This window comes from Streptomyces winkii, assembly GCF_032248595.1.
Lineage (GTDB): Bacteria > Actinomycetota > Actinomycetes > Streptomycetales > Streptomycetaceae > Streptomyces > Streptomyces winkii.
In genome coordinates this window covers 1-461,373 of record NZ_JASTTH010000008.1, presented here as the reverse complement: position 1 = coordinate 461,373, position 461,373 = coordinate 1, and the positions used below count along the sequence as shown (strand labels likewise).

Sequence of the window (461,373 nt, the reverse complement as noted above, 5' to 3'; positions counted from 1 at the left end):
CGGGGAAGCCCGAGCTGGACCCGGAGGTCGAAGCCCTCTTCCAGACCGGCGACGTCGTGCTCACCGAGGAGCAGGTGCGCGAGCGGGCGCTGGACGCCATCGCGCAGGAGGTCCGCCTCATGCTCGACGAGGGCGTCGTCGCGGAGGCGCAGGACATCGACCTGTGCCTGATCACCGGAGCCGGCTGGCCGTTCCACCTGGGCGGGATCACCCCCTACCTGGACCGGGAGGGCGTCAGCGAACGGGCCGCCGGGGGCCGCTTCCTGGAGCCGGGGGTCGCCAGCGTCCCCGCATAACGGCTCTTGCCGGCGTACGCGCGTACCAACTGCCGGGATGCGCGCGTACGCACCGACGGCGCCCGTCCGCACAGAGAAGAGCTTGCGGGCGGGCGCTGTTGCGTCTCCCGGATCGGGATCAACGGGCCGCGTGGTGTGAACGGACGTACACAACCGCCCCGTTGAGCGTGCCGGCGCGCTCGTAGCGGCGGTCGAGGTACGCGCGCAGCGTCGGGGTGCGGGCGGCGCCGTAGGGCTTGCCGCGGGAGTCGTCGACGATCAACTCCGGTGGCCGCCGCCGCAGTTCGTCCCGGAAGTAGGGCCAAGCCCCGTCCATCGCGTACCGCTCCCCCACGCGCGCTCCACCCCGTCCGCCGCTGAAGTTGGTGAGGAAGCCCGCGGTGAGATAGCGGGACGCCGGCGTGCGGTCGGCGAAGAAGTAGCCCTCGGGGTGCATGCCCCACAGCAGGACACGGTCGGACGGCGCGGTGCGGGCGCGGACCTCGGCTGCCAGCCGCTGCTGGTGGGCGAGTTCGGCGCGCGGGAAGAGGAACAGCGCCCAGAGCGTGAAGCCCGCCGCGATCACGGCGTTGGCGGCGATCACGGCGACGACGCCGCGCCCGGTGAGGTGCCGCAGCGCTGCGGCGGCCAAGAGCGCGACGGCGGGGGTGAGTTGAAGGAAGTAATGGCCGAAGAACTGGAAGCCGGTGGTCACCGCCGCCGCCGAGGCCGCGAGCCACACCCATACGTCGCCGGTCCCGGGCGATGAGACGTTCAGGGGGCGCCGGGTGCGCAGCACGTACAGCAGTGCCAGCACCATCGGGAGGCAACCCGCCGCCAGCAGACCGAAGTTGGCCAGCGCGCGCAGGAGGGCGTAGCCCGCGGAGCCGTCCGCCGACGCGTAACTGGCGGAGCCGGTGGCCATCCAGAAGGCGAAGCGGGCGGGCCCGTACAGGAGTGCCGCCGCCAGCACTGGGAGCACGGCGGCTGCGGACAGCCGGGCCACGGCCCCCCATCCGGCGCGCCGGGACCACAGCAGCCACAGCACGGGCAGCAGCACGGCGCCGCCGGTCTGCTTGGTGAGCACCGCTCCCGCCACGGCGAGGCCCGCGCAGGCCCAACGGCCGCGGTCCGCGCACCACATGGCGAGGACCGTCCACGGCAGCATGAAGACCTCGAACGTGGCCGCCTGCGTGTCCTCCGGCACGAGGGCGACGGACGCGAGGACGTAGCACACGCCCGCGAGCCCGCCCGCACGGTCGCCCCAGCGGCGCCGCGCGAGCGACGCGAGCAGCGCAGCCCCGGCGAGCACGGCCAGCACGGCGGCCACCCGCAGCGGCCACAGGGACCACGGGGAGCCGTCGCCGAAGAGCGCGAACGCGCCCCGGTACAGCCAGGGCAGCAGCGGCGGCTTGCGGTCCACGACCGTCTCGTAGAGCGTCCCGCCGGCCGCCAACTGCCGTGCCTGCGTGGCGAGATACCCCTCGTCCGGGTTCCACAGCGGACGTGTGAAGGACGGCAGCCGGGACACGGCCACAAGCAGCGTCAGTACGGGCAGCAGCCGCGTCCAGAAGCGGCGGCGCCACTCGTGGGCGGCGGCGGAGGCAGGGATGCCGGCGCTCTCGCCGGGTGGGGGCGCCGTGGTCGTGCGCGAGGGCGGCATGGCCCCAAAGCTAGCGGGGGCGTGGAGGCGTACGTGACGGGGCCGGGCCCCGGGAACCTTCACAGGTGCCCCGAGCCCGGCCCCGAACGCTTCCGGATCTGCGGCCGCTTCGGCCGCCGCCCGATGTGCGGGTGATCCAGCCCCGTACGGACTCAGTCGCGTGCGGCCTCGGCGGCTTCCGTCTCGTACCGCCCGTCCAGCTTCGCGACGAGCCCCGTCACCTGGCGCGCGATGTCCGGTGCGGTGAGCCCGATCTCGGCCATCACATCGGCGCGGGAGCCGTGGTCGAGGAAGCGCTCGGGGATGCCGAAGTCACGCAGCGGGACGTCGACGTTCGCGTCCCGCAGGGACTGCGCGACCGCCGAACCCACGCCGCCCGAGCGGCCGTTGTCCTCGACGGTGACCACGACGCGGTGCTGGTCGGCGAGCGGCGCCATCTCCTCGTCGACGGGCTTGACCCAGCGCGGGTCGACCACGGTCGTCGAGATGCCCTGCTTGTCGAGGAGGTCGGCGACCTCCAGGCACATGGGTGCGAGCGCGCCCACGGAGACCAGCAGGACGTCGGGACGCTGGACGTCCGCGGGCCTGCGCAGCACGTCCATCCGCCCGACGCGGCCGACCGCCGGAACCGCGGGGCCCACCTTGCCCTTCGAGTAGCGCACCACGGTCGGGGCGTCGTCCACCTCGACGGCCTCGCGCAGCTGTGCGCGGACCTGTTCGGCGTCGCGCGGCGCGGCGAGGCGCAGCCCGGGGACGCACTGGAGGACGGACATGTCCCACATGCCGTTGTGCGAGGCGCCGTCGGAGCCGGTGACGCCCGCGCGGTCCAGCACGAACGTGACGCCGCACCTGTGCAGTGCGACGTCCATCAGAAGCTGGTCGAAGGCGCGGTTGAGGAAGGTCGCGTAGACGGCGAAGACCGGGTGCAGCCCGCCGGTCGCGAGGCCCGCCGCGGAGACCGCGGCGTGCTGTTCGGCGATGCCCACGTCGTAGACGCGGTCGGGGAACTCCTCGGCGAAGGCGTGCAGTCCGACCGGGCGCATCATCGCGGCGGTGATGGCGACGATGTCCTCGCGCTCGTGGCCCAGCTTGACCATTTCCTCGCCGAAGACCGAAGTCCAGTCCGCGCCCGAGGACTTCACCGGCAGACCGGTGTCGGGGTGGATGATGCCGACCTGGTGGAACTGGTCCGCCTCGTCCTCCAGCGCGGGCTGGTAGCCGCGGCCCTTCTCCGTCAGGCAGTGCACCAGTACGGGGCCGCCGAAGCGCTTGGCCCGCTGAAGGGCGGACTCGACGGCGGCCAGGTCGTGCCCGTCGATGGGGCCGACGTACTTCAGGCCGAGGTCCTCGAACATGCCCTGCGGGGCGATGAAGTCCTTCAGGCCCTTCTTGGCGCCGTGCAGCGTCTCGTACAGCGGCTTGCCCACGACGGGCGTGCGGTTGAGGACTTCCTTGCCGCGGGCGAGGAAGCGCTCGTAGCCGTCGGTGGTGCGGAGCGTGGCGAGGTGGTTGGCGAGGCCGCCGATGGTCGGCGCGTAGCTGCGCTCGTTGTCGTTGACGACGATGACGAGCGGACGGTCCTTGGCCGCGGCGATGTTGTTGAGCGCCTCCCAGGCCATGCCGCCGGTCAGGGCGCCGTCACCGATGACGGCCACGACGTGGTCGTCCCTGTGGCGCAGCTCGTTGGCCTTCGCGAGGCCGTCGGCCCAGCCGAGGACAGTCGAGGCGTGGCTGTTCTCGATGACGTCGTGCTCGGACTCGGCACGGGAGGGGTAGCCCGACAGCCCGCCCTTGCTCTTGAGCCTGGTGAAGTCCTGGCGGCCGGTCAGCAGCTTGTGGACGTACGACTGGTGCCCGGTGTCGAAGAGGATCCGGTCCTTCGGGGAATCGAACACCCGGTGCAGGGCGATGGTCAGCTCCACCACGCCCAGGTTGGGGCCGAGATGCCCGCCGGTCTTGGAGACCGAGTCGACGAGGAACGACCGCACCTCCCCGGCCAGCTGCTCCAACTGCTCCGGTGAAAGCTCGTCGAGGTCACGCGGTCCCTCGACGCGGGTCAGCAGATCCCACCTTCCCCGGCGCTGCGCCTTGGGGAACTCCACCGCCCCCGACCCGGGATGACGCGCTGAGCGCGGCCCCTTATCCACGGTGCCTCCTTGCCTTCGAGCGTGATCGAGCTGTGCCGATCCGTCGAGTCTAATGTTCCTACCGCAGACGACGTCTCCTGGCTGTGCGAGATCGATCACCCGTCTGGGCGCGGCGTGCGGGGCGGCCAGGCTCACTTGCGGGCCGGAGCGCAAGTCCGGCACACCGCACGGGAAGCGTCCGTTCCGGCGAACGGGAGCGCCCTGCCGGGTGCGGTGGGCCGTCGGGCGCGGGCCCACCCGCCCGCGGGCCGGGGGCCCGCGTCCCCGCACGCCGGTTCACGGGCCCGGTCAACGCGCTTGAGGACTCGGGGGCTTGAGGACTCTGGCCCCGGCGGAGCCCAGGGGCCGCGACCCGGAGCGCCGACCACGGAGCGGCGCGCCGAGGGCCTCCAGCGGGACACCGTCCCGGTGGAGGCCCTACCGCCCCGGGCCCATGAGGGGCGGTCCGGGGCCGGAGCCCCGGGCGGCGGCGGGCAGTGGGGCGCGGAGCCCGTACGGGGTCCGCGCCCTGCCGCGCCAGGTGTGGCGCTACGTGCGCCCTGCCGTCTTCTGCGTACGCCGGGAGACGGAGTCGATGACCACCGCGGCCAGCAGCACCGCGCCGGTGATCATGTACTGGATCTCGCTCGCCATGCCGAGCAGGTTGAGCCCTTGCTGGATGGACTGGATGACGAGGATGCCCAGCAGCGCGGACCAGATCTTGCCGCGTCCGCCGAAGAGGCTCGTGCCGCCGATGACGGCCGCGGCGATGACGTTCATCAGCGTGTTGCCGGCGCCGAGGCTCTTGGTGGCGCCGCCGGAGAGGCTGGCGATGAACAGTCCGCCGAAGGCCGCGAGCATCCCGGCGATACCGAAGACGGTGATGCGGACCCACTCCACGTTGATGCCGGCCCGGCGTGCGGCCTCGGCGTTGCCGCCGACGGCGAAGATCTGCCGCCCGTACGTCGTGCGCCGTACCGCGAAGTCGGCGATGACCAGCACCGCCAGGAACAGCACGAGCGCCAGCGGCAGTCCGCGCGACTGGTTGAGCACGTACGCGGCGACGAAGGCGACCACCGCCATCACGACGGTGCGTACCACGATCTCGCTGACCGGCCGGGACGGCAGCTTGGCCGCCCGGCGCCGCTTGGCGTCCACCAGCAGGGCGGCGGCGTAGGCGAGTACCGCCACGAGGGCCAGGCCGTAGGCGGCGGCGATGTCCTCGAAGTAGTAGCCCGTCAGGTCCTCGACGACGCTGCTCTCCGGAGTGTTGATGCTGCCTTCCTGGCCCATGAGCCAGATCTGGAGGCCGCTCCACCCGAGGAATCCGGCCAGCGTCACCACGAACGCGGGGACGCCGACCTTGGCGAAGAAGAAGCCGTGCAGCGCGCCGATGCCCAGACCGGCGACGATGGCGATGAGCACCGCGAGCCAGTCGTTGACGTGGTGGGTGACGCTGAGCACCGCCCACACGGCCGCCCCGACGCCCGCGACGGAGCCGACCGACAGGTCGATCTCGCCGAGCAGCAGGACGAAGACGATGCCGGTGGCCATGATGCCGGTACCGGCGATGTAGACGCCGATGTCGCTGACGCTTCCCGCGGAGAGGAAGTTCTCGTTCAGCGACTGGAAGATGACGGCGATGATGATCAGACCGAGGACGACGGGCAGCGAGCCGAGCTCACCGCCGCGCACCTTGCGCTTGAACTCCGTCAGATAGCCGGCGAAGCCCTGCTCGCGCACGAGCAGGCGCGGGTCGACGGCGCGGTCGGCGCCGCCGTCCGCGGCGCCGCCGTTGGCGGGGGCGGTGCCCTTGCCGTCCGCGGCCTCGGTGCCGCGCTCCTTGTCGACGGTGTCGCTCACTTCGCCGCCTCCTTGTCCGTACGGGCCTGGCGGCGGGTGACCGCGTTGTCCGAGGCGCCGGTGATCGCGGCGATGACCTCCTCGTGGGAGGTGGTCGCCACGTCGAAGACGCCGTTGTTGCGGCCGAGGCGCAGCACCGCGACACGGTCGGCGACGGCCTGCACATCGGCCATGTTGTGGCTGATGAGGATGACGGCGAGCCCGCGCTCGCGCAGCCGCTCGACCAGGTCGAGGACCTGTGCGGTCTGCTCGACGCCGAGCGCGGCGGTCGGCTCGTCGAGGATGACCACCTTCGGGTCGCCGATCAGGGCCCGGGCGATCGCGACGACCTGCCGCTGACCGCCGGAGAGCGAGGCGACGGGTATCCGGACGCTGGGGATGCGGATGGAGAGCGTGTCGAGCAGTTCCATCGCCCGCTTCTCCATCGCGATCTCGTCGAGGACGGCCGCGTGGCGCGCCTCGTTGCCGAGGAAGAGGTTGGCGACGACGTCCAGGTTGTCGCAGAGCGCCAGGTCCTGGTAGACGGTGGCGATGCCGAGGTCCTGGGCGTCGTGGGGCCGGTTGATGGAGACCGGCCTGCCCTCCCATTCGATGCCGCCCTCGTCGATGGGGTGAACGCCCGCGATGGTCTTGACGAGGGTCGATTTGCCGGCGCCGTTGTCGCCGACGAGGGCGATCACCTCGCCGGGCCGTACTTCCAGATCAACGTCGGTCAGTGCCTGGACGGCACCGAACCGCTTGGAGATCCCGCGCAGCGCCAGCACGGTTTCCTTCGCCACTGGGCCAACTCCGATCTTCGGTCAGGAGCCGCCCCCGCTCTCGGCGGGGGCGGCGGCCTGTGTTCCTTCAGGTTGCGGGGCCGCGCGAACGCGCCGCCCCCGGTGGTCACTTCAGACCGGCTGCCTTGCAGGCCTTGGCGAACTGCGGGGTGCAGATCTGGCCGACCTCGTAGACCTTGTCCTTGAGGATCGTGTCCTTGATGTTGTCCTTGGTCACGATCTGGGCGCTGTAGAGCTGGGCGGGGACGTCCTTCTTGCTCTTGCTGTCGACCTTCTTCGGGGTCAGGGAGTCGATCTTCTTGCCCTGGAGAAGGTTCACCGCGATCTTGGCGGTGGTCTCCGCCTGCGGCTTGATCGCCTTGTAGATGGTCAGCGTCTGGTCGCCCTTGATGATCCGCTGGAGACCGGCGAGTTCGGCGTCCTGGCCGCCCAGCGGCACGTCCTTGACGCCCGCCTTCTTCATGGCCGTGGAGACGCCGCCGGCCATGCCGTCGTTGGCGGCGTAGACGCCGTCGAAGCCGTCCTTGCCGAGCTTGGTGACCGCGGCGCCCATCTTCTTGTTCGCCTCGTCCGGCGACCAGTCCGGGATGTCCTGCTCGTAGACGACCTTCTTGACCTTCTTGTCGAGCACGCTGTGCGCGCCCTTCTTGAACAGCGGCGCGTTCGGGTCCGTGGGCGAGCCGTTGATCATGACGACCCGGCTGTCCTTGGCCTTGTCGCCCAGCGCCTCGACGAGGCCCTGACCCTGCAACTCGCCGATCTTGAAGTTGTCGTAGGAGATGTAGGCGGAGATGTCGCCCTCGGCGAGGCGGTCGTACGCGACGACCTTGACGTCCTTCTTCGCCGCGCGGTCGACCCAGGACTTGGTGGCCTGCGCGTCGACGGCGTCCAGGATGATCGTCTTGACGCCCTGCGCGATGAGCGCGTCGAACTGCTTCTTCTGAAGCTCGGAGTCCTGGTTCGCGTTGTTGTACTTGACCTTGCAGTCCTTGCAGAGGGACTTGATCTTGTCCGTCATGTACGGACGGTCGAACGTCTCGTAACGAGTCGTCTTGTTCTCCGGAAGCAGCAGGCCGATGGTCTTGTTGTCTCCACCGCTGCCGCCGTCGTCGCCGCCTGCCTTGCCACAGGCCGCGAGCGACACCGCCATCGATATGGCAGCCGTACCGATGACGACGCGACGCACCTTTGCGTTCATGGGGTTCCAACCTCCCTGACGAGGCCGCGTCGTTGCGGCCGAGGTGGTCGGAAGTCAACTCCCAGGTCAGTCAAGCGTCAAGAAGTAAATCATTAACGAGACGGCAACGATGCCATCCGTTATCTGTATGAACCCAAACCACCACGTTGTGTGCCCGAACGGATCCGGAGCGGAGGCGAACCCCCGGCTGTCTTCATCCGGCAGTCCCTTCGGTCGCTTCGTCAGGCGGGCGCCGCCACCGCGCCCACGCGCGCCCTGCGTTCACCGTCCACCGTGCCCGCGGCCCTGCCCGCGGGGGAAGGGACGGACGGCTCCAGCAGCGTCGCGTCGCCCATCTCGCTCAGCACCAGAGCCAGCGCGCCCAGCACCTCCGCGCGCCCGCCGAGCGTGCCCGGGACCACGGTCAACTGCCGTGCCGCACTGGGGATCGCGTACCGGGCGACCGAGTCGCGCACCGGCCCCAGCACCACGTCGCCGGCCTCGGCGAGATCGCCGCCGATCACGACCCGGCTGGGGTTGAGCAGGTTGCACAGGTTGGCGACGCCGCTGCCGATGTGCCGGCCGAGATCGCCGACGACCCGGCGGCAGCCCGGGTCGCCCTCGCGCGCCAGCTGGACCACCCGCGCCATCGTGAGATCGGTGCCGTGGCTGGAGTGCAGCAGTGGCAGTACGTAGCGGGCCGCCGTGAAGGTTTCAAGGCAGCCGCGGTTGCCGCAGCGGCAGACCGGGCCCGACTCGTCCAGGGTGATGTGGCCGATCTCGCCCGCCGTTCCGCCCGGGCCGCGGTAGATGTGGCCGTTGATCACGAGGCCGGCGCCCACACCGCTGGCGACCTTGATGTACGCGAGATCCCGCGCGCCACGTCCGTTGCCCCACACCTGCTCGCCGAGGGCGCCCAGGTTGGCGTCGTTGTCGACGTGTACGGGCACGCCCAGCCGGGCGCGCAGCTCCTCGCGCGGGTGGGTGCCGCTCCAGCCCGGCAGGATGGACGTCGAGCCCAGCTCACCGGTCTCCACGTCGATGGGGCCCGGCACGCCGAGGCCGACGCCGATCAGCTTCTCGCGGTTGATGCCCGTGGTGGCGATGAGCCGGTGGACGAGCTGTTCCGCCCGGTCGAAGCCCTCCTCGGCGGAGGCGTCCACGTCGATCGGCTCGGCCTCCTCGGCGAGCACCTGGTGTGCCAGATTGCCGACGGCGACGCGCAGATGGGAGTGCCCGAAGTCGACACCGACGACGGCGCCGGCGTCGCCGCTCAGCGAGACCGCGCGCGCCCGGCGTCCACCCGCCGAAGTGGGGGTGACCTGGACGGTGCCGCTCTCCTTCAGCTCCCGGACGATGTTGGAGACCGTCGCCGCGGACAGCCCTGTGGTCCGCGCGATCTCCGCCTGGGTGAGCGAGCCCGCCATGCGCACGGCCCGTACGACCCGTTCAAGATTCGCCCGGTGCAGCGAGGACTGCGACCCCGGAGTCTCCACCACTGATCCACTCCCGCCTCGACGGCCGGCGCGACCATCGGACCGTCCGCCGTACCGCGTCATCGGGAAACGGCATGTCTCCAACACCTGAACTCCAAGCAGAGCCCGAGCGGTTCTCTCCCGTCAAGACCTTGAACGAGGTGGGTGCTCACATGTGAGACTTTCTACGGAGGGTGAGCGGCGGGGAGCCCCCTACTTCAGCGCACCCGCCGTCAGGCCCGCCACGACCTGCCGCTGGAAGATGATGTACGCCGCGAGCACGGGCAGCATCGCCATCACCAGACCGGCGAACAGACCCGACCAGTCCCCCTTGTAGCCCTGGCTCGCGGCCAGTTCGACCAGCCCCTGGGTGAGCACCCGCCGGTCCGGGTCGGTGTTGAGCACCGTGGGCAGCATGTACTGGTTCCACTGCCCGAGGAAGTTGAAGATCCCCACGCTGATCAGACCCGGCCTCGCCATGGGCAGCATCACCTGGAAGAACGTCCGGGTGTGCGAGGCCCCGTCGATGAGCGCGGCCTCCGCCACCGAGGTCGGCAGCGAGCGGAAGAAGGAGGTCAGGAAGAAGGTGGTGAACGGCAGCGAGTAGGCGATGTACGCCAGGATCAGTCCGTGACGGGTGTTCAGCAGCCCGGTGTTGCTCATCACGTAGAAGAGCGGCACGAGGGCCAGGATGATCGGGAAGCTCATCCCGCCGATGAACAGGAAGTAGAAGAAGCGGTTCCCGGGAAAGTCGAACCGGGCCAGCACGTACGCCACCATGCTGCCCAGGAGCATGGTGCCCACCAGTGAACCGCCCACCACCAGCACGGTGTTGAAGAAGTACTCGCTCATGTGCGCCTGGCTCCAGGCGCGCGCCCAGTTGTCGAAGCTGAGCGAAGTCGGCGGCGACCAGGGCGAGGTGAAGATGCTCTTGTCGTCCTTGAAGGAGGTCATCACCGCCCAGAGCAGCGGCATCACCACCATCACCGCCCACAGGACGAGCATCCCGTGCGAGAAGACGTTGAGCGTCTTCCCCTCGCTGCCCTTCGTGCTCTCCTTGTCGGCGGTGCCGCGCAGTGGGTCCCCGGTGAGAACGCTGCTGACCGTCTCGGTCTCGCGGTCCTCAGGGGGCAGGGTGCCGGCGGTCTTCATCAGTACTCCAGCCTCTCGCGGCGACCGAGTTTCAGTACGACGGCCGCGAAGGCCAGGGTGACCGCGAGCAGCGCGACACCGATCGTGGTGGCGTAGGCGGCCTGCCCGTCGCGGAACGCCTTCAGGTACACGTACAGCGGCAGGACGGTCGTGGAGTAGGCGGGACCGCCCGGGCCGGTGGTCATGATCTGCACCACCGCGAACGCCTCGGCGCCCAGCGCCAGGATGCCCATGTAGATCCAGCCGGACTGCACCGTGTCCCACAGCAGGGGCAGGGTGATCCGGAAGAACGTGGTGATCCGGTCGGCGCCGTCCAGCAGCGCGGCCTCGTAGTAGTCACGGGGTATGGAGGTCATGGCTGCCGAGAAGAGCACGACGAAGAAGCCGACCGTGCACCAGACCATCACCGCCATCACGGCCCACAGCGCGGTCTGCGGGTCCCCCAGCCACTCCGTCTTCAGCGCGGAGAGACCCACCGCGTCCAGCGCCGCGTTGAGCGAACCGCTGCGCGGGTTGTAGGCGAAGCGGAAGAGCAGGGCGACGATGGCGATCGACAGCACCTGCGGGAAGAAGTAGACGATCTTGTAGAAGCTGGACCCGCGCACGCCGGAGACGGCGGAGTTCTTCCGCCTCCGCCCCCCGACATTGATCATGAAGGCGAAGAACAGCGCGAGGCTGATCGTCACCAGCGGCAGCAGCAGGAGGAACAGCAAGCTGTGCTGGAGGGACTTCCAGAAGACGTCGTCGCCGAACAGCTTGATGTAGTTGTCGAAGCCGACCATTTTGAAGTCCGGACTGAGTCCGGTCCAGTCAGTGAACGAGTAGTAGATCGACTGGGCAAACGGCCAGATGACAAAGACCGAGTAGATCGTGAGGGGAACTATCAAGAACCCCACGATGAACCGGTACTTGCCGTGCTCCATTACTCACCGACTCCGATCCCCTGTGGCCTGCCGCCGCTGATGACGTTTGTTCAGTTGTGCTTGTAGTGCGTGATGGAGTCGTCTTCACGCGCCTCGTCGGTGAACTTCTGGGCCTTCTTCATCGCCTCGGCCGGGGTCATGCGGCCGGCCATCATCTCTCCCAGGCAGGCGACGCCGATCTTCTCCTTCTGGAGGGCCACGTACCAGTCCTGGATGCGGGGGTTGACGATGTTCTTGCCCGCCTTGTCGAGGGCCTCCAGGGCCGAGTTCAGGCCGGGGGGCAGCGAGAGGCCGTCGGTGCCGCCGTTGAAGGACGTCAGCGAGGACACCTGCTTGGTGAAGTTCTTCGAGGACTCCTCACCGAGCATGATCCGCATCTGCTCCATGCCGCCGGTGGGGTTCTTGGCCTTGGCCGGCACGATGAACGGCTCGCCGCCGGAGGCCCACAGCGTGCCGAACGGCAGCTTGTCGCCGCTGTCCAGGCCGGAGGGCGCGGCGACCCGCATCTCGAAGTCCTTCGGGGTGGTCTTCTTCGCCTCGTTCTCCACCCAGGAGCCGTTCGGGATGAACAGCGCCTTGCCCTCGTTCCAGGCGGTCTGCGACTCGATGTGGTCCAAGCCCGGGGTGCCGTCGAGGATGTAGCCCTTCTTGTAGAGCTCGTAGTACGCCTCCAGGGCGGCCTTCACAGCGGGCTGCTTCCAGGCGCCGGGCTCCAGGTTGTCGATCTTGTCGAGGACCTCGGGGCCGCCGATCTTGGCCATGAAGGGGTAGAGGCTGAAGGGCAGGTAGTACGGGAACTTGCCCGCGTACGTCCAGCCGGCCATGCCCTTCTTCTTCGCCTTGGCGCAGACGGCGAGCATGTCGTCCCAGTTCTCCGGGTATTCGGCGTCGAGCTTGTCGAGCGCCTTCTGGGAGTACCAGACGCCGTACACGGTGTAGGCGTAGTACATGATCCACACCGGGTTGCCGTCGAACTGGCCCATCTCCACGACGCCGGGACGCAGGGTGTCGCGCACCTTCTTGTTCGGGTCGTCGATGGAGGGCGCGTCCAGCAGCGGCGTGAGGTCGGTGAGCTGCTTCTTGCCCACCAGGACGCCCATGTCCATCTGCTCGGCGCCCGAGTTGTCGATCAGGTCCGGCGGGGTGCCGCCGTTGAAGCGGGGCTGGAGTACGGACTGGATCTTCTGGGTCGACTTCAGCTTGGTCTTGGCCTTGGGGAAGTTCTTCTCGTAGACGGCCTGCGCGTCCTTGGCGTACTTCGTACCGAAGCCGCCGTCGAAGATGTAGACCTCGAGAGCGGCGCTCTTGTTCACGCCGAGGGGGTTGTCCTTGGTCTTCTTGCCCTTCTCGACCTTGTTGTCCTCGCCGCTTCCGCTGGCGCAGGAGGTGAGTGCGCCCACGGCGGGGACGGCTATCAGGCCGGCTGCGGCTGCCTGCTTGATCACATTACGGCGGTTGACGTGGTTGGATCCCATGCTCAAGTCCTCGCCTTCTCCAGGACTCAGGCGGTGTTCCGGTCTCCCGACGACTCGCCCACCGGCGAAGGGCCCGACACCGCGGGTCAGTTGAAGCTGAGTTGTACGTTTCTCGCTACCGCCAGGAGCGCCGCGCGCACGGGCCCTCGTGAGGTGCCGACAGGTATAGTCCACTTGCCGTCAACACTGCAAGATCCAAGCAACCCGAAAGGTGAGTCTTTCCCGAGTTGAGACCTGGCGGATTTCAGGAGGACCGGGGAAGGCCGAAGGCCATGGGAACACGAAGCGGCGGGTGCCGGGAGCTGTTTCCCGGCACCCGCCGCCGTACGCGGTGCCCGTCGCCGAAGCCCGTCGCCCGGAGGTGACCGGGCCGGGCCGCCGCTACTTGCGCAGCAGCGAGCGCAGGACGTACTGCATGATCCCGCCGTTGCGGTAGTAGTCGGCCTCACCAGGGGTGTCGATGCGGACCGTGGCGTCGAAGGAGACGCCCGTCTCCGTGCTGACCCGGACCGTCTCGGGCGTCCCGCCGTCGTTGAGCGCGGTGATGCCGGTGAAGGTGAAGGTCTCCTCCCCGCTCAGGCCCAGCGACTCGGCGCTCTGTCCCTCGGGGAACTGGAGCGGCAGCACGCCCATGCCGATCAGGTTCGAGCGGTGGATGCGCTCGTACGACTCGGCGATGACGGCCTTGACGCCCAGCAGCGCGGTGCCCTTCGCCGCCCAGTCGCGGGACGAGCCCGATCCGTACTCCTTGCCCGCCAGGACGACCAGCGGGATGCCCTGGGCCTGGTAGTTCCGCGAGGCGTCGTAGATGAAGGAGACCGGGGCGTCGGGCTGCGTGAAGTCGCGGGTGTAGCCACCCTCGGTACCTTCTGCGATCTGGTTGCGCAGCCGGATGTTGGCGAACGTCCCGCGGATCATGACCTCGTGGTTGCCGCGCCGCGAACCGTAGCTGTTGAAGTCGCGGCGGGCTACGCCGTGTTCCGTGAGGTACTGGCCCGCGGGGGTGTCGGCCTTGATCGCGCCCGCCGGCGAGATGTGGTCGGTGGTCACGGAGTCGCCCAGCTTGGCCAGGACGCGCGCGCCCGAGATGTCCTCGACGGGCGCGGGCTCGGTGCCCATGCCGTCGAAGTACGGGGGCTTGCGCACGTACGTGGACTCCGGGTCCCACTCGAAGGTGTTGCCGGTCGGCACCGGCAGCGCCTGCCACTGGGCGTCGCCCGAGAAGACGTCCGCGTAGTCCTTGGTGAACATCTCCTGGCCGATGCAGGAGGCGACGACCTCCTCGACCTCCTGCTCGGAGGGCCACAGGTCGGCCAGGCGCACCGGGTTGCCGTCCTGATCGGTGCCGAGCGGCTCGGTGGTGATGTCCACCTTCATCGATCCGGCGATGGCGTAGGCGACGACCAGCGGCGGGGACGCGAGGTAGTTCATCTTCACGTCAGGGTTGATCCGGCCCTCGAAGTTCCGGTTGCCGGAGAGGACGGAGACGACGGCGAGGTCGTTGTCGTTGACGGCCTGCGAGATCTCCTCCGGCAGCGGGCCGGAGTTGCCGATGCAGGTCGTGCAGCCGTAGCCGACGAGGTTGAAGCCGAGCTTGTCCAGGTAGGGGGTCAGGCCGGCGCGGTCGTAGTAGTCCATGACGACCTGCGACCCCGGGGCCAGGGTGGTCTTGACCCACGGCTTGCGCGTGAGGCCCTTCTCCACCGCCTTCTTGGCGACCAGGGCGGCGCCCACCATCACATAGGGGTTGGAGGTGTTGGTGCACGAGGTGATCGCGGCGACCGCGACGGCGCCGTGGTCGATCTCGTACGAGCCCCCATCGGGGCTCGTGACCTGCACGCGCTTGGTGGGCCCGCTGTCCGCCGCCGCGCCGATGGTGGCGTGCTGCGGCTGCCCGCTGCCGTTCTCCTGGTGGCCGTAGGCCGGTGCGTCGCTCGCCGGGAAGGACTCGGAGCTCGCCTCGTCGACGGGCGAGGCCGAGGTCAGCGGCTTCTGCTCCGGTGTGCCGTCGTCCTCGGCGGAGACGTAGTTCGGCAGGTCGGCGAGGAACTGCCGCTTGGCGTCGGCCAGCGCGATGCGGTCCTGCGGGCGCTTCGGCCCGGCGATCGACGGCACGACCGTGGCCAGGTCCAGCTCCAGGTACTCGCTGTACTCGGGCTCGTGGGCCGGGTCGTGCCACATGCCCTGCTCCTTGGCGTACGCCTCGACGAGCTGGAGCTGCTGCTGCGAACGGCCGGTGAGCTTCAGGTAGTTGATGGTCTCCGCGTCGATCGGGAAGATCGCCGCGGTCGAGCCGAACTCCGGCGACATGTTGCCGATCGTGGCGCGGTTCGCGAGCGGCACCGCGCCGACGCCCTCGCCGTAGAACTCCACGAACTTCCCGACGACGCCGTGCTTGCGCAGCATCTCGGTGATCGTGAGGACGAGGTCGGTTGCGGTGGTGCCCGTCGGCAGCGAACCGGTGAGCTTGAAGCCCACTACGCGCGGGATCAGCATGGAGACCGGCTGGCCGAGCATGGCGGCCTCCGCCTCGATGCCGCCGACACCCCAGCCGAGCACGCCCAGCCCGTTGACCATGGTGGTGTGCGAGTCGGTGCCCACGAGGGTGTCCGGGTAGGCCTGGCCGCCGCGGACCATGACCGTACGGGCGAGGTGCTCGATGTTGACCTGGTGGACGATGCCCGTGCCGGGCGGCACGACCTTGAACTCGTCGAAGGCGGTCTGGCCCCAGCGCAGGAACTGGTAGCGCTCGCGGTTGCGCCCGTACTCCAACTCCACGTTCTGCGCGAAGGAGTTGGCCGTGCCGAACTTGTCGGCGATCACGGAGTGGTCGATGACCAGCTCGGCGGGGGCGAGCGGGTTGATGCGGTCCGCGTCGCCGCCCAGCTCCTTGACGGCCTCGCGCATCGTGGCCAGGTCCACCACGCACGGCACGCCGGTGAAGTCCTGCATGATCACGCGGGCGGGCGTGAACTGGATCTCCTGGCTGGGCTGGGCCTTCGGGTCCCAACTGCCCACGGCGCGGATGTGGTCGGCGGTGATGTTAGCGCCGTCCTCGGTACGGAGGAGGTTCTCCAGCAGCACCTTCAGGCTGTACGGCAGGCGGGCTGAGCCCTCCACCTTGTCCAGCTTGAAGATCTCGTACGACTCGTCGCCCACCGGCAGCGTGCTGCGGGCGTCGAAGCTGTTCGCCGACACGACAGTCTCCTTCAGTGCGTCTTGGCATCCGTCCCTGGCCCTGCGGCCGGAGACCCCCAGTGGGCGGGGCTCGCGTGGCCGGCAAGCCCTGCTCAGCTGCGGTGGCATGTGGTGCGCGCGTTCGTACTCGTACTGTGCGCGCGGGCAAGTTATCTCGATGTCGAGATAACTCTAGTACACGACCGCCCCGCGGTCATGCGGGGTGCAGCAACCCACGGGGCCGCCACGCCCGGCCGCGACCGGGGATTCACCGCCCGCGGACACCGCGGGGCACGGCACATGCACCGTACGGACACACCCTCGGTGCGAAGCGATCTCACATGTGAGATATTCTCAATGCATGACTGATGACTACCTGGCCCGCATCGGGCAACTAATCCGTGACGCCCGCCAGCACCGGGGCTGGACACAAGTGAAGCTCGCAGAGGCCCTGGGCACGAGCCAGAGTGCGGTGAATCGGATCGAGCGGGGAAACCAGAACATCAGTCTTGAGATGATCGCGCGCATCTCCGAGGCCCTGGACAGCGAGATCGTCTCGCTCGGCTACTCGGGCCCGATGCATCTGCGCGTCGTCGGCGGGCGCCGCCTGTCCGGCAGCATCGACGTCAAGACGAGCAAGAACGCGTGCGTCGCGCTGCTCTGCGCCTCACTCCTCAACTCCGGCCGTACGGTGCTGCGTCGGGTCGCCCGGATCGAAGAGGTCTTCCGCATCCTGGAGGTCCTCTCGTCGATCGGCGTCCGCGCCCGCTGGATCAACGACGGCGCCGACCTGGAGATCGTGCCCCCCGCGGAGCTCGACCTGGAGGCCATCGACGCCGACGCCGCGCGGCGCACCCGCAGCATCATCATGTTCCTCGGCCCGCTGCTGCACAGGATGGATCAGTTCCGCATCCCGTACGCGGGCGGCTGCGACCTCGGCACGCGCACCGTGCAACCGCACATGATCGCCCTGCGGCGCTTCGGTCTGGAGATCACGGCGACCGAGGGTCTCTACCACGCCGTGGTCGAGCGCTCCGTCACGCCCGGCGGCCCCATCGTGCTGACCGAGCGCGGCGACACCGTCACGGAGAACGCGCTGCTGGCCGCCGCGCGGCACGACGGCGTCACGGTGATCCGCAACGCCTCCCCCAACTACATGGTCCAGGACCTGTGCTTCTTCCTGGAGCAGCTCGGCGTCAAGGTCGAGGGCATCGGGACCACGACGCTGACGGTGCACGGCGTCGCCGAGATCGACGTCGACGTCGACTACTCCCCCTCCGAGGACCCGGTAGAGGCGATGAGCCTGCTGGCGGCCGCGGTCGTCACGGGTTCCGAACTGACCGTGTGCAGGGTGCCGGTGGAGTTCCTGGAGATCGAGCTCGCCGTGCTGGACGAGATGGGCCTCGACACCGACCGCGGCCCCGAGTACGCGGCGGACAACGGGCGCACGCGCCTCGTCGACCTGACGGTGCGGCCCTCGAAGCTGGAGGCGCCCGCGGACAAGATCCATCCGATGCCCTTCCCCGGCATCAACATCGACAACGTCCCCTTCTTCGCGGCCATCGCCGCCGTCGCCGAGGGGCACACGCTGATCCACGACTGGGTCTACGACAACCGCGCCATCTATCTCACGGACCTGAACCGTCTGGGCGGGAGGCTCCAACTTCTCGACCCGCACCGGGTGTTGGTGGAGGGCCCGACGCGCTGGCGCGCCGCCGAGATGATGTGCCCGCCCGCGCTGCGGCCGGCCGTCGTCGTACTGCTGGGGATGCTGGCGGCGGAGGGCACGTCCGTGCTGCGCAACGTCTATGTGATCAACCGGGGTTACGAGGATCTCGCGGAGCGGCTCAACGAAGTCGGCGCGCAGATCGAGACGTTCAGGGACATCTGACCGACGGGGACGCCTGACCGTAGGAGGACGCCGTGCCGGGCAGCACGGCGTCTCGCGGTTCAGGCGTCTCCTCCGTTCACTCCTCTGTTCAGCAACCGCCCGCGGGGCTCGGGCGATTCCGCTCCGGCACCGGCGATCTGGACGCCCCGCAGCCAGGTGCCGCGCACGACGCCCGCGAGTGCGCGGCCCTGGTACGGCGACACAGGATCGCGCTGGTGCAGGTCGGCGACGTCGACCACGAACGCGTCGTCAGGCGTTGTCGTCGACGGCACCGCCCCAGAACCCGACGTCGACGTGCACGCGGTCGCGGGCGGCGATCTCGCCGTCACGGACGCCGACGCTGCCGGAGGTCTCCCCGTTCACGCCGGCGATCCGCCGCGCCCGGAAGACGACGTGGAACTCCCCTGGCGCCGGGGCGCGTTCCGGCACGGTCACCGCCGGGAGATCGGCCAGCCGGTGATCCTCTTCGGCGGCGGGGTCGCCCAGCTGCCGAGCTTGGAGGTGCTGAGCCCGAGACGCACGAGCGACTCGGCGAGGACGACGCCCGCCGTGACACCGTCGACCACCGGCACTCCGACCTCGGACTGGACGCGGTCGGCGACACCCGCCATGCCCGCGCACCCCAGACACACGACCTCGGCGCCGTCGGCCTCGACCGCCTGGGCGGCCTCCTCGACGACGCGCTCGCCGGTACGTCCGAGGTCGTCCTCCAGATCGAGAACCGTCATCTCGGTGGCGCGGATCGAGGCACACCGGGAATCCAGCCCGATCAGTCGCAGCCGGTCGTGGATCTGGGCCCGGGTGCGCCGCAGCGACGTCACCACGGAGAAGCGGCGGCCGAGCAGGCATGCCGTGTGCGCGGCGGCCTCGGTGATGTCCACGACGGGCTTGTCGAGGAGTTCGGCCACACCCTCCTTGCCGTGCTCGCCGAAACCGGCCAGCACGGCGGCGTCGAAGGGCTCCTCGATCGCCTGCAGACGGTCCATGACGGCGACCGCCGCGAGGTAGCTCTCGAAGTTGCTCTCCACGGATTCGGCTCCGAACTCCGGTGTCACCGCCACGATTTCAGTCCCGGGCGCCGCGGCCTTCACGGCCTGCTGACGGATGGCCTCGGTCACGCTCCGGGTGGTGTTGACGTTGGCGACGACGATGCGCATACCACTCCTTTGTGGATTCGGTTCCTCGGTGGATCCGGTGGTCGTGGGCGGTGGTGAGGACCGGCCACCGCCCACGCCCCGGTCAGTGAATTCCTGCGGCGACGGTGGTCTGCCCCAGGTGTTCGCCCGAGACGTCGGTGAAGGTCTGGTTCCGGTCGGCCACCACGAAGTAGACGGCCCCGGCCAGCACGGCACCGATGAACCAGGAGAACGCCGAGAGGATCTCGAAGCCGGGCGTCAGCGCGAGCACGGTCGCGATCGCGGCGGACGGCAGGAAGGCGGTCAGCGCACGGAGGTTGAACCCCCGGCTGTAGGCGTACTCGCCGCCCGGGTCCGTGGTGTAGAGCTCCGGCACGTTGACCTTCGCCCGCCGCAGCAGCCAGTAGTCCACCATGATCACGCCGAACAGCGGGCCGAGCACGGCCCCGAGTCCGGCGAGGAAGATGTTCACCACGGTCGGGTTGTTGTAGAGGTTCCACGGCAGTACGGCCACGGCGAGCACCGCGCTGATGATGCCGCCGCGCCGGAAGTCGATGTACTTCGGCGCGAGGTTCGCCAGGTCGTACGCGGGCGAGACGAAGTTCGCGACGATGTTCACGCCGATGGTGGCGAAGGCGAACATCAGCGCGCCGACGACCAGGACGAACGTGTTGGGCACCTTCGCGATGATCTTGGCGGGGTCGGTGATGATGTCGCCGTAGAGGGTGTAGGAGCCGGCGGTGACGACGATCGAGACCATCGCGAACGCGGTGAAGTTCACCGGCAGGCCCCAGAAGTTGCCGCGGACGACCGAGCGGGTGTCGGGCGCGAAGCGCGAGAAGTCGCAGAAGTTGAGCATCAGCGTGCCGTAGGTGGAGATCGTCAGCCCGGCGGCGCCGAGCATCTGCCACCACATCGCCGACCCGGTCAGCGCGTCCGGCGGGGTCCACGAGATCCGGTCGCCGACGAGCACGAACATCCACACCGCCATCGCCAGCATGACCAGCCAGACGGCCGGGCCCGCCCAGTCCTGGAACTTGCGGATGATCTCCATTCCGAAGGTGAGGATCACGAGTTGGGCGACCCAGAGCCCGACGAAGCAGATCCAGCCGAGGCTGGACAGGCCGAGTATCGAGTCCTCGGTCATCGGCTTCAGGCCCGGATCGATGCGCAGCGCCAGCACCACCACGGCGAGCGAGGCGAGGTAGGTCTGGATGCCGTACCAGGCGATCGCGATCACCGCACGGATCAGCGCGGGGATCTGGGCACCGTGGATGCCGAAGCTGATGCGGGACATCACGGGGAAGGGCACCCCGGTCCGCTGCCCCATGCGGCCCATCAGGTTCATGCCCCAGAAGACGACGAGGATGCCGATCAGCAGGGAGAAGAACGAGGCGACGGCACCGAGTCCGATCGCGAACAGACCGGCGGCGAACGTGTAGTTGCCGATGTTGTGCACGTCGTTCATCCACAACGCGAAGATGCTGTACGTCTTCCAGCGGCGCTCGACGGGAGGGGCGAGGTCGTCGTTGTAGAGGCGCGAGCTGAGGGGTCGGGCTGGCTCGGGTGGCGGCTTCGTAGAAGTCACCGCGGTTGTGACGTGAGCGTTCTCAGGAGACATGGGAGCTCCTAGTTACCGCGAGACGAAGGAATAATTCCGCGATGCGGAAGTATATTTGAACGTATACGTAAACTAGAAGCGGCCGTTCCCGCGGTCAAGGGCACGGCTGTTACGAGCGCGGAAACTCTCGTAACGTCTGACGTCAGCCACGGGGCGTGCTCGACGGATCAGGCCACGTGGATCGTGATCAATCGGGACTCCGTACACGCCGCAGGACATTCCGAACCAGAGCTTAGGCTGGGATGCGACTCCGAGGAGGCCTTGTGTCCGTGACTGGCGACCCCCCTATAGGGAAGTCCGGTGTGGGGTCCGCGCCGGGCGGACCCGACCGGCGCGGACCGCTGCGGGACCTGGTCCGCGACGCGCTTCAGGCACGGATCAGTCAGGGCGTTCTCCGGCCCGGCGACCGGATCTTCGAGCAGGACGTCGCCGCGGAGTTCGGGGTGTCCCGGGTGCCGGTGCGCGAAGCCATCCGCATGCTGCAGAGCGAGGGCCTGGTCGACGTGCTGCCGCAGCGGCGCGGCGTCTTCGTCCGCAGGCTCGGCCGCCGGCAGGTCGAGGAGCTCTTCGACGTACGCGAGGCGCTCGACGTGCTGGCCGCGAAGCTCGCGGCGGAGCGCGCACGGACGGAGCCGGAGGATCGGCTCGGGGAGCTGGCCGACCGAGCGCGCCGCGCATGGGAGGCCGGTGACATCGAGGCGATGTCCGACGCCAATGCCGACTTCCACGACCAGCTCATCGTGATGTCGGGCAACGAGGTCCTCGCGTCCATCCTTGAGCCGCTGCACGGGCGTCTGGCCTTGCTGTTCCGGCTCAACCAGGAGCCCGCCCGGGTCTGCGGCGAGCACGACGAACTGCACGCCGCGGTCATGGCAGGCGATGTCGAGCGGGCGCAGGAGGTGGCGCGGCGGCACGTGCGGTCGAGCCGCAAGATGGTTCTCGACCGCGTCCTGTACTGACGCCGCCCCTGCCCGGCCCGCTGGAAACTGCCGGCTTACGGTCGGACAGGTGCGGCTGCGTGGAGCCGTCCACCGTCAAGGGGCGATACCCACGCCGTCGATCCGGCTCCACGCCTGCTCCTGCGCGGCGGTCATGGCGGGCCAGTCGAGTCCGCCGGGCCGGGGCCGCACCCGCGAGGCGTACGACGAGGGCTGGAACCCGGGGTCGTAGAAGCAACCGCTGCCGTACTTCTCGTCGAAGGCGCCGCAGGAGGCCGCGACGGAGTGCGGGGTCGGCTTGCGGCCGGAGCGCACCCAAGTGTCCAGCGTGGCGACGGAGTTGGCGTACTCGGCGTTGCTCAGCTCGCTGTGCTCGGTCTCCTTGGTGAACGTCTGGACGAGGTTCCCGGACGTGCCGGCGCCCTGAAGAGTGGCGCGGTAGGCGGCTTCGTGCTCCACGAAGGCCGTCGGATCGTCGATGGCGTGCAGGGTGAGGACCGGAAGGGAGACCTTGCCGGTGAGGTCGCTGTCGTAGGAGAGGTCACGCCGTGCGGTGGGATCGGCCGCGAACCGCTCGACGCCCGCGTTGAGCGCCTCGTCGTCGTGCGAACCCGAGTACCGCACACCCCGGTTGCTGAACGGATTACGGCCGCCGAGCCGGTTGGAGACGATGTCCCGGAACGTGAAGGTCGCGAACCGCAGATGCGACTCGAGCGAACGCTCCGGGATGCGCGTGACGGCGAGGATGTCGTCGAGGTTGCGCTGCTGCGCCGCGGTCCGGTCCGCGGGGCCGGACGCATAACCCGTGCACTCCTGAAGGCGGGCGCGAAGCCCGGCGCTGGTCATGGTGGAGTCGGGGCGCAGCCCCTGCCACAGCGGGTACTGGGGCTCGGTCGGACGGGGATGGTTGTGGCAGTAGTACTGGTAGACCGCCCGCAGGTCCACCCGGTAGTCGTAGCCGCGCGAACCGCCGCCGAGGACGCCGTTGGTCAGCAGCACTCCGTCGTAGGCGCCCGGCTTCCTGCCGTAGGTCTCCGCGACCTTGGCGGCGACGTTGCCGCCCCAGGACTGGCCGTGGAGATAGGTCCGCTCCGGCCGGCCGAACGAGTCGGCGAACAGACGGCGTACGTTCTCGGTGTCGGCGGCCGCCATCCGTGAGCCGTAGCCGCCGCGGCGGTAGGAGGAGCCGGCCCAGGCGTATCCCTCGTCGACCATCACCGACCAGCGGTCCAGGTCCTCGGTGCTGCGGGACGGGTCCGAGGAGTCGCCGAGGTCGGGACCGCCGTGGGCGTGCACGACGAGGGATCCGTTCCAGCGCGCCGGCACGGCCATCGTGTAGTACGCCCCGTTGGCGTCCTGGCCGGTGTAACACCTCGCCTTGCCGGCGAGGTTGGGCGGACAGTCGGCAGCCTCCGGGTGCGCGGTCTGCGCGTGGGCGGCGGGCACGGTGCCGAGCGTGGCGAGGAGCACAGCCGCCAGTCCGGTCGCCAGTACCGCCGGGCGGCGCTTGCCGTACGAAGCCCGCCAGGACGTACGAGTGGGCGCGTCAGGTGTGTTCATAGAGCGGCTCCCAAGTGAGTGCTCTGCGCGAGGTTGCGCGGCGAGCGGGGACGTTACAACCGCCCCGGCACGCGAGCCATCCTTCGGGTAATTGCGTGCATAGTGTTCCCTGACGCGCTCCGAGCTGGAGCTTCAACGGCCGCCGCGCGCGGCGGGGTTGCCGCTCTGCGTCACCCGGTAGTGCGACGGAGAGACCCCGTACCGGGCGGTGAACGCCTGCCGCAGCGTCTCGGCCGAGCCGAACCCGCACCGGGCGGCCACGCCCGCCACGGGCAGCGAGGGAAGTGGCTCGTCACCAACGGAGGTCGCGTTCACGCCACCCCAACTGGCCGAAAGCTTTTCCCCGTTAACCATTGTCTAGACCAATGGACGGCGCTAGCGTGCTGACGCGCCTGAACAAGGCTGCAATCTTCACCACCCCCACCCCCCACGATGGGAGCTTGTCGTGCGCCCACACCTGACACAGCGTCGCAAGATCGCGCTCGGGATCGCGTCCGTGCTCGCAGTCGCCGGAGCGGCCGGAATCGGCTTCTCCGCGCAGGCCAGCAACGTCGACCTCGACCAGCACACAAAGGCCGCAGCGCCCAGCGGGCTGAACGGCCCGTACCTCTACACCGGCGCCGGAAAGGTGCCGGAGGCCGTCCAGTTCATGAAGGACACCGGCAACAAGCAGCTCACGCTCGCCTTCATCCTGGCCAAGGGAGGCTGTGAGCCGGCGTGGGACGGGCAGCGCCCGCTCACCGGCGGCGAGGACGAGAAGACGATCAAGGCGGTCCAGGAGGCGGGCGGAGACGTCACCCCGTCCATCGGCGGCTACAACGGCTCCAAGCTGGGTGAAGCGTGCGGCAGCGCCGAGGAGTTGGCCGCCGCGTACCAGAAGATCATCGACGCCTACCAGCTCAAGTCGATCGACATCGATATCGAGGCGAACGAGTTCGAGATGCCGAACGTGAGGCAGAAGGTCATCGACGCTCTGAAGATCGTCAAGGACAAGAACAAGGACACCAAGGTCTATCTGACCTTCCCGACCCTCGAACAGGCCCCGACCGACAACGGCAAGGACCTGATCAAGAAGGGCGCCGCCGCCGGTCTCGACGTGGACGGCTGGACCGTCATGCCCTTCGACTTCGGACACGGCGACCAGGACATGGCCAAGGCCACGCAGACCGCGGTGGACGGACTCGCGAAGATCGTGGCCGACGAATACAAGATCGACCAGGAGAAGGCGTACAGCAAGGTCGGCTTCTCGTCGATGAACGGCAAGACCGACCAGCCGAACGAGTCCATATCGCCCGCGGACTTCCAGAAGATGGTCGACTTCGCCACGGAGAAGCACCTGGCGCGCGTCAGTTTCTGGTCGGCCAACCGCGACCGCCCGTGCTCCAGCGGGGACGGCAACGACTCGTGCAGCGGAATCGACCAGAAGGAATGGGAGTTCTCCAAGATCCTTGCCGGCTACCAGGGTTAGGACATGTCCCACGTGGTGAGGCGGACGGGCGCCGCGAACGCGGGCACCGCCCGGCTCCGCCTCACCACCGGGTTCGGCGGTCCCGGCCTACGGCTCGACGCGGATGGCCACGGCCGGGCACACCGCCGCGGCGTGCCGGACGTCCTCCGCGCTCTCCGCGGGCGGGGAGTCGTCGAGCAGGACCGCGATGCCGTCCTCGTCCCGCTGGTCGAACACCTCGGGGGCGGCCATCACGCACTGCCCCGAGGAAACACACTTGTCCTGGTCGAGGATGACTTTCACGCTGCGCTCCTTACGGGAGGGGCCGGTTGAGGAAGCCGGGACGGCTGAGCCGGGCTCACCAGGCCACCGGCAGTTCGTACACGCCGTAGACCGAGCCGTCGTGTTTGAAGGGGATGTCCCGCATCGCGGCGGCGAGACGCAGGTTCGGGATGCGGCGGTACAGGGTGCCGTAGACGACCTGGAGTTCCATGCGTGCCAGGGGCTGGCCCAGGCACTGGTGGACGCCGAAGCCGAAGGCGACGTGGTGCCGGGCGTCGCGGTGCACGTCCAGGCGGTCGGGGTCGGCGAAGGCGTCCGGGTCGCGGTTGCCGATGTCGTTGGGGATGACCAGTCCGTCTCCGGCCTGGATCGTCTGCCCGGCGATCGTGATGGGCTCCAGCGCCACCCTGCGCCGGCCGCTGTGGGTGATGTGGAGATAGCGCAGCAGCTCCTCCACGGCTCCGGCGATCAGCTTCGGGTCCGTCGTCTCGCGGAGCGCGTCGAGTTGGCGCGGGTGCTCCAGCAGGGCGAGCGTCCCGAGCGCGATCATGTTGGCGGTGGTCTCGTGGCCCGCGATCAGCAGCAGGACGCCCATGCGTGCCGCTTCGAGGCGGGTCAGCTCACCGTCCTTCACCCGTGCCGCGAGTTGGGAGAGCAGGTCCTCGTCGGGGCTGTCGGACTTCTCCCCCACCAGGGCGTCCAGATACTCGGACAGACGGCCCAGAGCGACGCCCCGCTCCTCCACGGTGGAGTCGCGGTTGATGATCGTCTTGCTGTTCTCCTGGAAGAAGTCGTGGTCCGCGTACGGCACTCCGAGCAGTTCGCAGATGACGAGCGAGGGGACGGGCAGGGCGAAGGCCTCCACCAGGTCCACCGGTACGGGTCCGGCGAGCATGTCGTCGATGAGGGAGTCCACGATCTGCTGGACCCTCGGCCGCAGGCTCTCCACGCGCTTGATGGTGAAGGGCGCGGTGACCATCCGCCGCTGCCGCGCATGTTCGGGGTCGTCCATCAAGATGAAGCCGATGGTGTTGGTACGGCTCGCGGCCTGGCTGGGATACCCGGGGCGCGTGATGTCCGCGCTGACACGGGGGTCGGACAGCAGCGCCCGCTGGTCCGCGTACCGGGTCACCAGCCACGGCGTACTGCCGTCCCACAGGCGGACCTTCGTGAGCGGTCCCTTCTCCTGCTGCTCGCGCAGTTGCGGGGGCGGGTCGAAGGGGCATGCCGCCGCGCGCGGCATCGGGAATTCGGGGATATCGGCCTGCTGCCGTTCGGCCGGGGACTTGGTTCCGGTCATGTCGTCCTCTCAACTCGGGTGGCCTGCCTCGCCGTTCACGATGCCGCCGCCAGGCGTACGGGCAGGGCGCAGCCGCGGTCGGAATGCGCGGTGGAGGGGTCAGGCGGCCGGCGCGAGTGCGGCGTACGCGGTCGCGAGTTCACGTCTGTACGGGAGTGTCTGCTTCGGCATGTTCCAGCCGAGGACGCCCGTGACCGCGCCGCCGCGGCGGTGGACGGCGACGAAGCGTCCGCCGGCCATGTCGCCTTCCACGACGGTGAGTTCGGCGTCCGCGGCAGGTCGTCCGTACATCTGCACCTTGGTGCCGAACTGGTCGGTCCAGAAGTAGGGCACCGGACGGTAGGGCCGGGTCCCGCCCAGCATCACGGAGGCCACGGCGAGAGCCTGTTCGGTGGCGTTCGTACGGTTCTCCAGGCGCACGTGCGTGCCCAGCACGTCGTGGTGCCAGCGGGCGACGTCCCCGGCGGCGTAGACACTTTCGGCCGCACGGCAGCGAGAGTCGCACACCACTCCGTCGTCCTGCCGCAGCCCGCTGCCGTCGAGCCAGTCCGTGGCGGGGACGGCGCCGAGCGCGACGACGACCACGTCGGCGGGCAGCGTCTCACCGGTCTCCAGGCGGACTCCCGTGACGCGCCCCCGTTCGCCGGTCAGGCTCCGTACGGCGGCTCCGGGCCGCAGCCGTACGCCATGGGCGGTGTGCAGCCGGGCCAGGAGAGCCGCCGCGCCGTGGCCGAGCTGTGCCGCCATCGGCGCGGGCTGGGGGCCCGCCAGGGTGACGTCCGCGCCCATGTCCCGGGCGGTGGCGGCGACTTCGCAGCCGAGCACGCCGTCCCCGACGACGACGAGCCGCCTTCCGGACTTCTCCGAGGGCGTCCCCGGAGCTCCCGGCACCGCGGGCGCGCCCGGTGCGCCCGGCCGGTCCGCGGGGTCCGGCGGCAGCAGATCCGAGCGCAGGGCCAGCGCGTCGTCGAGGGTGCGCAGGACGTGCGCTCCGGCGAGGTCCGGCTGCCCGGGGAGCCGTCTCGTCCGTACGCCGGTCGCCACCACGACGGCGTCGGCGCGCAGTGTCCGTCCGGCGGCCGTGCGGACGGTCCGGGCCCCGGCGTCGAGTCCGACGGCGCGATCGCCGAGTACGAACTCCGCGCCCAGTCCAGCCAGTTGAGCCTCGTCCCGGAGCGCGGCCCGCCCGTGCTCCCAGTGCCCGGCCAGTATCTGCTTGGAGAGCGGGGGACGGTCGTACGGTGCGTGAGGCTCGTCCCCGAGCACGGTCAGCGTGCCCTGGTAGCCGCGCCGGCGCAGGGCTTCAGCGGTGGCGAGCCCGGCGGCGGAGGCGCCCACCACCAGGACGGAGACCGGCACGGTCACGAGGTCTTTCTCCTTCGTCTCGCGGGGGCACGGTCCCGTACGGAGCGGGACCGCGGAGGTCGGCAGAAAGGGGCGGCGGTCACGACCGGGCAGTCACAGCCCGTCAGTCACGGCCCGGCTGTGACGGCGCGTCAGTCACGGCCCGTCGGTCACCGGCGCCAGCCACAGCCCGGTGATCGCGTCGATGAGGCCACTGGCGTACGCGTCCCAGCTCGACCGTGCGGTGTGGGTGCCGTCGGCGAGTGCCCGTTCGCGTTCGGCCAGGGTGTGCACCAGCAGATGGCGGGCCATGTCGCCGCGCTCGATCCGTACCGGCAGGGGCAGTTCGGGCAGACATCTGTTGAGCCCGTCCATGGTCTGCTGGATCGAGGGCCCGAACGTCTCGTCGATCATGAGCTCGCGGAGCACCGGATCGGTCATGAGCTGGGCGCCGAATCGCGCGTACCAGGTGGGGCTCCCCAGCTCCGTCAGATGCCGGGTGCTGGGACGCACGAGGCAGGCGACCCAGTCCCGTACTCCGGCGGAGTCGCCGGCGTCGGCCAGCATCTGTTCGCGGAGCTCGTTGATGCGCTCGCCGTGCTTGCGGACGATCGCCCTCAGCAGGTCGGTCTTGGTGCCGAAGTGGTACCCGACGGCGGCGTTGTTGCCCTGCCCGGCGGCCTCGCTGATCTGCCGGTTGGAGACGGTGAACACGCCGTGCTCGGCGAACATCCGCTCGGCGACGGTGAGGATCGTCTCCCGGGTCGCCGACACCTTCTCGGAGCGGGCTGCTCTCGGGGTCACCGTCACCACCTCACTGGGACTTCGCGCAGACCGCCGACGACGAGCCCCTCGATCGGGCGCAACTCCTCGGGCGGCACGGCGAGTTCGAGGGTGGGCAGACGCCGCAGCAGCACGTCGAGCACGGCCTGCAACTCGGTGCGGGCGAGCGACTGGCCGAGGCAGGAATGCGGCCCCGCGCCGAAGGCGAGATGGGGGTTGGGGCTGCGGTCGAGGCGCATGCGGTCCGCGTCCTCGAAGGCCTCCTCGTCCCTGTTGGCGGCGGCCATGCTGCACACCAGGGTGCTGCCGCGGGGAACGCCGGCTCCGGCGACCTCGACGTCCTCCTTCACGTAACGCGGCATGCCGAAGCCGGGGTTGGCGTCGAACCGCAGCGCCTCCTCGACGGCCGTACGGACGAGCGAGCGGTCGGCCACCAGGCTCTCCCACCGCGTCCGGTCGGAGAGCAGCATCGCCACCATCTTGCCGATCATGTTCGCGGTGGTCTCGTGCCCGGCGATGAGCAACGCCTGGCCGGTGGCCGCGAGTTCGCCGTCGGTCAGCCGTCCGCCGTCGGAGTCGGTCGTGGTGATGAGCGCGCTGAGCAGGTCGTCGCCAGGATCGCGGCGCTTGGCCTCCAGATGACCGGCCATGTACGCGTGGAACTCCGCCTGCGCCGCGTCGATCTCCTCCTGGCCGTACCGGGTGAGGTTGAGCAGCATGTCGGACCAGCGGGCGAAGCGGTCCCTGTCGGAGTCCGGCACACCGAGCAGATCGCAGATCACCCACACCGGCAGCGGGAAGCCGACGCACGCCTTGAGGTCCGCCGGATGACCGCGCTCGACCATCTCGTCCACCAGCCGTCCGGTCATCGCCTCGATGCCCGGACGCAGCATGGTCATCCGCTTCGCGGTGAACCACTTGGTCAGCATCCGCCGCCAGCGCCGCTGTCCGGCGCCGGCGAGCGACTCGGCCATCGAGTCGTTGAAGACTCCGCCGGACTCGTTGGCCGACACCCTCGCGGCGTCGTCGGCGTCGAGCTGCCGCGTACATCTCGGCTCGGAGAGGACCTGCTTCACGTCGTCGTACCGCGTCACGAGCGACGCGCTGTCCCCGCTGGGCAGCACGACCGGCGCGACCGGCGACTCCCTGCGCAGCACCGCCCACTCCGCGGGCGGCTCCAACGCGTCCTCCAACGGCAGGGGATACGTCAGCGCACTGCCACGGCCGTCCTTGCTCACCGCGCTCTCCCTTCGACCCGGGACCGAGTGGTCAGTGAACGCCGTCCGCTAAGCTAAGTCAAGCGCGTGACTTAAATTCTCCCCGCGCCCCCGGCCAGCTGCCTGCTCCGCGCGTTCAAGCGCGCGGACGAGAGATACGGAGGACCTTCGTGGCGTCCACTCCTGCCGCGCCGCTCGACGAGACGCCGCTCGACGAGAGCCCCGATGGCGCCCAACAGGCAAGGGCGAACGGCATGGTGGCGGTGCTCGCCTTCGCGGGCATCGCCGTCGCACTCATGCAGACCCTCGTCATCCCGCTGGTGCCGCAGCTCCCGCGCCTGCTCAACGCCTCGGCGGCGGACGCTGCTTGGGCGATCACCGTCACGCTGCTCGCGGGCGCCGTCGCCACCCCCGTCATGGGGCGGCTGGGCGACATGTACGGCAAGCGCCGCATGCTGCTGCTCAGCCTCGCCCTGCTGGTGGCCGGATCGGTGGTCTGCGCGTTCAGCGACAGCCTGCTGCCGATGGTCGCCGGACGGACGTTGCAGGGCCTGGCCGCGGGCGTCATCCCGCTCGGCATCAGCATCATGCGCGACGAACTCCCGGCCCACCGGCTCGGATCGGCGACCGCGCTGATGAGCGCCTCCCTCGGCGTCGGCGGCGCCCTCGGACTGCCCGCGGTCGCCTTCCTGGCCGAACGGATCGACTGGCACATGCTGTTCTGGGCCGCGGCGGGCATGGGCGCCCTGGCCGGCGTGCTGGTCGTGACCCTCGTACGGGAATCCCCGGTACGAACCGGCGGACGCTTCGACGTCATAGGCGCCGCCGGCCTGTCCACCGTGCTGGTCTGCCTGCTGCTCGCGATCTCCAAGGGCGCCGACTGGGGCTGGACCAGCGGCAGTACGGCAGGACTGATCGCCGTTGCCGTCGTCGTACTGCCGCTGTGGACCCGCTGGGAGCGTCGCGCGGCACGGCCGCTCGTGGACCTGCACGCCACCACGCGCCGCCAGGTGCTGCTCACCAACGCCGCGTCCGCCGTCTTCGGCTTCGCGATGTTCGCGATGTCGCTCGTCCTGCCGCAGGTGCTGCAACTCCCGGAGGCGACCGGCTACGGACTCGGCGCCTCCATGGTCACCGTCGGCCTGGTCATGGGCCCGTCCGGCCTGGTGATGATGGCGATGGCGCCCGTCTCGGCGGCCGTCTCCCGTACGAAGGGCCCCAAGGTGACGCTGATGACCGGGGCCCTCGTGGTCGCCGCCGGATACGGGATGAGCATCGGGATGATGTCCGCCCTGTGGCAGCTGGTGCTGGTCTCCGCGGTGATCGGGGGCGGCATCGGACTGGCTTACGGCGCCATGCCGGCCCTCATCATGGCCGCCGTCCCGGTCTCCGGGACGGCGGCGGCCAACAGCCTCAACACGCTGATGCGCGCCGTCGGTACGTCCGTCTCCAGCGCTGTCGCGGGCGTCGTACTTGCCCAGATGACCCTGTCGTTCGGCCACCTCGCCGTGCCCTCCCAGAACGCATTCCGCACCGTCATGGCCATCGGCGCGGCCGCGGCCCTGATCGCCCTCGCGCTCGCGTCCTTCCTTCCGCGCCACTCACCGGCGGCGGCGCCGGCCGGGCACGGCGCGGAACGGAAACCGGCGAGGGTGCGTACCGGCGACTGAACACCCGCACTCCTGCGGGTACGAGGCAGCCCGATCCCGTCCGATCCCGTCCCATCGGTGAGCCCGCGCTTGCCATCCCTATCGATATTCAATAGATTTCTATTGCTATTCGAGCTTGGGGGTTTGGCGATGGGGAAGCTGACAGTGCTTGCGCTGCGCGCCGTGATGGTGGTGTTGTTCGCCGGCTCGGTGTTCGTCCAGGGGGTGATGGTGGCGATGCTGGCGGGCGCCGTGGAGGAGAGCGTTCTCTCGGAGCACCGCACTCCGGCCCTCGTGATCACGGTCCTGCTCGTCGTCACCGTTCAGATCGTCCTGTTCGGTGTCTGGCGGCTGGTGACGATGGTGCGACGCGGCACCGTCTTCTCCCACGCGGCATTCCGCTACGTCCACCTCGTGATCGGCGCATTCGTCGCGGCCGCGCTCCTGGTGTTCGGGCTCGGGGTGGTCCTGGCGCCGGGCGAGGCCGTGCCGCCGGGTGTCGTGGCCCTGCTCGGCGGGGTCTCCCTGGCGGTCTTCGGGATCGCGCTCATCGTGCTCGTACTGCGGATGCTGCTCGCACAGGCCCTCGCTCGCGACGTCGAGGCGTCGCGGCTGGGGGCCGAGTTGGCAGAGGTGATCTGATGCCGATCACCGTCGACATCGACGTGATGATGGCCAAACGGAAGATGTCCGTGGGCGAACTGGCGGACCGCGTGGGGATCACGCCCGCCAACCTGGCGGTGCTCAAGAACGGCCGCGCCAAGGCGGTGCGCTTCACCACTCTCGCCGCGCTCTGCGAGGCGCTCGAGTGTCAGCCCGGAGACCTGCTGCGCTGGGAGCCCGAGAACCCCGGCGACGGTCACGGGGCCGCGCACGAATCCGGGGACTCCTTCTCGGCTGGATCCACGACGTGGTGACCGCAGCCGCGGCCGCGGACAGTGCCGACGTACTGGTGGTGGGAGCCGGACTGGCGGGACTGAACACCGCCACGCTCCTCGCCCGGCAAGGCCACGACGTGCTCCTGGCCGAACGCCGAACCAGTCTCGCCGCCGCGATACGCACCACGGGAATCTTCGTACGGAAGACACTCGACGACTTCCCGCTGCCTCCCGGCTGCCTCGGACCACCGATCCGGCGCGTGGTCCTCTACCCCCCTGACCTGCGGCGCCCGGTCAGCCTCACCAGCTCGCGCGACGAGTACCGGGTCGGCGACATGGCGCCGCTCTACGAAGCGTCGGCCGACGCCGCGGCCGACGCGGGCGTACGCATTTCACTGAGCACGCGCTACACCGGCCGGCAGGGCGGCACCTTCCAACTGGCCGGTCGTGAGGGGCCGGTCGCGGTCCGGGCCCGCTTCGTCGTCGGCGCGGACGGAGCTCGCTCAAGAGTCGCCCGTGACCTCGCCCTCGACCGGAACCGCCACCTGATCGTCGGCGCCGAAGAGGTCTTCGAACTGCCCGGAAGCGACGAGCCACCGACGTTCCACTGCGTACTGGACCCCTCGCTGGCCCCCGGATATCTGGCCTGGGTGGTCAACGACGGGCAGCACGCCCATGTCGGCGTCGCAGGCTATGCCGACCGCTATCCGGACGGTCTCCGCCGGGCCGCGGAGCGGTTCAGCGCCTCGGCGCCCGGACTGACGGGCATCGAACGTCCCGAAAAGGTGGAACGGCGCGCGGGGCCCATCCCCGTCGGCGGCCTGCTGCGCCGGATCAGCTGCGCCGAGGGGCTTCTCGTAGGGGACGCTGCGGGCGCGGTCTCCCCCCTCACCGCCGGCGGCCTGGATCCGTGCCTGCGGCAGTCGGAGCTCGCGGCCAGGGTGCTCGACGACGCGCTGCGCACCGGAAGACCGGACGCGATGACCGGCTACGACGGGGCGGCACTGCGCACCCAGTTCCGCGGACGACTCATGCTGCGCCGGGGACTGGCCCAGGTACGGACCCCCGCCGCAGCGGCAGCGGCGTTCACCCTGCTACGCACACCGTTCGGAAAGGCCGCGGCGAGCCGAGTCCTCTTCGGCGACAGATCCTTCCCGGACTCCACGCCCAAGTGAACCGGCGCGCCTGTCCGTTGGGCAGGCGCTGACGGCCGGGAAGGCGGCGGCCGGACCTTTCGCGGGGCCGGCGCGGTAGTGTCCGATCGGCCGGAGCCGGGGCCGGGGGAAGGCCGGGGAGGGGGAGAAGCCGCATGTCGTTGCAGAAGGGCGCCAACGTACCGGTGCCGGCGGTCAGTGTCCGGGTGGAGATCGGCTGGCGAGGAGGGCCGGGGGCGCCGGACGTGGACGGGTCGGCCTTGCTGCTGACGACCGGCGGCAGGGTGCGCTCGGACGATGACTTCGTCTTCTACAACCAGCCCGCGCATCCCGGTGGTTCGGTCCGTCACGAGGGCAGACGCCAGGACGGCACGGGCCCGCTGGAGACGATCCGGGTGGACCTGTCCGCGGTGGAGCGGGAGATCGGGACCGTGGTGCTCGCGGCCTCCGCGGACGGCGTCACGTTCAGCCAGGTGCCCGGCCTCTTCGTACGTGTACTGGACGCGGAGAGCGGCGCCGAGGCCGCGAGGTTCGACGTCACGGGTGCGACGACGGAGACGGCGATGCTGCTCGGGGAGCTGTACCGGCGGAACGAGGCGTGGAAGTTCCGGGCGGTGGGCCAGGGTTACGACTCCGGTCTGGCAGGTCTGGCAACCGACTTCGGGATCACCGTCGACGACCCGGGTACGCCTGCGCCTGCGCCGGCGTCCCCGCCTGCGCCCTCGCCCCCGCCCCCGTCGCAGAGCGCGCCGCCCGCACCGCCCGCGTCCGCTCGTGAAGGCGGTTACGTGCTGACCGCCATCGGCGTGGGCGGCGAAGTCTTCGGGGAGCGCGTCTGCTCCGCGGCGCCCACCCTCGCCGAGGCCGCCGGACTGGGCGCTCTCCACGAGGCGGACTACGTCACGGCCGGCCGGGACGACGGCGACGTGGTCACGCTCTACGCGCGGGACGCCGGCGGCTCGTGGTCGGTGATCGCGGCCGACGTCGATGTCGAGACCGCGCAGGAGGTCTGCCTCTGGTTCGACCTCACGCAGCACTACGGAGGTTGGTCGCGGGCGGGCACCGGACCCGGCAGCCAGACAGGCCGCCCTCTGGACCACGCGCCCACCCCCGCGAACGGGGAGATGCCCGCGGCCCGTGCGATCTCGCTGGTCGTGGAGTGGATCCGGGCACGCCGTCTGGACTACCCCACGCAGGGGCTGGCGGCGGACCGCTTCGAAGCGGGCTGGAGCGTGTACGCGCCGGTGGAGGTCGACGAAAGCGACCCCATGGCTTTCCTGGACATGCCGGTCGGCCGGTCGGTGTTCATGGTCAGCGACATCGGCCGGGTCAAGGAGGTATCGAGCTCGGTCCCTCCGCGGCAGGCGGAGGGGTTGTTCACCGCCGAGGAGGCATACGTCCGCCGCGAGCCCGCCGGAGAACGGTTCATGACCGATCTCATGGACGAGTTCATGCGGCTCGACTCCGCGTCAGGAGGCTCCGCGGGCATCAGCTCGTTCACCGTCGGCTCCCCCACCGACGAGGTGATCGCGGCCAGGGCGTCGCGGCTGATCGGCCCGATCTCGCAGCAACTCGCCCTGCTCGGCCCGCCGTCGTGGGACCGCTTCGCGGCCACGTTCTCCTTCACGGTCTCCGGCGAGGTCGCCCAGCTGCGGTTCTGGTGCGGGAACCGGACCACCGAGGCTCCGGTACCCGAGCAGATAGCCGTGCTGGTCCGCAGGCAGCGGCACCTCGCCGCGCGGATGCCGGCCGGGCCGTGGTGGCGCCTGCTGCTCACCGGCAGCCAGAACCGTGGAAGCGCCCAGATCACCACGGACTACGACTACGGCGACCGTCCCTTCCCCGACGACCAGTTGCTGGCCCCCGAGCACTACCGCAACGACCTGGCCGCCTACCCGCGCTCCGGGACACCGGCGTGGCTGGCCGAACACATCGCGGGCGCCCGAGGGCCGGAGTCGGGGAGTCCGTACTGAACGTGCCGCTGCGCCACCCCGACGCAGGCAAGGAACGACCCCGACTCCCGCCCCGGCCGCACGAGATGAGCGATACCGGCAACTCGTGGCAGCTCGGAGCAACAGGCGTGAGGGATGGGCTCGCGCGCCGCTCTGTATCGAGTCAGCCCCTCAACACTGCCGCGCGCTGCGCCATTTGACGTAATTGCCTGCTCTGCTCTGGAGTGTCCCACCTGAATCGTGGGTCCATCGGTGGTATTGGCCGCTGGTCATCCGTATCGAGGTCCGGCAGCGCGAGAGGTCCCCGCGACCTGTCCGTTCACTGTCCGTCCCGTCAGGGCTCGAACCTGACGGGACGGGTGGAGCGCCTCGGACGACCGGCACTTGCAAGGTGCCGTCGGATGACGCGGTGGCCGTTCGGCACTACGAGAAGGGCGCGCGCCGTGGCCACACGCACCGTCACCCAAGTGACCTCCTCCCCAGCCCCATCGGTCTTCGGACAGCTCGTCACCGTCACCGCCACGGTCACTTCCGCGCCCGCCGGCATGGGCACACCGACAGGCACCGTCACCTTCGTCATCTCCGGTGTCGGCGGCAGCAGTTCGACGGTGCCCCTCGATGCGAACGGGACGGCGAGCGTCACCACATCGCATCTCGGTACGGGCGTGCACACCGTGACCGCCAGCTACAACGGTTCGGCCCAGTTCTCGCCGTCCAGCCGTAGTTACCAGCACGGGGTCGTCAGGGCATCCACGCAGACCGAGGTGTCGTCGTCGCCCAATCCGTCGCAGCCGGGGATGCCGATCACCTTCACCGCAATCGTCACCGCGGTGCCCCCGGGGGCCGGAACACCCCGCGGCACGGTCATCTTCGTCATCGAAGGGCTTCCGCAAATGCCCGCGGAGTGCGACGCGAGCGGTAAGGCGACGCTCACAATCCCCGGACTCCCGGCCGGAGAGCGATCCTTTGAGGCCATCTACCGGGGCAACGAGAACTTCCTGCCCTCCTCGGACAGCGGCACACACGACGTGAACCCACCGGCGAAGAAGCCGACCACGACCACCGTGACGTCCGTACCCGATCCTTCCGTCTTCGGTCAGCCCGTCACAGTGAGCGCCTTCGTGGCCCCCGTGCCGCCCGGTACGGGAACGCCCACGGGCACGGTCACCTTCACCGTCGGCGGCCCCGGCGGCGGCACGTTCTCCGCGCCGGTCAACGCGTCCGGCGTCGCGGCCGTCACCCTGGCCTCGCTTGAGGCCGGCAACCACGGCATCACCGCGTCGTACAGCGGCGACGCCGCCTTCGCCCCGTCGGCGGGCAGCGACACCCACACCGTGGACCGGGCAGCCACAACGACGACTGTTGCCGGCTCTCCGGACCCCTCCGTCTTCGGGCAGGACGTCGCCTTCACCGCCACCGTCACGACGCAGCCGCCGGGCGCGGGAGTGCCGACGGGCGACGTCGTCTTCACCGTCGAGGGGGCGGGGACGTTCACCGTGCCGCTTGAGGCCGATGGCACCGCCGTACTCACGCTCGGCACGCTCCCGCCGGGGAGTCTCACCGTCACGGCGGCCTACAGCGGCGACGCCGAACACGCGCCGTCCAGCGGGACCGACACCCACACCGTCAACCCGGCGGACACGTCCACGAGCGTCACTTCCTCGCCCGACCCGTCGCTGCCGGGGCAGGAAGTCACCTTCACCGCCACGGTCACCGCCGTACCGCCGGGCGCAGGGGTACCGACCGGTGACGTCGTCTTCACCGTCAGCGGCGGCCCGACTCTCACCGGCACGCTGGTGGACGGTGTGGCGACCGTCGCCACGAGCGCGCTCTCCGCGGGGCCGCACACTGTCACCGCCGCCTATCAGGGTGACGCGGGGTTCGCCCCGTCCAGCGGGACCGGCACCCACACCGTCGCCGGCGCCCCGACGACCACGACGGTCGTCTCCTCGCCCGACCCGTCCGCCTTCGGCCAGTCGGTCACGTTCACCGCGGTGGTCTCTCCGGTCGCCCCCGCGACGGGAGTGCCGACGGGAACGGTCACATTCGACCTCGGGGGCGACACCATCACGGTGCCGCTGGACGCGGGCGGCGTGGCCACCGTCACCGACAGCGCGCTGCCCGCGGGGAGTTACTCCGTCACTGCCTCCTACAGCGGGGACGGCGAGTACGACCCGTCGACCGGAACCGACAGCCATACGGTCCGGCAGGCGGCGACGACGACCGTGGTGACCTCTGTTCCCGATCCGTCGGTGTTCGGGCAGGCGGTCACCTTCACCGCCACCGTCACGGCCGTCGCACCGGGGGCGGGTACGCCCACAGGCACCGTCACCTTCACCGAGAGCAGCGGCGGCACCGTCACCGTCCCGCTGAATGGAAGCGGCGTCGCCAGCATCACCTTCGCCGGACTGAACGCCGGCACCTACAGCGGCACCGCCACCTACAACGGCGACAGCAACTTCGCCCCCTCATCGGGCTCCGACACCCACGTCGTCACCCCGGCGGACACCACCACAACCGTCGACTCCACGCCCGACCCGACCCTGTTCGGACAGACCGCCACCTTCACCGCCACCGTCGCGGCGGCGGCGCCGGGAGCCGGTACGCCCTCCGGCACCGTCACCTTCACCATCGACGGCACCACGACCCTCACCGCAACACTCGCCGGAGGCACCGCCACCGTCAGCACCAACTCCCTGACGCCCGGCTCACATTCGGTCAGCGCCACCTACAACGCCACCGGCGACCCCAACTTCAACACCTCCACCGGCACCGACACCCACACCGTCAACCAGGCGGGCACGACAACGACGGTGGCCTCATCCCCCGACCCGTCCGTCTCCGGACAACCGGTCACCTTCACGGCCCAAGTGACTCCCGTGGCGCCGGGCGCCGGGGCACCCACCGGCACCGTCACCTTCGCTCTCAGCGGGAGCGGGGGAACGACGACCGTTCCCGTCGACACCGACGGCACCGCACAGCTCACCCTCAACTCCCTGCCGGCGGACAGCTATACGGTCACCGCCACCTACAGCGGCGACACCGACTTCACGGGCTCCAGCGGCACCGACACGCACACCGTCGATCCCGCCGCCACGACAACGACGGTGACCTCATCCCCCGACCCCTCCGCCGCGGGCCAGTCGGTCACCGTCCAGGCCACCGTCTCCGCGATCGCCCCCGGAGCCGGAACGCCCACCGGCACGGTCACCTTCGCCATCTCCGGCACCGGCGGCGGCACCTTCACCGAGAACCTGGACGCCAACGGAACCGCCCAACTCGCCATCGACACCCTCGGCTTGGGCTCGCACACCATCACCGCCACCTACAACGGCGACAGCGACTTCGTCTCCTCATCCGCCACGGACACCCACACCGTCGAGGTGGAGCCGTCCACCGTCACCGCTCTCACCTCGTCGCCGGACCCGTCCGTGTTCGGGCAGACGGTCACCTTCACCGCGACCGTCACACCCAGCCAGCCCGGGCCCGTACCGACCGGCACCGTCACCCTCGTCGTCTCCGGCACAGGAGGCGGCAGCTTCACCGCGCCCCTCGACGGCACCGGAACCGCTCAATTCACCCTCGACACCCTCGGCGTCGCCACCCACTCCGCCACCGCCACCTACAACGGCGACACCAATTACAGCCCCTCCGCAGGATCCGACACCCACACCGTCAACCCGGCGAACACCACCACAACCGTCAACTCCGCACCCGATCCGACCGTCTTCGGACAGGCCGTGAGCCTCACGGCCGTGGTCGCTCCCGTCGCGCCGGGCACCGGTACGCCCACCGGCACCGTCACCTTCACCATCGACGGCACAACCACCCTCACCGGAACGCTCGCCGGAGGCACCGCCACCGTCAGCACCAGCTCCCTGACGCCGGGTACCCACACAGTCGAGGCCACCTACAACGCCACCGGCGACCCCAACTTCAACACCTCCACCGGCACCGACACCCACACCGTCGACCGAGCAGCCACGACAACCACCGTCATCGGCAGTCCGGACCCGTCCGTCTTCGGGCAGCCGGTCACCTTCACGGCCACGGTCACCCCGACCGGCGCGGGCGCCGGGATGCCCACCGGAAGTGTGACGTTCACCCTCAGCGACGACGGCGGCATCACCACCGTCCCGCTCGACACCGACGGGACGGCTCAGCTCACCTTCAACTCCCTTCCGGCGGGGTCGCATTCGGTGACCGCCACCTACAGCGGCGACACCAGCTTCACCTCGTCCAGCGGCTCCGACTCCCACACTGTCAACCAGGCAGCCACCACGACCACCGTCACATCGAGCCCCGACCCCACCGTCTTCGGGCAACCGGCCGTCCTCACCGCGGTGGTGGCTCCGATCGCCCCCGGCGCGGGCACCCCGACCGGCACTGTCACCTTCAGTGTCGACGGCGGCCCCACCCTCTCCGCGGGGCTCGCCGGCGGCGTCGCCTCCGTCAGCATCAGCACGCTCCCGGCAGGCGACCACACGGTGATCGCCACCTACAACGGCGACGCCGACTTCGCGCCGTCGACGGGGACGGACACGCACACCGTCGACCGTGCCTCGACGACGACCACCTCCGTCTCCACCCCGGACCCGTCCGTCTTCGGGCAGGCGGTCACCTTCACCGCGGCCGTGGCGCCCGTCGCACCAGGCGCGGGTACGCCCACCGGCACCGTCACCTTCACCGAAAGCAGCGGCGGCACCGTCACCGTCCCGCTGGACGGAAGCGGCGTCGCCAGCATCACCTTCGCCGGACTCAACGCGGGCACCTACAGCGGCACCGCCACCTACAACGGCGACAGCAACTTCGCCCCCTCAACCGGGGTGGACACCCATGTCGTCCAGCCCGCCGCCACGACGACCGTGGCGACGTCCGTTCCCGATCCGTCGGTGTTCGGGCAGCCGGTCACCTTCACCGCCACCGTCACGGCCGCCGCACCGGGGGCGGGTACGCCCACCGGCACCGTCACCTTCACCGAAAGCAGCGGCGGCACCGTCACCGTCCCGCTGAATGGAAGCGGCGTCGCCAGCATCACCTCCGCCGGACTCAACGCAGGCACCTACAGCGGCACCGCCACCTACAACGGCGACAGCAACTTCGCCCCCTCATCCGGCTCCGACACCCACGTCGTCACCCCCGCGGACACCACCACAACCGTCGACTCCACGCCCGACCCCACCCTGTTCGGACAGACCGCCACCTTCACCGCCACCGTCGCCCCCGTCGCACCCGGCGCCGGTACGCCCTCCGGCACCGTCACCTTCACCATCGACGGCACCACCACCCTCACCGCAACACTCGCCGGAGGCACCGCCACCGTCAGCACCAACTCCCTGACGCCGGGCACACATACGGTCAGCGCCACCTACAACGCCACCGGCGACCCCAACTTCAACACCTCCACCGGCACCGACACCCACACCGTCAACCAGGCGGGCACGACAACGACGGTGGCCTCATCCCCCGACCCGTCCGTCTCCGGACAACCGGTCACCTTCACGGCGTCTGTGGTGTCGGACGTCGTAGGGGCTGTGACAGCACCTACGGGGACGGTCACGTTCCTGATCAGTGACGGCGGAGGCAGCACCACCGTCCCCCTGTCCATGGACGGTACGGCCCAGCTCATCCTCGACTCACTGCCAGCGGGCTCGCATTCGGTGACGGCCACCTACAGCGGCGACACCAACTTCACGGGCTCCAGCGGCACCGACACGCACACCGTCGATCCCGCCGCCACGACAACGACGGTGACCTCATCCCCCGACCCCTCCGCCGCGGGCCAGTCGGTCGCCGTCCACGCCACCGTCTCCGCGATCGCGCCCGGAGCCGGAACGCCCACCGGCACGGTCACCTTCGCCATCTCCGGCACCGGCGGCGGCACCTTCACCCAGGCCCTCGACGCCAACGGAACCGCCCAACTCGCCATCGACACCCTCGGCTTGGGCTCCCACACCATCACCGCCACCTATAACGGCGACACGGACCACAGCACCTCCACCGGCAACAACAACCACACCGTCGAAGTCGAACCCTCCAACACCACCACCCTCACCTCCAGCCCCGACCCGACCGTCTTCGGGCAGACCGTCACCTTCACCGCGACGGTCACACCGAGCCAGCCGGGCCCCGTGCCCACCGGCACCGTCACCTTCACCGTCTCCGGGGCCGGAGGCGGCACCTTCATCGAGAACCTGGACGCCAACGGCACCGCCACCCTCACCCTCGACACCCTCGGCGTCGCCACCCACTCCGCAACCGCCACCTACAGCGGCGACGCCGACTACGACCCCTCCACCGGTTCCGACACCCACACCGTCAACCCCGCGGCCACCACGACCACCGTCAACTCCGCACCCGACCCGACCCTGTTCGGGCAGACGGCCACCTTCACGGCCACGGTCGCGGCCGCGGCGCCCGGGGCCGGTACGCCTTCGGGCACCGTCACCTTCACCATCGACGGCACCACCACCCTCACCGGAACACTCGACGCCTCCGGCACGGCCACCGTCAGCACCAACACGCTCACCGCCGGAAGCCACTCGATCCAGGCCACCTACAACGCCACCGGAGACACCAACTACACCGCCTCCACCGGCGCCGACACCCACACGGTGCTCCCGACGGGGACGACCACCGCCGTCACCTCCGTCCCCGACCCTTCGGTCTACGGCCAGCCCGTGGCATTCACCGCCACGGTGACCTCGGACACCCCCGGCGCGACCGTGCCCACGGGTACGGTCACATTCGTCATCGACGGAGGCGGCATCGCCACCGTCCCCGTCGACAGCGGCGGGACAGCGGCACTCAGCCTCAACTCGCTGGGCGTCGGGTCGTATTCGGTGACCGCCGCTTACAACGGCGACCCCGACCACGCCGCTTCGTCCGGCTCCGACACACACACGGTCAACCAGGCGCCCACGACCACCACCGTCACATCGAGCCCGGATCCGACGGTATTCGGACAGACAGTCGTGTTCGCCTCCGTGACAGCCGTACTGGCACCTGGTGCGGGCACGCCCACGGGCACCGTCACCTTCACCATCGACGGCATCACGCTGACGGGAACCCTCGACGCGTCAGGCATCGCCGTCGTCGACGCCAGTTCGCTGCCTCCGGGCGAATACACCATCACCGGCACCTACAACGGCGACACGAACTTCACGCCGTCGACGGGCACGGACACCCACACCGTCAACCGCGCCACGACCACCACCGTGCTCGCCTCGTCGCCGGATCCGTCCGTCTACGGCCAGGAAGCCATTTTCACCGTCGTCGTCACGCCGGAGACTCCGGGTGCCGGAGTTCCCACCGGCACCGTCACCGTCACCGGCGACAGCGGAGACTCCGTCACCGTCACCCTGGACGCCGGTGGGGCCGCCACCGGCACCCTCCCGGTCTTCCCGCCCGGGTCGTACGCGGCCACCGCGACCTACAACGGCGACAGCAACTTCGCCCCCTCCAGCGGCACCGACACCCACACCGTCAACCGCGCCGCGACGACCACGCAGCTCGTGACCACTCCCGATCCGTCCGTCTACGGCGAGGAGTTCGTCCTCACCGTCGCCGTCGCCCCGGTGGCGCCGGGAGCCGGAGTCCCCACCGGGACCGTCACCGTCACCGAGAGCGGCGGCGGGTCGGTCGTCCTCCCGCTCGACTCGGGTGGGGGCGCGACCTTCACCGTCCCCGCTGTGGCTCCGGGGTCCTACGCCGCCACCGCGACCTACAACGGCGATGCCAACTTCATGGGTTCGACGGGCGCCGACACGCACGTCGTCCTCCCCGCCGCCACGACCACCACGGTCGACTCCTCACCCGATCCGACCGTGTTCGGGCAGCTCGCCACCTTCAGGGCGACGGTGGAGCCCGTGGCACCGGGCGCCGGCATCCCGGCCGGCATCGTCACTTTCACCATCGACGGCACGACCACTCTCGTCGCCACCCTGGACACCTCCGGCACGGCCACCGTCAGCACCGACGCACTCACCGCCGGAAGCCACACCGTCGAAGCCGTCTACGCCGGGGAACCGAGGTTCCTCGCGTCGGACGGCAGCGGCACCCACACCGTCGGCCAGGCGGCGACCACGACCTCGCTCGTCAGCACTCCGAGCTCCTCGGTATTCGGGCAGCCGATCACCATGACGGCGCGGGTGACGCCCGTCGCCCCCGGGGCCGGGTCTCCGACCGGCACGGTCACGTTCGTGGTGAGCGGCGGCGGGGGGACGACCACCGTCCCGCTCGACACCGACGGTACGGCCCGGCTCACCCTCAACTCTCTGAGCGCGGGCAGTTATTCGGTCACCGCGACCTATAGCGGAGACACGGGCTTCACGGCCTCCAGCGGCTCCGCCACCAACACCGTCGGCCAGGCGGCGACCACCGTGACCGTCACGGACTCGCCCGACCCCTCCGCGTCCGGGCAGACGGTCTCGATCAGCGCGACGGTGGCGCCGGTCGCGCCGGGAGCCGGTACGCCGTCGGGCACGGTCACCTTCACCATTTCCGGCAGCGGCGGGGGCACCTTCACCCAAGCCCTGGACGCCAACGGAACCGCCCAACTCAGTATCAGCACAATGGGATTGGGCTCCCACACCATCACCGCCACCTACAACGGCGACACGAACCACAGCACTTCCACCGGCACGCAGACCCACACCGTCGAGGTGGAACCCTCCAACACCACCACCCTCACCTCCGCCCCCGATCCCACGGTCTTCGGGCAGCCGGTCACCTTCACCGCCACCGTCACACCCAGCCAGCCCGGGCCCGTACCGACCGGCACCGTCACCCTCGTCGTCTCCGGGACAGGAGGCGGCACCTTCACCGCGCCCCTCGACGGCACCGGAACCGCTCTATTCACCCTCGACACCCTCGGAGTCGCCACCCACTCCGCCACCGCCACCTACAACGGCGACACCGACTACGACCCCTCCGCAGGATCCGACACCCACACCGTCAACCCGGCGAACACCACCACGACCGTCAACTCCACGCCCGATCCCACGGTGTTCGGACAAGCGGTCACCTTCACGGCACAGGTAGCACCCGTGGCGCCCGGCGCCGGAACACCCACCGGCACCGTCACCTTCACCATCGACGGCACCACCACCCTCACCGCAACGCTCGCCGGCGGAGCAGCGACCGTCAGCACCAACTCCCTGACAGCGGGCGCACATTCGGTCAGCGCCACCTACAACGCCACCGGCGACCCCAACTTCAACACCTCCACCGGCACCGACACCCACACCGTCAACCAAGCAGCCACCAGCACCACCCTGGTCAGCAGCCCGGACCCGTCCGTCTTCGGCCAGACCGCCACCTTCACGGCCCAAGTGGCCCCTGTGGCTCCGGGAGCGGGTACGCCCTCGGGCAGCGTCACCTTCACCGTCGACGGCGGAAGCGGAGGGACGACGACCGTCCCGCTCGCCGCGGACGGTTCGGCGACCCTCATCCTCAACTCACTCCCGGCGGGCGGCCATTCGGTGACCGCCGCCTACAACGGCGACACCAACTTCAGCACCTCCACCGGCACCGACACCCACACCGTCAACCAAGCAGCCACGACCACCACCGTCACATCGAGCCCGGATCCGACGGTCTTCGGACAGACCCTGGTTCTCGCCGCCGTGACCTCCGCAGTCGCACCGGGAGCCGGAACACCCACCGGCACCGTCACCTTCGTCATCAGCGGCGGCCCCACTCTGACGGGAACCCTCGACGCGTCCGGCATCGCCGTCGTCTCGGCCAATTCGCTCCCCGCCGGGCAGTACACCATCACCGGTACCTACAACGGCGACGCCAACTTCAGCACCTCCAGCGGCACCGACACCCACACCGTCAACCGCGCCAGTACGACGACGACGCTGACGTCCTCGCCCGACCCGTCCGTCTACGGCGAGGAGGCAACCTTCACGGTCACCGTCGCGGCCGTGGCGCCGGGAGCCGGTACGCCCACCGGCACCGTCACCATCGCCGGCAGCACCGGCGACTCCGTCACCGTCCCCCTGGATCCCAATGGCACCGCCACCGGCACCCTCCCGGCTTCCCCGGCCGGGTCGTACGCCGCCACCGCCACCTACAACGGCGACACCGGCTTCGCCCCCTCCAGCGGCTCCGACACCCACACCGTCAGCCGCGCCAGTACGGCAACGACGCTGACGTCCTCGCCCGATCCGTCGGCGTTCGGGCAGGCGGTCACCTTCACCGCCACCGTGACGGCCGTCGCACCCGGGGCGGGCACACCCACCGGCACCGTCACCTTCACCCAGACCGGCGGCGGGACCATCACCGTCCCGCTCGATGAGAACGGCGTCGCCAGCACCACCTCCGCCGTGCTCAACGCGGGCACCTACAGCGGCACCGCCACCTACAACGGCGACCCGAACTTCAACACGTCCACCGGCACCGACACCCACACCGTCAACCCGGCAGCCACCACAACCACCGTCAACTCGGCACCCGACCCCACCGTGGTGGGCCAGACCGCCACGTTCACCGCCACCGTCGCGGCCGTGCCACCGGGGGCGGGCACACCGGCCGGCACCGTCACCTTCACCTTCGACGGCACCACCAGCCTGACCGGGACGCTCGACAGCTCCGGCACCGCGACCGTCAGCACCAACTCCCTGACGGCCGGCGCACATTCGGTCAGCGCCACCTACAACGGCACCGGCGACCCCAACTTCGACACCTCCACCGGCACCGACACCCACACCGTCAACCGCGCCGCGACCAGCACCACGGTCTTCAGCTCTCCGAGCCCTTCGGTCTTCGGGCAGCCGATCACCTTCACGGCCCAGGTGGCACCCGTGGCGCCGGGCGCCGGGACACCCACCGGCACCGTCACCTTCGTCCTCACCGGGGGCGGAGGAAGCACGACCGTGCCCGTGGCCGTGGACGGTACGGCCCGGCTCGTCCTCGACTCACTGCCCTCGGGCAGCTACTCGGTCACAGCCACCTACAGCGGCGACGGCAGCCTCATGGGCTCGTCCGGGACCGCCTCGCTCACGGTCAACCGGGCATCCACGACCACCGTGGCCTCCGGGACACCCGATCCGTCCGCCGTGGGACAGCCCGTCTCCATCAGCGCCACCGTCTCCGCGATCGCCCCCGGCGCGGGCACCCCGAGCGGCACTGTCACCTTCACCGTCTCCGGCTCCGGCGGGGGCACCTTCACCGAGAACCTGGACGCCAACGGATTCGCCCAACTCACCACGAGCACGCTCGGGTTGGGATCCCACACCATCACCGCCACCTACAACGGCGACACCAACCACAGCATCTCCACCGGCAACAGCAGTCTCACCGTCGAAGTCGAACCCTCCAACAGCACGACTCTCACCTCGTCGCCGGACCCGTCCGTCTTCGGGCAGCCGGTCACCTTCACCGCGACGGTCACGCCCAGCCAGCCGGGCCCCGTGCCCACCGGCACCGTCTTCTTCGCCGTCTCCGGGGCGGGGGGCGGCACCTTCACCGCTCCTCTCGACGGCACCGGAACCGCTCAGTTCACCCTCGACACCCTCGGCGTCGCCACCCACTCCGCAACCGCCACCTACAGCGGCGACACCAATTACAGCCCCTCCGCAGGATCCGACACGCACACCGTCAACCCCGCAGCCACCACGACCACCGTCAACTCCGCACCCGATCCGACCCTGTTCGGGCAGACCGCCACCTTCACCGCCACCGTCGCCCCCGTACCACCGGGCGCCGGTACACCCACCGGCACCGTCACCTTCACCATCGACGGCACCACCACCCTCACCGGAACACTCGCCGGAGGCACGGCCACCGTCAGCACCAACACACTCACCGCCGGAAGCCACACGATCCAGGCCACCTACAACGCCGCCGCAGACACCAACTACAGCGCCTCCACCGGCACCGACACCCACACCGTCAACCAGGCGGCCACCACCACGGTCGTGGTCAGCAGCCCGGACCCGTCCGTCTTCGGACAGCCCGCCACCTTCACCGCACTGGTCTCTCCGGTCGCTCCCGCATCGGGAGTTCCCACGGGTACGGTCACCTTCACCGTCAGCGGCGGAGGCACCTCGACCGTGCCGGTGGCCTTGGACGGCACGGCCCAGGCCACCTTCAACTCCCTGCCGTCCGGGAGCCTTTCGGTGACGGCCGCCTACAACGGCGGCACCGACTTCGCCTCGTCGACCGGTACGGACACCCACACGGTCAATCCGGCGGCCACCACGACCGCCGTCGCCAGCGCCCCCGACCCCTCGTCCTTCGGACAGACGGCCACCTTCACCGCCACCGTCGCCCCCGTCGCACCCGGCGCCGGAACACCCACCGGCACCGTCACCTTCACCATCGGCAGCACCACACTGACCGGAACCCTCGGCGGCTCCGGAACCGCCACGGTCAGCACCAGCGGCCTCCCCGTCGGCACCTACGTCGCCACCGCCACCTACAACGGCGACCCGAACTTCAACACCTCCACCGGCACCGACACCCACACCGTCAACCGCACCGCGACCACCACCTCGGTCGCCGGCGCCCCCGACCCCTCGTCCTTCGGGCAGGCGGCGACCTTCACCGCCACCGTCACCTCGAACGTTCCCGGAGCGGGTACGCCCACGGGCACAGTCACGTTCCTGTTCGACGGCACCACTCCAGTCAGCGCGCCTCTCGTGAACGGCGTCGCCACCGTCACCAGCAGCGGTCTGGCCCCGGGTACGCACACGGTCACCGCGAACTACAGCGGCGCCTCCGACTTCGCCCCATCGAGCGGAGCGGACGCCCATACGGTGATCCGGGCAGCGACCACCACGACGCTCGTCTCATCGCCGGACCCCTCACTGCCGGGCCGGGTCGTCACCTTCACGGCGACCGTCACCACGGCGCCGCCCGCACCGGGGACGCCCACCGGGACGGTCACCTTCGTCATCGGGGGCGGCGGAGGAGGCACCTTCACGGCGCCACTGGTGAACGGAGTGGCCGTCATCACCAACAGGGGGCTGGAGGTCGGACCGCACGCCGTCACCGCCACCTACAACGGCGACAGCAACTTCAGTCCGTCCACCGGCACCGACACCCACACCGTCACTCCGTGACGGTCACGGGCCCACGGCGGCGCCCGTGGGCCCGTACCGGTGCCGCGCTGCCGGTCCCGTGCGTGAGGGCCGCGCTCGTACGGACGTCAACTGCTATGCGGTGTCTCGAATCGGATCGCATTTGCTGTGCGATTGGTCTCGATGTCTTGCAGGTGCGAGATCCTCCGCATAGTTTGCGCGCATGCAGAGCTACACGATCGGCCAGGCGGCCCGCCTCCTCGGCGTCAGTCCCGACACGGCCCGTCGCTGGGCCGACGCGGGCAGGGTCGCCACCCATCGCGACGAGGGGGGACGCCGACTCATCGACGGCAAGGATCTGGCCGCCTTCTCCGTCGAGATGGGCCAGGGCGGGCTCGGTGAGGAGGACGGTTCCTACACCTCGGCCCGCAACGCCTTCCCCGGCATCGTCACCGCCGTCAAGGTCGGCGACGTCGCGGCGCAGGTGGAGATCCAGGCCGGTCCGCACCGGCTGGTGTCGCTGTTGACGCGCGAGGCCGTCGAGGAGCTGGGCCTGGAGGTCGGCATGCAGGCCACCGCCAGGGTGAAGTCGACCAACGTGCACATCGACCGCACCTGAGCACCGGTGCCACGGAGCCCGTCAGCGAACCCCGCCGGCCGCCCCCGCCCGGCGCGTCCCGCCCCGTCCGGCCACGCCTTCCCGTCCGTACCGTCAAGGAGTCTCAACTTCATGTCATCCACGGTCATATGGCGGCGTGCCGCCGCCGCGATCACCACTGCCGCGCTCCTCATACCGCTGTCCGCCTGCGGCAGTGACAAGAAGGACGGCGGCGCCGACGACGAGCCGGGCAGCGCCCCGAACGCCGAAAAAGCCGAACTCACCGTCCTCGCCGCCTCGTCGCTCACCGACGTCTTCAAGACCGCCGGGAAGACGTACGAGAAGGAGCACCCGGGTACGGAGGTCACGTTCTCCTTCGCGGGATCACAGGAGCTGGCCGCGCAGGTCAAGCAGGGCGCACCCGCCGACGCGCTGGTGACCGCCGACACCAAGACCATGGACGGGCTGAAGGCCGACACCGGCGCCTCGACCGTCATCGCGAAGAACCGGCTGGTCATCGCCACCGGCAAGGACAACCCGGAGAAGGTCCGGAGCCTGAAGGACCTCGCGGACCCCGAGTTGAAGGTCGTACTGGCCGCTCCCGAGGTGCCCGTCGGCCGCTACAGCCGCGAGGTACTCGACAAGCAGAAGATCGACGTCAAGCCGGTCTCGCAGGAGCCCAACGTGCGGGCCGTGCTGAGCAAGGTGCAACTCGGAGAGGCCGACGCGGGCGTCGTCTACAGGACCGACGCGGCGACCGTCCCCGACAAGGTCGACGCGATCAAGATCCCCGACGACCAGAACGCCGTCGCCTCCTACCCCGCCGCCACCCTCAAGTCGTCGAAGAACGCCAAGGCCGCCGGTGCCTTCGTGAAGTGGCTCAGCACCCCGGAGGCGCAGAAGCTCCTGCGCGACGCCGGCTTCCAGAAGCCGTAACCGCCCGACGGGACGCCCGGGGGCCGCCGTCCGGTGAACGGCCTCGCGGCCCCCGGCCCCGGCCGGCCGCACGCATCTCAACTCCCAGCCCAGGAACCGACGATGAGCCGTCCCAACCGTCTCCCCGCACCCGGCACCCGCACGCCGACAGCTCTCGCGGTGCCCGCGCTGCTCGCCGTGGCGTTCCTGCTGCTGCCCCTGGCCGGCATCCTCGCCCGGACCGAATGGGATCAACTCGGCTCGCACCTGACCGGCCCCGGCGTCACCGAAGCGCTCCGGCTGTCCCTGCTGGTGTCCTTCTGCGCTCTCGGGCTGTCCCTCGTCCTGGGCGTGCCGCTGGCCTGGCTGCTGGCCCGCGTCCGCTTCCCCGGCAAGGCGCTCGTGCGCTCGCTCGTACTGCTGCCGATGGTGCTGCCGCCGACCGTCGGCGGCGTCGCCCTGCTGCTCGGCTTCGGCCGCCGCGGACTCCTCGGGCCCTGGCTGGAGGACGACTTGGGCATCGTCCTGCCCTTCCACGTCTCCGGTGCCGTCGTCGCCGCGACCTTCGTGGCCATGCCCTTCCTGGTCATCAGCCTCGAAGGCACCCTCGCGGGCCTCCGGCCGAGTTACGAGGAGACGGCGGCCTCTCTCGGGGCCTCGCCGGCACGGGTGTTCCTCACCGTCACCCTCCCCATGGCCGCCCCCGGGCTGGCCGCCGGGTCGGCCCTCACCTGGGCCCGCGCGCTGGGCGAGTTCGGCGCCACCATCACCTTCGCCGGGAACCTTCCCGGAACGACCCAGACCCTTCCCCTCCAGGTCTACCTCCTCCTCCAGGACCGCCCGGAGGCCGCGACCTCCGTGTCCCTGCTGCTGCTCGCCGTCGCCATGGCCGTCCTCGTCGCCCTGCGCGGACGCTGGACCGGCGCCACCGGCGACCGCGCCGCGGGCAGGTACGACGCGAGCAAGGACAACGGGCCGGAGGGAGAGAGCCAGCAGACGGAGGCGGACAGCGCACGCAGCGCACGGCCCGCCATGGCGGCGCTCTCAACTCCCGGGCAGCAGTGGGCCCTTCGGGCTGAGGTCACCGGCTTCAACGACGTCGCCCTCGACGCCCCGGGCGGCACCACCATCGCCGTCGTCGGGCCCAACGGCGCCGGCAAGACCACCCTGCTGCGCGCCCTCCTCGGGCTCACCCCCCGCGCCCACGCCCGGCTGCGACTCGGCGGCACCGACGTCACGGCCCTGCCCCCGCACCGCCGCGGCGTGGCCTGGGTACCGCAGGACGGAGCGCTCTTCCCGCACCTCACGGCTCTCGCCAACACCGCGTACGGGCTGCGCACCCAGGGCGTGGGCCGGGCCGAGGCGCGCCGCACCGCGCAGGAGTGGCTGGACCGGCTCGGCGTCGGGCACCTGAGCCGCCGCAAGCCCTCCCAGCTCTCCGGCGGGCAGGCCCAACGCGTCGCCCTGGCACGGGCGTTGGCCGCCCGCCCACGGCTGCTCCTCCTCGACGAGCCCCTCGCCGCGCTCGACCAGACCACCCGCGCCCAGGTACGGCACACCCTGCGCACGCACCTCGGAGGCTTCGGCGGAGTCTGCCTGCTGGTCACCCACGACCCCGTGGAGGCCATCTCGCTCGGCGACCGCGTACTCGTCCTCGACGACGGACGGACGCTCCAGGACGACGCACCCGGCGAGGTCTCCCGCCACCCCCGCTCGCCGTGGGTGGCGCGGATGCTCGGCCGCAACGCCTGGGCGTGCACGGCCGGTTCGGACGGGACGCTCTCGCTCGCCGGCGGCGGAACCCTCGTCGTCGCCGACCCCGTCGGCACGGGCACGAGCACACTCGCGATCATCGCCCCGGAGGCCGTCTCCCTGCACCGCGAACGTCCCGCGGGGAGTCCCCGCAACAACTGGCCCGGGACCGTACGCGAGATCACCGCCGTCGGCAGCCGCCTCCGCGTCGTCGTCGCCTCCGACCAGGTCCCCGACCTCGTCGCCGAGATCACCCCGCAGGCTGCGAGCGAGCTCGGACTCGCCGACGGCACAGACGTGTGGACCAGCGTCAAGGCGACCGAGATCACCGTGGTCACGCCGTAGGCGGCGCCGGGCCGCAGGGCGCGGGCGCGAACACTCCGGTTCCGGTTCCCCGGCGGCGGAGAACGTGATTGCGTACCGGCGCCCCGGAGCGATACGACGGCGGAGACGCGACGAGCCCGGCATCGTCAGGGGAGAACGTGGAGGCGTGAATGTCGTCGGAGACGACGCGACCGAACCGCACCGTGGCCGCACTCGAGGAGGTGAGCGTCCGCCGCTTCACCACGGGCCAGGTCATCCTCGACGGCGTCGACTGGACCGTGGAGCCGAGCGAGCACTGGGCGCTGCTCGGCCCGAACGGCGCGGGCAAGACGACTCTGCTGCGGCTCCTCGGCGCCGTGATGCACCCCACGAGCGGGACGGTGACCGTGCTGGGCCACCGCCTCGGACGGGTCGACGTACGGGAGTTGCGCGCGTACATCGGGCACGTCTCGCCCTCCCAGCGCGTGCCGGAAGACCTCAGCGCCCACGGCGTCGTACTCACCGGCGCCACCGGCACGGTCCAGCCGCTGTGGGGCAAGTACGACCTCGCGGCCCGCGAACAGGCCTACCGCCTCCTCGGCGAGCTGGGGTGCAAGGAGCTGGCCGACCGCCCGTACGGCGTGTGTTCGGGAGGTCAGCGCGCTCGCATCCTGATCGCGAGGGCCCTGATGCCCGACCCGTCTCTGCTGCTGCTCGACGAGCCCTTCAACGCGCTCGACCTCCCCTCACGGGAGGATCTGATCGATGCCCTGCGCCGCCTGGCCGCGGGGCGTCCCCGGCTCGCCACCATCACGGTCACCCATCATCTGGAGGAGCTGCCGCCCACCACGAGCCACGCGCTGCTGCTGCGCGAAGGGCGCGTGTACGCGCGCGGCACGGCCGAAGAAGTGCTCACCGGCGCCCACATGACGTCCTGTTTCGGACGTCCCATCGCGGTGGCCCGGCGGGACGGCCGCTGGTCGGCCCGCTCGGCACAGCTGTGAAGCGGCGGAAGCCGTCGCACCCGCCCGTCCGGCTCCGAACTGACCGCATCCGTCCGGCCCGTCCGCCCCGTCCGCCCCGTCTGTCACGTACGACGGATCAGGACGGCGCACCGGACAGGACCGACACCTCGCCGGTGTCGAGCGAGTAGTACGCGCCGACCACGGCGAGGGCGCCCTTCGCCACGAGCGGGGCGAGGTCGTTGTTGGAGCGCAGACCGGCCGCGGTCAGCCTGACCTGGGCACGGGCCATGGTCTCGACCGGGTCTGGGCCGTCTTCCCGGACGGCCACCCGGTAGGCGGGCCGCAGAGCGTCGACGATCGCCTGCAAGTTGCCCGGCAGAGGCTGGTCGTCGCGGATCGACTTGTACGCCGCCGCGACCGCGCCGCAGCGCTGGTGCCCGAGGACCACGATGAGCGGGGTGCCGCCCGTCACGGGCCCGTACTCGACGGAGCCGGTGACCACCGGGCCGACCGCCTCCCCGCCCGTGCGCATCACGTACAGGGCGCCCAGCCCGGTGTCGAAGATGAGTTCCGGCGGCACGCGGGAGTCAATGCACGAGAGGACCGCCCCGAAGGGGTCCTGCTGAATCTGCGCCACGAGTTCGCGCCGGTCCGGATCCCGGTCGGGGTGCTGAAGGTCCCCGCTCACCCAGCGCTCGTTGCCTTCCATCAGTCGCTCGAAGGCCTCGGCGGGCGTGATCCGGCTCCTGTGCGGCGAACCGCCGGCGGCCGACGCCACCGCCGGGCTCGATGAACCGCCCACGAGCGCGACCGTGGCGGCCCCCAGTCCACCGGTCAGCAGCGCTCTGCGGTCCGGGCACCCTGCTCCATGCATCCGTCGTCCCTCTCCATGCTGCTCGGACAAGTCGCCCCGCCGGCATGTCCCTGTGTCCTGGCCACGGCAATTGTTCAGGCGGCGCGAGCGGGCGGCGGGCAGGCACACGCGGGGGCGGAGGGCTTCGCCACCGACGGCGTACGGCGGTCTCGAACAGGGCGGCGCCTGGCCGCGGTTGGCCCGTCAGCCCGTGCTCTTGCGTCCCACGAGATGGAAGACGCGACTGAGTTGGCGGTACGGGTCGCGCCGCCCGGCTTCGAGCTCGACCGCGGCCGTCGCCGCCGTCTGCTGCGCGTCGCCCGGGTCCAGTTGCGCTCCGCCGAATTCGAGCCAGTCGACGAACAGCCACACCCCGTACCAGCGCAGCGGCTCCACGCCGCGTCCGCGCAGGAGCTCGCCGAGCTCCTCGACCGTGTCGGCCCGGCCCGGCACTCCGAGCACCCCGACCTCGCGCCTGGAGTCGAAGGCCGTCAGGGCGTCGTCCCACCGTCGTTCCAGGGCCGGGCGCACCGCCATCGCCTTGGCGTTGGCCGTCATGACCGAGACGAGGCCGCCGGCTGCGGCGCACCGGCACAGCTGGTCGACCAGCGGCTCGGGGTGTTCCAGGTAGCCGAGCACGCCATGGCACAGCACGGCGGCGAAGCGCCGGCCCTCCACTGCCTCGTCGGCGCTCTCGCCGTCGGCCCGCACGAGCGTCACCCGTCGCCGGGCCTCGGCGGGCAGTTGCCCGAGCCGCTGCCGGGCCTTGTCGAGCATCGCTTGCGACGGGTCGAGCAACGTCACGTCGTAACCGGCTCTGGCCAGCGGAAACGACTGATGGCCCGCGCCGCCGCCGACGTCGAGCACGGGCGCCGGCGGGGCAGGCAGATGCTCCAGCAACTGCTGGTGCATCACGTAGGTGCGCACGTGCCCCTTCACGGAGGCGTACGCCTCATCGGCGAAGTCGTCGGCCAGAGCGGCCCAGATGTCGTCGTCCACGAGGCCACGGTACTGGTTAGTGGTTAGTAACTGGTAATCTGATCTCCGTGGCTGCGCGGATGAGCGGATCGGAGCGGCGATCGCAGGTACTGGGGATCGCCGCGGGAGAGTTCGCGGATCATGGACTTCACGGGGCGTCGATCGAGGCGATCGCGCGCGAGGCGGGCATCACGCAGGCCTATGTGTTCCGGATGTTCAAGACCAAGAAGGCCCTGTTCCTGGAGCTGGTCGGCGCGGCCTTCGACCGCTTCAGCGACGGCATGGCGCAAGCCGCCACGGGGGCACGGGGCTTGAGCGCGCTGGCGAGGATGGGAGCGCAGTACCACGAGGCGCTGGCCGACCGCACCACTCTGCTGTTGCAGCTTCAGGGGTTCGCCGCCTGCGGTGACGGGGAGGTCCGCGATCTGGTGCGGGCGCGGGTGGCCCACATGTGGGACACGGTCGCCGGCACGACGGAGCTCGACCCGGTGACGGTGAAGTCGTTTCTCGCCTTCGGGATGCTGCTCAACAACATGGCCGCCCTGGAGGCCGACGACGTGGACGAGCCGTGGGCCGAGGGGGTACGCACGCGGATCCAGGCGGGGCTGTTCGAGCACATCAGCACCGACACCAACCGGTGAAAGCCGCCCCGGACACCGGCCGGCCTGCGACGGCAGGGGCCGGGAGTCCCAACTCCCGGCCCCACCCCCCTGATTGCCGCCCCTGACCAGAACCAGGGACGACCGGCCGTCAGCGGCCGGCTCGCGGCACCCGGGTCACTTGAAAACCCACAGCTCCACGCCCCAGGGCAGCACCCTGCACTCGTGAGCGAGCCACCAGCCGAGGACGTCGCCCAGGCTGCCGCGGTCGGAGCACGCCTGCACCGTGTCGTACGTCCCCTCCTGCAGCCAGATCGGAGCGGCCTTCTCCGCTCCCCGTGAGGAGACCGTCTCCGTCGGCGTCGCGCTGTCGGCCTGCGCGACACCGGCCGCTCCCCCGAGCATGGCCGCGACGGCGACTCCCGCCACGCCCATGCGTGCGAATGTTCTCATTTCCCCCTGCCTTTCCATGTGCTGGTTCTGTTCTCCTGATCCGAAATGCACTGCCGGCGCCGGCCGTTCGTACGCTAGAACCTTCAGTGCGGTGGAGCTTCAAGCGGTTGTGACCCAGATCACAGAATCTGCTGGTCAGTTGGCCTCGGACCGCCGCGGCGAGCGAGACACTCAGCGGCCGCGCTTGCGCTGCTTGCGCTTCGCGCGCGCCAGCGCGTGCTTGCGGTCCGCCTCGGCACGCTTCCGCTCCCTGGACTCCGCGCGGGAAAGGGACTTGCGCTGTTCCAGCTCCTGACGGAGGGCTTCCTGGGACGCGGTGCTCCGCCGCCCCTGTGCCACCCGTGCCGCCTCGCGGGCCGCAAGTCTCATGGCCCGCTTGGGACTGGGGCGCCCCGCGCTCCGAGTCCCGGCGGGAACCGGGGGGCTGGCCTGCGCGCGTTCGAGGAGAGCCATGCCGTGCCGCAGCAGGAACGCGTACAACTCGGCGTCGGTCGGCTCGCCGCCGAACACGTGCCGGGTCGCGCGTACTTGACCCGACTCGGCGGTCTCCAGCACTCCGGCCCAGAACGAGCCTTCGAAACACAGTGTGAACGTCACGGAAGCGGACGCAGAAGCGGACACGGTCTCTCCAGGGCACACGAACCGCCGGCCTGACGGGCCGGATTCCGGCACACCGGACATCCCTGGAGAGGGCGGATACAGACTGCCGGGAGACGGCAGCGCCCGGGCTACCGACCGGGCCGCGTTTTCGTGTGCACGGCCAGGCTAGGCGAGCCGGCCCCGTAGCGACCAGAGAGTTTGCCGCGGGCCCGCCGCCACGGCTGCCTCAACTGCCCACGGACGTACGGGAGTCGGCCCGCTGCCCGGGCGACCGCGGACCGCTGCGGGAGTTGTTCGCCGCGAGCGCGAGTCCGCTGCCGCAGGAAACGCTGTCTGAACACTTGGACAACCCGCCGACCCGCTCACGCCACTGTTCATACGCTGCCCGCGCGGGTGGCCCCGGTGATCGCGCCGGGGCGCCGACAGCAGTACGACCTGCGGCGGCCCATGCGTTCGCGAGCCTGGCCCGCTGTGCCACCACCGTGTTTCGTGCGGAAGGACCGTCGGGGTGTCGCTCTCCTCAAGCTCCCGGCAGCAGCCGGAAACAGACAAGTCGACCACTGAGGAGGACCTGCCGCGCGACGGGGCGGCCACGGGCGGGAACGCCGCCGCGGATCAGGGCACCGCCTCCCGCGAGCAGGCCGCCGCGCCGGACGGCGGCGGACCGTCCGGGCTCCGCTCCGGGTTCCGGGGCAGGTTCCCGCGCAGGCTCCGGCCCGGGTTCCTCGCCGGATACCGGGAGAGGTTCCGGGCCGAACACCCCGCCGTCGCACGGGCCTTGCCCAAGGTGACCAACGGACTGGCCGCCCTGCTCGTGCTGTTCGGCCTGCTCCTGCCCGCCTCGCTCGACCGCGTCACGCTCGGCACGTTCCTGCGCCTGCCCGTGGAGGCGATTTACCTCGCCGCGGTGCTGCTCGTACTGCCGCGGAAGGCGGGCCGGGCGCTGTCCCTGGTGGTCGGAGCGGGCCTGGGCCTGCTGACCGTGGTCCGCTTCATCGACATGGGCTTCTTCTCGGTCCTCGACCGGCCCTTCGACCCGGTGCTCGACTGGATCCTCTTCGACGACGCCGAGGAGTTCCTCCAGTCGACGGTGGGCCGGGCCGGTGCGCTCGGCGTCGTCGTGGGGGTCGTGATCCTGGTCGTCGTCGTGCTCGTACTCATGACTCTCGCCGTGCGCCGGCTCAGCGACCTCGTCGTACGCAACAGCGTCGTGGCGACCCGCGCCACGCTGGTCCTCGGGGCGGCGTGGATCACCATCTCGCTGCTGGGCCTTCAGGCGTTCGACGGCATACCGTTCGCCGCCAAGGCCACCTCCAGGCTCGTCCAGGAGCGCGCGATGCTGCTGCGGAAGGGGCTCGACGACGGGCGGGAGTTCGCCGATCAGGCCGCCGTCGACCGCTTCCGCGACACTCCGCCCGAGAAGCTGCTGACCGGCCTGCGGGGCAAGGACGTCATCTTCGCCTTCGTCGAGAGCTACGGCCGCGGCGCCGTCGAGGACCCCTCCATGGCGCCACAGGTCGACTCGGTGCTGGAGAAGCAGACCGGGCGGCTGCGCGATGCCGGGTTCTCTTCCCGGAGCGGCTGGCTCACCTCCCCGACGACCGGCGCGGGCAGCTGGCTGGCCCACTCCACCCTGATGTCGGGGCTGTGGATCGACAACAACCAGCGCTACCGCACCGCCGCCGCGAGCGACCGCTTCACCCTCACCGGCGCCTTCCAGCGCTCCAGGGCGTGGCGGACGGTCGGCATGATGCCCGGCGTACGGCGGTCCTGGCCGGAGGGGCAGTTCTACCACTTCGACGAGATCTACGACTCCCGTGAAATGGGCTACAAGGGGCCGATGTTCAGCTGGTCGCCCGTGCCCGACCAGTACACGATGCAGGCCTTCGAGCGCCTTGAGCACGGCAAGAAGCACCGCAAGCCGCTGATGACGACCGCCATCCTCGCCACCAGTCACAACCCCTGGGCGCCGCTGCCCACGACGGTCGGCTGGGACCAGATCGGTGACGGCTCGATCTACCACGCGCAGAAGAGGGCGGGGAAGGACCCCAGGGAGGTGTGGAAGGACCCGCACCGGGTGCGCACGGAGTACCGGCGCTCCATCCAGTACTCGATACGCAGCCTCACCGACTACGTGGCGAAGTACGGCGACGAGGACACCGTTCTGGTCTTCCTCGGAGACCACCAGCCCGTGCCCACCGTCGTCGGCAACCGCGCGAGCCGGGACGTTCCGATCTCGATCGTCGCCCACGACCCGAAGGTGCTGGACCGGATGTCCGGCTGGGGCTGGAACGAAGGGCTGAAGCCCGGCAAGAAGGCCCCCGTCTGGCGGATGGACAGCTTCCGAGACCGGTTCATGACCACCTACGGCCCCGAGTCCGGTTCGAAGGACGCGCCTGGTTCCCAGGACAGGTCCGGTCCCAAAGGCCACTGAGGGCGCGCCGGTTGAGGCGGGCCGGGGATCGCGCCCCCGGCCGGGCGGGCAGGTACGGTGACGCTGCCTGGCCGGACCGCCCTACCGGAGGATGTCGACCGTGCCCTTCGAACGCCTCACCGCTTCCCCATCCGCCCGGATCGGGCTCGGCCTGGCCGCGCTCGGCCGCCCCGGCTACATCAATCTCGGCCGGGAGTCGGATCTTCCGGCCGAGCGGACGGTCGAGGCGATGGAGAGCCGGGCCCACGCCGTGCTCGACGAGGCGTACGCACGCGGAGTGCGGTACTTCGACGTCGCCCGCTCGTACGGGAGGGCGGAGGAGTTCCTCGCCGGGTGGCTGCGGAAGCGCCCGGCGCACGGCGACGCCGTGGCCGGCAGCAAATGGGGCTACACCTATACGGCGAACTGGCGCACGGACGCGGCCGTGCACGAGGTCAAGGACCACAGCCCGGCCGTCTACGACCGTCAACTCGCCGAGACCCGCGGCATCTTGGGCGACCGTCTCGACCTGTACCAGGTCCACTCGGTGACGCCCGGGAGCCCCGTCCTCACGGACCGCGCCCTCCAGGACAGGCTGGCGGCCCTCGCCGCCGAAGGCGTCACCGTCGGCTTGAGTACGACGGGTCCCGGACAGCCGGCCGCGATCCGCGCCGCGCTCTCGGTCGAAGTGGACGGCGTCCCCCTCTTCTCCAGCGTCCAGGCCACGTACAACCTCCTGGAGCCCTCGGCGGGGCCCGCCCTCGCCGAGGCGCACGACGCGGGGCGCAATGTCATCGTCAAGGAAGCTCTCGCCAACGGCCGCCTCGTACACGAAGCGGCGGGCTCGGCACTCGGCCGCGTCGCGAGGGAGACCGGCCTCGCGCCCGACGCGCTGGCGCTGGCGGCCGTCCTCGCGCGGCCATGGGCGCGCGTCGTCCTCTCCGGTGCCGCGACGACGGACCAACTCGACGCCAACGTCTCGGCGTTGACGGCTGACCTCACCCCCGACCGCGTCGAACGGCTGGCCTCGGAGCTGGCGGAGCCGGCGGAGGAGTACTGGCGGCACAGGGCCGCGCTGCCGTGGACGTGAACCGGGACGGCGACCGGGACCCGTCCGGCCTAAGACCGTCCGGCCGGAGCCTGCCCTGCCCGTGCCGCGGGTGACGAAGGCGCGGCTCCCCCGCCGGGTCCCGGCCACCGCCTCACCCCGGTCTCCTCCGGCCCGCCCGTCGGCACCCGTACGCGCCGGCCGAGAAGGAGTGCAGCCCCCGGCCGATCCGGGGTACACGGGGGCGCATGAGTCATATACGGCATAGAGGATTTCTCAGGCTGGTGCTCCTTCTCGTGGCAGCCGTCCTGCTGCCGGCGTTCGCGATGGCCCCCTCCGCCGGGGCCACGGAGCCCGCCGCGGGGGCGTCGAACAGGGCGGACAGCGTCGGCGAGGTGGCCGCGGCGCTGCGCCAGGGCCCCGTCTTCGTCGACCAACGGGCCTCGGACCGGCTCTCCGCCTCCGACGCCAGGGACCTCACCCGGAAGATCAAGAGGGCGGACAAGCCCGTCTTTGTGGCCGTACTGCCGAAGTCGAAGGAGTTCCCGCCGTCCACGCTGCTGCGGGACCTGCGCTCGCAGGTCGGCGACAGGGGCGTCTACGGCGTCACGCTCGACGACGACTTCGCGGCTGGAGCCGACCGGTCCGTGATGCCACGCGGTGCGGTCGACGGGCTGCGCAGGTCCGCGGACGGCGCCGGCGGCGATGCGAAGGCCAAGGTCGACCGCTTCGTCGACGGTGCGACGGCGGACGCGCGCGGCACCGCTCCCTCCTCGTGGGACGGCAGCCCTGCACGCGGAACGGGCGGCGGCTTCATCCTGCTGGTGCTTCTGGCGCTGCTCGTCGTGGGCGTGGGAGGCGGCTTCCTCGCGCGCAACCGCGCCCGCGCGCGCCAGGCCGAGCAGGAGCGGGCCCGGCTGGAGACGCTGCGTCCCGTGGTGGACGAGGACATCACGGCCTTCGGCGAGGAGCTGGACCGCATCGGCTTCGAGCCGCAGGCGCCGGAGTCGGACGACGCCATGCGCAGGGACTACACGCACGCCGTCGACGCGTACGACGAGGCGAAGCGGAAGATGGAGGCCGCGCGCGCCCCGGGGGACGTACGTTCCGTCACGGAGTCCCTGGAGGACGGGCGCTTCGCGCTCGCCACGCTCGAAGCGAGGCGGAACGGCGAGCCCCTGCCCGAGCGCCGGATGCCGTGCTTCTTCGACCCCCGCCACGGCCCGTCGGTGGAGGACGTGCGCTGGGCGCCGCCGGGCGGCACGGAGCGGACGGTGCCGGTCTGCGCGGCGGACGCGGCGCGGCTCCGGGACGGTGCGGAGCCGATGGCCCGCAACGTGGACACCCCCGAGGGGCGGCGCCCGTACTGGGAGGCGGGGCCGGTCTACGGGCCCTGGGCGGGCGGCTACTTCGGCGGGGGCATCCTGCCGGGCCTGCTGGTCGGCACGCTGCTGGGCAGCGCGATCGGGCCCTGGGGCTACGGCGACGGCTTCGGTGACGGCGGATTCGACGGAGGCGACGGGGGCGACGGAGGCGGTTTCGGCGACGGCGGCGACGGCGGCGGATTCGGCGACGGCGGCGGGTTCGACGGAGGAGGCTTCGGCGGCGGGGACTTCGGCGGAGGCGGCTTCTGACCGGTCACGGGGTTCCGCAAGCGGTCAGGCTCGCCTTACTTCGTTTGCCGCACGGAAGCGGCGCTGCTGTTGCCGGTTCCCCGCCGTCCCCTTTGACTCGATTGTGCGGACGCCGTACGGAGGTGGCACTGATGCTCTCGTCCCGAAGCCTGTTCCGGGAGATTCTTCAAAACGACCGCTCCTTCCAGCTCTTCTGCTCCATCGCCGCCAGCGGCGAGGCGCAGGGCGGCTGGGAGAACGCCCGGATCGCCGCCCTGGTCCCGGAGAGCATGCGGGACCTGGTCCCGAAGATCACCAGGCACGGAGCGGACGAGGACAAGCACGGCCGGATCTTCAACGCCCTGCTGAAGAAGCGGGGCCTCAAGCCCGTCCCCGTACCGCTCGAAACGGACTACACGATGCTGCTGGAGCGGCGCGGCATCGGTCTGATGCACGAGAAGCTCCGCCGCGACGAGCCGCTCACCGAGCACGACGTCATCGTCTATCTGACGCACAGCAGGGTCACCGAGCAGCGTGCCTCCGACCAGATGGCGATGCTGCTCCACAGTTGCGAGGACGATCCCGAGATCGCGCGCGCCATCAGGATGATCAGCAACGACGAGGACAACCATCTGGCGTACTGCCACGAGGAGTTGCTGCGGCTGGCCGCGAGCGGCCACGAGCCGGCGATCCGGCGGAGCCTGCGGCGCTGCGCGATGGCCGAGATCGCCGTGCACCGCGACGTCTCGCTCGCGGTCATGTCGCACATGGGGCGGCTGCTGGACTGGCCCGCGGTCAGGACGGTGCCGATCGCCGCGGGCATCCACGGCATGTACGCCTTCGAACGGCTCGGCGGCTGGCGCCGGATGGCCAATCTGTCGATGCCCGAACGGCTCGACGCCCTCGGTGAGCCGGCGAAGAGCACCGCGCCCGTGGTGTGAGGACCGGGCCTCCGCTCAGATCCCGCGCCCTCAGACCCCCTGCCCTCAGACCCCCTGCCCTCAGAGCCCGGGCCCTCAGAGCCGGCTTCCCGAGGCGGTGTCCGACGACATCCGCTGGGCGAGATAGATCGGGATGACCGACAGCAGCACCAGCACCGCCGCGACGACGTTGACGACCGGTGCCTGCTGCGGGCGCGCCATGTTGGAGAAGATCCAGATGGGCAGCGTCTGGGTGCTGGGGCCCGCGGTGAAGGTCGTGACGATGATCTCGTCGAAAGAGAGCGCGAAGGCGAGCAGACCGCCCGCCACCAGGGCGGAGCGCACCAGTGGGAACGTCACGTCGGCGAAGGCGCGGAACGTGTTCGCACCGAGGTCCATGGCCGCTTCCTCGAAGCTGCCGGGCATCCGGCGCAGGCGCGCGATCACGTTGTTGTAGACGACCACGACGCAGAACGTGGCGTGGCCGACGACGACCGTGAAGAGGCCGAGCCCGACACCGAAGGGCTCCAGCACCGTGCGGAAGGCGGTGTTGAGCGCGACGCCGGTGACGATGCCGGGCAGCGCGATCGGCAGCACGACCACGAACGAGAGCGCCTCGCGGCCGAAGAACCTGAAGCGCTGGATGGCGAAGGCGATGAGCGTGCCGAGGACGAGGGCGGCGGCCGTCGCGCCCACGCCGGCCTTGAGCGAGGTGACCAGCGCGTGCCGCGCGCCCGCGCTGCCCCAGGCGTCCGCCCACCAGTGGAAGGTGACGCCGGGCGGGGGCCAGCCCGAACTGCGGTCCGGATTGAGGGAGTTGACCAGTACGAGGAAGAGCGGGACGTAGATGACGGCGAAGCCGAGCACGGCGGCGATGCGCAGCGTGATGCGTGCGGGCCGGGAGAGTTTCATCGTCGTATGCCTTCGCGTCTCTTGCTGCCGGCGGGTTCGCCGGACGGTGTGGTCAGAGGCTGCTCAGGGCGCCCGTGCGGCGCACCGCGAGCAGATAGAGCACGATGATCACCACGGGGACGGTGCCCAGCGCCGCCGCGAGCGGCAGGTCCAGGGTGATGTTGGAGTAGATGAGGTTGCCGATCAGCTGCGTCTTGCCGCCCACGATCTGCACGGCGATGTAGTCGCCGAGGCTGAGGGAGAAGGTGAAGACCGAGCCGGCCGCGATCGACGGCAGCAGGATCGGCAGCACCACGGAGCGGAAGGTGCGGCCCGTGCGGGCGCCGAGGTCGGAGGAGGCGTCGAGGAGGCTGTCGGGTATCTGCTCCAGCCCGGTGTGGATGGGAAGGATCATGTACGGCAGCCACAGATACGTCAGTACGAGGACGGTGGCGGCGAGCCCGTACCCCGGCCCGTCGAGTCCGAGCGGCGAGAGCAGCCAGTCCAGCAGTCCGCCCTCGGCGAGGATCAGCCGCCACGCGTACGCCTTGACCAGATAACTCGCCCACAGCGGCGTGAGGATCGCGACCACGAGCAGCGGACGCCAGCGGGGCGAGGCGATGCGCGCGGTGAAGAAGGCGACGGGGAAGGCGATCACGACGCAGACGGCGGTGACCGCGAGGGCGACGCCGACGCTGCGCAGGGCGACCTGCTGGTAGACGCCGGTGGTGACGATCGTCGTGAAGTTGTCCAGGGACCAGACCTTCACGACGTTCGAGGTGAAGGTGTCCGTGGTCCAGAACGCGGACATGAACAGCGCGGTGAGCGAGCCGAGATAGGCCAGGATCAGCCACGTCAGCGGCGCGGAGAGCAGGAGGGACAGTTGCAGCCGGGGACGGCGGTGAAGGGTCCCGGCTAGCCGCCGGACGGTCTGTCCGGCGGCCGGCTCGGTTTTGCTCATCGGTGTCTCGTCCTAGCTCTTGATCTCGGTCCAGGCCTGGACCCACTTGGCGTACGGCACGCACTTGGCGTCCTTGCGGCCGTCGAGACACTGCTGGGTGGGCGTGGTCCAGTAGTGGACCTTCTTCCAGTACGGCTCGTCGTCGGCGTGGTACGTGCGGCAGTGGTTCTTGTCCGCCGTCAGCTTGCACGCCTTCGCGTTGGACGGCGCCTCACCGAAGTACTCGGCGACCTGCGCGTTCGCCTCGGGCGAGACGATGTGATTCAGCCACTTGTAGGCGCAGTTGGGGTGCTTGGCCTTGGAGGAGACCATCCAGGTGTCGGACCAGCCCGTCGAACCCTCCTTGGGCAGCACGGCCTTGACCTTGGCGCCCTCGTCCTGCGCGGTGTTGAGGATGACCTGCCACGAGGTGCCGACCACGGAGTCGCCGCTCTTGAAGGCGGAGATCTCCTTGAGATAGTCGCTCCAGTACTCGCCGATGTTGGCGTTCTGCTTCTTGAGCAGGTCGACGGAGGCGTCGAACTGCTTCTGGTCCAGGGCGTAGGGGTTCTTGATGCCCAGCGAGGGCTTGTGCTTCATCAGGTACAGGGCGGCGTCGGCGATGTAGATCGGCGAGTCGTACGCCGTGACCTTGCCCTTGTGCTTTCCGGCGTCGTCGAAGACAGCGGACCACGAGTCGGGCGCCGGCTTGACCTTCTCCGTGTTGTACATCAGGAGGTTGGCGCCGCGGCCGTGCGGGATGCCGTACGGCTTGCCGTCGACGGAGTTCCAGTCCTTGTTCTTCAGCCCCTTGAAGATGTCCTTGTAGTTGGGCACGAGCTTGGTGTTGACGGGCTCGGCGTCGCCCGAGGCGATCAGGCGCAACGAGGCGTCCCCGGAGGCCGAGACGGCGTCGTACTGGCCCGTCTTCATGAGGCTGACCATCTCGTCGGACGAGGCGGCGGTCTTGGTGTTGACCTTGCAGCCCGTCTTCTTCTCGAACGGCGTGACCCAGTCGACCTTCGGGTCGTTGCTGCCGTCCTCGGCGTAGCCCGCCCACGCGATGAGGTTCACCGCGTTCTCGGTCTTGCCGAGCTTCTTCTGCGGCTTGAGGTCCGGTGGGTCGACCGCACCGGGTGACGAGGACGAGGAGCCGGAGGAACCGCAGGCGGTGGCCAGGAGCAGGGCGCCCGCCGCGGCGAGGGTCTTGAGGGTTCGGGACATGCGCACGGAGATCTCCACAGTAGGAGGGGCGGCGAATCGTGGGGTGAGACCGGGATCAGGGGGTGAGGGGTGAGGGGGTGAGGGGCTGTGGTCGGTGGCGGGAGCGACGCTCAGGGCGCCTCTCCCACCGGGAAGTTGTGCCGGTTGTGCCACTGGAGCCTGACCCGTGAGCCGCGGTACGCGGCGACGTCCTCGGAAGAGGTCTCCAGGTTCTGCTGGACGGCGGTGAGCCGTCCCCCGGCGTCGAGGTCGACGAGGAAGCGCGTGGCGTCTCCCAGATAGACGACCTCGGCGACGGTGCCTGCGGCGGCGGCGTGTTCCGGTGCGTCCTCACCGGCGGCCGGCTCCTTGAGCACGCGGATCTTCTCCGGGCGGATGCTGAACGTGCCCTGTTTGCCGACGACTTGCTCGGCGGTCTCGCCGGTGAGCAGGTTGGAGGTGCCGACGAAGCCCGCCACGAATTCGGTCGCGGGGCGTTCGTATATCTCGGCGGGCGCGCCGGTCTGTTCGATGCGGCCGTCCTGGAAGACGGCCATCCGGTCGCTCATCGTGAGCGCTTCGTCCTGGTCGTGGGTGACGAAGACGAACGTGATGCCGACCTCGCGCTGGAGTTCCTTGAGTTCGATCTGCATCTGCTCGCGCAGCTTGAGATCGAGTGCGCCGAGCGGCTCGTCCAGCAGCAGTACGCGGGGGCGGGTGACGAGGGCGCGGGCGAGCGCGACCCGCTGCCGCTGCCCTCCGGAGAGCTGGGAGGGCCGGCGCTTGCCGAAGCCGTCGAGGCGGACGTTCTCCAGGGCCTCCGCCGCCCGGCGCAGCCGTTCCGCCTTGGGCACCTTGCGTATCTTCAGGCCGTAGGCGACGTTCTGCTCGACGGACATGTGCGGGAAGAGGGCGTAGTCCTGGAAGACGGTGTGCACGTCCCGCTCGAAGGGCGCGAGCCGCGTGACGTCCTTGCCGTCCAGCTCGATCGTGCCGCTCGTCGGCGTCTCGAACCCCGCGATCATGCGGAGCACAGTCGTCTTGCCCGACCCGGAGGGCCCCAGCAGGGAGAAGAACTCACCGTCCGATATGGACAGATCGATGCCCGCGACGGCCTCGGTCCTGCCGAAGGCCTTGCGCAGGTTCCGCAGCCGGATGGCTTTCCCCTCCATGTACGGGAACCTTTCTGCTGCTGTGGTCGTTGGCCGGTAAATATATGAAGTCATAGTTCAAGCTTCAAGACCGCTCCAGGCCCTCTTCTGGTAAAGCCTGAGCCAAATGACAAGGTGGTGGCCGTGAGGAGAGATCAGGACGGCGCCCGAAGAACCGTGTTCACGCCCATCGGCGCGCAGGCTCGCGTCGAGGCGGTCGTACGGCGGCTCGGGGACGCCATCGAGCTCGGACTGCTCAGCGACGGCGAGCAGCTGCCGGGCGAACCCGAACTCGCCGCCCAACTCGGCGTCTCCACCGTCACGTTGCGCGAGGCGCTGATGGCGCTGCGCCAGCGCGGGCTGGTCACCACCCGCAGGGGCCGGGGCGGAGGCAGCTTCGTCACGGTCCCCGAAGGGCCCGTCGAGGAACGGCTGCTGGCGCACCTGGGCGGCTGGAGCCCCGAGGAGCTGCGTGACCTCGGCGACCACTGGACGGCGGTCTCCGGAGCCGCCGCCCTGCTCGCCGCGCAGCGCACCGAGCCCGACGATCTGCACCAACTGCACCGGTCCGTCGAGGCGTTGGCGGAAGCCGCCGACCCGCCCGCGCGCAGCCGCCTGCACGGCCGCTTCCACGTCGAGCTGGCCGCCGCGGCGCAGTCGGCGCGGCTGACCCGGGAACTCGTGGGCGTCCACGCAGAGGTGGGCGCGCTCGTGTGCCTCGTACTCGGCGAGGAAAGGCATCTCAAAGACGTCTGCGATCGTCACCGCGCCGTGATCTGTGCGGTGCAGGATGGTGCGGCGGAGCAGGCAAGAGCCCTTGCCGAGCAGTGCGTTCAGGTCTCCATGAGGCGCCTGGTCGAACTCCGCCTCGGCGCCACCGGCCCCGCCGGCGGGCCGCACGCAAAGGAGGGCACCCGTGGGCAGCAGTTCCGGTCCCCGCCCCCGCCCCGGTCCAGCGGGCGGCGGAACGTACGTTCTTGAGGACGCGAACTCCCCGGCGCACGCCGCCGATTCGGCGGCAGCGGCGGCGGCAGGCGTGTGCGACGCGCTGGAGTGCGTCTTCGACGCCGTGGCCGAGACCCGCCGCGACACCGCCGCACTCCTCACGGCGGTCGCGGCCGAGGACAGACGGCCCACTACCGCCGACCTCGCCGGACTGCGCCCCGGACTGCACGAGCGCCTCGCCCGGCTCACGCTGATGTCCGGCGCCGGATTCGTCGCCGCGCCCGGGCTGCTCGCCGACGCGGAGGCGTGGCTGGAGTGGTGGCAGACGGGCCCGGGCGGCGAGGCGCGTCCGCTGCTGCTGGACCTCGACCCGGAGCACTCGCCGTACTGGGACTACACGCACTGGGAGTGGTTCGCTCTGGCCCGCGACACGGGGCGGCGCGCGGTGGCCGGTCCGTACGTGGACTATCTGTGCTCCGACGAGTACAGCCTGACGCTGTCGGTGCCGGTGACCGTCGGGGACCGCTTCACGGGCGTCGCCGCGGCCGACGTGTATCTGCCGGACTTCGAGGCGGCCGTCATGCCGGTGCTGCAACGGCTGACCGGGCCCGCGTGCCTCGTCAACTCCCGCGGGCGCGTGGCGGTTTCGACGTACGCGAACCATCTGGCGGGCTCGCTGCTGAAGGGGCCCGACTTCGGCGCCGTACTGGCGGGAGCGGGCGGAGACACCGGGAGGGACCCGGCCGCGGGGGACGGCGGGACGGACAGGACCGACGGGCAGGACGTGACCGCCGGGCGGGCTCTCGCCCCCTCCGGCTCCCCGTCCCTGTCCGGCTCGGGGCCCCACCGCCACGACGGGCTGTCCCTGCGCGCGTGCGGCGACATCCCCCTCATCCTGGTGACCGGCGACGGGTGACGCGGCGCCCCTCCCCGCGACGGCCCGCCCCCTGGACGCTTCGACGGCCGCCGAAGTGTCGCGGGCGCATCATGGCCGTACGGAACGAGGAGGAGCCGTATGGAACGAGGAGGACGGGCCCTGCGGCCGGACCCGAGCGGGCAGCGGCTCGCGGAGCTCGCAGGACTGCTCGCCGACCGTACGCGAGCCTCCGTGTGCCTTGCCCTCCAGGACGGACGGGCCTGGACGGCGGGCGAGCTCGCGCGGGCGGCCGGAGTGACGGCGCCCACCGTGAGCGCGCACCTGGACAAGCTCGTGTCGGGCGGGCTGCTCACGGAGATCCGGCAGGGGCGGCACCGGTACGTACGCATCGCCGGGCCGCAGGTATCGCAGCTCATCGAGGACCTCGCCGCGCACGCCGGGCCGCCGCCCGCGCCGCGCGGGCTGCGCGCGGCCTCTGCGGGCGCCGCGATGGCGCGGGCCCGTACGTGCTACGACCACCTGGCGGGCGGTCTCGGCGTCGGCGTCACGGACGCGCTGCTGCGCCGCGGAGTGCTCCAGCAGTCGACCGGCTTCTCCGTGACGGACCAAGGTCTGGAGTGGTTCGGGCAGTTGGGCATCGACCTGACCCCGCGGCCCGGGAGCCGCCGCCCGATGGCGCGGTCCTGCCTGGACTGGACGGAACGCCGCCCGCATCTCGCCGGACGCGCGGGGGCGGCGCTGTGCTCGTACGCGCTGGACGAGGGCTGGTGCCGCCGCATCGGCAGCGGGCGCGCGCTGAAGGTGACGGGCAAGGGCCGGGACGCGCTGGAGGAGCTGCTGGGCATGCCGGTGGCGGTGGCCGCGTGAGCACGTACGGGGGTGCCGATACGTACGAACGCTTCCGGGCGCTGCACCACGGCGAGCGTCCGCTGCTGCTGCCGTGCGCCTGGGACCACGCGTCGGCCGCGGCGCTGCACCGGCGCGGCTTCCCCGCGATCGGCACGACGAGCCTCGGCGTCGCGGCGGCCGCGGGTCTGCCCGACGGCAGCGGCGCCGCGCGCGACGAGACGCTCGCGCTCGGGCGGGGGCTTGCGCGCCTGCCGGTGCCGGTGAGCGTCGACGTCGAGGGCGGCTTCAGCGACGATCCAGGCGAAGTCGCCGCGCTGGGCGCCGAGTTGGCGCGTGCGGGCGTCGCCGGGGTCAACATCGAGGACGGGCTGCCCGACGGCACTCTCGCCGATCCGGGGCACCACGCGGCGAAGATCTCCGCCCTGAAGCGGGCCGCACCGCGGCTCTTCGTCAACGCCCGCACCGACACACACTGGCTCGGCGCCGACGCGACCCTCGGCGGGGCGCTGCGCAGATGCACGGCGTACGCGGCGGCGGGCGCGGACTGCGTCTTCGTACCGGGGCTGCTGGAGGCTTCCGAAATCGCTGCGCTCGTAGGGGAGTTGGGGACGACGCCGCTGAACGTCCTCTACTCCCCCGGGCGTCTCTCCCGCGACGGGCTCGCGGACGCGGGCGTCCGCCGCATCAGCCTGGGCTCGCTGCCCTTTCGCGCGGCGCTGCAACGGGCCGTCGACCTGGCCTGCTCGATCGCCGAACCCGGCGGCACGTCCCTCGAACCGTCGCCCGTGCCGGCGTACGGCGAAGTCCAAGCCCTGCACGGGGAGTTCGAGGACCGCCGCTGAGCGCCGGGCGGCATGTTGTCGGGGCCGCCCCCGGGCAACCGTGGTCCCGTCAAGCGAGCAGCGGTGCCAGCAGGCGGGCCGTCTCGGCGATCAGCGGGTAGTCGGGCTCGGCGTCCGCGGTCGTCTTCGTGGTGAAGACCGCCAGGACGACCGGCTCCTGGTCGCGCGCGGTCCAGGCGACGCCCACGTCGTTGTTCGTGCCGTAGGCGCCGGAGCCTGTCTTCTCCGCGACGGTCCAGCCCTCGGGGAGCCCGGCGCGAAGGCCCTTGTCGCCGGTGGTGTTGCGCTTCAGCCAGTCGGTCAACTCCCCGCGCTCCGCCCGCCCGAGGGCATCGCCGAGGGTGAGGCGCATGTAGGTGCGCGCCAGCGCCCGGGGCGAGGTCGTGTCCCTCGCGCGGCCCGGCTCCGCCGAGTTCAGCTCGGTCTCCCACCGGTCGAGACGTGTCACCTCGTCCCCCAGGGAGCGGCAGAAACGGGTGATCGCCTCGGGACCGCCCAGTTCGCGCAGGAGCAGGTTGGCGGCGGTGTTGTCGCTGTAGCGGATCGCGGCGTCGCAGAGCTGCCGGACCGTCATGCCGTCGGAGAGGTTCCGGCGGTCGCCTGTGACCGGTGAGTGCTCCTCCAGGTCCGTCCGGGAGTAGCGGATCCGCTCGGAGAGGACGTCGCCGCCGCCTCGCCGGCGGTCCTTGAGAAGGGCCGCCGCGGCGAGGGGCTTCCAGGTGGAGCAGAGCGGGAAGCGCTCGTCCGCCCGGTGTGCCAGCGTGCGGCGGGTGCGGGTGTTGTACGCGAACACCCCTGCGCGGGCGGAGTGTTCGCGCTCCAGCCTCCGCATCGGACCGGCGATGTCCTCGCCGTGCGCCCCGTCGCGGTGCGCCGCGTCGCCCTGGGACTCTCCCGTCCTGCCCGTCTTGCCGGCCCCGGACGTACAGGCGCCGGTCAGCAGACTTCCCGCTCCGGCGGCCAGCACCGCACGGCGCGAGGGGCGGTCCAGTGGCACGCTCAAGTCGCCGCCTTTCTCCGGTGGTTCGCTCTCCCGTCCGGTGGATCAGATCACGAAGTACGCCCGGACGCGGACGGTTTCGGCCACGCCTGCCGACACCCCCGTCATGTCCGTAAGTTCTTGCGTGGCCGCCACAAGAAAGGGAAAGTTGCGCGGAGGCCGGGCGGTCCGGGCGCAAGGATGGACGCCGCGCCCGCCGGTGTTGGGATTTCGTAGGTTTCAAGGGGCGGGGGCCCGGCGTCTCACGGCGGCCCGTCCAACGGGGGGTGATGTGCCGTGGCGTCGTTGATTCCGCCTCTGCCCAAGATCGAGACGCTGATCGACGCGCTGGAGCAGCTGATCAAGCTCCCTCCGGGGCGGCGCGGACCGTCCCCCCTGGTGATGCTCAGCCAGTCCGGCGAGGGCCGGGAGGCCGAGCTGATCGCCGACGGACTGTGCGCGCGCTTCCGCGTGGGCGGCCGGGCCCGCATCCCGTACGCGCAGGTGGCGGGCTCGCCGTCGGGACCGGGCAGCGAACGCATCGGCGACCTCTTCCAGAAGCTGGAGCAGGAGCTGGGACGCAACCGGCCCGGAGGCTTCGGGAAGCTGCGCCTGCCCCGGTTCACGCTGATGTGCAGCGTCGTCGAGACGGATCTCGCGGAACGCCAGAACGCCGTACAGGCACGGGAGTTACGCGACCGGTGCTTCGCGGAGCGGCGCAAGGACTCCAACTTCCTCAAGGTGCTGGAGCGGGTCAGCGGCGGCGACCAGGCTCCGGCGGGCGTGCCGGCGTTTCTCTGGTACTGGACGCGCCAGCCGCTGTTCAACGTACTGCCGCGCTGGCTGTACGGGCGGCTGCAGGAACGCCGCATGACCCACAAGGGAAGCTGGTACCGGCAGTGGGCCGACCTGCCGAAGGGCACGGGATTCTTCCAGGACGCGTCGAAGTACGCCGGCACCGCGCCGGTGCCCGGTCTCGAAGCCGGGATGTTCGCGGGCCTCAGCGAGGCCGTGGCGGAGGAGCCGGAGACCGCGGAGGAACGCGAGGAGCGGCTGGACCGCACCGCGGGGCTGCTGCTGCGGGCGCTGCTCACGGATCTGGAGGCGGCGTTCCGCCGGCCCAGGCTCTCGCCGTGGGGGCGCCGGCGGAAGAGCCGGTTCGCGATCGTGCTGCCGCAGGCGGCCGGATACCCGGACTGGACGGACCGGCTCGTGCAGGACTTCCCCGGCGCCGTCGAGGAGACGGGGAGCACGAGCGTCGTGCTCGTCTGCACCGAGCGGCCCGTGGACTCCGGAGATGAGCGCGCCGAGAGCTTCGCGGAGGCCGCCATCACGCTGAGGTCCTGGAAGGACATGACGGGCCGCGGCGGAGCACGCGCGGTGCGGGTCCGGGTGGAGGGCCGGCCGGAGGACGGTGCGGCGGCGCGCTGGCTCGGCCGGAACCCGGAGATATACCCGGAGCGGACCTACTCGGACGCGGCGCCGCTCGCCGAGGCCACTCTCAGCACGCTCCTGGTCCTCGGCCTGCTCGGCGGCGCCGGCGTCTACGGCGTCAACTGGGCCCTCGACGACAGCAGTACCAAGTGCATCGGCCCGGCGGTGGCCGAGGCCAAGGACTCCCCCGCCAACCGCGTCCCCGACGACTGGCAGCCGGACGACGTCTACGACGAGTCGATGAGGCTGCTGGAGGAGAACAACCGGGCCGCCGAGAAGGCGAGGAAGGAACGCGGGGCGATCGTACGGACCGTGGTCTACATGGGCGTGCCCGTCGAACCCGGCGCCGGCGACGAAGCCATGTACAGCGGTGCGATCCCGGAGCTGCGCGGCGTCGCCCTCGCCCAGCAGCAGCTCAACCGGGAGGCCTCCCGCAACGCGGACCACGCGGTCAGGCTGAAGGTGAAGCCGGTCGACGCCGGCGAGAACTTCTCGCGGGCGCCCGAGGCCGCCAGGGACCTGGTACGGCAGATCAGGTCGCAGAAGCAGGAGGAGATCCTGGGCGTGGTGGGACTCGGGCAGAGCCGCGAGACCACCATGAAGGCCCGCGACATCCTCGGCGACGCCGGTGTGCCGATGCTCGGGACGGTGGCCACCGCGGAGCGGATGCAGGAGCACCAGTGGTACCGGCAGGTGGCCCCCGACAACAGGCGGGAGGCGCGGATCGCCGCGAAGTTCGCCCGGCTCGGCAACATCGTGAAGACGGGGAAGGACACCTGCGCACCCGCCGAGAAGGCCGTCGTGATCGCGGACCCGGACGACGAGTACAGCAACGACCTGAGCGGGCTGTTCACCGAGGAGTTCGGACGCAGCGACACCCGCACCCTCTGGTACAGCCCCGAAGGGAACAGCGGCAGCCGCTCCACGAAGGGCCGGGACGACGTCCGATGGGTCGAGTCCCCCAGCGCCATGGCGAACGAGGTGTGCCGGCGGCTGAAGAGCAGGAAGCACACCGTCGTGTACTGGGCGGCGCGGGCCAACGAATTCGGCACGTTCCTCTCGTACTTCGACCGCCGCGAGACCGAGTGCAACGGCAAGGTGCACATCCTGGGCGGCAACGACCTCACCAACGCCGTCGTGGACGAGCAGCAGCCGAGCAGATACCACCCCGACGCACGCCTCTACTACGCCGCGCACGCCCTGCCGATGAGCTACCCGCCGAACTCCAGCGCCGAGGTCTTCCGCGCCGCCTACCGTGCCCAGTTCGGCAAGGACCACTGGATCAACGACGGCCGTACGCCGCTGGCCTGGGACGCCATGCAGGTCCTCTCCCAGGCGGTCAACGACGCGCTCGAGGACTCCGGCGCCGAGGGCCTCAGCCGGGGCACGGTCCGTCTCATGGTCGTCGCCGGGGCGAAGATCCGCGGCGCCACCGGGCAGTTGGACTTCGCCAAGGGCGCCCGGGTCCCACGCGACAAGCGGCTGCTGATCCTGCACGACACGAAGCGCGGCGCGGAGGTCTCCCTGGAGTGCGGCGCGCGGGACGGCGGCAAGGAGCGCAAGCGGTGGGGCACGAAGGAGGAGTTCACGTGCCCGCGCGACGAGGCGCCGTGAGGGGGCGGGGCGGGGCTGGCTTCGGCCCCGCGGTGGACCGGGCCCTGCCGACGCCCGTCAGGCCAGGACCGCCGTGCCGTCGAGTTCGACCAGGGCCTCCTCGTCCCACAGGCGGGTCACACCGATGAGCGCCATCGCCGGATAGTCGCGGCGTGCGTGGCGGCGCCAGACCGCGCCCAGTTCGCGGGCCTCGGCGCGGTAGGCGGCGACGTCGGTGGTGTAGACGGTGACGCGTGCGAGGTCCGCCGGCGTGCCGCCCGAAGCGGCAAGCGCCGTCAGCAAGTTGGTCAGGGCCTGCTCGAACTGGGCGGTGAGCGTGCGGCCGACGACGCGGCCGCCGGCGTCGAGCGCCGTCTGGCCGGCGAGGAAGACGATGCGGGAGCCGGTGGCGGTCACGGCGTGCGAGAAGCCGGTGGGCGGGGAGAGTCCGGGCGGGTTGGTGCGCCGCAGGACGGGCTCCTGCCCGCTCCGCCCGGCCGCGTCCGGGTCCGGGTCCGGGTCCGGGTCCGGGTCCGCGTGAGCGTCGGTCACCTGTAGAGCTCCTTCGCGATGATCGAGCGCTGCACTTCGCTGGCGCCCTCGTAGATGCGGGGTGCGCGGACCTCGCGGTAGAGGTGTTCGAGGAGGTGGCCGCGCCGGAGGGCCGCCGCGCCGTGGATCTGCACGGCGGCGTCCACGGCCTGCTGAGCCGTCTCCGTGGCCAGCAGCTTCGCCATCGCGGCACGCCGTGCGATGTCCGGCTCCCCGCGGTCGTACGCGGCGGCCGCCGCGTAGACCAGCAGCCGCGCGGCCTCGATCCGGGTGGCCGTCTCCGCCAACTGGTGGGCGACGCCCTGGAGATCGCGGAGTGTGCCGCCGAACGCGGGCCGCGTACCCGCGTGTTCGACGGCGGCGTCCAGCGCCGCCTGAGCCATGCCCGTCGCGAACGCGCCGACGCTGGGCCTGAAGAGGTTCAGCGTGCGCATCGCGACGCCGAATCCGGCGTCGACCTCGCCGAGCAGGTCGTCCCGTGAGACCGGCACGCCGTCGAAGGTGAGGGTGCCGATCGGATGCGGGGAGAGCATCTCCAGCGGTTCGCCGCCGAGGCCGGGCCGCCCGGCCGGTACGAGGAAGGCCGTCACGCCACGGGCACCCGCGCCCTCGGTCGTACGGGCGAAGACGGTGAAGACGTCCGCGCCGGGGGCGTTGGAGATCCACGTCTTGGTTCCGGTCAGCCGCCAGCCGTGCCCGGCGCCGGTGCCGTCCGGCTCCGCGTGCAGGGTGAGGGCCGCGGCGTCGCTGCCGGCTCCGGGCTCGCTCAGGGCGAAGGCGGCGACCGCACGCCCGGAGGTCACCTCGCCGAGCCAGCGTGCGCGCTGCTCGTCCGTACCGGCGAGGGCGACCGGTCCGGCTCCGAGGCCCTGGAGGGCGAGCGCCGTCTCGGCCTCGGTGCAGGAGTAGGCGAGGGACTCGCGCAGCAGGCACAGGTCGAGGGCGCTCGCCGGGCGCCCGTCGGGGTCGAAGAGCCGCCCGAGCAGGCCGAGTTCGCCGAGCGCGGCGAGCAGCCCGCGGTTGATGCGGCCCTCTTCACCCGCCTCGGCGAGCGGGCGCAGCTCGCGGGCGGCCAGCGAGCGCAGCTCCTCGCACCACTTGTGCTGCTCGGGTTCCAGTGCGAACGCGGGCATCGGCGGGGCCTCCTCCTGATGGCGGCTGGTGCTCGCAGTCACTGATCCTCTATCGCGGACCGTTGACTGTCGTCACCAACACGTTACGCTCAACGGCACACCGGCGACACCGGCACACGGCACACCCCCGAGGGGGCTTGCGATGCATCTGAGCCCGTCCGCACACGTCGACACCTTCGCCCGGGACCATCTGCCCCCGCCGGAGGAGTGGCCGCAACTGCTCTTCGACAGGCCCGAGCTGCGCTACCCGGAGCGCCTCAACTGCGGCGCGGAGCTGCTCGACGCCTCCGCCGAGCGGTACGGCGCGGAGCGCCCCGCCCTCCGCGGCGCCGACGGCGAGTGCTGGACGTACGGCGAACTGCGCGTCCGTGTCGACCGGATCGCCCATGTGCTCACCGATGTCCTGGGCGTCGTCCCCGGCAACCGCGTACTGCTGCGCGGCCCCAACTCCCCGCATCTGGCCGCCTGCTGGCTCGCGGTGATGAAGGCCGGGGCGGTCGCCGTGACCGTACTGGCCGCGCAGCGCGCGCACGAGCTGCGCACGGTGTGCGCCATGGCGGAGGTCGGCCACGCGCTGTGCGACGCGGCGGCCATGGACGAGCTGGAGAAGGCCGAGATACCCGGGCTGCGGGTCACCGCCTTCGGCGGCGACGGGCCCGAGGACCTGCTGGCGCTGAGCGAGTCGCAGCCCGAGCGCTACGAGGCCGTGGCGACGGCCGGGGACGACGTCGCCATGATCGCCTTCACATCGGGTACGACGGGACGGCCCAAGGGCTGCGTCCACTTCCACCGCGACGTGCTCGCCGTCGCCGACACCTTCTCCGCGCACGTGCTGCGGCCGACGCCCGACGACCTCTTCGCGGGCAGCCCTCCGCTGGGCTTCACCTTCGGCCTGGGCGGCCTGCTGGTCTTCCCGCTGAGGGCGGGCGCGGCCGCGCTGCTGGGGCAGTGGAGCGGCCCCGAGCAGATGCTCGCCGCGGTCGAACGCCACCGGGTGACCGTGCTGTTCACCGCTCCCACCGCCTACCGCGCGATGCTCTCCAGACTCGGCTCCCCCGCTTCCCCGGGACGCGAGCGGCCGTACGACGTCTCCTCGCTGCGGCGCTGCGTCTCGGCCGGCGAGAATCTGCCCGCCGCCACTCACGAGGCGTGGCAGGAAGCCACCGGCCTGCGGATGATCAACGGCATCGGTGCCACGGAGATGCTGCACATCTTCGTCTCCGCGGCGGACGACGCCGCCCGCCCCGGCGCCACGGGCGTCGCCGTGCCGGGCTTCGAGGCCCGCGTCGTGCGCAAGGACGAGGGCGGGCGCCTCGCTTCCGTGCCGGACGGGGAGCCCGGGCTGCTCGCGGTCCGCGGTCCCGTCGGCTGCCGCTACCTCGCGGACCCGCGGCAGCGGGAGTACGTGTGCGACGGCTGGAACCTCACCGGCGACACCTACATACGCGGGGCCGACGGGTACTTCCGCTACGTCGCACGTGCCGACGACATGATCGTCTCGGCCGGTTACAACATCGCGGGCCCCGAGGTCGAGGAGGCCCTGCTGCGCCATCCCGACGTGGCCGAGGCGGCCGTCGTGGGACGCCCCGACGAGCACCGCGGCCAGGTCGTCGTCGCGCACGTGGTGCTCCGCGAGGGGGTGGAGGCGGGCGCCGTAACGGCCGACGCGCTGCGGGAGTTCACCACCGCGCAGCTCACGCCGTACAAGTGCCCGCGCGAGTTCGTCTTCGCGGCCGCGCTGCCGCGCACACCGACCGGGAAGCTCCAGCGCTATCTGCTGCGGGAGGGCGAGGCACAGGAGGACGGCGGACAGGACGGCGGACGGGACGGCGGGTCGCCGGGCGGCGCGGAACAGAGGGAGCGGACGGGACAGGCGGAACGGACGGAGCAGAGCGGCGCCGAGACGACCGGTGCCGGGCGCCCCGCCTAGAGTTGCCGCGTGCACCCGCAGCAGTCCGCCGTATCCAGGCCGTCGCCGAGCTCGCTCATCCTCACCTTCTACGGGGCCTACGGACGTGCCTTCCCGGGCAGCACGGTGCCGGTCGCGGCGCTGATCCAACTGCTCGGCGCCGTCGGCGTGGACGCCCCTTCCGTGCGCTCGGCCGTCTCGCGGCTCAAGCGGCGCGGCCTGCTCACCGCGGACCGGCCCGGCAGCAAGGCCGCGGGGTACGCGCCCTCGGAGGCCGGGAGGCAGCTTCTCGACGACGGCGACCGCCGGGTGTACGCCCGCCCGGTGCCGGACGGCCGCTGGCTGCTGGCCGTCTTCTCCGTCCCGGAGAGCGAGCGGGGCCGCCGCCACATACTCCGCTCCCGCCTGGCCCGGCTGGGCTTCGGCAACGCCGCCCCCGGCATCTGGATCGCCCCGTCCCATCTGGAGGAGGAGACGCGTCACAGCCTGGGACGGCTCGGTCTCACCCCGTACGTGGACCTGTTCACCGGCACGCACGACGGCTTCGAGCCGACGGCGGAGGCCGTCGCGCGCTGGTGGGACCTCGCCTCCCTGGCCACGCTGCACCGCTCGTTCCTCGACGTGCACGAGCCGGTGCTGCGGTCCTGGTCGCGGCGGCGCCAGGCGCCCCCCGAGGAGGCGTACCGGGACTATCTGCCGGCCCTCGACGCGTGGCGGCGCCTGCCCTACGCCGACCCCGGGCTGCCGCCGTCGCTGCTTCCGGCCGGCTGGCCGGGCGAGCGCTCCGCGGAGGTCTTCTTCGCGCTGCACGAGAAGCTGCGCGAGCCCGGGCGCGAGTACGCCGTGGGCTTCGCGCAGGCGTGAGACCGCCGCGTCAGACGGCGTCCGGCGGGCCTCCCGCGAGGCCGGTGGCCGCAATACCCTTGACGTATGTACGCACGACGGCGCAGGCGTTACTTCGTGCTGATGACGACGTGCTTGGTGCTCTTCGTCAGCGCATGGGCGTTCGTGCGTCTGATCTCCGTCCCCGCCGCCGTCGGGCTGTGCGTGGTGGCACTGGTGATCCCGCCGATCGCGGCGATCGTCGGAAACCGCCGGGAGCCGGACGACCGCTGGTTCGACGAGGACTGGAACCCCGACAAGGACACCTACCGCAGGTGACGCTCCGCCTGTGCGGGGTGACGGGTGACGGCGACCGAGGACGCGCGGCGGTGAAGGCGTGCCCGGCGACCCCCCGCCGCCGCCCCGCAGCGCTGTTGCCCCCGATCGACCACACGGGGTCGACCACACGGGGCCTTGGCCGGACGACGGGTTCGACGGAGCCCCGTCACAGCGTGAGCCGCGGCTTGGGCCCGTCCGTACGGCCCGTCGGCGGCTTGCGGCTGCCCGCGCGGTACGGCAGCGGCCAGGGCGCGCCGGGCCCCTCGTAGCCCTGGTCGGCCGCCGCGTGCAGCGTCCAGTGCGGGTCGTACAGATGCGGCCGTCCCAGCGCGCACAGGTCGGCGCGTCCGGCGAGCAGCAGCGAATTCACGTCGTCCCAGGAGGAGATGGCGCCGACCGCGATCACGGGAACGCCGAGGGTGTTGCGGATGCGGTCGGCGTACGGGGTCTGGTACGAGCGCCCGAAGTCCGGGCGCTCCTCCGCGACGACCTGCCCGGTGGAGACGTCGATGGCGTCCGCGCCGTGCTCGCTGAAGGCGGCGGCCACGCGCAGCGCCTCCTCGGGCGTGATGCCGCCCTCCGCCCAGTCGGTGGCGGAGACGCGCACGGTCATCGGCCGCTGCTCCGGCCACACTTCGCGCACCGCGTCGAAGACTTCGAGCGGGAAGCGGAGGCGGCCCTCGACGGTGCCGCCGTAGGCGTCGGTACGGCGGTTGGTGAGCGGCGAGAGGAAGCTGGAGAGCAAGTAGCCGTGCGCGCAGTGGAGTTCGAGCAGGTCGAAGCCCGCGCGGGCGGCGCGGCGCGCCGCGTCCGTGAACTCCTCCCGTATGACGGCGAGTTCATCGGTGGTCAGGGCGTGCGGCACCTGGTTGACGCCCTCGCGGTACGGCAGCGGCGAGGGCGCCACGACCGGCCAGTTGCCCTCCGTCAGCGGCTCGTCGATGCCCTCCCACATCAGCCGCGTCGAGCCCTTGCGGCCGGAGTGCCCGATCTGGACGCCGATCGCGGTTCCCGGCGAGCGCGCGTGCACGAAGCCGGCGACCCGGCCCCACGCGGCCTCCTGCTCGTCCGTCCAAAGGCCCGTGCAGCCCGGGGTGATGCGGCCGTGCGGCGAGACGCAGACCATCTCCGTCATGACGAGTCCGGCGCCGCCCAGCGCGCGTGCGCCCAGGTGTACGAGGTGGAAGTCGCCCGGAACGCCGGGGGTGCCCGCCTCGTCCTCCGCCGAGTACATGTCCATCGCCGAGACCACGACGCGGTTGCGCAGCGTCAGCCCGCGCAGCCGGTAGGGCGTGAACATCGGCGGAGTGCCCTCGGGAACGCCCGCCTCGGCCTCGACTCCCGCGACGAACCCGGGGTCCCGCAGGCGCAGATTGTCGTGGGTGACGCGGCGGCTACGCGTGAGCAGGTTGAACGCGAACTGCCGTGGCGGCTGGCCGGTGTAGGTCGCCAGGTCCTCGAACCACTCCAGGCTGCCGCGCGCCGCGCGCTGCGTCGAGAGGACGACGGGCCGGCGCTCCTCCTCGTAGGCGGCCAGCGCCGCGGGCAGATCCGGCTGCTCCTCGACGCACGCCGCGAGCGCGAGTGCGTCCTCGACGGCGAGCTTGGTGCCGGAGCCGATCGAGAAGTGCGCGGTGTGCGCGGCGTCTCCGAGCAGCACGACGTTCCCGTCCGACCAGCGCTCGTTGACGACCGTACGGAAGGCGATCCACTGCGAGTTGTTGCCGCGAAGCGGGCCGCCGCCGAGGGTTTCGGGGAACAGCTTGGCGCACCGCTCGGCCGAGGCCCGCTCGTCCAGGCGGTCCAGTCCGGCGGCGCGCCACACCTCCTCGCGGGCCTCGACGATGACCGTGGAGGCGCCGGGACCCTGCTCCCCGGCGCGCTCGTACGGATAGGCGTGCAGCTGGAGCACGCCGTGCTCCGTCTCGGCGATCTCGAAACGGAAGGCATCGAGCGCGAAGTCGGCGGCGAGCCAGATGTAGCGGCAGCGGTGCGTGGTCAGACGCGGCCGGAAGACGCCCGCCAGGGCGTCCCGGGTGGCGCTGTGCACCCCGTCGGCGGCGACGACCAGGTCGTGGGAGGCGGCCAGTTCGGCCACGGGGGGCGCTTCGTTGCGGAAGCGCAGATCCACGCCCAGCTCGCGGCAGCGCTCGTGCAGCACGGCCAGCAGACGGCGGCGGCCCAGCGCGGCGAAGCCGTGGCCGCCGGAGGTGAGGGTACGGCCGCGGTGCACGATGTCGATGTCGTCCCAGCGGACGAACTCCCGCTGGAGCGACGCGTATACGGCCGGGTCCGCGTGCTCGATGCCGCCGAGCGTCTCGTCGGAGAGGACGACGCCGAAGCCGAACGTGTCGTCGGGGGCGTTGCGTTCGAAGACCGTGATGCCGCGGGACGGGTCGAGACGCTTGAGCAGTGCCGCCGCGTACAGACCGCCCGGACCGCCCCCGACGACGGCGACGCGCATGCCGTCGCCGCCCGCCTCGGCCCGGGCGCCGCCCGTGGTGCCGGCCGCGGGCCGCGGGCTCACGTCACTTCCCCCGCCACTTCGGTGGCCGCTTCTCGCTGAACGACGCGTGGAATTCGGCGTAGTCGTCGCTGTGCATGAGCAGCGCCTGGGTGGAGGCGTCCATCTCGACGGCCGCCGAGAGCGGCAGGTCGAGCTCCGCCGTGAGCAGCGCTTTCGTCTGGGCGAGCGCGAGCGCGGGGCCGTCGGCGAGGTGGCGGGCGAGTTCGGCGGCGGCGTCCTGCGCCTCGCCCTCGCCGGTCAACCGGCTGATGAGGCCGATGCGTTCGGCCTCCTCCGCCCGTACGGGCTCGCCGAGCATGAGGATGCGGGTGGCGTGGCCGAGGCCGACGACACGGGGCAGCAGATAGGCCGCGCCCATGTCGCCGCCGGAGAGGCCGACCTTCGTGAAGAGGAACGAGAAGCGGGCCGTCGGGTCGGCGACGCGGAAGTCCGCGGCCAGCGCGAGCACCGCGCCCGCGCCCGCCGCGGCGCCGTGCACCGCCGCGACGACGGGGAACGGCGCCTCGCGCAGCGCCCGTACGACCTGGCCGGTCATGCGGTTGAAGTCCAGAAGCTGCGCGGTGCCGGCGTCCAGGGTCGCGCCGATGATCTCCTCGACGTCGCCACCGGAGCAGAAGCCGCGCCCCTCCCCCGCCAGTACGAGCGCGCGGGCGCGCCGCTCCCGCGCCAACTCGGCCAGGAGATCGCGCAGATCGGCGTAGGCACCGAAGGTGAGGGCGTTGAGGCGGTCCGGACGGGCCAGGGTGACGGTCACGACTCCGTCGTCCTCCGCGACCCGGATGTGCCGCCACTCGCCGGTGGGCCGGGCCGATCCCGTGTACGGGCTCATGCGGCGGCTCCCAGGCCGGCGGACCGGCTGCTGTGCTCGCCGACGGTTTCGGAGCTGTGCTCACGCACCGCTCCGGTCATGGATCGACTCATGGCTCGGGGCCTCCTTCGCGACGCCGGGCGACCGCACACACCGTGAACGTATCACTGGTTCGTGACTACCGTCACGGGTACGCGATAGACGCGGTGGACGGGCTCGCACGGCAGGCACGGCTGGCACGGCACGGCAGGCACGGCGAACTCGCCGCGCAGGGGCGGACGGACGGGACCGGCGGACCGGATAGCGTGATGGCCTGCTGCGGAGGGGATGCGGGAGGGAGCACGATGACGGAGCCGGGTCCGCTGATACTCGCGCTGCTGGCGCTCTTCGGGCTGCTGGGCGGCATCGGCATCACGGCGGTGGGTCCGGGCGGAGTGCTGCCCACCATCGGGATGTTCCTGCTGACCGGCCTCTCCCCCGCCGGCGTCGCCGGGACGGCCATCGCGACGCACATCGCGACCGGCGCCCTCGGGACGGTCGCGTACACGCGCTCCGGTCAGTTGCGGGACGCGCGCACGCGCAGGATCGCGGTGATCCTCTCGGCCGCCGCGCTCGTGGGCTCGCCGCTGGGCGTGCTCTTCAACACCCTTGTCGGCGGGCGGGCGTTCGCGATCCTGCTCGCGGTCGCCGTCGCGACGACGGGCGTCCTGGTGTGGGTGCGCGAGCGCCGTACCGCCGTACGCGACGACGACGCCGCGACGGACCTCTCGCCGGTGGTCACGGCGGCCGTGGGGCTGGTGGTCGCGGTGGCCGCGGGCCTCTTCGGGCTCGGCGGCCCGATGCTGAGCGTGCCGCTGCTGGTGATCTGCGGGCTGCCGCTGCTGCCCGCGCTGGCCGCCGCGCAGGCGCAGTCCGTGGTCATCGCGAGCGTGGGGACCGCGGGGTACCTGGTGGACGGTTCGATCGACTGGGCGCTCGCGGCGCTCGTCGGCGTCCCGGAGCTGGCGGGCGTCCTGATCGGCTGGAAGATCGCCCACGCGGTGCCCACCCGGAAGCTCAAGTACGCCCTCGCGGGCACGCTTCTGGCCCTCGCGCCCTATCTGGCGCTGCACGGCTAGGGGGTGTCTGACAAGTAGCGTCGTCCGCCCGTCAGGGCGGGGGCCGCGGTGGCTGGTGCGTGCGGTCGCAAGGCGGAGGGAGGAAAGCGCAGCGGGCTGCGCAGACGACCGACAACGACGCGAGCGTGCGTGCCAGCCACCGCGGGGCAGACGGGATTTGTCAGACACCCCCTAGGGGCCAGGCCAGGCCCGGCCCGGCCGAGCGGGCACGCATGGGGCACCATGCTGCGCATGGGCAACTCTGAACACCCCGGCGGCGAGGGCAGGCGCGGGCCGGCGCACCGCCTGGTTCCGATGACCGGCCGCGACCCCGAGGAGAGCGGACGGTCCGCCACGCCGCTGGAGCTGCTGTTCGACCTGACCTTCGTGGTCGCCGTCGGCACCGCGTCGACCCACTTCGCCGAGATGCTCGCCGGGGGCCACCCCGTGCCGGCCGTCGCGGCGTTCGCGCTGGCGATGTTCGCGATCAGCGTCGCGTGGATCAACTTCAGCTGGTTCGCGTCCGCGTTCGGCACCGACGACTGGCTCTACCGCGTGCTGACGATGGTGCAGATGATCGGCGTCGTCGTGTTCTCCCTCGGCCTTCCGGCGATGTTCCACTCCGTCGAGGAGGGCGAACACCTCGACCTGCGGGTGATGGTGATCGGTTACGTCGTGATGCGGGTCGCGATGGTGTTGCAGTGGTGGCGCGTCGCCCGCGGCTCGCGCCCCTACCGGGCCGTCGGGACGGCCAACATCCGCTGGACCTCGATCGCCCAACTCGGCTGGATCGCCCTCGGGTTCACGCAGCCGCCCGTGGCGGTCGTGATCCTCGCCGTCGTCGCCCTCGGAGCGCTGGAGCTGCTGCTTCCCGTGCTCGCCCAGGGCGGCGCCGGCGGGACGCCGTGGCACCCCCATCATGTCGCCGAGCGGTACAGCCTGTTCGCGATGATCACCCTGGGCGAGGGCGTGGTCGGCACCGTCGCCTCGTCGGGCGGACTGCTCGGCGGCACGGCCGGAACGCACTGGAGCGGCAACGCGATCGCCGTCGTCGTCGCCGGCGTCGGGCTGACGTTCGGCATGTGGTGGACGTACTTCGTCACGCCCTTCGGCGACGTCCTGGTGCACCGCCGCCCCCGCGGCTATCTCTTCGGCTACGGGCACATCCCGCTCTTCGCGGGGATCGCCGGTGCGGGCGCCGGGCTGCATGTGGCGGGCCTGCATCTGGAGCACCACTCAAAGCTGAGCTCGGTCCCCGTGGTGCTGTCACTGGCCGTCCCGGTCGGCCTCTATCTGCTGATGGTCTATCTGCTGCACACGCTGCTGCTGTCCGCGGGCGACCCGTTCCACCTGCTGCTGATCTCCGCCACGCTCGCGGTGCTGGTCGTCGCCGTGGCGCTGGCCGCGGCCGGAGTCCCGATCGCGGTGTGCCTGCTCGTGGTGATGTTCGCGCCATTCGTCACGGTGGTCGGGTACGAGACGATCGGCCACCGTCATCAGCGGCAGATGCTGGACGGTCTCGCGGCGCGGGAGAGCTGACCGCCCGGAGGGCGCCGCCCGCCGGAGCCCTCAGCCGTCGCCCGCGAGGGTGGCGACGAGGACCGCCTTGATGGTGTGCATCCGGTTCTCCGCCTCGTCGAACACGACGGAGTGCTCGGCCGATTCGAAGACCTCGTCCGTCACCTCCAGGGAGTCCAGGCCGTGCCGCTCGTGGATCTCCCGTCCCACCGCCGTGCCGAGGTCGTGGAAGGCCGGCAGGCAGTGGAGGAACTTCACCTCCGGATTGCCGGTGGCGCGCAGCACGTCCATGGTCACGGCGTACGGCCGCAGCAGCCCGATGCGCTCGTCCCAGACCTCCTTGGGCTCGCCCATCGACACCCACACGTCGGTCGCGACGAAGTCCACGCCCGCTACGCCCTGTTGGACGTCCTCGGTGAGCGATATGCGGGCGCCGGTGTGCTCCGCGAGGGCGCGCGCCCGCGCGACGACGGGCTCTTCGGGCCACAGCACGCGAGGGGCGACGATGCGCACGTCCATGCCGAGCAGGGCGCCGGTGACCAGATAGGAGTTGCCCATGTTGTTGCGGGCGTCGCCGAGGTAGGCGAAGGCGGTCGCGTCGAGGGGCTTGGGGCAGTGCTCGGTCATGGTCAGCACGTCGGCGAGCATCTGCGTGGGGTGCCAGTCGTCGGTCAGGCCGTTGTAGACGGGGACTCCGGCGTAGGCGGCGAGCTCCTCGACGACGGCCTGGCCGCTGCCGCGGTACTCGATGCCGTCGTACATCCTCCCCAGCACGCGCGCGGTGTCGCGTACGGACTCCTTGTGCCCCAGCTGTGAGCCGCCCGGATCGAGATACGTGGTGCCGGCGCCCTGGTCGGCGGCGGCGACCTCGAACGCGCAGCGCGTACGGGTCGAGGTCTTCTCGAAGACCAGCGCGATGGTGCGGCCCCGCAGCCGCTGCTGCTCCGCGCCCGCCCTCTTGGCGACCTTCAGCTCGGCGGCCAGATCGATCAGGTGCCGGAACTCCTCGGGGGAGAAGTCCAGTTCCTTGAGGAAGTGGCGGCCCGTGAGGTCTGTCGCCATGGGGGCTCCTAGGTCGCTGGCTGGGCTGGCTGATGTTCGACCTGGAATTCTATACCGGCTTTCGAATCTCTATACGGCGAGGTCCCGATCCGCGGCACCAGCCCCCGTCCTCCGTGCGGCGGCCGCGGCGTCCGGGCCGCTCCGCGTGCGCGGTACGGCGCTCAGACCGGGTCCCTCTCCACGGGGCAGCTCATGCACCGGGGACCGCCCCGGCCGCGGCCCAGCTCGCTGCCGGGGATCTCCAGGACCTCGATTCCCAGCTTGCGCAGATGCGTGTTCGTGGTGACGTTGCGCTCGTAGGCGAGCACGACGCCCGGCTCGACGGCCAGCACGTTGCACCCGTCGTCCCACTGCTCGCGCTCCGCGGAGTGCACGTCCTGCGTGGGCGTGAGGACGCGGATGTGGTCCAGCCCGAGGGCCGCCGCGATCGCTCGGTGCATGTGCTCCGGAGGGTGGTCGGTCACCTTCAGCTCGTTGGCGCTTCCGCCGGGCTCGATGGTGTACGAGCGGAGCATGCCCAGCCCCTCGTACTGGGTGAAGGTGTCGGCGTCGACCATCGTCATCACGGTGTCCAGGTGCATGAACGCGCGGCGCTTGGGCATGTCGAGCGCCACGATCGTACGGGCCGAGCCGGCAGCGAACAGCCCGCGCGCCAGCATCTCCACGGCCTGCGGAGTGGTGCGCTCGCTCATCCCGATCAGCACCGCCCCGGAGCCGATGACCAGCACGTCCCCGCCCTCGATCGTGGACGGATAGGCGCCCTGGCCCTCCGACCACACGTGGAAGGCGGGGCTGCCGGGACCGGCGAAGAGCGGGTGGTGGTGGTAGATCGCCTCGAAGTGCACCGTCTCGCGCTGACGGGCGGGCCAGCGCATCGCGTTGATGGATACGCCGTCGTAGACCCAGGCCGAGGTGTCGCGCGTGAAGATGTGGTTGGGGAGCGGGGCGAGAAGGAAGTCGTCCAGGTCCATCACGTGGAAGCGGACGGACGCGGGCTCCTCGTGGCCCTCCAGGAATTCGCGCTTGGTCATGCCGCCCACCAGCGCCTCGGTCAGCTCCCTCGTGGGCAACCGGTCGAAGGCGGCGCGGAGATGAGCCGTGGCGAGCGGGCCGTACTCGTTCTCGTGGAAGACGCGGTCCAGCACGAGCGCGCGGGCCTCCGGCAGGTCCAGCGTCTCCGCCAGCAGATCGCCGAAGAGATGCACCGCGATTCCGCGGTCGCGCAGCGCGTCGGCCAGGGCGTCGTGCTCCTGCCGGGCACGGCGGACCCACAGCACGTCGTCGAAGAGGAGCTCGTCCTTGTTCGTCGGCGTGAGCCGCTTCAGCTCCAGGTCGGGGCGGTGGAGGATGACCCGGCGCAGCCGTCCGGCCTCGGAGTCGACGTGGAATCCCATGTCTCCATACTCTCCGAGGTCCGGGTGACGCGCGTAGTGTTTGCGCAAAGCGCGGTGTCAGCGGGCGAGGGTCTCGCTGGGGCTGACTCCGTAGATGTTCCGGTAGAGGGTCCTGAAGCCGCCCGGCTTGGCGAAGCCCCAGCGTGCGGCGATCCGCGGCACGGTCGCGCCGCCCGCCGGGTCCGCGGCGAGGAGTTCGAAGTGGGCCCGGTCCAGGCGTACGCGGTGCACTTGCCCGAGAACGCTGGTGTCGTGGTGACGGGCGAAGGCGAGCTGCAACGCGCGCGGAGAGACCCTCACGGCGGCGGCGATCTCGGCGGGGCCGATGTCGGCGCCGGCGTTCTCCCCGATGAAGGCGAGGGCCTTGCGGACGGTGAGGGGTGTGGCGTCGCGTGTGTCCTTCGAAGTCGGCTCGGGGACCGCGGAGTTGGGGAACGTCTCCAGCGCGCAGGCCGCCAGGAGGCGGGCCGAGTCGCCACGGACCAGTGGTTCGCTCATGGCGTCGAATTCGGTCTCCAGCACTTCGCGCACGTAGTCGTAGCTGTTCCTCCAGCGGTCTGCGTCGGCCTGGCTCGGCGGCTCCAGCCTGCTGAAGCGGATCGGGCCTGTCGGGGCGTCCTCGCCGATACCCGCGGTCCGCATGACCAGCGGCATGTCCAGGAGGACGCCGCTGAAGCCGAGGTTGCTCGCCCGGGCACTGAAGGGGCGGTCGGGCTGGGCGATGATGTTGATGTCGTCGGGGCCTATGCGTTCGTGGTCGCCGGGGAGGACCTGGTCGGCGGCATCCGTGGGCCGGTGCTCGCTCCACCCGCTGTGGATCTGAATGACGGCGAGGTGCTCCAGCGGTTCGGCCACGTACTCGGCGTCCATGGGAAGCGTCATGTCGTCGAGGCAGAAGGGGCCGAGATCATAGCGGGAGTGCCGGATCAGCTGGTCTTCGTTGTTGCCGCTCATCCGCAGGCTCGTGCCGTAGACGGCGTTCATGAAAGCACGCCCGGCTTCGGGATCCCGGGTCTCGAACGCGCGCCGCGTGGGCGTGAAGCGCTCGGGCGGCGAATCGGCGTCGGTGGCTGTCATCAGTTCCTCGCCACGGTCTGAGTGCCCAGAGTGCGACCGAGTGGCTGTCCGTACACATGGCACCTGGGACCGATCCGTCGACGATCCCGCACCGCGGGCGTGGGCGCTGCCACCACCCGATACCACTGCTGGTTGTCCACTTCCGACCGTACTTCCTGGCCGCGGGGGCGACGGGGGCCGATCGTCCCGCTTGTCGACCCCGGCCACGAGGGACGCCCTGTCCGGTCGGACGTGACCGCCTTGGACCGCGTACTACGGGGCCTCCCGAAGCGACACCTCGCGCGCCAGCCCCGCGATCAGCTCAGGGCCCACTCGGCAGCACCCTCCGACGAGGCGCGCGCCCTGCTCCAGCCAGCCCGCCGCGAGGTCCGCGGACCAGGAGGCGGTGCCGTGCCAGCCGCGGCCGTGGCCACCGCCCCACTCCTCGCCGCTGTTGGGGTAGACGACGACGGGCTTGCCGGTGACCTCCGCCGCGACCCGCACCGCGTGCCCGGCGTCGCCCGGCGCACAGCAGTTGACGCCCGCCGCGACGACCTGTCCGGCGCCGCCCGCCAACGCGAATGCGTCCGCGAGGGGCTGGCCGGCGCGGGTGCGGTCTCCGGCGATCGTGTAGCTGAGCCACACCGGAAGGCCGCACCCCGACGCGGCCCGGAGCAGTGCCTCCGCCTCGTCCGTGTCCGGGACGGTCTCCAGGGCGAGCACGTCCGGCTCCGCCTCGGCCAGCGCCTCCATCCGCGGGCGGTGGAAGGCGGCGAGCTCGCGCATGCTCAGGCCGTACCGGCCGCGGTACTCGCCCCCGTCCGCGCGGACGGCGCCGTACGGACCGACCGAGGCCGCGACCCAGACCGTCCGGTCGCCCGCCGCCTCGCGCGCCAGCGAGACGCTGCGGCGGAAGAGCCCGGCCGCCTCCCGGCGTCGTGCGCCCGCGCGCGCGAAGCCCTCGAAGGACGCCTGGTAGCTGCCGGTGATGAGCACCCGCGCGCCCGCCCGTACGTACGCGGCGTGCGCGGCCCGGACGGATGCGGGGTCGTCGCGCAGCAGCCGAGCCGTCCACAACTCGTCGGCCAGATCGCAGCCTTGGGCCTCCAGCTGGTTGGAGAGGCCCCCGTCCAGCACGAGCGGGCCGCGCGCGAGCGCGGTGCCGAGCGGGACCGCGGGCCGGGTCACGGCAGCTGGGTCCGCACCCGCTCGGAGATCAGCTGGAGGTGGTCGAGGTCGTCCAGGTCGAGGACCTGGAGATAGATACGGGAGGCACCGGCATGTCCGTAACGGCCGATCTTGTCGACGACCTCGGCGGGCGAGCCCGCCAGCCCGTGCTCCTTCAGCTCCGCGACGTCCCGTCCGATCGCGGCGGCACGGCGGGCGGTCTCCGCGTCGTCCTTGCCGACGCACACCACGAGGGCAGCGGAGAAGGCGATGTCCTCGGCGGGGCGCCCCGCCTTTTCGGCCGCCGCCCGCACCCGCCCGAACTGCTGCTCCGCGTCCTCTGCCGAGGCGAAGGGGATGTTGAACTCGTCCGCGAAGCGCGCGGCCAGGGCGGGAGTGCGGACCTTGCCCTGGCCGCCGATGAGCACCGGCACCCGGGACTGCGCGGGCTTGGGCAGCGCGGGCGAGTCCGTCAGCGTGTAGTACGTGCCGTCGTAGCTGAACCTCTCGCCGTACGGCGTCGACCACAGGCCGGTGACGATCTCCAGCTGCTCCTCCAGCCGCCCGAACTTCTCCTTGGGGAAGGGGATTCCGTACGCGGTGTGCTCCTGCTCGAACCAGCCGCTGCCCAGGCCGAGTTCGATCCGGCCGCCGGACATGGCGTCCACCTGGGCGACCTGGATGGCGAGGGGGCCGGGCAGCCGGAAGGTCGCCGCGCTCATCAGGGTGCCGAGCCGGATGCGGCTGGTCTCCCGCGCCAGCCCGGCGAGGGTGATCCAGGCGTCGGTCGGACCGGGCAGGCCGTCCGTGTCGCCCATGGCGAGGTAGTGGTCGGACCGGTAGAAGGCGTCGAAATCCAGATCCTCGGCGGCCTTCGCGACGCGCAACAGCGTCTCGTAGCTCGCTCCTTGCTGGGGTTCGGTGAATACGCGCAGCCTCATGAGGCCCATCTTGCCTCACCCGTATCCGGGCCCGGTGCGGGTGCGGGGCTGCCCTCGCCCGGCTCGTACGGGGCGGCACGAGTCGCGTCCCCCTCGTTCCGGTCAGGCCGCCGGGCCGTGCTCCTGCGCCTCCAGCCTGCGCAGAATGGCCGAAACGTGGTCCTCGGACTCGTCGGCGGCGTCGATCGCCTCGATGCACTGCCAGTAGAGCCCCTCCTGCCGGGCGGTGACGGCCACGAGGACGAGGGCGACGCCGGTCTCCGCCAGCAGCGCGCTCAGGTCGGACAGCGCGCACTTCGGGTCCTGGATCTGGGAGAGCCGGTCGGCACGTATCTCACGGCTCTCGCCAGGGGGCTCGCTGCGGGCGGCGGACGTACGGCGCGCCTGGCCGCCCATCTCGCTCAGACCGAGCGCCTCGCCCCGTACGGACTGCGGTCCGCTCACCGCGAGACGGGCCCCGATCGCCCCGGCAAGAGCCTGCACCTGCCACGATTCGGCGACGATGTCTTCCACGGACTCGCACTCAGCGAGCGCGTGCCGGGTGGCCTTGATGAGATGCACGGCATCCAACTCGGGCCACCTCCCTCCACATGTCACTACAGAGAGTGACTACCAACAAACGTCTAAGCCGGTTTAGTTGGTTAGATTCCGGACATAATGCCTGACGCGAATATCTTCGTCACTTCATAGAGTGACCGGTTCCGGTAGCCGGGAAACGCTTCTCGTTCCGTTCGATCTTCTCGGCAAGCGCTTTCAAGGCATCGATGCCCAGGACTTCGCAGAACTGGAGCAAGTACGAGAGGACGTCCGCGACTTCGTCCTCGACGCGTCGCGCGGACTCGGGGCGCTCCATCACGCCCGCCGACTCCTCGGGCGTCAACCACTGGAAGATCTCGACGAGTTCGCCCGCCTCGACGCTCAGCGCCGCGGCCAGATTCTTCGGCGTGTGGTACTGCCCCCAGTCGCGGGCGGCGGCGAACTCGGCGAGCCGGCGCTGGAGTTCGGCCACGGTCACTGCGCGCTCCGGGCGCTCGCCCGCGGCGGGCCGCGGATCGTCGCCGGAGGACGCTGAAGAGGATCGGAATTCACTCACGCCCCAGGTCTACCAGGGATACTCCGGGCTGCCGCGCCTCGCCCGGGCTGCCGGCGGCGGACAGCGCCGCGTCAGCGCCCGCCTCGCTCACCGAGGCGAGCAGCCGCACGTGCCCGCGCTCGCCCATCCGCTCGGCAAGCGCCGTCAGTTCGGCCGTCTGCCGCCCGTCCAGCCCCCGGTCGAGGCCGTCGGCCAGCACCGTCATCGCCTGCCGCGCGGGCAGCACCTCCTGCACCGGGTCCATCGAGAGCACACCGGGCCCCGTCAGCAGCACGAGAGCGAGCGCGGCGTAGCGCAACTCCCCGTCCCCCAGCCACTCCAGGGGCGTGCGGTCGGCAGCGGCGTGACCGGGCGGCACGGGTCCGCAGCCGCGGTCGACGACCGCACGGACACGCCCCCTGCCGGCCCCTTCCGGCAAGACCTCCGCGACGAGATCCGCGACCGGACCCGCGAACCCCGCGCGCACGGCACCCACGAGGTGGCCGTGCCGGACGGCGCACTCGGTGCGCGTGCGGCGCAGCACCGCCGCCAGGTTGTCGCAGCCGCCGCGCAGCAGGGTGTCGGCGGCGGACACCGGTTCGCGCATGGTCTCCGGACGCGGGTCGCAGGCGAAGACGGAGCGCAGCGCCACCACTGCCTGCTCAGCGGCGGCCAGTACCCGGTGCTCCTCCTCCGTGCCGCCCCCGACCCGCAGCGGCAGCAGGGCGGTCGCCAGCCGGTCGTCCGGGAGCCGCGCCCGGGTGACGCGGCCGGCGCCGCTGTGCCACTCGGCCTCGACGGTGCGGCGGGACGGGTCGCGCAGGGCCGTGCTGAGCAGTGTGCGGCCGCCGGGCACCGACAACCGCTCGCCCGCGATGCGCAGTTCGGGCTCCGCCTGTACCGCGAGGTCGAACCGCAGGGGCCCGGCGGGTCCGTCGACAGTGCAGCCGATACGGAAGCCGCGCCGCCCTTCGCCGTCCGGGCGGGAGCGGCGGGGGACATACGCGCCCGGACCGCCGTAGGCGCGGCCGAAGACCTCGCCGAGGACCTCGCCGCCGCCGAGGCGGGCCAGCGCCTCGTACGCCTCCAGTACGGCGGACTTGCCGCTGCCGCTCGGCCCGGACAGCAGCGTCACCGGCGTCAGGGGGACGGTGCGGTCGCGCAGTGCGCGGAACGCGGTCAGATGCAGCGCGGTCACGGTGGCGGCCGTCAACGGGCGTGCTGCGGGCGCCTCTTCACCGGGCACGGCGAGGTGGTCCGCCGTAGGCGTGGGGCTCGCCGCGCCGTTCGCCGGGGCGCTTTCCGTGACGTTCGTGGTGGCGTGCATGCGGGGACCGTAAGCGGCGCCACGGCCGCCGAACCGTTCCGTCTGCGCGGCCCTCCCTCGAACGAGCGATGCGGCATCGGCCGCCGCGTGGCGGCGAGTTGCGGGCTCGGGTTGCGAACGCGAAGCAGCCGGAGGCCCGTTGACGGAGTGACGGACAGCGACAGGGACGGTGACGGCCCGGTGAAGGGCCTTCACAGCAGGCAGCGGGCCCGGCCGCACGGCCGGCCGTCCCCACTCGCACGGACGGCGCGGGGACCGTCCGCCGGATTCCGGAATCGCGCGCGCAATTTCCATCACATGACGCCGGAAAAGTTTGAAAGAAAGTCGCCCTCATTTGCCGGTATTGCGCCGTGAATTGATCACCGAAACATGATCGCAAAGGCTTCGGTTTATCGAACCGTGATCTAAAAATTACGCACCCGGACGTACCCATGCGAGCGTCGCTGCTGCTATTTCTAGGATGCTCTGTTCTCATCCCCCACCTCCGGAGAAGACAACTTCATGCGCTCGTTGAAGCTGACGTTCGCCGCATTGCTCGCGATGGTGGCCATTGCCTTCGTCGCTCCGGGATCGCAGGCTGCCGCGGGCAAATATGTGGCTCTTGGCGATTCCTACACGGTCGCCGTCGGAACGAAGACCTACGACAATCCGGACGATCCCTGCCGCCGTGGTCCCACTTCGTACCCGAGGCTGTGGGCGGCCGCGCATCAGGACGTCGCGTTCGTGGAGGCGGCGTGCTCCGGCGCCACCACGGCCGACGTCATGAACACCCAGGTCGGCCAGTTGACGCAGGACACTTCGCTGGTAACGCTCCAGATCGGCGGCAACGACGTCGGATTCGTCGACGTGCTGAAGAACTGCATCCTCACCGCGGACGACGCCGACTGCATAGCGGGCGTCGACGCGGCGAAGGCGGCGGCCAACAGCACGCTGTCGCCGGCGCTTTCCAAGACGTACTCCGCCGTGCGCGCGGCGGCCCCGTCCGCGAAAGTCATCGTCGTCGGATATCCGCGGCTCTACACGATCGGTGGGGACTGCGGCATTCTCGGCCTCAGCGACAAGGAGCGGTCGGCACTGAACTCCGCGGCCGACACGCTCGCCGACATCATGGCCGCGAGGTCCAAGGAGGCCGGATTCACTTTCCTGGACGCGCGGCCGGTTTTCGACCCGCACACCATCTGCTCCGGCAACGATGAATGGGTCACCAGCCTGGAGTGGGAGAAGCTCAACGAGTCCTACCACCCGAATGTGGAAGGTCACCGGGACGGCTACCTCGCCGCCCTCAACCCCCTCATGGGCTGACCGGCACACAGACCACCCTTGGCGGGGAAGGGAAAGTGAAGGGCGTCCGCCGTACTCGGCGGGCGCCCTTCACGCCCTTCACGCCTGAAGTGCCCTGGAACCGCGAGGAGTTGCTCTTGCGATCACCGCCGCGGAGGGCCGCCCGGCGAGGCGAGCGGCCGTCCCGGCGGCGGACCCCCCGCCGGGGGCGGCTGCTGCCGGCGCTCCGGCGGCTGAACCGGCGCGGGCTCCGGGGCCGGTGGCGGTGCCGGGACCGGGCCTCCGCCCGTACGGCCGTCCTCCTCGCCCACGAGCATCTGCGAGGCGGCGAGTTCGCGGTAGAGACCGTCGGACTTGACCAGGTCCTCGTGGCTGCCCAGCGCGCGGATCTCGCCGTGTTCCATCACCACGATCTGGTCGGCGTGCGTCACCGTGGAGAGCCGGTGCGCGATGAGGATGACGGTGCACCGGCGGGCCGCCTGGTCCACCGCCTCCCGCAGCGCCTGCTCGTTGCGCGCGTCGAGCTGCGCCGTCGCCTCGTCCAGCAGCAGCACCTCCGGCTTGCGCAGCAACGCCCGTGCGATCGCGAGCCGTTGGCGCTCACCGCCCGAGAGGGAGACGCCGCGGTTGCCCACCTCCGTGCGCAGTCCGTCCGGAAGCCGGTTGATCAGCGCGTCCAGGCGCGTCACGCGCAGCGCCTCGGCGATGTCCGCGTCGGAGGCGTTCGTCGCCGAGTACTTGAGGTTGTCCTCCAGGGTGCCCGCCATCACCGGCGAGTCCTGCTCGACGTACGCGATGCGGCGGCGCACCTCGGCCCGGCGCATGGTCTCGATGTCGACGCCGTCGATGATGATCTGTCCGGCCGTGGGGTCGTAGAAGCGCTGGAGCAGCGCGAACATGGTGGTCTTGCCGGCGCCGGAGAGCCCGACGAGCGCGGTCTGCGTGCCGCCGGGGATGGTGTACGAGATGCCCTTCAGGGCCGTGCCGCGGCCGGGGTAGGCGAAGCGCACGTCGCGGAACTCGATGGTGGGCGGCCTGCGAACGCCGGCGGCCCGCGCGCCGACGACTTGGAGCTTCATCGTCGAGGCGGGGTTGCCCTGAGGATCGGCCGCGGCGTCCGCGTACCCGTTCATGTGCCCGTTCGCGAGGGGGCCGGGCCTGTTGCCGGAGCGGGCGGCCGGGTGGCGTGGCAGCCGGTCCATGCTGTCGGTGCCGTCCCTGCCGGCACGGCCGTCCGCGATGTCCGTACGGGCGGCCTGGTCCATGCCGTCCGCGTGGAATCCGGGCTCCTCGTCGACGTCCGCCTCGACGGCCATCCGCTTGATCTGCTCGATGCGGCCCACCGCGCCGAGCCCCTGCTGGAGCATGCCCAGCCCGGCGACGAGGGAGCCGATCGGGCTCGCCAGATAGAACACGTAGAGCAGGAAGGCGATCAGCTGCGGCGTTTCGAGGTCCCCGGAGGCGACCAGCGCGCCGCCCACCCCGAGCACCGCGAGGAAGGCCGCCTGGATCGAGACCCCGGAGAGGATCTTGACGAGCGCCACATACTTGGCTCCCACGATTCCCGCCTTGTAGGCGCCGTCGATGGCGTTGTCGGCGACCTCGGTCTCCCGGTCCTCCGCGCCGTTCGCCTTGACCGTACGGGCGGCGCCGAGCGTGCGGTCCAGCGCCGAGCCGACCGCGCCGATCGACTCCTGGGCGCGGGCGACGGCCTTGCGGATGCGGGGCAGGATCCCGCCCATCACCAGGCCGACGGCCACCAGCACGCCCACCGTCACGCCGAGCAGCGGAAGGTGCACGACGCCCATCAGCACGCCGGCGCCGGCGATGCTCAGGACGCCGTTGGCGATCATGATCAGGCCCTCGGTGGCGGCGTTCTGGAGCAGCGTGCTGTCGGAGGTGACGCGGGCGATGAGGTCGCCGGGCGGGCGGCGGTCGAGCTCGGGCACCCGGAGCCTGATCAGCCGGAACACCAGGTCCTGCCGTACGCGCCGCACCACACGCTCCGACGTGCGCTGCTGCCACCACGACTGGAGCCCCGTCAGCCCGGCGCCCGCCACGACCAGGGTGCCCAGCAGGATGACCGGGCCCTTCACGTCGCCCCCGTCAGCGAGCGAGGAGAGCACCTGCTGCGCGACGAGCGGCTGCATCAGGCCCGCACCGCTGGAGGCGAGCACCAGCAGCAGCGTCGCGAACAGGACGACGCGGTGCGGACGCGCGTACCCCATCAGCACGCGCAGCGGCGCGCGCTTGCGGTGGTCGATCCGCAGCACGCTCGCCCGCGGGTCCCCCGGCCGCTCGGGCACGGTCGGATACTGCGGCGGAGCCTGGGCCCTGGGGCCCTGGAAGAACCCGAAGGGCTCGTGGGTTCCGGGAGCCTGCGTCATGTGACGTCCTACAGGTCGCTGGTCGGGCGGAAGTCAGCCTGCTGCCTGGTAGTTCGCAGGGCGCGCGGCGATGCGGTCGAGGTGGTCGGCGGCGGCCCGCGCGCCGCCGGCTTCGCGGAAGGAGCGGCCGATCCGCTCCGCCGCGTCCCTGTGACCGCTCGTCGGATCGAGTACGGAGCGGACGGCCGCGGCCAGCCGCGCCGCGTCCACGCGGTTGAAGCGGACCCGGACTCCGGCGCCGGCGCCGGCGACCTGTCCCGCGACGATCGGCTGGTCGTCGCGGATCGGGGCGACGACGAGCGGTACGCCGTGCCACAGCGACTCGCACACGGTGTTGTGGCCGCCGTGGCACACGACGGCGTCGAGGTGGGGAAGGAGGTCGAGCTGCGGCACGTACTCGCGCACGAGCAGCCCCGACTCCGGTCGCGCGTCCGGCACTTCGAGCACGCCGCCGGGGTCCACGACGATGCCCTGCACGGTCTCGCGCAGGGTCTCCAGCGCCGCGACCGCCTCGCGCAGGAACCGCCCGCCCGCGTCGGCGTTGGCCGTGCCCAGCGTCACCAGGACCTTGCGGCGTGACGGGTCCAGCTCCCCGTAGGGGAAGTCGCATCCGGCCGCCCGCGGGGCGATCGCCGGGCCCACCAGATGCACGCCGTCCCACGGCAGCGGGGCGTCACCGAGCAGCGCGCGGCCGGTGAAGGCGATGATCCCGTGCGGCGAGAAGCGCGGGTCGCCGCTGCACCGTACGTCGCCGAACTCCTCGCGCAGCGAGGCGAAGATGCCCTTGAGCCACGCGTCCACCTTCGGCATCGAGGCGAGCGGGTCGGTGAGTTCGGCGGAGGTGGTCACCGACGTGACGTACGGGATGCCGTGCCGCTCGGCCACCAGCGCACCGGCGACGGCGTGCTGGTCGGCCACGACCATGTCCGGGCCGTACTCCCTGACCGCGGAGTCGACGCCGGGCGCCATGAGTCCGGCGAGCGGCGCGAAGAACTCCTCCCACAGGAAGCGGAAGGCGGCCGGGCCGATCAGCTTGGGCGGCCGGTGCAGCGTGGCGTCCGGCATCCGCGTCCCGTAGACCTCGGCGCCGGGCCCCGCCAGGCTCCGGATCTGGTCGGCGTACCCGGCCCAGGCCACGCGGTGGCCCCTGCGGGCGAGTTCGCCGGCCACCCCGAGGAGCGGGTTGGTGTGCCCGACCAGCGGGGGGACGACGAAGAGGAAGCGGGTCACTGTACGGCCTCGGCCAGTTCGTGCCGGCGCCTTCCCTGCTCGCGCCCGTCGTGCTCGCGGTCCTCGTGCCCGCGTCCCCCGTGTTCGCGTCCCTCGTGCTCGTGCTCTCCGGTCTCACACCGCTCGTGCTGCGGCCGTCCCCGCGCGTGCTGCTCCCGCTCGCTCACGTCGTGCTCGCGTATCCATCCCAGCAGCAGGTCCCGGGTCTCCTTGGTGCGCTCGATCAGGACGGAGTGCCCCTGGTCGGGCAGTACGACGGTGCGGCACTCCAACGTCGCCTCGAAGAGGGGCACTTGGGCCACGAGCCCCGACTCCTCGCCGAAGATGGCCAGCACCGGGCAGGTGATCGCCGACAGGTCGTCGTCGATGACGCGTCCGCTCCACACCTCCGCGCCCAGCGTGGTGGAGTTGAGGATGCGGCCCGCGATGCGCGACAGGCGCGCGGTCTGCGCACCGCGGTTCTCCTTGATCCAGTCGATGACCTCGTCGTACACGAGCTGCTCCTTGGCGAGGGCGAGCCCCTCGGCCATGTGCCGCGTCCAGCGCTGGACCGGAGGCTCGGCCTCGATGAGCGTGAGGGTCGCGACCCGCTCCGGATGCCAGGCGGCGACTCCGGCCGCGACCGTGCCCCCGAACGAGTTGCCCACCACGTGCACCTTCCGCCGCTCACCGAGCGCGTCGAGCAGCGCGACGAAGTCGTCGACGAAGCACTCGATCTGGTAGCCGCTCTCCGGGCGGTCGCTGCGGCCGTGCCCGCGCAGGTCGTACATGATCACGTCGATGCCCTGGGCCGCGAAGACCGGTCCGAGCGTGAAGTAGAAGCTGGCGAGGCTGTCGGTCAGCAGCCCGTGCACGAACACGACGACGGGCGGCTCCCCTTGCATGTCCTCGCGCCCGGCGGCGGGGAGGTACTGCACGTGGGTGTCGATCTCTCCCGTACGGATCTTCATCCGGATCAGCCCGCTTCCGTGGCGCGCAGGGACGCGACGACGAAGTCCACCAGCTGCCCGACGGTGAGCGCGATGATCTCCTCGAGTTCGAGGTCCGCGACGAACTCGGCGAAGTTGACGCGGTCGCCGTAGTGCTCGCGCAGTGAGCCCGAGAGCGACACCAGGTCGATGCTCTCCAGCTCCAGATCGTCGTGGAAGGTGGTCTCCCGTCCGATCTCGGCCTCGTCGAAGCCGTACTCCTCGAGCAGTTCGCGCAGCATGCCGGCGATGTCCGCCAGGACGGCCCCCGGATCGGCTTCGGCCTGCGCCCTCTCGGGCGGCTGCGCAGGCGCGAACCCGGTCGCGTCAGTGGTCATCTCGCACTCCTGATTCCTCGTAGGCGGCCGCCCAGGCGACCACATACCGCCGCTCGGGCAAGCCCGGCGGATTCGATGTTTCCCGCACCCGCACCTCGTACGAGTCGCCCCCGAACCGCACTTGGAGCCGGTCGCCTTCCGCCGAGACCACCCGGTAGTCCGACGGCCGGCCCCTCAATCCGGTGCCACGCATCTTCGCGACGGCCTCCTTCGCCGCCCACATGCGCGTGAACCAGACCTCTTCACTGCCGTGGCCCTCCTCGGCACGCTCGGGTCCGTCCCCTGACAGGCCGCGCAGCAGGGCGAGTTCGTCCGCTCCGCAGGCCGCCTCGACGGTGGACCGCGGGCGGGCGGTGATCTCCTCGACGTCGATGCCGCACGGGCCGCGGCGCGCGATGGCGACCCCGCACTCGCCGCGGTGCGCGATGGAGACCGTCAACTCCCCGACGGTGCGCCCGTGCACGCCGCGGACGAACGGCCTGCCCTCGTCGTCGTTGTGCACGGAGATCTCCGCGGGATAGACCTCGCCCGCGCCCTCCCCCCACAGCAGTCCGCGCACCGCGTCCTTGGCGGCGATCCGGCCGAGCAGGAACTGCCGCCTGCGGAGGGGCGGAAGCGAGGCGTAGCCCGCGCGTTCCGCACCGCCGAGCATGTTGCGCATCACCAGCTCGCGCGTCGCCAGGTCCGGCCAGCGCTCGTGCACCAGCGACCAGCCCTCCGGCTGCGGTGCGGAGAGCGTGTTGGAGCCGGGGAAGCGGTCCACCGCGCGGATGCCGGGGTCGGTGTCGAAGCGCCGGTCGGTCCATCCGCTCAACTCCGCCCACACGCGGCCCTCGTGGAGCAGCTGCATGTCGGCGGTCAGCGCGCTGTCGGTGACGCCGGTGATGCGGATCGAGCACGTCAGGCGCTCGCCGACGCCGGGCTCCGGGCCGTGGAAGCGGATGCCGCTCACGCTCACCGGGAAGACGGTCGTGCGCTCGGTGAGCGTCGCCATGATCCAGTACCCGAGGAGCTGGCCGACGTTGTCCAGCAGGGACCCCGGTGCCTCCGGCGCGGTCAGCACGCCCCGTACGTGCCGCTCCCCGATCGCCGTCAGTTCGCTCACGCCCTGGAAGCGCGGGCCGTGGAACATCCACCGCTCGGTGTAGAGCTGTTCGGCGCGCAGTTCGGGCTTCCGGTCGGCCGACGGGTCGACGGGCCACGGCTCGGGCGGCTCCTCGTACCGCGGGGCGAGCTGGACGACGGCGCGGGACGAGCCGGTCAGCTCCACCTCCACCTCCCCGGGCGCGGTGCGCCGTACCACGACGGGGACGTCATGGGCGGGAACGGCCTCGATCCACTTCAGCAGCCGCACGTCGCGCAGCCCGACCGCGCGCATGCCGGGCACGGCACGCTCGGCGATCTCCATCAGATGCCTGATCACGGTGGTCGCGGGCACGATCGGCCAGCGGTCGGCGACGTCCGGCCAGCCTGGCCGCTGCCGGAAGAAGCAGTGGTCGAGCAGGTACGGCATCTCGTCGACGCCGACGCGCCACACCGACGGCACTCCGGGAGACGGCTGTCCGCCGGCGCGTGCCGGGTCAGGGGCGGCGGCGCCAAGCGGTGCCGAACCGCCCCGCGGGCGCACGTCGTCGAGGGGCCGCCGGGGATGCGGCACCGGGTGTACGGGACCCGCGCAGCGGCGGGCACCGGCGCCCGTTCCCGATCCCGGTCCGGCTCCGCCGCCCGCCCCGGCGTCGAGCAGATCGGCGGCGGCCGACGCCGTGTCGCGCAGCAGCGCGGAGAGCTCGGCGGCCAGCGGATCGTGCGAACCCGCCTGGTCGAGGCGGGACATGGACTCCGCCGACGCAGACGCAGCCGATGCGGCGGACGCCGCCGGCGAGGACGCGGGTGCGGAGGGCGCGGCCGGGGCGGATGCCGCTCCGGCGAGGCTTCCCCGTATCCGCTCCGGCAGCGAGACCAGCGCGCCGTCGAGGTCCAGGCGCATGCCGGGCCGTGCCGCGGCGGCCTTCGCCGCGGACCTGCCCCCGGCGGCGGGCCTGCCCTCCGTACGTGCCGCCTCCGCGGAACTCAGCAGGGGCCGCACATCCGGTTCGGCGCCCTCCACCCAGAGCGCGGTGACGACCCTGCGCAGCTGTGCGAGGGTGTCGCGGGCGCCCGAGTGGGCGGAGACGACCAGCCGGTCGCATCCGGCGAGGGTGTCGTCGATGAGGGAGCCGAGCTGACCGGCGCCCAGCTGGATGAAGGCGCGGTGGCCGGCGTCGTACATCGCCAGGATCGTCTGCCGGAACCGCACCGGCTCCAGCAGATGCCGTACGAACAACTCCCGTACGGCGTCCGGGTCTTCGGGATAGGGCGAGGCCGTCGTCGCGGACCATACGGGCGTGGACTGCGGATGGAGGCGGTAGGCCTCCGCCGCACCGCGGATCGGGCCGAGGTACGGGGCGAGCATCGGGGTGTGGAATCCGGAGCGGAACGGCAGCACCTGCCCGATCACTCCCCGGGCGCGCATGCGCAGGACGAAGGCCTCGACGGCCTCTTCGGGGCCGCAGATCATCGACTGGTTCGGGGCGTTGTCGTGGGAGAGCACCACGTCCCTGCGGCCGTGGAGCTCCGCGAGCACCTCCTCGGCGGGCATGCCGAGGACGCCGAAGACCGCGCCGGGCACGCGCAGCGCGTCCGGGTCGAACCGGGCGAGGAACGCGTCGACTTCGTCCGCGGCGTGGATGCCGCCGCAGGCCATCGCCGTCCACTCCCCCACGCTGTGCCCGGCCACCGCGTCGGGGACGACGCCGAGGCGGCGCAGCGCCGCGTCGAGGACCCTGCCGAGCTGGAAGACGGCGGCGCCGTGCCGTCCGACGTCGCCCACCTCGGCGTCCCTGCCGTGCGAGAAGTCCAGCCCGAACCGCTCGGCCAGCGCGTCCGCGCGCGGGTCGAACTCGGCCTCCAGACCGGGGAATACGAACGCGGTACGGCCGCCCGCCGCGCCGAGGATCGGGCGCGGGCTGAACCACACGTCGCTGCGGCCGGCCCACGGTGCGCCCTTGGTGACGGCCCGGCGGGCGAGCTTCAGCCGCCGCTCCGTCGGATCCACGACACCGAGCCGGCACGGCTCGCTCCCGGTGGCCCGCTCGTCGAGGCCGGCGGCGAGCACCGACGCGTCGTCCTGGTCCAGCAGCTCCGCGAGGGCGTGCGGGCTCGCCGCGGCGAGCCGCAGCACCCGCTCGGGTTCCGCGACGGCGACGGTCGCCTTCGCGGTCTCGCCGGTGGTCGCGGTGGTGGTCTCGCTCCCGGCGGCGGCGCGGGCGGCGGCCGGTGCCTTGGCGGTCGCCGGGGCCGGGGGGTTCGCCGGACGCACGGCGGGCTGCTCCAGTACGACGTGGGCGTTGATGCCGCCGAAGCCGAACGCGTTGACGCCCGCCCTGCGCGGCGCGCCTCCCGCGGGCTGCTCCCAGGGGCGTGCCTCGGCGAGCGGCGCGAAGCGCGTACGGGCGAGGGCGGGGTGCGGGTCGTCGCAGTGCAGCGTCGGGGGCAGCACGCCGTGGTGGACGGCGAGCGCGGCCTTGATGAGTCCGGCTATGCCCGCGGCGGGCATCGTGTGGCCGATCATGGATTTGACCGAGCCGATGGCCGCCGGGCCGCCCGAGCCCTGGGCGCCCGCCTGCGAGTCCGTCCCCGAGCCGTTGCGGGCGCCGTCGCCATCGGTGCCGCCGGGGCCGAACACCTCGGCGAGCGTGGTCAGTTCGGCCTCGTCGCCGGCGGGTGTGGCGGTGCCGTGCGCCTCCAGCAGCCCGATGGCGTCGGCCGCGAGCGGATCGAGCCCGGCGGCGTCCCACGCCTGCCGCACGGCACGCACCTGGCCGCCGGGGTCGGGGTTGAGGAGGCTCGCCGAACGGCCGTCGCTGGCCACGCCCGTGCCGCGTATGACGGCGTAGACGCGGTCGCCGTCGCGCTCGGCGTCCTCCAGCCGCTTCAGCACGACGACGCCGGTGCCCTCGCCGATGAGGACGCCGTCCGCGCCGCGGTGCAGCGGCCGGATGCGCTGGGTGCGCGAAAGCGCGCCGAGCTGGCTGAAGACGGACCACAGAGTGATGTCGTGGCAGTGGTGCACACCGCCGGCGAGCATGATGTCGCAGCGTCCCGCGTCGAGTTCGCGCACCGCGTGGTCGACGGCCACCAGCGACGACGCGCACGCCGCGTCGACCGTGTAGGCGGGCCCGCGCAGGTCGAGCCGGTTGGCGACGCGCGACGCCGCGAGGTTCGGCACGAGTCCGATCGCCGACTCCGGTGCCTCGGGCCCGAGTTGCTCCGCGAACGCCGAACGCACCTCCTCCAGCTTCTCCTCGCCCAGCTCGGGGACGAGTTCGCGCAGCGTTCGCACGACCTGGTTGCTCGTACGTACGCGCTGGTCGAGCCGGACCAGGCCGGGGGTGAGGTAGCCGCCGCGGCCCAGCACGACTCCCGCGCGCTGCCGGTCGCCCGGCAGCACCGCGTCGCCGCCCGCGTCCTCGATGGAGCGGTGCGCCACGTCGAGGGCGATGAGCTGGTCGGGCTCGGTGCCGGGCACCGAGTTGGGCATGATGCCGAACCGCGTGAGGTCGAACTCGGCTGTGTCGTCGATGAATCCGCCGCGCCGGCAGTAGACGCGGTCGGCGCGGCGCGGCCCGTCCGCCGCGTAGAACTCCTCGTCCCAGCGGCCGTCCGGCACCTCGGTGATCGCGTCGACGCCGCCGACGATGTTGCGCCAGTAGCCGTCCAGGTCGCCGGCGCCCGGGAAGAGCGCGGCCATGCCGACGATCGCGACGGGCTTGCGGGAGGATTCCCGGCCGTGGGCGGACACGGCCGTCACCATCCCGATGCAGCGGCGACGACCGCATGCACCGTGGGCGGTCCCCAGGCGAGTTCGCGCAGCAGGCTCAGCGGCCCCTCCTCGGGGTCGACGAGCTTGATGCCGCGGGCCGCGTAGGAGCGCATCAGCTCCGGGGTCACCATGCCGCTACCGGTTCCGGCCCCGTCGCCGGCCGGGGCCCAGGGCCCCCAGTGGACCGTCAGACCGCGCCTGTCCTCGGTGGACCAGCGCCGGCCGAGCTCCTCCAGGGCGTCGTTGGCGGCCGCGTAGTCGGCCTGTCCGCGGTTGCCCAGGGCTCCGGCGATGCTGCCGAACAGCACGGCGAAGCGCGGGGATTCGGGCAGCGCGCCGAGGGCGTCCAGCAGTACGCGTGCCCCGTCGGCCTTGGTGGAGAAGACCCGGCGGAAGGACTCCGGCGTCTTCTCGGCGATCAGCTTGTCCTCGATGACGCCCGCGGCGTAGACGACCCCGTCGAGCCTGCCGTGCTCCGCGTGGATCTCCTTCACCGCGGCACGGACGGCTTCCTCGTCGAGCGCGTCGACGGAGCGGTAGCGTGCCGGGCTGCCCGACTCCCGCAGGGCGGCGAGGGTTTGGCGCACCTCGCGCTCGGCGAGTACGGCCGCCATGGCGCGCTCGATCTCCGCGGGCGAGGTCATGCCGGAGCGGATGAAGGCCGTCCGCAGCTCGTCGCGCCCCGACGCGGCGGCCGTCGCCGGGTCCTCGGCCTGCGGGGGCACGGGGGTGCGGCCCAGCAGTTCGATGCGGCAGCGGCTCGCTGCCGCGACCGTACGGGCGAAGCGTGCCGTGATGCCGCGGGCCCCGCCGACCAGCAGCAGGACGGCGTCGCGGTCGAGCCCGGCCGCGGCGGCCTCGGCGACGCCGTCGCCGGCCGGTCCGGCGCCCGTCGCGGCGACGGCGCCCAGGTCGGTGGGCGTCAGCCGCAGCGCCCGCCGTCGTCCTCCCTCGGCGAGGACGACGGGTTCGCGCTCCGTGGCGCCGAGTTCGGCGACGAGGACGCGGGCGACCGCCTCCGGGGCGTCCTCCGCGCCCACCTCGACGAGGGTCGCGGCGACGTCCTCGTACTCGCGGGAGACGCTGCGGAAGAAGCCGCGCAGGCCCGACGCGGCGCCGTCGGCGCGGCGGTCGGCGGCGAGCAGCTTCTTCGGGCGGGCGGCCAGCACCGTCTGGAACAGCGGGAAGATCTCCGGCAGCGTGGTGTCCGGGGCCTCCAAGGCGTGCAGATGCAGGACGATCTCCCCGATCTGCTCGGGGGCCTGCTGCCCGTCCGGCACGGTCTGCGGCAGCGCCCCCGCCTCCCGCAGCCGCTCGGCGACGAGGGTGCCGAGGGCGCCACCGCCGAGCACGGTGACGGTGGTGCCCTCGGCGATGACGGGGGCGGGCGGCGCGGGCAGTTCGGCCTCGGTGAACTCCAGGCGCTGCGGAGCGACGACGACGGGGGCGTCGGCGAAAGAGCCTTCCGGCTTCTCCGGCTCCCGTTCGGCGGCAGGGGGTTGGGCGGCGGCAGCTTCGGGGGCGGCGCTCGTGGGGGTGCCACCGCCGAGCCTGGCGACCAGAAGTTCGGCGATCCCGGACGCCGTACGAGCCGAAGTCAGCTCCTCCACATCCGCGTCCTGCCCGGCAGGCAACCCCAACCGGACCGCCAACTCACCCGCGATCTCAGCCCTCTTGATCGAATCCACACTCAGATCCGCCTCCAGATCCAAGCCCGGCTCGATCATGTCCACCGGATAACCCGTACGCTCCGCCACCACCGACAACACCGACTCCAGCACCCCGTCCGCCGACAACACAGCAGACGAACCAGAAGCGGAAACAGAAGCGGAAGCGGGAACGGAACCGGCGGCGGGTGCGGGTACGGGCGCGGCGGTCTGCTCGGGCGCGGTGGGGGTGCTCGCGCCCGGGGCCGTCGCGGACGGGGCGGCGGGCAGCGTGACGCCCGCCTGGGAGGAAAGCACCGGTGAACCGGCGGGCGGCGCGGGGGGAGCGGCGGGAAGTTCGGCGGCTCCCAGGTAGCGCAGCAGCACGTCTCGCTGCGCGGCGACCATCTCCCTGCTGCTGCGCAGGAATTCGGCGATGAGAGCGTCCGGACCGGACGGCGCGCTGCCGTCGGCGGTGGGGGGTTCCGGCACGATCAGCTCCGTGACAGGGCGTGGGGGACGAAGGGCGTTGGGCGGAATGGTGCCGTCGGCGAGACGGATGAGCTGCCCGTCCACGGTCCAGCCGGCGGGCTTGCCTGGGGTGGCGCTCTCCGGGTCGACGGCGTCCCGCCCCTGGTAGAGCTTTCCGGTGCGCACGTCTGCGCCGGCGACGGCAAGTTGTGCGACACCGGCCAGAAAACCGTACAGTCCTCCGCGCCTGGCGTCCTCAAATGTGACCGTACTGTGTGGGCGATCTCCGAGGATCGCCGAAACGAGCCTGGTCAGGACCTTGCCCGGCCCGACCTCCGTGAAGACGCGGGCGCCCGCGGCGTACATGGACTCGATCTGCTCGGCGAAGCGGACGGGCGATCCGATCTGTTCGGCGAGCCCTGCGCGCACCGCATGGGGGACGGTGTCGTAGGGCTCGGCCGTGCTGTTGGCCCACACGGGAAGCCCGGGGGCGTGTACGTACATGGACTTCAGCGTCCGGGCGAACTCCGGCCCGGCGCCCGCCACCAGGGGGCTGTGGAAGGCGCACGCCACCTGGAGCGGCTTGGCGGAGAAGCCCGCGTCCTTCAGATGCCCGACGGCCTTGGTGACGGCCCCGGTCGGGCCCGAGATCACGGTCTGCGTCGGCGAGTTGCGGTTGGCGGTGACGACCTCGCCGTCCAGCCCGGCCAGTGCGAGCACTTCGTCGACCTTCTCCGGGACGGCGGTGACGGCGGCCATCGCGCCGGCGTCGCCCTCGTCCGGTATCTGCGCGAGGATCGCCTCCGCGCGCGCGGCGCTCGCGGTGAGCACGTCCTGGGGGGAGAGCGCTCCGGCGACGCCGAGCGCGACCAGTTCGCCGTAGCTGTGACCGGCGGCCATGTCGGGGCGGACGCCGAGCGAGGAGAGCAGGTCCGCGGCGGCGAGCTCGACGATGCCCAGGGCGGGTTGTGCGACGGCGGTGTCGGTGATGCGGGCGAGCTGCGCGTCGGCGGTCGCCTTGTCGTAGGCGGTCGGCGGATACAGCGCGTCCGCCCAGCGCCTGCCCAGGTGCAGATAGCGCTGGAGTTCGGGAAAGGCGACGAAGAGGTCGGCGAGCATTCCGGGGCGCTGGCTGCCCTGGCCGGGGAAGAGGAACGCGATCCCGCCGTCCGTAGCGGAGGTGCTGCCCGCGCCTCCCCCGGCCGTGAAGATCCCCGCCGCCGGGTCGTGTACGCCGTCTGCCGCGCGGCGCAGCAGTTCGGCCAGTTCGCCGACGCTCCACGCGAGCACGGCGATGCGCACCGGCTCGCCCCGTACGGCCGCCGAGTCGCTCTTGCGGGCGGCGCCGAGCGCGTAGTCCCGCAGCCGCCACGGGCCGCCCCGGCCGGAGGGCCCGGCGCCCGGCCGGGCCTGCGGCGCCTGCTCCGACTGCTCCAGCTGCTCGATCAGGCGGTGCACGGCGCGCTGCGCCGAGGCCTCGTCCCTGCCGCGGAAGGTGAACAGCTCGACGGGCCACTCGTCGCTGGAGTGCACGGACGGTGCCTGGTCGTACGCCCGCAGCACGGCGTGGAAGTTGGTGCCGCCGAAGCCGAATGCGCTTACACCGGCGACACGTTCGGCTGCCTCGGCGGCCCACGGCCTGGCGGCCGAGTGGAAGAAGAACGGGCTGCGCTCCTGGTCCCAGGCCGCGTTGGGCTGCTCGATGTGCAGCGTCGGCGGCTTCACGCCGTGGTAGAGCGCGAGGGTCGTCTTGATGAGGCCCGCGAGGCCCGCGGCGCACTTGGTGTGGCCGATCTGCGACTTCACAGAGCCGATGGCGCAGCTGCCGGGCGCGGCTCCCGCCTCCGTGAACACCTCGGTGAGCGTGGTCAGTTCGGTGCGGTCGCCCACGACGGTGCCCGTGCCGTGCGCCTCGATCAGGCCGATCTGCGCGGGAGAGACGCCCGCGTTGCGGTAGGCGCGGGTCAGGGCTGCGCGCTGGCCCTCCGGGCGCGGCGCGGTCAGGCCGAGGGCGCGGCCGTCGCTGGCGCTGCCGACGCCGTCGATCACGGCGTAGACGCGGTCGCCGTCGCGTTCGGCGTCGGCGAGGCGCTTGAGCACGACGCATCCGACGCCCTCGCCGAGCGCGATGCCGTCGGCCGCGTCGTCGAAGGTGGAGGAGCGGCCGGTCGGCGAGAGCGCGTGCACGGAGGAGAAGAGCAGGTAGTCGTTGATGCCGTTGTGCAGGTCCGCGCCGCCGCACAGCACCAAGTCGCTGGTGCCGGTGACCAGTTCCTTGCAGGCGACGTCCACGGCGGTCAGCGAGGACGCGCACGCCGCGTCGACGGTGTAGTTGGCACCGCCGAGGTTGAGGCGGTTGGCGATGCGCCCGGCGATGACGTTGGCGAGCATGCCGGGGAAGGAGTCCTCGGTCAGGCGCGGCAGCTGTTCGTCGAGGGCTTCGGGCAGGTCTCCGCCGACGTACGAGGGCAGCACGGTGCGCAGCGCGCTCGCGTTGGACAGGTCGCTGCCGGCCTCGGCTCCGAAGACGACCGACGTACGGGAGTGGTCGACGGGCCGCCCCTCGCAGCCCGCGTCGGCCAGAGCGCGCCGCGCGGCCTCCAGCGCGAGCAGCTGTACGGGTTCGATGCTCGCAAGGGAGGCGGGCGGTATGCCGAAGCTCAGCGGGTCGAAGGGGATTTCGGGCAGGAACCCGCCCCAGCGCGACGGGGTGCGCTCCCCCTCGCCGTCCGGTGCGTAGTACAGCTCGGGGTCCCAGCGCTCCTCCGGCACCTCGGTGACGCAGTCCTTGCCCGCGAGCACGTTGGCCCAGAAGGCGGAGAGGTCCTCGGCTCCGGGGAACATGCCCGCCATGCCGACGATCGCGACGCGCAGCGGCTCCGCGCGTCCCTCGTCCTCCTGCCCCGATCCGTCGCGTGCGAGGCCGAGTTCGTTGCGCAGCTCGCGTGCACGCTCGCGCAGCCGTACGGCGGCACGCTCGCCCACGGAGTCGTGGAGCGCGGAGACGGTCGTCACGTCCCGGCGCAGCACGCAGACCTCGCCGGCCATGAACATGCCCTCGTCGCCCTGGCGTTGCTCGTCGACGCCGCGCAGCTCGGGTCCGACGCGTTCGATGCCCTTGCTGGCCACGCGCAGCCGGCCGACGTTGAACTTCTCCAGCTGCTCCCAGATCTCGCGCTCGGGCACGCCGGCCTGGCGCAGCCGCTCCTTGAGCGAGGCGAAGTGGGAGGTGAAGGCGCTGTGGGCGCACCGGGTCGCGTGCCCGGGCGCGGTCTCCAGGAGGTCGGTGCGCTCGGCGGCGACGACCTGCTGCTGGAAGCGGGGAAGAATGGCTCCCGCCTGCACGGCTTCTTCGGTGAACAGGTAGGCGGTGCCCATCAGTACGCCGGTGGCGACCCCGGCGCGGGTGAGCGGTGCGGCCAGGGCGGCGACCATCGAGGCGGAGCGTTCGTCGTGCACGCCGCCGGCGAAGAGGACGGTGATCTCACCGGCAGCGCCGGGTCTCTCCTTGCCCACGAACTCCAGCAGGATCTCGGCCTGCGCCTCCCACAGCGGGAAGCTGTTGCGGGGGCCGACGTGACCGCCGCACTCCGCACCCTCGAAGACGAACTTGCGGGCTCCGGCGGCGAGGAACTGCCGCAGCAGCCCCGGCGAGGGCACGTGCAGGAACGTGGATATGCCCTCCGCCTCCAGTGCGGCCGCCTGCGCGGGACGGCCGCCGGCGACGATCGCATGGGTGGGCCGCACTTGGCGTACGACGTCCAGCTGCGCCGCCCGGACCTCCTCGTCGGCGAATCCGAGGATGCCCACGCCCCAAGGGGCCTCGCCCAGCGCGGACTTGGTGGCCTCCAGCATCGTCCGGGTCTGCTGCGCGCCGGAGAGGGCCAGCGCGAGGAAGGGCAGCGCTCCGTCGGCGGCGACGGCGGCGGCGAACTCCGGCTGGTCGCTGACGCGGGTCATGGGGCCCTGCGCGACGGGCAGCCGGGTGCCGAGGGCGGCTGCGCCGGGAGCACCGGGGCCGAGGGCCGTGGCGGCCTCGTCGTCCTCGACTGCCTCGGCGATCGCTTCGCGCATGCCGCGCACGACGTCGGTGACCGTCCTCCAGCGCCGTGCGAAGGAGGCGGCGAGGAAGGCGTCCTGGCCGACGGGGAGGAACTGCGAACGCAGGTCGGCGCCGCCGATGCGGGAGGCGAACTCCGCCGCGTCCGCGGGCAGTTCGGGCGCTCCGGGCCCGCGCCGCCGGAGCACGCGCATGCCGTGGTGCAGCACGGTCTCCGAGCCGTCGAGCCCGGCGAGGGCCTCGGTGATCTCCAGCGGAAGCCCGGCCTCGTCCAGCAGTGCCAGCTGCGTGTCCAGTACGACGCCCGTGGCGCCGCCCGCGACGGCGGCCGCGGCGGTGCGGGGCCCGATCCCTCCGCACACCCACACGGGCATGGACTCCGGAAGCCGCTCCGGCGAATCGCCGCCGCGGTCGGCGAGCACGCGCTGCAGCAGCACGAAGCTGCTCAACTCCCCGGCGCGCCCGCCGCTTTCGGAGCCGCGGACGACGATGCCGTGCGCGCCCGCGGCCGCGGCGCGGCGTGCCTCGTCCAGCCCCGTGGCCTCGACGAGGACGCGCCGCCCGCCGAACTCCCCCGGAGACCGCGCGGGGTCGGCGAGGAGAACCGTCTGCGCGGCGTCGGGAAGGTCACCGGCCGTCACGGGGCAGCCGGGGCGGATGCGGACACCGAACGGGCGCGACGCCCAGCGGTCCGTGCGGTCGAGGTGCTCGGCGGCCTCGCGCATCGCGCCGTCGCCGGCGGGGAGTTCGAGCACTCCGAGTGCGCCCGCCGCGCAGGCGGCGGCGGTCAGCCGCGGGGACGGCCGGTGCAGGGGGTTGATCGCGATGACAGGAACCGGTCGCGAGGACACGTCGGACGCGTCCGTATCCAGCATCCTCATGGGCTCTCCCGACTGCACGATCGCTTAGGTCAGCTGACCATGCGTAGTAGACGGGACGGTTACTGCGCGGTCAACCGAAGGTTTTCCACGTGCTCGTCACTCTCCGTCAACTGTCAGAGGTGCACCCAGGACCGGGCAATTCGCCCTCCTCGGCACAGCGAGCCAGGCCTTGACGCGCATGTCACAAAGACAAAACGCCATGGTGATTACGTTTGTCATGGCCATGTAACCGTCCGCTTATGTGCCACACGGTGACTGTGTGGCAGATCACAGCATTGAAGCGGGGATTTCCGGAACCGTCGGCGGCCCCGACGGGTCACGTCGCGGGCAGGAGGTCGGCCCTGCCCGTGGCCCGAGGTGGATGACGCCGGGCGGCTTCGGTGGCACCGCATTGTGCCCCAGCTCCGGGGCCGTTTGGCCGTCCTTGCGCGAACCCGCGCGCATCGGCCGGAAACGGGGCCGTGCGAACAGCCGCCGGTCGGGCGTCAGCCGGGGTGGAACTCCGGGGCGACGGGCGCGGGAGCGGCGGTCCGGCGGGACGAGGCCGTCGGAGCGTTTCTGCTCGATCTCAGGCCCGGATCACGGTGGTTGGGGGGCATGGCGGTCTCCTCGGCGACTGTCCCGGTGGGGGTCGGAATGTCTACGCGCGGAGAAAGTACGCCAGGATACTCGTGAGTCACAAGAGACGGACACACAATGGCAATTACCTGCCACGGATTCATGTGTACGGACGCCCCACGGGTGCGATTTCAACTGCTTTACGGGGCGCGAGCGTGCGGTTTCAGCCGTCCCGACCCCATCCGGCCACGCCCGGCGGCTCGATACCGCCTCAACCACCCGCCGTTTTCCGCCTGTTCGTACGAGGGTCTCGACACGGGGGCGATCCGGCGCTAGGCGGCGTCTTCAATTGATCTTGGGTCGTGGATCACGGTGGCGTGATACGTCCCGACCCGGACGGGTTCGTCTGCGGGGCCACGTCCGTGAGCGACGGTGACCGCCGACGGTCTCAGCGGCGCAGGTATTGCTGTACGGCCTCGGCGAGGTCGCGCCGCCAGGCGTTGAGACGGGGCGCGCGGCGGGCGTTGACCGCGCAGAAGTGGGACGAGCCGTCACGCAGTACGACCGTGACGGTCAGATACGTGCGGTCGGCGGTGCCGATGGTGACGTCGGCGATCTCGGCCCAGGCGAACTCCGCCTCCGTCTCCGCCCGATCGAGGTCCTGGCCGTTCTCGATCTCGTCGAGCGGGCGCCAGCGCTGGTCCAGAAGAAGCACCACGCCGTCGGCGTCGACAACGACGGCGGTGTCCGCGTCCGCGGCCATGAACGCCTCGCCTGCCTCGCCCGCCTCGCCCGCCTCGTCCCCCGATGCGCGAACGGACGGTGCAGGGGCGGCCCTCGGCGGCCTCGGGGCGTCCGGCCGCGTCGGTGCATACGGTGACGGTGACGGTGGCGCCGGCGGGGACGAGGACGGGGACGGGGATGGCAGCGCCGGAGACGATGACCGTGGCCGCGGAGGCTGCGGGGACGACAGCAGCGCCACCCGCGGATCGGTGCTGCCGGGCCGTTCATCACCCTCCGTGCGGCCCGCCAACTCCTCGAACCAGTCCAGGAGCCGGGCCGTACCGGGGCGCCGTGAAGGCTCCTTGTCCAGGCAGGCCGCCGCCACGTCCCGTACCCCGTCCGGCAGGGCGCTCAGATCCGGCGCCTCGTGCACGGAGCGGTACATCAGCGACATCGGCGTCCCCGTCCCGAACGCCCTGCCGCCCGCCGCCGCTGTGAGCACGGCCCCGAGCGCGAACACATCTGCCATGCCCGTGACTTCGCCGCCCGTCGCCTGCTCGGGAGCCAGGTACCCCGGCGTGCCGAAGGCGTGGTTGGCAGCGGTCAGACGGGTGGAGTCGACCGCACGCGCGATGCCGAAGTCGAGGACCCGGGGGCCGTCGTCGGCCATCACGATGTTGCCGGGCTTCAGATCACGGTGGACGAGGCCGCATCGGTGAACGGCTTCCAGCGCCTCGGCGAGCGCGGCGCCGAGTGCCGTCAACTCCCCCGCGTTCATGGGCCCGTTGTGGTCGATGTGCTCGGCGAGCGTCGGCCCGGGGACGTACGCGGTCGCCAGCCAGGGCTCCGGCGCATCCGGATCCGCGTCGACAACGGGTGCCGTATGGAAGCCGCCGACCTTGCGGGCCGCGGCGATCTCGGCTCGGAAGCGCTGCCGGAAGTCGGGGTCGGCCGCGAGTTCGGCCCTGGCGACCTTCACCGCGACGGCACGCCCACCGCGGGAACGGGCCAGATAGACGCTCCCCATGCCGCCCTCGCCGAGCTTGCGCTCGACGGTGTACGAGCCGATGCGGCCGCCGTGCGCGGCGGGTCCGACCGGCCCCTCATGGCCCGCACTCAGCCGATCCTCCACGATGTCCCCCGCGTCACTCCAGATCGTCCGGTACGGGGGATCGTCTCACTCCGCGCCATGGGCGTGGAGAGCCTGGTCGGAAGGAGACGGGGCTGCGTGACATATGAAGGACACTGCCCAGGGCCCGCCCCGGGAAGGGCCGGCGGAACGGCCGCGGGTGGCTCCGACGGCGGCACGAGGGCGCGCGGGCGCCGGTTCCCTCGCTCGGCGGCATGACGATGCCCCGGGCTTGCCGGACCCATCCGTCCAGGTAAGGGTTCGAAGAGTGAGCTGCGTGAAGGCCCCTCAGCAGCACCTCACCTGCCTCGAGGACGGAGAGTCACCATGCCTGACCGTTCCACTGCAAAACGCTCGGATGGCACGCGGCAGCGTCGCGCCGCTCAGGAGACGGTCACGTATCCGCTGCGGACGATGACGGACGCCGCCGAGAAGGTCCCGGGGGCCGACCGTGTCAGGGGGGTCTTCGACGGCATGCTGGACACCGTGGGAATCGTCTCGCCGCAGGCCCGGCGTGTGGCCGCGTACACGGGGGCGGGGATCCTCGGCGTGGCGGGCGTCATCGAGTGGCCGGTGGCGGTGGCGGGGGCCGCGGCGGTGTGGCTGACGCAGCCGCGTCCCGCGGACACGGACGGCGCGAAGACCGACGGTACCGGCGCGGCCAGGACGCAGAGGCGGCGTACGAGGCAGTCCGCCTCCACGTCGGCCAACCGCTCGGGGACGGCGAGGAAGCGGTCGGGCACGAGTGCGGCCAGGAGCACCACGAGCGCCAAGAAGACGACCAGCGCCAAGAGGACCACCAGCGCCTCGCGTTCGAAGGCCGGCGCGCAGAAGAAGGCCTGAGCCCTCCTCGCCCGCCGCGACGACCGTTCCCAGCGCCCGCACGGAAGCCCCGCGAAGGTGAGGAATGCTGCTTCGACTGCTGGCCGGGCTGCCCAGGCTGACTTCCTCACTTCTCCAGAGCGCTCTGGCCGTGCCTGTCAGGACCACCCGCCGGATCACGCCGCCGGCGGCCGCGGCCGCGCGCCTGACGGCCAGAATCGTGAGCGCCGGCGCGCATGAGGCGGTGATCGGTGCGACGGAAGTGTCAGCGTCCGCCGGGCGGTTCGGCAGAGTCGCCGGCAACGCGATGTCACCCAAAGTCGGCCGGTGGCGCGCGGGATCGCGGATGCATCTGGGGCTGCGGTTGCCTCCCGACGCACCCGCGCGCACCGCGGAACGGCTGGAGACCGCCGCCGGGAAGGTGGCCGTCGAACTGGCCGAGCACCCCGATGTGCTGCTGGCCTACTGGGATGCCGGCCTGGGGAGCCTGGTCGTCACGACCGTCGAGGACGCGGTCTCCGAGAGCGTGGCGGGCAGGGCGTCCGAACTCGCCGCCGAGCACGGCCTGGAACACGTCGACGGACGTACGCCGGAGCACGCGCACCCGGGCGATGTGAGGAGCGTGCGCGTCAACGTCGCCGCGCTCGCCTTCGACGCGGCAGGCATCGCCACCGCCGTCGTGGGGCCGGCGGCGTTTCCGCCGCGCGCGGCGGAGACCCTCGTGGCATCGGTCTCCCTCCTGCGGGAGGACTCGCGAGCCCGTTCCGCACTGAGCCGCATGCTGGGTTCCGACGCGAGCGATCTGCTCCTGGGCGCGGCCCACGCGGCTGTCTGCGGGATCGGACGGTCGCCGGGGCCCCTGCTGCTCGACGCCGCGCTCCGCACCTCGCAGTTGGTGCGATCGCTCGCTCAACTCGCGACGTTCGAGGCGGTGCACGACACGCTCTGCGCCCCGGACCGCCTGACGATCGCGGGAGACGGCACCGTACGTCCGGCGCTGCGGACCAGCCCGGGAGACTCGTACTCGGACGCGGCCGTCAACGGGATGCTGGGCGGCGCCCTGGCGACGCTCCTGTTCACCCGCAGCCTCGACAAGGCGGCGGAGACCGTGCTGGCCGGTGTGCCCAAGGCCGCACGGTTCGGCCCGTCCGCCTTCACCGCGGGGCTCGCCGCCGCTCTCGCGCGGGAGGACGTGCTCGTCGGCGATCCCGCGAGGCTCCGCCGGCTGGAACTCGTGGACACCGTGGTGCTGCATTCCGGAGCGCTCCGCAGCACGCACCGCACCGTGCTCGAAGTCCATCCGAGCACGGCGGGCTGGGACCATCGCCGGTTGTGGCACGCGGCCATGAAGACTCTCAACTCCCCCGAGTCCGAGGCGGAGCCACCCGGGGAGCCGCGTCTCGAACTTCGTCCTGTGCCCGATGAGAAGGCGCCGGAGGCCGGGCTGATGACCGCCTCGGTACACGGCAGGGATGTGGGCACCGTGCTGGTCGGCTGGGACGTCGATCCCATGGCCGAGGCAGCGCTGGACGCGGCGCGCCGGGCGGGGCTCCACGTCGTGGTGGTGGACGAGCACGGCCTCGGCGAGTTCGGCACCCTGGCCGATCAACTCACCTCTGGCGAGGTTCCGTTCGGCGGGACGGTCGCCGCTCTCCAGGACGAGGGCCGTACCGTCCTGACCGTGGCCCGGGTTCCGCACGACCGGACGACGGACCGGCCGGAGCGGGCTCCCGCCGTCCGCGACGTGGTCGACGGGCTGCTCCGCGGCGACGTCGCCGTCGCGGTCACGGACGAGGGCAGTGCCGTCGTGTGGGGCGCCGATCTGCTGTCCCTGACCGGGCTGGAGGGCGTCTGGCGGTTGCTGTCCGCCGTATCCGTGTCCCAATCGGTCAGCGGATGGGGCAGGTTCTTCGCGCAGGCGGGCGCCACGCTCTCCGAGCTGCTGGTGCTCACCCGGGAGGCGCGGTCCCAGCAGCCCGCCTCCCTCGAAGTACGCCTCAGCCCGGTCACCGTCGCCACCGCCGCCTCACTGACGTGGGGCTGGGCCGCCGCACTGGCCGTGGCCGCCGGAACGGCACCACGGCCCGAACCGCGAGTCCCCTGGCACGCGCTGCCTCCGGACGAGGTCGTGGCGCGGCTGCGGAAGGCGCCGCGGGCCGCGCCCACGGCGTGGTCCGTGACGCGGCGGCGCGCCCGTCGTCTCGCGCGGGTCGCGGCCAGGTACCCGGTGCTCACGCCCGTACGGACGGGAGCCCAGCTCGCCCGCGCCGTGTGGGCCGAGCTCGACGACCCGTTCACCCCCGTGCTGGTGGTGGGCGCCACCGCGTCGGCGCTGCTGGGATCGGCGGTCGACGCCTATCTCGTCGTCGGCGCCGTGGGGTTGAACGCTCTGGTCGGCGGGGTCCAGCGGCTGCGCGCGCAGAGGGCGCTCTTCGCGCTCGTCACCGAGCAGCGGCCGATGGCCCGGCGGCTCGATCTGCCGACCGGTGAGGTGGCCGTGGTCGAGGCGGCCCGCCTCGCGCCCGGCGACGCGATCGAGCTGCACATCAACGACGTGGTGCCGGCGGACGCGCGGCTGCTGGAGGTCGACGGGTGCGAGGTCGACGAGTCCTCGCTGACGGGCGAGTCGTTGCCGACTCCCAAGCAGGTGGCGGCCGTTCCGGGTGCCGCGCTCGCCGACCGGAGTTGCATGGTCTTCGAGGGCACCACGGTGGTGGCCGGCTACGCGCGGGCCGTCGTGGTGGGCACCGGCCACCAGACGGAGGCCGGCCGTGCGGCGACCCTCGCGGCCCGGGTCCCCGTCTCGGCCGGAGTGCAGGCCCGACTGCACAGGCTGACCAGGCGAGTTCTGCCGTTCACCCTCGCCGGCGGTGCCGCCGTCACCGGTCTGTCCCTGGTGCGCGGACGACCGGTGCGCATGGCGCTCCAGGGAGGACTCGCGGTCGCGGTCGCGGCCGTACCCGAGGGCATGCCCCTGGTGGCGACCGTCGCGCAGATGGCAGCCGCACGGCGTCTCAGCCGGCTCGGCGTTCTCGTCCGCACGCCGCGCAGCCTGGAGGCGCTGGGCCGCGTCAACGCCGTCTGCTTCGACAAGACCGGGACTCTCACGGAGAACAAGCTGCGGGTCGTGAGCGTCGTCACCGCGAGCGGCGAGGAGCGCGAGGCGACCGGCCCCAAGGCACATCCGGTCCTGCGCATCGCCGCCCGCGCGTGCCCCAGCCCCGCCGAACAGGCGGGCAACCACGCCCACGCCACCGACGAGGCCGTCCTGGCGGCCGCCCCGCGCGACACCGGATGGACCACCGTGAAGGCCGAACCCTTCGAATCCAGCCGGGGGTTCGCGGCCGCCACCGGACGGGGCGCACGCGGTGACGAAACGCTCGTGGTCAAGGGCGCGCCGGAAGTCGTACTGCCCTGCTGCCCCGATGCGGACCCGGCAGCCGTCGAGACGGCACAGACCCTCGCGGCCCAGGGTCTGCGGATGCTCGCCGTCGCCCAGCGGCCCCTCGCGGCCAACGAGGCGGCCGACGCCCTGGACAAGCCGCTCGAACTGCTGGAACTCATCGGGTTCGTGGCGCTGGCCGACACCCCGCGCGTCGGCTCCGCCCCGCTCGTGTCCGGGCTGCGCGACGCCGGCGTACGGCCCGTCATGCTGACCGGCGACCATCCCGAGACCGCCCGGTGCATGGCGGTCGCGCTCGGCTGGCCCTCCGACGTCACCGTGGTCACGGGCCATGACCTGGCCGAGCTCGACCGGGCGGGGCGGGCCCGCACGCTCAAGGACTGCGACGTCGTGGCGCGCGTCGCACCCGAACAGAAGCTCCAGGTCGTCGAGGCGCTACGGGAGGCGGGCCGCGTCGTCGGCATGGTCGGGGACGGCGCGAACGACGCCGCCGCGATCCGCGCCGCCGACGTCGGGATCGGCATCGGAGCGCGCGGTTCGGCGGCGGCGCGCAACGCCGCCGACCTCGTGATCACCAACAACGAGCTCTCGGTGCTCATCGACGCCATCGCCGAAGGGCGGGCCCTGTGGCGCAGCGTGGCCGACGCCATCAGCATCCTGCTCGGCGGCAACGCCGGCGAGGTCGGCTTCTCCGTACTGGGCACGCTGCTCTCCGGTACGTCACCGCTCGGCGCGCGCCAACTGCTCCTGGTCAATCTGCTCACCGACATGTTCCCGGCCATGGCGATCGCGGTCACGCCTCACGACCCGGGCCCGGCCTCGGACGACGCGCTGAGCGAGACCCACCCCGTGGGCCGCGCCACCCTGGGGGAACCCCTCACACACGAGATCCGCCAGCGCGGCCTGATCACCGCGGCCGGGGCGGCGACGGCCTGGCTCATCGGCACCCTCACCCCCGGGTCGGCACAGCGCACCAGCACCATGTCCCTGTGCGGCGTGATCGGTTCCCAGCTCACCCAGACCGTGGCCGGACGCCGCGACAGCCCCCTGGTCCTCGGCACGGTCATCAGCACCTCCGCCGTTCTCGTCGGTCTCGTCCAGACGCCGGTCGTCAGCCGGTTCTTCGGGTGCACGCCCCTGGGCCCGCTCGCCTGGAGCGGAGTGGCCGTCGCCATCGGTGCCTCTTCGCTGGGGCCCCGACTGGTCCCCCAGGCCGACCAGTTGCTGTCGGATCTCACCTCGCGGCTGGGGTCGCTGCTGGCGAATCGGGACGGGTCTCCGCTGAGCCTCCTCCAGCTTCGGACCCGTCGGACGCCCGAGCCGGTGTGAGTCCACGGTTCCCCAAGTCCGTCCGCAGCCTTGCCTAAACCGATTTAAACGGGCAAGGTGCGAGACCCTCCGGCCCCCACGCCCCCAGGGCGCGGCGCCCGGCACGGGACGACGTGCGGCGAGGAGTGCCGAGGGGAACAGGAGCCGAAGACATGAGCGTGCCCCGCAGAAGACTCCTCGCGCTGGGCGCGGCCGTACCGGCGTTCCCGGTGCTCGGCGCCGCGCCCGCGCGAGCCGCGTCGACGGGCGCCGCCCGCCGCCGGGCCCTCACCGAGAGCCCCGCCGAGGGCCTCACCGAGCTCGCCCATCTCGACTTCCTCGGCGACACGGTGGAGCCTCAGCCGCTCCCCGGACACGACACCTACCGGCTGCGCGAGGAGCCGGCGCTCGGAACGCTGTGGACCTATGCCGAGCGGCAGCAGGACGGCTCGTACCGGCGCATCGGCGGCGGCACGTACGACCCGGAGACCGGGCACTACGGTCAAGGCGCCTTCAACGCCGACGACATGACGCGAGCCGCGGTCGTCTACCTCAGGCACTGGAGCCTCACGGGCTCGGCGAGCAGCCTGCGTTCGGCGCGCGGTCTGCTGCGCGGGGTGTGCTATCTCCAGACCACCGAGGGGCCGCACGCCGGGAACGTCGTGCTGTGGCAGCAGTCCGACGGCACCCTGACGCGCAGCGCGTCGCCGCCCGAGAAGCCGGACCCGTCCGACTCCGGTCCGTCCTACTGGCTGGCGCGCACGATCTGGGCGCTCGGCGAGGGCTTCGAGGCGTTCCGCCGCGCCGGCGACCGGGCGTTCGCCGCGTTCCTCCGCGACCGCCTCGAACTGGCCCTGACCGCGCTGGAACGCGACGTCCTCACGCGGTACGGCACCTGGCTGACCGCAGACGGCCGCAGCGTGCCCGGCTGGCTCATCACCCGTGGCGCGGACGCCAGTTCGGAGGCGGTGCTCGGGCTCACCGCCTACGCACGGGCCGGCGGCGGAGCCCGCGCCCGCAGGGCGGCGGCCCAACTCGCCGAGGGTATCGCGGCGTTGGCGTCCGGCGGCCCCGGGCGGTGGCCGTACGGCGCGGTGCTGCCCAGCGCGGAGTCCGTCTCGCAGTGGCACGCGTGGGCCGCGCAGATGCCGACCGCTCTGGCCGCCGCCGCGGACGTGCTGGGCCGTCGCGAACTGCTCGACACCGCGCTGGCCGACGCGGCGGGCTTCACCCCGGAGCTGCTGACCGCGGGCGGCTGCGACAACGGCTGGCTGCCCGCGCCCGTCGACCGCAACCAGATCGCGTACGGCGTCGATTCACGGCTGCGGGCCCTGCTCGCCGTCGCCAGGGCGGGCGGCGCACCCGGGCTGTATCCGCTCGCCGCGCTCACCGCCGCCTGGTACTTCGGCGCCAACGCGGCGGGCGAAGCGGTCTACGACCCGAAGACCGGCGTCACCTTCGACGGAGTCGCGCCCGACGGCAAGATCAACCGCAACTCCGGTGCCGAGTCCACCATCCACGGCCTGCTGTCGATGCTGGCGCTCGACTCCCTGACGGGCGGCGGCGCCCGCACCGCCGCCGCTCCGCACGGCCTCGGCGGAGTCCCGGAGCGCGACGGGCTGCGCGTACTGGAGGCGGAGAAGGGCGAGTTGACGGGCGCGGCGGAGGAGGTGCGCCCCGACTCCGCGTGGACCGGGGAGTCGCAGTACAGCGACGGCGCGTACGCCGCGCTGGGCGACGGCGGCGGCGTCTCCTGGACGCTGCCCGACGAGGCGGACGGGCCGCTGCTCGCGTCGCCGGTGGTGAACCTCGTGGCGGACCGCGCGGCGGGCGCGACGCGCTGGCAGGCCGGTGCCCGTACCGCCAGTACCGCCCGCGTCGACCACGGCACCGGCGGCGAGCAGGGCATCACCCCGGCGCCGGGCGCTCTGACGCCCGTGGCGCTGCCCGGCACGTTCGCACCGGGCGGGACGCTGCGGGCCCGCGCCGAAGACGTGGGGCGGCATCCGCTGCGGGTGGACGCCGTTCTCGTACGGCCGGCCGTGGCACGTCTGGTCCTCTCCGGCCCGCAGCGGAGTCTGGCCCTGCTGCACAACGGCGACGGGCGGCCGCACACCGCGCGCGTGACGGTGCCGGGGCAGGGTCCCGTCACCGTGGAGCTCTACGACGTGCGCGCCCGTGCCCTGGGCAGCCGTACGGCGACCGTCGCGGCCGGGCAGCAGGCCCAAGTGACCGTGCCCGCCCACGGGTTCGCCGTCGTACGCCGCGACGCGTGACGGAGCACGGAGCACGGAGTACGACTACGGATCACGGCAGGCGCGCGACGGCAGAGGCGCTGCGGGACGGGCGGCGGCTTGCCCGCGCAGGCACCCGCACCCCGGACTACGCGTCGCCCTCCCCGCGCGCCCGCCGCCGTCCCCGCCATGCCCGCGCCGCCAGGCACAGCGCCGAGACAGCGAACAGCGCCGCGCTGACCAGCAGCCAGCGGCCCATGAAGACGCCCGGTTCGAGGGCCGTGTACGACGCGTAGTGGCCGACCCGGTCGAGGATGAGCGGATACCAGACGAGGAGCAGCAACAGCGAGAGAAAGGCGGGCACCCGCACGTAGTTGATCTGCTCCCGCCACGCCGCCGGGTCCCGTGCACCACCCTTGTGCGGCCACCCGGCGACGGCCCGCAGCGCACGGTCGGCCAGCGAGTAGAGCGGCACCAGTACGAGGTCGTGCACCACCGCCGCACCGACGAACCACAGGACGACGCCGAGCGTGTTGCCGTTCAGCAGCCTGATCCCGGCGTACGCGGTCAGCGCGAACGAGCAGAGCACCAGCAGCAGATGGAGTGGGGAGTCGCCGTACCGCGCACGCACCGCAGCCGCGCCCTTCGGTGTCGTTCCACGCCGCCTCGGAACGCCCTTCACGGCCGCCCTCCGAAGGTCAGGTGCGTGACCCACTTGGTGTTGTTCACGCCGGGGTTGGCCGGGACGATGACCCGCGCCGGATAGCCGTGGTCGGGTGAGAGATCGGCGCCGTTGACGCGCAGGGCGAGCAGCGACCGCGGGTCGCGCACCTGGTTGTCGCGCAGGCCGGTCGAGCGGAACGAGCCGGACCGCTGCGCCGATTCGACGAAGACGCCCGGCGGATCCTCGCGGTGCCCGACCAGCGCCGCGAGCTCGGACAGCCGTACGCCGCTCCACTGCTGGTCCTCGGTGGACCATCCCTCGACGCAGGCGATGGGGAGCGCCGCGGTGTGCTGGGGCAGCTCCAGCAGCTCCTGCCGCGTGAGGACCTTCTTCCGCCCGCCCGAGCGCACCGTCAGGCGCCAGCCGTCGCCGATGTCGGACGCCCGGATGCCGCGTGCCTCGGCGGTCTTGTTGATCTGGAATCCGTTGGGCCCGGAGCCCGGGTTCCTGTTGCGGGGCGCCAGCACCGCGGTCTCCCGCAGCGAGCCGCCGATGCTCTGCCCTGCCGTCACCGCGAACAGCACGAGCGAACCCGCGCCCACCATGCCCAGGGCGCCGCGGCGCGACATCGTGGCCGGTGCCGGATCGGGCGTCACCAGGCCCGTCTCGTCCGCCGGTTCGGGTTCGGTACGGCGGGCGGGGGTGCGCAGTTCGTCCCGGAGCCCGCGGCTGCGCAGCGCACGGACCATGATCGGGACGCGGAACGCGATGTGGACGACGAAGGCGCCGACGAAGACCCAGGCGCCGTAGAAGTGGAGCGTGTAGAAGGAGCCGGGGAAGACGTAGTCGAGCTGTACGTTCAGCAGGCCCGTGGCGAACTCGAAGAGAGCGCCGCCCACGAGCAGCAGCAGTGACAGCCGCTCCAGCGCGTGGCCGAGCGAGCGCACCGGCGGCCACGTGAACAGCTTCGGCACCACGGACCACAGCTTCGCCAGCAGCACGGGCACCAGCACCACCCCGAGCGTGACGTGCACCCCCTGGTTGAGGCGGTACAGCCACGGCGGATCGGTGGGCCAGGGGAAGAGGTAGAAGCGGAGCCAGCCCGCGTCCGGGGTCTTGTCGTTCGGCGACCCGAGCCCGGGGTTGTAGGCGGCGTACGAGAGCAGTCCCGTCACGAAGAGCACGGGGATGCCCACGAGCAGGACCAGCCCGAACACCGAGGTCAGCCACGGGCCGCGCAGCGGGCTGCGCCAGAACCCCGGACGTGTCGGCCCGGGCGGCGGGCTCCCCGTCCACGAGCCGTCCCCGCGGGGGCCCTTGCGGCCGAACGGGCCGTGTCCACCGGGCACTTGGCGGGCGGAGGGGCGGCGGGCACCGGTGCCCGCCCGGGACGCGCGGTGTTCCGGCTCCCCGGACCCGCTCCCGGGACTCCCCGGCGCCCCCGGCGCCGTGGTCTCGTCGGACTCCTCGGGCTCCTCGGGCTCCTTCGGCTGCATCTCCCGCCCTCCGCTGTACGACGACGGCCGGACGGTCCGGCTCATCGACGGTATGCCGGGGAGCACCTCCGGGCCCGGAAGGCGGCCCACACGTCACCGGACTGTTCGATCTTCCGTCCTGCCGCCGGGGCACCGCCCGCGTCCCGCATACGAGTCCGGCGGTCCCGGACACAGCAGCCGGCCCGCACGTCCCAGGGGACGTACGGGCCGGCAGTCGCTCACGGAGGGAGGGTCACCCCGTCCCGCCGCGGACGAGGCGGGATCAGAAGACGTTCACGCCGTACGCGCTGAGCGCCTCGGTGACGGGCTGGAAGAACGTCGTGCCACCGGAGGAGCAGTTGCCGCTGCCGCCGGAGGTCAGGCCGAGGGCCGTGCTGCCGGAGAAGAGCGAACCCCCGCTGTCGCCGGGCTCGGCGCAGACGTTGGTCTGGATGAGACCGGAGACGATGCCGTCGGGACCGTAGTCCACGGTGGCGTTCAGGCCGGTGACGGTGCCGCCGTGCACGCCGGTCGTGCTGCCGCTGCGCTGCACGGACTGCCCGACGGAGGGATTCCCGGCGTTGGTGATGTCCTGGTACGAGCCGTTGTACAGGTAGACACGGCCGTCCGCCGCGCTCGGGTCGGAGTGGCGGATGATGCCGTAGTCGTTGCCGGGGAAGCTGCTTCCGGCGGTGGTGCCGATCGACCAGGAACTGCCGATGTTGGTGCAGTGACCGGCCGTCAGCGCGTACTTGGTGCCGCTGCCGTCCTGCACGTTGAAGCCGAGCGAGCAGCGCGCGCCACCCGTGGTGATGGCCTCGCCGCCGGCTATGTACTTGGAGAACTTGCCCTGGGTGCGCTTGATCTCGAAGGCACCGGAGTTGACTCCGGCCTCCTTCTTGACCTTGGCCAGGTCGGCCTTGGAGACGGTCCTGTCCACGGTCACGACGACCTTGCCGGCCGCCTTGTCGGTGTACCAGGCCGTGCCGCCGACGTGAGCGGTACGCAGTGCCTGGCTTGCGTCGCTGAGCGCGGCGGCGCTGAACTTCGTGGGAGCGGGTTCGCTCGCCGAGGCGCCGCTCGCCGGAAGGGCGAGAGCGGCGGCCACGGCGAAGCCGGATGTGACTGCGATCAGCCGCGCGCGTCTCGCAAAGGTGCGATGGGGGGTGGTGCGCGTGATCCTCACTGCTTCCTCCACTAGGAGAACGGGGGCCCCTTGGGGTGGTGGGCCCGTTGGGCGCAGCAGGAAGCACACGGCCGGTGGTGACCGTGTCCCTGACAAGCGCTGAACGGAATGCTTGCCCAGGCCTCCGGTCCACGCAAGATGCTGTTTCAAAGTTCAAAAAGTGAAAGATACGCGTGGGGACGAAATGTCACTTTGATCCATCAGATAAGGGGAGAAGCGGACACCCTCGAATCACGCGTCCCGCGCGTGTGCCGGCGACGGATCGTCCGGACCCGCCGCCGGCGTCGGCGCCAACGCCCGCCCGGATGCGCTCAGTTGGAGCCGTACGCGGGCGGAGCGGCTCGGGGCCACGCGGCCTTTCCGGCTCCGGCGCGGTCAGCCCCTGGGGATCTTCACGGGCTCGTCCTGGAGGTTCAGGAACCGGGGACCTCCACCTCCGCCCACACCGTCTTGCCGGGGTGGGTGGGCCCGGCGGTCGTGACGGCCCAGCGGTCCGCCAGCTGCGAGACGAGCAGCAGCCCGCGCCCGCTCTCCGCGTTCGGCCCCGTGACGCGGCACGTGGGGCGTAACTCGCCGCGGGTGTCGGTGACTTCGATGCGCAGCACACCGGGAGAGGTGGTCAGTGCCAGCCGGAAGTCACGGCCCCGCACATGGCCGTGCCGTACGGCGTTGGCGGCCAGTTCGCCCGCGATGAGGGTCACGGTGTCGTTCGTATCGGAGCCGTACGGATAACCCCAGTCATCCAGGCGCCGGGCGACCAGACGACGGGCGAGGCGCGCCGCGCGCGGCGTCGACGTGAACTGCATCGAGAAACGGGGAGCCCTCGCGGTATCGGACTGAGCGCGCTCCGCGGGCTGTGCGGGTTCTGCGGGCTCCGTGGGCTGGGGCCCGACCGCCGTACGCACGGCGGGACTTGAGTGAAGAACTTCCTTCGGCATGGCACCGAGCGTGACCGTTCGCACCTCCGGTGACCAGGGAATCAACTGGTACGCCGATCAGCCGTACCAGTTCCGTACGTGCGCGCCCCGCCCCCGGACCCGCATCCGCGTCACCCTCGTACGAGAGACGGCCGCTTGGCGTCGAACCGCCAGTCCGGGACGAGGTATCGCATGGCGACGGAGTCGTCCCGGCCGGACAGCGATTTCTCCCGGTAGAGCTCGTGGGCCGCGAGGAGCCGGTCCATGTCGATCGTCACCCCGAGACCGGGGAGACGGGGAACGGCGACCTCTCCCCCGTCGATCCGCGGCGGGTCGACGGTGAGGCGTTCCAGTCCCTCCTGCCAAATCCAGTGCGTGTCCAGGGCGTTGTACTCGCCCGGGGCCGCCGCGCCGCAGTGGACCATCATCGCCAGCGAGACGTCGAAGTGGTTGTTGGAGTGGCATCCCCAGGTCAGGCCCGTCGCATGGCACAGCTGAGCCACTTGCACGGAGCCCCGCATCGTCCAGAAGTGCGGGTCGGCCAGCGGGATGGAGACGGACTGGAGGGCCAGGGCGTGCGTCAGTTGCCGCCAGTCGGTCGCGACCATGTTGGTCGCCGTGGGAAGTCCGGTGGCGCGGCGGAACTCCGCGAGGATCTCGCGGCCGGAGAACCCCTCCTCCGCTCCGCACGGGTCCTCTGCGTAAGCGAGCGTGTCCGTCAACGGCCCGCACAGCTCGACCGCTTCGCGCAGCGACCACGCGCCGTTCGGATCGAGCGTGATGCGGGCCTGCGGGAAGCGCTCCTTGAGCGCCCGTACGGCCTCGGCCTCCTCGCGGCCCTCCAGGACTCCGCCCTTCAGCTTGAAGTCCCGGAAGCCGTACAGGTCGTGGGTGGCCTCGGCCTGGCGGACGATGCCGTCGGCGGTCAGCGCCTCCTCGTGCCGGATGCGGTACCACTCCACGCCGGAGGCGGGCTCGCGGCAGTACTCCAGGTCGGTGCGGTCGGGGTCGCCCACGTAGAAGAGGTAGCCGAGGACGCGGACGGCGTCCCGCTGCTGACCGTCGCCCAGCAGCGCGGCGACGGGCACGCCGAGGTGCTGCCCGAGCAGGTCCAGCAGCGCCGACTCGACCGCCGTGACGGCGTGGACGGTGGTGCGCAGATCGAAGGTCTGCGCGCCCCTGCCGCCGGAGTCGCGGTCCCCGAACCTCTGGCGGATCTCGCGCAGGACGCGCTTGTGGTCGCCCGGCTCGGCGCCGAGGACGAGGGGTTCGGCGTCGCGCAGGGTCCGCGTGATCCTCTCTCCGCCGGGTGCCTCGCCCACTCCCGTACGTCCTTCGGAGTCCTCGACGACGACCACGTTGCGCGTGAAGTAGGGGCCGTGGGCGCCGGAGAGGTTCAGGGTCATGGAGTCCCGGCCGGCGACGGGATACACGGTGAATGCGGTGACGACGGGTCGTGTCACGACTGCGCCCCTTCCGATGCGTGGATCTGGATCGTTGCCGAACTCGCCCTCGTCTCACATGCGTCGAGGGCGTCTCCGCTACGCCGGCCGGCGGCGCCTCTCATACGTTGAAGGCGTCGAGGGCCCACTCGACGGCCAGTACGCCGCCGAGCCCCAGGATCGCGAGTACCGTCGTGTAGGTCGTGCGCGCCTTGATGGCGTCGATGACCGACAGGTTGAAGTACTCCTTGAACATCCAGAATCCCGGGTCGTTGACGTGGGAGAAGGCGATCGATCCGCACGAGACGGCGAGCACCATGACCTCGGGGTGGACGCCGCTGCCCGCGAGGAGCGGCAGCACCACGCCGGAGGCGGTGACGACGGCGACCGTCGCCGATCCCAGCGCCACGCGCAGGATGACGGCGATGAGCCACGCGAGGATGATCGGGGATATGGACCAGCCGTGGGTGACGTCCTTGATGTAGTCCGAGATCCCGCCCTCGACGAGGACCTGCTTGAACGCGCCGCCGGCGCCGATCACGAGCAGGATCATCGCCATCGCCTGGGCCGCCGAGGCGCACGACGCGCTGACCTCCGAGAGGCTGCGTCCGATCCGCGGCCCGAACGCCCACACCGCCAGCAGCAGCGTCAACAGGAGCGCGATCGGCGCCGATCCGACGAAGGCCACGAAGTGCAGGAGCGGTCCCGACCCGGACGCGGCCATGTCCGTTACGGCCGCACCGGCGATCAGCACGACCGGGAAGAGGGCGACGCACAGCGACCAGGCCATGCCCGGCATCTCCTCGTCGGTGAAGACGCGCTCGCTGACCAGGCCCTTGGGAATGGAGGGGTTCATCGCCCTGACGAACGGAAGGCGCGGCCAGAGCAGGGCGATGAGCGCACCGAGGGGGACCGCGATGAACAGGCCGTAGAACAGCGTCAGTCCGATCGAGGCGTGGAAGGCCGCGGCGACCGCGGTGGGGCCGGGGTGGGGCGGCAGGAAGCTGTGCATGGTGGACAGGGCGATCGACATGGGGAGCCCGACCCAGAGCAGATTCTTGCCCGTGACCCTGACGATGGTGAACGCGACGGGCACGATGATCACGAACGCGACCTCGTAGAACATCGTGACGCCGATGAGCATGGCCGTCACGACCATCGCCACCTGGACCCGCCGCTCCCCGAAGGCGTCGAGCAGCGTGTTCGCCACGCGCTGGGCGGCGCCGGAGTCTCCCATGACGCGGCCGACCATGGCGCCGAGCCCGATGGTGAGCATCGTGTCGCCGATCTGGTCGCCGATGCCTCCCGAGAGGACTTCCGGGATCTTCGCCACGGGTATGCCCTGGACCAGGGCGACTCCTACGGCCACCAGGAGCAGGGCGGCGAAACCGTTGAGTTTCAGCCTCGTCATGAGGAAGAGCAGGATCAGGACGCTGATCCCGACGGCGACAAGAGGCATGCGTCAGTTCTCCTTTGGCGGGGCGTTCTGGCGGGGGGCGTTCTGGCAGAACATGAGGCGTGGCGTGGGGGCTTGTGGGCTTGCGGGCCCGCGCGCGGGCGAGCCGTCCGTCTCGGCGCGTGCCGCGCGGCCATTCCGGTCGGCGACGGCCCACGCCAGGAGGGCCGGAGGTTGCCGGCGCTACCGCCGTCCGGCTGCGGGCCGTCGCGACGGGACCGGTCCTCCGGGGCCGTGCGCGACGCCGGGTCTCAGACGCCCGTCGGCGTCGGGCGACGCTCGTCTGCCGGCATCAGACAACTGACACCCGTTCAGGATTGTGAACTGCGGCGTGGAGCCACGGTGTACGCGGCGCCGGGCCCGCGCACCCGCGCGCGGACGCGCACCGCATTCCGGCGCGGGCCGGGATCGCCGTGCTGGCGGCGCGCATCGCACGCTGCCGCCGCACGGGCGTCTCACTACGTCGGTTGCCTTCACGCTGTTCCGATCCGTGGACGGCAGGCGTCTTCAGTCGTCTTCATACGGGGATGCTGTCTATGTATGAGAATGGAGGCTAAGGTTGTGGCCAGGCGGGGTCAATGGGTGTGCAGCCGCCGGCCGCGAATCGGCCGCCCCCCGACCCCGATCGAGACCCCAACTCCCGGGACACAGCCGTGAACACAGCACACAGCGCCCTCCACGCCACGCGCCCCGAAGGGGGCGGAACGACGCCCGGCGGAATCCGCTGGATCAGGCTCTCCTCCGTACGTCTCCCCCTCGATACGCCCGTCAGCGACGCCAAGGTGCTCACCGGCCGGCAGCGGCCGATGACCGAAGTCGCCCTGCTCTTCGCCGAGATCGCCACGGAGGACGGCCACGAGGGCATCGGCTTCAGCTACTCCAAGCGCGCCGGTGGGCCGGGCCAGTTCGCCCACGCGCTGGAGATCGCCCCCGAGCTGATCGGCGAGGACCCGAACGACATCGACCGGCTCTGGACGAAGCTCGTGTGGGCGGGCGCCTCGGTGGGCCGCAGCGGTCTCGCCACGCAGGCCGTCGCCGCCTTCGACGTCGCCCTGTGGGACCTGAAGGCCAAGCGCGCCGGCCTGCCGCTGGCCAAACTCCTCGGCGCACACCGGGAGTCGGTGCGCTGCTACAACACCTCGGGCGGCTTTCTGCACACCCCCGTCGAAGAGCTCCTGGAGAACGCCTCCGCCTCCCTCGCCGACGGGATCGGCGGCATCAAGATCAAGGTGGGCCATCCGGACCACCGCGAGGATCTGCGCCGACTGACCGCCGTACGCGAGCACTTGGGCGACGACGTGCCGCTGATGGCCGACGCCAACCAGCAGTGGGACAGGCCCACCGCCCTGCGCATGGGCCGTGCGATGGAGGACTTCTCCCTCGTCTGGCTCGAAGAGCCGCTCGACGCCTACGACGCCGAGGGCCACGCCGCTCTCGCCGCCACGCTCGACACCCCGGTCGCCACCGGCGAGATGCTCGCATCGGTCGCGGAGCACCGGGAGTTGATACGGGCGGGCGCGGCCGACGTGCTCCAGCCCGACGCGCCCCGCATCGGCGGCGTCACCCAGTTCCTCAAGCTCGCCGCACTGGCCGAGCACCAACACCTCGCGCTCGCACCGCACTTCGCGATGGAGATCCACCTCCATCTCGCGGCGGCCTATCCGTACGAACCGTGGGTTGAGCACTTCGACTGGCTGGACCCGCTGTTCAACGAGCGCCTGGAGACGGGTGGCGGCCGCATGCGCGTGCCCCGGCGCCCCGGCCTCGGCATCACCCTCACCGAACAGGCGCGCGCGTGGACGCACCAGATGTGCGAGGTCGGCAACCGGCCCTGAGGGCAGGGGCTGTCGGGGGCGTCCGGCTCGTCCGTCAGTGCGCGCCGTCGAGCAGCGCTCCCGCCGCCGGAACCCAGGGCTTCAGGCCCAGTTCGGTGAGGATGCGGTGCGCCGTGGCCGTCGCCGCCGTCAGCACCGGGAGCCCCGAGGCGTCCTCGACATGCTGGACCGCGGAGAGCGAGGGCATCTGCACGCACGCCGACAGCACGATCGCGTCGGCGCGGGCGAGGTCGAGGCGCCGCCAGTGCTCCCGCAGATCCGCGGGGTCCAGGCGGGCGACGGCGAGGTTGTCCGGGACCTCCAGGCTCAGCGAGTCGACGACCTCCGTCCCCGCGTCCTCGATGTAGTTCACGACCGTCTCGGTGAGCGGCTTCATATACGGCGTGACGACCGCGACGCGCTTCGCGCCCAGCGCCCCGATCCCGCTCAGCAGCGCGCCCGCGCTGGAGACGACGGGAACCTGCGCGCCCTGCCCCGCGAGCACGGCGGTGATCTCGTCCTCCGCCGTGCAGTGGTGGCCCGGGCCCTGCGCCATGATCGCCACCAGGCAGGCGGTGGCGACCACGTCCGGCCGGGCGTCGGCCAGTTCGAGGGCGGCCCGCTCGGTCTGCGCGTTCATCTCCTTCAGCTGCTCCGGCGTCACCTTGCGCATCCGCATCCGGCTGCTGTGGAAGACGAAGCGGTCCGGCGTCCGCTCGCCGTGCCCCGCCTCCTCCCTCGCCCGCAGCATGCGCGGCAGTTCGGTCTCCATCGTCAGATTGGAGCTCGGGACGATCATGCCGATGTGGTGGTCTGCCATGGGAGGCCTCCGATCTCGCGCGATCTCGCGGCGTACGGGTCGCACTGGGGGCGGAGCCGCACGGAGAGTTAATCCGAACACGTACTATCTGGTCGCGCAAGGCCCTCGCACGGTTTCGCTCACCGGGCACGGGCCTCGCGGTGGTCAGCCGTCCCCGGCGAGCCCTTCCCAGTGGTCCGCCAGCTCCGTCAGCTCCCGCATCAGCCTGCGGCGCTCCGCGCCGGATCCGTAGCCCTCCAGCAGCCGCTCGTCCAGCGCCCGCGCGCGGCCGTCGGCCTCGCGCAGCGCCCGCTCCCCGTCGTCGGTGAGGTAGAGGAGCTTGCGCCGCCCGTCGTCGGCCGCCGTGCGGCGCACTATCAGTCCGCGCTTCTCCAGGCGCCGGGCGACGTCCGCCATCGTCGAGGTGTCCAGCGCCACCGCCGAGGCCATCGCGCTCTGGTCGTGTCCCGGCGCGGCGTCCACGGCGGTGAGGACCGCGAACTGCGGGCCGGTCAGGGTCGGATCGACACTGCGCACCCATGCCGCGAGATAGGCCTGGTAGAGACGGCGCACCTGGTATCCGGGAGCGGCGAGCAGCGCCGCGGGAGGGGCAGCCGTGCCCGAGGCCGGTGAGGTCTTGTCAGCCATGGGCCCACTAAAGCACGGCGGTACGACGGCTCGTTCCGCGCCTCCCGCACCCCGTCCGCTCATGCGGAAACCGAGCCGGGAACCCGGCCCGGGAACGAGCCGGGGCCGGTGCCCGGGACCTGCCCGGGACCCGGATCGGGGCTCACGCGAGCATCCCGCGCAGCGCCTCCCGAAGGGCGTCGAGCGCGGCCTCGGGGTTGTCCCAGAACACCATGTGCCCGGCGCCGGGGATGGCGGTCAGCAGGGCCCGCGGGTGCGCCCGCGTCGCCTCCTCCGCGCCCGCCGGGGTGACGACCGGGCTGTCCTCTCCGTAGAGCAGCGCCGTGGGTGCGGGAACGGAAGGCCACCAGTCGAAGAAGTCCTCGCTCTCGAACCCCTGGTGCGTGGCGCGGAGCGCCTCCTCGCCGCAGCTGGAGAGCCAGCGGGCACGCAACTCCTGCTCGCGGCGCGGCCAGCGGGGCCATGCCGCGGCGACCTCGTCGGCGTCGGTGCCGCGCCGCGCCTGCTCCAGCTGGCCGAGGAACGCGGGCAGCGTCGTGGGGTACGGATCCCTGCCGGGACCGCTCATGGGCGGGTCGACCAGCACCGTGCCGCGCAGGGGCACCTTGGCCCGTACTGCCGTGACGGCCGCGATCCTGGCGCCCATCGAGTGCCCGGCGACCAGGGGGCGCCGCAGGCCGAGGCCGGTGATCCAGGCCTCGGTGTCCGCGGCGTACGACTCCAGCGTGTAGGCACCGCCGTTGCCGCCGCCGTCGCCGTCGTCGGAGAGGCCCCTGCCCCGGATGTCCGGGACGATCGGGCGTACGAGATCGGTCAGCCGCCGCGCGACGAAGTCCATCGTGACGGCGGGGCTCGTGATCCCGGGCAGCAGCAGCATCGGCACGCGGTCGCCGGCGGCCTCGCCGGAGGCGCCGTCGCCGTAGTCGAGAGCGTGCAGACGCAGCGGGCCGGAGCGCAGCCATCGGCTGCGGGCGGGGACGTCGGCGAGGTCGGCGAGGGCGAGCTGGGTGACGAACCGGTCTGGCATGCGTGGGCCTCGAAGCAGTCGTACGGGACGGGACGTCGGGGAGAGGGGGCGCGAGGCGCGGGCGTGGCCCGTGGACTCGCGTACGGCGGCGGTCAGTTGGTCAGCCGGCCGGATGGCCGGGCGGGGCGGAAGCGGGCAGCTTGCCGAGGTACGCGAGCGCGTCGCCGAGCGGCACGACGTCGCCGTACTTGGCCTGGATGTCGAACAGCGCGGCGTCGTGCGGCCCTTGGGCACGGTCGCCCGCGCACTCGCGCGGCACCAGGGCCGGGAAGCCCGACTGCACGGCGTCCACGACGGTGGCCCGTACGCAGCCGCTGGTGGTTGCTCCGCAGACCAGCACGGTGTCGCATCCCAGCCCGGCGAGCGAGGCCGCGAGCGGAGTCCCGAAGAACGCCGACGCGCCCTTCTTCACCACGAGCAGGTCCTCGGGCCGGCGCGGGAGCCGCGGATCGAGCGCGACGGCCTGCGTGCCCTCGACGAGCGCGCGCATGCCGGGCGCCTTCTCCAGCCAGGTCACCGAGCGGCCCTCCGCCTCGGCCGGCGTGTAGGCGATCACGGTCCAGATCACGGGGACGCCGGCGGGGCGTGCCGCGTCCACGAGGGCCGCGGTCGCCTCGACGGTGCCGGTCAGGTCCGCGCCGGTCGGGTAGGCGTCCTCGGTGAATCCGCGGGTGAGGTCGACGACGACGAGTGCGGGGCGGCTGCCACGCCGCACCGGTGCGCCGAAACCGGCGCGCTCGTAGGTCCGGTCGGTCTCCGCGCCGTAGCGGCCCGGCTGCCCGTACGGTTCCGAAGTCACGGGCGCCCCCTCGGAGCGGTACGGCAACGGTGCCCGCCGAACGCCCGGCTGAGGAGCCACCCCTGGAAGACGCCGAAGGCGAACGCACCGGCGAGCGGGGCGTACTTGGCCGCCGCCGGGCCGAAGAGCAGGGAAAGACCGCCGAGTTCGGAGCCGCCCGACGGGATGGCTGACATACCGGCCGGCCCCGGCTCCCGTACCGCGGCGGGCACGTGCGCGACGCCCGGCCCCCCGCCGGCCGGCAGGGAGGAAGCGGGCACGGAGGAAGCCACGGTGGCGGCGCCGCGGCGCTGCGAGTCCAGCAGGGCGCCGAGGTTCCTGGCGAACTGCTGGAGAATCCTGTCCGAGACGGCCGCGACCGCGCCCTTGCCGAACTGTGCGATCTTCCCGCGGATGACGAGGTCCGTCGTCAGCCTCAGCTCGGCGCCCTCCGGTGCCTCCGCCACCTCCAGCGCGACCTCCGCCTCGGCGTCGCCGCTGCCGTGCGCGTCGTCGCCCCGCGCCTGTACGCGCAGCCGCCGCTTCTCCTCGTCGACCTCCAGGAACCGCACGGAGCCGGAGTACGAGGCGGTGACCGGGCCGACCTTCACCTTCACCCGGCCCGTCCAGGCGTCGCCGTCCCTGCCGTCCAGCGTCGCGCCCGGCATGCAACCGGCCACCCGCCGCACGTCGTTGACGAGAGCGAACACCTCCTCCGGAGACGCCTCCACCAGGACCGCGTTGTCGATCCTCATCGAACCTCCTCGCGCTCTTCGGCGCCGTCCGGATCCGGTACACCGGGCTGCCGCCCGAGCGCGGCGCGGCGACGGGCGGCGCAGTCGTCGATCGCCTCGACGATGGTCTGGTAGCCGGTGCAGCGGCACAGGTTGGAGGCGACGACCTCGCGGATCTCCTCCTTGGACGCCTGCGGCCGCTCGGCCAGGAATCCCTCCGCGAGCATCAGGAACCCGGGTGTGCAGAAGCCGCACTGCAAGCCGTGGTGCTCGCTGAACGCCCGCTGGAGATCGCTGAGTTCGCGCCCCTCCGCGAGCGACTCGACGGTGCGGATCTCGCTGCCCTCCGCCTGTGCGGCGAACATGAGGCAGGCGCGGACCGGCGCGCCGTCGAGCAGCACCGTGCAGGCGCCGCAGATGCCGTGCTCGCAGCCGACATGGGTGCCGGTCAGCCGCAGTTCGTGGCGGAGCACGTCGACGAGCGTGCGGCGCGGCTCGGTGAGCACGTCGTGCGTCTCGCCGTTGACGTGCAGGCTGATCAGCTGCTGATGCCCCGGGTCGGGCGGGCGGTGCGTCGTCTCCGTCATGAGGTGTGCTCCAGCGCTTGTGCGGACTGAGCTGGTTGAGCGGACCGAGCGGAGTGGGCTGAAGGTGCCCGCGGCGACGCCGGCGCCGGCGGGCGCCCCCCGTCGAGCGCGTCGGCGACCGTCTCCGGCGTGACGGGTGTGTCGTTCAGCTCGACGCCGGTAGCGAGCAGCGCGTCGTTGACGGCGTTGAGCACCGCGGCGGGCGCCCCGATGGTGCCGCCCTCCCCCACGCCCTTCGCGCCGGTCTCGGTGAACGTGCAGGGGGTCTCCAGGTGGTGGATGCTCACCTCGGGGATCTCCATCGCCGTGGGGACCTTGTACTCCATGAAGCTGACCGCGGACGGCGCGCCCTGCTCGTCGTAGGTGACCTGCTCGAAGAGCGCTCCCGCGATGCCCTGGGCGATGCCGCCCCTCGTCTGCCCCTCCACCACCTTCGGGTTGACGGCCACACCGCAGTCCTCGACGCAGACGTAGCGCAGGATCTCCACCCGGCCCGTCCCCTCGTGGAGTTCGACGACGACGCCGTGCGTGGCGTTGGAGAACGTGCCGTCGTTGAAGACGTCGAAGGTCGCCGACGCGGTCAGCCCCGGCTCCACGCCCTCGGGCAGCAGATGCGACCTGAGGTAGGCGATGCCGGCGAGCTCCCGGTAGCCCACTGTGCCGCCGCTCGCGGGGTGCGCCACGACGCCCTCGCCCAACTCCAGCTCTTCCGGGGGCACTTCGAGCACGGCGGCGGCGATCGTCTTGAGCTTCTCGCCGAGCCGGGCCGCCGCCAGCCGCACCGCGCTGCCGCCGATGGCGATGGAGCGGCTGGCGAAGGTGCCCCAGCCGTAGGTGATCCGGTCGGTGTCGCCCTGGTGGATGCGCACCCGCTCGATGTCCAGGCCCAGTTCGTCGGCGGCGATCTGCGCCATCGTCGTCTCGTGGCTCTGGCCGTGGCTCATGGTGCCGGTCGTGACGACGACGGCGCCGCTGGTGTCCATCCGTACCTCGGAGATGTCGAAGCCGGGGACGACCTCCATCTTGCGCTGCGCGAAGGCTGCCGAGCCGTAGCCGGTGCGCTCGCTGAAGCAGGCGTAGCCGACGCCGATGTGGCGGCCCGCGGAAGCTGCCTCCTCCTTCGTGGCGTACCAGCCCTCCTCGGTCAGCACGGCCTCGCACAGATTCAGCGACTCCAGATACGAACCGGGGTCGTACGTCACGTTGTTGACGCCCGTGTAGGGGAATTGCGTGATGAGGTTCCGGCGGCGTATCTCCGTCGCGCCGAGGCCGAGTTCGCGAGCGGCACGCTCGAAGAGCCGCTCCATGACCATCACGTACTGCGGGCGGCTCACGCCCCGATAGGGCGCCGTGGGCGCCTTGTTGGTGGTGACGGCGCGCGCCCGTACGCGGTAGGCGGGGACCTTGTAGACGCCGGGCATCTCGGCGGAGGCCATCAGCGGCTCGATGCCGGCGGTGAAGGGATGGCAGGAGTAGGCGCCCATGTCGCAGACGATCGCGGCGTCGAGACCGAGGATGCGGCCGTCGCCGTCGAAGGCCGCGCGCACGTCGTAGTGCTGTTCGCGGGCGAGGAAGGAGGCGGAGAGCGCGTCCTTGCGGTCCTCGATCCACTTCACCGGGCGGCCCAAGCGCAGCGCCGCCGCGCCCACCGCGATCTCCTCGCGTCCGACGACGCACTTCTGCCCGAAGCCGCCGCCCATGTCCGGGACGACGACGCGCACGGCGCGCTCGTCGAGTCCGAGGCAGCGCGCGGCAGTCGTGCGCACCTGGTGCGGCACCTGCGTCGACGTGCGCAGCAGAAGCTGCTCCTCGCGGTCGTCCCAGGCGGCGAGGACGCCCCGCGTCTCCAGGGGAAGGGCGTTCTGCCGCCCCGTACGGGACTCGACGCGGACGACGCACGGCGCCTCGTCGAAGACGCCGTCGATGCCTTCGGTGGCGAACATCGAGACGTCCAGCAGGGTGTTGGCCTTCGCCTCGTCGTGCACGAGCGGCGCGTCCGGCGCGAGTGCCGCCTCCTCGGAGAGGACGGGCGGACGCGTCTCGTACGTCACCTTCGCCGCCTCGATGCCGTCCTCGGCGGCGTACGGGTCGCGTGCGACCACCACCGCCAGCGGCTCGCCGGCGTAACGGACGCGGTCGCGCGCCAGGACCGGCATGCCGGTGGGGACGAACTCGGTGATCGGCCGCCCCAAGCGCGCCGTGATGTCGGCGAGCCCGAGGTCCCGCGCGTCGAACGCCGCCACGACGCCCGGCACTTGCCGTACGCCGGACAGGTCGAGTGCGGTGACCTCGGCGTGGGCGACGCCGCTGCGCACGAACTGCGCGTGCAGCATGCCCGGAGCCTCCAGGTCGTCGGTGAAGCTTCCGCGGCCGCTGAGCAGCCGGGGGTCCTCGCGGCGCCCGACGGACGCGCCGATCCACGCGCCGTCCGAACGGCCCCCGCGGGCGCGGCCGTTGGGGCCGCCGTTCGGGGTGCCGTTCAGGGTGCCGTTCGGGGTGCCGTTCGGGCTGCCGCCGCCTGCGCTGCCCCGCTTCCCGTTCGTCTCCTCGTACGTCATCGGGCGATCGCCTCCTCGCATGCGCGCGCCACCAGGGTGCGGATGAGACGCCGGCGGTGGCGCGCGCTGCCGTTCGCGTCGGAGGGAGGGTCGGCGGCGGCCGCCGCCGACTCGGCGCACTCGGCGAAGAGTCCGGGCCCGGGCGGGCCACCGCGTGCGAGCACGGCCTCGGCCTCCGGGACCCGTACGGGCCGCGGTGCGACCCCGCCGAGCGCGACGCTGCCTCCGCTCACGCTCCGGCCGCCGGGTGCGAGCCGGAGGTCGACGGCCGCGGCGACGACGGCGAAGTCGCCCCGGCGCTCGGCGAATTCGGTGAGCGCGGCGTTCGGCGCGGGCCGCGGGAAGACCACCTCGACGAGGATCTCGTCGGGCTCCAGCGCGGTCGTGTAGTAGCCGTGGAAGAAATCCCGCGCCGGGATGCGCCGCTCCCCCGACGGGCCGCGCGCCACCAGTTCCGCGTCGAGCGCGACCGCGAGCAGGCACCACTCGGCGGTGGAGTCCGCGTGGGCGAGGCTGCCGCCGACGGTTCCGCGGGTGCGCACGGGCAGGTGCCCGATCCAGCGCATGGCGTCCCGTACGACGGCGAAGCCGGGGCCGAGCGCATCGGGCGGCGCGGTCTCCACGGCGTGGTGCGTGGTCAGGGCCCCGATGCGGAGGCCGCCGCCGCGGCCGGGGCGGAGGCCGCTGAGGCCCTGGAGCCCGCCGATGTCGACGAGGTGCTGCGGCCGCGCCAGCCTGAAGTTCATCATCGCCACGAGGCTCTGCCCTCCCGCGATGATCTTCGCTTCGTCCCCGAGCTCGGCGAGCAGTCGTGCCGCGCCCTCGACATCGCGCGCACGGTGGTAGGTGAAGGCGGCGGGCTTCATCTCACTCCTCTCCTCTCTGCTCGGCTGTGCTGCTCGGCTGTGCTGCTCGGCTCTGCTGCTCGGGCGTGCTCGGCTGTGCCGACCGGATGTGCTCGCCGGATGTCCCGCGGGCGCGGGGACGAGGGGCCACGCGCCCGCGCCCGCAGGACGGCTCAGCGACGACTCGGCGTCGGTTCGGCGGCAGTTCAGCGCCAGTTCAGCCCTGCACGGGCGTCTTCTCAGCGAGCAGCGGAACAGTCGTCTCCTCGCCCACCGGCTCGTCGTCGATGTCGTCCAGGTCCTTGCCCTTGGTCTCCGGAGCGCCGAAGGCCATCCAGACCACCGCGAGCACCACGACCGCCCCCAGCACCGTGAACGTCAACGGCAGCCCGAGCAGCGGCCACATCAGCGACCCGAAGAGCATCGGCGCGAACCCGGTGCTGATCCGGCTGACCGACGAGGCCCACCCGAAGCCGCTGGCGCGCAGCGTCGTCGGGTACAGCTCGGCGGCGTACGCGTAGAGCACGGGGATGGTCAGCTGGATCAGGAAGCCGAAGACCGCGATCGCCACCAGCGCGGCGTTCTCCGCCTTCAGCACCAGCGCGAAGGCCACCAGCGCCGCCGTGGAGACCGGTGCCGCGACCCCGATGAGCCACTTTCGGCCGACGACGTCCACCAGCCAGGTCGAGACGAGGACGCCGAGGATGCCGACGCCGCTCATCAGGGTGGGCCCCATGAAGGACGCGGTGTCGTTGTAGCCCTGCTCCTTGAGGATCGACGGCATCCAGGTCAGGGCCGCGTAGTAGACCAGCATGATCGTGATGAACAGCAGCCAGGAGACCGAGGTGATACGCGGGTTGTACGTCCACAGCCGCCGGAACTGCTCGACTCCGGCCCGCACGCCCCGTGGCCGGTCCGCGCCCTCGCCCGCTGCGGGCGAGGGGATCTCGTACGGCTCGGGTGTCACGCCCGTACGGGCGGCGAGCGCGTCGATGACCTGCCGTGCCTCGGCCTCCCGGCCGACCCGGGTCAGGTAGATCGGGGACTCGGGAACGCCGCGGCGCACCCAGAACAGCAGCAGCGCGGGCAGCACCATCGTCGCGAGCATCCAGCGCCAGTTGCCCGGCAGCGGCACCATCAGGGTCGCGACCAGGCCGCACAGCGTGACGCCGACCGGCCACCAGAGGTCGAGCGCGGTGAGGATGCGGCCGCGGTACTTCCTCGGCGAGAACTCGCTCACGAGCGCGTAGTCGACGGGGATGCAGCCGCCCAGTCCGACTCCCGCGAGGAAGCGCAGCAGAAGGAAGACCGAGTACTCGGGAGAGAGCGCGCCCAGTACGGAGAACACCGCGAAGATCAGCAGCGTCGCGCTGAAGGCCCGCCTGCGGCCGATGCGGTCGGCGACGGCGCCCCACACCACGGCTCCGACGGCCATTCCGACGAGGTTGGCCGTCGCGACGAGACCGCTCTCGCCGACGGAGAGTCCGAAGTCCTTGGACAGCAACGGCATCAGGAAGCCGTTGAGTGCGATGTCCCACGCGTCGAACAGGTAGCCGAGGCCACCGATGATGAAAATCCTGCCCTGGACGCCCCATTTCCATGGGAGTTCCTGGACTATCTGATCGCCTGTCTTCACGGTTCGCTCCACGGTTTGGTGATGGGCTCATGCGCGTCGCCTGGGATGGACGACGCCGACGCCGGTTCGCTCGCCTGTCAGCGGGACGCCGCATCGACGCGCCCGCCCAGCTCACCGGGAGAATTGGTAGGAGAAGGCCCCCAGGTCGGGGTCGTTGAGCGGTGTGCCGCTCCACAGCCAGTCGTAGGAGACGTCGGACTCCCCGTCGAAGTGCTTCAGCTTCGCGTCGCGTTCCCGCTGCTCGGGCCCGTCGGGGAGGTGGTAGAAGGTCTTGTTGCGCAGCGAGGCCTGCTGCACCATCCCGGCGTGCTTGGCCCGCCGGTCCACATAGCGGCGCAGCGCTCCTCCGATCCCGTCCGCGGTGACGGCGCCCAGCTCCTCCGCGAGCACGGCGGCGTCCTCCATGGCCTGCGAGGCGCCCTGTGCCTGGTAGGGAAGCATGGCGTGGCACGCGTCGCCCAGCAGCGCGATGCGGCCGTCCATCCACACCGGGTCGGGACGCCGGTAGTAGAGGGCGAAGCAGGACACGTCCTCCTTCGCCTTGGAGAGCATGGCGGGGACCCTGTCGTCCCAGCCGGGGAAGGCGTCCGCCAGCTCCTGCGCGTCCGCGCGGGCCACCCATCTCTCGGCGACCTCGTCGGTGCAGGGGACGCAGGCGACGACGTTGAGATACTCGCCGCCGCGGATCATGTAGTGGACGAGGTGGCGGTCGGGGCCGTACCAGATGGTGCTCTGGTAGCGGTCCACGAGCCACCTCGTGGCCGGGTCGGCGGCGATCAAGTCGCCCGGGATCAGGGCCCGGTAGGCCATCTCGCCGGAGAAGAGAAGGGTGTCGTCGGCTCCCATCTCGTCACGCACCCGCGAGCGGATGCCGTCGGCGCCGATCAGGGCGTCGCTCTCGTACCGGCAGCCGTCGCCGGTGAGGGCGGCGGGGCGCCGCGGGTCGGTGCGGTCCAGGCCGGTGACCTTCTTGTCCGTGTGCAGGGTCACCACGGGCCCGGGGCCGTCCGGATCCGTGCAGGCGTCCATGATCACGCGGTGCAGATCGGCCCGGTGGTAGTGCCAGTACGGGGCGTTGTACCGCTCCTTGCAGTACTGGCCCAGCCTGGTCAGGGCGACGACGCTACCGTCCTTCCACCTGCGCCGCACCTGGTCCTGCGGCTCCGTGTGAATGGCCTCCAGCTGCGCGCGCAGTCCGAGCCCGAGCAGGACGCGGCTGGCGTTGGGCGCGGTCTGGATGCCGGCTCCCACCTCTCCCAGCGCGGGTGCCTGTTCCAGGACGGTGACCCGGATGCCCCGCTGGCGCAGGGCGAGCGCGGCTGTCATGCCGCCCAATCCACCGCCGACGACGGTGACTTCGAAAGACTGGCTGGGCGCCAAGGCTCCTCCAGGACGAGGCGTGGACAAGGGGTGGACGGGGCTGCGGCACAGCCCGTACGGGTTGGGAAGGGACGGCCCGAGGGTCGCCGGACTCCGGCGAAGTGCGGCGGCCGGAAGGCGCGGCCCTCCGGCGCGTCAGCGCTCGGTGAGCCGCCCGTCCACGACGACGTCGGTGCCGTCGACGGACACGGTGCAGCCGCGCATCGCGATGTCCACGTGTGCGTAGGACTCGCGGCCGAGCACGGGGTGCGGGCCGGTCGACCAGAGGAAGTTCCCGGCGAAGGCGCGGGCGTCCATGCCCATCAGCTCGCCCTTGCCGTACAGGGCGGTCGCGAACCAGTCGGCGCTCTTCATCAGCCCCCATCCCATGTGGGAGAGGCTGCGGCCCCACTCGTCGTCCGCGTCCTCGAAGAAGGTGTCCAGCAGCTTCGCCTCCGCGCCGCCCGAGATCTTCTCGATGCGGCCGTCGGCGATGTCCAGCGTGACGGGGTCGCGGACGTACTCCTTGAAGGGCAGCAGGATGTCGCCCTCCGCCAGCACCAGCCGGCCGTCCGAGAACTCGGGCCAGCACAGCACCATCGTGCTCGGCCAGTGGTCCCAGCGGCCCGGGTCGTCGGCGAAGCCGACCTGGAACTCCGGGCGGGAGCCCTTGAGCCGCACCGTGAGGTCCGTACCGGCGTCGGAGGTCACGCGCATGATCTCCGAGCGCTCCAGCAGGGCGGACCCCTCAAGGACGCGCTCCTTGTCGGACGCCTGCGGCAGGTTGCGTACGAGCACGTCGGGTGCGTCGCAGACGAAGATGATGCGGGTGCCGGAGCTGAGGATCTCCTGCTGGACGGGCGCGTGGATGAAGCCCTCCTGAGTGAGGTCGACGACGAGGTCCGCCGACTTCAGCAGGTCCTGGGCGGCGGTGTCGTCCAGCACGGACGTCAGCCCGGGCCCGGCGCCGGTGCGGGTGCTGTCCATCGGGGCGGGGCTGCCGCCGGGCACGGTCGCGGAGATGACGCGGGCTCCCAGGGACTTCGCCGCTCCGAACGCGGCGGCGACGTAGTCACCGCGGCTGCCGGGCTCGGCCAGGACGACGACGTGCTCGCCCTCCTCGACCTTGCACAGCTCCAGTTCACGGGTGAACGCGTCGAGCAGATCGACGGACGACAGATCGAACATGGGGTTCCTCCAGGAGTCTTCGCTTCAGCTATGGGGCCTTCGTACGGCGCTTCACCGCGCGAGGGTTGAACGGCGGGAGCGCAGGCCGGAATCGGCCCACCGCATAGGCTCTGACCAGCGGAAATGAGCAGCGTCTGGGCGCCTGACGGAACTAATCCGAACACGTACTAACTCTGCTTGGCAAGGGTTCGCCCAGGAGTTAACGCGAATTTTTCCGGCGGCCCCGCCGGTCTGCGGCCGCCTCCCGGCGGCCCTCCGCAGGCAAGGCGCACGGGGAACCGGTGACGCGCGGACGCGCGTTGGCCTACCGTCGGAGCGACGAAGGACGGGGGCGTATGAGACGCGGCAAGGCAGATCCGTACGGGCACCGGAGGCAGATCCGCGGCCGCACGCCCTCGCCGCGTCCCTGCGGCGCGGAGTGACCGGCGGTGGAACCAGTGGGACCGGAACGCCTGCGCATCGCCGCGGTACACGGCACCAGCCAGGGCAGCGGCTATCTCCTCACGCCCCGGCTCGTCCTGACCGCCGGCCATGTGGTCACCAACCGCTATACGGCGAAGGCTGCGGCGCTCGGCGGTGTCGGCGAGGTCGACTGCCGCGTGGTGTGGGTGCGGCACGACCGCGAGTGCGACGCCGCGCTGCTGCTCGCCAAGGCGGACCTGCTGCCTCCCGACCACGCCGAACTGCTGGACCTTCAGTCCGTGCGCTGGGGCATGCCGCTGGCCCTGGAGACGATGGAGTCCTGTCAGGCGATCGGCTTTCCGCGGGTGCAGCGCGGCAGCGGGGAAGAGCTCGACACCGAGCAGATCGTGGGCACGTTCAAGCCGGGTTCGCGGATGGTCCGCGCCCGCTATGTGCTGGACAGCGCGCACACCCCGCCCTGGCCCGGACATGACGGCGAGTCGCCCTGGGCGGGGATGTCCGGCGCCGCGCTGTTCGCCGAGGGGACCGTCATCGGCGTGGTGGTCGCGGATCCCCACGGCTGGCAGCACGGCCGCCTCGAAGCGGTGCGCAGCCGCGTCCTGTTCGACGACCCGGAGTTCGTCCGGCAGCTGGTGAAGCACACCGGCCACCAGCCGACCGTCGTCGAGTTCTCCGGCCCGGTGCACAATCCGCACGCCGAGTTCGAGCGCCGCTACGCGGACTACGTGGCCGAGTACTACAGCGAACTGACCATCTTCGGACTGGACTTCAGCCGCCAGGAGCACGCCCAGTGGCCGCTGGACACGGCGTATCTGAGCCTCGAACTGGCGCCGCACCACAGCCGGGAGCACGGCCGCGAGCACGCCTTCGACACTTCGCCCGACGGGCCGCCGCACGAGCCGGCCGGCGGCGGGCGCAAGCGCGTCGAGTCGGCGTTCTCCCGCGAGACGCGGATCCTGCTGCGGGGGCTGGCCGGTTCCGGCAAGACGACGCTCGTGCAGTGGCTCGCCGTGACGGCCGCACGGCAGGACTTCCCGGTGGGCCTGGGCCACTTCCAGGGGTGCGTCCCCTTCGTCCTCCCCCTCAGATCCCTGGCCCGGCGCGAGACCCTGCCCGCACCGGTGGACTTCCTCGCAGCGGTGGGCAACCCGCTCGCCGCCAGCCAGCCCGAGGGCTGGGCCGACCAGGTGCTGCACTCCGGGCGCGGGCTGCTGCTCGTCGACGGCGTCGACGAGGTGCGCGAGCGGGACCGCGAGCGCACCCAGCAGTGGCTCAAGAGCCTCATCACCCTCTACCGGGACTGCATCTACCTGGTCACCACGCGCCCCTCCGCCGTGGCCGACGGATGGCTGCACCACCAGGACTTCACCGAGCTCAACCTGCTGCCGATGAACCGCCAGGACGTGACGGCGTTCCTGAACCGCTGGCACCGGGCGGCGGCCGAGACGGCCCAACGCTGCGACGAGAAGGCCCGGTTGGAGACGTACCGGCGCCATCTGACCGATGTCCTGCCCCGCAAGACGGACTTGGCGCGGCTCGCCACCAACCCGCTGATGTGCGCCATGATCTGCGCGCTCAACCGGGACCGTGACTCGTATCTGCCGCAGAACCGGCTGGAGTTGTACCGGGCGGCACTGAGCATGCTGCTGGTCCGCCGGGACGTGCAGCGTGAACTGCCGAGGCCCGAGCTGTCCGGCGGGAGCAGCAGCCAGGAGGCGCTGCGGCAGGACGAGGACGCCCAGCGGCTGTTACTCCAGGACCTCGCCTACTGGATGATCCGCAACGGCCACGTCGAGGCCGACCGCCCGGACGCGCTGAAGATAGTCGGGCAGACGCTGCGGTCGATGCCCCAGATCGCTCCGCCCGAGAAGGCCGAAGAGGTCCTGGAGTACCTGCTGTTGCGCTGCGGTTGCTGCGCGCTCCCTCGCCCGAGACGCTGGAGTTCGTACACCGCACCTTCCAGGACTATCTCGGCGCCAAGGCCGCCGTGGAGGGCCAGGACCTCAACCTGGTGGCCGCGCACGCCCACGAGCCGCAGTGGGAGGACGTGGTGCGGATGGCGATCGGGCACGCGCGTCCGGGGGAACGGGCCGTGCTCCTGCGCCGTCTGCTGGAGCTGGGCGACGCCGCGGTGCACCCGCAGCGCGAGCGCCTGCACCTGCTCGCCGCGGCATGCCTCGAACACGCCACGTCGCTCGCCCCCGAGGTCCGCGCCGAGGTCGAGGAGCGGGCGTCGGCGCTCGTGCCCCCGCAGAACCTGCCCGAGGCCGAACTGCTCGCCGAGGCGGGCACGGTGGCCCTCGATCTGATGCCGCCTCCCGAGGCGCTGACCGCGCACCAGGCCCGGCCGGTGGCCCACACCGCCCGCCTGCTGGGCGGCGAGCACGCCTTCCAGGTGCTGCGCACCTTCCGCGAGAGCACGGACCCGGCGGTGCTCCAGGAACTCGCCGAAGCCTGGGACAGGTTCGACCCCCGCACCTATGCGGAGGACATCCTCGGCCACATGCCGCTGGACGGCGTGCAGCTCACCGTGGGAAGCCCCGAGCAATTGTCCGCGCTGACCGGGATCGGCTCCGTACCGCTGCTGCGCTGCGTGGGGGACTTCCCGGCGGACGAGCTGTCACCCGCGCTGCGGTGCGCGGCTCCGCGCGAGCTCACCCTGGAGGCCAACGACAGGCTGCCGGACGTGGAGTTCCTGCTGGACTGCGTACCGGAGCTGTCGGGACTGGTCCTGTCCGACTGCGGGGGACTCGTGGACTACGAAGCGCTGTCCGTGCTCCCCTTGCGGTCGCTCACGTTGCAGGACATGCCGAGCGGGCCGGACCTCGCTCCGCTGAGCGGCATCACGACGCTGCGTGAGGCCGCGTTCGTGTGGCACCGGCGGGGCCCGGCCCGCCGTCTGTCGCTGCCGGACGTGCCGTTCGCGTCCGGCCTGGAGCAGCTCTCCTTCGACGGCAACCTGACCCTCCAGAAACTGCTCGCCCTTACCCGCTGGCCTCGGCTGACCTCGCTCGATCTGGGCAACGCACCCGTACCGGCACGAGAACTCGGCGTCCTCTCGCGGCTCCCGCGTCTGCGCAATGTCGCTCTCGTCTCCGTCGGGCTGTGCCGGCCGGAACCGGGCCACATCTCCCCGCTCCGCGCCGTCACCACGGCGGTCGTGGAGACGTACGAGAGCCAGGCCCACTGCACTACGGACGAACTCCGCCGCACGTTCCCGTCGTTGCACACGCTCCGGCTGCACATCGCGGCCGGACGGAAGTCGTCGACGGTCGACCTCTCCGCGCTCGCCGGCATCCCGGACCTCCGGGTCCATGTGAGCTCGTCCGGCCGGAACCTGCACGTCACGGGAGCCGACGCTCTGCCGGAGGGCTCGGTCAGAATCCTCCCGCGAGGCCAGGAGGCGGCCGACGACGCCCCGAAGCGGGCCTTCGCGTGGCGGCGGCGGGCACCGCGACGGTGACGTACCGTCGGACCGGTACTCGCGAGCTACGGGGGCAGGGGCAGGATCGTGCCGGACTTCGACAGCATTGAACTCGCCGCCGCAGTAAGGGCGATCAGGGACGAGCTGGTGAGTGCGGCGGCCGCCGCCGAGGACGAGCCCGTGCGCTTCGACGTCGGGGAGATCCAGATGGAGTTCGCGGTCGAGCTCCGCCACGACGCGGGCACCAAGGGCGGCTTCAAGGCGTGGGTGGTCAGCGCGGACGCCGACGCCAGAACGGCCCGGAGCCGCACCCACCGGGTGGCCTTCACCCTCACGCCCAAGGACGTGACGACGGGCCGCGCCGTGGAGATCGGCAACGACTCCCCGGGCGACACGAGCGGCTTCGGGTCCTGACCTCGCCCGGCCGGGAACTGCCTTACGGGAACCGGCGCGCCCTACTCGAAGCGCGCGGTGTCGCCCGCCCCCCTGCGTACGATCTCGGCGCCGCCGCCGGAGAAGTCGATGACGGTGGTGGGCTCGGTCCCGCAGTCGCCGGAGTCGATCACCGCGTCCACCGCGTGGTCGAGGCGTTCCTTGATCTCCCAGCCCTGCGTCATCGGTTCGTCCTCGTCCGGCAGCAGCAGGGTGCTGGAGAGCAGCGGCTCGCCGAGCTCGGCGAGCAGCGCCTGGGTGACGACGTGATCGGGGATGCGCACCCCGACCGTCTTCTTCTTCGGGTGCAGCAGCTTGCGCGGCACCTCCTTCGTCGCGGGGAGGATGAAGGTGTAACTCCCGGGCGTGGCCGCCTTGATGGCGCGGAACACGTCGTTGTCGACGTGCACGAACTGCCCGAGCTGCGCGAAGTTCTCGCACACGAGGGTGAAGTGGTGCCGGTCGCCGAGATGCCGGATCGACCGGATGCGGTCCATGCCGTCGCGGCTGCCCAGCCGGCAACCCAGCGCGAAGCACGAGTCCGTCGGATACGCGATGAGCGCGCCGGACCGGAGGCTCTCGGCCACCGTGCCGATGGTGCGGCGTTGCGGGTTCTCAGGGTGCACGTCGAAGTACTTCGCCATCCACCGAGCGTAGGTGACCACGCCGCGGGCCTCGGCGGCGCGGGCGGCCCGTCGCCCCTCCCCGTACGGAACCCGGTGGCTCTGTTCCTCCGGGGAAGGGCCCTCCGGGGAAGGACGGCGGGACGGCGCACCGCCCGCGCCGAGGCGGACCTCCTCAGCTCAACTTGCCGTCGTAGTCCGGGAGTTTGAAGGTCTTCTCGGCATGCCCGCCCACCACGTCGGTCGGGGTGTTGCCGATGTTGGCGATGATCTTGTAGCCCTGGGCCTCGATCTCCGCGCGCTTGGCGGTCTTGTACTTGCTGACCTCGTCGAAGATGTCCGGCAGATCCCGCACGTACAGCCCGGTGATCGGGAAGCCTTCCTTCTCCAGGTTGTCCTTGGTGAGCGAGTAGATGATGCCGGGCCGGGCGGTGACGAAGTAGACGGCCACGCCACGGGATTCGGCGTAGCGGGCGAGGTCGAGGGTCTGCTGGACCGCGGGCGTCGGCAGCTCCCAGACGGGGTGAAAGTGCGTCTCCAGCGAGGTGTTGTCGATGTCGAGGACGATCGCCATCTTCTCGCCCGCGCCGTCGGAGATGCGCTTCTCCAGGTAGGGGCGCGCCTCGTCGGTGACCGTGCTCACGTCGCGTTTCCACGTGTCGTAGTCGACGTCGTCGGCGCGCGGCTCGCCCGGCTCGCTGGTCTTGCCCGTCTTGCCCGTCTTGCTGGTCTTGCCTGTCTTGCTCGCGTCGGCTTTGGGCTCGGCGGTGGCGACGGCCGAAGTGCCGTGCTTCGCCTGCGAGTCGGCCGGGGCGGAGGTGGCCGTCGTGGGCAGCGCGACGGCCGTGGCCACGGTCGCGGCGGTCGCTCCGGCGACCGAGACCGCTATCCGTACTCTCCAATTACGTCCATGCATGGGGGGTTCACTCCTGAGTCGCAACGCCGACGCGGGATGAGCCGTCGCCGGACCGGCGAGGGGGTCGTGACATGTTCGCGTCTCATCATGGACGGAAGGGAACGCTCCGGCTACCAGTCGGTAGTGATGACATGTTCTACGCCTCCGAAGGGACCACCGAGGCGCCCGCGCACCGGCGGTCGGCGCCTCAGGACGAACTCGGCAGCCGCCCCCCGTACGGAACGACAAGCGGCGCACTGCCATGAACGGTGTGAATATGGGACACACGGCACCGGCTGAGAGGACGGATCGTCATGGCGCGCGCAGTGTGGTCCGGGTCCCTGACGTTCGGGCTGGTCACCCTGCCCGTCCAGCTCGCCACGGCCACCGACTCCCATACCGTCCGCTTCCACCAGCTGGAGCGCGGCACCTCGGACCGGGTACGGAACAAGCGCGTGAACGAGCGGACGGGCAAAGAGGTCCCCTACGACAAGATCGTCAAGGGGTACGACACCGGCGACGGCGAATACGTCGTCATCGAGCCCGGCGAGCTGGACGCGATCACTCCGGGCCGTTCCCAGTCCATCGAGATCAGCGGCTTCGTGGAGCTGGACTCCATCGAGCCCGCGTACTTCGACTCCACGTACTTCCTCCAGCCGCGCAAGGAGCACGCCAACGTCTACGGGCTGCTGCGCGACGCGCTCTCGGAGACCGGCCGGGCCGGCATCGCCACGATGAGCATGCGGCAGAAGGACTATCTCGTGGCGGTGCACGAGCAGGGCGGCGTACTGGTCATGCACACCCTGCACTGGGCGGACGAGGTCCGCGACCCGCACGAGACGCTGAGCAACCTGCCCTCCGGCGCCAAGGCGTCGGCGCGGGAGCGGAAGATGGCCGCGCAGCTGATCGAGGCCATGGCCATGGAGTGGAACCCGCACGACTACCAGGACCACACCCACGAGCGGGTCCGTGAGCTGATCGAGGCGAAGAGGGCCGGAGAGACGGTGGAGAAGGGCGAGGGGCCGCCGGAGTCCACCAACGTGGTCGACCTGATGTCGGCGCTTCAGGCGTCGGTCGACAGGGCGCGCTCCGGCGGCACGAAGACGAGGGCGGGAACGAAGGCGGGAACCAAGGCGAGCGCGAAGGCGGGGGCGAGCACGAAGTCCGGGGGGAAGGCGGGGGCGAAGGCGGCGGCCGGCTCCGGCGGGCGGAAGAAGCAGGCCCGGAAGGAGCCCCGGCAGGACCTGGACGAGCTGACGAAGGACGAGCTGTATCGCCTCGCGACCGACGCCGGCGTTCCGGGCAGGTCCCGCATGACCCGCGACGAGTTGAAGAGCGCCCTCTCCCGGAGCGCGAGCGCCGCCTGACCCGTACCGGGACGGCCGGAGCGGACCGGCTCAGCGCATCGTCCGGCTTGACCTGCGCGCGGGCGTTGTCACTGTCACACGATCGAAGGACATGGCGACGCGCCCCCGGCTACGCTGCCGTTCCGTACATCCCGGCCACCGGGCCCGCGCGCGACACCGGAGGTTCCCCGCCCGTGCCGACCACCGAAGCACCACCGCGGGAGGATCACCGCGACGCGGACGAGGCGCGGGGTCGGCACGTCAACTCCTCCCTGGCGCTGATCCTTCTGCTGCTCCTGCTGATGGTGTTGCAGGCGCCGATCGGCCGGGCGCTCTCCGCACCGGTGATGCAGAGCTGGATGACCGTGTTCGTCGCGGTGATCGTGCAGGCGCTGCCCTTCCTCGTCCTCGGGGTGCTGCTGTCGGCGGTCATCGCGGTGTTCGTGCCGCCGTCGTTCTTCGTACGGGCGCTGCCTGCACGGCCGGCCCTCGCGGTGCCCGTGGCCGGGCTGGGCGGCGTGGTGCTTCCCGGCTGCGAGTGCGCGTCCGTGCCGGTCGCGGGGGCGCTCGTGCGCCGCGGCGTCACACCGGCGGCAGCGCTCGCGTTCCTGCTGTCCGCGCCCGCGATCAACCCGATCGTGCTGACCGCGACCGCCGTCGCGTTTCCCGGCAACCCCGAGATGGTGCTCGCCCGGTTCGTGGCGAGCCTGGTGGTCGCGTGCGCGATGGGCTGGCTGTGGCATCGGCTGGGCCGTACCGACTGGCTGCGTCCGCCGTCCCGGCCCTCGTTCGAGGGGTACGGCAAGGGGGCCGCGTTCTGGGGGTCCGTGCGGCACGACGTGATGCACGCCGGCGGCTTCCTCGTGGTCGGCGGCATGGCCGCGGCGACGCTCAAGGCCTTCGTACCGGCCGACTGGCTTCAGGCGGCGGCCGGCGATCCCGTGCTGTCGGTCCTCGCACTGGGGCTCCTCGCCGTGCTGCTGTCGATCTGCTCCGAGGCCGACGCGTTCGTGGCCGCCTCCCTGTCGCAGTTCTCGCTCACCGCGCGGCTGGCCTTCCTCGTCGTCGGGCCGATGATCGACCTGAAGCTCTTCGCCATGCAGGCCGGCACGTTCGGCCGCGGGTTCGCGCTGCGGTTCGCGCCCGCCACGTTCGCACTGGCCGTCCTCACGTCGGTCCTCGTCGGGGCGGTGCTGCTGTGAACCGGCAGGCGCAGGCAGCGGTGCTGTTCCTCGTCGGCGTGGCGGTGCTGCGCGCCAGCTCGACCGATCTGTATCTGCGTTACGTCAAGGCCGGGTTGCGTCCGCTGCTGCTCGTCGCGGGCATCGTCCTGATCGCAGCCGCGCTCGCCACCGTCTGGTACGAGCTGCGGCGGCCACGGGCGAAGGCGAAGAGCCGCCCGTCCGAGCAGGGAGACGACGGGCAGGACGCTCACGGGCAGGACGCGCGCGGGCAGGACGACGGCGTGCACGCCCACTCGGACGGCGACGCACACGGCCACGGCCACGGCCACCGGGAGCCGCGCATCGCCTGGCTCCTCGTCCTGCCGCTCTTCGCACTGATCCTCGTCGCGCCGCCCGCCGCCGGCTCCTACACCGCCATGCGTGCCGGCACCGCCCTGCAACGGCCCGCCGGCTTCCCGGCACTTCCCGCCGGCGGCACCCTCCGGCTGAACGTCGGCGACTACGCGGGCCGTGCGATCTACGACCACGGCCGCACCCTCGGCGACCGCCGGATACGGATGACGGGCTTCGTCGCCCTGGACCGCAAGGGCGCCCCGTACCTCACGCGCATGGTCCTCAACTGCTGTGCCGCCGACGCCCGTCCGGTCAAGATCGGTCTTTCCGGAGAGCTGCCGCCGACCCTTCAGCCCGACACATGGCTCGAGGTCGTCGGCACCTACGACGCGAAGCGGACCAAGGACCCCGTCAACGGCGGCGTCATACCGTTCTTCGACGTCAGCAAGGCGAAGCCGGTCAAGGCGCCGCGCGACGAGTACGAGAGCTGACCGGGCCGCCGCCTCCGCCCGCCGCAGAACCGGGACCGGAGCCCGTGGAGATCGCCCGTTGGGGCGTCTGAGCCGTGTCGAGGAGGGCTGCACGCCACTGCCCGGGGAGCTTCCTGTTGCGTGAGCTCGCAACCGCGAGCGTCACCGTCCGACCTCCCGGGAGCTTGCGATGGCCGATCTGGCTTTCGTCGTCACCGTCCTCGCGGTGTTCGCGCTGGTGGCCCTCGTCGCCAAGGGGGTGGCGAAGCTGTGACGGCAGGGAACATCGCCGGTCTCGTCGTCGCCGTCCTGCTGCTGGGCTACCTGGTCGTGGCGCTGCTCTTCCCGGAGAGGTTCTGAGAGCCCGTGAACCAGACCCTCGCGGACGTCCTCCAGGCGGGCGCGCTCGTCGCGGCACTGGCGCTGGTGCACCGCCCCTTCGGCGACTACATGGCCCGCGTCTACACCTCCTCGCACCACTTGCGCGCGGAGCGCTGGATCCACCGTGCCATCGGGTCGAATCCTGACGCCGAGCAGCGCTGGCCCGCGTATCTGCGCGCGGTCCTCGCGTTCTCCGCGGTCTCCGTCCTCTTCCTCTATCTCCTCCAGCGGATCCAGAACCGGCTGCCGCTGTCACTCGGCTTCCAGCCGGTCTCCCCCGACCAGGCCTTCAACACGGCGGCCTCCTTCGTCTCGAACACCGACTGGCAGTCCTACGCGGGCGAGACGACCATGGGGCACCTGGTGCAGACGGGCGGACTGGCGGTGCAGAACTTCGTCTCCGCCGCCGTGGGCATGGCCGTGGCCGTCGCGCTCGTACGGGGCTTCGCCCGGTCCCGCACCGGTGAACTCGGCAATTTCTGGAGGGACTTGGTACGCGGGGTCGTGCGGATTCTGCTGCCCGTCGCCGTCCTCGCGGCGATCGCGCTCGTCGCGACGGGCGCGGTGTAGAACTTCGCGTCTCCGCAAGAGGTCACCACGGTGACCGGCGCCTCCCAGCATCTGCCCGGCGGCGCGGTGGCCTCGCAGGAGGCGATCAAGGAGCTGGGCACCAACGGCGGGGGCTTCTTCAACGCCAACTCGGCCCACCCGTACGAGAATCCGAACGCCCTGTCCAACATCCTGGAGATCTTCCTCCTTCTCGTCGTCCCGTCCTCCCTGCCGCGCACGTTCGGCAGGCTCGTCGGCAGCACCCGCCAGGGGTACGCGATCGTCGCGGCGATGGGCGCGATCTGGCTCGGCGCCGTGATCGCGGTGACGGCGCTGGAGTTCGCCCACCCCGGCGCGGCCGCCCAGGCGGCGGGCGGGTCCATGGAGGGCAAGGAGACCCGGTTCGGCGTCGGCGCGTCCTCGCTGTTCGCGGTCTCGACGACCATGACCTCGACGGGCGCCGTGGACGCGGCCCACTCGTCGTTCTCGGCCATCGGCGGCGGCGTGCTGCTGCTCGGCATGATGCTCGGCGAAGTGGCGCCCGGCGGCGCCGGTTCGGGCCTGTACGGGATGCTGATCCTCGCCGTCGTCGCCGTGTTCATCGCGGGGCTCATGGTCGGCCGTACACCGGAGTACCTGGGCAAGAAGATCCGCGCCCGCGAGATGAAGCTGGCCGCCTGCTACATCCTGATCACCCCGGCCCTGGTGCTGGCGTTCACCGGCGCGGCGACGGTCCTGCACACACCGCCGCGGTCGGTGCTCAACTCCGGGCCGCACGGCTTCTCCGAGCTGCTCTACGCGTACACCTCGGGCGCCAACAACAACGGCAGCGCCTTCGCCGGACTGAGCTCGGACACGCAGTGGTTCAACACCACCATCGGTCTGGCGATGCTGCTGGGACGGTTCCTGCCGATGGTCTTCGTCCTCGCCCTGGCGGGTTCGCTCGCCGAGCAGAGTCCCGTCCCGGCGGGCGCCGGGACCCTTCAGACGCAGAAGCCGCTCTTCTCCGGGCTGCTGGTGGGCGCGGTGCTGATCGTCGCGGGGCTGACGTTCTTCCCCGCCCTGGCCCTCGGGCCGCTCGCGGAGGGGCTGTCGTGACGATACGCACGCCGCTCGCCGCCCGATCACCCGAGCAGTCACGTCGCGCGAGTCCTGCGGAGGACAGCCTTGTCTTCGACCTCGTCTCCACCGGACACACCGCCGTCCGGGAACGGGCCCTCGCCGGGCCTGTTCGATCCGCGGCAGTTGCTCACGTCGCTGCCGGACGCCCTGCGCAAGCTGGACCCGCGGGTGATGGCCAAGTCGCCCGTCATGTTCGTCGTGGAGGTCGGCTCGGTGCTGACCACGGTGCTGGCGGCCGTGGATCCCGGCTGGTTCGCGTGGTCGATCGCAGTGTGGCTGTGGCTGACCGTCGTCTTCGCCAACCTCGCGGAGGCGGTCGCCGAGGGACGGGGCAAGGCGCAGGCCGACACCCTGCGGCGGGCCAGGACCGGCACCGTGGCACGCCGTCTCACCGCGGAGGGGACGGAGCACCGGATCGCCGGCAACGAACTGCGGGTGGGCGACGTGGTGGTGTGCGAGGCCGGGGACACCATCCCCGGCGACGGCGACGTCACGGAGGGCGTCGCGAGCGTCGACGAGTCGGCCATCACCGGTGAGTCCGCGCCGGTGATCCGCGAGTCCGGCGGCGACCGCTCGGCCGTCACCGGCGGCACGAGGGTGCTCTCCGACCGCATCGTCGTGAAGATCACCACCCGGCCCGGCGAGACCTTCCTCGACCGGATGATCGGCCTCGTCGAGGGCGCGGCCCGGCAGAAGACGCCGAACGAGATCGCCCTGAACATCCTCCTCGCCTCGCTGACGATCATCTTCCTGCTGGCGACCGTCACGCTCCAGCCTTTCGCGATCTTCGCGGGCGCGGAGCAGTCGATGACGGTGCTGGCCGCACTCCTCGTCTGCCTGATCCCCACGACGATCGGCGCGCTGCTCTCGGCCATCGGCATCGCGGGCATGGACCGGCTCGTGCAGCGCAACGTCCTGGCGATGTCGGGCCGCGCGGTGGAGGCCGCCGGCGACGTCTCCACGCTACTGCTGGACAAGACCGGCACCGTCACGCTGGGCAACCGCGAGGCGGCGGAGTTCGTGCCCCTCCCCGGAGCGGACGGCGCGGAGCTCGCCGACGCCGCGCAGCTCTCCTCGCTCGCCGACGAGACCCCGGAGGGCCGCTCGATCGTCGTGCTGGCCAAGGAGCGGCACGGGCTGCGCGCCCGCGACGAAGGCGAGTTGGGGAACGCCGAGTTCATCCCGTTCACCGCGCAGACCCGGATGAGCGGCGTCGACGTCTCCGACGGCGGCAGTACGTACCGGGTGCGCAAGGGAGCCGCCGAGGCGGTCACGGCCTGGGTCGCCGAACGCGGCGGCACCGTCCCCGACGACGCCCGGCGCGAGGTCGAGTCCATCTCCACCTCGGGCGGTACGCCGCTGCTCGTGGCCGCCGAGGACGGCGGCGGCGCCCGGGTCCTCGGCGTGATCCACCTCAAGGACGTCGTCAAGCACGGCATGCGCGAACGCTTCGCCGAGCTGCGCCGCATGGGCATCAGAACCGTGATGATCACGGGCGACAACCCCCTCACCGCGAAAGCCATCGCCGAGGAGGCCGGGGTGGACGACTTCCTCGCCCAGGCGGCTCCCGAGGACAAGATGGCCCTGATCCGGCGGGAGCAGGGCAGCGGCAAACTCGTCGCGATGACCGGCGACGGCACCAACGACGCCCCGGCGCTGGCCCAGGCCGACGTGGGCGTCGCGATGAACACCGGCACCTCGGCCGCCAAGGAGGCCGGGAACATGGTCGATCTGGAGTCCAACCCGACGAAGCTGATCGAGATCGTGGAGATCGGCAAGCAGCTGCTGATCACGCGCGGGGCGCTCACGACCTTCTCCATCGCCAACGACGTGGCGAAGTACTTCGCGATCATCCCCGCGATGTTCGTGACGGCCTTTCCGGGGCTGGACGCGATCGACATCATGCATCTGACCAGCCCGGAGACCGCGATCCTCTCCGCGGTGATCTTCAATGCCCTGGTGATCGTTGCGCTGGTGCCGCTGGCGCTGAGGGGGGTGCGCTACCGGCCGATGAGCGCCGACGGCATGCTCCGCCGCAACCTCGGCATATACGGCATCGGCGGACTGATCGCCCCCTTCGCCGGAATCAAGATCATCGACCTGCTCATCTCGCTCATCCCCGGGATCGGATCATGAACGCAGCCGTCCGCAACACCTCCCGCCTCGCGGGTGCGGCGCTGCGCGCGCTGCTCGTACTGACCCTCGTCACCGGGGTGCTCTACCCCCTCGTCGTGACGGGCGTGGCCCAGGCCGCCTTCCCCGGCCACGCCGACGGCTCGCGCGTCCACAGCGGCGGCAGGGACGTGGGTTCCTCGCTGATCGGCCAGACCTGGAACGGCCGGAACGGCGAGCCCGCACGGCAGTGGTTCCAGCCGCGCCCCTCGGCCGGGAAGTACGACGCCCTCTCCTCCGGGGCGTCCAACCTCGCGGCCACGAGCCCGGAGCTGCTGAAGAAGGTCGACGCGCGAAAGAAGCGGATCGCCCGCTTCAACGGCGTCCCCCGCTCCGAGGTGCCCGCCGACGCGGTCACCGCGAGCGCCTCCGGGCTCGACCCGGACATCTCGCCCGCGTACGCCCGTATCCAGGTCCGCCGCGTCGCAGACGCGCGGGATCTCGGCCCGGGCGCGGTGCGGGCGCTCGTCGAGAGGCACACCCGGGGACGGATCGCCGGCTTCCTCGGCGAACCCGCCGTCGACGTACTCGAGTTGAACCTCGCCCTGCGGGAGCTGCGCGGATGACGCGACGGCCGGCGTCCGCGGTCGTACGACGTGATCACCGGGCGGCCCGCCCGCCCGTGACCGACTGGAAGACAATGGAGACATGGCCCGCGGCAAACTGCGCATCTACCTGGGAGCGGCCCCCGGCGTCGGCAAGACCTACGACATGCTCTCCGAAGCACATCGGCGGCTGGAGAGGGGCACGGACGTCGTGGTGGGCTTCGTCGAGTGCCACGGCCGCCCGCGCACCGAGGTGCTTCTGCACGGTCTGGAGGTCGTCCCGCGGCGCGAGGTGACGCATCGGGGGGCGGACTTCACGGAGATGGACGTCGAGGCCGTGCTGGCCCGCAACCCGGCGGTGGCGCTCGTCGACGAGATGGCGCACACCAACGTTCCGGGCTCCCGTAACGCCAAGCGGTGGCAGGACATCGACGAGCTGCTCGACGCCGGGATCACCGTGATCTCCACCGTCAACATCCAGCACCTGGAGTCGCTGGGCGACGTCGTGGAGTCGATCACGGGTGTGCGGCAGCACGAGACGGTGCCGGACGAGGTCGTGCGCCGCGCCGACCAGATCGAGCTCGTCGACATGTCGCCGCAGGCGCTGCGCAGGCGCCTGGCGCACGGCAACGTCTACGCGGCGGACAAGATCGACGCCGCACTCTCGAACTACTTCCGCCCGGGCAACCTCACCGCGCTGCGCGAACTCGCCCTGCTGTGGACGGCCGACCGGGTCGACGAGTACCTCCAGCAGTACCGCGCCGAGAAGGGCATCTCCTCCCCCTGGCCCGCGCGCGAACGCATCCTGGTGGGCCTCACCGGGGGGCCCGAGGGCCGCACCCTCATCCGCCGGGCCACCCGGATCGCCGCCAAGGGCTCCGGCAGCGAGATCCTCGCCGTATACATCTCCCGGAGCGACGGGCTGACCTCGGCCTCTCCCGAGGAACTGGCCGTCCAGCGCACGCTCGTCGAGGATCTCGGCGGCACGTTCCACACCGTGCTCGGCGACGACGTCCCCAGCGCCCTCCTCGAATTCGCCCGGGGCGTCAACGCCACGCAGATCGTGCTGGGCACGAGCCGCCGGAGGGCGTGGCAGTACGCCTTCGGGCCGGGCGTCGGCGCCACCGTCGCGCGGGAGTCCGGACCGGACATCGACGTGCACATCGTCACCCACGAACACGCCGCCAAGGGGCGGGGGTTGCCGGCCGCCCGCGGGGCGCGCCTCAGCCGCGGCCGACTCGTCGCCGGCTGGCTGACCGGTACGGCCGGGCCCGTCCTGCTCACCGTGCTGCTGACGGCGGCCGGTCCCGGGCTGGGGCTCGCCAACGAGATGCTGCTCTTCCTCACGCTGACGGTGACGGCGGCGCTGATCGGGGGTCTGCTGCCGGCGTTCGCCGCCGCCGTCGTCGGATCACTGCTGCTGAACTACTACTTCACCGCTCCGACCCACACCTGGACCATCGCGGACCCGAAGAACATCCTGGCCATCGTCATCTTCGTCGTGGTCGGGGTGGCCGTGGCCTCCGTGGTCGACCTCGCCGCCCGCCGCACTCATCAGGCCGCCCGGCTCCGCTCCGAAGCGGAGATCCTCAGCCACCTTGCGGACAGCATGCTCCGCACAGGGGTATCCCCGGCGCAGCGAGGGGAAGGGGTCTCGGCGGAGCGAGCGGAGGAGACAGACCTGCCCGCCCTCCTGGAACTCGCCCGTGAGACCTTCGGGATGGAGTCGGCGGCCCTGCTCGAACGCACCGACGGACGCGGCCGGTGGACGTGCGCCGGCAGCGCCGGCGACGACCCCGCGGCACATCCGGACGACGCCGACGTCGACGTCCCCGCCGGAGAGTCGACGACCCTGGCGCTGCGGGGCCGCGTACTGCCCGCCGAGGACCGCCGCGTCCTGGGCGCCTTCGCCGCGCAGGCCGCCGTCGTACTGGAACGCGGGCGGCTGATCGGCGAGGCCGAACGCGCCCGCCGGCTGGAGGAGACCGACCGCATCCGCACCGCACTGCTCGCGGCCGTCTCGCACGACCTGCGCACGCCGCTCGCAGCCGTCAAGGCATCGGTCTCCTCGCTGCGTTCCGAGGACGTCTCGTGGTCGGACGAGGACGAGGCCGGGCTGCTCGCCGCCATCGAGGAGGGCGCCGACCGGCTCGACCACCTCATCGGCAACCTGCTGGACATGAGCAGGCTCCAGACCGGGGCCGTCACTCCGCTCATGCGCGAGACCGACCTCGACGAGGTGGTGCCGCTCGCGCTGCGGGGCGTACCGGAGTCGGCTGTGCGGCTGGACATCCCCGAGACGCTGCCCATGGTCAGCGCCGACAGGGGCCTGCTGGAGCGCATCGTCGCCAACGTCGTCGAGAACGCCGTCAAGTACAGCCCCGAGGACCGCCAAGTGCTGCTGTCCGCCAGCGCGTTCGGCGACCGCGTCGAGCTGCGTACCATCGACCGCGGTCCCGGGGTGCCCGACGCGGACAAGGAGCGCATCTTCGAGCCGTTCCAGCGCCGCGGCGACGTCCCCCGGGGCGAGGGCGTCGGACTCGGGCTCGCCGTCGCCCGCGGCTTCGCCGAGGCCATGGGCAGCACCCTCACCGCAGAAGACACCCCCAGCGGCGGACTGACCATGGTGCTGACCCTCACGAACGCGCCCGGCAGGCACCCCGCCCGCCCCGATCTCCCCGCGGAAGCCACGTCATGACGGGAACACAGCAGGACACCAGGCAGCACGAGACGTCCCGGATGCCGCGGGTGCTCGTCGTCGACGACGAGCCGCAGCTCGTCCGCGCCCTCACGATCAATCTGCGGGCCCGCAAGTACCGCGTCGACGCCGCCCACGACGGCGCCACCGCCCTCCGGCTCGCCGCCACGCGGCACCCGGACGTCGTCATCCTCGACCTCGGCCTGCCCGACATGGACGGCATCGAGGTCATCAAGGGCCTGCGCGGCTGGACCCGGGTGCCGGTCATCGTGCTCTCGGCCCGCCACACCTCCGACGAGAAGGTCGACGCGCTCGACGCCGGCGCCGACGACTACGTCACCAAGCCCTTCGGCATGGACGAGTTCCTGGCGCGGCTGCGCGCCGCCGTCCGCCGGGCGACGCCCGCCGACGAGGAGGACGTCGTGGTGGAGACCGAGACGCTCAGCGTCGACCTCGCGGCCAAGAAGGTCCGGCGGGACGGCTCCGACGTACGCCTCACACCCACCGAGTGGCACGTGCTGGAGGTCCTCGTACGCAACTCCGGCCGCCTCGTGACGCAGCGGCAGCTGCTGCGGGAGGTGTGGGGTCCGACGTACGAGACCGAGACCAACTACCTGCGCGTCTACATGGCGCAGCTGCGCCGGAAGCTCGAGAGCGACCCGGCTCACCCGCGGCACTTCATCACCGAGGCGGGCATGGGCTACCGCTTCGAGCGGTAGGCGGCGACCCGGCCGGACCGGGGAATTGCCCGCGTGCCGCGTTTCCCCGCCGGGCTCACGGTGACCTGGGAGGCGTGCGACGCGGCCGCCGGAAACGGCCGCGGTCTGCGCGGAGTTCGGGGCGCCTCCCCTGCCGGGGAGCCCGCCCGGCCCGGCGCCGGAGGTGAGGGAGCGGATGACGCAGACAGTGGTGATCACCGGTGCGAGCGCCGGCATCGGCCGTGCGGCGGCCCGCATGTACGGCCGGCGGGGCGCGAACGTGGCCCTCGTCGCCCGCGGCAGGGCAGGGCTCGACGCCGCCGCCCGCGAGGTGGAGGAGTCGGGCGGCCGGGCACTCGCGCTCCGCGCCGACGTGGCCGACCACGGACAGGTCGAGGGCGCGGCCGAGGCGGCGGAGGAGGCCCTCGGCCCGGTGGACGTCTGGATCAACGCCGCCTTCACGTCCGTCTTCGCGCCCTTCGCCGAGATCGAGCCGGAGGAGTACCGGCGGGTGACGGACGTGACGTATCTGGGGTTCGTCAACGGCACCAGGTCGGCGCTGAAGCGGATGCTCCCCAGGGACTCCGGGACCGTCGTGCAGGTCGGATCGGCGCTCGGCTACCGGTCCGTGCCGCTGCAATCCGCGTACTGCGGGGCGAAGCACGCCGTCAACGGCTTCACGTCGAGCGTCCGTACGGAGCTGCGCCACCTGCGCAGCCGCGTTCAGATCACCACCGTGCAGATGCCCGCGGTCAACACCCCCCAGTTCTCCTGGGTGCTCTCGCGGCTGCCGCAGCATCCGCAGCCCGTACCGCCGATCTACCAGCCGGAGGTGGCGGCCCGCGCCGTACTGCACGCGGCGGACCATCCGCGCCGCAAGCAGTACTACGTGGGGGCGTCGACGGTGGCGACGATCCTCGCCGACAAGGCGGCACCCGCCCTGCTGGACCGCTACCTGGCCCGCACGGGCTTCGCCTCGCAGCAGGATCCCGGGCGGTCGCCCTCCGGGCGCGTGGTGAACCTGTGGCACCCGGCCGACGGCGAGCCCGGCAGCGACCACGGGGCGCACGGCGTCTTCGACGACCGCGCTCACGCACACGCGCCGCAGGCTGCCCTGGCTCGCCATCCCGCCCTGTTCCCGGGAGCCCTGGCGGGCGCGGCGCTGGGAGCGACGGGACTGGTCCGCGCGCTGCGGCGGCGTGCCGCCGCACGCTGAACACCCGCACGTGACGGCCCCGACGTGACAACCCCGTACGTGACAGCCCCGCACGTGACGGCTCACGACACCGCACGTCCGAGTCAGGAGAGGCGCATGGGAGAGAGCGCATGGGAGAAGAGGAGAGGGACCGCGAACGGCTGCGCGTGGAGCGGGAACTCGGCCGCCAGGACAACAGGCGGCTCCGTGCGCTGAAGCTGACCGGCGTGGCCGTTTTCGCGGTGGGCATCGCATCGCTCGCCGCCCTGGCGGTCGCGGTCACGGGGAAGGGCGGCAGCGAGGCCACCCAGGCGAGGCCGGTGACGACGGGCTCGCCCGGCGCACCCGCCACCCTGACCGTGTACGAGGACTTCCGCTGCCCTGACTGCCGCCGGTTCGACGCACGGTTCGGTACGACGATCGACGACCTGCGAGAGTCCGGCAGGCTCGACGTGGACCGCCATCTGGTCACGCACGTCGACGACACCCGGGGCGGCCGGGGCTCGCACTTCGCCGCGGAGGCGGCGCTCTGCGCCCTCGACGAGCACAAGTTCGCGCAGTACCGGCGGGTGCTGTACGAGAACCAGCCGCCGGAGCGCGAAGACCGCTTCGGGTCCGGTGCCCGTCTGCTCCGGCTGGCGGCGCACGTCGACGGGCTCTCCGACCGGGAGTTCGAGAAGTGCGTGCGGCACGGCCTCCAGTCCGGCCGGGTGGACCGCATGAACGCCGCCTTCGAGGACGCGCACGGGCACCGCCGCTTGCCGCTCGTCCTCCTCAACGGCAAGGAGCTGCACGCCGGGCCCGGCGGCACGCTGACGCCGGAGAAGCTGCGCAGGGCGGTGGAGCAAGGCGGCGGCAAGGGGGCGTGACGGGCGGGCCGGGCGCCCGCTTGCCGCCGCCCGGTCCGGGCCCGGAGCGCCTGCCCGGACTCCCGCCAGACGGGCGGCACTTCGGCCGCCGCACCGCCCGCGGCTCGGCTCGGCTCGGCTCGGCTCGGCTCGGCTCGGCTCGGCTCGGCTCGGCTACGGTCCTACCCCCACAGCGCCTGCGAGAGCGAGACGCCGACGTACACCGCGCCCAGCCCCGCCACCACGCCGGCGGCCACGTTCGCCGCGGCGAAGAACCGCGCCCCGTCCTCCGCGAGCCGCAGCGTCTCGTAGGAGAACGTCGAGTACGTCGTCAGCGCGCCGCACAGCCCGGTGCCCAGAAGCAGCCGCACCGACGAGGACGCGGCCCCCGCGGACAGCGCTCCGGTCACCGCGCCGAGCACCAGGCACCCGGCCACGTTGGCCGCGAGCGTGCCCCAGGGGAAGACCGTGTCGTGCCGCCGCTGCACCGCGCGGTCGGTGAGGTAGCGCAGCGGCGCCCCGACGGCGCCGCCGAGGAGCACGAGCAGCCAGTTCACTTCTGCTCCCGCCCCACGTACCGGATGACCTCGCACTCGTCGAGGATCACCAGGCCCTCGCCGACGAGTTCGTCGAGCTGCGGCAGGAAGGCCCGGATGCGCTCGGCGCTGTCCACGATGACGATCGCGACCGGCAGATCCTCGCTCAGCGACAGCAGCCGCTGCGTGTGGATCAACGACGACGCCCCGAAGCCCTCCACCCCCTTGAAGACGCTCGCGCCCGCCAGCTCCGCCTTGTGCGCCCGGTGCACGATCTCGGTGTAGAGCGGCTTGCGATGCCACAGATCCGTCTCCCCCACGAAGACGGTCATGCGCAGCGCGGTTCCCTGAAGCCTCGTCATCGCGTCCTCCACGCCAGTACGCGGCGCGTCGCCCACACCGCGGCCCATACCGCCGCCAGCGCCACCGCCGGCGTCAGCGCCAGATATGCCAGACCCGCGCCGGGACGGCCCGCGTCCCCCAGGGACTGCGTCTCCTGCGCATAGGTCGAGAAGGTGGTGAATCCGCCCAGCACGCCCGTACCGAAGAACGGCCGCAGCAGACGGTGTACGGTCCGGCCGTCCGAGATCACCACCATGAAGACCCCGATGACGGCACAACCGGTCACATTGACCCACAACGTCGTCCACGGAAACCGGCCGTCGGGGACCGTCCAGATCAGTGACGCTCCGTACCGGCCCGCGCTGCCCAGCGCACCGCCCAGCGCGATCACCGCGAGCACGCCCAGCCGGCCGCGCCGCAGCTCCCGCCGCTGGGCGGGCACATGCAGATCGATGTCGGGATCGGTGGGCTCGCCGCCCGCCGCGGACGCCGGAAAAGGGGCATTACGCATACACCACTCCTACTCGCGGAAGCGCCCGCCGGGCGGGCGCGCTCTCCAGCGCAAGCAGGGACCGTTGGCGGCCACGTCGCCGCGGTTCGGGTACGGCGGGCCCCACCGCCGCGCGACGCCCTCGGGCACCGCGACGGCCAGCCTACCCGGGGCGTCCCGGACCCGCCGACGCGCTGCCCTCGGCCGGCCGGCTCCTCGCGGCGGAGATCCACGGGACGTCCGTGCCGCACCGCGCCGGGGCGTGGCCGGCCACCGCCGCCGGACGGCCGACGGCCCCGGACACCGCCGCCTGTGCGGCCGCCGCGAGCGACCGCCGGTCGTGCCCGTGCGGCCACAGCGGCGGGCACGACCGCACCCGCACGGCGAGCCCGTCAGCGCCAGTCACCCGGCGCAGCGACGCCGTGAGGGTGTCGCCCCCGACATAGGCGGGCACCGTGCTGGGCCTGCGGTTGCGGGTGAAGTCGATGGCCACTGGCCGTACCGGCGCTCCGGCGTCGAGCGCCGCCTGGAAGGTGGCGCGCCGGAACGGGCCGCCGGGCGCGGTGCACCAGGTGGTCGCCTGCGGGAAGACCATCACCGAGCCGCCGCCGCCCAGGTACTCCGCCAACTCCCCTACGACTCGCGGCAGTTCGCGTAGCGCTTCACGGTCGATGAAGCGGGTGCCCGTTCTGCGGGTCAGCGGCCCGACGACCGCCCACTCGGCGACCTCGCGCTTGGCGAGCAGCGGGACGGGCTCCACCGCCAGGACCGCGATGACGTCCAGCCAGGAGACGTGGTTCGCGACGATCAACGTGCCCCTGGCGGTGCCCGGCACCCGCAGCGGCCCCGCGCCCGCGGCGTCCAGCGCGATGCCGAGCGCGTCGAGTACGGCGCACGCGTGCCGCCGCAGGACGGGCGGATCCGCGATCCGCGCCCCCGCCGCGACCGCGCTGCCGACGGTGGCGGCGAGCCCCGCGTAGCGCCGCAGCACCGTCGGGTACGGCGTACGGGCCACGCGGGAACCGCCCTCCGGGCCGCGGCCCGCGTCGCCGGTCACGCCGCCGGGAGCGAGCGGCGTCACGCAGCGCGAGGTGCAAGGCGAGGCGACGGCCCAGGAGTTCACCGGCTCTCGCCCAGGAAGTAGCGCCGGTAGCGGTCGTTCAGCTGCTCCATGTCCAGGAGTACGAAGAAGTCCGCGACGCCGAAGTCCCCGTCGTGCGCGGGCGCGCCGCACATCCACGCGCCGACGCGCAGATAGCCGCGCAGCAGCGAGGGCAGCGCCGCGTAGCTCGGCCTTGCCGTCAACTGCTCCTGCGGCAGCCACGGTTCGTACGGGTGGACCCGCAGCTCCGGCGGTGCCGCGTGCCGGGTGGTGCCGAGCAGCCAGGCGTCGGCCGCGGCCTGTCCCCCGTCGTCCAGCGGTACGGAGGCGCAGCCGGCCAGGTAGCGGTGCCCGGACAGCAGCAGATAGCGGGCGAGCCCGCCCCACATCGCGTTGATGACGGCGCCCGAGCGGTGATCGGGGTGCACGCAGGCGCGCCCGGCCTCGACCATGCCCTGACGCACCTCCCCGGGCAGGCAGCGCAGGTCGAACTCGCCGTCGGAGTAGAGCTGTTCGGTCCTCCCGGGAGGCACGAGGCGGTACGTGCCGACGATGTCGCCCGTGGCCTGCGCGGTGACGACGAGGTGGTCGGCGATGTCGTCGAAGGCGTCCACGTCGTGGCCGGGCAGGGCCGTACGCAGGCGGGCGCCCTTCTCCCCGGCGAAGATCCGGTGGCGGAGGCGCTGGGCGGCACGTATCTCCTCCTTCGAGCCTGCGATGGAAGTGACGTACGACCCGGCATCAGCGGATACGGTGGAGGCAGTGGGCATGGGTGATCTCCCTCTGTGGGCCTGCGGCACCCGCGCGGACTCGTTGCCAGCGATCCTCCGCGAGGGTTTATCCGTAGTTAAGCGGTTGCTCGTGTTCCGCACGGGGCCGCCGAGTTACCGCTCGGCGGCTCCTCCGCGTCGGCTGGGCGCCGTCTCGTCACCTGCTGTTCCCCGCGACAGGCGGGCAGGGCAGCACCGCCCGGCCGGCGGCAGGCCGGCGCACCGGGCCGTACCCGGGGCGCCGCCGCCCGGACTCCCCTGTATGGCGCGGGTCTTCGTCAGCCGAGGCTCAGGGGAAGGGACCGAAGAGACCGGAACTCGAGATTGGAGTTCCACCGCGGTTCGCCCGCCGGACGGATCCGCGGGAAACGTGCGAACAACGCCGCGAAGAACCACTTGAGTTCGAGGCTCGCGATCTGCCGTCCCAGACATGAATGCGGCCCGAGGCCGAAGGAGACGTGCTTGCCGCTGTTGCGGCGGCCGAGGTCGAACGCGTCCGGCCGTTCGAACATCTCCGGATCGCGATTCGCCGCGCCCAGGAACAGGGCCACGCTCTGCCCTTTCTCGATGCGCACGCCGCTCATTTCGATCTCCGTGGACGCGACGCGCCACGTGAACTGATTCGACGCGTTGTACCGCACCACTTCGCTTGCCGCGTTGCCCGCGCACGCGGGATCCGAGAGGAAGTTCTCGATCTGGGCGGGGTTCGTCGCGAAGGCGAGCATGCCGCTGGAGGCCGATCCCGGAGTCGTGGGTGCGAACAACGCGATGAGCAGCAGGACGAGTTGGTGGACGGTCTGCTGCGGCGTGCAGTCGGTGTTCTCCCGCTGCGCCGCCGCGAGACGTGCGATCACGGTGTCCGGAAGGACCCGGCCGCGGCCTCCCTGGACGAGTTCGAGGCAGTAGTCGTGCAACTCCGCGAGCCTGTCCAGGAGTTGATCGAGTTCCACCGGCTGGTCCTGCGGCCCCGACCAGTACGTCATCAGCACGTCGACCCGCGGCACGACGAACTCCAGGTCCTCCTCCGGAACTCCGAAGGCCCGGACGGCGGCGTTCACGGGGAGCTTCGCGGCCAGCTCGGGGACGGCGTCGATCTCCCGCGTCCCCTCCGGGATCGTCGCGACGAGCTCGGAGGCGACGCGCTCGATGACCCGGCTGTAGTGCTGATGGGCGTCGCGGCTGAAGGCGGGACGGGTGGACTTCCGCAACGCGTCGTGCCGCGCGGAGTCCGTGTACATCATCACGTTCTTCGTGAACCGGTGATAGATGTTCTCCGGCGGCAGCGACCGGCCGGGATATCTGACGCCGAGAATCTCCTCCATGCGCTCGGCCTTGAGCCGGTCGTCCGTCAGCGCACGGGCGCAGTCGGCGTAGCGCATCACCGCCCAGGCGTTCAGCTCCTCCCACCAGTGGACCGGCTCGCTCTCCGCGAGCGCGGCATACACGGGATACGGGTCCGGGACGATGGCCGGATCGGACAACGGCGAAGGCGAGACTGCGCTCACGGAAACCCCTCAACTACCCGCTTGTAACGGTCGATCCGTCGTGCGGATCGACGTTCCGGTGCGGTTCCCACATGATCATGAGGGTACGCCAAAAGCGAATTATTGCTACGGCTCGTACCAAATCGGATGGCTCGGTTCCGGCTTTGGGCGCGTCAGGCGCCCCGGGATTGGCTCGAACTCGCCCCAGGCGCCCTTGCGTTGGGCCGCGTCCCGCGCGTCAATAAGCATCGCGTGGACTGACGAGCCATCCCCTGTGGCGCCCCGGAGTGCGGCCACGAGCCGCGGACCGTTCGCATTCCTGGAGACCGCAGCACGCACCGCACCCCCCACACCGCGTCCCCCGCGCGTCAGACGTGACCGCGGATGCGGTGGTCGTGCAACTCCCCACAACCGGAAGGCATTTCCATGGGACGCAGCAGATCGGCTTACGCAACGGCACTGGGCACGGCGGTACTTGCGGCGGGCGCGCTGGCGTTCGCTCCGACGGCCTCCGCCGTCGACCCGACGACGGCCACGGTCTCGGCGGACTGCGGCAGCGCGGGGGCGGGCGAGGCCACCCTCACCGCCACGCAGGACGGCACCGCCGCGACGATCACTCTCACCTCCTCGGCAGTGAAGGCGCCGATCGACGTGGGCGCCGGATCGGTCGAGACGACGCTCACCCTGTCGAAGAACGGCAGCGACACGGCGACCTTCACCGGCAAGTCCAACCCGGCGATGTCCGCCGGTGACGACGTGAACTCCGGTCCGCTGGACGGGACGGTCGCCGCGGGCGACGTCATGGAGGCGAAGTCCGTGAAGATCGTGATCTTCGGAACCATCACGGTGAACTGCACCGCGACCTCGGCACAGTCGCCGGGACCGTTCACCTTCTGAGGCACCGCCGGAAGACGGCGGGGCGGCACCGGCACCGCCCCGCTCGCCCGACGCCTCGCAAGACCGGTTCCGTCCAGTGGTCCGGAAGTCCAGCGCGGCTCGGTCCAGTTCAGCCCACCTCAGCTCAGCTCACCTCAGCTCAGCTCAGTCGAGCTTCCGGCACAGGATCGCGGCGGGAGCCCCGGAGGAGCCTGCCCGGCTCGTGTACGCGATGCCGGCGATGTACTCGTCGTCCGCGCACTGGCCCTTGCTGTGTCCGTATGCGAAGTCGCCGCCCTTCGCGCCGGGCGGGCGGCTGTCGGACCTGTCGAACCACACGGTCCGTCCGCCGGAGCCCAGCGGCCGCCTCGCGTCGGCGCACAGCGCGGTAGATACGACGGTCCCCCGCACGCTGTAGCCGGTAACGAACCGGCCGGGCGGGCACTGGAGTTTGGTGTATCCGGCCGCCCAGTCGTCGCCGGGTTCGACGTACCGTTCGTCGCGGACCGCCTCATGGCCGCCGTCCGGCGACGCGAGGGAGCGCGCTCCGGCGTCCGTGCACAGCCCGCGGCCGCCCGAGTGGCTGAGACCGGCGAGCCGCTGGTCGTCCGGGCACGCGGCCTTCCGCGCCCCCTGGTCCCAGTCGGGCGCCTCGCGCATCCGCAGGGACTGGACGAAGTCCCCGTGGTCCGGGCTCAGCATCGACCATCTGTCCGCCGGTGCGACCTCGCCCGTCCGGCCGGGCGCCTCGACGAGGCGCCGCCAGGCGTCCGCACGCCAGTCGTCGCCGTCGAAGACGCCCATCCGCCGTCCCGCCGAGTCCCAGTGCAGCAGCGCCCAGCCGTTGCCCTTGCGGTTCTCGTGCCAGCCGACGAGCGGCCAGTACGCGAAGTCGGCGTCGGTCTCGACGAGGAAGTCGACGAAGTTGCGGAACCACGCGCGCTCCTTCTCGTCGGTCTCCTCCCGGCCGCCGACCCCGAACTCGCTGATCCACACGGGCGCGGTGAAGTGCCGGTCCTGCTGCGAGGCGACGTAGAAGGCCTGCCGCCGCAGCACGTCGTACAACTCCTCGCGGCCGAAGTCGCGGTAGCGGGGGTCGGAGGTCTCGCCGACTCCGGTGGCGCCGCTGTGGTTCGGGCCCGTGTAGCCGTAGAAGTGCGCCGAGTAGACGAGCTTTCCGGAGCGTACGAGGGTGTGCGAGAGCCGCTGGACGGGCTCCAGGGTGGGACGGCCGTGGGGAAGCCCGTCCACGGGCAGCCCGGTCCAGTTGATCCCTTCGACGATCACCAGAAGGTCCGGGTTCGCCTCCTGGAGGATGCGGTCGCCCAGGTGCTGTGACGCCGCGAACCAGTCGTGCCCGTCGCCGAGGCCCCAGTTGGGGTCGTCGAGGACGGAGCGCCGCACCTCGTTGTAGAGGTCCGCGCCCGCGACGCGCGGGTTGTCGCGGTAGCGGCGGGCCATGAACAGCCAGTCGCTCTCCCACCTCCCGGTGCTCTGGCCGGCGTTCCAGCGCTCGTTGCCGTCGACGCCGCAGCACCAACGCGTCGTGTTGGTGTGGTTGTTGAGGATGACGGCGAACCCGGCACCGGTGAGCGCCTCGACCGCCGCGTCGTAGACCTGGAGCGGCGTCTTGCCCTTCAGGGACGGGTTGGCCGCCACCGAGGCGTCGGCGACGGGCCGTTCGTCGTGGATCATCTCGTTGGAGAACGGGAGCCGGACGGTGTTGAGCCCGAGCTCGCGGAACCCGGCGACGATCTCGGCCATCGGCGCCCGGTCCAGGCCCAGCGGCATGCGGTCGGACTTCTCCCCCGCGTGGTTGTCCGCGGGGTCGTCGGGGCTGCCCGATCCCGTCCAAGTGCCGCTCGCGCCGTGCCAGTTGCCTGCCTTCAGCTTGAACCGGTCGCCGTCGGCGTCGACGACGTAGCGTCCCCTGGTGCTCAGCGGAGGCTTCCAGTCCTCCGCGCGCGGGACGGAATCCGGGAGGGAGGCGCCCGCGGTGCGCGGGGCGCCGGCGGGTGCGGCGGCTGCGGGGGCAGCGGACTCGGCGGCGCGGGCGGGCGGCTCGGCCGCGGCCTGCGGCGCACCGGCGACCGGCGCGAGGACGCCGAGGACAGCCACGGCGAGCACTGGTCTGAGCAACGCCGCTCCTGGCCACGCGAGTCGGGTGCGCGCGAGTCGGGTGCGCGCGGGCCCGAAGAGCGCCGGTCTGCTGAACTCCGGCCTGGCGAGCGCCAGTCGGCCGAGTATCGGTCTGGACCTGTTCACGACCACACGCTTCCCGGGCGGAGCACGGTCCATCCGCCGCCACGGACATCGAATGCCCGTTACCTCGTCCGGGGCTGGCCCCGTACCGTGTCCAACTGCCCCAAGACGCCGCTCACTTGACCGCGTACGGCGGTGACGGGAAAGAGGCAGGACGAAGAACGCTCAGCCCGCGCGGACCCGCGTGCCCGGCCGCCAGCCGAGCTGCCGCGAGATCCCCAGCCCGCTCGCCAGCACCGACGGCAGCGCGGCCCGCTGCTTGACCGAGCCGGACCGCAGCACGACCGACAGCGCCGCGACGACGCGGCCACGGCCGTCGACGACGCGCGTGGCCACCGAGTCGGCTTCCCCGGTCAGTTCGCCCCGTACGCCCGCGGTCCCGGTCCGGCGGCACGCCGCGATCTCGTTGCGCAGCACGACCGGATCGACCACCGTCCGCGGCGTGTAGCGGCGCAGCCCCCCGTTCAGGACGCTCTCGATCAGCTCCGGGCCGCCGTGGCTCAGCAGCACCTTCCCGACACCGGAACAGTGCAGCGGCAGCCGCCCGCCGACCTGCGACACCAGGCCCAGCGCGCCGGGCGCGGAGAGCCGCTCGATGATCACTGCCTCGTGTCCTTCGAGGACGGCCAGCTGCACATGCTGGTGGAGCGCGCTGTGCAGGTCCTCCATGAACGGCTGGGCCAGCGTCCGCAGCGACTCGGTCAGCGGTGCCAGCGTCCCCAGCTGCCAGAGCCGCAGGCCGACCGTGAACGTCCCGTCCTCCCGGCGTTCGAGGGCGCCCGCCTCGACCAGCTCCAGGGCGAGGCGGCGCACGCTGGGGTGCGGGATGCCGGTGATGCCCGTCAGATCGGACAGGCTCAACTCGGCCTGGCCGGGCCGGAAGGCGAAGAGGATCTCCAGCAGGCGGGAGCTGACCGTTCTCCCCGGTTGGCGCGTACGAGGCATGGTGTGTGCGACCTCCTGGCCTTTCAGGGGACGGCACTCCTGCGGCCATGTCCATAGGATGAACGCCGCGGCCTGCCGGAACGGCGCGGTCAGGCACCATGACGCCACCGGTGCCCATGCCGGGCGGAAGCGGAGTGCGAGCAGATGGTCGACGCGGAGAGCCCCAGGATCGCCATCCTGGGAGGCGGTATCGGCGGGCTCGCTGCCTGCGCCTTCCTCCGCCGCGAGGGCATCGCCTCCACCGTCTACGAGCAGGCGCCGGATCTGCGGGAGGTGGGTGCGGGGCTGGTGGTCGCGCCGAACGCGGCCCGGCTGCTTCGCAGGCTCGGCGTCCTGGAGGACTTCGCCCGCCGTGCCGTACGACTCGACACCGGCTGGGAGTTCCGCCGCTGGCAGGACGGCACGGTGCTCTCCGCCGAGGACCTCGCCTCCGCGTGCGAGCGGCTGTACGGCGAGCAGACCTACACCGCGCACCGGGCCGACCTGCTGGAAGTGCTGCGCTCGGCCGTCCCGGACAGCAGCGTGCGCCGAGGCAGGCGCTGCGTCGGCCTCACCGTCCGCGAAGGGGACCGGCCCGTCCTCCGCTTCGCCGACGGCGAGAGCGCCGAACCCGACGTCGTGATCGGAGCGGACGGCATCCACTCCGTCGTGCGCGCCACGATCGCCGGGTCCTCGCCCGCCGTCTACTCGGGCATCTGCGCCTTCCGCGCCCTCGTACCAGCCGAGCGGGCCCCGGACTTCGCCCGGCGCAACGCCCAGACGCTCTGGATCGGGCCCGGCCACCATCTGGTGCACTATCCCGTCTCGGCCGGGCGGTCGGTGAACCTCGTCGCGTTCGCTCCCGCCGGGGACGACGCCGTCGAGTCCTGGACGGCGACCGCGACGGTCGAGGAGTTCCTGGCCGAGTTCGACGGCTGGGACCCGAAGCTCACCGAGCTGATCCGGGCGGCCGGAACGCCCGGACGGTGGGCCCTCCTGGACCGGGCGCCGCTCGGCCGCTGGAGCAGCGGCCCGGTCACGCTCCTCGGCGACGCGGCCCACCCGATGTTCTCCTTCTTCGCGCAGGGGGCGGCCCAGGCCATCGAGGACGCCGCCGTCCTCGCCCGCTGCCTCGCCGGCGACCTGGGCGATCCGCCCCGCGCGCTGGAGCGCTACGAGAGCCTCCGCATTCCCCGTACCAGCCGGCTTCAGGACGTCAGCCACGCCAGGTCGCTCGTCAACCACCTGCCGGACGGGCCCGAACAGCGGGCCCGCGACAGGTCGTTCGCCGGCGCGGACCCGCTGGTGGCCAACGGCTGGATCTACGGGTACGACCCCGACGACGCCTTCGCAGAGACGACGGACACACGATGACTACTCCTCCGAGCAACGGCGAGCCGATGCGGTTCGAGCACGACACCCTCCCGCAGCGCGTCCGGTTCGCCTCCGGTGAGGCTGCGGCGGCGCTCCACGAGGAGATCGCCGCCCTCGGCGCCTCCCGCGTGATGGTGATCGCCGCCGTGCCCGAACGGGAGCTCGCCCGGCGGATCGCGGGCGGTCTCCCGGTCGCGCACTGGCACCACGAGGTCGCGATGCACGTGCCGGTGCCGGTCGCCGAGCGGGCCCGCGCCGCCGCGGCGGAGCACGGCGCCGACGCGCTCGTCAGCGTCGGGGGCGGCTCGACCACCGGGCTGGCCAAGGCCGTCGCGCTCACGACCGGGCTGCCGGTCGTGGCGGTGCCGACGACGTACGCCGGCTCGGAGGCCACCGACGTCTGGGGGCTCACCGAGGACGGCCGCAAGACCACCGGCGTCGACGCACGGGTGCTCCCCCGCACGATCGTGTACGACGCCTCGCTCATGCTCACGCTTCCGGTGGACCTCAGCGTGGCCTCCGGGCTCAACGCCCTCGCGCACTGCGTGGATTCGATGTGGGGCCCGCGGGCCGACCCCGTCGACCGGGCGCTGGCCGCCGAGGGCGTACGGGCGCTGCGGACCGGCCTGCCGCAGGTGGCCGCGGACCCGGGCGGGCTGCGGGGGCGCGAACACACGCTGTACGGCGCCTACTTGGCGGCGGTCGCCTTCGCGTCGGCCGGATCCGGGCTGCACCACAAGATCTGCCATGTGCTGGGCGGGATGTTCGATCTGCCGCACGCGCAGACGCACGCCGTGGTCCTGCCGCACGTGCTCGCCTTCAACGCGCCCTCGGCGCCGGAGGCCGAACAGCGCATCGCCGCGGCGTTCGGCAGCACCACCGCGCTGGACGGCCTCGCCCGGCTGCGCGCCGACGTGAACGCCCCGGCCGCCCTGCGGGACCAGGGCATGCCGGAGGACGGGATCCCGGCCGCCGCCGAGGCCGTGCTGGGCGCCGTCCCCACCGGAAATCCGCGACCCGTGACCGCCGACGGCCTCACCGCCTTGCTGCGGGCGGCCTGGGAAGGAGCCGAGCCCCGATGACCCACAGCGATGCCGCACCAGCCGGCCCGCCCGACGCCACACCCCACGCCCCGCCCGATGCCGCCGCGGAGCAGGCGCGGCGCGAGCAGGAACTCGTCGAGCGGGTGCTGCGCTCGTACGAGGCCTGTGCCGACCCGCGGTTCAAGGAGCTGATGCAGTCGCTCGTACGGCATCTGCACGCCTTCCTCCGCGACGTCCGGCTCACGGAGGAGGAATGGCAGAAGGGCATCGAATTCCTCACCGAGGTCGGCCGGTTGACCGACGACAAGCGTCAGGAGTTCATCCTTCTCTCCGACACCCTCGGCGCCTCGATGCAGACGATCACGATCAACAACCAGGCCTGCGGCGACGCCACCGAGGCGACGGTCTTCGGACCGTTCTTCGCCGAGGACGCTCCCCGCGTCGAACTCGGCGGCGACATCGCAGGTGGCGCGTCCGGCGAGCCGTGCTGGGTCGAGGGAACGGTCCGCGACACCGGCGGCGAGCCGGTGCCCGGCGCCCGGATCGAGGTGTGGGAGGCCGACGGCGACGGCTACTACGACGTGCAGTACGGCGACGAGCGCACCGCGGGACGAGCCCACCTCTTCAGCGGCCCGGACGGGGAGTACCGGTTCTGGGCGATCACGCCGACGCCCTATCCCGTTCCGCACGACGGGCCCGTGGGGAAGATGCTCGCCGCCGGCGGCCGGTCGCCCATGCGCGCCGCCCACCTGCACTTCATGGTGGCGGCCGAGGGCTACCGCACGCTGGTCACCCACATCTTCGTGCGCGGCGACGAACTGCTGGAGTCCGACACCGTCTTCGGCGTGAAGGACTCGCTGATCAGGGACTTCGAGCACCTCCCGGCCGGGACGCCCACGCCCGACGGCCGGGCCGTCGACGGGTCGTGGTCGCGGGTCCGCTTCGACATCGTGCTCGCCCCCACCGGAGCCTGACCGCCGACGGGAGCCCCGGCACGGATACCGCCACGGCCCCCTTCGAAGGCCCACTCCGTGACGTCAGCCGGAGGCCTTCTCACCCGTGATCGACGGCTCCTCCGACGCAGCGTGCGGCGGGAATCCGTCGGCGGGACGGGAACCGCGCGGCACGGCGAGGATCAGCGCGGCGGCGACGAGGGCGGGGATCGCGAAGGCGTAGAAGTTCCACTGCGCGGAGAGCGTGCCCGCGTTGACCTCCGTCAGGATCCAGCCGCCGTACGTCGGACCGACGATCGCGCCGACGCGGCCCACGCCGAGCGCCCAACCGAGCGCGGTGGCCCGTGCGTTGGCGGGATACCGGCCACCGACGAACGCGTTGACGAGGGTCTGGGTGTTGGATCCGAAGCCCGCGACCGCACCGAGCAGGAGAAGCGGCACCGTCGGCGGTTCGAGGCTGAACAGCAGCACGGAGACGGCCGCGATCCCGAAGGCGCCGCTGATCACCGGCTTCTCCCCCAGCCGGTCGGCGAGCGCTCCGGCGAGGACGACGCCGATCACCGCGCCCGCCCGGCCCATGTGTCGGGGCATGCGACCCATCCCATTCGGTGTGTGCTGCGCGTCGTGGATCCCGGCGATCCAGGACCGCGGCGGCGGATGCCGAACAGAATCGGGCAGGCCCGGGGCCTCGCGCGCCATGTTGTTCATTGAACGAACCGCGCGCCGCGACCGGGGTGGCCACCCCGGATCTTGACTACGGGCCGCTGGCGATTTAGGCCGGTAAGTGAGGCAATCAACGGTTCCCGTTATGCCGACAGGACCGTACGAGGAGGTCAGCGGTGGGACGCGTAGTCGGTATCGACCTCGGCACGACGAACTCGGTGGTCTCCGTCCTGGAGGGCGGGGAGCCCACTGTCATCACCAACAACGAGGGCTCCCGTACGACGCCGTCGGTGGTCGCCTTCGCCAAGAGCGGCGAGGTGCTGGTCGGCGAGCCGGCCAAGCGGCAGGCCGTCACCAACGTCGACCGCACCGCCCGGTCGGTCAAGCGCCACATGGGAGAGGCGGACTGGCGCTTCCCGGAGAAGGGCGACGTGGACGGCAAGCGGTACACGGCCCAGGAGATCTCCTCGCGGGTGCTCCAGAAGCTCAAGAGCGACGCGGAGGCCTTCCTCAGCGAGCAGGTGAGCGACGCCGTCGTCACGGTGCCCGCCTACTTCAACGACTCCCAGCGGACGGCGACCAAGGAGGCGGGCGAGATCGCCGGCCTGAACGTGCTGCGGATCATCAACGAGCCGACCTCCGCCGCCCTGGCCTACGGGCTGGACAAGGAGAGCGACCAGACGGTGCTGGTCTTCGACCTCGGCGGCGGCACCTTCGACGTCTCCCTGCTGGAGATCGGCGAGGGGATCGTGGAGGTCAAGTCGACCTCCGGAGACACCCACCTGGGCGGCGACGACTGGGACCAGCGGATCGTCGACCACCTGGTCCAGCAGTTCAAGAACGGCTACGGCATCGATCTGTCCAAGGACAAGATGGCCGTGCAGCGGCTGCGTGAGGCGGCGGAGAAGGCCAAGATCGAGCTGTCCGCGGCGACGGAGACGGCGATCAATCTGCCGTACCTCACGGCCTCCGACGAGGGTCCGCTGCACATGGACGAGAAGCTCACCCGGGCCCAGTTCCAGCAGCTGACAGAGGACCTTCTGGACCGCTGCAAGGGCCCCTTCCACCAGGCCGTGGAGGACGCCGGCATCGAGGTCTCCGACGTCGACCACGTGATCCTCGTCGGCGGCTGCACCCGCATGCCCGCCGTGACGGAGCTGGTCAGGGAGCTGACCACCAAGGACCCGCACAAGGGCGTCAACCCGGACGAGGTCGTCGCGATCGGCGCGAGCCTCCAGGCCGGTGTCCTCAAGGGCGAGGTCAAGGACGTCCTGCTGCTGGACGTCACCCCGCTGTCCCTCGGCATCGAGACCAAGGGCGGCATCATGACCAAGCTGATCGAGCGGAACACCACGATTCCGACCAGGCGCTCGGAGGTCTTCACCACCGCGTCCGACAACCAGCCCTCGGTCAGCGTGCAGGCCTACCAGGGCGAGCGCGAGATGGCCGCGTCCAACAAGAAGCTCGGCATGTTCGAGCTGACGGGCCTTCCGCCGGCCCCTCGCGGCATGCCGCAGATCGAGGTCACCTTCGACATCGACGCGAACGGCATCATGCACGTCTCCGCCAAGGACCTCGGCACCGACAAGGAGCAGAAGATGACCGTCACCGGCGGCTCCGCGCTCTCCAAGGACGAGATCGACCGCATGGTGCGCGAGGCCGAACAGTACGCGCACGAGGATCACGAGCGCCGCGAGGCCGCCGAGACCCGCAACCAGGCCGAGCAGCTCGTCTACCAGACCGAGCAGCTCCTCAGGGACAGCGGAGACAAGATCCCGGACGACGTCAGGGGCGAGGTCGAGACGGCCCTGGCCGATGTGAAGGAGAAGCTCAAGGGCGAGGACGCCGGGGCGATCCGCGCCGCGACCGAGCACGCGGCGGCGGTCAGCCAGAAGCTGGGCCAGGCCGTCTACGGGCAGGCGGCGCCCGGAGGCGCGTCCGCAGCCGGAGCCGGAGCGGAAGCCGGGACGGGAGCCGCAGCGGGTGCCACGGAGAGTGACGAGGCCCGGGAGGGCGGGGGCGCGGAAGACGTCGTCGACGCCGAGATCGTGGACGAGGACGAGCGAAAGGACGAAGGCGGGGGCGGCGGCGGTGACACCGGCCGGGACACCGGAGGCGCGGCCTGAGCGGGCGGTGTTCCGCATTCCGCCGGACTGATCACCGGCTGTTCCTTCGTACGCAGTGGCCGCGCGGCCCTCGCTGCCCCGGCCGCGGCGGCGGCCGTACCGCCCGTACCGCCCGTACCGCCGAAGCCGCCCGCTACCGCGGCGTCACCTCGTGAGCGGAATCCAGATCCGGGGCGAGGTCGCGGAGCCACGCCGCCGTGGCGTCCGGGTCCGCCGCGGAGACGGCGATGAGGCTGAAGGGCGAGGGCGGTCGCAGCTCGACGCATACGTGCGGACCGTGGCGCCGGAGCGCGACGAAGTCCTCCGCACGGCCGTGCCGTCGGGTGCCGACGTACAGTCCGCCCGCTACCGAGAGGCCCCGGCCGTCCACTCCGCGCAGCGCACGCCACCAGTCGCGCTCGACGGCCACCCGGCGTACCGCCGCGAGCGGCGCTCGCACGCCGACGCGGCGCGCAGCGGCCTTCTCCCACCACGAGAGCCGGACGATCAACTCCTCGTCCTTGACCCGAAGCTTCGCCATCACACCTCCCGGCCCGGTTTCGGCGGCGCTGCGTGCGCCGGGTGCCCGGCCCCTCGCCGCCTCTCACATCCGGCTTTCCGGCACGGCCGGGCCTCCGCCTGTCCGCCCCCTCTTCGCCGAACGGCCCCCGGTCCAGGGCGGCCCGTGAACACCGCGGGAGACCACGGCCGTTCGCCCGTGACCTGTCGGAACCGGCGAGTCCTGCCGGGACGACGTCGCTAGGGTGTGGGGAACGGCGTGAGACGTGAGGCCGCAGTCGATTGGGGGGAGCCATGGAGCCGCTGGAGCCCGGGGATCCGCGGACTGCGGGCCCGTACCGGCTGACGTGCCGGCTCGGCTCCGGCGGGATGGGCCGCGTCTTCCTCGGTGAGTCCCCGGCCGGGCGCCGGGTCGCCGTCAAGGTCGTACGGGAGGACCTGGCGTCCTCCCCCGGCTTCCGCGACCGCTTCCGGCGCGAGGCCCGACTCGCCATGCGGGCGGGCGGGTTCTGGGCGGCGCAGGTCGTCGACGCCGATCCGGACGCGGCCATGCCGTGGATCGCGAGCCAGTACGTCGACGGCCCCTCGCTCGCCCAACGCGTCGCCCGGCAGGGCCCGTTGGGCGAGGACGAGGTGCGCAGGCTCGGCCTCGGGCTGGCCGAGGCGCTCGCGTCGTTCCACAAGAACGGCTTGGTGCACCGCGACCTCAAGCCCTCCAACGTCCTGCTCGTCGACGACGGTCCGAGGGTCATCGACTTCGGCGTCTCCAAGGCTCTGGAGACCCTGGAGACCTCCGGAGGAGCGGATCTCACCCGGGCCGGAACCATCCTCGGCACGCCCGGATTCATGTCTCCGGAGCAGGCGCTGGGGCGGCCCGCGGGCCCGCCCTCCGACGTCTTCTCGCTCGGCGCGCTGCTGGTCCACGCGGCGACCGGCGCCGGGGCCTTCGGCGACGGGCCCTCGCACGCGCTGCTCTTCCGCGTCGTGTACGAGGCTCCCGATCTCGGCGCTGTGCCGTACGGCCTGCGGGAGTTGGCGGAGAGCTGCCTGCGGAAGGCCCCGGAGGACCGCCCTTCCGCGGAGGAACTCGTCACGCGCCTCGCCAACCAGCAGCCGGCGGCGGTGCCCGACCCACGCGTCGAGCCGGACAGCGTGCCAACGGGCAGGGCCACGCCGGGCAGCGGCGCGCCGGAACGGATCGCGCCGGAAACCGCCACGCCGGGGAACCTCGCGCCGCAGAGCGTGCCGACGGGCCCGTGGCCGGGGGTGCAGAGCGACGATCCGCACGCGGACGCCGTCGCCACCACCGGGCCGCAGCACGTCAGTTCGGGGAGTCCGGCAGCCGCGACCAGGCCGCCCGTACCGGGCGCGCGGCAGGTCCGGCCCGCCGCCGGAAAGGCCGGAAAGGCAGTCGAAGAGGGAGCCGCAACGGGAGCCGAGCCGGCGGCTGTGCCCGCGTTCGCGGTGGAGGAGTGGGGCCCGGCGGTGCTGTGGCGCCGCCTGCGACGGCCGGGGCGCTGGGCGGCGGGGATCGTGGGCGTGGTCGTCCTCATGAAGCTGACGTTCGACGTCGCCCCCATGCTCTTCGTGTACGCGGTCCTCGGCATGTCGGCGTACGTGCTCTACCGGCTGAAGGTCTCACTGCCGCTCCTGCGGGCCAGGGAGCTGCGGATCGGAGCGGACGGGCTCTTTGTGCGGCAGGGCCCGCACACGCTGACCGTGCCCTGGCGGGACGTCGCGTCGGTGACGTTCACCAGGGAGAAGAACATGCGGGAACTCGCCCTGACGGTGGCCCTGGAGAAGGGCGCGGGCACGCACGTCCCACAGCCGCTGAGCCCGGGTGAGGGCGTGCTGAGGTACGTGATCGTCTCGTCCGCTGAAGAGAAGACGCGCACCCGCGCGGCAGAACTCGAAAGCGCGCTGCGCACCTTCGCCGGCGGCCGCTACCAGCAGACGCTTCCCACCTCGCACTGACGGCCCTGAGAGGGCGGGCGTGAGTCCGCAGAGGCGTGAGTAGTGACTGCTCACGCGCGCACACCACCCGCGGTGACAGGCTGCCGGGTGGTCGGGCTGCGCCCGACGGTCATGAGGGGAGGGCCGGTTCCATGGGCGATGACGCTCGACCGCCGGACGCCGGGCAGCGGGCGGACGGCGCGGCGGCGGCACAGGACGGCGGCGACGGGACCGTACGGCAGTGGCGCCGTCATCAACTCCTGGCGTTGAGCGGGGCGGCAGCGGCGTCCACGGCGCTGACGGGACTGGCGACGAACGTCTGGCATGTGCCTGCCGGCCTGTGGTTCCTCTGCTTCGCGGCCCTGGTGCTGGCGGCGAAGCGGCGGCTGCGGCGCATGTCCGTGGCCGTGACGCCGTCCTGGCGCGTGCTGTGGCTCGTGATCGGCGCGTGGGCGGTGTCGCTGGGCCTGACCGTCGAACTGGCGCCGGGCCGCTGGTGGATCTGGCCCGCCGCGGCGGGAGTTCAGCTCGCCGCGGGCGCTGTGGGCACCTGGTGGACCGAGCGCTGACGCGCCGGCGCGGCCGTACGCGGGCGACCCCGCCCCTCCGCCCCGCTCCGCCCCCGGGGCTCAAGTGGCAAGCCGCGACGGCGTGTTCACGTGAACGCGTGGCGGCGGGATGCCGCGTACCGTGGGCGTGAGGTGAATCTGCGTCAGGCGAATCCGCGGGGGCGGCCGGAATGGAACAGAGCGGGGTGCACAACTCCTTCTCCGGCAACGCCACTTACGTCATCCAGGCCGGAAACATCTTCGGGGACGTGCAGTTCCACGGCGCACCGGCGGAGAGCGCGCAGGACGCGGCGGCCCGCGAGCTGGCCCGTACCGTCCACGCCCGGTTGCGGGACGAGGCGGCGGCACGCGGCCTGTCGGGCCGGGCACGGCTCGCGGTGCGCTGGACCGCGGAGCGGACGTCGGCCGACCACCCGGAGAACGTCGGCGGCGCCGTACCCGGGCAGGGCGACGGGCTCACGGCCCTGACGGCCGCCTACCGGAACCTTCCCGCGCGGCGGCTGGTGATCCTCGGCGGGCCCGGCGCGGGCAAGACCTCGCTGGCGATCCTGCTCGCCCTGGAGCTGCTGCGCACGTGGTCGCAGGGCGCGCCCGTTCCGCTCGTCGTGCCCGTCGCGTCGTGGAACCCGGAGCGCGAGCATCTGCACGCCTGGCTCGCCCGCCGGGTCCACCAGGAGTACGGCACGCGCCGGCTGGACCGGCGGCGCGTCCGCGAACTCGTCCGGGACCTGCGGGTGTTGCCCGTGATCGACGGATTCGACGAACTGCCTCCCCCGGCACGGGAGAAGGCACTGGCAGGCCTCAACCGCGCGCTGGCCGACGACGCTCCGCTGATCCTCACCTCGCGGACCGCGGAGTACACGCATGCGGCGGGCGGCGAGGACGTGCTGGCGTCGGCCGCGGTCGTACGGGCGGAGCCGGTGCCCGCAGCCGCGGCCGCGGAGTATCTGCGGCGCACGTGCCATCCCGAACGCCTCGGCGACTGGGAGGAGTTGCTTACCGCGCTTTCCGCGGACGCCGCCCACCCCGTGGCGCGTGCGCTCTCCTCTCCCCTCATGCTGTGGCTGACGCGCACGGTGTACGCGGGACGGGACACGGCGCCCGCCGAACTCCTGGACGGGGCCCGCTTCCCCGAACCGGAGTCCGTCGAGCGGCACTTGCTGGACTCTCTGGTGCCCGCGGTCTTCCCGGCCGTGCCCTCCTCTCCTGACGGGCCGCGGTCGGCACGGCCCTGGGGTCCCGAACGGGCCGAGCGCTGGCTGCGGTTCCTCGCGCTCCACCTCACACGCATCCGCAGCCGGGAGTTCGCCTGGTGGCAGCTGCACCGCGCGAGGCTGCCGTCGCTGCTCGGCGTCCCGGCCCTGTTCGCCGGCTCCGCCCTGCTGGTGGGGGCGATGGCGGGGCTGACGGCGTGGTGCACCGAGGACGCCGCCCAGCGGGTGCCCGTCGCCCAAGGGGCCTCGGTGGCCCTCGCGTTGGCGCTGGCGGGCGGCGTCGTCCACCGGCTGCTCCTCGCCACGCGCGGGGATCTGCCGCAGCGGCCCATCGCCCCGCTGAGAAGATGGCGCCCTCAACTGGCGGTGCTCCTCGTCGTGATGCTGGTCTTCGCGTCGGTGATGCAGTTCCTGCTGCGGGACGGCCCCTCACTGGTCGTCGCGATCGTCCTGCCGGGCCTGCTGATGCTCGTCCTCGGCCGTCCCGCCGATCCGGACAACGCCTTCGGCCCCGCCGAACTCCTCGACGAGCAGCGCAGAAGCACCGTCCTGACGCTGTCGGTGGTGAGCCCGGCGCTCGGGGCCGTGGGCGCCCTCGCGGCGACGGGCGCCGGGACGGCGGCCGTGATCACGACATGGGTGGTGGGCAGCGCCGGTGCCGCGGGCACGGTCGCCATCCTCAGCCCCTGGAGCCACTGGCTGCTGACGCGGACGGTGCTGGCCTCGGTGGGCGCGCTCCCCTGGCACCTGCTGGGCTTCCTCGGGGAGGCGAACCGGCGGGGCGTGCTCCGCCAGACGGCGGGAACATGGCAGTTCCGGCACGCCCTGCTCCAGGAACGCCTCGCGGACCCCGCCCGCCGCGCCCCTGTTCGTACGGCCTCTGCCCGTACGCCCGTTGCCCGTACCCCCATTGCCCGTACGGCCTCTGCGCGTGCGGTTTCTGCTCGTACGAACGTGGCCGCCGCGTCCGCCCAACAGGCCGGGGAGGTACGGGTCTCCGGGCCCTCCCGGCCCAGACGGCTGTGGGCCAGGGCCCGGATCTATGCCGTGCCCTGGACCATCGCGGCCGTGCGCATCGTGCAGATGGGCGTCGAGCACGACTGGGACGTCGTCGGAGGGTGGCTGCTCGTCGCCTTCCTGACGCTGCTGCCCGTCGTGCTGGACCTGTGCGAGCCCGCCGTCGTGCGCCGCAAGGCCGAACTGCGCCTGGACGACGAGCTGATCGAGGTCACGATGCGCGGGCGTACGGTCTCCGTCCCCTGGGCGGACGTCGCGGAGGTGGCGGTCCGCACCCACGAGAGGTCCGCCGGTACGCACGATCGCCCGATGCTGCACGTCCGCCTGCGGCCGGAGGCGGTTGCGGGGCCGGGGCTGCGAGCCGACAGCGCCGGGTGGATCGCCCTGTGGCCCCTCGGCAGCGAGGGACCCGGCGAGCTACCGCCCCAACTGGCCGGAGCGCTCGGCACGTTCGGCGGCGAGCGCTGGACCGGGCAGGCATAGGGCGCGTCCGCGAGCGGCGTCGTTCTCCCCGTGGGCCTCGGCCCGGGTGGGGGTCCCCAGCGCGAGCGGGGGCTGCGCGGTCTTGGCGCGTGCTGGGGGCACCTCCGGCGGAGCCCGGGGGTGAGGCGGAGGTGGAGGCACCACCCGGGCCGCCCAGGCCCAGGGGCAGTGCTGTGCCGACGACCGGGAACGCAGCGTGGGCGCCCCCCTGACCAGCGGCCAGGGGCGTGCGGCCAAGACCCCGCGGCCTGGGGGCGATTCACCTCGCTGCGCTGGGGCCCCACCCTGACCGTGTCCGGGGGCGGGTCTTTGCGGGCGCCCTGGGGCGTCCGCAGGATCCCGCGCGAGCCGAACGGAGGCCCCGGGCACCGCCGTTCGCCCCCCCGTTCGCCCCCGAGCAGAACCGCGACCGTCACCCGGCGTCGCCGAGTACCTCGCGGAGCCTGCGCGCGAAGGCCTCCGGCTGACCCGCGTATCCGAACTCCCCGCCCAGGAAGCCGCCGTGGTGGCTGGGGAAGACCGTCGCCTCCTGGCCGAGCAGCTCGGCCGTCGCGAGCGAGGTGCGTCCGGTGAAGGTGTCCCCGGTCTCCTCGCCCACTGCGATCACGACGCGCGTGGGCGCCGCGGCGAGCGCCTCGACGTCCGGCCGGTAGCTGCTGACCGCCCAGGAACGGTCGGAGAGCAGCGGGTCGTCGCGGGAGCCGTCGTCCTCGGACGGCATCCCGAACGCGGCGGGATCCGGCGCGGGCCGGGCGAAGTAGTCGTCGGTGAATTCGCCCGGCCACGACGTCATGCCGATGAAGGCCGCCATCCCCGCGCCGGCGCCCTTGTCCTCGTACACGTCCCGGACGGCGGCCCGCGCGCGCTCCGCGGCCCCCGCGTCGGGAAGCACGGGGATCAGCGGCGGCTCGTGCGCCACGAGAGTCGTCACGTCGCCGGAGTACGCCGCGACGAGGGCGAGCGCGGTGACCGCTCCGCCGCTGCTGGCGAGCATCTCGACGGGGCCGGCGCCGAGCGCCTCGATCAGGGCGTGGACGTCGCGGGCCTGGGTCAGGGGATCGTGATCGGTCCGGCCGTCCTTGCGGGTGCTGCGGGCGAGGCCGCGCGGGTCGTAGGTGACCACGGTGCGGTCGGGGAAGTGCGATCTCAGTGCGGCGAAGCCGCTCGCGTCCATGGGCTGGCCGATCATGACCAGCGGGGGACGTCCGCCGGCGGGCGGCAGTTCACCGTGGACGTCGTAGGCGAGGTCGGCCTCGGGTGTCTCGAGTATGTGCGTCGTCATGAAGGTGCCGACCCGTTCCGGGCCGGGAACTCATCGGAGCCGCACGCCGCACGCCTCACGCCTCCGCGCCGACCGCGGACGGGAGCGTCACCGATCGCCGCCGGACAGGAGCCCCGCGCCCGGCCCCACCGGGCCCGATGCGGCCGTAGTGCCACATCCCACGCCACGACCTGCGCACTTTTGGAAAAACGGAACTCACGCGGGCGAGCGCACACCTAGCCTCAGTGCCATTGCCACCGTGTCTCCCGTACACAGGCGTACCCAGGGGGAGTTCGTGAGTGCTGTTCGCCAAGACCCGACCGCCGCGCACCGCGTCCCGAGCGGTGCACCGGCGGAGTTCCCCTCCCGGCGGCCGCACCGCTCCCGGCGCGGTCGCGGACTGAGCACTCGATGAGCGAGAACGACCGGTACGCGCTGCTCGTCGGGGTCTCCGTCTACGACCACGGCGCGTACCAGGGTCTCCCGTCCGTCCGCGCGAACCTGCACTACATGCGGGCGGTGCTGGAGAGCACGGAGATCGGCTCGTACGACGGCTGCGCGATCGCCGCCGAGCCGACCCGCGCCGAAATGCTGCACGCCGTCGGCTCCTTCCTGGAGGACCGCCGGTCCGGTGAGACGGCCCTGCTGTACGTCAGCGGGCACGGGGAGTTCTGCGAGGACGACGGCCAGCTGTACTTCCTCACCCGGGACACGGACCCGTCCGACCTTCCGGGGACCGCCGTGGCGGCCTCCTTCCTGGAGCGCACGCTCCAGTCGTGCCGGGCCACTTCGAAGATCGCCCTGCTGGACTGCTGCTCACGTGAGAGCGCGGCGCAGGGCCGTACGGACGGGAGCACAGGCCGGAGCGCCCTGGAGCCCACCGCCAGGAGCACGTTGCTGCGCCCCGCCGGCGTGCACTTCATCACCGCGTCCGACGCTCTTCAGGACCCCTCCGCGATGTCGCCGTCCGGTTCGGCGCCCGGCACGTCCCGGTTCACGGGCGAGATCGTCGAGGGCCTGCGCACGGGACGGATCGAGCACGACGGCGACTGGATCACGCCGGACGACCTCTTCGAGGATCTGGCCTCCCGGATGGCGGGCCACGGAGTGCCGGAGGAGCAGCGGCCCGCCAGGGCGGCCGTCCACGCCGTGGCCCGGAGTGTGCCGTTCGCCCGCCCCGCGGCGAGCCCGGTGAACCTGCCGCCCCCTTCCGTCGTTCCCGGGGACGGACCGGACGCGGGAGCGGGCGCCGACGTGGGCGAGGGCGTGGACTGGCGGCGGCTCCTCCAGTACTACGTGCACTGCCTGGGCGCCGGCACCGCGGCCGGGATGATGCCCGCCCGCGACACCGGCCGCGACTACACGTACTTCCTGGTGCACGGTGCCGCGGAGGCGATCCAGTCGGGGCTCGCGGGCTCCCTCCCCGCGCCCCCGAAGCTGCACACCGGCTCGCTTCAGGAGTACTGGTACGGCTACCCCGCCGTCACGCTGCCGGGCTCCGACACCGGTGGACGCCGGCGCAACGGCATGCGGATCGCCCCGCTGCTGATCCAGCCGCTGGAGTTCGCGCAGGACGAGAACGGTGACGGCGTGCTCCGTCCGACGGGTGTGCCCGCGCTGCACACGGGAGTGGTGACGGAGATGCTGGCGGACGACGACGCCGCGGACCTCCTCGCCCGCTGGCAGCCGGCGTGGCAGGAGGGCGACCCGGCGCAGATGGTGCGCGCCGTACGGGAGTTGCTGGACGAGTTGGGGTTGCCGGAGCTCGAATGGCTGGAGTCGTCGGCGCTCGACGAGGAGTCGGCGAGGTGGTCGCTGATGCCCGGAGCGCACAACGTCGCCGTACTGCTCACACCCTCGGGATGGGACCGCGTCGCGACGGAAGGCCTGGTCGACAACCTGCTCCAGATCTCCGCGAAGACCGACCAGATCCCCGGGACGGCTCTCGCCGCGCTGGTCCACGGCGGCGCCCACGCCGACGTCCAGGGCGACGCCCCCGGTGCGGACCCCGCCGCCGCGGCCCACTCCGTGGTCGCCCCGGGGCCGTGCAACGAGAGCCAGGAGCGGGTGATCGCCTCCGCGATGACGCGGCCGCTCACCGTGGCCGCCGGCCCGCCCGGCACAGGCAAGAGCGAGCTCGTCACGGCCGTGGTCACGACCGCGGTGGCCTCGGGCCAGTCCGTGCTGGTCGCGTCCACGGACAACGAGGCGGTGGACACCGTGGCCGAGCGCTGCGACTCCGTCGCGCCGGGCCTGCTCATGCGGACGGGCAACTCCGAGGCCCTGGTCGCGGAGGCCGCCAAGCTGGAGCGGCTGCTGGCCGGCGCTCCGCAACCGCCGCCCGCGCGCGGCTCCGCGACCGTGGCCGGGGACCTACGAGCCGCCCGCGCGCGGGCGGACGTCGAGCGCGACGAGGCCGGCCGCCTGGTCGCCGGGGAGCAGCGCCTGCTCGGACTCCTGCGGAAGCAGGAGCACCGGGCCGAGGCCCTCGGGATACCCCCGCGGCTGCTGGCCCGGATCTGGACCGGCGACGGCGACGCCGCACGTGCCGCCGAGTGGCTGGAGAGCGCCAAGTCGGCGGCGGAGGCCCGGTCGTTGTTCGCACGCTCGCGCCGGCGCCGCGTCCTCGAACCGCTCGTCGCGGCCCTGGACGAGGCGCCCGGTCCCGCTTGGCACGAGAGGCCGGGCTGGATGTCCTCGGGGCCGGTGACGTCCGATCTGCTGTCCGTACTGGCCGACATGCTCGCGGCGGAGCTTCGGCTGAGAGAGCTCCGGCGCGAGCATCCGGCCCGCAGCGAGCGGCAGTTGGGACAGCGGCGCCGGGAGACCGCCGCCCTGCTCTCAAGCCTGTCGGACGAGCTGTCGCGGGCCGTGTCCGCCGAGGCCCTGGCCCGGGCGCACACCTCGATGGGCGAGCGCCTCCAGACTCTGCGCAACAAGCGCGGCAACCAGCGGAGCCAGCGCAACCTCCTCCAGGACGTCAGGGGCTGGGCCATCAGCACCCACTCGGTGCGTCAGCTCGAACTCGTGCCGGAGCTCTTCGACTTGGTCGTCATCGACGAGGCGAGCCAGTGCTCGGTGCCGTCCGTGCTTCCCCTGCTCTTCCGGGCCCGGCGGGCGCTGATCATCGGGGACCCGGCGCGGCCGGGCCATATCCCCGGGGTCTCGCCGCAGCAGGAGCGCCAGGCCCGGCTCCGAACCGGGCTGAGCGCGGCCCAGTTGGAGGACCGGCGGCTCACCTACCACGTGCACTCCTCGTACGACGCCGCCGCCCGCAGCGGCGCGGCCGCTCTCCTGCTGGACGAGCACTACCGCTGCCATCCGCGGATCGCGGACGTGGTCAACGCGCATTGCTACGCGGGGCGTTTGCAGATCATGACCGATGTGCGCGTGCAGGTTCCGGCGGCCGATCCGGTGGGAGCGGCCGATCCGGCCCCGGCGCTGGGCTGGGTGGACGTGCCGCTCGGCACGCCGGAGCGCGGCCCCGGCGGCACGTCCTGGCACAACGAGGCCGAGGCCGAGGCGGTGCGCGACCTCGTGGCGAAGCTCCTCACGCGGCTTCCGGACGACGCCCGGATCGGCGTGGTGACACCGTTCCGGGCCCAGAAGGAGGCGCTGGACCGGCTGCTGCCGCAGCAGCGCGTACGCGTGGGAACCGTACGGGCCTTCCAGGGCGGGCAGCAGGACGTGATGGTGCTGAGTCCCGTGGCGACGACCGGCACCCCGGAGACGGCCGTGCGGTGGGCGGCGAGCCGGGTGAACCTGTGGAACGCGGCCGTCTCGCGGGCCGGGTCGCAGGTGATCACGGTCGGAGACCGCGCCTTCTGGCAGGGACTCACGGGGCTGCCCGCGCTTCTCGCGCACCGGTCGGCGGTACTGCGGCCGGGCATGTACGAGGACCCGGACGGCACGGCAGCGCCCCCGCCGCCCGACGCCGAAGATCCCGTGTTCCGGGGCGAGTTGGCCGATCGGCTCCAGCGCTCCCTCGCGTCGCACGGGATCACCGCGTCGGAGCGGTCCGCGGTGGTCGGCGGCCGCACGGTGGATCTGCTCTTCACCGCGGACGGAGAGAACACGGCGGTGCTCATCGACACCGGCCCGCCGCCGGGTCTGGACGCGGCACGGCACCACCGGCTCGCACACGCACGGGGCGAACTGCTCGTCGGCCTCCCCTCCGGGGGTCGCGGAGCGAAGGCGGCACCGGTGTCGCGGACGGTGCGCCTGCCGGCGTGGCGGATCCTCGCGGGCCAGGAGACGGTGGGTCCACTGCTCGGCTGAGTGTTCCGGGGGTCCGTTACAGGGCGCCGGTTCGCCGCCGGACGGCGGTCACGCCTTGCGGAGCCTGGCCGCCAGTGCCGGGGACTTGTATCCGGTCGACCTGCGGGTGATCCAGGCCTGAAGGTCCGGTGGGCGCAGCGCGGCACCGCCCACGAGGTAGACGCCGACGAGCAGCACCGCTCCCGCCACGGTCGCCACCAGCGTGATCGTCACGGCGAGGCTGAACCCGTCCACGATGCCCTTGGTCACGGCGAGGTGCAGCAGCGCGGGACCGACCAGGAAGGCGGCCTCGGAGCGAAGGAGTTCGACCAGGGCGAAGGTCGCGCCGATCTGTGCGGCGGGGGCCGAGAGTCCGGCCATGAACAGGCCGGGCGTCACGCCCGCACCCGCACCGAACCCCAGGAAGACCGAGGCGATGGGAACGACGTACGAGGCGCTGGAGGTGTCCGTGCCCAGCAGTACGGCTGCGCCGACGCCGACGCTGAGCAGACCCCCGAGCGCCAGGCAGGGGGTCCAGCGTGTGGTCAGCAGCTGCCGGAAGAGGATCGCGGCGACCACCACGCCGGGCAGCATGGGCGAGAGGAGCGCGCCGACCTCCAGAGTGTCGAAGCGCGCCACTTCCACGAGATAGGACTCGGTGAGCTCGATCAGCGTGGTGAAGGTCGCCCCGACGAGCATCGCCGCGGCGACGCCCGTCACCGGCAGGGTGTTGCTCACCGGCCGCACCGGCATCAGCGGCGAGGACGAGCGGTACTGGCTGACCACGAGCAGCACGCCGATGAGCACCCCGACGATGACCGGTACGAGGAACAGCGGGTCGAGGAACGACGCGTGCGTCAGCCAGGCCACTCCGAAGAACGGCAGCACGGTGGCTCCCAGAGCGGGCGGAATCGCCAGCCAGTCGAACTTCAGGTCCGGCACGGGCGGTTCGTTCCTCTCGAAGACCAGCGCACCGATGGTCAGCCCGATCGCGGCGAGCACGGCGACCGAGGTGAACATGTACCGCCAGCCGTCCAGCGTGCCCACCAGGCCGCCCACGAGCGGCCCGAACGTCACCATCCCGAACAGGCCCAGGCTGATCACCGCGGCGGTGGTCGGCAGCCGGTCCGCGCCGTGCGAAAGGATCAGCGGCGGCAGCGCCGCGACGAGCAGCATCCCGGTGGCCAGACCTTGCAGAACCAGCCCGGTCGCGAACACCGAGATCTCCTGCGCGCTGAGAACCAGAACGCTGCTGAGCACGAAGCCCGACTCGCAGACGAGATAGACGTGGCGCCGGGGGAATCGCTGGACCAGGTCCGCCGCCGCCACCGCTCCGAACGCGTAGGCGGCGTTGGACAGTCCGACGGTCAGCTGCAACTGGAACGCGCTCACGCCGAGTTCCTGCCTCAGGACTTGCTGCATGAGGGAGATGGCCGTCGTGAGCACCAGGTACGGACAGAGCGCGAGCAAGGCGACAGCCACCGCGGACGGATAGTGCCCTGCGAGCGGCGCCCTGCCGGAAAGGATCAGGGAGCTGGACCGCACGGGAGCCTCCGAAGTGTGGGGTTGGACGCGGCACTGCCGTCCACGCCGGCACATAAGCAGTCACTCAGCGCTTCGCGGCAGTCACATGGAGTTGCCACGGCAGTCTACGACCCGGCCGGAGAACGGTGCCTGAACTGCGCCGAGGCCCGAGAGCTCCTGGAGTTCGCTCCGCTGGACCGCTCCGCCCCCCGAACCCCTACGTCGTACGGCGCGCGAACAGCGTCGCGTCGTGGATGTCGACCGTCTCGCCGTCGCGGACCATCGTCCGCGGACGCTGCTCGGCCACGAGCACGTCGAAGCCGTCGGGCAGGCCGGGCAGCAGGTCCTCGGCGAGGAACATCGCCCTGCGGTGGCTGGCGCTGAGCCGCGCGAACACCTCGGACGGGGCGTGGCCCACGATCAGGAGGCAGCCGCCGGGCGCGACGGCCTCGGACAGGCGCGCGGCGACGTCGACCATCCCTCCGTCCGGCGGGTGCAGGAAGTGGGTCGTGACCAGGTCGTAGGAGCGGCCGTCCGCTGCGAACGTACGGGCGTCGACCTGCCACCAGTCGGTACGGGCGGCGACTCCGGCATCCTCGGCGTGCCGGGCGGCGCGGGCCAGGCCGTTGGCCGAGAAGTCGGCGCCGGTGACCCTCCAGCCCTGCCGGGCCAGCCAGATCACGTCGCCGCCCTCGCCGCAGCCGACGTCGAGCGCGGTGCCCGGGGTCAGTCCGGTCACCTCGGCGACCAGTTGCGGGTTGGGGTTCCCGCTCCAGATCTTCTCCTCGCCGGCGTACCGCTCCTCCCAGCTCTCCGGCTCGAACACGGCCGCCGCTTCCTCTTCGGTGAGCTCATGTTCGTGTCCACTCATCAGGCTGCTTCCTTCCGGTACTCCGCGACCGCGGACGCGGTCTCTTCGAGGAGGAGGTCGTGGTTGAGGAGCGTCCCGGCCGTCATGCCGTCGGCGGCCGAGGCGACGACCCCGCCGAAAGGTGTGGCCGCGTTGCCGACGACCTTCAGGCCCGGCGTCTCCGGGCCGCCGACGGCGTCGAGCAGCGTGGTGTCGGGGGTCGGCACGGTGGTGACCACCAGCGCGGCCCGGTTCACCGTCTCGCCGTCGGCCAGTTCGACGCCCGTGACGGCGTCGTCCTCGACGACGACCCGGGCGATCTCGCCCGGCACCCACCGGATGCCGCGGGCAGCGAGCTTCTCGGCGTCCTCCCCCTGCGGGGCCGGCCGGCCGTTGAGCAGGATCAGCACGTCCTTGCTCCACTGGCGGAACAGCAGCGCACGCTCGGCACAGTCCGGCCCGCTCGCCACGACTCCCAGGGGCAGGTCGGCGACCTCCCAGCCGTGGCAGTACGGGCAGTGCAGCACGTCCCGGCCGAACCGCTCCGCGAGGCCCGGGATCTGAGGCAGTACGTCGACCACGCCGGTGGCCAGGACCAGCCGGCGGGCGGAGACCGAGGTGCCGTCTTCCAGCCCCAGGGCGAAACCGCCGCTGGTGCGGGCGGCGGAGGAGACCCGGCCGGCACGGACCTCCACGCCGTACCGCCCGACCTCCTCGCGGCCGTCCGCCAGCAGCTCGGACGGCTTCGCGCCCTCCCTGCCGAGGTAGTTGTGCATGTGATCGGCGGGGGCGTTGCGGGGCTCGCCGGCATCGATCACCAGCACCGAGCGCCGGGACCGTCCCAGCACCAGCGCGGCGCTCAGGCCCGCGGCTCCGCCGCCGACGACGACCACGTCGTACGACTCGTTGATGTCCATGTCCGCCAGCGTGCGGACCCCCTCCGCGATTGTGCAAACTTCCTTGCCGGTCTGGCAAAGTGGAGGGATGGCAGAGTTCGACGACGTACTCGACGAGGTCGGCTCACGGCTGCGCGCGCTGCGCACGGAGCGGGGCGCGACCCTGACGGCGCTGGCGAAGAGCACCGGCATCTCGATCAGCACCCTCTCGCGGCTGGAGTCCGGGCAGCGCAAGCCGACCCTGGAACTGCTGCTGCCGCTGGCCCGGGCCCATCAGGTGCCGCTCGACGAGCTGGTCGGCGCACCGGAGACGGGAGATCCGCGGGTACGGGCCAGGCCGATCCGACGGCACGGCCGTACGTACGTCCCGCTGACCCGGCGGCCGGGCGGCGTACAGGCGTTCAAGGTGATCGTGCCGCCGCACGACCCACCCGAGCCGTACGAGCCGAAGGTCCACGAGGGCTATGAGTGGATCTACGTCCTGTCCGGACAGCTGCACCTCGTCCTCGGCCACCGGCGCCTCGACCTCAAGCCGGGTGAGGTCGTCGAGTTCGACACCCACACCCCGCACGTCATCGCCAACCGCGGCGGCCATCCCACCGAGATGCTGGCGCTCTTCGGGCCGCAGGGCGAGCGGATGCACGTGAGGACCGGGACCTGACACGACGTCCTCCGGCCGGGAATCGCTCAGCCCGCCAGAAACGGCGCCAGCACGATCGAGACGAAATCCAGGGAGAAGTGCATCACGATCGGCGCCACAAGGCTTCTCCGCCATTCATAGACAAGGGCGAAGACCAGGCCGATCAGGCCGACCGTCAATACACCCGCGCCGCCTTCGTAGCCGTGGCCGACGGCGAAGACCACCGTCGACAACAGCACCGCCCAGGTACGGCTTTGAAGAGCGCTCTTGAACCGCAGAATCAGATACCCGCGAAAAACGGTCTCTTCGGCGACGGCGACGACCACGACGAGGACGAAGGCGAGCAGCAGTTCGCCGATGTGGGCGGAGGGCAGCAGGCCCGAGGTGCCACCCTGCTGCACGGACAGGCCCGCGCCGTGAAGGGCGGCGGCCAGCAGCTGGCCGCCGAGCAGCGCCACCGCCGAAAAGGCGACCCCGACGAGAACCTCCAGCCAGACGGTGCGGCGCACCCAGCCGATGGCCGCGACAGGCTGCCGGGCCCGCGACAGGAGAAGCAGAACCAGGGCGACCAGACCGGCGTCACGCAGAATCGTCGCGGCGGCGACGAGAGGGAAAGGCAAGGCCCCCTGGCCGGACCCGACGAACGAGAACGCCAATGACGGCACGATGAGCAGCAGGAACACACCTGTCTCGGCCAGTTCTTGACGGCGCGAGAGAACTCCGGCGTGCGACTCGTCCTGCATGCGGCTCCCATTTCGCATTCCGTCCGGTCGACGACCCTTCGAATGCAGACGAAGGTCGCAACTTTGCACGGACGGGGTTCTGACTGCCTGTTTCAACGTAGCGATCCGCAGCTTTCCACAAGGGGCGCACTGCTCCGCGTTGCGGATCGCCCGGGTCACCATCGCCGCCTGACAGCCGCCGCCCATGGCACGCCACCGCGTTCCCGACTGCGTCGGGCACCTCGCTGCCTTCGCTGCGGGCGCCGGCGGCCCTGGCCGGACGTCCACCCCTCCACGTACTCGGCCAACTGCCTCTCAGCTCTGGCCAGTTGGCGCCTCGACTCCAGTCCTCACGCAGGGGCTCGCTGACGGCGCCGGCACAAGCCGAGGAGGGCCGCCTCTCAAACCGGTTTAAAAAATGGAGTCAGAACCATTGACGGGGTCTGTTTCAAACCGGTTAAGTGCCTGCCCAGGCCGTACGGCGGGCAGTTGCCCCCAGCCTGCTGTGCCGCTGCTCGCACGCGGCGGCACCCCGTACCACCCACACCGCACCACCCACACCGTCCGAGAGGAGAGACCGTGCGACGGAGCCCGACGATCGACGACGTCGCCCGGGCCGCCGGCGTCTCCAAGGGCACGGTGTCCTTCGTACTGAACGACCGTCCCGGAGTCGCACCGGACACCAGGGCGAGGGTCCTCGCCGCGGCGGCGGAGCTGGGATACCGGCCCAGTCACTCGGCGCGTGCCCTGTCCTACTCCCGGGCCTTCGCGCTCGGTCTGGTGATGGCCCGGCCCGCCGAGCTCCTCGGGGCGGACCCGTTCTTCCCCGCGTTCATCGCCGGCGTGGAGACCGAGCTGGCCAAGGTGGGGCATGCCCTGGTCCTGCGGGTGGTCACCGGCGGCTGGGACGAGGAGGCCGACGGATACCGTCAACTCGCGGGCGACGGACGGGTGGACGGGGTGTTCCTCTCCGACCTGCGCGTGGGCGACGATCCCCGGCTGGAGCTCCTGGAGGAGCTGCGGCTGCCCGCCGTGACCCTCCAGACGCCGGACACTCCGCACGCCTTCCCCGCCGTCAACCTCGATGAGCGGACCGGGATCCGCGCCGCCGTGGAGCACCTGGCCTCGCTGGGGCACCGGCGGATCGGACATGTGGCCGGGCCTCAGCAGTTCGTCCACGGCCACAGGCGGCGTGACGCCTGGGCGGACACGTTGCGCGATCTCGGCCTGCCCCCGGGCCCGGAGGCGGCAGGGGACTTCACCGCGGCCGGCGGTGCCGCCGCCACCCGGCGCCTGTTCGACGACGGCGAGCCGCCGAGCGCCATCGTCTATGCCAACGACCTGATGGCGATCGCGGGCGCCACCGTCGCGCATGAACGGGGCCTGAGCATTCCCGACGATCTGTCGGTCACCGGTTTCGACGACACCGAACTGGCCCGCCACGTGCACCCGCCGCTGACCACGGTCCGGATGGACGCCCTCGCGATGGGCAGCGCCGCCGCCCGCACGCTGCTCCAACTCGTGGAGAAGGGCGGCGCGGAGAGTGCCGAGCTGCCGCCGGCCGAGCTGGTTCTCCGACGATCCACCGCACCGCCCGCCCCGGGCGGTGTCCCCCGCCCCCGAGTCTCCCAAGCCGACGACGAACCACGGAGCTCCTCATGAAACGAGCACTTCCCCTTGCCATAGCCCTTCTCGTACTGCCGCTGAGCGCCTGCGGCGGCTCCGGCGGCGACGACGGAAAGGCCGCCGCGTCCAAGGGCCCGATCAAGATCTGGTACGCCAACAACCCCGACGAGATCGCGTGGGCCAAGAAGATGGTCGCGTCCTGGAACTCCGCGCACCCGAAGGAGAAGATCCGCGCTCAGGAGATCCCGGCCGGCAAGAGCTCCGAGGAGGTCATCGGAGCGGCCATCACCGCGGGCAACGCCCCCTGTCTGGTCTTCAACACCTCCCCCGCGGCCGTGTCGCAGTTCCAGAAGCAGGGCGGCCTGGTACCGCTCGACGATTTCCCGGGCGCCACGCAGCACATCGAGAAGCGCTCCGGAGACGCGGCCGAGCAGTACAAGTCGGACGACGGCAAGTACTACCAACTGCCCTGGAAGTCCAACCCGGTGATGATCTCCTACAACAAGGACGTGTTCAGCAAGGCCGGACTCGACCCGGACAAGCCCGGCTTGACGACGTACAAGGAATTCCTGGCCACGTCCCAGAAGCTGGTCGACAAGGGCGGAGTGAAGGCCGCGATCTGGCCCTCGCCCAGTTCGGAGTTCTTCCAGTCCTGGTTCGACTTCTATCCGCTGTTCACGGCGGAGAGCGGCGGCAAGCAACTGCTGGAGGACGGCAAGGCACAGTTCAACGGCCCCGAGGGGCAGGCGGTCGCGGACTTCTGGCAGTCGATGTACGACAAGGCCCTGGCGCAGAAGGAGAAGTACAACGGCGACGCGTTCGCCGACGGCAAGGCCGCGATGACCATCGCCGGTCCGTGGGCCGTGAAGGTCTACGACAAGAAGGTCGACTACGGCGTGGTCCCTGTCCCCACCTCGAAGGGCAAGCCGGCCGCGCAGACCCGCACCTTCAGCGACGCCAAGTCGGTGGGAATGTTCAACTCCTGCAAGAACCGCGGCACGGCCTGGGACGTTCTGAAGTTCGCCAGCAGCAAGGAGCAGGACCGCAAGCTGCTGGAGATCACCGGCCAGATGCCGGTACGCGAGGACCTGACGGGCGACTACGCGGACTTCTTCGCGAAGAACCCGAAGTACAAGACCTACGCGCAAGCGGCCGGGAACACCGTCGAGGTGCCCAACGTGCCCAAGTCGATCGCCATTTGGCAGAACTTCCGGGACGCCTATTCGCGCTCGGTCATCTTCGGCAAGGCGGACCCGCAGAGCGCGCTCAAGAAGGCGGCGTCCGAGGTCGAGAAGCTCGCCGCCCAGAAGTGACGAGCGCAGAGAGGTTTTGTTGATGTCCTCGCCCACGCCGGGCGGCACCCGCCCCAGGAGGATCAGGCGGTCCTTCGGCCGCAACCTCCTGGGGCTCGGGTTCGTCTCGCCGTATCTGGCGTTCGTCGCCGTGGTCTTCGCCTACCCGTTCGGGTTCGCGGTGTGGATGTCGTTCCACGACTACTTCTTCGCCGCGCCGAACGCGATCGTGGACTACCCGTTCGTCGGCTTCGAGAACTACGCGGCCGTACTGAGCGACCCGGACGTCCGCCAGGCGTTCGGCAACATCGTCGTCTTCCTGGTCTTCAACGTGCCGCTGACCGTCGGTCTTTCGCTCGTGCTTGCCACCGCGCTCAACGCCAAGCTGCCGATGCGCTCGTTCTTCCGCGCGGCGTACTACCTGCCGTACATCACCGCGAGCGTGGCCATGGTCGGCATCTGGCTGTGGCTCTTCAGCAGCGGCGGCCTGGTGAACAAGCTCCTGGGAGGGCTCGCTCCGGAGCCGTCGTGGCTCGTCAACGAGACGCTGGCGATGCCGCTGATCGCGGTGTTCGTCGCCTGGAAGCAGCTCGGCTTCTTCATCATGCTGTACCTCGCGGCGCTTCAGAACGTGCCGAAGGAGCTCTACGAGTCGGCCGACACCGACGGCGCGTCCACGGTGCGCAAGTTCCTCTCCATCACTGTGCCCGGCGTGCGCCCGGCGACGACGCTGGTGGTGATCGTGGCCACGATCACCGGGGCGAACCTGTTCACCGAGCCCTACCTGCTCACCGGTGGCGGCGGCCCCGACGGAGCGTCCGCCTCCCCCGTCCTGCTCATGTACCAGCGGGGCATCGAGCAGGGAAGCCCGGACGTCGCCGCCGCGATCGGGGTGCTGCTGGTGCTGTTCGTGCTGGCCGTCTCGCTGATCAACCGCAAGCTGACGGAAAGGGGCTGAGCCGTGACGTCCGCCGCCTCCAAGAGCCGGATATCCCGGCTGCTCGTGCTGCTCGCCGGCGCGTGCGCGTTCCTCTTCCCCTTCTACTCCATGGTGCTCGGCTCGCTTCAGTCCGAGCCGAGCTCCGATCCGTCGGCCGTACTGCCCGATCCGTCGGGCCTCACGCTGGGCAACTACGCGGCGATCAACGACCGGGTCCCGCTGTTCAGGGCCGTCGCCAACTCGGGGATCTTCACCGGGGGCGTCATCCTGTGCACCGTCGTGTTCGGCCTTCTGGCGGGCTACGCGCTGGCGCAGATGCACTTCCGCGGCCGGGGCGCGGTCTTCGGGACGGTGCTCCTGGTGCAGCTGGTTCCGTTCCAGCTGCTGATGATCCCGCTCTACGTGATGATCGTCCGCAGCTACGGGCTGGCGGACACATACCTCGGCATCATCCTGCCGTTCGCGATCAACTCGACGGCCGTCTTCGTCTTCCGCCAGTTCTTCCTGCAACTCCCCCGGGAGCTCTTCGAGTCCGCGCGGATCGACGGGGCCAGCGAGTTGGCGATCATGCTGCGGATCGCGACCCCGCTGTGCAAGCCGGCCCTGCTCACCACCGTGCTGCTGACCTTCATCGGTCCCTGGAACGAGTTCCTCTGGCCGTTCCTCGTGACGAAGGACTCGGACATGCAGCCGCTGGCCGTCGCGCTGGCCAACTACATCGCGAACGTCGCCGGACGGGCCGCCAACCCGTACGGCGCGATACTCGCCGGGGCATGCGTGCTCGCCGCCCCGGCCGTGGCGCTGTTCCTCGCGTTCCAGCGCCGCTTCGTCTCCACCGACCTCGGATCCGGCATAAAGGGCTGACACTTGAGCACCGACAGAACCCCCCGTACGAACATCCCCTACACCCTGCGCCGGCTGGGCGTCGTGATGGCGCCACTGCCCGGAGAGGCCAACGAGGCCGAGGGCGTCCTCAACCCCGCGTCCGGCCGCACCCCCGACGGCAGGCTGCACCTGCTGCCCCGCCTCGTGGCCGACGGCAACGTCTCCCGCGTCGGGCTGGCCGAGGTCACCTTCACCGACGGCGTACCCTCCGGCGTCGAGCGCCGCGGCGTCGTGCTCGCCCCCGACGAGGGCTGGGAGCGCGGCAAGAACAACGCCGGCGTCGAGGATCCCCGCAGTACCTGGATCCCGTCCCTCGGCAAGCACGTGATGTCCTACGTCGCCTACGGGCCCCTCGGCCCCAGGCCGGCCCTCGCCGTCTCCGAGAACCTCACCGACTGGACCCGCATCGGCCCGGTCCAGTTCGAGTACCAGCCCGACCTCGACACCGACCTCAACCTCTTCCCCAACAAGGACGTCGTCCACTTCCCCGAGCCGGTCCCGGGCCCGGACGGCGAACCGGCGTACGCGATGCTGCACCGCCCCATGTGGGACCTCGCCTGGTTCCGTCCCGGCGAGGGCACCCACCTCCCCGCAGGTGTCACCGACGAGCGCCCCGGCATCTGGATCTCCTACGTTCCGGTCGCGGAGGCCGAGCGGGACGTCCGCGCGCTTGTACGTCCCCGGCAGCACCGCCTGGTCGCCCTCTCCGAGCACCCCTGGGAAGCGCTCAAGATCGGCGCCGGCCCCGCCCCGATCCGTGTCGACGAAGGCTGGCTGCTCATCCACCACGGGGTCTCCGGCTCCATCGAGGATCCCTTCGTGCCGAACCAGCGGGTGTCGTACGCCGCCGGCGCGATGATCCTCGATCCGGCCGACCCGTCGAAGGTCCTCGCCCGTTCCGAGGAGCCGCTGATGGCTCCGGAGACGGAGGAGGAGCGCTCGGGCACCGTCCCGAACGTGGTCTTCCCCACGGCGATCGAGGAGATCGACGGGAAGTTGTACGTCTTCTACGGCATGGCCGACGCCCACATCGGCGCCGCCCTGCTCGAACGCACCACGTGACGGCGCCGGTTCTCGGCCTCGGGCTGGCCGGCTGCGGATCGTTCGGGGCGTACGTCCTGGATGCCGTGGCCGGCCTGCCCGGCCTGCGCATCGCCGCCGTCGCCGATCCCGACCCCTCGCGCGCGCAGCCGCTCGGCGCACGGCACGGCGCGGCCGTACGCGACGGCCTCGACTCGCTGCTCGCCACGGACGGCGTGGACCTGGTGGCTCTGGCGACCCCGCCCGCAACCCACGCCGGGATGGCCGTCGCCGCGCTCCGTGCCGGCAAGCACGTCTTCTGCGAGAAGCCGCTGGCCACCACCACCGAGGACGCCCTCCGGGTACGGGACGAGGCGGACCGTTCGCCCGGAACTCTCGCCGTCGACCACGTACTTCGCTACAACCCGGTCCTGCGCGCCGTTGAGCGGCTGATCGCCGAGGGCCTCCTCGCCCCACCCCGCCGCTTCCTCTTCGAGAACGACGCGGCCGACGAAGACCTCGGCCCCGGCCACTGGTTCTGGGATCCCGCACACAGCGGGGGCATCTTCATCGAGCACGGTGTCCACTTCTTCGACGCCGCACGCGCCCTGCTCGGCAGCGAACCGGAGTCGGTGCGCGCCACGGCCGTACGGCGCCCGGGCGGCCCCGTCGACATGGTGATCGCGGACGCCGTGCACCCCGGCGGCGTCCTCGCCACCCACCTGCACTCGTTCACCCACGCCCACCGGTGCGAACGCCAACTGATGCGCCTGGACCACGGCTTCGCCGAGTCGCGCATCACCGGGTGGATCCCGGCGTACGCCGCCATCACCGCGTGGACCGACGAGGAGGGCGCGGCCCGGTGGGAGGAACTCCCGTCGAGAACGGCCGAGTTGCTGGCCGTTCCCGGCCTTCGCCCGCACGGCGGCGAGCGCGTCGCCGTCAATGTGCGGCGGGGAGCGGGCAGTTCGCGTCCCGCCCGCGGCAGAGGCGTGGCACGCGGCGTCCCGCACCGTGCCGAGGCCGTGATCGACCTCGGCGGCGAGGACCGCAAGTCGTACGTGTACGCGGAGAGCGTGCGGGCCGCCGTCGCCGACCTGCTGCGCTGCGCGGCCGACGGCTCCACGCCGGTCGCCGACGCTGAGGCCGGTCTGACCGCGGTCGCCGTGGCCGAAGCCGCCACGCGCGCGGCCGCGACAGGAGTCGGCCAGGCGGTCGCCGCGCCCGCGGGAGTTCAGGCGTCCTCGTAGCGGGCGCCGTCTCCTGGCAGGCGCCGTCTCGTAGCGGGTGCTGTCTCGTAGCGGGTGCTGTCCCGCTGCCGCGGCGGATCGTGCGCAGGGTGTGGCCTACGGGGTGAGAAGGCGGCCTACGTGCGGACGGCGCCCAGAGTGCGTTCCGTCCAGGCCGTGTGGCGGCGGCGGAGTTCCCGGGCGGTGAGGTCGGCGCGGCCGAGGCTCGCGTAGTTGGGGACCCAGGTCTCGACGGTGCTGTGGGAACGGCCGAGCGTATACAGGTCCCACAGCGCCATGTCGGGTGGCGGCGCGCCGGATGCGTCCCGGTAGGCGGCGAGGAACGTGTCCGCGGTGGTGGTGCCGGGCCCGTGCAGCAGCGCGAGGTCGAGCCGGCACCAGCCGGCATCGAACCCGCGAGGTGCCAGGCTCGCGCCGGACCAGTCGATCACGCCCGTGAGCACGCCGTCGCGCCACAGTACGTTGCCCGACCAGTAGTCGAAGTGCGACAGCACTCGCGGCTGGGCGGCGAGCCGGCCGGCGTGCCCGTCCAGGGCCGCCGCAGCCGGGCCGGTGCCGCGGCGGGTGGCGGATATTCCGTCCCGGAAGCCGCCGAGTCGCATACGAGGCACGGCGTGCAGCCCGGCCAGGGCGCGCCCGAGGGCGGCGGCGGCTGCGTGTGGATCAGCGGGAGTGATGTCGGCCTGCCCCGGAAGCCGGGTGGTCAGGACGGCCGGTGCACCGCACTGTTCGCCGTGCGGATCGACGCCTATCAGGCGCGGGGCGAAGCCGCCCAGGCCGTCGAGCGCCGTCAGGACCTTCTCCTCGCGGGCGGCGGCGTCGTCGCCGGGCGGGAAGCGCCGCAGCACGACGTGCCGTTCGGGACCGGCTGTCTCCAGCAGGTGAGTGGAGGCGTGGGTGCCGCCGTCCAAGGACCGGACGGCGCGCACGGCGGCACCGTCGCCGGTGCCTGTGCCTGTGCCCGTTCCGGGGCCAGGGCCGGTTCCGGTACCGCTGCCGGTTCCGAGGAGTCCGGCCACCCACGCGAGCGCCCGGGCCGGCGGATCGCCGGACGACCACGGCCCGTCGTCAGACGGACGGGGAGGAGGAGCAGTCACGGAGCCACCCCAGCACGCCGCGACGTACGGCGGCCAACGAATTCCAGGCGCCGCCAACGCACATGCCACCGGGCGGGCGGTGAGGGACAGGCCCCCGCCGCCCGCCCGGAGCGGGCCCGCGGACCGGAACCCGAAGCGTGCAGCAGTCTCCCGGAGATCAGGAGCCGGCCGGGAGCCGTCCCTCCGTGATGAACCACTCGCGGCTGATCGGCGGGAAGTTGATCCGCTTCGACGGACGGTCGCCGATGACCACGAACGGCAGCTGGGCGAAGAGGGAGCTCTCCAGGGTCAGTCCGCCGAAGAGCTTCCACGAGCCGCTTCCTTCGGCGGGTTCTCCCTGCGCCTGCCCCGGGAACTGGGCGGTCGCGCGCAGATACGGGCCGAAGAAGGCCTCCACGCCCACCGTGTCGTAGAGGCTCACGTTCGCCTCGGGGCCGAGCAGCGTCCGCAGCTCGCCCTGACCCGAAACGTCGGCCTTGCCACCCGGGAGGGCCGAGCCGTCGGCGTGCGAGTCGGACTCCCAGCCCGTCTCCTTGGCGTAGCGCGTGCCGACCTTGACCGATCCGGTCACGTCCTGGTCCACGTCCACCTGGAGCCGTCCGTCGGCCCGCGCCTTGAGGACGAGCGTCAGCTTCACGGTGACGACGACCGGCACCGGACCGACCATGATCACGGGGTGTGCCGTCATCTCGGCGAGAGGAAGGCGCTCGGCGGCGCGGGGTTCCACGACGCCCTTGACGCGCCACCCGGCCTTGTAGTCGCCCCCGATTCCCAGCGACGCGGTCGCCTCGGCCGGGTCGGCCGAGCCGTGACCGTCGTAGGAGAAGTCGACCTTCGGTGAGATCTCCAGATGCCCGCCCACTTCGGGCGGGGGCGCGGGGTCCTGGTCGTCCGGGGAGCCGGGCAGTTGAGTGTCGAAGTCGAAGCTCAGGTTCCCGGCGTCAGCCGCGCGTCCGGCCTTGCCCGAAGTGCCGGATGCGCCACGGGAGTTCTTCGCGGAGCCCCGGGTCACGTCGAGACCCTTGACCATCGGGTCGACCTTCCACTCCGAGGAGGGGACCGGGACCTTCCCGTCGGCCTTGGCACCGCCGAAGACCTCCGTGAGGTCGGCCCGGGAGGTGCGGAGTTCGGCCTTCCCGCCGTCGGCGGAGCCCACGTCCTCGACCTTGACGAGCGCGCCCGCGGGGGCGGCCTTGGTGGGCGGGCTGGCGATCACATCGCCCTTGCGGACGTCGATGGCGCCGGTCTGAGCGTTCCGGCCCTGCCGGCTGAGAACGGCCCGGCCCTTCTTCGCGTCGTACGAGGAGAGCGTGACGTCCGTCTTCTTCAGAGTGTTGGGGCCGCCGCGGTCCGAGGGGCGGTTGATCCTCGCCGACTCGGAGTCGCCGGCTCTGACGGAGAGTTCGGGTCTTCGGCTGTTGTCGTCCGAATCGCCCGGAGACGACTCGCTGCCCGCAGCGTAGGGAACCACGCTGCCGGCGACCAGCAGACCGGATATGCAGATCGCGGCAAGATAGGCGCGGCTAGTAACACGCTTCACGTGGACCTCTTCGCTCGCGCGGGCACGAGGCCCGTGGGGGGTGGATCGGCGCAAAGTACTACCGCGGCACCGGAGTTCCAAGGCTTAGCGCCAACACACGGCTCCGGACCGCCTCATTCACTCCAGATCGGAGCATTCCCTGCGGGGAGGCCGGGTTGTGCGGCATGGCCCGCCGGATCGCCCGCCGAGCACACGCTGCCACGTACACAGAGGAGCAAATGCCGTTCACGGGGCCCCGGACGACTCCGGCCCTGGGCCCGGCCCCGCCGCTCCCGACTCCCGTACGCACAGGGCCGGTTCCGCGTCAGAAGCCGTGGGACAGCCACGGCGCCTGGTCCGTGGCGAAGGCGCGCGACGCGGCGCCCAGGGCGCCGCTCCTCAACTCCCGCACCCGGCCCGCCGAAGCCAGCGTCCGCAGCGCCGTGCCGCCCAGATAGACGGCACCCAACTCCCGTACGGACAGGGCGAGTTCGGCGGCGTCGCCGGTACGCTCGCACGTCGCGCCCTTGCTGTCCCCGGACAGCCGCCAACGCCCCTCGTTCCACGGGCAGAAGGCGTCCTCGACGTCGAAGACGACATCGACGGGCGCGGAGTACGTACGAGCCGCCAGCGCCGCCCCCACCTCCACGGGCCGCGCGAACAGCATGTCCCGCCATCGCGGTCTGCACAGCCGCACGCTGTCGCCGACCATGTGCAGCCACGCGTCATCGACGGGACGCTCGCGCACGCACAGTTCAGGCATCAGATCGATCTCGAAGAGGAAGCGCCACAGGGCACCGTATGCGGCGGTGTCCAGCGCCTCCAGGTCGCGCAGGAGCACGCGCCCGCGCGAGGTGCCGTGGTCGTCACCGCCGGCGGAGAGGGCGTACCGCGCGTAGCCGCGCACCTCGCCGCTCCCGTCCGTCGCCAGCACGCAGGCCAGCGGGGTGGCGCCGTCCCGGTTCTCCGGCAGGTCCATCAGCGGACGGCGCTCCCAGGCCGGGAGGCGTTCCAGCATTCCGGCTCGCTCGGGGACCATGCGGGCGTAGACGGCCTCGCACTCGGGGCTCACTGAGGCCGCGTCGTCGACGATCCGCAGCCGTATCCCCTCCGACTCCGGCGGCGCCTGGAGTACGACGCGTGAGGTGTCGACGTCGGCGTCGAGCCTGCGCGTGGCCATGCCGTAGCCGAAACGCCCGTAGATGTGCGGCTCGGAGGCGGTGAGGATCGAGAGCGGCTCGACGCCGGCGGCCCGCGTCTCGTCCAACTGGCGCCGCATCATGGAGCGGAGTATTCCGCGACGTCTGTGCGTCGCCGCCACATGCACCATCGACAGGCCCGCCGCCGGTACGAGCGCACCGCCGGGCACGGTCATCCGGAAGGAGACCATGCTCGAAGAGCCGACGACCTCACCGCCGTCCCACGCCGCGACCGACCGGTCGATCTCCGTCAGTTCCCGGTACAGCTCGCGGTCGAAGACTCCGACCGCGCCGAAAGCGCGAAGAAGTCCGTCGTACCAGCGGTCCCATTCGGCCGGGCGCAGCGAGCGCAACTCTGTGGTCATGTGCCTTCTCTAGCAGGGGCCTTGAGAAGGAGCGACCGCATTTCCGCGCCCGAGGTGGCGGCAGCCAGACGGGATTCGTCAGACAGGGCCTAAGACTCTCTCGCCTCGATGGCGTTGCGCCAGACCGTGACGTCGAGCTTGACGTAGTCGCTCGGGTCCGACTCCGGGGAATGTCCGCGGTAGGTGACGAGCGCGATGTGCCCGGAGTCCGTGTAGACGCACAGCTGGGAGCTGGGGGAGAGCTGGCTCAGCTGCACCTCGCCGGTGAACCGTGTCTCCGCACGGCAGGTCTTCAGCGAACCCTTCTGGGAGTTGTTCAGCAGGACGAGCTTGCCGTCCTCGGATGCGACGCTCAGGGTCGCCTCGGTGCCGTAGTCGTTGCCGCCGTCGTAGTCCAGCTCCGCCGGGGTCTCGTACTCGCTCTCCTCGCTGTCGTGGGGCTTGAGCGGGTCGTCGGCCATGACGAGGTAGTAGCCGTCGGTCAGATTGATGCCCTTGTACGTCACGGGCTTGGGGTCCGGTTTGGCCTTGTGGTCCGACCCCCTCTGGCCCGCCGTACCACCGGAAGAACTGCCCGTCTCGGTGCCGAGTTGGAGGACGGCCGCCAGCGGGAAGCCGCAGAACAGCACGATCGTCCCCACCACGGCGGCTGCGATGATCTTGCCTCGGTGGCGCGGCGGCGCCGGGCGCGGATAGACCGGACCGGCAGGACCGGGCGGAGCGACGGGGCCCGTGGCGTGGTGCGGGAAGTGCCCTGCCGGAGGCTGCGGGCCCCAGGGCGGTGGGGTGGGGTGCTGCGGGCCCACCGGCTGGGACGTCATCGTCGGGGAGGCGGCGAGCGGGGGCGGCGGAGGCGGGGTCCCGGGCGGGGCGGACTGGGGCGACGGCGGCACCTGGGCCGTGGGCGGAGCTGCCGGCTGCGGCGGACTCTCCGCGGAGGCGACCTCCGTGGGCGGCGGGGTCTGCGAGGGCGCGGGCGCCGCCGCGCGGAGGGAGATGTCCGCGGCCACCGCGGACGGCAGCCAGTCCCCTGGCCGTCTGAGCTGAGTGTCGCCGGAGGCCGCCTGGCACATCCGCAGGATGTCGTCGAGCCCCGGCCGGTCCTCCGGCTTCTTCGCCAGGCAGCGGGTCACCAACTCGTGGAGCTCCTCCGGCAGATCGTCCAGCGCGGGCTCGTTGTGGACGATGCGGTACAGCACTCCGTGCGAGGTGCCCTCGCCGAAGGCCGGGGTGCCCAGCGCCGCGTACGCCGCGAGCTGGCCCAGCGCGAAGATGTCCGTGGCTCCCGTGATCGGCTGCCCCTCCGCCTGTTCGGGCGCCATGAACGAGGGGGTGCCGACGGTGACCCCGCTGCTGGTGAGGGAAGTGGCGTCGGCGGCGCGGGCGATGCCGAAGTCGATGACGCGCGGCCCGTCGTCCGCGAGCAGCACGTTGGACGGCTTGAGGTCCCGGTGGACGATGCCCGCCTTGTGAATGACCTGAAGGGCCTCGGCGGCTCCCGCGACCAGGAACAGCACGGTGGAGGCCGGCAGCGGTCCGTGTCCGGTCACCACCTCGGCGACCGAGGGGCCGGGAACATAGGCGGTGGCCAGCCAGGGCCGCGGGCTCTCGGTGTCGCTGTCGATGACCGGCGCGGTGTAGAGGCCCTGCACCCGCTCGGCGGCCCGTACTTCCCGCTGGAAGCGGCGCCGGAACTCCGGGTCCTCGCCCAGATCCGGCCGGATCACCTTGATGGCGACGGGCCGTCCGCCGGGGGTGTAGGAGAGATAGACCTTGCCCATTCCGCCCGAGCCGAGCTGGGCTGCCAGCCGGTATCCGGCGACCGAGGCCGGATCGTCCTCTCCGAGCGGTGTGAAGATCTCCCCCGATGCTCCCCCGTCAGGCATGAACGGCCGCCCCGATACTCGTCGTTGTCCGCAACCAAGCCAGCGCACAATACCGGCCCGCCCTCAGCCCGTCGAGCGCGAGCCGCCACCGGAGAGCGGACACTCGCCCGTCAACATCCGCATCTCTACCGGGAGATGGCGAAAGAGGCCTTGTTATGGTGCCCTGTGCCATCGATCAAGCAGTTCCAAGTCACCTTTGACTGCGCCGAACCCGAGCGCGTCGCTCGCTTCTGGTGCGAGGTGCTGGGATACGTCGTATCGCCGCCACCGGCGGGGTTCGCCACTTGGGACGATTTCAACCGCTCCCGGTCCCCCGAGGACCGGGGTTCGTGGTTCGCGTGCAGTGACCCCTCAGGTGTGGGCCCGCGCCTGTTCTTCCAGCAGGTTCCCGAAGGCAAGGTCGTCAAGAATCGTGTGCATCTCGACGTGCGAGTCGGCACCGGGCTCGTGGGCGAGGAGCGCCTCGCCGCGCTCGAAGCCGAGTGCGCACGGCTGGTCCCCCTCGGCGCGGTACGCGTGCGGCTCCTGTATGACGGCACCGATTCCTGCATCGTGATGCAGGACGTCGAGGGCAACGAGTTCTGCCTCGACTGAGCGTCCTCCACCTCAGGGGCGGCGCAGCAGAACCGCCCTGAACTGCCGGCCCGGTGGGATCCGGCCACTGGTCCGAACCCGCTGCGGCCCTGCCGCTCAGCGGGACTTCTCGGCGATCAGCAGGGCGTAACCGAGGACGCCGTCGGCCACGGCGGATCGCGCGGCGGCCAGGACAGCCGGTGCGGCGTCCAGGTCGGCGCCCGCAGCGGCCAGCTTGGCCGGGGCAGTCATCCGCAGCAGGTTCAGCCGCGCCTCGATCTGGTCGATCATGCGGGTCATCGCCTGGTCGTGGCGCTCGGTGCGCACCGTACGCAGCCCTGCGGCGGCCAGGATCCGTGAGTACTCGGCGGGCGGGCGGGCGTCGGCGATGCAGGCGATCCGGGCGGCCAGACCGGTCAGTTCGGGCGGGAGCCGGCCGGCCGCGGCGGTGACGTCGGTGATTCCGACGCGACCGCCGGGGGCCAGTACGCGGGCGAACTCGGCGGCGGCCCGGGCCTTGTCGGGGAAGGTGCACAGCGCGCACTCGCACACCACGGCGTCGAAGACGCCGTCCGCGCAGGGCAGATGCTCGGCGTCACCTGTGGTGAAGGCGGCTCTGTCGCCGAGTCCCGCTGCGGAGGCGGCGCCTCGGGCATGGGCGGTGTTCGCCGCGGAGTAGTCGACGCCGTCCACGCGCACGCCGTAGGCGTCGGCGAGGAGGAGGGCGGTGGTGCCGCGCCCCGAGGCCACATCGAGAACGCGGTTCGTCCTCGTGAGCCGCAGGCCGTCGGCGAGACGTCGGGTGAGGGCGGTGCCGCCGGGGTGGTAGGCGTCGCCGAGCAGCAAGGCGACCACGTCGGAGGAGTATGCGGCCGCGCAGCAGTCCTTGAGGCCGTCACCGGACGGTGCGGGCGGGACGGGGCTCTGGCCGGTCATCGCACGTCCGCCTCGCCGGCCGGAGCGGGTGCGCCGAGGAGGGTCTTGGAGCCGTAGGGGGTGCCGGTGAGGCGCGTGGCCAGCGGCAGGGCGTTGGGCGCCACATCGGCGACGGGAACTCCGGACATCCGGGCGCGGATCTGCTCGCGGTAGCCGACTGAGTTGTACGCGCAGAAGGGGATCAGCCGCCCGTCCGGGGTGATCTCCTCGACGCAGCACTTCATCAGCTGTTTGACGTTGAGGGTGTAGGGGTCCTGGAAGTCCTGCACCACGATCATGAACGCCTTGTCCTCCAAGTCCTTGACGGCGGAGGGCAGATCGATGCCGCACGTCTCGGTGCAGTCCAGGGCTTCGGCGGTGGCGCGCAACTTCTCCTCGGTCGTCTCGGTGCCCATGAAGGCCGAGGCCGACCACAGCCTCTCCAGCGCCTCGCGGATCGCGGAGTCGGGCATCACGCGGTTGGCGACGTAATCCAGATAGTCCGCGATCTGCAGCAATCGCGGGATCGGGACGACGGTCCGGCTGCCCGGCTCGCCGTCCACCAACAGGTAGGTGACGGAGCGGCAGGTCGGAAAGCAGCAAGGTACGGGGAAGAAATCACCCTCGGCGAACCATTGGGGCAGCTGGGCGTTGATCAGCCGGACGACGTCGGGATTGGTGAGCCGGTTCAGCGGATCGAAGGGCACATGCCGCCCGGAGTGAGTGACCGGCTGGAAGGCCACCGAACGCACTGCCGGATGGTCGACGCCGAATTCGATGATCGCGCCGAGTTCGTGCTCGTTCAGCCCGCGCTCGACGGCCGCGACCAGGGTGACGGTCAGCCCCGCCTCCGCGCAGTTGTCCAGCGCCCGCTGCTTCACCGTGCGCAGGTCACGCCCCCGGATCTCCATGTGGGTGCGCTCATCGAAGCCGTCGAACTGGAGATAGACGTTCACCGACCTTCCGGGCACCTGGTTGCGCCGGCCGAGTTCGGCGACGAACCGCCGGTCGGAGGCGAGGCGGATGCCGTTGGTGTTGAGGGTGACGTTCTTGATCGGGCGGGCCTGGGCGAGGTCGATGAAGTCGAGGATGTGCTTGTGGATCGTCGGCTCGCCGCCGGAGAACATCACCACCTCCGCCTCGCCTTCGGATTCCACGAACACGTCCAGCATCCGCTCGCACTGCTCATGGGTGATGGAGTAGCCGCCCCCGGCGCCTTCGGCCTGGGGGAGGTGTCCGGAGTCTGCGAAGCAGATCGGACAGTCGAGATTGCAGCCGGTGTTGACCTCGATGATCCCCAGACAGGCGTGCTGCTTGTGCTCCGGGCACAGGCCGCAGTCGCTCGGGCAGCCCTCCTTCACCTCGGTCTGGAAGGCGAGGGGAATCGTGCCGGGCTTGTTGAACCGGGCCGAGGAGAGGTATTCCTCGGCGTCCCCGTAGACCAGGGCCTCGAACCCGCCGTGCTCAGGACAGCGTTTACGCAGGTAGACCTTGTCGTCACGGATGTTGACCTGCGCGTCGACGGGCGTCTTGCACAGCGGGCAGATCGACTTGGTGAACTCCACGAACACCTCGTCACGGTCGGCCTTGCGCCGTGCCGCGGGCGGCCGGGTCTCCTGGGGCGTCTCGGGCATGGGCGGGCCTTCCTGGTCGTCGGCGCGGGGACGGTGCGGGCGTCGGCGGGGCGGTCGTCTTGCGGAACGGGTCGTACCGGCGGGGCGTTCGACGGCTCCCGGCACGGCTCCACCACCAGAGCAGTGGTCCATCGCCGTAAGCGTTACCACCGCGTGCGCTCCGCTACGGTCATCACTCGCCGCGCCTTCTGCGGCCCTGCTTCGGCCGGACGTCGTGCGACGCGGAGCGCCCCGGCCCTCGAAGCGATCGGCGCACAGACGGTCTGATCCGCGCGAGCCGGAACGCCTTGCACGACCTCAACTCCGGGCTCTGCGCTCCGCTTCCTCCTTCACGGAGGCGAGCGACGCCGCGACGGCGGCCTCCCAGCGGGCGCCGACCGCAGCGCCCCACCACTGCCCCAACCGCCACAGGTCCGTGCCCATCTGTCCCTCGTACACCAGTCGTGTCCCCGATGCGTGCTCGCTCAGTACGAAGGACTCGACCACTTCCGGAACCGGTCCACGGACCAGCCGGAAGTCGATGCGCTCGGGCCGGGAGAAGCCCACCGTCTCCACCGTGACCGCCCTGAGCCTCCCGCCCGCAACGGGAGTGAAGTGCTCGGCCAGCACCAGGTCGCTGCCGCGCTCCAGCACATGGAGCTTCTCTCGCATGGCCCGCGGAGTGCGGCCCAGGTACGGCTGCGCCACCAGATCGAAGACAGCCTCGCGGGGTGCGGCGATGTCCACGGTCTGCGGGCCCAGAGGCCGGGTGCGCCGCCCGGCGCCCACGTCGACGGGCAGCGCTCCGGTCACCAGCCCCAGGTACGCGCCGCCCAACGCGCCCCCGACGCCGGCGGCCCACGCGGCGATCCGTGCCAGACGAGCTCCGGTCATCGGCCCGCCTCCGGTACGGCACCTCTTCGGCGCAGCACGCATCATGGCTCTCCACCTCCAGCGCGATCCGGATCACCCATAGCGTCACCACTGCACCGTGGTCGCAGACCGGGACGCCCGAGAATCCACTCGGTGGCTGTCGTATCCGGCCGCTCGCCGATCGTCTTCCAGGCAGAAGGGCCAAGGCGGCCCTGCGTAAGAAATCAGAGAAGGAGACGATCCCGTGTCGAGACGAACTGCCCCGAAGCCGATCCCGGACACCTACCGCCGGGTCACGCCCTGCCTCGTCGTCCATGGCGCCGCGAAGGCGCTGGAGTTCTACGGCGAGGTGTTCGGCGCCACCGAACGTATGAGGTTCCCGGGCGCGGACGGGACGATCGCGCACGCCGAGATCGAGATCGGGGACTCGGTCGTCATCGTCGAGGACGCCTCGTCCATGATGGGGACGGAGGCACCCCCGGCCACCGGTCTGACCGGCAGCCCCGCCTTCCTGTTCGTCTACGTCGACGACGTGGACTCGGTCGTCACCCGGGCCGTGGAGCTGGGAGCGTCGCTCATGCGGGCGCCCCGGGATCAGTTCTACGGCGACCGGGACGGGTACCTCATCGACCCGTACGGGCACGGGTGGACCGTGGCCTCGCACGTGGAGGATGTGGCGCCGGAGGAGATGGCGCGGCGTATGGCCGCCATGCAAGAGCCGGGAGGCGACGCATGAAGTACGTGCTGCTGTTCGTGGAAACCGAGGAGTTCGCCGCGGAACTCCAGGCGATGAGCCCTGCCGAGCGGGCGAGGGCTTATCAGCGGGTCAACGAGTGGTTCGCCGCCCACGCCGACAAGGTCAGGGGCGGGCAGAAGCTGCAAGCCCCGGAGACGGCGACGACCGTCCGGCTGGGGGGAGGCGATCCGGTGGTGCTCGACGGGCCGTTCGTCGAGGGCAAGGAGGTCGTCAGCGGATACACCGAGATCGAGGTCGCCGACCTCGACGAGGCGATGCGCATGGTGCGCACCTGGCCCGGCTGCCCGGTGGTCGAGATCCGTCCCGTAGAGACCGGCCCGATGGAGTGAGCACCACGTGACCGGGCCCGCGGGCGGAGCCTCCGAGTCACACGACCGCCTGGCCGGCGTGGTCCGGGAGCACGCCGGCCGGCTGGCCGCCTCGCTGATACAGGTGACCGGCGACTTCGCCACCGCAGAGGACCTGGTGCAGGACGCCGTACTGGCGGCGCTGAAGCACTGGCCGGTGGACGGTGTCCCGGAACGCCCCGACGCCTGGCTGTTCACGGTGGCCCGGCGCCGCGGGCTCGATCTGCTGCGGCGCCAGGAGAACTACCGGCAGAAGCTCCTTCAGATGCAGTGGCCCCCGGACGGGAGCGAACCACCGGAACCGGACTCACAGCTACAGCTGGTCTTCACCTGCTGCCATCCCGCACTGACGCAGGAGGCGCAGATCGCCCTCACTCTGCGAGTGGTGTGCGGACTGACGACGGCGCAGATCGCCCGGGCGTTCCTGGTGCGGGAGTCCACCGTGGCCCAGCGCATCACACGCGCCAAGCAGAAGATCACCAGGGCGGCCATCCCGTATCGCGTTCCCGACGACGAGGAGCTGGGCAGCCGCCTGTCCCAAGTCCTCGCGGTGATCTATCTGTTGTTCAACGAGGGCTATCTGTCCACCGCCGAGCACGCGCAGTCGCACGACCTCGCCGACGACGCCGAGTGGCTGGCCGCCCTGCTCCACCGGTTGATGCCGACCGAGCCGGAGGCGGCAGGGCTGCTGGCGCTGATCCGGCTGCATCGCGCCCGTACGGCCGCCCGCTTCACCCCCGAGGGCACGCTCGTACGTCTCCAGGACCAGGACCGCTCGCTGTGGGACCGGGAGGAGATCGCAGCGGCCGGAGGACTTCTGGCGCGCGCCATCAGACAGCGACGTCCGGGCCGGTACCAACTCCAGGCGGCGATCGTCGCCTGCCACGCAGAGGCCGCGAGCTGGGAGGACACCGACTGGGAACAGATCGTGCTGCTCTACGACATGCTGCTGCACCTCGCTCCCTCCCCGGTCGTCCGGCTGCACCGCGCCGTCGCTCTCCGCTACACGCAAGGGCCGCACGCGGCGCTGGCGGTGGTGGACGGCCTCACCGCCGAACTCGAGCGCTACCACCTGTTCCACGCCACCCGCGCCGACCTGCTGCGTGCGCTGGGACACCCCGACGAGGCCCGCGCCGCAGACCGGCTCGCGCTGGAACTGACCGCCAACCCCGCCGAGCGCGCCGTGCTGGAAGAGCGCGCGGGCTGCTGACTCCTGAACCGGCGACGCTGTGCAGACGTCCGGGGCCAGGCCCCGGCCCTGGCGACTGTCGGCAGCGACGCGGGCTGCCGCCCCTCCCCCACCCCGGCAACTCCGTGATCCACAAGCGCGGTTGTCCGTGCGCAGGCGCTCCCTCTCGTAACATCCCTGTTGGTATAATGGTCTGACATTAAGCGTTGCTGAGGCGGGAAGGGTCGCACCATGGGGAGTGGGACAGTCGTCGTCGGGGCCGGCCAGGCCGGGATGCAGCTGGCCATGTCGCTCCGTGAGGCCGGCGACGAGGGGCCGATCGTCCTCGTGGGCGAGGAGCCCCACGCCCCGTACCAACGCCCCCCGCTCTCCAAGGACTTCCTCACCGGCAAGACCGACCGGGCCTCGCTGGCCTTCCGTGAGACCTCGTACTACGAGCGGGCCGGCATCCGCCTGCTCACCGGCGAGTGCATCACCAAGGCCGAGCCAGGACTGCTGCACACCGCGTCCGGCCGCGCACTGCCCTACGAGCGGCTCGCCCTGACCCTCGGCGCGGAGCCCGTACGGCTGCCCGTCGAAGGGGCCGAGTTGGAAGGGGTCCGTACCCTGCGCAACCTGGAGGACGCCCTCGCGCTGCGGGAGCATCTCGGCCGCGCCGAGCGGGTCGTCGTGGTCGGTGGCGGCTTCATCGGTCTGGAGGCGGCCGCCGTGGCCCGCTCGATGGACGCGTACGTCGCCGTCGTGGAGGCCGCGGACCGGCTGATGCCCCGCGCCGTGGCGCCCGTGGTCTCCGAGTTCTACCGGCAGGCCCACACCCGGCGCGGCACGCAAGTGCTGCTGTCCTCCGCCGTCGCCGGCTTCGAGGGCGCCGCCGGGCGGGTGCGCGCCGTGGTGCTCGCCGACGGCACCCGGCTGCCCGCCGATCTGGTGCTGCTCGGCGTGGGCGTACGGCCGCGCACCGGCCCGGCGCGGGAGCTCGGCGTCGAGGTGGACGGCGGCATCGTGGTGGACGCCTGCTCGCGCACCGATGTGCCGGGCGTGGTGGCGGCCGGGGACTGCACCGTGCGGCCCCACCCGCTCACCGGCGAGGGCCGGCTGCGCCTGGAGTCGGTGCCCAACGCGGTCGCCCAGGCCAAGGCGGCGGCCGCGAGCCTGCTGGGCCGCAGCGAACCGGACACCTCCGTGCCCTGGTTCTGGTCCAACCAGGGCGAGTTGAGGTTGCAGATCGCCGGTCTGTCCGCCGGCTACGACACCGCCGTCGTGCGCGGCGACCCGGCGAGCGAGCAGTTCTCCGTCCTGTACTACGGGCAGGGCGCGCTGCTGGCCGTCGACGCCGTCAACCGGCCCGCCGACTACATGGCCGTACGCCGCGCCCTCACCCGGGGCGAACACCTCCCCGCGGACCGGGCCGGCGACCCCGCCGTGCCGCTCAAGCGCCTGCTGACCGAGGGCACGGCGGACGTGCACTGAGGCGGCAGGAAAGGGGCCGGACCCCTGCGCCCGGGCCCCGCCCCGTTCGCTGCCGCTTTGGCGGTCGATGCGGCCCGTCAGATCACCGCCGCCTCCAGGGCCTCCGGGGCGAACAGCTCCTCGGGCCGGTACTGACGAGGGGAGAGCCCCTGCTCGTGGTGGTAGCGCAGGAAGGCCTCCAGCGTCTCCCTGTTGCGGCTCCCCAGTCCGTACGACCAGTAGTCGCGGCCCAACAGCTGCTGGGCCTCCTCCAGTTGGGGAATGAGCCAGGGCAGCGTGAAGCGCAGCGCCGAGGTGTCGTAGAGGTTGTCCAGCGCCTCGTTCTTCGCCGCCAGCAGCGCCTTGTAGAGGGACTGGGCGACCCAGGGATACGCCTCGTACACGTCCCGGCGGACCACGACCACGTGCATGATCGGGAACATGCCGGTCGCCGCGTAGTACTCCTTCTCGGCCGCCACCACGTCGGGGAAGACCCGGCGCACCCGCGGGTCGCCCGCCTGGAAGGGGCTCGGCACCCGCGGGGTGCACAGGGCGTCGATCTCGCCCTCGGCCAGCATGCGGGCGAGCGTGGCGTCCTCGGCGATGCGGCTGATGCGTACCGAGTCCGGCAGGTCGACCCCGGCCTTCTCGATGCGGCCCGGGGTCTCCTGGCCGCCGGTCACATGGCTGACCGAGTCGTAGGGGACGCCGTGCCGGTCACCGAGGATGCCGCGCATCCACACGCACGCCGTCAACTGGTACTCGGGGGTGCCGATCACCTTGCCGCGCAGGTCCTCCGGCTTCGCGACGCCCGCGTCGGCATGGCAGTACAGCGCGCTGTGCCGGAACATCCGCGAGGTGTAGACGGGCAGCGCCACGAACGGCGACGGGTCGGCGGAGAGTGAGAGCACGTACGAGGACAGCGACATCTCCGCCACCTCGAACTCGCGGTGCCGCATCATCCGGAAGAAGGTCTCCTCCACGGGCAGCCTGAGGTAGTTGACCTCGATGCCGTCCGGCCGGATGGTGCCTTCGGCGATGGCGCGGGTGCGGTCGTAGTCGCCGCAGGCGAATGTCAGTCGTAGAGGTGGCACTTTTCACCGTCCCTGTGAGCTGAGCCTGGCATCCAGGCGCGGATAGACGCGTCGGGCGTTCGCCTCGTACACGCGGTGGAGCTGGTCGCCGGTGAGCCCCGCGGCGTCCACGTACGTCTTGGTGTCGTCCCAGGCGATCTCGGTCTCCGGGTCCGTGCCGCGGACGGCGCCCAGCATCTCCGAGGCGAACAGCACGTGTTCGGTGCCGATCACCCGGGTCAGCAGGTCGACGCCCGGCTGGTGGTAGACGCAGGTGTCGAAGACGACGTTGCCCAGCAGCTCGGCCGGGTCCGCCAGGCCCATGCGCATCGCCAGGCCCCGATAGCGGCCCCAGTGGTACGGCACCGCTCCCCCGCCGTGCGGGATCACGAAGCGCAGGGTGGGGAAGCGGCCGAACAGCTCGGCGCCGCCCTGGAGGAGCTGCATGAACGCGGTCGTGTCCGCGTTCAGGTAGTGCGCGCCGAGGGTGTGGAAGGCCGGGTTGCAGGCGCCGGCGACATGCACCATGGCCGGTACGTCCAGCTCGCACAGGGCCTCGTACAACGGGAACCAGGCGGCGTCGGTGAGCGGCGGGGCCGTCCAGTGTCCGCCGGAGGGGTCCGGGTTGAGGTTGCAGCCGACGAAGCCCGACTCCTCGGCGCAGCGGCGCAGTTCGGCGACCGCGTCGGCCACCCCGCCGTCAGGGGTCTGCGGGAGCTGGCAGACCGGGGCGAAGTGCTCCGGGTACAGCTCGGTGACGCGGTGCACCAGGTCGTTGGAGACCCGCGCCCACTCCCTGGCGGTGGCGGGGTCGGTGACGTGGTGCTCCATGCCCGAGGCCTTCGGGGAGAACAGCATCAGGTCGCCGCCGCGCTCGCGCAGGACCTTCAGCTGGTTGTGCTCGACGCTCTCGCGCAGGGCGTCCTCGCTGATCCGCTCGGGCCGCGGGACCGGCAGCGAGGGGTCGTCCAGGCGGGCCAACTGGGCGTCGCGGAAGGCCTGGTGGGGTGCGGGGGCCGTGGTGTAGTGGCCGTGGACGTCAATGATCAACGTCGGCCTCCACGTAGTCGAGACCCTTCTTCGCCAGCCGCTCGCGCATGTCGTTGACGTCCATGCCGAGTTCGCCGCGCCGGTAGCGCTGCCGCGAGGCCTCCTCCTTCTCCTCCCGTACCCGCGAGGCGTTCACGGTGTCCGAGGCGCTCCGACGGGGCACCACGACCACTCCGTCGTCGTCGGCGACGATCACGTCCCCGGGGTGGACGATCTGGCCGGCGCAGGCCAGCGGCAGGTTCACATCGCCCAGGGTCTCCTTGACGGTGCCGTAGGCGCAGATGTGCCGGGCCCAGACGGGGAAGCCCATCTTCTTCAGGTCGGCCACGTCACGGCAGCCCGCGTCGATGACCACGCCGCGCACGCCGCGGGAGGCCACCGACGTGGCGAGCAGCTCGCCGAAGTAGCCCGCCTCGGACGGGGAGGTCGGGGAGACGACCAGGATGTCGCCCGTGCGGCACTGCTCGACCGCCACGTGGATCATCCAGTTGTCGCCGGGCGGCACGCTCACGGTGACGGCGTTCCCCGCCACGTGCGCGCCCGGCCACACCGGTCGCAGGGCGGGCGAGAGCAGGCCGGTGCGTCCCTGCGCCTCGTGCACGGTGGCGACGCCGTACTGCCCCAGGGCGTCCACCACGGCCAGGTCGGTACGGGGGGCGTTGGTGACGACGGTGCTCATGCGGCCGCCCAGGGCAGCAGGGACACGTGTAGGGCGTCCTCACCGGTCTCGCCGCCGACCGTCCGGATCGCCCGGTCCGCCTCGTGCAGCGGAAAGGTGTGGGTGCCCAGCTTCTCCAGAGGGAAGCGGCCCGACGCAAGCTGCTCCAGGGCCAGTTCGCACGAGCGGAAGCTGTGGCCGCGGGCGCTCTTGAGGGCGATGGACTTCTCGGTGAGCTTCTTCAGCGGGAAGTCGGGAAAGGCGGCGAGCTCGCCCTGCACCACCATGACGCCCTCGCGCCGCTTGAGCGCGCTGATGCCGAGCAGTACGGGCGAAGTGCCCGCGCCCGCGGTGCAGTCCAGCACCACGTCGACGCCGCGGCCGCCGGTGAGCTCCCTGATACGGGTCAGGGCGTCCTCCTCGAGGACGTCGATGACGTGGTCGGCGCCCAGCTCCCGCGCCATGGCCAGCCGGGCGGCGTCCCGGGTGGTGCCGGTGACGAGGATCTGCGAGGCGCCGGCCTGCTTGCAGGCCACCACCTGGGAGAGTCCCTGCTGGCCGGGGCCCTGGATGAGCACGGTGGAGGCGTAGCCGACCTGCGCGGTGACAAGCGCCCACTCGATGCCGTTGGACAGCGGCGTGACCAGGCCCGCGAGCTCGGCCGGGACCCCGTCTGGCACGCGGTGGACGACCGCGTTCCACGGCAGGTACATGTACTCGGAGAAGCCGCCCCACAGGGTGCCGGGCTTGTCGCAGGAGGTGTAACCGTAGCGCCGCGCATCGGAGTTGGTGCGCCAGTCGGTCGCCTCGCAGTGCCGGTACTCACCGGCGTGGCACCACTCGCAGCGGAAGCAGCCCACGTAGTGCTCGACGAAGACGCGGTCTCCCTCGGCCAGACCCTTGCGGGCGGTGAACTCCTTGCCCGCCTTCGCGATGACGCCCACGTTCTCGTGCCCCATGATCACCGGGTCGGCGAACGGCGGCCTGCCGTACATCTTCACGTCGGTGCCGCAGATCCCGGCGACCTCGACCTTCAGCAGTGCGCCGTCCGCCGGGACGTCCGGCATCGGCAGCTCACGCATCTCCGTGACGCCCGGCGCCGTCCTGACCGCGGCCCGCACTGTTTCTGCCATGACCCCTCCTCGAAGTGGAAGCCGTCGTGCGGGCACAGTCTATGGACTGATGGACTAACCATGCTACGTTCCCGTCATGACGGAAGCTCTCCTTCGGACAGTCACCCGGACCCAGGGCAACAATGAGGCGCTCAAGAGCGGAGCCGTCCGCCCCCGGGGCTTCGCGTTCGACTTCGAGGAAGTCCCGGTCCTCGTACACGCCTTCCGCCGCATGGTCCGCGAACACGCCTACGACATCAGCGAGATGGCGCTCACCACATACCTGGTGGCCAAGGAGCACGGCGCGCGCTTCACGGCCGTACCGGCCTTCCTGGTGCGAGGCTTCCACCACGGCGCGATCCACCAGCACGCCGCCGCCCCCGTCGTCGATCCCAAGGACCTCGAGGGCCGCCGGGTCGGCGTCAACCGCGGCTACACCGTCACCACCGGAGTGTGGGCCCGCGCCGTGCTCCAGGAGGAGCACGGGGTCGACCTGTCCAAGGTCACCTGGGTGCTCTCCGGGGACGAGCACGTGGCCGGCTACCAGCCGCCCGGCAACGTCGAATCCCTGGAGCCGGGCCGCAGCCTGGAAGAGGCCCTCACCGCGGGCGACTTGGCGGCGGCGATCGGCATCACGCCGCAGTCCGGGCAGGTCGTCCCGCTGCTGCCGGACGCGGAGGAGGCCGGCTACCGGGCGCTGACCGGGCGGGGCCTGTTCCCCGTCAACCACCTGGTGGTCGTACGCGACGAACTGCTGGAGAAGAACCCGGAGTTGGCGGCCCAGGTCTTCGACGCCTTCGCCCGCTCCAAGCAGATGTACGTCGAGCGGTTGCGGGGCGGCGAGGGCGGCACGCCCGCCGACGCCATGCACCGCAGGGTCATGGAGCTGACGGGCGGCGACCCGCTGCCGTACGGGATCGAGCCCAACCGGGGCGTGCTCGACGCGCTGCTGCGGCACGCGGTGGACCAGCGGATCCTGCGCAGCCCGCGGCCGCTGGAGGAGCTGTTCGCCCCCGCCACCCGGGATCTGGTGGCCTAGGTCAGGGGAGGAATCCGCATGCGCATCGCCGTCGCCGGGGACCACAACGGCTTCGTGCTCAAGGGCCGGCTGGTCGCCTGGCTCACCGGGGCCGGACACACGGTGGAGGACCTGGGCAGCCACACGCCCGAGGAGGTCGACTACCCCGAGTTGTGCGTGCAGTTGTGCACACGGGTGATCGCGGGCACGGCCGACCGCGGCATCGTTCTCGGCGGCAGCGGCCTCGGCGAGACCATCGCCTGCAACAAGTTGCCGGGCATCCGTGCCGGGCTCTGCCCCGACCTGTGGTTCACACGGATCTCGCGCGGCAACAACGACTCCAACGTGCTGGTCCTGCCCGCCAAGGTGCTGGACGGCGAGTACGCCGAGGAGATCGTGGAGACCTGGCTGACCACCCCGTTCAAGGGCGGGGTGCACCGGCGCAGGATCGACCGCATCGCCGCCCTGGAACGGCGGCACGACTGAGAACGGCGGCATGCCGGTCGCTGGCTCCGAAGTGCCCCGGGACCGGCGGCCGTTCACGCCCCGGACAGGAAGGACAGGATCCGTTCCGGGGCGGTCTCGGCCGTCTGCCCGGCGACCGGTACGTCCCAGTACTGGCTGACCGGCAGGCACTCCTGGAGATAGCGCGCGGCCGAGGGCGCGTGCGACGTGTCCTCGCCCGGCACGATCAGCGCCGGCACCCGCAGGGTGAGCAGGTCCTCCGGCTCCGCGCCGGGCACGGTGTCCCGGTCGAACAGCAGCCGGGCGCCGCCGGTCACCAGGGTGCGGTAGCGCTCCGGGTCGCAGGCGGCGTACTCCTCGGCGAACTGCTCGTCGTGGCGCAGCACTTGGGCCCAGGGCCCCACCCGCGGGTCCTTGGAGAAACCCGCCTCGGTGGACCGCGCCAGCTGGACGACGCCCCGCAGCCCGTGCTCGGCCGCGTAGGCGAGATGGGCGTCGAAGCGCTGGTGCTGCTTGCGCCGGTAGTGCACCCCGCCGGCCGGCGAGTAGAGCACCATGCCCGCCACCCGCTCGGGCCGGGCCACCGCGAGCGCGGCCGCGGTGGAGCAGCCGACGCAGCCGCCCATCACGTACGCCCGGTCGATGCCCAAGTGGTCCAGCAGGCCGAGGCCCTGGCGGACGTACCCCTCCCAGGACAGGCGCTCGAGCCGGCCTCCGGAGCGTCCCGACTCGCGCCGGTCGAAGGTGATGCAGGTGTAGTGCTCCGCCAGGCGGTCGAGCAGGGCGAGCCGGCGGTAGACGCCGGTGGTCCGCCAGGCCTCCAGGCTGGAGTCGAAGCCGCCGGGCGAGAACATCAGCAGCGGCGGCCCGTCCCCCACGGCCTCGTAGCGGGTGGTGATCCGGTCGACGACGGCGGTGGCCACTGGCTCAACTCTCCTTGTCAGCGGGCTTGTCCGCGGGCGGTACGGGAATGCCGCCGGCGATCTGCCGGGCGGAGCGCACGTCCTGGCTGTACGCGGTGAGCGCGTCCAGGACGGTGCGCGCGACGTTGGCGTACGTCACCGGCGGGTCGTCCACGGCCTCGGCGGAGTAGCCGATGGCGGCGTTCGCCATCCGCATCCGGCCGTCCAGCCAGGGGCCGCCGCCGAAGCCGCCCACCACCGGCACCCTGACCGCCCGGGCGACCGCGGCGCCCACCACGGGCCCGGAGTTGGTGAAGTTCAGCAGAACGGCGCCCGCCTCCTCCAGCCGCTTGGCCTCGGCGACCATCGCCTCCAGCATCTCCTCGGGCACCTGCTCGGCGGCCGAGGGGGCGCCGCGGTACTCCACGCCGTGGCGCAGCGCGGTCTGCGGGGTGATGCCGAACTGGGCGAACACCGGAACGCCGGCCCGGGTGACGGCCTCGACGGCCTCCGGGTGGTCGGCGGCGCCGTCCAGCTTGACCAGGTCGACGCCGGCTTCCTTGGCGAAGCGGATCGCCGCCCGCACGGCGGCCGCGCTGCCCTCCTGGAGCGGCCCGTAGGGGAAGTCCGCGCTCACCAGGGCGCGTTGGGTGCCGCGCCGCACCGCCTTGGTGACCACCAGCATCTCGTCCATGGTGATCTCCAGGGGGTTGGCGTGCCCCCACAGGTTCACGCCGACGGTGTCGCCGACCGAGATCAGGTCGACTCCGGCCCGGTCGGCGATGCGGGCCATCTGGTAGTCCCAGGCGACCACGCCGACGATCTTGCGCTGCTGCTCCTTCATGCGTCGCAGCGCGGGCAGCGTCACCTTGCCGTCCAACGGTTCCACACTCCCTTCTCGCCCGCCCGCGCGGGCGAGGCCCCGCACGCGCAGAGGCGCCTAGACCCGCAGCGCGGTGAGCAGTTCGACGACGTCGCTCTCGTCCGCGGACAGCAGCAGCACCCGGGCGTACGGGCGCAGGGCCGCGACCGCCTCGTCGACCTCGAAGCCCTCGCCGAGCACGACGCCGGCCGTGGTGATGGCGCGCTCGCCGCAGATGCGTCCGATCTCGGCCGCCACCCGGTGGCCCCGGTCCTCGGTGGCCAGCACGACCACCACGTCGGTCCGGGCGATCACCCCGTCCAGCGGGACGGGGGTGTCGTCCAGCTGACGCAGGGTCTCGGTGCTGACCGCGGTGTAGAAGCGGGCACCGGCCCACGGGAGGGCGGCGAGCCGGCGGGCGACCCCGGCGGCGCGGTCGTCGAGGGCGACGATCCGCGCGCTCCGGGCGGGGGCGATGGGCACGTCGATGCGGAAACCGGCCTCGTGGGCCGATGCTGCCCTGGCACTCTCGCTCAGCTGCACGGTGGCCTGACCCATGCCTCAGACCGTGGCCTGCGGGGTGCCCGGCACGACCCTGACCGCGTCCCGGCAGGAGTCCAGGAAGGACTCCGCCTGCGGCAGAACCACCGCGGCCGACCGGACCTGGTGGTGCCGGGTGTCCACGCCGGGCGGGGTGACTCCCTCGTCGCGCAGGGCTATCGCCGCCTTCCGCAGCTTCTGGCGTGCCTTGATGATGCCGCTGTCGGCGGGCACCAGGCGCTCCTTGGTGCGGTCGACGATCGGGCCCATCGACTCCTGAAGCGACGAATCCTGGATGGCGATGCCCCGGATGCCCGAGTACATCTCGCCGCGCCGCTGGGCCTCACGGTCCATCAGGTAGTCGTTGTCCATGTTGGCTTCCGGCCGGTAGGTGCCGGGGATGTTCTTGCTGTGGACGCCGTGGCCGTCCTTCATCGCCTGCCGCTCGGTCTCGGTGAGCGCCCGGACCGGGTGGTAGTCGAAGGAGTACGCCCAGCAGTTCTCGTCGTCGATCGGCACCCACCAGTGGCCGTGCATCGGATGGTCGCCGCGCGGCGGGACCATGGTGAAGGACGGCATGACCCAGGGCGTGATGCGCCAGTAGTAGCTGCCCTCCTCGGCGTTGCGCCGGGCGCCGACGAACAAGCCGCCCTCGAAGTCGGCGACTTCGAAGAAGGGCTTGGTGTCGTTCATGTTGTACTCGTTGCCCTTCGCGCCCTTGAACAGCGGGTCGCTCTTGAGGCCGCCGGAGTGCAGGAAGGTGACGTGGCTGGAGTCGATGCCGCCCTCGAAGGCCTGTAGCCAGTTGCACTGCTGCCAGCGCTTGGAGGTGTAGGTCTGCTCGGCCGGCACGTGGATCCACTCGAACTCGGGCGGTTCGGGCTGGGTGGCCCGGTCGCCCATGTACGTCCACAGCACGTCGCCGATCTTGACCAGCGGATACGACGTGAGCTTGACGTTCTCGCAGAAGCTGGAGTTGTCGGACTCGGAGGGCACCTCGGTGCACTGGCCGGTCACGTCGTACTTCCAGCCGTGGTACGGGCAGCGCAGGCCGCCCTCCTCGTTGCGGCCGAACCACAGGGATGCGCCGCGGTGGGCGCAGAACTCGTCGATCAAGCCGTAGCGGCCCTCGCTGTCCCGGAAGGCGACCATGCGCTCGGACAGCAGCTTGACGCGCACCGGCGGGCAGTCGTCTTCCGGCAGCTCCTCGGCCAGCAGGGCCGGGATCCAGTACTGCCGGAACAACTCGCCCATCGGCGTGCCTGGTCCGGTCTGCGTGAGCAGCTCGTTGATCTCTTTGCGGAGCACGGACGTTTCCCTTCGGATGCTGGGCCCCGGGCGGGGCGGCTGCTTCAGCGGGCTGTACGTGTGCGGGTCACGGCTGTTTCGGTCGGGACTGTTTCGGTCAGGACCGGTGCGGGTCAGGACTGCTGCGGCGGGATGTCCACGGTCAGCCCCGACAGCTCCTGGGTGAGCGTGATCTGGCAGGCCAGGCGGCTGGTCTCGCGCCGCTCCTCCACCGCCAGATCGAGCAGGTCCTCCTCCATGTCGCCGGGTGGGCCGACCTGTTCGGCGAACTCTTCGCGCACCCACACGTGGCAGGTGGCGCAGGACTGGTTGCCGCCGCATTCGGCGAGGATTCCGGGGACGCCGTTGCGCACCGCGGCGGACATCACGGAGTCGCCCGGCTGGGCGTCGACGGTGTGCTGGGGCCCATCGGAGCCGACGAAGATGACCTTCGGCAAGGTCCCTACCTCTTCTCGCAGTTGACCGTTCCCGTACCGGCAGGGCAGGGCTGACATCCACTACCCTGACTGATGGTCTTTCCATTAGACCAGATGCCGGAACGGAGAAACAAGAGACCGGAAGGGGCCTCCGCCATGACCCGCACCCGGACACTGGTGCTGCTGCGCCACGGCGAGAGCCGCGGAAACGCCAGGGGCGTCTTCACCGGCTGGATCGACGCGCCCCTCACCGCACGGGGCGAGGAACAGGCCCGCCAGGCCGGCCAGTTGCTGCGCGCGCACGGTCTCCGCCCCACCCGTGCGCACAGCTCGGCCCTCACCCGCGCCGTCCGCACCTGCGCGCTCGTCCTGGCCGCCGCCGACTGCCCGGACACGGACCCCACCCGCACCTGGCGCCTCAACGAGCGCCACTACGGCGCTCTGCAGGGCCTGGAGCGGCGGGCCGTACGCGAGCGGTACGGGGATGCGGCCTACCGCCGCTGGCGCCGCTCCGCCGATGCCGTGCCGCCGCCACTGCCCGCCCGCGAGGCGGCCGCCTTCGCCGGCGACCCGCGCTACGGCGGTTTCCCGGCGGCTCGACTGCCGCGCGCGGAGTCCCTGGACGACGTACGCGCCCGCCTGCTGCCGTACGTGGAGGAAGCGCTGGCGCCGCAGCTCGCGGACGGGCACACCGTCCTGGTCACCGCCCACAGCAACTCACTGCGCGCCCTGGTGTCCCACCTGGACCGGCTGACCCCGCGGGAGACGGCGGAACTGAACATTCCGACCGGCATGCCGCTCTGCTACGAACTCGACGGGCAGCTGCTCCCGTTGGTGCGCGGCGGGCGCTACCTCGACCCGGAGACCGCGCAGGCAGTCGCCAATTCCATGGCTGAACAGGGGCTTTGAGGACGGGGTGCCGGAGCGTGCAGATCCATTGACGGCCACTCCCGGTGGACTTATGGTTCTACCAATCCTAGCCTCCGTGTTTCCTCCTCCAATGGGCGGACAAGACCAGGAAGGGCACCGATGTCCAACGACGCCGTGGTCGACGACAAGCTCGCAGCGAAGTTCGCCACCGAGAAGGACTCCCCGTACACGCGGTGGGTCGCGGACGAGGGCCTCGACATCATCGCCGCCCACTACATTCCGGACCTGCGCACCGTGGAACTCAAGCCCTGGGAGCGACGCGGCGGGCGCGGCGTCTTCATCAACCACGAAGCCACCCGCACCTCCAACGACTGCTACGTGTGCGAAATACCGGCCGGCGGCAAGCTCGCCCCGCAGCGGCAGCTCTTCGAGGAGATGATCCTCGTACTGGACGGGCAGGGCTCGACCCGCGTGTGGAACGGCGCCGGCGCCTCGGTGACCTTCGAGTGGCAGGCAGGCTCGATCTTCGCCATCCCGCTCAACGCCCACCACCAGCACTTCAACGGCTCCGGACGGAAGGCCGCGCGCTTCGTGTCCTCCACGAACATGCCGCCGGTGATCAATCTGTACGGGGACCCCGACTTCGTCTTCGGCACCGCGCGCGACTTCCCCGACAGGTTCAACGGCGAGCCCGACTACTTCTCCCCCAAGGGCGAGCAGAGGGGCCTGCTGCTGGACACCAACTTCGTCTCGGATGCGGCCTCCCTGCAGCTGGTGGAGGCCAAGGAACGCGGCGCCGGCGGCGGGCACATCCGCTTCGCCATGGCCAAGGGCTCGATGAACAGCCACATCTCGCAGTTCCCCACGGCCACTTACAAGAAGGGCCACCGGCACGGCCCCGGCGCTCACGTGATCATCCTGTCCGGCGAGGGCTACAGCCTCATGTGGCCCGACGGCGAGGAGCCGCGTCGCTACGAGTGGGGCCCCGGCAGCCTGATCGTCCCGCCGAACATGTGGTTCCACCAGCACTTCAACACCAGCACCGAGCCCAGCCGGTACCTCGCGTTCAAGCACGAGGTGGTCTCCGTGCGCAACGCCCAGGGCGTGCCCAAGGCGTGGATCAGCCGGCGCACCGGGGGCGACCAGATCGACTACGCGGACGAGTCCGCCTTCGTACGCGAGACCTTCCGCGAGGCCCTGGCCAAGCACGGCCTGACCCCGCAGATGGACGAGATCTACGAGTCGGAGCTGGAGACCCTTCCGCCCCTCCCCGGCATCGGCGCCTGAGAGACGGGAGCCCGTGGTGCACACCCACAGCGCCTCGCCGCCGCGCACCGTCCACGCCGCGCACGTGCCCGAGCACACGCACGACCACGACGACGAACCCCTCGGCCCGATCGAGGACAACCCCATCTGGCAGCAGGACAACGTCACTTTGCACAGCGTGGGCATCGACATCGGCTCCTCCGGCACCCAGGTGCTGTTCTCCCGGATCCGGCTGCGGCGCATCGGCGAGGAACTGACCAGCCGCTACCACGTCGTGGCCCGGGACACGCTGTACCTGTCGCCGGTGGCGCTGACCCCGTACGCCGACGGCGAGCACATCGACGCCGAGCGGCTGGGGGAGGTGATCGACGAGGCGTACAAGGAGGCGGGGGCCGACCCCGGGCAGATCGACACCGGGGTCGTCATCCTCACCGGTGAGGCGCTGCGCAGGCACAACGCGCGGGCGATCGCCGGCGTACTGGCAGAGCGCGGCGGCCAGTTGGTGACCGCGACCGCGGGCCACCACATGGAAGCCATGCTGGCCGCGTACGGCTCCGGGGCAGCCCGCCGCTCCTACGAACAGGCCCTGCGGCTCCTGGTCGTGGACATCGGCGGCGGCACCACCAAGCTCGCCGTGGTCGAGGGAGGACGCGTGCTCTCGACCGCGGCGGTCCACATCGGCGGCCGCCTCCAAGTGACCGACGAGACCGGACGGATCGTCCGCCTGGAACCGGCCGGGCGCCGCCACGCGGCGCGCGCCGGCTTCGACTGGCGGCCGGGCGACACCGTCAGCTCCGACGAACTGGACCGGGTCGCGGACGCCATGGCGCACACCCTGGCGGCCGTGATCCGCGGCTCGCCCGAGGAGGACGGCCTCTACCTCACCGAGCGGCCGGCGGACTCCGGCCGGCTGGACGGAGTGCTGTTCTCCGGCGGCGTGGCCGAGTACGTCTACGGGCGCGAGGAGCGCGACTTCGGCGATCTGGGCCGGCGGCTCGGACACGCCGTACGCCGCCGGCTGGAGGCCGGAGACATCCCCTGGCCGCTGCTGCCGGCCGGTGAGTGCATTCGTGCCACCGCGCTCGGCGCCTCGGAGTACAGCGTGCAGCTGAGCGGAAACACCGGCTGCATCACCGACCCGGACGCCCTGCTGCCGCGGCGCAACCTGCCCATCGTGTGCCCGCGTTACGCGCTGGGCGAGAAGGTCGATCCCGAAGCCGTCGCCGGGGTGATCCGGCAGCGCCTGGCCGACCGGGACACCGGCGACGACGTGGCCCTGGCCATGGAGTGGTCGGGCCTGCCGGAGTACGGCAGGCTGCTCGCCTTCGCCACGGGCATCCGCGACGGGCTGGCCGAACGTACGGCGGCGGGCAGACCGGTGTACGTGTTCCTCGACGGCGACGTGGCCATGACCCTGGGCCGCCTGCTGCGCGAGGAACTCGGCGTCACCTCGCAGTTGCTGATCGTGGACGGGCTTCGCCTGCACGACCTCGACCACGTCGACATCGGCCGGGTGCGGCACCCCTCGCGCACCGTGCCGGTGACCATCAAGTCCCTGGTGTTCGGCGCCGATCCGCGCGAGCACGGTTGACGGGACTCCCACCGAGACGCATAACGGTCCGGTAAATTCCGTGACTTATGGTTAGACCATAAGACCGAACCTCTTGTTTCATACGCAGGAAACCGGCACCGCGCCTCCCCTATCGGGGCCGGTCCCCCCCCCGCCCCCACATGCACGACGATCCCCGGCAATGACGTCCCAAGGAGCGTGCGATGCATCACCGAGTTCTCACCGCCGGCCTGCTGGCCTCCGGGCTGGTGCTGGCCGGCTGCGGCTCCCCTCCCACCGCCAAGAGCGCCGGCTCCAAGGAGTCCAAGGCCTACGCCGAGTACGAGGGCCTGAAGGGCGAGGAGCGTACGAAGAAGCTGCTGGCCGCGGCGGAGAAGGAGGGCGGTGTCCTGGACCTCTACACCTCCAACACCGACATCCAGGAATTGGTCGACGGCTTCGAGAAGGCCTATCCCGGCATCAAGGTCCGCGCCTTCCGCGCCAACTCCGAGACCGTCCTGCAACGCGTCCTCCAGGAGCACGGCGCCCGCAAGACGCGCAACGACGTCATCGACACCAACGACATCGAACTGCGCGCCATCAACGACGAGAACCTCCTGCACGACTACAAGGGCCCGGCCCTCAAGGGGCTCAGGTCCGACGCGACCAAGCCGGAGGGCTGGACGGCCGAGCGCTTCAACGCCTTCGTCGTCGGCTGGAACACCAAGCTGGTCCCCAAGGGCGAGGAGCCGAAGAAGTTCGCGGACTTCGCCGACCCGAAGTGGAAGGGCAAGCTCTCCATCGAGCTCGGTGACTGGGACTGGTACATGTCCATGTCCACCTACCTCACCGAGGAGAAGGGCATGTCGCAGAAGGAGGTCGACAAGCTCTTCAAGAAGATCGCCAAGAACTCCAAGCTGGCCAAGGGCCACACGGTCCAGGGCGAGATGCTCGGCGCGGGTCAGTTCAGCGTCGCCATGTCGGTCTACAGCCACACCGTCGACAAGGCCAAGGAGAAGGGCGCGCCCGTCGAGTTCCGCCCGGCGGTGCAGCCGGTGATCATGCGGCCCAACGGCCTCGCGCTGATGAACGAGCCCCGCCACCCGGCCGCCGCGCTGCTGTGGGCGGACTGGGTGCTCACCGAGGGCCAGGAGATCATCGCCGACTCCAAGCGCATTCCGGCTGCCAAGGAGGTCCCCGGCTTCAAGGACCCGATCCCGGCCGGCACCGAGGTCTACAGCCTCGACAAGTCGGACGCTTCCGACAACCAGAAGTGGAACTCCGCCTACGACGCCCTGCTGCGCGGCGTCCCCAAGGCCGGCTGACCCAGCCTCACACTCCGGGAGAACCTCAATGACGAGCCGTTCCGCAATATCCGCCGCCGTGATCACCGCACTGGCGGCCACGACCCTCCTGAGCGCCTGCGGGGGCACCACCCCGAAGGCCAGCAACAGCGGCGCCTCCGACGCCTACAAGAAGATCGCCTCGGCACCCCAGGACAAGAAGGGCGCCGAGGCCGAGAAGATCGCCAAGTCCGAGGGCAACACCCTGTCCCTCTACACCTCCATGACCTCCGACATCGTCGGGCCGATCACCAGGGCCTTCGAGAAGGACACCGGCGTCAAGGTCAAGGTGTTCCGCGGCAACTCCGAGACGGTCCTTCAGCGCGCCGCCCAGGAGGCGCAGAGCGGGAAGTCCGGCGCCGACGTCGTGGAGACCAACTTCGCCGAGATGGAAGCCCTGTCCAAGGAGGGCATCCTGGCCAAGTTCAACGGCGCCTCGCGCGACAAGGTGGACGACACCGGCAAGTTCCCGTACTGGACCGCCACACGCCTGAACCTCTTCCAGCCCGCGTGGAACACCGACCTGATCAAGCCCGGCCAGGAGCCCACCAGTTGGGAGGACCTGGCCAAGCCGAAGTACAAGGGCAAGATCACCCTCGAGATAAGCGACTCCGACTGGTACGCGAACGTCACCACCTACTGGCGCAAGCACGGCAAGTCCCAGTCCGAGGTCGACGCCCTGTGGAAGAAGATCGCGGCCAACTCCAAGGTCGCCAAGGGCCACACCACGATGATGCAGTTCCTCACCGCCGGGCAGACGCCCATGGAGGCGATGAACTACACGTACATCACCGCTCGCGCCGCCGCCGGGGGCGCCCCGGTCGCCCACCTCCCCAAGAGCGGCAAGTCGACGATCCCCGCCTTCCCGCGGCCCAACGGCGTCGGCCTGCTCAAGGGAGCCCAGCACCCGGGCGCCGCCTGGCTGTTCTACGACTGGATGCTCACCAAGGGCCAGAAGGTGATCGTCGACCTGAAGCTGTCCCCCTCCACGAAGGTGCCCGGCGACAAGAGCATGAAGGGCCTGACCCTGGCCCCGTTCGCCGTGAAGGAGCTCACCGACGACGGAAAGAAGTGGGACGAGAAATACGACGCGCTGCTGCGCGGCGCCAAGACCCTGGAGAAGTAGCGCCGTGGCTGTGACCTCTACCTCTGCCGAGCCCGCCGCACCGCCCCCGCAGAAACCGCCCGCGGCGGCGCCCTCCCGGCGACCGGGCCGGCTGCGCAGGCGGTTCACCCCGCAGACGCTGCTGGTGGGCGTGGCCATCGTGATCGTCGGCTACCTCGCCATCGTCCCGCTGGGCTACCTGCTGCACGACACCTTCATCGACTCCGACGGCTTGGGCATCTCCTTCGATGCCTTCGCCCGCGCCTACAGCGGCAATGCGCAGGCCGGCACGATGCTGGCGAACTCCCTGTTGTTCGCCTCCGGTTCGGCCGTCCTCGCGCTGCTCGTCGGGACGGCGCTGGCGTACGTACAGGTGCGCACGGACACCCCGTTCAAGGGGCTGTTCTTCGCCGCCTCGATGGTGCCGCTGATCGTCCCCGGCATCCTGTACGCCACCTCGTGGATCTTCCTCGCCGACCCGGAGACGGGGCTGCTCAACTCCCTCGTCTTCAAGCCGCTGTTCGGCGGCTCGCCGGTCAACGTCTACAGCGTGTGGGGCATGATCTGGGTCCAGGGCCTGCACCACGCCCCGGTCGCCTTCCTGCTCATGGTCGCCGCGTTCCGCGCCATGGACCCCTCCCTGGAGGAGTCGGCGTCCATGTCCGGGGCCGGGACCTGGACGGTGCTCAAGCGGATCACCGTGCCGCTGCTGCGCCCGGCGACCATCTCCGTTGCCCTGCTGATGTTCGTGCAGTCCCTGGAGAGCTTCGAGGTACCGGCCCTGCTCGGTCTTCAGAACGGCACGTACGTCTTCACCAGCCGGATCTACTTCGTACTGCGCGCCTACCCGATCGACTACGGCGCCGCCGGCGCCTACGCCGTGGGGCTGCTGCTGATCGCCGCGGCCGGCGTGCTGTTCGCGCAGTGGCTCCAGCGGTCCTCGCGCAACTACCAGACGATCACCGGCAAGGCCTTCCGGCCGCGCCCGGTCGACCTCGGCAGGGCGAAGCCGTGGGTCGGCGCCGGCGTGCTGCTGTACTTCCTGGTGACCGTCGTACTGCCGGTGGTCGTGCTGTTCTACGCCTCGCTGCTGAAGTTCTACACGGCGCCCAGCAGCAAGACCCTGTCCACGATGACGCTGGCGAACTACAAGCGCGTGCTCGAGATGCCGCAGGCCCTCAACGCGCTGGAGAACTCGGTCATCGTCGGAGTCGGCGCGGCGACCGCGGTCATGCTGCTGACCTCGGTGGTCTCCTGGGTCGTGCTGCGCACCAAGGCCAAGGGACGGCAGGTCCTGGACGTGCTGGCCTTCACCCCGATCGTGATCCCCGGTCTGGTGCTCGGCCTCGCGCTGTCCTTCGTCTATCTGCGCATGCCGCTGCCGATCTACGGCACGCTGCTGATCCTGCTCATCTCGTACTGCACCCGCTACCTGCCGTACGGCATGCGGTACGCCTCCGCGGCGATGTCCCAGATGTCGCCCGAACTGGAGGAGTCCGCGCACGTGTCGGGGGCCTCCTGGTTCCAGACCTTCCGGCGCGTGCTGCTGCCGCTGATGAGCAGCGGCGTCCTGGCCGGCTGGGTGTACATCCTGGTCGTCTCCTTCCGCGAGCTGTCCTCCACGATCCTGCTCTACAGCCCGGGAACCGAGGTGCTGTCGGTGCTGATGTGGGAGCAGTTCGAAAACGGGCAGTTCACCACGCTCGCCGCGATCGGCGTGCTGATGGTGGTGCTGCTCGTCGTCCTCGTCGCCGGCGCCTACCGCGTCGGGGCCCGCTTCGGGCTGCAGAACGACTGAACCAGTCCGGAACCGGAGGAAGTCCTCATGCTGACTGTCTCATCTCTGAAGAAGAGCTACGACGCCCCTTCCCAGCGCAAGAAGCGCAAACGGGAGGACGACACCCGTACCTATGCCGTGGGCGGGGTCGATTTCGAGGTCCATGACGGCGAGCTGTTCACCCTGCTCGGCCCCTCGGGCTGCGGCAAGACCACCACGCTGCGCTCCATAGCGGGACTGGAGAAGCCCACCGCGGGACGCGTCGCGCTCGGCGACCGGGTCCTGTTCGACGATGAGCAGGGCATCAATCTGCGGGCCAACATGCGCGGCTTCGGCATGGTGTTCCAGTCGTATGCGATCTGGCCGCACATGACGGTGTTCAAGAACGTCTCCTTCCCCCTGGAGGTGCTCCCCCGCGCCCAGCGGCCCACCCGTGAGGAGATCAAGCAGCGCGTCATGGAGGTCCTGGAGGTCAGCGAGCTCGGCGCCTACGCCTCCCGTCCGGCGACCAAGCTCTCCGGCGGGCAGCAGCAGCGCCTGGCCCTGGCCCGCGCGCTGGTCACCCGGCCCGAGCTGATGCTGCTGGACGAGCCGCTGTCCAACCTGGACGCCAAGCTGCGCGAGACCATGCGTTTCGAACTCAAGCGCCTCCAGCGCGACTTGAACATCACCGCGATCTACGTCACCCACGACCAGTCCGAGGCGCTGGTGATGTCCAACCGCATCGCCGTGATGAACCAGGGCCGCATCGAGCAGATCGGCAAGCCCCGGGAGATCTACACCAAGCCGGCCACCCGCTTCGTCGCCGAGTTCATCGGCACCTCCAACTTCCTGGAGGCGAAGGTCATCGCGGTGCGCTCCGACGAGGTCGAGGTCGAGACCCCCCAGGGCAAGCTGACCGCGAGCGCCGTGGAGAACGTGCCGTCGGTGGGCGACGACGTGCTGCTGTCGATCCGGCCGGAGTCGGTCCATCTGACCCTCGCGCCGCGTGGAAACGTGCCCAACGAGTGGAGCGGGACCGTGCAGAACCGCGCCTTCCTCGGCGACACCGTGGACCACATCGTCGACATCGGCGACGGCGTCGAGATCCGCAACCGCTCCAACCCCAACGTCTCCATCCCGCCCGGCAAGGGCGTCCACTTCACCGTCGACCCCGACAAGGTCACCCTCGTCCCCGTCGACTGAGCGTCTGAACCGCCGCAGCGCCGTACCCCCTGGCACCGGACCGTCCGGGCCCCGACCCCCGCCGGTTGAGAAAGGAGTCCCGTGCGCATACCCGAGGTGCTGCGCAACCGCGACTTCGACCTGTACTGGGGCGGAGTGGTCCTCTCCCAGATCGGGACGCGGGGCGCCGTGGCCGCCAACCTCTACCAGGTGTACGAACTCACGGGCTCCACCGCCCAGGTGGGGCTGGTGGGCCTCGCCCAGGCGGTGGCGCTGGTCGTGCTCTCCCCGCTGGGCGGCGTCTACGCGGACCGGCTGGACCGGCGGCGCCTGCTGCAAGCCTCCCAAGCCGTGGCACTGCTGGTCTCGGCCGCCCTCGCGGTCGTCACGTTGGCCGGCGAGGACACGGTCTGGGCCGTGGTCCTGTCCTCGCTGCTGGCCACCGCGGCGGCCACATTCGACCAGCCGGCCCGTCAGGCGCTCATCCCCGCGATGGTGCCGCGCGCGCACCTGGTCGACGCCTTCGCCCTGCTCAACCCCTCGCGGGAGCTGGCCGTCCTGCTCGGCCCCGCCCTCGCGGGGGTGCTCATCGCGGTCGGCGGCCCGGGGCTGGTCTACGTCTTCGACACCGTGACGTACGCGGTCCTGGTGGTGGCTCTGGCCATGCTGCGCACCCCGGTCCTCAAGCCGCACGGTCCGCGGCGGCCGCTGTGGCAGAGCATGCGCGAGGGCGTGCGGTGCGTGGCCGGGCGTCCCGTGATCTGGCAGCTGACCGGGCTCGACCTGTCCGCCACCGTGTTCGGCGCCTACCGGGTGCTGCTGCCGGCCCTGGCCGTCGACGTCCTGCACGCGGGCGCCACCGGGTACGGGCTGCTGTCGGCGGCTCCCTCGGCCGGCGCCCTGATCGGCTCGGTGTGGGTGTTCCGCCTGGCCCGTACGGCCCGTTCGGGACACGTCGTGCTGTGGGGCACGGCTGCCTACGGGCTGGCCGTGGTGGGTCTGGCCCTGGCGCAGGCCTTCTGGCTCGCGCTGGTGATGGCGCTCGCGCTGGGCGCCGCGGACGCCGTGGCCACCACGGTGCGGCACGCGGCCGTCCAGCTGGAGACCCCCGACGAGCTGCGCGGACGGGTCTCGGCCATCTACCAGATGGCCTCCCGGGGCGGGCCCGCCGTCGGCGACAGCCTGATGGGCGTGGCCGCCGGAGTCCTCGGGCCGGTCGCCGCGCTGTGCGCGGGCGGCCTCGTGCCCGCCCTCGCCTCGGGGGCGAGCGCCCTGCGCAGCCGAACGGTGCGCGAGTACAGCGTGCCGCAGCCCGGGGCCGAGGAGGCACCGGCCTCGTCCAAGTCCGCTACCTGACCCCTGCCCGTACGTCCCGGCCACGCTCAGCGCGACCGTCCGCGACCCGAACTGCCCCCGCACCCGAACACGCCCCGAACGCAGCCGTGTTGGAGGATCGATTGAGTACGCACACCAGCACCGAGACCACCCACTACCACGTACAGAAGCGCCGCAGGGCCAAGTTCCTGGAGGACTGGAGGCAGAACCACCGCACGGTGGTCGCCCTCGAAGACGTCGAGATGCACGAGACCGCCCGCGGCAGCAGGGTCGGCGTCTACGTCAGCGCCGACGGCGACCGGCCCACCCGCACCATGGACGCCCTCGCCCACGAGATCGACCCCGGCGTGACGACCACGGTGCACCGCCACTCCTGGGACGTCATGGTCTTCGTCGTCGCCGGCAACGGCTGGACCGAGATCGACGGCAAGCGCATCGACTTCGGCCCCGGCGACTCGCTGCATCTGCCCTCCTGGGCCTGGCACCGCAGCGGCAACGACGGCGCCGTCCCGGTGCGTTACCTGACCTTCTCCAGCCAGCCGATGCTGGAGACCATGGGCATGGCCGTGCTGGAGGACGCCGGGCACACCCCGGTCGCCGAGCTGGCTCCGCGCCCGCCCTTCTCGCCCGGCATCGACGGCGCCGACCCGTACGCGAACCGGCTGCGACGCCTGGCCAAGGAGCAGGAGCAGCGCCGCTCGGGCCGGCTGCACACCAGCTGGGACGAGCTGGAGCTGCGCAACACTCCGCGCGGCACCCGCACCACGTTCCTGCTGGACCGCGCCATCGGCTACCAGGCCTCCGGTATCACCATGGCGATGTTCGAGATCGGCCCGGGCCGCAGCCAGTCGATGCACCGCCACCCCGGCGAGGCCTGGCTGTACGTGGTCGAGGGCTCAGGCGAGAGCTATCTGGGCACCGAGCCCGAGGGCGGCGTGCGCCACCCGTGGAAGAAGGGCGACATCATCGTCGTCGACCACTTCCTGTGGCACCAGCACATCAACACCGACCCGGACAGCACGGCGAAGGTCGTGCGGATCCACATGTTCGACAGCCTCCTGGAGACCATGCGCGCGCTGTGCGACCCGCTGGTGCTGTTCGAGGAGCCGCCGGAGCACATCCGCGACGCGCAGGCCGGCGACCCCTCGACCGTCCGGTGGCCGGAGATGAAGCGGCCCACCTGGCCGTGAGGCCGGCGAGGACGTGACGTACGGAACGTGACGTCGTGTACGTGACCTCAGAAAGCGAAGGAGGAACGCTCCCATGAGCTCGCTGCCGCACGGCGTCGCCGGAGTGCACGCCCTGCCCGCCGACCATCACGAGGGTCCGTGGGACGCGGTGCTCATCGACCCGCGGGTCAAGGAGCGGCTGCTGGCGACCGCCGTCCTCGTGCTCCGGCACGGGCGGCGGCTCGCCGGTTCCGCCGTCGCCCCGCACGGCCTGATCGTGCTGGCCGGGCCGCCGGGCACCGGGAAGACCACGCTCGCCCAGGGGCTGGCCCAGGCCGCGGCCCGCACCCTGGCCCCGCATGGGGCCACCACCCTGGTCGAGGTCGATCCGCACGCCTTTCCCAGTGAGTTGCTGGGCGAGAGCCAGCGCGCGGTGAGCCGGCTGTTCCGCGAGGACCTGCCGGAGCTGGCCGCCCGCAGGCCGCACACCATGGTGCTGGTCGACGAGGTGGAGGCGCTGGCCGTCAGGCGGCACAGTGCGTCCTTCGACACCAATCCGGTCGATGTGCACCGGGCCACCGATGCCGTGCTCAGCGGGCTGGACACGCTGCGCGCCCAGCGGCCCGGCACGCTGATGGTGGTGACGACGAACTTCGCCGAGGCCGTCGACGAGGCCTTCCTGTCCCGCGCCGACCTGGTGATCCGTACGGAGCTGCCCTCGGCCGAGGTCACCCCGCTGATCGTGGCCGACTCGCTGCGCGAACTGGCCGCGCAGTGGCCTGAGTTGGCCCCGCTCGCAGAGAACGGGGAGGTGCATACGAAGGTCGGCCGCCTCCTGGACGGCGTGGACGGACGGCGCATCCGCAAGACCGTGCACGGGGCGCTCGCGCTGCGGCTGTCCACCGCGCGCGAGCCCTCCCTGCTGACGATGGAGGACCTGGTGGAGGCCGCCGAGGAGACGGCCCGCGAGGCTGCCGCCGAGACCGCCGCCGGGACGGCCGGCTGAGCACCGCGACGACGGGAACGGCCCCGCACCGTGACGGTGGGGGCCCTTCCGGCGCTCTCCGGCTCAGCCCTGGTACTCGGGAGCGTCCTCGAAGTAGTGGACCTTGTCGTAGCCCAGGTGCTTGAAGACGCGGTTCTGGGCCGAGAACACCCTGAGCGGGCTGCCGTCGGCGGCGAACAGCTGGCAGATGTGGTTCTGCGGGACGTAGAGCGTGTCGCCCTCGGTGAGTTCGAAGCGCTTCGGCTCCTTGGCGACGCGGGCGTAGTACTTCTCCGCGATCTCCGCCTCGACCTCCCACTGGAGCGCGTGGCCGCCGCCCTCGAGCACGTAGAAAACCTCGTCGGCCATCTTCCAGTACTTGCCCGAGCGGCTCCCCTCCGGGACGTCCAACTCGTAGGCGTCGACGGAGAAGATGCGCGCGTCGGTGCGCTCCGGCGAGGCCATCACGCGGGTACGGCCCAGCGGGGTGGTCTCCCAGGTGGTGTCCTTCGGGCTGATCACCTTCTTGCGGTCCAGCACGCCCGGGGTCCAGATCCGGGACCAGTCCTCGCGCTCGCCGAACTCCTCGGGGCGGTCGATCGGGCCGGAGCGGCCCTGCTGGATCAGGCCCATGAACATCCAGGTGCTCTTGGCCTTCACCACAAGCGCCTTGGCCTTCTCCTCGTACGGGTTGAAGTGCCGGTGCACCGAGTCGGTGTGGACGAAGACGAGGTCGTCCTTGGCCCAGTCGTAGCGCTGGTCGTCGTGGATCTCATAGCCGCGGCCCTCCAGGATGTAGAACGCCGCCTCGTTCTGGTGCCCGTGCCCGTGGTTGCTCGACTGGCCGGGCAGTTCCACGAAGTGGACCTGGATGGTCTGCGTGAGGAAGTCCTCGTCACCCGGCCCGACCCGCCACCAGGTGCGGGACTTCTCGCTGTCTCCGGAGTGCGCGACCTTCGCGTCGTCCACGATGACCGAGTCGTCCCGGACCCGCCCGACCGCAAGCTGCTGCTTGCGGAAATCGTTGAGGCCGTACGTCTCCGAGGTCAGACCGCGGACGAAGACACGTCCCTTCTTTGCCATGGATCCTCCTGTGGAACAGTGACGTGATCGGTCTAACCATAAAACCTCTAGCCCTCTCCGCCAATCCCCACGCCACAGCCGGAGGCCGCCGCACCGGGACACCCCCGCATACACGTGCGCCCCGGACCGCGACGGTCCGGGGCGCAGCAGGCAAGTCGCGCGGGCGGCTCACTCCTTGACGCGGGCGGCGGTGCGCTCCAGGTGGACGCGCATGGTGGCGGTGGCAGCCTCGACATCGCGAGCCGCGATCGCCTCGACGAGGTCCTGGTGCTCCTTGGAGCCGCGCCGCCCCATGCTCGGCTCGGCGGTCTGGGCCTCGCGCAGGCTCATCAGCAGCGGGCCGTGGAAAGACTGCACCAGCATCTCGATGGCCGGGTTGTGCGCGCAGGCGGCCACCCTGATGTGGAAGGCGGCCGACAGCTCCATCGTGTACGTGCCCTGCTCCAGGATCTGGGCGTGCGACTCGCACATCGCGCGCAGCTCGGCGATGTCCTCCTCGGTGGCGCGCTCGACCGCCAGCGGCACGACGCCCAGCTCGAACACCAGCCGTGCCTCGGTGACTTGAGCGGCCGTCAGCGGAGAGAGAGTGAGCAGGTCGGCCAGGCCCTCGCTGACCCGACGCGAGGACGGAGCGGTGACGAAGGCGCCACCGTGAGCTCCGACGCGGATCTCCACGAGCCCGCTGGACTCCAGGATGCGCAGCGCCTCACGCACCGTGACCCTGCTGACTCCGAACTGGGTGCACAGCTCCCGCTCGCTGGGCAGACGGTCGCCCGGCTGAAGTTGCTCCTCGCGCATCAGGTGACGGATCTGCTCGACGATCACCTGGGACACACGGTGGGAGCTCACGGCCTTGAACAGGTGCTGACCCACGGGGGCTGAGCGGGAGGACGTCTCACCATCCGTGGTCTGACTGGGTCGCGATGGCATGCCTGTCATCCTCCCATGCGAAGCGGCGACATTGACCACGCTAAGTCCGACGACTTAACGTCATACCAAAACTCCATTATGGCGGTGCCGCGCTCGTCCTGGAAAACCAGCCGCCCGAGGCCGTCTGCTGCGCCGGCGCCGTGGTCGCCGCCGCGGCGCCGGCCTCCGGAGCGTGTACGCACGGTGAGCAGGGCCCGGCCGGGAGATCCCCCGCGACTGACGGCCCCTCACACCCTTGTCTGGAGGAGCCCCATGCAGCACCTGCCGGAGCGGCAGCTGATCTCGGACGCCTGCCGTGTACTGGCCGCCCGGGGTCTAACCGACGGCATCCTCGGCCACATCAGCCTGCGCATGGACGCGGACACTCTGCTGGTGCGCTGCCGGGGAGCGATGGAGCGCGGGCTGCGCTTCACCACGCCCGCCGACATACGCCTGGTCGGCCTGGACGGGCAGGAGGCGGCGCCCGGCGAGCTGGACGGCTGGTCGGTGCCGAACGAACTCCCCCTGCACACCGAGGTCTTGCGCGACCGCCCCGACGTACGGGCCGTGGTCCACGCCCACCCGCCGGCCGTGGTCGCCGCCGACCTGGCCGGGCTCGCCCTGCGCCCGATCGTCGGGGCCTTCGACATCCCGGGCGCCCGGCTCGCCGCCGGCGGCGTGCCGGTCTACCCGCGCGGCGTGCTGATCCGCGACCGGCACCTCGCCGCCCAGATGGTGCGGGCCCTGGGCGAGCGCCCCGCCGTACTGCTGCGCGGGCACGGGCTGGCCACCACCGGCGGCAGCGTCCCCGAGGCCGTCCTGCGGGCCGTCTCCCTGGACACGCTCGCCCGGCTCTCCCTGGACGTCACCAAGGCCGGCGGCACACTGCGGGACCTGCCCGAGGAGGACCTGGCCCAACTCCCGGACCTGGGCGGCCCCTTCACCCACGACACTCCCTGGCGCCACGAGCTGGCCCGGCTCGGCCCGGCGGACTGAGCGGGACGGCGGGCCCGGGTCCGCGGGGCCCGCGCCGCCTGCCCGACGGGCCCGCAGGGCCGGTGGGTGACGGTCCGCTGAGTCCCGTCGGCTGGACAGCTTGCGGTGACCCGCATTAGCTTAATGGTCAAACCATTTGCCCCACAGAGTGCAGTCAGACGCGCCTGCCGGCGTGGGGCCGGGCACGGCATCGGGAGGGACCGCATGGTGAAGCAGGGCCGCGGCTACGGCAACGTGCACCACGCCGGGGCCGCGCCGGAGTACGCAGGCGACCGCGCTCTCGCCGATGCAACGGCGTGAGCCACGGCCGGCCCGGCCGGAGCGAAAGGCGACGGCGAGGCGGGTGATCAAGCGCCGGACGGTCCAGCGGCCCTCGCGCGACTCCGTCGCCGCCGCGGCGGGCGCCGTCGTCTTCTCGTGTGCGCTGGGCCTGTCCTCGGTCGCGCTGCCTCTGCTCGCCCTCGACTCGGGCTACACGAGCGTCGAGGTCGGTGTCCTGACCGCCATCTCGGCGGTGTCGCAGATGGCCACCCGCCTCGGGCTGGGCGTCGTGATGCGGGTGCTCCCCGACTGGACTCTGGTCGCCGCGGCGGGCGCCGTGCTCGCCGCCTCGAACGTCATCGTGGCGGTCTCGGCGGCGGTCGCGCCGTTCGTGGTGGCGCAGCTGCTCCAGGGAGTGGCGCGGGCCTGCTTCTGGACGGGCAGTCAGACCCACGTCGTACGTGGCAAGGGCTCGTCCGTCCGCGCCCTGGCGACGGTCAACTTCATGTCCAACGCGGGCCTGCTCATCGGTCCGGTGCTCGCGGGCGTGCTGTCGGAGCGCAGTCCGTCGTACGCCCTTGCCGTCTGCTCGGCGATCGCGGCCGTCGCCGTCGTGCCGACTCTGTTCCTGGACCGGCTGCGTCCGTTCCGGCGGCCCGACGACCGTCCCGCGGGCCGGATCTGGCGACGGCCCGGGGTCTCCACCGGGTGCTGGGCGGGTGTGAGCGCCGGCGCGTGGCGCGGTCTTCTCGGTTCCTACGTCCCGGTGGTGCTGGTGCACGCCGGGCATGCCGCTGCCGTCGTGGGCGCCCTCGTCTCCGTCGCCAACGCGTCCTCGCTCGCCGGGTCGGTCGTCATCGGCCGGACCGGCCGTGCGGGTCTGGCGCGGGCCTTCGCCATCGGCACGGTCGCCACAGGGGGCGCGCTCGCGCTGTTCGCCGTGCTGGCCGGTTCCGCCGTGGCCGCCGGCATCGCGCTCGGCATATCGGGCATCGGAGCGGGAGCCCTCCAGACCCTCGGCCCGGCCATCGCCAGCGACGCGGTCCACCCCGAGGAGAGGGGCGATGCGATAGCCGCGGCCGGCACCTTCCGCGCCGCGGCGCTGTTCGCGGTGCCGTTCGGCGCCGCGGGCCTGGTCGCCGTGCTGCCCGTTTCCGCGTCACTGGCGATCGCCGGAGCCGCGATCGGGGTGCCGGCGCTCGCCGTCCGCAGGCTGCGCGAGCACCTGCGCGAAGCGCCTGCGGACGGAGCCGAACGTGCGTGACGGGGTGGCCCGCGCGCTGCGCTCGCTGTCCCATCGCAACTACCGCCTCTTCCTCACGGGCCACTCGGTGAGCGTGATCGGCACCTGGATGCAACGCGTGGCCCAGGACTGGCTGGTGCTCGAACTCACCGACGACGCGGTCGCGGTCGGAACAGCCGCGGCGCTTCAGTTCCTGCCGATGCTCGTCTTCGGGCTCTGGGGCGGCGTGCTGGTCGACAGATGGGACCGCCGCCGCCTGCTCCTGGCCACCCAGGCGGCCAGCGGGGTGCTGGCCGCGGCGCTCGCCGTGGTCGTACTCGCCGGGGTCGTCGAGCTCTGGATGGTCTTCGCCCTGGCGCTCGCGCTCGGGTTCGTCACCGTCCTCGACAACCCGGCGCGGCAGGCCTTCGTCGCCGAGCTCACGACCCCGGCGGACTACGTCAACGCGCAGGCGCTCGCCTCGACGGTGCACAACCTCGGCAGGCTGGCGGGTCCGGCGGTCGCCGGTGCGACGATCGCCGCGGTCGGGGCGGGCTACGCGTTCGCGCTCAACGCCGTCTCCTTCGTGCCGGTCCTCTGGGGGCTGCTCCTCATCGATCCGCGGGCGACACGTCACCGGCTCGAGTCCGCCCGTACCGGCGCCGGCGGAGTCCGCGAGGGCCTGCGGTACGTGTTCACCCACCCCGAACTGCGCGCCTGCATGCTGCTCATCGGTGTGATCGCCCTGCTCGGGCAGAACTTCCGGGCGGTGCTGCCGGTGCTGGCCAAGGACACCTTCGACGGCGGCCCCGAGACCTACGGCTGGCTCACCTCGGCGCTCGGCGTCGGCGCGGTCGCGGGCGCCCTCGGTACGGCCGCGGCGCGACGGGTCACGAGCTGGGCGCTGCTCCTCGCCGCGATCGGCTTCGGTGCTGCGAACGCCCTTGTGGCGGCGGCTCCTTGGCTGGCGCTCGCCCTCGCGGGGATGGTCGCGGTCGGCAGCGCGAACCTCGCCTTCAACACGCTGGGCAGGAGCCTGCTCCAGCTCGGCACGGACCCGGGCATGCACGGGAGGGTGATGGCGCTGCACGGCCTCGTGGTCCTCGGAAGCACACCGCTCGGCATGCCGCTCCTCGGCTGGATCTGCGACCGATGGGGCGCCCGCACCGGTATGGCCGTGGCCTCCGTGAGCGCGCTCGTCGCCGCCGCCGTCGTGTCACCGCAGCTGAGGCGCCGAACAGCCGGCCGGTGAACGGCGCCGGTTCCCCTTCCCGGTGTCTACCTGCTGAAGCCGGCGGTGAGGCCGCTGATGAGCTGGCGCCGGCCGATGACGTACAGGGCGAGTATCGGGAGGGTCGAGAGGACGACGGCGGCCAGGATGGCGGGGACGTTGATGGTGAAGTCGCCCTGGAAGCTCCAGACGAACAGCGGCAGGACGCGCTTGTCGGGGCTCTGGGTGAGGATCAGCGGGAAGAGGAAGCCGTTCCAGACGTTGAGCGCGTCGTAGATCGTCACGGTGATCAGGGCGGGCCGGGACAGCGGCAGCGCCAGGTGCCACAGCATGCGCCAGTGCCCGGCGCCGTCCGCGCGCATGGACTCGTACAACTCGTCGGGGATGTCCCGCATGAAGTTGACGAGAATGATCACTGTCAGCGGGATCGCGAAGGCCGACGAGGGGAGCACGACGGCCGCCAGGGTGTCGTACATGTGCGCCTTGGCGATCAGGTAGTACACGGGGATGATCGTCGCCTGGAGCGGGATGGCCAGCCCGAGCAGGAAGAGGCTGAAGGTCCAGCGCAGCGCCCGGCCGGTGCCGCGCACGATCGCGTTCGCCGCCAGGAAGGACACCACCAGGGTCAGCAGCGTCGCGCCCGCCGTGACCACGACGCTGTTCCACAGGAAGTGCGCGAAGTCGTTGTCCAGGACCAGCCGGTAGTTCTCCAGAGTCGGGTCCGACGGGACGGCGAGCTGGTTGGCGTCGAAGAAGCCCTCGCGGGTGCGGAGGCTGGAGACGACCACCCAGTACACCGGGAGGACGACGACCAGCAGCCAGGCCACGCCGCCCAGCGCGCCGAGGGGGTTGCCGCGGCGCAGGCCGGCGGGACGGCCTCCGGGTGGTGCCGTGGACGCCCCGGGCCGGGCTCGTACGGGAGCCTCCGGCTCCGTCGACGGGGCGTGCGAGAGCGCGGATCGCATCACATGCCTGCCTGCTGGCTTCGCATCCGGGAGAAGCCCGAGAAGCGGACGAGGAGAAGGGAGAGAAGGAGCCCGGACGCGACCAGGATCACGGAGATGGCACTGGCCAGGCCCATCTCGTTGCTCTGGAAGCCGGTGATGTACATGTCGAGCGGGAGCAGCCGGGTGGCATATCCGGGGCCGCCGCCGGTGAGCACGAAGACCAGGTCGAAGTAGGTGAGCGACCCCACCAGCATCAGCGTCGAGGACGTGACGACGGTGTGGCGCAGCTGGGGCAGGGTGATGCGCCAGAACTGCGCGACCCGGCCGGCACCGTCGATCGCGGCCGCCTCGTACAGCGAGACGGGGATCTGCCGGGCCCCCGCCTGGTAGAGCAGCGTATGGAAGGGCACGAACTGCCAGGCGATGATGAACACCACCGCATAGAAGGCGAGTTGGGGATCGCCCAGCCAGTCCTGGCGCAGCAGGGGCACGTCGAGGGCCGCGCCGAGGCCGAAGCTGGGGTCCAGCAGGTTCTTGAAGATGATCGCGATCGCGGCGGCGGAGATGAGGAGGGGCACGAAGTAGAACACCGCGAACAGGGCGCGGTAGCGCTGTCTTCCGGCGACGAAGACGCCCAGGAACAGGCTGACCGGCGTCTGCACGAGCCAGGACAGCACCATGAACTTGAGGGTGAGCCCCAGCGCGTGGCGGACGACGCCGCTGTCGAGGGCCTCGCGCCAGTTGCCGAACCCCGCCCACGCCGGACTGCCCAGGCCGTCCCAGCGGGTGAAGCTCAGGTAGACCACGATCGCCATGGGGACGAGCGCGAACAGGGCGAACAGCACCAGGGCGGGCAGCGCCATCACGAACGGCGCACCGCCCGGCCGTGCCGACCCGGGGGGCTTGGCGATGCTCAATGCGCCGCCTTGTCCATCTGCGCGCAGAACTTCGCCGGGCTGATCTCGCCGAGGAAGAGCTGATCCAGGTTGGTGAGCATGACGTTGCCCAGCTCGGGGGCGAGCGCCTGGTCCCAGGAGAGCTGGAAGTTCTTCGCGTCGAGGGTCGTGCCGTAGACGTACGACAGCCAGTCGGCGCTCTTCGCGCGCTTGATCTTGGCGTCGAGGTTCTTCACGGGCGGGACGTTCCCGATGGAGAGGAGATTCTCCACATAACTGTCGTTGTAGACGCCCTTCTTGAGGTACGACACCGCCGTCTTCTTCTCCTTGGCGTCGGCCTGGGCCGACAGCGAGTGGAAGTTGGCGGGATTGCCGACGACGTTGGCCGCGTCGCCCTTGCCGCCCTCGACGGCCGGGAAGGCGGTCCAGCCGAGGTGCCCCCCGGAGATGAACTTCGGGGCGCCGGTCTGGATGTTGGCGTACGCCCAGCTGCCCTGGAGAAGCATGGCCGCCTTGCCGGTGTACATCTGTGCCTCTGGCTGGCCGGTGTCGGCGGAGACGGAGGCGAAGCCCTTGGCGAAGCCGCCCGCGTCCACCAACTGCTTGATCATTTCGGCGGCCTTGAGGACGGCCGGGTCGGACCACGCGCCCTTCTTGCCGGCCTCGATGTCCTTGAACACGCCGGGCCCGCCGATGCGGTCGACCAGGTACTCCAGCCACATCAGATCGGGCCACTTCGAGGCGCCGCCCATGGAAAGCGGGGCTATGCCCTTCGCCTTGAACTTCTTCACGAGCGCGAGCAGGTCGTCCCAGGTCTTCGGCGGCTCTGCTCCGGCCTTCTTGAACAGCTGCTTGTTGTAGTAAAGGACCACGGGCTGGACGCCGTTGATCGGGACGCCGTAGATCTTGCCGTCGAACGTGGTGCTCCGCAGCACCGACGGAAGGAGGCGGTCCTTCCACTGCGGATCCTTGTCCAACTCGGGTGTCAGATCGGCCACTTTGCCCGCGTCCACATACTTCTTGAGCGTGCCGCCGCCCCAGTTCTCGAACAGTACGGGGCCGTTGCCGGCTCCGACGGCCGTGCGGAGCTTCTGCTTGTACGGGTCGTTCTGGAAGTACTGGATGTCGACCTTCTCGTCGGGGTGCGCCTTGTTCCACTCCTTGGCGGAGGCACGGAAGGTCGACTCGGTTCCCTGGCTCAGCGCCCACACGAGCGTGCCGCCACCGGAACCGCCCTCGCTGCGCCCGCTCTTGCCGCAGGCCGATGCCGTCAGGGCGAGCGCGGCCGCGCAGACGGTGACCAGGACGCGGCTGGAGATTCTGGTGGCCATCGTGAGCTCCTTCGCTCTCCAGAGGTTGGAAGACGCGGCGGGATCCCGAAAATTTTCGAAAACCTCTGTTTGCTGGCCGACAAAGTAGGTGCGGCCCGGGACCGGGTCAAGATGCCTGCGAGGTCGAGTTCAGAGGGAGTTGGCCGCTGGAGGCCCCTGGACCTGTTCCGAAAGATTGCGCTACCGTCCTCGTAAATTGCGAGAGGATCAACATGGCGAAGAGAGCCGTCGGGCGGAGCCGGACGACCCTGACCGGTATCGCCGAGGCGGCCGGGGTGTCGGTTGCCACCGTCTCGAAGGTGGTCAACGGCCGCAGCGACGTGTCGCCCGGGACGCGGGCGCGCATCGAACGGCTGCTGGTCGAACACGACTACGTGGCCCGCGGGACGGCGGGCTCCCGGTCGCCGGTCCGCATCGTCGACCTCACCTTCAACCACCTCGTCGCTCCGAACAACCTGGTCATCACCCGAGGCGTGACCGAGGCCGCGGCGGAGGCCGGCGTCGACGTGGTCATCGGCATGACGCCCGACGATCCGTCGGGCGCCGCCTGGACCCGGAAGATCGTCAACGCCGGGCGGGAGGGCGTCATTCTCGTGACGTCCGAACTGACGCCGCAGCAGCGGGCCCAGTTCAAGAAGGCCGGCATTCCCCTCGTACTGATCGACCCGATGGGCGTCCCCGACGAGAGCGTGCCGAGCATCGGCGCCACCAACTTCAGCGGCGGCATGGCCGCCACCGAACACCTGCTGAGCCTCGGGCACCGCCGCATCGCGATGATCGAGGGCCGGCACGACGCCCTCTGCAACACCGCCCGGCTGCACGGCTACCAGGCCGCGCTCAGGAGCGCGGGCATCACGCCCGATCCCCGGCTCATCAAGCGGGGGGAGTTCCACTTCGAACCCGCCTACGAGGCAGCCCGCGACCTCTTCGCGCTTGAAGACCTGCCCACGGCCGTCTTCGCCGCCAACGACTCGGAGGCGTTCGGGGTCATCGAGGCCGCCCGGGTGCACGGGCTGCGGGTGCCGGAGGACGTGAGCGTCGTCGGCTTCGACGACACCGTCGCCGCCGCCACCTCCGCCCCTCCCCTGACCACGGTCCGCCAGCCCTTCGCGGAGATCGGCCGTGCCGCGCTTCGCACCCTTCTCCGGCTCGCCGCGGCGCAGCCACTCGACAGCCACCGGGTCGAACTCGCCACGCAGCTGGTGGTCCGCGCGTCCACGACAGCGCCGCCCGTACGCGCCGGGACACCCGCCCCGGCCCCGTCCGCCGCCGTCCCCGGAGACGCCCCGTGACCCCGCCCTGGGCCGATCCGGCCCGCCCGCGTGACGCCAGGGTCGAGGCGCTCCTCGCGGAGTTGACCCTGACGGAGAAGCTCGCCCAGCTCGGCAGCGCCTGGCCAGGCGTCAAGCGCCTCAGCGGCGAGGTCGCACCGATGCAGGACGTCCTCGCCCGCACCACCGAGTTCGCCTCGGACTGCGAGAACGGCCTGGGCCATATCACCCGGGCGTTCGGCACGGCGCCGGTCGAAGCGGCCGAGGGCAGACGCCGACTCGCGGCACTACAGCGGGAGTTGATGGACTCCACGCGTATCGCGATCCCCGCGATCGCGCACGAGGAGTGCCTCACCGGCTTCACCGCCTACCGCGCCACGGTCTTCCCCACCGCCCTCGCCTGGGCCGCCTCCTTCGACCCCGGCCTGGTCGAGCGGATGGCGCACGCGATCGGCACGAGCATGCGCCGGGTCGGCGTGCACCAGGGGCTCTCACCCGTACTGGACGTCGTACGCGACTATCGCTGGGGTCGCGTCGAGGAGACGCTCGGCGAGGACCCCTGCCTGGTCGCCGTGACGGGCACCGCGTACGTGCGGGGCCTGGAGAGCGCCGGGATCATCGCGACCCTCAAGCACTTCGCCGGATACTCCGCTTCGCGTGGCGCCCGCAACCACGCCCCCGTCTCCATGGGGCGCCGGGAGTTCGCCGACGTGATCCTGCCGCCGTTCGAGACGGCGCTGCGGGACGGCGGCGCGCGCTCCGTCATGAACTCCTACGCCGACGTCGACGGCGTCCCGGCCGGCGCCGACCCGCTCCTGCTCACCCGGCTCCTGCGCGAGGAATGGGGATTCGAGGGCACGGTCGTCTCCGACTACGGGTCGATCGCCTTTCTCCGTACGATGCACCGGATCGCGGCGACGGACGGCGAGGCGGGCGCTCTGGCCCTGGCGGCCGGCATCGACGTCGAGTTGCCCAGCACCCTCTGCTACGGCGAACCCCTCGCCGAACTCGCCCGCGACGGCACCGTCTCCGAGGATCTCGTCGACCGCGCCGCACGGCGCGTCCTGCGGCAGAAGGCCGAACTCGGCCTGCTCGACGCCGGCTTCAGCCCGGACGGCGGCGGCGAGGAGCCGATCGACCTCGATCCGCCCGCGCACCGGGCCATCGCCCGCGAACTCGCCGAGCAGAGCATCGTCCTGCTCGACAACCGCGACGGCGTCCTGCCGCTGGCTCCGGAGACGTCGTCCATCGCCGTGATCGGCCCCAGTGCGGACGACCCGAACGCCCTCTTCGGCTGCTACTCCTTCCCCAACCACGTCCTCCCCCACCACCCCGGCTACGACAACGGCATAGAGACGCTCTCCCTGCTGGACGCGCTCACCGCCGAATTGCCCACCGCCCGTATCGCCTGCGAACAGGGCTGCACCGTCAAGGACTTCGATCGCGGCGGCTTCGACGCGGCCGTCGCCCAGGCCGAACGGGCGGAGGTCTGCGTCGCCGTGGTCGGCGACCGCTCCGGGCTCTTCGGCCTCGGCACCTCCGGCGAAGGCTGCGACGCCGAAGACCTCGCCCTGCCCGGCGTCCAGGGCCAGTTGGTCGAGGCGCTGCTGGCCACCGGCACGCCTGTCGTCCTGCTCGTCGTATCCGGCCGGCCCTACGCGCTCGGCGCCTATGCCGGCCGTGCGGCCGCCGTCGTCCAGGCCTTCTTCCCCGGCGAGGAGGGCGGTCCGGCCCTCGCCGGAGTGCTCTCCGGCCGCGTCACGCCCTCGGGCAAGCTGCCGGTGCAGATCCCGCGGACGCCCGGCGGTCAGCCCGGCACGTATCTGCACGCGCCCCTGGGCGGAAACAGCCGGGGCGTGAGCAACCTCGACCCCACCCCGGCCTACCCCTTCGGACACGGCCTTTCGTACACGACCTTCACGTACGAGGACCTGTCCCTGACGGCGGCGGAGATACCCACGAGCGGAGAGGTGGAGATCGGCTGCCTGGTCCGCAACACCGGAGACCGTCCCGGTGCCGAAGTGGTCCAGCTCTACACCGCCGACCCGGTTGCCCGGCTCCCGCGCCCCGTCACCCAGCTGACCGGCTTCGCGCGCGTCCGCCTCGATCCCGGCGAGCAGCGCCGGGTCACCTTCCGCCTGCACGCCGACCGGCTCGCCTACACCGGACCTGATCTGAGCCGCATCGTCGAACCCGGCGAGATCACCGTCATGGTCGGATCGTCCAGCACCGACATCCGCCTGCGCGGCACGGTTCACCTCACGGGCCCGGTCCGTACGGTCGGCCACGATCGCGTCCTCCACACCGAGGCCCGCATCGGCTGAGCAAGCCTGCTCCCCGCGTGACCCGCCGTTCGGGACGCACCGGCTTGCCGTCGTGGCCGCCCCGGTTCCGTCCGGTAGTAACGGCAGTGAGTCGACGGCTGCCGGAGAACTGGAAGGAGCAGTGGATGAGACGAGTCAGACGGCGCTGGCGGACGGCGGTACTCGCGGTGACCACGGCGTCCCTGGGGGCCGGGCTGGGCCTGCCCGGGCAGCCCGGGCCCGCGGAGGCGGCGGACGTTCCTCCGGGCAGGATCCTCACGCCGGACGGCGACGAGAGCGGGTACGCGCGGATGGCCCTGCCCTACAACCGGGACCCGAGATCCAGGGTCACAGGTGCTCTGGTGAAGGACGACGACTTCGCCGACGGCGAGGGCGCGAGGTGCAGCGCCTCGGTGATCCGCTCCCGCACACGGGACCTCCTGGTGACAGCCACGCACTGTGCCGAGGACTTCGGTGACAAGGACTCCGGCAACGCGGACGAGAAGGCGATCGCGGAGGCCATCGAAAAAGGAAAGGACTACACGGGCCCGACAGGCTGGAGCTTCGTCCCCGCCTACAACAAGTGGGCCGACTCCCCCGCTCCGTACGGCCGGTGGAAGGTGACCGGAATCTACTCCCTGGGCCCCTCGGGAGAAGCCGACAGCATCGAGGACACCTCCAAGGACATCACCGTCCTCAGGGTGGCGTCGTCTCCGACCGGGGAAGCGGACAAGGGCAGGCACAAGAAGATCGAGGACCGCACGGGATACTTCACCCCGCTGCTCAACCGCGCCGGACGTTACCGGTTCACCAACCTCGGCTATCCGGCCGACGAGCCGTACAGCGGGCACGAGATGTTCCGCTGCGACGGCAGGACCCACCCCGCCACGGACGACGACGGCAAGGACGACGGTGCCCGCGTACTGGAGACGCGCAACTGCGCGACGACCGGCGGGAACAGCGGCGGGCCCTGGGTCGAGCACTACCGGGAGTACAGCCTCATCGGTGTGCTGTCCGGCGGCTCCGACCCCTCCGATTCCGATCCCGACAGCCATGCCCCGCCACTGGCACCCGAGACATTCGGCCGTCTTCTGGCCAGGGCCGACCCGAAGGGGACGTCTCTCGGGCATTACGACAACTTGGGCTTCGTGCAGAAGAAGCAGGACAAGCCAGGCAAGCCGACAGAGGTGAAGCGCGGCAAGTCCATGACGCAGACGGCCACGGTGCGCATGGGCGGGAAACTGGCACACGCCGACGTTCCCATCACCTTCGAGCTGTCGAAGGGTCAGACGTTCCTGTCGGCGGAGGGCGCCTCTTGCCGGGCCGGCGGACGTACGGTGCACTGCCTGCTGCGGGACATCCACCCCGGCTCCAGGCAGCACCGGCCGATCGACCTCCGCACCAAGGTCTCGGAGGATGCCCCCGATCGGCTGACCACCACCGCCAAGCTCACCAGTTCTCAACTCGACCAGAACAAGGAGGACAACACCGTCACCCTCGAAGCGGTGGCGGTGAAGCAGCCGAAGTAGCCGCGGGCTCCGGCGGCCGGGCCCGGTCCACTCTGGGGCCGGGCCGGTTGATGCTGCCGTTCCTCCCTGGCGAGGCTGAGTGACGAGGAGACGCGTGCCTATTCGCGGGCCTGCCTCGGGTCGATGGGGATTTCCGGAGCCGAGTTCTCGGCGCGCTCCTCGGCGATCGACTGCCGGCCCGTGGTCCCGCAGCAGCGGTCGTACTGGTTCCGCCAGTCCGCCATGAACGTGTCGTAGCTGGAGCGGCCGACCAGCTTCAGATCCGTCTCGTCGTTGTGCCAGACGCCGTTGCTCGTCCAGTTCGAGGAACCGGCGAACACGAGCCTGGAGTCGGCCGCACCCGCGTAACCGCCGCTGACCATCATGTACTTGTCGTGCGTGTAGTGCAGGGCGTTGCCGTTGGCGTCGGTGCCGCGGCTGGTGTCGTGTACGTAGATGTTCGGCCGGTTTGCCAGATAGCTCTGCACGCTGTCGTCGACCTGGGCGGCGGTGATCAGAATGTGGATCTTGACGCCGGTCCGTGCCAGGCTCACCAGCTTCTTCGGCAGCTCCAGATAGTTCCGGTCGCCCGGCTGCCCGTGTGAAGTCCACTCGAACATGGCGATGTTGATCGTTGCCGGTGCCTTGATGTTGTTCAGGAAGTCGACCCATGTGTCGCTCTTGGCGCGCGCCTTGGGCCACTGGTAGGCGGGCGGGGACAGCGTCCTGGCGGCATTGGCGCCGGTGGAGCTGTAGTAGTCGGGCGCCAGCGGGCCCGGCCCGTTGAGCGCGCCCTTCGCCATGGCGGTGAAGTAGCTGACGTAGGAGTTGTACAGGGCCACGTTGCCCTTGACGGTGGCGCTGCTGTTCCACGCCGTACGGGCCTGGGCGGAGGTCGGGTTGGCGCTGCTGACGGTCACGGTCCTGTTCGCATCCTGCCCGCCGCTGAGCATGTAGTACTTCGCGTGCAGCGAGGAGCCACTGAAGTGGGACAGGCAGCCGCCCGGGCACAGCGCGGCGAAGCTGGAGGCCCGCGGGTCGTTGCCCAGCTCGTCGACTATCGACTGCCAGACCGCGTTGTCGCTGTGCACGTCCATCAGCGCTTTGACGACGACGCCGCGCCGGTGTGCGGCAATCAGGGCGTCGGCGAAGTCCGGACCCGGCTGTGCGCTGCTGATCGAGTACATGGCGACGCGTATGGTCTGCCCGCAGCCGGCGCTGTTGATCGACTCGATGATCGGGCCCATGACCTCCATCTGGGCGGCGGGGTCCTCCGGGTCGTTGAAGCGCGGGCCCGGGCTGGAGGTGAACGTCCGGGACTCGCAACTGAGCGGGGCCTTGGCCTTCTTGACCGCGGCGTGCGCCGTCGACAGCGGCAGCAGGGAGACGACCAGCGCGGTGATCAACGTGATCGTTCGCTTCATGAGCGGCCTCTCGCCGGGGGGTTGACGATGACGAGCCGGGTCGCCGCGAGAGGCCCGCCGGGTCGCGGGGGCCGAGGGCGGGAATGTGGCGGGTTGAAGCGGAACGGCAAGGAAACTCCCACGACGTCAAGTTGGTTGCGCATGTACCAACTTGAGGACATGTGGGAACTTCGAATGGTTGCAGGGCGATCCGAACCGTGACATAGCACGTGCGTCCGCGATGAGCGGCAGACGGCCGGCGGCCGCGGACCGCCTCGGGGACGGCTCCGGTTCCAGGACAGGCCGACAGCCCGGCGCTCCGAGATCGGCGCGACCGAGCCCGCCGGTTCCGCTCCCGCTCGCGGCCGGACGCAGTGCGGAATGCCCTGGAAAGCTCGTTCTTGCCGGACTCCTGCCGCATGGGAGAAGGATGCGCGGGCACGCGCCCCGCATGGTCGGTGACAGGGACGGCGCCGGGCCGGCGCGAAGCGAGGGAGAAGGCGGTCATCGTGCGGTGCCGCACACGGCCGATCTGCGCATCGAGGCATGGGGACCCACCCGGGAGCAGTGTCTCGGGGAAGCCGTACTGGCGATGGTGGAGTCCTTCGCGGACCTCTCACAGCTGCGGCCGGCGTCCGTACGGAGCGTGCGGCTCACCGAGAGCAGCGACGACGACCTGCTGGCCGCGCTGCTGGAGGAGGTCGTCTACGGACTTGAGGTCCACGGCGAGGTGCCCGTGGACGCCGAGGTGGAGACCACCGACGGCGGGCTGGACGTGCGCCTGGCGGTGACCGGCCTGGACGCGGTGACCGTCACCGGAGCCGCGCCGAAGGCCGTCTCCTGGAACGAACTCCGCCTCGGCAAGGGCCCCTACGGCTGGTCGTGCACGGCGACAGTCGACGTATGACGGCCGGGCCACGACGGCCGGGCCACGACGGAGGGCGCACGATGCGGAACCGGGGCCCGGCTCTATCCCTTGACCACACCGAGGGGGACCAGCCGCGCCACCTTGCGGCACAGCCCGGCAGCCTCGCTCACGTCCACGACCGCGCCGACGTCCTTGTACGCCTCGGGCGTCTCCTCGGCCAGGCCCTTCGGCGACAGCGGACGCACCGCGATGCCCTCGGATTCCAGGCGTGCCCGTAGCTCCTTGCCGTGGACCGAACGCGCGGCCTTGTGCCGGCTCATCACGCGTCCGGCGCCGTGGCACGTGGAGTGGAAGGCGTCTCCGCCGGTCACGCCGGAGAGCACATACGAGGCGGTGCCCATCGTGCCCGGGATGAGGACCGGCTGGCCCGCCTCACGGAGGTCCTCGGGCAGGTCGGGGTGGCCGGGCGGGAAGGCGCGGGTGGCTCCCTTGCGGTGTACGCACAGTTCGCGCCGCTCTCCGTCGATCCGGTGCGTCTCGATCTTGGCGAGGTTGTGGGACACGTCGTAGACGAGCGACAGGCGCGCGCCCGCCTCCTCCCGGAAGACGCGTCGGGTCGCGTCGGCGAGCAACTGGCGGTTGGCGCGTGCGTAGTTGGAGGCCGCGGCCATCGCCCCCAGATAGGCGCGGCCCTCCGGCGAGCGGACCGGTGTGCAGGAGAGCTGCCTGTCCGGCACGCGGATCCCGTAGCGGGCCATGGCCCGGTCCATCTCTCGTACGTGGTCGGAGCAGATCTGGTGCCCGAGCCCGCGCGAGCCGCAGTGGATCATGACGCAGACCTGGTCCTCGGCGAGCCCGAACGCCGCGGCGACGTGCTCGTCGTAGACCTCGGCCACCCGCTGAACCTCCAGGAAGTGGTTCGCCGAGCCGAGGCTGCCGACCTGGCCGAGTCCGCGTTCGCGTGCGCGGGCGCTCACCCGGTCCACCTCGGCGTCGTCCACCACGCCTCCGTCCTCGCAGCGCCACAGGTCCCTCTCCTCCCCGTGGCCCTTCTCCAGGGCGTACCGGGACCCGCCCGCCAGCAGCCCCTCCAGCTCGCGCTGGTCCCGCAGCTTCCAGACTCCGCCCGGGCCCGCCCCGCGCGGGATCACCTCGCCGAGGCGGTCCATGACCGCGGTGAGTACGGGCTCCAGTCCGCGCCGGTCGCAGTCCGCGGCCAGCAGTCGTACACCGCAGGAGATGTCGAAGCCGACGCCGCCGGGAGAGACCACGCCGCCCTCGGCGACGTCGGTCGCGGCCACACCGCCGATGGGAAAGCCGTATCCCCAGTGGATGTCGGGCATCGCATAGGAAGCGCCGACGATGCCGGGCAGCGACGCCACGTTGACGACCTGCTCCAGGGATCTCTCGGCGTCCCGCAGCAGATCCCGGGACGCGAACACCTCTCCCGGCACCCGCATCCCCGGCTCCTGGGCGATGCGGAATCGGTAGGGGCGCTCCTCGACGAGTTCCATATGCCCACCTGGTTCCGCGACGGTTCGGACGAGGTACCCGCATCGTCTCCGTGCATGCAGCACGGCACCCCTGGTACGGGTGCTGGTACGGATGTCAGCGGATCCCGGGCGCCGGTCCGCGAGGTCTTGGGAGGTCCCGAAGTGAGCCGTATCCCCGCGACGATGCGCGCATGGGTGGCGCCCAGTGCCCGCCCCGGCGTCATCGAATACGCCGAGCTTCCCGTCCCGGAGCCCGCCGCCGACGAACTGCTGGTCAAGGTGCATGCGTGCGGGGTGTGCCGGACGGATCTGCACGTCCGGGACGGCGATCTGCCACCCCACCTGGAGAGCGTCGTTCCCGGTCACGAGGCCGTCGGCGAGGTCGTCGCGGCCGGTCCCGCGGCCGGTGCCGCAGTCGGCGCTCCGGCGCTGGGCGGCCGCGTGGGAATTCCGTGGCTGCGCCGTACGTGCGGTGAGTGCCGGTACTGCCTCAGCGGACGGGAGAACCTGTGTCCCTCGTCGATCTACACGGGCTGGGACGCGCACGGCGGCTACGCCGAGTACGCCACGGTCCCCGCGGCGTACGCCTATGAGCTGCCGCCCGGTTCCCCGGACGAGGAGCTGGCGCCCCTGCTGTGCGCGGGGATCATCGGCTACCGGGCGCTGCGCCGCGCCGACCTGCCCGACGGCGGCCGTCTGGGCATCTACGGCTTCGGCGCGTCGGCCCATCTCACGGCGCAGTCGGCCATGGCGCGCGGTGCCGTGGTCCATGTGGTCACCCGGTCCCCGGCGGCGCGGGAACTCGCTCTCGAACTCGGTGCGGCCTCGGCCGTCGGCGACGACGTACCGCCGCCAGAGCCGCTGGACTCGGCGATCCTGTTCGCGCCGGTGGGCGAACTCGTGCCCGTGGCCCTGGAGGCGCTGGACGCCGGCGGGACGCTGAGCATCGCCGGCATCCACCTCTCCGACATCCCGTCCCTTCAGTACCAGCGGCATCTCTTCCGGGAACGCACGGTGCGCAGCGTCACCGCCAACACCCGTGAGGACGGGCGGCAGTTCCTCTCCTCCGCGGCCGAGCACAGGCTCCGGACGAGGCTGACCGTCTACGACTTCGCACACGCGGACGCAGCGCTCGACGATCTCGCCGCCGACCGCGTCAGCGGCGTCGCGGTGCTCCGGATGCCCGACTGACCGGTCCGATGCGGGAGTTGGGGACCAGTCGCACGGCGGATCCTCGCGTGGGATCGGTTTGCTCAGGCGGCAGACCCCAGGTGTTCACGCGCCCATTCTTCAAAGCTCGTCAATTCGATGCCCAGTGCGCGGGCGAACTCCGGCCGGGCCGGCTGGCCGACCACCTCCATGAACTCGTGAGTGGCGCCCATGTCGGGCATGCCCGCGGCACGGGCCTGGTCCTCGGTCATGTCGGGCGCCGTCAGCGGGACGCCCAGGGCGCCGGAGAGGACGCCGGCGATCTGTGTCATGGTCAGGTAGTCGCTCGCGAGCTCCAGTTCCACGCGGTGGTACTTGCCGGGCGCGGAGAGGGCGGCGGCCGCGGCCCGGCCCACGTCCTTGGCCGCTACGAGTGACAGGTGCGTGCCCGGTTTGACGACGGTGACCAGACCGCCTTCGACTCCGCGGGGAAAGTAGAACCGCATGGACGGCTCGAAGTTCTCCATGAAGAACGACGGCTTGATCAACGTCCAGTAGGGGAAGTCCAGTTCACGCAGGCGGTCCTGGATGGCCGCCTTGGTTCCCAGCGGTGCCTCCAACATCGCCCAGCGCCCTTCCGCCCAGCCCGGAGCCCGGGTGTGCCGGCCCACACCGCTGGTCGAGGACTGCACGAACTGCTCCACCCCGGCGGCCCTGGCGGCCGCCATGAGGTTGAACGCCTGCCTGACCTCGCCGTCGAAGTCGACGCCCTGCTCGGTGAACGCGGGCATCTGCACGGAGAAGACGGCCCGTACGCCGTCCACGGCAGGCTCAAGAGTCGTCGGGTCGGTCAGGTCGCCCACGACCAGGCGGGCGCCGAGCTCTTCGACGGCCCGCGCGCGCTGGGTGCGCGGGTCACGCACCAGCGCACGTACGGGCGTTCCTCCGGCGAGCAGGGCGCGGGCGGTGGCGCCGCCCTGACGGCCGGTGGCGCCCGTGACAAGGACCGGTGTCGCGGCAGTGGTCATGAGTGCATCTCCTCAGCAAGTCACGCACGCCAGAAACGGCGGGGCCCGCCGTTTCTCGTTCGCTAGAATATGGCGGGGCCCGCCACTTATCAATGTTGGGGAGACGATGACCGGCCAGCGCTCGGATGCCCGCCGCAACTTCGCCCGCATCCTCGCCGTGGCCGAGGCCGAGGTGGCGGCCCACGGGGCGCAGGCCTCCCTTGAGCAGATCGCGCGCGTGGCAGGCGTCGGATCAGCCACCGTGAGGCGCCACTTCTCCACGCGCAGGGCCCTGCTCGATGCCGTCTTCAAGCAGCGCATCCACGCCCTGTGCGACCTCGCCCACACGCTCGGCGGCGAAGACGACAGCCGGACCGCCCTTCTGAAATGGCTGCGCGAGCTGCTCTCCTACTCGCTTGCCGCGCGCGGCCTGGCCGACGCGCTCTCGTACGAGCCCCTCGGGGACGAGGCCACCCAGGGTTCCTGCGCGACAGTCATCGAGGCGGCCTGTGCACCCTTGCTGCGCAAGGCCATCGCCGACGGGACGGTACGGGCGGACGTCACCGTCCACGATCTGCTCACGTTGATCGTCGGAATCGCTCTGGCCACCGAGCACAACACCGACCCGGCCACGCAGGCGGAGCGCGTCTTCCGGCTCGCCGTCGAGGGCCTCAGCCCCACCGGCACCTGACCGCCTCAGGCCGTCCGTTTCCGCACCGGTATGCCGGCTCGCTCCGCGAGTTCGGCGCATGCGTGGGCGTCGTGGGAGTCGTGCGGCTTGGGCCGACGGCACGTGGCGGACGTACAGGGACCGATGAAGACGAGGCAGAGGTCGGCCCCGGCGCCGACCATGGCCCGGTCGCGGAGGTGGGAGGCGTCGCGGCCGTGGGTCTCCCAGTCGGCGGGGTGGGGTTCGGCCGGCACGTCATGGGCGGCGCACCACTCGGCGGCCATGGCGTCGGCTCCGCTCGGGCGGGCTCCGTGGACGACGCGGATGCCTCCGGCGCCGTCTTGGAGGGCGTGCTGCCGGGCTTCCAGGAGCTCGTCCGCGAGGGCCTGTTCGTCGGTCCAACTGCTGCTGCCGGTGACGAGGACGCGGCGGAAGGGGGTCATGGGGCGCTCCTGTCCCGGGCCAGGTGACCGAGTCGGCTCGTACGGTAGCGGGCCGCATCGGAGGTTCGGACCTCCGATGCGCCGCCACCGTAATCGCGAACAGGCCGCCCGCGCGCCCGAGTTCCCGCTCCGTACGCGGCGCCACCCCAAGACCGGCGTGCGGGAGGCGCCGCTTGCGTACGGAGTCAGTCAGCGACCGTCCGGACGCTCCAGCGCCACCTCCGGCAGCCGGCGGCCGAGCGGCGCCGGGAGCCACCAGGCACGGCGGCCCAGCAGTTGCATCGCGGCGGGCACGATCAGACAGCGGATGACCAGCGCGTCCAGCAGGATCGCCACCGCGAGGCCCAGGCCGAACTGTTGCAGCATGCGGTTAGGGCTGAGGACGAAGGCCGCGAACACCACGATCATGATGACCGCCGCCGCGGTGATCACCTTGCCGGTGGCGGCCAGACCCTCGCGGACCGCGTGGCCGTGGTCCTTCGTACGCGCCCATTCCTCGTGGATACGGGAGATCAGGAAGACCTCGTAGTCCATCGAGAGCCCGAAGACGATCGCGAAGATCATCACGGGGATGAACGCCTCGACGGGACCCGGCTGCACCCCGAACCAGCCCTCCTGGAAGACCAGCGTGATCACGCCCAGCGCCGCGGAGATGCTCAGCAGGTTCAGCAGCGCCGCCTTGAGGGGGATCAGCACCGAGCGGAAGACCAGCACCAGCAGCAGCGAGGACATCCCCACGACGATCGCCACGAAGAGCGGCATCCGTTCCGCGACGCTGTCGGCGAAGTCCTGTGTCGCGGCGGTGGATCCGCCGACCAGGAACTCCGCGCCCGTCTCCCGCTCCAGCGGCGGCAGCACGTCGTCCCGGAGCCGGTGCACGAGACCGGTGGTGCCCTCGTCCTGCGGAGCGGTCTCCGGGAAGACGACGACCGTGCTGAGCCCGCCGTCCCGGGAGGGCAGCGCGGGGCTGGCCGCGGCGACGCCGTCGGCGCCGGCGAGTGCCCGCCGGGCCGCCTCGCCCGCCGCCCGGTCGCCGTCGGCCACGACGATCAGCGGACCGTTGAAACCGGGGCCGAAGCCCTCGGCGAGGAGGTCGTACGCCTGCCTGCTGGTCGAGGCGGCGGGGTCGTTCCCGGCGTCCGCGAAGCCGAGCCGTATCCCCAGCGCCGGAGCGGACAGCGCGAGGAGCGCCACGACCGCGGCGAGCAGCGCGGAGAGAGGACGCCGCTGCACTCCGGCCGCCAACCGCCGCCAGCGGCGGCCTTCTTCCCTGCCCTTGGCCTCCGACTTCGCGGCGCGCTTCATCACGTGGCGCCCGATCCGCCGGCCGAACAGCCCGAGCAGGGCGGGCAGCAGGACCAGCGAGGCGGCCATCGTGACCAGGACCGTCAGCGCCACCGCCAGGGCCACCCCTTGCAGCGAACCGAGGCCGAGCGCCACCAGCCCCAGCAGCGCGATGATCACGGTGCAGCCGGCGAAGAAGACGGTGCGGCCCGCCGCGTCCAGGGCCAGCCGGGCGGCGGCCAAGTGGTCGGCGCCGCGGGTGAGTTCGTCCCGGTAGCGGAAGAAGATCAGCAGCGCGTAGTCGACGCCGACGCCCAGTCCCACCAGCATCATGATCGGCGGCGTGAAGTCGGCGACGGTGAACAGATGGGAGGCCAGGGCGGTCAGCCCGATCGCGCCTCCGACCGCGAACAGAGCGGTCACGAGCGGCAGCGCGGCCGCCACGAGCGAGCCGAAGAGCAGCACGAGGACGACGAGCGCGGCGAGCATGCCCGCCCCTTCCGCCGAGCCGCCCGCTTCCTCCTCGGCTCCGCGCACGGCGTCGCCGCCGACTTCCACGCGCAGCCCGTCCCCGCCTGCCGCCTGCGCGGTGTCGATGATTCCGGCGACGTCGGCCTTGGGCACGTTCTGCGCCTTGTCATCGAGGGTCACCGTGGCGTAGCCGATCGTGCCGTCCCGGGAGACGGCCGAGGCGTCGGCGAAGGGACTGCGCACGTCCGCGACGCCCGGCAGACCGCGCACCCGGTCGAGCATCCGCTCCACACCGGCCTCGCGTTTCCCGATGCCCCGCGCGTCCTTGAGGACGATCTGGACGCTGTCCCCGGCCTGCGCCGGACTGCGCCGCTCCATCAGGTCGGTCGCCGCCTGCGAGTCGGTGCCGGGCAGCGTGAAGTCGTTGCGGTAGTCGCTGCCGGCGACCTGGGAGCCGGCCGTGATCGCGGCCACCACCAGCACCCACAGCAGTACGGCGCCCCAGCGATGCCGCTGGGACCAGCCGGCGAGGCGTCCGAAGACGCCCTGCGAGGCGGCGGTCGGTGCGGAGCCGCCGGTCGTGGTCGTGCCCTGCGGTACGGCCATGATCACCAGCCGCCGTTCTGCCGCGCGGGGCGGCCGTACCGGCGCGCGCCGATCACCGAACCGGCGACGCCGCACAGGACCGGCACGGCGATGAAAAGGGCCAGCAGCCCGGCGCTGCCATCGACATCGGGGGCGCGGTCCAGGACCAGGGCGAGGAAGGCGGCCACGGTCTCGGTCAGCAGTACGCCCGCGGCTGCGCCGATCAGCAGGCCCACCAGGGCGGCCGCGGCCCTGGCACGTACGGAAGGTGTCAACGGTGTGCTCATGCCTGGAGCGTGCGGCGCCGGCACGGCCGCGGACATCCGCCCGGAGCGGACACCTGCGCTACCCCAGCGGTTGCGGGCCAGGCAGCCGCGTACACCCGGGGTCGCGGCAGGGCGCCTCGGGTCCGGCAGGTCAGTCCCCCAGCCAGCCGGGGCTGACCATCCCGGACTCGTAGGCCATGACGACGAGTTGGGAGCGGTCGCGCGCGCCGAGCTTCGACATGATCCGGCTGACGTGCGTCTTGGCGGTGGCCGGGCTCAGCACCAGCCGCCCCGCGATCTCGTCGTTGCTCAGCCCCGCCGCCACCAGCTCCATCACCTCGCGCTCCCGCTCGGTCAGCGCGTTCAGCAGCGGGCCCGGCTCCGGCGCCCTGACCCGGCCGGCGAACTCCGCGATCAGCCGCCGCGTGATGGAGGGGCTGATCAGCGCGTCACCGAGGGCGGCGACCCGTACCGCCCGCAGCAGTTCCTCGGGTTCGGTGTCCTTGACGAGGAAGCCCGTGGCCCCGGCGCGCAGCGCCGCGTAGATGTACTCGTCCAGGTCGAACGTGGTGAGGATGACGACCCGCACCCCGGCGAGGGCCGGGTCGGCCCCGATCCGGCGGGACGCCTCGAGACCGTCCACGCCCGGCATCCGGATGTCCATCAGGACGACGTCGGGCCGCAGTTCGCGGCACCGGGCCACGGCCTCCTCGCCGTCGCTCACCTCGCCGACCACGCTGATGTCGTCCTCGTCCCGGAGGATCGAGCGGAATCCGGCGCGCACCAGGCGCTGGTCGTCGGCCAGCAGGACCTTGATCATGGGAAGTCCGGCTCCGATCTGGCGGTACGCGGTCGGCGAGTGGTTGAGACGAAGGGGGCGGCCGGTGAAGGGCCCGGCTCAATTCTCGTACGGGATACGGGCGGTGACGGCGAATCCACCGCGCGCCCCCGGCCCCGCCGAGAGTTCACCGCCGAGCGAGGCCGCCCGCTCCCGCATCCCCTTGACGCCGCTGCCCTCGAAGCCGCGGCCTCCGGCCCGGCGGTCCCCCGCGTCCGCCGTGTCCCCGTCGTCCTCGACTGCCAGCGAGAGCTCATGGCCGGTTATGTCCAGCCGCACGTCCACCACAGTGGCACCGCGCGCGTGCCGGGTCACATTGGTCAGCGACTCCTGCACGATCCGGAACGCGGCGAGGTCCACCGCGGCGGGCAGCGCCCGTTCCCGCCGCGCGTCGTGCACCCGCACGTCCAGCCCGGCCGGTCTCGCCGCCGCCACCAGCTCGTCGAGGCGGGCGAGGCCGGGCGGCGGCTGCCTCGGGGCGTCCTCGTCGACCCGGCGCAGCACGCCGAGCGTGGTGCGCAGCTCGCGCAGCGCCTCCCGGCTGCTCTCCTTGATCGCGGTGAGGGCCTCTCCGGCCTGCCCCGGATCCCTCTTCAGCCGGTGCAGTGCGGCGGCGGCCTGCACGTTGATCAGGGAGATGTTGTGCCCGATGACGTCGTGCAGTTCGTGGGCGATCCGCAGCCGCTCCTCGGTGGCCCGTCGCCGCGCCTCCTCCTCCGCGTATGCGAACCGCCCGTGCCGCATGGTGCCGAGCGCGACCACGGCCACCAGCCATCCGGCGAGCATGAAGATGGCGATGCTGTTGATGTCGTCGTTGCCTGCCAGCGTCCCGACGCCGACACCGATCACGACGGCCGCCGACATGGCGACGGCCGCACGCAGCCGCCCGTCGACGGCCACGGAGTAGAGCGCCACGATCACCACGACCATCAGCGGACCGTCGTACTCGCTGGTGAGGTAGTAGACGGTGGTGGCGGCCAGGATGAACAGCGCGGACGCCACGGAATTCCGGCGCCGGAAGTACAGCGCCCCGCACGAGGCCACGATCAGCAGCCAGCCGAGAACGGTCGTGGGCCAGGGCTCCGCAGGGTTGCGGATCAGCGGGGCCGCGCTCCAGACGGCCACGGGCAGCAGGACCGCGCACGCGAGCGCCAGGTCCGCCGCACGACCGTGCAGCGGCCACAGCCCGGGTATGCCGTCACGTGCCATAGGGCCAGCCTAGGCAGACGCCACGACCCGTACCGTCGGCCGGAAGGCGACATCTGCGCGGGCCGGTGTACGACCACGGATGTACGGGACCCCAAGGTGCCGCAACGCCGGGTGCAGGACAGGTGCCCACCCGGAGGCGACGCGGTGGAACAGGACGGCGGCCGATCCTCGGCGGCATGAACACCTCGGAGCACAAGCCCTCGGCCTTGCCGCTGCTGCGCCGCCCCCACTGGCCGCTGGCGGCCGCGCTGGGAGCCGTCGCGCTGATCCGGCCGCTGTTCTCGATCACCGGTCTGACAGGAGACCTCGGCGCACCGGCCACACCGCTCATCCTCACGGCGGTGATCTCCGTGGTGTGGATCGGTGCCGGTGCCCTCGCGAGGGTGCGCGACCCGCTGACGACCCTCGTGGCGGCCGGGCTCGTCTACGCGGTGAGCTCCATCGTGCTCAGCGGTGTGCTCTCGCCCCTGCTCCTCGGGAAGTTGGAGGGTCCCCTCGCGCATCCCCAGGCGATCGTGCCGGTCCTCGCCGTCAACGCGGTGTGGGGCGCGCTCTGCGGCGCCTGCGCACTGGGCGTGCGCGCAGTACGGGTGCGACGGGGCCAGGGGGCGTGATCTCGGTTCAACTGGCCGTTCCGCCGAGGACGGGCTGCCTGAGGATGGTGCGCAGACGCCCGGCGGCGACCTTGCGGAAGTCGCTGAGGTAGATCTCGTGGTGCTTGCCGTCCATGCGAAGGCCGTGGCCGGGGATGAACTCGTGGTGCATTCGCTCGAGGACCGCGGCCTCGTCGTCGAACGACCCGACGTGCAGCGTCTGCACGCACTGCCCCTCGGACAGTGGTTCAAGGCGGACGTCGCCGAGACGTACGGGACGAGCCTTGGCTCCGGCCTGGTCGACGGCGGCTTCGAACATGCTCTGGTCGATCCAGCCGGGGACCATGAGCATCATCGTCCACTTCCACCGGGACTTGTCACGCGAGGCCGTGAAGGAGTCCATGTCCTCGGCCCACCACAGGCCCTCCAACGGCGGGACGACATAGTCGCGTTCGAGATCTCGCTTGCTGGCGAACTTCAGCTTGTACGCCACCGGGTACAGCGCTCCGAGCGCCTCGGCGAAGGCCGGTGAGGTGTTCGGATCGCCGTGCCCGTCAGCCATCAAGTACTGCATGGCGGGCACGTGCAGAACCCGGAACTCGCCTCGCTTCGCCCGGTAGCCGTCGAGGGTCTTCTTGAAGTCGGTCTTGTCGGTCATCCGGTACCCCGGCTCGTCGTCACACGGTCGGAATCGGTCACGTCTTCCTCTCCGAACGGCCGGGCAGCCGCCTCCAGTTAACTCCGGGTGACAGTTACGGGCCCAGTCTTGACCGGGCTCGCCGGGGTTCGTAACGTGCCCGCCGTGCTTCGCAATAATGACGCTGCTTCATCATATTGATGACGGCTGGAGTGCCGGCGACCAGTGGCACGAAGCGGGGGAGGACAGGCGTGAGACGGCTGAGCCGATGGGCAGGCGCCGCAATCGTATTGGCCCTGCCCGGCGCGTGCTCGCCCGGAGCCGCATCGCACCACGCTTCCCGCACAGGCGGGTTCCGGGCCGACGGTTCGCATCCGGCACGAATCACTTCGTAGAAGCACGGCAAACCCCCAAACCGGCGGCGACCGCGCCGGCCGAGGAAAGGAAGACGAATGACAGAACGTCACCGCCCTCCAGCAGAGCCGAAGAAACGCCGTTCGCCGGGATCTGTCGCCCTGCGCAGTGGATTCGTCCTCGCGGGTGCCGTCGTCGCGAGTGTCGTGGCGGCCGGAACGGCAGCCGCGGACGACTCCGGGCCCGGATCCAACTCAAGTGCGAGCGCCCCGGATTCGAGTACGAGCGCTCAGGGCAGCGTCAGATCGAGCACCAAGGCGACCCCGGGGAACGTCGGCGGTGTGAGCGCCCAGCAGACCAGCACAGGCGGGGGGACCTCACACGACGGACCGAGGTCGAGCAACACCCAGATCACCGTCCGGAACAATGAGGACGGGTCAAGGACAGTGTCCGACCAGCACAGCACCAGCGTGTTCTCCCCACCGTCGGCGCGTGGGGCCGACGGTCCGGCATCGTCGGTCGGCGACGGCCCGGCACCGTCACCCGTCGAAGCTCTCTCGGCACTGGTGGCGCCGCCTGCTGACGCCCCGGCTCCGCCGTCTGAGCCCGCCAGTAACGCCCCGGCTCCGCCGCCCGCTGACGCTCCGGCACCGCCCCCGGCACCGGCACCGGGTCCCGCACATGAGGCCCCAGCCCCGGCACCCGCCGCTCCCCCGCCACCTGCCGAGGCCCCGGCACCGCCGCCCGCGCCCGCCAGTAACGCCCCGGCTCCGCCGCCCGCTGACGCTCCGGCACCGCCCCCGGCACCCGCACCAGGTCCCGCACATGAGGCCCCAGCCCCGGCACCCGCCGCTCCCCCGCCACCTGCCGAGGCCCCGGCACCGCCGCCCGCTGAGGTCGCCCCGGCACCGTCCGCACCCACCGGCTCCTCCGACCCACAGGCATTCCAGAACCTCGACGACCAGGGTGTCGCGCAACCGCCCGCCCAGGGTCCGGCTCCCGCACCGGCGGGTCCTCCCCCGGCCAACGGGGCTCCGGCGCCTGCCAGTCCGGCGCCTGCCAGTCCGGCGCCTGCGGGTCCGCCGCCGGAAACCATCGCGCCGACCGACCTCGGCGGCCTGCTCGGAGCCCCGCCCGCCCCGGCCCCGGGGCCGGTTGCGGAACCCGAGCGTCACGCTGCCGACGGCCTCCCGGCCGCTCCGGCCCCGGCACCCGCGGGCCCGGCGCCTGCCGGTCCTCCGCCGCCCGCCCAGGGCCCGGCTCCCGCACCGGCGGGTCCTCCCCCGGCCAATGGGACTCCCGCTCCGGCGCCCGCCGGTCCCGTGCCTGCCGGTCCGCCGCCGGAAACCATCGCGCCGACCGACCTCGGCGGCCTGCTCGGAGCCCCGCCCGCCCCGGCCCCGGGACCGGTTGCGGAACCCGAGCGTCACGCTGCCGACGGCCTCCCGGCCGCTCCGGCTCCGGCACCCGCCGGTCCGCCGCCGACGGCCCCGGGAAACCTCCCCAGGCCGATATACCAGCAGGGGCCGGACGTCCTCGTCCCGACGTATGAGGTGCCCGGGGTGGAGGCCTACAAGCTTCCGCCGAGCCCGAGTGGAAGCCTCTCTTCTCCGGATACGGCCCAGGTATACGTCCCGGGCCACGTTCCCCAACCCGCTACGGCCGCCCTGCCGGAAGCCAGCTGGGAGAACGGGCTGTTGAGCGCGTGGCACCCCAACATCAAGGGTCAGACGATCAGCATCCCCGTGAAGGAACCGGCCACGTACGAGCCGGCTTACCGCGGCGGCAGCATCAAAGCGCCGGGCAAACTCGGTTCCGTCGACGTCTCCGTGAACGAGAGTTACCAGGTTCGAGCGGTCGGGTTGGAACCGGTGGAAACCCAGCAGATGGTCACGCCGGACGGTCAGCCCGTCACGCGTGTGAACTACCGGTATCAGTACGAGGTTCGAAAGCGGACCGTGGGAACCGTGAACGGCATCAATGGCTGGGGCACGTCGGACTGGAAGCGTGTTTCGACGGACGAGCTGGGCGACCTGGTCGGCGACAACGGTGTGGCCAAAGCGAACCTCCCCGGGAGGGAAGGGACCTGACCGCACGCTCTCGGTGCCACAGCCGTTCACCCGGCTGTGGCACCCGGCTGTTCACCCCGCATCGGATCAGCATCCGTAGGGGGGCGCACGCACCGTTTCTCCGGCCGCCCGGAGGCCGGGCGGCCGGAGGAGCCGAACGTGCGGGCGGACCCTGATCGTCATGCCGGCGCGCCACCGCGGACGCATAGAATCCTGAGGCGTTCATGAGGGCGTCCGACCGGAGCGGTGTACCGAGGGGTGAGCGATGCCGAGGAAACCCGACGGGGAATCAGGCGGTTCAGCGGGGGAGTTCGCTGAGTCCCGGTTCGCTCCCGCCGGAGACGGTGACGGCGAACTCGAAACGATCGGGACGACCGTCCGTTCGACGCGGCGCCTCCTGGGCATGACCGTCGAAGCACTCGCGTCCCGCGCGGGCGTGAGCACGGGCGCGCTGAGCCAGCTCGAACGCGGTCAGGGCAATCCCTCCCTCCAGACGTTGCAGCGTCTGGCCGCCGCACTCAGCATCCCGCTGGTGCAGTTGCTCCAGGGGGCGGCCCAGCCCGATCACCACGTCGTCCGCGCCGGTCTCGGGCCCCGGCTGCCCGCGTCCAGCGATGACACACGTGATCTGCAGGTCCTGCGCGAGCTGCTGACTCCGTCGGGCGGACGTCTTCAGGTGATCCGGAGCGAGGTGCCTCCGGGGTTCAGCAATGAGGGACGTTCCTATCGCCATCTGGGTCAGGAGTGTGTCGTCGTGCTGTCGGGCCGGCTCAGGGTGAGCGTCGGCCAGGAGGTCGTCGACCTGTCGCAGGGGGACACGATCACCTATGACTGCACGGCGGCCCACTGGTGGGCCAACCCCGGGAAGGAGACCACTGTGGTGCTCGGATCGGTCATTCCCCTGGCCTTCTGACCGGCCTTCTGACCCGCCTTCTGACCGGCCCCTCACGGGTGGGTCGTTCAGCAGCGCGGCGCCGGACTGGCCGTGGGGCGGGCCGAGTTCGGGGGCTCGCCGTGGACCGTCCGGCGCATGGCCACCGCTTTCAGCGCCCGCGTGGGGACGGGTCCGCCGCGCCGGTGAAGACGTCGTGCAGTGCGAGGAGACGGCGCAGTTCGCCCACCGGGTCATCGTGATCGTCCACTCGCAGGTCGACGCGGGCCGCGCTGCGGAGGCTGCCGTCGTCGGCCGGGCCGACGACGCGCAGTGCCGCGCTCTGCCTGCCGCGATGGTCCCCACCGGCTTCCTCGCCGCTGGCGAGCGCCGCGATCAGACGATGCGCAAGCGTGCCGGCCGTGGCCAGGAATGTGTCCCGCAGGGAGCTGAGAACCGGCGTTCCGCTCAGACAGTTCCCGGCGGCCACGCATCCGGGCCCGAGGAGATGTCCCGCGGCATCCGTGCAGTCCGGACCGGTCCACGCAGCGGCGTCACCCGCCGGACCGAGCACCGCGAGCTGCCGCAGGGAGCGTCCCGGGTCGGAGGAGATCAGGTGCTGGACCGTCTGGGCCGCGTCCGATCCGGCGCGCAGCTGCGCGATCCCACGCTCGGCGAACGTCGTGTTGGTGTGGGCCTGCGTCACGAGGGCGCCCGCATCCGCGGCCACGGCGGGTACGGAGGCGCCCACGGCGAGGGACTTCGACGCGGTGACGACGCCGAAGCTCCCTTCACCGTCCCGTACCACCAGGGAATAGGTCATACGTCTTCCTCTCTCAACGGCCGGGCCGCCGCCCGCAGTTAACTCCCGGTAACGGTTACGGGCACTGTCTTGACCGCGCTCGCGGAGGTTCGTAGCGTGCCCGCCGTGCTTCGCAATAATGACGCTCCTTCATCATAATGATGACAGGTGCCGACGACCAGTCGACCGAAGCGGGGGAGGAAAGACGTGAGACGGCTAAGCCGATGGGCAGGCGCCGCACTGGTGTTGGCCCTGCTCGGTGCCTGCTCGCCCGGCACCGGAGTGGACCGCGGCCTCAGCAAGGACGGCTCCGGAATCGTGGCCGCGATCGCGGGCGAGCCCGATCAACTCGACCCGCACCGCACGTCGTCGTACTTCTCCTTCCAGGTGCTTGAGAACACCTTCGACACACTCGTCGAGCCGGACGAGAACCTCACGATGCGACCGGCGCTGGCCAAGCGCTGGAAGGTCAGCAAGGACCGGCTCACCTGGACGTTCACACTCCGCAAGGGCGTCACCTGGCACGACGGCTCCAAGTTCGGCGCGGACGACGTCGTCTACTCGTACCGGCGCATCATCGACGAGAAGCTGGGGAACGCCTGGAGATTCGACGGCGTCAAGGACATCTCCGCACCGGACGACTCGACCGTCGTACTCGAACTCGACAAGCCCGTCTACAACTTGCTCTCCAGGATCGGCGGCCACAAAGGGCTCGCCATCGTCAACAAGAAGAACGTCGAGAGCGGGAAGATCAAGACGCACCCCGTCGGCACCGGACCCTTCTCCTTCGACGACTACAACCCCAGCGAGTCGATCCGGCTGAAGGCCAACTCCCACTGGTGGGGCGGCGCTCCGAAGGTCCCGTCGCTGACCTTCCGGTTCATACCCGAGCCCACGACGGCCCTCGCGGACCTGGAAGCGGGCGAGATCAACTGGACCGACAACATCCCGCCGCAGCAGGTCGAGCGCGTCTCGCAGAACCAGGACCTCAAGCTCGACACGGCCGTGGGCAACGACTACTGGTACCTGGCCGCCAATCAGAAGCGGAAGCCGTTCGGCGACCCGCGGGTCAGACGGGCCATCGCCTACGGCATCGACCGCAAGGCCATCGTCCAGGCCACGCAGTACGGCAACGCGACCGTGAACCAGCTGGCCATACCGAAGAACAACCCCTGGTACACCGCGTATTCGCCCTATTCGCACGACACGCGCCGCGCGGCCAAATTGCTCGCGGCGGCGGGCGTACACGACCTGAAGATCGACATGTTGGTGACCAAGGAGTACCCGGAGACCGTCATCGCGGGCCAGGTGATCGCGTCCCAGCTCGAGAAGATCGGGATCACCGTCAAGCCCCGCGAGGTCGAATTCGCCACCTGGCTGGACAAGCAGGGCAAGGGTGAATTCGACATGCTGATGCTCGGATGGCTCGGCAGCCAGGACCCGGAGGACTTCTACTACGCCCAGCACCACTCCAAGGGCGACTTCAACTTCCAGAAGTACTCGAGCCCCGAGGTCGACCGGCTGCTGGAGGCGGGCCAGGAGGAGACCGAGAAGAAGGCCCGCAAGAAGCGTTACGCGAAGGCGGCCCGGAAGATCGCCGACGACGCGAGCTACATCTATCTCTACAACCCCGATGTCGTGCAGGCGTGGGCACCGCAGTTGAAGGGCTACGAGGTCCGCAGCGACGGTGCCGTCCGTTTCCGTGATGTGAGGCTGGCCGACTGATGCTGCGCTTCTCTCTGGCCCGTGCCGGGCACGCGGTTGTCGTCCTGCTGGGGGTGACGGTCGTCGTCTTCGCGCTGATGCACCTCGTTCCGGGTGACCCGGTGCGGGTCGCTCTGGGCACGCAGTACACGCCGGAGTCCTACCAGGCGCTGCGTTCGGCTTCGGGACTCGACCGGCCTCTGGTCAGCCAGTACTTCCACTACGTGGGCAGCGCCTTCACCGGTGATCTGGGCGTGAGTTTCCGCACGGGGGAACCGGTCACGCTCGTGCTGCTCGAACGCCTGCCGGCGACGCTGTCGCTGGCGTTCGCCGCGATGGTCATCGCCGTGGGGATCGCGTTCCCGCTGGGTGTCTACGCGGCGACGCACCAGGGGAGGATCAGCGACACGATCGTGCGCGTCGTGAGCCAATTCGGGGTCTCCGTACCCGACTTCTGGCTGGGCATCCTGTTCGTCCTGCTGTTCTCGAGCACGCTCGGGTGGCTGCCGCCGTCCGGTTACGTGCCGCTGACCGAGGACCCCCTGGGCTGGCTGTCCAGGGTGATCATGCCTGCGACGGCGGTGGGCCTCGTCTCCGGAGCGATCATCACCCGCTTCGTACGCAGCGCCGTCCTCGAATCGCTCGGCTCCGAGCACGCGCGCACCGCCCGCGCCAAGGGGCTGCGGCGCCGCATCGTGACGAGGCGGCATGTGGTCCGCAATGCGATGGTCCCCGTCGTCACCGTGATCGGCGTGCAGGCGGCGGTCCTCATGGGCGGCGTCATCGTCATCGAAGTGGTCTTCGCCTGGCCCGGGTTGGGGCGGCTGACGTTCGACGCCGTCTCGGCACGCGACTATCCCGTCGTCCAGGGGGCGGTGCTGCTGGTCGCGGCGCTGTTCCTGCTCGTCAGCACGGCCGTCGACCTGCTGTACGCGCGAATCGACCCGAGGATATCGATCCGATGAGCGCCCGTCCGTTCTCCACGTGGAGCCATCTGCTGCGCCGCCCCGTGTCGGCGGCCGGGCTCGGTGTCGTCGCCCTGCTCGTGGTCCTGGCCTTCCTCGGCCCGCAACTCGCCCCTTACGGCCCGAACGCCGTCGACGTCACCCGAGCCCTCCGACCGCCTAGCCCGGAGCACTGGTTCGGCACCGACGACCTGGGACGCGACGTCCTGAGCCGGGTCGTCCTCGCCGCCAGGGTCTCGCTCCAGGTCAGCCTGATCAGCGTGGGCATAGCGCTGGTCGTCGGAGTGGTTCTCGGTCTCGTCGCCGGCTACTTCCGGAGGTGGGCCGACACCGTGATCATGCGCCTCGTCGATGTGGTCTTCGCGTTCCCGATCATGCTTCTGGCCATCGCGATCGTCGCGGTGCTGGGGCCGGGGGTGACCACCGCGACGGTGGCGATCGGCGTGGTGTACGTACCGGTCTTCGCCCGCGTCACCCGCGCGAGCGCGCTGGCACTGCGCGAGGAGCCGTACGTGAAGGCCGCCGTGAGCATCGGTGCGGGTCCGCTGCGCATCATCCGCGCCCACGTACTGCCCAACGTCGCGGCCCCGGTCATCGTCCAGACCTCGCTCAGCCTGGCGTTCGCGATCCTCTCGGAGGCGGCGCTGTCCTTCCTCGGGCTCGGCGTACAGCCGCCGCAACCGTCCTGGGGACGGATGCTCTTCGACGGCAAGGGCTTCACGGACGCCTGGTGGATGAGCGTCTTCCCGGGGCTCGCGATCTTCGTCACCGTGCTGGCGTTCAACCTCGTGGGCGACGGGCTGCGCGACGTCCTCGACCCCCGGCAGCGGTCCGTCATCGAGTCCAGGAGGGGCCGATGACGGCACCCGGTTTCGCCGTACGCGACCTCACCGTCGTCCTCGGCCGCGGCAGGCGTGCCGCCCATGTCGTACGAGGAGTGTCCTGGTCCGTGGAGGCCGGACAGACCCTCGGCGTCGTCGGCGAGTCCGGCTCGGGCAAGTCGATGACGGTGCTCGCCTCGGCCGGACTCGTCCCACCGCCGGCGACGGTCACCGGCAGCGCCCTGCTCGGCGGGCGGGACCTGCTGAAGCTTTCCCGGCGTGAACTCGAAGGCATACGGGGACGGCGGCTCGGATTCGTCTTCCAGGACCCGATGACCTCGCTCAACCCGCTCCTCACCGTCGAACGGCAGATCACGGAGGGCATCGAGGAACATCTCGGCGCCACCCGGCGGGCGGCCCGCGACAGTGCGCGAGAACTCCTGGAGACGGTCGGCATCCCCGACCCCGATCGCCGACTGGACGCCTACCCCCACCAGTTGTCCGGCGGGATGCGGCAGCGGGTGATGATCGCGATCGCGCTCTCCTGCGGACCGGACGTCCTCGTCGCGGACGAGCCGACCACGGCACTCGACGTCACGACGCAGGCGCAGATCCTGGACCTCGTGCGCGAACGGCAGGAGCGCACGGGCATGGCGGTGGTCTGGATCAGCCACGACCTCGCCGTGGTGGGCGGTCTCGCCGACGACGTCGTCGTGATGTACGGCGGGCAAGTGGTCGAGCAGGCACCGGTCGAGACCCTGCACAGCGCGCCCGCGCACCCGTACACACGGGGCCTGCTGGGAGCACGTCCGATCCTCGGCGGGCGACGCGAGCAGCTCACGGCCGTCCCGGGCACACCGCCCGATCCCCGTGAACCGCCGCCCGGCTGCGTCTTCTTCGACCGTTGTCCCGTCAAGGGAGACCCGAGGTGCGAGACCGAGGTCCCGGATCTCGTGGAGGTCGGGCGCCGCCACCACACCCGCACGTTCTGCCCGGAGGACCAGTGAACAGCGAACCAGGTCCGGGCAAGGCCCAGGACTCACAGTCCGAACCGCTGCTGGATGTGCGGAACTTGTGCGTACGGTTCCCCGGCCCGCGAGAGGGACGCCACCGGTCGTGGGTACATGCGGTCGAGGACGTGTCCTTCGCCGTCGACCGCGGGCGGACGCTGGGTCTGGTGGGCGAGTCGGGGTCCGGCAAGTCGACGATAGGCAACGCGCTGACCCGTCTGGTCCCGGCCACGTCGGGGACGGTCCACCTCGGCGGTGAGGACGTACTGGCGGTGCGAGGCGCCCCCGCACGCGAGTTGCGAAGACGGATCGCGATGGTCTTCCAGGACCCGTACGCCTCGCTCGATCCGAGGCGCACCGCGGGTGCGACCGTACGGGAGCCCATGGACGTGCACCGGATGCTGTCCGGGCGCGCCGAACGCAACCGCAGGGTGGCCGAACTCCTCGATCTCGTGGGGCTCGTGCAGGAGACGGCCGCCCGGTACCCGCACGAACTCTCCGGCGGTCAGCGCCAGCGCGTGAGCATCGCACGCGCCCTGGCGGCGGATCCGGATCTGATCGTCCTGGACGAATCGACCGCCTCCCTCGACGTCTCGGTCCAGGCGCAGATCATGAACCTGCTCCGGGAGTTGCAGAGTGAACTCGGGCTGACCTACCTGTTCATCTCCCATGACCTCGCCGCCGTCGAGCACATGAGCCACCGCGTCGTCGTCATGTACCTCGGCCGCCTCATGGAGACAGGCGCCACGGACGACCTGTACGCCCGGCCCGCGCACCCGTACACGCAGGCGCTCATGTCCGCGGTACCCGACACGGACCCGGCCACGGAGAAGAACCGTGAGCGGATCCTGCTCGGCGGCGATCCGCCCAGCCCACTCGATCCACCGTCCGGCTGCGTGTTCCGCACCCGCTGTCCCATGGCGGTCGGCGAATGCGCCGAACCGGTCCCGCAGATCCCCGTCTCCGGCGACCACGTCGCCTGGTGCGTACGCACCGGCGACTCGCTGTCACCGGAGCGGCTCCGTCGCTTCGTGCACTGACCGGCGTCAGCGCCGGGTCCTCAACCAGAAGGGAGCACCGGCTGAACGAGCCCGGCGCCGGGAGGAGTTCGGGCGGCCGACCTCAGCAGGCCGGCCGACGCAGGTAGCGACAATGCACGGCTCATCAGGCTCCATCAGCGCAACTGACCCCAGACCGGCGCCGACCGCGCCGGCCGAGGAAAGGAAGACGAATGGCAGGACGTCACCGCCGTCCATCAGAGCCAAAGAATCGGAGTTTGCCAAGATCCATCGGCAAGCGCAGCGGCTTCATCATCGCGGGCGCCTTCGCAGCGAGCATCGCGGCCGCCGGGTCGGCCGCCGCGGACACCGGCCCGGGCTCCGGGCCGGGCGCCGGGCCCGGGTCCGGTCCCGACTCGAGTACGAGCACGCCGGACGCGGGCCCGGCGAACGACTCCGGCCCGGCGAACGGGCCGGGGCCGGGCGCGGGTCCGGGGAACGGTCCCGGCACGGCTCCAGGTGCGGGTCCGGCGAACGGCCCGGCTCCGGGCTCGGCGAATGGCCCGGGGCCAGCTCCGGGTCCGGCAAACGGTGCGGGTCCGGCGAACGGGCCCGGGCCGGGCGCGGGTCCGGGGAACGATCCGGCTCCGGGAACGGCTCATGGTCCCGGGCCGGCTCCTGGCCCGGGTAATGGTTCGGCGGACGGCCCGGCTCCGGGGAACGACTCCGGGCCAGCGCCAGGCCCGGCCAATGGTCCGGGCACAGCTCCCGGTTCGGCCAACGGTCCCGGCCCAGCACCCGGTTCAGCCAACGACCCCGGCCAGGCTCCGGCTGACGATCCCGGTCCAGCTCCGGGTCCGGCAAACGGTCCCGGCCCGGCTCCGGGCTCGGCGAATGACCCAGGGCCAGCTCCGGGTCCGGCCAACGGTCCCGGCCCGGCGCCCGGTTCAGTCAACGACCCCGGCCAGGCTCCGGCTGACGATCCGGGTCCGGCACCAGGTCCGGCTCCCGGTCCGGCCAACGGCCCCGGCCCAGCGCCCGGTTCAGCCAACGGCCCCGGCCAGGCTCCGGCTGACGATCCGGGTCCGGCACCACGTCCGGCTCCGGGTCCGGGGCCGGCCGATGCACCGGCTCCGGGAACGGCTCATGGTCCCGGGCCGGCTCCCGGCCCGGGCAATGGTTCGGCGGACGCTCCCGATCCGGGAACGGCTCATGGCCCGGGCCCGGCTCCAGGCCCGGGCAATGGTCCGGCACCGGCCGCACCGGCGCCGGTTGCCGAACCAGAGCGACACGCAGCCGACGGCCTCCCCGACACCCCCGCACCGCCGCAGCCGGGACCAGTCGAAGAACCCGAACGACACGCAGCCGACGGCCTCCCCGACACCCCGGCACCGCCACCGGCCGACGCACCGGCTCCAGGTCCGGCACCGGCACCGCCGCCCGCCGGGCCGCCGCCCGAGGCTCCCGCTCCCGCACCGCCGCCCGCTGCGCCTCCTGCCCCGGCTCCGGCTCCGGCCCCGGCTCCCGCTCCCGCTCCGCCCATCTGGGAACCGGCCGACCCGGCGAACTACACCCCTGGCCGGAGCGGGGAGATCTCACAGATCGTCATCCACGTCACGCAGGGCAGTTACGACAGCACGATCAACTGGTTCAAGAACCCGGAGGCAGAGGTCAGCGCCCACTACGTGGTGCGTTCCTCCGACGGTCAGGTGACCCAGATGGTCGACGACGGCGACACCGCCTGGCACGTCGGTAACGGCAACCCCACGGCGATAGGCATCGAGCACGAGGGCTACGTCGACGACCCGGCGTCGTTCACCGACGAGATGTACCGCTCCTCGGCCGCGCTGACGAGGAGCCTGGCCGACAAGTACGGCATCCCGAAGGACCGTCAGCACATAGTCGGCCACAGCGAGGTCCCCGGTAACGACCACACAGACCCGGGCCCGAACTGGGACTGGGACAAGTACATGGGTTACGTGAACGAATGATCATGCGCCGGGAGGCGCGTCAACGCTGAAATGACGGAGCGAACTCGGTGGCCCAGCGTCGTACTGGGCCACCGAGGCGCGTCCGGCGGCGGTCACACGCTGGAGCGCGGAGCCAACTACCCACGCTGCGCCCCTCGTTCGCGCGCACGGGCAGTGATCACACCGTAGCCACGGCGAGCACTGTCGAGCTCGAAAGGCGCAGGTCAAGTTGTGTGGGCAGATAGCGTGCGCGGAGGGCGTCGGCGTCCAGCAGCGTCACGGTGCGGAACCCCGCTTCATGCAGGAGGGTGTTCACTTCCGAGGTGGCGTAGTCGGCGAGGATGGGCTCGCCGTCGGCTGCGACTGCCGCGTCGGCGGAGGCTCTGACGGCCTGTCCGGCATCGTCGAGTTCCCCGGTCGCGCAGACGAAGTCGGCGACGAGCGTTGTTCCTTCCTGCCGGGAGGCGATGGCGCGCAGGGTGGTTCGGGTGGCTTCTCGCGGGAGGTACATGGTCACTCCCAGCCAGTTCCATGTCGCCCGGCCCGGCAGACCGGTCTCCTTGAGCCCTCTGGTGACCAGGTCGACCGATACGAAACGGACGTTCGCAACGTCCGCCACCCCTGCTTGGGCAAGTGCTGACCGCTTCCACGCCTGGGTGTCGGGATGATCGACCTCCCAGATACGGAACTCACCGGCCCGTGGATGCCGCCAGGCGAATGTGTCCAAGCCGGCTCCGAGCAGCACGTAGTCGGATCGGCCAACGGACAGTCCGGCTACTGCCTCGTCCTCCGCAAGTCGAGCCCGAAGGGCATGATGCAGACGCAGAGACCGGCGCACCTGCGGAGGCCAGCCGGCGATCGTTTTCTCCAGTCGCGGTCGTTCTTCGCTCGGGACGAGTCGTCCCGCCAGCGTGTCATCCAGGACACGCGTGGGGTCCTCGCGGGCGTGTTCTGCCCTGAGCAGGGCGCTGCCCATCGCCGAGCGACTCGCATGGCCAGACTGCATTCCTGTCCCTTCCGGATCAGCTCTGTCAATTGCGTAAGCGGTGGTCAAAGCGAGATCGTCAGCCTGCAACTGCGCACAAGAGCATGCGTGTCGCGAAGGGCTACGAACTGGATGTCGGCGCAGAAGAGGCGTCAGGTGGCACTCACAGCTTCTGCCCCGCCGAAGGCGGCGCGCAGAGCGAGAGCCGGACAAGGCTCCGGGACGCTCAGCCGACCAGAGGCCACCACGCTACCCCGGCCAACGGCTGGTAAGTCAGCTCACTTTCGACAAGGGGACGGAGTCCGTGACGATCCGTGAGCGCATCACGGGAGTTGAGCCAGAGCCAGGGAAATGACGGCGATGCCCTGGCCGCGCCCTCCCACCTGCGCGTGTGGCTGGAGACAGCCCGGCCGGTGTGTCGTCTGTCCGGTCCGCGCGGTGGGCGTATCGAAGTCGCGCCCCACGTAATCTCTTCCTGTGCCCGCACCCCGCCTGCATCGCGTCGCCGTCCTTGTGCTCGAGGGTGCGAAGCCGCTCGATGTCGGAATTCCTGCGCAGGTTTTCACGACCCGCGCGAGCATGCCGTACGAGGTGAGGGTGTGCGGGGCGACACCCGGTCTCGTGACCGGCGGCGACGGCCTCGCGTACTACGTCGCTCACGGCCTCGACGCGCTTGCGTGGGCCGACATCGTCTTCGTCCCCGGCTACCGGTTCCCGGACCGCGACGACCCGCCGCACGCCGTCGTCGAGGAACTGATCGCCGCCCACGACCGGGGCGCCCGGCTCGCCGCCATCTCGACGGGTGCCTTCGCGCTCGCCGCCACGGGCCTCCTCGACGGCAGGCGCGCCACGACGCACTGGCACTACACGCGGGCGCTCGTGGCCAGGCATCCGCTCGTCCAGGTCGACGAGAACGTGCTGTTCGTCGACGAGGGCAGCGTGCTCACCTCGGCCGGCGCCGCCTCCGGCATCGACCTGTGCCTGCACATCCTGCGCGGGGACCTCGGAGTGGCCGCGTCCAACCACGCGGCCCGGCGTCTGGTCGCGGCCCCCTACCGCAGCGGCGGCCAGGCCCAGTACCTGCCGCGCAGCGTCCCGGACCCGCTCGGCGAGCGGTTCGGCGCCACCCGGGAGTGGGCGCTGCAACGGCTCGGCGAGCCCCTCACCCTCGACGTACTGGCGCGGCAGGCCGGGGTCTCGCCGCGCACGTTCTCCCGGCGCTTCGTCGAGGAGACCGGCTACACGCCGATGCAGTGGGTGATGCGCGCCCGCATCGACCTGGCCCGCGAAATGCTCGAGCGCTCGCAGCGCAGCGTCGAACAGATCGCGGCCGACATCGGGCTCGGCACCGGCGCGAACCTGCGCCTGCACTTCCAGCGCATCCTCGGCACCACACCGAGCGAGTACCGGCGCACCTTCACCCAGGGCGAGTAACCCACCGCACCCGTGGCGGGATCCTTTTGAACCATGGCGATCCCGCCACTGTCAGCCGCGCCGGCCGCGGGCGAGCCTGGTGTGGAGGTAAGGGAAGGGAAGGGACATCACTCATGACTCGCATCGCCATCAACGGATTCGGCCGCATCGGACGCAATGCGCTGCGCGCACTACTGGAGCGCGACAGCGACCTCGAAATCGTCGCCGTCAACGACCTGACGGAGCCCGCCACTCTCGCCCGGCTGCTCGCCTACGACAGCACGGCCGGCCGGCTCGGGCGCCCGGTGACCGTCGACGGGGACGCCCTCATCGTTGACGGCCGTCGGATCACGGTGCTGGCCGAGCGCGAACCGGCGCAGCTGCCGTGGGCCGAACTCGGCGTCGACATCGTCCTGGAAGCCACCGGCCGATTCACCTCGGCCAGGGCGGCCCGGACCCACCTCGACGCGGGCGCGAAGAAGGTACTCGTCAGCGCGCCGTCGGACGGCGCCGACGTCACGCTCGCGTTCGGAGTCAACAGCGACGCCTACGACCCGGCCGTGCACACGATCGTCTCGAACGCCTCCTGCACGACCAACGCGCTCGCGCCGCTGGCCGCGGTCCTCGACGAACTCGCCGGTATCGAGCACGGGTTCATGACGACGGTGCACGCCTACACGCAGGAGCAGAACCTGCAGGACGGCCCGCACCGCGACGCCCGTCGCGCCCGAGCCGCCGGCGTCAACATCGTGCCGACCACGACCGGCGCCGCCAAGGCGATCGGCCTGGTGCTGCCGAACCTCGACCGCAAGCTGTCGGGCGACTCGATCCGCGTACCGGTGCCGGTGGGCTCGATCGTCGAACTCAACACGACCGTCGCCCGCGACGTGACGCGCGACGACGTGCTGGCGGCGTACCGCGCCGCAGCGGAGGGGCCGCTCGCCGGCATCCTCGAGTACTCGGACGACCCGCTCGTGTCGTCCGACATCACGGGCAATCCCGCCTCGTCGATCTTTGACTCGGCCCTCACCCGCGTCGACGGCCGCCACATCAAGGTGGTCGCGTGGTACGACAACGAGTGGGGCTTCTCGAACCGCGTGATCGACACCCTCGGATTCCTCGCCACCCGCTGACCGGACGCCGGGGCGCCGCCCGTTGGCGGGCCGACACACTGTCAGGCCACAGTGTCAGGCTGCCGTTGTCAGGTCGTGGATGCCTTGCAGTTGCGTCATGACCTCGCGCAGGGAATGGCACCCCCGTGGCGCCTGGGGCAGTGTGAGTACTGGGCACTCGCGGCCGTCCGACAGCGAGTCGGCCATGGCCGCGAGCGTGGTGGTCACCTTTCGAGTCTCGGCCCTGGGTGGGCGTGGCACACCGCGCTCGAGGCGTACCGCGCACGCGGTGGCCGCATCAGCGATCCGTTCTGCCCGTGCCATCACGGCAAGCCAGTCGTGCCCTTGCCCATGCTGCGGTGGGGGAAGTTCAGCTGCGGCCGTCTCCGCGGCGATGCGGGCCTCGGCGAGCGCCCTGTATGCCGCGTGCCGCAGCCGGTCGCCCTCGTCGGCGCGATCCCTGTTCGCGGACGAGACAACGGGGATGCCGCAGGTGGTGGTTGATCCGTCGAGCACATGGCACAGATACCGTTCCGTGCAGCGCAGCGCGACTGCCAAGCGGTGGCCGACCCGCAGCCGTGGATTCGCGAGGTGCGGAAGGTGGCCGACCAAGAGCACGATCCCGCAGGCAAGCGCCGTGTCCACCAGTCGGGCGGCTGCCGCCTCGCTGTCTCCCACCGAGTGAACGAACGACAGGACCAGCACGGTGACCACTGCGGTCTGAAATCCGAAGTTGCGGACCGCCACCGGGATCAGCGTCCCCCCGGCCACGACCACCGCGACCGGCCACCACGCCCCTGAAAGTCCTGCCGTGGTCAGCGTGAAGACCAGGACGCCTGTGGCCGTGCCCGCGAAGCGGGCCACCACCCGGGAGAAGAGCGGGCCCATGTCGGGCTTCACCAGGAAGGCGGCGGTCGCGGGCAGCCAGTACCAGTGGGTTTGGTGGAGTGCCAGTGCGACGGCGGCGCTGACCGCGACGCAAAGGGCCACGCGCAGCCCGTACTCCCGCCCGGCGGGCCCGCAGACGTCCCGCCATGGACGGGTGGGCGCAGGGCGCGCGCTGTGGCCGGACAGGAGGTTCACCACGCGGCGGGAGCGGGCGGCGAGTCCGGACCGGTCGCCCGCCGGGGACGCCCCGGACCCGTGCTCAAGAGGGGCCCGGCGCGGCGTCGTACGGTCGAACGTCACCGCCGCTTCCAGCACTGCCCGGTCGAAAGCATCGCGCTGGACCGTATCGGCGAGCGGGCTCGCCAGCGCGCCGGGTACCGTCTCAGCGCGGACCGCCGCGGCGAGCCGACGGGGCCCGTCAGCCACACGACTGGCCACCGGCCTGCCCTCCCAGAGCAGGGCGATGCTCGCTTCGCACAGCGCGGTCGCAGCACCGAGGCGTTCGGTCAGCACATGGGCCCGAGTCTGACCCCGACCGGTGCGCCGTACCGGCCAGGACAGCACCCGCATCAGCCGCAGTGCCTCTTCCGCGTGCTGCTGCGCGGCGGTGAGCCGGCGACGGGCGGCTTCCGCTTCCGGCCCTCCAAGAGCGTGCAGAGCATCGGCGAGCGCGTCGAACACCCCGGCGACGGCTTCCCGTTCGCCGTCACCGGGCGTCGCCTGCCGCAGCCACGGGACGCGGACGAGGAGCCGGAGCAACAGAAGCCAGGCCGCGCCGCCCAGGAAACATCCCGCATTGAGCCACCCGGGGCCGGGCAGCGGCATCCCCGCACCGATCGCCGTGGCGACCAGCAACTGCATGGCTGCCGCGGACCACACAGGGCCGGCCACGCTGAGCGCGCCGGAGAGCAGGCCCACGACGAACAGCGCGGGCACGGCGCCCCAGTGGCTCCCCGCGTCCGCGAGCAGACTGCCGCACAGCATTCCGAGAGCACCGGCGATCGCCGGCAGGCCGATATGCACGACGCCGGTTCGGCGTGTGCCGGGACGGTCGTTGACGCCGGCGAGCATCGCGGCGATTCCCGCCGCGACTGCTTGACCGACGTGTTCCGTGATCACGCCCAGCGCCAGCAGTGGTCCTGCGCTCAAGGCACCGCGGAGCATGGCCGTCCACGGGACGGGAGCAGAACGCCAAACCAGCGGGTGAATGAGCCAAGTCGGCACGGAACGCCGTTTCCTGCGGGCGGGATCGGAGAAAGGGAAAGGGCGCGTCACGCGCGGGGCGTGAGAAAATCGCGGAACGGACACGGGCCTCCTCGTGCGACCGGTCGGCAAAGAGCGACAGGGCGGGGACGGGCGACGATGACCGCGGATATCCGACGCTAACCGGCCGATTTGTCATCCTGGCTGCCGACGCATTGCGCGCACATGTCCGTCGCTGCTCGTTCCCGCACCGGCGCTCGCGGCGGTGGCGGACACCCCTACCGAGACCCCGAACACTGCATCGCTCGACCTGAACGCTGCCCTGCCACGGGGTAGTTGGCGGACTGAAAGCCCGGCGCCGGTGGCCCCGGCGCAGTGAACTGGAAGTACTTGTTGCGCCCACCGCGGCGCCCCTGCGGCATCGGGGCGAGCGGCTCGACGAACGTCACGTCCGTCTGGACGCGATGGCCGGGCAGCCTGCGCCCTGGCGACCGCACTCTTCGGCGGGACCGCGCCGTCGGTAGTGGCCTGGCTCGTCGGCGCCACCGGCGTCGAACACGAGCTCTTCGGCGCCGGAAGCAACTTTCGGTTACGCGGGAGGACGGCGTACCGGAATCGCCCTGCCTCATGGGGCAGGCGTCGGCGCCTGCTTGTGCGTCGAGGGCAGTGGTACGACGACGGGGTGGGGTCGGTTCAGGAGTGCTTCGCGGCCGGTTCCAGGATCGCCACGCACTCCAGGTGGTGCGTCATCGGGAAGAGGTCGAAGGCGCGCAGGAAGCGCGGGACGTAGCCCTCGGTCCTGAAGTAGTCCAAGTCCCGTGCCAGGGCGGCCGGATCGCAGGCCACGTAGCCGATGCGGCGGGGGCCGAGGGACGCGATGTGGCGGGCCGTCTGCCTGCCCGCGCCCGCGCGCGGCGGGTCCAGCACGACGAGGTCGGCCTCGGTGATCCCCGTGCGCGGCAGTACGGATTCGACCTTGCCGTGCTCGACGCGGACCCGCGGGAAGTCCGCCAGGTTGTGCCGGGCGTCCTCGACGGCGCGCTTGGACGACTCGATGCCGAGGACGGCGCCGTTCTCGCCGATGCGGTCGGCCAGCGCGCCCGCGAAGAGGCCGACGCCGCAGTACAGGTCGATGGCCATCTCGCCCTTGCGCGGGGTGAGTCCGCGCATCAGGGCGTCCACGAGCAGCTCCGCGGCCTGCGGATGCACCTGCCAGAAGCCGCCCGCACCCACGCGCCATGTGCGGTGGTCGGCACGCTCGCGCACGAAGTCGCGGCCGTGCACGCGGTGCAGGTTCCCTTTGTCGCCGCCGCGCTCCCCGGCCCTCAACACCGAGACCGGGCGGTCGAGTTCGACGATCGGGAGGCGACCGCCGGGCCTGGGGGTGAGCACGACCTGCCGGTCCTGGGAGCCGGTGGCCGCCGTGGCCTCGACCCCCGCCATCTGCGGCCACTCGCGCCGCTCGATGCCCAGTTCCTCCACGCCCGGGGCCGCGATGAGGCAGTGGTCGATCGGCTCGACCTCGTGAGAGCGGTGCCGGCGCAGCCCGGCGCGCCCTTCGTCGTCCACGGCGAACTGGACGCGCGTGCGCCAGGCGGGCACCTCGCCCGCCGGCACCTTGTCGCCCGGGGCCGGTTCGACGGTGCCGTCCCACGAGACGTCCTCCGGGGTCATCTGCGCCAGCCGCCACAGCTGTTCGGTCAGCACCTCGCCCTTCAGGCGGCGCTGGGCGCCCGGCTTGACGTGCTGCCAGTCGCAGCCGCCGCAGCGCCCCGGCCCGGAGAAGGGGCAGGGCGCCGGGATGCGGTCCTTCGCGGCGTCCAGCACCTCGACCGCGTCCGCCCGCAGGAAGCGGGAGTCCTCGCGGCCCTCGGTGACGCGGGCGACGACGCGCTCGCCGGGCAGCGTGTGCCGCACGAACAGCACTCGCCCCGCGCTCGTACGTGCGACGCAGTGCCCGCCGTGCGCGACGGGGCCGATCTCGACCTCGTACTCCTCGCCCACGAGCGAGGGGGCAAGGGCGTCTGCGGGGGCATCGGGCATGGCGGGACAGCTCCAGGGGTGCGAGATCAGCGGTGCGGGGCGGGCGCCGGCGTCCCGCGGTGACCGTGCGGATGCCGGGCAGCCCGTCAGTCTACGTGCTGTGATGCGGTCCCCGGACCGCCGGCATCCGGCCCGCCCCCGCCCGCTCCGCCGGAGCCCCGCGCGGCGGCGGCCGCGACGGGGACCGGCGAAGTGAGGAGGCTTCGCCGCCGTCACTTACGGGCGCTCACCCACCCGCGCCGGGTTGCCTGGACCGCGAGTTCGAAGCGGCTGCGGGCGTTCACCCGGGACATCAGGTCGGCGGTGACACGGCGGGCGGTGCGGACCGAGACCCCGAGGCGGCGGGCCACCGTCTCGTCCGTGTGCCCGTCGGCGAGCAGATCGAGGACGGCGCGCTCCTGTCCGTTGATCTCGTCCTCGGACTTCGGCAATCGCGCCCCCACCGTGAGCGGAAGCGCCTCTTTCCAGAGCAGGGCGAAGAGATGGTGCATGGCGACGGCGATCGCGGAGCCCTTCACCACGAGAGCGCCGCTGCCGGAGACCTCCGGATCCATGGGCGCGACCACGAATTCCCGGTCGAATACGAGCATTCGCGAGGGCACGGTCGCCAACGTCCTTATTTCGGCGCCCAATCCGGTGAGCCATTGTGCGTACTCGACGGAATCCCGGTCGTTGCGGACGCTGTCGAGGTAGATCGTACGGAATTTGACGCCGCGTTCCAGCAGCATCTGATTCAAGGGGCGCCCGGCTTGGCGATTGGCCTGGGTCTGCGCTCCGTCGGGCGCGCAGGACAGCACTTCTTTCCGGCAGTCCTGAGAGAGCTGTTCGATGCGGGAGCGTACGGCGTCGATTCCCACCAGACGCTCCACGTCTCCGCTGTCCTCCGCCCGGACGGAGCGGGCGAAGTCGTCGCCGAGCTGCTCGGCGAGCACTTTGCTCGCCGCCAGGTCGTTCTGAAAGCGCGTAAGGTCCGCCTCCCTGCGGGCGATCAGGGCGGCCAGGCCGACCTGAGGGCTCACAGGCTGGAAGACGCCCGAGGTCTCCCAGGAAGGACGGACGAGTTGTTGTTCTGCGAGTTCGTCGAGGCCACTGCGGACACGGTCGATGTCCCAGCCTAATTCATCGGCGATTTCCTCCACGCCGGCCCCGGGTTTTCTGAGCATCTCTTGGTAAACCTTCAGGGCTCGTTCCCCCAGCCCGAGAAACTCCACTGAAACTCCCCACGTTGTTCCCCCGTGTATCCCTCGTTACGGCCGGCTCCCCTTCCGGCACGGTAGCTATCTAACAATCCCCTTCAGCAAAGTTCAAGACGGTTTCGGCAAAGTTCGGACGGTTCAAGGGGCCGTCGGCCGCGGTGAGTTGGCGGAAAGGGATCGACCCGGGGGCCCCGGGCGCCGAATCGTGATCGAGGGGGCGAAAGGTGCGTCCGGCCGGTGGCGACGGCGTACGGACGGGAGACGGCGGCTCTGAGCTGCGCGGTTCCGGGCGGGAATAGTGCCGGCGGCTATGCGGAATGAAGAATTCCTTGTTCCTCGGGACGACTGACCGAATGAGCCACGACTTGGAGTCTCTCCCGCCAATTGCCACGGCTGCGCGCGCGGGCGCACGACCAGCGCGCGTTCGCAGCGGGATCGGCACCGCGGGTCCGCGCCGAAACCGGTGCCGCGTACACGCAACCGGCAAGCAGCGAGCGGGAATTCGTCCCGGACGAGGGAGAGGAGAGGAGAGGAACGGAGGTAGGAGAGAAGGGGGGAGAGAAGGGGGAACAGGCGGGCGGGGAAGCAAGCGCACCGGCAGAGGGCTCACCCCCGCCCAGCCCTCACCGTTGCTGACGCCCCTCCCCCAGCCCACGGGCGATGACGGGCGCGATGCGTTCGAGCGCGCGGGCGCTCATCATCTCTTCGTGGACGCCGTCGACCACATGTTGCTCGATCGCGCCGCCCACGAAGGGCCGCCACAGCACGGCCGAGGATTCGGGGAGCGGTCGTCCCGATCCCGCATCGAAGGCCACGACATCCCCCTCGTACCGGCCCGGGGTGTGCGTGCTCATCAGCTGGACGTGATGCGCCGAGGCCTTCATCAGGGCCGCGACGGCGTGCTCGTCGAGTCCGGCCAGCTGGTTCTCCTCGTCCCGCGCCGCCTTGAGGACCCGGCTCGGTGTCAGCTCGCCGTCGCCCAGGGACTCCGGGGAGAGCCCCAACCCCTCGGCGAAGAGCCTCCGTTCGTCGGCGGCGGTCATCGCGCCGCCCGGCTCGTCCGTAGCGGCCTGCGGGAAGGAGTCGAGCAGGGCCAGGAACTCCACCCTCTCCGTCGCCTCTTCCCCCGTCTGCCCCGCCTCGCGTTCGAGCAGGCAGGCCACTGCGTGAGCCACGACCCCGCCGAACGACCATCCGAACAGGCGGTAGGGACCGGTGGGTTGGACCCGCCTCATCAGCGCGAGATATCCCCCTGCCATGGCCTCCACGGAGTCCGGGGCACTGTCCGGATCGGTGAGGATCGCGGCCTGCACGCCCAGGATCGGCTGGTCCGGCCCCAGATGCCGCGTCAGTCCCGTGTAGCACCAGCTCAGGCCGCTCCCGGGATGGAAGCAGAACAGCGGCGGCCGGCTCCCCTCACGACGCACCGGCAGCAGCATGTCGAGCCCGGCGGCGTCGGCGCCGCGGGCGCCCGGGACCGACGCGTCCCGTCCGGTGAGGATCCCGGAGACCGTCGGCGACTCGTACAGCCTGCGGACGGTCAGCCCCAGCCCCAGCTCGGCGTTGACGCGGCCCACGAGACGCCCGGCGGTGAGCGAGTCGCAGCCCAGGTCGAAGAGGTTGTCGTCGAGCGTGACGTCGTCGACGGCGAGCACTTCGCCGACGGCGGCGCACACGGCCTTCTCCCTCCCGGTGACCGGCCGCCTTCCCGAGCCGCCGGCGCCGGAGGCACCGGGAGCGGGCAGCGCGTCGCGGTCCACTTTCCCGTGCGTGGTGACGGGTACGGCGTCCAGCCATACGAACGTCGAGGGGACCATGTAGTCCGGCAGTGACGCGCCGAGGTGCCGCCGGACGTCCTCGTCCGTGGGCCGCTCCCCGGGGCGCGCCACGACGTAGGCGACGAGCCGCCGGTGCCCGGGGGTGTCCTCGCGGGCGAGCACGGCGGCGCCCGAGAGACCGCTGTGCGCGATCAACGCGCTCTCGATCTCTGTGAGTTCGACCCGGTAGCCGCGGATCTTCACCTGGTGGTCGGCCCTGCCCAGGTACTCCAGCTGCCCGTCCGCGCGCCACCGGGCGAGGTCGCCGGTGCGGTACATGCGTGTGCCCGGTTCGCCGTACGGGTCGGGCACGAAGCTCGACGCGGTCAGCGCGGGGCGGTTGATGTAGCCGCGGGCGAGGCCGGCACCGGCGAGATACAGCTCGCCCTTCACCTCGGGAGGCAGGAGGTCGCCGTGCAGCCCCAGGACGTAGGCGCGGTCTCCCGGAATCGGCCTGCCGATCGGGGCCGCGGGCCTCGGCGGCACCGCATGCCGTGGCCCGCCTCCGATCCACTCGCCGAGCAGTGCGCGGCGCTCCCCCTCCGAGAGGATGTCGAAGTCGCCCACCGCGGTGCCGGGCCGGCGGGCGGCCTGCTCCAGCACCTCGGCCACCCGGTCGAGGAGCCGCGCGGCACCTCCGGGCACGTCCGCGGCGTCCCTGAACGTCAGGTCGAGGAGCAGCCGTTCGCCCGGTACGGCCATGAGGCTGACGGGGTAGTGGGTGGCGTCGTGCGCGTCGACGCCGGTCACGCGCAGGCCGGAACCGGGGGCGTCCTCGTCGGGCCCGGCCGGGTAGTTCTGGAACACCAGCAGGGTGTCGAAGTGGCTCCCGGGGGCGAGGCGCTGGGTCTCGGCGAGCCCGAGGTACTGGTGCTCCAGCAGCCGCGCCTGTTCCCGCTGCAACCGCGGCAGGGCTTCGGCGAACGGCTCGTCCTGGCGCAGCCGTACGCGCACGGGGACCGTGTTGATGAACAGGCCGATCATCCGCTCCGAGCCCGGCAGATCCGAGGGCCGCCCGGAGACCACCGCTCCGAAGACGACGTCCTCGCGCCTGGTCAGACGGCCCAGCAGCAGCGCCCAGGCGCCCTGGACGACGGTGTTGAGGGTGAGGCCCTCGCGGCGGGCCAGCGCGGTGAGGCCGTCGGTCGCCTCCGGGGAGAGGGCGCGCTGGAGCTTCACCGGGGAGCCCGAGGCGCGTCCTCCGGGCACGAGGTACGTCGGCTCGTCGAGGCCGTCCAGTGCGCGGCGCCACTCCGCTCTGGACTCCGCCTCGTCCCGCCCGGCCAGCCACCGCAGATGGTCGCGGTAGGGGACGGCGGGCGGAAGCCCTGCCTGCTCGGGGACCTCTCCCCCCGCGGCGGCCGTGCGGTAGAGGGCCGTCAGTTCGTCGACGAGCAGGGGCAACGACCAGCCGTCCACGAGGATGTGGTGGCAGGTCAGCAGCAACCGGTGTTCTTGCGCGGCGAGTTTGACGAGCATGAAGCGGAACGCGGGCGGCCGGCTCAGGTCGAAGCGCTCGGTGCGCTGCTCCTCCTCCAGCCGGTCCAGCTCCGTGGCCCTGGCCGTGCCGTCGAGGCCGGACAGGTCCTCCTCGGTGCGCGGGATGCGGGTGCGGTCGGTGAGGATCTGGACCGGTTCCCCGGTCTTACGGTGGCGGAAGGCGGCGCCCAGGTGGGGATGTCTGCGCAGCAGGGCGCCGGCCGCGCGCCACAGGGCGTCCTTGTCGAGCGGCCCCTCCAGGCGGAGCTTGAGCTGGACGGTGTAGACGTCGTGGCCGGAGTCGTCCAGCTCGGCGTGGAAGAGCAGCCCTTGCTGGAGTGGGGAGAGGCCGAGGATGTCCTGGATGCGTGGACGGCTCGCCGTGGCCGGTCCGGCTCCGGATGCGGGTCCGGGTGCCGCTGCGGATGCGGATGCCGGTTCGGGTGCGGGTTGGGGTGCTGCTGCGGTCGTCGGTTCGGCGGCTGCCCGGCCGGGCGCGGAAAGAGGGGTCGTCATGGCTGCGCTTTCTCGTCTCGTCGTACCCACACGGCTGAACTGCGGGCGAGTTCGGTGCCGTCCTGGCGGAAGACCGCCGTCTCGCACTGGGCGGTCCTGCCTCCTCCCGGGCTCCCGGTGGCCACGACGACGGTCGTCTCTCCGGGAGAGGGCAGTCGGCGGATGCGCGCGGTCATCCGGCCGAGGACCAAGGGGGCGGAGACGGGGTCGAGCGTCCAGCCGCCGGGGCAGTCCAGGACCGCCCAGATCAGTTCGGGCCGGACCAGGCCGTCCTCTCCGGCATGCTCGGGACCGGGTGTCCAGGTGCACGCCGCGGTGTCCGTACGCCCCGGGACGGGCCCCGGTGCCAGGCGCAGTCCGCGGTCCCGGTGCCGGGGGCCGCATACGTAGCAGGTGCCGAAGGGGTGGCTGGAATGCCCCGCATACGCCTTTTCGGCCTCGCGGGCGCCGGCCGGGGCGACGAAGGGGCACGCCTGTGCCGGGACCGCCCCGTGCGAGGCGGAGGCGACGAGCGTCTCCCCGTGCCAGAAGGCCACGCGCCGCCCCGCGGACGTCGCTGTCAGAGGGGTCTCCAGCGGAGGCGGCGACAGCAGCTGGACGGCGATGTCTGAAGCCTTGCCGTCCGGTGACGTGCCCAGCATCGGACGTGCCAGAGCCGCGAAGAGCCCGCAGGCGTAACCGCCGTTGGCGCTGCCGGGCGGACCGTTGTAACGCCGGCCGATGATTACGGGATCTGGCACGGTCTGCTGTGCTCCCTCATTCCGATCGGGCTCATCCCGGCTCGTACTCGATTCGCTGGTGCTCATTCCGGAGGTGGCGGCGGAGGCGTTCAATGAATTCCCGCACCGGCGCCCGTACTGCCGCAACCCCTAGAACCCCCCTCCCCCCACCCGGCGAACCCGGAGAACTCATGGGAAGGACCGCAGTATTCGCGGACTCGTCTGCCGCCCTCGCGCCCCCGGCTCTACGGTCCGTACGTCACGTCTTTCCGGCACGGCGAACACGATGAAGACCACGACGAAGACGACGAAAACGAGGTCGCGTGAATTCCTCATGGCACGGCCGCACCGTCGGTGCGCTGTTCAGGGAACAGGCGGCGCGCCGCCCCGACTTGGAGGCCGTCGTCGGCGCGGACGGCGAACTCCGCCGTACGTACGGCGAACTCGCCCGGGACGTCGACGCGTTGACGGAACATCTGGTGGACCTCGGCGTCGGCCGCGAGGTCTCCGTCGGCGTACTGCTGCCGCGCTCGTACGAACTCGTCGTCTCGATGCTGGCGGCCCTGTGCGCGGGCGGCGTCTACACACCGCTCAACCCGGCGCTGCCGGACTCACGTCTGAGCGCCCTGGCCGAGGACACCCGTCCGCCCGTGGTGCTCTCCAGCCGTGCGCTGGACGACCGGCTGCACGGAGCGGGCCCGGCCGGCGGCGTCGTGCGTACAGACGTCGGCGCGCTGCTCTCGGGGCTTCCGCCCCGGGCGCCCCGGACGGCCGGTGACGAGGGCCGGGCCGCGGCCGCCGACCGGCACGCTCCGGAAGCCGCCGCCTACGTCATCCAGACGTCGGGCTCGACGGGACGGCCCAAGAGCGTCCAGGTCGGGATGGAGGCGCTGGTCAACACGTTGACCTGGTGCCGCGACGCGTGCGGGATACACGAGGGCAGCCGCGTCCTCCAGGTGATCGCCTCCAGCTTCGACGCGTCGATCCGCAGCTATCTCACCCCGCTGCTGACCGGTGCTTCGCTGACGCTGTTCCAGGAGGGGCCCTACGATCCGCAGGCCCTGCTCGCGACGCTGGGCAGGGAGCGGATCTCCGTGTTCAACCCGGCCGTTCCCAGCCAGTTCTATCCCGTGGTGGAGCTGGCGGCGGCGGACGGATTCCGGCAGCTCCGCTCGCTGCGCTGCCTGGCGCTCGGGGCCGAGTCGCCGGACCTGTCCTCGCTGCGCCCGTGGATCGACTCGGACCACTTCGACGCCCGCATCCTGAACGTCTACGGGCCGACCGAGGCGGCGGACATCGCGTGCTATGCCGAACTCGCCACCGCCGGCTGACCGTTCACGCCCGTCGTGCCGGGTGCGCAACCACACCGCCGCAGGGCGCTGTGCCCGTACGGCCGGTACAGCCATACGACAGGCACGACCCGTACGCGTTCAGATCGCCAGTGCGCACTCCGCGGCGTGCTGACGGCGGGGAAGTCCGGCCAGCCGCGCGGGGAGCGCCTTCCGGCTGCGCACGCCCAACTTCCGGTACACGCGCGTGAGGTGCTGCTCCACGGTGCTGGCGGAGACATAGAGCCGGGCGGCGATCTCCCGGTTCGTATGTCCGCGCACCGCGAGCGCCGCGACGCGGGCCTCGGAGTCGGTGAGACCGGTGAAAGGGGCCGCGGAAGGCATGCCCGGGGTCCCCCGCCCGGCAGCGACCGGCGTGGCCGGAGCGCGGGAAGAGGCTGGGTCGTGGGCCAGGCCCGGCGCCGGGTCCTCGGCCGGACGCTGCGGCTGCGGCGGCCGCGCGAGCTGGAGACCGGGCAACAGCGGGGCGGCGCCGTGCAGTTCGGCCATCCGTCGGGCGCGGCGGAGACGGGTACGGGCCCTCTTGTGCTCGCCGAGGCGGTGCCAGACCTCGCCCAGGTCCATGAGGACGCGGATCGCCTCGTACTGATCGCCGGACGATTCGAGCAGCTCCAGGGCCTCGGACAGCAGGGGCAGGCGCCGTTCCGGGGGGACGGACGCGGCCGACAGCCGCAGGGCGTGGCCCCGTTCGGCGGGATACGCACCCGTCAACGGGAGCTGCGCGGCGGCCAGCTCCGCCGCCGCGTCCGTATCGCCGAGCATGCGGTGGGCCTCGGCGGCCGAGGTGCGCCATGGGACGACCCCCGGCACGTCGATGCCCCACGCCGCCATCAGTTCGCCGCACCGCTGGAAGTCCTCAAGTGCGCTGCGCGGGCGCCCGGTTGCCAGGAGGTGGTGGCCGCGCGCGTGGAGGTGGTGCAGTCCGTAGCGCGTGCGGCTCATCTCCCGGGGAACCGGGCCGGAGAGCAGGTCGGCGGCTGCCGTGTACCGCCCTTTGCGTACGGCCGCGAGCACCGCCACGCTCAGCGGCAGGCCCAGCGCCACGCCCCAGGAGGCCCGGTCCAGACCGGCAAGGGCGTGGCCCGCGTGCTCCTCGGCCCCGTCCAAGTCGCCGAGGCGGAGGGCGGCTTCGCCTCGCACGGCGTGCAGCAGCGCCCGCCACGCCGGCGGAAGTGCGGACGCCGGGCCGGTCAGCTGCTCGTCGCACCAGCGGGCCGCGGTGGCGGCGTGCCCGGTGGCGATCAGCACGGTCAGCGCCGTCGACGTCGCGACAGCGGCGGGCAGTTCGCCGCCGGAGGACGGGAGCCGTTCCGCCAGCAGCTCCCGGGCGCGTGCGACGGCTTCGCCGGCCCGGCCCCGTACGAGGGCGTCGGTGAGCAGAAACGCGGGGCGGAACCGCAGGTCGCCTTGGACGTCGGCGCCGTCGGAACCGCCGGGGGCATCCGCGGGACCGCCGGAACCGGCCGTGGTCCGCGTGCGTTGCTCTTCAGCACGGGCCACCGGCGGGTGGGTCCACTCGATCCACCGCGCGGTCTCCCGCACCCCGGCGGCGAGGGCGCTCTCGGACCCTGCGCGCGCCCGTAGGCTCGCCAGTACGCGGCTCGCGGATTCATGCCGTCCGTGCCAGAGCAGCTGGTGCAGCAGGGCTTCGGCGTCGCCTGCGCCGAGGTGCCCGGCCCGGGCGGCCGAGTCGAGCGGTTCGAGATACCGGCAGGAAGCCGCGGGAGAGGTCTGCCACATCACGGACGCGAGCGCCGAGTTGGCCGCCGCGCGCTGGTGTTCGCCGGCGGGTGCCGTCAGCACGAGCTTCAACGCCGCCACCGCCCGCTCGTGTTCGCCGTCGCTCCGGTCGCGTTCGGCGGACTCCAGGAGCACCGGCACCGCCCAGGGCTGCGGACGCATCCCCGGGGACAGCAGCAGCCGGGTCACGCTCTGCGCTCGTCCGCCGTTCTCGTGCAGGATCCGGGCGGCGGCCTCCCGCAGTCCGGTCCGCTCCCGCCAGGGCAGGGCGGCGAGGATGCCCTGCCGCGCGGCGTTGCGACGGAACGCCCCGTCCGTGAGCAGGCCCGTCTCTGTCAGCGCCCGCAGGCACCGCTCGGCCGTGCCCTGGTCGAGGCCCGCCAGCTGCGCCACCAGGCCGGGCGTCGCCTCGTCCCCGAGCGCGGCGACGGCCCGGGCGACGCGCGGGAGACCCTGCGGCGAGCTCCGGTGGACCAGGGAGAGCACTGCGCGGACGTATGCGTCGTCGCCGGGTTCTTCGTCGCGGGCGCGGGCCGAGCGCACGTCTTCGGCGAGGGCGTGCAGCAGCAGCGGGTTGCCCCCGGAGGCCTCGGCGATCTCCTGTGTGAGCCGGTCCGCCGCCGGTCGTCCGAGCACGGCTCCGGCCGCGCGCAGCGCGCCGTCCGGAGAGAGGGGGCCCAGGCGCAGGCTCTCGCAGTGCGGCTGTGCGAGCAGCTGGTCGCGGAACGCCGTGCGCTCCGGCAGCGGCCGGGCGCCCTCGCCCGGTTCGGAGCTGCCGGTGAGCACGACCGCGATCCGGGCCGTACGCAGGCGCCGTACGAGATAGAGCAGCCAGTGCGAGGAGGGCGCGTCAACCCAGTGGACGTCGTCGACGGCGACGACCACGTGCCTGCTCTCCGCGAACGACAGCAGCGGCAGCGTCAGTTCGCGCAGCGCTCGTGCGAGGCCTGCACCGGGTCCGGGGCTGGATCCGGGTCCGGGTCCGGGTTGGGGTCCGGGTTCGGGTTCGGGTCCGGCTGCGGAGCCTCCCGCCGTCGTGCCCGTTCCCGCCGCCGTATCCGCCGACGCCGCCTCGGCGACGGCCCGTTCCAGATCTCGGGCCGTCCGCTGGGACAGCCCGGCCGGCAGCCGTACGCTGCGCAGCAGCTGGTCGATCACCCCGAGGGGCAGGGCGTGTTCGGCCACCGAGCAGGTCGCCTGAAGCACGAGGGCACCGGAGTTCCGCGCCTCGTGCGCGGCGCGCCGGAGCAGCTCGGTCTTGCCCTCGGCCGGTGCGCTCTCGATCAGCGCCGCCCCGCCCGCACCGGCGGCGCTGCACCTGAACAGCCTCGCGAGAGACGCGAGTTGTTCTTCCCGTTCGACCAGGTACACCGGCTGCCCCTCCATGGTGAGCGTGCTCGTGCTGGGGTGCCGGTTCGTCAGACGCCCGGCACCGGGCGATCGCCCAGCGACCACAGCAGAGCCGCCGCGGCGGCGGACTCCTTGTGAAATGCCTGGCTGCGCACCAACGACAGGTCGCCGTCGATGACTTCGGACGTGGCCTCCATCTCCCGGATCGCGGGAAGGTCGTGCATGAAGACCGCCTCCGTCCCGCCGCTGAAGCGCCGCATGGTCTGCGCCGTGACGGCGAACGGGCGGAAGGCATCGGCCCAGTCGGCGTTCTCGTACGGCACGCCCATGGACTGCCAGCGGGTGGTGTACACGGCGTCGACCGCGTCCGGCGCCGCGGGCATGTTGTCGAACTGCCGCACCACGTCCCGGTCCGCCATGGTGTTCATGGACTTGATCTCCTCGTCCGGGAAGCCGCGGTCGGCGGGGCTGTAGACGTCCAGCGTCAGGCCCGGCGTCTTGACGCACAGCAGCGCCAGGGCGCGGGCGGTGTTGTTGACGAGCCCGAGGTAGGCCAGCCGCAGGGCCCGCCCGCCGTCGCCGACGGGGCCGAAGTGGCCGCGCAGGGCGCAGAGATCGGCGATGGCCTGGGTCGGGTGCTCCTCGTAGCTGAGGGCGTTGACCGTCGCCGTGAGGGAGTGCGCCAGCTGCTCCAGCTCGAACTGCGGACCGTTCGTCCGTACGACGGCCGCGTCGAGGTAGTTGTCGAGCACCAGGCCCGTGTCGCCCCAGCTCTCGCCCGTGCCGACCTGGAGGTCGGCGGCGCCGAAGTGGAGGGTGTCGCACCCCAGTGCGCAGGCGGCGCTCCAGAACGAGCTGCGCGTACGGGTGGAGGGCGCGGTGAAGATCAGGCCGACCTTGGCCCCGTCGAGAAGCCCGGTGAAGGACTTCTTCGACGAGCCGTAGGCGAAGGCGGCATCTCCGAGCCGGGAGACGTCCCCGTTCTCCAGGCCGGACAGACTCAGCAGGGATTTCCGTGGGGAAAACCGGTCGGTGGTCACGTGCTACTCCCGTTTCTCGGTGGTCTATTGGGGTGCTGCCTGCGGAAATCCCGCGCGGTGGAAGGCTTCTCGGGCTCCGGGGACGTCCAGCACTCCGCACTCTTCGAAGAGCGCGACGGTGCGGGCGGAGGCGTAGACGATGCCGGCCATGACGGCCTGACGGTTGTACGAGTCCTCGATGATCGTGCGCACGGCGCCGTCGCTCAGTCCGGCCTGTGCCAGCGCGGTCCGGGCCGAGCGGGTGGCCGGCTGGAGGGACTCCACGATGACCTGCGGCAGAAGGTGTGCGACCAGACGGCGCTCGCCGGGCCCGAGCTGCCCCCACAAATGCCGGAAGAACTCCGCGAAGTAGGCGTGGTGCCTGCCCTCGTCGATGGCGTGGTCCCTGACGATGTCCCGCACCAGGGTGATCACGCCGGGGTCCTTGGGCACGTCGTTCAGCAGCGAGGTGATGAGGGTCTCGAAGACGACGACCTGGAGGAGCTGCACCAGGAGGCGGTGCTGCGGATGGGCGTCGGCGACGCCGTCGAGGCGGGCGAGGAACGGCGCGAACTCGTAGTCGAGGGACTTGATTCCGGAGCGCCGCTCGATCTGGTCCACCGCGTCCATGCTGTAGAGCGCGTGGTAGTTCTCGTCCACGCAGATCTTGAACGCGTCCATGCGTACGCGCCGGGACAGTTCGAGCCCGCTCTTGTTGTCGGCGATGCGCTGCGTGGATCTCAGCACCACGGAGACCTCGAACTCCGCCGTGAAGTTGAGCCACTGGTAGAGGTGCTGCGCCTCGACGTAGCGCTTGAGCGGCTCTTCCTGCGCTTCGAGCAGCGGGTGGTTCAGGTGCGGGACGATGTGCTTCGGAAAGAAGCTCTTGAGGATGTCCTTGTCCTCGGGCGTGATGCGCCGGGGAGTGGACCGTACGCCCGCCTTCTCGTACCAGCTCTCGAACACCTTCAGTTCGGCCATGCCGTAGGTCATGCCGCGGCCCCGCCGAGGTGGTCAGGGCCGCACAGGAGAAAGCGGGAAGCCATCGCTGGATGCCTCTCTGAGTGATGTTCCAACAGCACGTCGGAGTCCGCGGCGGTCGGCGCGGTCCGTCCGCTCACTGCCAGCCGACGTCGCGCTCCTCGTCGCCCGCGGCCAGGAGTACGGAGGCGGCGGGTGCGGGACCGGCGGGCGTGCCGTGTGCGGAGGGAGGAGCGGCCGGCGCGGCGGAGGCGCCGGGCACAGCCCGGGCGGTCCAGTGGGCGGGCTTCGTGGCAACCGTCATGACACATCCTCGTGTTCGAAGGTTCGGCAGGCTTCCTGAACGTGTCGCGGAGTGCTCCCCCGAGTTCCGTCTGGGAGGTGCCCCGGCCGCGGGGTGCGGCACGCCCTGGGTCTGATGGGCCCGGCCCGGGCTGCCCGTTCCCGCGCCCCGGCGAGGGGCCGGGGCGGACCGCCCGGACGTGTCGACACGAAGAATCCTGGTCCCCGGCGAGCCCCGGGAGAAGACGAAACCGCTGGCAAGGAAGTGCGCTGGCAGGGTGATGTCAGGTTCCGGTTCGCCTCGGCGCCCGGCACCTGGTGCCCCGGGCTGCGCCGGCCGAGTCGGCCGAGTCGGCCCGCGCTCACTCCCCGCTTCCGGCCCGGGCCCCCACCGGGTCCCGAAGTCCCTTGGCCTTACGGCCTGTTGCGGCCCACAGCGGCACGGGTCCGCCCAGCGTCAGCCGCGTCCCCACGAACGACGGCACGACCACGAGCGCTCCGAGCAGCGCCCACCCCCAGCCGTGCGGGACGCCCAGCACCAGGCCGGTGACGAGCACGGGCCCGAGGATCTCCTGCGCGTCGAGGCTCAGCCCGAACACGGCCTGGTACTCGGTCACCCGGCGCTCGTCCGCGAGGCTGTAGGACAGGCCCCAGGCGCCCGCCGACTGGACCATCTCGCTCACCGTGAGCAGCACGACGGCGCCCACGAGCAGCGCGTAACCGACCGTCCCCATGGGCTCGGTGAGGAAGACGAGCAGCACGCACCCCGCGCCCAGGGCGAGCGTGCCGCGCCACTGGGCGATCGCGGCTCCCCGGCTGGTGTCGGTGCCGCGGGTGAGGCGGGCCTGAAGGGCCACGACCAGCAGGCAGTTGAACACCGTCATCGACGGGATCGTCCAGTGCGGCGCGTCGGTGCGCTTCACCAGCCACAGCGGCAGGCCGATGAAGAGCGCCGAATCGTGCAGCGAGCCGAAGAGGTTGGTGAGGGTCGCGACGAGGAACGGGCGGTCGCGCAGAGCGGCGTAGCCGCGCCTCGCGGCGGCCTCCTTCGCCCCCTTCGCGACGGGGGGCAGCAAAACCGTGATCCCCGCGCAGACCACGAAGCTGACCACGTCGACGACGAGCAGCAGCGCGTACGCGCGGTCCGAACCCACGCCGACCGCGCCCGCGGCGCCCAGACTGCCCAGCGAGAAGCCGACGTTGAACGCGACGTACGTGCGTGCGCGTACCTTCATCCGGGTCGCCGGGAACATCTGGGCGATCAGGGCGGAGCGTACGGGCGCCAGCATCCGCTGGAGCACGACCACCGCTCCGGTGACGGCGACGAAGCCGGCGAGCGAGGGCGGCAGGAAGTACCCGAGGAACGCGAGCCCGGCCGCGAGGTTGAGCAGCGCGAGCAGCCACTTCCTGTCCATCCTGTCGGCGGCCTTGCCGAACGGCAGGACGAACACCATGGCGACGAGGCCCGCCGTGCTGAGCGCGACGCTGATCTGCCCTGCGGTGCGGTGCAGCGACTCGGTGAAGAACAGGACCTGGCACGAGGTGAACGCGCCGGTGCCGAAGGACTCCAGGCCGAAGAGGGCGACGAGGAGGCGCCTGGCGGACCGCAGGCGCGGATCGCCCTCCTCCGCCGCGGCCGCGGCCGCCCGCCGCTTCTCCTCCTCTTCCTCGGTGGCCTCTTCTTCGGTGGCCTCTTCCTCGCTGGCCCCTTCCTCGCCGGCCTCCTCGGTGGCCCGGCTCACGCCCTCCGCCGTCACTCCCTGCCCGCCTTCAAGGCCCGGGCGCTCGGCAGCTCCCATGCGGACAGGGTCGCCTCCCGTACGGTGCCGTCGTCCTCGCGGAGCCGGAAGGTGAAGGACAGCAGGTCGTGCACGCGCTCCAGGAAGCCGTACATGGCGCCGTGGTCGTCCGCCGCCGCGTTGAGCATGTCGAGCTCCTGCGTCCGCACTCCCGGCTGCATCGCCTGGCGGGGCGCGATGAGCAGCCGGTAGGCCAGGACTTCCGGCAGCGTCTTGACCTTGTCGACGCCCTCGACGGCGACCAGCCCGACGGCGTTCGGGGGCGCGATGTGGTTGAACTGGAAGACCAGACGGTCCTCGCGGGGCGAGGGAGCCCGCGGTGTGACGCCCAGCGCCACGTGCGCCGCCTCGACGACGAGGTCGGGGCCGCCCGCGTAGACGATCATCTCGTTGACGAACCCGCCCATGCGGCCGTTCACTTCGATGATGCGCGGCCCCTGCCGCGTCAGCTTGATCTCGGTGCTGGTGACGCCGCACCGGAAGTCCAGCGCCTTCAGCGCCCGGTCGGTCAGGTCCAGCGCCCGGCTCTGCGTGCTCTCGTCAAGGTGGGCCGGCCAGAACTGCCCCGTCTCCCGATACGGCGGCACCAGGCGGAACTTGGAGACCACCGGCAGATGGATCGCCTGCCCGTCCGCGACGATGCTCTCCACCGAGCAGTAGTCGCCGTGGTCCCCCTGGTCGACGCCGTCCAGCCGCTCCTCCAGGATCATCTCGCGCTCCGCGGGGCCGTCCGCGCCGGGCGCGAGCAGCCTCCGTACGAGCGCCTCGCCCTCGCCGGCGTCCGTCACGGGGAAGGTGTTGCGGCTTCCCGCGCCCGCCGTCGGCTTGAGGACCGCGGGCAGCCCGACCGTCGTGGCCGCTTGCTGCCAGTCGTCCGGCCCGCGCAGGACGGCACACCGAACCGCGTCCACGCCGTGCTCGGTGAGGGCCGTGCGCTGGGCGTACTTGTCGGTGAGGGCGACCGCGGCCTGCGGGGACTGGCCGGGAAGGCCGTTGCGGGAGGCCAGTTCGGCCGCCGTGCGCACCAGGGTGTCGGAGTAGGTGACCACCCCGTCGACCCCGGTCATGTCGGGGCCGGGGCCCTCGGGATCGAAGAAGACGGGGTCGAAGAGCTGCCGGAGCATCCCGATCCCCGGGTCCTCCCGCAGGGAGTCGGGGACGGCGACCACCAGGTCGGCCACCGGCCGGAGCGTACGCATCAGCTCCAGCGGCCCGAGCGCTCCCGGCGCGTACAGGACCATCAGCACCTTCCGCGCGGCCGTCATGCGCTCATCCGCTCGTGTACGGCGCCCGCGAACTCCCCGAGCGTCGGGTAGTCGAAGACGTCGACGACGGACATCTCCACCCCGAAGTGCTCCTGGAGCCGGTTGACCAGCGCCAGCAGCGCGAGGCTGTGGCCGCCCGCCTCGAAGAAGTCCGAATCCGGGCCGACGTCGACCTGGAGCACCTCCTTCCAGAAGTCCGTGACCACTTCGAGGACCTCGGTCTGCTGCATTCGCCGCGCTCTTCCTGTAGTCGTCATACGTAGTGCATCCATTCCTCCGGATCGGGTGCGAGGCCCCGCTCGATGCCGGAGAGCAGATCCGAGAACATCCCGGCGACCGGGCCCGGCCGGCCGTCGCCGACCGTGAAGTCCCCCTCGCTCGTGCGGACGGTGCCGACGGGGCTGACCTGCGCGGCGGTTCCGCAGGCGAACACCTCGCTGATCCGGCCCACTCGGCAGCCCTCGCGCCACTCCTCGACGCTCACGGACCGCTCCTCGACGGACAGGCCGAGGCCGGGCGCCGCGCTCAGCAGGGCGTCCCGCGTCACGCCTGGGAGGATGGTGCCGGTGAGCGGAGGCGTGACCAGCCGCCTGCCTCCGCCGCCCTTTTCGACGGACTCCTCGACGAAGAGGATGTTCATCCCGCCGAGTTCCTCGACCCAGCGGCGCTCCGTCGCGTCCAGCCAGACCACCTGGTCGCAGCCCTGCTCGGCGGCGTGGGACTGGGCCGCGTACGAAGCCGCGTAGTTTCCCGCGTACTTGGCCGCTCCCGTGCCGCCGGGGGTCGCCCGGGCGTACTCCTCGCCGACCCACACGGTGATCGGCTCGGGGGTCTCGAAGAAGCGCTCCGTGACGAACGCGATCAGCAGGAAACGGAACTCCCGGGCCGGGCGCAGCGCGAGGTGCGCCTCGGACGCGAACATCAGCGGACGCAGATAGAGGCTGCGCTGGCTCTCGCCGGGCACCCAGTCGGCGTCGGCCCGCACCAGCTCCTCGACCGCCCGTACGAAGGTCTCCGTCGGAAGCTGCGGCATCAGCAGCCGCGCGGCGGACCGGCGGAAGCGCTCCCCGTGGGCGTGCGGGCGGAACACACCGAGCCGGCCGTCGGCGGTGCGGTAGGCCTTGAGTCCCTCGAACACGGCCTGTCCGTAGTGCAGTCCGACGGTCGCCGGGTCCAGGCTGAGCGGCTCGTAGGGCCGCAGCTCGCCGTCGTGCCAGCCGTCCCGCTCGTTCCAGCGCAGGGTCACCATGTGCTCGGTGAAGGCGGAGCCGAAGGCCGCGTCGGCCGATCTGGCGGCGCGTTCCGGGGCCGTCGCGCGCGGCGCTGCGAGCCGCCGGGTGAAGCCGGGACCGGCGGCGTTCTCCACGAGATCGTCTGTGAGTTTCTCCGTCAGCATGCGCATCACACCATCGGGGCGAAGAAGAAGGTGTCGCGCGCCGCGAACCGGCCCTCCGCGTCGAGCGTGAAGAAGTCGGCGAATTTCAGGTCGACTTCCTTGCCGCCCTTGACGGTTCCGCTGAACCGCCCGTTGACGGCCACCTTCCCGTCGGCGGCGACGAGTTCGGTGATGGCGTGTCTGCCCTGGAGGATGACCCGCTCGCCTCCGTAGAACTCGGCGAGCGCCTTGCGGCCGACGAGCGGCTCGTAGCCGGGCCGCCGGTAGACGGCCGTGGGCGCGAACAGTTCGACCAGGGCCGTGAAGTCCTGGGCGTCGACCAGGGTGTAGTAGCGGCGGACGGTCTCCTCCGGCGAGGCCGGGCCGGGCTGTTGCCCGGCCCGTGGCCCCTCCTGCTCCTGGGGCGCCTTCTGCCCCTGCTCCTGGGCCTGTTGTGCCTGCCGTGCCTTGTGCGTTTCCTTCGCGATGAGTTCCATGACGTCCTCCCGGTTCTCGTGGTGGAAGAAATGGCCGCCGGGCCAGACCCGGACGGTGGTGGATGCGCCGGTGTGCTCGCTCCAGGGATCGAGCGAGTCGACGGGCACTCCCGGGTCCGCGTCCCCGCCCAGGACGAGCAGCGGTACGGACAGCGGCGGCCGGTGCTCGTGTACGTACGTCTCGCAGGCGGCGAAGTCCGCGCGCAGCGCCGGGACGACCATCTCCAGCAGGTCCTGGTCGGAGAGCACGCTGCGCGGAGTGCCGGCCAACTCGCCGAGATGGGCGAGGAGTTCCTGCTCCGGCATGAGGTGGACCGGCGGGTCCGCGGCGATCGGCAGGTGCGGCGCGGACGCCCCGGACGCGATCAGCAGCGCGGGAGGCCGCCCCGCCCCGGCCAGGAGGCGGGTCAGTTCGTAGCCGAGCAGCGCGCCCATGCTGTGGCCGAACACGGCGTACGGCAGACCCGCCGCACGACGGGCCAGCGGCTGCGCCAGCCGCTCGGCCAGCCGCCGGATGTCCGCCTCGGGCGGCTCCGTGATCCGGCTCTCGCGTCCGGGGAGGTGGACGGGCACGACCTCGACGTCCGCTCCGAGCGACTGCTGCCATCCGCGGTAGGCGGAGGCGCCGGCTCCGGCGTGCGGCAGGCAGAAGAGCCTCATGCCGGGGTCTGCGACGCGGCTTCTGCCGGGGAACCAGTCGCGGTCTTCGGTGGGGTTCATGAGTGTTCGGCTCCTTCCGCGAGCCTGGCGGCGGCCTCCTCGTCGGTCATGGCCATGAGTTCCAGGAGCAGTTCGGCGGCCGGTTCGGCCTTCTCCTCGCCGCCGAGTTCGGCGGCCAGACGGTGGGCGAGGTGCTCGGGCGTCGGCGCCTGGAACACGGCGGCGGCTGTGAGCCGGACCTCGAACATCTCCTGGAGCGCGGCGGCGACGGCCGCGGCCGACAGCGAGTGGCCGCCGATGGCGAAGAAGTCGTCGTCGGCGGCGATCGAGGACGCGTCCACGCCGAGGACCTCGCCCCACACGGCGGCGACGAGCCGTTCGGCGGCGGCCCGCGGGGCACGTCCGCCCGTGCCGGCGAGAGTGCTGGGCGGGGCGGGCAGCCGCCTGCGGTCCACCTTTCCGTTGCGGCTGACCGGAAGCTCGTCGAGCAGCACGAACGCCGAGGGCACCAGATAGCCGGGGAGCCGCGACGTCATGTGGTCGCGCAGCGCCGCCTCGTCCACCGAGGCGCCCGGCGCGGGCACGGCGTACGCGACGAGCCGGCGCTCGCCGGGCACGTCCTCGCGCACCGCGACGGTGGCGGCGGCGACCTCGGGGTGCTCCTGGAGCACACCGGCCACCTCGCCGGGCTCGATCCGGTATCCGCGGATCTTGACCTGGTCGTCGACCCTGCCGAGGAACTCCAGCGCTCCGTCCCTGCGGTGCCGGCCCCGGTCTCCGGTGCGGTAGAGCCGCCCGCCGGGCACCGTCCCGTACGGGTCCGGGACGAAGGACGCGGCGGTGAGCCCGGGGCGCCCCAAGTAGCCCCGCGCCAGCTGGGAGCCGCCGATGTACAGCTCTCCGGCCACGCCCGGCGGGACGGGGAGTCCGGCGGAATCCAGCACGTAGATCTGCGTGTTCCACACGGGACGCCCCAGGGGCGGCGCCCCCGGGCCGGAGAGCGGATCGCTGATGGTGACGCCGACCGTGGCCTCCGTCGGGCCATAGGCGTTGATCATGGTCCGGGACGCGGACCACCGGTCGGCGAGTTCGCCCGGGCACGCCTCGCCCGCGACCATCAGCGTCGCGCCCTCGGGCAGCGCGTGCTCGGGGTCCATCACCGTCAGCACCGCGGGCGGCAGCAGCGCGTGCGTGACGCGCCGCCGGTGCAGCAGGTCGCGCAGCGGAGGCCCGGGGACGCGCTCGTCGTCCAGGGGCAGCACCAGCGTCGCTCCGACGAGCAGCGCCACGGCCAGGTCCGCGATGGACGAGTCGAACGCGGGCGAGGCGAACTGAAGGACCCTGCTCCCCGGCGTCACCCCGAATCCCTCCGCTTGGCTGCCCGCGAGGGTGGCGAGGCCGTTGTGCTGGACGAGAACTCCCTTGGGGACGCCGGTCGATCCGGAGGTGTGGATGAGGTACGCGGGATGTCCGGTCAGCAGCGGCGTGGTGCGCTCGTCGTCCGTCACGTTCGCGGCGGGGAGTCCGGCGAGTTCGGCGGCGGTGCCGGGCTCGTCCAGCACCACGGCGAGCGAGCCGTCCGGGACGTACGGCGCCGGTGCGCCCAGGCAGAGCACGACGCCGGGCCGGGCGTCGCTCAGCACGGTGCGCAGGCGCTCCTCCGGGTGGGCCAGGTCGAGCGGCTGGTAGGCGGCGCCGGCCTTGACCGTGGCCAGCAGCGCCACGACGTAGTCGCAGCTGCGTGGCAGCGCTCCCGCGACGATGTCCTCCGGGCCGATGCCCCGCGCGATCAGCAGCCGGGCGAGCCGGTTGGCCCGTTCGTTCAACTCCCGGTAGTCGAGGCTCACTTCGCCGGACTCGACGGCCGGGAAGTCGCCGTGCCGGGCCACGACGTCCTCGAACAGCAGCGGCAGGGGCAGCTGTTCGACGGGACGGGCGGTGTCGTTCCAGCCGTACAGCACCGTGTGCCGGGTCGCCGCGCCGAGCAGGTCGAGCCCGTCCGCCGGAGAGTCGGGGTCGGCCATCGCCGAGGCGAGCAGCTGCCGGAACTGCTCGCCGAAGCCGGCGGCCGTCGCCTCGTCGTACAGAGAGGGCGCGTACTCGACGACGAGGTCGATGCACTCGCTGCCGTCGACCGCCGCGACGGCGAGTTCGTACTGCGAGTTGCCGTTGTCGACCGGCTCCACGCTCCGCACGGACAGCCCGGTCTCCGCGCCGTCCGCGTCGAGCGCCGTCGCCGTGCGCATCCCGAACAGCACCTGGAACAGCGGGTTGTGGCTGAGTGAGCGGTCCGGCTTCAGCTCCTCGACGACCGTGTCGAAGGGCAGTTGCTGGTTGTCGAGCGCTTCGAAGACGGTCCGCCGGCTCCGCCGCACGAGCGTACGGAACGAGTCCGCCTCGCCGACCCGGCCGCGCAGCACCACCGTGTTGACGAAGAAGCCGATGAGGGCCTCGGATTCGCTGCTGGTCCGCCCGGAGACCGGGGAGCCGACGGCGACATCCCGCTGCCCTGACTGGCGTGCCAGGAACAGCTGGAAGGCGGCGAGGAGCACCGAGAAGAGCGTGGTGCGCTCGGCGCGTGCGAAGTCCCGGAGCCGCCCGGAGAGTTCGGCGTCCAGCCGCAGGGTGTGCTCGGCGCTGCCGTACAGCTGCTCGGGGCCGCGCGGGCGGTCGGTGGGAAGGTCGAGCAGCGGAGGCACGCCGTCCAGCTGTCCGCGCCAGTACGCGGCGAGCTTGTCGCGCCGCGGCCCGGCGAGGAGTTCGCGCTGTGCGTCGCAGTGGCCGCCGTAGTCCGCGCGCAGCGGCGGCAGCACCGGCCGACGGCCCGCCGCCGACTGGGCGTAGCAGCCGGTGACTTCTTCGAGGAGGATGTCCAGCGACACCGCGTCGAAGACGATGTGGTGTACGGCGATCAGCACGTGGTGCGTCTCGTCGCCGGTACGCAGAACGCGCACCCGCAGCAGCGGTGCCCGCCCGAGGTCGAATCCGGTCCGCACGTCCTCCTCGCAGCGGCGCCGTACTTCCGCCTCCCGGTCCGCGGCGGGCACGGTGCGCAGGTCCTCGACGGCGAACGGAAGGTCCACCGTCTCCTCGACGAGGCGCAGGGGCCGGTGGCCGTGCTCCTCGAAGCGCGTGCGGAGGCTGTCGTGCCGGGCGACGACCGTCTCGAACGACTGCCGAAGCGCCCCGGTGTCCAGCGGACCGGCCAACTCCACGCGCCACGCGAGGGTGTTGAGCGGCCCGTCGGCCATGCGGTCGAGGAACCACAGGCTCCGTTGCGCCACGGAGGGCTCCGCGCCCGGCACCTCTCCCGGGTCGTGACTGGTCACAGCTCGGCCTCCCAATCCAGGGCGAGTTCGGCTTGCAGATCGTCGATTTCGTCCTGCGCGAGCCCGGCCAGGGTCAGGTCCGAGGGCGTCACGCCCCCGGCGGCGGGATCCGCCGTGTGCCGCGCGAGGCCTTCGAGCATGCGGGTCCACAGGTCGGCGAGCTCGTGGACCTCGTGCTCCGGGAGCAGCCCCCCGGGCCATGTGAAGCTCGCGGTCAACCGGGGCCCGTCCGGCCCGTCCTCGGTGAGGGCCACGATGTCCAGCGGGCTGGGCACCGGCGTCCCGGCCGGCACGCCGCCGCCCATCAGCGGCTCGCCGGGCACCGCCTGCCAGTCGCGCACGGCCTCCTCGGCCCCGGTCGCGCCGAACCTGCCCAGGTAGTTGAAGCCGATCAGCGGCTCCGGGAGGGCCGAAAGGGTCTGTGAGGCAACGGGGTTGAGCCAGCGGAGCAGGCCGTGGCCGATCCCGCGGCCCGGAACCCCGGCCAGCTGCTCCTTGACGCGCTTGAGAGCCGTTCCGGCCGCCTCGCCGCCGGCCAGCGCCTCGTCGGCGTCGATGCCCGTGACGTCGAGCAGCACCGGATACAGGCTGGTGAACCAGCCGACGGTGCGGGACAGATCCACCTCGGCCACCGACTCCTCGCGGCCGTGGCCTTCGAGGCTGACGGCGAGGGCGCCGCGGCTCTCCGGCCCGCTTCCGGCCGTCCATGCCGCCGCCGCGAGGGCGAGCCCGGTGAGCAGGACCTGCTCGGGCCCCGTGCGGAACCTGGCGGGCACGGACCCCAGCAGCGCTCCCGTCACCCCGGCCGGAAGCGTCCGGCTCAGGGTCAGGGCCTGGTCGACGGTGTCGCGGCCCTCCTTCGCGGCTCCTACCCGCTCAAGGAGCGGTCCTCCGGACTCGAACGTCCTGCTCCAGTGGGCCAGTTCGGCCTCGCGGCCGGGATCGACGGCACTCTCGTGCAGCAGCCGCGACCATCGCCGGAAGGAGACGGGCACCGGGTCGAGCCGGGGCGGCCGCGAGGCGGCCACGTCCTGCCAGGCCCGCGCCAGATCGTCCCCGAGGATGCGCCACGACACCCCGTCCACGGCCAAGTGGTGTACGAGCAGCAGCAGTTGCCCCGGCGCCTCGGGTCCGGCGTCGAACCAGACGGCCCGCACCATGCGGCCCTCTTCGGGGACGAGGTCCTCCGCGGCGGCGGCCTCGTGGCCCGCGCGGGCGCCGCCCGGCCCGGGGCAGCGGCCCGGCCCTGCGGCGTCGATCCGGGTCAGAGCGTCCTCGGCGCGCGTGGTGCCGGGCGGCGGTACGTCGAGCAGTTCCCCGCCCTCCGGTCCGCGGGCGAGTACGGCGCGGAGCATGTCGTGCCTGTCGAGCAAGGCCTGGAGTACGGCGGCGAGTTGGCGCCCGGTCATGCCCCGCGGCGTGCTCACGAGCATGGACTGGTGGAAGCCGCCGGTCGGGCCGCCCCGGCCGCGCCACCAGCGCATGATCGGGGTGAGCGGAAGGGTCCCGGTGCCCTCGTCCTCCGGCGCGGGCTCCCCCGGGCCGTCGTCGACCGGCGCCGCGACGGCGGCCAGACCGCGGGGCGTGCGGTGCTCGAAGATCTGCCGTGCGGTCAGCAGCAGCCCCGCGCGGCGGGCGCGGCCCACCAGCTGGATCGAGCCGATGCTGTCGCCGCCCAGGACGAAGAAGTCGTCGAGGGGCCCCACGTCGTCCAGGCCGAGCAACTCCGTGTAGATCGAGCACAGGACGGCCTCCTGCCCGGTCTCGGGCACCGCGGCAGCCGGGAGACGGGCCGGCTCGGGCACGGGCAGGGCGCCCTTGTCGACCTTGCCGTTGACCGTCGTGGGAAGTGCGTCGAGCAGCACGATGTCGGCGGGGACCATGTACTGCGGCAGAGAGGCGGCGGCGAGCTCGCGCAGCTCGTCCGGCTTCGGTGGCTCCTTCTCCTTGTTCTCCTTGCCGGTGACGACGTACGCGGTCACGCGCTGCTCCCCCGGCCGGCCCGTGCGCACGGTCACCAGGGCGCGGACGACATCCGGATGGCCGCTCAGCACGGCCTCGATCTCGCCGAGTTCGATGCGCAGGCCCCGGATCTTGACCTGGTCGTCGGTGCGTCCGAGGAACATCAGCGCGCCGTCGGCGCGGCGGCGGCCCAGATCCCCGGTCCGGTACATCCGTGACCCGGCCGGTCCCCAGGGATCGGGCACGAAGCGCTCCGCCGTCAGCCCCGGCCGGTGCAGATACCCGAGGGCGAGCTGGACGCCGGAGAGGAAGAGCTCGCCCGGGCTTCCGGGCGGAACCGGCTGGAACGCGTCGTCGAGCAGCCGGACGGCCGTGTTCCACACCGGCCTGCCGATGGGGATCTCCGTGCCGTCCGCACCCGGCCGGCAGTGCCAGTGCGTGACGTCGACGGACGCCTCGGTGGGCCCGTACAGGTTGTGCAACTCGGCGGCGGGCAGCACCTGGTGGAAGCGCCCGGCCAGCGGTGCGGGCAGCGCCTCCCCGCTGGCGATGACGCGGCGCAGGCTCCGGCACCGCGCCGAGGCGGGCTCCTGAAGGAAGACGTCGAGCATGGACGGCACGAAGTGCGCCGTGGTGACGCCCTCGCTCCGCACGAGCTCCGCGAGATAGTGCGGGTCGCGGTGTCCGTCGGGCCGGGCCACGACGAGGGCGGCCCCCTCCAGCAGTGGCCAGAAGAACTCCCACACCGACACGTCGAACGACGAGGGCGTCTTCTGGAGCACGCGGTCGGCCGGGGTCAGCCCGTACTCGGCCTGCATCCAGCGCAGCCGGTTGAGGACACCGCGGTGCGGCACGAGGACGCCCTTGGGGCGTCCGGTCGAGCCGGACGTGTACAGGGCGTACGCGGGGTCCGACTCGTGGCGGGGCGACGGGAGTTCGCCGTCGCGCACCGGCCCGTCCGGCAGCTCGCCGAGCCGCCGGATCACCGCAGGGTCGTCCAGGACGATCTGGGTCCGCCCCTCCGGGAGGCATTCGAGGAGCCCCCCGGTCGTCAGCACGCACACGGGGCGTGCCTCCTCCACCATGAACCGCAGCCGGTCCGCCGGGTGGTCGGAGTCGAGGGGAAGATAGGCGGCGCCGGAGCGGACGACGGCGCCGAGGGCGACGATCAGCTCCAGGGAGCGGGGCACGGCCACGGCGACCGTGCGGCCCGGTCCCGCGCCCTGGGCGATCAGCAGCCGGGCGAGCCCGGCCGCCCTGGACTCCAGCGCGCGGTAGGTCAGTTCGGCGCCGTCGTATCTGACGGCGACCGCGTCGGGCGTACGCGCGGCCTGAGCGGACAGTGCGGCCCCGAGCGAGTCGTCGTCGACGCGGACCGCGTCGCCCTCGCCCGCCGCCAGCTCCCGGGACAGCTCGTCGGCGGGCAGCGGCGGCAGGTCCCCCAGCCGCCGGTCGGGCGCGGCCACCACATCGCTCAGCAGCTCGGCGAAGCGCGCGGCGAACCGTTCGGCCGTCACCGCGTCGAACAGGTCCGTGCGGTAGTCGAAGACCGCCTCCATCCGGTCCTCGTGCTCCGTCACGCCGAGGCTGAGGTCGAACTTGGCGTCGCCCGCGGGCAGTACGAAGTCCTCGCACTCGAAGCCGGCGAACTCCACCGCGCCGGCACCGGCCGGTGTCACGTCCAAGTAGGCCTGGAAGAGCGGGTTGTGCGCGGCGCCGCGGTCGGGGCACAGCTCGGCGACGACCTGGTCGAAGGGCACGTCCTGGTGTGCGTACGCCTCGGCAGTCGCCCGGCGCGCCTCGCGCAGCAGCGTTCGGAAGGTCGTGTGCGAGGCGTCCACCTGGCCGCGCACGACAAGGGTGTTGACGAAGAAGCCGATGAGGTCCTGCGTCTCGGGGTGCGAGCGGCCGGCGGCCGGAACGCCCACGCAGACGTCCCGCTGTCCCGAGTGGCGTGCGAGCAGCACCTGGTAGGCGGCGAGCAGGGCCGTGAAGAGGGTGACCCCTTCCTCCTTGCACAGGGCGCGCAGCGCCTCGGTGGTCGGCCGGCCGATCGTGATCCCCGTCTCGGCGCCGTCGAAGGACTGCACGAGCGGCCGGGGCCGGTCGGTGGGCAGCTCCAGCAACGCCGGTGCGTCAGCGAGCCGTTCGGCCCAGTACTTCAGCTGCCGCCCCTGTTCGGCCTGCTGCCCGGGCTCTCGCGTCCAGGCCGCCCAGTCCCCGAACTGGGTTGTGATCTCCGGCAGTCCGGCCTCGGTGCCGGTGCGCCCGGCGGCGTAGAGCAGGGACGTCTCCCGCAGCAGGACCTGCGCCGAGATCCCGTCGAAGACGGTGTGGTGGGCGGCGAGCAGCAGGACGTGCTCACCGGGACCCATCCGGAACAGCACGGGCCGCAGCAGGGGTCCCCTCACCAGGTCGAACGGCTCGCGCGCGGCTGCGCCCACAGCCTCGGCCGCCTCCGCCGGGGTGGTCTCGCGTACCGGCAGTTCCAGCGGCCCGGGCGGTGCGATGCGCTGCTCGACCCGGCCGTCGACGCACCCGAACGTGGTCCGCAGCACCTCGTGCCGGGCCACGACCCGTTCGAGGCAGCGAGTGAGCAGCGCGGTGTCCAGATCGCCCCGCAGCCGCAGGGCCGACCACAGGTTGTACGTGGAGTTGGCGCCGGCTCCCAGGTACTGGTCGAGGAACCACAGCGACTGCTGGGAGCGGGTCGCGGGTGCCGTCCGCGGGTCGGGGCGCGGGGGGATCGCGGAGAGCGCCGGCTCGTGCTTCCCCGTGCCTCCGCGCAGCTGTGCCAGCAGGGCGCGTTTCGCCGGCGACAGTGCGCCGCTCCGCCGGTCCGTCGATGTCATCTGCGCGGTCCGTCCTAGGCCGTCGTGAAGGGGTCGGTGAACAGCCGCAGGAGTTCGGGCGGAGCACCGGCGAACGCGTAGTGGCCGCCCTCCAGAAGCACATGCTCGACATCGCCGCACGCGGACCAGCCGCCCATCATCGACGGCTCGATCCCGCTGTCGCCGCTCCACCCCACGGAGGTGATCGGGCAGGCCAGCGGGGTCGGACGGGGCGTGTGGTACCGCTTGTTGACGTCGACGTCGTGCCGGAGCACGCCCAGGGTGAGGTCGATCAGGTCGGGGCGCGGCTCACCGCCCATGCCGATCAGCAACTCCCGCAGCTCCTCGGCGAGTTCGTCGTCGGTCATCTCCAGGAAGCGGCCGTACGGACCGTCCTGCGGCGCCACTTCGGACGAGACGACGAGCCGCGAGGGCGCGCGCCCGCCGCGCTCGGTCAGCCGCACGGCCGTCTCGTACGCGGCCAGGGCCGAGCTGCAGTGGCCGAACAGCGCGTAGGGCCTGTCGAGATGGGGAGCCAGCTCCTCCGCCAGCGAGTCCGCGAGCTTCTCATATGTCTCGAAGGGGGCCTCGCGCATGCGGTTCTCGCGGCCGGGCAGCTGCACCGGGCAGAAGTTGACCCCGTCGAGGAGTGCCGGCCACTGCCGGTACATGCTGGCGCCGCAGCCCGAGTACGGGAGCAGGAAGACGCGCGCGCGTGCCTCGGCGAGGGGTTCGCGCAGGAAGAGCCGGCTGCGCGGCCTGGTCGTTGATGTCATCCGTCAATTCCTCGGTTCCGGTAGTCCGGTCGTTCAGCCGTTCCGTACGGCGATGGATCAGTACGGCCATGGATCGGTACGGCCGTGGATCAGTACGCGACGGGCGCGCGCGACGGCCGCACCCGGGCGGTCACGGGCAAGCTCTCCCAGCCGGCGATGATGTTGGAGTGCAGCCGCACGCCCGGGCCCGCCGGCGCGAAGTCGCGGAAGCGGCTGAAGAGTTCGGCCATGACGACCTTCAGCGCGACCCGGGCGACGGTGTGCCCGACGCAGTAGTGCGGCCCGATGCCGAAGGCGATGTGCTTGTTGGGGCGGCGGCGGATGTCGAAGGTGAAGGGGTCGTCGAAGACCTCCTCGTCGCGGTTCGCCGATCCGAGCCACACCACGACCGCGTCGCCCGCCGCGATGTCCTTGCCCCGCAGCCGTACGTCGCGGGTCGCGTACCGCATGAAGTGGTTCGTCGGCGACGACCACCTCAGCGCCTCCTCGACGCCCGAGGCCAGCGCCGTCGGGTCGTTCGCCCAGTCGTCCAGCACGGCCGTGCCCATCAGCTCGTCCAGCGCCGTGACGGGAACCTGCGCCATGGTGACGCTGGCCCCGAGCAGCAGGCTGTAGCAGTTGGCCACGATCTCGCCCGCCGTCAGCGTCCGGCCGTCCATCTCCATCCGCAGCAGAAGGCTGACCAGGTCGTCGCCCGGAGCCCGCTGGCGCTCCGTGACCAGATCCTGGAAGTAGGCGAAGAGTTCGCGGTGCGCCGCCTTGAGCACGGCACGGGTCCCGCCGGGGCGGGCGAACCGGGGCGCGTCGGGGGCGATGGCGGCCGTGGTCAGCTCGATCAGCCTCGGCCGGTCGGCGTGCGGCAGGTCCATCAGCGAACCGATGACCGCCATGGGCATCTTCGTCATCTGCTCGGCCAGGTCGTACGTGCCGCCGTCGCCGAGCGGCGTGATCAGACCGAGCACCGCCTCCCGGATCTGCTCCCGCTTCGCCTCGACGCGCTTGATGGTCAGCGCCCGCTGGAGCGGTTCCCGCAGGTCGCCGTGGCGGGGCGGGTCGGTGGCGGCCATCTGCCGGCCGCCCGCGGGATCGTCCTGGCCGAGCAGGACAAGCAGCGTGCCGCGCTCGGAGGTGAACGTCCCGTGGTCGCGCAGGACCGTGTCGGCGTCGGAGTACTTGGTGACGGACCAGTACGCGTGGCCGCCGGCCGCCGACCGGCGGCTGACCGGATCGTGCGCCCGCAGTTCGCTCCAGACCGGGTGCGGGTCGCCGGCGCTGTACAGACCTGGGTCGGCCAGATCGGCAGCGGCGGCGGCACCGCCCACGAACGGGCAGCCTGCGACCGGTTGGGGAATCTCCAGCACGGGTCGTCCTGTCTGTCGGCCCGCCGGACGCCGTGGCGCAGACGGGCATGGCCTTCAGTGTCCGGTGGTGGCGGTCTGCTCGATGGCCGCGGCGAGTTCGGCGACCGTCGGCTGGAGGTAGAGGGTGCGCGCGGAGACAGCGACCCCCAACTCGCTCTGGATGGTGGTGATGAGGCCCGCCGCCATCAGCGAGTGGCCGCCGAGGTCGAAGAAGTCGTCCTCCACGCCCACCGGTTCGATGCCGAGAACCCGGCCCCAGAGCTCCGCCAGATCGCGCTCCAGCGCGGTGACGGGCGCCACGTACTCGTTCCAGACGTCGCGGGGCGCCCTGCTGACCGCCGGGAGGGCACGCCGGTCCACCTTGCCGTTCCGGTTCAGCGTCAGCTCGGGACGGATCTGGATCGCCCACGGCACCATGTAGCCCGGCAGTTCGGCGCCGAGCCGTTCCCGGAGCCGTGCGCCGAGGCCCGGGCCGCCGGCCGCCGGGTCCACCAGGTCACGGGGGTCCGCCGGGACGACGTATGCGATGAGCCGCTTGCGGGTGCTCTCGTCCTGCTGGGCGGCCACCGCCGCGACCGAGACCTCCGGGCAGCGCACCAACGCCTCCTCGACGGCGCCGAGTTCGACGCGGAAGCCCTGCACCTTGACCTGCTGGTCGGCGCGGCCGACGAACTCCACACCGCCGTCGGCCCGCCGTCTGGCCAGGTCGCCTGTGCGGTACATCCGCTCGCCGGGCACCCTCGGGGACGGATGCGGTACGAAGCGCTCCGCCGTCGCGGCCGGACGCCCGAGGTAGCCCCATGCCAGACCCTCCCCCGCCGTGTAGAGCTCGCCGACGACACCCGCGGGCACCGGGTCGCCCTCGCCGTCGAGGATCGCCACGGAGGTGCCGCTGACGGGGCCGCCGATCGACACGGACGGCCCGGCGGGCGGGACCGGCGTCGTCCAGCAGGTCGTGTAGGTGGTGTTCTCGGTCGGCCCGTAGCCGTTGGTGTACAGCACGTCCGGATGCGCCTCGAAGAGCTGCCGCACATGCGGCGCGGAGGCCACGTCGCCGCCCGTCAGCACGTGCCGGACGCCGTCGAAGACGTCGATCCTGGACGCGATCGTGGTGTGCAGCAGCCCCGTGGGCAGCAGCAGCACGCTGACCTGCTCTTCCCGTACGGTCGCGGCCAGTTCGTCCATCTCGACGCGGCCCGCCGGCAGCACCGCGAGCCGGCAGCCGTTGACGAGCGCGCCGAATATCTCGAACGTCGCGGCGTCGAAGGAGACGGGCGAGAGGTGGAGGAAGACGTCCTCGTCGCGGATGTCCACCCAGTCCGTTCCGCGCACCAGCCGGGAGACGGCGCGGTGCGGTACGGCCACGCCCTTGGGCTCGCCGGTGGAGCCCGAGGTGTAGCAGACGTAGGCGAGGTGTTCGGGCGTCAGGCCGGAAGGCGGCGTGAAGGCCGGGCCGCCCTCGCTGCCCCCGGCGGGGTCGACGACCGCGAGCCCCTCGGGAACGAGGCCCTTCAAGTCGCCGTCGGCCACGACGAGTTCGACTCCGGCGTCCCGCGCCAGGCCGGCGTGGCGGGGCGTCGGGTCGTCCGGGTTGAGGGCCAGGTAGGCGCCCCCGCACTTGAGCACGGCCAGCAGCGAGACGATGAGCTCGGCCGAGCGGTTCATCAGTACGGCGATCACGCTGCCCGGGCCGGCTCCCCGTGCCTGGAGGCGGGCGGCCAGCGCCGTCGCGTGTTCGTCCAGTTCGCCGCGGGTGAGGGTGCGTCCGCCGCAGCTGACGGCGGGAGCGTCCGGGTCGCTCGCGGCGTGGGCGTCGATGATCTCTTCCAGGCGGACCGCCTCCCGTGGTGCGCGGCCCGTGCCCCAGAAGCCGGTCGTCCCCTCGGCCCCGGTCAGCGGCGCCGTCGAGGCGACCAGCGCGTCGGGGTCCTTCCTGCCCGCTTGCAGCACCGATCGCACCGTGCCCGCGAAGAGTTCGTCCTCGCCCGCGCCCCAGTCCGGGTCGTCACCGGCCGCGACCTCGATCCGCGGGCCGGGGCGCACCTCGACCAGAGGCCGTCCGGCGGGCGCGGCCTGCACGCTCCCGCCGTCCTGGGAGACCGCGCTGAACCAGATCGCCGGCTCCGGCGCCCCGCCCTCCGGATCGGCCTCGGCGCCGAGCGCGACCAGCGCCTTCTCCGCCTGCTCCAGCAGCCCGGAGAAGGTCTCCGACTCGTCGACGTCCAGTACGGCGACGCCCTCGCGCCGCTCGCCCTCCGCCTCGGCGACGCAGCCGACGGCGATCCGCTCCTGCCGGGAACGGTGGTACACGGCGCCCGCGACTGCCGCGAGAACCTCCGCGGTGCCGGTACCGGTGCCGGTGCCCGCCGCCCGGTCGGGCCCCTTCGCCGTCCCGTTCGCCGTCCCGTTCACGCGTCGACCGTCCTGACGCTGAGCGGACGCATGTCGGTCCAGACCCGGTCGATATGGGCCAGGCACTCCTCTTTGGAGCCCTCTGTTCCCTCGGCCCGCCAGCCCGCTGGAATTTCACGAGCGGCGGGCCAAATCGAGTACTGCTCTTCGTGGTTCAGCACTACCGCATACCGAACGGATCCGGTTTCCGACACAGGCGTCTCCCCTTGGGCGATTCATTTCCGTGAGCATTTGGATTCTGACGGCACGGGCGCGGCGGAGTCGCGTGTCCACGACTTCAGCGTGCTGCCACGGCAAGTTATTGCCAGCCGCGTCCTCAAATGGAGCGGGGCATCGTGTCCCCTTCGCCGGCCGTCGCGACCTCGACCAGCACCCACGAACGCGAGAGCTCTTCCTCCATCACGACGGAGCACAGGCGCCGCGCCGCGTCCAGCGCCTCGTGGCCCGTGAGATGGAGCAGGAACATGGTCACCAGGACGAGCCCGCGCGACCGCTGGACGTGGACGTACTGAAGTCCCGCTGTCGCGTCCGCCGACCGGAGGAAGTAGTCGCCGATGTCGGCCGACTCACCGGGCGGCGGCAGAAAGTACGCAACAGCGATTCGCATTTCTATCCATTCAGTGAGAGGCCGTGAAGCGCAGAGCACCTCATTCCGCGGCGCGGATCTCCACGCGATTGTCGTGGTACACCGCACCGCCCCCCATGTCCGAGTCGCGCTCGTCCACCGTCGCGTTCACTCCCGGCTCGCCGCCGGTGAGTTTCGACCAGTGCCCTTTCGTCGTACGCGCGACACCGGGGCGTACGGAGTCCACTACACGCAACTCCGCCCGGAAAGCGCCCCGGTCGTTGAATATCTCCACCCGCCGCCCCTCGCTCAGACCGCGGGCCGCCGCGTCGTCGGGATGCATCTCGACGACGGGACCGCCCGCCCTGCGGACGAGGGACGGCCGGTTCCCGAAAGTCGTGTTGAGGAAGAAGTGCGAGGCGGAGGAGATCAGCACCAGCGGCAGCCGCCGCGCCAGCTCGCGGTCGGCGGCCTCCTTCGGGGGCGTGTAGCCCGCGAGCGGATCGTGCCCGTCGGCCTCCGCCGCGGCGGAGACGAACTCCAGCCTCCCCGAAGGCGTCGGGAAGCCGTCCGCGAACGGCACGAACGGGCGAGGGTAGTTGAGCCGTACCCAGCCCTCCCGCCGCAGCCGTTCCAGATCGATACCGTCGAGGGACGGATGGCCGCCGGACAGCAGCTCCCTCGCCAGCTCCTCGTCCGAGGCGTAGAGACAGGGATCGCCGAGGCCGAGCCGGCGGGCAAGCCTGCGGAAGGTCTCCGTCGTCGGCAGGCACTCCCCCGGCGGCTCGACCGCCGGTTCGTTCCAGGCGATGTACATGTGGCCGTACCCGTCGTGCAGATCGGCGTGCTCGGTCTGCATCGTGGCGGGAAGGACGATGTCCGCGTAGTCGGCGGTGTCGGTCTGGAAGTGCTCCATGACCACGGTGAACAGGTCCTCGCGCAGCAGCCCTTCGCGCACCCTGTGCTGGGCGCCGACCGCCGCGGCCGGATTCGCGCCGTACACGAACAGGACCTTGACCGGCGGGTCGCCGGCGGTCGTCAGGGCCTCGCCGATGCGGGTCATCGACAGCCCGCGCACGGGCTTCGCCAGGAGGTCGTCCCTGTACAGGGCCTCCCGGTCGCCTCCGAAGTAGCCGTCCGTGGAGTAGGCGACGCCGCCTCCCGGGTACTTCCAGTCCCCCGTCACCCCGGAAAGGGCGGCCAGCGTACGCAGCGCCATGCCGGCCCCGGCGTGCCGCTGGATTCCCTGCGCCGCCTTCATCCCCGTCGGCCGGGTGACGGCGAGCCGCTCCCCCAGCCGTACGACGGACTCCACCGGCAGCCCGCAGATCCCGGCGACCCGCTCGGGCGTGAACTCCTCGATGCGGGCACGGAATTCGGGCCAGCCCGTGGTGTGCCGCGCCAGATACTCGCGGTCCTCCGCGCCCATCGCGACCACCACGTTCAGCAGGCCCAGGGCGAGCGCGGCGTCCGTACCCGGGTTGAGCGGCACGTGCTCGTCCGCGAGCCGCGCGGTGCGTGTCAGCACCGGGTCGACGGCCACGACATGGGCCCCCGCGCTCTGCGCCTCCGCCACGACCTTCCACAAGTGGTGGCTTGTGGTGAGGGTGTTGGTGCCCCACAGCAGGATCAGCCGCGAGTGGCGCAGATCCTCCGGGTCCATGCCCCGGGTGGTGCCCAGCGTGTAGGCGGTGCCGACCAGCCCGGCGACGGAGCAGATGGTCATCTCGTGACGGGAGGCGCCCAGGATGTTCCAGAGCCGGCTGCCGGCTCTGCCCTGAAGTCCCTGGAGATATCCGAGGTTTCCGGTGCCCTGGTACGGCCAGACGGCTTCGCCGCCGTACCGCTCGGCCACGTCCGTGATACGCCCCGCGATCTCGTCGAGCGCCTCGTCCCAGCCGATCCGCTCGAAGCGGCCCTCGCCCTTCCGGCCGACCCGGCGCAGCGGGTGGAGCAGCCGGTCGGGTGAGCGCGTGTGCTCCAGGTACTGGTTGACCTTCACGCACAACGTGCCGCGCGTGTACGGGTGATCGGGGGCGCCGCGCAGCCCGACGGCGACCCCGTCCTCGACCTCGACCTGCCAGGCGCAGCCGTCGGGGCAGTCCAGCGGGCATGCTCCGTGCAGGACCTTCAGGCCGCGCCCCGGACGGGAGGACCTGCCCGGCACGGTTCCGGTCATCCGGTCATCACGTCCTCCGTCGCCGAGTCCCGCGCCACCGGATCAGCGGCCACCGGGTCCGCCGCCGCGTCCGCCGCGTGCAGCAACGCGAGGAAGTCCTCGGCCAGTTCGGTCGATCCGACCTTGGAGCACGGCCCCGTCAGCAGCACGCGCTCACCGTCCTCGATGCGGACACTCACGGACCCTCCCGGCATGATCACCGTCACCTCGGGACCCGTGAGCCCGAGCCGGTGCGCCGCGCACGCGGCGGCGCACGCGCCGCTGCCGGACGTCAGGGTGTACCCGCCGGCCCGCTCCCAGAACTCCGCCCGGAGAGTGCCCCGGTCCACCGCCGTGACGAACTCGACGTTGGTCCCGTCCGGAAAGCCGGGGTGCCCGGAGGCCAGCAACGGGCCAAGCCCGGCGGCCAGTTGGGGGCTCGCCTCGTCGACGTGCACCACGGCGTGCGGCACCCCGTTGTGAACGGCCGTGACCCTCACGGCCGTTCCGGCGACCCGGTGCGGCGCGTCGATCAGCTCCGGGTCGCCGGGCCACCGCGGATCGCGGTGCGTCCACCCGCCCAGATCGATGGTGCTGTCTCCCCCGGCGTCCCCGGAGCGGCGCACCCTCGCGGACCCGCCCGGGGTCCGCAGCGTGATCTCGTCGCGGTCGGTGTAGCCGTGCTCGCCCAGGTAACGGGCGAAGATCCGCAGGCCGTTGCCGCTGCGCGCGCACTCCGTCCCGTCCGGGTTGAACACGCGCACGTGGAACCCGCCGTCCTCATCCCCGCCGGCGGGGCCCGCGGGGAGCGGCCCGTACAGCACTCCGTCCGCACCGACGCCGCGGTGCCGGTCGCACAGGAGCCGGGCGCTGCCGGGCCCGGGGGCGAGCCCGGAGTGCCGGGGGTCGGCGACGAGGTAGTCGTTGCCCAGCGCGTGGTACTTGACGACGCCGCTCATCCCTGGCTGACGGCTTCATTCTCGAAGTCTTCGCCGTACCAGCGCTCGCTCCAGCGGGAGAAGGAGACCACGGTGATGTCCCGGTGACCCTCCTCCCCGACGGGCACGATGTCCGTCACGTAGTGCCACAGGGCCTGGTCGTCGAAGGCCACGGCCTGACCTTCCTGGAGCGTCGTCGTGTAGATCGGCGTCTCCTTGTCCTCCCCCGAGCGCAGGGTCAGTTCGGCGCCGGTGATGCCGGCCCGCCTGTAGACGGAGATCACCACGAACTCGTGGCCGTCCTGGTGGACTCCCTCGGGCACGACGACGCCCTGGAGCTCCTTGTTCGCCACCACGCGGTACTGGTGGACGTTGATCTGCCAGATGTCGTCCTCGGGCAGCGGGATCTGGGCACAGGCCTCGCGGATGTGCTCGGTGAAGTCGACCTCGATCGGCTGGTAGTGGCGCCGGATGCCGCCCGCGACGGGGTTGAACTTGGAGTACGTGACGTACGGACGGTGCGGAAGCCGCTCGAAGTCCCAGGCGCCGTCCTTGTGAACGAGCTTGTACTGCGAGAAGCGCCGCCAGCGGTTGCCCCTGCCGATGTACTCGTCGAGGGCGAGGTCGTCGAAGCTCTCCAGTACGGCGTCGCTCCTGTCCGGAAGGTCGAAGACCCGGAAACCCTGTTCGTTGAGAGCCATGTCGGATGCCTTTCTGAGGGAACGCAACGTGAAGTGCCCTGGCACAGGGCGCAGTTGCGGCCCGCCGGCCGCGCGCCCCGGGGGAGGTCAGGCCGTCGCGGGCTGCTTCTGGCAGTGCTCCAGAACGCGGTCGAGATACCGCTCGGAGGTGTTCAGCCGCACGAGGGTGCCCAGCGCGATCTCGCGGCCGGCGGCCGGGTCGCGCTCGACGACCGGCCCGATGACGTTCTTGTACCAGCCGGCCGCATGGCGCGCGTCGACGCCGATGTGCACGTCGTGGTACGTCTTGCCCTCCGCGGGAAGCCCGAGGCGGTCCCAAGCGGTGACCAGTTCGCGGAACCTGCGCGGCGCCAGGAACTCCGTCACGCCGAAGTATCCGATGGCACGCAGATAGTGACGGCGAGTCAGGGCGATCGCGGCGGAGATGTTGCCGCATTCCTTCGCTTCGAGAAGCAGATTGCCGTCGATGTACTCCTGGTCGGCGCCGACGGATTCGAGGCACTGAGAGAAGAGCGTCGTATGCACCTCGTCGAATTCGCCGTTGCCCATCTCGTCCCAGTAGTTTCCCGCGATCTCCATCTTCTCGGGCCCCTTGGCGCCGATCTGCATGACCGCCAGGATGTCGTCGAACCTCGGGTCGAGGCACGTCTCCTGAGCCAGCAGGAAACGCATGTCCTCTGCGGACGCCGAAGTGCCCAGATACGTCGCGTACATGGGGTGCGAACTCGCGGGGTGGTCCTGGATGAGGGCCTTCAGCCAGCGGACGTACTCCTTGCCGCCAGTGGGGTAGTCCTTGAGCCGCTCCTCCGGAATCCGCCGGAACTCCGCCTCCAGCAGGGCGTTCTCGAGGATGCTGGTGACGTCCTTGATGACGGGCTGCGTGTCCTGGTCGGGGCTGCTCGCCGCGGCCTGGCTGAACTCGTAGGCGTAGACGTCCGTGAGCACGTCGTGGAGCAGTTCGTGTGCCGCCGCGTCCCCGCCGCCCTCACGGAACGCCAGCGCGGCCAGCGTCTTGCATTCTCCGGCCAGTTCGGCCCGTACGCTGTAGTCCTCGGTCAGCTCTTGCCATATTTCGGACGACGTGGAATTCAACGCCGTCGTGAAGTTCCGAAGCAGGGGAAAAGCATTCTGCTGGAATTCCGACATGCCACCATCCCTCTTGACAAAGACCTTCGGCTCATGGACGCAGTGCCGTGTGAAAAGCATTGGCCATGCCGAGGGCCTCTGTCAGCGCCGGGAGCTGACAGGGTGCTGCCACGTCAGTTCCCTGCCAGGAAAGGGGCGATGAGAATCGGGGCGTGCTCTCGCGCTACTTGTCGCGCCCGGACTTCGTCTGGCCGGACGAGCCGGCGGAGCCTCCGCCGCCGCCCTTGCCGCCGGAGCCACCCGCGCCGCCGGGGCCCCCGGGACCGTTGCCGCGCCCGGCGCCCGGACGCGCCGCCGGGCCGCGCCGCACGGACCCCGGAGCGCTCCACTCGGCGCGCTTCCTGGCCCGCTTCCGCGCGAGCTCGGAGGACTCCAGCTGCCAGGGCACGGAGGTCACCATGACGCCGGGGGTGTAGAGCAGCCGCCCCTTCAGGCGCAACGCGCTCTGGTTGTGCAGCAGTTGCTCGTACCAGCGGCCGACGACGTACTCGGGGATGTAGACGCTGACGACGTCCCGCGGATTCTCCCTGCGCAGCCGCTTGACGTAGTCGATGACGGGCCGCGTGATCTCGCGGTACGGAGAGTCGAGGATCTTCAGCGGCACGTCGATGCCGGTCTCCTCCCACTCCCTGCGCAGCTGCGCGGTCTCCTCCGCGTCCACGCTGATGGTCAGCGCCTCCAGCGTGTCGGAACGGTTCAGCCGCGCGTACGCGAGCGCGCGCAGCGTCGGCTTATGCGTCTTGGAGACGAGCACGATCGAGTGCACCCGCGAGGGGCGCACGCGCTTCTCGTCCGGGTCGTCGGCGGCCAACTCCTCGGCGACGAGGTCGTAGTGGCGGCGGATGGCCGTCATCACCCCGTAGAAGAACAGCATGCCGAGCAGCGAAACCCACGCTCCGTGGCCGAACTTGGTCACCAGGACGACCACCAGCACGAGCCCGGTGCAGAACGCGCCGAAGGTGTTGATGGCACGGGAGCGGTACATGCGCCGGCGCACCGTCTGGTCGGTCTCGTCGCCGAGCAGCCGGTTCCAGTGCCGGACCATGCCGACCTGGCTGAGCGTGAACGAGACGAAGACGCCGACGATGTAGAGCTGGATCAGCCGGGTCGAGTCGGCGTCGTAGATCACGACGAGTATGGCGGCGGCGCCCGCCAGCAGCACGATGCCGTTGGAGAAGGCGAGGCGGTCACCCCGGGTGTGCAACTGCCGCGGCAGATAACGGTCCTGGGCGAGGATGGAGCCGAGCAGCGGGAAGCCGTTGTACGCGGTGTTGGCGGCGAGGAAGAGCACGAGGGCCGTGGCGGCGGCGAGGAAGACGAACGGCAGCGTGCCGTCTCCGAACACGGCGGCGGCCACCTGGGAGATGACCGGATTCTGCGCGTAGTCGGGGCCCGCGGGCTTGCCGTTGATGATCAGGTCGCGCGCCGGGTTCTCCGCCATCTTCACGTCGGTCGCGAGGGCCAGGACGATCACCCCGCAGAACATGACGACGGCGATCAGGCCCATCATGGCCAGAGTGGTGGCCGCGTTGCGGGACTTGGGCTTGCGGAAGGCCGGTACGCCGTTGCTGATGGCCTCTACCCCGGTGAGCGCCGCACAGCCGGAGGAGAAGGCACGCAGCAGCAGGAAGGCGAGTGCGAACCCCGCGAGCCCGCCGCTGTGTTCGGCGTGGATCTGGAAGTCGGCGGTGGGCGCCCGCATGTCCTGCCCCAGCACGGCCCCGCGTATGACGCCCCAGAGGATCATCCCGAAGACGCCCGCCACGAAGCAGTACGTGGGAATCGCGAAGAGCTTGCCCGACTCCCGTACGCCGCGCAGATTCATCAGCGTCAGCAGCACGATCGTCACCACGGCCGCGAGCGTCTTGTGCTCGACGATGAACGGCACGGCGGAGCCGAGGTTCTCCACCCCGGAGGAGATGGACACGGCGACGGTCAGTACGTAGTCGACGAGCAGCGCGCTCGCGACCGTCAGCCCCGCACGCCTGCCCAGATTCGTGGTGGCGACCTCGTAGTCGCCGCCGCCCGACGGGTAGGCACGGACGTTCTGCCGGTAGGAGGCGACCACCGTGAACATCAGCACCACGACGGCCAGGGCGATCCACGGGCTGAAGTGGTAGGCGGAGGCGCCTGCGATGGACAGGACGAGGAGAACCTCACCCGGCGCGTACGCGACCGACGACAGCGGGTCGGACGCGAAGACGGGCAGAGCGATGCGCTTGGGCAGCAGAGTTTCCGCCAGCCTGTCGCTGCGCAGGGCACGCCCGAGCAGAAGTCGCTTCGGTAGATGGGTCATCCTAGGCACGGGGAGGATCGTATGCGGTCAGCCGTGCGATCCTGAGACGGCCCGCTGTAAGTGACGAGAGGGACGGGCGTGCATGTTGTGATCATGGGCTGCGGCCGGGTTGGCGCTGAGCTCGCACAGGCTTTGGAGCGGCAGAGCCACACCGTCGCGGTCGTGGACCAGGACCCGACGGCGTTCCGGCGTCTGGGCTCCGGCTTCGGCGGGCGGCGGGTCTCGGGAGTCGGCTTCGACCAGGACACCCTGCGGGAGGCGGGGATCGAGGAGGCCGGAGCGTTCGCCGCGGTCAGCAGCGGAGACAACTCCAACATCATCGCCGCCCGCGTCGCCCGGGAGATGTTCGGCATCGAGCACGTCGCGGCCCGCATCTACGACCCCAAGCGCGCCGAGGTCTACCAGCGCCTCGGCATCCCCACCGTGGCCACCGTGCGCTGGACCGCCGACCAGATGCTGCGCCGGCTGCTGCCCTCGGGGGCGGAGCCGCTGTGGCGTGATCCCAGCGGCGGCGTGCAGCTGGCGGAGGTGCACACGTCCTCGGCCTGGGTGGGCCACCGCGTCAGCAAGCTCCAGGAGGAGGCGGGGGTCAGAGTCGCCTTCCTCACGAGGGTCGGCGAGGCGATGCTTCCGACCTCGGAGACCGTCCTGCAAGAAGGCGATCTCGTCCATGTGATGATGCGCTGCGATCAGATGGATCAGGTGGAGTCCGTCTTCACCGCGGGCCCCGAGGAGGGCCGCTCGTGACCGGCGTACGCACAGCGAACAGGGGACTCGGCCGATGAGGGTAGCTATTGCTGGCGCGGGGGCCGTGGGCCGCTCCATCGCGGGCGAGCTCCTGGAGAACGGGCACGAAGTGCTGCTCATCGACAAGGCACCCACGGCGATCTCGGTGGAGCGCGTCCCGCAGGCCGAGTGGCTGCTGGCCGACGCCTGCGAGATCACCTCGCTCGACGAGGCGGCGCTGGAGCGCTGCAACGTGGTGATCGCGGCCACCGGCGACGACAAGGTCAACCTCGTGGTGTCGCTGCTCGCCAAGACGGAGTACGGCGTTCCGAGGGTCGTCTCGCGCGTCAACAACCCGAAGAACGAATGGCTGTTCAACGAGTCGTGGGGCGTCGACGTCGCCGTCTCGACGCCGCGGCTGATGTCCGCCCTCGTCGAGGAGGCCGTGAGCGTCGGCGACCTGGTGCGGCTGCTGCGCTTCTCGCAGGGCGACGCGAACCTCGTCGAGCTGACGCTGCCGCCGGAGGCGGCCCTGGCCGGGACGCGCGTGGGCGATGTGACGTGGCCGGAGGACACGGCCCTGGTCACGATCATCCGCGGCAACCGCGTCCTGGTGCCGGACAGGGACGACGCCCTGGAGGTCGGCGACGAGCTGCTGTTCGTGGCCGCGCCCGCGCGCGAGGCCCAGCTGGAGGACCTGCTGTCGGTTCGCGGGTAGGTGCCGAGCAGCACGCGAGCAGTACGCGGACGGGAGCCGTGCCCGGCGCACGCCCTCACGTGCGTGGTGCTGTCACCGGGGCCGACGGCCCTCCGGCGGAGCCGGCGGGAGTGCGGCCGGCCGGTCAGCGCCGGTGGCGCCCGCCGGGGCCGGAACGGGAGCCCTGACCCGACTCGTCCGAGGGCCGCTGGGCTTCCGGGTCGGAGAGCAGCGCGCGTGCGGCGTCGTCGGCCAAGCCGTCGCCGATCGCGTCGAGCGTCTTGCGCTGTTCCCGCTCCTGCTTCTCCCGCTCCTCGCGCTCCTTCTCGGCTTCTTCCTCCGCCTCCATCTCCGCGATGACGTTGATGGGCGCGGGCGCCTTCGCCAGGAAGATCCACGTCAGATAGACGGCCAGGAGGAACGGCGGGATCTTCAGCGCCACCGTGACCCAGCCGAACCGGGTGGTGTCCCCCCACAGATACAGCGGGAAGAGCACGGCGGACTTGCCGAGCAGGATGAGCCCCCACGCGTAACTGGCCTTGGTGTACGCCTTCTTGCGGCCCGGGTTCCGCTTCCGCCAGGAGAGGTTCTCCTTGAACACCGGCCCGAGCACGAGTCCCAGCAGGGGCACGCCGGCGGCGGCCGTGACGATGTACGCGACGGCGAGCCCGAGCGTGTAGAACATGCCCGGCAGATAGAAGTCCTTGGCATTGCCGGTCATCATCGCGAAGAGCACGCCGAAGGCCACACCGAAGACGCCGCTGAAGGCGTGCTTGACGGTGTCGCGGCGGACCAGCCGCGAGATCCCCAGGACCGCGGAGATCGCCAGCGCCGTCAGGGCCGCGGAGTGGATGTCCTTGTTGACGGTGTAGATCGTGATGAAGACCAGGCCGGGAAGCGTCGTCTCCACCAGCCCGCGGAATCCGCCGAAGGCTTCGAAGAGGGCGGCTTCGGTGACGGCGCGGGGGGCGGCCGCCTCACCGTCGGCCCCGGTTCCGGATTCGGATGCGGTTCCGGAGCCTGTACCGGCCCGTTCTCCGGTTCCGTCCGCGGTCGGCTTGTCGAGGGGGGTCACCCACTACTCCTGTCCGAGGGGTCGCAACTCGTACTTCGGGTTGAACATCACCGGGCGGCCGTGGTTCATCGAGATCCGCCCCCACGCGATCAGACCGCGGCCCGGCTCGATGCCCGCGATGGCGCGGCGGCCCAGCCAGACCACGTCCAGGGCGGCGGACCCGTCGAACAGCTCCGCCTCCAGCGTCGGCACCCCGGCCCGGGGGCGCAGGGTGACGGTGCGCAGCGTACCTGTCACGCGCACGATCTGACGGTCACCGCACGCCGCGATGCGGGTGCAGCCCTTGCTGTCGGCCTCCTGCCGCAGCTCCTGCGAGTGCAGATCCTCCTCGGAGGAGGACAGCCGCTCCAGAAAACGCTTGAAGCGCCCGCCTGCGCCGCGCTGTTCGTTCTCTGCTCGGGTGGCGCCACTCATGCAGCCAGGGTACCGGTGCGTCCCGGCCGGTTTGCAGGGCGACGGAGATACGGTACGGGCCCCTTCCGGGGCTCCCTGTGCGCGCTCACGGTTCGCGGCCCCAGGACGGCGACGAGCCGCCGGCACGCGCTCTCACACGCGTACACGGCGGCTCCCGGGACTCCACGGCCCCTGCCTTCCGCTCTTCCGCCTCTCAGCGCACCTCGGTGATCTCCGGGCCCCGCTGGAGCTTGTCGAGGCCGCCCGCGAAGCGCGAGCCCTCCTCGACGGTCTCCTGCTGGACTCCGTCCGGCACCATCTGCGCGTCCTCCGGCAGCTTCAGGACGATCGGGTCTCGGGGCGCCATCGGCGCCTCGCCGCGCACGATCACCGTGTCCCGGAAGACCTGCTCCAGCAGCCCGCCGGACTGCGGCTGCACCGCGCCCTGGCCGGAGATCACGCCCCGCAGGAACCAGCGCGGCCCGTCGACGCCGATGAAGCGCACGACCTGGACCCCGTTGGTGCCGTCGGGCAGCTGCACGGGGACCTGCGCCCGCAGCTCCCAGCCGAGCGGGCCCTCGACCTCGTCGATCACGCCGCCCTGCTTGGTGATGCCGGTCGCGATCTCCTCGCGGACCTCTTCCCAGAGGCCCTCGCGCTTGGGCGCGGCGAACGCCTGCAGCTGGAGGGCGCTGTCCTGCACGACGAGCGTGGCCGCGACGATGGACTCCCCCGCGACCTCGACCCGCAGTTCCATGCCTTCGACACCCGGTACGTACATGCCGCCGAGGTTGACGCGGCCGCTGCTCGGGTCGGTGACCTCTGTCACGTCCCAGGGACCGTCGGGGCGCGGCGCCGGCGGCAGCTTCACGCGCGTCGCTTCGGCGTCCGTGACCGCGTCGGCCGAGCGTGAGTCCGGGGCCCCGTTCCGCCCGTCCAGCCCGTCCTGCTCGTACGAGCCGAAGTCGTCCGAGGTGCCCGTCTCAGGCTCTTCGCTCTTCTTGCGACGACGTCCGAACACGTCACTGTCCTCTCAGGTCGGAATGCCGGTCGGCCCCGACCGGAACGTAGTCATTCTGATGTGCGGCGGCCTGGCTGTGACCGCCTGTGGAGCCGAATCCCCCTGCGGCCCGCGCCGAGCCCGGCAACTCCGCCACCTCGTGGAAACGCACCTTCTCCACTTGCTGGACGACGAGTTGGGCAATGCGGTCGAGACGCTCGAACCGCACGGACTCGCGCGGATCAAGATTGGCCACGATCACCTTGATCTCCCCACGGTACCCGGCATCGACGGTTCCGGGTGCATTGACCAAGGAGATGCCGCACCGGGCCGCCAGCCCCGAGCGCGGGTGCACGAAGGCCGCGTAGCCCTCGGGCAGCGCGATCGCGATCCCCGTGGGCAGAACGGTCCGCTCGCCCGGCGCGAGCTCGGCGGCCTCGGTGGTCACGAGGTCGCAGCCGGCGTCGCCGGGGTGCGCGTAGGCGGGCACGGGGACGCCGGGATCCACGCGCAGCAGCATGACGTCGACGGGGCTCGTGCTCACGGGTTCACCTCGAATGCCCGCGCGCGGCGGACCTGGTCGGGATCGGCCATCGCGGCCTGGATCTCCTCGTCGCGTCCGTGGTCGGTGAAGTGCTCGACGCCGACCTTGATGAAGAGGGCCTCGGCGCGTACGGCGAGGGGGCCCTCGGGGCCGCCGATCCGGCCCGTGGCGCTGGTGAAGACCTTCCGCCCGTGTACGGCGGTGACCGCCGCGCTCAGATGCAGCACCGTGTCGACGGGCACCGGGCGGACGAAGTCGGTCTCCAGCCGTCCCGTCACCACGATCACGTGGATGAGCCAGCCGAGAGAGCCCATCGTCTCGTCCAGCGCCGTGGACAGTACGCCTCCGTGCGCGAGGCCCGGAGCGCCCTGGTGCACCGGGCGCACCTTGAACTCCGCGGTGACGTCGACGCCTTCGCCCGCTCTGACCTCCAGGTGCAGGCCGTGCGCCTGGGCTCCGCCGCAGCCGAAGCAGTGCTCGTAGTGGGAGCCGAGGAGCTCTCCGGGGGCCGGTGCGTCGGGGTGGCGTACCGCGGCGGCGGCGCCGCGTGGCGGCGTCAGCGATGTCTTCGGCGGATCGGTACGGGCCGGAGGCTCCGGCGCGTTCCGCGGTCGGGCTGTACTCACGTGTGCAGACCCTACCGCCGGGTTGGGCCGCGGAGCCGCTGTACGGAGCACGGAGCCCCGCAGTCGGGCCGCCGCACCGCGTGACAGGCTTGGCGCATGGTTGCTCAGGAACGGCCCTACGACGAACGCCTCACGGCTCCCCGCTCGTGGTGGCTCATCGCCGCTCTCGTCGGCGTCGGCGGTGCGCTGACGATGCTGCCGCTCGGGGTGCTGCCGATGCTGGGCGGGCTGGCGGCGGGAAGCGTGCTGGCGGCCGTCGGGGTCAGCTCGTACGGCTCCGCGCGCATCCGCGTCGTCGCGGACTCGCTCGTGGCGGGAGACGCGCGCGTGCCGCTGTCGGCGCTGGGGACTGTGCATGTGCTGGACGAGGACGAGGCCTTCGCCTGGCGCACGCACAAGGCCGATCCGCGTGCGCACATGCTGCTGCGCAGCTACATCCGTACCGCGGTGCGGATCGAGGTGACGGACCCGGCCGATCCGACGCCGTACCTCTATCTCTCCACGCGCTCGCCGCGGCGGCTGGCCGACGCTCTCTCGGCCGCGGCGGAACGGCGTCCGGCACCGGAGTAAGGGTCCGGGGGCTTTGCGGGGCCGCGTCCTGCGGATGTCTCGCGGCGCTCCGGGACGGGAGCGCGGGGCGGGCTCAGCGTGACGAGGGCGGCAGAGCGGCCCTGCCGGCGCGCCCGGTGACGGCCCGGCCGCCTTCCCCGTGCGGCAGCGGCTCCCAGCCGTTGCCGGTGCGGCGCAGATCCTCGCGGATCTTCTCCGCGATCTTCTTGGTGTCCCGGCTGTTCATCACGGCGCCCACCGCGGCGCCGACCATGAAGGGCGCGAGGTTCGGGAGGTTGCGCACGGTGCGCTTGAGGAGCCGCTGCCTCAGTTCACGCTTCATCTGGCCGCCGAGGGCGGCGTTCAGCGTCGTCGGTCTGGTGATGTCGATGCCGCGCTCGGAGGTCCACGCTCCGAGGTAGGCGGCGGCCCGCTGTTTGACGTTGCCGGGCGGACGGTGTCCGTACACCTCGTGCAGCTCGGCGATGAGCTTCAGCTCGACGGAGGCGACGCCGACGATCTCGGCGGCCAGCTCGGCGGGCATCGCCGGCGGGACGGGCATCATCGCGGCGGCGCCGACTCCGGCTCCCACGGTCGCCGAGCCTCGCACCGCTCCGGCGACCAGCTTGTCCGCGATCTCCTCCGGTCCAAGGCCGGGGAACTGCTTCCGCAGCGTCTCCAGATCCCGTACGGGAATACGGGGCGCTGTCTCGACGACACGGTCGGCGACAAAGCCGAGGAAGGCGCGGACCTTGCCGCCGCTGCGCTGCTTCGCGGTGTCGCCGCCGCTCGCCGCACCTTGTACGACGACGTCGGCTCCTTCACCGGCGTCTCTGTCTCCCGCGCCACCGCTGCCCCCCTTGCGCGGCCACGGGAGGCGCACCCGCTGACGGGACTTCGCGGGGATCGGCACGAGCGAGGTCCGCTGGTCGGGCTCGCCTCGCTCGTCGTCACGCGTGTCGTCCGCCACTACGGCAGCACCACTCCGCTCAGGCCGCGCAGTCGCGGCAGACCGGCTGGCCGTTCTTCTCGGCAGCCAGCTGGGACCGGTGGTGGACGAGGAAGCAGCTCATGCATGTGAACTCGTCGGCCTGGCGGGGCAGCACCCGCACGGACAGTTCCTCGTTGGAGAGGTCCGCGCCGGGCAGCTCCAGGCCCTCGGCCTGCTCGAACTCGTCGACGTCGACGTTGGACGCCGACTTGTCGTTCCGCCGGGCCTTCAGCTCTTCGATGCTGTCTTCGTTGACGTCGTCATCGGTCTTGCGTGGGGTGTCGTAGTCCGTTGCCATTTCGCTCTCCCCCTCTGGGTTTCTTTGGTGTCTCCAGCGCACGTAACGCGTGAGAGGCCGGACTTGTGCCCGACCTGAGGCGGAGATTTTGCCTCACATCAAGGTCTGTTACTCAATCGACACCCAACCGCACCCCTGAAGAGGTGATCGCGTCGGCTGTCGAGGAGGACCTTAAACGGTCCACTGCTCGCACTGCGCGCATGCACCCCGGGTACTGCCCACTATCTCCACCAGCGGAAACCTGGATTTTCCGGTAATTCTTCGCTTACCGAGGTCACCCTGGGTGGGGAGCGCGAAAATCGTGTGTGTGATCGATCACAGACCCGATCGGTTCGCGCTCGTGGACAAGATTCCGCAGATAGCGAACCCGGCGGGTTATCCTCCCCGGCTCCCTCCACGGGCACCGGGGCCGGGTCGCGGCCACCGCACGGGGCCGGCGCGGCCCTCACACGGGCAGCACGACGCGCAGCGCAAGCCCTCCCTCCTCACGGGGCTGTGCCGTGACCGTCCCGCCGTGGGCCCGCGCCACGGAGCGCACGATCGACAGGCCGAGGCCCACCCCCTTGTCGCTGCCCGTACGGTCGCTGCGCAGCCGCCGGAAGGGCTCGAAGAGGTTGTCGAGCTCGTACGCCGGAACCGCCGGGCCCGTGTTCTCGACGAGCAGCATCGCGTGGCCGGGCAGCGCCTCCGTCGTCACGGAGACCCATCCGTCCTCCTGCTGGTTATAACGCACGGCGTTCTGCACGAGGTTGAGAGCGACGCGCTCCAGAAGCACACCGTTTCCCTGTACGTACACGGGCTGCCGGACTCCACGCAGCTCCACGCCCTTGCTCTCGGCCTCGGCCCGCACCTGCTCGACGGCGTGCCCGGCGACCTCGGCGAGGTCGACGGGCTTGCGGTCGACGATCTCGTTCTCGCTGCGCGCCAGCAGCAGCAGGCCCTCCACCAGCTGCTCGCTGCGCTCGTTCGTGGCCAGCAGCGTCTTGCCCAGCTGCTGGAGCTCCGGCGAGGCCTCCGGATCGGAGAGCTGGACCTCCAGCAGCGTGCGGTTGATCGCGAGCGGGGTGCGCAGCTCGTGGGAGGCGTTCGCGACGAAGCGCTGCTGCGCGGTGAAGGCGCGGTCGAGCCTGTCGAGCATCTCGTCGAAGGTGTCCGAGAGCTCCTTCAGCTCGTCGTCCGGGCCCTCCAGCTCGATCCGCTTGTGCAGGTCGGAGCTGGCGACCTGGCGGGCGGTGCGGGTGATGCGGCCCAGCGGCGAGAGGACCCGCCCGGCCATCACGTAACCGAAGGCGAAGGCCGCCACCGCGAGGCCGACCAGCGCCATCAGGGAGCGCTGGAGCAGATTGTCGAGGGCCACGGCGCGCTGGGCGTCGGTGCACTCGCCGAGCCGCTGCATGAACTGCTCGCTCGGCAGCGTGCCGGTCAGACCGGGGCAACTGTCGGACGTGAGCTGCGCGTTGGCGTTGAGGATGCGGAACGGGAGCTTGCTGCCCTCGTGCAGGGCCTCGGCCGCCAGCAGATAGATCAGGGTGAGCAGCACCATTCCGGCGATGAGGAACATGCCGCCGTACAGCAGCGTGAGCCGTATCCGGATCGTCGGACGCAGCCAGGGGTACGGACGCGAGGGCTCGCCCGGGTCCCACGTGGGCTTGGGCGGCGCCTCGGCGGGCGCGGCCGGCGGCTGCTGACGGGACTCGGCCGGCTCCGAGGGAGTCGTGGAGGCTGACATGGCGATCAGATCCTGTATCCCGCGCCGGGGACGGTGAGGATCACCGGGGGCTCGCCGAGCTTCCGGCGCAGCGTCATCACGGTGACCCGTACGACGTTGGTGAAGGGGTCGGTGTTCTCGTCCCAGGCCTTCTCCAGCAGCTGCTCCGCGGAGACGACGGTGCCCTCGCCGCGCATCAGCACCTCCAGTACGGCGAACTCCTTCGGGGCGAGCTGGATCTCCGCGTCGTTGCGGAAGACCTCGCGCCGGTTCGGGTCGAGCCTGATCCCCGCGCGCTCAAGTACGGGCGGCAGCGGCGAGGTGGTGCGGCGGCCCAGTGCCCTCACGCGCGCGACGAGTTCGGAGAAGGCGAAGGGCTTGGGCAGATAGTCGTCGGCGCCGATCTCGAGTCCCTCGACGCGGTCGCTGACGTCGCCGGAGGCGGTCAGCATCAGCACCCTCGTCGGCAGGCCGAGTTCGACGATGTTGCGGCAGACGTCGTCGCCGTGGACGAGGGGCAGGTCGCGGTCGAGGACGACGACGTCGTAGTCGTTGACGTCGATACGCTCCTCGGCGGCCGCACCGTCGTAGACCACGTCGACGGCCATGGCTTCGCGGCGGAGCCCGGTCGCGACGGCATCGGCGAGCAGCTGCTCGTCCTCGACGACGAGTACGCGCACGGTGCCTTCCTTCCTGGTGCTGAAATCCGCACGCACATGTGCGTGCGGAGGCTTGCTGTGATGCTGCAATCCTGCCCCGTACCTCGGTAAATCGTCGGTAAGAGCCGGTTCGCGGAGGACGCGCGAGATTTTTGGGGGCTTGAGGTTTCTCTGAGGTTGCAGGCGGGGAGGACGGAGGGCACACCCCGCGATCACGCCCTGTAGGCGGCTAGCCACCCGGCCGAGAGATCGGTCGCTCCGGCTGCCGACCGTCCAGCCAGGGAGCACGTCGTGATCATGATCGACCGAACCCTCGGCACACTCCCCGTGCCACCGACCCATGACGAGGGGGCGCACATGGACGCGTTCACTGCCGGACTTCTGCAGCGTATACAGAACACCGAGAGCGACCTGAGCCGCGCTCGTGAGTCGGGCGACGACTTCCTCGTGGACGTCGAACAGTCGGAGCTGGAAGATCTCCGCCGCATCGCCGCCGAGCACGGCGTGCAGATCGGCGCCAGCACGGTCTGAACGCCCCTGGCCGCGGCGGAGAGCGCTTCTCGTACGAGGCCGACGGCCCACCGGATCACACGATCCGAACCGGACACGCATTCATATGAGCCCCGGGAGCCCCCCGCCCCGGGGCTCATTCATGTCCAGGCGGGAGAGAACGTACGAGGCTCAGTCGCGCCAGGCACCGAGGCGGTCGAGCAGCGGCTGAAGGATCTCGAAGACTCCAGGTGAGGCCGCGACCGCGAGGTCGCCGTCCGGCGGGAGACCGGGACGTCCGCCCGTACGCGCCCCGGCCTCGCGCGCGATGAGATCGCCGGCGGCGATGTCCCACACGTGCAGTCCGCGCTCGTAGAAGGCGTCGAGCCGTCCGGCGGCGACGTCGCACAGATCGACGGCTGCCGAGCCGGAGCGGCGGATGTCGCGGACGCGGGGGATCAGCTGCCGGACGAGTTCGGCCTGGGCCGCGCGCCGCTCGGCCACGTAGTTGAAGCCCGTGGCGATCAGCGCCTGGTCGAGCGGCGGCGCCGGACGGCACTGCACGGGCTGGGCGTTGCGGAAGGCGCCGTGGCCGAGCGCAGCGCGGAAGGTCTCCCGCCGCGGAGGCGACTCGACGACGCCGATGACGGTCTCCCCTTCGAATTCCGCGGCGATGGAGACGGCCCAGCCGGGCAGCCCGTACAGATAGTTCACGGTGCCGTCGAGGGGGTCGACGATCCAGCGGACGCCGCTCGTGCCCGCGGAGGAGGCGCCCTCCTCGCCGAGGAATCCGTCGTCGGGCCGGCGCTCGGCGAGATAGCCGGTGATCAGCTTCTCGGAGGCGAGGTCCATCTCCGTGACGACGTCGACGGAGCTGGACTTGGTGGCGGAGACCTCGAGGTCGGCGGGGCGTCCGTCGTGGAGGAGGGCGCCGGCGCGGTGGGCGGCCTCCAGGGCGAGTTCGAGGAGTTCCGCCTTGAGCTGGTCGGCCTGGACGCTCACGTTTCTCCTTGCTCGGGCTGTTCTTGCTCGGGGCTCGGGCTCACGTCCCGCTCGTCGCGTACGTGCTGCACGGTCTGGCTCGTATTCCTGCCCGTGTACCTGCTCGGGCACGGGGTGCCTTACGCGTACGGACTGTCCGCGCCCGCGGCCGCGGCCTTCGCCGTCCTGCCCGGGCAGCAGCCCACGGGGCACACGTCGTGGCTGGGTCCCAGCGTGCCGACGGCGCACCGCGCGGGCCGTGCGCCACGCTCGGTCGCCGCGCGCTCCAGGACCAGTTCCCGCACGGCGGCCGTGAAACGCGGGTCGGCGCCGACGGTCGCGGAGCGCGCGACGGGCAGCCCGAGCTCCCGGGCCTTGGCCGTGGCCTCGGTGTCGAGGTCGTAGAGGACCTCCATGTGGTCCGAGACGAAGCCGATCGGCACCATCACGGCCGCGGGCGCGCCCTCCGCGTGCAGCGATTCCAGGTGGTCGCAGATGTCCGGCTCCAGCCACGGCACTTCGGGCGGGCCGCTGCGCGACTGGTACACCAGCCGCCAGGGCCGCTGGGCGCCCGTCCGCTGCGCCACGGCCGAGGCGACGAGCCGGGCGACGTCCAGGTGCTGCGCGACGTACGCGCCGCCGTCGCCGTGGTCGCCGGGCGGCCCGGAGGTGCCGGCGGCGGCGGTCGGGATGGAGTGGGTGGTGAAGGCGAGGTGCGCGCCGTCCCGTACCCGCGCGGGCAGCGTGTCCAGGGCGGCGAGGACGCCGTCGGCCATGGGCTCGACGAATCCGGGGTGGTTGAAGAAGTGGCGCAGTTTGTCGACACGGGGCGGCTTCATGCCCTCGCCTTCGAGGGTGGCCAGCGCCGCGGCGAGGTTCTCCCGGTACTGACGGCAGCCGGAGTACGAGGCGTAGGCGCTGGTGGCGAACGTCAGTACGCGGCGCCGGCCGTCGCGCGTCATCTCGCGCAGGGTGTCGGTCAGGTACGGCGCCCAGTTGCGGTTGCCCCAGTAGACGGGGAGTTCCACGCCCTGCTCGGCGAAGTCCTTGCGCAGCGCGTCCAGGAGCGTGCGGCACTGCGCGTTGATGGGACTGACGCCGCCGAAGAGGAAGTAGTGCTCGCCGACTTCGGCGAGGCGCTCGCGCGGGATGCCGCGGCCCCTCGTGACGTTCTCCAGGAACGGGACGACGTCGTCGGGGCCTTCCGGGCCCCCGAACGACAGCAGCAGCAGAGCGTCGTACGGACGGACGCCGTCGGCGGCGGAAACGCCGGCTGGGCCGCCGGCATCGAGCACATCGGGCATGTTTCGATCCTGCCATCCCGCCGCATGCCGGACGGGCTCGCCTCGGGCGTACGCACCGCTCCCGCTGTCCTGAGGCGTGCGGCCCCCGGCGCTGCCGCCTCAGGACCGTGAGTATGATCCGATGTCACCGCGAGAGGGGGCACGGCCTGATGAGCGCGCAGCCGAAGAGCAGCGGCCGGAGCAGCCGGCCGTCCCGTAGGGACCGGACGTCGCGCACGACGTGGCGCAACTGGGCGGGGAACGTCGCCGTGTCTCCCGCCCGCACCGTCGCCCCCTCCACCACCGCGTCGCTCGCGGAGGCGGTGCGCCGCGCCGCCGAGGACGGGCTGCGGGTCAAGGCGGTCGGCACGGGGCACTCCTTCACGGCGGCGGCCGCCACCGACGGCATGCTGATAAGGCCCGAACGCCTCGTGGGCCTGCGGGAGTTGGACCGCGACGCCCGTACGGTGTCGGTGGCCGCCGGGACCCCGCTCAAGCACCTCAACGAGACCCTGGCCGCCGCCGGTCTGTCGCTGACGAACATGGGCGACATCATGGAGCAGACGGTCTCCGGCGCCGTGAGCACGGGGACCCACGGGACGGGCCGCACGTCGGCGTCCCTCGCGGCCCAGGTCACCGCGCTGGAGTTGGTGTGCGCGGACGGCTCGGTGCTGCGCTGCTCGGAGCGGGAGAACGCGGACGTCTTCGCGGCGGCGCGGCTCGGGCTCGGGGCGCTCGGCGTGATCAGCGAGCTGACGTTCTCGGTCGAGCCGGAGTTCCTGCTGACGGCGCGCGAGGAGCCGATGGCCTTCGAGAAGGTCACCGCCGACTTCGATCAACTCGTCGCCGAGAACGAGCACTTCGAGTTCTACTGGTTCCCGCACACCGACAACTGCAACACCAAGCGCAACAACCGCAGCGACGGCCCGGCCCGGCCGCTGCCGCGCGTGCGCGGCTGGATCGACGACGAGCTGCTCTCCAACGGCGTCTTCCAGGGCGTCTGTTCGCTGGGGGCGGCGGCGCCGGCGGCGGTCCCGTCCATCGCCCGCATCTCCAGCAGGGCCCTGTCCGCGCGTACGTACACCGACATCCCGTACAAGGTCTTCACCAGCCCGCGGCGCGTGCGCTTCATCGAGATGGAGTACGCGGTGCCGCGCGAGGCCCTCGTCCCGGCGCTGCGGGAGCTGAAGCAGTTCGTCGAACGCTCGCGCCTGCGGGTCGGCTTCCCGGTCGAGGTGCGCACGGCGCCGGCGGACGAGATCCCGCTCTCGACGGCGTACGGCCGCGAGACGGCGTACATCGCGGTGCACATGTACCGGGGCACGCCGCACGAGACGTACTTCACCGAGGCCGAGCGGATCATGACGGCGCACGAAGGGCGCCCGCACTGGGGCAAGTTGCACTCCCGGGACGCCGGATATCTCGCGTCCTCCTATCCGCGGTTCGCGGAATTCACCGCGATCCGCGACAGGCTCGACCCCGGCCGCGTCTTCGGCAACGACTATCTGCGGCGCGTGCTGGGCGAGTGAGCGCCTCCCCGGGGCAGTTCGGCCCCGGAGCCTCGTAGGCCCGGAAGCCCCGGAAGGGACCGGCGGGTTTCCGGGCGCATTCAGGGGGAGCACGCGCCGGGCCCGTTCGCCGGTGCTCTGCCTCTGTCCGCCCCCGGCGCACCCCGGCGTGCCGACGGGACGGCAGCTGCGTCCGAAGTCGTCGCCGATCCGGGGGACTTGCCGTTCTGACGTGTCATCATGCGGTGCCAAGGGTTCCGTTCATGCACGAGCCCAAGTGGGCAATATCCAAAGGCAAATGGTTCCCATCCGGGCGGTTCTGTGACTCTTGCCACCCGCGAACCCCCTTTCAGGCTTGCCCGAGCCTCCAAACCCCCTTCCCCGCGAGCAATTTGAACGGCGCGCCGGTCCACCCCCGTGGCCCTAATGGAGTAGTGTGACGAGCCCTGGCCTCGGCTCAGACCCGGCTCAGGCAGCACAGGTGACGAGGACGGTCACTATGCGTTGCGAAGTGATAACCGAGCCGCATGCGGTTCCGGGAAGGTCCCGGTCGTCAGACAGTCGGCAAGGTTGTGGCAGGCCGCACACGGGCAGGCCACACTCGTCCAGCGGGAGCAGCGACGCACGTGATGTCGGCAGGCACCACCCGGGAGGTTCACATGCCCGAACTGCGTGTCGTGGCCGTCAGCAACGACGGCACACGTCTGGTGCTCAAAGCTGCCGACAGCACGGAATACACGCTTCCGATTGACGAGCGGCTGCGCGCGGCCGTGCGCAACGACCGTGCACGCCTCGGCCAGATCGAGATCGAGGTCGAGAGCCACCTGCGGCCGCGCGACATCCAGGCGCGCATACGGGCCGGTGCCTCCGCTGAGGAGGTCGCACAGCTCGCCGGCATCCCCGTCGACCGCGTACGCCGCTTCGAGGGCCCCGTGCTCGCCGAGCGCGCGTTCATGGCGGAGCGCGCGCGCAAGACCCCTGTCCGCCGCCCCGGGGAGAACGCCGGGCCGCAGCTCGGCGAGGCCGTCGCCGAGCGGCTGCTGCTGCGCGGCGCCGACCGGGACGCGGTGCACTGGGACTCCTGGAGACGCGACGACGGCACGTGGGAAGTACTGCTCGCCTACCGGGTGGCCGGCCAGCCCCACTCCGCGACGTGGACGTACGACCCGCCGCGGCGGCTCGTGCAGGCCGTCGACGACGAGGCGCGCTCGCTCATCGGCGAGACCGACGACACTCCGGAGCCGAGCACGCCCTTCGTTCCGCGGATCGCCAGGCTCCCCAGGGAGCGCGGCGAGAAGAACGACCGCGGCGAGCGCCAGGATTCGGATCCCACGGCGTTCTCCGGCGGCGGGTCCGCGGGTGACGGCGACAGCGGTGAGGGCGACCAGCCCGACTCCCTGACGAGCCTGTTGGAGGCGGTGCCCAACTTCCGGGGCGACATGGTCGTTCCGGAGCAGCAGAGCGCCCCGGCCTCCGCCGCGCACACCTCCTCGTCCGAGGCGGAGACCGCCTCGGAGGACGAGCGGGAGGCGGAGGAAGAGGAGGAGGCCGTCGAGCCTCCGGCGACGGCCGCGGGCGCCGGTTCGGCGTACGCGGACGTGCTGATGCCCCGCTCGGTCAGCGCGCACCGCGACCGCCTGAAGGGAAACACCGACAGGCAGGCGGAGGCGGACGGCGTCCGGCCGGGCCGCCGCGCTGCCGTCCCCAGTTGGGACGAGATCGTCTTCGGGACCCGCCGCAAGAAGGACTGAGGTCGCACAGCCCGCACCGGGGGTCCGGTGCGGGCTGTGCGCTACCGACTGCCCGCCGGATCAGCCGGGTTGGGGCCCCGTGGCGACCGGCCGGTCCGGATCGGCGGACCACTCGCTCCACGACCCCACATACAGCGCCGCGTCGATGCCTGCCTGCGCCAGCGCGAGGACTTCGTGCGCGGCCGAGACGCCCGAGCCGCAGTAGACGCCGACCTCGGTGCCGTCCCTGGCGCCCAACTCGCGGAAGCGCGTGCGCAGTTCCTCCGGCGCGCGGAGCAGCGGCGCCTGTTCCTCGCCGCTTTCCTCACCCCTGCCCTCTTCGCCGGCCCGCACGTTCTCCGACGTCGGTGCGGAGACGGCGCCGGGGATGTGCCCGCCGACCCGGTCGATGGGCTCCACCTCGCCGCGGTAGCGCTCGCCCGCCCGCGCGTCCAGCAGCACGCCTCGCCGGGCCAGCGCCGCCGCTCCCTCCGCGTCGAGCACGCGCAGCGCTCCGGGGCGAGGGGTGAAGTCGCCCGGTTCGGGCCGTACTTCGCCCGTCTCCAGCGGTCCGTCCCACGCGGCGAGACCGCCGTCCAGTACGCGGACGTCACCGTGGCCGGCCCAGCGCAGCAGCCACCAGGCACGGGCCGCGGCCCAGCCCGTACCGCCGTCGTAGGCGACGACGGGACGCCCGTCCGAGACGCCCGCGCGCCGCATCGCCGCGCCGAAGACCTCCGGATCGGGGAGCGGATGCCGGCCCGACTCGCCCGGCGGACCGGCCAGTTCGGAGTCCAGGTCGACGTAGACGGCTCCGGGCAGGTGGCCCGCCTCGTACTCGGGCCGGCCGCTCGGTTCCCCGAGCCGCCAGCGGACGTCGAGGAGGACAGGACGGCGATCGCCGCGGTCGAGTTCGTCCGCGAGCGACGACGCGGAAGTGATGACTGTCATCCCGCCATTTTCACTCACCTGTGCGGAACAGACCGATCCGAAAAGGGAATTCCCGGCGGTGTCGGTCAGTATGTCTCTCACAGCGGTGCGACCATCGGTGAGAGCTGTCGAAGACCGACGGAATCCGAAGCGGTGCATCGCAGACGACACACGACGCGACCACATCGACGATGGTCACGAAGGAGAGACGCATGACGGAGTCAGTGGCCCGGCACCCGCGTTCGAAACAGATGCCCGGCACACCGTGCTGGGCGAGTCTGCTCGTGCGGGAGCTGGGGCGGAGCCAGGAGTTCTACCACAAGCTGTTCGGATGGGAGTTCTACTCGGGACCGAGTCAACCGGGGCCGTACGTACGGGCGTTGGCGGACGGACACGAAGTCGCCGGGCTCGGTGAGATCGTCCCCGGACGGAGACTCAACGTCGCGTGGCTGCCCTACATGGCGAGCGAGGACGCGGACGAGACCGCCGGACTAATCCGCGAGCGCGGCGGCACCGTCGCCGTGGGCCCGCTGGACGCCGACAACGCCGGGCGGATGGCGATCGCGGCGGACTCGGCGGGTGCGGTCTTCGGCGTGTGGCAGCCGGCGGCCCAGCCCGACAGCCTCAGCCCGGCCACCGCGGAGGTGCCGGGTGCGCCCGTCTGGTACGAACTGATCACCCGCGACTCCTCGGTGGCGGGCAACTTCTACCCCGCGGTCTTCGGCTACGAGTCCGGCGCCGAAGGAGACGGGGACGGGGAGGACCCGGACGACGGAGACGACTATCTGACGCTGCTGGTGGACGGCACGCCCGTGGCAGGCATCCACGGAGTAGGACGCGCCCTGCCGCGCGACCGGGGGCCGTACTGGAAGACGTACTTCGCCGTCGCCGACACCGACGCCACCGCCCGTCAGATCCTCGAACTCGGCGGCTCCATCGTGCACTTGCCCGTCGACACCCCGCGCGGACGAGTCGCCACGGCCGCCGACCCGGAAGGCGCACAGTTCAGTGTGATCGCACACGGCGCTGCCTGATTGCCGACCGGAGAGGTCTCAGGTGACGTGCGGCGTGGCGGGGGCGTCGATGGGCAGTACGTCCGGGGAGAGCGCCCCCGCCCGCGCCGTCGCCGAGGTCAGACGGCGCCGGTGGTGCCGGCGGCACAGCACCTCGTAGCCGACCTCGCCCGTCGGCCCGCCCACGTCGCCGACGACGACCTGCGCACCCTCGACGACCATCTTGCCGCCGACGGTACGGGCGTTGTGCGTGGCCCGTGCCCCGCACCAGCACAACGCCTCGACCTGCAACACCTCGATGCGGTCGGCCAGTTCCATCAGCCGCTGCGAGCCGGGGAAGAGCCTGGTGCGGAAGTCCGTCGCGATGCCGAACGCGAAGACGTCCATCCCCAAGTCATCGACGATGCGCGCCAGTTGGTCGATCTGATCGGGCGTGAGGAACTGCGCCTCGTCCACGATCACGTAGTCCGCGCGGCCGCCCGCCGTCAGATGCTTCACGAGGTGCGCGTGGAAGTCGAAGCCGTCCCTCGCCTCGACGGCGTCGGTGACCAGTCCGAGCCGGGACGAGAGTCTCCCCTCCCCCGCGCGGTCGTTGCGCGTGAAGATCATCCCCTGGAGGCCGCGGGTGGAGCGGTTGTGCTCGATCTGGAGAGCGAGGGTCGACTTGCCGCAGTCCATGGTTCCGGAGAAGAACACCAGCTCTGGCATGGAGATGTCGGCCTTTCTGAGCGGGCGGGCAGGGCGTGGGCCGTTGCGCCTCGTACCGCCGGGGCCGGCGGCCCGCGGGCGGCTACGGCTGTGGCTACGTACGGACTTCGAGGAGCGGGACGAGCTGTTCGGCGGAGGTGGCGGAGCCGTGCATGCCGATGAGCGCGGACTCCTTGGGCTCCCGCTCGGTGGCCACCACGGCGGCGTCCCCGCTCATCGCCGCCACCACGTCACCGATGCGGGCGTGCACCCGGGCGTCGATGCGCGGCCCGAACCACCCCAGGGCGACGGCCTCTTCGCGGGTCGCCACCCACGCGTGACCGGCGAGCACCTCGCGCCAGACCGACGCCACGTCCCGCGCGGCTCCGGGCACGGCGTAGAGATGGCGCATCCGGCCCTCGCCGCCGAGTTGGGCGAGGCCGGCGCTCAACTCCCAGTCCTCGTCGACGTCGAAGCGCGCCTGCGGGGTGAGCGGCACGTCGACCATGCCGTGGTCGGCGGTGATGTACAGGGCGGAGCGGGGCGGGAGTTGCTCGGCGAGCCGCTGGGCGAGCCTGTCGACGTACATGAGCTGGCCGCGCCAGGCGTCGGAGTCGAGCCCGTACCGGTGGCCGTGGCCGTCGAGTTCGGCGTAGTACGTGTAGACGAGCGTGCGGTCCGCGGCGGCGAGCCGCGCGGCGGCCTGGTCCATGCGGTCCTCGGCACTGAGCACGCCGTAGAACGTGCCCCCCGACAGGGCGATGCGCGTCAGCGGCGTCTGCTCGAAGTGCGGTGCGGAGACCTGGCTCGCGGTGATCCCGGCGGCGTCGGCGAGCTGGAAGACGGTCGGGTACGGCTGCCACGCCTGCGGATCCGTCCAGGGCTGCCAGCGCAGCTGGTTCATCAGCTGCCCGGTGTCCGGGTCGAGGGCCGTGTATCCGGGCAGGCCGTGCACGCCGGGAGGCAGGCCCGTGCCGACGGAGGCCAGCGAAGTCGCCGTGGTGGAGGGGAAACCGGCGGTCAGGGGCGTGCCCGTGCCGCCGAGAGAGGTGTGCAGCAGAGAGGTGAGGAACGGGGCCTCCTCCGGGTGGGCCCGCAGCGCCTCCCAGCCGAGGCCGTCGACGAGGAACACGCAGGCGCGGTCGGCCGGTTCGAGACGAAGGCCGGTCCGCAGGCCGCCCGGATCCTCCAGGCCCTGTGCGGTGACGACGGCGGGCAGCAGATCCGACAGCGACGCCTGCCCGTAGCGCGGCACCGGCGCGGTGCGCGGATCCAGCGGCATCGGTTCCCGCGGGTTCTCGGTGGCGGCCTGTGCCATCAGGAAGGGGTCACCGTCGCCTCTGAGAGCGCCTGCGCGAACGCGAGGGTCTGCCGGACGGTGTCCGGCCCGTCGGCGGCCTCGCTGACGCGGAGCGAGAGGTCGTCGGCGGTGGAGGAGCCCGTATAGCCGTGGTCCGCCTCGCAGTTGGGGTCTCCGCAGGTGGCCGGCTCCATGTCGAGACGGGAGACGGCGCCCCAGCCGATGGTGAGGACGACCTCGCGGGGCAGCGTGCCGGGTGTGTAGGACTCCGGATCGGCGACGACGCGGGAGAGCACGACGGACGAGATGCGCTGGATCTTCACGGACTCCGTGGACGTCGTCGCGTAGGGGGACGACGAGGTGCCGTCCGCGGGCTGCTCGTCGGTGTGGCTGACGAGGAAACGCGTCCCGGTGAGGACGAGGACCGTGACATGGCGGCGCACCTCGTTGGAGTCGAACGTCGTCTCCTGGTGTACGAGGTAGGAAGCGACGGGCTCGCCGCCGACCGCCGCCTCGACGGCCTCCGCCACGAGGGTGGGGTAATAGCCGCTGCGCTCGATCGCCTCACGCAGCCCCTGCGTCGTCGTACCGGTCTTCGCCATGCGGGCCATCCTACGGGCCCGTGGACTCTCAGTAAGCGGGCAGGCTGCGGCGGCCCAGGTCGGTCTCCGGCGAGGGCTCGGCGACCCGGACGGTCGCGCCGAGCACCGTACGGCCGCGCGGGGCGACGACGACGGGCTCCAGGTCGACGGCGACGATCTCGGGATGGTCGTGCAGGAGCCGGGAGACCCGCAGCAGCAGGTCCTCGAGCGACGCGATGTCCACGGGCTGTGCACCGCGCCAGCCGAAGAGTATCGGGGCGCTGCGGATCGCACGGACCAGTTCCGCGGCCTCCTTGTCGGTGACCGGGACGAGCCGGTGCGCCACGTCTTCGAGCAGTTCGGACGGAGTCCCCGCGAGGCCGAAGGAGAGCACCGCCCCGATCGACGGATCGACCGCGGCCCTGATGACGGTGTCGACGCCGCGCGGTGCCATGGCCTGCACGACGGGGCGCAGCTCGGCGGGCTCCCCGAAGGCGTCCGTGAGCTCCGCGTAGGCGCGTCGGAGCTCCGTCTCGGAGGAGATGTCGAGGCGTACGCCGCCCAGGTCGGCGCGGTGGCGCAGATGCGGGGCCGTGGTCTTGAGCGCGACGGGGTAGCCGAGGCCGCGTGCCGCGGCGGCGGCCTCGTCCGCGGAGTAGGCGGGGCTGGTGGGCTGCACGGCGACGCCGTAGCAGGCGAGGACGGCCGCGGCGTCGTCGGCGCCGAGGGTGACGCTGCGCCTCCGCTCCACGGTGGTGGCCGCGACGGTGGTGGGACGGGCCTCGCGGTGGCCGGCCAGGGGTACGGAGGAGGGCTCGGCCGCACCGGCAGCCTGGGCCGCACCTGGCGCTTCCGCCGCGCGAGGGGCCCCGGCCACGCCCGATGTCAGCCCGCCGGGTCCGCCGGCCTCGCCCGGCTCGCCCGGCTCGCCCGGCTCGCCCGCGACGGTGGCTCCGGCGGCGTCCGCACCCCGCGCCGCCTCCGCCGCCGCACGCTCCAGCAGCGCGGAGGCGGCGGCCTCGTCGGCCTCGAACTCCGGTACCCGGCCCGGGGCTTCCGCCTCGCGGCGCCAGTGCGCGTACCGCGCCGCCTCCGAGAGCGCCCGCACCGCGCGCTCCGGTGCGGGATAGGAGGGGATGCCGCGCTCGGCGAGGGCCGCCTCCAGGCCCTCGATCGCGAGCTGCACGACCGTGACGGGCTTGTCCGCGCCCTCCGAGGCCTCGCGCAGCGCGTCGGCCAGCTCGGCCGCCGGGGTCTCGCCGACCCGGGGGATCACGGTGACGACCACGGCGTCCGTCTCCGGGTCCTCCAGCGCGTCGCGCAGCGCGTTCCGGTACTCCCCGGGCGTCGCCGAGGCGCCGAGGACGCGCACCGGCTGCGGCCGCAGCTCGCCGGCGAGCGCGGCGTCGTACGAGAGCAGCCCGAGGGACTCGGCGTTGCCGAGGATGGCCGTGCGCGGGCCCGCGGGAAGCGGCTGGGAGACGAGGAGGGCGCCCGCGTCGAGGAGTTCGGTGACGGTGTCGACCATGACGACGCCCGCCTGCCGGAGCAGCGTCGTGACGGTCGCGACCGGCGTACGGGAGACCGGGGCGGCGTGCCCCGCGGGCGGTGCGCTGCCGCTGTGCCGGGCGCCCTTGACCACGACGACCGGCTTCCGGGCGGCGATGCGCCTGGCGAGCCGGGTGAATTTCCGGGGATTGCCGATCGATTCGAGGTAGAGCAGCGTGACGTCGGTGTCGGGATCGTCGTCCCAGTGCTGGAGGACGTCGTTGCCGGAGACGTCCGCGCGGTTGCCCGCGGAGACGAAGCTGGACAGCCCGATCCCGCGCTGGTGGAGACCGGCCAGCAGGGCGATCCCGATGGCGCCGGACTGAGTGAACAGGCCGGCCCTCCCCCGCGCCGGCATCTCGGGCGAGAGCGTGGCGTTGAGCCGTACGTCCGGCGCGGTGTTCATCAGCCCGAAGGCGTTCGGACCGACGACGCGGGTGCCGTACGAGCGGGCGAGCCGCACGAGTTCGCGCTGCTCGTCGCGGCCGAAGTCGGCGGTGAGCACGACGAGTCCCCGCACTCCCGCCTCCCCGCACTCGCGCGCGAGTGCGTGCACCTGGCTTGCGGGGACGGCCACGACCGCCAGGTCGAGGCTCTCGGGCACGTCCTTCACGGAACGGTGCGCCGGCACGCCGCCGAGTTCGCTTCCCCCCTCGGGAAGCTCGCGGTTGACCGCGTACACCCGGCCCGTGAACCCGCCCTCGCGCAGGCTCTCCAGGACCCTGCGCCCGGCGCCGCGCGGCGAGCGGCTCGCACCGATCACCGCGACCGAACCGGGTGCGAGCAGCCGCTCCACGGAGCGGCCCTCGGCGCGCTGTTCGCGTGCGCTCATGACGGCGCGGGAGCGCTCGGTGGGTTCGAGGTCGAAGGTGAGATGGACGGAGCCGTCCTCGAAGCTGCGGTGCTGCGAGTAGCCCGCGTCCGTGAACACTTTGATCATCTTGGTGTTGGCGGGGAGCACTTCGGCGATGAAGCGCTCGATGCCGCGCTCGCGGGCTACGGCGGCGATGTGCTCGAGGAGGGCGGACGCGACGCCGCGGCCCTGCTGGTCGTCGCGTACGAGAAAGGCCACCTCCGCCTGTGCGGAGTCCTCCTGGCCCGCGGAGCTCGTGGTCGCGCGTCCGCTGCCGTCGACCCGGTCGTAGCGGACGGTGGCGATGAACTCGCCGCCGATGGTCGCGGCGAGGCCGACCCTGTCGACGTAGTCGTGGTGTGTGAAGCGACGTACGTCACGGTCGGAGAGCCGTGGATAAGGAGCGAAGAAGCGGTAATACTTCGACTCGTCGGATACACGTTCGTAGAACTCGACGAGCCGCCCGGCATCGTCCGCGGTGATGGGCCTGATGAGCGCGGTGCCGCCGTCACGGAGCACCACGTCGGCCTCCCAGTGCGCCGGATACGCACGCTCCCGAGGGGTACGCATGGGACTCAGGGTAAGGCCGTCCGGCGGCCCTGGACCCGGACATCCGACAGCGCACGTCAAGGGGGTGCGGCCGTCTGCCAGGAGAGGCATGCGAGACTTGTCCCCGGCCGGAGCAAGCACGATCCGAAGGGCAACAACCATGGTAGAGCGCCGCGTCACCGTCGGGTGGGCCGAGGGTTTGCACGCCCGTCCCGCCTCGATCTTCTGCCGCGCGGCGGCTGCTGCCGGCGTCCCCGTCACGGTCAAGAAGGGGGACGACGGCACTCCGGTCAACGCGGCCTCCATGCTCGGGGTGCTGGGCCTGGGTGCCGAGGCGGGCGAGGAGATCGTGCTGGCGTCCGACGCGGTGGACGCGGAGGGCGCGCTCGAGCGTCTGGCCACGCTGGTCTCCGAGGGCCTGGAGGAACTGCCCGAGACCGTCTGACCGCTCTCTACGCGGATAGCACCGGCCACTCTCCGTACAGCGCCCCCAGTCGGGCCTGTGAAGCAGCAAGCGCGACGAAGCCCCCGACCGCTCCTCGGCGGCCGGGGGCTTCGTGCCGTGATGTCTTACGCGCGGCGGCCAACGGGCCGCCGCCCGGGCGTCAGAGGTTCACGCCGTGCTTGCGGAGGTAGGCCACCGGGTCCATGTCCGAACCGTATTCGGGGCTCGTGCGGGCCTCGAAGTGCAGATGCGGGCCTGTGGTGTTGCCGGTGGAGCCCGACAGCGCGATCTTCTGGCCGGACTTGACGCGCTGCCCGGACGAGACGCTGATCGAGGACAGATGGCCGTACTGCGTGTACGTACCGTCGCGGTGCTTGATGACGACGGCGTTGCCGAACGAGCCGTCGCTGCCCGCCTCGACGACCTCGCCGGACGCGACGGCGCGCACCTCGGTGCCCTCGTCCGCGTGGAAGTCGATGCCGGTGTGGGTTCCGGAGGACCACAGTCCGCCGGAGGACCGGTACGAGGTGGAGATCGAGGGGTCCTTCACCGGGGCGACGTAGGCGTTGAGCCTCGCGCGCTCGGCGGCCCTCGCGGCCTTCTCCCTCGCCTCACGCTCGCGCTTCGCCTTCACGGCGGCGGCCCTGCGCTCGGCCTTCTTCGCGGCTCTGGCCTGGGCGGCGGCGGCCTCCTGGCGCAGGGCCTGGTCGCCGAGGGTGTCGGCGATCGAGTCGCCGAAGCCGACCGCGCGTCTGAGGCCGGTCCCGGGTGCGGCCTCGTGACCGGACTCTTGGGCGGTCCGGTCGACGGCCTCGCGAACGGTCTCGTGGGCGGCCGACGCGCTGTTCGCGGTCTGCGCCTGCCGGCCGGTCGCGGCCAGGGCGGGGGTCGCGAGCGATCCGACGACGCCGACGGTCAGGCCCGCTATGCCTGCGGCCTTCGCGCGGCGGCGCACGGGGCGGGTACGGCGGTGCGTCCCGGTGGCACGAATGAACGCCATGGGGCGGCGTGACTCCTTTCCCTCCTTCTCGCCTACCGGGTCTGCCTCCTGCCTGTGTGACTCCGCGCGGGCATGCCGCACTCGGGACTCCGCGCGCGAACGCGGCGGAATCCCCGGCGGGATCCGTACGGGAATCCGGCGGGAGGGGCCCCCAGTCGGTTCGGAGCAGGAAGGTCTCCTACGGTCCGCTGGGCGGTGCGGACCGATTCACCCCACCCCCTCCCCCGCCGTACCGTCTCCGGTCCGGACTGGGAGGGGCCCCTCTGCGCCGTTGCGGCGCCGCGAGGGAAGGGCCCCCGGCTCTCCCACGTGTACGTCGTCGTACGGGAGACTCGGCGAAGCCGAACGTCGGCCGCGGTCGCGGTCACTTCTGACGAACAGCCGGATCGACGCTAAACGGGACATCTGCCAACGGCCAAACCAAACCCGTGTTTTGTCGCGCAGCCCACACAACGGACCAGGGCGCATGGGTCGATTAGGGACATAATCCGGGCATACGGCCCGCCCGCGGGCCTCGAACGGTGCGCAGCGGGCACCTCACGGCACCCCACACGGCAGCGGCCCCGGTTCACCCTCGCGGTGAACGGGGCCGCCGATGCCCGCACTTCTCTCGTGCGGGCGGTGGATCGGTCGTGCGGCCTCTCAGCCGCCGGTCACCACCTTGACCTCGCCGATCTCCAACTCCCGTACGGGGTCGGCGATCTGGGACGCGTCGCCGACGAGCACCGTGACCAGCCGGTCCGGAGGGAAGGCGTTCACGACCGCGGCCGTCGCCTCGACCGTGCCCGTACGGGCCAGCTCCGCGTAGACGTTCGCCTGGTAGTCGTCCGGGAGTTGCTGCTCGACCTGCTCCGCGAGGGTGTCGGCCACGGCGGCGGCCGTCTCGTACTTCAGCGGTGCGACGCCCACCAGGTTCTGCACGGCGACGTCGCGCTCGTCGTCCGTGAGGCCCTCGGCGGCCAGGGTGCGCAGCACGTTCCACAGGTCGGCGAGGGCGGGGCCCGTGACGTCGGTCGCGACCGAGCCCGAGACGGCGAGCAGCGCGGCGCCCGTGCCCTCCGCGGTGGAGCGCAGGACCTGCCCGAACGCGCGCACCCCGTAGGTGTAGCCCTTCTCCTCGCGCAGCACCCGGTCGAGGCGCGAGGTGAGGGTGCCGCCCAGACAGTAGGTGCCGAGGACTTGGGCGGGCCAGACGCGGTCGTGCCTGTCGGGCCCGATGCGCCCGATCAGCAGCTGCGTCTGCACCGCGCCGGGACGGTCGACGATCACCACGCGCCCGGTGTCGTCCGCGGTGATGGGCGGGGCCTTGCGCGGCCGCGCCGTCGAGCCAGTCCACGCGCCGAGGGTGTCGGCCAGGATCGCGTCCAGGTCGACGCCGTCGAGGTCGCCGACGACGACGGCGGTGGCCGTCGCGGGCCGTACGTGCGCGTCGTAGAAGGCGCGCACCGCGGCCGCGTCGATACGGGCGACCGTCTCCTCGGTGCCCTGCCGCGGCCGGGACATGCGCGCGGAGGCCGGATACAGCTCCTTCGCGAGCTCCTTGGCCGCGCGCCGGGTCGGGTTGGCGAGCTCGTGCGGGATCTCGTCCAGGCGGTTGCCGACGAGGCGTTCGACCTCGCTCTCGGGGAACGCGGGGGCGCGCAGCGCGTCGGCGAGCAGGCCGAGGGCCTTGCGCAGCCGGGAGGCGGGCACCTCCAGCGAGACGCGTACGGCCGCGTGGTCCGCGTACGCGTCGAGGGAGGCGCCGCAGCTCTCCAACTCGTCGGCGAACGCCTCGGCGTCGAGCTTGTCGGTGCCCTCCGAGAACGCGCGCGCCATGATCGTCGCGACGCCGTCGAGGCCCGCCGGCTCGGCGTCCAGCGGTGCCTGGAGCGTGACTTCGACGGCGACGATCTGCTGGCCGGGACGGTGGCACCGCAGCACCGTGAGGTCGTTGCCGAGCACGCCGCGCTCCGGCGCGGGGAAGGCCCACGGCTTCGGCTGGCCGCCGCGCGGCTGCGGGTGGAACTCCATCTGCTTGCCCTGTGCCTGTGATGTGCCTGCCGCGGCGGTCTCTTGCTGGTTCGGGGCGTCGCTCACTGGCCGGACTCCTCGGTCTCGTCGTTCTCGTCGTCGGCGGCGGCCGGTTCGGTGGGCTCGTAGACGAGCACCGCACGGTTGTCGGGGCGCAGCCGCGCGGCGGCCACCGCGCGCACCTCGTCGGCTGTGACGTCCAGGACACGCTGCACCGCGCTCAGCGCGAGCTGCGGATCGCCGAACAGCACGGCGTAGCGGCAGAGTTCGTCGGCGCGGCCGCCGACGGTGGCCAGCCGGTCGAGCCACTCGCGCTCCAACTGGGCCTGGGCGCGCTCCATCTCCTCCGGCGAGGGGCCCTCCTCGGCGAAGCGCCGCAGCTCGTCGTCGATCGCCGCCTCGATGTCGGCGACCTCGACGCCGCCGGACGCCTTGACGTCCAGCCAGCCCAGCGACGGCGCACCCGCGAGGCGCAACAGCCCGAACCCGGCGCCCACCGCGAGCCGGTCGCGCCGTACGAGGCGCTTGTTGAGGCGCGAGGACTCGCCGCCGCCCAGCGCGGTCAGCGCCAGGTCCGCGGCGTCGCACTCGCGGGTGCCGTCGTGCGGCAGCCGGTAGGCGGCCATCACCGCACGCGAGGGCACCTCCTCCTCGACGACCTCGCGCATCTGCCCGCCGATGACCTCCGGCAGGGTGCCGTCGCGCGGCGGCCGCTTGCCCTCGTGCCCGGGGACCGAGCCGAAGTACTTCTCGATCCAGGCGAGCGTCTGCTCCGGGTCGATGTCCCCGACGACGCTCAGCACGGCGTTGTTGGGCGCGTAGTACGTACGGAAGAACTCCCGGGCGTCCTCCAGGGACGCCGCGTCGAGGTCGGCCATCGAGCCGATGGGCGTGTGGTGGTACGGGTGGCCGTCGGGGTAGGCCATGGCGGTCAGCTTCTCGAACGCCGTTCCGTACGGCACGTTGTCGTAGCGCTGGCGGCGCTCGTTCTTGACGACGTCGCGCTGGTTCTCCATGGACTCGTCGTCCAGGGCCGTCAGCAGCGAGCCCATGCGGTCGGCCTCCAGCCAGAGCGCGAGCTCCAACTCGTGGGCGGGCATGGTCTCGTAGTAGTTCGTGCGCTCGAAGCTGGTCGAGCCGTTGAGCGAGCCGCCCGCGCCCTGCACGAGTTCGAAGTGGCCGTTCCCCTGCACCTGCGCGGAGCCCTGGAACATCAAGTGCTCGAAGAGATGGGCGAGTCCGGTGCGGCCCGCGACCTCGTGGCGGGAGCCGACGTCGTACCAGAGACAGACCGCCGCGACGGGGGTGAGATGGTCCTCGGAGAGCACCACGCGCAGGCCGTTGGCCAGCCGGTGCTCCGTCGCTGTCAGCCCGCCGGCGGCCGGCGGGGGCGTGGCAGTGTGGCCCATGGGCATGGAGTCCCTTCGATCGCGTCAAATGCGTGTACGTGCGCAAGCGGTCCTGTCACCCTATGCAACCGAGCCGAGAGCGTGCGGAGTTCCCGTACCGTACGCCCCGGAACCGGGCTCGTACCCTGCCATTGTCCGTACCGTGCGACGGCGACGGCACGGACGGGCGTCCCCGACCGCCGGGTCGGGGAGCCGGTTGTCAGCGCCGCGGTCCACAATGGTCCGCGTCAGAACCGCCTCCGCACCGGCCCGGCACAGCGCCCGGGCCACCCGTGCGGCACGCAAAGAAGGAGCCGCAGCCGCGATGGCCCCCCGCAGTACGAAGACACAGCCGGACGATTTCGAGGAGCGCATCCTCGACATCGACGTCGTCGACGAGATGCAGGGCTCCTACCTGGAGTACGCCTACTCGGTCATCTACTCGCGGGCGCTGCCCGACGCGCGCGACGGGCTGAAGCCCGTGCAGCGGCGCATCCTCTACCAGATGCACGAGATGGGTCTGCGCCCCGAGCGCAGCCACGTCAAGTGCGCCCGGGTCGTCGGCGAGGTGATGGGCAAGCTCCACCCGCACGGCGACTCCGCGATCTACGACGCCCTCGTGCGCATGGCACAGCCGTTCAGCATGCGGGTCCCGCTGGTCGACGGCCACGGCAACTTCGGCTCGCTGGGCAACGACGACCCGCCGGCCGCCATGCGGTACACGGAGTGCCGGCCCGCGCCCGCCGCGAGCCTGATGGTCGAGTCGATCGACGAGGACACGGTCGACTTCGCCGCGAACTACGACGGCAGCGAGCAGGAGCCGAGCGCCCTCCCCGCGGCGTATCCGAACCTGCTCGTCAACGGCTCCTCGGGCATCGCCGTCGGCATGGCGACGAACATGCCGCCGCACAACCTCGGCGAAGTCATCGCCGCCGCACGGCACTTGATCAAGCACCCCGGCGCGGACCTCGAGACGCTGATGCGCCATGTGCCCGGCCCTGATCTGCCCACAGGCGGGCGGATCGTCGGCACGGAGGGCATCAAGGACGCCTACGCGAGCGGCCGCGGCAGCTTCAAGATGCGTGCGACCGTCTCCGTCGAGCAGGTCACACCGCGCCGAAAGGGCCTGGTCGTCACGGAGCTTCCGTTCGCCGTGGGCCCGGAGAAGGTCATCTCCAAGATCAAGGACCTGGTCAACTCCAAGCGCCTGCAAGGCATCGCGGACGTGAAGGACCTCACCGACCGCGCTCACGGGCTGCGCCTGGTCATCGAGGTGAAGAACGGCTTCAACCCGGAGGCCGTCCTGGAGCAGCTGTTCAAGCTGACGCCCATGGAGGAGTCCTTCGGCATCAACAACGTGGCGCTGGTGGACGGCCAGCCGCTCACGCTGGGCCTGAAGGAGCTGCTGGAGGTCTACGTCGACCACCGGTTCACGGTGGTGCGCAGGCGCAGCGAGTTCCGGCGCACCAAGCGGCGCGACAGACTTCACCTCGTCGAGGGCCTGCTGGTGGCGCTCGTCGACATCGACGAAGTCATCAGGATCATCCGGTCGAGTGAGAACGCCGCGCAGGCCAAGGAGTCGCTCATCGCGCGGTTCGGGCTCAGCGACGTACAGACGCAGTACATCCTCGACACCCCGCTGCGCCGGCTGACGAAGTTCGACCGGATCGAGCTGGAGAGCGAGCGCGACCGGCTGCGTGCGGAGATCGAGGAGCTGACACGGATCCTCGAATCGGACGCGGAGCTGCGCAAGCTCGTCTCCAGCGAACTCGCCGCGATCGCGAAGAAGTACGCGACACCTCGCCGCACGGAGCTGCTGGAGGCGGCCGGCGCACCAGTCGCGTCCGTCCCGCTGGAGGTCTCGGACGATCCGTGCCGGGTCCTGATGTCCTCGACGGGGCTGCTGGCCCGTACGGCCAACGGCGAGCCCGTCTTCGACCAGGCGGCGAAGCGGGCCAAGCACGACGTGATCGTCTCGGCCGTGCCCGCGACGACGCGCGGGGAGATCGGCGCCGTCACCTCCGCGGGGCGGCTGCTGCGCCTCCTCGTGGTCGACCTGCCGCAGCTCCCGGAGTCGGCGACCGCGCCCAACCTCGCGGGCGGCGCCCAGATTTCGGAGTTCCTGGCGCTTGAGGACGGCGAGCGCGTGGTCTGCCTGACCACCCTGGACGAGTCGTCTCCGGGCCTCGCCCTGGGCACCGAGGCGGGCGTGGTGAAGCGGGTCGTGCCCGACTATCCAGCGCACAAGGAGGAGTTGGAGGTCATCTCGCTCCGCGAGGGCGACCGCGTCGTGGGCGCCGCCGAGCTGCGCACGGGCGAGGAGGACCTGGTCTTCATCACCGACGAGGCACAGCTGCTGCGCTATGCGGCCAGCCAGGTCAGGCCGCAGGGGCGTGCGGCGGGCGGCATGGCGGGCATCAAGCTGGCGGGCGACGCGAAGGTGATCTCCTTCACCGCCGTCGATCCGGCGGCGGACGCGGTGGTCTTCACGCTCTCCGGCTCGCACGGCACGCTGGACGACTCGATCAGTACGGCGAAGCTCACGCCCTTCGACCAGTTCCCGAGGAAGGGCCGCGCGACGGGCGGTGTGCGCTGCCAGCGGTTCCTGAAGGGCGAGGACTCACTGGCGCTGGCGTGGGCGGGGGCCGCCCCGGCGAAGGCCGCTTCGCGGAACGGCGCTCCGGCAGAGCTGCCCGAGCTGGATCCGCGCAGGGACGGTTCCGGGGTTCCGCTGAAGAAGCCGGTCGCGGTGGTCGCGGGGCCGGTGTAGGGAACGGCCGGGGGCGGCCGGGCGGCCGGGCGCTGCGCGCCCGGGCGCGTGGCTCAGGGCTCCGCGCCCGGGGCTTACGTGAATCCGCGGTCGTCCGCGGGCACTTGGGCGTCGAGGTCGGGGTGGTCGTCGGGGTCGGGGTCGTCCGGTCCGTCGCCTTCGCTGTATGGATCTCCGGCATCAAAGTCCGCGTCGGCGTCGGCTCCGGTCTCCACGTAGCGAAGCACGCCCCACATCGCATGCGGATCCGGTGCTTCGGAGGGGTCGGCGACGCATGCCGCCAGCTCCTTCCGCAGCGCCGCTGCGTCGATCCCGGCGCCGATCAGCACGAGCTGCGTCGGCACCCCTTCATCCGGTTCGTCCGGTTGATCCGCCCGTCGGTGGGAGGGCGTGAAGCGGAGGAACCTGCCGACCGCGTGCACGGCGTAGCTGTTCACGGGGTCGGCGTCCCCGAAGTCGACGAATCCCTTGATCCGGTAGAGGCCGGGCGGACGGCCGTCGAGGAAGTCCAGGAAGCGCCTGGGGTCCAGGGCCGTCCGCGAGGTGAACTCCACGCTCTCGTACGCCGCGTGCAGATGGCCCGAGTGGTCCGCGTCCTCGCCTTCGTCGTCCTCCGCGCTCTCCCTCAACAGCGCGTCGAAGGAGAGCTGTTCGACGGGCGGGCGCGGCCGGTGCGCCGGGTCGAAGAGCAACGCGGGATCGATCCGCCCGTGTGACGCCGTCACCACGGGCGTCCCGGGCCCGATGGCCTCCAGGGTCTCGCGCAGCCGCCGCAGTTCCGGCTCCGCAACCCGGTCCGCCTTGCCCAGCACCACGAGGTCGGCGGCGCGCACATGCCGCTCCAGCTCGGGATGGCGCTCCCGTACGCTCTCGAACTCGGCGCCGTCGACGACCTCCACGAGCCCGCCGTAGACGGCGTGTTCGCTTCCGGAGGCGAGGATCATGCGGATCAGGGTCTCGGGCTCGGCGAGTCCGCTGGCCTCCACGATGATCACGTCCATCGCCGCCGACGGACGGGCGAGCCGCTCCAGCACCTCGTCCATGTCGCTCGTGTCGACGGCGCAGCACAGGCAGCCGTCGCCGAGCGGCACCGTCGAGTCGGCCTGCCCGGCCACCGTCATGGCGTCGATCTCGATGCTGCCGAAGTCGTTGACGATCGCGCCGATGCGGGTGCCGCCGCTGTGCCGCAGCAGGTAGTTGAGCAGGGTGGTCTTGCCGGAGCCGAGGAATCCCGCGAGGACGATGACGGGTACGCGCCGTGGTCGCTCCACGAGTGCTTCCTCCAGGGTGTGCGGGGTGCGGGCCGGCTGCGATCGTACGCGGCGATGCCGCACGTCACAGCGCGCACCTGCGCGGACCGGCTACCGTCCTCGCATACCGCCCCGTGGCTCCGCCCTCCCGCTCCCCCGCACCGCCTTCCCGCCCCGCCCGCCGCTCCACGCGGGCTCTCCGCGCACCGTCCGGCCGTGACGGCGCCGTACGTTCCGCCCATATCTCCCGCACCGCACCGAGGTGCCCGTGACCGCTCCACTCCCCGCGTCCGTCCCGGATCCCGCCGGTGCCGGGTCCGCACCCGGCACCGGGACGTCCGCGCCACCGGAACCACCGGACTCACCGAAGCCACCGACCCCGGCGCAGACGGCACAGACGACGTCGGCCAGGTCGGCGACACCGGAATCACCGGAGACGCCCGGGCCGCCGCCGCGGACGCCGTCCGCCCTGCGCCGCCTGCCCGCGTCGCTGGGCCGCCTCCGGTGGCCGCAGCGCGTCTTCGCACAGGTGCTGCTGATGCAGCTGGCCATCGCCACCGGCGTGACCGCCCTGGTCACGGCGCTCTTCCTGGCTCCGCTCAGCGACGAGCTGGACGACCGCGCCATGGACCGGGCGCTGGCCATCGCCCAGACGACCGCGACACGGCCGGAGTTCGCGCGCCACCTCGGCACCGACTCCGGCCCGTCCGTCCACGGCCCCGTGCAGCGGCAGGCCGAGCGGATACGCAAGGCCACCGGCGCCGGCTACGTCGTGGTGCTCGACACCCGCGGAATCCGCTGGTCGCACCCCGAACCGCGCCGGATCGGACGGCACGTCTCCACCGACCCCAGCGCCGCACTCGCCGGTCACGAGGTGCGCCACATCGACGAGGGCACGCTGGGCCGCTCCGCCCGCGGCAAGGTGCCGCTGCGCGACGAGCACGGGCAGGTGATCGGCGCGGTCTCGGTCGGCATCGCGTACGGCGGTGTGCGCGACCGGTTCCTCGGCGCGGTCCCCGAGCTGCTCGCGTACGCGGGCGGGGCTCTCGCCGTCGGCGTCCTCGCCTCCGTGCTCGTCTCCCGGCGCTTGCAGCGCCAGACCCACGACCTGGCCTTCTCCGACATCTCCTCCCTCCTGGACGAGCGGGAGGCGATGCTGCACGGCATCCGCGAGGGCGTCGTCGCGCTCGACGCCGACGGCAGGATCAGGCTCGTCAACGACGAGGCCCAGCGGCTGCTGGAGCTGCGACCCGAGGACACGGGCCGTCCGCTGGCGCAGGTGCTCGGGCCGGGCCGCACGGCGGACGTGCTGTGCGGCGGCGTCACCGGCGCCGATCTGCTCGCCGTCAGCGGCGGCAGGGTCCTCGTCGCCAACCGCATGCCCACGGCGGACGGCGGCGCGGTGGCCACCTTCCGCGACCGTACGGAACTGGAGCTTCTCGGCCGCGAACTCGACGGTTCGCGCGGCCTGATCGACGCCCTGCGCGCCCAGGACCACGAGCACGCCAACAGGATGCACCTGCTCCTGGGACTGCTCCAGCTCGGACAGTACGAGGAGGCCGCCGCCTACCTCAGCCAGGCCGTCGGCGTGCACAGGGCCACGTCGGAGCAGATCGCCGAGCGGGTCGACGACCCGCTGCTGGCCGCCCTGCTCGTGGGGAAGGCGACGGTCGCGGCGGAACGGGGCGTCGCGCTGCGGCTCACCCCGGACACCCGCCTGCCCGACCGGCTCGTCGACCCGCGCGAGTTGGCGACGGTGCTGGGCAATCTCGTCGACAACGCACTGGACGCGGCGGCCGGTTCGGCCGACGCCACGGTGGAGATCGAGCTGCACACCGACGGCGACGCGGACACCGGCGGAGACGCGGGCTCCCCGGACGAGAACGGCACCGCTTCCGGAGACGGCACCGCTGCCGGAAGCGGCACCGGTCAGGCGACCGGGGCCGCCGGTCCCGGTCCCGCTCCCGAAGCTTGCTCCGCCGACGACACGGTCGTCGTCCTCCGGGTCACCGACAGCGGCCCCGGCATCCCCGGCGATCAGCGTGAACTGGTCTTCGCGGAGGGCTGGTCCACGAAGGACCCGCCCGCACACCGCCAGCGGGGCCTGGGCCTCGCGCTCGTACGCCGGCTCGCGGAGCGCCACGGCGGCTCGGTGCGGGTCGGCGAAGCGGCCTGCGGCGGCGCCGAGTTCACGGTCGTACTGCCGCAGGCGCTGCACCCGGCGGGCTGATCAGGGCGAGCCCGCCGGCGTCCGGACCGGCGCCCGGCAACGCCGGCCCGGACGGCTGGTGGCACGGCCGGTGCGGGCCGTCAGTTGCCGCCGGTGACGTGGACGTAGTCGACCACGAGCTGCTGCGGGAAGGTGGTGCCGCCGTCGGGGTCGCCCGGCCAGTCACCTCCGACGGCGAGGTTGAGGATCATGTAGAAGGGGTGGTCGAAGACCCAGCGGTCGCCGCCCAGGTCGGCGGGGGTGCGGGTCTCGTACTCGTTCCCGTCGACGGACCAAGTGATCTTCTCCGGCGACCAGTCGACGGCGAAGGTGTGGAAGCCGTCGGCGAACTTCTCCCCGTTCGGGAGGGAGTAGCCGGCGCCGATGCCCTCGCCGCCGGAGTACCCGGGTCCGTGGATCGTGCCGTGCACCGTGCTCGGTTCGGACCCGATGTTCTCCATCACGTCGATCTCACCGCAGTTGGGCCAGCCCGCGCTGCCGATGTCGTCGCCCAGCATCCAGAACGCGGGCCACATGCCCTTGCCTTGGGGGATCTTCATACGGGCCTCGGCGTGCCCGTAGGTGGTGGTGAACTTGCTCGCCGTGTTGAGGCGGGCGGAGGTGTACTCACACGAGCCGTACCAGCAGTTGTAGTTGCCCGGGTTCTCCTTCTTGGCCGTGATGACGAGGTTGCCGTTCCCGTCCAGCGCGGCGTTGTCGGTGCCGGACGTGTAGTACTGGCGCTCGTGGTTGCTTTCGTTGTCGCCGGTCTCCAGTTGCCACTTGGAGCTGTCGACGGCACTTCCTGCCGGTCCCTCGAAGTCGTCCTTGAACTCGGCCGCCTTGGCGGAGTGTCCGGTGGCGGCCGGCGGCGAGGCGGCGTCCGCGGACGCCGTCAGCAGCGAGGTCGTCGCCAGGGCGGCGGCTGCGAGCAGACCGGCCGTCAGGGAAGTCCTGTGTCTCATCGAGCGGTGCCTTCCTGTGGGGAGGACCGCACGGGCGGTCCAGAAGGACCCAGTCGCGTGTGGGGGCGGCCGGGGTCGCGCTCCGGCAGTCCGACGGGCGGGCCGCGCTCCGGTGAACGGCTGTGGGGGGAACGGCAGTTCACTCCGGAGCAGGACGCGGGCCGTCGATCAGGCATGCCGTCATCTCTTGAAGACAATCTCCGGCTCTCATGCCATCGATGTCAATAGGTCTGGACCTAACTCTTCACGGTGTGCGCAAGCGGTTGCGCCCACCGCCCGGATCGGCCCCAGATCGCCGTTTTGCGCCGGGCCGTCACACCGCGCCCGCACCGGTCAGCGACCGCACCTCCGTCTCGGCGTGCTTGGCCTCGTCGGGCACCTCCCGCGAGGTGACGGTCCCGAGCCAGCCGAAGAGGAACCCCAGCGGAATCGCGACCAGGCCCGGGTTCTCCAACGGGAAGACGGCGAAGTCGAGTTGGGGGAAGAGCGCCCCCGGCGCCCCGGAGACGACGGGCGAGAACGCGACGAGCACGACGGCCGGCACCAGCCCTCCGTACACCGACCAGACCGCCCCCTTGGTGGTGAAGCGGCGCCAGAACAGGGCGTAGAGCAGCACCGGCAGATTGGCCGCGGCGGCGACGGCGAACGCCAGACCCACCAGGAAGGCGACGTTGAGATGCTGCGCGAGAAGCCCCAGCCCGATCGCCGCGGCACCGACCCCGACCGCCGCGATCCTCGCGACGCCGACCTCCCCGCGCGAACCGCGCCTGCTCAGCGACGCGTAGAGGTCGTGCGCGACCGCCGCGGACGACGCGAGCGTGATCCCGGCGACGACGGCGAGGATCGTGGCGAAGGCGACGGCCGCGACGACGGCGAACAGCACCGGTCCGCCCGTCGATCCGGCACCTCCGCCCAGCTCCAGCGACAGCAGCGGCACCGCCGTGTTCCCTGCGGGGTCGGAGGCTCGTACGGTGCCGCCGCCCAGCAGCGCCGCGGCCCCGAACCCGAGCACGATCGTCATCAGATAGAAGGCGCCGATCAGCCCGATCGACCAGACGACCGAGCGTCGCGCGGCCCGCGCCGTGGGCACCGTGTAGAAGCGGGACAGGATGTGCGGCAGCCCCGCCGTGCCCAGGACGAGTGCGAGTCCGAGGCTGATGAAGTCCAGCCGGTGCGTCCACGCCCCGCCGTAGCGCAGCCCGGGGGCGAGGAAGTCCCACCCGTGGCCGCTGCGTTCGGCGGCACCGCCCAGCAGCGCCCCCAGATCTCCGCCGAAGCGCAGCAGCACGAGCACCGTCAGCGTGACGGCGCCGCCCAGCAGCAGCACCGCCTTCACGATCTGAATCCAGGTGGTCGCCCGCATCCCGCCGCAGGAGACGTACACGACCATGAGCGCCCCGACCCCGATCACGGTCCAGGACCGCGCCGCCCCGCTGGTGCCGCCGAGCAGCAGCGCGACGAGACTGCCGGCGCCGACCATCTGCGCGACCAGGTAGAGCACCGAGACGGTCACGGACGAGACGCCCGAGGCGATGCGCACCGGACGCTCGCGCAGCCGCGCCGTCACGACGTCCGCCAGCGTGAACCGCCCGCAGTTGCGCACGAGTTCGGCGACGAGCAGCAGCACGACGAGCCACGCGACGAGGAAGCCGACCGCGTAGAGCATCCCGTCGTAGCCGTACAGGGCGATGAGCCCGGAGATGCCGAGGAACGACGCGGCCGACATGTAGTCCCCGGCGATGGCGAACCCGTTCTCCATCGGGCTGAAGAGCCGGCCGCCCGCGTAGAACTCCTCGGGGGAGCCCCGGCGTCTGCGGCTCGCCCACGTGGTGATGGCCAGGGTGACGGCGATGACGGCGCTGAAGAGCACCAGCGTGAGCGTCTGGTGGCTGCCGGTCAACGCCCGCTCTCCCACGCGCTACGGGGAACGGCGACAGGGGCGGCGGCGCGCGCACGCGCCATGTCCTGTGTCTCCCAGCGCAGTTCGAGCGCGAGCTCGTCCCGCCGCAGCCGCGCGTGGCGCACGTACGCCCACGTCAGCAGGAAGGTGCTGGCGAACTGCGCGAGGCCGGCGGCCAGGGCGACGTTGAACACCCCCGCGACGGGACGGGCCATCAGCTCCGGCGCGGCCGTGGCGGCGACGACGTACGCGAGGTACCAGACCAGGAAGGCCGCGGTGACGGGCACGACGAAGCGCCGGTAACGCCGCCGCACCTGCTGGAAGGCGTCGCTGCGCTGAACCGCGAGATAGACACCGGCCTGCGCGTCCCGCACGTCCTGCGCGTCGCCGCCGTACGCACTCCCGCCCCGCGGAGCCGTGGTGGTGGAGGCCGCGCAGGCGGGCGGCGCATAGCGGTCGCCCCAGCCGGAGGCCAGGTCGTCGTACCAGGGATCATCGGTGCGCATGCCCAAGGATGGGCAGACGCAGAAGATCACGGATGGGGCATCCCGGACTGTTCACCCCTTCAGGTGACTTACCGGATTACGGGCCATGACCAGCGGCGGGCCACCGTGACGCCGGAGCCGTGGGCAGAGCCGCGGAGCGGACAGCGAGGGGCGGAAGCGGTCAGCGCGTCCGCCCCTCTCAGGCGTCGGTTTCTCAGACGTCGGTTTCTCAGACGTCGATCCGCGAGCGGTCCAGCGTCGCCGCCGAGGAGCTGATGAACTCCCTGCGGGGCGCGACCTCGCTTCCCATCAGCAGATCGAAGGCCGTCTCCGCCGCCTCCAGATCGCTGATGTTGATCCGGCGCAGGGTGCGGTGGCGGGGGTCCATCGTGGTCTCCGCGAGCTGCCCCGCGTCCATCTCCCCGAGGCCCTTGTACCGCTGGATCGAGTCCTTGTAGCGCACGTTGGTGCGCTCCAGCTCCAGCAGCGTCTGCCGCAGTTCGTTGTCCGAGTACGTGTAGAGGTACTTCTGCTGCCCCTTCTTGGGGTTGACCAGCTCGATCCGGTGCAGCGGCGGCACCGCCGAGAAGACCCGGCCCTCCTCGACCATGGGCCGCATGTAGCGCTGGAAAAGAGTCAGCAGCAGGCAGCGGATGTGCGCGCCGTCCACGTCGGCGTCGGCGAGGAAGATGACCTTGCCGTACCGGGCCTGGTCGATGTCGAAGGTCCGCCCGGACCCCGCCCCTATCACCTGGATGATCGAGCCGCACTCGGCGTTCTTCAGCATGTCCGAGACGGAGGACTTCTGGACGTTGAGGATCTTGCCGCGGATCGGGAGCAGCGCCTGGAATTCGGAGTTACGGGCCAGCTTCGCGGTCCCCAGCGCCGAATCCCCCTCGACGATGAACAGTTCGCTGCGGTCGACGTCGTCACTACGGCAATCGGCCAGCTTGGCGGGCAGCGACGAGGATTCCAGTGCAGTCTTCCGCCGCTGAGCCTCCTTGTGCTGCCGGGCGGCGATGCGGGTACGGGCGGCCGCGGCGACCTTCTCCAGTACGGCCCGTGCCTGCTGCTTGGCGTCCCGCTTGGTCGAGGTGAGGAAGGCCTTGAGCTCCGTGGCCACGACCTGCGCGACGATGCGCGAGGCCGCGGAGGTGCCCAGCACCTCCTTCGTCTGCCCCTCGAACTGCGGCTCCGCCAGCCGCACGGTGACCACAGCCGTGAGGCCCTCCAGGGCGTCGTCCTTGGCGATGTCGTCCTCCGCGACGCGGAGGATCTTCGTGGAGCGCAACGCCTCGTTGACGGTCCTGGTCACAGAGCGTTCGAACCCAGAGACGTGGGTGCCGCCCTTGGGGGTGGCGATGATGTTGACGAAGGACTTCAGCGTGCTGTCGTAGCCCGTGCCCCACCGCAGCGCGATGTCGACGCCCAGCTCCCGCTGCACCTCCGTCGGGATCATGTGGCCGAGGTCGTCGAGGACCGGCACCGTCTCCTTGAACTGGCCCTTCCCCTGGAGCCGGATCACGTCGCTCACCGGCTTGTCCTGTGCCAGGTACTCGCAGAACTCGCTGATGCCGCCGTCGTAGCGGAAGACCTGCTCCGAGGTCTCCTGTCCGTCCAGCCCCCGCTCGTCGCGCACGATCAGCGTGAGCCCGGGGACGAGGAACGCGGTCTGCCGGGCACGCCCGTACAGCGTCTCCAGGGAGAGACGTGCGTCCTTGAGAAAGATCTGCCGGTCCGCCCAGTAGCGCACACGCGTCCCGGTCCGGCCCTTCGGCAGCTTCTTTCCCTTGCGCAGACCGCTCCCGGGGTCGAACGGGGCGTCGGGACCGGACTCGGTGAAGATCCCGGGAACGCCGCGGCGGAAGCTGATCGAGTGCGTACGGCTGCCGCGGTCCACCTCGATGTCCAGCCGCGAGGAGAGCGCGTTGACCATGGAGGCGCCCACGCCGTGCAGACCGCCCGAGGCCGCGTACGAACCGCCGCCGAACTTGCCGCCGGCGTGCAGCTTCGTCATCACGACCTCGACGCCCGAGAGGCCCGTCTTGGGCTCGACGTCGACCGGGATGCCGCGGCCGTTGTCGATGACCTCCACCGAGCCGTCCTCGTAGAGGACGACCTCGATCCGGTCGCAGTGCCCGCCCAGCGCCTCGTCCACGGAGTTGTCGATGATCTCCCACAGGCAGTGCATCAGGCCCCGGCTGTCGGTGGAGCCGATGTACATGCCCGGGCGCTTGCGCACCGCTTCGAGCCCCTCCAGGACGAGCAGGTGCCGCGCGGTGTAATTAGTGCCACCGTCTCTGTCCGCACCGGCGAGCAGCGCAGTGGACGGCTTGGTGTTCCCCCTGCCGGAGGCAAGGGAAGAGTCGGCGGTCACGCGGTTCGCTCCTCGCTGAATTCTGCTTGTGGTGGCTGGCTGCCGCGTCAGAGGGTACCGAGACAGCAGGACAGGGCGTGCCGCGCCACCCAGGAAGGCAACAATGCTAGCCCGTGCTCGTTCGTACGTTCGATAACTCGATGGGGTGACGCACACATCACGTTCCCTTTGGCGCATGAACCATTTAGGCTCCGGGCACGTCCCCTTCAACACGGGAACACCACAGACAAACAACTGGACAACAGCAACCAAGCACCCTGACCACGAAGCAATCCACGCAATACGGCTCATTCGCCGCCACCCGGCAACATGCAGCCGCCCCGGGGAGAAATCTTCGAGGATTGGCCGAGAGCGGGAACGTTTTCGACCTGGTTGGATGTTGACCCTGGTACGACAGCTCGTCGAGCTAGAGAAGAGGCGACGTGACTACTGTTCTGACCCCCGCGACTCCGTTGACGGCCGCCGACCGCTGCGACCGCTGCAACGCACAGGCCTATCTGCGCGTCGTGCTGCTCAGTGGTGGAGAGCTGCTGTTCTGCGCACACCACGGGCGTAAGTTCGAGCCGGAGCTCAAGAAGATCGCCGCGGAGATACAGGACGAGACGGAGAAGCTCACTGCTCCCGCCAGCACGGAGGCTGGGGAGGACTGAGCGGCCTGACCTGACAAGACGTCCCGAACCGACGAGCTCGGACCGGCCATCGGGCCGGAATCGGTGGGCGGTCATCCGGTGACACCGGGTGGCCGCCTTTCGACGTCCAGGTCCGCCCGTCCCGCTGCCCGTGCCATCCCGGCCATCTCGTGAGCTCTGCCGCACCGGACCGCTCCAGGCTTCGGCTCTCAGCGAACAAGACCCGCGGACTCCCGCTCGTCACTTCCCTCACCTCCCCGCATCTCCCCTCGCCCGCCTCATCCGCTGTGCTCGCGGACGAGCGCCTCCACGGCCGAGACGCGGGTGTAGACACCCGGCCTGCCCTGCTCGCCGCAGCCCGCGCCCCACGACACCAGCCCCACGACCCGTCCGTGCGCCACGAGCGGCCCGCCGCTGTCGCCCTGGCAGGCGTCGCGGCCGCCCTCCTCGACCCCCGCGCACACCATGGACGCCTTGTCGAAGGCGCCCTCGGACCCGCTGGGATACGCGCGGGAACAGGCCGAGTCGTTCAGCATGTCCACGTCGGCGGCGCGCAGTTGGGGCGCGTAGTCGCCGCTCCCGCTGCTGTCGCCCCAGCCGTAGACCTGCGCGGCCGTGCCGGGCGTGTAGCCACGGTCACCGGCGGCGGCCATCGGGATCGTCGCGCTCGCGGGCATGGGTTCGTCGAGCGTGAGTACGGCGACGTCGCCCGAGTTCGTCGCGGTGTCGTACGCGGGGTTGATCCACCTCTTGCTCACCTTCACCTCGCGCCCGGTGCCCGTACCGAGATCGTTCCGTCCGGATATCGCGTGCAGGTCGTCGACCTCGCCGTGCGCGACGCCGAGGACCTCCCGGCTCAGGCAGTGCGCCGCCGTGATCACCGTACGAGGGCCCACGAGCGCGCCCCCGCAGAACTGCCCTGAGCGGGCGTCGCCGAAGCGGTCACGGCTGCCGAGAGCCACCGCCCACGGATGGTCGGCGGCATCCACGGGACGGCCGCCGACCACGACCCTGTCCCGCACCTGGGACGCGTGCGCCGGCGGCGCGAGCAGCAGCGCCAGCAGGGCGCCGAGCAGCGCGGATATCAGCGAAGGCAGTGGGAGTGCACGCAGCGGACGCATACAGCCTCCTGGCGGTGGCGGCCTCGGGAAGGGCCTTCGGACCATCAAGAGTGATCCGGATGGAGCACCTCCGCATCCTGAGGGGCCATGCACACATACGGCAGGGGCCGGTGACCCTTGGTAGGGTCGCCGGCCCCTGCCGTATGCGGACGGCCGCGCCGCCCGCCGCCCGCCGTCAGTCCAGGTAGTCGCGCAGGACCTGGGAGCGGGAGGGGTGCCGCAGCTTCGACATCGTCTTCGACTCGATCTGCCGGATCCGCTCACGCGTGACGCCGTAGACCTTGCCGATCTCGTCGAGGGTCTTGGGCTGACCGTCCGTCAGGCCGAAACGCATCGAGACCACGCCCGCCTCGCGCTCGCTGAGCGTGTCCAGAACCGAGTGCAGCTGCTCCTGGAGAAGCGTGAAGCTGACCGCGTCGGCGGGGACGACGGCTTCCGAGTCCTCGATGAGGTCGCCGAATTCGCTGTCGCCGTCTTCGCCGAGGGGCGTGTGCAGAGAGATCGGCTCACGGCCGTACTTCTGGACCTCGACGACCTTCTCCGGCGTCATGTCCAGCTCCTTGGCCAGCTCCTCGGGCGAGGGCTCGCGGCCCAGGTCCTGGAGCATCTGGCGCTGGACCCGCGCGAGTTTGTTGATGACCTCGACCATGTGCACCGGGATACGGATGGTGCGCGCCTGGTCGGCCATCGCGCGCGTGATGGCCTGACGGATCCACCACGTCGCGTACGTCGAGAACTTGTAGCCCTTGGTGTAGTCGAACTTCTCGACGGCGCGGATGAGACCGAGGTTGCCCTCCTGGATCAGGTCGAGGAAGAGCATGCCGCGGCCGGTGTAGCGCTTGGCCAGGGAGACCACGAGCCGGAGGTTGGCCTCCAGCAGGTGGTTCTTCGCGCGGCGGCCGTCCTCGGCGATGATCTCCAGCTCGCGCTTGAGTTTGGGTGCGAGCTTGTCGGCGGCGGCGAGCTTGTCCTCGGCGAAGAGGCCGGCCTCGATCCGCTTGGCGAGCTCCACCTCCTGCTCGGCGTTGAGGAGGGGAACCTTGCCGATCTGCTTGAGGTAGTCCTTGACGGGGTCGGCGGTGGCGCCGGCGGCGGCGACCTGCTGCGCCGGTGCGTCGTCCTCGTCGTCGTCGGAGAGAACGAAGCCCTCGTTCTCGTTCTTGACCTCGGCCGTGGGGCCGTCGTCGGCGCCGGGCTTGTTCGCGGGTTTGCCCGGTGCCTCCTCGGTCGGCTCGTCGGCGTCCTCGAGGATCTCGTCGACGACGGATTTCTTGGTGGCGGTCTTCTTGGGAGCGGCTTTCTTCGCCGCCGCCTTCTTGGCGGTCTTCTTGGCGGTGGCCTTCTTGGCGACGGCCTTCTTGACCGGCTCGGCGGCCAACTCGGCGGCGGCCACTTCGACGGCGTCCATGTCGACGGTCTCCTCCGCTGCTACGACATCGGCCTCAGCGGGAGCCGCCTCGGTCTTGCCGGCCGCCTTCTTGGCGGCAGCGGACCTGGCCGGAACCGTCTTCGTGGCGGTGCGCTTTGCGGGGGCCTTGGCCGCGACGCTCTTACGGGTGCGCTTGGGGGCCTCTGCGGCACTCACCATCAGCGTCACACCCTCCTCGTCGAGGATCTGGTTGAGGCTGCGCAGTACGTTCTTCCACTGGGTTGGCGGAATCTGGTCAGCCTCGAAGGCCCGACGCACGTCGTCGCCGCCGATCTGCCCCTCAGCCTTTCCCCGCTCGATGAGCGCCACCACAGATTCGGATTCGGCGATCTCCGCAGGGAGCGTACGGGATGTGCTGGCCGACACGAACAACCTCTCGGAACGATGGAAACGGCAAACCGCCGGTGGGGATGGACCGACGGCGCGGGCTGAGCTGTGGAGGAATACAGCGCCTGTACGAGCGCCGGGCTCCGGGTTCCGTATTCCCTCCTCGGCTGTCACCTATTGAGTCATCGCGCTGTGACGCGAAGCGTTACGGGCTATGCACGTGGCCCGGGTCACACCCTTCCCGATACATTCCGGAAAGAGGCCGACGAAAAGGACACCACTCCAAGAAGCTGCCCCGCATACACAAGGGCGGAAACGGCTGCGCCGCCGAAATCCGGCGGCGCAGCCGTTCGTGCCGTGGACCGCTGCCTGTCGACGCGGCGCCTGCGCGCGATCGGCGGTCGATGCGATCCGTTTCTCCGGGCGCTCGCCCGCGCGGCACGGGACGTCCCTCGTCTCTCAGGCGCCGCCCGGCTCAGTGCTCGCGTGGCGGGGGCACCACGTGGTCGCCGCCGCCGGCCCCGCCGGTGGCGCCGCCGACTCCGGGCGGCGAGACCGGTGCCGCCGTGTCGGGACGGCCGCTGAGCACGTGGCGCATCGCGGCCTCCGCCGCCGCGCCCTCGCCGGAAGCGAGCGCGTCCACGACCCGCTGGTGATGGGCGATGGAGGCCTCCGTCGCCACGTCGCATCCCGTACCCGGACCGCCCGAGACCTGAAGTGCGGCGGAGACGATGCCGGAGAGGTGTTCGAGCATGCGGTTCCCGGCTGCCTGCAACAACTGTCCGTGGAACTCGGCGTCCGCACGGGAGAAGGTCAGGGTGTCGCCCTGGCCGACGGCGTGCGTCATGATCTCGACCATGTCCGCGAGGCGCTGCTGCACCTCGTCCCGCACCTGACCCGCGGCGAGACGCGCGGCCAACGGCTCGATGGTGCTGCGGAGTTCACGCAGTTCCCGCCGCTGGTCCTCACGCTGCGGCCCGTAGGCGCGCCACTCGATGATGTCGGGGTCGAGCAGATTCCAGTCGCTGACGGGCCGGACCCTCGTACCGACGTTGGGCCTGGCGCTGACCAGACCCTTCGCCTCCAGAACGCGGAGGGACTCGCGGACGACGGTGCGCGAGACCTCGAAGCGGTGACCGATCTCCTCGGGGACGAGGGGACGGTCGGCCCCCAGGTCGCCGGAGACGATCATCTGGCCGAGCTGCTGGACGAGTTGACCGTGCAGGCCTCGTCCGCGACTGCCGGCCGCGCGCCTGCCGGCGCGGTTGATGTCGGCCTCGGAGCCTTGCCAGGCAGGGACGTTGCTGGTCGTGCGCGCCGAGCCGGAGGACTCGGCATACGCGTAGCGGTCGAGTTCGCCCGGGCCGGCGAGGCCTGAGTCGGCGGAGCGAGCGGCGGTCATCATGGAGTGCGCAAGGGTAGTCACGCATCCTTTGTCGGCGGCCCTCCGGGCGGCCTTGAGGGCTTTGGTGAAAAGCACACGAAAGGGTGATCACTGACTTCCGGACAATTGACGCCTTATCAGAAAGAACGCGTTGCCCGACGGGCATCTCCCTGTCATATGCGGGGTGTTGGGGAGGCTGACGACGGTTGACGGCCGCTTGCGCTCGACGAGCACTCGGTGCGCTGCGGTGGTGTGGTGGCCGCTTGGTCGCGTTGCCGCGCCCGGCAGCGTGTGGCAGCGCGTGGCAGGGGCGCTACCTGGCCTTTCCGCTCAGCGCGGTGACGAGGTAGCCGGCCAGCAGGGCCGCCAGTGACAACACCAGTGCGGAGCCGACCGGTTGGGAGGCCAGTTCGAGCAGAGCGGACACCCACCGTTCGGTTCCGGGCGGCCAGGGCACCAGCAGGGCCGCCTCCAGGCGTCCGGGAAGTCCGTCCGTGGATCGTGCCGAGGCGGAGTCGCCGCCCAGCAGCGCCCGTACAACTGGCGCCAGCAGCAAGGGAACCGCCACCACGACCGCCGTGCCCACCGTCGCCGACCGGAAGATTCCCCCGGCCAGAACCCCGGCCCAGGCACACCCGGCGGCGAACGCGAACACCGCCGCGAGGTGCAGCTGCCACGGCAGGTCGCCGGAGGATGTGCCGCCGGCGGGAAGCGCGAGGGCTTCGGAGCCGAACACCAGAGAGACGCCCGCGGCGTTGACGGCCGCGACCACGATGCTGAGCAGCACGGCCAGTGTCCCCGTGACGGCGAGCTTGGCCGCGAGAAGGCTGAGCCTGCGCGGCACGGGTGCACGGGCGGGCGCGAGCACGGGATAGCGGAACTCCTCGCCGGAGGCCCAGGCCCCCAGCAGTCCGGCCGCGACGGCGACGGGAGGCAGGAGGAAGAGGCCGCCGCCCGAGGGCCAGCTCGTCAGGAGGCGTACGACCGGTGGCAGCGGATCGCCGGAACCGGACGGAACTCCCATGCCTGTACGGGCCATCACGAGCGCGACGCACAGCGCCACCGCCACGGTGACCGCCATGGCGACCCACGTGCTCCGGACGCTCGCGAAGCGGCAGAGCTCATAGCGCAGCGGGGCGGCCGGGCCGGGGCGCGCCACGGCGTGCAGCTGCGGCGGCAGTTCGGCGGAGGCGCGGGCCTGTGGACTCCGCGGCGTCCAGAGGGACTTGGCGCCGCCGGGAGCGTCGGGGTCGGCGAGGGGCTTGAACAGTACGGGGCGGCGCGAAGCGGAGGACGCTCCGGAGGGAGCGGGGGTGGAGTCCGTGGACTCCGTGGATGCCGCCGTCAGGGGCGCGTCGCTGATCCGGACTGTGGGCGCGTCCGCGGGAGTTGGCTCGGGGCCGGCTTCGTGACCGGGTTCTGTCTTGGTTTCTGCTTCTGCTTCGGCTTCCGCCTCGGCGCCGTCGGCGGGTGCCTCGCCGTGTTCGCCGCCCACGGAGGCCACTCCGGCCACGGCGACCGGTGCGGACGTCGTGGCCGTCGTGGAACGTGCGGAGCCCATCGCGGTACGTGTGGCGCTCGCGACGAGTACCGGCTCGGAGCGGTCACCGTCGTCGGGGTCGGAGCCGGGCTCGGGCCGGAGGTCGGATACGGGCTCGGGCTCAGGCTCGGGCCGCCGCTCGTCGCCGGTCGGGGCGTCCTTGCTGGAAGCCGGTGAAGCGCCGGAGGCAGCGGAGGCGGTGGATGCGGTGGATGCGGTCGCCGGCTCTTCGAAGTCGTCGAGCCCCTCGATCTCCTCGATCTCTTCCATCTCTTCGATTCCGAGGAGGACTTGATCCCTGCGGGGCTCGACAGGTGTGCCGTTCGCTTCCGAAGTTCCGGGGCCGGACGTGGAGATGGGGGCCTCGTGGGCACGGTGTCCGCCGCCGTCCGTCTGCGAGGCGTCCGCCTTCGAAGCCCCCGGCGCAGGCTGCGCGCCGGCGGCCCGGTCCGCCTCCGCACCGGACGGCTCGTTCGCCGCTTCCGCCGACGCGGTTCCCGTGCCTGGGGCGACGGCACGCGCCGGGGCACCGGCCGGGCGCCTCCCGTCGGCGCGGTCGAGCGGGCCGGGACGATGTGCGTCTCCGGTGTCGCCGCTCTCGTCGGTGAGTTGATGCACGAGGATGCCGTTCCGGTAGGCGTGCTCCCCGACTTCGGCGCAACTGCTCCCGTAGACCGAGACCTTGGTGCCGCCTTCGCGGACGACCTTGAGGGGACCGCCGTCGCGGCCCGCGCCCGCCTTCCGTCCCTCCTGGGTGAGTACGGCGACGAGGCGTTCGGCGTGCGGAGTCCGGACGGCGACGCGGGGACGGAGCCGCGTACGTACGTAGTCGGCGGCGCCCTGATCGGCGATCAGCCTGCCGGAGTCGATACTGACGACGCGGTCGGCGACTTCGGCCGCCTCCCGGGAGCGGCGTGACGTGAGCAGGACGGTGCCGCCCTGGTTCGCGTAGCCGCGCAACAGCGAGTACAGCCAGGCGGTCTCGCGCGGGGACAGCCCGAGTGAGGGCTCGTCCAGGACCAGCGTGTGGGGATCTCCCAGCAACGCGCAGGCCATGCCGAGGCGTCGGTCCATGCCGCGGGAGAGCGCGCTCATTCGCTGGTCCGAGAGGCCGCTCAGCCCGACGACGTCGAGCACGTCGTCCGCTCTGCCGGCCGGGACTCCGGCTGCGGCGGCGAGCATCTTCAGATGACCGCGGGCCGTGCGCCCCGGATGCCCGTTCACCTCGCCCAGCAGCACACCGACTTCGCGCGCCAGGTGATGCACGCGGTGGACGGGGCGCCCCCGGAAGAGAGCCGTCCCGCGGCCCGCCTGAAGTTGGAGCATGAGGCGGAGGGCGGTCGTCTTGCCCGAGCCTTCGGGACCGAGAAGCACGGTGACGCGGCCGGGACGCGCCTCGAAGGTGAGGTCGTCGACAGCGGGCTTGAGTTGGTGGCGGCGAGGCACGCTGGTGAGCCCGATTGCCTGGATCATCGCTTCTCCCGCGTGACGCGTGGGGGATGCATCCAGGCAAGATAACGCGACATGTCGGGCTTTCACCGGCAATGCAGCTCCCCCGGCCAAGTCCGTTGCCCGGCGAGCGGGGTGTGGGGTGCGGGCGCGTGCGAGGCGGGTGGCCGGCCGTGAGCGATCGAAGGCCCTGGGGCAGCTCGGCGTGCTGGGGCGCGGGATCGTCAGACTTCGGGACGCAGCATCGGCGGATTGAGCACGTTCGCGCCTCCCGCACGGAACAGCTGCGCCGGGCGCCCGCCCTGACGCGTCGTCGTGCCCCCGCTGGGGACCAGGAAGCCCGGCGTACCGGTCACTTTGCGGTGGAAGTTGCGTGGATCGAGGACCACTCCCCAGACCGCCTCGTAGACCCTGCGCAGCTCGCCGACGGTGAACTCCGGTGGGCAGAAGGCCGTGGCGAGTGAGGAGTACTCGATCTTGGAGCGTGCCCGTTCCACTCCCGCCGCGAGGATCTGATCGTGGTCGAAGGCGAGAGACGCCTTGTCGCCGTCTTCGTCGCGCCGGCGGGAGGGGTCGCCGACACCGAGCAGGTCGTCGACCGCAGCCCAGCGGGCACCCCGTGCGTCTCCCCCGGGCGTCGGGGAGGGCAGGTCCGGGGCGAGCGCGAGGTGGGCGACGCTGACCACTCGCATACGGGGATCCCGGCCGGGGTCGCCGTACGTGGCGAGCTGTTCGAGGTGCGCACCGGGCAGTCCGCTGTCGGCATCGTGCGCCCGCAGGCCCGTCTCCTCCGCCAGTTCACGCGCCGCCGCGGCGGCGAGATCCTCGTCCGCACGGACGAAGCCCCCGGGCAGGGCCCACTTCCCCTCGTAGGGAGCTTCGCCTCGGCGCACGGCCAGTGCACAGAGCGCGTGTCTGCGCACGGTGAGCACCACGAGGTCGACGGTGACGGCGAAGGGTGGGAAGGCCGACGGATCGTAGGGCATGCCATGATCATAGTCGTCTGCCTGACGATAATCAGGCGGTTCGGGGGCGCCCCTTCCCGCTTGTTGCCGGACCGTTCGGCGGGCATCCATGCCGGGGCTCGCACCCGCTGCGCGGCCCCAACTGCCGTCAGCCGCCGACAAGTCGCAATCCGTCCGCCACCTCCTCCACCTCGGCCTCGCCGTCGCCGCTCACCCGCACCGAGAACGGCTCGCCTGCGACGCGAAGCCCCGCGAAGCGCACGGCGCCGAGCCCCGCTCCGGCCAGCGGGCGCACGGTGACCGTCCCGGACGGAACGTCAGGGCGCACTCCGGCGAGGACGGTGACCAGATGCACGGCACCGGCCGCCGCCACCGCGGCGGGGCGGCAGGCCGCGGGGTGCGGCAGCGGCACACCGCCCTCGGACCGCGGCTCCGCCGCATACATCTCCGGCAGCCGTTGGCCGAACGAGGCCGCCGCATCGAGCATTCCGCGCAGCAGCGAACCGGCCTCCTTCTCGTGCCCCGCCGCGGCGAGCCCCGAGACCGCGGTCACGGACTCCTGGACGCTCACGGCACCGCCGCGATGCCCGAACGGGTTGTACCGGTCGTCGCCGCTGCCGAGGCTGCGCAGACCCCAACCGGAGTCGAGCGCCGGGCACTCCAGCCTCCGGCAGAGCTGCTCGGTCTGAGCCTCGCTGAGGAGCCCGTCGGCGGGACGGCCTCCCCCGGCCAGGCCCGTGTCCAGCAACTCCGCTGCTGCGGACGTCGGATACGTCATCGCGGCTCCGCCGCGGCTGCGGAGCGCAACGGGTCCGGCTTCGTCGCCCTCCTCCCGCCAGAGCTCCTCCCGGAACCGGCGGCGAAGCTCCTCGGCCCACTCCCGCAGCTCTCCTCCCCCGTCGCTTCCGCAGGAGTCGAGGAGTTCGGCGCCGAGCAGCGCCGCCCGGTGCGCGCTCGCCTGGACTTCACACCGGTACGGGCCGTCGGGCGCTGGATCGGGTACGAACATCTCCTCGCCGCCCGCGTGGAGCATCCATCGCAGGCACCGCTCGGCGGCAGGCAGAAGCCGTTGCGTGTCGCATTCGGGAAGGCCCCACAGCCGTGCTTCGGCGAGCACCGCGGGAAAGAGCAGGGTGGCCTCCGTACCGCTGCAACTCGGCGGGGCGTACGGGCCGGCATGGCGCAAGGCGCCTGGGAGGCGGCCCGTGTCGGGGCCCGGCCCTGTGAACTGGCCGCGGGCGAGCGTGCGCAGGGTGCCTGCCGCAAGGCGGGTGCCGAGCGGGAGCAGCATCCGGGCGGCACGCAGGGACTCGGCGGGCGCGAGGGCGCAGCGCCACGGGGCTCCCGCTGCGAGATGCAGGTCCGCCGACGCGGCCGGATCGTTCATGAGCAGCGCGTTGGCGTCGTCGAGACCGGCGCGGAAGAGCGCCTCGACCCTGTCGTCGTCGCCGACGGCGCTTGCGCCGCGCCAGAGCCTCGGGAGGGTCGAAGGTCTTGGGGCGATGACGGACTCCGGGCGGCCGGCGCCCCTCTTCGCCTTGCCTCGTCCCTTGCCCTTGCCCCGCTGGGGACGGTCGGTCTTCGGGGCGGTCTTCACCAGGTCGGTGCGGAGCACGACCGTACGCTCCGAACCGGGCGGCATCGCCCAGTCCCACCTCAGCAGCCCCAACTGGGCCCAGCTGGTGTCCGGCTGGGGCTCCGCGGTGACGGTGGCGCGGAGAGGTCCGGCGGACCACGACAGGCCGGAACCGTGAACGGACGCCGGAATCTCGTGCCCGGCCCGCCCGACGGCGATGGCCGCGATCTCGGCGAGGTCCGTCCCGAGGCGAAGCTCGAACGGCAGCATCACCTGACGGCCGCCGGTGTTCCGTACGGTGATGCGCTCCGTGCCCTCGGCCGATCTGAGCCTGTCGACCACGAACTCCGGGTCGGGACCGCTCCGGACGGTGGTCCGGGCCGTGGCGGTGAACTGCGCCTGCCCCGCGCCGACCATGCGCCCCCGAAGCGGCAGCGGTTCCTTGCCGCCGAGGAGGAGACGGCAGCGTGCGAGCACCCGTCTGCCCGCATAGTAGAAGCCCTCCATGCCCTCGCCGTTGAGCTGGCCGTGCTCGGCGGAGACCGCGAGGTGCGGCGCCGCGACGCAGATCAACGCGGCGTGGGCGGACTGGTGTTCCGCGACGCCGGGCGGCTGCCCCGCGGGGATGCGTCCACGGGCGGGATGTCCTCCCGGTGCGGCACGGCTGCCGTGCGGGATCGCTCCGGGCGGATACCGGCCGGGAGTCGGCTGCTGCGGCGCGGCGGGCTGCGACTTCGTGGACACGGGCGTACCTCCGCTTCCTCTTGTGTGGGGTCCGGCGAAGGCCGGGGCTGGAGATGAGCGGCGTCTGCAATGAGATGAACGGCTGACGGGCATGCTGGTCACGGCACACCGCAGGTCGCGGCCCCGGGTGGACCCTGCTTCTCCTGCGCTTGGCGCAGCGCCCGCTCCTTGCGCATGCAACGGCGCAACGGCTCTGGATCCATGCCGTCGTTGAAGGCACGGTGGAGAAGCTGGGCGAAGACGTAGTCGGGATCGCTGCGGAGGGCACGGTCGAGGGCGACCCGGGCCGAGGGGCCGTCGCCGGCAGACCAGGCGACCCAGCCCGCGAGCGTCAGGGGAGCCGCCGCGTGCTCGCCGTACGGCCCGACGCATCGACGGGCGAGGGCCCGCCAAAGACGCAGCGCCGGGCCCGAGTCGGGGCCCTCCATCCACTCCGCTGCCCGGTCGCGCGTGCGGCGGTCCTGGAGGCCGAGGATCATCGCCGCCGCGTCGTCATCGCCGAGCAGCTCGTCGTCGTGGGCGTCGGCCCGGGCGATGTCGCTCTCGTCGGGAACGGAAGCAGCGAACCGGGTCATCATCGACCGGGCGAGCTGAAGCGTCTGGGCTCTCACGACGGCGCAGCCGTCGGGCTCCAGCATGCGCGGAACGAGCGCCGAACTGGCCGAATCCAGCGCCCTTTCCTGGGCGTCGGCGACCTCGGAGCCGAGCGGAGCCAGCCTTCGCTCCATCTCCCGCAGGGAGCCGCGCACTTGGATGCCGGCGTATGCGGCAGCGGCGGCCATAGCCGAAGTACCGGTCCCGCCCAGAGGCCGCCCTTCGCCCGGACAGCAGTCCGCGTCGGGACAGCAGTACGACCAGTAATGACCGTCGGACAGGCACAGCGCCTCGTAGACCGGGATCTCACGCGAACCGCAAGCCGTGCGCAGCGCCTGGGCGAGCGGGCGCAGCCGCAGCATCACCTCCTCCCTCTTGCCGTCGGCGCCCGGATCCTGGCAGAGGAAGACGATGGCCCCGTCGGGCCGGGACGAGCCCGAACTCGCCTCGCCCTCCAGGCATGCGGCGACCTGCTCGGAGACGGCGGGCCACTCCTCGCACGCGGCGGGGATGCCGATCCTGATCCGGCCGCCGAAGCGGCCTCGCGAGCCGTGCAGGGCGACGACCACGATGGAGTCGTCGGGATAGAACCCGAGCAGATACGGAAGAGCGTCCGCGAGCTCGGCCGGGCTGCGCAGCGCGATCTCATGCTTCCCTCCGGGCGGCGGAGGGACCGGGGCCGGCAGGGTGCCGTGGGGCTCGGCCCCCGTCTCGTCCTCACCGTGGCCGTGGTGTCCGTTGTCTCGCTGTGTCATGACGCAAAGGTGCCGCGAACGAGCCCCGGCTTGTCCCTACTTATCCACAGCTGCCCTTGTTTGTACGCCAGTCGTACTGAAGGCTGCGCAGCACTCCTGCTTGTCCGGAACCCTGGGGCAATACCCGAACTCCCCACGACAGCCCAGGAGTTCGCAACACTGACCAGCACTGACCAGCACTGTCCGGCTTTGCCCGGGACTCCGGCGCCGGGTCGGCCCGGTCGCTGCGGCGCAAGATACGGCCGTCAAACCTAAGTTGAAAAAGCTACCGAGTTTCTTCACTTGATAGGGGTAACCGAGAGTTGCACCCCGATCATCGGAGCGGCATCATTCCGTGGACCAAAGCCCCGACAGGCCTGGCTGGCCTCGTAGTTCAGCGGCGTCGGCGGCTCCATGTCCCCTGGGAAGGTTCCCCTCCTTGTACACGCATGTCTTTGGCCTGCGCGCTCGCCGGGCTGCTCTGTTGGGTGCCGCCACTGTGATGGTCGGCGGCACGTTGGCCACCGTCCCGGCCTACGCCGCTTCCGCGGACGGTCACTCCGGCTCGACCGGCAAGGCGACCGCTGCCGCGGCCCGTGCCGATCTCAACGTCTCCGTGGCGAACGCCGCGAAGGTGCCGGTGAGGGCGTCCCTCAACGCCGTCAGCGCACCCAGCGACGCCGAGAAGACGCTGCTCACCGCCGACGTCAAGGGCGCCAACAAGGGCCAGCCCGTGACCCTCGTCCAAGCCGACGTCGCGCGTTCCGGCGCCAAGGCCGACGAGCAGCGCTCCATCGGCAAGGTCAGGCTCGCCGGAGTGCGGGCCTTCGCCCCCGGCCTGCCGGGCAAGCCGCTGCTGAGCGCCGACCTCCTCACCGCCAACGCCTCCTGCCGGGCGGGCGAGAAGCCCACCGCCAAGTCCCAGCTGGAGAAGGTCACCGTCCTCGGGAAGCCCGTCACGCTCGACGCCGGCGGCAGCAAGAAGGTCGAACTCCCGGGCCTGGGCAGCGTCGACGTCTCCCTGGAACAGGAGAAGACGACGGGCAGCACCGGTGCGGCCACCGCGCTGAAGCTGTCGTACGAGGTCAACCCCGCCAAGCTGAACGTCGTGAAGGCGGCCGGTGAGATCGTGCTCTCCGAGGCCACCTGCGAGTCCCCGAAGGGCGGCGGGGCAGGGGACAACGAGCCCGCTCCGCAGACCGGCGGCAGCAGCGGTGACGACGGAGGCGGCCTCGCCGAGACCGGCGGCAACGCGGCCACGCCCATCATCGCCGGCGTCGGTGCCGTCCTCGTGCTCGGTGGCGGGACGATGTACCTGATCCGCCGCCGCAGCGCCCAGCGCGGCTGACGCTCAAGCGCCACCACCACGCGCGACCGCGCGTGGAGCCACGGGCTCCGCATCGCCCACGCCTTCCCCTGGGCGATGCGGCTCGTACGACGCCCACCACACCCCGCTCGACGGTGTGGTGGGCGTCGGCGGTTGCGGAACCGACCGACTCTCAACGCCCGCTCTGCCGCCCGCCGTTGACGTCCCTCTGCCGCTCCCGCGCGTCGTTCGGCCCGGCCCGAAACACCTTTACCCGCCCCCATACGCACAAGGTGAATGGACCCGTACACCGTCGTGCGACGGGCCCGTGCCCGGGCCCGCGCACGACTCATCCGACTGACGGGGGTCATATGAAACATGTCGTGCGTACGGCGGCAGTCCTGATCGCGGCGACGGGCCTGGCACTGAGCACCGCGACGTCCGCGCATGCCGCTTCCTGGAAGAACGAGTACTGGCGCGACGGCGACGACGGGGACAAGGGCGGCGTCTCCGGCTCGGCGGCACGCTACTGGTCGGGCGACGAGGACGTACGGGCCTACATCGGCTTCAGCGCCAAGGGCGAGCACGTCATCGCGTACAACGACACGTCGGTGCGCGCCAGCTACCTCGTGACGGCGGACGGCTGGCCGGTCGCCGCCGACGATCTGGCCCCGGGCGGGTCCGAGTCGGGCTCACTGGGCCTGGACGAGAACCGGGCCGTCAGCATCAAGATCTGCGTCAAGAACCGGGGTTGCGCCACGCTGAGCACCCTGAAGTCCTGACTCCGGGGTTTGGAGCGCACGGTCTGAGCGGACCGGACGGCCGGATGGTCCGGATGGACGGGGTGCCCGCCGGCGTCCCGTCCATCCGGACCGCGCCGCGGGCGGCGGATCAGTCGAGGCAGAACTCGTTGCCCTCGGGGTCGGCCATCACGATGTGACCTGCGCCGAGAGGGGGTGCGGGCTCGTGCCGCGCGAGCCGGGTGGCGCCGTGGGAGAGGAGCCGTTCGGCCTCCGCCTCCAGGGCCGCCATCCGCTCGTCGCCCTGGAACCCCGGGGCGGCCCGCACATCGAGGTGCAGGCGGTTCTTGGTCTGCTTGCCCTCTGGCACCCGCTGGAAGAACACCCGCGGTCCGGAGCCCTCCGGGTCGACCACCGCCGAGGCGTCGTTGCGGCGTTCGGGCGGCACGCCCATCGCCTCCAGGGCCTGGTCCCACGTCTCGAACTCCCCTGGCGGGGGCTGCAGTCGGTATCCCATGGCCTCGGCCCAGAACCGCGCCAGCCGGGCCGGGTCGGCGCAGTCCACGGTGATCTGTACGTCGCGGGCCATCTCAGCCCACCTCCTGTCCGGTCTGGTGCCGGGTGTGCCGGTAGAGATCGCGGAGCAGGCACACCTCGGAGAGATGGTGGATCAGCTCGCGGTTGATGTGCAGCACCAGCGCGGCCAGAGGATGCTCGGCGTACGGTCCCTCCGCCTCTCCGCACGGGCGGGCCAGGCCGGATTCGCCGAGGGACTCGACGCCGGCCAGCCATGTGGCGTACTCCGCGTCGAGCTGGGCCAGCGCCTCGGCCGCGGTCGCGGCGTACTCGAACGAGTTGTAGTCGGTGGGCGCGCGGCCGAAGTGCGCGGCGTTGCGCATCGCGAGGACGCCGACGATCACATGGCCGAGCCGCCAGGCGATCGTCGTGAAGGGCGCCGGTTCGGGCTCCGGCACCGCGAATTCGACGGTCATCGCGCCGGACCCGCCCTGAATCGGTGCCGTGCCGGTGCCGCGCGGGCGCACGCTCCAGCAGCCGGGCGCCGGCTCCCAGAAGTACTCGTCGTCGGTGAGCCCGTCGAGACGGTCGCGCAGCTGGTTCGTCCAGTGCCATGTGAGCTGGTCTCGGAGGATGGGGTTCCACGTGAGGTCGGTCATGGGCTCAGCCTTCCGCATATAGCGGACAGGATCGGTCCGTGATCTGTGGAACGATGAGTGCGTGACCGTCGAGGCGACGACCGAGCGCGTGCTGCGGCTTCTGGCGCTGCTCCAGCGGCGGGCGTCCTGGACCGCCGCCGAGCTCGCCGCCGAGCTGAGGGTCACCGACCGCTCGGTGCGCCGCGACGTCGAGCGGCTGCGCGCGCTCGGCTATCCCGTGCACGCGACGGCGGGCGTCGGCGGCGGCTATCAACTCGGTGCGGGGACCCGGCTGCCGCCGCTCCTTCTCGACGACGAGGAGGCGATCGCCACGGCCGTCTCCCTGCGGCTGGCGTCGGGAGGCACGGTTGCCGGTGCGGGCGAGGCGGCACTGCGCGCCCTCGCGAAGCTCGACCAGGTGATGCCGCCCCGGCTGCGCGCCGAGGTGCGCGCGGTGCACGGCGCCACCGAGACCCTCGTCGGTCCCGGTGTCGAGATCGACGCGGAGCTGCTGGTGACCCTCGCGCGGGCCTGCCGCGACTCGGTGCGCGTGCGCTTCGGGTACGCCGCCCGCGACGGCGAGGAGCGCGAGCGCACCGTCGAGCCGGTGCGGATGGTCGCGACCGGCCGCCGCTGGTACCTGATGGCCTGGGACGTCGACCGCGACGACTGGCGCACCTTCCGGCTGGACCGCATGCGCGAGGTGGAGGCGACGACGTGGCGGTTCCGGGCGAGGGAGCATCCGGACCCGGTCGCCTACGTGCAGCGTTCCGTGACCGCGGCGCCGTACAGGTACCTCGCACGAGTACGTGTGCACGCACCGCCCGACCGGGTGCGCGAGCTCGTACCGCCCCAGGTGGGGCGCGTCGAGGACGATCGCGACGGGTGGTGCGTGCTCGTCGCCGGAGGGCAGGACCTGGACTGGCTCGCCGTGCACGTGGCCCGGCTGGGCTTCGAGGCGGAGGTGCTGGAGCCTCCGGAACTGCGGGAGGCGGCCGCCCGGCTCGCCCGCCGCATCGCGACGATGGCCGGGGACCGGGACGGGACGGCTGACGCTGGTTGATCACCAGGGACGGGACCGGCGGCCTGGCGATTGCCGCGGGAGACGCCTGCGCCGCGGCGGATCTGACCGTCCTCCGAGGAAGCGGGCGGTTCAGGCGTCGTATTCGTCGGGGACGCGCATGTTCGGGCCGCCGACCTGCAAGCCCAGAGGCGCCGCGCGTCCCTTCGGCTCCTCCCACGCCTCCTGGCGGCCGAGCGCGGTCAGGTCGAGGTACTGGTAGGCGTTGTGGAACTCCTCGATGCCGCGGCCGTACGTCGAGTAGGTGTGGAAGACCTCCTCGCCGACCCGCAGGAACGCGCTGACGCCCGGCAGTTCGGAACCGCGCATGCTCTCCGTCCACGGTCCGCCCGTCCACGGTGTTCCGGTCTCGGCGAGTTCGGCCTCGGTGCGGAAGTGGAGCAGCACAGGCGCGACGCGGTCGTCGAGGGTGGCGTGGAAGTCGTAGTTGAAGTCGCCGCCGTACGAGGAGTACCAGGGGAACGTCCAGCCCATCCGCTCGCGGAACTCCGCGATCTTCTCGTACGGCGCCCGCGACACCGCGACGAGCGTGGTGTTGCGCACGTGCAGCTGCCGCAGTCTGCCGATGCCGTCGGCGGCCGAGGAGCAGCTCGGGCAGCCCTCGTCCCAGTCCGGGCCGAACATGAAGTGGTGCATCACCAGTTGCGGACGGTCCTCGAACAGGTCGGGCAGGCCCACCGTTCCGTCCGGTCCCTCGAACGTGTAAGGCTTGTCCACGCGGACCATCGGCAGCCGGCGCCGCTCGGCGTTGACCCGGTCGCGGGCGCGCGTCAACTCCTTCTCCTTGACCAGCAGTTCCCTGCGGGCGGCGAGCCACTCCTCGCGCGAGACCACCTCGGGCAGGTTCCCCATCGTCGTCATCCCGGTCTCTCCTGACTGCTCTCGTACTGCGAGTGGACTGGACTCAACCTAGGGAACCGGGGCCGCAAAAGCGCGGGCTCAGCCCGCCGCGGCGAGAGTCAGCGGAAGAACCCGTCCGCTGCCCGCCCGGCGGAGCAGGCGCGCGGCGACCGCGAGGGTCCAGCCCGAGTCGGTGTAGTCGTCCACGAGCAGTACGGGGCCGGGTGAGCCGCCCAGGGCGGCGGCCAGCTCCTCGGAGACGGCGAAGGCCCCGGACAGCGACCTGAGTCGCTGGGCGGAGTTGCTGCGCCGTGCCACATGCGCGCCGCCCGGCCCGGTGTAGGTCAGGGTGCCCAGAAAGGGAAGGCGGCCCACGCCCGCGACCCCCTCGGCGAGGGATCCGATCAACTGCGGCCGGGCCAGCGACGGCACGGCCACGACGCCCACCGGACGTGCGGAGGCGTCCGGAGCGCCCGACGCCCAACCCCCCGCGGAGCGCGCCCAGTCGGCGAGGACCGCCACCGCGGCCCGCAGCACGTCGTCGGGCACCGGACCGTCCGGCGCGTCCTCGGCCAGCAGCGGGCGCAGCCGGTTGCCCCAGCCGATGTCCGAGAGCCTCCCCAGGGCACGCCCGGTGGAGCACTGCTGTTCGGCGGGGATGCGCCCCTTGAGGTCGATGCCGAGTGCGGGCATGCCCGTCGGCCACATCCGGCGCGGCTCGACCTCCACTCCGGGGCGGTCCAGTTCCTTCGCCGCCCCGGTCAGCGTCTCCTGCGAGACCGATGAACCGGCCCAGGGGCCGGCGCAGTTGTCGCAGCGGCCACACGGGGCCGCCCCCTCGTCGTCCAGCTGCCGGCGCAGGAACTCCATCCGGCACCCGGACGTGCTGACGTAGTCCCGCATGGCCTGCTGCTCGGCCGCCCGCTGCCGCGCCACCCACGCATAGCGCTCGGCGTCGTAGACCCACTCGGCTCCGGTCGCCGTCCAGCCGCCTTTCACCCGCTTCACCGCACCGTCGACGTCCAGCACCCTCAGCATCGACTCCAGCCGGCTGCGCCGAAGATCCACGGAGGCCTCCAGGGCCGGTACGGACAGCGGCCGTCCCGCGTCCGCGAGCACCGAGAGGGTCTGCCGTACCTGCGCCTCGGGCGGGAAGGCCGTGTCCGCGAAGTAGCGCCAGATGGCCTCGTCCTCCGTGCCCGGCAGCAGCAGCACGTCGGCGTGTTCCACGCCCCGCCCGGCACGCCCGACCTGCTGGTAGTAGGCGATGGGAGAGGACGGTGAGCCGAGATGGACGACGAAGCCCAGATCCGGCTTGTCGAAGCCCATGCCCAGGGCCGACGTCGCGACCAGCGCCTTGACCCGGTTCTCGCGCAGGTCCGCCTCGGCCTGCAACCGGTCGGCGTTCTCCGTGCGTCCGGTGTACGAGGCCACCTGGAGGCCGCGCTGCCGCAGGAACGCCGTGGCCTCCTCGGCCGCGGCGACCGTGAGGGTGTAGACGATCCCGGAGCCCGGCAGCTCGTCCAGATGCTCCGCGAGCCAGCCCAGTCGGTGCGCGGCGTCGGGCAGCCGGACGACGCCGAGCCGCAGGCTCTCCCTGTCGAGGGGACCGCGCAGCACCAGGGCCTCGCCGGCGCCCGTGCCCAACTGCTCGGCCACGTCCGCCGTGACGCGTGCGTTGGCGGTCGCGGTGGTCGCCAGCACCGGCACGCCCGCCGGAAGACCGGCGAGCATGGACCGCAGCCGGCGGTAGTCGGGCCGGAAGTCGTGGCCCCAGTCGGAGATGCAGTGCGCCTCGTCGACGACCAGAAGACCGGTCGTGGCCGCGAGTTCGGGCAGCACCTGCTCGCGGAAATCGACCGAGTTGAGGCGTTCCGGGCTCACGAGGAGGACGTCGGTCTCACCCCGCTCGATCTCCCCGTAGACGGTCTCCCACTCCTCCGGGTTGGCCGAGTTGACGGTGCGCGCCCGGATTCCGGCACCCGCCGCCGACTCGATCTGGTTGCGCATCAGCGCCAGCAGCGGCGAGACGATCACCGTGGGACCCGAGCCGCGCCGGCGCAGCAGGGCGGTGGCGACGAAGTACACCGCCGACTTGCCCCAGCCGGTGCGCTGCACCACCAGCGCGCGCCTGCGCTCCTGCACCAGTGCGGACACCGCCTGCCACTGGTCCTCGCGCAGCCGCGCCGAACCCCCCGGGTCGCCGACGAGTTCGGCGAGGATGGCATCGGCCTCGGTGCGCAGCTCCACATCGTCCATGCGCCCATGCAACCCGATGGAGAGGGCTACGAGCCATCTCTCCCGGAGTGAGAATCAGCTCGCGAGCGGCGGGAGCGCAGGGCGTGCACGCTGGGCGGCGGCCCGTACGGGCTCAGAGGAGCTGGCGCAGCCGCTGCGGGTCGCCGCAGACGATCAGGCTGCGGCCCGCCTTGGCGAGCGCGGCGGGCAGGGCCTCGGCGGCCTGCGCGTCCGTACCCCCGTTGACGGCGAGGACGACGACAGCCCGCCGCCCGGCCCGTGACAGCGCGGTGTGGTGCACGCAGAAGACGTCCTCGCCGTCGGTGAGCTGGCGCCAGTAGGCGTCCTCGCCGAAGGAGAGTTCGTGCTGCGCCCACGGGTGCTCTTCGCCGGTGGTGATCACGAGGACGTCGCCCGGCGGCGTGCCCTCGTCGAGGAGCTTGTCCACCGTCTCGTCCGCGACGTTCACGGCCGTCGCGTCGGTGGCGGTGACCAGTTCGATCTGTGCGGCGGTACGGGACGGCGCCGCGGTGTTCCGCTGCGCACCACCTGTGCGCACGGTGCCGGGCCGTCCCGGAGTCGGTCCCTTGCTGTCCGCACGCGGAGGCGAGGGACGCGAGGGGGCCCGGGGGCCGGGAACGGGTACCGCGGGGCGGGAAGCCTGTGGAGTCCGGGTCGCTGCCGCGGAGTTGCGGTTGCCCGGGAGAGTCTCCTGAATCTGTGGCTCCTCAGGGATGAGAGGCATGGGGTGATGTCTATCAAACGCGAGCACGAGCCGCGTAAGCGGGTTCGGCCAGCGGTTTCGGACGGACGCGGGGCCGCGGTCCCGGCCGGGACGGGCCGCTCAGAAGAAGCCCATCTGCTCGGCGGGCGGGGTCTCTTCGTCGGGGACGGCACGGGTGCGCTTGAGGTGCTGCCAGCGCGGCAGCGTGTCCATGAACGCCCACGACATCCGGTGGAGCGGAGTGGGCCCGAACGCCTGGAGAGCGGTCTTGTGTACGGGCGAGGGGTAGCCGGCGTTGTCGGCGAAGCCGAAGTCGGCGTGGTCCGTGCCGAGTTCGGCCATGAGCGCGTCCCTGCGCACCTTGGCCAGGACGGAGGCCGCAGCCACGGACACACAGGACTGATCGCCCTTGATCACCGTACGCACCTGCCAAGGCGTCCCGAGATAGTCGTGGTTGCCGTCGAGGATCACCGCGTCCGGCACGACCGGCAGGGCTTCGAGCGCGCGCAGCGCGGCGAGCCGGAGAGCCGCCGTCATGCCCAACTCGTCGATCTCCTCGTTGGACGCGTGGCCGAGCGCGTGCGCCGAGACCCAGCCGTCGAGCAACGCGGCGAGTTCCGTGCGCCGTTTGACGGTCAGCAGCTTGGAGTCGGTGAGCCCTTCCGGCGGGCGGCGCAACCCGGTGACGGCGGCGCACACGGTCACGGGGCCCGCCCAGGCACCCCTGCCGACCTCGTCGATCCCGGCGACGATCTTGGCGCCCGTCTTGGCACGGATCGACCGCTCGACACGGTGAGTTGGAGGCGCGATCGGCATGGCCGCATCAGCGTATCGCCGGTCGTCCGCCGCCTGGCCACCGGGTGCACCGCTGTCTCCGGCAGCGCCCGGCTCGTCCCGGCGCTCGGGCTCCCGAGGGGGCTCGCGAGGCTCGTCGTGGCGCTCGCCCTCGGGCTCCGCGCGCTTCAGCGCGGCCTGCTCGGTGCGAGCTTCACGCTCGGGCTCCGCGTCCGGCTCCACGGACGGGCCGGCGTCCGGACGGCGGTCCCATGTCCCGTGCTGCGCACGCGACTTGTCGTCCGGTTCGCCCAACGCGTCGCCGTTCGCGGGGTCCTGGGATTCGGCGTTCATGATCAAGCGTTCAGGGTGCGTCGTTCGTCTCTGTCTCCCACGCGCGCCGTCCGCCCGGCCGCACCCTCCCCGCCCTGGAGCCGCGCCCGCGGGCGCGGTCGGGGGAAGGGATCACATCCGTCACGTCGCTCACGTACACGAACCGTACGAGCGCGGCGTGCACCACTGCTCGAAGGGGCGGTCGAGGTGGTAGCGCCCGTCCTCTCCCAGTTCCAGCGTACGTGTCTCCGCGTTCCCCGGATTCGACAGCGATTCGAACTCCGCGACCGTCCAGTGCAGCCATCGCATGCAGAAGAGGCGCATCGTCAGCCCGTGCGTCACGATCAGCACGTTCGGCGGGTGATCGGGCCGCTCGAAGCTGCGCCAGAGGCTCTCCAGGAAGGCCCCGGCCCGGTCGTAGACGTCCGCCCCGGACTCGCCCTGCGCGAAGCGGTAGAAGAAGTGACCGTAGGCGTCCCGGTACTGCTTCTGCTTGCGCACGTCCTCCCTGTCCTGCCAGTTCCCCCAGTCCTGCTCCCGCAGCCGCGGCTCCTCCTGTACGCGCAGCCGCGACGGGTCGAGCCCGAAGGCGGCGAGCGTCTGGTGTGTGCGCCGGTACGGGGAGACATAAGCCGAGACGTGCTCCCGGCCGAAGAGCTCGCGCAGCCGCTCGCCCGTGGCCCGGGCCTGCCGCACGCCCTTCTCCGTCAGCGCGAGGGCATGATCGGGCACGCGCTCGTAGATGGTGTCGTCCTCGTTCCCCTGGGACTCCCCGTGCCGGACCAGGACGATGCGCCTCGGTCGTGCCATATGGCCACTCTATGGCCATGGCGAAATTCAGACGGTCCAGGATGGTTCAAGGTCGATCACGTCCCCGGCTATCCCGGTCACGTCCGCTCCGAGCTGGGCACGGAGGGCGAGCCGTTCCACGCGCTCCGTGCGGTACTTGCCGTGCTCCGCGGTCGAGTCCCACATCGAGAGCACCATGAACTCGTCCTCGGCCTGGGCCTGTGTGAAGACCCCGCGCAGCATCCCGGGCGAACCGGCCATCGCCGGGTTCCAGACCTTCTCCTGCATCAGCGTGTAGTGCTCGATGCGGTCGCCACGCACCCGGCAGTGGGCGACGCGCAGCAGATCGGCGTCCGCGAAGACGGGCCGGAAGCCGGTCTTCACATCGAAGCGGTACTCGAAGAGGCGCACGCGCATGTCCTTGTACGTGCCGACCTGCGCGGCGTGCAGCCGGTCGTGCGAGCGCGCCATGAACGAGTCGTAGAAAGCGCGGCTCTCCCAGAAGCCGAAGAGATGGGCGACGCCCTCTCTCGCGCGGCTCCAACCGCCGCCCTGGCCCCGGAAACCCGGCTCGCCGAGCAGCCCAGCCCACTTCCGCTGCCCCCGCTCGAACCCCCGGCGGTCCACCACCGTGCAGCGCATCCACTTGACCAGCACCGCGCCATCGTACGGCCAACCGAATGACAATCCGTACGCACGCGGTCCCGCGACGGAATCCCGTCTGCCCGCACTCGATCACGGCCTCCGGCCGCTGCGCTCCCCTGCCGCGGCGGCGACCACGTACTCGGCGTAGGTCCTGCGCCCCACTGCGTGTCCGGGCGTCGTGTGGTGTCCGGCCTTGTAGCCCCGGGCCGCGCTGCCCGCGAGCGGGACGGGCAGCAGCGGGCGGCGCCGCCCGTACGCGTGCAGCGTCAGCTGTGCCAGTTCGCGGGCGGTGCGCACCTCGGGGCCGCCCATGTCCGGCACGCGCCCGGCGGGCGGTCCGAGCGCCAGCTCCGCGAGGCGCTGTGCGACCTCGTCGGCCTCGATCGGCTGGAAGGACATGCCGGCCGGATAGAGCGTGACGGGCAGCCGCCGCTGGGCCGTGGTGATCCGCGCGATCAGATCGTGGAACTGGGTGGCGCGGAGGATCGTCCACGGCAGCCCGCTGTCCTGGACGATCCGTTCGGCCGCCGCCTTCGCCCGGTAGTAGAAGAACGGCACCCGGTCGACGCCCACGATGGAGACGTAGACCAGATGAGGCCTGCCGCCCGAGCGCCTGAGGGCCTCCGCCAGCCGGTCCGTCCCGACGACGTCCCTGCTGGTTCCGGTCGTCGCGCAGTGGATGACGCTGCCGACTCCCTTGACCGCGGCGTGGAGGCCTTCACCGGAGGTGAGATCGCCCGTGGCCCATTCCGGGGCGGGGGCGGGGGCGGCAGGGGCGCCTCCCGAGCCGGAACCGGCGCCGGGCGGCTCCTCTCCCGGGGCCGCGGCCTCGGGGAGCGGCCGGCGGCTGAGCACCCGCACCGCATGCCCGCCCTCCAGCAGATTCCGGACGACGGCGCGGCCGAGGGTGCCGGTGCCTCCGGTGACCAGGACGGGGCCGGCGGGTCCAGGCGGGCTCGCCTCGCCCACCGGTTCGCCGGAGGCGTCGGGGTCGCGCTGGCCGCCGGGGCCGTCTTCTGCGCCGCTCATGCCGTCGGTCCGTCCTTCCATGCGTCCATCCTCGGGGTGCGCCGCCGCCGTCGCAGCCGTACCCCCGCCGCCCGGCCCCTCGCAAACCGCGAGGCGGGGCCCGGCTCACGCACCGGACCCCGCCCCGCCTGTCTCTCCTGTCTCGCCGGCCTCAGCGACCGTGGGGCTCGTCGGGCCTCAGCCCTCAAGCCTCACGCGTCACGCCTCAGCTGCACCCGCTCGTCGAGCCGCAGCCCTCGCACAGGTAGCAGCTGCCCGCGCGGCGCATCTTCGTCCCGCAGGAGAAGCACAGCGGCGCATCGGCGTTCAGCCCGAGCTGCATCTCCATCAGCTCCGTGGAGTTGTGCGCGGCGTCGGGAGCCGGGACGGCGGCCTGTGACTCGCTGATCCCCTCGGCCTTGGCCTCTTCCTTCGCCTTCTCCTTCGCCTCCTTGACCGTCTCCGCCTTCGGAGCGGACTGCGCGAGCCCCTCCACGTCGAGCTCGTCCTCGGACGGTTCGTACGAGCCGGTCTCCAGGTGGCGCTGACGCTCGCTCGCGGAGTGGATGCCCAGCGCCGAGCGCGTCTCGAAGGGCAGGAAGTCCAGGGCCAGGCGCCGGAAGATGTAGTCGACGATCGACTGCGCCATGCGCACGTCCGGGTCGTCCGTCATGCCAGCGGGCTCGAAGCGCATGTTCGTGAACTTCGAGACGTACGTCTCCAGCGGCACCCCGTACTGGAGGCCGACCGAGACGGCGATGGAGAAGGCGTCCATCATGCCCGCGAGGGTCGAACCCTGCTTGGACATCTTCAGGAAGACCTCGCCCAGCCCGTCGTCGGGGTAGGAGTTCGCGGTCATGTAGCCCTCGGCGCCGCCCACCGTGAACGAGGTGGTGATGCCGGGACGGCCCTTCGGCAGGCGCTGCCGCACGGGCCGGTACTCGACGATCTTCTCCGGCTCGGGCTCCGCCTTCTCCTCCTTGCGCTTGGCGGAGAGCGGCTGGCCGACCTTGGAGTTCTCGACGTAGACGGCGAGCGCCTTGGTGCCGAGCTTCCAGCCCTGGAGGTAGATCTCCTCGACGTCCTCGACGGTGGAGGAGGCGGGCATGTTCACGGTCTTGGAGATCGCGCCCGAGAGGAACGGCTGCGCGGCGGCCATCATCCGCACGTGCCCCATCGGGGAGATGGAGCGCTCGCCCATCGCGCAGTCGAAGACGTCGTAGTGCTCCAGCCGGAGCCCGGGCGCATCGATGATGTTGCCGTGCTCGGCGATGTGCTCGACGATCGCCTCGACCTGCTCCGCCTGGTAGCCGAGCCGCTTGAGCGCCTTCGGCACGGTGTTGTTGACGATCTGCATCGAGCCGCCGCCGACCAGCTTCTTGAACTTCACCAGGGCCAGGTCGGGTTCGACGCCGGTCGTGTCGCAGTCCATCATCAGGCCGATGGTGCCGGTCGGCGCCAGCACGGAGGCCTGGGCGTTGCGGAAGCCGTGCTTCTGGCCGAGCCGCAGCACGTCCTGCCACGCCTCGGTCGCCGCCGCCCACACCGGAGTGTCGAGATCGTCCGCGCGCCGGGCAGCGTCGTTCGCGTCGGAGTGCTGCCGCATGACGCGGTTGTGCGCGCCGGAGTTGCGCGCATAGCCCTCGTACGGGCCGACCACCGCGGCGAGTTCGGCCGAGCGCCGGTAGGAGGTGCCCGTCATCAGCGAGGTGATGCTGCCGGCGAGCGCGCGGCCGCCGTCCGAGTCGTACGCGTGGCCCGTGGCCATCAGCAGCGCGCCCAGGTTGGCGTAGCCGATGCCCAACTGACGGAAGGCGCGGGTCGTCTCGCCGATCTTCTCGGTCGGGAAGTCGGCGAAGGAGATGGAGATGTCCATCGCCGTGATGACGAGCTCGACGACCTTCGCGAAGCGCTCCGCGTCGAAGGACTGGTGGCCCTCGTCGTCGTCGCGGAGGAACTTCATCAGGTTCAGCGAGGCGAGATTGCAGGACGAGTTGTCCAGGTGCATGTACTCGCTGCACGGGTTGGAGGCGGTGATGCGGCCCGACTCGGGCGAGGTGTGCCAGTGGTTGATGGTGTCGTCGTACTGGATGCCGGGGTCTGCGCAGACGTGGGCCGCCTCAGCCATCTTGCGGAAGAGGGCCTTGGCGTCCACCTCGTCGACGATCTCGCCCGTCATGCGGCCGCGGAGCCCGAACTTCGAGCCGGCCTCGACGGCCTTCATGAACTGGTCCGTCACACGCACCGAGTTGTTGGCGTTCTGGTACTGGACGGACGTGATGTCGTCGCCGCCCAGATCCATGTCGAAGCCCGCGTCGCGCAGGGCGCGGATCTTCTCCTCCTCCTTCACCTTCGTCTCGATGAAGGCCTCGACGTCGGGGTGGTCGACGTCGAGCACGACCATCTTGGCGGCGCGGCGCGTGGCGCCTCCCGACTTGATCGTGCCCGCCGACGCGTCGGCGCCCCGCATGAAGGAGACGGGCCCGGAGGCGTTGCCTCCGGAGGAGAGCAGCTCCTTGGAGGAGCGGATGCGGGAGAGGTTCAGGCCCGCGCCGGAACCGCCCTTGAAGATCATCCCCTCTTCCTTGTACCAGTCGAGGATCGACTCCATGGAGTCGTCCACGGAGAGGATGAAGCAGGCCGAGACCTGCTGCGGCTGGGCGGTGCCCACGTTGAACCACACCGGGGAGTTGAAACTGAAGATCTGGTGCAGCACCGCGTACGCCAGCTCGTGCTCGAAGATCTCCGCGTCCGCCGGAGAGGCGAAGTAGCCGTGCTTCTCACCGGCGGCCCGGTACGTCTTGACCACGCGGTCGATCAGCTGCTTCAGGCTGTTCTCACGCTGCGGGGTGCCCACCGCGCCCCGGAAGTACTTGCTGGTGACGATGTTGGTCGCGTTCACCGACCAGAAGGCGGGGAATTCGACGCCGCGCTGCTCGAAGTTGACCGAGCCGTCGCGCCAGTTGGTCATGACGACGTCCCGGCGCTCCCACTCCACCTCGTCGTAGGGATGGATCCCGGGAGTGGTGTGGATGCGCTCGATCCGCAGCCCCTTGGCCGCCTTGCCACCCTTCGCGCGTGAGCCGCGTGCCGGGCCGCTCGTCGTCTCTGTCATTCCGCCTCCCTTAACGGGCATAACGCCCCGTTGCGCCCCGAATCTTCCCGGGACACCTTGCCTGATTCACAGTTCTCGGCGGCCTGCGCCACAGTGCGCACCCCGCCGGATCCGAAGTTCTTCTCGACGCTCCGCCGCTCGGTGCTCAGCCTGCGGCGGGCGGCGCGAGCGACGCCGCCGGGCTGCCGCCCGCGCCGTTCACGCTGTCCTCTGCGCGTCCTCCGCCGGCCTCGCGGCCGGCCGGGACCGCATGTCCCTGACCCCCCTGGACCCCCTGGCCCTCGCCACCTGCACCGTTGCCGGCCGCCGGGTCGCTCGCACGGGCCTGCCGCAGCTCCGCCACGGCGTCCTCGAAGTCCTCCAGGGACTCGAAGGCGCGGTAGACGGACGCGAACCGCAGATAGGCCACAAGATCGAGATCTTGCAGCGGGCCGAGTATCGCGAGGCCCACATCGTGCGTGGGCAGCTCGGCACAGCCCGTAGCCCTGGCGGCCTCCTCGACTCGCTGTCCGAGCTGAGCGAGGGCGTCCTCCGTGACCGGGCGGCCCTGGCACGCCTTGCGTACGCCCGCGATCACCTTGTCCCGACTGAAGGGCTCCGTGACGCCGCTGCGCTTGATCACCATCAGGGACGCGCTCTCCACGGTGGTGAAGCGGCGGGAGCAGTCGGGGCACTGGCGGCGCCGCCTGATGGCGGTGCCGTCATCGGTCGTACGGCTGTCGACGACGCGACTGTCGGGATGCCGGCAGAAGGGACAGTGCATTTCCCCCACCCTCCTCGAGCCTTGGAAAACCCGCTCCGTGCATGACTGTTGCGCCCTCGCGCGGCTCCGGCAGGAGTCCGCGAAGTTGCCACCAGCATAGTCCACAAAGTCCCAACTGGGAGCCGGGGGACCACAACTTGTGGGTGGCGCGTGCCAATCTAACCACTAGATCTGGTGGCAGCACGCGAGTTGGGGGAGAGCGTGTCGCGAGCGGTCGACAGCAGTCGAGAGTACGCGAGAGCCGATGCGGCCCACACCGGCGGGCCGCCTGCGACACACTGTGAGGGTGCGCGAACCGTCGGCAGCGGCGCTGCCTACACCGCGTGCATCGGTCCCGTCAGACGATCCGGCAATTTTTCACTCGAACGTGTGTTTGGCGCAACCTTTCGAAACCAACTACCGTTGTCCCACTAGGGAGAAACGCTCGAGAGGGGCCGACGTGACCACCACAGCAGACAGTGCCACCATCACGTCCCAGAACCGTTCCGCGCAGTCGCTCGACAGCATTCCGCCGGTGACTCCGGTGGAAGAAGCGGACGGGGCACTGGACGCCGGCGCTCAGGACATTCAACAGGCGAAGCGCTCGCTGCCGGGGCGACCTCCGGGCATCCGAGCCGACAGTTCCGGACTCACCGACCGTCAGCGCCGTGTGATCGAAGTGATCCGTGACTCGGTGCAGCGGCGCGGCTACCCGCCGTCCATGCGCGAGATCGGGCAGGCCGTCGGCCTGTCCAGCACCTCGTCCGTCGCGCACCAGCTGATGGCCCTGGAGCGCAAGGGCTTCCTCCGGCGCGACCCGCACCGCCCGCGGGCGTACGAGGTGCGCGGTTCGGACACTCCGGCCGCGCAGGTCACCACCGACACCACGGGCAAGCCGTCTGCGTCCTACGTGCCGCTGGTCGGCCGGATCGCAGCCGGCGGCCCCATCCTCGCGGAGGAGTCGGTCGAGGACGTCTTCCCGCTGCCGCGTCAACTCGTCGGCGACGGCGAGCTGTTCGTGCTGAAGGTCGTCGGCGACTCGATGGTCGACGCGGCGATCTGCGACGGCGACTGGGTCACCGTGCGGCGGCAACCGGTCGCCGAGAACGGCGACATCGTCGCGGCGATGCTCGACGGCGAGGCCACCGTCAAGCGCTTCAAGCGCGAGGACGGTCACGTGTGGCTGCTGCCTCACAACTCCGCGTACCAGCCCATCCCTGGTGACGACGCGACGATCCTGGGCAAGGTCGTCGCCGTGCTGCGCAGGGTCTGAGACCCCCGCGCAAGGCCCGCGCCCCGGGTGTCCCTCGCGAGTCACGAGCCGCCGGTTCCACTGCGCCGGAACCGGCGGCTCCGCCGTGCGCGCGGCCGCTACACCTCGGCGGCCGCCGACTCCGAGACGGAATCCGTGACGGTTTGCGCGGCGGATTCCGACGCCGGTTTCTCTGCGGACTTCGCCGCGGCGTCGATGGCGGCGAGCGAACGCCGCACCTGGTTGCGGTCCGTCGTGTACCAGAAGTCGGGCATCGAGGCCCGCAGGAAGCCGCCGTAACGCGCCCGCTCAAGCCTCGGATCGAGCACGGCGACGACGCCGCGGTCCCCCGACGCCCGTACGAGCCGCCCGGAGCCCTGCGCCATCAGCAGCGCGGCGTGCGTGGCCGCGACGGCCATGAAGCCGTTGCCGCCGTGCTGCTCCACCGCCTTCTGCCTGGCGCTCATCAGCGGGTCGTCGGGGCGCGGGAAGGGGATGCGGTCCATCACCACCAACTGGCAGTTCGCGCCCGGCACATCGACGCCCTGCCAGAGCGAGAGCGTGCCGAACAGGCACGTCTCCGCGTCCTCCGCGAAGCGGCGGATCAGCTCGCCCAGCGTCTCCTCGCGCTGTAGCAGGATCGGCACGTCGAGCCTGCCGCGCAGCTCCTCGGCGGCCGTCTGCGCGGCCCTCATGGAGGAGAAGAGCCCGAGCGTACGGCCGCCGGCCGCGCCCACGAGGTCCGCGAGCTCGTCGAGCATGTCGCGCCGGGTCGGCTCACGCCCGGGCGGCGCCAGATGCCCGGCCACGTAGAGGATGCCCTGCTTGCGGTAGTCGAACGGCGAACCCGCGTCCAGACCGCGCCACTTCGGGGTCTCCCGCTGCGCCTCCCCTGCCTCCCCGCCCGGCTGGTCCTCGCCGAGCACCTGCTCCGGGGCGAGCCCGAGCGAGGCCCCGACGCCGTCGAAGTCGCCGCCGAGCTTGAGGGTGGCGGAGGTGAGGACGACGGAGCGGTCGGCGAAGAGCTTCTCCCGCAGCAGCCCCGAGACGGACAGCGGGGCGACGCGCAGGGAGGCGCCGAAGCGGTCGTGCCGCTCGTACCAGACCACGTCGAACTCGGAGGCCTCGACGACCCGTTCGGCGACGTCGTGCACGTTCTCCAGCGAGGCCAGGGCCTGTTTGCGCACCGCGTCCTCGTTCTGCACGGACTTGTCGCGGGTGTTGCCGAGGGCCGTGACGCCCTCCCGCGTGGCGTCGCGCAGCGCCATCAGGACGTGCGCGAGATCCTCGGGGACCGCTTCGAGGCGGCCGGGCAGGGCCAGCTCCATCAGCCGCTCGAAGCCCTCGGCCGCCGTCTGGAGCCGGTCGGCGGTCTTCTCGTCGATGAGCTTCGCGGTGCGGCGGACGGCGCGGTTGACCCCGCCCGGTGTCAGTTCGCCCGTGGCCACGCCGGTCACCCGCGAGACCAGCTCGTGGCCCTCGTCGACGATCAGGACCTCGTGCCGCGGCAGCACCGAGGCGTCCTGGATCGCGTCGATCGCGAGGAGCGCGTGGTTCGTGACGACCACCTCGGCGAGCTTGGCCCGCTCGCGGGCCGCCTCGGCGAAGCAGTCCGGCCCGTACGCGCACTTCGTGGCGCCCAGGCACTCCCGCGAGGAGACCGACACCTGGGACCAGGCGCGGTCGGAGACGCCCGGCCGCAGCTCGTCCCGGTCGCCCGTCTCCGTGTCGTCGGACCAGTCGCGCAGGCGCAGCAGGTCCTTGCCGAGCCGGGAGGTCGGGGCCGCCTCCTCGAAGGGGTCGAAGAGCCCGTCCTCCTCTTCCTGCGGCACGCCCTCGTGCAGGCGGTGCAGGCAGAGGTAGTTGGAGCGGCCCTTGAGCATGGCGAAGACGGCGCGGCGGCGCAGCAGCGGATGCAGCGCCTCCACCGTACGGGGCAGATCGCGCTCCACGAGTTGACGTTGCAGCGCGAGCGTGGCCGTCGCGATGACGACCGGCTCGCCGTGCGCCAGCGCGGGCACGAGATAGCCGAGGGACTTGCCGGTGCCGGTGCCCGCCTGGATCAGCAGATGGGTGCCGTCGCCGACCGCTTCGGCGACCGCTTCGGCCATGGCCACCTGACCAGGCCTTTCCGTACCGCCCACGGCGGTGACGGCGGCGTGCAGGAGATCGGTGAGGGCGGGCTTGCTCATAGCTCCGACACCCTACGCGGCGCCTCTGACACCGCGTCCGCTCCCTTCGGGCTCACCCGGGCCACGCGGGACCGGCGGGGTGGAGCGGGTTGGCGACGGTGCCGTGTACGGCGGCGTGCGGGCGCTCGGGGCTGTCGCGGTAGCCGTCCATGTGCAGCCGGTTGCGGTTCAGGCAGAGCCGGTCGATGCGCGGTGCGAGCAGGTCGAAGAGGGCGAAGCGCTCCTTCAGCTCCGGGAACCGGGCGTGGTGGCGCTCGGTCTCGGTACGCAGCAGCGACCAGAACTCCCCCTCGGGGACGTGCAGTTGCTCCTCGTACAGCGGTGCGAGGTAGCGGAAGACGCCGATGAAGAGACCGGAGTGGATGAACTGGGTGAGGAAGCGCGGCGGCTCGGTCAGCAGCACCTCGCGGACCTCGTCCGGCATGCCGTCCAGTTCGGGCACCGGCTCGGCGCAGACGTTGACGTCGTCGACGAAGTCCTTGACCGCCATCCGTACGGGAACGTCGTCCTCGTCGAAGACGACGATCACGTTCTCGCCGTGCGGTGAGAAGACCGTCCCGTAGCGGTAGAGGAAGTGCAGCAGCGGCGGCAGCAGCGCGGCGAAGAGGCGGCGCAGCCATACGCGCGGCGGCAGCCCGGAGCGCCCGACGAGTTCCGCGGCGAGGGACCGCTCGCGGGCGTCGGTGTGGATGAGGGAGGCGAGGGTGCGCGCACGCTCGCCCGATTCGAGCTGCCCGGCCAGGGGCTCGCGCCAGATGCAGCCGAGCAGTTCGCGGTACTGGTACGGGACTTGCGGGAGCCGGTCGTACAGGGGGTGGGCGACGGTCACGGAGGCGACCTCGCCGAGCAGGATCACCCGGCACTCGTCACGCAGGAAGGCGTCTCCGTCGCGCAGCCCGTGGATCCACTGCGTCACGGCCGGGGCGGCGAGGGTCCGCTCCGTCGGAAGCCCGCGCCAGACAAGGGTGTTGAGCACGGAGAGCGGCAGCTTGACCGTGTGCCGCTCGGGGCGGGTGATGTTGAGGAACGTACGCACCGACTGCTGCGGCAGCCGCAGGTCGCCGTCGGAACGGAGGGGGACGATCTCGTCCTTGGCGAGCGAGTCCGCGAAGAGCGGTGCGACCGTCTCGTCCCACTGCCAGGGATGTACGGGCAGAAACAGGTAGTCCTCGGCGGGCAGTCCGCGCGAGCGCAGGGTGTGGCGGAAGTCCCGGAGGGTGTCCGGCCCGAGTTCGCGCTCGTAGAGGCGGTGCGGCTCCGCGAGGGTGGGGACGCCCCGGTAGGCGGCGAGGCCGTTGCGCACGGCGAGCCAGGGAAGGGGCTGCTCGCGGCGCGCCTCGGGCGCCCAACGGGCCGCGTCGGAGGCGGAGAAGCCGAGGCGGCCCTTGTTCGCGACGAGCCAGGGATGGCCCTTCTGGTGGCCTTCGAGCTCCGCGTATCCGAGTTCGGCGAGGCGGGCCGCGGGCAGTTCGCGCTCGCTGAGCCGTACGTCGGCGAGGAGGGTCGCGGACAGCTCGCGGATGAGGTGGCCGGTCGTGTCGCCGGTCAGCCCGAGGAGCGTGTCGTGCGCGCGGAGGAGGAAGCCGAAGGGGTCGGTTCCGGGCGGGGTGAGCGAGGCGGGGTCGATGTTCCAGTGGCCGTAGGCGCCGCGGCGGGCGCGGAAGCGGAGGGTGAGGCCCTCGCCGACGCGGAGACGGTACGGGCGGGTGGCGGCGGGCCGGGGTCCGGAGCCCGGCGCGGACTCGGGGTGGGTGCCCGGGTCGCGGTCGGGCTGGGCTTCGGGGCCGGCCTCGCGGGGGCCGGCCCCGGGGGCGGCGCCGGGTTCCTCGTCGCGTTCCGCATGGGCCTCCGCTTCCGGTCCCCCATCGGGCTCCGTCGGCGGCTCGGTGTCGGGCTCCGGCCGGATGATCTCCTCGTACGCGAACTCGCTGATCATCTTCACCAGCAGCCGTCTGCCGGCCCTGCGCCAGCTGTCCTGGTCGATTCCGGGCGGGAGATGGGGCTCGCCGGATGTGCGGGGATCGTCGTGGCTGTCGTCGCGGGCCGGCAGGTGCACAGTGGTTCTCCTTGTTCGGGGACAGGACAGGAGGGCCGGACCGGGTCGTCAGAGCACGTCGCGCAGCGCCCGGTCCCGGACCATGAGCGCGGCGCGCTTCCCGGGCAGGTCGACCTCGGCCGACAGCCGGAATCCGGCACTCAGGAACGCCGCGACGGATGCGGTGTTGCGTACGTCCGGCTCGGCGAGCACCCGCCCGCAGCTCGGACGCCGGTCCAGCACGAGATCCGCGACGGCGCGCAGCAGCGCTGTGCCGATCCCGCGGCCGCGGTCCGGAACTCCGCCGATCAGCAGGTGGATTCCCGTGTCGTGCGGGCGCGCCCGGCAGTGGCGGGCGATCGGATCGAGGTCGGCGCGGTAGATCTCCCAGTAGCTCATCGGCACCCCGTCGAGGACGCCCAGGCAGGGCACGCTGCGCCCGTCGCCCTCCAGTTGCGGTCGCAGATGCGCCGCCGTCACCTCCTGGGGGCCGTCGAGCTCCCAGTACGCGGCCACCGCCGGGTCGTTCATCCAGGCGGAGATCAGGCGCAGATCGCGGTCCATGCGGACGGGAAGGAGCCGCAGCGTGCCGACCGGGGTCTCGCAGGCGGGCCAGTCGCCGACCGAGTCGAGCAGATCCGGCTCCGGCAAGGCCGGTCCCGCCGCGGGCGCCTCGCCCCGTAAGTCCCGTGCGGAACCGGCGCGTTGCGGACTCGCGGCGTCGGCAGGCGGCTCCAAGCGGGCGTAAGAATCCGTACCGGCACGGGCACCGGCATCTGGACGGGCGTCGGCCGGACGGGCATGCCCGTCAAGGCGTCCGCGCTCGTCGTGCTCGGCGATCAGGGCGGCCAGTTCGCCGGAGATCCGCAGATCGACGGTGTCGTCGACGCCCCGGTCCCCGGACCGCGCCGAGGCGTCCGGAGCGTCCGGAGTGTCCGGCGCACCGGAGTTCGGACGATTCACGCGGGCGGACCTCCTCTCGGCAACCAGTCGCCGTCGGCCGCTCAGCGGCAGAGCGGATTGGCGATCGTGACGTAGACGGACTGGGTGTCGACGGGGCCCACGAGTTCGTCCATGCCGTGCAGCCGCGTGAGCAGATTGGCCTTGCAGCGCAGCGTCGGCGAGTCGAGCAGCATCGCCGGCAGCGCGGACACGGGACCGCCGCACGAGCGGCCCTCGTCCGCCCGCGCGCGCAGGAAGCGGCGCGCCGCGTCGAGCAACACCCGCTCGTCGGCGAGCCGTTGCACGCCGAGGGCGCCGATCAGGCCGAGCACGTTGTTGATGCCGAGGTAGTACGCGAAGCGCTCGTCCGCCACGGCGTCGTCCACGAAGGTGTCACTGTCGACTCCGAGCCGCGCGCCCGGCAGCCGCTGCTGGAGCGCGTCCCGCCGGGACTCGCGGAAGTAGTAGCCCTGGTTGTCGCGGTAGCGGCCGCCCGCCGGCCACCCCTCGGCGTCGAGGAGCACCAGGGTGTTCTGCTGGTGTGCCTCCAGAGCGATCCCGGCGTGTGCGTCCAGCCAGAGCAACGGCCGTACGACGGCGACGAGATAGCGCAGGAACCACTCGGTCGCGACGGTCGTGACGGACCTGTGGGTGCGTGCGGCGAGCTCTTCGACGACGTGCGCGAGGCGCGAGCGCATGCCCCGTCCCGGCGCGCCCGGCCAGGGCTGCTCGGCGGTCAGCCCCGCCACGCACACCGCGTCGTCGGACGGGCCGAAGGGGTTGTGCCTGATGACGGTGTCCAAGCCGGGCAGCGGCAGGCCGTCCGGGCCGTCGACCCCGAGCCACGCCGGGTCGCGGACGATGTCGAAGCCGGGGTGCACCGCCCGCCACTGCGCGCCCAGGCCGGAGCGCAGCAGCCGGTGCACCTCCAGCCCGCGCAGCAGCTCCTTGCGCAGGTTCTCCCGGCGGGAGTTGGTGATGGGGAGGCCGAGGGAGAGCTTGAGCATCGCGGGTCCGCCGGTGCGCACGACCGTACGGATGGAGGACGTCGGGTGCCAGACGTCGCCCGCCTCGCCCATGTCGTGCAGCAGCCCGTCCGCGAACAGGCGCGCGGCGGCGGGACGGTGCGAGAGACGGCGGGCCTGCCAGGGGTGCAGCGGCAGCGGGACGGTGCCGGAGGGCAGCCTGGACGTGAGAGCGTCGCCGGCGAGCCGGGCGGCGAGCTGTGCGGCGCTCACCGCGCGGCCGCGCTCCGTCCATGCGGAGTCGCACGCGAGGACCGATTCGTCGACGGCGATCCAGTGCAGCGGGAAGGCCGCCCGGTGCTCCGGTGAGTACGCCCTGCACTCCTCGTCGGACAGACCCTGGCGGCTCTTGGGCGCGGGATGCAGCGGGTGGCCGAGGACGAGCGCCTGCTCGGCGTCGAGGAACGGGCCCTTCTCCGGCGGGGGTTGGGGGGCGGCGGCGCGCTCCGCGATGAACTCCGTCGTACGGCGCACGGAGTCGGCGACGCGGGCGACGAGATCGGCGGCGGCGTCGGCGGGAGCGGGCCCTGCCGGGGCGCCAGACCCCGCCAAGCCCGAACTGCCCTGCGGCGCACGGGAGTCGGAGCTCCGGCCCCGCGGCGCGGCCTCGCGTGCGATGAGCGCGGCGAGAGCGACGGCGTCGAGCGGCGCGGCTCCCGGGCACGCGCCGTCGAGGAGCGGCGGCCCGAACTCGTGCCGTCCGGTGGGCGACCAGTAGCGCACGGGCACGCGGAGTGTGACGCCCGTGGCGTCCATGGGGAGCAGCAGAGGCCCGCCGTCCGCCGGCCGCGGGATGTCCCGCTCGCGCACCCAGCAGCAGAGCAGGTTGGCCACGGCGGCTGCGTCGGCCGTGCCCGCCGGACCGTCCGGGAAGGCTCCCGCGCCCGCGGCGTCCTCGGCCGCCGCGGCGTCCTGAGCGTCCCCCGCATCGCCTGCGTCCCCTGCGTCCCCTGCGTCTCCTGCGTCTCCTGCGTCTCCTGCGTCCGCAGCGGAATCGGCGGCTTCGGCGGCCTCCGCGCGGAGCCCGTGGGCGAGCCCCTGCACCTGTTCCGGCAGCCGCACCGAGGCGGGCGGAAGGCCGTCGACGGCGATGCCCGGAGACGGCTGCGCCACGTGCGGTACGGGAGCTGTGGACTCGTCCCGGTCGAGGTCCGCCGGGACTGAATGGGCCGCTCCTGCGCGCGCGTTCACGAAGGCTCCTCCGGTGTCGACTCGGCGCGCAGAAGTGCGGGCCGCCCCCCGTCCGTACCAACGAAGCCGGAGCGCCCTGATCACGGGCGAAGTGAAGATCTGTGACGTGAACCGGTCGGAACCGTGGACCCTGCCGGTCCCGTCCCCCACCCGACGGGGCATAGTTTCCCCTGGCTTCACCGGCCCGCTGCGATGCGGCCGCGGCCGGGGAGACCGTCCCCCTCCGGCAGGAGGGGCGCGACAATTCAAGAGGTACGAGGACATTCAGGGGGAGTTCATTCATGTCAGCCACCAGCAGGCCCGCGCGCCGACGACGTCCCGGGCTCGCCGTGGCCGCGGTCATAGCGGCGCTGGCCGTCACGGCCACCGCGTGCGGCCCCGAGGAAGACGGCGCGGGCGGCGAGCCCAGCGCCTCCGAGTCGGCCCAGCAGGACCAGAAGAAGCGGGACTTGGGCCTGCCGGAGGATCTGCCGAAGGATCTCCCCAGCTCGCTCGAGGACCTCGACAAGTGGCGCAACGGCGAATGGAAGAACTGGGACCGGGACGAATGGCTCCGCCGTGCGAAGGAGTTCATCAACCCGATCATCGATGACCTGTGGGACCCGGACCGGATGAAGGACGCCGACGGGAACGACCGCAAGGTCGACGACGACGAGATCGACGACAGCGAGAGCGGCGGCAAGGGAGGCACCGGCGAGGACGAGGGCGTCACCGACCCCACTCCGTCCCGGGTGCAGGCCAAGCAGGTCAAGCTCCCCTACACGAAGTCGAGTCCGCCCGTCGGCAAGGTGTTCATGGACACGCCGGAGGGTTCGATGGTCTGCTCCGGCACCGTCGTCACCGACCCGCAGCACCCCGGCAAGTCCAACCTGGTCGCGACCGCGGGGCACTGTGTGCACGCCGGCAGGAGCGGCGGCTGGTTCCGCAACGTCGTCTTCGTGCCCCGCTACAACCCCAAGGGTCTCTCCAACGCGCAGCTGGCCAAGGCGGCGAAGAAGGACGTGGCTCCCGACGGCGTCTGGTGGGCCAAGTACGCGCGCACGACGGACCACTGGATCGAGAACGGGTCGAAGACCGGCGGCAAGGGCGCGCCCCAGGACTTCGCCGTGATGAAGGTGCGCCCGGAGGACGACAAGTCCGGCCCGTCGCTTCAGGAGACGGTCGGCAAGGCCGCGAAGGTCAACTTCAACACGCCCCGGGTGAAGGCGATTCCGAGCCTCACGCCGCACGGCTACCCGGCGGCGCCGCCGTACGACGGCACGAAGATGCTCACCTGCACCGGCAAGCCGGGGCGTCTGACGCTCGACACGCGCCAGCCCACGATGTACCGCGTCGGATGCAGCATGACCGGCGGTTCCTCCGGCGGAGGCTGGCTCAGCCCGAGCGGCAGGGAACTGCTCTCGGTCACGTCGGTCGGACCGGTGGAGGGCGGCTGGCTCGCGGGGCCCCGCATCGGCAAGGAAGCCAAGGGCGTCTTCGACAGCCTGGCCGCGAAGTAGCCGCGAGGGGCGGGGTATTCACGGGTTACGCCGGTTGTCGCTGGACGACCGGCGGCCCGCCCGCCACCCCCGTACGGGGGCTCCGGTGTATGGGGATCTCCCGGTTCCCGCATCCCGCCCCTCGGACTGCCCCACCGACTGTCGGTGCAGCTCGCCGAGTTCGCGTTCTCGTCGCGCTGCCCGCCCGCTCTCGGAGCTTCGCAGTTCCGAAGTTCTCACCGCTGACGCTGTCTTCGCGGATCCGCGGATCCGCAGATCCGCAGATCCGCTGATTTCGCAGCTGCGCGGTTTTCGCTGTTGTCACTGTTCATGAGCCCGATCGTGTTCGGGCTCCCGTTCCACTCACAGGGGGATCATCTCCATGTCATCGATGCGCAGGCACGGCCGCCGGCGTACGGGCCGGGCCCTCGCCGCGGTCCTCGCGGCGCTCTCACTTGCCGTCACCGCATGCCAGTCCGGCGCGGACGGCGACGCCGACGCGCAGGGCAAGCCCTCCGCGGAGCAGTCGCCGACGCAGGATCTGGGAATTCCGAAGGATCTGCCGAAGGACCTTCCCACGTCGCTGAAGGACCTCGACAAGTGGCGCAACGGCGAATGGAAGAACTGGGACCGCGACCAATGGATCCGTGAGGGCAAGGACTTCGTCAACCCGTACATCAAGGACCACTGGAAGCCGGGTCGCATGCACGAGGCGGAGGACAACGGCAAGCGCGTCCCCGAGAACGTCGAGTCGGCGTCGGGCGCGGGCGCCAGCGACCCCGAGCCGCGGCCCGTGAAGGCACGCGGCGTGGACACGCCGTACACGCGGAACGCGGCGCCCGCCGGCAAGGTCTTCATGGACACCCCGAAGGGCCCCATGGTCTGCTCCGGCACCGTGGTCAAGGACCCGCGCAACCCCGGGAAGTCCAACCTCGTCGCGACGGCCGGGCACTGCGTGCACTCGGGCGGCAAGGGCGGCTGGCTGCGGAACATCATGTTCGTGCCCGCCTACAACAACCGCGGCCTGGCGCCGTCCCAGGTCGAGAACGCACAGCCGCAGGACGTCGCCCCGTACGGCCAGTGGTGGGGCGAGTGGGCGCAGACCAGCGACTACTGGATCGAGAAGGGCGCGGCCTCGGGCGGCGGCGGCTCACAGCAGGACTTCGCGGTGCTGCACGTACGGCCGGAGCAGCCCGCGGGCAAGTCGCTGGAGGAGACCGTCGGCGCCGCAGTGAGGATCAACTTCCGTGCGCCGAGCGCCGATCGCTTCTCGGGCCTCAGCTCTTACGGCTACCCGGCGGCGCCGCCGTTCGACGGCGCGAAGATGTACAGCTGCACCGACAAGCCGGGCAAGCTGACGATCGACCCGGCGCAGCCCGCCCTCTACCGCATCGGCTGCACCATGACCGGCGGTTCCTCCGGCGGCGGCTGGTTCATGAAGGGCAGGAGCGGCAAGGCCGAGCTGGTGTCGGTCAACTCCATAGGCCCGCAGCCCGCGGCCTGGCTCGCGGGGCCGCGCCTCGGGCCGACGGCCAAGAACGTCTTCGACGCGGTCAGCAAGAAGTACGCCGGAAGGAACTGACAGGCGAAGGTACCGAGTTACCGCCGCCACCCGTCCCAACTGCCGAGGCCCGCACGCCGGCCGACCGTGAGCCGGTCCGGTGTGCGGGCCTCGGCAGTACTCGTGGCGCGGACGCGGCTGTTACAGCCCGAGACCGCCCGCCGCCGCCTGCGGCTCGTACTTGCGCAGCTCGGCGGCGAGTTCCGCGTGCACCCGCGCCTTGAGCAGTGTGCCGTCCTCCGTGTGCGTCTCGGAGAGCACCTCGCCCTCGCTGTGCACGCGCGAGACCAGCTTGCCCTCGGTGTACGGGACGAGCGCCTCCAACTCGACCGACGGGCGCGGAAGTTCCTCGTCGATGAGGGCACGCAGCTCCTCGATGCCCTGGCCGGTGCGGGCCGATACCGCGATCGCGCGGCTCTCGGCGCGCAACAGCCGCTCCAGGACGACCGGTTCGGCGGCGTCGGCCTTGTTGACGACCACGAGCTCCGGCACGTGAGAGGCGCCCACGTCGGTGATCACACCGCGCACCGAGGCCAGCTGCTCCTCGGGAGCGGGGTGTGCGCCGTCGACCACGTGCACGATGAGGTCCGCGTCGGCCACCTCCTCCATCGTGGAGCGGAAGGCGTCCACGAGGTGGTGCGGCAGATGCCGGACGAAGCCGACGGTGTCGGTCAGCGTGTGCACCCTGCCGCTGGGCGTCTCGGCCTTGCGTACGGTCGGGTCGAGGGTCGCGAACAGGGCGTTCTCCACGAGGACGCCCGCGCCCGTCAGCCTGTTGAGCAGCGAGGACTTGCCCGCGTTGGTGTACCCGGCGATGGCGACCGACGGCACTCTGTTGCGGCGCCGCTCCTGCCGCTTGATCTCGCGGCCGGTCTTCATCTCCGCGATCTCACGGCGCATCTTGGCCATCTTCTCGCGGATGCGCCGCCGGTCCGTCTCGATCTTGGTCTCACCGGGGCCACGAGTGGCCATGCCGCCTCCGGCCGAGCCGGAGCCGCCGCCGCCCATCTGGCGCGAGAGCGACTGACCCCAGCCGCGCAGCCTCGGCAGCATGTACTGCATCTGCGCGAGCGACACCTGGGCCTTGCCCTCACGGGACTTGGCGTGCTGCGCAAAGATGTCGAGGATTAGCGCCGTACGGTCGACGACCTTGACCTTCACGACGTCTTCAAGATGGATCAGCTGGCCCGGACTCAGCTCGCCGTCGCACACCACGGTGTCCGCGCCGCTGTCGAGCACGATGTCCCGCAGCTCCTCCGCCTTGCCCGATCCGATGTACGTGGCCGGGTCGGGCTTGTCGCGGCGCTGGATCACACCGTCGAGCACGAGCGCCCCGGCCGTCTCCGCGAGGGCGGCGAGCTCCGCGAGGGAGTTCTCCGCGTCCTGCGCGGTGCCGGAGGTCCACACCCCGACGAGCACCACGCGCTCCAGCCGAAGCTGCCGGTACTCGACCTCGGTGACGTCCTCCAGCTCGGTGGAGAGTCCCGCCACGCGGCGCAGCGCAGCGCGGTCGCTGCGGTCGTGCTGCTCGCCGTCACGCTCGCCGTCGGTCCCGTCACTCCAAGCGACGTCCTCTTCCATCAGGGCGTCAGCTCGGCGGTCGGACGCGTCGACGCGCTGGCCGTTGTGAGGAAGAGAAGAGGAGAAGGTCATTGGGTCCTTACGTCGAAGTGAGAGATGCGGAACGGGACGAAGCCCTGCCTCCGCTACGGCAAACGCTCGTCCGGCGGTATTGATTCCCGCCCCCGGCCCCGCGAAGCACCCCTCGCGGCGGCACTGCCGGGCCCGCCTGGACGGAAATGGTGGCACGGGCGCGCCGGGCCGTCACCCGGATTTGCGCCGGACCTCCCTTCCCCCCCCGGGGGGCGGCGGAACGTCCCGGGGGCCTCCCGGGACGCCGCCGGCAGCCGCGTCAGGAGCTGCGCCACTTCGGGTGGCCCGGCATCTCCGGGGTCTTCTCGCCGTACAGCCACCCCTTGAGGAACCCCTTCAGATCCTTCTTCGCGACGGCGCCCGCGAGCCTGACGAAGTCCTCGGTGGAGGCGTTGCCGTCGCGGTGCTGCGTGACCCACTCACGCTCCAGACGCGCGAAGTCCTCCTTGCCGATCTTCTCGCGGAGTGCGTAGAGCGCGACCGCGGAGCCGTCGTAGACGCTCTTGCGGAAGATGTCGATCTTGTTGCCGGGCTTGGCCGCGTGCGGCTTCGCGGGAGGCCCGTAGCGCTTGCGCCAGCTGTCGGACGTCTTGTACGCCTGCCGCGCCCGGGTCTCCAGGGAGGGGCCGCCGCGTTCCGCGCCGTAGAGCCACTCGTACCAGGTGGCGTGGCCTTCGTTGAGCCACAGGTCGTCCCACTTCCTGGGGGACACGCTGTCGCCGAGCCACTGGTGCGAGAGCTCGTGCACCATGACCGACTCCTTGTACCAGGACGGGACGGCGCGGGAGGTGAACAGCTGCTTCTCGAAGAGCGAGAGCGTCTGCGTCTCCAGCTCGAACCCGGTGCTGGCGTCGGCCATCAGCACTCCGTATGTCTCGAACGGGTAGGTGCCCAGCCGCTGTTCGAGCCACTTCATCTGACGGGGGGTCTTCTCCAGCCACGGCCGCAGCTTCTCCCTGTCCCGCCGCGGCACCACGTCGCGCAGCGGCAGTCCGTGCGGGCCCTTGGCGTTGCGCACCCAGGAGCGCCCGATCGAGACCTGGGCGAGCTCGGTGGCCATGGGGTGCGCGACCCGGTACGTCCACCGGTTGTCCGCGCCGCTGCGCTCCTTGCTCTGGAGCCGTCCGCCGGCGACCACGGTCAGTGCGCGGGGCGCTGTGACGTGGAAGGTGAAGCGTGCCTTGTCGGAGGGGTGGTCGTTGCCGGGGAACACCCGGTGTGCGGCGTCGGCCTGGTTCGCCATGGCCAGTCCGTCCTTCGTGCGGACCCAGCCGCCGGTCGCGGGCTCTCCCGTGGGGCTCGTGTGCCGGACGACGACGCGCATGCGCTCGCCCTTGCGCACCGTACGGGAAGGGGTCACGACCAGGTCCTCGCCCGCGCGCTGGTACCGCGCGGGGCGTCCGCCGACGCTTACCGAGCGCACCTTGCCGGCGGCGAAGTCCAGGTTGAAGCGCGGGAGTCCGTCCCGGGCGGTGACGTCGGCGTCGATGACCGTACGGGCGTCGAGCGGCTCGGTGTTGCCGCCTCCGTAGCGGAAGGAGATGTCGTAGGAGCGCACGTCGTATCCGGGGTTGCCCAGGTGGGGGAAGACGCGGTCGCCCACGCCGAGCGGCTTCGGCGACGGAGGCGCGGCGGCGGCGATCGCGAGGACCGCGCAGGCGACGGCCACGCATGTACGGGCCCTGGTGCGGGCCGTCGGACGGGTGCGGGTGTACGGGTCGGCGGCGATGCCGGTGCGGGGGGTGTGAGCAGGCCTTTTCACTGCGGAAGATGAGTCGACCATGGATTAGTGCTATCAGCACACGGATCGGCTTCCGGACCGGCACAGCAGGGGCACACCCGAAAGAAGTCCGCCCGTCTCGACGCGGCCCGGCCCGTGGTCAGCGCGCCGGCATGGGCCGGGCGGCACGCGTGACGTCGTAGACGCCGGGGACGCGGCGCATCGCCCGCATCAGGGCGGGCAGCCCGGCGGCGTCGGGGAGTTGCAGCGTGTACGTGTGCAGGACGCGCTGTTCGCGGGGCGGCTCGACCTCGGCCGAGACGACGGTCGCGCCCTGCGCCGCGATGATCTCCGTCAGATCGGCCAGCAGATGTGTGCGCCCGAGAGCCTCGGCGCGCAGCGTCACCCGGCATCCGGACGCGCCCTGCTCCCAGCGCACCGGCACGGTGCGCCGCCCCGTGGAGACCATGCGCGTCACGGAGTGGCAGCTGTCGCGGTGGACGGTGACGGTGCCGCCGCGCACCGCGAACCCGGTGACGCTGTCGGGCGGTACGGGCGTGCAGCAGCCCGCCAGCCGCACGACGGCGTGCGGGTCTTCGGCCACGACAGTCGCGGCGCCCTCGGAGGCTCCGGCTCTGGTCGCCGCCGCGGTTCCGCTTCCGGGCGGGGCCCCGGCCGCTGCCGGCGCCCTGTCGCACTCCCGGCGCCGTGCGGTACGTACGCCGCCTCCGTCCGCGTGCACGCCCGCCGCGGCGCCGCGAAAGCCGGCGGCCGCCGCGGAGCCCTCGTCCGCGCACCGCTCGGCGGAGGCGCCGTCGTCGCCGCGCGCCGCACTCACCGGCGCCGGCAAGGGCACGGGGCCGGGCTCCGTCTCCGCGTCCGTGCCCGTCTCGGGCTCCGGCGCGGACGGATGGGCCGCGAGCCACTGCCTGATGGCGATGCGGGCGGCCGGCGTGCGGGCGTACTCCAGCCACTCCGGCGACGGCCCGGACGGCACCGCCCCCACGGCGGGCTCCATGAAGAGCTGCACGGCGTCGCCGTCCCGCAGGACGGTGCTCAGCGCGGTCAGCCGCCCGTTTACGCGGGCGCCGATGCAGCGGTGCGCCGCCTCGCCGTACTGCGCGTAGGCCGCGTCGACGCACGTCGCTCCCGCGGGCAGCGGCAGGGCGCCGCCACCGGACGCGGGCGCGGCTCCGGGTGAGGCGCAGTAGACGGTGATCTCGCCGTCCTGCGCCAGTTCGTCGCGCAGCTCCGCCCAGAAGGTCTCGGTGTCGGTGGCGTGGCTCTGCCACTCCAGCAGCCTGGAGAGCCATCCCGGGCCGCCGGGCTCTGCGGTGCCCTCGCCGTCGCCGGCCGGCGCTCCGTGCGGATCGCCCAGCGCGATCACCCCTGCCTCGGCGACGCGGTGCATCTGCCGTGTGCGCACGAGGACTTCGGCGATCCTGCCCTCCTCATCGGCGAACGCCGTGTGCAGCGAGCGGTAGAGGTTGAACTTGGGCGCGGCGATGAAGTCCTTGAACTCGGCGACGAGCGGCGTGAAACAGGTGTGCAGCTCGCCCAGCACCGCGTAGCAGTCGGCGTCCTCCTCGACCAGGATGAGCAGCCGCCCGAAGTCGCAGGGCCCCAACTCGCCGCGCTTGAGGCGGAGTCGGTGTACGGAGACGGTGTGCCGGGGCCTGATCAGCACCTGCGCCGCGATGTCCGCCTCGCGCAGCAGCCGCCGTACGGACGTCGCGACGCCGGTGAGCGGATCGGGCTCGCGGGCGTGCTCGGCGATCAACTCCCGTGCCAGCGCGTGCTCTTCGGGGTGCAGGATCGCGAAGGTGAGGTCTTCCAGCTCGCTCTTGAGCGCCTGGACGCCGAGGCGTTCGGCGAGAGGGATCAGCACGTCCCGGGTGACCTTGGCGATGCGGACCTGCTTCTCGGGGCGCATGACGCCGAGCGTGCGCATGTTGTGCAGCCGGTCGGCGAGTTTGATCGACATCACGCGGACGTCGCTGCCGGTGGCAACGAGCATCTTGCGGAACGTCTCCGGCTCGGCCGCCGCGCCGTAGTCCACCTTCTCCAGCTTGGTGACGCCGTCGACGAGATAGCCGACCTCCTCGCCGAACTCCTTGCGCACCTGCTCCAGCGTCACGTCGGTGTCCTCGACGGTGTCGTGCAGCAGAGAGGCCGTCAACGTGGTCGTCTCGGCGCCGAGTTGGGCCAGCAGCAGCGTCACGGCGAGCGGATGCGTGATGTACGGGTCGCCGCTCTTGCGCATCTGCCCGCGGTGCGAGGACTCCGCCAGTACGTACGCCCGGCGCAGCGCGCCGAGATCGGCTCCGGGATGGTGGGCGCGGTGCACCTTGGCGACGTGCTCGATGGCGTCGGGGAGGCCGTCGCGGCGCGGTGCCTGACCCAGCAGGGCCGCGCGGCTGAGCCTTCGCAGACTCTTCATGGCACCTCCTGCCGATCCCGCCGATCCCCGCTGATCCAGCCGATCCCGCTGAAGCATTGCCGGGGCCACCTGCCCGGCGGCACCCCGGGCCTGTGATGGTACCGACCCCACCACACCCTGATGTCCGGGTCCTGCGCAGCGTGAAACGGATCACCCGTCCGAGCGACGTTCGGCCACTGGGCACTTGGGAGTGCGGTTTCTGAAAGCCCTTCAGAGACCCCGCGCCGACGGCCCACCCGCCTTGCGGCGCCTACGCGTTCAGCCACTCCGGGTCGATGACTCCCTCGGCGACGATCACCGCGGGTCCGGTCATCTCGATCTCGCCGTCGGCCCGTTCGGTGATCACAAGCGTGCCGCCGGGCACGTCGACGGTGTACGTCGCGTCCGCGCCGTCCGCCGCCGGGTCCAGGCCGTCGCGCCGTGCCGCCGCGACCATCACGGCGCACGCTCCCGTACCGCACGAACGGGTCTCGCCGGAACCGCGCTCGTGCACGCGCATCGCGACGTGCCCGGGCCCTCTGTCCACGACGAACTCGACGTTCGTACCGGTCGGGTAGGCCGCCGCCGGTGCCACGTCCGGCGCCTCCAACAGGCTGCCCGCGTCGGCGAGATCGCCGACGAAGGCGACGGCGTGCGGGTTGCCCATGTTCACGTGCAGCGCCGGCCAGTTCTCTTCGCCCACCCGCACGGTCACCGGGCCGTCGGGCAGCGACGCCGGGCCCATGGCGACGGTGATCCCGGAGCCGTCCTCGGCGAGGTGCGTGTGCTTCACGCCGGAGCGGCTCGCGACGGCCACCTCTCCCGGCTTGACCAGACCGGCGCGCTCCAGGTGACGCACGAAGACGCGCACGCCGTTGCCGCACATCTCGGCGACCGAGCCGTCCGCGTTGCGGTAGTCCATGAACCACTCCGCGTCGCCGGCCATCGCCCGCGCCTCCGGGTGCGCGGCGGAGCGTACGACCCGCAGCAGCCCGTCGCCCCCGATCCCGGCGCGACGGTCGCACAGCCGCGCGACCACCGCCGGGGACAGGTCCAGGAGCCCGTCCGGGTCGGGGATGATCACGAAGTCGTTCTCGGTGCCGTGCCCCTTCAGGAACGGCACGGGCTGCGCGCTGCTCATGCTCACGATCGTACGGGAACGGCACGGGCCCGCACGGGGGGCGTCAGGCGATGCGGGCGGACCTCGTGCTCACCGGCACGGGCGCACGGCCCGCCGGATCAACGCAGCCTGGCCACGCGCCAGATCGCCAGCACGACGACGGTGCCGACGACGACCGCGTACAGCGCGACGATCCGCCAGTCCGGCCGCTCGCCCGAGTCCGGCGCGGGCAGCCCCGGCCAGGACAGGCCGACGCGGCGCGTGGCCATCACCGCCCAGCCCGCGGCGCAGCCGCAGATCAGCAGCCCGAGCATCGAGACGACCGCGCCCGTACCGCCGCCGGGTTCGAAGGCGAGCGGAAAGGCGAACATCAGCGAGCCCAGCGCGCTCAGCACCACGATCGGGGCGAGCTGCCACAGCCGGAGCTTGCGCTGGGGCCGCAGTTCCTGCGGCTCCACGTCGGAGCCGTCGGCCTCTGGAGGCGCGTCGGAGCCGTCCCCGTCGTCCTGGTCGCCGTGGATGTCCGGGTCGTCGTCGGTGCCCGGATCGCCGTCGACGCCCAGGCCGTCACCGGTGTCCAGGTCGTCACTCACATCCCGTGGCCCGCGCGGGCGGTCGGCTGCGGCCTCCCCGTTGCCGAGGGGCACCCCTTCGGTGCGGCCGTCGAGATCCCTGAGGTCGTCGATGCGCCCCACGGACCCGGCTCGCTCAACCTCGTCGACGGCGGTCTCCTCATTGTCACGAGGGCCGGCCTCCATCGCCACCCGCCCTCCCAACTCCAGCTACAGGCTCCGAACGATGGTCGATGATGGCACGCCCGTATGGCCCCGGCGGACGCCCAGGACGTCCCGATGCCATCACGTGATCAGGCTGTGACCGCTTCTTCCAGCAAGGCCAGTGCCTTTCCAGTCAGTTCCGGCCAGTCCTCCTCCGCGCCGCTGAGCCAGTGCACACGCGGGTCGCGGCGGAACCACGAATCCTGGCGGCGTGCGAAGCGCTTCGTCGCCCGTACGGTCTCCTCTCGCGCCTCCTGTTCGGTGCACTCGCCGGCGAGCGCCGCGAGCACCTGCTGGTAGCCGAGCGCCCGCGAGGCCGTGCGCCCCGAGCGCAGACCGGCCGCCTCCAGCTCCCGCACCTCCGCCACTAGACCCTCGTCCCACATCCGCCCGACGCGGGCCGCGATCCGCTCGTCCAGCTCGGGGCGGGCCACGTCGACGCCGAGCTGGACCGTCTCGTAGACCGCCTCGTGCCCGGGAAGGTTCGCGGTGAAGGGGCGGCCCGTGATCTCGATGACCTCCAGGGCCCGTACGATGCGGCGGCCGTTGCCCGGCAGGATGGCGCGGGCGGCCTGCGGGTCCGCCGCGGCGAGGCGCTCGTGGAGCGCCCCGGAGCCCTGTGCCGCGAGCTCGTCCTCCAGCCGCGCCCGTACCGCCGGGTCGGTGCCCGGGAAGTCCATGGCGTCGAGGGCTCCCCGTACGTACAGGCCCGAGCCGCCCACGAGGACCGGGACCCGGCCGGCCGCGCGCAGCCGCTCGATCTCGGCGCGCGCGAGCCTCTGGTACTCGGCGACGCTGGCGGTGACCGTCACGTCCCAGATGTCCAGCAGGCGGTGCGGGACGCCCGCGCGCTCGCCCGGTGCGAGCTTCGCCGTGCCGATGTCCATGCCGCGGTAGAGCTGCATCGAGTCCGCGTTGATCACCTCGCCGCCGAGGCGGCGGGCGAGGGCGACCCCCAGGTCGGACTTCCCCGCGGCGGTGGGCCCGACGACGGCGACGACGGGCGGAGGCGAGGCCGGGGCCGGGAACGAGGCCGGAGAGGCGGCCGGGGACGGGGACGGATCTGCGGCATTCACGCGGTCAGTGTCGCAAACCTCCAGCCCCGCTCCGGACCCGAACGAGCGACGTGACGGCGGCCCGGCGTTTTCGTTGCCTGTTGCGAGGGTCCCGCAGCCGATTTCCGGGACGGTTCCGCCGCAGGCGGGGAGAGGCGCTCGTTCCCGATGCGCCGGATCGCAGCCACGTGAGTAAGGTCAGGAGTGTAGATATGGGCGTCTTTGCAAGGCTTCTGCGCCGTTCTTCCGGGTCTCCCCGGAAGCCGGCCGCCGGCGCCGCCCCGGCAGGCGAAGCCGGAGCGGACGGGAAGGCGAAGGAACAGGAGGTCACCGCGGCGACCGGGGCCGGGGACGAGTCCGAGGACGTCGGCATCCCGAAGCAGCAGTCGGCAGACGGAGCAGCCGACAGCGAGGCCGCGGACGACGCCCGCAACTAGAGCTGCCGCTGAGGCACACCGGACGGAGGGAAGGTGGCCGCCATGGGCTTCATGGACAAGGTCAAGGGCATGCTCGGCCAGCACAGCGACAAGGTCTCCAAGGGGATCGACAAGGCCGCGGGGATGGCCGACTCGAAGACCAAGGGCAAGTACAGCGACCAGATCCGGAGCGGCACCCAGAAGGCCAAGCAGCGGGCCGAGAAGTACGGCCGCCAGGAAGGCGGATCGGAAGGCGGCTCGGAGGGCCGAGGCGGCGGGAAGGGCCCCCAGGGAGGGTCCTGACGCGACTCCGCTTCTGAGCCGGCCCGGGCCGGCCGCGGCCCGGGCACAGACGTGGGCGTGCACCCGACCGGAGATCCGGTGGGTGCGCGCCCACATCTGTCACGTCCGCGCGGCTCGCGCCTGCTCGTGGCTCTCGACTCCCGCACAGCCGCGTCGTGTTGCGACCGGTCAGGTCCAGCTGGCCACGGTGTAGCCGACGCCGTAGGGGGCCTCGTCGTACAGCAGCCACCCCCGAAGCTGGGGCCCGCCGCCGGTCCCGGAGCCGGCCGCGGCGCCCGCGAGGACCTGCCAGCACGAGCGGCCCGAGGCGTTCAGCTCGTACGCCAACTCCTCGTCCAGCGCGAGCAGTCCGTCCGCGTCGGCGGCGCCCAGGGCACGGGCCGCCTCCGCGTCGAAGGCCGTGGCGCGCTCGTCGAAGTAGCCGGGGGCCTTGACCGTACGGCAGTTGGTGCCGTCTCCCATCACGAGAAGGGCCACCCGTCCGGCGCTGTCCGCGAGTTGACGCCCGCTCTCCGCGCACCGCTCACGGCTGAGGGGCTCGCCGACCCCGAGGCCCTCGACGGGTGCGGCCGTCCAGTCGTTCCGGGCCAGCAGCCACGCCCCGACCGCCAGGGACGACGGCAGCGGGCGGGCGTCGGGGGGCGGCTCGCCCTTGCCGAGGGAGACCTCCAGGTCCACTCCGTACCCGCGGAACGAACCGCGCGCGCCCTGCGGATGCGTGCCGCGCGCGGCCTGATCCGCGGGTCCGATGACGACGAGTCGGTCGGGGCGTGCGGAGGCGAGGCCGCCCAGCGCCTCGTCGCACGCGGCGCGGGCGGCGTCCATCTCATGGGCCGCGCCTCCGGCGACCTCGGGGACGAGCAGGGGCGGGCAGGGGCACGTGGCGGCGGCGACAAGCATGGCGCGCAGCTTAACTCCGCAAGTCGCTCTGTGTAACCACGCGATACGGGATCCTGCGATCAGCCCGCTGCCCCGGGCCTGGGAGCCGGTGAACCGGCCGGCCGGTTCAGCAGGCGCCGCAGCCGCCTGCCGCGTCGGCGGCCAGCGGTTCGGGGGCGCCGACGCCCGGCAGACCGAGCATCACGCCCTTCTGTGCTGCCTGTCCGGTCCGGCCAGCGGGCTGACGGGGTGCGCTGTTCCGCGCCTCCCACGCGTCGCCCGCCCGCGTACGGCGCACCGCGGTGGGCGGCGCCTCGGCGAGCAGATGGTGCGGGGCCGCGTACGTCACCTCGACGGTGACCATGTCCCCGGGGCGCACCGGCCCTTCGGGGCGTGCGAAGTGCACGAGCCGGTTGTCGGGGGCGCGCCCCGACAGTCGCCTGGTGGCCTCGTCCTTGCGGCCCTCGCCCTCGGCGACGAGGAGTTCCAGGGTGCGGCCGACCTGCTTCCTGTTCTCCTCCCAGGAGATCTCCTCCTGGAGGGCGACGAGGCGCTCGTACCGCTCCTGGACGGTCTTCTTGGGGATCTGGCCGTCCATCTCGGCAGCGGGCGTCCCGGGCCGCTTGCTGTACTGGAATGTGAACGCCTGCGCGAAGCGCGCCTCGCGCACGACGTGCAGCGTCTCCTGGAAGTCCTCCTCGGTCTCGCCGGGGAAGCCGACGATGATGTCCGTCGAGATGGCGGCCTGCGGCATCGCGGCGCGGACCTTCTCGATGATCCCGAGGAAGCGCTCCTGCCGGTAGGAGCGCCGCATCGCCTTCAGCACCCGCGACGAGCCGGACTGAAGGGGCATATGCAGCTGCGGCATCACGTTCGGCGTCTCGGCCATCGCCTCGATCACGTCGTCCGTGAAGTCGCGGGGATGCGGGGAGGTGAAGCGGACCCGCTCCAGGCCCTCGACGCGTCCACAGGCGCGCAGCAGCTTGCCGAACGCCTCGCGGTCGCCGATGTCCGAGCCGTACGCGTTGACGTTCTGGCCGAGCAGCGTGATCTCTGTGACGCCCTCGGCCACCAGCGCCTCGACCTCGGCCAGGATGTCGCCGGGCCGGCGGTCCTTCTCCTTGCCGCGCAGCTGCGGGACGATGCAGAACGTGCAGGTGTTGTTGCACCCCACGGAGACGGACACCCAGGCCGCGTACGCACTCTCGCGCCGCGTCGGCAGCGTAGAGGGGAACGCCTCCAGCGACTCGGCGATCTCGACCTGCGCCTCCTGCTGGACGCGGGCCCGCTCCAGCAGCACCGGCAGCTTGCCGACGTTGTGCGTGCCGAAGACGACATCGACCCACGGGGCCTTCTTCACGATCGTCTCGCGGTCCTTCTGCGCGAGGCAGCCGCCGACCGCGATCTGCATGCCGGGCCGCGCGGCCTTCTTCGGGGCGAGCTGGCCGAGGTTGCCGTAGAGACGGTTGTCGGCGTTCTCCCGCACCGCGCAGGTGTTGAAGACGACGAGATCCGCGGCGGCACCGCCGTCGCCGCCCTCCGCGCCCTCGGGCGCACGCACGTAGCCCGCCTCCTCCAGCAGGCCCGCCATCCGCTCGCTGTCGTGGACGTTCATCTGGCATCCGAACGTCCGCAGCTCATAAGTCTTCGCAGTCATCTCAGTCCGACAGGGTACGCGCTCGGGCACGGCGCACGCCCCTGGCTTCCTGCCGCCCCGGCGGCCGCCCGGGCGGCCGGGCCGTACGGCTCAGGCGCGTCCGGAGGCGGTGGAGGTGAGCGGGAAGGCGACGCCGGTCAGCCGCTCGGAGAGGGTCCACAGCCGCTCGGCGTCACGCACGTTCTGCGCGGCGGCGCTCCGGCCGGCCGGCCCCGGGTGGCCGCGGCCTTCCATGAAGCCGTCGGGACCGGTGTAACTGCCGCTCTGCAACGGCTGGGTGGCGGCGTACAGCGTGGGCAGCGCGCCCATCTCGTCCCGCTGCGCGAACAGCCGGTTGCCGATGCCCATGAAGGCCTTCTCCAGCTTGTTCGGGGTGTGCCCCTGGAGGTTCGTCGCCGCGTAGCCGGGGTGTGCCGCGTGGGCGGTGACGCCGGAGCCCGCGGACTCCAGCCGGCGGGCGAGTTCGGCGGTGAAGAGGAGGTTGGCGAGCTTGGACTGCCCGTACGCGCGCCAACGGCTGTAACCGCTACGGGAGTTGATGTCGTCGAAGGCGATGCGGCCCATGCGGTGCATCCCCGAGGAGACGGTGACGACGCGGCCTGTGATGTGCGGGAGCAGGAGGTTCGTCAGGGCGAAGTGGCCGAGGTGGTTGGTGCCGATCTGCATCTCGAAGCCGTCGGCGGTCCGGCGCTCGGGTATCGCCATCACGCCCGCGTTGTTGATCAGGATGTCGAGCGTGCCCTGCCATTCGCCGGCGAAGGCACGTACGGAGGCGAGGTCGGCGAGGTCGAGCCGCCGCACCTCCGTGCTGCCGTGCACGGTGGACGCGGCGGCTTCACCGCGTGCCGTGTCCCGTACGGCGAAGACGACGTGTGCGCCGGCGCGGGCGGTCTCGCGGGCCGTGACGAGGCCGAGGCCGCTGTTGGCGCCGGTCACGACGACGGTACGGCCGGAGAGGTCGGGGAGTTGCTGTGCTGTCCATGCGGAAGTAGCCATGAGGCGAATGTAGTCAGTGACAACATTCGCGTCAACGTCTTCTCCCCGACGGGCCGTTGCCGGGGCACCTCCAGCCCGCGGGCTCCTGGGAGGCCGGGTTACTCTGCCGCCATGCTCTCCGCCCGGTCCTACCATCACGGCAATCTCCGCGCGGCCCTTCTCGACCGGGCCGAGCAGACGGTCCGCGAGCACGGGGTGGAGGCGCTCTCCCTGCGTCAGCTCGCCCGCGACACCGGGGTCAGCCACGGCGCTCCCCGCCGCCACTTCGGCGACCGGCAGGCCCTGCTCGACGCGCTCGCCGAGGACGGTTTCGTACGCCTCGGCCAGGACCTCGACGGTGCCGTACGCGACGCCGAACCCGACTGCACGGCCCAGCTCCAGGCGCTCGCCGGTGCATACGTCCGCTTCGCCACGCGGCACGCCGCCCTGCTGGAGCTGATGTACGCCGGCAAGCACCGCGAGGGCGCCGAGTCCGTGCACGAGGCCGCGGACCGGGCCTTCGCCGTATCCCTCGGCGTCATCTCCGCGGCGCAGGAGTCGGGCGAACTCGTGCCCGGAGATCCGGAATCCCTGGCTCAGGTCGCGCTCGCGACGCTTCACGGGCTGACCGCCCTGGCCAACAGCGGGATGCTCGACGGCCAGGACCTGGAGAGCGTGGTGCCGGACGCCGTCGAGAAGCTGCTCTCGGGGCTTCGGCGGCGGTGACGGGCCGGCTCCCGGCGCCCCGCCGTGCGGCCGCCTCCTGCCACGGCCTCGCTTCCTGGGGCCGCGGCTGGCACGATCACCGTCCATGACCGGACTACGCCGTATCGCACACCTCACGGGCGGCAGCCTGCGCCCGGGCAGGCGGCACCTGCTGCGCGCCGCGGCGGCCGTGGTCGTCGTGCTCGGGGTGCTGCTGTGGTGGCTGGTGCCATCGGGCAGCTCCACGCCCACGGGCACCGTCTCCTTCGCCACCGGTGTGCCGACGGGCGTGTACGCGCGCTACGGCTCCCTCCTCCAGGACCGGCTCCACCGCGAACTGCCCGACGTCCGGCTGCGGTTGCTCGCGAGCCAGGGCTCGGTGCAGAACCTCGACATGGTCACGTCCGGCAAGGCCTCGTTCACCATCGCCGCCTCGGACGCGGTGGCCACGTACCGCGACAGGCACGAGCCCGGCGCCGGACGGCTGCGCGCCTGCGCGCGGCTGTACGACGACTACATACAGCTCGTCGTCCCGGCGGGCTCGGGGGTGCGCAGCGCGAAGGACCTCAAGGGGATGCGGGTCGGCGTCGGTCAGGAACGCTCCGGCGTGAATCTCATCGCGGGACGGCTGCTGCGGGCCGCCGGTCTCGACGTCCACAAGGACGTGCGCGCCGTGCGGCAGGGCATAGACCGCATGCCCGACCTGCTGGCGAGGGGAAAGATCGACGCGTTCTTCTGGTCCGGCGGCCTGCCGACCACCGCCATCGAGAACCTCTCCGCGAGGACCAACATCCAGCTCGTCCAGCTCGGCGACCTGGTGGAGAAGCTCCACGCCCTCGAACCCGAGACGCGCCACTACCGCGCCGCGGTCATGCCCGCCGACGCCTACCCGGCGGTGCAGCAGGGCGAGCCGGTCAACACCGTCGCCGTCGCGAATCTGCTGGTGACGACCGACCGTACGGACACGGCGCTCACCGAGGGCATGACGCGCGCGGTGCTCAACTCCCGCGACCAGATCGGGGAGAAGGTCCACGCGGCGCAGAAGGTCGACCGCCGTACGGCGATCTACACGGCCCCGCTGCCGCTGCACAGGGGCGCACGGCACTACTACCGCTCGGTCAAGCCGTAGGCGGCGGCGGTCCCGCCGACCCGACGCGACCGACCCGCGTGCTACTCCCCCGCACCGCTCCCTTCGCCCGCCGCGACCGTCTCCCCGCCCCGCCGCGCGAGGCGGGACCCGGCGACGGCCAGCGCGGCGACGAGCACCGTGAGCACGGCGGTCTGCGCGCCCGCGGCGTACATGAGCGACGCGGGAAGACGGCTGTCCAGCAGCACGACGAGCAGACCCGTGCGCTCGGCCAGCACGGCGCAGCTCAGCAGCGCCAGGGCGAGCGGCACGGCGGGGTCGGCGGCGCCCGCGGCTCCCCGCGCGCGGGTGACGCACCAGGCGATGCCCCCCGCCACGCAGACCGTCCCGCTCGACCAGACGGCGTCGGCGCCGTCGGTCCACACCACGACCGAGCCGCCCATCAGAACGCAGACCGCCATCAGCGCCAGGCCCGGAGGCACGAACGGCAGGCGTGCGGGCGGGGCGCCGCCGTGGAAGGCGCACCCCACGGCGAGAACCGTGAGCCAGCCGGACGCCGCGAAGGCGACGTCGAATCCGTCGATCAGCTCCGGGCCGCCCGACGCCCACTCCACGGCGAACATCAGCCCGGGCAGGGCCGCGAGGGCGGTGAGCACGAGCGCGGTGCGCCGCCGGTCGCGCAGCAGAGCCGCGTACGCCGCCACCCAGCACAGCGGCAGCAGCCACAGCAGCGCCTCGCGCACCCCCGGCAGTACGCCGTGGCCGCTGAAGACGCCGAGGAAGAGTTCGCGGTCGTGCGCGGGCGCGCCGCTGTACCAGGCCAACGACAGTGCGCGGTCGGTGAGTTCGCGCGCTCCGTGCAGCAGGATGCTCAGCAGGGCGAAGAGCCGCACCGTGGCACCGGCCACGGCATAGCGGGGCGCTGCGCGGGGGCCGCCCATCCGCGTACGGACGGCGAGCGCGGCGATGCTGGCCACCTCCCGCCAGGAGGGCCGCAGTTCGTCCTGGTCGTGCTCGTCGAAGTCCTGGAGGTAGGTGTCGACGATCTCCTCCTCCCGCTGGGCGCGGTAGGAGGCGGGCAGCATGCGCAGGACCCTGCGGTAGCGCTGTTCGAGCAGTGACGTCATGCGCCACCTCCGGCGAGGCCGGGGCGTGCCGCCCCGTGCGCGGGCGACTGCCCGGGGGCCTGCTTGCCGGGAGCGCCCCGGCGCCGGCCCGCCACGCGGTCGGCCGCGGTCCGCGCACCGTGGGCCATGCGCTCCGCCTCCTCCGAGAGCGCGTCCTCGCCCGCGTCGGTCAGCCGGTAGTAGCGCCGCAGGCGTCCCTGGTGCGCCTCCTCGCGGTCCAGCTCGATCAACTCGTCCTCCGCGAGCCGGTCCAGGACTCCGTAGAGAGTGCCGATCCGGAGCTGTACGCGACCGCCGGACAGCGCCTCGACCTCCTGCACGATGCCGTAGCCGTGGCGCGGCTCGTCGGTCAGCGCGACGAGGACGAAGAACGCCGTCTGCGTGATGCCTCTCGATGCCATGGAGCCACCATATCGTGGAAGACAAGATATGAGCCCTGAAGGGGCGATCCGATAAGGGGACTTGCAGACGTGGCGAGGCAGCCGGCACCGCGGGCGGGCCGCGTCAGCCTTCGCCGGTCGGTGTTCGGCGCGTCAGCGTTCGGCGCCGAACTCCCTCACCGCGCACGTCACTTGGCCTGCGCCGTCTTCCAGAGCCGGACCTTGCCGTCGTCGGCCGCGGTGGCGACGAGTCCGCCGCCCGGGCTGAAGGCCACGTTCTGCACGCCCTCCTTGTGCCCCGTCAGGACGGCGCGCAGCGTGCCGTCCTCCGGGTCCCACAGCCGCACGTCCTGCCAGTGAACGCTGGCGAGCGTCTTGCCGTCCGGACTGGACTCCAAGCCGTCGGACGAGCTGACCGCCGGAACGGTGAGGGGATCCCCCTCGCCGCCGCCTCCCGCGTCCCAGCGTCTGATCTTGTCGTCCGCGCTGGAAGTGAAGAGGGTCTTGCCGTCCTTGCTGAACGCCACACCTGTGACGCTCTTGGGGTGCTGGAAGGTGCCGCGCAGTTCGCGGTCGGCCACGTCCCACAGCTTCGCCGTGTGCTGCGGACTGCCGCCGGGCTCGTAGGCCGCGGAGGCGACCGTCCGGCCGTCCGGGCTGAAGACGACGTCGAATACCGGCAGACCGTGGTCGAGGGTGGCGACGGCGCGGCCCTTGCGGCTGCGGGCGTCCCACAACCGCACCTTGCCGTCCTCGCTGCCGGTGGCGATCAGCTTGCCGTTCGGGCTGAACGTGACGTCTCTGACCTGTTCCGTGCTCACGAGGAAGGTGGCGATCTGCCGGCGCTCGGTCACGTCCCACAGTGCCATCGTGCGGTCTGCGGAGACGGCCGCGAGCAGCTTGCCGTCGGGGCTGAACGCGATTTCCGAGATCCCCAGCGTCTGCTCCTCGCCGCGATCGTTGCGCTGGTGGAGCGTGGCCCGCTGTTCGCGCCCCGCCACGTCCCACAGCCGCACCTTGCCCTGCTGGACACCGGCGGCGAGCGTCTTCCCGTCCGGACTGAAGGCCACGTCGCTGACCGCGTCCTGGTCACTGGTGAGCGTCATCGTGGGTTTGAGCCAGGACACCGGGCCCCCGCCACCGTCGTTCCAGGGAACGAGGAAGGCGATCAGGGCGGCCACGGCGAGGAAGCAGCCGAGCGCGATCACGCCCGCCCGGCCGCTCGGCCAGCCCAGCGCGGGGACGGCATAGGGGTTCGGGGAGTCCGGATCCGGCGGGCCGGGGCTCGGCGGCGCGGGCGTTCCGGCGACGTCGGGCGGGCCTGACGGTACGGGGGCGACGGGCTTGGCCGCGGGCTGAGTCGGAGCCGAGTGGACGTCCACGACGGTGCCTTCCGGCGCGGTTGTCCGGCGGCAGAGTTGGATGACCTCGGAGGGGGTGGGCCGCCGCTGCGGGTCCTTCTCCAGACAGCGGGCGGCTACCGTACGGACCGCCTCGGGGCAGCCGTCGAGGTCGGGATCCTGTTCCAGGATGCGGTAGGTGACGCTGTGCGCGCTGCCCCCGCCGAAGGCCAGCCGCCCGGAGGCGGCGAAGTGCGCCACGAGCCCCAGGGCGAACACGTCGACGGCCTCGGTCAGTTCCTGCCCCCTGATGTACTCCGGCGCCATGTACGCCGGAGTTCCCGCACGCATCCCCGTGCCGGTCACCGACGTGACGTCCGCGGCACGGGCGATGCCGAAGTCGATGACCTTGGGACCCTCGGCCGTGAGGATGATGTTGGACGGCTTCAGATCGCGGTGGATCACCCCGGCCGCATGGATGGACTGCAACGCCTCGGCCACCCTGGCCACCAGCCCCAGCGCCGCCTCCACCGGCAGCGGACCGTCCTCGTCCACCGCATGCTGAAGCGACGGCCCGGGCACGTACGCCGTGGCCAGCCACGGCTCCTCCGCCCCCAGGTCGGCATCGACCACCGGCACCGTGTACAGCCCCTGAACCCGCCGGGCCGCGGCCACTTCCTGCTCGAAGCGCTTGCGGAACGACCTGTCCCCCGCGTACTCGCGGTGCACCAGCTTGACCGCGACCTCGCTCCCCGCGGGTGTACGCCCCAGATACACGCGGCCCATCCCGCCCGCGCCCAGAACCGCCTCCAACCGGTACGGACCCACCTCGGCAGGATCACCGGACCCAAGTGCGCCATGCGGCGGAGGAGTTGACGGCCAAGCCGGTCGCGGTCTCCCGCCCGGCTCCCCGCTCTCGCCGGCGGGCGGCCCCGCCGGGCGGCCCTGGCCCACTTGTGACATGCCGACTGTCCCCCCGCCGTTCCTCCGCGCCCCACGGCGCCGTCCGCCGCCCGATGCGGCACGGACCGCCGCGCGATCCCGGCCACGGCCCGCCCCGGCTACCAGGTCCAGGCCGTGCACGGCTCCGGGCGAGCCACAGAGTAGACGACCCCCTCACCGCTGAACAGATCTGCCTGGACGGCGGAGGACGGGCCGTCGTCTGCGGTCGCAGGCGGCCGACTGCCGGACGACGGGGGTCGGCGAGGAGAACCCGGCGATCAGAACGGGCGGCGGCTCGCCGCTCGCGGCGGCTATACGGGCCGCCACTCCCCCGTGTGAGGGTCCCAGTCATGTTCCGTGGCCGTGCCCGAGAGGACGGGGTCGGCGAAGCGCGCGACGTCCGAGAGCGTCTGCCCGAAGGATTCCGGCAGCCGGTCCGCCAGACGTTGTCTGCGCACCCAAGCGCCCCACCTGCGTTGTGCGCGCTCCGCGAAGCCCTCCAAGCCGGGCAGCAGCGTCCGCAGAGCGGCGTTCCGGTGGCGGGCCACTGCCTCCAGCGAGGCTGACAGCTCTCCGGCTCCGATGCCGTGCCGCGACGCGAGGAGATACACGTCGGCGAAGTCACGCCATCGGGTGTTGACTTCGCCCCGCTCCAGCATCGTGACGATCTTCTCCGCGTGCACCATCGCGAGGGGGTATCCGGAGAGCCGCACAACACCCCCTCGCAACCTGGGCAGTTCGACATTCCTGGGCCGCGGTACGACCGGGTCGCCGACGTTGACGTCCACATGGAACGCCATGCGGGCGGAGGCCAACCGGACCGGCATCACGACGCGGACGCCGTTGTACTCGTCCTCCTCCCTGATCGCCTCGGCCCGTGCCCCGTCCGATTCGAAGACGACCCCGTCGTCGAGAGGGTGCTCCGCGACGCCACGGACGGCTTCGAGCACGGCTTCCGGGGTGGCCGCGAGACGGTCGGCCCGCAGATCCACATCCCGGGTGGGCCGGCGCAGCTCGTAGGCGGCGAGAAGGACTCCGCCCTTCAGGACGAACCTGTCGGCGTACGGCGACCGCACGAGGCGGTCGAGGAAGCACTCGAGGACGTACAACTGCTGCAATTCGTCGGTGGGCCGGCCAGTCCGCCGCGCCAGATTCTGAAGGTCCAGGTACGAGCGTCCGGCCTCGGTTTCGCGGGTGGGACGGGGGGTCACAGAAGGATCTCCAGTGCGCTGCGGAGCGGAGCCGCCGCCTGCGGAAAACGTCCGGCCATGGACATGAGCGCGGACGGGCTGCTCCCCCTGCGCCGCAGCCACGCCCGCAAGGCCTCCACGCCGAGTTCGCTCCCCTCCTGGTGGCGGAGGCGGAAGGCGTCGACGATGCACCGCTCGGCGTTGTAGATGCCGATCTCCTCCTCGGGTCCCACGCGCAGGGCTTCACGTCCGATGTGGAAGGTTTCCGCGGCGAAGTGGTGCCAGGCGACCGGCGATGCTACGCACGGAGGCCGTCGGCCGCGCGGGATCGCGAGGTCGACGGCGGAGGGGATCTCGTCCGTCAGTCCGTGCCGTGACAGCGCCGACGCGAGGCACATCGTCGCCACGGGGCTGCGGTGGGCGACCTCGACGAGACCGAGGTCCACCATCGGGTCGGCGTCGGTGCGCCGGTAGAGGCCGCGGCTCACGCGCTCGACGCGCCCCTCGCGCTGAAGCCGCCGCAGGGCGCGGTCGGAGACGTGGAGGCGGCGGGCCTCGGAGTACCGGAACGTGGCGGGCAGGTCCCCGCCGTCTCCCGGGCCGTCGATCACGCACCTCCGAGGTGCGGATGATTGTGCATACACCTACGCTATACCTGTATACGTTTCCCGTCGATCCGGGCGTGACGGCGCACGAAGAGCCGCACGCTCTGATCGACGGCGAGACCGACAGCGAGACCGACGACTAGACCGACGAAGAGGCCGAGGCGAGACCGACGCCATGGTGCAGACAGACACCGTGCCCCGTCGTGAAGCAGGTCAGAGCGGGGCGGCCCGCCCTCGTCGCACGGGCTTCGCGGCGTCACTCGGAGACCGCCGGACCGCCGAGCCCCAACTCGGCCCATACGGTCTTCCCCGACGGGTCCCTCGTCTCGATACCCCAGCGAGTGGCCATCGCGTCGACGAGCAGCAGGCCGCGCCCCGACTCGGCCTCCTCGGGCGCGAGTTCGGGCATCGCCTGGGCGAACCCGTCCCGTGCGTCGGCCACTTCGATGCGAAGCGTGGCCGGCAGCAGCAGGCCCGGCCCCATCAGCAGGCGCAGCCGGAAACTGCGCCCGCGAACGCGCCCGTGGACCGCGGCGTTCGCGGCCAGCTCACCGATGAGCAGCGCCGCCGTGCGGGAGACATCGTCGTCGTACGGCCGGCCCCAGGCGGCCAGTTGCTGGGTGCCCATCAGCCGGGCGAGCCGGGCACCTCGCGGGGTCGAGCTGAACAGCTGCGCGAACTCATATACGGGGGCGCCGACTTCGGTCGGGACAATCTCGGTTTTCACATCACGGAGAGTGGCCGAACGAACGTGTCTGGTCGAGAGAATCAGCTGGTACGGAGGAAGGGAGTACCAGTGCCGTACCAGTGAGGGCCCTCGCTGTGTCCGGCGCGACTCATCGAGCGGTCACCGGAAGAGAACGACCTCGGGCCCGCTCGCCGGAGGCTCCGCAAATCCCGGAATCCCAGGGGACCGCTGGTCACGGCGCCCCGAGCCGGCCGGGCGCCCGCTCCCCAATACGCCACCGCACGCCGAACCACAACGCCTATCTTCGCGGCCCGCATGATGGCAGGCTCCTCACCAGGTGGAACGTAACGAGCACCCGAGGACCCGTAGATCGGAGCAGCCGCCATGCACGACGACCGCCGCATCGTTGAGGACCGCCTGCGCCGTGTCCTGGCCGAGCGCATCAAACCCGCCGTATACAGCGACCCCCTCCCCCTGACCGTCGGGCGGTGGGACGTACCGGGCGAGCCGGTGCCCGTGGCCGAGGGGCTCGCCGCGGCGTACGGGCCCTCGAAGGCGGGTGAGCGGTGGGGCCCGGCGTGGGGGACGACGTGGTTCAAGGTGACCGGGAGCGTGCCGCAGGAGTGGCGGGGCCGGACCGTCGAGGCGGTGCTGGATCTCGGCTTCGAGCGGAACATGCCGGGCTTCCAGTGCGAGGGGCTCGTCTACCGGGCCGACGGAGAGGCCGTCAAGGCGCTCAATCCGCGCAACGACTGGGTCCGTATCGCCGATTCGGCGTCCGGCTCGGAGGACGTCGAGCTGTTCGTCGAGGCGGCGGCGAACCCCATCGTCAACACGCCCCAGCTGCCCACGTATCAGGGCGACAGGCTCACCGCCCACGACCGTCCGCTCTACCGGCTGCGGCGGATGGATCTCGCGGTATTCGAGACCGAGGTGTGGGAGCTGGTGCAGGACCTGGAGGTGGCCGGGTCGCTGATGCGGGAGCTGCCTCTGGAGGACGCGCGGCGCTGGGAGTTGCTGCGTGCGGTCGAGGACTCCCTGGACGCTCTCGGCGTTCATGACATCGTTGGCAACGCCTCCCGCGCACGCGCCGCGCTCAGCGGTGTGCTGTCGACGCCCGCGCGTCCGTCCGCGCACCGCATCAGCGCGGTCGGGCACGCGCACATCGACTCGGCGTGGCTGTGGCCGGTGCGCGAGACGGTGCGGAAGGTGGCCCGTACGGCGTCGAACATGGTCAACCTCATGGACGACCACCCCGACTTCGTCTTCGCGATGTCCTCGGCCCAGCAGCTGGAGTGGATCAAGAACTACCGGCCCGAGGTCTACGCGAAGGTCAAGAAGAAGGTCGCCGACGGCCAGTTCGTGCCGGTGGGCGGCATGTGGGTCGAGTCCGACACGAACATGGTCGGCGGCGAGGCCATGGCGCGGCAGTTCGTCTACGGGAAGCGCTTCTTCCTGGAGGAGTTCGGCGTCGAGACGAGGGAGGTGTGGCTGCCGGACTCCTTCGGCTACACCGCCGCGATGCCGCAGATCGTGAAGCTCGCGGGCGCCAAGTGGTTCCTGACGCAGAAGATCTCCTGGAGCGAGACGAACAAGTTCCCGCACCACACCTTCTGGTGGGAGGGCATCGACGGCACCCGCGTCTTCACGCACTTCCCGCCCGTCGACACGTACAACTCGGACCTGGGCGGCAGGGAGATGGCGCACGCGGCGCGCAACTACCAGGAGAAGGGCGGCGGTTCGCGCTCCCTCGCGCCCTTCGGCTGGGGCGACGGCGGCGGCGGCTCGACGCGCGAGATGCTGGCGCGGGCGGAGCGGCTGAAGGACCTTGAGGGTTCGCCGCGGGTGACGGTGGAGAAGCCGTCGGCGTTCTTCTCCAAGGCGTACGACGAGTACGGGAGCAAGGCGCCCGTCTGGGCCGGCGAGCTGTATCTGGAGCTGCACCGCGGCACGTACACGTCGCAGGCGAAGACCAAGCAAGGCAACCGGCACAGCGAATCCCTGCTGCGCGAGGCGGAGTTGTGGGCGGCGACCGCCGCCGTGCGGTCCGGGGGCACCGGCTCGTACGAGTATCCGTACGAGCAGCTGGACGAGCTGTGGAAGACGGTGCTGCTGCACCAGTTCCACGACATCCTGCCGGGCTCGTCGATCGCCTGGGTGCACCGCGAGGCGCGCGAGACGTACGCGCGTGTACGGGCGGAGCTGGAGGAGATCATCGCGGGGGCGCAGTCGGCGCTCGCGGGTGAGGGCGACGTCCCGGTGGTCTTCAACGCCGCGCCGCACGCGCGCGACGGCGTCGCGGCGGGCGGCGCCGCACCGGCGCGGGGACGGACGGGCGGCACGCCGGTCACCGCGGAGGAGCGCGCGGGCGGCGGCTGGGTGCTGGCCAACGGGCTGCTGCGGATCGAGGTCGACGGCCGCGGACTGGTCGTCTCCGCGTACGACACCGGCGCGCGCCGCGAGAGCGTCGCACCGGGCGAGGCGGCCAATCTGCTCCAGATCCACCCCGATCTGCCCAACCACTGGGACGCGTGGGACGTCGACGCCTTCTACCGGCACAGCGTCACCGACCTGACGGAGGTGGACGGGCTGGAGCTGGCGGAGTCGGGCGAGGAGCGCGCCACCGTCCGGGTCGCGCGATCCTTCGGCGACTCCACCGTCGTGCAACTGCTGACGCTGCGCGCCGGCTCGAAGGTGCTGGACGTCGACACCGAAGTCGACTGGCACGAGAGCGAGATGTTCCTCAAGGCGGCGTTCCCGCTGGATGTGAAGGCCGACCGGTCGGCGGCCGAGACGCAGTTCGGGCACGTCTTCCGCCCGACGCACACCAACACCTCTTGGGAGGCGGCGAAGTTCGAGATCTGCGCGCACCGCTGGCTCCAGGTGGAGGAGCCCGGCTGGGGCGCGGCGCTCGTCAACGACTCGACGTACGGACACGACGTGACCCGCACGGTCCGCGAGGACGGCGGCCAGACGACCACGGTCCGGCTGTCGCTGCTGCGCGCTCCCCGCTACCCGGACCCGGAGACGGACCAGGGCACGCACCGGCTGCGCTTCGCGCTCGCGCCCGGCGCGTCCGTGGGAGACGCGGTGCGGGAGGGGCACTGGATCAACCTGCCGGAGCGCACGGTGCACGGGAGCGGCGACGGTGTCGCACCGCTCGTGTCCGTCGACGAGGACCAAGTGGTCGTCGAGGCGGTCAAGTTGGCGGACGACCGCAGTGGCGATCTGGTGGTCCGCCTGTACGAGTCGCACGGCGGGCGTGCGCGCGCGGTGCTCACGGCGGGGACGGCGGTGACTGCGGTGAGCGAGACGGATCTGCTGGAGCGGCCGCTGGAGGGCGCAGCCGTCCACGAACTGTCGGCGGACGGCTCCGTGGAGGTGACGCTGCGGCCGTTCCAGATCCTCACGCTGCGCTTCGCGCGGTAGCGGCCCTGTTCCGACGTCACGCGGCCGCCGGTACGGCCGACGGTGCCGCCGGGCCCGCGCGCGGGTGGGTTGCGCACCGTTTGCGGCGGGCGGCGTCCCGCCGCAACGGGGCGGCCTGGACGGGGGCCCACCGCCGGGCGCGACACCTGCCGCGCCTGGCGACCCGGCCGAACGACTCGCCCGGGAACCCCAGTTGCGGCGGAGCGGAATCCGCGCGGTGCCGTCAGGGTGGCGGCGCCCGGGGTGCGTATCCGGCGGGGTGCCGTATGGGTGGCGCCTCGGGTTGGGGCGGGAGGCGCCACACAACGGGGCTCTCGGAGGGTGTCTCGGAGCGCCGCGCCGTCTCACGAGTCCGCGTTCGCGGACTCCCGTGGGCGCTTCGTCAGGGAGACGGTCGCCGCCGACTGCCCGTCGGCGTCCCCGCCGTCCTCGCTTCCCGCAGGCGAATCCCGCGGCACGGTGATCAGGACGCGCAGCCCCTTCGGCTCGTTGTGCGCGTACGCGAGCGTCGCGCCGCCCGACGCGAGCAGCGCCCTGGTGATCGACAGGCCGAGCCCCGAGCCCGAGATGTTCTGGTGCCTGTTGCTGCGCCAGAAGCGGTCGCCGATCCGCTCCATCTCGTCCTCGCTGAGGCCGGGCCCGTGATCCGCGACCTCCACGGTGACGCTGCCGTCCTCCTGGGAGACGCTCACCGTGACCCGCTCGCCCTCCGGCGTGAACTTGATCGCGTTGTCGACCACGGCGTCCAGCGCGCTGGAGAGCGCGACGGGATCGGCCCACCCCGTCACAGCCTGGCGGCCCGCCGCCTCCAGTACGACGCCCTTGATCTCGGCGACCGGCCGCCACGCCTCCACGCGCTCCGCCGCCACCTCCGCAACGTCCGTCAGCCGGAGATCCGCGGCGGCGTGCTCGGCGAGCGCCAGGGCGAGCAGATCGTCCAGCACCCGTGCCAGGCGGTTCCCCTCGGCCTGAACGGACTTGAACTCCTCGTCCCCTTCGGGGAGTTCGAGGCCGAGCAGCTCGATCCGCAGCAGCAGCGCGGAGAGCGGGTTGCGCAGCTGGTGCGAGGCGTCGGCGACGAACGCGCGCTGCTGCTCCAGCACGTCCTCGACGTTGTCGGCCATCTCGTTGAAGGAGCGGGCCAGCCGCCGCAGCTCCGGCGGGCCGCCCGAGGCGGCGACGCGGGACTTGAACTGGCCGACGGCGATCTCATGGGCGGCCCGGTCCAGCGTCCGTACGGGGCGGAGCACCCAGCCCGTCAGATTCAGCGCCAGTCCCACCGCGAGCAGCATCGCGGCGGCCTCGCCCGCGATGATCGGCAGCCAGCCCTGAAGGATGCGCGAGCGCAGCTGCCCCGTGGGCGAATCGGTGAGGACGACGCCCGCGACGTCGCCGTCGCGGATCACGGGCGAGGCGACCGCTATGTGCTCGTCCTGCCAGGGCCACACCTGCTCCGGGTCGTGGCTGCGGCGCCCGGCGAGCGCCTCGGCGAAGGCGTCGGCGCCCTGGCCGCTGTCTGGCACCTTCCAGTCGCCGGGTGAGACGCCGAGGGCGCGGCCGTCGCGCAGGAAGACGCCGGCCTTGATGCCGTAGAGCGAGTGGTAGCGGTCCAGCTCGTCCTGGAGTATCGCGCGGCGCTCGCCCTCGTCCGGCGAGGAGGCCACGAACTGGGCGAGGGCCGCGAAGCGTGCCGTGTCGTCGATGCGGTCGACGACGACGCGCTGCTGCTCGGCGGCGGCCTGGCTCGTGGCGAGCGGGAATCCGAGTGCGAGCAGGACACCGGTGAGCAGAACGATCAGCAGTGGCAGCAGGCGTGCGTGCATGGTCCCCGGCCCGAGCCCCTGCGCCTATGCCGTCCGCGACGGCTCGACGAGGCGGTAACCCACGCCCCGTACCGTCTCGATCAGTGCGGGCAGGCGCAGCTTGGAGCGCAGCGACGCCACATGTACCTCCAGCGTCCGCCCCGTCCCCTCCCAGCTGGTGCGCCAGACCTCGCTGATGATCTGCTCACGCCGGAAGACGACGCCGGGGCGCTGCGCGAGCAGGGCCAGCACGTCGAACTCCTTGCGCGTCAGGGCCACGGGCGTGCCGTCGACGCACACCTGCCGCGTGGGCAGCTCTATGGAGACGACCCCTACCCGGAGCGTGCTCTCCGCCGGGGCGCTCTCGTCGCGCGCCGCATCGGTGCTCTCCTCGGGGGCGGCGCGACGGCTGACCGCGTGGATGCGGGCGAGCAGTTCGCCGGTGTCGTACGGCTTGACCACGTAGTCGTCGGCGCCGAGGTTCAGCCCGTGGATGCGGGAGCGCACGCCGCCGCGCGCCGTCACCATGATCACGGGGGTGGAGCTGATCTTGCGGATGCGGCCGCACACCTCGAAGCCGTCCTGGTCCGGCAGCCCCAGGTCGAGCAGTACGACGCCGAAGGGGGCCACGTCGTCGGAGGGCAGCAGCTCGCGCAGGGCCTCCTCGCCGCTGCGGGCGTGCACAACGTCGAAGCCGTGCCGCGCCAGCACGGCGGAGAGGGCGGCGGCCACGTGATTGTCGTCCTCGACGAGCAGCAACCTCACAGCGGGCCTCCCTCCACGATGCCGTCCCGGGTGCGTGGCGGGCGTCGCCACGGCACTGCATCCATCCGCATCGGCGCAGGTGAGTCAAGCGGCTCCCTGGCGCACGGGGCTTCCGTTATGCAGCCGGTACGACAGACTACGGATTCCGAGGCCACCGCGGGGGCGGGAGTCGTTCGCGACGGGATCGTTATGCTCAATTTCCCCTCAGATGTAATGACGCTGGTGGCAGTCGCTCATTAGTGTCCTCGCAACCGACGAGGACGGAGCTACACGCCGATGAGCGAAGTATCGGTGACCAAGGACGCCGCGCCGGCCGCGGACGATCTGGTCGTCTTGGACAACGTCAACAAGCACTTCGGTGCCCTGCACGTGCTCCAGGACATCGATCTGACCATCGCCCGCGGAGAGGTCGTCGTCGTCATCGGGCCCTCCGGGTCGGGCAAGTCCACGCTGTGCCGCACCATCAACCGCCTCGAGACGGTCGACTCCGGCAGCATCTCCATAGACGGAAAGCCGCTGCCGCAGGAGGGAAAGCCGCTGGCCAGGCTCCGTGCCGACGTCGGCATGGTCTTCCAGGCGTTCAACCTCTTCGCGCACAAGACGGTGCTGGAGAACGTGATGCTCGGGCAGACCAAGGTCCGGCGCACGGAGAAGCAGGCCGCCGAGACGAAGGCACGGGCGCTTCTCGACCGCGTCGGCGTCGGCAACCAGGCCGACAAGTACCCGGCACAGCTCTCCGGGGGGCAGCAGCAGCGGGTGGCCATAGCCCGCGCGCTCGCCATGGACCCCAAGGTGATGCTCTTCGACGAGCCGACGTCCGCCCTCGACCCCGAGATGATCAACGAGGTCCTCGAGGTGATGAAGCAGCTCGCCGACGAGGGCATGACGATGGTCGTCGTCACGCACGAGATGGGCTTCGCGCGCTCGGCCGCGAACCGGGTCGTCTTCATGTCGGACGGCCGGATCGTCGAGGAGGCGACGCCGGACCAGTTCTTCAACAACCCCCGCAGCGACCGGGCGAAGGACTTCCTCGCGAAGATCCTTCACCACTGATGTGCCGCACGCGCCGCATGCGCCCACGCATGCGGCGCTGAGCGGAGTTCCGAACAGATCCGAGTCCGCACAGATCGCAGCAGATCCGAGCAGATCCGTCCGAGCAGACCCGAAGCCAGATCCGCCAGTTCCGAGTTCCGTCCCAGTCCCCGTAACGCCCGCACCGCCCGAAACACCCGTACGACCCGAAACGACCGCCGGTTCCTCCGCCGCCCCGGTTCCCGGCCGTCCGGCTGCCACCCCACCGGCAGCCGGGGGGCCGTCGCCGCGGCAGCCGCCCGCACGGCACCGGCGCCCCGCACGACCGGCGACGAACGACCGCCGACACGCAGAACACCGAGCAAGGGATGCCCATCATGAAGTTCCCCAAGACCGCCGCCTCGGCGGCCGTGGTCCTCACTCTCGCGCTGTCCGCCACCGCCTGCGGAGGCAAGGAAGGCCCCGCCGGTGACAAGCCGGGCGGCGACACCGACACCAAGGCGCTGCCGAAGTACGAGGTCGCCAAGGACGTCAAGGTCGACTCCCCCGTGCTGAAGAAGGCGCAGAAGCGCGGCAAGCTGATCATCGGCGCCAAGTCGGACCAGCCCTACCTCGGCTTCCAGGACCCCTCGTCGAAGAAGTACGAGGGCTTCGACATCGAGGTCGCCAAGATGGTCGCCGCCGACCTCGGCTTCGACCCGGAGAAGGACATCCAGTTCAAGACGATCGACTCCTCCGTGCGCGAGACGGCGATCTCCAAGGGCCAGGTCGACCTGATGGTCGGCACGTACACCATCAACGACGAGCGGAAGAAGCAGGTCAGCTTCGCCGGCCCGTACTACATGGCCGGACAGGACCTGCTGGTCCGCAAGGACGAGAAGTCGATCAAGGGCCCGGACAGCATCAAGGGCAAGAAGGTCTGTTCCGTGACCGGCTCGACGCCGCTCCAGAACCTCAAGGACAACAAGTCCAAGTTCGGTGCCGAGCCCGTCGAGTTCGGCAAGTACACGGACTGCGTCAAGCAGCTCCTCGACGGCCAGGTCGACGCGATGACCACCGACGACGCCATCCTCAAGGGCTACGCCGCCGAGCGTCCCACCAAGCTGAAGGTCATCGGCAAGACCTTCAGCAAGGAGCCGTACGGCATCGGCCTGAAGAAGGGCGACAAGGAGCTCCAGAACGCCGTGCTCGACGCCGTCGAGGCGCACCAGAAGGACGGCAGCTACAAGAAGGCCTACGAGGCGACCCTGGGCCGCTCGGGCTCGAAGTTCGTGGAGCCGCCGGCCCTGGAGCGCGACTGAGCGCGACTGACTGACGGCGCACCGGCCGGCGGGCCCGACGGAGCCGCCGGCCCGCGCCACCCGCGTCCCGTACGTCCGTCCGCACGGGCGGCCGTACGGGACGCGGCATTCCCTGACCGCCCCGCGGAGACCCCATGAATGTTCTGCTCGACCACCTGGACCTGTTCCGTGACGGATTCATAGGAACCGTGTCCCTGACCGCAGCCAGCGCCGCACTCGCGCTGGTGCTCGGCGTGCTCATAGCCGGCTTCCGGGTCTCGCCGGTGCCGCCGCTGCGCGCGTTCGGCACCGCGTGGGTGACGCTGCTGCGCAACACCCCGCTGACGCTGCTGTTCCTCGTGGCGTTCTTCGTGCTGCCGCAGATCGTCTTCCCTGGAATCAGCTCGTACATCCTTGGCGTGCTGGCGCTCGGCTTCTACACCTCGTCGTTCGTGTGCGAAGCGGTGCGCTCCGGCATAAGCACGGTGCCGCTCGGGCAGGCGGAGGCAGCCCGCAGCCTCGGCATGACGTTCGTCCAGACGCTCCGCATGGTGGTGCTGCCGCAGGCGACCCGGACGGTGCTTCCCCCGCTGAGCAGCATAATGATCGCGCTCACGAAGAACTCCGCCATCGCCGGCGCCTTCAACAACTTCGAACTCTTCGGCGTCCAGAAGGTGCTGAGCGACAAGGGCTTCAACGTCATGGTCATCTTCGTCTGGGTGGCCCTCGCCTACCTCATTCTCGTCTTCCTGATAAGCGGCCTCTTCCGGTTGCTGGAGCGCAGGCTGGAGGTCGCCCGATGAGCTCGTCCGTCCTCTTCGACGCACCGGGCCCCAAGGCCCGTGCGCGCAACCGCACTTACGCCGTCCTCGGCTCCGCCGTGCTTGTCGCGCTGGTCGCCTTCGTCGTCTACCGGCTGGCGATCAAGGGCCAGCTGGACGGGGCGATGTGGGACATCTTCAACTACGCGGGCGTGCGCAACTCGATCGCCGACGGCCTCGTCAGCACGCTCCAGGCGTTCGTGATGGCGGGCGTGCTGTCGCTGCTCCTCGCGGCGCTGCTCGCGGTCGCACGGCTCTCCGACCACCGGGCGATCAGCTGGGTCGCCACGAGCGTCATCGAGCTGTTCCGCGCCGTGCCGCTGCTGATCACCATCTACGTGCTGTGGGTCGGCTTCTTCACGAGCGACCCCCTGTGGGCGGTGGTCATCGGCCTGACGCTCTACAACGGCGCCGTGCAGGCCGAGGTGCTGCGCGCGGGCATCCTCGCCGTGCCCAGGGGCCAGAGCGAGGCGGCGTACGCGCTGGGCATGAGCAAGACACAGGTGATGACGACGGTCCTCATCCCCCAGGCCGTACGGTCGATGCTGCCGACGATCGTCAGCCAGCTCGTCGTCACGCTCAAGGACACCTCGCTCGGGTTCGTCATCACGTACGAGGAACTGCTCTACGCCGGGCGGCAGATGGCGAGCACGATCCTCATCGACGGTGAGAACCCGTACGTCCCGGTCGTGCTGGTCTTCGGTGCCATCTACGTGGCCATGTGCCTGGCGCTCTCCGCGCTGGCCAACTGGATCGAGCGGCGCGGACGCCGCGCCAAGACAGGCATCAAGGTGGCCGAGGCGCAGACGGCGGCCCCGGACATGGGCGGGGGCGCGGGTCCGGCGACCTGAGATTCCGAAGCGGCGGCCTGGACTTGTCATGATCTGTCCGGGCCGCCGCTTCCGCCGTCCCGCCTCAGCTTGACGGGTGACCTGGCACTGGGTTGCATACGTTTCGTGATCGCGCACTGTGCTCCACCCGTTCCCACTTCCCCCTCCTCAGACGGCTGTGCGGGCCGGGCGGTACGCGATGCCCTCCACCGCCTCATCGGGGCCTGCGCGTGAGCGAGTCCGAGGTCGTCGTCGTCGGCGCGGGGCCGGCCGGGCTCGCGCTGTCACTGGCGCTCGCGAAGTCCGGCGTGCCCTCGCTCGTACTGGACAACGGCGACGGAGAGGTGACGGTGCGCTCTGCCCGCAGCTGTGTGCTGCGGCCCGACACCGCCTCGTGGCTCGCGGCGTTGACGGCTCCGCACGCCGCCGTTCCCGCCGCGCGGTGGACGCGCTGGAGCACTCGGCGCCGCCGACAGCTCGTCCAGGACGTCGAGTTGACGGACGAGACCTCGCCACTGCATGTGGAGCAGCACGCCCTGGAACAAGGACTGCGTGCCGCGCTCGCGCGGGAGAGGCTCGCCCAGATCGTCACGCGCAGCCACGTCGACATCATCGAGCAGGACGCGGCCGGCGTCACCGCGCACACCCGGCCGCGTGGCTCCGCCGTCCCCGCGGGCGACGGGGAGGACGGCGGCTTCGGGGACGACGGGAGCGGCGAAGACGGCAGAGTCCCTGTGGCCCGCGCCCAAGCGGGAGCCGGAGCCGGCAAACCCGGCAGAGGCGGCACGTGGTGGCGCGGCAGCTATCTGGTGGGCTGCGACGGCGCCCGTTCGACCGTACGGAAGCTCCTCGGAGTGCGGTTCGCGGGACGCACAGCCGTCGAGCGGCACGCGGTCGCGGCGCTGCGCACCGAGCTGCCGTGGGAGGGACAGGCGCTGCTGCACCGCGAGTTGGGCGGCGTGGCCGGCTATGCGGGCCGCTCGGGCGGCGGCGGACCGCAGACGGAGGTGACGGCCCGTCCGCTGCCGGACGGCGTGTGGCGGCTCGACTGGCTCCTCCCACCGCGCGGCGAACTCGTCACGCCCGAGGCCCTGCTGGAGCGCGTCCACGCCACACTCGGCCACTGGCACGGGGACGGACGCGATCGCGCGGGGAGCGGAACCGGGGGCGTGCCGTCGTACGAACTCCTCGACACCGGTGTGTACACCTCGCATCAGCGGCTCGCGCGGCGCTGGCGCGTGGGGCGTACGTTCCTCGCGGGGGACGCGGCCCATCTCGTCGGCGCGCTCGGCGTGCAGTCGGTGGACGAAGGGCTGCGCGACGTGGCCAACCTCGCCTGGAAGCTGGCCCTCGCCTGGCACGAGGCGAACGGCGTGCGCGGGCCACGCGTCGACCGGGACGCGATCGAAGTGCTCCTGGACAGCTACGAGTCGGAGCGGCGCGGTGCCGTCGGCGCGCGGCTCCGCGCCGTCGACCAGGCCCTGCCGCTCGTACGCCGCGAGGGCGGCGGTCTGCGGTCGATGCTTCCGGGCGGCGGCGCCCGCACACCGCTGGAGTTGCTGACGGACGGGCACCTGGGCCGGGGGCTGCTGGGGGCGCCCGCCACCTACAGGCGCTCACCGCTCACACCCGCGCGGAACGCCGTCGACACGGTGCCGGTGGAGACGCCGCCCGGCGGACCGGTCGACGATGTGCCGGTGATCGCGCTGAACGGAGAGCGCGGATCGCTCCGCGGCCGGCTGTGCGGCTCGGGCAGCGAACTGCTGGTGCTGCTCGTCGCTCCCGGCACGGCCGTATGGGACAGCCGGCACTGGCTCTCGGCGGGGATGATGCCCGAACTGGCCGCCGCCGTGGAGGCGTTGCCGCTGAAGGCCCAGCTGCTGGTGACGGAGCAGTACCCGGGGGCCGCGGCCCACACGGTGCTGGTGATACGGCCCGACGGCCATCTGGTGGCGGCCCTGCCGGGGCCACGAACCGCCGCACTGCGGTCATGCGCCGACGCCGTTCGCGGCGGCACCCTCCCCGAGCACCGCCCGGCCCCCTCCCGCGGCGCCCGCCGGTAGACGGCAACCAACGAGCACAAGCGCAGGTAGCAGGTAGCAGGTAGCAGGCGAACGCGGACCGGCGCGTCACGGCCGCCCGCGCGCACAACTGCCTGCCCGCTGCCTGCCCACCCACAACTGCCCGGCGAGCGCCCCGCGTTGGGCGACCGACACGCGCGCAACGACCGTCGAAGGAGACAGGCGGCTCAGTCCTCGGGCAGAAACCGGTCCAGCGCCTCCGGGTCCTCCCCCTCGTCCTCCAGCGCCTGCCGCACCACGCGCAGCGCCAGCCCCTCCCCGTACCCCTTGCGGGCGAGCATCCCGGCGAGGCGCCGTATGCGCTTCTCCCGGTCGAGCCCTCTGGTGGAGCGCAGTTTCGCCTCCACCAGGGCCCGAGCCGTCTCCGCCTCGCGCTCCGCGTCGAGCTGCCCGACGGCCTCCTCGACGACCTGGGAGTCGACGCCCTTCGTCCGCAGTTCGCGGGCCAGCGCGCGGCGGGCCAGCCCGCGGCTGTGATGCCGGGATTCGACCCAGGCGTCAGCGAAGGCGACGTCGTCGATCAGCCCGACCTCCTCGAAGCGCGAGAGCACTTCCTCGGCGGCGTCGTGGGGGATCTCCCGCTTCCGCAGGGCGTCGGCGAGCTGCCGTCGCGTCCGCGGCGTACCGGTGAGGAGCCTCAGACAGATGGCTCGCGCCTTCTCCGCCGGATCCACAAGAGCCTTCTCCGGGTCCACGCCCGGCGACTCCTCACCCTCCCCGCCGGCCTCCGCTTCCCCCTCGGTCTCCGCACCATCGGCAGCCCCGTCATGAGGTCCGGAGTAGTCGTCCTCTTCTTCGGCCTCGCCCGGCAATGCCCCGTCAGCCGCGGCCGGGCCACCTGACCCGCGCCTGCGTGACGTACGTGCCGCGCGTGTTGTACGCGGTGGCCCCACCTCGGCCCTCGACGATGTGGGGCCACCGCTGTCTTCCTGGACCGGCCATGGAGTGCGCCGTGTCACGGATCAGCTCTTCGCGTCGGCCGACTTGGGAGTCTTGGCCTTCGACGCCGGAGCCGCCTTCGCCGCGGTGGTGGGACCGCCGACAGTGGGCCCGCCCGCACCGGCGGCGTCGGCACCGGGCTCGCCGCCCGGCTCCTCCGGCGCCACCCCGATGCCCAGCTTCTCCTTGATCTTCTTCTCGATCTCGTTGGCCAGATCGGGGTTGTCACGCAGGAAGTTGCGGGCGTTCTCCTTGCCCTGGCCCAGCTGGTCGCCCTCGTACGTGTACCAGGCGCCGGACTTGCGGATGAAGCCGTTCTCCACGCCCATGTCGATCAGCCCGCCCTCGCGGCTGATGCCCTGCCCGTAGAGGATGTCGAACTCGGCCTGCTTGAACGGCGGAGCGACCTTGTTCTTGACGACCTTGACGCGGGTGCGGTTGCCCACCGCCTCGGTGCCGTCCTTGAGCGTCTCGATCCGGCGGATGTCGAGCCGGACGGAGGCGTAGAACTTCAGCGCGCGACCGCCCGTCGTGGTCTCGGGCGACCCGAACATGACGCCGACCTTCTCGCGGAGCTGGTTGATGAAGATCGCCGTGGTCTTCGAGTGGTTGAGCGCGCCGGTGATCTTCCGCAGCGCCTGGCTCATCAGCCGCGCCTGGAGGCCCACGTGCGAGTCGCCCATCTCGCCCTCGATCTCCGCGCGCGGCACGAGCGCGGCCACGGAGTCGATGACGATCAGGTCGAGCGCGCCGGAGCGGATGAGCATGTCCGTGATTTCCAGGGCCTGTTCGCCGTTGTCCGGCTGAGAGAGGATCAGCGCGTCCGTGTCGACGCCGAGCTTCTTCGCGTACTCCGGGTCGAGCGCGTGCTCCGCGTCGACGAACGCGACCGTGCCGCCGTCCTTCTGGGCGTTGGCCACCGCGTGCAGAGTCAGGGTCGTCTTGCCGGAGGACTCCGGCCCGTACACCTCGACGACGCGGCCGCGCGGGAGGCCGCCGGCGCCGAGCGCGACATCGAGGGCGGTGGACCCGGTGGGGATGACCTCGACCGGCTCGTTCGGCCGCTCCCCCATGCGCATCACGGCGCCCTTGCCGAACTGCCGTTCAATCTGCGCGAGGGCGGTTTCGAGCGCCTTCTCGCGGTCGGTTTCTGCCATGGGTGCCACCCGGTTTGCTTGAGTCGATCGCTTCACGTCCACGACGCTAGCGTCTGCCACTGACAATCGGCCCGGCTCCCTGCCCTCGGCCGGACGGACCGGAGCGGGAGAACCCGCCAGGGCCTCTATAAGAATCGATGTTCGATTTTTGCGTCAAGTCACTCTGGATTTCTGTGGACAACTCATGAAATCCCAGTTCAAAAGGGCGAGTTCGGCCGCCCCAGACCAACTTCGGAGCGGACGTCAGCGCTTCTCGGCGGGCACATCCATGACGGCGCACACGATGCGCCAGACGTCCTTCGCGTCCCAGCCGGCGTCCAGCGCCTCGCGGACCGTACGGCCGCCGAGTTCGGACATCACGTGGTCACGGGCGAAGGAGTCCGCGTAGCTCTCGCCGAAGTTGTCCGCCATCCGCTGCCAGAAGTCCGTCAACCGCATGGGACCAGTATCCAGTCCCGTCCCGTCCCGGCCGCACGCTCCGCCGTCACGAGGCCCACCCCAGGGCCCGTACCGCCGCGGTGACCAGCACCGCGACCGCGATCACCAGCAGGAAGGGCGCGCGCAGCAGCAGCGCCGCGGCCGCCGCCCCGAGCCCCGCCGCCTTGGCGTCCAGCACCAGCGCGCCGCCGTCGCTGAAGGTCTGCTGAGCCGTCAGCGCGGCGAGCAGCGCGACCGGAAGCAGCGTCACCAGCCTTTTGACGAGGGGGCGTTCGAGCATCCCCACCGGCACCGACAGCCCCAGCAGCTTGGCGGCGTAACAGCCCACCGCCGTCGCACCGATCGCGATCCATACGCTCATCGCTGCTCCTCACCCTGCTCCCGTTCCGCCCTGTGTCCCGTACGTCCGCGGCGTCCGCCCAGCAGCAGCGCGGCGGGCGCCGCCAGCGCCGCCAGCAGCACCGGCACACCGGCGGGCAGCAGGGGCAGCAGCCCGAGTCCCAGAGCGACGGCCAGGGCGGCGGTGACCCGCGCGACTCCCGTACGGAGCATGGGCGCCAGCAGGGCGAGGAAGACCGCGGGACCCGCCGCGTCCAGTCCCCACGTCTCGGTGTCGCCCAGCGCCCCCGCCCCCAGCGCGCCGAGCAGCGTGGTGAGGTTCCACAGGACGAAGACGCTCACGCCGGTGACGATGAAGCCGATCCGGGCGCCGCGGCGGGTGCGCCGGGCGAGGGCGACCGCGGCGGTCTCGTCGATGACCATGTGGGCGGCGAGCGGACGCAGCGCGCGCGGCAGCCGCAGCAGCGTGGCGAGCCGCAGACCGTAGAAGGCGTTCCGCACGCCGAGGAAGAAGGCTCCGGCCGCGGCCGTCAGCGGATTCGCCCCCGCCGCGAGCGCCCCGACGAGCGCGAACTGCGAGGCGCCGGTGAAGACGAAGAGGCTGAGCGCACACGTCTGGGGCAGGCTGAGGCCCGCGCCCGCCGCCGTCACCCCGAAGGCGAATCCGGACAGCCCGACGGCGACGCCCACGCCGAGCGCGTCGCGTACGACGGCGCGGTCGTCCTCGGGCTCCGTATCGGAGGGGCGGCCGGCGGGAAACTGTGAGTCGTCTTTCTGTTCGAGCACGAGCCGCACGCTAGCCGGGAGAGACACCGGCGGTCTTGTACGTTTTTGCGCGCGGATTCGAGGCGTGCAAGCCCCCGCGGCGGCAGGGTTCGCGGACATCGACGCCGCCGCCGACTCCCGCACCGGCCGCGGTGGTTCAAGCAGGCCGCAGTCGCTCGCGCTGGTAGGCGCCGGGCGGCACGCCCACGATGCGTCCGAAGTGCCTGCTGAGATGCGACTGATCGGTGAAGCCCAAGGCGGCGGCGGTCTCGGCGGGCGGCACTCCCGCGTCCAGCAGCGTCCGTGCCCGGCGCACCCGGGCGTCGGTCAGCCAGGCGTGCGGCGGCATCCCGTACCGCTCGCGGTAGGCCCGCAGCAGCGCGAAGGTGCCGGTGGCCAGCTCGCTCGCGAGCGCCTCCAGAGTGGGAGGGTCCGCCATGCGCTCCTCCAGGACGGCACGGGCGCGCTCGGCGGTGCGGGCACCCGCCGACGCGACGGGGCGGGACGGAAGCGGGCCGCCGTGCAGCCGCAGCACCCGGGCGATCGCGATCCGCATCAGGCTGTCCGCGGCCAGCGCCTGCCCGCCCTCCGCGGCGCGGTGCACGCGGGCGATCAGACGGGCGCTCCCGGGGTCCCCGGGGCTCGTGGCGACGAAGCCCGGCGTGCCGCGGAGCGAGGTGGTCTCGGCGGCTATGCGGGCGACGAGCCCGGGCTCCAGATAGAGCACGTCGTAACGCCAGCCCTCCGGCACGCCCGCGCGGGCGGAGTGCGGGACTCCGGGGTTGATCAGCGCGACCGCTCCGGGCCCGGCACGGTGCTCGGCCCCGCGGTGCTGGAAGGCCTCCACGCCCTCGGAGACGGCACCGATGACATAGGCGTCGTGCGTGTGCCGCGCGAACGTCTTGCGCAGATAGCGGGCGTGCAGCAGATCGACGTCCGGCAGCCCCGGATGCCGCCAGTGCCGTGCGCTCTCACCCGCTCCCATGGGCCCCATTCTGCGCCGTACTGCGGCGTTGTCAGTGGTGAGGTGCACGATGGTCGACATGGGTCAGACCTCGCCGGGCTCCTCGTCGGCCTCCTCGCCCTCGCCGGCCTCGGCGCTCGACGTCTTCTCCCCCGCGACCCGGGCCTGGTTCACGGGGGCGTTCAGCGCGCCCACCTCCGCGCAGGCCGGGGCCTGGCGCGCGCTGGCCGAGGAGTCGGACGCGCTGGTGGTGGCGCCCACCGGCTCCGGCAAGACGCTCGCGGCCTTCCTCGCCTCGCTCGACAGGCTGGCGTCGGCCCCTCCGCCGGCGGACCCGGTCAAGCGCTGCCGGGTGCTGTACGTCTCGCCGCTGAAGGCCCTCGCGGTGGACGTGGAGCGCAATCTGCGCAGCCCGCTGACCGGCATCCGTCAGGAGTCGCTGCGGCTGGGGCTGCCCGAGCCGGAGATCAGGGTGGGCATCCGCTCCGGCGACACCCCGGCCTCGGAGCGGCGCTCACTGGCCCGGCGCCCGCCGGACATCATGATCACCACGCCCGAGTCGCTGTTCCTGATGCTCACCTCCGCCGCGCGCGACGCCCTGTCCGGCGTCGAGACGGTGATCGTGGACGAGGTGCACGCGGTCGCCGGCACCAAGCGCGGCGCCCATCTGGCGCTGTCGCTGGAGCGGTTGGACGAGCTGCTGGAGCGCCCCGCGCGCCGCATCGGGCTCTCCGCGACGGTCCGGCCCGTGGACGAGGTGGCGCGCTTCCTCTCGCCGCAGCGCAAGGCGACGGTCGTCCAGCCGCCGTCCGGCAAGGAGTTCGAGCTGTCGGTCGTGGTACCCGTGGAGGACATGGGCGAGCTGGGCGGCTCGCCCGTCCCGGAGAGCGGGGGGCCGGGCGCCGGCGGGCCCGCCGGCGGCGGCAAGCCCTCGATCTGGCCGTCCGTCGAGGAGCGCATCGCCGATCTCGTGCAGGCGCACCGCTCCACGATCGTCTTCGCCAACTCCCGCCGCCTCGCGGAGCGTCTGTGCAACCGGCTCAACGAGATCGCGTACGAGCGCGCCACGGGCGAGCCCCTGCCCGAGCACCACTCGCCGGCGGAGGTGATGGCCGAGGCGGGAGCGGCGAAGGGCGCACCGCCGCTGCTGGCCCGCGCGCACCACGGTTCGGTCTCCAAGGAGCAGCGGGCCCAGGTGGAGGAGGAGCTGAAGTCGGGGCGGCTGCCCGCCGTCGTCGCCACCTCCAGCCTGGAGCTGGGCATCGACATGGGGGCGGTGGATCTGGTCGTCCAGGTCGAGTCGCCGCCGTCGGTCGCGTCGGGCCTGCAACGGGTCGGGCGTGCGGGCCATCAGGTCGGCGCCGTCTCGGCGGGCGTGGTCTTCCCCAAGTACCGGGGAGACCTAGTGCAGTCGGCGGTCGTCACGGAGCGGATGCGCGAGGGCGCCATCGAGGCGCTGCGCGTCCCGGCCAACCCGCTGGACGTGCTGGCGCAGCAGCTCGTGGCGATGGTCTCCGTGGACACGTGGGACGTGGAGGAGCTGCTGCTTCTGGTGCGCCGCGCGGCGCCGTTCGCCTCGCTCCCCGAGTCGGCGTACCACGCGGTGCTGGACATGCTCGCGGGCCGCTATCCGTCCGACGCCTTCGCCGAGCTGCGCCCGCGGCTGGTGTGGGACAGGGTGGCCCAGACCGTCAGCGGCCGTCCGGGCGCGCAGCGTCTCGCCGTGACCTCCGGCGGCACGATCCCCGACCGCGGCCTGTTCGGCGTCTTCCTGGCGGGAGCCGACCCGAAGAAGGGCGGCGGCCGGGTCGGCGAGCTGGACGAGGAGATGGTCTACGAGTCCCGGGTGGGCGACGTGTTCACCCTGGGCACGACGTCCTGGCGGATCGAGGACATCACCCGCGACCGGGTGCTCGTCACTCCCGCTCCCGGCGTGCCGGGCCGGCTGCCGTTCTGGAAGGGCGATCAGCTGGGCCGCCCGCTGGAGTTGGGCCGAGCGCTGGGCGGATTCCTCCGCGAGATCGGCTCGCTCGCTCCGGAGGCGGCGCGCGAGCGGCTGTCCGCGGCGGGGCTCGACGCCCTGGCGGTCGGCAATCTGCTCACGTACCTCGATGAGCAGCGCGAGGCCTGCGGCCACGTCCCCGACGACCGGACGATCGTCGTCGAGCGCTTCCGCGACGAGCTGGGCGACTGGCGCATCGTGGTGCACTCGCCGTTCGGCGCGCAGGTGCACGCCCCGTGGGCCCTGGCCCTCGGTGCCCGCCTCACCGAGCGGTACGGGATGGACGCCCAGGTCATGCACGCCGACGACGGTCTCGTCCTCCGCCTGCCCGACGCCGATGTGATGGGCCTGGATCTGCTGGAGGAGGCCGCCGCGGGTCAACCGTCCGGCGGCAGCACGGTGTTCGACGACGGGCAGGCCCCGGTCGGCGTCTCCGACGTCCTCTTCGACGCGGGCGACGTCGAGCAGATCGTCACCGACCAGGTCGGGGGCTCGGCGCTCTTCGCGGCGCGCTTCCGCGAGTGCGCGGCCCGTGCGCTGCTGCTGCCGCGCCGCAGCCCCGGCAAGCGCACCCCGCTGTGGCAGCAGCGGCAGCGCGCCGCTCAACTGCTCCAGGTCGCCTCGGAGTTCGGTTCCTTCCCGATCGTGCTGGAGGCGGTGCGCGAATGCCTCCAGGACGTCTTCGACGTCCCGGGCCTCTCGGAGCTGATGGGCGACATCGAGGCGCGCCGGGTGCGCGTGGTCGAGGTCACCACCACCGACCCGTCGCCCTTCGCCCGCTCGCTCCTCTTCGGCTACGTCGCGCAGTATCTGTACGAGGGCGACTCGCCGCTCGCGGAGCGCCGCGCGGCCGCGCTGTCGCTGGACTCCCGGCTGCTGGCGGAGCTCCTGGGCCAGGCGGAGCTGCGCGAACTGCTCGACGCGGAGGTCCTGTCGGAGCTGGAGCGCGAGCTTCAGTGGCTCAGCGAGGACCGCAGGGTCAAGGACGCCGAGGGCGTGGCCGACCTCCTCCGCCTGCTCGGCCCGCTGACGACGGCCGCGCTGCGGGAGCGCGGGGCGGATCCGCAGTGGGCCGCGGATCTCGAATCGGCCCGCCGGGCGATCCGCGTCCGCATCGCGGGGGAGCAGCACTTCGCCGCCGTGGAGGATGCGGGCCGGCTGCGTGACGCTCTGGGGGCCGCCCTTCCGGTGGGTGTTCCGGAGGCCTTCACGGAGCCGGTGCCCGATCCGCTCGGAGACCTCCTCGCCCGTTACGCCCGTACGCACGGGCCCTTCGTCTCCGCGGACGCCGCCGCGCACTTCGGGCTGGGCACGGCCGTGGCGGAGGGCGCGCTGCAGCGGCTCGCGGCGAGCGGGCGTCTGGTGCAGGGCGAGTTCCATCCCGCGGGGGTGGGCCAGGAGTGGTGCGACGCCACCGTGCTGCGCCGTCTGAGGCGCCGGTCGCTGGCGGCGCTGCGCCAGGAGCTGGAGCCGGTGCCGGCATCGGCGCTCGCGGCGTTCCTGCCGCAGTGGCAGCACGTGTCCGCGCCGGGCGGCGGCAGCATGCGCGGCATCGACGGACTGATGCGCACCGTCGAGCAGTTGCAGGGTGCGCCGGTGCCCGCCTCGGCACTGGAGAAGCTGGTCCTGCCGGGCCGTGTGCGCGGCTACGGCCCTGGCATGCTCGACGAGCTCACCACCTCCGGCGAGGTGCTCTGGGCGGGCGCGGGCTCGCTGCCGGGCAAGGACGGCTGGCTGTCGCTGTATCCGGCCGACACGGCGGGGCTGCTGCTGCCACCGCCACTGCCCCTTGAACTGACGCCGCTTCACCAGGCCGTCATGGACGCCCTGGCTCCCGGTTATGGCCTGTTCTTCCGTCAGATCGCCGACCAAGTGCGGGCCACCGCCGAGCCGGACGCCACAGACCCTCAACTCGCCGACGCCCTGTGGGACTTGGCCTGGTCCGGCCGCGTCTCGAACGACACGCTGGCGCCGCTCCGGGCGCTCCTGGGCTCGGGCCGTACGGCGGGGGCGACGGCACATCGCGCCAAGCGCGCGGTCCCTCGCGGGCGTTACGGCTCGCTGACCGCCGCCGCCACCCGCAGCGGCACGAACCGGCCCACCGCCTCCCGCAACGGCCCGCCGACCGTCGCGGGCCGCTGGTCCCTGCTGCCTCCCGTCGAGACCGACCCGACGCACCGGGCGCACGCCCTGGCCCGTACGCTCCTCGACCGGCACGGCATCGTCACGCGGGGCGCGGTGGCCGCGGAGGGCGTGGAGGGCGGATTCTCCGCGGCGTACCGGGTGCTGGCTGCCTTCGAGGAGAGCGGGCAGGCGCGGCGCGGCTATGTCGTGGAGGGCCTGGGCGCCGCGCAGTTCGCGATGGACGGCGCGATCGACAGGCTGCGTGCGGTGCACACCGCCCGCGAGAGGGAGCAGCACTTCCGCGCCGTGGTCCTGGCCGCCGCCGACCCGGCGAACGCCTACGGCGCGGCCCTGCCCTGGCCCGATCCCCCGGAGGGCTCGACACACAAGCCCGGCCGCAAGGCGGGCGCCGTGGTCGTCCTGGTCGACGGTGAGCTGACGCTCTATATGGAGCGGGGCGGCAAGACACTGCTCGTCTGGCCTAGCGCATCCGGTACATCCGGGGCGGCCGACACGGCGCCGGGCGGCGGCCTCATGGAGGCGGGCGGCGCACCCGCACCGGTCACGGCCGCGGAGGCGCTGGCACGCGCGGCGCTGGAGGGCGCTCTCGGCACGGTCACCGTGGAGCGGGTCAACGGATCACCCGCGCTCTCCTCGCCGTTCGGCGGCCTTCTGGAGAGCGCCGGGTTCCACGCCACACCGCGCGGCCTGAGGCTGCGGGCCCGATAACAGAACAACGGACGGGTCAACGACCGGTGCGGCACCGGCAGTTGGGGCGCGGGCTCCGCGGAGGAGGTCATGCGCGACATCTCGGGCACGCCCCGCGCCCTGTGCTCACCGCCCACCGTTCCCGCCCCGCGGTTGCAAGGATGAAGTCATGCCCGAAGGAGACACCGTCTGGTACACCGCCCGCCGCCTGCGGGAGGCGCTGGCCGGGCACGCCCTCACCCGTACCGACTTCCGCGTCCCCCAGCTCGCGACGGCGGACCTCACGGGACGCCGCGCCCTGGAGGCCGTCTCCCGCGGAAAGCACATCCTCATCCGGGTCGAGGGCGGCGTCACCGTCCACTCGCACCTCGGCATGGAGGGCGCCTGGCGCGTCAGCACCCCCGAGCGCCCCGCGCGCGGCGGTGGCGGACCGTCGCACCAGATCCGCGCGATCCTCGAGAGCGAGGGCGGCACGGCCACCGGCTACCGCCTCCCCCTCCTCGAACTCCTGCGCACGGACGAGGAGTCGGCGGCCCTCGGCCATCTGGGCCCGGACCTTCTCGGCCCCGACTGGGACGCGGAAGCGGCCCAGCGCCGCCTCGTGTCTGATCCGGCCCGCCCCCTGATCGAAGCGCTGCTGGATCAGCGCAATCTCGCGGGCGTCGGCAACGTCTACGCCGCCGAACTCTGCTTCCTCGCGGGCACTTCGCCCTGGACCCCCGTCGGCGAACTTCCGCCGCCCCGCCTCGCCAAGCTGCTCGCCGCCGCGCGCAACCTCCTCGACGCCAACAAGGAGCGCTTCGACCGCCGTACGACCCAGGCGCAGCCGCATGCCGACCGCGACCGCGCGCTGTGGGTGTACGGACGCACCCGCCGCCCCTGCCACCGCTGCGGCACCCCGGTGCGCACCGGCCCGCACGGGCCGCCCGAGCGCCCCCGCACCGCCTTCTACTGCCCCCGCTGCCAGCCCGGCCCACACCCTCGGACGCCGGGCCCCGCACGTACCGGGAGCGCGCCCGGCTGACCCGCCGCACGCCTGACCTCCCGCAAGCTCATCCGCTCACCGCCCGCTGCTGCCCGTCCGCCCCTGCACTCTCACCCCGGCCGGCCCTTTCACGGCTCGCGGGGGACCGCCTCACCACCGAACTCGCCCTTCACGCCCGCGCGTTCGCCGCTCCCGCGCCATCTCGTACGACTGCGCGGGCCGCCGTATCCTGCGCCGTCCGGCCCGCTCGTGCGGACCGTCCAGCGTCACATGGACGGGGACGAGCCCCAGCCCCCAGCCGAGCACCGCCGCCATCGCCGCCGCCGAAGGGGCCGCCCCGGATATGAGCCGCCATACGAGCCACACGGTGACCGCCACACCGGCGGCGACCAACGCCCGGCGCACAGGCAGCGGCCGTATCCACCCCGTCATGTGAGCACCTCCCGGGCACGACGGACGTCTGGCCACGTACCGCTCATGCTCGCGCACCCTCTGCGAACGCGCGACCGCAGAGGGACGCCCGCCCGGCAACGTGGAATCCCCACGAGCCCGGCTGGAAAGGCCCCGCACGGAACACAGCGAGAGGCCCCGCCGGACGAACCGGCAGGGCCTCTCGGCGAATCTCTCGTGCTGCTCGCCGCCCGTACGGGACGGGTGTCAGGCCGCGACCACGTCGACGGCCTCGGCGGGCGCCTTGATGGTGACGCGCTCTTCCGGAACCCCTGTGACCGATGTCACGGAGACGGGGTTGAGAACAGTACGCCGCATCGGCGCGGGCACCGTCTCGCTCGCAGCGGACTCGGCCAGCTCCGCGAGCGCCAGCTCGTCGCTGACCTCCCGCATGAGCTCGGACATCCGCACATCCAACGCGTCGCAGATCGAGGACAGCAACTCCGAGGAAGCTTCCTTCTGGCCACGCTCGACCTCGGAGAGATACCCGAGCGAAACCCGGGCAGATGAAGAGACTTCGCGCAGGGTACGACCCTGGCGCTGGCGCTGCCGACGCAGCACGTCACCCAGCAGGCGACGGAGCAGAATCATCGGTGCTCCTCCCTCTCAACGCGCGGCGTCTTCCACAGCTTGATACCCACCACCCCATCGGGCGTGAATCCTTCAGGCTCCACCGTACCGCCTCGGGCTGCACCCGTGCGGGGAGCGATGTCGTGTTCACTCAGGGCTGCAAACAACCATTCCCCCCGTCTTGTTCCTTATCCTTCCTCCGCGCATTCCCGGCCAGTTCGTCATGCAGCAACCCCAGTACGGCCTTCACGCTCCGCTCGCGGATCTCGGCGCGGTCGCCCTCGAACTTCGGCCCGCGGGAGACCGTCGCACCGTCCGGTCCGGCGACGGCCACGAAGACCGTGCCGACGTCTCTGCCGTCCTGCGGCTCCGGCCCCGCCACTCCCGTCGTCGACAGGCCCCAGGAAGCGCTCAGCGCCGCTCGTACGCCCTCGGCCATCCTGCGCGCCACTTCGTCGTCGACGGCGCCCCGCTCCTCCAGCAGCGCCGCGTCGACGCCCAGCAAGTCCCTCTTCAGGTCTGTCGCATACGCCGTGACCGAACCCCGGAACGCCCGTGAGGAGCCCGGCGCCGCCGTGATCTCGGCGGCGACCATGCCGCCGGTCAGCGATTCGGCGACGGCCACCGTCTCGCCGCGTTCCACGAGCAGCTCCAGCACATGCGCGGAGAGGTCGAAGTAGTCCTCTTCGCGCTCGTGCGGCGCGAGTCCTCCGCTCACGACGGCTCCGGCGCGGCCTGTCCCTCGGCCCGCGCTGCCCGCTCGCGCGCACGCCCGGCCCGGCGCAGCACGACCGCCTGCCGTACGTAGTCGAGCCCCGTCGCCACCGTCAGCACGACGGCGACCGCCATCACCCACCAGCGCAGCGTCGCGAGCGGCCCGGTCAGCACCAGCACGTACATGCCGACCGCGACGCCCTGCGCCAGGGTCTTCAGCTTGCCGCCCCTGCTGGCGGGGATCACGCCGTGCCGGATCACCCAGAAACGCAGCGCCGTGATGCCCAGCTCCCGGAAGAGGATCACGCCGGTCACCCACCAGGGAAGATCGTTCAGGACCGACAGGCAGGCGAGCGCCGCACCCATGATCGCCTTGTCCGCGATCGGGTCGGCGATCTTGCCGAAGTCGGTGACGAGGTCGTACCGGCGCGCCAGCTCCCCGTCGAAGAGGTCAGTGATCATGGCGACCGTGAAGGCCGCCCACGCGAACGAGCGCCAGGCCGGGTCGTGCCCGCCGTGCCACATCATCAGCGCCACGAATCCGGGGACGAGCAGCAGCCGCACCATCGTGAGGACGTTGGCGATGTTCCACAGGCTCACCCGGCGGACCGCGCCCGCCGCCGCACCGGACCGGGACTCGCTCGCGGACTTGTGCTGAGGCTTGTGCTGGGGCTTCGCCATCGCACCCCCACTCGCCGCGGAGGCCGGCACTCCCGTCATCCGCCGTCCTCCTTGTTGCCTCCGCCGCCCTCGTCGCCCCCCTCGGCGCCGCTGTACAGCGGCTCGGCGACCAGGTCCACGCCTTGTGTGGCGACCACTTTCGCCTCGACCATACGTCCGATCGCGCCGCTCCGTACCGGTGCGGAGCCGCCGCTCAGCAGCACTTGGCCGTCCGTCTCCGGCGCCTGGTGCGCGGCACGGCCGACGAGCACGGCGCCGCGGGCCTCGTCCGCGGTGTCCTCGCCGCTCTCGTCGTCCTCGACGGACTCGACCAGCACGCGCACCGTCTCCCCCAGGCGCTCCTCGGCGCGCTGCGCCGTGAGCTCCTCGGCAAGCCGGGAGACCCTCTCCAGGCGCTCCGCGACGGTGTCGGGATCGTTCTTCGCGTCGTAGCCGGCCGCCTCCGTCCCGTCCTCGTCCGAGTACCCGAAGACCCCGACGGCGTCGAGCCGTGCCTCGCTCAGGAAGCGCTCCAGCTCCGCGACGTCGGCCTCGCTCTCGCCGGGGAATCCCACGATGAAGTTAGAACGGACGCCCGCCTGGGGCGACTTGGATCTGATCGTCTCCAGCAGCCCGAGGAAGCTCTCGGTGTCCCCGAAGCGCCGCATCGCCCGCAGCACGCCGGGCGCCGAGTGCTGGAACGACAGGTCGAAGTACGGTGCGACCTTCTCCGTCTGAGTCAGTACGTCGATCAGGTCGGGGCGCATCTCGGCGGGCTGAAGGTAGCTGACCCTGATCCTCTCGATGCCCTCCACGGCGGCGAGTTCGGGCAGCAGCGTCTCCAGAAGCCGGATGTCGCCCAGGTCCTTGCCGTACGACGTGTTGTTCTCGGAGACGAGCATGACCTCGCGCACGCCCTGCTCCGCCAGCCAGCGCGTCTCGCCCAGTACGTCCGAGGGGCGCCGCGAGATGAAGGAGCCGCGGAAGGACGGGATCGCGCAGAACGAGCAGCGCCGGTCGCAGCCCGACGCCAGCTTCACGGAGGCGACGGGGCTGCCGTCCAGCCGCCGGCGCAGCGGTGCCCGCGGCCCGGACGCCGGCGCGAGACCGTCCGGAAGGTCCTCGGGGCCGCCGTGGCCCGGCAGCGCGACGTCACCGCCGGCGTCCTGCCTCTCGGCCGGGCTGATGGGCAGCAGCTTGCGGCGGTCGCGCGGAGTGTGCGGGGCGTGCACGCCGCCGCCGAGGATGGTCTGGAGGCGGCCGGAGATGTCGGCGTAGTCGTCGAACCCGAGCACGCCGTCGGCCTCGGGCAGCGCCTCGGCCAGCTCCTTGCCGTACCGCTCGGCCATGCAGCCGACGGCCACCACGGCCTTCGTACGGTTCCCGCCGTCCGAACCGGCCCCGGACTTCAGGTCGTTGGCCTCCAGCAGCGCGTCGACCGAGTCCTTCTTCGCGGCCTCGACGAAGCCGCAGGTGTTGACGACGGCGACGTCGGCCTCGGCGGCCTCTTCCACGAGGTCCCAGCCGTCCGCCGCCAGGCGGCCTGCGAGCTCTTCGGAATCGACCTCGTTACGGGCGCATCCAAGCGTGACAAGGGCGACGGTGCGGCGTTCGGGCATGGACTCAGCGTACTTCGTCACGTCCCGCCCACCAGCCGCAGGTGACTCTGCGGCTGGTGGGCGGGACGCGCTCGTGCCGAGACCGTGCGCGAAGGCGCGGCGGATTCCGGGTCACGGGTTGATCCCGGGCCGGATCGACGGGGCGCTCGCCGTCAGCCCGCTTCCGGGTCTCCCCGCGTGTAGCTCACGCGCTGAACCTGACCGTCTTCGCCGACGTCCTCGACTTCCTTGCCGTTGACGTACAACTGCACGCCGCCGGCGTTGCCGAGCACGAGGCTGAGGCGCTTGTCGTCGGTGAAGACCTTGCTCTTGCCCTTCTTGAGCACGCCCTCGTGGACCAGTCGTCCGTTGTGGTCGCGTGCGGAGATCCAGACGTCCTGCTTGGCGGTCATCTGGACCGTCACCTTGTCGGCGGGAGCCGCGGCGATGGCGCTGTCGGAAGCCTCGGGGCTGTCGGAAGGCTTCGGGTCCTCGGGAGCCGAGGTCTCGGGAGGCCGGGAGGGGGTGTCGGTCTCGGTGGGCCGCGCGGAGGGCGTCTCCTTCGCTTTCGAGGGCTCCTGCTCACCGCCGCCGCCGACGAGGGTGAAGCCGACGAAACCGACGACCGCCACGATCGCGGCGACCATCGCCGCCGTCCAGTTGGGCCTGCGCCGTTCCGGCCGGATGCGCTCTGCCTCGAAGAGCGCGGCGGGCGGAGTCGGCTGGGGACGCCCACCGTGCTCCTCGTCGTACTGCGCGACGAGCTCCTGAGGATCCAGTCCGACTTCGCGCGCCAGGGTTCGGACATGGCCGCGGGCGTAGACGTCGCCGCCGCAGCGGGAGAAGTCGTCGGCCTCGATCGCCTGCACAATGGGGACGCGCACTCTCGTCGACGTACTGACTTCATCAACCGTCAGCCGTGCTTCGATGCGGGCTTGCTGGAGGGCTTGACCGACCGATGGACGGTCCTCTTCCGCTGCGTTGCCGATGGACACGGGGGCGCCTTTCGAGCGTGTAGCCACCTGCTGGACGTTCAGTCTAGGGGCGGAGCAAAAGAGTGGGGCAAGCGGGCGGACGAACTTTGTACGCCATCAGGATTGTCGGACCGCCTGACTTCGGACACTTCCACACGCTCCCATCTCCAACTTGACGTATACGCCAGGGAAACGGTTGCCTCACTCGTCCTTACGGGTGAGACTCCCCGCGGATCACCGCGAGCACACCATCAAGTTCGTCGGGCTTGATCAGCACATCGCGTGCCTTCGATCCCTCGCTGGGCCCGACCACGCCCCGGGACTCCATCAGATCCATCAGCCGGCCCGCCTTGGCGAAGCCGACGCGCAGCTTCCGCTGCAACATCGACGTCGAGCCGAACTGCGTGGAGACCACCAGCTCCGCCGCCTGGCACAGCAGGTCCAGATCGTCGCCGATCTCCTCGTCGATCTCCTTCTTCTTGCTCTGCCCGACGATGACGTCGTCGCGGAAGACGGGGGACATCTGCGCCTTGCAGTGCGCGACGACCGCCTGGATCTCCTCCTCGTCGACGAAGGCCCCCTGCATGCGCACGGGCTTGTTGGCACCCATCGGCAGGAAGAGGCCGTCGCCCTTGCCGATCAGCTTCTCGGCGCCGGCCTGGTCGAGGATGACGCGGCTGTCGGCGAGGGAAGAGGTGGAAAAGCCCAGCCGGGACGGCACGTTGGCCTTGATCAGGCCGGTGACGACGTCGACGGACGGACGCTGGGTGGCCAGCACGAGGTGGATGCCCGCCGCACGCGCGAGCTGCGTGATCCGTACGATCGCGTCCTCGACGTCGCGCGGCGCGACCATCATCAGGTCCGCCAACTCGTCGACGATGACCAGCAGATACGGGTACGGCGCCAGCTCGCGCTCGCTGCCCTCCGGCGCCGTGGCCTTGCCGCTGCGCACGGCCGCGTTGAAGTCGTCGATGTGGCGGTATCCGTACGCCGCCAGGTCGTCGTAGCGCAGGTCCATCTCGCGCACCACCCACTGAAGCGCCTCCGCGGCCTTCTTGGGGTTGGTGATGATGGGCGTGATGAGGTGCGGAATGCCTTCGTACGCGGTCAGTTCGACCCGCTTGGGGTCGACGAGGACCATCCGTACGTCCTCCGGCGTGGCACGCGCCAGCACGGAGGTGATGAGGCAGTTGATGCACGACGACTTGCCGGAACCGGTCGCGCCCGCGATCAGTATGTGCGGCATGCGGGCGAGATTGGCCGAGACATAGCCGCCCTCGACGTCCTTGCCGAGCCCCACGAGCATCGGGTGCTCCTCGCCGGCGGCCTCGGCGGAGCGCAGCACGTCACCGAGATTGACCATCTCCCGGTCGCTGTTGGGGATCTCGATGCCGACGGCGGACTTGCCCGGGATGGGGCTGATGATGCGCACGTCCGGGCTGGCCACTGCGTAGGCGATGTTCTTCGTCAGCGCCGTGATCTTCTCGACCTTGACCGCCGGGCCGAGCTCGATGACGTACCGGGTGACCGTCGGTCCGCGCGTGAAGCCCGTGACGGCCGCGTCCACCTTGAACTCGCTGAAGACGTTCGTCAGCGACTCGACGACCTGGTCGTTCGCCGCACTGCGCGTACGGCCGGGGCCGCCGCGCTCCAGCAGGTCGAGCGAGGGCAGCGCATAGGTGATGTCGCCGGAGAGCTGGAGCTGCTCGGCACGCGGCGGCAGCGAGTCCGGCTCCCGCCGCGCGGGAGACTTCGTCAGATCGGGTACCGGGGTGTCCTCGGCGTCCCCGGCGTCCGCGGCACTGCCCTCGCGCCGGGCGACGGGCACCGCCTCGGCTTCCCCCTCCCCGTCCGTACGGGCGCCCCTGCGGCGCTCCCCGGAGGTGACGCCGTTGCTCAGGTCGGCGACGAGCGGCGAGGGCTGCACACCGTGCAGGAGCGCGCCGTCCAGCGACGCGGCGGCGTCCGCGGCGGCGTCGACGGACTCGTCGTGCCGGGCGGCGCCGCCGCGGCGGGCGCGGCCCCTGCGAGTGGAGCGCCGGCGGTCGAGGGCTTCCTTCTCGGCCTGCGCCGGGTCGAGGTACTCCTTGCGCATGCTGTGCGCACGCCCGCGGCCGGGCCGCGCGACGGGCTCCTCGTCTGCCTCGTCGTCCTCCAACTCCCGTGCGGCGGGCGGGCCGTCCACGAGGCCCAGACGCACCGCGCCGGCGCGCAGCCGCCGGGGAATGGCGTTGACGGGCGTCGCCGTGACGACGAGGAGACCGAAGAGAGCGACCAGTACGAGCAGCGGAACGGCCAGCACCTGGCCGACCGTCTCGATCAGCGGCCGCGACGCCGCCCAGCCGATGAGGCCGCCGGAGTCCTGGATCGCGCTCTCGCCCGCTCCGCGCCCGGGCGCCCCGCACGCGATGTGCACGAGCCCGAGCCCGCCGATGACGAGCGCCGAAAGCCCCACGACGATACGGCCGTTGGCCTCCGGCTTCTCCGGGTGCCGGATCAGCCGTACGGCGATCACGCCGAGGAGCACCGGCACCAGCAGGTCGAGCCGGCCGAAGGCGCCGGTGATGAGCATCTTGACGAGATCGCCGACCGTGCCTTTGAGGTTGGACCAGGTGCCCGCGGCGATGACCAGGGCGACGCCGATCAGCAACAGCGCCAGCCCGTCCTTGCGGTGCGCCGGGTCGAGCCCCTTGGTGCTCCGCCCTATGCCGCGCAGCAGCGCGCCGAGCGTGTGCGCGACGCCGAGCCAGCACGCGCGCACGAGCCGGTAGATGCCGCCGGTGGGCGACGGCGCGGGCTTGGGCGCCGCCTTGGCTTTGCCCTTGGCGGCCGGCTTCTTGGCCGCTGCCTTCTTGGCGGTGGCCTTCTTCGCCGGCGCCTTCTTCGCGGCAGCCTTCTTCGCGGGCGCTTTCTTGGCTGCCTTTCCGGAGCCGGACGTACGAGAGGCCATGATGGTGAGGTTACCGTCGTCGGGCGGTCGGGGCACGAACGGCCGTGCAGCGCGGGCGTGAACGGCACGGGGCCGCCCGAGTGCACTTTCCCGGAGCCGGGGCGCTGACGGGGGATCAGGCGCAAGCGCGGAGGACAACGCGCACCCGGCGCGGAACCGTCTCCGCAGCGGAGACGGTCAGTTCAGTTCTGCCAGGGCGTCAGTTCTGCGACGGCACCTGAGCCGAAGCGCTGCCGCCCGTGCCCGGTTCGAGAGCGTCAAGTGCCCTGCGGAGCCCGGTGATTTTGCGCTCGAGATGCGCGGCCGTGGCGATCGTGGCCGACTCGGCGCTGTCACCCAGCTGCTTGGAGAGCGCCTCGGCCTGCTCCTCCACCGCGGCCAGGCGCGCGGACAGCTCGGCCAGCAGCCCGGGAGGCTCGGCGCCCTCCTCGCTCTCCGTGCCCTCCGGCACGGTCTGGCCGGCGCCGCTGCCGTTCTCCAACTGCCGCCGCAGCAGCGACGCCTGCTCACGCAGCTGGACGTTCTTCATGTAGAGCTCGACGAAGACGGAGACCTTGGCGCGCAGCACCCACGGGTCGAACGGCTTGGAGATGTAGTCCACCGCGCCCGCCGCGTAACCCCGGAAGGTGTGGTGCGGGCCGTGGTTGATGGCGGTCAGGAAGATGATGGGGATGTCGCGCGTACGCTCCCGGCGCTTGATGTGGGCCGCGGTCTCGAAACCGTCCATGCCCGGCATCTGCACATCGAGCAGAATGACCGCGAAGTCGTCCGTCAGCAGCGCCTTGAGCGCTTCCTCCCCTGACGATGCCCGCACCAGCGTCTGATCGAGCGCGGAGAGGATGGCCTCCAGCGCCAGCAGATTCTCCGGCCGGTCATCGACCAGGAGGATCTTGGCCTTCTGCACCATGGCCCGTCCTCCTCGCCCCGGCAGTCCGTCGGACGCCGCCCCTGGGGGCCGCTCATCGACAGCGCCGCCCGTCCTTGTGCGGGTCATCGTAGCCGCACCCCGGTGTTCACCACACCCTGTCACCGTGATGTCACTGTGCACACAGCAAAAACGCCTCAGGGGACCAAAAGGTTCCCGGATGACCGCACTTCCACACGTCTTCGACACACTCCGTCAGCGGTCGACTGCTACCAGCACGGTGCCACATCAACGCGCGCTCATCCACTCCTGCATGACCGCGAGCAAGTGGTCCGTGTCCACCGGTTTCGTGACGTAGTCGGACGCTCCGGCCTCGATGCTCTTCTCCCTGTCGCCCTTCATCGCCTTGGCCGTGAGCGCGATGATCGGCAGCCCGGCGAACTGCGGCATCTTGCGGATCGCCGCGGTCGTCGCGTAGCCGTCCATCTCCGGCATCATGATGTCCATCAGCACCACGGTCACGTCGTCGTGCTGTTCCAGTACCTCGATCCCCTCCCGGCCGTTCTCGGCGTAGAGCACCTGGAGTCCGTGCTGTTCGAGGACGCTCGTCAGCGCGAAGACGTTACGGATGTCGTCGTCGACGATGAGCACCTTCTCACCGCCGAAGTCGCCGCCGGGGCCCGGCTCGACGAGGTCCTGCCCGCTGTGCAGCCAGGCGTCGTCCTGCGCTTCCTGTGCGGCCGCCGACGCGCCCGCGGCCCGGCTGCCGGGCCCGGACCCGACCCCGGAGGCCGTGCGGCCGTTCTGCGCCCCCTGAGCGCCGCGGCCGTTCTGAAGCGCGCGCGGCTCGGGCCGTGCCTCGGGCGGCAGTTCGGGCTTCTGCTCTGGCTCCGTGGCGTTGCGCTGCCTGCGGCGGCGTACGAGCGAGGCGGCGGCGCGTTCCGCCTCGGAGGCGGCGACGTCGCTCGCGGACTGGTCCTCCGCGTCGCCGCCCGCCCCGGTGGCCTCCTCGGCCTCCTCGTCCGCGGATGACGTCGACTCGTCGAGGCGCTCCAGCGGCTCGATGCGCTCCGCGGCGGCCGCTCCCGTCTCCGCAGCGGCGACGACGGCCAGCGTGCCGGAGCCCAGCTGCGCATAGCCCTGGGGCGGCAGCTCGGTCGGATGCAGCGGCAGGTAGAGCGTGAAGGTGGAGCCGCGGCCCGGCTCGCTGGCGGCGTAGATCTCGCCGCCCAGCAGCCGGGCGATCTCCCGGCTGATGGACAGGCCCAGGCCCGTACCGCCGTACTTGCGGCTCGTCGTGCCGTCGGCCTGCTTGAACGCCTCGAAGATCACCCGCATCTTGCTGGAGGCGATCCCGATGCCGGTGTCGGTCACCGAGAAGGCGATCATCTCCGCCTCGGCGTCCAGCAGCGATCCGTGCTCCAGCATCTGCTCCCGGATCACGTCGGGAACGTCCGCCTGTGCCGAGCGGATCACCAGCTCGACGGCCCCGGTGTCGGTGAACTTCACCGCGTTGGACAGCAGGTTGCGCAGCACCTGGAGCAGCCGCTGCTCGTCCGTGTGCAGCGTCGCGGGCAGCTCCGGTGAGACGCGTACGGAGAAGTCGAGACCCTTCTCCGCCGTCAGCGGCCGGAAGGTCGCCTCCACGTAGTCGACGAGCTGGACGAGCGCGATGCGCGTGGGGCTGACGTCCATCTTGCCGGCCTCGACCTTCGACAGGTCGAGGATGTCGTTGATCAGCTGGAGCAGGTCGGAGCCCGCCCCGTGGATCGTCTCGGCGAACTCGACCTGCTTGGGCGAGAGATTGCCCTCGGCGTTGTCCGCGAGCAGCTTGGCGAGGATGAGCAGCGAGTTGAGCGGAGTGCGCAGCTCGTGGCTCATGTTGGCCAGGAACTCCGACTTGTAGCGCATCGAGACGGACAGCTGCTCGGCGCGCTCCTCGAGGACCTGCCGCGCCTCTTCGATCTCCCTGTTCTTGATCTCGATGTCGCTGTTGGTCTGGGCGAGTTGCTCGGCCTTCTCCTCCAGCTGTGCGTTGGACTCCTGCAACGCGCGCTGCCGGTTCTCCAGCTCCTCGGAGCGCTCACGGAGCTGCTCGGTCAGCTGCTGCGACTGCTCCAGCAGGACCTCGGTCTTCGTGTTGACGCTGATGGTGTTGACGCTCGTGGCGATCATCTCGGCGATCTGGTTGAGGAAGTCCTTCTGGATCTGCGCGAACGGCTGGAACGCGGCCAGCTCGATCACGCCGAGGATCGTTCCCTCGAAGACGACGGGCAGCACGATCACGTGCGCCGGCGGCGCCTCTCCGAGCCCGGAGGAGATCTTCAGATAGCCGGGCGGCGCGTTCTCGACCAGGATCGTCCGCGCCTCCTTGGCCGCAGTGCCGATCAGCGACTCGCCGGGCGTGAAGGTCGTCGGCATCGCCTCGGTCGAGTAGCCGTAGCTGCCGACCATGCGCAGCTCGTAGTTGTCGTCGGCGCTGTGGTCCGCGCCGATGCCCACGTCCTCGTTGTCCTCACCGGTGGAGAACGCGAGGAAGAAGGCGCCGTGCTGCGCGGAGACGACGGGCGTCAGCTCGCTCATGATCAGACCGGCGACGTCCTTCAGATCGCGGCGGCCCTGCATGAGGCCGGAGATGCGGGCCAGGTTGCTCTTGAGCCAGTCCTGCTCCTGGTTGGCGAGAGTGGTCTCGCGGAGGTTGGCGATCATCGTGTTGATGTAGCCCTGGAGCTGAAGGATCTCGCCCGCCGCCTCGACGTCGATGCGCACGTTGTGGTCGCCGCGGGTCACGGCGGTGGCCACGTCGGCGATGGCGCGCATCTGACGGGTCAGGTTGGACGCCATCTCGTTCACCGAGTCGGTCAGGTCCTTCCACGTGCCCGCGACGCCGCGCACGCGCGCCTGGCCGCCCAACTGCCCCTCGGTGCCCACCTCTCGGGCCACCCGGGTCACCTGCTCGGCGAACGAGGAGAGCTGGTCGACCATCGTGTTGATGGTCGTCTTGAGCTCCAGGATCTCGCCGTTGGCCTCGATGTCGATCTTCTTGGTGAGGTCGCCGCGGGCGATGGCCGTCGTCACCATCGCGATGTTGCGCACCTGTCCGGTGAGGTTGGAGGCCATCGAGTTCACGGACTCGGTCAGGTCCTTCCAGGTGCCCGCGACACCGGCCACCCGGGCCTGGCCGCCGAGCACGCCGTCCGTACCGACCTCGCGGGCGACCCTGGTGACCTCCTCGGCGAACGTCGACAGGGCCGTGACCATCGTGTTGAGGGTGTCCGCGAGCTGCTCGACCTCGCCGCTCGCCTCGACCGTGACCTTCTTGGTCAGGTCGCCGTTGGCGACCGCGGTCGCGACCTGCGAGATGTTACGGACCTGGCTGGTGAGGTTGTTCGCCATCAGGTTCACGTTCTCGCTCAGGTCCTTCCAGATGCCGGTGACGCCCGGCACCCGCGCCTGACCGCCGAGCATGCCCTCGGTGCCCACCTCGCGGGCCACCCGCGTGACCTGCTCCGCGAACGAGGACAGCTGGTCGACCATCGTGTTCACGGTCGTCACCAGCGCGAGGATCTCGCCCTTGGCGTCGACGGTGATCTTCTTCGACAGGTCGCCGTCCGCGACCGCCGTGGTGACCTCCGCGATGTTCCGCACCTGCGAAGTGAGGTTGTTCGCCATGAAGTTGACGGACTGGGTGAGGTCCTTCCACGTCCCGGAGACGCCCTTGACCTCCGCCTGGCCGCCGAGGATGCCCTCCGTACCGACCTCGCGGGCCACCCGCGTGACCTGCTCCGCGAACGAAGAGAGCTGATCCACCATCGTGTTGAGGGTGTTCTTCAGCTCCAGGATCTCGCCGCGCGCGTCCACGGTGATCTTCTGCGAGAGGTCACCGCGGGCGACGGCGGTGGCGACCTGCGCGATGTTGCGCACCTGATCCGTGAGGTTGCCGGCCATGCCGTTCACGGAGTCGGTCAGATCGCGCCACACGCCCGCGACGCCGGGCACCTGCGCCTGGCCGCCCAGGCGGCCCTCCGTACCGACCTCGCGGGCCACCCGCGTGACCTGCTCCGCGAACGAAGAGAGCTGATCCACCATCGTGTTGATCGTGTTCTTGAGTTCGAGGATCTCGCCGCGGGCGTCGACCTCGATCTTCTGCGACAGATCGCCGCGCGCCACGGCCGTGGTCACCTGCGCGATGTTGCGCACCTGCGAAGTCAGGTTGCCCGCCATGAAGTTGACGGAGTCGGTGAGGTCCTTCCACGTCCCGGACACACCGTCGACGCGGGCCTGACCGCCCAGCCGTCCCTCCGTACCGACGTCCCTGGCCATCCTCGTGACCTGCTCGGCGAAGGACGAGAGCTGGTCGACCATCGTGTTCACGGTGTTCTTCAGCTCCAGCATCTCGCCGGAGACGTCGACGGCGACCTTCTGCGACAGATCGCCGTTCGCGACCGCCGTCGTCACCTGCGCGATGTTGCGGACCTGTCCGGTGAGGTTGCGGAACGCCGTGTTCACCGAGTCGGTGAGGTCCTTCCAGGTGCCGCCCGCTCCCGGAACCTGCGCCTGACCGCCGAGCTCGCCCTCGACACCGATCTCCCGGGCGACGCGGGTCACCTCGGCGCCGAAGGAGGAGAGCTGGTCGACCATCGTGTTGACCGTCGTCTTCAGCTCCAGCATCTCGCCGGAGACGTCCACGGTCACCTTCTGCGACAGATCTCCGTTCGCCACCGCCGTCGTCACCTGCGCGATGTCCCGCACCTGCGCGGTGAGGTTGCGGAACGCCGTGTTCACCGAGTCGGTGAGGTCCTTCCAGATCCCGGCGGCGCCCGGAACCTGCGCCTGACCGCCGAGGACGCCCTCCGTACCGACCTCGTTGGCCGCGCGGGTCACCTCGTCCGCAAACGTACGCAGCGTCTCCGTCATCGTGTTGATCGTCTCGGCGAGCTGGGCGACCTCGCCCCGCGCGTTCACCGTGATCTTCTGCGACAGGTCGCCGTTGGCGACAGCCGTCGTCACCTGCGCGATCTCTCGCACCTGGGAGGTGAGGTTGCCCGCCATGAGGTTGACGGAGTCGGTCAGGTCCTTCCACACACCGGCCACGCCCTGAACGCGGGCCTGCCCGCCGAGCTCTCCCTCGGTGCCGACCTCGCGGGCGACCCGCGTCACCTCGGACTGGAAGGACGAGAGCTGGTCGACCATCGTGTTGACGGTGTTCTTCAACTCCAGCATCTCACCGGCCACATGGACGGTGACCTTGCGGGAGAGGTCGCCCTTGGCGACCGCAGTCGTCACAAGTGCGATGTCCCTCACCTGAGCCGTCAGCCGGGACGCCATCGTGTTGACGGAATCCGTGAGGTCCTTCCACGAACCGGACATTCCGCGCACGCGCGCCTGGCCGCCCAGCTTCCCTTCCGTACCGACCTCGCTCGCGACCCGTGTCACCTCGTCGGTGAACGCCGAGAGCTGATCCACGAGCCCGTTGACGGTGCGCCCGACCTTCAGGAACTCGCCGCGCAGCGGCCGGCCGCTGCCGTCGGCTCCGCGGGAGCGCAGATCCATCCGCTGCTCCAGGTCGCCCTCGGCCACCGCGGTCAGCACTCTGCCGACCTCGGAGACGGGCCGTACCAGGTCCTCCACCAGCGCGTTCGAGGCGTCGATCGCCGCGGCCCACGACCCCTCGCACGTGCCGGTCTCGAGCCGCTCCGTGAGCTTGCCCTCGCGGCCCACGACCCGCCGCACGCGGGCGAGCTCTCCCGTCAGATGAAGGTTCTGATCCGCGACCTCGTTGAAGACCGCGGCGATCTCGGCCATCGGTCCGTCGCCCGTGACGGTCAGCCGTTTACGGAAGTTACCGTCCCGCATGGCCGTCAACGCCGTCAGTAGCCGATTGACGGATGCCGCATCGACCTCGATCGTCCCGCTCTTCCGGGAGCGGCCGCCTTTCGCGCGCGCACTCTTGCCACGCGCCGCTGCGCCAGACTCCACCGTGTCCCTCCCGAAGGGTCGACCGTCCTGCCGTCATACCCGGGCTTCTGCTTCGAGCCTTCCCAGTGTTTCACCCTGCCCGAACCAGGCGATAACAGTTCGGCAGCATGGCACACGGCTCTCCACAGACCCCGGACGGAAAACACACTGGATCCGGCACCCGCGCACACTGCGAACGTAAGTAACCTGGCTTCCGGCTGTCCATCCGTCCCGTGTTGCGGACTGGGCCTGGTAAGTGCGAATCGTGTGGAAGCGCACGAAGAGGGCGGGGCAGCTGCGAGAGCATGAAAGGCAACGGAGGGGCGCCGCGGGTGACGCAAGAGCAGAGCGCCGAACGCGGGGGCGTACCCGCGGACGGCGACGTGGGTCTCCCGGCCGGCGGTAAAGGAGACAGCCCGGCAGCCGGCAGCACGGGGGCACCCGCGATCGCGGCGCAGCACACTCCGGCCGGCGCGGGCGGCGCGCGGCCGGGCCGCGATCAGCGATACAAGGGGAGACGAGTGATCACCGCGAGGGCAGCGGCCACGTTCGAGCCTGTCGGACGTTCCGTCGCGACGGCCCGCGCCTTCGTGCGGGACACCCTCCAGGGGTGGGGCCTGGGCGACATCGTCGACGACGCCGTCGTGCTGACCAGCGAACTCGTCACCAACGCCGTGGTGCACGCGGGCACCGCCGCCGAAGTCGTGTGCCTGCGCGACGGCGAGGGCGTACGCATCGAGGTCGTCGACCGCTACCCCGAGCGCGAACTGCCGCTCCAGGACCCGTCGTACGTCCTCGGCAGCCCGGACCGTGAGGGCGGCCGCGGGCTGCTGCTGTGCGCCGCGCTCGCCTCGCACTGGGGCGTCGACTACACCGCGGCCGACAAGCGCGTCTGGTTCAGCCTCGACCTTCCCGAACGCCCCGTGGGCACGCGGGCCGCGGGTCCGGCGCTGCCCGACGACGCGCTTCCGGTCGCCGAGACGCGCGTGCACGTCGCCGTCGTGCAGGTCGACCGCGGCGGAACCATCGCCGCCTGGAACGAGGACGCACAGCGGCTCTTCGGGTACCAGGGCGACCAGGTCATCGGCAAACCCCTCACCGACTTCGCCGCCTGGCCGCACACCCCCGGCACCAGCACCGGCATCGCCGAGGCGCTTCAGCTCTCCCGCTGGGAGGGCTCGTACGGGCTGCGGGACGCCGACGGCCGTACGATCCCCGTCTACGCCTCCCACCTGCGCGTGCGCGACAGCGACGGCGAGCCGTCCACGGTGTGCCTGCTCGTACGCGACCACGAACGGGCCGTACTTCAATCCCCGTTGCGCTCCCCCGCACCCGACTCCGCAAGCCGCAACGACACCGGCGAGAGTTCCGCCGACCCCTTCGAAATCTTCATCGGTTCCCCGGCGCCGGACGACCTCGACGGGTTGCTCCAGCGAACGGTCGAGCGCGCACGCGACATGCTCGACGGCGACTCCGCCTACCTCCTGCTGGCCACGGACGACGAGACCGAGCTCGAAGTGCGGGCCTCCACCGGACTGCCGTCCGCGCGCCAGCGCTTCGCCAGGGTTCCGGTCGAGGCGGGCACCGGGCGGTACGGATCGGCGCGCATGCCGTCCGTCCACGAGGACCTCACGGTCGTGCCGGGCGCGGTGCCGCTGCTCGCCGGCACGGGCATGCGTTCCGTGGTCACGGTGCCGCTCAAGGTCGAGGGCCGGCTGACGGGTTCGCTGGGTGTGGCCACCGAGTCTCCTGGCCGGTACACGAACGAGGAAGCGCTGCGGCTCCAGTTCGCCGCGGACCGCATCGCACTCGCCGTCGAACGGGCCCGGCTGACCGAGCTGGAGAGGCTGCGCCGCGGCTCGCTCTCCTTCCTCGTCGAGGCGTCCGACCTGCTGGCCGGCACCCTCGACCGGGACCAGACGCTGGCGCTGATGGCGCAGATGACGGTGCCCACGCTCGCGGCCTGGTGCGCGGTGTACACCGTCGCGGAGCCCGGCTCGGACCCCAAGCTGTCGTACGTCCTCCACGAGGACGAGGACCGCATCGACCATCTCAAGGCGCTGCTCAACAAGGTCGATCCGCCGGATCCGGTGCCGACACCCGGCGCCCGCGTGTGGAGCGCACCGTCCGACGCGGCGCACTCGGCCGCTCTGCGCAGCTCCCTGCGGACGGTGGTGCTCGGCGAGGAGGAGCACCATCTCTCGCCGGGCTCGACTCGGGCCACGGCGGCGGCAGTCGGCGGGGAGACCGTCGTACTTCCGCTCGTCGCCCGCAACCGCGTCATCGGCATGCTGACGCTGGGCAAGCCGGCCGAGGAACGGTTCCGTCAGGAGATCCTCGAACTCGCCGAGGACCTCTCGCGCCGGGCCGCTCTGGCCCTCGACAACGCGAGGCTGTACTCGGAGCGCACCGCCATCAGCCAGTCCCTCCAGCGCAGCCTGCTGCCGCCCGAACTCCCCGAGGTCAGCGGCGGAGTCGAGGTCGAGGTCATCTACCGCGCCGCGGGTGAGGGCAACGAAGTCGGCGGCGACTTCTACGACCTGTTCGACATCTCCGAGGACACCTACGGCTTCGCCATCGGCGATGTGTGCGGCACCGGCCCGGAGGCGGCGGCGGTGACGGGCCTCGCCCGGCACGCGCTGCGCCTGCTCGCCCGCGAGGGCCTCGGCGGGCCCGCGGTTCTGGACCGCCTCAACACCGCGATCCTCGACGAGGGCGCGCGCAGCCGCTTCCTGACACTGCTGTACGGTGAGTTGAGGCCGCAGCCCGACGGAAGCGCCGAACTGAAGGTCGTCTGCGCCGGCCATCCCCTTCCGCTACGGCTGCGTCAGGACGGCAGCGTCGAACCGGCCGCCGACCCGCAGCCGCTCCTCGGCGTCATGGACGACCTCGAACTGTACGAGCAGACCATCATCCTCGACCCGGGCGATGTGCTGCTGTGCGTCACGGACGGGGTCACCGAACGCCGCGAGGGCACCCGCATGCTGGGCGACGACGGCCTCGCCGATGTACTGACCAGCTGTACGGGCCTGACGGCGGGAGCCGTGGCCGCCCGCATCATGCGCGCGGTCGAACGTTTCGCGAACGCGGCGCCCTCCGACGACATGGCCATCCTCGCCATGCGCGTCCCCGAGTAGCCGGACACACTCGGGCCGGGCACAAGCCCCGTCAACGACGAAAGGCTCCCGTCCGGCGACGGGAGCCTTGCCGACTCGCTTACTCAGAGCCCCAAAACGGAATCGAACCGTTGACCTTCTCCTTACCATGGAGACGCTCTGCCGACTGAGCTATTGGGGCGCGTCAGGCGGCGTCGATCTTACCCGACGCACGACGCCCCTCCGAAACACTCAGCCCCCGGCAGTGCCAACTCGCCCCAGCCGTCGGCCGGTTGGCGATGTCCGCACGGTGTGTTCAGCAGGCCGAGTCCATCAGCAGTCCACCGAGCCCATTGCAGGCGGACACCAGCCGATGCAGGTCGCGCTTCGTCATCGACGCCTCCAGCGGGAGCGCCAGCGTCTCGTCGGCCGCCCGCTCCGACTCCGGCAGCCAGTCATCGGTCCGGAACTCGGCGGTGCGGTGCGCGGGCGTCTTCACCGGTACGTAGCACGCCACTCCGCGCGCCCGGAGCGCACGCTTGAACGCATCCCGGTCAGGCCGTCCGTTGCCCGGCACACGCACCACGTACTCGGTGAACGCGTGCTGCACGCCGAGCGCGACAGTGGGTATGACGACCCCGCGCAGCCGCCGCTCCAGATAGCTCGCGAACTGCCGCCGCCGGGCGGCGTCCACCGACACCACCGCGGGCCCGCTCTCGGGATCCACGACCCGGAGGCCCTTCCGCTGCGCCACCTCGTGCAGACACACCATGTCCGCGGGGTGGCCGAAGAGATGCACGGGCGCGATCGCGACCGTCCTGTCCGTGACTGCCGCCTCGACCGCCTTCGGGGACAAGCAGAAGCTGAGCGGATCTATGTCCGCGAACACCGGGCGAGCCCCCACCGCCCTTACGGCACCCGCCACTTCGGCACCGCCGAAGGCCGGCACCACGACCTCGTCTCCGCTTCCTATGCCGACGGACGTCATCTGTGTCGCGCTCATGACGCCGATGGTGTGCGCGGAAAATGAACTGCCGGTGACGGCATGAATAAGGGCTGTGGTTTCCGAACCCAACAGTTCGGAAACCACAGCCCTTCAAAAGGAGTTCGGCGGTGTCCTACTCTCCCACACGCTCCCGCATGCAGTACCATCGGCGCAGTAAGGCTTAGCTTCCGGGTTCGGAAAGTAACCGGGCGTTTCCCTCACGCTATGACCAC

347 protein-coding genes, 1 tRNA gene, 1 rRNA gene and 5 pseudogenes (1 of these 354 only partly in view) are annotated in these 461,373 nt (G+C 71.6%); 131 read left to right on the top strand and 223 right to left on the bottom strand.

Translation table 11 applies throughout. From position 1 onward, the window contains the following. A protein-coding gene (locus tag QQM67_RS25400) for a 3-hydroxyacyl-CoA dehydrogenase NAD-binding domain-containing protein (RefSeq protein WP_314176770.1) crosses the window boundary here: on the top strand, positions 1-296 show its end. The gene continues 1,837 nt to the left of window position 1, outside the view; only the last 296 of its 2,133 coding nucleotides appear in the window; the start codon falls outside the window, past its left edge; the stop codon is at positions 294-296. Positions 297-414: 118 nt separating this feature from the next. On the opposite strand, the gene QQM67_RS25395 is transcribed toward QQM67_RS25400, so the two are convergent. The 10 genes from QQM67_RS25395 to QQM67_RS25350 form a co-directional block, all read right to left on the bottom strand. Continuing rightward, entirely contained in the window at positions 415-1,938 is a 1,524-nt protein-coding gene (locus QQM67_RS25395; RefSeq protein ID WP_314176768.1) for an ArnT family glycosyltransferase, read from the bottom strand. A gap of 152 nt (positions 1,939-2,090) precedes the next feature. Next, the gene (dxs, locus tag QQM67_RS25390; protein WP_314176851.1) at positions 2,091-4,040 is read right to left on the bottom strand and encodes a 1-deoxy-D-xylulose-5-phosphate synthase; all 1,950 of its coding nucleotides are present in this window, start codon (positions 4,038-4,040) and stop codon (positions 2,091-2,093) included. A 573-nt stretch (positions 4,041-4,613) separates the two neighbouring features. Further along, a complete protein-coding gene (locus QQM67_RS25385) occupies positions 4,614-5,927 on the bottom strand; it encodes an ABC transporter permease subunit (protein ID WP_399067563.1) in 1,314 nt (437 codons plus the stop codon). Next, positions 5,924-6,691, bottom strand: a complete 768-nt coding sequence (locus QQM67_RS25380) for an ATP-binding cassette domain-containing protein (protein WP_399067595.1) — start codon at positions 6,689-6,691, stop codon at positions 5,924-5,926. Before QQM67_RS25380 ends, QQM67_RS25385 begins: the two co-directional genes overlap by 4 nt. A 121-nt stretch (positions 6,692-6,812) precedes the next feature. Next, a complete protein-coding gene (locus QQM67_RS25375) occupies positions 6,813-7,904 on the bottom strand; it encodes a substrate-binding domain-containing protein (protein ID WP_314176765.1) in 1,092 nt (363 codons plus the stop codon). A gap of 221 nt (positions 7,905-8,125) precedes the next feature. Continuing rightward, positions 8,126-9,379: an ROK family transcriptional regulator gene (locus QQM67_RS25370; protein WP_314176847.1), complete on the bottom strand. Its 1,254-nt coding sequence runs from the start codon at positions 9,377-9,379 to the stop codon at positions 8,126-8,128. Positions 9,380-9,571: 192 nt separating this feature from the next. Continuing rightward, the gene (locus QQM67_RS25365; protein WP_314176763.1) at positions 9,572-10,510 is read right to left on the bottom strand and encodes a carbohydrate ABC transporter permease; all 939 of its coding nucleotides are present in this window, start codon (positions 10,508-10,510) and stop codon (positions 9,572-9,574) included. Continuing rightward, positions 10,510-11,433: a carbohydrate ABC transporter permease gene (locus QQM67_RS25360; RefSeq protein WP_314176762.1), complete on the bottom strand. Its 924-nt coding sequence runs from the start codon at positions 11,431-11,433 to the stop codon at positions 10,510-10,512. Before QQM67_RS25360 ends, QQM67_RS25365 begins: the two co-directional genes overlap by 1 nt. Positions 11,434-11,483: 50 nt before the next feature. Beyond that, positions 11,484-12,908 (bottom strand): N-acetylglucosamine/diacetylchitobiose ABC transporter substrate-binding protein, encoded by a 1,425-nt coding sequence (gene ngcE, locus QQM67_RS25355; protein WP_314176759.1) that lies wholly within the window; start codon positions 12,906-12,908, stop codon positions 11,484-11,486. Positions 12,909-13,289: 381 nt separating this feature from the next. Beyond that, a complete protein-coding gene (locus tag QQM67_RS25350) occupies positions 13,290-16,121 on the bottom strand; it encodes an aconitate hydratase (protein WP_314176844.1) in 2,832 nt (943 codons plus the stop codon). A gap of 325 nt (positions 16,122-16,446) precedes the next feature. Between QQM67_RS25350 and QQM67_RS25345 the strand changes: the two genes are divergently transcribed. Continuing rightward, positions 16,447-17,976 carry a helix-turn-helix domain-containing protein gene (locus QQM67_RS25345; RefSeq protein WP_314176757.1) on the top strand — a complete coding sequence of 510 codons (1,530 nt, stop codon included), beginning with the start codon at positions 16,447-16,449 and terminating at the stop codon, positions 17,974-17,976. A 59-nt stretch (positions 17,977-18,035) separates the two neighbouring features. Here the strand turns inward: QQM67_RS25345 and QQM67_RS25340 are convergent, their stop codons facing one another. From QQM67_RS25340 to QQM67_RS25325, 4 genes are all read right to left on the bottom strand, one after another. After that, positions 18,036-18,248 carry a hypothetical protein gene (locus QQM67_RS25340; RefSeq protein ID WP_314176755.1) on the bottom strand — a complete coding sequence of 71 codons (213 nt, stop codon included), beginning with the start codon at positions 18,246-18,248 and terminating at the stop codon, positions 18,036-18,038. Next, a complete protein-coding gene (locus QQM67_RS25335; RefSeq protein ID WP_314176753.1) occupies positions 18,226-18,411 on the bottom strand; it encodes a hypothetical protein in 186 nt (61 codons plus the stop codon). The genes QQM67_RS25340 and QQM67_RS25335 overlap by 23 nt, the downstream gene beginning before the upstream one ends. Then, positions 18,408-19,133 carry an aspartate/glutamate racemase family protein gene (locus QQM67_RS25330; RefSeq protein ID WP_314176751.1) on the bottom strand — a complete coding sequence of 242 codons (726 nt, stop codon included), beginning with the start codon at positions 19,131-19,133 and terminating at the stop codon, positions 18,408-18,410. The genes QQM67_RS25335 and QQM67_RS25330 overlap by 4 nt, the downstream gene beginning before the upstream one ends. Positions 19,134-19,215: 82 nt before the next feature. Continuing rightward, positions 19,216-20,733 carry an NCS1 family nucleobase:cation symporter-1 gene (locus tag QQM67_RS25325; protein WP_314176749.1) on the bottom strand — a complete coding sequence of 506 codons (1,518 nt, stop codon included), beginning with the start codon at positions 20,731-20,733 and terminating at the stop codon, positions 19,216-19,218. A gap of 269 nt (positions 20,734-21,002) precedes the next feature. Here QQM67_RS25325 and QQM67_RS25320 point away from each other — a divergent pair, with 269 nt between their 5' ends. Then, the gene (locus QQM67_RS25320) at positions 21,003-21,692 is read left to right on the top strand and encodes a GntR family transcriptional regulator (RefSeq protein ID WP_314176747.1); all 690 of its coding nucleotides are present in this window, start codon (positions 21,003-21,005) and stop codon (positions 21,690-21,692) included. A 75-nt stretch (positions 21,693-21,767) separates the two neighbouring features. Here QQM67_RS25320 and QQM67_RS25315 read toward each other — a convergent pair whose 3' ends face one another. Then, positions 21,768-23,231 (bottom strand): alpha/beta hydrolase family protein, encoded by a 1,464-nt coding sequence (locus QQM67_RS25315; protein ID WP_314176745.1) that lies wholly within the window; start codon positions 23,229-23,231, stop codon positions 21,768-21,770. A 132-nt stretch (positions 23,232-23,363) separates the two neighbouring features. Next, positions 23,364-23,510 (bottom strand): annotated as a pseudogene (locus QQM67_RS25310) (helix-turn-helix domain-containing protein); the annotation flags it as partial. A gap of 166 nt (positions 23,511-23,676) precedes the next feature. On the opposite strand from QQM67_RS25310, the gene QQM67_RS25305 reads away from it, so the two are divergent. Then, positions 23,677-24,699, top strand: a complete 1,023-nt coding sequence (locus QQM67_RS25305; protein ID WP_314176742.1) for a chitinase — start codon at positions 23,677-23,679, stop codon at positions 24,697-24,699. A gap of 87 nt (positions 24,700-24,786) precedes the next feature. Here QQM67_RS25305 and QQM67_RS25300 read toward each other — a convergent pair whose 3' ends face one another. The 5 genes from QQM67_RS25300 to QQM67_RS25280 form a co-directional block, all read right to left on the bottom strand. Beyond that, entirely contained in the window at positions 24,787-24,981 is a 195-nt protein-coding gene (locus QQM67_RS25300) for a ferredoxin (protein WP_314176740.1), read from the bottom strand. 55 nt (positions 24,982-25,036) lie between these two features. After that, entirely contained in the window at positions 25,037-26,260 is a 1,224-nt protein-coding gene (locus QQM67_RS25295) for a cytochrome P450 (protein WP_314176738.1), read from the bottom strand. Positions 26,261-26,359: 99 nt separating this feature from the next. After that, complete coding sequence (locus QQM67_RS25290) at positions 26,360-27,625, bottom strand: NAD(P)/FAD-dependent oxidoreductase (protein WP_314176737.1); 1,266 nt, start codon at positions 27,623-27,625, stop codon at positions 26,360-26,362. 135 nt (positions 27,626-27,760) lie between these two features. Continuing rightward, positions 27,761-28,408, bottom strand: coding sequence for a TetR/AcrR family transcriptional regulator (locus tag QQM67_RS25285; protein WP_314176736.1), 648 nt, complete (start codon positions 28,406-28,408; stop codon positions 27,761-27,763). A gap of 2 nt (positions 28,409-28,410) precedes the next feature. Then, positions 28,411-29,625: a cytochrome P450 gene (locus tag QQM67_RS25280; protein ID WP_314176734.1), complete on the bottom strand. Its 1,215-nt coding sequence runs from the start codon at positions 29,623-29,625 to the stop codon at positions 28,411-28,413. Positions 29,626-29,858: 233 nt separating this feature from the next. On the opposite strand from QQM67_RS25280, the gene QQM67_RS25275 reads away from it, so the two are divergent. The 10 genes and pseudogenes from QQM67_RS25275 to QQM67_RS25230 all read left to right on the top strand — a co-directional run bounded on the left by QQM67_RS25275 (position 29,859) and on the right by QQM67_RS25230 (position 52,837). Further along, positions 29,859-31,274 carry an MFS transporter gene (locus QQM67_RS25275; protein WP_314176841.1) on the top strand — a complete coding sequence of 472 codons (1,416 nt, stop codon included), beginning with the start codon at positions 29,859-29,861 and terminating at the stop codon, positions 31,272-31,274. Between the two features lie 129 nt (positions 31,275-31,403). Beyond that, entirely contained in the window at positions 31,404-31,895 is a 492-nt protein-coding gene (locus QQM67_RS25270; protein ID WP_314176732.1) for a DUF2975 domain-containing protein, read from the top strand. Continuing rightward, the gene (locus tag QQM67_RS25265) at positions 31,895-32,170 is read left to right on the top strand and encodes a helix-turn-helix domain-containing protein (RefSeq protein WP_314176730.1); all 276 of its coding nucleotides are present in this window, start codon (positions 31,895-31,897) and stop codon (positions 32,168-32,170) included. The genes QQM67_RS25270 and QQM67_RS25265 overlap by 1 nt, the downstream gene beginning before the upstream one ends. Then, positions 32,164-33,306 carry an NAD(P)/FAD-dependent oxidoreductase gene (locus QQM67_RS25260; RefSeq protein ID WP_314176728.1) on the top strand — a complete coding sequence of 381 codons (1,143 nt, stop codon included), beginning with the start codon at positions 32,164-32,166 and terminating at the stop codon, positions 33,304-33,306. Before QQM67_RS25265 ends, QQM67_RS25260 begins: the two co-directional genes overlap by 7 nt. Before the next feature lie 134 nt (positions 33,307-33,440). Beyond that, positions 33,441-34,058 (top strand): annotated as a pseudogene (locus tag QQM67_RS30785) (TerD family protein); the annotation flags it as partial. Positions 34,059-35,704: 1,646 nt separating this feature from the next. Then, positions 35,705-48,307 carry an Ig-like domain-containing protein gene (locus QQM67_RS25250; protein WP_314176726.1) on the top strand — a complete coding sequence of 4,201 codons (12,603 nt, stop codon included), beginning with the start codon at positions 35,705-35,707 and terminating at the stop codon, positions 48,305-48,307. Between the two features lie 181 nt (positions 48,308-48,488). Beyond that, positions 48,489-48,884, top strand: a complete 396-nt coding sequence (locus QQM67_RS25245) for a TOBE domain-containing protein (protein ID WP_314176725.1) — start codon at positions 48,489-48,491, stop codon at positions 48,882-48,884. Between the two features lie 111 nt (positions 48,885-48,995). Next, positions 48,996-49,799 (top strand): molybdate ABC transporter substrate-binding protein, encoded by an 804-nt coding sequence (gene modA, locus QQM67_RS25240; RefSeq protein WP_314176724.1) that lies wholly within the window; start codon positions 48,996-48,998, stop codon positions 49,797-49,799. Positions 49,800-49,901: 102 nt separating this feature from the next. After that, complete coding sequence (locus QQM67_RS25235) at positions 49,902-51,875, top strand: ABC transporter permease (protein ID WP_314176722.1); 1,974 nt, start codon at positions 49,902-49,904, stop codon at positions 51,873-51,875. A 149-nt stretch (positions 51,876-52,024) separates the two neighbouring features. After that, on the top strand, positions 52,025-52,837 hold the full coding sequence (locus QQM67_RS25230) for an ABC transporter ATP-binding protein (RefSeq protein ID WP_314176720.1): 813 nt from the start codon (positions 52,025-52,027) through the stop codon (positions 52,835-52,837). 97 nt (positions 52,838-52,934) lie between these two features. Here QQM67_RS25230 and QQM67_RS25225 read toward each other — a convergent pair whose 3' ends face one another. Beyond that, on the bottom strand, positions 52,935-53,672 hold the full coding sequence (locus tag QQM67_RS25225; RefSeq protein WP_314176718.1) for a carbonic anhydrase: 738 nt from the start codon (positions 53,670-53,672) through the stop codon (positions 52,935-52,937). 183 nt (positions 53,673-53,855) lie between these two features. Beyond that, entirely contained in the window at positions 53,856-54,650 is a 795-nt protein-coding gene (locus QQM67_RS25220) for a class I SAM-dependent methyltransferase (protein ID WP_314176716.1), read from the bottom strand. Positions 54,651-54,697: 47 nt separating this feature from the next. Here QQM67_RS25220 and QQM67_RS25215 point away from each other — a divergent pair, with 47 nt between their 5' ends. Continuing rightward, a complete protein-coding gene (locus QQM67_RS25215) occupies positions 54,698-55,270 on the top strand; it encodes a TetR/AcrR family transcriptional regulator (protein WP_314176714.1) in 573 nt (190 codons plus the stop codon). Positions 55,271-55,405: 135 nt separating this feature from the next. On the opposite strand, the gene QQM67_RS25210 is transcribed toward QQM67_RS25215, so the two are convergent. Next, positions 55,406-55,681, bottom strand: coding sequence for a hypothetical protein (locus tag QQM67_RS25210; protein ID WP_314176712.1), 276 nt, complete (start codon positions 55,679-55,681; stop codon positions 55,406-55,408). Between the two features lie 171 nt (positions 55,682-55,852). Next, positions 55,853-56,278, bottom strand: coding sequence for a YjdF family protein (locus QQM67_RS25205; protein WP_314176711.1), 426 nt, complete (start codon positions 56,276-56,278; stop codon positions 55,853-55,855). A 511-nt stretch (positions 56,279-56,789) separates the two neighbouring features. On the opposite strand from QQM67_RS25205, the gene QQM67_RS25200 reads away from it, so the two are divergent. The 4 genes from QQM67_RS25200 to QQM67_RS25185 all read left to right on the top strand — a co-directional run bounded on the left by QQM67_RS25200 (position 56,790) and on the right by QQM67_RS25185 (position 62,296). After that, positions 56,790-58,715 carry an alkaline phosphatase family protein gene (locus QQM67_RS25200; protein ID WP_314176710.1) on the top strand — a complete coding sequence of 642 codons (1,926 nt, stop codon included), beginning with the start codon at positions 56,790-56,792 and terminating at the stop codon, positions 58,713-58,715. 100 nt (positions 58,716-58,815) lie between these two features. Next, entirely contained in the window at positions 58,816-59,784 is a 969-nt protein-coding gene (locus tag QQM67_RS25195) for an aldo/keto reductase (protein ID WP_314176709.1), read from the top strand. Positions 59,785-59,990: 206 nt separating this feature from the next. Next, a complete protein-coding gene (locus QQM67_RS25190) occupies positions 59,991-61,376 on the top strand; it encodes a hypothetical protein (protein ID WP_399067554.1) in 1,386 nt (461 codons plus the stop codon). 131 nt (positions 61,377-61,507) lie between these two features. Further along, positions 61,508-62,296: a ferritin-like domain-containing protein gene (locus QQM67_RS25185; RefSeq protein WP_314176708.1), complete on the top strand. Its 789-nt coding sequence runs from the start codon at positions 61,508-61,510 to the stop codon at positions 62,294-62,296. A 75-nt stretch (positions 62,297-62,371) separates the two neighbouring features. Here the strand turns inward: QQM67_RS25185 and QQM67_RS25180 are convergent, their stop codons facing one another. The 4 genes from QQM67_RS25180 to QQM67_RS25165 all read right to left on the bottom strand — a co-directional run bounded on the left by QQM67_RS25180 (position 62,372) and on the right by QQM67_RS25165 (position 66,481). Continuing rightward, complete coding sequence (locus QQM67_RS25180; RefSeq protein ID WP_314176706.1) at positions 62,372-63,187, bottom strand: ABC transporter permease; 816 nt, start codon at positions 63,185-63,187, stop codon at positions 62,372-62,374. 52 nt (positions 63,188-63,239) lie between these two features. Next, positions 63,240-64,127, bottom strand: a complete 888-nt coding sequence (locus QQM67_RS25175) for an ABC transporter permease (protein WP_314176704.1) — start codon at positions 64,125-64,127, stop codon at positions 63,240-63,242. Between the two features lie 12 nt (positions 64,128-64,139). Beyond that, positions 64,140-65,330: an ABC transporter substrate-binding protein gene (locus QQM67_RS25170; protein ID WP_399067592.1), complete on the bottom strand. Its 1,191-nt coding sequence runs from the start codon at positions 65,328-65,330 to the stop codon at positions 64,140-64,142. 110 nt (positions 65,331-65,440) lie between these two features. After that, the gene (locus QQM67_RS25165) at positions 65,441-66,481 is read right to left on the bottom strand and encodes an ABC transporter ATP-binding protein (RefSeq protein ID WP_314176701.1); all 1,041 of its coding nucleotides are present in this window, start codon (positions 66,479-66,481) and stop codon (positions 65,441-65,443) included. Between the two features lie 123 nt (positions 66,482-66,604). Between QQM67_RS25165 and QQM67_RS25160 the strand changes: the two genes are divergently transcribed. From QQM67_RS25160 to QQM67_RS25145, 4 genes are all read left to right on the top strand, one after another. Continuing rightward, positions 66,605-67,441, top strand: coding sequence for a FadR/GntR family transcriptional regulator (locus tag QQM67_RS25160; RefSeq protein WP_314176699.1), 837 nt, complete (start codon positions 66,605-66,607; stop codon positions 67,439-67,441). Further along, a complete protein-coding gene (locus QQM67_RS25155; protein ID WP_399067550.1) occupies positions 67,377-68,321 on the top strand; it encodes a PDC sensor domain-containing protein in 945 nt (314 codons plus the stop codon). The genes QQM67_RS25160 and QQM67_RS25155 overlap by 65 nt, the downstream gene beginning before the upstream one ends. 99 nt (positions 68,322-68,420) lie before the next feature. After that, positions 68,421-69,149 (top strand): ArsR/SmtB family transcription factor, encoded by a 729-nt coding sequence (locus QQM67_RS25150; protein WP_314176697.1) that lies wholly within the window; start codon positions 68,421-68,423, stop codon positions 69,147-69,149. Next, positions 69,146-69,973, top strand: coding sequence for an isocitrate lyase/PEP mutase family protein (locus tag QQM67_RS25145; RefSeq protein WP_314176695.1), 828 nt, complete (start codon positions 69,146-69,148; stop codon positions 69,971-69,973). The genes QQM67_RS25150 and QQM67_RS25145 overlap by 4 nt, the downstream gene beginning before the upstream one ends. 49 nt (positions 69,974-70,022) lie before the next feature. Here QQM67_RS25145 and bla read toward each other — a convergent pair whose 3' ends face one another. Continuing rightward, entirely contained in the window at positions 70,023-70,976 is a 954-nt protein-coding gene (gene bla, locus QQM67_RS25140) for a class A beta-lactamase (protein WP_314176693.1), read from the bottom strand. A gap of 273 nt (positions 70,977-71,249) precedes the next feature. Between bla and QQM67_RS25135 the strand changes: the two genes are divergently transcribed. After that, entirely contained in the window at positions 71,250-74,000 is a 2,751-nt protein-coding gene (locus QQM67_RS25135; protein WP_314176692.1) for a type 1 periplasmic-binding domain-containing protein, read from the top strand. A 57-nt stretch (positions 74,001-74,057) separates the two neighbouring features. Here QQM67_RS25135 and QQM67_RS25130 read toward each other — a convergent pair whose 3' ends face one another. After that, the gene (locus QQM67_RS25130) at positions 74,058-74,450 is read right to left on the bottom strand and encodes a RidA family protein (protein WP_314176835.1); all 393 of its coding nucleotides are present in this window, start codon (positions 74,448-74,450) and stop codon (positions 74,058-74,060) included. A 77-nt stretch (positions 74,451-74,527) separates the two neighbouring features. Beyond that, the gene (locus tag QQM67_RS25125) at positions 74,528-75,664 is read right to left on the bottom strand and encodes an acyl-CoA dehydrogenase family protein (RefSeq protein ID WP_314176690.1); all 1,137 of its coding nucleotides are present in this window, start codon (positions 75,662-75,664) and stop codon (positions 74,528-74,530) included. 142 nt (positions 75,665-75,806) lie between these two features. Between QQM67_RS25125 and QQM67_RS25120 the strand changes: the two genes are divergently transcribed. From QQM67_RS25120 to QQM67_RS25110, 3 genes are all read left to right on the top strand, one after another. Continuing rightward, positions 75,807-77,594 carry an AMP-binding protein gene (locus QQM67_RS25120; protein WP_314176688.1) on the top strand — a complete coding sequence of 596 codons (1,788 nt, stop codon included), beginning with the start codon at positions 75,807-75,809 and terminating at the stop codon, positions 77,592-77,594. 9 nt (positions 77,595-77,603) lie between these two features. After that, complete coding sequence (locus tag QQM67_RS25115; RefSeq protein ID WP_314176686.1) at positions 77,604-78,437, top strand: PaaX family transcriptional regulator; 834 nt, start codon at positions 77,604-77,606, stop codon at positions 78,435-78,437. A gap of 66 nt (positions 78,438-78,503) precedes the next feature. Next, positions 78,504-78,734, top strand: a complete 231-nt coding sequence (locus QQM67_RS25110) for a DUF3099 domain-containing protein (protein ID WP_314176684.1) — start codon at positions 78,504-78,506, stop codon at positions 78,732-78,734. 166 nt (positions 78,735-78,900) lie between these two features. Here the strand turns inward: QQM67_RS25110 and QQM67_RS25105 are convergent, their stop codons facing one another. Continuing rightward, the gene (locus QQM67_RS25105) at positions 78,901-81,198 is read right to left on the bottom strand and encodes a bifunctional salicylyl-CoA 5-hydroxylase/oxidoreductase (protein ID WP_314176833.1); all 2,298 of its coding nucleotides are present in this window, start codon (positions 81,196-81,198) and stop codon (positions 78,901-78,903) included. Between the two features lie 64 nt (positions 81,199-81,262). Next, positions 81,263-82,090: an enoyl-CoA hydratase family protein gene (locus QQM67_RS25100; protein ID WP_314176682.1), complete on the bottom strand. Its 828-nt coding sequence runs from the start codon at positions 82,088-82,090 to the stop codon at positions 81,263-81,265. A 323-nt stretch (positions 82,091-82,413) separates the two neighbouring features. Between QQM67_RS25100 and QQM67_RS25095 the strand changes: the two genes are divergently transcribed. Together QQM67_RS25095 and QQM67_RS25090 are read left to right on the top strand one after the other, a co-directional pair. Further along, complete coding sequence (locus tag QQM67_RS25095; protein WP_314176680.1) at positions 82,414-83,187, top strand: sulfite exporter TauE/SafE family protein; 774 nt, start codon at positions 82,414-82,416, stop codon at positions 83,185-83,187. Positions 83,188-83,481: 294 nt separating this feature from the next. Beyond that, positions 83,482-84,705, top strand: coding sequence for a low temperature requirement protein A (locus QQM67_RS25090; protein WP_399067589.1), 1,224 nt, complete (start codon positions 83,482-83,484; stop codon positions 84,703-84,705). Between the two features lie 30 nt (positions 84,706-84,735). Here the strand turns inward: QQM67_RS25090 and argF are convergent, their stop codons facing one another. From argF to QQM67_RS25050, 8 genes are all read right to left on the bottom strand, one after another. Then, positions 84,736-85,746, bottom strand: coding sequence for an ornithine carbamoyltransferase (argF, locus tag QQM67_RS25085; protein WP_314176676.1), 1,011 nt, complete (start codon positions 85,744-85,746; stop codon positions 84,736-84,738). 161 nt (positions 85,747-85,907) lie between these two features. Further along, positions 85,908-87,140 carry an arginine deiminase gene (locus QQM67_RS25080; RefSeq protein WP_314176674.1) on the bottom strand — a complete coding sequence of 411 codons (1,233 nt, stop codon included), beginning with the start codon at positions 87,138-87,140 and terminating at the stop codon, positions 85,908-85,910. A gap of 57 nt (positions 87,141-87,197) precedes the next feature. Then, positions 87,198-88,217 (bottom strand): helix-turn-helix transcriptional regulator, encoded by a 1,020-nt coding sequence (locus QQM67_RS25075; protein ID WP_314176672.1) that lies wholly within the window; start codon positions 88,215-88,217, stop codon positions 87,198-87,200. Between the two features lie 252 nt (positions 88,218-88,469). Continuing rightward, entirely contained in the window at positions 88,470-89,384 is a 915-nt protein-coding gene (gene mmuM, locus QQM67_RS25070; RefSeq protein WP_314176671.1) for a homocysteine S-methyltransferase, read from the bottom strand. Then, entirely contained in the window at positions 89,381-90,304 is a 924-nt protein-coding gene (locus tag QQM67_RS25065; RefSeq protein ID WP_314176669.1) for an LLM class F420-dependent oxidoreductase, read from the bottom strand. Before QQM67_RS25065 ends, mmuM begins: the two co-directional genes overlap by 4 nt. A gap of 102 nt (positions 90,305-90,406) precedes the next feature. Next, complete coding sequence (locus QQM67_RS25060; RefSeq protein ID WP_314176831.1) at positions 90,407-90,865, bottom strand: DUF6099 family protein; 459 nt, start codon at positions 90,863-90,865, stop codon at positions 90,407-90,409. Positions 90,866-90,983: 118 nt separating this feature from the next. Further along, the gene (locus QQM67_RS25055) at positions 90,984-91,313 is read right to left on the bottom strand and encodes a nucleotide pyrophosphohydrolase (protein WP_314176829.1); all 330 of its coding nucleotides are present in this window, start codon (positions 91,311-91,313) and stop codon (positions 90,984-90,986) included. 76 nt (positions 91,314-91,389) lie between these two features. Next, a complete protein-coding gene (locus QQM67_RS25050) occupies positions 91,390-92,703 on the bottom strand; it encodes an AAA family ATPase (RefSeq protein WP_314176667.1) in 1,314 nt (437 codons plus the stop codon). A gap of 501 nt (positions 92,704-93,204) precedes the next feature. Between QQM67_RS25050 and QQM67_RS25045 the strand changes: the two genes are divergently transcribed. Continuing rightward, complete coding sequence (locus QQM67_RS25045) at positions 93,205-94,005, top strand: SGNH/GDSL hydrolase family protein (RefSeq protein ID WP_314176665.1); 801 nt, start codon at positions 93,205-93,207, stop codon at positions 94,003-94,005. A 122-nt stretch (positions 94,006-94,127) separates the two neighbouring features. Here QQM67_RS25045 and QQM67_RS25040 read toward each other — a convergent pair whose 3' ends face one another. The 7 genes from QQM67_RS25040 to QQM67_RS25010 all read right to left on the bottom strand — a co-directional run bounded on the left by QQM67_RS25040 (position 94,128) and on the right by QQM67_RS25010 (position 113,134). Continuing rightward, the gene (locus QQM67_RS25040; protein WP_314176663.1) at positions 94,128-96,371 is read right to left on the bottom strand and encodes an ABC transporter ATP-binding protein; all 2,244 of its coding nucleotides are present in this window, start codon (positions 96,369-96,371) and stop codon (positions 94,128-94,130) included. A gap of 33 nt (positions 96,372-96,404) precedes the next feature. After that, positions 96,405-97,601 (bottom strand): glycosyltransferase, encoded by a 1,197-nt coding sequence (locus tag QQM67_RS25035; protein ID WP_314176661.1) that lies wholly within the window; start codon positions 97,599-97,601, stop codon positions 96,405-96,407. Next, positions 97,598-98,551 (bottom strand): alpha/beta fold hydrolase, encoded by a 954-nt coding sequence (locus QQM67_RS25030; RefSeq protein WP_314176659.1) that lies wholly within the window; start codon positions 98,549-98,551, stop codon positions 97,598-97,600. The genes QQM67_RS25035 and QQM67_RS25030 overlap by 4 nt, the downstream gene beginning before the upstream one ends. A 5-nt stretch (positions 98,552-98,556) precedes the next feature. Then, a complete protein-coding gene (locus tag QQM67_RS25025) occupies positions 98,557-98,811 on the bottom strand; it encodes an acyl carrier protein (protein WP_314176827.1) in 255 nt (84 codons plus the stop codon). An 85-nt stretch (positions 98,812-98,896) separates the two neighbouring features. Continuing rightward, a complete protein-coding gene (locus QQM67_RS25020) occupies positions 98,897-103,759 on the bottom strand; it encodes a polyketide synthase (protein WP_314176657.1) in 4,863 nt (1,620 codons plus the stop codon). Then, a complete protein-coding gene (locus tag QQM67_RS25015; protein ID WP_314176655.1) occupies positions 103,753-110,826 on the bottom strand; it encodes an SDR family NAD(P)-dependent oxidoreductase in 7,074 nt (2,357 codons plus the stop codon). The genes QQM67_RS25020 and QQM67_RS25015 overlap by 7 nt, the downstream gene beginning before the upstream one ends. A 1,006-nt stretch (positions 110,827-111,832) precedes the next feature. Further along, complete coding sequence (locus QQM67_RS25010) at positions 111,833-113,134, bottom strand: protein kinase domain-containing protein (protein ID WP_399067586.1); 1,302 nt, start codon at positions 113,132-113,134, stop codon at positions 111,833-111,835. Positions 113,135-113,650: 516 nt separating this feature from the next. Between QQM67_RS25010 and QQM67_RS25005 the strand changes: the two genes are divergently transcribed. The 3 genes from QQM67_RS25005 (at position 113,651) to QQM67_RS24995 (ending at position 121,045) form a co-directional block, all read left to right on the top strand. Next, complete coding sequence (locus tag QQM67_RS25005; protein WP_314176651.1) at positions 113,651-114,079, top strand: hypothetical protein; 429 nt, start codon at positions 113,651-113,653, stop codon at positions 114,077-114,079. Between the two features lie 286 nt (positions 114,080-114,365). Then, positions 114,366-118,790 carry a cation-translocating P-type ATPase gene (locus tag QQM67_RS25000; RefSeq protein WP_314176650.1) on the top strand — a complete coding sequence of 1,475 codons (4,425 nt, stop codon included), beginning with the start codon at positions 114,366-114,368 and terminating at the stop codon, positions 118,788-118,790. A gap of 152 nt (positions 118,791-118,942) precedes the next feature. Then, complete coding sequence (locus QQM67_RS24995; protein WP_314176649.1) at positions 118,943-121,045, top strand: hypothetical protein; 2,103 nt, start codon at positions 118,943-118,945, stop codon at positions 121,043-121,045. Between the two features lie 106 nt (positions 121,046-121,151). Here the strand turns inward: QQM67_RS24995 and QQM67_RS24990 are convergent, their stop codons facing one another. The 6 genes from QQM67_RS24990 to QQM67_RS24965 form a co-directional block, all read right to left on the bottom strand. Further along, positions 121,152-121,634 carry a hypothetical protein gene (locus tag QQM67_RS24990; protein WP_314176647.1) on the bottom strand — a complete coding sequence of 161 codons (483 nt, stop codon included), beginning with the start codon at positions 121,632-121,634 and terminating at the stop codon, positions 121,152-121,154. Between the two features lie 47 nt (positions 121,635-121,681). After that, positions 121,682-123,163 carry a molybdopterin-dependent oxidoreductase gene (locus QQM67_RS24985; RefSeq protein WP_314176645.1) on the bottom strand — a complete coding sequence of 494 codons (1,482 nt, stop codon included), beginning with the start codon at positions 123,161-123,163 and terminating at the stop codon, positions 121,682-121,684. Positions 123,164-123,425: 262 nt separating this feature from the next. Continuing rightward, positions 123,426-124,328, bottom strand: a complete 903-nt coding sequence (locus tag QQM67_RS24980; protein ID WP_399067540.1) for an alpha-lytic protease prodomain-containing protein — start codon at positions 124,326-124,328, stop codon at positions 123,426-123,428. 413 nt (positions 124,329-124,741) lie between these two features. After that, entirely contained in the window at positions 124,742-125,134 is a 393-nt protein-coding gene (locus QQM67_RS24975; protein ID WP_314176643.1) for an ATP-binding protein, read from the bottom strand. Between the two features lie 242 nt (positions 125,135-125,376). Next, on the bottom strand, positions 125,377-126,708 hold the full coding sequence (locus QQM67_RS24970; RefSeq protein ID WP_314176641.1) for an enolase C-terminal domain-like protein: 1,332 nt from the start codon (positions 126,706-126,708) through the stop codon (positions 125,377-125,379). Positions 126,709-126,808: 100 nt separating this feature from the next. Next, a complete protein-coding gene (locus QQM67_RS24965) occupies positions 126,809-128,146 on the bottom strand; it encodes a gluconate:H+ symporter (RefSeq protein ID WP_314176639.1) in 1,338 nt (445 codons plus the stop codon). A gap of 650 nt (positions 128,147-128,796) precedes the next feature. Between QQM67_RS24965 and QQM67_RS24960 the strand changes: the two genes are divergently transcribed. Beyond that, entirely contained in the window at positions 128,797-129,978 is a 1,182-nt protein-coding gene (locus tag QQM67_RS24960) for an L-talarate/galactarate dehydratase (RefSeq protein WP_399067537.1), read from the top strand. 34 nt (positions 129,979-130,012) lie between these two features. Here the strand turns inward: QQM67_RS24960 and QQM67_RS24955 are convergent, their stop codons facing one another. The 11 genes from QQM67_RS24955 to QQM67_RS24905 all read right to left on the bottom strand — a co-directional run bounded on the left by QQM67_RS24955 (position 130,013) and on the right by QQM67_RS24905 (position 142,116). Further along, positions 130,013-130,777 carry a maleate cis-trans isomerase family protein gene (locus tag QQM67_RS24955; protein WP_314176638.1) on the bottom strand — a complete coding sequence of 255 codons (765 nt, stop codon included), beginning with the start codon at positions 130,775-130,777 and terminating at the stop codon, positions 130,013-130,015. Positions 130,778-130,921: 144 nt separating this feature from the next. Then, entirely contained in the window at positions 130,922-131,404 is a 483-nt protein-coding gene (locus tag QQM67_RS24950; protein WP_314176636.1) for a MarR family winged helix-turn-helix transcriptional regulator, read from the bottom strand. Positions 131,405-131,546: 142 nt separating this feature from the next. Beyond that, the gene (locus QQM67_RS24945; RefSeq protein ID WP_314176634.1) at positions 131,547-132,431 is read right to left on the bottom strand and encodes an alpha/beta fold hydrolase; all 885 of its coding nucleotides are present in this window, start codon (positions 132,429-132,431) and stop codon (positions 131,547-131,549) included. Between the two features lie 100 nt (positions 132,432-132,531). Beyond that, on the bottom strand, positions 132,532-133,230 hold the full coding sequence (locus QQM67_RS24940; protein ID WP_314176632.1) for an isochorismatase family protein: 699 nt from the start codon (positions 133,228-133,230) through the stop codon (positions 132,532-132,534). Further along, complete coding sequence (locus tag QQM67_RS24935) at positions 133,227-133,964, bottom strand: SRPBCC family protein (protein WP_314176630.1); 738 nt, start codon at positions 133,962-133,964, stop codon at positions 133,227-133,229. Before QQM67_RS24935 ends, QQM67_RS24940 begins: the two co-directional genes overlap by 4 nt. After that, a complete protein-coding gene (locus tag QQM67_RS24930; RefSeq protein ID WP_314176628.1) occupies positions 133,961-134,530 on the bottom strand; it encodes a (2Fe-2S)-binding protein in 570 nt (189 codons plus the stop codon). The genes QQM67_RS24935 and QQM67_RS24930 overlap by 4 nt, the downstream gene beginning before the upstream one ends. Continuing rightward, the gene (locus tag QQM67_RS24925) at positions 134,527-137,088 is read right to left on the bottom strand and encodes a xanthine dehydrogenase family protein molybdopterin-binding subunit (RefSeq protein WP_314176627.1); all 2,562 of its coding nucleotides are present in this window, start codon (positions 137,086-137,088) and stop codon (positions 134,527-134,529) included. Before QQM67_RS24925 ends, QQM67_RS24930 begins: the two co-directional genes overlap by 4 nt. Next, the gene (locus tag QQM67_RS24920) at positions 137,085-137,954 is read right to left on the bottom strand and encodes an FAD binding domain-containing protein (RefSeq protein WP_314176625.1); all 870 of its coding nucleotides are present in this window, start codon (positions 137,952-137,954) and stop codon (positions 137,085-137,087) included. The genes QQM67_RS24925 and QQM67_RS24920 overlap by 4 nt, the downstream gene beginning before the upstream one ends. Before the next feature lie 196 nt (positions 137,955-138,150). Further along, positions 138,151-139,569, bottom strand: coding sequence for an MFS transporter (locus tag QQM67_RS24915; protein ID WP_314176623.1), 1,419 nt, complete (start codon positions 139,567-139,569; stop codon positions 138,151-138,153). Between the two features lie 111 nt (positions 139,570-139,680). Continuing rightward, positions 139,681-140,949 (bottom strand): FAD-dependent monooxygenase, encoded by a 1,269-nt coding sequence (locus QQM67_RS24910; protein WP_314176621.1) that lies wholly within the window; start codon positions 140,947-140,949, stop codon positions 139,681-139,683. Positions 140,950-141,084: 135 nt separating this feature from the next. After that, entirely contained in the window at positions 141,085-142,116 is a 1,032-nt protein-coding gene (locus QQM67_RS24905) for a hypothetical protein (protein WP_314176619.1), read from the bottom strand. A gap of 428 nt (positions 142,117-142,544) precedes the next feature. Here QQM67_RS24905 and QQM67_RS24900 point away from each other — a divergent pair, with 428 nt between their 5' ends. Both QQM67_RS24900 and QQM67_RS24895 read left to right on the top strand, forming a co-directional pair. After that, positions 142,545-144,848 carry an NACHT domain-containing protein gene (locus QQM67_RS24900; protein WP_314176617.1) on the top strand — a complete coding sequence of 768 codons (2,304 nt, stop codon included), beginning with the start codon at positions 142,545-142,547 and terminating at the stop codon, positions 144,846-144,848. Positions 144,849-146,050: 1,202 nt separating this feature from the next. Next, positions 146,051-146,377, top strand: coding sequence for a trypco2 family protein (locus tag QQM67_RS24895; protein ID WP_314176615.1), 327 nt, complete (start codon positions 146,051-146,053; stop codon positions 146,375-146,377). Between the two features lie 41 nt (positions 146,378-146,418). Here QQM67_RS24895 and QQM67_RS24890 read toward each other — a convergent pair whose 3' ends face one another. Next, the gene (locus tag QQM67_RS24890; protein ID WP_314176613.1) at positions 146,419-147,039 is read right to left on the bottom strand and encodes an L-threonylcarbamoyladenylate synthase; all 621 of its coding nucleotides are present in this window, start codon (positions 147,037-147,039) and stop codon (positions 146,419-146,421) included. 154 nt (positions 147,040-147,193) lie between these two features. Then, positions 147,194-147,934 (bottom strand): HAD family acid phosphatase, encoded by a 741-nt coding sequence (locus tag QQM67_RS24885; RefSeq protein WP_314176611.1) that lies wholly within the window; start codon positions 147,932-147,934, stop codon positions 147,194-147,196. A 293-nt stretch (positions 147,935-148,227) separates the two neighbouring features. Here QQM67_RS24885 and ku point away from each other — a divergent pair, with 293 nt between their 5' ends. From ku to QQM67_RS24830, 11 genes and pseudogenes are all read left to right on the top strand, one after another. Beyond that, positions 148,228-149,280: a non-homologous end joining protein Ku gene (gene ku, locus QQM67_RS24880; RefSeq protein WP_314176609.1), complete on the top strand. Its 1,053-nt coding sequence runs from the start codon at positions 148,228-148,230 to the stop codon at positions 149,278-149,280. A gap of 173 nt (positions 149,281-149,453) precedes the next feature. Beyond that, a complete protein-coding gene (locus QQM67_RS24875; protein WP_314176607.1) occupies positions 149,454-150,461 on the top strand; it encodes a permease in 1,008 nt (335 codons plus the stop codon). After that, on the top strand, positions 150,458-151,267 hold the full coding sequence (locus QQM67_RS24870; RefSeq protein WP_314176605.1) for a TIGR03943 family putative permease subunit: 810 nt from the start codon (positions 150,458-150,460) through the stop codon (positions 151,265-151,267). The genes QQM67_RS24875 and QQM67_RS24870 overlap by 4 nt, the downstream gene beginning before the upstream one ends. Before the next feature lie 249 nt (positions 151,268-151,516). Continuing rightward, positions 151,517-151,606, top strand: a complete 90-nt coding sequence (gene kdpF, locus QQM67_RS24865; RefSeq protein ID WP_314176603.1) for a K(+)-transporting ATPase subunit F — start codon at positions 151,517-151,519, stop codon at positions 151,604-151,606. Positions 151,607-151,612: 6 nt separating this feature from the next. Beyond that, positions 151,613-153,274 (top strand): annotated as a pseudogene (gene kdpA / locus QQM67_RS24860) (potassium-transporting ATPase subunit KdpA). A 69-nt stretch (positions 153,275-153,343) separates the two neighbouring features. Then, complete coding sequence (gene kdpB, locus QQM67_RS24855; RefSeq protein ID WP_314176601.1) at positions 153,344-155,434, top strand: potassium-transporting ATPase subunit KdpB; 2,091 nt, start codon at positions 153,344-153,346, stop codon at positions 155,432-155,434. After that, entirely contained in the window at positions 155,431-156,036 is a 606-nt protein-coding gene (kdpC, locus tag QQM67_RS24850) for a potassium-transporting ATPase subunit KdpC (protein WP_314176599.1), read from the top strand. Before kdpB ends, kdpC begins: the two co-directional genes overlap by 4 nt. An 82-nt stretch (positions 156,037-156,118) precedes the next feature. Further along, on the top strand, positions 156,119-158,713 hold the full coding sequence (locus tag QQM67_RS24845; protein WP_314176597.1) for a sensor histidine kinase KdpD: 2,595 nt from the start codon (positions 156,119-156,121) through the stop codon (positions 158,711-158,713). Positions 158,714-158,754: 41 nt separating this feature from the next. Next, complete coding sequence (locus tag QQM67_RS24840) at positions 158,755-159,432, top strand: response regulator (protein ID WP_314176820.1); 678 nt, start codon at positions 158,755-158,757, stop codon at positions 159,430-159,432. 175 nt (positions 159,433-159,607) lie between these two features. Next, positions 159,608-160,627: an SDR family oxidoreductase gene (locus QQM67_RS24835; RefSeq protein WP_314176595.1), complete on the top strand. Its 1,020-nt coding sequence runs from the start codon at positions 159,608-159,610 to the stop codon at positions 160,625-160,627. A gap of 110 nt (positions 160,628-160,737) precedes the next feature. After that, on the top strand, positions 160,738-161,475 hold the full coding sequence (locus QQM67_RS24830) for a DsbA family protein (protein WP_314176593.1): 738 nt from the start codon (positions 160,738-160,740) through the stop codon (positions 161,473-161,475). A 161-nt stretch (positions 161,476-161,636) separates the two neighbouring features. Here the strand turns inward: QQM67_RS24830 and crcB are convergent, their stop codons facing one another. The 6 genes from crcB to txtE form a co-directional block, all read right to left on the bottom strand. After that, entirely contained in the window at positions 161,637-162,011 is a 375-nt protein-coding gene (gene crcB / locus QQM67_RS24825; protein WP_314176591.1) for a fluoride efflux transporter CrcB, read from the bottom strand. Continuing rightward, the gene (locus QQM67_RS24820) at positions 162,008-162,352 is read right to left on the bottom strand and encodes a DUF190 domain-containing protein (RefSeq protein ID WP_314176589.1); all 345 of its coding nucleotides are present in this window, start codon (positions 162,350-162,352) and stop codon (positions 162,008-162,010) included. The genes crcB and QQM67_RS24820 overlap by 4 nt, the downstream gene beginning before the upstream one ends. Further along, entirely contained in the window at positions 162,349-162,843 is a 495-nt protein-coding gene (locus QQM67_RS24815; RefSeq protein ID WP_314176587.1) for a fluoride efflux transporter FluC, read from the bottom strand. The genes QQM67_RS24820 and QQM67_RS24815 overlap by 4 nt, the downstream gene beginning before the upstream one ends. A gap of 142 nt (positions 162,844-162,985) precedes the next feature. Continuing rightward, positions 162,986-163,903: a lysophospholipid acyltransferase family protein gene (locus QQM67_RS24810; RefSeq protein WP_314176586.1), complete on the bottom strand. Its 918-nt coding sequence runs from the start codon at positions 163,901-163,903 to the stop codon at positions 162,986-162,988. A gap of 38 nt (positions 163,904-163,941) precedes the next feature. Next, entirely contained in the window at positions 163,942-164,694 is a 753-nt protein-coding gene (locus tag QQM67_RS24805) for a GNAT family N-acetyltransferase (protein ID WP_314176585.1), read from the bottom strand. 278 nt (positions 164,695-164,972) lie between these two features. Beyond that, positions 164,973-166,199, bottom strand: coding sequence for a 4-nitrotryptophan synthase (gene txtE, locus QQM67_RS24800; protein ID WP_314176584.1), 1,227 nt, complete (start codon positions 166,197-166,199; stop codon positions 164,973-164,975). 405 nt (positions 166,200-166,604) lie between these two features. Between txtE and QQM67_RS24795 the strand changes: the two genes are divergently transcribed. Beyond that, positions 166,605-167,075, top strand: coding sequence for a hypothetical protein (locus QQM67_RS24795; protein WP_314176582.1), 471 nt, complete (start codon positions 166,605-166,607; stop codon positions 167,073-167,075). 144 nt (positions 167,076-167,219) lie between these two features. On the opposite strand, the gene QQM67_RS24790 is transcribed toward QQM67_RS24795, so the two are convergent. Both QQM67_RS24790 and QQM67_RS24785 read right to left on the bottom strand, forming a co-directional pair. Next, positions 167,220-169,181 (bottom strand): glycoside hydrolase family 5 protein, encoded by a 1,962-nt coding sequence (locus tag QQM67_RS24790; RefSeq protein ID WP_314176818.1) that lies wholly within the window; start codon positions 169,179-169,181, stop codon positions 167,220-167,222. A gap of 300 nt (positions 169,182-169,481) precedes the next feature. Continuing rightward, on the bottom strand, positions 169,482-170,261 hold the full coding sequence (locus QQM67_RS24785; RefSeq protein ID WP_314176580.1) for an IclR family transcriptional regulator: 780 nt from the start codon (positions 170,259-170,261) through the stop codon (positions 169,482-169,484). A 144-nt stretch (positions 170,262-170,405) separates the two neighbouring features. On the opposite strand from QQM67_RS24785, the gene QQM67_RS24780 reads away from it, so the two are divergent. From QQM67_RS24780 to QQM67_RS24770, 3 genes are read left to right on the top strand one after another with little or no spacing between them, the layout of a single operon-like run. After that, positions 170,406-171,614: an FAD-dependent monooxygenase gene (locus QQM67_RS24780; RefSeq protein ID WP_314176578.1), complete on the top strand. Its 1,209-nt coding sequence runs from the start codon at positions 170,406-170,408 to the stop codon at positions 171,612-171,614. A gap of 26 nt (positions 171,615-171,640) precedes the next feature. Then, complete coding sequence (locus QQM67_RS24775) at positions 171,641-172,696, top strand: maleylacetate reductase (RefSeq protein ID WP_314176817.1); 1,056 nt, start codon at positions 171,641-171,643, stop codon at positions 172,694-172,696. Then, positions 172,693-173,631, top strand: a complete 939-nt coding sequence (locus tag QQM67_RS24770) for an intradiol ring-cleavage dioxygenase (RefSeq protein WP_314176576.1) — start codon at positions 172,693-172,695, stop codon at positions 173,629-173,631. The genes QQM67_RS24775 and QQM67_RS24770 overlap by 4 nt, the downstream gene beginning before the upstream one ends. 63 nt (positions 173,632-173,694) lie before the next feature. On the opposite strand, the gene QQM67_RS24765 is transcribed toward QQM67_RS24770, so the two are convergent. After that, positions 173,695-174,201 (bottom strand): MFS transporter, encoded by a 507-nt coding sequence (locus tag QQM67_RS24765; protein WP_314176574.1) that lies wholly within the window; start codon positions 174,199-174,201, stop codon positions 173,695-173,697. 248 nt (positions 174,202-174,449) lie between these two features. Between QQM67_RS24765 and dnaK the strand changes: the two genes are divergently transcribed. After that, positions 174,450-176,399: a molecular chaperone DnaK gene (gene dnaK / locus QQM67_RS24760; protein ID WP_314176573.1), complete on the top strand. Its 1,950-nt coding sequence runs from the start codon at positions 174,450-174,452 to the stop codon at positions 176,397-176,399. A 133-nt stretch (positions 176,400-176,532) separates the two neighbouring features. Here dnaK and QQM67_RS24755 read toward each other — a convergent pair whose 3' ends face one another. Then, positions 176,533-176,919 carry a hypothetical protein gene (locus QQM67_RS24755; protein WP_314176571.1) on the bottom strand — a complete coding sequence of 129 codons (387 nt, stop codon included), beginning with the start codon at positions 176,917-176,919 and terminating at the stop codon, positions 176,533-176,535. A 272-nt stretch (positions 176,920-177,191) separates the two neighbouring features. Between QQM67_RS24755 and QQM67_RS24750 the strand changes: the two genes are divergently transcribed. The 3 genes from QQM67_RS24750 (at position 177,192) to QQM67_RS24740 (ending at position 182,133) form a co-directional block, all read left to right on the top strand. Further along, positions 177,192-178,871, top strand: coding sequence for a serine/threonine-protein kinase (locus QQM67_RS24750; protein ID WP_314176570.1), 1,680 nt, complete (start codon positions 177,192-177,194; stop codon positions 178,869-178,871). 131 nt (positions 178,872-179,002) lie between these two features. Further along, positions 179,003-179,419 (top strand): hypothetical protein, encoded by a 417-nt coding sequence (locus QQM67_RS24745; RefSeq protein ID WP_314176569.1) that lies wholly within the window; start codon positions 179,003-179,005, stop codon positions 179,417-179,419. A gap of 170 nt (positions 179,420-179,589) precedes the next feature. Beyond that, positions 179,590-182,133 carry an NACHT domain-containing protein gene (locus QQM67_RS24740; protein WP_314176567.1) on the top strand — a complete coding sequence of 848 codons (2,544 nt, stop codon included), beginning with the start codon at positions 179,590-179,592 and terminating at the stop codon, positions 182,131-182,133. Positions 182,134-182,545: 412 nt separating this feature from the next. On the opposite strand, the gene QQM67_RS24735 is transcribed toward QQM67_RS24740, so the two are convergent. After that, complete coding sequence (locus QQM67_RS24735; RefSeq protein WP_314176566.1) at positions 182,546-183,415, bottom strand: alpha/beta fold hydrolase; 870 nt, start codon at positions 183,413-183,415, stop codon at positions 182,546-182,548. 390 nt (positions 183,416-183,805) lie between these two features. On the opposite strand from QQM67_RS24735, the gene QQM67_RS24730 reads away from it, so the two are divergent. Then, positions 183,806-187,672, top strand: coding sequence for a caspase, EACC1-associated type (locus tag QQM67_RS24730; RefSeq protein ID WP_314176564.1), 3,867 nt, complete (start codon positions 183,806-183,808; stop codon positions 187,670-187,672). Positions 187,673-187,720: 48 nt separating this feature from the next. Here the strand turns inward: QQM67_RS24730 and QQM67_RS24725 are convergent, their stop codons facing one another. The 3 genes from QQM67_RS24725 to QQM67_RS24715 all read right to left on the bottom strand — a co-directional run bounded on the left by QQM67_RS24725 (position 187,721) and on the right by QQM67_RS24715 (position 190,942). Next, complete coding sequence (locus QQM67_RS24725; RefSeq protein ID WP_314176563.1) at positions 187,721-189,196, bottom strand: MFS transporter; 1,476 nt, start codon at positions 189,194-189,196, stop codon at positions 187,721-187,723. A gap of 196 nt (positions 189,197-189,392) precedes the next feature. Next, positions 189,393-190,046 (bottom strand): class I SAM-dependent methyltransferase, encoded by a 654-nt coding sequence (locus tag QQM67_RS24720; protein WP_314176561.1) that lies wholly within the window; start codon positions 190,044-190,046, stop codon positions 189,393-189,395. Beyond that, on the bottom strand, positions 190,046-190,942 hold the full coding sequence (locus QQM67_RS24715) for an NAD(P)/FAD-dependent oxidoreductase (protein WP_314176559.1): 897 nt from the start codon (positions 190,940-190,942) through the stop codon (positions 190,046-190,048). Before QQM67_RS24715 ends, QQM67_RS24720 begins: the two co-directional genes overlap by 1 nt. A gap of 67 nt (positions 190,943-191,009) precedes the next feature. Here QQM67_RS24715 and QQM67_RS24710 point away from each other — a divergent pair, with 67 nt between their 5' ends. Next, on the top strand, positions 191,010-191,582 hold the full coding sequence (locus QQM67_RS24710) for a helix-turn-helix domain-containing protein (RefSeq protein ID WP_314176557.1): 573 nt from the start codon (positions 191,010-191,012) through the stop codon (positions 191,580-191,582). Positions 191,583-191,608: 26 nt separating this feature from the next. Here QQM67_RS24710 and QQM67_RS24705 read toward each other — a convergent pair whose 3' ends face one another. Further along, positions 191,609-192,304, bottom strand: a complete 696-nt coding sequence (locus QQM67_RS24705; protein WP_314176555.1) for a CPBP family intramembrane glutamic endopeptidase — start codon at positions 192,302-192,304, stop codon at positions 191,609-191,611. 558 nt (positions 192,305-192,862) lie between these two features. Here QQM67_RS24705 and QQM67_RS24700 point away from each other — a divergent pair. From QQM67_RS24700 to QQM67_RS24675, 6 genes are all read left to right on the top strand, one after another. Next, a complete protein-coding gene (locus QQM67_RS24700) occupies positions 192,863-193,945 on the top strand; it encodes a LacI family DNA-binding transcriptional regulator (RefSeq protein ID WP_314176553.1) in 1,083 nt (360 codons plus the stop codon). Then, positions 193,942-195,222 (top strand): extracellular solute-binding protein, encoded by a 1,281-nt coding sequence (locus tag QQM67_RS24695; RefSeq protein WP_314176551.1) that lies wholly within the window; start codon positions 193,942-193,944, stop codon positions 195,220-195,222. Before QQM67_RS24700 ends, QQM67_RS24695 begins: the two co-directional genes overlap by 4 nt. Positions 195,223-195,244: 22 nt before the next feature. Next, a complete protein-coding gene (locus tag QQM67_RS24690) occupies positions 195,245-196,159 on the top strand; it encodes a carbohydrate ABC transporter permease (RefSeq protein WP_314176549.1) in 915 nt (304 codons plus the stop codon). A gap of 3 nt (positions 196,160-196,162) precedes the next feature. After that, positions 196,163-197,005, top strand: a complete 843-nt coding sequence (locus QQM67_RS24685) for a carbohydrate ABC transporter permease (protein ID WP_314176547.1) — start codon at positions 196,163-196,165, stop codon at positions 197,003-197,005. Positions 197,006-197,071: 66 nt separating this feature from the next. Beyond that, entirely contained in the window at positions 197,072-198,088 is a 1,017-nt protein-coding gene (locus tag QQM67_RS24680) for a glycoside hydrolase family 130 protein (protein ID WP_314176816.1), read from the top strand. Further along, on the top strand, positions 198,085-199,296 hold the full coding sequence (locus QQM67_RS24675; RefSeq protein ID WP_314176545.1) for a Gfo/Idh/MocA family protein: 1,212 nt from the start codon (positions 198,085-198,087) through the stop codon (positions 199,294-199,296). The genes QQM67_RS24680 and QQM67_RS24675 overlap by 4 nt, the downstream gene beginning before the upstream one ends. A gap of 116 nt (positions 199,297-199,412) precedes the next feature. Here QQM67_RS24675 and QQM67_RS24670 read toward each other — a convergent pair whose 3' ends face one another. From QQM67_RS24670 to QQM67_RS24655, 4 genes are all read right to left on the bottom strand, one after another. Further along, positions 199,413-200,225 (bottom strand): phosphotransferase family protein, encoded by an 813-nt coding sequence (locus QQM67_RS24670; protein WP_314176543.1) that lies wholly within the window; start codon positions 200,223-200,225, stop codon positions 199,413-199,415. Between the two features lie 325 nt (positions 200,226-200,550). Next, positions 200,551-201,933, bottom strand: coding sequence for a hypothetical protein (locus QQM67_RS24665; RefSeq protein ID WP_314176541.1), 1,383 nt, complete (start codon positions 201,931-201,933; stop codon positions 200,551-200,553). A gap of 304 nt (positions 201,934-202,237) precedes the next feature. Beyond that, positions 202,238-203,476 (bottom strand): GNAT family N-acetyltransferase, encoded by a 1,239-nt coding sequence (locus QQM67_RS24660; RefSeq protein WP_314176539.1) that lies wholly within the window; start codon positions 203,474-203,476, stop codon positions 202,238-202,240. A gap of 89 nt (positions 203,477-203,565) precedes the next feature. Next, positions 203,566-205,362 carry a serine/threonine-protein kinase gene (locus QQM67_RS24655; RefSeq protein WP_314176538.1) on the bottom strand — a complete coding sequence of 599 codons (1,797 nt, stop codon included), beginning with the start codon at positions 205,360-205,362 and terminating at the stop codon, positions 203,566-203,568. Between the two features lie 165 nt (positions 205,363-205,527). Between QQM67_RS24655 and QQM67_RS24650 the strand changes: the two genes are divergently transcribed. Continuing rightward, positions 205,528-205,956: a VOC family protein gene (locus QQM67_RS24650; protein ID WP_314176537.1), complete on the top strand. Its 429-nt coding sequence runs from the start codon at positions 205,528-205,530 to the stop codon at positions 205,954-205,956. 96 nt (positions 205,957-206,052) lie between these two features. Here QQM67_RS24650 and QQM67_RS24645 read toward each other — a convergent pair whose 3' ends face one another. From QQM67_RS24645 to QQM67_RS24635, 3 genes are all read right to left on the bottom strand, one after another. Next, positions 206,053-206,871 carry a class I SAM-dependent methyltransferase gene (locus QQM67_RS24645; RefSeq protein ID WP_314176535.1) on the bottom strand — a complete coding sequence of 273 codons (819 nt, stop codon included), beginning with the start codon at positions 206,869-206,871 and terminating at the stop codon, positions 206,053-206,055. After that, positions 206,868-208,484, bottom strand: a complete 1,617-nt coding sequence (locus QQM67_RS24640; protein WP_314176533.1) for a radical SAM protein — start codon at positions 208,482-208,484, stop codon at positions 206,868-206,870. Before QQM67_RS24640 ends, QQM67_RS24645 begins: the two co-directional genes overlap by 4 nt. A gap of 297 nt (positions 208,485-208,781) precedes the next feature. Then, the gene (locus QQM67_RS24635) at positions 208,782-209,357 is read right to left on the bottom strand and encodes an SRPBCC family protein (protein ID WP_314176532.1); all 576 of its coding nucleotides are present in this window, start codon (positions 209,355-209,357) and stop codon (positions 208,782-208,784) included. Positions 209,358-209,580: 223 nt separating this feature from the next. Here QQM67_RS24635 and QQM67_RS24630 point away from each other — a divergent pair, with 223 nt between their 5' ends. The 4 genes from QQM67_RS24630 to QQM67_RS24615 all read left to right on the top strand — a co-directional run bounded on the left by QQM67_RS24630 (position 209,581) and on the right by QQM67_RS24615 (position 213,099). Continuing rightward, the gene (locus QQM67_RS24630) at positions 209,581-210,072 is read left to right on the top strand and encodes a VOC family protein (protein WP_314176531.1); all 492 of its coding nucleotides are present in this window, start codon (positions 209,581-209,583) and stop codon (positions 210,070-210,072) included. Beyond that, the gene (locus QQM67_RS24625) at positions 210,069-210,422 is read left to right on the top strand and encodes a YciI family protein (RefSeq protein ID WP_314176530.1); all 354 of its coding nucleotides are present in this window, start codon (positions 210,069-210,071) and stop codon (positions 210,420-210,422) included. Before QQM67_RS24630 ends, QQM67_RS24625 begins: the two co-directional genes overlap by 4 nt. Positions 210,423-210,429: 7 nt before the next feature. After that, positions 210,430-211,650, top strand: a complete 1,221-nt coding sequence (locus QQM67_RS24620) for an RNA polymerase sigma factor (RefSeq protein ID WP_314176529.1) — start codon at positions 210,430-210,432, stop codon at positions 211,648-211,650. A 210-nt stretch (positions 211,651-211,860) separates the two neighbouring features. Then, entirely contained in the window at positions 211,861-213,099 is a 1,239-nt protein-coding gene (locus QQM67_RS24615) for an NAD(P)/FAD-dependent oxidoreductase (RefSeq protein WP_314176528.1), read from the top strand. Positions 213,100-213,176: 77 nt separating this feature from the next. Here the strand turns inward: QQM67_RS24615 and QQM67_RS24610 are convergent, their stop codons facing one another. Genes QQM67_RS24610 through QQM67_RS24595 form a run of 4 tightly spaced genes read right to left on the bottom strand, consistent with a single transcriptional unit; the run spans position 213,177 to position 216,992 of the window. Then, entirely contained in the window at positions 213,177-214,172 is a 996-nt protein-coding gene (locus tag QQM67_RS24610; RefSeq protein ID WP_314176526.1) for a substrate-binding domain-containing protein, read from the bottom strand. Positions 214,173-214,175: 3 nt separating this feature from the next. Next, positions 214,176-215,201: an amidohydrolase family protein gene (locus tag QQM67_RS24605; protein ID WP_314176524.1), complete on the bottom strand. Its 1,026-nt coding sequence runs from the start codon at positions 215,199-215,201 to the stop codon at positions 214,176-214,178. Then, positions 215,191-215,880: a 4-carboxy-4-hydroxy-2-oxoadipate aldolase/oxaloacetate decarboxylase gene (locus tag QQM67_RS24600; RefSeq protein WP_314176522.1), complete on the bottom strand. Its 690-nt coding sequence runs from the start codon at positions 215,878-215,880 to the stop codon at positions 215,191-215,193. The genes QQM67_RS24605 and QQM67_RS24600 overlap by 11 nt, the downstream gene beginning before the upstream one ends. Further along, positions 215,877-216,992 carry a zinc-dependent alcohol dehydrogenase gene (locus QQM67_RS24595; RefSeq protein WP_314176521.1) on the bottom strand — a complete coding sequence of 372 codons (1,116 nt, stop codon included), beginning with the start codon at positions 216,990-216,992 and terminating at the stop codon, positions 215,877-215,879. The genes QQM67_RS24600 and QQM67_RS24595 overlap by 4 nt, the downstream gene beginning before the upstream one ends. A 76-nt stretch (positions 216,993-217,068) precedes the next feature. On the opposite strand from QQM67_RS24595, the gene QQM67_RS24590 reads away from it, so the two are divergent. Continuing rightward, on the top strand, positions 217,069-218,010 hold the full coding sequence (locus tag QQM67_RS24590) for an ABC transporter substrate-binding protein (RefSeq protein WP_314176520.1): 942 nt from the start codon (positions 217,069-217,071) through the stop codon (positions 218,008-218,010). 18 nt (positions 218,011-218,028) lie between these two features. After that, positions 218,029-218,475 (top strand): RpiB/LacA/LacB family sugar-phosphate isomerase, encoded by a 447-nt coding sequence (locus QQM67_RS24585; protein ID WP_314176519.1) that lies wholly within the window; start codon positions 218,029-218,031, stop codon positions 218,473-218,475. A 53-nt stretch (positions 218,476-218,528) separates the two neighbouring features. Here QQM67_RS24585 and QQM67_RS24580 read toward each other — a convergent pair whose 3' ends face one another. The 5 genes from QQM67_RS24580 to QQM67_RS24560 form a co-directional block, all read right to left on the bottom strand. Continuing rightward, on the bottom strand, positions 218,529-219,377 hold the full coding sequence (locus tag QQM67_RS24580) for an alpha/beta fold hydrolase (RefSeq protein ID WP_314176518.1): 849 nt from the start codon (positions 219,375-219,377) through the stop codon (positions 218,529-218,531). A gap of 4 nt (positions 219,378-219,381) precedes the next feature. Then, positions 219,382-220,236, bottom strand: a complete 855-nt coding sequence (locus QQM67_RS24575) for a 3-methyl-2-oxobutanoate hydroxymethyltransferase (RefSeq protein ID WP_314176517.1) — start codon at positions 220,234-220,236, stop codon at positions 219,382-219,384. Between the two features lie 60 nt (positions 220,237-220,296). Further along, the gene (locus QQM67_RS24570) at positions 220,297-220,776 is read right to left on the bottom strand and encodes a 3-methyl-2-oxobutanoate hydroxymethyltransferase (RefSeq protein ID WP_314176516.1); all 480 of its coding nucleotides are present in this window, start codon (positions 220,774-220,776) and stop codon (positions 220,297-220,299) included. A gap of 3 nt (positions 220,777-220,779) precedes the next feature. Next, positions 220,780-222,066, bottom strand: coding sequence for an aromatic ring-hydroxylating dioxygenase subunit alpha (locus tag QQM67_RS24565; protein WP_314176515.1), 1,287 nt, complete (start codon positions 222,064-222,066; stop codon positions 220,780-220,782). Between the two features lie 113 nt (positions 222,067-222,179). After that, positions 222,180-222,503, bottom strand: coding sequence for a 2Fe-2S iron-sulfur cluster-binding protein (locus QQM67_RS24560; protein WP_314176513.1), 324 nt, complete (start codon positions 222,501-222,503; stop codon positions 222,180-222,182). Between the two features lie 135 nt (positions 222,504-222,638). Here QQM67_RS24560 and QQM67_RS24555 point away from each other — a divergent pair, with 135 nt between their 5' ends. The 10 genes from QQM67_RS24555 to QQM67_RS24510 all read left to right on the top strand — a co-directional run bounded on the left by QQM67_RS24555 (position 222,639) and on the right by QQM67_RS24510 (position 235,066). Then, on the top strand, positions 222,639-223,391 hold the full coding sequence (locus tag QQM67_RS24555) for a 2,3-bisphosphoglycerate-dependent phosphoglycerate mutase (RefSeq protein ID WP_314176512.1): 753 nt from the start codon (positions 222,639-222,641) through the stop codon (positions 223,389-223,391). Positions 223,392-223,511: 120 nt separating this feature from the next. Continuing rightward, a complete protein-coding gene (locus QQM67_RS24550; RefSeq protein WP_314176510.1) occupies positions 223,512-224,639 on the top strand; it encodes a cupin domain-containing protein in 1,128 nt (375 codons plus the stop codon). Between the two features lie 16 nt (positions 224,640-224,655). Further along, complete coding sequence (locus tag QQM67_RS24545; protein WP_314176508.1) at positions 224,656-226,209, top strand: ethanolamine ammonia-lyase reactivating factor EutA; 1,554 nt, start codon at positions 224,656-224,658, stop codon at positions 226,207-226,209. Positions 226,210-226,391: 182 nt separating this feature from the next. Further along, complete coding sequence (locus tag QQM67_RS24540; protein ID WP_314176506.1) at positions 226,392-227,492, top strand: ABC transporter substrate-binding protein; 1,101 nt, start codon at positions 226,392-226,394, stop codon at positions 227,490-227,492. A 28-nt stretch (positions 227,493-227,520) separates the two neighbouring features. After that, entirely contained in the window at positions 227,521-228,636 is a 1,116-nt protein-coding gene (locus QQM67_RS24535) for an ABC transporter substrate-binding protein (RefSeq protein ID WP_314176504.1), read from the top strand. A gap of 4 nt (positions 228,637-228,640) precedes the next feature. Then, positions 228,641-230,413, top strand: coding sequence for an ABC transporter permease (locus tag QQM67_RS24530; protein ID WP_314176502.1), 1,773 nt, complete (start codon positions 228,641-228,643; stop codon positions 230,411-230,413). 27 nt (positions 230,414-230,440) lie between these two features. Beyond that, positions 230,441-231,577 carry an ABC transporter ATP-binding protein gene (locus QQM67_RS24525; RefSeq protein ID WP_314176500.1) on the top strand — a complete coding sequence of 379 codons (1,137 nt, stop codon included), beginning with the start codon at positions 230,441-230,443 and terminating at the stop codon, positions 231,575-231,577. Positions 231,578-231,658: 81 nt separating this feature from the next. Beyond that, positions 231,659-232,912, top strand: coding sequence for an MFS transporter (locus tag QQM67_RS24520; protein WP_314176498.1), 1,254 nt, complete (start codon positions 231,659-231,661; stop codon positions 232,910-232,912). 101 nt (positions 232,913-233,013) lie between these two features. Then, complete coding sequence (locus QQM67_RS24515; RefSeq protein WP_314176496.1) at positions 233,014-234,081, top strand: cupin domain-containing protein; 1,068 nt, start codon at positions 233,014-233,016, stop codon at positions 234,079-234,081. A 73-nt stretch (positions 234,082-234,154) separates the two neighbouring features. Continuing rightward, positions 234,155-235,066, top strand: a complete 912-nt coding sequence (locus QQM67_RS24510) for an AAA family ATPase (protein WP_314176495.1) — start codon at positions 234,155-234,157, stop codon at positions 235,064-235,066. A gap of 63 nt (positions 235,067-235,129) precedes the next feature. On the opposite strand, the gene QQM67_RS24505 is transcribed toward QQM67_RS24510, so the two are convergent. Next, on the bottom strand, positions 235,130-236,128 hold the full coding sequence (locus QQM67_RS24505) for a cupin domain-containing protein (protein ID WP_314176493.1): 999 nt from the start codon (positions 236,126-236,128) through the stop codon (positions 235,130-235,132). A gap of 168 nt (positions 236,129-236,296) precedes the next feature. Next, positions 236,297-236,977 (bottom strand): FadR/GntR family transcriptional regulator, encoded by a 681-nt coding sequence (locus tag QQM67_RS24500; RefSeq protein ID WP_314176491.1) that lies wholly within the window; start codon positions 236,975-236,977, stop codon positions 236,297-236,299. Between the two features lie 333 nt (positions 236,978-237,310). Here QQM67_RS24500 and QQM67_RS24495 point away from each other — a divergent pair, with 333 nt between their 5' ends. The 3 genes from QQM67_RS24495 (at position 237,311) to QQM67_RS24485 (ending at position 240,768) form a co-directional block, all read left to right on the top strand. Beyond that, positions 237,311-238,033 (top strand): class II aldolase/adducin family protein, encoded by a 723-nt coding sequence (locus QQM67_RS24495; RefSeq protein WP_314176489.1) that lies wholly within the window; start codon positions 237,311-237,313, stop codon positions 238,031-238,033. Positions 238,034-238,376: 343 nt separating this feature from the next. Next, on the top strand, positions 238,377-239,558 hold the full coding sequence (locus tag QQM67_RS24490) for an MFS transporter (RefSeq protein WP_314176487.1): 1,182 nt from the start codon (positions 238,377-238,379) through the stop codon (positions 239,556-239,558). After that, a complete protein-coding gene (locus tag QQM67_RS24485) occupies positions 239,551-240,768 on the top strand; it encodes an MFS transporter (RefSeq protein WP_314176485.1) in 1,218 nt (405 codons plus the stop codon). The genes QQM67_RS24490 and QQM67_RS24485 overlap by 8 nt, the downstream gene beginning before the upstream one ends. 26 nt (positions 240,769-240,794) lie before the next feature. Here the strand turns inward: QQM67_RS24485 and QQM67_RS24480 are convergent, their stop codons facing one another. From QQM67_RS24480 to QQM67_RS24470, 3 genes are read right to left on the bottom strand one after another with little or no spacing between them, the layout of a single operon-like run. After that, positions 240,795-241,712 carry a carbohydrate ABC transporter permease gene (locus tag QQM67_RS24480; protein WP_314176483.1) on the bottom strand — a complete coding sequence of 306 codons (918 nt, stop codon included), beginning with the start codon at positions 241,710-241,712 and terminating at the stop codon, positions 240,795-240,797. After that, the gene (locus QQM67_RS24475; protein ID WP_314176814.1) at positions 241,712-242,557 is read right to left on the bottom strand and encodes a carbohydrate ABC transporter permease; all 846 of its coding nucleotides are present in this window, start codon (positions 242,555-242,557) and stop codon (positions 241,712-241,714) included. Before QQM67_RS24475 ends, QQM67_RS24480 begins: the two co-directional genes overlap by 1 nt. 50 nt (positions 242,558-242,607) lie before the next feature. Then, a complete protein-coding gene (locus QQM67_RS24470) occupies positions 242,608-243,921 on the bottom strand; it encodes an extracellular solute-binding protein (protein ID WP_314176482.1) in 1,314 nt (437 codons plus the stop codon). Between the two features lie 212 nt (positions 243,922-244,133). Here QQM67_RS24470 and QQM67_RS24465 point away from each other — a divergent pair, with 212 nt between their 5' ends. From QQM67_RS24465 to QQM67_RS24455, 3 genes are all read left to right on the top strand, one after another. Next, positions 244,134-245,213 carry a LacI family DNA-binding transcriptional regulator gene (locus QQM67_RS24465; RefSeq protein WP_314176480.1) on the top strand — a complete coding sequence of 360 codons (1,080 nt, stop codon included), beginning with the start codon at positions 244,134-244,136 and terminating at the stop codon, positions 245,211-245,213. Then, positions 245,210-247,516: a beta-xylosidase/alpha-l-arabinosidase gene (locus tag QQM67_RS24460; protein WP_314176478.1), complete on the top strand. Its 2,307-nt coding sequence runs from the start codon at positions 245,210-245,212 to the stop codon at positions 247,514-247,516. The genes QQM67_RS24465 and QQM67_RS24460 overlap by 4 nt, the downstream gene beginning before the upstream one ends. Positions 247,517-247,641: 125 nt before the next feature. Beyond that, positions 247,642-249,024: a trypsin-like serine peptidase gene (locus tag QQM67_RS24455; protein ID WP_314176476.1), complete on the top strand. Its 1,383-nt coding sequence runs from the start codon at positions 247,642-247,644 to the stop codon at positions 249,022-249,024. A 98-nt stretch (positions 249,025-249,122) separates the two neighbouring features. On the opposite strand, the gene QQM67_RS24450 is transcribed toward QQM67_RS24455, so the two are convergent. Next, positions 249,123-250,427, bottom strand: a complete 1,305-nt coding sequence (locus QQM67_RS24450) for a phospholipase D-like domain-containing protein (RefSeq protein WP_314176474.1) — start codon at positions 250,425-250,427, stop codon at positions 249,123-249,125. A gap of 430 nt (positions 250,428-250,857) precedes the next feature. Between QQM67_RS24450 and QQM67_RS24445 the strand changes: the two genes are divergently transcribed. Then, complete coding sequence (locus QQM67_RS24445; protein ID WP_314176472.1) at positions 250,858-251,313, top strand: archease; 456 nt, start codon at positions 250,858-250,860, stop codon at positions 251,311-251,313. Between the two features lie 62 nt (positions 251,314-251,375). On the opposite strand, the gene QQM67_RS24440 is transcribed toward QQM67_RS24445, so the two are convergent. Beyond that, positions 251,376-252,788 (bottom strand): RtcB family protein, encoded by a 1,413-nt coding sequence (locus QQM67_RS24440; protein WP_314176470.1) that lies wholly within the window; start codon positions 252,786-252,788, stop codon positions 251,376-251,378. 162 nt (positions 252,789-252,950) lie between these two features. Here QQM67_RS24440 and QQM67_RS24435 point away from each other — a divergent pair, with 162 nt between their 5' ends. Continuing rightward, positions 252,951-253,958 carry a zinc-binding alcohol dehydrogenase family protein gene (locus QQM67_RS24435; RefSeq protein ID WP_314176812.1) on the top strand — a complete coding sequence of 336 codons (1,008 nt, stop codon included), beginning with the start codon at positions 252,951-252,953 and terminating at the stop codon, positions 253,956-253,958. A gap of 62 nt (positions 253,959-254,020) precedes the next feature. Here QQM67_RS24435 and QQM67_RS24430 read toward each other — a convergent pair whose 3' ends face one another. Continuing rightward, positions 254,021-254,944, bottom strand: coding sequence for an NmrA family NAD(P)-binding protein (locus QQM67_RS24430; protein ID WP_314176468.1), 924 nt, complete (start codon positions 254,942-254,944; stop codon positions 254,021-254,023). A gap of 106 nt (positions 254,945-255,050) precedes the next feature. Here QQM67_RS24430 and QQM67_RS24425 point away from each other — a divergent pair, with 106 nt between their 5' ends. Beyond that, the gene (locus QQM67_RS24425; RefSeq protein WP_314176466.1) at positions 255,051-255,614 is read left to right on the top strand and encodes a TetR/AcrR family transcriptional regulator; all 564 of its coding nucleotides are present in this window, start codon (positions 255,051-255,053) and stop codon (positions 255,612-255,614) included. 5 nt (positions 255,615-255,619) lie between these two features. On the opposite strand, the gene QQM67_RS24420 is transcribed toward QQM67_RS24425, so the two are convergent. From QQM67_RS24420 to QQM67_RS24400, 5 genes are all read right to left on the bottom strand, one after another. Next, positions 255,620-256,036 (bottom strand): SLOG family protein, encoded by a 417-nt coding sequence (locus QQM67_RS24420; protein ID WP_314176464.1) that lies wholly within the window; start codon positions 256,034-256,036, stop codon positions 255,620-255,622. Between the two features lie 189 nt (positions 256,037-256,225). Further along, complete coding sequence (locus QQM67_RS24415) at positions 256,226-258,397, bottom strand: MMPL family transporter (RefSeq protein ID WP_314176462.1); 2,172 nt, start codon at positions 258,395-258,397, stop codon at positions 256,226-256,228. Positions 258,398-258,399: 2 nt separating this feature from the next. Next, complete coding sequence (locus tag QQM67_RS24410) at positions 258,400-258,663, bottom strand: hypothetical protein (protein ID WP_314176461.1); 264 nt, start codon at positions 258,661-258,663, stop codon at positions 258,400-258,402. A 130-nt stretch (positions 258,664-258,793) separates the two neighbouring features. Further along, a complete protein-coding gene (locus QQM67_RS24405; RefSeq protein ID WP_314176460.1) occupies positions 258,794-259,462 on the bottom strand; it encodes a response regulator transcription factor in 669 nt (222 codons plus the stop codon). A gap of 78 nt (positions 259,463-259,540) precedes the next feature. Further along, entirely contained in the window at positions 259,541-260,689 is a 1,149-nt protein-coding gene (locus QQM67_RS24400) for a sensor histidine kinase (RefSeq protein ID WP_314176459.1), read from the bottom strand. Between the two features lie 176 nt (positions 260,690-260,865). Here QQM67_RS24400 and QQM67_RS24395 point away from each other — a divergent pair, with 176 nt between their 5' ends. Further along, positions 260,866-261,303, top strand: coding sequence for a hypothetical protein (locus QQM67_RS24395; protein ID WP_314176458.1), 438 nt, complete (start codon positions 260,866-260,868; stop codon positions 261,301-261,303). Positions 261,304-261,310: 7 nt separating this feature from the next. Here QQM67_RS24395 and QQM67_RS24390 read toward each other — a convergent pair whose 3' ends face one another. Beyond that, positions 261,311-261,940, bottom strand: a complete 630-nt coding sequence (locus QQM67_RS24390; protein WP_314176456.1) for a GyrI-like domain-containing protein — start codon at positions 261,938-261,940, stop codon at positions 261,311-261,313. A 1,895-nt stretch (positions 261,941-263,835) separates the two neighbouring features. Here QQM67_RS24390 and QQM67_RS24385 point away from each other — a divergent pair. Together QQM67_RS24385 and QQM67_RS24380 are read left to right on the top strand one after the other, a co-directional pair. After that, complete coding sequence (locus QQM67_RS24385) at positions 263,836-264,363, top strand: hypothetical protein (RefSeq protein WP_314176454.1); 528 nt, start codon at positions 263,836-263,838, stop codon at positions 264,361-264,363. Positions 264,364-264,607: 244 nt separating this feature from the next. Continuing rightward, positions 264,608-265,255, top strand: a complete 648-nt coding sequence (locus QQM67_RS24380; protein ID WP_314176452.1) for a helix-turn-helix domain-containing protein — start codon at positions 264,608-264,610, stop codon at positions 265,253-265,255. Positions 265,256-265,385: 130 nt separating this feature from the next. On the opposite strand, the gene QQM67_RS24375 is transcribed toward QQM67_RS24380, so the two are convergent. Next, positions 265,386-266,036: a DUF1028 domain-containing protein gene (locus QQM67_RS24375; RefSeq protein ID WP_314176451.1), complete on the bottom strand. Its 651-nt coding sequence runs from the start codon at positions 266,034-266,036 to the stop codon at positions 265,386-265,388. A gap of 186 nt (positions 266,037-266,222) precedes the next feature. On the opposite strand from QQM67_RS24375, the gene QQM67_RS24370 reads away from it, so the two are divergent. The 6 genes and pseudogenes from QQM67_RS24370 to QQM67_RS24345 all read left to right on the top strand — a co-directional run. Then, positions 266,223-267,740, top strand: a complete 1,518-nt coding sequence (locus QQM67_RS24370) for an ABC transporter substrate-binding protein (RefSeq protein WP_314176449.1) — start codon at positions 266,223-266,225, stop codon at positions 267,738-267,740. Beyond that, entirely contained in the window at positions 267,740-268,684 is a 945-nt protein-coding gene (locus tag QQM67_RS24365) for an ABC transporter permease (protein ID WP_314176448.1), read from the top strand. The genes QQM67_RS24370 and QQM67_RS24365 overlap by 1 nt, the downstream gene beginning before the upstream one ends. Continuing rightward, on the top strand, positions 268,681-269,544 hold the full coding sequence (locus QQM67_RS24360) for an ABC transporter permease (RefSeq protein WP_314176446.1): 864 nt from the start codon (positions 268,681-268,683) through the stop codon (positions 269,542-269,544). Before QQM67_RS24365 ends, QQM67_RS24360 begins: the two co-directional genes overlap by 4 nt. Beyond that, the gene (locus tag QQM67_RS24355) at positions 269,541-270,512 is read left to right on the top strand and encodes an ABC transporter ATP-binding protein (protein ID WP_314176444.1); all 972 of its coding nucleotides are present in this window, start codon (positions 269,541-269,543) and stop codon (positions 270,510-270,512) included. Before QQM67_RS24360 ends, QQM67_RS24355 begins: the two co-directional genes overlap by 4 nt. 131 nt (positions 270,513-270,643) lie before the next feature. Then, a complete protein-coding gene (locus QQM67_RS24350; RefSeq protein WP_314176442.1) occupies positions 270,644-271,555 on the top strand; it encodes an ABC transporter ATP-binding protein in 912 nt (303 codons plus the stop codon). Positions 271,556-273,054: 1,499 nt separating this feature from the next. Continuing rightward, positions 273,055-273,495 (top strand): annotated as a pseudogene (locus QQM67_RS24345) (N-acetylmuramoyl-L-alanine amidase); the annotation flags it as partial. Positions 273,496-273,661: 166 nt separating this feature from the next. Here QQM67_RS24345 and QQM67_RS24340 read toward each other — a convergent pair. After that, positions 273,662-274,537 (bottom strand): class I SAM-dependent methyltransferase, encoded by an 876-nt coding sequence (locus tag QQM67_RS24340; protein ID WP_314176440.1) that lies wholly within the window; start codon positions 274,535-274,537, stop codon positions 273,662-273,664. A 408-nt stretch (positions 274,538-274,945) separates the two neighbouring features. Here QQM67_RS24340 and QQM67_RS24335 point away from each other — a divergent pair, with 408 nt between their 5' ends. Together QQM67_RS24335 and gap are read left to right on the top strand one after the other, a co-directional pair. Beyond that, positions 274,946-275,902, top strand: coding sequence for a GlxA family transcriptional regulator (locus QQM67_RS24335; protein WP_314176438.1), 957 nt, complete (start codon positions 274,946-274,948; stop codon positions 275,900-275,902). 113 nt (positions 275,903-276,015) lie between these two features. Then, positions 276,016-277,014 (top strand): type I glyceraldehyde-3-phosphate dehydrogenase, encoded by a 999-nt coding sequence (gap, locus tag QQM67_RS24330; protein WP_314176436.1) that lies wholly within the window; start codon positions 276,016-276,018, stop codon positions 277,012-277,014. Positions 277,015-277,068: 54 nt separating this feature from the next. Here the strand turns inward: gap and QQM67_RS24325 are convergent, their stop codons facing one another. From QQM67_RS24325 to QQM67_RS24305, 6 genes and pseudogenes are all read right to left on the bottom strand, one after another. Beyond that, positions 277,069-278,952: an FUSC family protein gene (locus QQM67_RS24325; RefSeq protein WP_314176434.1), complete on the bottom strand. Its 1,884-nt coding sequence runs from the start codon at positions 278,950-278,952 to the stop codon at positions 277,069-277,071. A gap of 503 nt (positions 278,953-279,455) precedes the next feature. After that, positions 279,456-279,563: pseudogene (locus QQM67_RS30780) on the bottom strand (IS481 family transposase); the annotation flags it as partial. 214 nt (positions 279,564-279,777) lie between these two features. Continuing rightward, positions 279,778-281,127 carry a class I SAM-dependent RNA methyltransferase gene (locus tag QQM67_RS24320; protein WP_314176433.1) on the bottom strand — a complete coding sequence of 450 codons (1,350 nt, stop codon included), beginning with the start codon at positions 281,125-281,127 and terminating at the stop codon, positions 279,778-279,780. 212 nt (positions 281,128-281,339) lie between these two features. Continuing rightward, positions 281,340-282,338: a helix-turn-helix transcriptional regulator gene (locus tag QQM67_RS24315; protein ID WP_314176430.1), complete on the bottom strand. Its 999-nt coding sequence runs from the start codon at positions 282,336-282,338 to the stop codon at positions 281,340-281,342. A gap of 608 nt (positions 282,339-282,946) precedes the next feature. Then, positions 282,947-286,135, bottom strand: coding sequence for a condensation domain-containing protein (locus QQM67_RS24310; RefSeq protein ID WP_314176429.1), 3,189 nt, complete (start codon positions 286,133-286,135; stop codon positions 282,947-282,949). Beyond that, the gene (locus QQM67_RS24305; protein WP_314176427.1) at positions 286,132-286,875 is read right to left on the bottom strand and encodes a hypothetical protein; all 744 of its coding nucleotides are present in this window, start codon (positions 286,873-286,875) and stop codon (positions 286,132-286,134) included. Before QQM67_RS24305 ends, QQM67_RS24310 begins: the two co-directional genes overlap by 4 nt. 302 nt (positions 286,876-287,177) lie before the next feature. On the opposite strand from QQM67_RS24305, the gene QQM67_RS24300 reads away from it, so the two are divergent. Continuing rightward, positions 287,178-288,185 (top strand): AMP-binding protein, encoded by a 1,008-nt coding sequence (locus QQM67_RS24300; protein WP_314176425.1) that lies wholly within the window; start codon positions 287,178-287,180, stop codon positions 288,183-288,185. A 99-nt stretch (positions 288,186-288,284) separates the two neighbouring features. On the opposite strand, the gene QQM67_RS24295 is transcribed toward QQM67_RS24300, so the two are convergent. The 21 genes from QQM67_RS24295 to QQM67_RS24195 form a co-directional block, all read right to left on the bottom strand. Continuing rightward, on the bottom strand, positions 288,285-291,329 hold the full coding sequence (locus tag QQM67_RS24295; protein ID WP_314176424.1) for a helix-turn-helix transcriptional regulator: 3,045 nt from the start codon (positions 291,327-291,329) through the stop codon (positions 288,285-288,287). Positions 291,330-291,361: 32 nt separating this feature from the next. Then, positions 291,362-292,333, bottom strand: coding sequence for an ornithine carbamoyltransferase (locus tag QQM67_RS24290; RefSeq protein WP_314176422.1), 972 nt, complete (start codon positions 292,331-292,333; stop codon positions 291,362-291,364). 24 nt (positions 292,334-292,357) lie between these two features. Continuing rightward, positions 292,358-293,305, bottom strand: coding sequence for a diiron oxygenase (locus tag QQM67_RS24285; RefSeq protein ID WP_314176420.1), 948 nt, complete (start codon positions 293,303-293,305; stop codon positions 292,358-292,360). A gap of 124 nt (positions 293,306-293,429) precedes the next feature. Next, entirely contained in the window at positions 293,430-293,597 is a 168-nt protein-coding gene (locus QQM67_RS24280; protein ID WP_314176418.1) for a hypothetical protein, read from the bottom strand. 340 nt (positions 293,598-293,937) lie between these two features. Further along, entirely contained in the window at positions 293,938-295,374 is a 1,437-nt protein-coding gene (locus QQM67_RS24275; RefSeq protein WP_314176416.1) for an MFS transporter, read from the bottom strand. Next, positions 295,329-296,639 carry an ATP-grasp domain-containing protein gene (locus QQM67_RS24270; RefSeq protein ID WP_314176415.1) on the bottom strand — a complete coding sequence of 437 codons (1,311 nt, stop codon included), beginning with the start codon at positions 296,637-296,639 and terminating at the stop codon, positions 295,329-295,331. Before QQM67_RS24270 ends, QQM67_RS24275 begins: the two co-directional genes overlap by 46 nt. Continuing rightward, the gene (locus tag QQM67_RS24265) at positions 296,636-296,869 is read right to left on the bottom strand and encodes an acyl carrier protein (RefSeq protein WP_314176413.1); all 234 of its coding nucleotides are present in this window, start codon (positions 296,867-296,869) and stop codon (positions 296,636-296,638) included. The genes QQM67_RS24270 and QQM67_RS24265 overlap by 4 nt, the downstream gene beginning before the upstream one ends. A 23-nt stretch (positions 296,870-296,892) precedes the next feature. Continuing rightward, complete coding sequence (locus QQM67_RS24260) at positions 296,893-298,035, bottom strand: branched-chain amino acid aminotransferase (RefSeq protein ID WP_314176411.1); 1,143 nt, start codon at positions 298,033-298,035, stop codon at positions 296,893-296,895. A gap of 5 nt (positions 298,036-298,040) precedes the next feature. Further along, positions 298,041-299,231, bottom strand: a complete 1,191-nt coding sequence (locus tag QQM67_RS24255; RefSeq protein WP_314176409.1) for an alpha/beta fold hydrolase — start codon at positions 299,229-299,231, stop codon at positions 298,041-298,043. Next, complete coding sequence (locus QQM67_RS24250; RefSeq protein ID WP_314176407.1) at positions 299,228-302,500, bottom strand: non-ribosomal peptide synthetase; 3,273 nt, start codon at positions 302,498-302,500, stop codon at positions 299,228-299,230. Before QQM67_RS24250 ends, QQM67_RS24255 begins: the two co-directional genes overlap by 4 nt. Then, entirely contained in the window at positions 302,497-307,314 is a 4,818-nt protein-coding gene (locus tag QQM67_RS24245; protein ID WP_314176406.1) for a non-ribosomal peptide synthetase, read from the bottom strand. The genes QQM67_RS24250 and QQM67_RS24245 overlap by 4 nt, the downstream gene beginning before the upstream one ends. 14 nt (positions 307,315-307,328) lie before the next feature. Beyond that, the gene (locus QQM67_RS24240; protein ID WP_314176405.1) at positions 307,329-308,069 is read right to left on the bottom strand and encodes a thioesterase II family protein; all 741 of its coding nucleotides are present in this window, start codon (positions 308,067-308,069) and stop codon (positions 307,329-307,331) included. A gap of 89 nt (positions 308,070-308,158) precedes the next feature. Continuing rightward, positions 308,159-309,430 (bottom strand): cytochrome P450, encoded by a 1,272-nt coding sequence (locus tag QQM67_RS24235; protein WP_314176404.1) that lies wholly within the window; start codon positions 309,428-309,430, stop codon positions 308,159-308,161. Positions 309,431-309,484: 54 nt separating this feature from the next. Then, entirely contained in the window at positions 309,485-311,842 is a 2,358-nt protein-coding gene (locus QQM67_RS24230; RefSeq protein ID WP_314176403.1) for a non-ribosomal peptide synthetase, read from the bottom strand. Beyond that, positions 311,839-312,036, bottom strand: coding sequence for an MbtH family protein (locus tag QQM67_RS24225; RefSeq protein WP_314176402.1), 198 nt, complete (start codon positions 312,034-312,036; stop codon positions 311,839-311,841). Before QQM67_RS24225 ends, QQM67_RS24230 begins: the two co-directional genes overlap by 4 nt. 122 nt (positions 312,037-312,158) lie before the next feature. Further along, a complete protein-coding gene (locus QQM67_RS24220; RefSeq protein WP_314176400.1) occupies positions 312,159-312,449 on the bottom strand; it encodes a hypothetical protein in 291 nt (96 codons plus the stop codon). A gap of 40 nt (positions 312,450-312,489) precedes the next feature. Further along, complete coding sequence (locus tag QQM67_RS24215) at positions 312,490-314,586, bottom strand: molybdopterin-containing oxidoreductase family protein (RefSeq protein ID WP_314176399.1); 2,097 nt, start codon at positions 314,584-314,586, stop codon at positions 312,490-312,492. Beyond that, positions 314,583-315,524, bottom strand: a complete 942-nt coding sequence (gene dapF / locus QQM67_RS24210) for a diaminopimelate epimerase (RefSeq protein ID WP_314176397.1) — start codon at positions 315,522-315,524, stop codon at positions 314,583-314,585. Before dapF (QQM67_RS24210) ends, QQM67_RS24215 begins: the two co-directional genes overlap by 4 nt. Then, a complete protein-coding gene (locus tag QQM67_RS24205; RefSeq protein WP_314176395.1) occupies positions 315,521-316,204 on the bottom strand; it encodes a 2OG-Fe dioxygenase family protein in 684 nt (227 codons plus the stop codon). Before QQM67_RS24205 ends, dapF (QQM67_RS24210) begins: the two co-directional genes overlap by 4 nt. Positions 316,205-316,291: 87 nt before the next feature. Continuing rightward, positions 316,292-317,296 carry an iron-containing redox enzyme family protein gene (locus QQM67_RS24200; RefSeq protein ID WP_314176394.1) on the bottom strand — a complete coding sequence of 335 codons (1,005 nt, stop codon included), beginning with the start codon at positions 317,294-317,296 and terminating at the stop codon, positions 316,292-316,294. A 217-nt stretch (positions 317,297-317,513) separates the two neighbouring features. Then, a complete protein-coding gene (locus QQM67_RS24195) occupies positions 317,514-319,646 on the bottom strand; it encodes an amino acid permease (protein ID WP_399067582.1) in 2,133 nt (710 codons plus the stop codon). Between the two features lie 78 nt (positions 319,647-319,724). On the opposite strand from QQM67_RS24195, the gene QQM67_RS24190 reads away from it, so the two are divergent. Together QQM67_RS24190 and QQM67_RS24185 are read left to right on the top strand one after the other, a co-directional pair. After that, complete coding sequence (locus tag QQM67_RS24190) at positions 319,725-320,393, top strand: potassium channel family protein (protein ID WP_314176390.1); 669 nt, start codon at positions 319,725-319,727, stop codon at positions 320,391-320,393. A 34-nt stretch (positions 320,394-320,427) separates the two neighbouring features. After that, a complete protein-coding gene (locus QQM67_RS24185) occupies positions 320,428-321,090 on the top strand; it encodes a potassium channel family protein (RefSeq protein ID WP_169135807.1) in 663 nt (220 codons plus the stop codon). A gap of 124 nt (positions 321,091-321,214) precedes the next feature. Here QQM67_RS24185 and QQM67_RS24180 read toward each other — a convergent pair whose 3' ends face one another. The 5 genes from QQM67_RS24180 to QQM67_RS24160 all read right to left on the bottom strand — a co-directional run bounded on the left by QQM67_RS24180 (position 321,215) and on the right by QQM67_RS24160 (position 324,641). Continuing rightward, positions 321,215-322,144, bottom strand: a complete 930-nt coding sequence (locus QQM67_RS24180; RefSeq protein WP_314176389.1) for a DUF3159 domain-containing protein — start codon at positions 322,142-322,144, stop codon at positions 321,215-321,217. Positions 322,145-322,147: 3 nt separating this feature from the next. Then, a complete protein-coding gene (locus tag QQM67_RS24175) occupies positions 322,148-322,558 on the bottom strand; it encodes an OB-fold nucleic acid binding domain-containing protein (RefSeq protein WP_314176387.1) in 411 nt (136 codons plus the stop codon). Between the two features lie 193 nt (positions 322,559-322,751). Then, complete coding sequence (locus QQM67_RS24170) at positions 322,752-323,558, bottom strand: DUF3710 domain-containing protein (protein ID WP_314176385.1); 807 nt, start codon at positions 323,556-323,558, stop codon at positions 322,752-322,754. A gap of 1 nt (position 323,559) precedes the next feature. Then, positions 323,560-324,081, bottom strand: a complete 522-nt coding sequence (gene dut, locus QQM67_RS24165) for a dUTP diphosphatase (RefSeq protein WP_314176383.1) — start codon at positions 324,079-324,081, stop codon at positions 323,560-323,562. Further along, entirely contained in the window at positions 324,078-324,641 is a 564-nt protein-coding gene (locus QQM67_RS24160) for a hotdog domain-containing protein (RefSeq protein WP_399067580.1), read from the bottom strand. The genes dut and QQM67_RS24160 overlap by 4 nt, the downstream gene beginning before the upstream one ends. 162 nt (positions 324,642-324,803) lie before the next feature. Between QQM67_RS24160 and QQM67_RS24155 the strand changes: the two genes are divergently transcribed. Then, entirely contained in the window at positions 324,804-325,277 is a 474-nt protein-coding gene (locus tag QQM67_RS24155) for a DUF3093 domain-containing protein (protein ID WP_314176380.1), read from the top strand. A gap of 73 nt (positions 325,278-325,350) precedes the next feature. Here the strand turns inward: QQM67_RS24155 and QQM67_RS24150 are convergent, their stop codons facing one another. The 4 genes from QQM67_RS24150 to QQM67_RS24135 form a co-directional block, all read right to left on the bottom strand. Next, a complete protein-coding gene (locus QQM67_RS24150) occupies positions 325,351-326,292 on the bottom strand; it encodes a hypothetical protein (RefSeq protein WP_399067578.1) in 942 nt (313 codons plus the stop codon). Continuing rightward, positions 326,246-326,545, bottom strand: a complete 300-nt coding sequence (locus QQM67_RS24145) for a DUF4193 domain-containing protein (protein ID WP_070010553.1) — start codon at positions 326,543-326,545, stop codon at positions 326,246-326,248. The genes QQM67_RS24150 and QQM67_RS24145 overlap by 47 nt, the downstream gene beginning before the upstream one ends. A gap of 445 nt (positions 326,546-326,990) precedes the next feature. After that, positions 326,991-328,274, bottom strand: a complete 1,284-nt coding sequence (locus QQM67_RS24140; RefSeq protein ID WP_314176377.1) for a sensor histidine kinase — start codon at positions 328,272-328,274, stop codon at positions 326,991-326,993. A 5-nt stretch (positions 328,275-328,279) separates the two neighbouring features. Further along, the gene (locus QQM67_RS24135) at positions 328,280-328,933 is read right to left on the bottom strand and encodes a response regulator transcription factor (protein ID WP_314176376.1); all 654 of its coding nucleotides are present in this window, start codon (positions 328,931-328,933) and stop codon (positions 328,280-328,282) included. A gap of 270 nt (positions 328,934-329,203) precedes the next feature. On the opposite strand from QQM67_RS24135, the gene QQM67_RS24130 reads away from it, so the two are divergent. Beyond that, positions 329,204-329,443 carry a hypothetical protein gene (locus QQM67_RS24130; protein WP_314176855.1) on the top strand — a complete coding sequence of 80 codons (240 nt, stop codon included), beginning with the start codon at positions 329,204-329,206 and terminating at the stop codon, positions 329,441-329,443. A 150-nt stretch (positions 329,444-329,593) separates the two neighbouring features. On the opposite strand, the gene QQM67_RS24125 is transcribed toward QQM67_RS24130, so the two are convergent. Together QQM67_RS24125 and QQM67_RS24120 are read right to left on the bottom strand one after the other, a co-directional pair. Then, positions 329,594-330,403 carry an inositol monophosphatase family protein gene (locus QQM67_RS24125; RefSeq protein ID WP_314176374.1) on the bottom strand — a complete coding sequence of 270 codons (810 nt, stop codon included), beginning with the start codon at positions 330,401-330,403 and terminating at the stop codon, positions 329,594-329,596. Positions 330,404-330,522: 119 nt separating this feature from the next. Beyond that, positions 330,523-331,686, bottom strand: a complete 1,164-nt coding sequence (locus QQM67_RS24120; RefSeq protein ID WP_314176373.1) for a ferrochelatase — start codon at positions 331,684-331,686, stop codon at positions 330,523-330,525. Positions 331,687-331,835: 149 nt separating this feature from the next. On the opposite strand from QQM67_RS24120, the gene QQM67_RS24115 reads away from it, so the two are divergent. Both QQM67_RS24115 and sepH read left to right on the top strand, forming a co-directional pair. Then, positions 331,836-333,194 carry a D-arabinono-1,4-lactone oxidase gene (locus tag QQM67_RS24115; RefSeq protein ID WP_314176372.1) on the top strand — a complete coding sequence of 453 codons (1,359 nt, stop codon included), beginning with the start codon at positions 331,836-331,838 and terminating at the stop codon, positions 333,192-333,194. Between the two features lie 638 nt (positions 333,195-333,832). Continuing rightward, positions 333,833-334,924: a septation protein SepH gene (sepH, locus tag QQM67_RS24110; protein WP_314176371.1), complete on the top strand. Its 1,092-nt coding sequence runs from the start codon at positions 333,833-333,835 to the stop codon at positions 334,922-334,924. A gap of 60 nt (positions 334,925-334,984) precedes the next feature. Here sepH and QQM67_RS24105 read toward each other — a convergent pair whose 3' ends face one another. Next, positions 334,985-335,854: a sulfurtransferase gene (locus QQM67_RS24105; protein WP_314176370.1), complete on the bottom strand. Its 870-nt coding sequence runs from the start codon at positions 335,852-335,854 to the stop codon at positions 334,985-334,987. Positions 335,855-336,045: 191 nt separating this feature from the next. Here QQM67_RS24105 and QQM67_RS24100 point away from each other — a divergent pair, with 191 nt between their 5' ends. Continuing rightward, positions 336,046-336,867 (top strand): VOC family protein, encoded by an 822-nt coding sequence (locus QQM67_RS24100; protein WP_314176368.1) that lies wholly within the window; start codon positions 336,046-336,048, stop codon positions 336,865-336,867. An 18-nt stretch (positions 336,868-336,885) separates the two neighbouring features. Here the strand turns inward: QQM67_RS24100 and QQM67_RS24095 are convergent, their stop codons facing one another. The 4 genes from QQM67_RS24095 to QQM67_RS24080 form a co-directional block, all read right to left on the bottom strand. Further along, positions 336,886-337,554 carry a thymidine kinase gene (locus tag QQM67_RS24095; protein ID WP_314176366.1) on the bottom strand — a complete coding sequence of 223 codons (669 nt, stop codon included), beginning with the start codon at positions 337,552-337,554 and terminating at the stop codon, positions 336,886-336,888. A gap of 94 nt (positions 337,555-337,648) precedes the next feature. After that, positions 337,649-338,851, bottom strand: a complete 1,203-nt coding sequence (locus QQM67_RS24090) for an alkaline phosphatase family protein (protein ID WP_314176364.1) — start codon at positions 338,849-338,851, stop codon at positions 337,649-337,651. Then, positions 338,851-339,435: a DUF5998 family protein gene (locus tag QQM67_RS24085; protein WP_314176362.1), complete on the bottom strand. Its 585-nt coding sequence runs from the start codon at positions 339,433-339,435 to the stop codon at positions 338,851-338,853. Before QQM67_RS24085 ends, QQM67_RS24090 begins: the two co-directional genes overlap by 1 nt. Before the next feature lie 28 nt (positions 339,436-339,463). Next, on the bottom strand, positions 339,464-342,385 hold the full coding sequence (locus tag QQM67_RS24080; RefSeq protein ID WP_314176360.1) for a bifunctional acetate--CoA ligase family protein/GNAT family N-acetyltransferase: 2,922 nt from the start codon (positions 342,383-342,385) through the stop codon (positions 339,464-339,466). 139 nt (positions 342,386-342,524) lie between these two features. Here QQM67_RS24080 and QQM67_RS24075 point away from each other — a divergent pair, with 139 nt between their 5' ends. Continuing rightward, positions 342,525-342,809: an HPr family phosphocarrier protein gene (locus QQM67_RS24075; RefSeq protein ID WP_314176358.1), complete on the top strand. Its 285-nt coding sequence runs from the start codon at positions 342,525-342,527 to the stop codon at positions 342,807-342,809. Positions 342,810-342,969: 160 nt separating this feature from the next. On the opposite strand, the gene QQM67_RS24070 is transcribed toward QQM67_RS24075, so the two are convergent. The 3 genes from QQM67_RS24070 to QQM67_RS24060 form a co-directional block, all read right to left on the bottom strand. Next, positions 342,970-343,809 carry a M23 family metallopeptidase gene (locus QQM67_RS24070; RefSeq protein WP_314176356.1) on the bottom strand — a complete coding sequence of 280 codons (840 nt, stop codon included), beginning with the start codon at positions 343,807-343,809 and terminating at the stop codon, positions 342,970-342,972. Between the two features lie 642 nt (positions 343,810-344,451). After that, positions 344,452-345,822, bottom strand: a complete 1,371-nt coding sequence (locus QQM67_RS24065) for a M16 family metallopeptidase (RefSeq protein WP_314176808.1) — start codon at positions 345,820-345,822, stop codon at positions 344,452-344,454. Positions 345,823-345,884: 62 nt separating this feature from the next. Beyond that, positions 345,885-347,237 (bottom strand): M16 family metallopeptidase, encoded by a 1,353-nt coding sequence (locus tag QQM67_RS24060; RefSeq protein WP_314176354.1) that lies wholly within the window; start codon positions 347,235-347,237, stop codon positions 345,885-345,887. A gap of 298 nt (positions 347,238-347,535) precedes the next feature. Here QQM67_RS24060 and QQM67_RS24055 point away from each other — a divergent pair, with 298 nt between their 5' ends. Beyond that, the gene (locus QQM67_RS24055) at positions 347,536-349,980 is read left to right on the top strand and encodes a DNA gyrase/topoisomerase IV subunit A (protein WP_314176352.1); all 2,445 of its coding nucleotides are present in this window, start codon (positions 347,536-347,538) and stop codon (positions 349,978-349,980) included. 74 nt (positions 349,981-350,054) lie between these two features. On the opposite strand, the gene QQM67_RS24050 is transcribed toward QQM67_RS24055, so the two are convergent. Then, complete coding sequence (locus tag QQM67_RS24050; RefSeq protein WP_314176350.1) at positions 350,055-351,251, bottom strand: CobW family GTP-binding protein; 1,197 nt, start codon at positions 351,249-351,251, stop codon at positions 350,055-350,057. Between the two features lie 517 nt (positions 351,252-351,768). Here QQM67_RS24050 and QQM67_RS24045 point away from each other — a divergent pair. After that, on the top strand, positions 351,769-353,460 hold the full coding sequence (locus QQM67_RS24045; protein ID WP_314176806.1) for a sensor histidine kinase: 1,692 nt from the start codon (positions 351,769-351,771) through the stop codon (positions 353,458-353,460). 80 nt (positions 353,461-353,540) lie between these two features. Here QQM67_RS24045 and QQM67_RS24040 read toward each other — a convergent pair whose 3' ends face one another. The 4 genes from QQM67_RS24040 to QQM67_RS24025 all read right to left on the bottom strand — a co-directional run bounded on the left by QQM67_RS24040 (position 353,541) and on the right by QQM67_RS24025 (position 359,166). Further along, a complete protein-coding gene (locus QQM67_RS24040; protein ID WP_314176348.1) occupies positions 353,541-354,404 on the bottom strand; it encodes a glycoside hydrolase family 16 protein in 864 nt (287 codons plus the stop codon). A 313-nt stretch (positions 354,405-354,717) separates the two neighbouring features. Further along, positions 354,718-356,304, bottom strand: coding sequence for a solute symporter family protein (locus tag QQM67_RS24035; protein ID WP_314176346.1), 1,587 nt, complete (start codon positions 356,302-356,304; stop codon positions 354,718-354,720). Then, the gene (locus tag QQM67_RS24030) at positions 356,301-356,810 is read right to left on the bottom strand and encodes a DUF485 domain-containing protein (protein ID WP_314176345.1); all 510 of its coding nucleotides are present in this window, start codon (positions 356,808-356,810) and stop codon (positions 356,301-356,303) included. Before QQM67_RS24030 ends, QQM67_RS24035 begins: the two co-directional genes overlap by 4 nt. A 208-nt stretch (positions 356,811-357,018) precedes the next feature. Beyond that, positions 357,019-359,166 (bottom strand): DNA gyrase/topoisomerase IV subunit B, encoded by a 2,148-nt coding sequence (locus tag QQM67_RS24025; protein WP_314176344.1) that lies wholly within the window; start codon positions 359,164-359,166, stop codon positions 357,019-357,021. A gap of 422 nt (positions 359,167-359,588) precedes the next feature. Here QQM67_RS24025 and QQM67_RS24020 point away from each other — a divergent pair, with 422 nt between their 5' ends. Next, positions 359,589-359,816 carry a DUF7455 domain-containing protein gene (locus QQM67_RS24020; RefSeq protein WP_314176343.1) on the top strand — a complete coding sequence of 76 codons (228 nt, stop codon included), beginning with the start codon at positions 359,589-359,591 and terminating at the stop codon, positions 359,814-359,816. 257 nt (positions 359,817-360,073) lie between these two features. Here QQM67_RS24020 and QQM67_RS24015 read toward each other — a convergent pair whose 3' ends face one another. From QQM67_RS24015 to QQM67_RS23985, 7 genes are all read right to left on the bottom strand, one after another. Next, positions 360,074-360,916, bottom strand: coding sequence for a S1 family peptidase (locus tag QQM67_RS24015; RefSeq protein WP_314176341.1), 843 nt, complete (start codon positions 360,914-360,916; stop codon positions 360,074-360,076). A 175-nt stretch (positions 360,917-361,091) separates the two neighbouring features. Then, entirely contained in the window at positions 361,092-362,717 is a 1,626-nt protein-coding gene (locus QQM67_RS24010) for an RNA polymerase sigma factor (protein WP_314176339.1), read from the bottom strand. 430 nt (positions 362,718-363,147) lie between these two features. Then, complete coding sequence (locus QQM67_RS24005; protein WP_314176338.1) at positions 363,148-364,152, bottom strand: FadR/GntR family transcriptional regulator; 1,005 nt, start codon at positions 364,150-364,152, stop codon at positions 363,148-363,150. A 217-nt stretch (positions 364,153-364,369) separates the two neighbouring features. Beyond that, positions 364,370-367,069 (bottom strand): ATP-binding cassette domain-containing protein, encoded by a 2,700-nt coding sequence (locus QQM67_RS24000; RefSeq protein WP_314176336.1) that lies wholly within the window; start codon positions 367,067-367,069, stop codon positions 364,370-364,372. Positions 367,070-367,269: 200 nt separating this feature from the next. After that, the gene (locus QQM67_RS23995) at positions 367,270-368,031 is read right to left on the bottom strand and encodes an NUDIX hydrolase (protein WP_314176334.1); all 762 of its coding nucleotides are present in this window, start codon (positions 368,029-368,031) and stop codon (positions 367,270-367,272) included. Positions 368,032-368,158: 127 nt separating this feature from the next. Next, a complete protein-coding gene (locus QQM67_RS23990; protein WP_314176332.1) occupies positions 368,159-370,330 on the bottom strand; it encodes a glycogen debranching N-terminal domain-containing protein in 2,172 nt (723 codons plus the stop codon). A 98-nt stretch (positions 370,331-370,428) separates the two neighbouring features. Then, a complete protein-coding gene (locus QQM67_RS23985) occupies positions 370,429-371,679 on the bottom strand; it encodes a DUF4192 domain-containing protein (protein WP_314176331.1) in 1,251 nt (416 codons plus the stop codon). A gap of 463 nt (positions 371,680-372,142) precedes the next feature. Between QQM67_RS23985 and QQM67_RS23980 the strand changes: the two genes are divergently transcribed. Together QQM67_RS23980 and QQM67_RS23975 are read left to right on the top strand one after the other, a co-directional pair. Beyond that, positions 372,143-373,006, top strand: a complete 864-nt coding sequence (locus QQM67_RS23980; RefSeq protein WP_314176330.1) for an SCO1860 family LAETG-anchored protein — start codon at positions 372,143-372,145, stop codon at positions 373,004-373,006. 341 nt (positions 373,007-373,347) lie between these two features. Further along, entirely contained in the window at positions 373,348-373,746 is a 399-nt protein-coding gene (locus QQM67_RS23975) for a hypothetical protein (RefSeq protein WP_314176329.1), read from the top strand. A 109-nt stretch (positions 373,747-373,855) separates the two neighbouring features. On the opposite strand, the gene QQM67_RS23970 is transcribed toward QQM67_RS23975, so the two are convergent. Together QQM67_RS23970 and QQM67_RS23965 are read right to left on the bottom strand one after the other, a co-directional pair. After that, positions 373,856-374,293 carry a VOC family protein gene (locus QQM67_RS23970; protein ID WP_314176327.1) on the bottom strand — a complete coding sequence of 146 codons (438 nt, stop codon included), beginning with the start codon at positions 374,291-374,293 and terminating at the stop codon, positions 373,856-373,858. Between the two features lies 1 nt (position 374,294). After that, a complete protein-coding gene (locus tag QQM67_RS23965) occupies positions 374,295-374,879 on the bottom strand; it encodes a DinB family protein (protein WP_314176325.1) in 585 nt (194 codons plus the stop codon). Between the two features lie 61 nt (positions 374,880-374,940). Between QQM67_RS23965 and QQM67_RS23960 the strand changes: the two genes are divergently transcribed. Further along, positions 374,941-375,921, top strand: a complete 981-nt coding sequence (locus QQM67_RS23960) for a helix-turn-helix transcriptional regulator (protein ID WP_314176323.1) — start codon at positions 374,941-374,943, stop codon at positions 375,919-375,921. Positions 375,922-376,011: 90 nt separating this feature from the next. On the opposite strand, the gene QQM67_RS23955 is transcribed toward QQM67_RS23960, so the two are convergent. The 9 genes from QQM67_RS23955 to nrdR all read right to left on the bottom strand — a co-directional run bounded on the left by QQM67_RS23955 (position 376,012) and on the right by nrdR (position 387,168). Continuing rightward, positions 376,012-376,800, bottom strand: coding sequence for a DUF899 domain-containing protein (locus QQM67_RS23955; RefSeq protein ID WP_314176321.1), 789 nt, complete (start codon positions 376,798-376,800; stop codon positions 376,012-376,014). 78 nt (positions 376,801-376,878) lie between these two features. After that, positions 376,879-379,038, bottom strand: a complete 2,160-nt coding sequence (locus QQM67_RS23950) for a RecQ family ATP-dependent DNA helicase (protein WP_314176319.1) — start codon at positions 379,036-379,038, stop codon at positions 376,879-376,881. 112 nt (positions 379,039-379,150) lie between these two features. Next, positions 379,151-379,576 carry a hypothetical protein gene (locus tag QQM67_RS23945; RefSeq protein WP_314176317.1) on the bottom strand — a complete coding sequence of 142 codons (426 nt, stop codon included), beginning with the start codon at positions 379,574-379,576 and terminating at the stop codon, positions 379,151-379,153. A gap of 285 nt (positions 379,577-379,861) precedes the next feature. Continuing rightward, on the bottom strand, positions 379,862-380,557 hold the full coding sequence (locus QQM67_RS23940) for a ribonuclease HII (protein ID WP_314176804.1): 696 nt from the start codon (positions 380,555-380,557) through the stop codon (positions 379,862-379,864). A gap of 441 nt (positions 380,558-380,998) precedes the next feature. Beyond that, the gene (locus tag QQM67_RS23935) at positions 380,999-381,658 is read right to left on the bottom strand and encodes a histidine phosphatase family protein (RefSeq protein WP_314176315.1); all 660 of its coding nucleotides are present in this window, start codon (positions 381,656-381,658) and stop codon (positions 380,999-381,001) included. Positions 381,659-381,685: 27 nt separating this feature from the next. Beyond that, complete coding sequence (locus tag QQM67_RS23930; RefSeq protein ID WP_314176313.1) at positions 381,686-382,294, bottom strand: YdbC family protein; 609 nt, start codon at positions 382,292-382,294, stop codon at positions 381,686-381,688. A 78-nt stretch (positions 382,295-382,372) separates the two neighbouring features. Next, the gene (locus QQM67_RS23925; RefSeq protein ID WP_314176312.1) at positions 382,373-383,311 is read right to left on the bottom strand and encodes an SDR family oxidoreductase; all 939 of its coding nucleotides are present in this window, start codon (positions 383,309-383,311) and stop codon (positions 382,373-382,375) included. 205 nt (positions 383,312-383,516) lie between these two features. After that, positions 383,517-386,405, bottom strand: coding sequence for a vitamin B12-dependent ribonucleotide reductase (locus QQM67_RS23920; protein ID WP_314176310.1), 2,889 nt, complete (start codon positions 386,403-386,405; stop codon positions 383,517-383,519). Positions 386,406-386,550: 145 nt separating this feature from the next. Continuing rightward, positions 386,551-387,168 (bottom strand): transcriptional regulator NrdR, encoded by a 618-nt coding sequence (gene nrdR / locus QQM67_RS23915; protein WP_314176308.1) that lies wholly within the window; start codon positions 387,166-387,168, stop codon positions 386,551-386,553. 439 nt (positions 387,169-387,607) lie between these two features. Between nrdR and lexA the strand changes: the two genes are divergently transcribed. After that, positions 387,608-388,420 carry a transcriptional repressor LexA gene (gene lexA / locus QQM67_RS23910; RefSeq protein WP_314176306.1) on the top strand — a complete coding sequence of 271 codons (813 nt, stop codon included), beginning with the start codon at positions 387,608-387,610 and terminating at the stop codon, positions 388,418-388,420. A 98-nt stretch (positions 388,421-388,518) separates the two neighbouring features. On the opposite strand, the gene QQM67_RS23905 is transcribed toward lexA, so the two are convergent. Genes QQM67_RS23905 through QQM67_RS23890 form a run of 4 tightly spaced genes read right to left on the bottom strand, consistent with a single transcriptional unit; the run spans position 388,519 to position 395,784 of the window. Further along, positions 388,519-390,591 (bottom strand): ATP-dependent DNA helicase, encoded by a 2,073-nt coding sequence (locus QQM67_RS23905; protein WP_314176305.1) that lies wholly within the window; start codon positions 390,589-390,591, stop codon positions 388,519-388,521. 52 nt (positions 390,592-390,643) lie between these two features. Beyond that, complete coding sequence (locus QQM67_RS23900; RefSeq protein ID WP_314176802.1) at positions 390,644-392,641, bottom strand: IucA/IucC family protein; 1,998 nt, start codon at positions 392,639-392,641, stop codon at positions 390,644-390,646. A 54-nt stretch (positions 392,642-392,695) separates the two neighbouring features. Beyond that, the gene (locus tag QQM67_RS23895) at positions 392,696-393,589 is read right to left on the bottom strand and encodes a GNAT family N-acetyltransferase (protein WP_314176303.1); all 894 of its coding nucleotides are present in this window, start codon (positions 393,587-393,589) and stop codon (positions 392,696-392,698) included. A gap of 41 nt (positions 393,590-393,630) precedes the next feature. Further along, on the bottom strand, positions 393,631-395,784 hold the full coding sequence (locus QQM67_RS23890) for an IucA/IucC family protein (RefSeq protein WP_314176301.1): 2,154 nt from the start codon (positions 395,782-395,784) through the stop codon (positions 393,631-393,633). A gap of 281 nt (positions 395,785-396,065) precedes the next feature. On the opposite strand from QQM67_RS23890, the gene QQM67_RS23885 reads away from it, so the two are divergent. Continuing rightward, positions 396,066-397,283, top strand: a complete 1,218-nt coding sequence (locus QQM67_RS23885; protein ID WP_314176299.1) for a trypsin-like serine peptidase — start codon at positions 396,066-396,068, stop codon at positions 397,281-397,283. Positions 397,284-397,644: 361 nt separating this feature from the next. Next, on the top strand, positions 397,645-398,844 hold the full coding sequence (locus QQM67_RS23880) for a trypsin-like serine peptidase (RefSeq protein ID WP_314176297.1): 1,200 nt from the start codon (positions 397,645-397,647) through the stop codon (positions 398,842-398,844). Positions 398,845-398,964: 120 nt separating this feature from the next. Here QQM67_RS23880 and hflX read toward each other — a convergent pair whose 3' ends face one another. From hflX to miaA, 6 genes are all read right to left on the bottom strand, one after another. Then, positions 398,965-400,476, bottom strand: coding sequence for a GTPase HflX (hflX, locus tag QQM67_RS23875; RefSeq protein ID WP_314176295.1), 1,512 nt, complete (start codon positions 400,474-400,476; stop codon positions 398,965-398,967). Positions 400,477-400,735: 259 nt separating this feature from the next. Beyond that, a complete protein-coding gene (locus tag QQM67_RS23870) occupies positions 400,736-402,259 on the bottom strand; it encodes a M1 family aminopeptidase (RefSeq protein ID WP_399067475.1) in 1,524 nt (507 codons plus the stop codon). 97 nt (positions 402,260-402,356) lie between these two features. After that, positions 402,357-404,636, bottom strand: a complete 2,280-nt coding sequence (locus QQM67_RS23865; RefSeq protein ID WP_314176293.1) for a RelA/SpoT family protein — start codon at positions 404,634-404,636, stop codon at positions 402,357-402,359. A gap of 250 nt (positions 404,637-404,886) precedes the next feature. Next, positions 404,887-405,756 (bottom strand): diaminopimelate epimerase, encoded by an 870-nt coding sequence (gene dapF, locus QQM67_RS23860; protein ID WP_314176291.1) that lies wholly within the window; start codon positions 405,754-405,756, stop codon positions 404,887-404,889. Positions 405,757-405,854: 98 nt separating this feature from the next. Next, positions 405,855-406,493 (bottom strand): hypothetical protein, encoded by a 639-nt coding sequence (locus QQM67_RS23855; RefSeq protein WP_399067575.1) that lies wholly within the window; start codon positions 406,491-406,493, stop codon positions 405,855-405,857. Positions 406,494-406,600: 107 nt separating this feature from the next. Further along, positions 406,601-407,587 (bottom strand): tRNA (adenosine(37)-N6)-dimethylallyltransferase MiaA, encoded by a 987-nt coding sequence (miaA, locus tag QQM67_RS23850; RefSeq protein ID WP_314176288.1) that lies wholly within the window; start codon positions 407,585-407,587, stop codon positions 406,601-406,603. A 191-nt stretch (positions 407,588-407,778) separates the two neighbouring features. On the opposite strand from miaA, the gene QQM67_RS23845 reads away from it, so the two are divergent. After that, positions 407,779-408,003 (top strand): hypothetical protein, encoded by a 225-nt coding sequence (locus tag QQM67_RS23845; protein WP_314176286.1) that lies wholly within the window; start codon positions 407,779-407,781, stop codon positions 408,001-408,003. A 42-nt stretch (positions 408,004-408,045) separates the two neighbouring features. Then, positions 408,046-408,285, top strand: coding sequence for an antitoxin (locus QQM67_RS23840; protein ID WP_314176284.1), 240 nt, complete (start codon positions 408,046-408,048; stop codon positions 408,283-408,285). Between the two features lie 168 nt (positions 408,286-408,453). Here QQM67_RS23840 and QQM67_RS23835 read toward each other — a convergent pair whose 3' ends face one another. From QQM67_RS23835 to QQM67_RS23825, 3 genes are all read right to left on the bottom strand, one after another. Next, the gene (locus QQM67_RS23835) at positions 408,454-409,185 is read right to left on the bottom strand and encodes a class III extradiol dioxygenase subunit B-like domain-containing protein (protein ID WP_314176283.1); all 732 of its coding nucleotides are present in this window, start codon (positions 409,183-409,185) and stop codon (positions 408,454-408,456) included. Between the two features lie 106 nt (positions 409,186-409,291). Beyond that, positions 409,292-410,821 carry a tRNA (N6-isopentenyl adenosine(37)-C2)-methylthiotransferase MiaB gene (gene miaB, locus QQM67_RS23830; protein WP_314176281.1) on the bottom strand — a complete coding sequence of 510 codons (1,530 nt, stop codon included), beginning with the start codon at positions 410,819-410,821 and terminating at the stop codon, positions 409,292-409,294. A 90-nt stretch (positions 410,822-410,911) separates the two neighbouring features. Next, on the bottom strand, positions 410,912-411,817 hold the full coding sequence (locus tag QQM67_RS23825; RefSeq protein WP_314176280.1) for an oxidoreductase: 906 nt from the start codon (positions 411,815-411,817) through the stop codon (positions 410,912-410,914). Between the two features lie 111 nt (positions 411,818-411,928). On the opposite strand from QQM67_RS23825, the gene QQM67_RS23820 reads away from it, so the two are divergent. Continuing rightward, positions 411,929-412,522, top strand: a complete 594-nt coding sequence (locus QQM67_RS23820; RefSeq protein WP_314176278.1) for a TetR/AcrR family transcriptional regulator — start codon at positions 411,929-411,931, stop codon at positions 412,520-412,522. A gap of 85 nt (positions 412,523-412,607) precedes the next feature. Further along, positions 412,608-413,630, top strand: coding sequence for a TAXI family TRAP transporter solute-binding subunit (locus QQM67_RS23815; protein WP_314176276.1), 1,023 nt, complete (start codon positions 412,608-412,610; stop codon positions 413,628-413,630). A 41-nt stretch (positions 413,631-413,671) separates the two neighbouring features. Here QQM67_RS23815 and QQM67_RS23810 read toward each other — a convergent pair whose 3' ends face one another. The 6 genes from QQM67_RS23810 to QQM67_RS23785 all read right to left on the bottom strand — a co-directional run bounded on the left by QQM67_RS23810 (position 413,672) and on the right by QQM67_RS23785 (position 419,899). Further along, positions 413,672-414,715 (bottom strand): hypothetical protein, encoded by a 1,044-nt coding sequence (locus QQM67_RS23810; RefSeq protein ID WP_314176274.1) that lies wholly within the window; start codon positions 414,713-414,715, stop codon positions 413,672-413,674. Next, on the bottom strand, positions 414,712-415,116 hold the full coding sequence (locus QQM67_RS23805) for a PadR family transcriptional regulator (protein WP_314176273.1): 405 nt from the start codon (positions 415,114-415,116) through the stop codon (positions 414,712-414,714). Before QQM67_RS23805 ends, QQM67_RS23810 begins: the two co-directional genes overlap by 4 nt. Positions 415,117-415,283: 167 nt before the next feature. Continuing rightward, complete coding sequence (locus QQM67_RS23800; protein WP_399067469.1) at positions 415,284-417,398, bottom strand: WD40 repeat domain-containing serine/threonine protein kinase; 2,115 nt, start codon at positions 417,396-417,398, stop codon at positions 415,284-415,286. 290 nt (positions 417,399-417,688) lie between these two features. After that, the gene (locus tag QQM67_RS23795; RefSeq protein ID WP_314176269.1) at positions 417,689-418,588 is read right to left on the bottom strand and encodes a nucleotidyl transferase AbiEii/AbiGii toxin family protein; all 900 of its coding nucleotides are present in this window, start codon (positions 418,586-418,588) and stop codon (positions 417,689-417,691) included. Beyond that, the gene (locus QQM67_RS23790) at positions 418,585-419,178 is read right to left on the bottom strand and encodes a type IV toxin-antitoxin system AbiEi family antitoxin domain-containing protein (protein WP_314176267.1); all 594 of its coding nucleotides are present in this window, start codon (positions 419,176-419,178) and stop codon (positions 418,585-418,587) included. The genes QQM67_RS23795 and QQM67_RS23790 overlap by 4 nt, the downstream gene beginning before the upstream one ends. Before the next feature lie 250 nt (positions 419,179-419,428). Next, positions 419,429-419,899, bottom strand: coding sequence for an ATP-binding protein (locus QQM67_RS23785; RefSeq protein ID WP_314176266.1), 471 nt, complete (start codon positions 419,897-419,899; stop codon positions 419,429-419,431). Between the two features lie 345 nt (positions 419,900-420,244). Between QQM67_RS23785 and QQM67_RS23780 the strand changes: the two genes are divergently transcribed. Then, positions 420,245-423,289: an alpha-mannosidase gene (locus tag QQM67_RS23780; RefSeq protein ID WP_314176264.1), complete on the top strand. Its 3,045-nt coding sequence runs from the start codon at positions 420,245-420,247 to the stop codon at positions 423,287-423,289. A gap of 344 nt (positions 423,290-423,633) precedes the next feature. On the opposite strand, the gene QQM67_RS23775 is transcribed toward QQM67_RS23780, so the two are convergent. Further along, positions 423,634-425,112, bottom strand: a complete 1,479-nt coding sequence (locus QQM67_RS23775) for a sensor histidine kinase (protein ID WP_314176263.1) — start codon at positions 425,110-425,112, stop codon at positions 423,634-423,636. Positions 425,113-425,136: 24 nt separating this feature from the next. Next, a complete protein-coding gene (locus QQM67_RS23770) occupies positions 425,137-425,856 on the bottom strand; it encodes a response regulator transcription factor (protein WP_314176261.1) in 720 nt (239 codons plus the stop codon). A 276-nt stretch (positions 425,857-426,132) separates the two neighbouring features. Between QQM67_RS23770 and QQM67_RS23765 the strand changes: the two genes are divergently transcribed. The 5 genes from QQM67_RS23765 to QQM67_RS23745 all read left to right on the top strand — a co-directional run bounded on the left by QQM67_RS23765 (position 426,133) and on the right by QQM67_RS23745 (position 431,882). After that, positions 426,133-426,909 carry an amino acid ABC transporter ATP-binding protein gene (locus QQM67_RS23765; protein ID WP_314176260.1) on the top strand — a complete coding sequence of 259 codons (777 nt, stop codon included), beginning with the start codon at positions 426,133-426,135 and terminating at the stop codon, positions 426,907-426,909. A gap of 356 nt (positions 426,910-427,265) precedes the next feature. After that, complete coding sequence (locus QQM67_RS23760; protein ID WP_314176259.1) at positions 427,266-428,189, top strand: glutamate ABC transporter substrate-binding protein; 924 nt, start codon at positions 427,266-427,268, stop codon at positions 428,187-428,189. A gap of 134 nt (positions 428,190-428,323) precedes the next feature. After that, positions 428,324-428,971, top strand: a complete 648-nt coding sequence (locus QQM67_RS23755) for an amino acid ABC transporter permease (protein ID WP_314176257.1) — start codon at positions 428,324-428,326, stop codon at positions 428,969-428,971. After that, positions 428,968-429,840, top strand: coding sequence for an amino acid ABC transporter permease (locus QQM67_RS23750; RefSeq protein ID WP_314176255.1), 873 nt, complete (start codon positions 428,968-428,970; stop codon positions 429,838-429,840). Before QQM67_RS23755 ends, QQM67_RS23750 begins: the two co-directional genes overlap by 4 nt. A 209-nt stretch (positions 429,841-430,049) precedes the next feature. After that, positions 430,050-431,882 (top strand): FAD-dependent monooxygenase, encoded by a 1,833-nt coding sequence (locus QQM67_RS23745; protein ID WP_314176254.1) that lies wholly within the window; start codon positions 430,050-430,052, stop codon positions 431,880-431,882. A gap of 185 nt (positions 431,883-432,067) precedes the next feature. Here the strand turns inward: QQM67_RS23745 and recX are convergent, their stop codons facing one another. The 6 genes from recX to QQM67_RS23715 all read right to left on the bottom strand — a co-directional run bounded on the left by recX (position 432,068) and on the right by QQM67_RS23715 (position 436,523). Continuing rightward, positions 432,068-432,859 carry a recombination regulator RecX gene (gene recX, locus QQM67_RS23740; protein WP_399067464.1) on the bottom strand — a complete coding sequence of 264 codons (792 nt, stop codon included), beginning with the start codon at positions 432,857-432,859 and terminating at the stop codon, positions 432,068-432,070. A gap of 3 nt (positions 432,860-432,862) precedes the next feature. Next, the gene (recA, locus tag QQM67_RS23735; protein WP_314176251.1) at positions 432,863-433,996 is read right to left on the bottom strand and encodes a recombinase RecA; all 1,134 of its coding nucleotides are present in this window, start codon (positions 433,994-433,996) and stop codon (positions 432,863-432,865) included. A 243-nt stretch (positions 433,997-434,239) separates the two neighbouring features. Then, the gene (locus QQM67_RS23730; RefSeq protein ID WP_314176250.1) at positions 434,240-434,434 is read right to left on the bottom strand and encodes a DUF3046 domain-containing protein; all 195 of its coding nucleotides are present in this window, start codon (positions 434,432-434,434) and stop codon (positions 434,240-434,242) included. 46 nt (positions 434,435-434,480) lie between these two features. Next, positions 434,481-434,795, bottom strand: coding sequence for an AzlD domain-containing protein (locus QQM67_RS23725; RefSeq protein ID WP_314176249.1), 315 nt, complete (start codon positions 434,793-434,795; stop codon positions 434,481-434,483). Beyond that, positions 434,792-435,559: an AzlC family ABC transporter permease gene (locus QQM67_RS23720; protein ID WP_314176247.1), complete on the bottom strand. Its 768-nt coding sequence runs from the start codon at positions 435,557-435,559 to the stop codon at positions 434,792-434,794. Before QQM67_RS23720 ends, QQM67_RS23725 begins: the two co-directional genes overlap by 4 nt. 136 nt (positions 435,560-435,695) lie before the next feature. Continuing rightward, the gene (locus tag QQM67_RS23715; RefSeq protein WP_314176799.1) at positions 435,696-436,523 is read right to left on the bottom strand and encodes an AraC family transcriptional regulator; all 828 of its coding nucleotides are present in this window, start codon (positions 436,521-436,523) and stop codon (positions 435,696-435,698) included. Between the two features lie 58 nt (positions 436,524-436,581). Between QQM67_RS23715 and QQM67_RS23710 the strand changes: the two genes are divergently transcribed. Continuing rightward, positions 436,582-441,357 (top strand): Lhr family helicase, encoded by a 4,776-nt coding sequence (locus tag QQM67_RS23710; RefSeq protein WP_314176245.1) that lies wholly within the window; start codon positions 436,582-436,584, stop codon positions 441,355-441,357. 148 nt (positions 441,358-441,505) lie between these two features. Continuing rightward, positions 441,506-442,360: an Fpg/Nei family DNA glycosylase gene (locus QQM67_RS23705; protein WP_314176243.1), complete on the top strand. Its 855-nt coding sequence runs from the start codon at positions 441,506-441,508 to the stop codon at positions 442,358-442,360. Positions 442,361-442,471: 111 nt separating this feature from the next. Here QQM67_RS23705 and QQM67_RS23700 read toward each other — a convergent pair whose 3' ends face one another. From QQM67_RS23700 to QQM67_RS23660, 9 genes are all read right to left on the bottom strand, one after another. Continuing rightward, the gene (locus QQM67_RS23700; protein ID WP_314176241.1) at positions 442,472-442,753 is read right to left on the bottom strand and encodes a hypothetical protein; all 282 of its coding nucleotides are present in this window, start codon (positions 442,751-442,753) and stop codon (positions 442,472-442,474) included. Between the two features lie 225 nt (positions 442,754-442,978). Continuing rightward, complete coding sequence (locus QQM67_RS23695) at positions 442,979-443,362, bottom strand: helix-turn-helix domain-containing protein (protein ID WP_169135730.1); 384 nt, start codon at positions 443,360-443,362, stop codon at positions 442,979-442,981. A gap of 130 nt (positions 443,363-443,492) precedes the next feature. Continuing rightward, complete coding sequence (locus QQM67_RS23690) at positions 443,493-444,059, bottom strand: CinA family protein (RefSeq protein WP_314176238.1); 567 nt, start codon at positions 444,057-444,059, stop codon at positions 443,493-443,495. Beyond that, a complete protein-coding gene (gene pgsA / locus QQM67_RS23685) occupies positions 444,056-444,736 on the bottom strand; it encodes a CDP-diacylglycerol--glycerol-3-phosphate 3-phosphatidyltransferase (RefSeq protein ID WP_399067573.1) in 681 nt (226 codons plus the stop codon). The genes QQM67_RS23690 and pgsA overlap by 4 nt, the downstream gene beginning before the upstream one ends. A gap of 35 nt (positions 444,737-444,771) precedes the next feature. After that, on the bottom strand, positions 444,772-446,334 hold the full coding sequence (gene rimO / locus QQM67_RS23680; RefSeq protein WP_314176235.1) for a 30S ribosomal protein S12 methylthiotransferase RimO: 1,563 nt from the start codon (positions 446,332-446,334) through the stop codon (positions 444,772-444,774). A 152-nt stretch (positions 446,335-446,486) separates the two neighbouring features. After that, a complete protein-coding gene (locus QQM67_RS23675) occupies positions 446,487-447,308 on the bottom strand; it encodes a helix-turn-helix domain-containing protein (RefSeq protein WP_314176233.1) in 822 nt (273 codons plus the stop codon). A 190-nt stretch (positions 447,309-447,498) separates the two neighbouring features. After that, complete coding sequence (locus tag QQM67_RS23670; protein ID WP_314176231.1) at positions 447,499-450,237, bottom strand: DNA translocase FtsK; 2,739 nt, start codon at positions 450,235-450,237, stop codon at positions 447,499-447,501. Between the two features lie 199 nt (positions 450,238-450,436). Further along, a complete protein-coding gene (locus tag QQM67_RS23665) occupies positions 450,437-451,144 on the bottom strand; it encodes a response regulator (protein ID WP_314176229.1) in 708 nt (235 codons plus the stop codon). Between the two features lie 246 nt (positions 451,145-451,390). Then, positions 451,391-457,081, bottom strand: a complete 5,691-nt coding sequence (locus tag QQM67_RS23660) for a HAMP domain-containing protein (RefSeq protein WP_314176228.1) — start codon at positions 457,079-457,081, stop codon at positions 451,391-451,393. A 500-nt stretch (positions 457,082-457,581) separates the two neighbouring features. On the opposite strand from QQM67_RS23660, the gene QQM67_RS23655 reads away from it, so the two are divergent. Further along, positions 457,582-460,197: a SpoIIE family protein phosphatase gene (locus tag QQM67_RS23655; protein WP_314176226.1), complete on the top strand. Its 2,616-nt coding sequence runs from the start codon at positions 457,582-457,584 to the stop codon at positions 460,195-460,197. An 87-nt stretch (positions 460,198-460,284) separates the two neighbouring features. Here QQM67_RS23655 and QQM67_RS23650 read toward each other — a convergent pair. From QQM67_RS23650 to rrf, 3 genes are all read right to left on the bottom strand, one after another. Further along, positions 460,285-460,357: transfer RNA gene (locus QQM67_RS23650), tRNA-Thr, on the bottom strand. Positions 460,358-460,471: 114 nt separating this feature from the next. Continuing rightward, positions 460,472-461,158 carry a DegT/DnrJ/EryC1/StrS family aminotransferase gene (locus QQM67_RS23645; protein WP_399067457.1) on the bottom strand — a complete coding sequence of 229 codons (687 nt, stop codon included), beginning with the start codon at positions 461,156-461,158 and terminating at the stop codon, positions 460,472-460,474. A gap of 102 nt (positions 461,159-461,260) precedes the next feature. Beyond that, positions 461,261-461,373 (bottom strand): 5S ribosomal RNA (gene rrf / locus QQM67_RS23640); the annotation flags it as partial.

Coding starts and splice junctions, on each gene's coding strand:
- QQM67_RS24950 (WP_314176636.1), bottom strand. CDS start 131,404: ATGGCTGACAAGACCTCACCGGCCTCGGGCACGGCTGCCCCTCCCGCG.
- QQM67_RS25315 (WP_314176745.1), bottom strand. CDS start 23,231: ATGAACACACCTGACGCGCCCACTCGTACGTCCTGGCGGGCTTCGTAC.
- QQM67_RS24720 (WP_314176561.1), bottom strand. CDS start 190,046: ATGAGTGGACACGAACATGAGCTCACCGAAGAGGAAGCGGCGGCCGTG.
- QQM67_RS25040 (WP_314176663.1), bottom strand. CDS start 96,371: ATGACGCAGGCTCCCGGAACCCACGAGCCCTTCGGGTTCTTCCAGGGC.
- QQM67_RS24095 (WP_314176366.1), bottom strand. CDS start 337,554: ATGCCAGAGCTGGTGTTCTTCTCCGGAACCATGGACTGCGGCAAGTCG.
- QQM67_RS24715 (WP_314176559.1), bottom strand. CDS start 190,942: ATGGACATCAACGAGTCGTACGACGTGGTCGTCGTCGGCGGCGGAGCC.
- QQM67_RS25295 (WP_314176738.1), bottom strand. CDS start 26,260: ATGACCGGAACCAAGTCCCCGGCCGAACGGCAGCAGGCCGATATCCCC.
- QQM67_RS24260 (WP_314176411.1), bottom strand. CDS start 298,035: ATGCTGACGGAGAAACTCACAGACGATCTCGTGGAGAACGCCGCCGGT.
- QQM67_RS24450 (WP_314176474.1), bottom strand. CDS start 250,427: ATGAAGCGAACGATCACGTTGATCACCGCGCTGGTCGTCTCCCTGCTG.
- QQM67_RS24775 (WP_314176817.1), top strand. CDS start 171,641: ATGCGGTTCGAGCACGACACCCTCCCGCAGCGCGTCCGGTTCGCCTCC.
- QQM67_RS25120 (WP_314176688.1), top strand. CDS start 75,807: ATGCATCTGAGCCCGTCCGCACACGTCGACACCTTCGCCCGGGACCAT.
- QQM67_RS24040 (WP_314176348.1), bottom strand. CDS start 354,404: ATGAGACACAGGACTTCCCTGACGGCCGGTCTGCTCGCAGCCGCCGCC.
- QQM67_RS24205 (WP_314176395.1), bottom strand. CDS start 316,204: ATGGCTCTCAACGAACAGGGTTTCCGGGTCTTCGACCTTCCGGACAGG.
- QQM67_RS24405 (WP_314176460.1), bottom strand. CDS start 259,462: ATGATCAAGGTCCTGCTGGCCGACGACCAGCGCCTGGTGCGCGCCGGA.
- QQM67_RS24295 (WP_314176424.1), bottom strand. CDS start 291,329: ATGGAGGGGCAGCCGGTGTACCTGGTCGAACGGGAAGAACAACTCGCG.
- QQM67_RS24745 (WP_314176569.1), top strand. CDS start 179,003: ATGGGCGATGACGCTCGACCGCCGGACGCCGGGCAGCGGGCGGACGGC.
- QQM67_RS24000 (WP_314176336.1), bottom strand. CDS start 367,069: ATGATCCAGGCAATCGGGCTCACCAGCGTGCCTCGCCGCCACCAACTC.
- QQM67_RS24445 (WP_314176472.1), top strand. CDS start 250,858: ATGGTCGGTGACAGGGACGGCGCCGGGCCGGCGCGAAGCGAGGGAGAA.
- QQM67_RS24590 (WP_314176520.1), top strand. CDS start 217,069: ATGACGGAAGCTCTCCTTCGGACAGTCACCCGGACCCAGGGCAACAAT.
- QQM67_RS23835 (WP_314176283.1), bottom strand. CDS start 409,185: ATGCTTGTCGCCGCCGCCACGTGCCCCTGCCCGCCCCTGCTCGTCCCC.
- QQM67_RS25075 (WP_314176672.1), bottom strand. CDS start 88,217: ATGACAGCCACCGACGCCGATTCGCCGCCCGAGCGCTTCACGCCCACG.
- QQM67_RS23940 (WP_314176804.1), bottom strand. CDS start 380,557: ATGCCGATCGCGCCTCCAACTCACCGTGTCGAGCGGTCGATCCGTGCC.
- QQM67_RS24585 (WP_314176519.1), top strand. CDS start 218,029: ATGCGCATCGCCGTCGCCGGGGACCACAACGGCTTCGTGCTCAAGGGC.
- QQM67_RS25185 (WP_314176708.1), top strand. CDS start 61,508: ATGCTCTCGTCCCGAAGCCTGTTCCGGGAGATTCTTCAAAACGACCGC.
- QQM67_RS24275 (WP_314176416.1), bottom strand. CDS start 295,374: ATGGGAGCTGCCGAGCGCCCGGGCCTTGAAGGCGGGCAGGGAGTGACG.
- QQM67_RS24955 (WP_314176638.1), bottom strand. CDS start 130,777: ATGGCAGACCACCACATCGGCATGATCGTCCCGAGCTCCAATCTGACG.
- QQM67_RS24310 (WP_314176429.1), bottom strand. CDS start 286,135: ATGACGACCCCTCTTTCCGCGCCCGGCCGGGCAGCCGCCGAACCGACG.
- QQM67_RS25025 (WP_314176827.1), bottom strand. CDS start 98,811: ATGCTGCGCGAACTGCTCGAGGAGTACGGCTTCGACGAGGCCGAGATC.
- QQM67_RS24750 (WP_314176570.1), top strand. CDS start 177,192: ATGGAGCCGCTGGAGCCCGGGGATCCGCGGACTGCGGGCCCGTACCGG.
- recA (WP_314176251.1), bottom strand. CDS start 433,996: ATGGCAGAAACCGACCGCGAGAAGGCGCTCGAAACCGCCCTCGCGCAG.
- QQM67_RS24430 (WP_314176468.1), bottom strand. CDS start 254,944: ATGACCACTGCCGCGACACCGGTCCTTGTCACGGGCGCCACCGGCCGT.
- QQM67_RS23715 (WP_314176799.1), bottom strand. CDS start 436,523: ATGGGAGCGGGTGAGAGCGCACGGCACTGGCGGCATCCGGGGCTGCCG.
- QQM67_RS25010 (WP_399067586.1), bottom strand. CDS start 113,134: ATGGGGAGCGTCTATCTGGCCCGTTCCCGCGGTGGGCGTGCCGTCGCG.
- argF (WP_314176676.1), bottom strand. CDS start 85,746: ATGGCGACAGACCTCACGGGCCGCCACTTCCTCAAGGAACTGGACTTC.
- QQM67_RS24495 (WP_314176489.1), top strand. CDS start 237,311: ATGCAGCACCTGCCGGAGCGGCAGCTGATCTCGGACGCCTGCCGTGTA.
- QQM67_RS24365 (WP_314176448.1), top strand. CDS start 267,740: ATGCTGCGCTTCTCTCTGGCCCGTGCCGGGCACGCGGTTGTCGTCCTG.
- QQM67_RS24415 (WP_314176462.1), bottom strand. CDS start 258,397: ATGGCCGTACCGCAGGGCACGACCACGACCGGCGGCTCCGCACCGACC.
- QQM67_RS24145 (WP_070010553.1), bottom strand. CDS start 326,545: ATGGCAACGGACTACGACACCCCACGCAAGACCGATGACGACGTCAAC.
- QQM67_RS24805 (WP_314176585.1), bottom strand. CDS start 164,694: ATGCCCACTGCCTCCACCGTATCCGCTGATGCCGGGTCGTACGTCACT.
- QQM67_RS24570 (WP_314176516.1), bottom strand. CDS start 220,776: ATGGGTCAGGCCACCGTGCAGCTGAGCGAGAGTGCCAGGGCAGCATCG.
- QQM67_RS25090 (WP_399067589.1), top strand. CDS start 83,482: ATGACCGGCCGCGACCCCGAGGAGAGCGGACGGTCCGCCACGCCGCTG.
- QQM67_RS24840 (WP_314176820.1), top strand. CDS start 158,755: ATGCCGCGGGTGCTCGTCGTCGACGACGAGCCGCAGCTCGTCCGCGCC.
- QQM67_RS24355 (WP_314176444.1), top strand. CDS start 269,541: ATGACGGCACCCGGTTTCGCCGTACGCGACCTCACCGTCGTCCTCGGC.
- QQM67_RS24820 (WP_314176589.1), bottom strand. CDS start 162,352: ATGACGAGGCTTCAGGGAACCGCGCTGCGCATGACCGTCTTCGTGGGG.
- QQM67_RS24075 (WP_314176358.1), top strand. CDS start 342,525: ATGGTAGAGCGCCGCGTCACCGTCGGGTGGGCCGAGGGTTTGCACGCC.
- QQM67_RS23965 (WP_314176325.1), bottom strand. CDS start 374,879: ATGACCGACCTCACGTGGAACCCCATCCTCCGAGACCAGCTCACATGG.
- nrdR (WP_314176308.1), bottom strand. CDS start 387,168: ATGCACTGTCCCTTCTGCCGGCATCCCGACAGTCGCGTCGTCGACAGC.
- QQM67_RS23825 (WP_314176280.1), bottom strand. CDS start 411,817: ATGGCTACTTCCGCATGGACAGCACAGCAACTCCCCGACCTCTCCGGC.
- QQM67_RS24100 (WP_314176368.1), top strand. CDS start 336,046: ATGACGGAGTCAGTGGCCCGGCACCCGCGTTCGAAACAGATGCCCGGC.
- QQM67_RS25100 (WP_314176682.1), bottom strand. CDS start 82,090: ATGAGCCCGTACACGGGATCGGCCCGGCCCACCGGCGAGTGGCGGCAC.
- QQM67_RS24240 (WP_314176405.1), bottom strand. CDS start 308,069: ATGACATCAACGACCAGGCCGCGCAGCCGGCTCTTCCTGCGCGAACCC.
- QQM67_RS23645 (WP_399067457.1), bottom strand. CDS start 461,158: ATGAGCGCGACACAGATGACGTCCGTCGGCATAGGAAGCGGAGACGAG.
- kdpC (WP_314176599.1), top strand. CDS start 155,431: ATGAACGCAGCCGTCCGCAACACCTCCCGCCTCGCGGGTGCGGCGCTG.
- QQM67_RS24015 (WP_314176341.1), bottom strand. CDS start 360,916: ATGCGTCCGCTGCGTGCACTCCCACTGCCTTCGCTGATATCCGCGCTG.
- modA (WP_314176724.1), top strand. CDS start 48,996: ATGTCATCCACGGTCATATGGCGGCGTGCCGCCGCCGCGATCACCACT.
- QQM67_RS25225 (WP_314176718.1), bottom strand. CDS start 53,672: ATGCATGGAGCAGGGTGCCCGGACCGCAGAGCGCTGCTGACCGGTGGA.
- QQM67_RS24505 (WP_314176493.1), bottom strand. CDS start 236,128: ATGGCAAAGAAGGGACGTGTCTTCGTCCGCGGTCTGACCTCGGAGACG.
- QQM67_RS24285 (WP_314176420.1), bottom strand. CDS start 293,305: ATGACCTACGGCATGGCCGAACTGAAGGTGTTCGAGAGCTGGTACGAG.
- QQM67_RS23700 (WP_314176241.1), bottom strand. CDS start 442,753: ATGACGGGGTGGATACGGCCGCTGCCTGTGCGCCGGGCGTTGGTCGCC.
- QQM67_RS24525 (WP_314176500.1), top strand. CDS start 230,441: ATGCTGACTGTCTCATCTCTGAAGAAGAGCTACGACGCCCCTTCCCAG.
- QQM67_RS24885 (WP_314176611.1), bottom strand. CDS start 147,934: ATGCATGGACGTAATTGGAGAGTACGGATAGCGGTCTCGGTCGCCGGA.
- sepH (WP_314176371.1), top strand. CDS start 333,833: ATGCCCGAACTGCGTGTCGTGGCCGTCAGCAACGACGGCACACGTCTG.
- QQM67_RS25230 (WP_314176720.1), top strand. CDS start 52,025: ATGTCGTCGGAGACGACGCGACCGAACCGCACCGTGGCCGCACTCGAG.
- QQM67_RS24735 (WP_314176566.1), bottom strand. CDS start 183,415: ATGACGACGCACATACTCGAGACACCCGAGGCCGACCTCGCCTACGAC.
- QQM67_RS24995 (WP_314176649.1), top strand. CDS start 118,943: ATGAGCGTGCCCCGCAGAAGACTCCTCGCGCTGGGCGCGGCCGTACCG.
- QQM67_RS24770 (WP_314176576.1), top strand. CDS start 172,693: ATGACCCACAGCGATGCCGCACCAGCCGGCCCGCCCGACGCCACACCC.
- QQM67_RS24320 (WP_314176433.1), bottom strand. CDS start 281,127: ATGCCCGATGCCCCCGCAGACGCCCTTGCCCCCTCGCTCGTGGGCGAG.
- QQM67_RS25005 (WP_314176651.1), top strand. CDS start 113,651: ATGACGGACGCCGCCGAGAAGGTCCCGGGGGCCGACCGTGTCAGGGGG.
- gap (WP_314176436.1), top strand. CDS start 276,016: ATGACTCGCATCGCCATCAACGGATTCGGCCGCATCGGACGCAATGCG.
- QQM67_RS24425 (WP_314176466.1), top strand. CDS start 255,051: ATGACCGGCCAGCGCTCGGATGCCCGCCGCAACTTCGCCCGCATCCTC.
- QQM67_RS25095 (WP_314176680.1), top strand. CDS start 82,414: ATGACGGAGCCGGGTCCGCTGATACTCGCGCTGCTGGCGCTCTTCGGG.
- QQM67_RS23870 (WP_399067475.1), bottom strand. CDS start 402,259: ATGGTCGACTCATCTTCCGCAGTGAAAAGGCCTGCTCACACCCCCCGC.
- QQM67_RS24595 (WP_314176521.1), bottom strand. CDS start 216,992: ATGGCAGAAACAGTGCGGGCCGCGGTCAGGACGGCGCCGGGCGTCACG.
- QQM67_RS24060 (WP_314176354.1), bottom strand. CDS start 347,237: ATGCCCATGGGCCACACTGCCACGCCCCCGCCGGCCGCCGGCGGGCTG.
- QQM67_RS24845 (WP_314176597.1), top strand. CDS start 156,119: ATGGCCCGCGGCAAACTGCGCATCTACCTGGGAGCGGCCCCCGGCGTC.
- QQM67_RS23865 (WP_314176293.1), bottom strand. CDS start 404,636: ATGAAGAGTCTGCGAAGGCTCAGCCGCGCGGCCCTGCTGGGTCAGGCA.
- QQM67_RS24465 (WP_314176480.1), top strand. CDS start 244,134: ATGGCGAAGAGAGCCGTCGGGCGGAGCCGGACGACCCTGACCGGTATC.
- QQM67_RS25015 (WP_314176655.1), bottom strand. CDS start 110,826: ATGAGGATGCTGGATACGGACGCGTCCGACGTGTCCTCGCGACCGGTT.
- QQM67_RS23800 (WP_399067469.1), bottom strand. CDS start 417,398: ATGTCACAAGTGGGCCAGGGCCGCCCGGCGGGGCCGCCCGCCGGCGAG.
- QQM67_RS24325 (WP_314176434.1), bottom strand. CDS start 278,952: ATGCTCGCCGGCGTCAACGACCGTCCCGGCACACGCCGAACCGGCGTC.
- QQM67_RS24080 (WP_314176360.1), bottom strand. CDS start 342,385: ATGCGTACCCCTCGGGAGCGTGCGTATCCGGCGCACTGGGAGGCCGAC.
- QQM67_RS24640 (WP_314176533.1), bottom strand. CDS start 208,484: ATGCCCGAGACGCCCCAGGAGACCCGGCCGCCCGCGGCACGGCGCAAG.
- QQM67_RS24185 (WP_169135807.1), top strand. CDS start 320,428: ATGAGGGTAGCTATTGCTGGCGCGGGGGCCGTGGGCCGCTCCATCGCG.
- QQM67_RS24480 (WP_314176483.1), bottom strand. CDS start 241,712: ATGCGATCCGCGCTCTCGCACGCCCCGTCGACGGAGCCGGAGGCTCCC.
- QQM67_RS24140 (WP_314176377.1), bottom strand. CDS start 328,274: ATGTCAGCCTCCACGACTCCCTCGGAGCCGGCCGAGTCCCGTCAGCAG.
- QQM67_RS24930 (WP_314176628.1), bottom strand. CDS start 134,530: ATGACGGAGACGACGCACCGCCCGCCCGACCCGGGGCATCAGCAGCTG.
- QQM67_RS24155 (WP_314176380.1), top strand. CDS start 324,804: ATGGTTGCTCAGGAACGGCCCTACGACGAACGCCTCACGGCTCCCCGC.
- QQM67_RS23845 (WP_314176286.1), top strand. CDS start 407,779: ATGGGCGTCTTTGCAAGGCTTCTGCGCCGTTCTTCCGGGTCTCCCCGG.
- QQM67_RS25020 (WP_314176657.1), bottom strand. CDS start 103,759: ATGGTGACGGCCGTGTCCGCCCACGGCCGGGAATCCTCCCGCAAGCCC.
- ku (WP_314176609.1), top strand. CDS start 148,228: ATGGCGCGCGCAGTGTGGTCCGGGTCCCTGACGTTCGGGCTGGTCACC.
- QQM67_RS24730 (WP_314176564.1), top strand. CDS start 183,806: ATGAGCGAGAACGACCGGTACGCGCTGCTCGTCGGGGTCTCCGTCTAC.
- QQM67_RS24055 (WP_314176352.1), top strand. CDS start 347,536: ATGGCCCCCCGCAGTACGAAGACACAGCCGGACGATTTCGAGGAGCGC.
- QQM67_RS24105 (WP_314176370.1), bottom strand. CDS start 335,854: ATGACAGTCATCACTTCCGCGTCGTCGCTCGCGGACGAACTCGACCGC.
- QQM67_RS23855 (WP_399067575.1), bottom strand. CDS start 406,493: ATGGAGGCCGGCCCTCGTGACAATGAGGAGACCGCCGTCGACGAGGTT.
- QQM67_RS25345 (WP_314176757.1), top strand. CDS start 16,447: ATGACTGATGACTACCTGGCCCGCATCGGGCAACTAATCCGTGACGCC.
- QQM67_RS24045 (WP_314176806.1), top strand. CDS start 351,769: ATGCAGCTGGCCATCGCCACCGGCGTGACCGCCCTGGTCACGGCGCTC.
- QQM67_RS24030 (WP_314176345.1), bottom strand. CDS start 356,810: ATGCGCACCGATGATCCCTGGTACGACGACCTGGCCTCCGGCTGGGGC.
- QQM67_RS25375 (WP_314176765.1), bottom strand. CDS start 7,904: ATGAACGCAAAGGTGCGTCGCGTCGTCATCGGTACGGCTGCCATATCG.
- QQM67_RS24815 (WP_314176587.1), bottom strand. CDS start 162,843: ATGCGTAATGCCCCTTTTCCGGCGTCCGCGGCGGGCGGCGAGCCCACC.
- QQM67_RS25180 (WP_314176706.1), bottom strand. CDS start 63,187: ATGAAACTCTCCCGGCCCGCACGCATCACGCTGCGCATCGCCGCCGTG.
- miaB (WP_314176281.1), bottom strand. CDS start 410,821: ATGACTGCGAAGACTTATGAGCTGCGGACGTTCGGATGCCAGATGAAC.
- QQM67_RS23695 (WP_169135730.1), bottom strand. CDS start 443,362: ATGATTCTGCTCCGTCGCCTGCTGGGTGACGTGCTGCGTCGGCAGCGC.
- QQM67_RS23995 (WP_314176334.1), bottom strand. CDS start 368,031: ATGCCCTACGATCCGTCGGCCTTCCCACCCTTCGCCGTCACCGTCGAC.
- QQM67_RS23730 (WP_314176250.1), bottom strand. CDS start 434,434: ATGCGGTTGACGGACTTCTGGCAGCGGATGGCGGACAACTTCGGCGAG.
- QQM67_RS24065 (WP_314176808.1), bottom strand. CDS start 345,822: ATGGAGTTCCACCCGCAGCCGCGCGGCGGCCAGCCGAAGCCGTGGGCC.
- QQM67_RS25270 (WP_314176732.1), top strand. CDS start 31,404: ATGGGGAAGCTGACAGTGCTTGCGCTGCGCGCCGTGATGGTGGTGTTG.
- QQM67_RS24655 (WP_314176538.1), bottom strand. CDS start 205,362: ATGCCTGACGGGGGAGCATCGGGGGAGATCTTCACACCGCTCGGAGAG.
- QQM67_RS25045 (WP_314176665.1), top strand. CDS start 93,205: ATGCGCTCGTTGAAGCTGACGTTCGCCGCATTGCTCGCGATGGTGGCC.
- QQM67_RS23765 (WP_314176260.1), top strand. CDS start 426,133: ATGAGCGAAGTATCGGTGACCAAGGACGCCGCGCCGGCCGCGGACGAT.
- QQM67_RS24795 (WP_314176582.1), top strand. CDS start 166,605: ATGGGACGCAGCAGATCGGCTTACGCAACGGCACTGGGCACGGCGGTA.
- QQM67_RS25150 (WP_314176697.1), top strand. CDS start 68,421: ATGGAACGAGGAGGACGGGCCCTGCGGCCGGACCCGAGCGGGCAGCGG.
- ngcE (WP_314176759.1), bottom strand. CDS start 12,908: ATGGGATCCAACCACGTCAACCGCCGTAATGTGATCAAGCAGGCAGCC.
- QQM67_RS25105 (WP_314176833.1), bottom strand. CDS start 81,198: ATGCGCGTCGCCGTCGTCGGGGGCGGTCCGGGCGGTCTGTACGCGGCG.
- QQM67_RS24400 (WP_314176459.1), bottom strand. CDS start 260,689: ATGGCACGTGACGGCATACCCGGGCTGTGGCCGCTGCACGGTCGTGCG.
- dapF (WP_314176291.1), bottom strand. CDS start 405,756: ATGAGCAGCGCGCAGCCCGTGCCGTTCCTGAAGGGGCACGGCACCGAG.
- QQM67_RS24695 (WP_314176551.1), top strand. CDS start 193,942: ATGAAACGAGCACTTCCCCTTGCCATAGCCCTTCTCGTACTGCCGCTG.
- QQM67_RS24280 (WP_314176418.1), bottom strand. CDS start 293,597: ATGACGGTTGCCACGAAGCCCGCCCACTGGACCGCCCGGGCTGTGCCC.
- QQM67_RS24625 (WP_314176530.1), top strand. CDS start 210,069: ATGAAGTACGTGCTGCTGTTCGTGGAAACCGAGGAGTTCGCCGCGGAA.
- QQM67_RS24470 (WP_314176482.1), bottom strand. CDS start 243,921: ATGGCCACCAGAATCTCCAGCCGCGTCCTGGTCACCGTCTGCGCGGCC.
- QQM67_RS23760 (WP_314176259.1), top strand. CDS start 427,266: ATGAAGTTCCCCAAGACCGCCGCCTCGGCGGCCGTGGTCCTCACTCTC.
- QQM67_RS24255 (WP_314176409.1), bottom strand. CDS start 299,231: ATGAACCCCACCGAAGACCGCGACTGGTTCCCCGGCAGAAGCCGCGTC.
- QQM67_RS23880 (WP_314176297.1), top strand. CDS start 397,645: ATGTCATCGATGCGCAGGCACGGCCGCCGGCGTACGGGCCGGGCCCTC.
- QQM67_RS24890 (WP_314176613.1), bottom strand. CDS start 147,039: ATGGCGAAGTACTTCGACGTGCACCCTGAGAACCCGCAACGCCGCACC.
- QQM67_RS24395 (WP_314176458.1), top strand. CDS start 260,866: ATGAACACCTCGGAGCACAAGCCCTCGGCCTTGCCGCTGCTGCGCCGC.
- QQM67_RS24475 (WP_314176814.1), bottom strand. CDS start 242,557: ATGGCGCTGCCCGCCCTGGTGCTGTTCGCCCTGTTCGCGCTCGTCCCC.
- QQM67_RS25210 (WP_314176712.1), bottom strand. CDS start 55,681: ATGAGAACATTCGCACGCATGGGCGTGGCGGGAGTCGCCGTCGCGGCC.
- QQM67_RS24555 (WP_314176512.1), top strand. CDS start 222,639: ATGACCCGCACCCGGACACTGGTGCTGCTGCGCCACGGCGAGAGCCGC.
- QQM67_RS23780 (WP_314176264.1), top strand. CDS start 420,245: ATGCACGACGACCGCCGCATCGTTGAGGACCGCCTGCGCCGTGTCCTG.
- QQM67_RS24975 (WP_314176643.1), bottom strand. CDS start 125,134: ATGCAGTTCACGTCGACGCCGCGCGCGGCGCGCCTCGCCCGTCGTCTG.
- QQM67_RS23925 (WP_314176312.1), bottom strand. CDS start 383,311: ATGAGCGGCGCAGAAGACGGCCCCGGCGGCCAGCGCGACCCCGACGCC.
- QQM67_RS24660 (WP_314176539.1), bottom strand. CDS start 203,476: ATGACCACAGAGTTGCGCTCGCTGCGCCCGGCCGAATGGGACCGCTGG.
- QQM67_RS23985 (WP_314176331.1), bottom strand. CDS start 371,679: ATGACACAGCGAGACAACGGACACCACGGCCACGGTGAGGACGAGACG.
- QQM67_RS25395 (WP_314176768.1), bottom strand. CDS start 1,938: ATGCCGCCCTCGCGCACGACCACGGCGCCCCCACCCGGCGAGAGCGCC.
- QQM67_RS24740 (WP_314176567.1), top strand. CDS start 179,590: ATGGAACAGAGCGGGGTGCACAACTCCTTCTCCGGCAACGCCACTTAC.
- QQM67_RS24220 (WP_314176400.1), bottom strand. CDS start 312,449: ATGCGAATCGCTGTTGCGTACTTTCTGCCGCCGCCCGGTGAGTCGGCC.
- QQM67_RS25235 (WP_314176722.1), top strand. CDS start 49,902: ATGAGCCGTCCCAACCGTCTCCCCGCACCCGGCACCCGCACGCCGACA.
- QQM67_RS24380 (WP_314176452.1), top strand. CDS start 264,608: ATGCCGAGGAAACCCGACGGGGAATCAGGCGGTTCAGCGGGGGAGTTC.
- QQM67_RS24435 (WP_314176812.1), top strand. CDS start 252,951: ATGCGCGCATGGGTGGCGCCCAGTGCCCGCCCCGGCGTCATCGAATAC.
- QQM67_RS25050 (WP_314176667.1), bottom strand. CDS start 92,703: ATGCACGCCACCACGAACGTCACGGAAAGCGCCCCGGCGAACGGCGCG.
- QQM67_RS24920 (WP_314176625.1), bottom strand. CDS start 137,954: ATGAAGCCCGCCGCCTTCACCTACCACCGTGCGCGCGATGTCGAGGGC.
- QQM67_RS24830 (WP_314176593.1), top strand. CDS start 160,738: ATGGGAGAAGAGGAGAGGGACCGCGAACGGCTGCGCGTGGAGCGGGAA.
- QQM67_RS24535 (WP_314176504.1), top strand. CDS start 227,521: ATGACGAGCCGTTCCGCAATATCCGCCGCCGTGATCACCGCACTGGCG.
- QQM67_RS24245 (WP_314176406.1), bottom strand. CDS start 307,314: ATGACATCGACGGACCGGCGGAGCGGCGCACTGTCGCCGGCGAAACGC.
- QQM67_RS25190 (WP_399067554.1), top strand. CDS start 59,991: ATGAGTCATATACGGCATAGAGGATTTCTCAGGCTGGTGCTCCTTCTC.
- QQM67_RS24615 (WP_314176528.1), top strand. CDS start 211,861: ATGGGGAGTGGGACAGTCGTCGTCGGGGCCGGCCAGGCCGGGATGCAG.
- QQM67_RS23710 (WP_314176245.1), top strand. CDS start 436,582: ATGGGTCAGACCTCGCCGGGCTCCTCGTCGGCCTCCTCGCCCTCGCCG.
- QQM67_RS24945 (WP_314176634.1), bottom strand. CDS start 132,431: ATGCCAGACCGGTTCGTCACCCAGCTCGCCCTCGCCGACCTCGCCGAC.
- QQM67_RS24755 (WP_314176571.1), bottom strand. CDS start 176,919: ATGGCGAAGCTTCGGGTCAAGGACGAGGAGTTGATCGTCCGGCTCTCG.
- QQM67_RS23920 (WP_314176310.1), bottom strand. CDS start 386,405: ATGACAGAGACGACGAGCGGCCCGGCACGCGGCTCACGCGCGAAGGGT.
- QQM67_RS24540 (WP_314176506.1), top strand. CDS start 226,392: ATGCATCACCGAGTTCTCACCGCCGGCCTGCTGGCCTCCGGGCTGGTG.
- QQM67_RS23775 (WP_314176263.1), bottom strand. CDS start 425,112: ATGCACGCACGCCTGCTGCCACTGCTGATCGTTCTGCTCACCGGTGTC.
- QQM67_RS24965 (WP_314176639.1), bottom strand. CDS start 128,146: ATGCCTCTTGTCGCCGTCGGGATCAGCGTCCTGATCCTGCTCTTCCTC.
- QQM67_RS24680 (WP_314176816.1), top strand. CDS start 197,072: ATGGCGCCACTGCCCGGAGAGGCCAACGAGGCCGAGGGCGTCCTCAAC.
- QQM67_RS25165 (WP_314176701.1), bottom strand. CDS start 66,481: ATGGAGGGGAAAGCCATCCGGCTGCGGAACCTGCGCAAGGCCTTCGGC.
- QQM67_RS24070 (WP_314176356.1), bottom strand. CDS start 343,809: ATGGCGTTCATTCGTGCCACCGGGACGCACCGCCGTACCCGCCCCGTG.
- QQM67_RS24905 (WP_314176619.1), bottom strand. CDS start 142,116: ATGTTCGATCTGTCGTCCGTCGATCTGCTCGACGCGTTCACCCGTGAA.
- QQM67_RS25275 (WP_314176841.1), top strand. CDS start 29,859: ATGGTGGCGGTGCTCGCCTTCGCGGGCATCGCCGTCGCACTCATGCAG.
- QQM67_RS25030 (WP_314176659.1), bottom strand. CDS start 98,551: ATGAAGATCCGTACGGGAGAGATCGACACCCACGTGCAGTACCTCCCC.
- QQM67_RS23755 (WP_314176257.1), top strand. CDS start 428,324: ATGAATGTTCTGCTCGACCACCTGGACCTGTTCCGTGACGGATTCATA.
- QQM67_RS24090 (WP_314176364.1), bottom strand. CDS start 338,851: ATGGCACAGGCCGCCACCGAGAACCCGCGGGAACCGATGCCGCTGGAT.
- QQM67_RS24120 (WP_314176373.1), bottom strand. CDS start 331,686: ATGCCCGATGTGCTCGATGCCGGCGGCCCAGCCGGCGTTTCCGCCGCC.
- QQM67_RS24935 (WP_314176630.1), bottom strand. CDS start 133,964: ATGAGGATCGACAACGCGGTCCTGGTGGAGGCGTCTCCGGAGGAGGTG.
- QQM67_RS23840 (WP_314176284.1), top strand. CDS start 408,046: ATGGGCTTCATGGACAAGGTCAAGGGCATGCTCGGCCAGCACAGCGAC.
- QQM67_RS24705 (WP_314176555.1), bottom strand. CDS start 192,304: ATGCAGGACGAGTCGCACGCCGGAGTTCTCTCGCGCCGTCAAGAACTG.
- QQM67_RS24390 (WP_314176456.1), bottom strand. CDS start 261,940: ATGACCGACAAGACCGACTTCAAGAAGACCCTCGACGGCTACCGGGCG.
- QQM67_RS25265 (WP_314176730.1), top strand. CDS start 31,895: ATGCCGATCACCGTCGACATCGACGTGATGATGGCCAAACGGAAGATG.
- QQM67_RS24195 (WP_399067582.1), bottom strand. CDS start 319,646: ATGACCCATCTACCGAAGCGACTTCTGCTCGGGCGTGCCCTGCGCAGC.
- QQM67_RS25330 (WP_314176751.1), bottom strand. CDS start 19,133: ATGCGCATCGTCGTCGCCAACGTCAACACCACCCGGAGCGTGACCGAG.
- QQM67_RS24835 (WP_314176595.1), top strand. CDS start 159,608: ATGACGCAGACAGTGGTGATCACCGGTGCGAGCGCCGGCATCGGCCGT.
- QQM67_RS24985 (WP_314176645.1), bottom strand. CDS start 123,163: ATGCAGCCGAAGGAGCCCGAGGAGCCCGAGGAGTCCGACGAGACCACG.
- QQM67_RS23750 (WP_314176255.1), top strand. CDS start 428,968: ATGAGCTCGTCCGTCCTCTTCGACGCACCGGGCCCCAAGGCCCGTGCG.
- QQM67_RS23970 (WP_314176327.1), bottom strand. CDS start 374,293: ATGGCCCGCGACGTACAGATCACCGTGGACTGCGCCGACCCGGCCCGG.
- QQM67_RS24215 (WP_314176399.1), bottom strand. CDS start 314,586: ATGACCGGAACCGTGCCGGGCAGGTCCTCCCGTCCGGGGCGCGGCCTG.
- QQM67_RS23905 (WP_314176305.1), bottom strand. CDS start 390,591: ATGAGCAAGCCCGCCCTCACCGATCTCCTGCACGCCGCCGTCACCGCC.
- QQM67_RS24645 (WP_314176535.1), bottom strand. CDS start 206,871: ATGACCGGCCAGAGCCCCGTCCCGCCCGCACCGTCCGGTGACGGCCTC.
- QQM67_RS25175 (WP_314176704.1), bottom strand. CDS start 64,127: ATGAGCAAAACCGAGCCGGCCGCCGGACAGACCGTCCGGCGGCTAGCC.
- hflX (WP_314176295.1), bottom strand. CDS start 400,476: ATGACCTTCTCCTCTTCTCTTCCTCACAACGGCCAGCGCGTCGACGCG.
- QQM67_RS24690 (WP_314176549.1), top strand. CDS start 195,245: ATGTCCTCGCCCACGCCGGGCGGCACCCGCCCCAGGAGGATCAGGCGG.
- QQM67_RS24510 (WP_314176495.1), top strand. CDS start 234,155: ATGAGCTCGCTGCCGCACGGCGTCGCCGGAGTGCACGCCCTGCCCGCC.
- QQM67_RS24115 (WP_314176372.1), top strand. CDS start 331,836: ATGAGCGCGCAGCCGAAGAGCAGCGGCCGGAGCAGCCGGCCGTCCCGT.
- QQM67_RS25125 (WP_314176690.1), bottom strand. CDS start 75,664: ATGCCCGCGTTCGCACTGGAACCCGAGCAGCACAAGTGGTGCGAGGAG.
- QQM67_RS24085 (WP_314176362.1), bottom strand. CDS start 339,435: ATGGCGAAGACCGGTACGACGACGCAGGGGCTGCGTGAGGCGATCGAG.
- QQM67_RS25065 (WP_314176669.1), bottom strand. CDS start 90,304: ATGAGGCTGCGCGTATTCACCGAACCCCAGCAAGGAGCGAGCTACGAG.
- QQM67_RS23935 (WP_314176315.1), bottom strand. CDS start 381,658: ATGGCACGACCGAGGCGCATCGTCCTGGTCCGGCACGGGGAGTCCCAG.
- QQM67_RS25365 (WP_314176763.1), bottom strand. CDS start 10,510: ATGAAGACCGCCGGCACCCTGCCCCCTGAGGACCGCGAGACCGAGACG.
- QQM67_RS25080 (WP_314176674.1), bottom strand. CDS start 87,140: ATGGGATTCCACGTCGACTCCGAGGCCGGACGGCTGCGCCGGGTCATC.
- QQM67_RS24375 (WP_314176451.1), bottom strand. CDS start 266,036: ATGACCTATTCCCTGGTGGTACGGGACGGTGAAGGGAGCTTCGGCGTC.
- QQM67_RS25170 (WP_399067592.1), bottom strand. CDS start 65,330: ATGTCCCGAACCCTCAAGACCCTCGCCGCGGCGGGCGCCCTGCTCCTG.
- QQM67_RS25110 (WP_314176684.1), top strand. CDS start 78,504: ATGTACGCACGACGGCGCAGGCGTTACTTCGTGCTGATGACGACGTGC.
- QQM67_RS24925 (WP_314176627.1), bottom strand. CDS start 137,088: ATGACGTACGAGGAGACGAACGGGAAGCGGGGCAGCGCAGGCGGCGGC.
- QQM67_RS23725 (WP_314176249.1), bottom strand. CDS start 434,795: ATGAGCGTATGGATCGCGATCGGTGCGACGGCGGTGGGCTGTTACGCC.
- QQM67_RS23885 (WP_314176299.1), top strand. CDS start 396,066: ATGTCAGCCACCAGCAGGCCCGCGCGCCGACGACGTCCCGGGCTCGCC.
- QQM67_RS24710 (WP_314176557.1), top strand. CDS start 191,010: ATGGCAGAGTTCGACGACGTACTCGACGAGGTCGGCTCACGGCTGCGC.
- QQM67_RS24550 (WP_314176510.1), top strand. CDS start 223,512: ATGTCCAACGACGCCGTGGTCGACGACAAGCTCGCAGCGAAGTTCGCC.
- QQM67_RS24175 (WP_314176387.1), bottom strand. CDS start 322,558: ATGAGTGGCGCCACCCGAGCAGAGAACGAACAGCGCGGCGCAGGCGGG.
- QQM67_RS24600 (WP_314176522.1), bottom strand. CDS start 215,880: ATGAGCACCGTCGTCACCAACGCCCCCCGTACCGACCTGGCCGTGGTG.
- QQM67_RS24455 (WP_314176476.1), top strand. CDS start 247,642: ATGAGACGAGTCAGACGGCGCTGGCGGACGGCGGTACTCGCGGTGACC.
- dapF (WP_314176397.1), bottom strand. CDS start 315,524: ATGAGCGGCGTCGTCAAGTACCACGCGCTGGGCAACGACTACCTCGTC.
- QQM67_RS25360 (WP_314176762.1), bottom strand. CDS start 11,433: ATGGAGCACGGCAAGTACCGGTTCATCGTGGGGTTCTTGATAGTTCCC.
- QQM67_RS23805 (WP_314176273.1), bottom strand. CDS start 415,116: ATGGCATCGAGAGGCATCACGCAGACGGCGTTCTTCGTCCTCGTCGCG.
- QQM67_RS23815 (WP_314176276.1), top strand. CDS start 412,608: ATGACCGGACTACGCCGTATCGCACACCTCACGGGCGGCAGCCTGCGC.
- QQM67_RS24765 (WP_314176574.1), bottom strand. CDS start 174,201: ATGCCCCGACACATGGGCCGGGCGGGCGCGGTGATCGGCGTCGTCCTC.
- QQM67_RS23810 (WP_314176274.1), bottom strand. CDS start 414,715: ATGACGTCACTGCTCGAACAGCGCTACCGCAGGGTCCTGCGCATGCTG.
- rimO (WP_314176235.1), bottom strand. CDS start 446,334: ATGCCCGAACGCCGCACCGTCGCCCTTGTCACGCTTGGATGCGCCCGT.
- QQM67_RS24410 (WP_314176461.1), bottom strand. CDS start 258,663: ATGAGCACACCGTTGACACCTTCCGTACGTGCCAGGGCCGCGGCCGCC.
- QQM67_RS23705 (WP_314176243.1), top strand. CDS start 441,506: ATGCCCGAAGGAGACACCGTCTGGTACACCGCCCGCCGCCTGCGGGAG.
- QQM67_RS23665 (WP_314176229.1), bottom strand. CDS start 451,144: ATGGTGCAGAAGGCCAAGATCCTCCTGGTCGATGACCGGCCGGAGAAT.
- QQM67_RS25000 (WP_314176650.1), top strand. CDS start 114,366: ATGTCACCCAAAGTCGGCCGGTGGCGCGCGGGATCGCGGATGCATCTG.
- QQM67_RS23670 (WP_314176231.1), bottom strand. CDS start 450,237: ATGGCCTCTCGTACGTCCGGCTCCGGAAAGGCAGCCAAGAAAGCGCCC.
- QQM67_RS24270 (WP_314176415.1), bottom strand. CDS start 296,639: ATGACGGCCGCGCGGAAGGTGCTGATGGTCCTGTACGCGCCGGGAGCG.
- QQM67_RS23820 (WP_314176278.1), top strand. CDS start 411,929: ATGCTCTCCGCCCGGTCCTACCATCACGGCAATCTCCGCGCGGCCCTT.
- QQM67_RS25245 (WP_314176725.1), top strand. CDS start 48,489: ATGCAGAGCTACACGATCGGCCAGGCGGCCCGCCTCCTCGGCGTCAGT.
- QQM67_RS24635 (WP_314176532.1), bottom strand. CDS start 209,357: ATGACCGGAGCTCGTCTGGCACGGATCGCCGCGTGGGCCGCCGGCGTC.
- QQM67_RS24420 (WP_314176464.1), bottom strand. CDS start 256,036: ATGACCCCCTTCCGCCGCGTCCTCGTCACCGGCAGCAGCAGTTGGACC.
- QQM67_RS24440 (WP_314176470.1), bottom strand. CDS start 252,788: ATGGAACTCGTCGAGGAGCGCCCCTACCGATTCCGCATCGCCCAGGAG.
- QQM67_RS23955 (WP_314176321.1), bottom strand. CDS start 376,800: ATGACGACGATGGGGAACCTGCCCGAGGTGGTCTCGCGCGAGGAGTGG.
- pgsA (WP_399067573.1), bottom strand. CDS start 444,736: ATGGCGAAGCCCCAGCACAAGCCTCAGCACAAGTCCGCGAGCGAGTCC.
- QQM67_RS24265 (WP_314176413.1), bottom strand. CDS start 296,869: ATGCAGCAGACCGAGGTCCTCGAAGTGGTCACGGACTTCTGGAAGGAG.
- QQM67_RS23950 (WP_314176319.1), bottom strand. CDS start 379,038: ATGGACGATGTGGAGCTGCGCACCGAGGCCGATGCCATCCTCGCCGAA.
- QQM67_RS24360 (WP_314176446.1), top strand. CDS start 268,681: ATGAGCGCCCGTCCGTTCTCCACGTGGAGCCATCTGCTGCGCCGCCCC.
- QQM67_RS24780 (WP_314176578.1), top strand. CDS start 170,406: ATGGTCGACGCGGAGAGCCCCAGGATCGCCATCCTGGGAGGCGGTATC.
- QQM67_RS25325 (WP_314176749.1), bottom strand. CDS start 20,733: ATGTCTCCTGAGAACGCTCACGTCACAACCGCGGTGACTTCTACGAAG.
- QQM67_RS24785 (WP_314176580.1), bottom strand. CDS start 170,261: ATGCCTCGTACGCGCCAACCGGGGAGAACGGTCAGCTCCCGCCTGCTG.